Consider the following 440029-nt stretch of genomic DNA (forward strand, 5'->3'; position numbering starts at 1 on the left):
TGGCCGGGGGGTCTACTTGTATGACTCAGCCGGTCTGCAGTACCTGGACGGGTGCAGCGGGGCCATGACTGCAAACATCGGCCATGGCGTAGAAGAAGTTGCAGAGGCGATGAAGGCGCAGTCATGCCGGGTGGCCTTTACTTACCGAACCCAGTTCACGAATGTGCCCGCCGAGGCCTTGGCAAGGCGGCTCACCGATCTGGCACCGGGAGACCTTGACTGGGCATTCTTCGTCAACAGCGGATCAGAGGCGTCCGAGTTCGCCATCCGGACAGCAGTCAGCTACTGGCGCGAAAGGGGGCTCCCGGGCAAAGTCAAAGTTCTCGGCCGGAACATCAGCTATCACGGCATGACCATGGGAGCCCTGTCAATGTCGGGACATGCAGCACGCCGCCCCGACTACGGGCCGTTGTTGCATGCGTTCTCCTTCGCCCCGCCGGCCTACGCGTATCGCTTCGCGCAGCCGGGCGAGAACGAAGAAGCATACGCGCTGCGGGCTGCGCAAGCCTTCGAAGATGCCATTCGGAACGAGGACCCTGGCACGGTCGCAGCAGTGATCGTGGAACCGATCGTTGGAGCCGCCGGCGGGGTCCTGACGCCTCCGGCTAGCTACCTCTCCCGGTTGCGCGAAATCTGTGACCGGTTGAATGTGCTGCTGATCATTGATGAGGTCATCACGGGCGTCGGGCGGACGGGAGATTGGTTTGCGAGTTCCTACGAGAACGTCGTCCCGGACCTTCTTCTCATCGGTAAAGGATTAAGTGCCGGTTATTCCCCTGTTGCCGGCGTCCTGCTCCGAGGCCATGTTGTCGAGGCGCTCAGGGAAGGCAGCGGTGTCGCTCCGTTCGGGCACACCTTTTCGGGGAATCCCCTGGGGGCAGCCACCTGCCTGGCGGTCCTGGACTTCATGGAACGCCGGAACGTCCTTGCAAACGTCCGGCAGCGGGGGAAGCAGCTCAAAGAAGGACTGCTCTCCCTGGCAGCCAGGTACCACTGCATGGCCGATGTCCGTGGCCGGGGCCTGCTGTGGGGCTTCGAGTTCGTTACGGACCAGGAAAGCAAGCAGGCGCCCGATCCTGCGCTCGGAGCGGCCAACACCTTCGTGCAGGAATGCCTCGCCCAGGGGCTTATTGTCTATCCGGCAGGCATTGCTCCGCTGAACAACGCGGTGATCCTGTCCCCGCCCTTGGTGATCAGCAAAGAGGAGACCCGGGTACTGCTGGCGAAGCTGGAGGAAGCCCTTCGCGCCATGGAACACCATGTTGAGCGGTGGGCCGCTGTGGATGACAGCCGGAGCGGATCCCGAGTTGGAAGCGGAAGCTGTCTTTAATCCCTGTCATTCCACCATGTGCCGACGCTGGTCACCTTGCACATAGTGGCCGTAAAGGCTGTTCCCTCCACACACTTTTGAAACTCTGCCAGGGCCGAAGATGGTCGAAGCGATCCATCTGCAAATGCCTAAACCCTCAAGGAAGCCAAGTGCCTACACCCATTCTTGCCGCCGTACTGGAAAAGCCCGGAACACCTCTCCAGATCCGCGAGCTGCTGCTGGATGATCCGGAGGACCATGAGGTCCTCATCCGGACGGAGCGAGTTGGCCTTTGCCACAGCGATCTGCACTACCTGAAGGGGGCCCTGGATATCTCCCTGCCGGCGGTCCTCGGACATGAAGTCGTAGGCATTGTCGAGCGCGTCGGCTCCGGCGTCACAAGAATTAAGACTGGAGACCGCGTCGTAACAACCGTAACCCCGTCCTGTGGCGCTTGCCGCAACTGCATCAGCGGGCGCCCGACCCAGTGCGAACGGGTCGACTCGATGCGTGAGCGGCAGCGGCCCAGACTCATCTCACATGATGGATCAAGCGTCGAGTCGCTCGGCGGTATCGGCGCATTTGCGGAGGCCTTCCTGGTGAAAGAGGCATCCGTTGCAGTGGTCGGCTCTGACCTGCCTCCCCAGGTGGCATGTCTTCTCGGTTGCTGCATCAGTACAGGAGTCGGCGCGGTCATTCACGGCGCAAAAGTAGGGCCAGAGGATACTGTCGCCGTAATCGGCTGCGGCGGCGTCGGAATAGCCGCCATCCAGGGTGCAAGGCTGGCTGGGGCTCGACGGATCATTGCCATTGACGCCGTGCCCGCGAAGCTGGAGCTCGCCCGCAACTTCGGTGCCACGGACACAGTTCTCTCATCACCTGACCCGACAGAAACACTCATCCAGGTCCGGTCACTTCTTCCCCAGGGTGTTAGCCATGCAATCGAGGCGGTCGGCCGCAGTGAGACAGCGGAACTCGCCTTTTCGCTCCTGAGCCCGAACGGAACCGCCAGCATACTCGGTCTCATGCCCACCGGGTCCGAACTGCGTATCCCCGCAGATGCACTCATCTACGGCGACCGACACCTCCAAGGCGCGTACATGGGTGCGAACAGGTTCCTCAGCGATGTCGACATGTTCACCGACCACTACCTGAACAATCGGCTGGATCTCGATGGAATGGTTACCAAAGAGCTGCCCTTCGACCGCATCAACGAGGGATTCGAAGCGATGGCGGATGCGTCGACGATCCGCGTCGTGCTGAACATGACCAACAGGCAATCGTGATCCAGATAACTGCGTAGATCGTTGCGGCGTCGGCCTGGTTACCGGTGATCGCGATCTTGCTTTGCGCCACAGCCGGGCCGGAACGAACGTTAGGCCGCTGCACAGCCTTCCGAACATGAACAGCAAACATCGGGGGCCAGCCCCTGCCGTCACTGGTTATGGACGACAAAACCCACAAACGAAACCAGAGGAGCAACCCTTAAATGACTGAAGGACTAGCCCAACTGACTGATATTGCCCCCGACCTCGTCGAGCAACGCTCCTTTGTCAATGGCACATGGCTGCAGCTCGAGGAAAACGGCCGCTACCTTACCAACCCAAATACTGGCGAACCCCGGCAGCCGATGCGCAAGACCGCAAAGGATGATGTCGAGCGGGCACTCGCGGCAGCAGCGACCCTTCACAGGTCCGGGAAACTTGAAGACATCAAACTCCCGGACCGCCTTGAGCTCTTGACGAAGGTAGCCGCGTCCCTCGATGCGAAGAGCGAAGAAGTCGCCCTCCAGGACAGCATCAACACCGGGGTTCCTATCCGCACCACCCGCCTGATTGCCGGTGCACTGGGTGACAGAGTCCGCGGAACTATTGCTGAAGCGGAACGGCTTGGTGAATCGGAGACCCTTGACCATGCCAGGTCTGTGGTCATCCTGCGCAAGCCCCTCGGCCCAGCCCTCATCGTCGGCCCCTGGAATGCCCCAACGTTCACCGTGGTCGGCAAGGTGGCGGCAGCCATGGCGGCCGGTTGCCCCGTCATCCTCAAACCCTCCGAGAACGCCCCCAGCGGTTGCCAGCTCTTCGCTGAGGCGATCGTGTCTGCCATGACCGAACTGGGATACCCGGGCGCCGCGTTTCAGCTGATTCATGGGAATTCGGAGACAGGAGCACTGCTGACATCGGACCCCAGGATCGAGGCTCTTTCATTTACGGGTGGCGATTCCGCAGGCCGGACGGTTGCGCAGGCTGCCGCGTCCAACCTGGCGGTCATGCAGATGGAGCTCGGATCCAACAATCCCGTGATCATTCTGAATGACGCCGACGTCAGCTCGGCGGCGCGGTCCATTGTGCAGGGCATGACGCGTCTCAACGGCCAGTGGTGTGAGGCGCCAGGCAAAGTACTGGTTGACGAGTCGATTCACGACCGTTTCGTTGAAGCTATGAAGTTTGAACTCAGTAAGCTTCGGGTCGGAAACGCCTTGGATGAGTCGACGCAAGTGGGTCCCCTGGCATTCCAGCGGCAGCGTGATGGCTTGAAAGCCTCAGTGAATCGGCTCCTCGAGCTGGGGGGAAAGCTCGTCACTGGCGGCGAGCTGCCGGGTCTTGACGGCTGGTTCATGGCACCGGGGATGATCGTCGGATGTGCCGCCGAGGCCGCCACGGAAGAGCTTTTCGGGCCGCTGGTAACGGTACATCCGGTGCATTCGGTCGAGGAGGCACTTGCCCATGCGAACGGCCCCGCAACCGGCCTGGATGCCTACGTATTCGGTGCCAATGAAGCAAGGGCCATCGAAGTGGGATCCCGTATTCGTGCCGGTGAAGTCCGCATCAACGGCACATTCATGAGCGACCTCGCCGGCAGTTCACGCCAGAGCTTTTGGGGCACCAGCGGTATCGGTGGCCACGGTCCGCAGTATGGCGTCCGCTTCTTCACCGGCGACCGCGTGGTTGGCGTGGACAGGACGGATTCCCCGCTCTAGGCGCCATATCCGACCCCAACAAGCGTAGGCCAGGCCCCGTGGGGGCCTGCGACAAACAGTCCGGGAACGTGACGCGTGGCTAAGACGGGGGTCCGCGTCCTCTCGGGAAAGCAGCAGGCCAGAGCCTGGCAACATGAGACGAGAAAGTCCTTCAATGACAGATACTTCAACGACAGATACGGTGCGGTTTTCACCGCTGAGTTTCCTTGAGGACGCCACAGCGGCGATCCCGGCCTATGGAAGCGACCTGGTCGATTTCCGTAGGGAAATGCACGCCGATCCTGAAGTCGGCCTGTATCTGCCCCGCACCCAGGCCCGGGTCCTTGAGGCACTCAAGGGACTCGACCTCGAAATAAGCCTGGGAAAAGCAGCCTCGTCCGTGGTTGCGGTACTACGCGGCGGGGCCACCCAGGCCCCCGTCGGGAGCCGTCCCACTGTACTGCTCAGAGGTGACATGGATGCCCTTCCTGTGGCAGAAAAGACGGGAATACCCTTTGCCTCGACTAATGGAGCGATGCATGCCTGCGGTCATGACCTGCATACAGCGGGCCTGATTGGTGCCGCCCGGTTGCTTTCGTCCGTACGTGACAGCCTGACCGGTGACGTCATCTTCATGTTCCAACCGGGGGAGGAAGGACATGAGGGGGCCCGCATCATGCTGGAGGAAGGCGTTCTTAACGCAGCCGGCAGGCGACCGGATGCTGCCTACGCCTTGCATGTCGTTTCGGACATCCCGTCAGGCGTGTTCACGACCCGTGCCGGCTCCTACATGGCTGCCTTCGGAGATCTGTCCGTCAAGGTTATCGGGCGTGGCGGGCACGGTTCACGCCCCTTCCAAGCTCTGGATCCCATACAGGTAGCTGCTGAAATGCTTGGCGCGCTCCAAACGTACATCACCCGGCGATTCAACGTTTTTGATCCCGTGGTACTGTCCGTGGGCCAATTCCATGGCGGTTCCGCCTCTAATGTCATACCTGATTCGGCGGAATTCAGGGCCAGCGTCAGGTCTTTCAGCCCCGGTGTCGAAGCGCGGCTCGCACAGGAGTTGCCGGATCTCATCCGGCAACTGGCGACTGCTCATCAACTGACAGCCGAGGCAACGTTCACTCCGGTTATGCCGGCCACCGTCAATCACGAAAGTGACGCCGAACTCTGGGGCAGGACCGCACGGACGTTCTTCGGAGAGCACCGGTTCGTGCCCAGCCCGTCCCCCAGGACCGGCTCTGACGATTTCTCCCGTGTCCTCGTGGAGGTCCCAGGAGCGTACGGGCACCTCGGAGCTGGGTCTCCAGATATCGACCCCATGGAGTGGGCCCCCATGCACTCGCCCAGGGCAGTGTTTGACGACAGTGTCCTCGTCGACCAGACACAATTTATGGCGGGCGTGGCGCTTGGAAAGCTCCAGGAGTTGGAGGTCCTGGGGTAGCCCCGGGCGCAGCTCGGAGGGCTTCCGGAGCGGCCCACGCCTCACTTGAGGCAGCGGACCTAGCAGGACCGGTCTCGAAGCCCCGAATGGATGGCAGTTCAACCACTATCAGATTGGTACACCCAACGTGACGTCAGCGCCCCATCCGGGTCCTGTCACAATAGAGTCCTCTTCTTTCCTTCCTGACAAGGACACGAGTGGGTCCTGGAATGCAATCTGACACATGGGGGCGAAGACGTTCTCCCCTTTGGAGCGCACAGCCCACCCATGGACCACTTCCGCCTTACCCCTGGCACCCGTGGCGCAAGCTGCTAACTCATGCCTACCATCCTTCTTACCGTTGGCCCGGTCGTCCTGGCGGGGTCGATGCAGGCGTGCGAAAGAATGTGCCGAGGCCCAGGGCTGATGGAGTTCAGTACCATCTGAAGACCAGACACTGTTAGCAATAGGGGTGGGTCCGAGAACGTTGCCTCATATGACCAATGAACCCCTCCGTGACTGATCAGGACCCATCTCACTAGATCTGACCGTCTTGCCGGAGACCGCCGCCCAGGCGAGGGCAGCAGCTCGGCCGGGCTCGTGCAGGCGCTGCATCCGCGATGAAAGTCACGAGCACGTTTTGACTGCAATTCAGCCACCGCTCGCGCCTTCACGCATGCATGGTTAAGGACATAGACCCGGCGGCCCCGTGAGGAGCAGGTGGTGTGCCCCTGCGGCAGCCACTTCCAACGCCTGGCGTGCCTCGGACTGGCCGGCAACATCGGCCATGTCCGGACACGGCCCGGCCGCCGGGTGTCCATCGTCAACATCGTCGGCGTCGTCCGGTTCAAAGTCCAAGGCGAGCTCCTGCGGATCCGCCCCGAAGTCCAGGGCCAGGCGCGCCAGCGTGCGGTAGCCGCGGACACTGGCTCCAGGCACGAGCGATGCCTCGGCAAGGTTTGCCTGCGCCACCACGACGTCCGGATAGCCGGCTTGTACCGCGGCCATCACGGCAGGCAGGATTCCCCGCACCGGCCGCAGCCGTCCGTCGAGGCCGAGCTCGGCAATGAAGACTGTCCGTCCGGTGGCTTTGACATCGTTCGATGCCCTCAGCACGGCCATGGTGACCGCGAGGTCGAAACCCGAACCACGTTTAGGCAGCGACGCCGGGATGAGGTTGGCGGTGATCTTCCGGCGGCTGAGCGGAATGCCGGAGTTCTTCGCGGCAGAACGGATCCGTTCCTTGGCTTCGTTGAGGGCCGCGTCCGGGAGCCCGAGGATGACGAAAGCCGGCAGTGTTTGGCCAATGTCGGCCTCCACTTCGACCACGTACCCGTTCAGGCCTACCAGGGCGATGGAGTAAGTCCGCCCCAGGGCCATCACCCAACCCCCTTGAGGTGCTCCACCACAGGGTGGCCGCCGCCGTCGTCCACCACGGCGATAACGTCCACGCGGCGCAGGGGCATCCGCAATTCCCGGTCGCGGCACCAGGCGGCGCCGAGCCGGTGCAGGCGTGCCAGCTTCTCCGGCCCCACGGCTTCAAAGGGATGGCCAAAGTCCAGGGAGCGGCGTGTTTTGACTTCTGCGATGACCAGCGCGTCACCGTCAAGGGCCACGATGTCGATCTCGCCCTCGGTGCATCGCCAGTTGCGCTCCACCACCAGCATGCCCAGCGTTTCCAGATAACCGGTGGCGAGGTCTTCGCCGCGCCGGCCCAGCAGGTCCTTCGATTTCATGTCTACCTCCGGAACCAGCTTGGAGGCGAACCGCTGCAGGGTACAGAAAGGCCCTGCCGTATGTGGACAGGGCCTTTCTGTGGAGGAAGAGTCGGTGCGCTGCTAGTTGCCCAGGTCCACGTCCTTGGGCAGGGCCAGCTCCTCGTTGCGCGGCAGTTCTTCGACGTTGACATCCTTGAAGGTCAGGACCCTGACGCTCTTGACGAAGCGCGCTGAGCGGTAAACGTCCCAGACCCAGGCGTCCTGGAGGGTCAAGTCGAAGTAGACCTCGCCGTCGGCGCTGCGGGCCTGCAGGTCCACGTGGTTGGCGAGGTAGAAACGCCGCTCGGTCTCGACAACGTAGGTGAACAGGCCGACGACGTCGCGGTATTCACGGTAGAGCTGAAGCTCCATGTCGGTTTCATAGTTCTCAAGATCCTCGGCACTCATGCTTCCATCTTGCACCATGTCCGGGGGCACCGGCGCCGGAAGCAGGACTCAGGCTTCGTCCTGCGGGTCTTCGTCAGGAGATTCGGTGCCCTGCAACTCGCCGCCAAGCAGCCGCCAACTGACCCGGTGGTAGGGAGTCGGTCCGGCTGCGCGCAGGACATCACGGTGGGCTGCGGTGGCGTAACCCTTGTTGATGTCCCAGCCGTAATCCGGGTACTCGAGGTGCAATTCGCGCATCATCCGGTCACGCTCCACTTTGGCGATGACGCTCGCTGCGGCCACACTCAGGCACTGCATGTCCGCTTTGACCTTGGTGTGGACGGGCGCTTCACAGGCGGCTTCCACCACCGGCTGGTCGAACAAGGAAAGCTGCTCTGCCGGGGAAAGCCAGTTGTGGCTTCCATCCAGCAGCACCGCTTCCGGAATGACTCCGGCTCCCAGGATGGCCCCCCAGGCACGGGTTCCTGCCAGCCGCAGGGCTGCAATGATGCCGAGCGAATCGATCTCGGCGGCAGTCGCATGGCCAACCGCCGACGCAACGCTCCAGCGCCGCACCAACGGTTCCAGCCGCTCGCGCTCGGCCGGGCTGAGGAGCTTGCTGTCCCGCACGCCCGCCAGCGGTTTTTGGCGCTCCAGGTCCACGACAGCAATTCCCACGCTGACCGGCCCGGCAAGCGCACCGCGGCCCACCTCGTCAACACCGGCCAGGAGCCGCACGCCCTGGGCCTTGAACGTACGCTCGTGCCGCAAGGTGGGCGCCTTGGCCCCGCGCGCCGGCGTGGCTCCGACGCTTCTGCGCGGCGCTGCTGCGGGGACGGTCCGGGTGGCGGACGGCATGGTCAGCGGCCCGCCGGGACGTTGCGGAACACGTCCGGGTAGTTGTCCAGGGTCTTGATCCGGTTCAGCGGCCACGCGATGACCGCGGCCTTGCCCTCAAGGTCCTTGAGGTCGATGAAGCCGCCGTCGTTTTCCATGTGTGACCGGGAATCCGCCGAATGGTTACGGTTATCGCCCATCACCCACACTTTGCCCTCCGGAACGGTGACGTCAAAGTTACGGACCTGCGGGACTTCGGCGGGGTTGATGTAGGTCTCGTCCACGGCTGTTCCGTTGATGGTCAGTTTACCGCCGGCGTCGCAGCACACCACGTGGTCGCCGGGCAGCCCGATGACCCGCTTGACCAGGTGCTGGTCGGTGTTGTCGGGCAGCAACCCCACAAACGTCAGGCCGTCCTGAACCCAGGTGAACGGCCCCTGGGTTTTTGCTGCTGTTGGCGGCAGCCAGCCCTTGGTGTCGCGGAACACCACCACGTCCCCCCGGCTGAGCGCAAACGGCTCCGGGACGAGGAGATTGACGAAGATCCGGTCGTCCACATCAAGGGTGTTCACCATGGACTCGGACGGGATGAAGAACGCCCGGAAGAGGAAAGTCTTGATGAGGAAGGACAGCACAACGGCGATGACCACGACGGTGGCAATCTCCTTGAGCCACCCGAGCAAAGGGTTGCCCGTGGCCTTTCCGGCCGGTTTGGAGCGGGAGCCGCCCTTCCGGTGGGAGTTCGTGCCGGCCTCGGGACTGTCGCCCGGCTCTGCGGGGGTTGGAACGGCCTGGTTCCCTGCGGCGCCGTCATGGCGCGGTTCAGGATTCCGCGCTGGGTTCTCGGGCATTTACCGTCCGTTCTGTGTTGTCGGCCCCACCACTGGCGGCCGCTCTACTGGAGCAAATCTATCAAGGGGCCACAGGATCTGGACCGGCCGGCCGACGACGCGCTCCAGCGGGACCATGCCGCCTCCTGGAGCTCCCAGCAGGCTGCGCGAATCGGCGGATACCGACCGGTGGTCCCCCATCAGCCACAACCTGCCCTCGGGGACCACCGAGTTGAACTTCTGCGTGCTCGGGACCTCTCCGGGAAAGATGTACGGCTCATCCAGCGGTACCCCGTTCACGGTGACCTTGCCGCCCGCGTCGCAGCAGACCACCGTATCGCCTGGGAGGCCTATGACCCGCTTGACGTAGGTGGTGTCGCTCCCGGTGAGGCCCAGCCACTGGGCGAGGCCGCCCGCTGCGTCCATCAGCGGACCCCTGCCGCTGTTCAGGGGCGCGAACGTACCGCGTCCGTCAAAGACGACGATGTCCCCGCGCCTGATGGGGTCGGCCTGGAAATCGGTGCGCGAGACCAGGATCCGGTCACCGCCTTGGAGTAGCGGCTCCATGGACTCGGAGGGAATGTAGTAGACATCGATCCACAAGGAGCGCACCACGCCGCTGATGGTGACGGCAAGGACCAGGGCCAGGAACACAAAACGCCAGCCCATGGTGCGGGGCTGGCGTTTTGTCTGGTGCATGGTCCGTATCCTGGCGCTGGTGGATTGCTCCGGCGCTGGCCGGTCACGGCCGCGTCCCAGCCGAGTGGCAAGTCCGAAAGGAACTTACTTGCCGGTGGCGAAGTCGCGCTTTTCCTTGATCTTCGCAGCCTTACCGCGCAGTGCGCGCATGTAGTAAAGCTTGGCGCGACGGACGTCACCCTTGGTAACGACCTCGATCTTTTCGATGATCGGGGAGTGCACCGGGAAGGTACGCTCCACGCCGACACCGAAGGAAACCTTGCGGACCGTGAAGGTTTCGCGGACGCCATCGCCCTGGCGGCCCAGGACGAAGCCCTGGAACACCTGGACACGGGAGTTCTTGCCTTCGATGATGTTCACGTGGACCTTGAGGGTATCGCCCGCGCGGAACTCGGGAACATCGTTGCGCAGCGAAGCTGCATCGAGGGAATCGAGAATATGCATGGTTGCACTCCTGGTGAACGCCACAGGTCATTCACTTTGGGTCACGGCAGGCAGGTCCGGCCGCCGAAAAGCGGGCCGGATTGTTGCCGCCGAAGTAAAGGGGTCCGGCCGCTTCAATGGTTGATGAGGCCGGTTGTCCGGCTGTTGGCCGCGCTACCCCCTGTGGCAGGTGCGGACCCAGCAGACACAAAGACCAATTTTGCCACAGTGCAGGGGTTACGCCAACTTGGGTCCGGCGCGGAAGCTATTCCTGTACCCCCGGCCCGGCGTCCGGGCGGCGGGCCAACCTCCCGGCCACGATGTCATACCCCAGGTCGTGCAGTTCGGTACGGTCGGCACGCGGAAGATTGCCGGCGTCGAACGCCTCCAGGAGGTCCGGGCGGCGTTCGGCCGTCCTCCGGTATTGCTCGTGCCGGCGCCACTGCGCGATCTTGCCGTGGTTTCCGCTGAGCAGGACCGCGGGGACCTCGCGGTCCCGCCACACGGACGGCTTGGTGTAGACCGGATATTCCAGCAGGCCGTCGGAGTGGGACTCCTCAACCAAGGACTCAGGGTTGCCCACCACACCCGGCAGGAGCCTGCCGATGGCCTCGACCATGGCCAGGACAGCGACTTCCCCGCCGTTGAGCACGTAGTCGCCAAGGCTTACGGGGCGGACGGTGAAGTGCTCCTGCGCCCACTCGATGACGCGCTCGTCGATGCCTTCATAGCGGCCACAGGCGAAAGCAAGGTGCTCTTCCTCTGCCAGTTCATAAGCCAGAGCCTGCGTGAACCTCTCGCCGGCGGGAGATGGAACGATCAGGACAGGTTTGTGCTGCGGATCGGGACGGCCCTGGGCCACCGCTGAGAGGGCCTGCGCCCACGGTTCGGGCTTCATGACCATCCCCGCGCCTCCGCCGTACGGAGTGTCGTCCACGGAACGGTGCTTGTCGGTGGTGAAGCTGCGGAGGTCGTGGACATGCAGGTCCAGGATCCCGTCCTGGCGGGCCTTGCCGATCAGTGAGAGCTCCAGCGGGGCAAGGTATTCGGGAAAGATGCTGACGACGTCGATCCGCATCTATTCCCGGCCTTCGGGTTCCGGGGATGCGGCGTCGCCGGCGTTCAGTTCAAAGAGGCCGTCCGGCGGGGTGAGCAGGACGAAGCCCTCCTCAAGGTTGACCTCGGGCACAATCTGCTCCACGAAGGGGACCAGGATCTCTTCGCCCGCCGGGGTGGTCACGGTCAGCAGGTCCTGGACGGGCATGGTGGCCAGGGCTGTCACCTTTCCCACCACCTGTGAGCCGACCCGCGCCTGGAGGCCGACGAGTTCGTGCTCGTACCAGCCTTCGTCGTCATCTTCCTCGAGTTCTTCCGTCTCGATGAAGAGCTTGGCGCCGCGGAGGGTTTCGGCCTGGTTCCGGTCCTTCACTTCCGCGAAGCCCAGGAGCAGGATGTCCTTGTTCCAGCGCGCACTGTCCAGCGTCAAGGGCCCGGACGCGGCGGGTTCAACGACGAACTCCGTGCCGGGGACAAACCTGTCGTCGGGGGCATCGGTCAGCACCTGGACCGTGACTTCCCCGCGAATGCCGTGCGGCTTGCCGATCCGCGCCACCTGAAGCTGCATCTGTTCCTCTGTTCCGGGTTGTGGTTGGTGTGGGGTGAAAGCACCGTGTTGATCAAAGCAGTCCGGCCCCTCCACCAGGTGGTGGAGGGGCCGGAGCAGAACTAAGTGTTGCCGAGCGCTCAGCGGCGGCGGTCGGTATCGACGACGTCGACCCTGACCGGTTCGCCGCCGGCCAGTGCTGCCACCACGGTGCGCAGTGCGCGTGCGGTGCGGCCCTGGCGGCCAATCACCCGTCCGAGGTCATCCTGGTGAACCCGCACTTCGAGGGTGTCCCCGCGGCGGTTGTTCTTCGAACTGACCTTGACGTCGTCCGGGGAATCAACGATTCCACGGACCAGGTGCTCCAGCGCTTCTGCCAGCAATCTACTCAGCCTCGGTGGTCTCAGCTTCGGCGTCGGCCGGGGCCTCGGCAGCGTCAGACTTGGAGGCCTTCTTGGTGATGGCTTCCGGGATGATGACCGAGCCCTTCTCCGGAGCTACGAAAGCGTCCTTCGCGACCTTGGTCTTGAGGGTGCCTTCCTGGCCCGGGAGGCCCTTGAACTTCTGCCAGTCACCGGTGATCTTCAGGATGGCGGCAACCTGCTCGGACGGCTGGGCGCCGACGGACAGCCAGTACTGGGCACGCTCGGAGTTGACCTCGATGAACGAGGGCTCTTCGGTGGGGTGGTACTTGCCGATCTCCTCGATGGCGCGGCCGTCACGCTTGGTGCGTGAGTCCGCGACGACGATGCGGTAGTACGGGGCGCGCATCTTGCCGAAGCGCTTAAGGCGAATCTTTACGGCCACTTTTGTGGTCACTCCTGTTTCAGAAAAGGGGTGAACCCGGCGTTCTGCACCCGTGGGGCGGGCCGTACTTGCGGGTTCGAAGGACAGGATCCGGACGCGGAGAGAGGGGCCACGCAGATCGAGTACCTGTTTATTGTGCCAGATCAGCGAACTTATTTCGACTCGGCGTCGCCGCGCTTCGCGCCGGCGCCGGCCGCGGGATGGGCCCTGCGGCGCCGGTCAGGCGGACCAGACGTACAGCCCGGTCCGCTCGGCGTCGTCCAGCCCGGCCGCGAGCCTGGCGAGCTGCTCCACGTAGGTCCGGGCCTGGGCCGCGCCGAAGGGCATGTCGTCCTGCGCGGCCCACTGCTCGGCGACGTCCTCGAGGACGTTGCCCTCGCCCTCGGTCTCGTAGGACAGGAGGTCGGCCAGCGCACGGACCATGGCAGGCGGAACTGCCAGGAGGGAGTCACTGGCGACGTCCACCATGGTCAGCTCATAGTCGGCACCACCGGCGTGGACAGCAGTCCCGGCGAGGTCGCCGAGCTGTTCGATTTCGAAGTCGCTGACTCCCTCGATCCGCACGGCTTGACTGCCAGGACCGACGTTCGCCGCGCTCCCTGCATCAAGGAGGCCGGCGCGTTTGAGCGCGGCGTCATGGGTGGCAACAAAGATCTCGGTGAAGCCCATGGCTGTTTGCCCTTCTTCCGTTTGGCGGAACTGCGCGCCGGGCGCTGCCCGCGTCCCGGCCGTACTGAATCAGCCTAGTAGCTGGGGACCGGCAGGGGCACGCGCCGGGCCGGGCCGCACGGGACAGTTCTCGGCACTGGCCGGCCTCCGCCGGCAGCGCAGCTCAGCGGACGGCCACCCGCAGCCGGTTGCGCCACGGATCCTCGAACCGGAGTTCGGCGCCGGTGTGGTGCGCGGTCACTCCGGCGACCTTGAGGCGGTCAGCCAAGGCGCCGACGTCGTCCCCTGAAGGAACTTCGATGAGGACTTCGCCCAGCCCAAGGGTGTCCTTGCGGGGGCCGGCCCCGCGGCTGTTCCAGACGTTCATCGCCATGTGGTGGTGGTACCGCCCGGCGGAAACGAACAACGCCTGCCCGTGCCAGCCCGCCGTCTTTTCGAAACCGAGGGTGCCCACGTAGAAGTCGCGCGCCGTCTGGACGTCTCCCACCTGGAGGTGGACGTGCCCCACGCCTGCGGCCGTCACGCGCTGGCCCTCAAGCGATTCCTCGGTGAGGTGCTGCTCCAGGTAGCGCTGCGGGGGCAGGGCGAGGCTGTCCATCACCACGTCCGTCCCGTTCCAGGACCAGTTGCTGCGTGGCCGGTCCCAGTACAGTTCGATGCCGTTGCCTTCCGGATCGGTGAAGTAGAAGGCTTCGCTGACCAAGTGGTCGGCGCTGCCGGTGAAGGACATCGGCTCGTATTGGGCCGCAGTGGCGATGGTGGCGGCAAGGGAGGCCTGGTCTTCAAACAGCAGCGCGGTGTGGAAGAGTCCGGCCTCTCCCCTGCCGGGCAGGTTCAGCCCGGGGGCCGGGGCCAGGTGCACCAGGGGGCGGCCAAGGCGGCCGAGGTACAGTCCGCCGTCCTGCTCGGCCACCACCTCCAGGCCGAGTGCGCGCTGGTAGTAGTCGGTCATGACCTTCATGTCCCCCACTTTGAGCATCACCGTGCCCATGGCGAGGTCGGCAGGAAGCAGGTCCTGGCTGTTGGCTGATGCGGTCATTGGAGGCTCCTTGGATTGGCGGCCGTCCCGATGGCGGCCTGTCACTTCTTAAAATTACTTGAAGCTTCAATTTATTCCAAGTCCCGGGCGCCACGGTGGGTCAACGGATAATGCGGCCGCCCAGCACGACGTGTTCCAGCCTGCCGATGGTCTCCGGGACCGCCCGTGGATCCTCACGACAGACGATCACATCGGCGCGTGCGCCTTCTTCCAGGCCGTCCGCTCCGAGCCAGCGGCGGGCTGCCCAGCACGCTGCATCCAGTGCTGCAGTCATCGGCAGGCCCGCACCGTGCAGGGCGAGGATTTCGTCCGCGATGCGGCCGTGGCCGATGACGCTGCCGGCGTCTGTTCCGGCGAAGATGCGCACCCCCGCTGCGTGTGCCTCGGCCACGCGCTCCAGCCTCCGCTCCCAGAGGGACCGCATGTGGGCTGCGTACCGTGGAAACTTCGGCTCCGCTTGGGCGGCAATGTCCGGGAAGGTGGCGATGTTGATGAGGGTGGGCACGATCGGCACGCCCTGCCCGGCGAACCGGGGCAGGTGCCGTGGCAGCAGCCCGGTGGCGTGCTCGATGCAGTCGATGCCGGCGTCGAGCATCTGGTCCAGGGTGTCTTCGGCGAAGCAGTGGGCCGTCACCCGGGCACCTTCGTCGTGTGCAGCCTGGACCGCGTCGCGGACGACGGCGGCAGGAAAGGACGGCGCCAGGTCACCGGCGCCCCGGTCGATCCAGTCCCCCACCAGTTTGACCCAGCCGTCCCCGTCCCGGGCCTGCTTGCGCACGGCCTCAACGAGGTCCTCGGGTTCGACCTCGTGGGCGAAACCGCGCAGGTAGCGCCGGGTCCGGGCAATGTGCCGGCCGGCGCGGATCAACACCGGGAAGTCCGTGCCGCCCTGCATCCAGCGCGTATCGGCGGGCGAACCCGCATCACGGACCAGGAGGGTTCCGGCGTTGAGGTCCGCAAGCGCCTGTTCCTGCGCTACGGCGGCCTCCACCGGACCGGCCGGCCCCAGCCCGATATGGCAATGGGCGTCCACGAAGCCCGGCAGTACCCAGCCGTCGAATACCCGGTCGGGTGGCTGTGCGGGCGGGCGGAACGTGAGCTTGCCGCCCACGGACCAGAGTCCCTGCCGCAGGCTGTCCGGTGCAGCCAGGACGGGTCCGCGAAAGTGAATGATTCCTGCCATCCGGGCATCCTTTCGTTGCCCGGTCAGGCTAGCATCATCGATTGTTACAACGGGCTTCCGGAGGGCTGTGGTAGCTTCGTTGCTGACCACACGGGTGCCCCTGCAGGGGCTGAGATCGGGCTGCCGCAGCCTGCGACCGTTGAACCTGTCCGGGTAATGCCGGCGAAGGAAGTGAGTATTCCCTTGAGTACACAAAACACCCAGTTGAACCCTGCCCTGGTGCCGTCCGGTTCCGATGCGGCCAACGGTCCCGGCACCGGATCCAGTGGCGAATCCCAAGTGAAGGTGACGCAGTCGCTGAAGTCGCATTCACTGGCTTACATCGACGACGCCGGTTCCGGCATCCGGGTCCCGGTCACCGAGATCGCGCTGGAGCCATCACCCAACGGGCAGCCGAACGCACCTTTCCGGACCTACCGGACGGCCGGGTCGGGAAGCGACCCCGTTCGCGGCCTCGAGCCCTTCCGTGCCGAATGGATCGTGGCGCGCGGGGACACCGAGGCCTACACCGGCAGGGAACGCAACCTGCTCGACGACGGCCGCTCGGCCGTGCGCCGGGGCGCTGCCTCCGCGGAGTGGAAGGGCGCCCGGCCGGTGCCCCGCCGCGCCGTCGACGGCCATACGGTGACCCAGATGCACTACGCCCGGCAGGGCACCATCACGCAGGAAATGCGTTTCGTGGCGCTGCGGGAAAACTGCGACGTGGAACTGGTCAGGAGCGAGGTAGCCGCCGGTCGGGCCATCATCCCAAACAACATCAACCACCCTGAGTCCGAGCCCATGATCATCGGCAAGGCGTTCCTGGTGAAAATCAACGCCAACATCGGTAATTCTGCCGTGACGAGCTCCATCGCTGAAGAGGTGGACAAGCTGCAGTGGGCCACCCAATGGGGTGCCGACACGGTGATGGACCTGTCCACGGGGGACGACATCCACACCACCAGGGAATGGATCATCCGCAACTCCCCTGTCCCGATCGGAACGGTTCCGATCTACCAGGCACTGGAAAAGGTCAACGGCGAAGCCAACGCGCTGACCTGGGAAATCTTCCGGGACACCGTCATTGAGCAGTGCGAGCAAGGTGTGGACTACATGACCATCCACGCCGGTGTCCTGCTGCGGTACGTCCCGCTCACGGCCAACCGGGTGACGGGCATCGTCTCGCGCGGTGGTTCCATCATGGCCGGCTGGTGCCTGGCCCACCACCAGGAGAACTTCCTGTACACGCATTTTGACGAACTTTGCGAAATCTTCGCGAAGTACGACGTCGCGTTCTCCCTGGGGGACGGGTTGCGGCCCGGCTCCACGGCGGACGCCAACGACGCGGCCCAGTTCGCTGAACTGGATACGCTGGCCGAGCTGACGCAGCGCGCGTGGGAGTACGACGTCCAGGTGATGGTCGAAGGCCCCGGGCACGTGCCGTTCCACCTGGTCCGGGAGAACGTGGAGCGGCAGCAGGAGCTGTGCAAGGGTGCGCCGTTCTACACGCTCGGTCCGCTGGTGACCGATGTCGCGCCTGGCTACGACCACATCACCTCGGCAATCGGGGCCACGGAAATCGCACGGTACGGCACCGCCATGCTCTGCTACGTCACGCCCAAGGAACACCTGGGCCTGCCCAACAAAGACGACGTGAAGACCGGCGTCATCACGTACAAGATTGCGGCCCATGCAGCGGACCTGGCCAAGGGCCACCCGGGGGCGCGCGAGCGGGACGATGCTTTGTCCAAGGCACGGTTCGAATTCCGCTGGCGCGACCAGTTCGCGCTGTCGTTGGACCCGGAGACGGCGGAATCGTTCCACGATGAGACGTTGCCGGCCGAACCCGCCAAGACAGCGCACTTCTGCTCCATGTGCGGACCCAAGTTCTGCTCGATGCGGATCAGCCAGGACATCCGGAATGAATACGGCTCGGCTGAGGCGCAGGCGGCGCTCACTGAGGCGGCGTCGGGGATGCGGGCGAAGAGCCAGGAGTTCCTGGCCGCCGGCGGCAAGGTCTACCTTCCGGAGTTGCAGGTGCCCGCCGGCAGCTAGGAGGCCCGGGCCGGCTCGCTGCGGCTGACCTCGCCGATGAACTGCCTGATGGTCCGGTCGCCTTCCACCGAATCATGGGGCCGGTGCCCGCCCGCGGCAACGCGGTGCAGGGCACCGGTCTCCCGCAGGTAACCGGCAATCTCCTCGTACAGCGGCTCCCAGCCCCCGGTCAGGACCAGAGTGGGGACCCCGGGAACAATATGCAGGGGCGCTTCCCACGACGGGACTTGGAGCCGCAGCCGGCGCGCGGACCGTTTCTCCTCCGCGGTGGCAGGCTGCTGCAGGTCCGTGGCATAGACCCGCCGGACGAACTCCCGTTGGAAGTCCTCATCACTGAGCTGGTGGCGGACCTCGAGAAGCGGCTTCATCAGGCTGATGTGTGCCGCCGTGGCCGGCAGCTCCGCGGTCAGGGAGAGGCACGCCGGTTCCACCAGGGTCAGGGAGTAGACAAGGTCAGGGCGTTCGACGGCCGCCATCATGGCAGGAATGGCTCCCTGGGAGTGCGCCACCACGTGTCCGCCGGCGGCGCCGCGGCCATCATCGGCCAGGGACCGCAGCACGATGGCAGTGTCCTCGGCAAATGATGATTCCACCGGCTCCGCGACGGCGTCATAGCCCTGGCGGCGAAGGAACAGGGCGTCGAAGGACAGCGCCATGCCGTGCTGGCGGGGCCACGCGGCGGCGCCGAAAGCACCGGCGCCGTGCACGAAAACTACCCGCTGCTTGAACATGACCCAACCCTATTCCACGGCACCGACATCCGTGGGGAACTGCTACTTGCCCAGGAACTTGTCGAAGCCCTTGGGGAGGTTCAACTGCGACGGATCGAAGTCGCCGCCCTGCTGGCCGAACGCGGCACCGGTGGGCAGCGCCTTGCCCGCATTGGCGCGCCGGGCCTCGGCCTCCTTGCGTTCCTGCGCAGCCTTGGCCGGATTGCCGGACTTCGCCTTCTTCTTCGGCGCGTTCTTGGCGTTCTTGCGCGCACCCCCACCGGCACCGGGCATACCCGGCATCCCGGGCATTCCCGGCATGCCGCCCTGGGCCATCTTCTTCATCATCTTCTGGGCCTGCGCAAAGCGTTCCAGCAGGCCGTTGACCTCGGAAACGTGGACGCCGGAGCCGCGGGCGATGCGCGCCCGGCGGGAGCCGTTGATGATCTTCGGGGCGAGGCGCTCGTGCGGCGTCATGGACCGGACGATTGCCTCGACGCGGTCGATTTCGCGCTCGTCGAACTGCTCCAGCTGCTGCCGGATGTTCTGCGCGCCCGGCATCATCATGAGCATCTTCTTCATGGAGCCCATGTTGCGGATCTGCTGCATTTGGGCGAGGAAGTCCTCGAGGGTGAAGTCTTCCTGGTCGGCGAACTTCTTCGCCATCCGGGCTGCTTCGTCCTTGTCCCAGGACTTCTCGGCCTGCTCGATGAGGGTGAGGATGTCGCCCATGTCCAGGATGCGCGAGGCCATCCGGTCCGGGTGGAAGAGTTCGAAGTCGTCCAGGCCTTCGCCGGTGGAGGCGAACATGACCGGCTTCCCGGTCACCGAGGCGACCGACAGTGCGGCACCGCCGCGCGCATCGCCGTCGAGCTTGGACAACACGATGCCGGTGAAGTTGACGCCCTCATCGAAGGCGAGGGCCGTGTTGACCGCGTCCTGGCCGATCATGGAGTCGATCACGAAGAGGACTTCGTTCGGGACGATGGCGCGGCGGATCTGGCGGGCCTGCTCCATCATGTCCGCGTCGACGCCCAGGCGGCCGGCGGTGTCCACGATCACGACGTCGTGCAGGGTGCGCTTGGCTTCCTCGACGCCGGCACGGGCGACGGCGACCGGGTCACCGGCAGGGTGGTCCAGCTCGGTGGACGTGGCGCCGGGGTGCGGGGCGAAAACGGGCACGTTGGCGCGCTGGCCCACCACCTGGAGCTGGGTGACGGCGTTGGGGCGCTGGAGGTCGCAGGCCACCAGCATGGGGCTGTGGCCCTGGGCCTTCAGCCACTTGGACAGCTTGCCGGCCAGGGTGGTCTTGCCTGCACCCTGGAGGCCGGCCAGCATGATGATGGTGGGTCCGCTCTTGGCCAGCCGGATCCTGCGGGTTTCGCCGCCCAGGATCTCCACGAGTTCCTCGTTGACGATCTTGACGATCTGCTGGCTGGGATTCAGGGCAGCCGAGACCTCGGCGCCGAGCGCACGTTCGCGGACCTTCCCGGTGAACTCGCGGACCACCGGAACGGCGACGTCTGCGTCCAGCAGGGCACGGCGGATCTCGCGGACCGTGGCATCGACATCGGCCTCGGTGAGGCGGCCCTTGCCGCGGAGATTTTTGAAGGTTGCTGTCAACCGGTCAGAGAGTGAATTGAACACGCGCCGTGAACTTCTTTCAAGAGATGATCGGGACTCGACTACCTAGGGTATCAAGTCAGCCACGTCAGATGGCATGCTGGCAAAATGACGAGCCAAACATCTGTGCAGACCTTGCTCATCCTCGGCGCCTCCGGCGACCTCACCGGCCGGCTCCTCCTTCCCGGCCTTGCCCGGCTGGCGGCGGCGGGCCGGGCGGAAGGGCTCCGGCTGGTGGGTGCCGGATCGGATCCCTGGACCAAGGAACAGTGGCAGGACCGGGTCCGCTCGTCGTTCGCCGCCGCAGCCGGCGCGGCGGACGGCCCGGGGAAGGAAGCCCTCGAAGCTCTGCAGGAGGAAACGGCGTACCACCAGGTGGATGTCACGGCCAAGGGTGCCCTGGCGTCCCTGCTGGCAGGGCTCAAGGGCCCTGTGGCCGTCTACTTTGCACTTCCGCCACGCATCAGCCAGCAGGCCTGCGAGACACTCCAGCCGGAGGAGGTTCCCGAGGGCACCCGGCTGGTCATGGAGAAGCCGTTCGGTTCCAGCGAGGAGTCGGCGCGCTCCTTGAACCGTACGCTCGCCCGACTGGTTCCGGAGGACCACATCCACCGCGTGGACCACTTCCTGGGCAAGGCGACAGTGCTTAACATCCTGGGCCTGCGGTTTGCCAACAACTTCCTGGAGCCGGTGTGGAACCGGCAGCACGTGGAGAAAGTGGAGATCTTCTTCGATGAGGACCTTGCCCTTGAGGGCCGGGCCCGCTACTACGACGGTGCCGGCGCGCTCCGCGACATGATCCAGAGCCACTTGCTGGAGGTCATGGCCCTCATGGCCATCGAACCTCCAGCCACTATCGGCGAGCGCGACCTCCGCGACGCGGTATCCAGTGTGCTGCGGGCCAGCAGCGTCCGTACACCGTTCACCGGCACTACCCGCCGGGCGCGCTATACGGCGGGATCGATTGCAGGGAAGGCCGTCCCCGACTACTCAAAGGAGGCGGGGGTGGATCCCGGCCGAGGAACGGAGACGCTTGCGGAGATCCAGGTGGACATCGACAACTGGCGCTGGCGGGGAGTGCCGTTCATCCTGCGTTCCGGGAAGGCGCTGGGCGACAAGCGCAAGGAGGCGGTGGTCACCTTCCTTCCCGTGCCCCACCTGCCGCGGGGATTCACGGGGGTGGACTCCCCCAACCAGCTGCGGATCGGGTTTGGTCCGGACACGCTGGAGTTCGACGTCGACGTCAACGGCCCGGGGAACATTTTCAGCCTGGGCCGGGTCACCTTGGAGGCGGAGTTGAGTGCCTCAGACCTGCTGCCGTACGGGGAGGTGCTGGAGGGCGTACTGACCGGAGACCCGTTGCTGTCTGTCCGCGGCGATACCGCGGAGGACTGCTGGCGGATCGTGGAGCCGGTGCTCACGGCGTGGGCGAAGGGTGAGGTCCCGTTGGAGGAGTACGACGCCGGTTCGGCCGGCCCGGCATCGTGGCCCACCAACCGCGAAACGGGCGCGGGCGGCGGCGACTGATAAGGGAAGGGCACCAGCACAGCAAACAGCACAGCGGGCGGGAACCTTTCGGTTCCCGCCCGCTGTGCTGTTTCGTTCTGTTGTTCCTGGCCCCAGGGCCGGTGTGGCCTGCCTAGATGGCGGCTACTCCGCGTTCCCCGGTCCGGACGCGCACTGCTTCATGGACGTCGATGGTCCAGACCTTGCCGTCCCCGGCCCGGCCGGTGTTGGAGCTGGCGATGATCACGTCCAGGATGTCGTCTGACTGTTCGTCGGTGGCCAGGACTTCAACGCGGATCTTGGGAAGCAGGTCCACATTGTATTCGGCTCCTCGGTACACCTCGGTGTAGCCGCGCTGGCGTCCATATCCGCTGGCCGCGCTGACGGTGAGTCCTTGGACCCCGTAAGCTTCCAGTCCTTCCCGGATGGTTTCGAGCTTTTCCGGCCTGACGATTGCAGTGATCAGTTTCATGCCCCCACGCTTTCCTTGCCTGTTGCCGGCTGTGCCTGCTGTGCTCCGGCTGCGGATTCCCGGCTTTCCGCCTGGGTCTTGCCCGTCACCATGTCGTGCAGCGGCTGGAAGCTGCCACCGTGGCCGCCGACGCCGAACTCGTAGGCGGTCTCGGCGTGCAGGCTGAGGTCTGCGCCGGCGATTTCCTGGTGCTCGGAGATACGGAAGCCCATGGTCTTGTGGATGGGGTAGGCGATGATCAGGGTCATCACCGCGGTGAAGGCGATGGAGAGCAGCGCTGCCAGGACCTGTGCCACCAGCTGGGTGGCGCCGCCGCCGTAGAACAGGCCGGCAGCCCCCTGGTCCGGGGTGGCGAGGAAGCCGATGGCAACGGTGCCGATGACACCTGCGACGAGGTGGACGCCCACAACATCCAGGGAGTCGTCATAACCGAGCTTGAACTTCAGGCCGACCGCCAGGGCAGAGGCGATACCGGCGACGACGCCCAAGGCAATCGCGCCGAGCGGGGAGACGTTGGCGCAGGCCGGGGTGATGGCGACGAGGCCGGCCACCACGCCTGAAGCAGCGCCGAGCGAGGTGGGGTGTCCGTCCCGGATGCGTTCCACAGCGAGCCAGCCCAGCATCGCGGCGGCCGGGGCTGCCAGGGTGTTGATCCAGATCAGGCCGGCCTGTTCCACGGTGGCGGCGGCGCCGGCGTTGAAGCCGAACCAGCCGAACCACAGGATGGCTGCGCCGAGCATGACGAACGGGATGTTGTGCGGGCGGTGGTTCGGGTCCTTGCCGAAGCCCTTCCGGTTACCAATGATCAGCACCAGCACCAGGCCGGCAACACCGGCGTTGATGTGCACCACGGTGCCTCCGGCGAAGTCGATGACCGGAGCGAAGGTCTGGCCGAACCAGCCGTCCTTGGAGAACAGGCCGCCGCCCCACACCATGAAGGCCAGCGGCGCGTAGACCAGCGTGGCCCAGATCGGAGTGAAGATCACCCAGGCCGAGAACTTTGCGCGGTCCGCGACGGCGCCGGAGATCAGGGCGACGGTGATGATCGCGAACGTTGCGGCGTAGCCCACCTTCAGCAGGTCCGCCGGGTCCGTGAAGTTGTGCAGGCCGAAGTGGCTGAACGGGTTGGCGAAGATCTGGAAGAAGTTGTCCTCGTTGCTCGTGGACATGGAGGCGCCCCACAGCACCCACGTGATGCCGACCGTTCCGATGGCGACGAAGCTCATCATCATCATGTTCAGTGCCGACTTGGCGCGCGTCATGCCGCCATAAAAGAATGCCAGGCCCGGGGTCATGAACAGCACGAGTGCTGCCGCAACCAGGAGCCAAACGAGACCTGCGGTGAGTTCCATGGCCTACGTCCTCTCTTGCTTTCGGTGCGGACTTGTCCGCCTGCCAACGCCTTTTTGCGTCCTGTAATGAGTTTGTGGGTGGCGTGTTTCGGCCGCGGAGGATTTAGATTGCGGGCCTGTTACAACAACCTCTAGGAAGTAAATGGTGCATATCCGCCTTGTTACGGTTATGTTTCCGCACTCGCGCAGCCACCCGGCTCCCTTTCCAGCAAGGACTTCAGCACCATGACGGCACCACCCCCGGTAAACGGCGCCACCGCAAGGATTTGGGCCCGCATGAGGCCGCAACGGGAGAAGCTTCCGCGGGACATCAAGGTGATGCTGGCCGCAGCGTTCCTCATCGCCCTGGGATTCGGCCTTGTTGCCCCCGTATTGCCGCAATTCGCAACAACCTTTGGGGTAGGAAACACCGAGGCCGCCGTCATCGTGGCGATCTTCGCGTTCATGCGCCTTGCTTTCGCCCCTGCCGGGGGTGCGCTGATCGGCAAACGCGGCGAACGCCCCGTTTACGTCGCAGGCCTGTTGATCGTGGCGCTGTCCACTGCGGCGTGCGCGTTCGCCCAGGACTACTGGCAACTCCTGCTGTTCCGCGGCCTGGGCGGCGCCGGCTCGGTAATGTTCACCGTTGCCTCGATGGCCCTGGTGATCCGGTTGGCGCCCCCGGAAAGCAGGGGCCGGGTATCGGGCGCCTATGCGTCGGCGTTCCTGATCGGAAACGTCTGCGGCCCGATCGTGGGAGGACTGCTGGCGGGGTTGGGCCTGCGGGTCCCGTTCCTGGCGTACGCGGGGGCCCTGCTCGTGGCAGCCTTCGTGGTGCAGACCCAGTTGAGCCATCAGCGCCGTGGCACCGGCGAGGCCCGGGAACGCGCACCGGACATGCGTTTCGGCGATGCCCTGTCAACCGGAACCTACCGGTCGGCGCTCCTGTCCAGCTTCGCGAACGGTTGGGCAACCTTTGGCGTCCGGATGGCAACGGTGCCGCTGTTCGCCGCGTCCGCCTTTGGAGCGGGGCCGCAGGCGGCAGGCCTGGCGCTGGCCGTGTTCGCGGCCGGGAACGCGGCCGCCCTGGCCTTCTCGGGCCGGCTCGCTGATTCCCTGGGGCGCAAGCCCATGATGATTTCCGGGCTGCTGGTGGCCGGCCTGTCAACCGCGTCGATCGGTATCACCCACGATCTGCCCTGGTTCCTCGCGGCATCGACGCTGGCCGGCGTCGGATCCGGTCTTTTCGGTCCTGCGCAGCAGGCCGCCGTGGCGGACGTGATCGGCAACGGGCGTTCCGGCGGAAAGGTGCTGGCCGCCTACCAGATGACGTCCGACGTCGGGGCGATCGTGGGACCGGTCGTGGCGGGCCTGCTGGCGGACGGCTTGGGTTTCGGCTGGGCGTTCGCGGTCACCGGCGCCATGCTGCTGCTGGCGGCCGGCGGCTGGTTGCCCACCCGGGAAACCCTCCGGGTTAAACCCAACTGACTCGCATTTGTTGTCGTTGTGAGCCCTCAAAACGACAACAAATGCGAGCCAGTGGGCGGGCAGCTAGTTCAGCAGGGCGTCAACAAAGCTTTCGGTATCGAACGGGGCGAGGTCGTCGGCGCCTTCGCCCAGGCCCACGAGTTTGACGGGCACGCCGAGCGCCCGCTGGATGGCGACGACGATGCCGCCCTTGGCTGTTCCATCCAGTTTGGTCAGCACGATGCCGGTGATGTTGACCACCTCGGAGAAGACCCTGGCCTGGTTCAGGCCGTTCTGGCCGGTGGTGGCGTCCAGCACCAGCAGGACCTCGTCCACCTCGGCCAGCTTCTCCACCACGCGCTTGACCTTGCCCAGTTCGTCCATCAGGCCCACCTTGTTCTGCAGGCGCCCGGCGGTATCGATCATGACGACGTCGACTTCCTGCTCGATGCCTGCCTTCACCGCTTCGTAGGCGACCGACGCAGGATCGGCGCCGTCGATGTCGGACTTCACGGTGGGAACGCCCACCCGCTGGCCCCAGGTTGCCAACTGCTCGGCGGCGGCGGCCCGGAAGGTGTCCGCTGCGCCGAGCAGGACGTCCTTGTCCTCGGCCACCAGGACCCGCGCGAGCTTGCCTACGGTGGTGGTCTTTCCGACGCCGTTGACGCCCACCACCATCATGACGGCGGGCTTGTCCGCATGCCGCTCCACGTTCAGGCTGCGGTCCATGGTGGGGTCGACCAGTTTGATGAGTTCCTCGCGGAGCATGGCTTTGACGTGTTCGGGGGTCCTGGTGCCCAGGACCTTGACCCGCTCGCGGAGTGCATCCACCAGCTGCATGGTGGGTTCGGTGCCCAGGTCAGCGAGCAGGAGTGTTTCCTCCACCTCGTCCCAAACGCTCTCGTCGATCCGGTCGCTGGACAGCAGTGCCAGCAGGCCCTTACCCATGATGTTGTTGGAGCGGACCAGCCGTTCCCGCAGCCGGGTAAGGCGCCCTGCGACCGGCAGCGGTGTTTCGACCGGAATGGTTTCGAGTCCGGCGGCATCGTCCGGGACGGTGGTGGTGTCAACAACGTCGGTGCCGGCACCGCCGGGGGCCCCGCGTTCGATGGTTCCGGTGCTGTCATCCACTGCCGTGCCGCCCCCGGAGCGGACCGCGGGATCGTTCGCGTCCCGGGTGTCCGGGTAGCGGGTGATGTTCCTCCGCGTCTTGATCAGGACCGGGATCAGCGCGCCGATGACCACCACGGCAGCAAGGATGGACAGGACAATGGGAAGAATGTCATTCACTCCCCTAGCTTCTCATACAGGGTCCGCCCGGTCCGGGCCCCCGGCAGGGCGCCTGACCTGCTCCGATGCCGGAGGTGCGGCTGCTATACCTCGGCCCCGAGCCGCTGGCTGATGACGGTGGAGACGCCGTCGCCCCTCATGGTGACGCCGTAGAGCGCGTCCGCCACTTCCATGGTCCGCTTCTGGTGGGTGATGACGATCAGCTGGCTGGACTCCCGGAGCTCCTCGAAGATGGTGATCAGGCGCCCCAGGTTGGTGTCGTCCAGCGCCGCCTCCACCTCGTCCATGACGTAGAACGGGGACGGCCGGGCCTTGAAAATGGCCACCAACAGGGCCACCGCGGTGAGTGAGCGTTCGCCGCCGGAGAGCAGGGAGAGCCGCTTGATCTTCTTGCCGGCCGGACGGGCCTCCACGTCAATGCCGGTGGTCAGCATGTCGGCGGGGTCGGTGAGGACCAGGCGCCCCTCGCCGCCCGGGAACAGCCGCTCAAAGACCCTGACGAACTGGGCCTGGGTGTCCTCGAAGGCTTCCGCGAACACCCGTTGCACCCGGTCATCCACCTCTTTGATGATATCGAGCAGGTCCCGGCGGGACGCTTTGAGGTCTTCCAGCTGGGTGCTGAGGAACTGGTGCCGCTCCTCCAGCGCCGCGAATTCCTCCAGCGCCAGCGGGTTGACCTTGCCCAGGCTTGCGAGGTCCCGTTCGGCCTTCCGCAGCCGCTTCTCCTGTTCCTGCCGCACGTAGGGTTTGCCTTCGCGGATCTCCTCGCCACCGGCATCGACAGGAGCACGAAGGGCAGCCCATTTGTCGCCGGACTCTTCCGCCGGGACCGGCACGGGGACGTGCGGTCCGAACTCCGCGACCAAGGCCTCCGGCGTGATGCCCAGTTCGTCCACGGAACGGGTTTCCACCGCCTCGATCCTGGCCCGCTGCTGGGCCCGGGCAAGTTCGTCGCGGTGCACATTGTCTGTGAGGTCCGCCAGTTCGCGGGCCAGGGCGTCGTTGGATTCCCGGATGTCCCGGAGCCCGCGGTCCCGCAGCTCCCGGTTCTCCTCTGCGAGGTCGCGTTCGTGCCGGGCGAGCTCGACGGAGACATCCACATAGCCAAGGGCCATCTCCACGCCCGCGGAAACGGCTGCGGCCCGCCGGGCCTGGATGCGGCGGCGCCGTGCGCGTTCGGCCGCTTCCTCCCGTGCCCGGCGCTCCGTGGCGGCCGCGCGTTCCAGGGAGGCTGCCCGGTTGCCGGTGGCTGCCAGTTGCTCCTCGGCGCTGCGCAGGGACAACCGTGCTTCAACCTCGGCGGCGCGGGCGGCCGACGCGGCTCCCGCCAGCTCATCGCGGTGTTCGGTGGAGGGTTCCTGCTCGACGGGAGCTTCCTGGGCCGCCGCGAGCCGGGCGGTGATGGCTGCGAGCGCCTCTTCCTCGGCGGCCACGTTCTCTTCGGCGCGGGCCAGGGAGGCTGCCAGTCGGTCGCTTTCTCCGACGGCGCTGCGCAGGACCGAATTGAGGTGCCCCAGGCGTTCGGCAACGGCGGCGAGCCGGGCATCGGATTCATGCAGCCGGTCCAGGGCAGCGTCCGCGGCCTCCTGCGCCGCGGCGCGCCGGGCCTCGGCGGCGGCCAGGGCGAACCTGTTCCGCTCCAGGTCCGCCGTCACGGCCGACAGCTCACGCCCGGCGTCGTCCACGGCCGCCTGAACCTCCAGGAGGGATGGTGCTTTGGCCGATCCGCCAGTGGCCGAGACGGCGGTGAACACGTCGCCCTCCCGGGTGACGGCCGTCAGGCCGGGCTGCGAGGCCACGAGCGCCGCCGCCGCATCCATGCCGGGGACGACGACGGTTCCGGACAGCAGGTGCCGTACCAGGGAGACCTCCACCGCCGGGCCGTCCACCAGTCCGGCAGCCCACCGGGCCTCGCCGGGAAGCTCCAGGTCCGGGGCGTCCTGTGGCTGGTCCACGTCCGCGGACGCCAGGAGGAGGGCCGCGCGGCCGCCGTCGTCGTCTTTTAGGGCCTGCAGGACCGCGGCCGCCGTGCCGGCGTCGTGGACGAGGACAGCATCCGACGCCTGCCCCAGTGCAGCAGCGATCGCGGCCTCGAACCCGGCGTGCACGGTGAGTGCGGCGGCGAGGCTGCCCCGGATGCCCGGAAGACCGGACTCCAGCGCGTGCCGGGCGCCGTCCTTGCGGTCAAGGCCGAGTTTCAGGGCGTCCAGGCGCGCGACGAGGGCATCGCGTTTGCGAATTCCTTCGTTGACTGCGGTCTTGAGGCCGGCGATGTCGCCCAGCACCGCATCGAGCACGTCACTGGCGGCCTCGTACTCGGCGTCGAGGGACTCCTCTCCCTCCTCCACTCCCGCCACCTGGTTTTCCAGGGCCGTGAATTCGGATTGTGCCTTCGCGCGCCGTTCGGTGCCGGCGGCAAGGGATTCGCGGAGCCGGCCCAGCTCCGCCTGGGCCGACTCCACCCGGGACCGTGCCGCTGCGACCTGCCCGGCGAGGCGCGCCAGGCCTTCCCGGCGGTCAGCGGCCGCCCTCAACTGCGCGGTGAGCCGCTGGTCCTCGGCGCGCGCAGCCTGTTCGGCGTCGGCCTTCGCCGTGCTTGCGGCGTCCAGGACTCCGCGACGGCGCACGATGTCCGCTTCGAGTTCGGCCACCTCCTGCCGCACCCGCGCGGCTTGGCGTTCCAGTTGTTCCGGGTCCCGCCCGGACGGTGCCGGGGCGTCGTCGGAGCCCAGCAGGCGGCTCCGTTCGGTGGCCAGGGTACCCAAGGAACGGAGCCGTTCCCGGGCGGTGGAGAGCCGGTACCAGGTGTCGCGGGCAGCGTTGAGCCGGGGGGTGGCCTCCGCTGCAAGCTGTTCCAGCGCGGCCTGCTGCCTGCGGCCGGCTTCAAGTTCCTGTTCGACGGCGGTCCGCCGGGCCTTGAGCGCGGCTTCGTCGGCCACGTCCTGTTCCAGGGCCTGCTGGAGCTGGACAAGGTCATCGGCCAGGAGGCGTGCCCGGGCGTCCCGGACATCGAACTGGACACGCTGGGCGCGGCGGGCCACTTCCGCCTGCTTGCCCAGCGGCGTGAGCTGGCGCCGGATCTCCCCTGTGAGGTCCGTCAGCCGCTGGAGGTTGGCCTGCATCGCCTCCAGTTTGCGGACCGTCCGCTCCTTGCGCCGCCGGTGCTTGAGGATGCCGGCCGCCTCTTCGATAAATCCGCGCCGGTCCTCCGGGGTGGCGTGCAGGACCCGGTCCAGCTGCCCTTGGCCCACAATGACGTGCATTTCCCGGCCCAGCCCGGAATCGGACAACAATTCCTGGATGTCCAGCAACCGGCAACCGGCTCCGTTGATGGCGTACTCGGAACCTCCCGTCCGGAACAGGGTCCGCGAAATGGTCACTTCGCTGTATTCGATGGGCAGGGCGCCGTCGGTGTTGTCGATGGTCAGCGAGACGTGGGCGCGTCCCAGCGGCGGCCGGCCGGACGTCCCGGCGAAGATAACGTCCTCCATCTTGCCGCCGCGAAGCGTCTTGGCCCCTTGCTCGCCCATCACCCAGGCCAGGGCATCAACCACGTTGGACTTGCCGGAGCCGTTGGGACCCACGACGGCGGTGACGCCGGGTTCGAAGTCGAAGGTGGTGGCCGACGCAAAGGACTTGAACCCCCGGACGGTGAGGCTTTTGAGGTGCAAGGCTTTCCTGGTCTCCTGGCGGGGGTAGGGAACGATGCTGGAACCGGCTCCCTATAATCTACTGCGCAGGAGCGACATTTCCCGTCCAGCACTCCGCGGCCGGCGGCGGCGCCCCCGGCCAATATGCATGATCGGGCGCAGCAAAGGCATAGTTAAGCTCTTGGGCCTGCACTGATGTGGGTACAGTCACCGCGTGGCTGCAGGACAAAAACGAAGAGGGGCTTGAATTGGCAGGTAACGCAACCTTCCGGCACAGCAATACCGCGCTGCTTTCCGTAAGCAGCGTCGAGGCTCCGCGGATCGTCAGCTCCACGGATTTCGACCGCAAACTGGCCTCCACCCTGCAGAGGCTGAAGTTTCCGCCGCGGCTGCTCGAGCGCGTGGCCGGTATCACGCACCGCCGCTGGTGGGCCGCGGGGACCTCCTTCGATGATGCTGCCATCGAAGCCGGCGCCAAAGCTTTGGCCGAGGCGGGCATCGAAGCGTCGGAGGTGGGCCTGCTGATCAACACGTCAGTGACGCGGCGGAACCTGGAACCATCCGTTGCGGTGAAGATCCATCACGGACTCAGCCTGCCGTCGTCGGCCATGAACTTCGACCTCGCCAATGCCTGCCTGGGGTTCGTCAACGCCCTGACCCTGGCCGCCAACATGATCGATTCCGGCCAGATCCGGTACGCAGTGATCGTTAACGGCGAGGATGCCCAGCTGACCCAGGAAGCCACGCTTGCCCGGCTGCAGCGCCCCGAAACGACGCGTGACGATTTCAACCGGGAATTCGCCACCCTGACGCTCGGTTCCGGGGCGGCCGCCGCCGTCCTGGGTCCGGCGGACCAGCACCCGGGCGCCCACCGGATCGTGGGCGGCGTAATGCGGGCCGGCACCGAGCACCACGAACTCTGCGTGGGCGGCATCGACGGCATGGCCACCGACACCAAGGGCTTGCTCGACGGCGGCCTGCAACTGGTGGTCGATGCCTGGCATGAGGCCCAGCCGGAGTGGGACTGGGCGGAGATGGACCGCTACGTCACGCACCAGGTGAGCAACGCCTATACCCAGGCGATCATAAACGCGATCGACCTTGATCCGGACAAGGTACCCATCACCTTCCCGCACTGGGGCAACGTGGGCCCCGCGTCGTTGCCGATGACGCTGGCCGCCGAGACGCAGACCCTGGGAAGCGGTGACCGGGTCCTGTGCATGGGCGTCGGTTCGGGCCTGAACACCGCAATGCTGGAAATCGTCTGGTGACCGCGGCCTGGCCGGGCGTGGACGCCGAATGGTCGCGCCTGATCGACGTTCCGTCCACCGCGGCCGCGGACCCGGCAGGCACGGTACGCCGCTGGCATGTGCTCGATAACGGCCCGCAACTGGAGCGGCTGGGCCTGGCCCCGGCCGGAACCCTGCTGTGCGTGCACGGCAACCCCACCTGGTCCTACCTCTGGCGGAGTTTCCTGGCCGCCGGAACCGATCCGGTCCATCCCTGGCGCGTGGTGGCGGTGGACCAACTGGATATGGGCTTCTCCGAACGCACCGGTGTGTTCCGCCGCCTCGCCGACAGGATCAGGGACCTCGGCGACCTCACCGATGCGCTGGGCCTGCACGGTCCGGTGGTCACCGCCGGCCACGACTGGGGCGGCGTGATCAGCCTCGGATGGGCCCTGGCCCACCAGCACCAGCTCGCCGGCGTGGTCCTCACCAACACCGCCGTCCACCAACCCGGCAGTTCCCGGATCCCGGCCGCCCTGCGCCTGGCGCTTCACCCCGCCGTGCACAAGTGGGGAACCACGACGTCGGACGCTTTCCTGCGGGTGACGCACTCGCTCGCCAGCCCGCAGCTGCCCGCGGATATCCGCGATGCCTACATGGCCCCCTACCGCGGGGCTTCCCGCCGTGAGGGGGTGGGAAACTTCGTCGCCGATATCCCCGTGGACGCATCCCATCCCAGCCATCCGGAGCTGGCGCGTGTGGCCGAGGGCCTGCGCGGCCTGGACGTCCCCGTCCTGATGTTGTGGGGCCCGCGGGACCCGATCTTCTCCGACCGGTACCTCAAGGACCTCATCCAACGGATACCCGCAGCCAAGGTGCACCGCTACGAGGGCGCCGGACACCTGCTCGTGGAAGACCGGGACATCGCACCGGCCGTCTTCGACTGGCTCACCGCCAACATCGCCGGCAGCGGTGCCGGGACGGACGGAACCGGGGCGGCCGGCAGTGCCGGGACGCAGGGCACCGGACAGTGCCACCCCGTCCCCGCCGCGCAGGACACGTTCCGCCCCCTCTGGGCACTCCTCGGTGAACTGTCGGCCGGTCCTTCCGGTACCGGGACCGCCATTTCCGAGATGGCGCCCGACGGCAGCGCCGGCCGCTCGCTCACCTGGGCAGAACTGGAAAAAAACATTGCCGACGTATCGGCCGGGCTCGCCGGAATGGGCGTCGGCAGCGGAAGCCGCGTGAGCCTGATGGTCCCTCCCGGCGTGGACCTCACGGTGGCGCTCTATGCCTGCCTGCGCCTGGGAGCCGTGGTGGTGGTGGCCGACGCCGGCCTGGGCACCAGGGGGCTCAGCCGTGCCGTAAAGGGTGCCACCCCGGATGTCCTGGTCGGGATCGACAGGGCACTGGCGGCAGCCCGCGCCCTCGGCTGGGCTGCCAGGCTCGTCAGCGTGCACGACCTGCCCGCCGCGCGCCGCCGCATCCTTGGGGTGGAAACGTCCCTCACCGCCTTGGCACGGGCAGGTTCCCGCAGTGGTTACCGCACCGCCGACGGGCCGGACCCGGACCAGCCCGCAGCCGTCCTGTTCACGTCCGGTTCCACCGGACCCGCAAAAGGCGTCGTCTACACGCACCGGCAGCTGGCAGCGATGCGCGACACCGTGGCGGAAACCTTCGGGATCCATCCGGGTGACCGGCTGGTGGCGGGCTTCGCGCCGTTCGCCCTGCTGGGGCCGGCCCTGGGCGCCGTCTCGGTGACGCCCGCCATGGACGTCACGGCCCCCCGAACCTTGACGGCACGTGCCCTCGCCCGAGCGGCCGCGGCTGTTGACGCAACGGTGGTCTTCGCCTCCCCTGCGGCACTGCGCAACGTCCTGGCCACCCAAGACGGCCTCACCACCGGCGACGCCGCGGTGTTGTCCCGCGTCGAACTGCTGCTCTCCGCCGGCGCCCCGGTTCCGGAACCCCTGCTCGCCGGGGTGCAGCGGCTGCTGCCCCGGGCCTCGCTGCACACGCCGTACGGAATGACCGAAGCCCTTCCCGTCACCGACATCAGCCTCGAACAAATCTGCGCCGCCGGTACCGGGAACGTAGCGGGGGCCGGCAACGGGGTTTGCGTGGGCCTGCCCGTCCATGGCGCCCGGGTCGCCATCCTCCCGCTGGCCGCGGACGGCACCGTTCCCGGCGACGGCACCAGTCCCGGGGCCGAGCCCGTGACGGCGCCCTGTGTCACCGGGGAGATCCTGGTCAGCGCCCCGCATGTCAAGGAGTCCTACGACCGGCTCTGGCTCACCCAGCAGGCGAGCGCGGCCGCGGCCGGCTGGCACCGCACCGGGGACGTGGGGCACTTCGACGCCGAGGGCCGGCTGTGGGTGGAAGGGCGCCTGGCACACATCGTGACGGCTCCGGGGTCGGTGGTAACGCCGGTGGGCCCCGAACAGGCCATCGAATCCCTGGACAGTGTCCGAATGGCCGCCGTCGTGGGAGTGGGACCGGTGGGGACCCAGGCCGTCGTCGCGGTCGTGGAAACCGTGCCGGCCGTCCGCAAGGCCGGTCCCGCTGATCCCCACCTGGCCGCACGGGTGCGTGCGGCGGCGGCCGCAGCCGGCGTGTCCGTTGCAGCCGTCCTGGTGGTGCCCGCCCAGCCCACAGATATCCGCCACAACGCCAAAATCGACCGGACCCGCCTGTCCCTCTGGGCGGCGAAGGTGCTCGCCGGCGGCCGTCCGGGAACGCCATGAAGGTCCTGGTCACCGGCGCGAGCGGGCTCCTGGGCCGGGAGGTGGCCGCTTTGCTGGTACGCCGGGGCCACGCCGTGGCCACCTTCCAGCGGCGTCCCTCCAGGGTCGACGGCGCCGAGGACCGTTGCGGCTCCCTCACCGACGATGCAGCGGTCCGGGACGCGGTACGGGACATGGCCGCGGTGGTCCACCTTGCCGCCAAGGTTTCCTTCACCGGCCGTGCAGCGGACTTTGACGAGGTGAACGTCCAAGGAACCCGGCGCCTGCTTGACGCCGCCCGCGAAGCCGGGGTGCGGGACCTGGTGTACGTGTCATCCCCCTCCGTGGCCAACACGGGCGCCGCAATCGCCGGGCAGGGCGCCGAACCGGCGGACCCCGGGCACGCGCATGGGAACTACGCGCGCACCAAGGCCCGCGCCGAACTGCTGGCCCTCGCAGCGGACGCCCAGGACTTCCGCACCACCGCGGTGCGCCCGCACGTCGTATGGGGTCCGGGAGACACCCAGTTGGTGGAGCGTGTGCTGGAGCGGGCCGCGCGGGGCCGGCTGCCACTGCTCGATGCCGGCGCTGCCCTGATCGACACCACGTTCATTGACAATGCGGCGGCCGCCATCGTCGCGGCACTGGACCGCATGGGGCACGTCCACGGCAAGGCCCTGGTGGTCACTAACGGGGAACCCCGGCCTGTCGGGGAGCTGCTGGCAGGCATCTGCGCTGCAGGCGGAGTGCCGGCTCCGTCGTGGTCCGTGCCCGGCAGGCTTGCGCGGAGTGCCGGCTCGGTGGTGGAACGGGCCTGGCTCCGGTTTGGCCGCCAGGAGGAACCTCCCATGACGGCCTTCCTTGCCGAGCAGCTGTCCACGGCCCACTGGTTCGACCAGCGAGAAACCCGGAGGCTCCTGGACTGGACCCCGGAGGTATCGCTGGACGAGGGTCTGGCGCGGCTGGCCGGCTACTACCAGCCAGGTTCAACGGCCGGCCCGCGGCGCACCTGAGGGCCGCGGAGCCGCCTTGTCAGCGGACGACGGCGGGCGACCAGGCATGCTCGATGAACAGCCGGGGTGCCGCACCGGGTTCCAGGGACAGCGACCAGATATCGCTGTCCGGGCCCGCCCCTTCCCTGGGCATCCCGTACAGGATGGTGCCGTTGTCAAGCCACTCGATTTGGTCATCCAGGTCCCGTTGCTCACCCAGGACGGTGACGTTCCCGGTGGCCAGCTCGAGGACGGCGGGCTGCCGGGCTCCTGCCAGGGTTCCCGATGTGCTCTTCTTGAAGGCGATCCGTTGCCCGTCGGGAGAGACCGAAGGGCACTCGACGCCGGAGGCGGCGATGGTGAGCGTCCGGGCGGCGATATCCCCGTGGACCAGCCAGATATTGCCCTGCGACGAGGCGGTGGCATAGAACTCATTCGGCTTGCCAGGGCTGAAGGTCACGCCCCAAATATTCCTGTCGGTGGCCTTGATCCGTGCGCCATGGTCCATCAGGGCGTAGTCCTCGAGGTTGGTATGGCTGCTTCCGTCCGCCGGGCCAATCAGTGTTTGCGTTGAAAAACTCGACGACGCATAGGAATGGCCGGAGACGAAGACGGTGGTTGCCACCAGGGAACCATCCGCACTGACCCGTGTCCTGTTGGGGATCCCGCCGAGTTCCCACGTCCCCTGCTGCACCAGCGACCCGTCATAGGTTGAAGCCTCGAAGGAGGTGGGCATCCCGTTCCTGGTCTCCAGGCAGCTGACCAGGTTCCGGGCCGCGTAGACCCTGTCGCAGGCCTTGCCCAGGAGGGTCCGCCGGCCGTTTGGTTCAGACAGGGCCGCAGTGGCTGCCTCCCCGAACCCTTGGCCGGGGGCCGTGTTCCTGAACAGCACGAAGGGGCCGGACGGCAATGCACCGGCGGAGGCAACCTGCACGTCCGGGGCGGCCTGCCGGCTCGCGCTTGACTGCTGGTAGGCGGTGAACGCCTGGGCACCTGCGGCGCCAAGTGTGGCTATGACGACCGCAAGCAGTAAGAGCAGCCGCTTCCTCACGAGGCGGGCACCGCTGCGGTGCTGCCGCGGAACAGCAGCGCTGCTCCTGCGATGGCTGCCGCCAGCAACGCAGTCGCGATGGCAACGGCCATGCCCGGCCCGGCCGCGAACCAGAGGACGCCAAATCCGGATGCGGCCGCCATCCGGCTGATGGCCACCACCGTTTGCGCGGTGCCCAGGGCGGTGCCCAGCCTTTCGGGCGGTGCCAGCTGGCTGACAAGCGCCGCCAGGACACCGTCAGTTGCCGCGTAGAAGAGCCCCAGGAGCAGCAAACAACCGATGGTGGCGGGGATCCCTGCAGTTGGCAGCCCGGCCAGCAGGTAGCAGGCCAACAAGGCACCGTGGCCGGCCAGGAAGACCGGTACTCTCCCCCACCGGTCCGCGATCCTGCCGACTGGCACGGCGAACAGCAGGAAGGCGGCGTTGGTGCCCACGAACAGCAGCGGGAACCACTGGATGGCGAAGGACTCACGGTGCTGGAGGAGGAGGTAGATGAAGCCGTCGCCGATGGTGAGGACGCCCAACAAGCCGGCGGCGGCCATGGGGCGGGCCAGGCCCGGTTCCCGCAGGCGCGACCACCGCAACAGATTCCAGCTGACGACCGGCCTGGACCGGCCGGGGTGTTGCCGCCGCCGCTGGAGCCGGTCCGGCACCACCAGGAGAAGCACCGCGACGCCGATCACGGCGAAGGCGAGTGAGACGCCAAAGACGGTGCTGAAGCCATTGGGGATCAGCAACAGGACCAGGAACGCGATGAGCGGGCCGGCGGCCGCCCCGATGTTGTCCAGCATCCGGTGGATGCCGAAGGAGCGCGCCAGGTACTCCGGCTGGGCCTCCGCCGCGATCATGGCATCCCGCGGCGCCGTGCGGATTCCTTTGCCGATCCTGTCGCCGGTGACGATGCCGGCAAGGGCCCAGAAGCCCCCGGCCACGAGGAACCCCGCCCGCACCAGCATGGACAGCCCGTAGCCGGCAGCTGCCACGTACTTGGGACGGCCGGTGCGGTCGGACACCCAGCCCGCGCCGATCCGCACGATGGCGCTGGCGCCCTGGTTGATTCCGTCGATGACACCGAATGCGATGGTGGACAGCCCCAGGTAGCCCGTGACGTAGAGCGGGAGGATGGCGGCGACGGACTCGGACGATATGTCCGTCATCATGCTGACCACGCCCAACCAGATGATCACCGGCGACAACCGGAAAGCCGGGTGGACCGAGGCAGGACCGGCGCCGGCCTGGTCCTGTTGGCCGCCTTTGCGGTCCGAGATCGAGATGTACAAGGGCTGCCTGTCCTTCCCGGGGCGGGAAGCGGTGCGCGTGCAGCGGGCCCCACCCGAAGTTCGTGCAGACAGTCTTGCAGCCGGCCCGCAGCCGCGGGTACCGAAGAATCCGCAGACCTGTTGTGGAAACCTACCAGCGGCCGTTCCGCGGCCGGGGCTGGCAGACCGGGCACGTGTGGGACGAGCGGTTCATGAACTGCTCGCGCCGGATGATCGACTGGATTCCCGCTGCGGCACAGCGTTTGCAGGGCTCGCCCTGGCGTCCGTAAGCGTTGAGGGACCTGTCGAAGTAGCCGGAGGCTCCGTTGACGTTGACGTACAGGGAGTCGAAGCTGGTGCCCCCAGCCGCCAGGGCGTCCAGCATCACCTCCCGGGCGCTGTCGAGGACCCGCTGGGCCTCGGCGCGGCGGAGCGTGTCGGTGGCCCGCGCATAATGAAGTTTTGCGCGCCACAGGGCTTCGTCGGCATAGATGTTGCCGATCCCGGACACCAGCCCCTGATCCAGGAGTGCCCGTTTGAGCCCGGTCTTGCGTTTCCGGAGGCGTTGGTAGAAGAGGTCGAAGGAGAATGCGGGGTCCAGCGGGTCCCGGGCAATATGGGCTGCCTCCGCTGCGATCAACGGAAGCGGCGATTCGGCGAGACCGCCGGGGCCGCCGTCCTCCGTAGGCACCAGGGCAGTAACGAAAAGGCCGCCGAAGATCCGTTGGTCAACGAACCGAAGCTGGTCCGGCGTGCCCTCACGTGGACTGAGCCCCAACCGTACTTTGAGGTGTTTTTCGTCGGGAACGCCGGGGCCCTGCATCAACAGCTGGCCGCTCATCCCCAAGTGGGCCATCAGTGCCACCGCCGGTGCCTGGTGCTGTTCGGCGTGTCCCGGCCCGGCCATGCCGTTGTCCGTCAGCGGCAGCCACAGGAATTTGCCGCGTCGGACGACGTCGGACACTGTGGCGCCCTCAAGGTTGCCGATGAAGTCCCCGGCCCCAAGGGCGTGGCGGCGGATGGAGCGCGGGTCCAGGACGTCGACGGTTTGGATGGTCCTGCCGCGGACCCAGCGAACCAGGCCGCGGCGCACCACCTCAACCTCGGGCAGTTCCGGCACGGAGGCTACTTAGCAGCCGCGGAGCCGGCGGACGTACCAGCGGCATCGTGGGCTTCAGCCCCGGAAAGCACCCGCCAGGCGTCGGCCGCCGCTTCCTGCTCGGCTTCCTTTTTGGAGTGCCCGGTGCCCTTGCCGTAGGCGTTGCCGCCGATGTTCAGGACGGCAGTGAACGTGCGGGCGTGGTCCGGACCCGAGCCGTCCACGGCGTAGTGGATGCTTCCGAGCTGCCGGCTGGCGGCCAGTTCCTGGATGCTGGTTTTCCAGTCGGTTCCGGCGCCCAGGACGGCGGCATCCTTCAGCATCGGGCCGATCAGCCGCATAACCAGCTGGCGGGCGGTCTCGATATCGTTGGAGACGTAGGTGGCGCCGATCAGCGCCTCCATGGTGTCCGCGAGGATAGAGGCCTTGTTCTTCCCGTGGGTGAGCTTTTCGCCCTGCCCCAGGTAGATGTATTCGCCAATGCCCAGGCTGCGTCCAATGCCGGCCAGGGCACGGGTGCTGACGACGGCGGACCGGCGCTTGGCGAGCTCGCCTTCGGGCAGGTCCGGGTTGTCCCGGTACAGGGCATCGGTCACGGAGAAGCCCAGGATGGAGTCCCCCAGGAACTCGAGCCGCTCGTTGGTGGGTATGCCGCCATTCTCGTAGGCATACGAACGGTGGGTGAGCGCAAGACGAAGCGTCCCGGCGTCAATAGAGACACCGAGACGCTTCAGAAGCTCTTCAGTTGACGACATCAGTCAGCCTGTTGGGCCGATTAGACGTCAGCGACCTTGCGGCCCTTGTACTCAAGGAACAGCGCGGTGCCAGCAGAGTCGGTAACGACCTTTGCCTGGTGCGGCAGGCTGTAGGTGACCTGGCCGTTCTCAACGGTCTTCACCAGGTGGGGGGCGGTCGCCTTCCACTGCGAGCGGCGGGCGCGGGTATTCGAGCGAGACATTTTCCGCTTGGGAACAGCCACGGCTAACTCATTTCTCTCTAGACAAACACGTACAAATCAATTTTGCCGGTCAGGCTTAGCCATATCAGCTAGGGCAGCCCAGCGAGGATCCAGGACCTCGTGGTGGTGCCCCGGCTCGTCTTCCAGGCGAACTCCGCATTCGGAGCAAAGGCCCTGGCAGTCTTCCCGGCACACCGGCTGGAACGGCAGGTTGGTGACAACCGCGTCCCGCAACACCGGTTCAAGATCGATTACATCGTGCTCGACTCGACGTTGCTCTTCATCTTCTTCTCCGTCCGAAAGCTCAGCGCCTTCATAGAAGAAAAGTTCTTGCACATTGACCTCAAGGTCATACGCAAGGGGATCCAGGCATCGGCCGCATTCGCCGGTTACTTCGACGGCTGCGGTTCCTGATACCAGAATTCCTTCGTGTACGGCCTCAAGCCTCAGGTCGAGCTCGACATCCGAGCCTTCCTGAACACCAATGAGCGCCACACCAAGATCACCCGGTGCGGGTACATGTTCCTTCAGTGTCCGCATGCTTCCCGGGCTGCGCCCGAGGTCCTTGACGTCGAACGCCAGGGGCGAACCAGCATCTCTTTTAATGAGAACTCCTGTTGAACATATGACCGACGTACCATCTTAGCCTGAAGAGCCATGGTGACTCAAACCGGCATGCGGCGGCGCCGAAGTACCCATCCAGCCTACCGTCTTGGCTGCTGATCCGGGCCAGGCTCGCCGGTCACCAGGCGGCGGTGCACCGAGCGGGGCACGTAATCGGAGACACTCCCGCCCAGTGCCGCCACCTCCTTGATCAGGGTGGACGACAAGTGGACGTAGCTGGCTTCCGCCGGGAGGAACACCGTTTCCACCCCGCTCAGCTGCCGGTTCATCGTCGCCATGGGCAGCTCGTAGTCAAAATCCGACGACGAGCGCAGCCCTTTGACGATGGCGGACACCCCACGGTGGCGGCAGTATTCCGCCAGGAGTCCCGCGCCGACAGGCTCCACCACGATCCCCTTGAGCGAAGCCAACGTCTCGCGCGCCATGTCCAGCCGCTCTTCCAAGGTGAACATGTACTTCTTGGCGTAGTTGGTGGAGATGGCCACGATGACCTCATCAAAAAGGCCGGCAGCCCTGGCAATGACTTCGAGATGGCCGTTGTGGATGGGGTCGAAGGATCCGGGGCACACAGCGCGTCTCATGCTCCGAACCTACCCCATGGAAAGGCCGGGATACCATGACTGGATGCATCCTCCACGGGAACATTCCACGCCCCTGGCACCTGCTCCCTGGCAGCGGACCGCGCTCGGCGCCAACCTGCTGGCGCCCGACGGCGGACTGGGGGTCACCATCTTCGAAGAGATGACCACCCTTGCCGTCCGGACCGGTGCCATCAACCTGGGCCAGGGCTTCCCGGACGAGGACGGGCCGCTGGAGATCAGGGAGGCGGCGCGTGCGGCCATCGCCGCCGGAGCCAACCAGTACGCACCCGGCAAGGGCATCCCCGAACTCCGCGAGGCGGTGGCCGCGCACCAGGAACGCTTCTACGGGTTGACGCCCGATCCCGCCACGGAGGTCATCATCACCACCGGGGCCACCGAAGGCATCGCTGCCTCGCTGCTGGCGTTCGCCGGCCCCGGCGACGAAGTCCTGACGTTCGAGCCCTTCTATGACTCCTACGGTGCGGTCATCGGCCTCACCGGCGCCACCCATGTGACCGTGCCGCTGGCCGCGCCGGACTTCATGCCCGACCTCTCCGCCCTGGAATCGGCATTCAGCGACCGCACCCGGGTGGTCCTGCTGAACAACCCCCACAATCCCACCGGCGCCGTTTTTCCGGAAGCCGTGCTGCAGCGCGTCGTGGACCTTGCGGCCAAGCACGGAAGCATCATCGTCACCGACGAGGTGTACGAGCACCTGACGTTCGGCGTCCCCCATATCCCGGTGGCAACGCTGCCCGGAGCCGCCGGGATCACCATCACCATCTCCTCCGCGGGGAAGACGTTCTCACTGACGGGATGGAAGGTGGGCTGGCTCACCGGGCCGGAGGACCTGGTGGCCGCGGTGCGTACCGTGAAGCAATTCCTCACCTACAGTTCCGGGACCCCGTTCCAGGCGGCAATCGCCACGGGCCTGGGCCAGCCGGACGCTTTCTTCCACGGCATTGCGGCCACCCTGGAGAAAAAACGGGACATCCTCAGCGCGGGACTCAGGGACGCCGGGTTCGATGTCTTCACGCCCCGCGGCACCTACTTCGTCAACGTGGACACCGCACCGCTCGGCATCACCGATGCCCTGGACCTCGCCCGGCGCCTGCCGGCGTTGGTGGGAGTTGCCGCCATCCCGGTCCCCGTGTTCTGCCACCCCGAGGGTGCGGAACGGACAAGAAGCCTGCTGCGCTTCGCCTTCTGCAAGAAAACCGATGTCCTGGAGGAGGCCGCCTCGCGGCTGGCAACGCTCCGCGGCAGGCTCTGATGTCCGGCGGCGTCGCGGGAACTGCGAGCCGGTTCCTGCGGACCACCGGACAGCACGCCACCATCGAACCGGACACGTTCACGGACGGCGGCTATGTGCTCAGCATCGGCGGAGCGGAACAGTCCCATGTCAACCTCAGCCGGCCCGACGAGATTTTCTACGAATACCTGCGCAGGATCGGCCACCTGGTGGATCTCGCCGCACCGTCAGGGGAACCGGTGAAAGCCCTGCACCTGGGCGCCGGTGCGCTGACCCTTGCACGCTACATCCAGGCCACCCGGCCCGGCTCACCGCAGTACGCGGTGGAGCTGGAACGCGAACTGCTGGACTTTGTCCTGCGGCACCTGCCCCTGCCCGAAGGCACGGACCTGACCACGATGATCGGCGATGCCCGGGAGGCACTAGGCACGCTGGCCCCGGGACTGGCATTCGACGTCGTCATCCTGGACATCTTTTCCGGGCCGGAGGCGCCTGCCCACATCGCGTCCAGTGGTTTCTACCGGGAGGCGCGGGGACGGCTGAGCCCGGACGGGGTGCTGATCGTCAATGTGGGCGACGAGCCCGCCCTCACGCTGGTCAGGAGCCAGGTGGCGGCCATGCGCGAGGCCATGGCCGATGTTGCCGCGTTCGGGGAAGCCGGAATGTTCGAGGCACGGTACCCGGGAAACGTCATCCTGGCAGGAACGCAGGGCCCCTGGCCGGGGTCGTGGACAACAGAGCTGGCGGCCCGTGGCCCCCACCCTGCCCGGGTCCTGTCCGGCGTGGACCTGGACCCCTTCTCGGCCTAAGGCCAGGCCCTACCCCTCGGTCCCGTCCGGCAGGTCGTCGGCGGAGATGGCATCGGGCACCGACGGCTCGGCGAACCACAACCGGGTCTCGCCGTACTTCTTGTCCGCAAACCGTGCCATCCCATCGGGCCACTCGGGCTCCGGAGAACGCGAGGACCGCTCCACCACCACCACAGCCCCTGCCGCCAGGTGGCCGGCGAGCTTTTGGAGCACCGCGGCCAGCGCCGCTTCCTCCAGGGGATAGGGCGGGTCCAGGAACACGAGGTCCCAGGCAGCGTTGCCGGGCGCGCGGTCAAGGAAGGGCTCCACCCTGGCCCGGTGCACGCTGACGGTCTTGCGGCCAAGCACGCCGTCGATGAGGTCCGCATTGCGCTGGCACACCGCGCTGGCCTTGGCGTCGGACTCCACCAAATCCACGGACTGCGCTCCCCTGCTGGCACTTTCCACCCCCAGGGATCCGGAGCCCGCGTACAGGTCCAGAACCCTGGCTCCCGAGATCACGCCAAAAGCGTCGAGCCGGGAGAACAGCGCTTCCTTGACGCGGTCGGTGGTGGGCCGGGTCAAGGAACCCGGGACCGCGTTCAGCGGGGTACCGCCCGCGGCGCCGGAGATTATCCGTGTCATCGCGGCCGCCGCCGTCCGTCCGCGCCCTGGGGCCCTGCCGTGCTAACCGCGTTCAAGGAACGCCTCCTTCTCGGGGTTGAGGTACTTCTCGATGGCGTCGGCGAGTTCGGGGTGGCCCGCCAGCAACGGGTCCCCGCCGACGATGTGCTGGGCGTCTTCCCTTGCCCGGGCGATGACGTCTTCGTGTTCGAGGACGCGCAGGAGTTTAAGGGTGGAACGTCCGCCGGACTGGGAAGCGCCCAGGATATCGCCTTCGCGGCGCAGCTTGAGGTCTTCCTGCGAGAGGACGAACCCGTCCGTGGTGGCCACCACGGCTTCCAGCCGCCGCCGGCTGGGATGCCCCGGCTCCAGGGCGGTGACCAGCAGGCAGGTGCCGGGCAGTCCGCCACGGCCGACGCGCCCGCGGAGCTGGTGCAGCTGCGAGATCCCAAACCTGTCGGCGTCCAGGATGACCATCAGGGTGGCGTTGTGCACATCCACGCCCACTTCGATCACGGTGGTGGAGACGAGCAGCTTGATGCGGTTGGCGGTGAAGCCGGCCATCGTCTCCGTCTTCAGCTCCGGCTCCTGGCGTCCGTGCAGCGGGGCAAGCGGCACCCCTGCAAGGGACGGCTCGGCCAGCAAATGCTCCACGACAGCGGTGACGGACGCAAGCTCCCGCCCTTCCTCTCCCTCCGCCCCCGGAGGTGCGGCTTCGCCGGGGCTGAAGTCGCCGTCGTCGTCCGTCCCGATCTTGGGACAGACCACGTACACCTGGCGCCCGGCATCGATCTCCTCGCGGGCGCGCGCCCAGATCCGCGCCGCCCAGGCGGGATTCTCCGCGAGGCCCACGAGGTGGGTGGTGATCGGGGCCCGGCCTTTGGGCAGTTCGCTGAGGGTTGACGTCTCCAGGTCCCCGAAAACCGTCATGGCAACGGTCCGCGGGATGGGGGTGGCTGTCATGACCAGCAGGTGCGGGGGCTTGCGCGCCTTGGCCCGCAGGGCGTCGCGCTGCTCCACGCCGAAACGGTGCTGCTCGTCCACTACGATGAGTCCGAGGTCGTAGAAGGAGACGTTGTCACCCAGGAGCGCGTGGGTGCCGATGATGATTCCGGCCGTCCCGGAGGCGGCATCCAGCATGGCTTGCCTGCGCGCCGCGGTGGGCATGGAGCCGGTCAGCAGAGTGACCTGCACGGAAACGCCGCTTCCGCCGGCCAGACCGCCCAGCAGGCCGTCGCCGGACAGCGCGCCAAGGCTGCGCCGGATGGAGTCATAATGCTGGGCCGCGAGCACTTCGGTAGGGGCCAGGAGCGCGGCCTGCCCGCCGGCGTCGATGACCTGCAGCATGGCACGCAGCGCCACGACGGTCTTGCCCGAGCCGACCTCGCCCTGCAGCAGCCGGTTCATGGGGGTGTCGCGCGCCAGTTCCGCGGCGAGGGTTTGGCCGACGGCGGATTGGCCGGCTGTGAGCGTGAACGGCAGGTTGGCGTCGAAGGCGGCCAGGAGGCCGTCGCCCACCGGGCGGCGGGCCGTGGCTTCCTCGGCAGCGAGCTGGGCGCGGCGCCGCGCCAGCGCTGACTGCAGCACCAAGGCCTCGTGGTAGCGGAGGCGGTCCCGGGCCCTGCGCCAGTCGTCGGCGGACTCGGGTACGTGGATCAACCGGTAGGCGCGGGACACCGGCAGAAACCCTTCACGGGCGGAAACCTCGGTTGGCACCGGGTCCGGCAGGGCGTCGAGGTCGAGTGTCTCCAGGAGCGTGGCGATGGTCTTCTGGATCTTCCAGCTGGGAAGCTTGGCGGTTGCCGGGTACACCGGGATGGGCATGGCGGCGAGTTTCTCCGGGTCCTGGCCACTGTCGGTGAACGGATCTTCGTCCACCAGCTGGAAATCGGGGTTTGTCAGGCCCAGTTGTCCCTTGAAACTGGTGACCTTCCCGGAAAACAGGGCCCGCCGCCCCTGCAGGAGTTCTGTTTTGGCTTTGTACCCGTTAAAGAAGCTGATTTTGAGGGTTCCGGGCACCTTTCCGCGGAAGTCCCGGCCGCCCACCAGCCGGAGCCCCTGCTGACCGTCGTCGTCGGAGACGATGACGTCGGTGATGGTTCCCCGGCGGGCCTGCATGGTGCGCGTGCTGCTGGACAGCACCCGGGCGATCAGGGTGACGTCCTCGTCCAGCGGCAGCTCACTGATGGGGGTCAGCTCACCGCGGCTCATGTAACGGCGCGGGAAGTAATTCAGGAGTCCGTCCACGGTGGTGATCCCGAGGTGTTTCTCAATGACCGCTGCCGAGCGCTTGCCGATGCGCCGCTCCAGGGCCAGGTCGAGCTCAGCGTTCATGCCCGCCGGTGTTCACTGCGTCCATGTCCGGGTCCCGGGGCAGCGCAAGTTCGCTGACGCTGATCTGGGACGGCTCGCCCAGGGACCTGATGACGGCGACGGCCTGGTCCGGGTGCGGCACGTGCACATGCACCCGCCACCGGTACTTCCCGTCCGGGTCAACTCCGCCGCCCACCTGGCTCATGATGACGGATTCGCCGATTTCGTCCAGGCGCTGCCGGAGGGTGGCGGCGTCCAGCGGCGACAGGCTGATGGTGCACATGACTTCCACGCCGTCGGCGTCGGGCATGGCGGTGTGGATGTGGGGATCGGAGACGTCGTAGCCGTGCAGGCCGTCGAGGAGTTCGTTCTGCAGTTCCTCGCCCAGGACCGCCGAGCGCAGGCAGTCCAGGATGAGCAGCATTCCCACCCCGCCGGCATCGACGACGTGGGCGGACTGCAGGGCATCGAGCTGCTCTTCGGTGTGGATCACCGCTGCCAGGGCCCCCTCCACCGCGGCGTCCAGGGCAAGGCCCAGCGCGTGGTTGCTGTCGTCCCCGTCCTGGGCCGCGTCCACGGCGGCCGCGGCGCGGGCGGCTGCTTCCATGACGGAAAGCATGGTTCCGGGGACGGGATCGCTGAGGGCGGACCAGGCGCGGATCTGGGCGCGGTTCAGTGCGGCCGACAGGAGCGTGGACGTCACCCTGGTGTGGCCGGCCAGGGGCTCGGCCGCTGCGCACAGGAACACGGAGAAGAGGGTGCCGGAGTTTCCCCGGGCTTCCTCCATGGCCGCCTGCCCTGCCGTGGCGAGGACTTCACCGACGTCCACCGGGGCGGGCTGGTCGTCGGCGAGCACCAGCGAGCGGGCTGCGGCGCGAACGGTGAGGTAGAGGTTGGTACCGGTATCGCCGTCGGCCACCGGGAAGATGTTGATGGCGTTGAGCCGGTCGCTGTGGTTGCCCAGGGCCGTTTCCGCCTTGCCCAGCCACCTCTTCATCGCCAGCGCGTTGGCGGCAACCTTAGTGTGCAAAGTGATCCCATCCCCCGGTGTCCGCGGCCCGGCCCGCTATCAGGACGCCCGGGCCTTCGTCGGTTCCGAGTGCATGTACCGAGCCTATCGCAGTGAATCCGGGTGGCAGCTGAATACCGGCCGGGAAAGTGGCCAGCAGGCCGTGGTCCTCGCCGCCGGCCAGCACCCAGGGTGCCGGGTCCGCGTCCAGGAGGGTCGCGGCCGGGCGCAGCAGTTCGGCAAGGTGCGCCAGCCGGGCGGGATCGAGGTCAACGGCGACGTTGCTGGCGGCCGCCAGCCGGTGCCCGTCCCGCAGGAGTCCGTCCGAGATATCAAGCATGGCAGTCGCCCCCGCCGCCCGTGCAGCCGGTCCCGCCCCCAGGGGCGGCCGGGGCCGGCACTGCAGCTCGGGGTAGATCCGTTCGGCGGGGCCGAGGGTGTCCGCGGCGATGCCGGATTCCAGCAGGGCCAGGCCGGCAGCGGCGTGCCCGACGGTTCCCGCCAAGGCCAGGATGTCTCCCGGCCGGGCCCCGGAACGCAGGACAGCCCGGCCGCCGTCGAGCGATCCCAGGACGGCGACCGTCACGGAAATTTCGCGGCCTCGGCCCAGGTCCCCGCCGGCAACGGAACACCCGGTGGCTCCGAGGGCCTGGATTCCGGCTCTCAGGCCGTCCGCCAGGTCTTCCACCCAGCTGACCGGCGTGTCCACCGGCAGGGTGAGGCTGACCACCATCGAGGTGGCGGTGGCACCCATCGCGTTGATATCGCTGAGGTTCTGTGCGGCGGCTTTCCACCCGACGTCGAATCCTGTGGTGCGGTAGCCGTTGGGCCAGAGGAGGCGGAAATCCTGGTCCTGGACTTGGGTGTCGATGCTGACCACGGCCCTGCCGTCCGGGGCAGCGACGATGGCGGCATCGTCTCCAGGGCCCAGCAGCGTGCTTGCCGTGTGGGAGCCCGCCATCCGCAGGCGCGGGAAGATCCGGGCCAGCAGGTCTGATTCGGAAAGGCCCGCGACGGTGGGCTGGCGGTCAACGCGGTTTCGGAGGTCTTCAGGCACGCCACTACGCTACCGCGACCGGCCGACATCGTGTCCTGGCGGGGGCGCCGGCGGCGATAGGCTGGAACCATGCACCATCCCCAGCTGCCCCTGACCGCCCGCGCCACCAGGATGGCAGTTTTTGGGGCAGTCGTTGCCCTGTCCATGACTGCGTGCTCCCCCGCAGTCGACGTTACCGCCGCCAAGGACGCGGCAAACCCTGCCTGCGCGCCCATGATGGTGGCCCTGCCGGATGCGATCGGCGATTCCCGGCTGCGAAAGACCAACAGCCAGGCAACTGCCGCGTGGGGTGATCCGTCGCTGGTCATCCTCCGCTGCGGCGTCAACGTACCGGGTCCGACGACGGACCGCTGTGTGACCGTCAACGGCGTCGACTGGGTCATCAAGGAAGGCGACCCGGTGTGGACGCTGACCACTTACGGCCGGGAACCGGCCACCGAGATCCTCATGGACCCGGACAAGATCAGCTCCGCAACCGTCCTTGCGGACCTCGCGGGCGCCGCCGCGAAGGTCCCGTCGGTGCGGAACTGCGTGGGCCAGGAAGACCTGCTGAACCTCCCGCAGAGCAAGTAGGTTCTGCGGGCCCACCCACCGGGATGGGCCCGCAGTCCAGCCCGAGGCCTCAGCGGAGGCCGGTCTTCCGGTGCAGCGCCAGGTGGATGAGCTCATCGATCAGGTCTGCGTAGCCAAGTCCCGAGGCCGCCCACATTTGCGGGTACATGCTCTTGGGCGTGAACCCGGGCATGGTGTTGATCTCATTGATGATCAGCTCGCCGTCGGGGGTGTAGAAGAAGTCGACCCGGCTCAAGCCCTCAGCGCCCACGGCTTCGAAGGCCAGCGCAGCGAGCTCACGGACCCTCGAGATGGCTTCCGCCGGAATGTCCGCCGGGCAACTCAGCGCGGCGGCATCGTCCTCGACGTACTTGGCGTTGAAATCATAGAACTCGTGGGTGCCCCCGGCGACTGATATCTCCCCCGGCATGGAGGTCCGGGGAGCGTCCGTTCCCCTGCCTTCCAAGACCGCACACTCAATTTCGCGTCCCACGATTCCGGCCTCGATGACCAGTTTGAGGTCGTGCCGGCGTGCTTCCTCAATCGCGGCGTCGAGCTCGTCGAGGGAGTCCACTTTGGAAATGCCCATGGATGAGCCAGCGCGTGCGGGCTTGACGAAAACGGGGAAGCCCAGCCGGTCCACCTGTTTGCGGACGGATTCGGGGTCATTGCGCCATTGCCTGTCGGTGACCGCCAGGTAGGGGCCAACGCGGAGCCCGGCGGCTTCGAAGACCACTTTCATGTAGTGCTTGTCCATGCCGACGGCGGAAGCCAGGACACCGGCGCCGACGTAGCGGGTGTCCGACAATTCCAGGAGCCCCTGAATGGTGCCGTCTTCGCCGAAGGGTCCGTGCAGGAGCGGGAAGACGACGTCCACGGCACCCAGTTCCTGGGGTACTTCGTTGGGGGAAGCGACAATCAACTGGTGTTCGCCGCCGATCTCGGCCAGGGTCACGGTCTGGGCAGACGGCGAAACTTCCGGCAACGATGAGGCCGCCAGGGACCACTTCGCGGTATCGGCCGGTGCCAGGACCCATTGCCCGGTCTTGGCGATCCCGATCGGGATGACCTCGTACTTGTCCCTGTCGATGGCGCCGAGCACGCCGGCTGCCGTCACGCAACTTACGGCGTGCTCGCTGGAACGGCCGCCGAACAGCACGGCTACCCGCGGTTTCCTGCTGCTCGCCGTTTCCCCTGTGGTGGGTGTGTCTTGGGACATGGTCAGTGATCGCCTTCAGGTTTCAATTCCCGGGACAGCAGGACAGGCCCCAGTTGGTCAACGGACAGCTTGCCTGCCAGCACCGCGACGACGGCGGCGGTGATAGGCATTTCGACGCCGAGCTTACCGGCAAGTTCGTGCACGGCCTGGCCGGACTTGATGCCTTCGGCGGTCTGGGTCATTTTGCGGCCCACCTCCTCCAGGGTCAGCCCCTGGCCGAGGAGCCGGCCGGCGGTGTGGTTGCGGGACAACGCGGATGAGCAGGTCGCCACCAGATCCCCGAGCCCGGCAAGGCCGGCCATGGTCTTGGCTTCGCCGCCGAGGGCCAGCGCAAGGCGGGAGGTCTCCGCCAGGCCGCGGGTAATGACCGAGGCTTTGGTGTTGTCTCCCATTTCCTTGCCTTCGCAGATGCCCACGGCCAGCGCGATCACGTTCTTGACGATGCCGCCGATTTCGACCCCGACGACGTCCGACGTGGTGTAGGGACGGAAGTACGGTGCCGTGCAGGTCCGGGCGAGCCATCCGGCGGTCGCGGAATCCGTGCAGGCCACCACCGACGCCGTCGGCTCTTCGCGCGCGATTTCCATGGCCAGGTTGGGTCCGGAGACCACGGCGATGCGTTCGGGCGGCAGGCCCAGTTCCTGGCTGATGACCTCGCTCATGCGGGCATCCGTGCCAAGTTCGAGGCCCTTCATGAGGGATACGACGACGGCTCCGGGCTCGATCATGTCCTTCCACTCCCGCAGCTGCGGGCGGAGGGATTGGGCAGGGACGGCCACCACCACAAGATCGGCCCCGGCCAGCACCTCCCGGACGTCGGTGGAAGCGGTGATGCTGGCGGGCAGGACGATGTCCTTGAGGTAGTCGCTGTTGCGGTGGTCCCGGTTGATCTGGTCCACCACCTCGGCGCGCCTGCCCCACACCTTGATCCCGCGCGGGCTGCCGGCGGCCCCGGCTGCGTCTGCGAGGATCTTGGCGAAGGTGGTCCCCCACGAACCGGCGCCCAGGACAGCCACGGTCCGGGCCGATCCCGGCTTTCGGTCAACGGTCACTGTGCTTCCGTTTCCGGGCCGGGCTGTCCGCGGTCGATGAACCGTCCGTGCTTGGCTTGTTGCTGCTTGGCCGGATCCCAGCGTTCGGCCGGCGGCTGTTCGCCGCGGAGGCCCGCCAGCAGGCCGGTGATCGCGGCCATGATGACCTCGGTGGCTTCGGTCAGCGTCGCTTTGTCCAACGGGCGGCCGCTGAAGGCGCTGAGGTCCACCGGGTCCCCCACCACTACCCGGGAGAGCTTCCGCGGGAACACGTGGAACCGCTTGCCGTAGCGGGGGAACACCTCGTGGGCGCCCCAGTGGGCGATCGGGACGACGGGAATTCCGCCTTCAAGGGCGAGCCTGGCCGCACCCGTATGGCCTTTCATGGGCCAGAGTGCGGGGTCGCGGGTCAATGTGCCCTCCGGATAGATGATGATTGCTCCGCCCTCGGCCACGATCTCCTGGGCCACCTGCAGCGACCGGTTCGCGCCCGTCGTCGAACGCTCAACGGGGACCTGCTTGGTCGCGTTCAGGAGCCAGCCCAGGCCGGGGACTTTGAACAGGCCGGCCTTGGCCAGGAAGTGCGGGGCACGCCCTTGGTTGTAAAGCATGTGGCCCACAACCAGGGGATCGATCTCGGTGCAGTGGTTGGGCGCGGCAATGAAGCCGCCGGCAGGCAGTTTCTCGGTGCCTTCCCATTTCTTGGCCATCATGAGGTTCAGCAGCGGGCGGGCGATCCCGGCGATGAACACAAACGTGGCCCTGCTTTTGGCAGTTTCCTTCACGGTCCGCCGCTACTTCGTGGTGGCGATGTCGAAGTCGGCACCGAGGCCGGCGAGCTTTTCGGTGAAGCGCTCGTAGCCGCGGTTGATGATGTCGATGCCCGTGACCCGGGAAGTTCCGGTGGCGGCCAGGGCGGCGATGAGATGGCTGAACCCGCCGCGCAGGTCCGGCACGTCGATATCCGTTCCCTTGAGCTGGGTGGGACCGGAGATAACGGCCGAGTGCAGGAAGTTGCGCTGGCCGAACCGGCACGGGACGCTGCCGAGGCACTCCCGGTGGACCTGGATGCTGGCGCCCATGCGGATGAGGGCGTCGGTGAAGCCAAAGCGGTTCTCGTATACCGTTTCGTGGACGATTGATACGCCCTCGGCCTGGGTCAACGCGACCACCAGCGGCTGCTGCCAGTCCGTCATGAACCCGGGGTGCACGTCTGTTTCAAGGACCAGCGGGTTGAGCTTGCCGCCCTTGTGGTAGAACCGGATGCCGTCCTCGCCGATGTCCATCCCGCCGCCCACTTTGCGGTAGGTGTTCAGGAAGGTCATCATGTCGCGCTGGGATGCGCCTTCAACGAAGATGTCGCCGCGGGTAACCAGGGCGGCCGAGGCCCAGGATGCGGACTCGTTGCGGTCCGAGAGCGCGCGGTGGTTGTAGCCGCCCAGATCGCGGACGCCCTCAATGCGGATGGTCCGGTCCGTCTGGACGCTGATGATGGCGCCCATCTTCTGCAGCACGGCGATCAGGTCGATGACCTCGGGCTCGGTGGCGGCACCGGAGAGCTCCGTGATGCCTTCCGCGCGGGTGGCGCTGAGGAGGACCTGCTCGGTGGCTCCGACGGACGGGTACGGCAGCGAGATCTTGGCGCCGTGCAGTCCCTTGGGTGCCGAGATGTGGATCCCGCCGGGGCGCTTTTCCACGACGGCGCCAAACTGGCGCAGGACGTCCAGGTGGTAGTCGATGGGGCGGTCGCCGATCTTGCAGCCGCCGAGGTCGGGGATGAACGCTTCCCCAATGGCGTGGATCAGGGGGCCGCACAGCAGGATGGGGATCCGGGAATCGCCGGCGTGCGCATCGATGGCGGTGCTTGAGGCCGTCTTCGCCGACGTCGGATCGAGGGTAAGGTCTCCGCTGACCGGGTCCTTCTCCACGGTCACGCCATGCAGCTTCAGCAGGGACGTGACGACCTCGACGTCCTTGATCTCCGGCACGTTGCGCAACACCGAGGGTTCGTTGCCCAGCAGTGCTGCCACCATGGCCTTCGGTACAAGATTCTTTGCCCCGCGGACGCTGACGCGGCCTGTAAGCGGGACTCCGCCGCGGATTGTCAGAACACTACTCATATACCGGTTTCCTCACGATCACTAGCCCACAAATCCTTGCAAAGGCTCCAACCAAGCATAGGAGGTCGTGTTACCGAACCGAAATAAGCGGGCACCGGCGGCAGTCCGTGGCGGGGTATTTCCTGCCGCCGGGCCCGTTCCTGAGTGCTAGGACAGCCGGGCGGGAAGCGTCTTCGGCTTGAAGCTGGGCCGGGTGGCCTCGTAGGCCGTGATGTCGGCTTCATGCTGGAGGGTCAGCCCGATGTCGTCCAGGCCTTCCAGCAGCCGCCAACGGGTGTAGTCGTCGATCTCGAAAGGCGCCACGATGGGGCCGCACACGACGGTCTTTGACTCAAGGTCCACCGTGACTTCGGTTCCGGGCGCGTTTTCCAGCTCTTTCCAGATCAGTTCAATGTCATCCTGGGCCACCTGGGCGGCCAGCAGGCCCTGCTTGCCGGAATTGCCGCGGAAGATGTCGGCGAAGCGGGAAGACAGGACGGCCTTGAAACCGTAGTCCTTCAGCGCCCAGACGGCGTGTTCGCGGGAGGAACCGGTGCCAAAGTCCGGGCCTGCCACGAGCACCGAACCGGTAGTGTAGGGCTCCTGGTTCAGGATGAACGAGGGGTCTTTCCGCCAGGCGGAGAACAGGGCGTCCTCGAACCCGGTCCGGGTGATGCGCTTGAGGTACACCGCCGGGATGATCTGGTCGGTGTCGACGTTGCTCTGGCGCAGCGGGACGCCAACGCCGGTGTGCTTGGTGAACTTTTCCATGGTGCTGTCCTAGGCTGCGTGGCTTGCGGATGGGGTTTCGACAGGCTGAACCGCCGGCTCGGGAGCCGGGTCAAGGTCCGACGGCGAGCTGAGCGTGCCCCGGACGGCAGTGGCTGCTGCCACCACCGGGGAAACCAGATGGGTGCGGCCGCCCTTGCCCTGCCGGCCCTCGAAGTTGCGGTTGGAGGTTGAGGCGCAACGCTCCCCCACTTCCAGCTGGTCCGGGTTCATGCCCAGGCACATGGAGCAGCCGGCAAAGCGCCACTCGGCACCAAAGTCCTTGAAGACCTTGTCCAGCCCCTCGGCTTCCGCTTCGAGCCGGACGCGGGCGGAGCCCGGGACCACCAGCATCCGGATGTTGGGGTCCTTTTGCCGGCCGCGGATGATGTCGGCAGCGGCGCGCAGGTCCTCCATCCGGGAGTTGGTGCAGGAGCCCAGGAAGACGGTGTCCACGCGGATGTCCTTCATGGGCGTGCCGGCTTCGAGTCCCATGTACTGCAGGGCGCGCTCGGCAGCGGCCTTGGCGTTTTCGTCGCCGAAGTCCTCCGGTGACGGGACGGACCCGGACAGGGACACACCCTGGCCCGGGTTGGTGCCCCAGGTGACGAACGGCTCAAGCGTGTTGGCGTCCAGGTCCACCTGCACGTCGAAGGTGGCGTCGTCGTCGCTACGCAGCGTGTTCCAGTACTCGACGGCGGCGTCCCAGTCCGCGCCTTCAGGCGCGTGGGGGCGGCCCTTCATGTACTCGTAGGTGGTCTCGTCCGGGGCCACCATACCGGCCCGGGCGCCGGCCTCGATGGACATGTTGCAGATGGTCATCCGGGCTTCCATGGAGAGCGCGCGGATGGCGGAGCCGCGGTATTCCAGGACGTAGCCCTGGCCGCCGCCGGTGCCGATCTTGGCGATCACGGCGAGGATGATGTCCTTGGCAGTAACGCCCGGGCGCAACGTGCCCTCGACGTTGATGGCCATGGTCTTGAAGGGCTTAAGGGACAGGGTCTGGGTGGCCATGACGTGCTCCACCTCGGAGGTGCCGATACCCATGGCCAGCGCGCCGAAGGCGCCGTGGGTGGAGGTGTGCGAGTCGCCGCAGACCACCGTCATGCCGGGTTGGGTCAGGCCGAGCTGCGGGCCGACCACGTGGACGATGCCCTGTTCGGCGTCGCCGAGGCTGTGCAGGCGGACGCCGAACTCGGCGCAGTTGTTGCGCAGGGTCTGGATCTGGGTCCGGCTGGTGAGGTCGGCAATCGGCTTGTCGATGTCCAGCGTGGGGGTGTTGTGGTCCTCGGTGGCAATGGTCAGGTCCGGCCGGCGCAGCGGGCGGCCGGCGAGCCGCAGCCCTTCGAAGGCCTGCGGGGAGGTAACTTCGTGGACCAGGTGGAGATCAATAAAGAGGAGGTCGGGCTGGGCGTTGGCTCCTTCGCCGTCGCCTTTGCGCACCACGTGCGCGTCCCAGACTTTCTCGGCCAATGTCTTTGCCATGGCCATCTCCCTTCACTGCTGTTTGGCTGTTGAGTCCAACTGAATCAGGACGGCTCCGCACTGCGCCAGCCGAAAGATTTGCATCTCAGATATTGAGACGGCAATATCATTACATGGACAATTCTAGTGGAGTCGGCGTCATTGATAAAGCAGCCCAGGTGCTCGATGCACTCGAGGCCGGCCCCACCACGCTGGCACAGCTTGTGGCCGCCACCGGGCTGGCCCGGCCCACGGTTCACCGGCTCGCGCTGGCACTCGTCCACCACCGGCTGGTGAGCCGCGATATCCAGGGCCGGTTCGTCCTTGGCAGCCGGCTGGTGGAACTGGCCTCGGCCGCGGGCGAGGACCGCCTGATCGCCTCCGCCGGCCCCGTCCTCATGCAGCTGCGGGACGCCACGGGCGAAAGCGCCCAGATCTTCCGCCGGCAGGGCGACTGGCGCGTGTGCGTTGCCTCCGCCGAGCGCCCCATCGGCCTGCGCGACACCATCCCGGTGGGCACGCAGCTGTCCATGAAGGCCGGCTCCGCCGCCCAGGTGCTGCTCGCCTGGGAGGACCACGACCGGCTGCTCGAGGGCCTGCAGTCAGCTCGCTTCACGCCCACCGTCCTGGCAGGCGTACGACGACGCGGCTGGGGACAGAGCCTCGGCGAACGTGAGCCCGGTGTCGCCTCCGTCTCCGCGCCGGTGCGGGGACCGTCCGGCCGGGTGATCGCCGCCGTCTCAATTTCCGGCCCGATCGAGCGGCTGACCCGCCAGCCGGGGCGCCTGCACGCAGAGGTGGTCTGCAACGCCGGCCGCATCCTCACCGAAGCCCTGCGCAAGAACAACGACTAAGGGGATCCGCCGCGTTGTCCGCTCCTGCGGACGGCGCGGCCACTAGGCTGTGGCCATGGGCAGCTACGCAGTCTTCCTCCGTGGAATCAATGTTGGCGGAATCAACATCAAAATGGCGGACCTCCGGGACGCACTGAAAGCTTCGGGCTTCGCCGATGCCAGGACTCTGCTGGCCAGCGGGAACGTGGTGCTGACCAGCAGCCTGGATGCAACCGGCGTCAAACGCGAAGCCGAAGAATGCCTCCGGGCAGCGTTCGGTTATGAAGCCTGGGTGGTCGTCGTGGACGGCGGACGAGTGGCCGAACTGGTGGATGCCTGCCCTTATCCGGAGGATGACAAATCCACCCACACCTACATCACCTTCTCGTCGGATACCGCCGTCCTGGACGAACTGGAAGCGGCCGGCGCAGCCATAGAGGGCCAGGACCAGAAGCGCCTTGGACCTGAAGCGCTGGCGTGGCTGGCCCCGGTGGGGGGCACCCTGGACAGCCCCTTCAGCAAGGTCAGCTCGAAGTCCAGGTTCAAGGCCGCCACCACCACCCGCAACCTGCGCACCTTGATCAAGGTCCGGGACGCAGCGGCCGCACTGGAGGCGGACTCCTAGGCGGCTCCGCGGAAGACTCCCCGCACGGAGGACCACTCCCCGCCGGGCGGCGCGGGGTTCAGTCCATTGAGCGGGGATTGTTCGCCAGCCAATTCCGGGCAAATAAAAAATGGTCCCGGGCTGATGCCCGGGACCATTTCATGGTGACCCCAGCGGGATTCGAACCCGCGTTACCGCCGTGAGAGGGCGGCGTACTAGGCCGCTATACGATGGGGCCGCGTACTTTCCGGCAGCGTTTCCGCTGCTCGGCTCAGTGAGTATTTCACACACTTTGCCATGGTTTCAAATCGGCAAACCGAGTGGAAACCTTCTGTTTTGCCTGCCCGAATGGGCAGCAAACCAGAGCTGGGATACCAGGACTCGAACCTAGAATGACGGTACCAGAAACCGTAGTGTTGCCAATTACACCATATCCCAATGGCACTTTCGGGCCGGATTCCAGGGCGTTTTCCCTGCTCCGTGCGCCTCAGCACGAGAAATTACTTTACCCGAGACTTGGGGCTCGCACAAATCCGGCGCAGCCCGCGCCTCCGGGCTTCGCGAAAGCGAACCGTCCAAACCCTTGCCCGGCATCCAACGTTATAGTTACCCTCGAGTAAGTTACCGGTAAGTAACAAGCCCCCTGCCCTGTTTCCACGGGCACCCACGAGGTCAAGGGACCGCCCTGCCAACCACGGTTTCGCCACCGGACACCGCTGTCCGGCGGAAGTTAGGAAGTGTCAGCGTTGACAACCCGTACAGCAGCCATTGCAACCGCAACCCGCAAACCCCGGCCACAATTCATCGCCATCATGGCCCTCTCCCTCCTGCTCGTCCTCTTCCTCGCCTTCTATACCTACCTCACGGGCCAGATCGCCAACGGCTCTGCCCAGCTGATGGACGGGGCGGAACAAGCCGCAGCAGGCGCCGCCCAGCTCAAGGACGGCTCGGGCCGGCTGGCAGCGGGCGCAGGCGCAGCGAACAAGGGCGCAGCGCAAGTGCAGGACGGATCGCTCAAGGTCAAGGACGGCACCACCCAACTCAACAACGGAGCCCTCGCCCTGCAATCGGGTGCGGGCAAGATCTACTCAGGTGTCAGGGACCAGCTCGCCCCCGGCGTGGACAAGCTTCATGCCGGCACCACCAAGCTGCAAAATGACGTCCTGAACAAACTCGTCCCTGGCGTCTACCAGGTGGATGACGGAGCCCGGAAGCTCCAGGCCGGCGCCGTCGCGCTCTCCGCCGCGCTCACCCCCACCGCGGGCGGCAACGCCCCCAACAACCTTGCCGACGGCGCCGGACAGCTGGCGGCGGGTACGGGCCGGCTCGCGGCCGGCGCAGGTCAGCTCGACGCCGGCGCCACCAGCCTGAGCGCAGGGACAGCGGCGTTGAAGAACGGAACAGCGCAGCTGACGGGCTACCCCGGCGCGGGGAACGATCCAACCAAGGGAGACGGGCTGGCCGCGCTCAGCCAGGGGCTGGACCAGCTGGAAGCAGCGGCGAACGGGCCCCAGGGCCTGGTTCCCCTGGCCGTCATCAAGGACCAGATCGCCAAGTTGGCCGACGGCGGCCGGCGCGCCTACGCGGGAGCGGGGCAGCTCGATGCGGGAGCAGCAAAGCTGAACGACGGAGCCGGGCAGCTCAAGGCCGGAACCGGCAGTCTGACCGCGGGAGCCGCCCAGCTGGATGACGGGGCGGGCCGGCTGAAGGCGGGCTTCGCCACCCTGGCGGAGAAGCTCAACGCCACCGACCCCCAAAACCCCGGCGTGGTGCTGGGTACCTCGATGCTGGCGGATGGCACGGCGAAGATCCGGACCGGCATGGATGGCGTCCCCGGCGATCCGGACAGCCCCGGCCTGATATACGCCGCCAACAACCTCCAGGACGGCATCACCAAGCTCAGTGCCGGCGTCAACGGCGGCGGCGATCCTGCCAACCCGGGACTCCTGGCCGGGACCGAGGCGTTGTCGGAGGGCACCACCGCGCTGAGCCAAGGCACGGGACAATTGCAGTCGGGATCCGCCCAGCTGGCGGATGGAACCGGGAAACTCGCCGACGGCAACGGCAAGCTTGATGACGGTTCGGGCCAGTTGGCGGACGGTGCCGGCACGCTTGCCGAGGGCAATGCCAGGATCGCGGCCGGAACGCAGGAACTGCACACGAAGGTGGCCGCCGTGTCGCCGTCGTCCTGGCTGGACAGCCCCGTCACGGCATTGCTGCTGATCGCCCTGCTGGTGGGAGCCGCCGTTGGCGGATATCTCCTCCTTCGCCGCGCCGCCCGGATTAAGGCCGCCTGATGGACGACCGCCCGGACAGGACTTAGGCGAAGAGCGGGAGGAGATCCGCCAACGTGGTGACCGCGGTTCCACCAAAGTGGGCCGCGGTCTCGGCGTTCCGGTTGAGCCAGACGCCAACCAGTCCGGCCGCCGTCGAGCCTTCCGCGTCCAGCAGCCGGTTATCGCCCACGTACATCGTCTCGGCCGGGACGGTGCCCAAGAGCCGGACGCCTTCCAGGTAGATGGCGGGATCCGGCTTGGCCACGCCCAGGGTGTCAGTTCCGACGAGGTGCTTCACGCGTTCAAGGCCGGCGCCGTCCAGCTTGGCGCGCTGGTAATCGTGGACGTTGTTGCTGACGGCGCCGTACGGGATCCCGGCAGCGTCCAAGACGTCAAGAAGCGGCGAAACATCCGGGAACGGCTTCACATAGGACGGCTGCTTTTCCACGTACGCGGCCAGCCAGCGGTGCGATTCATCGCCGTCACCCAGTTCCACGCCAAAGTGGCCCAGTGCGGCGCGGCCCCGGAGGAGGCGCTGTTCGTTGAACGTCAGCTCGCCGGCCAGGTAGCGGTCGTAATAGTGCGTGGTCTCATGGGTGAAAATCCGGCCGAACCGCTCCCAGCCGGCCTGGTCCAGGCCGGGCAGGAGGTGTTCACTGACCTCGCGCAAGGCGGTGGTCATCGAGTACTCAAGGTCCACCAGGGTGTCGTCGATGTCGAACAGGACGCCCCTGACCACTCCCCAGGGCGTATGCCGGGCACCCGACCGGGCTTCGCTCGGTGCCGTCATCAGCCGCGGAAGGCGCGGAGCCTGCGCAGGGAGGACTCCTTGCCCAGGATGACCATCGATTCGAACAGGGGCGGGGAGATCCGCCGGCCGGAAACAGCCGTCCGTACGGGCCCGAAAGCGAGCCGCGGTTTGATGCCAAGGTCCTCCACCAGGGCCTGCTTCAGGGCTGCCTGGATGCCCTCCGCTGTCCAGTCTGCCACCGGTTCCAGCGCGGCAAGTGCCGCGTCCAGCACCTCGGAAAGGTTCTCGGGAAGGCCCTTGCGGGCGTCATCCGCGACGTCGACGGCGTCGTCCGCCTTGAACAGGAAAGCCAGCATGTCCGGCGCCTCGCCCAGCAGCGTAATGCGCTCCTGGATCAGCGGCGCGGCTTCGGTGAGGATTTCTTCCTCGCGGTCAGTGAGGATCTCCCCCACCAGGCCTGCGTCGCGCAGGTAGTGCGCCACCCGGTCGCGGAAGACCTTGGGCTCAAGCATCCGGACGTGCGTGCCGTTGATGGCCTCGGCCTTCTTCAGGTCGAAACGCGCGGGGTTGCCCAGGACGTCGTGGATGTCGAAGTGCTCAACGAGCTGCTCGACGGTAAAGATGTCTTCGTCGGCGCTCAGCGACCAGCCAAGCAGGGAAAGGTAGTTCAGCAGCCCTTCCGGGATGAAGCCCCGCTCGCGGTGCAGGAAGAGGCTGGACTCGGGGTCCCGCTTGGAGAGCTTCTTGTTGCCCTGGCCCATGACGTACGGCAGGTGGCCGAACTCCGGCATGTACTCGGCGACGCCGATGGCGTAGAGGGCCCGGTAGAGGGCGACCTGGCGCGGCGTGGAGCTGAGCAGGTCTTCGCCGCGGAGCACGTGCGTGATCCCCATCAGGGCGTCGTCCACGGGGTTGACCAAGGTGTACAACGGGGCACCGTTGGCACGCACCACGGCGAAGTCGGGCACCGATCCGGCCTTGAACGTAATTTCGCCGCGGACCAGGTCGGTGAACGTGATGTCCTCGTCCGGCATGCGCAGGCGCAGGACGGCCTGCCGGCCCTCGGCCCGGTACTGTGCCAGCTGTTCCTCGGTCAGGTGACGGTCGAAGCCGTCATAGCCCAGCTTTGGATCCCGGCCGGCGGCGCGGTGGCGTGCCTCGATCTCCTCAGGGGTGGAAAAGGACTCGTAAATGAATCCGGCGTCGTGCAGGCGCTTGATGACGTCCTGGTAGATGTCGCCGCGCTGGGACTGCCGGTACGGTTCGTGCGGGCCGCCAACCTCGACTCCCTCGTCCCAGTCGATGCCCAGCCACTTCAGTGCGTCCAGCAGCTGGTGGTAGCTTTCCTCGCTGTCCCGGGCCGCGTCCGTGTCCTCGATCCGGAACACCAGGGTGCCCTTGGTGTGGCGGGCGTAGGCCCAGTTGAAGAGCGCGGTCCGGATCAGTCCGACGTGCGGGGTCCCCGTGGGCGAGGGGCAAAACCGGACGCGAACGGGGGTCTCGGCGGTGACGGGCGGAATGGAGGCGGCAAGCGACGAAGAAGCGATAGTCATAGTGGCTTCAACTTTACCCGCCTGGCCGCCCTCCGGCCTTCCGCGCGGCAGCCGGGGTCAGCGGCGGACGATCGGGTTGGAGAGCCGGCCGATGCCTTCGATTTCCACCTCGAAGCGGTCGCCTTCCTTGACCAGTCCCACGCCGGCCGGTGTTCCGGTCATGATCACGTCGCCGGGCAGCAGGGTGAACGCGTGCGAGACGACGGACACGAGCTCCCGGACGCCGCGGATCATCTGGCTGGTGCTGCCGTCCTGGCGGATTTCCCCGTTGAGCCGGCCCTGGATCTGCAGGTCCTCGGTGTCCAGGTCCGTCTCGATCCACGGGCCCAGCGGAGCGGAGGTGTCGAAGCCCTTGGCGCGGGTCCACTGCAGGTCCGTCTTCTGGACATCGCGGGCAGTGAGGTCGTTGCCGCACGTGTAGCCAAAGATGACATCGTCAACGCGGTCTTCGGGGACGTCCTTGCAGATCCGGCCGATCACCACGCACAGTTCGGCTTCAAAGGAGACTTCTTCGGAAAACTCCGGCAGGACCACGGGGTCGTTCGGACCTACCACCGCGGTGTTGGGCTTCAGGAACAGCAGCGGCTGGGCGGGCACCTCGTTGCCCAGCTCATGTGCGTGCTCCACGAAGTTCCTGCCCACCCCGATGACCTTGCTCCGCGGGATGATGGGCGCCAGCAGCCGGACGTCCTCCAGCTTGTGGCGCACGGAAGTGCGCTCCACACCGTTGAAGAAAGGGTCGCCGTGGATGACAGTGATTTCCTCACTGCCGCTATCACCTTCCACAACGCCGTACAGGGGATCGGAATCGACAACAAACCTCGCAATACGCATGGCTCCTACCCTACCGTTTCGACGGCGCCGTCCTGCCTGCCGCCTTCCGGCCCGCGAAGGTAGGAAAGCTGTGCGGCCACGGACAATTCGGCGGCGCGCCGGACGGAAGGGTCGACGCCGGCATAGACGGCGTCCGCCACCTCAGGCACGGATGCGTTCCCGCCGAGGCCGCGGAGCGCGGAACGGATCTGGGCCAGCCGTTCCTCGCGGTGCCGGCGGTACTCCCGGACGATGTCCCCCAAGGACGGCAATACCGGGCCGTGGGCCGGCAGCACGGTCGCGTTCCCCAGGGCCTCCAACCGGTCCAGGGTGGCGAGGTAGTCTCCCAGCGTGCCGTCAGGGAAGTCCAGGACGGTGGTGCCCCGGCCCAGGACGGTGTCCCCGGTCAGCACCGAGCCGTGCTGCCCGTCGGCCGGCAGGTGGAAGCACACGGAATCCGAAGTGTGGCCGGGGGCAGCCAACACTGTGATATCCAGTCCCGCTGCCTGGATCAGTTCGCCGCCGGCCAGCGGCGCTCCGCCGCCATGGCAGTGGCCTGGGTCCGCTGCCCGTACCGGCGCTCCGGTGAGTTCGTGCAGGCGGGCCGAACCGGCAGTATGGTCCGCATGCCGGTGCGTGACCAGGATCAGTTCGACGACGCCGGCGCCCGACAGTGCCTCCAGGTGCGGTTCATCGTTGGGTCCCGGGTCAACCACCACGACGGCGGACCGGCCGGGGACGCGCAGGATGTAGGAGTTGGTGCCGTCCAGGCTCATGGGGCCCGGGTTGGGTGCCACGAGGAACTGGGTGAGGCCGGAGCTGCGCTGCAGGCCGGGGCCGGTAAGTGGGGTCACTGATCCATCCTTGCATCAAGCCCCGCACTCCCCCACCCCCTTGTCCCGGAGGGCAGCGGCGGAATAGATCGGCCGCCCGCGGGGGTTGGCAACCTGTGACAGCACAACGATCTCCACCAGGAAGCCGGACACCGCCCCATGAGCACACCTTCACTCGCCGACCTTCTCGCCCGCGCGGACGCGGACGGCCACGACCATTCGGCGACCGAAAAGGCCACCGGCCTCCTGCACATCCACAACCACGCGACCGGCAGCATCATCTGGTTTCCCACCTGGAGGAAGTTCCGCGAGACAACCGACTGGACGGACGCCGTCACCGGCATCACGGCGGAACTGTCCGCCGCCTCCGCGCCCGCTGACCAGGCCGGCGCCGCCCTGATCGCCGCGGACCTGGAAGCGCTGCTGGACCAGGCCTCCCGCTCCGCTGACGCCGCCGTCTTCGTCCAGGAAAACCTCATCCGCCACCTGACCCGGACCTGGGCTGTCGGCGACGCAGTGGCCCAGGCCGGCGGCAAGGACCTGTTCACCAGCGGCCCCACCCCCGCCGTCTTCGCCGGCTATCCCTACGACGTCTATGCCCAGGACGGCGGCGTCTTTGCCACCACGCTCTGGAACGACCTGATCGACGCCCGGCGCAACCGCGCCCTGGCGGAAGAAGCTGCCCGCAAGGCACTCAAGCCCGTGTCCCGCAAAGCGATGAAGAACGCTGCCCGGAAAGCCGCACGCCGCTGACCCGGCACCCCCTGCGGCAACGCAAAACGGCGCCTGCCGGACCCAAGTCCGGGAGGCGCCGTCGTCAGGGCAGAACCTAGGCCAGGCGTGTCAGCCAGCCGTGCGTGTCCGGTTCGGCGCCGGTCTGGATGCCCAGGAGCTTTTCGCGGATGGCCATGGTGGTTTCGCCGGCTTTGGCGTCCTCGGAACCAATGAACTCGGTGGCGTCCTTCAGCACCCCGATGGGGGTGATCACGGCAGCTGTGCCACATGCGAACACTTCGGCAATATCGCCCGAGGCCACGCCGTCGCGCCACTCGTCAAGGGTGATCTTCCGCTCCGCCACGTCACGGCCCATGTCCTTGGCCACCTGGATCACGGACATCCGGGTGACGCCTTCCAGGATGGTGCCGGTGAGGGCGGGCGTGACCAGGGAGCCGTCCTTCATGACGAAGAAGACGTTCATGCCGCCCAGCTCTTCCACGGCGTTGTCATTGGCCTGGTCGAGGAACAGGACCTGCTTGCAGCCGTTGGCCTCGGCCTCCTGCTGCGCGATGAGCGAGGCGGCGTAGTTCCCGCCGCACTTGGCGTCGCCGGTGCCGCCGCGGCCGGCGCGGGCGTACTGGCGCGAGATCCAGATGGAGACCGGCTTGAGTTCGCCGCCGAAGTAATTGCCGGCCGGAGAGGCGATCACCCGGAAGGACACCTCGCGGGCGGCGCGGACACCCAGGAACGCCTCGGTGGCGATCATGAAGGGGCGCAGGTAGAGGGCTTCGCCGTCGCCGGAAGGAACCCATTCCTTGTCGGCAGCCACCAGCTCGCGGATGGCGCCGAGGAAGTATTCGGCCGGCAGTTCGGGCAAGGCCAGCCGGCGGGCCGACTTGTTCAGCCGGGCCGCGTTCGCCTCGGGCCGGAACGTCCAGACGGAGCCGTCAGCGTGCCGGTACGCCTTGAGTCCCTCGAAGATTTCCTGGCCGTAGTGGAACACGGCGGCGGACGGGTCAAGGACGATCGGGCCGTAGGGCTCGATCCGGGCATCGTGCCAGCCGCCGTTGCCGTCCGCGTCAACGCTGTAGTCGACGATGGCGGTGTGGTCGGTGAAGTAGTTGCCGAATCCCGGGTTTGCCAGGATGGCTGCACGCTCTTCGGCGGACTTCGGGTTCTCCGAAAGCTGCCGGGTGAATTCGACGCCATGGGCGGTCTGAGTCATGGTTCCTCCACGATCGGCCGCCCCGGGGTTCAGCGCTGAACAGCGAGGCGGCATTTGGTGATTCGAGTCAAGCTTACGCCCGAAGCCGGAGCCCCCGGCGTGGGCTAGAGTCCGGCGGCGATGGCGTCGCCGACGGCGCTGGTGCTGCGGGCGGTTCCGTCGCGCTGTTCGACGTCGGCAACCACAGCGGCTTCGATCCGGCGTGCGGCTTCCGCGTACCCCAGGTGGTCCAGCAGGAGTGCCGCGGAGAGGATGGCCGCGGTGGGGTCGGCCTTGCCCTGGCCGGCGATGTCCGGCGCCGAACCGTGGACCGGCTCGAACATGGAAGGCGCCGTGCGGTCCATGTTGATGTTGCCGGACGCCGCCAGGCCGATGCCGCCGGTGACGGCGGCAGCGAGGTCGGTGATGATATCGCCGAACAGGTTGTCGGTGACGATGACGTCGAAGCGGGACGGGTCCGTGACCATGAAGATGGTGGCGGCATCAACGTGCAGGTAGTCGTGGGTGACGCCCGGGAATTCCTGGGCGACAGCCTCGACGGTGCGCTTCCAGAGATGCCCGGCGAAGACCAGGACGTTGTGCTTGTGGACCAGGGTGACGTGCTTGCGTTCGCGGAGGCTGGCGCGGCGGAAGGCGTCGCGGACCACGCGCTCCACACCGTGTGCGGTGTTCAGGGAGACTTCCGTGGCGACCTCGTGCGGGGTTCCGGCACGCAGCGTGCCGCCGTTTCCCACGTACGGCCCCTCGGTTCCCTCACGCACCACGATGAAGTCGATGGTCCCGGGGTTGGCCAGCGGGCTGCCGACCGTCCCGTAAAGCCGCGACGGCCGCAGGTTGACGAAGTGGTCCAGGCTGAAGCGGAGCTTGAGGAGCAGTTCGCGTTCGATGATTCCGGAGGGGATGCGGGTGTCGCCCGGGGCGGCGCCGACGGCACCGAAGAGGATCGCGTCGCGCGTCTTCAGGTCCGCCAGGACGTGGTCCGGCAGGGTTTCGCCGGTGGCGAGCCAGTGCTCGGCGCCGAGTTCGTAATGTGTCGGCTTGAGCTGCACGCCCTCCGCGGCCACGGCCTTCTCGAGGACTTTGAGGGCCTCGGCAATGACTTCGGGGCCGATGCCGTCGCCGGGAATAACTGCAAGATCGATGGAGGATGCGCTCATGTTTTCAGGGTAGCCAAGTCATCCATATGGTGGGCAAGCCGTCCCACATTTCGGACACGGCGTCTGCGGGCGGCGCGGCGGCCGGAGAAGGATCAGCCCCAGGGATGAGGCACTCGCCACCACGACAGCATAGAGTTCCGGGGTGGAATTACGGCACAAGGTTTATCACTGGATCCGGGTCAACACTTTCCGGGTTGACCTGGTCCTCATGCTGGCGGTCCTGCTGATGTGCGGTCCCGTTTACCTCATGGCGGACCGTCCCTGGCACTTCCTGCTGTCGTGCGCCCTGGTGGTGCCGCTGGCGTGGCGGCGCACCAGGCCCGTGCACGCGGCCGGCGCCACTGTACTGGCGTGCCTGGTCTTGTGGGCAACTGGGCTGGAGCCGCTGGCCGGGCTGCTGGCTGTTCCGCTGATTATCTATGCCGTTGCCGCTTACGGTCCTGCCCGGGCCAGCCGTACGGTCCTGGGACTGGGGCTGCTGGGCGGCGTGCTGCTGACCACCCGCAATCTCAGCAGCACGGCTGAGACAGGCGTGCTGGGCCTGACCATCAGCGCTGTCTACACGGTCCTGATCTGGATGCTGGTGCTGTTCAGCTGGACCCTCGGAGACCTGACACGCGTGCGCCGGCAGCAACTGCAGACCCTGGCGGACCGTGCCCGCCGGCTCGAAATCGAACAGCAGCAGGAACGCTCCCTGGCGGCAGCCGATGAACGGGCGCACATTGCCCGTGAGATGCATGACATTGTGGCGCATTCCCTGTCCGTGATCATCACGCAATCTGACGGTGCGCGGTACGCCGCGGCTGCCGACCCCGCCGTGGCCACGGAGACGCTGGCCACGGTTGCCGCCACGGCACGGACGTCACTGGCCGAAATGCGCCGCCTCCTGGGTGTGCTGCGGCACGGCGATGAGTCCACCACCCGCCCGTTGCCCGGACTTGCGGACCTCGATGAACTGTTCCTGGGGTTCCGTGCGGCAGGCCTTCCGCTGGACGTCGAACAGCTGGGGTCTCCGCGGCGCACCCTGCCTCCGGGCGCCGAACTCACGGCATACCGGGTCCTCCAGGAATCCCTGACGAACGTCCTCAAGCATGCAGGTCCGCAAGCCCGGGCCCGGGTCTTGGTGCGGTGGCAGCCGCGCGGGCTGCAGCTTGAGGTGCACGACGACGGCCGGGGCGCTTCTGCCCATCCGGCAGTCGGAGCCGGGGAAGGCGGCGGTAACGGGCTGCGGGGCATGCGGGAGCGGATCAGCCTTTACGATGGTTCGTTGGCGGCCGGCCCGGCCGCGGGCGGGGGCTTCCAGGTTTCGGCCTTCCTTCCCTACACCGAGGCTTGAGCATGACTTTGCCACTAGACCGCGACAGCACCGCTCCTATCCGCGTGGCGCTGGTCGATGACCAGCAACTGGTGCGCTCGGGATTCAGCATGCTGATCAACTCCCAGCCGGACCTTGACGTCGTGGTCGAGGCCGGGAACGGGCTCGAGGCACTCCAGGCCCTCGGAGCAGCAACCGCGGACGTCGTCCTGATGGACGTGCGCATGCCGGGAATGGACGGCATCGAGGCCACCCGCAGGCTCATCGAACGCGCCGCTTCCGCCCCGGCCGGGTCTGCCAGGGCTGAACTTCGCATCGTCGTGCTCACGACCTTCGACCTGGACGAGTACGCACTGGCGGCCATCGAAGCCGGAGCCAGCGGTTTCCTCCTGAAGGACGCACCACCGGAGGAACTGCTGGACGCCATCCGCACGGTGCACCGCGGGGACGCCGTCATCGCCCCCTCCACCACCCGCAGGCTCCTGGACCATGTAGCTCCGCTGCTGCGCGCACAGGGCAACGAACGGCCCGAGGACCAGGAGGCCGTCGAGCGGCTCACAGCCCGCGAGCGCGAAGTCTTCACCCTCATGGCCCAAGGTCGGTCCAACCCTGAGATCGGGGCAGACCTGTTTGTCTCCGAAGCAACCGTCAAAACGCACGTAGGGCACATCCTGGCCAAGCTTGGGGCACGCGACCGGGTCCAGGCAGTCGTGATCGCCTACGAGACCGGGGTGGTCACTCCCGGAGGCTGACGCCCGGCACGGTGGTTTCAGACCTGGGTATGAGTCCGGCCCCGGCAGGACCAGACCACCGGCCGATTCCCGGGCGCCGGGCCCGGCCATAGCGTGGAAACATGACAACTTCCGCGCATGCCCATACTGCTTTGAACAGGCAAAATATCCCATCCGCTCCCGCCGTGCAGGCCCTCTCCCTGGCCAAGACGTACGGCCGCGGCGCCACCCGCGTCAGCGCCCTGCGCGAGGTCAGCGTCACGTTCGATGCCGGCCGCTTCACCGCAATAATGGGTCCTTCCGGCTCCGGAAAGTCCACCCTGATGCACTGCCTCGCTGGACTCGACAGTGCCGACTCCGGCCAGATCCTGGTTGGCGGAACAGACATTACGGCCCTCAATGACAAACAGCTGACAGCGCTTCGCCGCGACCGGATCGGATTCGTGTTCCAGGCCTTCAACCTGGTGCCCACACTGACAGCCGAACAGAACATCACATTGCCGCTGGCGCTGGCGAACAAAGCCACGGACGCGGCCTGGTTCGACACGGTGGTGGCCACGCTCGGCCTCAAGGACAGGCTCCGGCACCGGCCGCATGAGCTCTCCGGCGGCCAGCAGCAGCGCGTCGCCGTAGCCCGGGCCCTGCTGACCCGTCCCGACGTGGTGTTCGGGGACGAACCCACCGGCAACCTTGATTCGACCGCCGGCGGCGAAGTCCTCGCACTGCTGCGCCGCAGCAGCCGGGAAATGGGCCAGACCATCATCATGGTCACCCACGATCCGGTGGCGGCCAGCTACGCCGACCGGGTGGTCCTGATGAACGACGGCGGCCTGGTGGGCGAGATCGACGAGCCCACCGCCGGGTCCGTCCTGGCCGCCCTCGGCAAGCTGGGAGGCTGAGCGTGCTGCGCGTTGCCTTCTCGCAATTCCAGTCCCACAGCCGCCGCTTCATAGCCGTCGGCCTGGCAGTCATGCTCTCCGTGGCGTTCCTGTCCACCACCCTGATGGTCGGGGCGAGTACCCGTGCTTCGCTGGGTGCCAGCCTCGGGGAGGCCTACAGCAAGGCCGGCCTCATCGCCACCCCGGACACGGGAACCTTCAACGATGCCGCGCTGGCAGCAGCCCGTGCGGTGCCCGGCGTGACCGAGGCTTATGGCCGGATGCAGGCGTACGCCGAGTTCACCGCAGGCGGCCAGGAGGTGTTGGCGCAAGCCCGGAACCTGGCGCCGATGGCCTTGGAAACCGCGACCGTGACCGACGGCGCCCTCCCGGAGAGGGCTGACGGCGTCGCCGTGGACGGGGCTACCGCCGCCCGCTACGGGCTGCGCGTCGGCGACTCCCTGACCCTCAAGGCCCCCGACGCCGCCACAACAGTGGCCATGACCGTCACCGGGATCCTGCGCGGCAGCAACGACCCCTTCGCCTCTGCCCTCCCGCAGATCCTCGCCGGGACACCGGCCGTCAGTGCCCTGGCCGCCGGCGCCCGGGACGCTCAAGGTGGTACCGGCGCCGCTGGCTACGGAAGCATCCAGCTGGCCCTGGCTTCGGGCTCCGACGCAGCCGCAACCAGCAAGAACGTGGCGGCGGCGCTCACCGGTGCCGGCGCCGGGGTGCAGGTGAAGACAGCAGACGAACAAGTCACCGCCCAGGTGGCGATGATGACCGGAGGCCAGGATGAACTGACGATCATCCTGCTGGCATTCGCCGGGGTCGCCCTGATTGTCTCCGGACTGGTGGTGACCAACACCTTCGCGGTGCTGGTGGCCCAACGCACCAGGGAACTGGCGCTGCTCAGGTGCCTGGGGGCGGGCCGGAACCAGGTGCGCAACTCGGTCCTGGCCGAAGCCCTGGTGGTGGGCCTGGTCTCCTCCGCCGCCGGTGTGCTCGCCGCCGTCGCCCTGATGGCTGCCCTCATCGGCTGGGCCGGGACGCAGCCGGACATGGCTTTTGCCACCATGGCCGTCCCGCCGTCGTCCGTCATTGCGGGGCTGGCGGCAGGCACACTCCTGACCCTGGGCGCCGCCCTGGTTCCCGCGAAAGCTGCCACGGCCGTGGCTCCGCTTGCTGCCCTGCGGCCGGTTGACGATGCCGGAATCGGGAACCGGCGGGGCCGCGTGCGGCTGGTGCTGGGCCTTGCCGCCCTTGCCCTCGGGGTTCCGTTGCTGGCCCTCGGCGCCGCGGGCGTGATGCTGGTGGTGGCCTTCGCCGGCGGCGTGCTCTCCTTCGTGGGCGTCCTGCTCTGCGCCACCCTGTTCGTGCCGCGGCTGGTGGGCCTGGCGGGACGGTTGGCCTCTCCTGCCGGCGTCCCCGGGAAGCTGGCCGCCCTCAATGCCGTCCGCAACCCGGCCCGGACCTCCGTCACTGCTGCCGCCCTCTTGATCGGCGTCACGCTGGTGTCCCTGATGATGACCGGGGCTGCCACTGCCCGGCAGGCCTTCGATGACGCCCTCGCCGGCACCTACCCCGTGGATATGGTGATCACCGGGGATGCCCTGACAGCCGCCGAGCGTGACGCAGTGGCACGGGTGGACGGCGTCGCAACCGCGGCTTTGCTGCCGGCAGCGGGCACCTTGGCCGGCGAAGGGATGGGCAGCCCCGTCTATGCCCTCGACGCGGCAGAGGCCGGCCGGCTGCTCCGCGACACCGCGCTCACCCTTGAGCCGGGCAGGATCTACCTTCCGGAAGGCTCCACGGCCGGACCTGTTGAGGTCACCGGGCCGGCCGGGCCGGCCTCCCTGGAAGCGGTGGTCTTGCGGACCCGCAACATCCCGGCACTGGTCTCCACCGACACCGCCCGCCAGTCGGGCCTGACGGGCGGTGGCGTTGCCCCAACCGACAGTGCGCGGACAGATGGCACCGGTCCCGCGGCCAGTGCCGTGTGGCTGCGCCTGGCCGACGCTCCCGGCGGCTACCTGTCCGCGGACCGGATCAAGGACATCCAGTCCGCTGTTGCTGCGGCAGCAGGCGTGTCCGCGGGTGCGGTCAGCGGCGCCGCCATCGAGCGGGTCACCTTCAATGAGGTCATCGACGTACTGCTCTTGGTGGTCACGGGCCTGTTGGGGGTGGCGGTGCTGATCGCGCTGATCGGCGTGGCCAATACACTGTCGCTGTCCGTCCTCGAACGGACCAGGGAAAACTCCCTGCTCCGGGCGCTGGGCCTTACCAAGGGCCAGCTGCGGGGCATGCTGGCCCTCGAGGCAGCCCTGGTGGCCGGCGTCGCCGCATTGATTGGTGCTGCCCTGGGCAGCATCTACGGCTGGCTGGGCGCGCGGTCGGCCCTCGGCAGCCTGGCCGAGGTCACCCCCTCCGTCCCCTGGCTGCAGTTGCTGGGCGTGCTGGGGGTGGCCGTCGTCGCCGGCCTGCTGGCGTCGGTCATTCCTGCCCGGCGCGCGGCACGGCTGTCACCCGTCGAGGGACTTGCCACCGCATAGCCGTGACGGCGGGCCAGTGCGCCTGCAATGGGAAAGGGCAGGTGGCGCGGAAGTCCGCGCCACCTGCCCTCATCCGCACCGGAACCTCAGGCTTCGGCCGGTTCCTCGAATTTGGGGAAGACGGGAACCGGGGCGGGCAGCGCCGTACCGGGAACGATCGGGGTCGCGATCGCGGTGAACTGGCGTGCGTCCCCCTCAGGCTGGCCCAGGGCGTCCAGGAGCTTCGCGGTGGCGCCGGGCATGACCGGCTGGGCGAGGATCGCCACTATCCGGAGCACCTCCAGCGTCACGTACAGCACCGTGTTCATGCGCCCGACGTCGGTCTTCCGGAGCACCCAGGGCGCCTGCTCGGCGAAGTAGGCGTTGGTGTCCCCCAGCACGGCCCAGATGGCCTCCAGGGCGCGGCTGAACTCCTGCTTGTCGAACGCGGCCCGAGCGGCGTCGAGCAGGCCGTTGGCCTGGGCCAGGATGGCAGTGTCGGCGGCTGTGAGCTCGCCGGGGGCGGGTACGGCGGCGCCGCAGTTCTTGGCCACCATGGACAGGGAGCGCTGGGCGAGGTTGCCGAAGTTGTTCGCCAGGTCCGAGTTCATCCGGCCCACGATGGCCTCATGGTTGTAGCTGCCGTCGGCCCCGAACGGGACTTCGCGCAGGAAGAAGAAGCGCACCTGGTCCAGGCCGTAGCGGGCCACGAAGTGGGCGGGAGCCACCACGTTGCCCAGTGACTTGGACATCTTGACCCCGTTGTTGTTCAGGAAGCCGTGGATCATGACGCGCTTGGGCAGTTCCAGCCCGGCGCTCATCAGGAACGCCGGCCAGTAGATCGCGTGGAAGCGTGAAATGTCCTTGCCGATGATGTGCACGTCGGCGGGCCAGTACTTCCGGAACTTTTCGGACTCGACATCCGGGTATCCCACGCCGGTGAGGTAGTTGGTCAGCGCATCCACCCACACGTACATGACGTGCTTGTCGTTGCCGGGGACGGGGACACCCCAGTCGAACGTGGTCCGGCTGATGGAGAGGTCCTCCAGGCCGCGCTTGACGAAGCTGATGACCTCGTTGAACCGGTACTGCGGGGCGCCAAATTCGGGGTGCGCCTCGTAGAGCGCCAGCAGTTTGTCCTGGTAGGCGGACAGCCGGAAGAAGTAGCTCTCCTCCGCCGTCCACGTCACCTCGGTGTCCGTCTCTTTCGAGTAGCGCACGCCGTCGTCCTTCACCACCGTGTCATCTTCGCCGTAGAAGGCCTCGTCCCGGACGGAGTACCAGCCTTCGTACTTGGAGAGGTAGATGTCGCCGTTGGCTTCCATCTTCTTCCAGATGGCCCGGGATGCGGCGTAGTGGTCCTCGTCCGTGGTCCGGATAAACCGGTCGTAGCTGACGCCCAAGGCAGCGTGTGCCGCCTTGTAGATCTCGGCGTTCCGGGTCACCAGTTCCTTGGGCGTAATGCCTTCCTTCTCCGCGGCCTGGGCGATCTTCATGCCGTGCTCGTCCGTGCCGGTCAGGAACATCACGTCGTAGCCGTCCAGCCGCTTGAAGCGCGCCATGGCGTCGGTGGCTATGTACTCGTAGGCGTGGCCGATGTGCGGCACGCCGTTGGGGTAGGTGATGGCCGTAGTGATGTAGAACGGCGTTTTCTCTGAAGCAGTCACGGTCGGACGTTACCTTCGGTGCGTGAGTGGGTGGGCTAGATCAGTTCTGTCAGGGTATCGCTGAGCCGGACCAGTTCGTGGTCGTGCGAAGCCACCAGGACGGCGATGCCGTCGGAGGTGGTGTCCTTCAGGATGCTGATGATGCGGTTGGCGGAGGCGCGGTCCAGGCTGGCGGTGGGTTCGTCCACCACCAGGACGCGGGTGCCCAGGATCAGGGCCCTGGCGATGGCCACGCGCTGCCGTTCGCCACCGGAGAGCTGGGCCGGGCGGTGGCGCATGCGGCGGCCAAGTCCCACCAGGTCCAGCAGGTCCTTGGCCATGTCGCGCCGCTGCTCCACTTCGCCGTCGGGCACGGCGGGCAGCAGCACGTTTTCGAGGGCACTCATGCCGTCGATCAGTGCACCGCCCTGGTCCACGTAGCCGATGAGCGCACGGCGGCGGTCGGCGATTTCGTCGTCGCCCATGCTTTCGAGCGAGTCGCCTTCCCAGAAGACGCGGCCCGACGTCGGCAGGGTCAGCCCCGCGCCAACGGTCAGGATGCTGGTCTTGCCCGAACCGCTTCGGCCGGCGACGCAGTGCATCTCCCCCGCGTGCAGGGTCAGGTCGAAGCCCTCCACCACGCTGACCGCCTCGGCGCCGCCCTTTCCGCCACCGTAACGGATGGTGATGTCGCGCATCTCCAGCGGGGTGGCGTGATCGGCAGACTTGACGATGGTGTTGGCCCGGGTCTGCAGGGGGACCTCAGTGGAGCCGCTCCGGCGGCTGCGCTGGACATTCGTCGGGTTTGTCATTGGACCACTTTCGTTGCAATCGGTATCCAGCAAAGTACGGCCACCAGCCCGGCCACGGCGGCCCAGATGGCCGCGTAGGGTGCCAGCAGCAGGCCGATGCCCAGGGCGCCCAGCACGCCCAGCGGCAAGGCCACGGTTCCCACCAGCGCGTTCTCGAACAAACGCACCTGGCGAAGCATGTCCGGGTTCCAGCCCATGGCCTGGAGGATGCCCAGGTATTGGCGCTTGGAGTTGAGCTCGAAGCGTCCGGTCACCAGGGTGAGCACCAGCCCCACGGCCACGCCGGCCACTGCCAGCAGGATGCTGGGCAGCGTCACGCTGGCCGCTGCAAGTCCGCTCAGGGCGCTGGCACCTGCGGCCCGCGGAATGTCGATCAGCAGGGCGATCAGGCCGCCGACGGCGGCGCCGAAGACACCTACCGCCACGGCCAGGGACAGGGTGTTGAACTTGTTGGTGCCCAGCTGCCGGTTGGCGAAGGTCAACGGCGAATCGACGGGGATGAGCCGCTCGTCATGCTGCGGTTCCTGGTCGATCACGTCGCGGTGGCGGAGTTGTTGCGCGGCGAACAGTGCCGCGCCGCAGTAGAGGACCACGACGGCGGCGCACACCAGGGCGGTCGGCAGGCTCCAGCTCAGGAGGCTCAGCAGGATCCCCGCGGCAGCGAGAAGGGCGGCGCCGACGCCGAACTCCTCGAGGACCCAGGTGCGGATCCGCCGTTGGGTCCAGCCCATGGCCCGCAGTGTTCCGGCCTCGCTCCGGCGTTTCCGGATGTAGCTGACGGTTGACGCGCCGGTCAGCAGGGCCGCGCCGCAGAGGGTAAGGAACAGCAGGGTGACGTTTGTTCCGGACAGGGATCCTGCCACGGCGTCGGCGGCGTTCTGCCGGACCCAGGACTGCTGGACCGTGCCCAGCGCGGATTCCTTGCCCGCCCCGTCCTTTGAGTAGCCGGGGACGGCGATGCTGGTGTCCTCGCGGGCCGAACCGGCCACGATGGTGGCGTCCAGGCCCATGTCCCGGATTTCGGCGGCAAGCTTCTCCACCTCGGGCTGGGCTTCCTTCCAGCTGCCCGGAGCCTTGGCCCGGACGCGGACGGCGTCGATGACCGCGGCGTTCTGCTTGTAGCCGCGGGCAGCCGCCAGGCCGTAGTAGTCGGTGATCGCACCGGCGGACTGGCTCGCCAGTCCGGTGGCGCTGAGGGAAGGCTTCAGTTCCGCGGCGGGGACATCCTTGCCTGCGGCGTCCTTGACCAAGGTGAACGGCGTGGGGTCGTAGCCGCCCAACGGAAGCTTGTTGACGTCACCCGAGGCGGCGGCAACGGCAGCGGGGTCGAACGTGCCGTAGACCATGGGCAGCGGCTGGGCCGGCTGCTGCTGGCCGGTGGACAGGTTCTCCCGGTACGAGCGCTCGTCTACCGGGTCGCGCTGGGTCTGGTCCACGGGGGCGCCGCTGGCGGCCTTGTCCGGCAGCCGGTTCACCGTTACCCAGTCACCGGGAACTGCTGTCTTGTCCACGGCACCGTTTGCGGCGGTGTCGCCGTCGGTGTACTTGGGGGCGCCGGCAAAGTTGGTGCTCCACTTGGCGGGGGTGTAGAGGCCCTGGTTGAAGTTGCCGTTGTTCCCCAGCAGGGACGAGTGGTCGGTGGAACCGGGCCAGGAGAGCACGAAGGGGTCCTTGGACACGAATGGCAGGTAATCCTTGCCCAGCGACTTGGACACCGTGCCGACGTCCTTGACCACCTTGCCGGCGTCGTCGATTTCCTCGATCTTCACGTTGTACTTCAGGTCCAGCGACGTGCCCGACCGGACGATCAGCGGCACGGCCTGTGAGCCGCCGCTGAGCTGGCCGGTGCGCTTGGCCTGCTGGTACTGGGTCATCAGGGGTGCCCAGTACTTGAGCTTGACGCCGAGGAAGTCGGGTCCTTCCTTGAGCTGGTCCATGCTGATGCCGTTGGTGAAGAGGCCTTCCAGGTACCGTCCCACGGCGCCGGCGTCACGGGCGTCGGCGGGGGGAGCCTTTTCCAGCGGGGCCAGGAAGTCGCCTGCGGAGCCCAGGAGGGCGCGCTCGGCCGCCGGGTCCACTGCCACGACGGATTCGGTGACCTCGGGGGCGAGCGGCAGCGCCACGGAGAGGTTGAAGAGGTTGTGCTCGGACCCGCCGGCAGGGTTGGGGAATTTTATCCCGGTCTCCCCAGCCGGTGCCGCGATGCGGATGCTGCTGCCGCCCTGGGCCTTCTCTTCGACGAGCCGCGCCTTGCCCAGGGTGCCTTCGGCGGTGGTCTTGAAGAGGGTCTGCTCGGAGTTTCCGTCGGAGCTCACGGCGCTGGCAGTCAGCCGGTACTTCTTTGCAGTGTCGCTGAGGACGGATTCGGCTGCCGGCCACTGGTTCGGGGCGGTGGCCCCTGCGGCCTGGTCGGCGGTGGCGGTGCCGGCGAGCCCGGCGTTGTAGCCGAGGTAGTCCATGGCGTCGAGCCGGGGCGTCTCAAGGTTCTGCGTTACCCGTGAGACCAGGCTGATGGGTGCGGCCACGGACGTGCCGGAGAGTTTCCGGATGGAGTCCAGCTGGTCGAACCCAATGCCGCCGGCGCCATTGGCGATCTCGGGCTGCAGGAGTGCTCCGGAGGGCGCCTTGGCCTGGACCAGGATGTCGTAGAGCCCCCTCGAATTTTCGTCGATTGTCCGGTTGAGCGCGGCCTGTGACTGGCTCTGGACGACGACCGACAAGCACATTGCTGCGATCAAGATGGCCGCGGTCAACAGCAGCACCCTGCTTCTGATGAACCTCTGGACGGCGTTCATGGAACTCCCTGAAACCTGGATTGCGTGCGCGCACTTCCAACCGCCGGGCAGACGTGGGCGATGGCGGACGGATGTGCAAAAGGTATTGGCCGGCCTGCCGGCTATGGTCCTGAACCAGGACCAAGCCATTTTAAGCAGACCGGCCAATCATACGTGGCTCCGCCCGGGCGTGCCTGCGCGGAGGAGCGGCTTCGGCGTTTCGGCCGGTGTGTCGCGTTAGTCTTCCAGGTCCACTTCCCGGACCATTTCAGCGCCGATGCCGGCCTTGATGGCGTCCAGCACCTGCTGGGGCACGGAGCTGTCGATGGTCAGCAGGGCCAGGACCTGGCCGCCTTCGTCGGAGCGGGCCACCTGCATGCCGGCGATGTTGATGTTGTTCATGCCGAGGATGTGGCCGATGGTGCCGATGACGCCGGGGCGGTCGGTGTAGGCCACCACCACCAGGTGCTCGCTGATGGGGATTTCGACTTCGAAGCCGTTGATGCCCACCAGCTTCTCCACCTGCTTGGGGCCGGTCAGGGTCCCGGCCACGGAGATCTGGCTGCCGTCGCTCAGGGCGCCGCGGAGCGTCAGGACGTTGCGGTAAGACTCGGTGTCGGGGGTGGTGATCAGGCGGACGTTGATGCCGCGCTGCTCGGCGATGACGGGTGCATTGACATAGGACACCTGTTCGGTCACGATGTCGGCGAAGATGCCCTTCAGCGCAGCCAGCTCCAGGACCTTGACGTCGAGGGAGGAGATTTCGCCGGCAACTTCGACGTCGAACTGGGTCAGGGAAGCGTGGGTCAGCGCAGTGAAGATGCGGCCCAGCTTCTCGATCAGCGGGATGCCCGGGCGGACGTCGGGGGCGATGACGCCGCCGGCCACGTTGACGGCGTCCGGCACCAGTTCGCCGGCCAGGGCCAGGCGGACGGACTTGGCCACGGAGACGCCGGCCTTTTCCTGGGCTTCATCGGTCGAGGCACCCAGGTGCGGGGTAACCACCACGTTGTCGAGCTTGAAGAACGGCAGGTCGGTGCTGGGTTCCTTGGCGAAGACGTCGACGCCGGCTCCGGCGATCTCGCCGTCCTGCAGGGCCGTGAAGAGGGCTTCCTCGTCCACGAGGCCACCGCGGGCGACGTTCACCACGTAGGCGGTGCTCTTCATCTTCTTGAAGGCGTCAGCGCCGAGCATGCCCACGGTCTCCGGCGTCTTGGGCATGTGGATGGTGATGAAGTCGGACTGGGCCAGGAGCTCATCCAGGGTGACCAGCTGCACGCCCAGCTGCGCCGCGCGGGCGGACGTGATGTAGGGGTCGTAGGCCAGGATCTTGGTGTCAAAGCCCTTGAGGCGGGCTGCCACGAGGGCGCCGATCCGGCCGAGTCCGATGATGCCGATCTTTTTCTCGAACAGCTCGATGCCGGTGTACTTGGAGCGCTTCCACTCGCCATCCTTGAGGGCGGCGCTGGCCTGCGGGATGTGGCGGGCCAGGCTGAGGATGTGGCCCACGGTCAGCTCGGCGGCAGAGACGATGTTGGACGTGGGGGCGTTGACCACCATGACGCCGGCCTGCGTGGCCGCCTTGATGTCCACGTTGTCCAGGCCCACGCCGGCACGGGCGATAACCTTCAGGTTCTTGGCGGCGGCGATGGCTTCGGCGTCCACCTGGGTGGCGGAGCGGACCAGAATGGCGTCTACGTCACTGATTGCCGAGAGCAGCTGGGAACGGTCTGCGCCGTCAGTCTGGCGGATTTCAAAGTCCGGGCCGAGGGCCTCGACGGTGGCGGGGGAAAGTTCTTCGGCGAGCAGTACTACGGGTTTTGACACGGCTGATCCTCTGCGTTGCAGTCCTGGGGATGGAAACAAGTCTAGGCCGACGGAAAGGCCGGGCTCACATTGTTAAGTGTGAACCCGGCCTCACCGCTGCGGTCTGCGTGGTTGGGCTGGCGGCCTTAGCGGGCTGCGGAGCCTTCCACGTAGTCCACGTCCTGCTGCTGCCAGGAGAACAGGGAACGCAGTTCGCGGCCCACGGCCTCGATGGGGTGCTGTTCAGCCTTGGCGCGCAGTTCCTTGAACTCGACGCCGCCGTTGTCCTGGTCTTCGATGAAGCGCTTGGCAAAGGCGCCGGACTGGATGTCGGCCAGGACGGCCTTCATGTTTTCCTTCACCTCGGGGGTGATGACGCGGGGGCCGGAGACGTAGTCGCCGTACTCGGCGGTGTCGGAGACGCTCCAGCGCTGCTTGGCGATGCCGCCCTCCCACATGAGGTCAACGATGAGCTTGAGCTCGTGCAGCACCTCGAAGTAGGCAATCTGCGGCTGGTAACCGGCTTCGGTGAGGGTTTCGAAACCGTACTGGATCAGCTGAGACACCCCGCCGCAGAGCACGGACTGCTCGCCGAAGAGGTCGGTTTCGGTTTCCTCGGTGAAGCTGGTCTTGATGACGCCGGCGCGGGTGCCGCCGATGGCCTTGGCGTAGGACTTTGCCAGCTCCCAGGCGGACCCGGAGGCGTCCTGCTCGACGGCGATGATGTCCGGGATGCCGCGGCCGGCTTCGAACTCGCGGCGGACGGTGTGGCCCGGCGCCTTCGGGGCGATCAGGATGACGTCAACGCCCTCGGGGGCCTGGATGTAACCGAAGCGGATGTTGAAGCCGTGGGCGAAGGCGAGGGCCTTGCCGGGGGTCAGCTTGTCCTTGATGGAGTCGTTGTAGATCGCGCGCTGGTGCTGGTCCGGCGCCAGGATCATGATGACGTCGGCCCATTCGGCGGCGTCGGCAACGTTCTTGACCGTGAAGCCGGCGTCCTCGGCCTTGGCGGTCGACTTGGAGCCTTCCTTCAAGGCGATAACGACCTCGACGCCGGAATCGCGCAGGTTCAGCGCGTGGGCGTGGCCCTGCGAGCCGTAGCCGACAATGGCAACCTTGCGGCCCTGGATGATGGAAAGGTCGGCGTCGTCGTCGTAGAACATTTCAGTCACTTGCGTAACTCCTCTTGAGTGGTTGTAGATAGTGGTCTTGCGGTGCTGCGGTTACGGGCGCCAATTCCCGCCGGGGCTGGTGCCTAGGCGGAACGGAGGGCCCGGTCACTCATGGAGCGGGATCCCCGTCCAACGGCCAGGGTGCCGGACTGCACGATTTCTCGGATGCCGAAGGGCTCCAGCACTGAAAGCAGGGCTGTGAGCTTTTCCGGATGGCCGGTGGCCTCAATGACGACCGAGTCGGTGGACACGTCCACCACTGAGGCGCGGAACAGGTCTGCGGCCTGGGTTACCTGCAGGCGTGTTGCGGCATCCGCCCGTACCTTGACCAGGATGTGGTCGCGCTGTACGGAAGTTTCTGGGGTCAGCTCAACGATCTTGATCACGTTGACCAGCTTGTTGAGCTGTTTGGTGACCTGCTCGATGAGGTCGCCGTCGGCGTCGACCACCACAGTCATGCGGGACACGCCCGGCACTTCGGTGGGGCCGACGGCCAAGGAGTTGATGTTGAAGGCGCGGCGGGCGAACAGGCTCGCCACGCGGGTCAGGACGCCGGGCTTGTCCTCGACCAGGACGGAAAGTGTGTGGCGGCTCATGCTCAGTCTTCCTCTTCCCATTCCGGGGTCATGTTTCGGGCAACCTGGATCTGGTCGTTGCTCACTCCGGAGGGCACCATCGGCCACACCATGGAGTTGGGGCTCACCACGAAGTCGATGACCACGGGGCGGTCATTGATTTCGAGTGCCTTCTGGATGGTGGCGTCGATGTCCTCTTCCCGCTCGCAGCGGAACGAGGCGCAGCCGTAGGCCTCGCCCAGCTTGACGAAGTCCGGGATGCGGACGGTGTCGTGGCCGGTGTTGAGGTCCGTGTTGGAGTAGCGGCCCTCGTAGAAGAGGGTCTGCCACTGCCGCACCATGCCCAGCGAGGAGTTGTTGATGACGGCAACCTTGATGGGAATGTTGTTGATGGCGCAGGTGGCCAGCTCCTGGTTGGTCATCTGGAAGCAGCCGTCGCCGTCGATGGCCCAGACCACCCGGTCAGGCTCGCCCACCTTGGCGCCCATGGCCGCGGGAACGGCGTAGCCCATGGTGCCGGCGCCGCCGGAGTTCAGCCAGGCGTGCGGGCGCTCGTACTTGATGAACTGGGCAGCCCACATCTGGTGCTGCCCAACACCCGCCACGTACACGCCTTCGGGGCCGGTCAGCTGGCCGATCCGCTCGATGACCTTCTGCGGGGCGATCAGGCCGTCGTCCGGTTCCGTCCAGCCCAGCGGGTAGGTTTCCTTGAGGTTGTTCAGGAAGGCCCACCAGGTGGTCAGGTCAGGCGTGCCGGAAGCCTCGAACTGGCTGCGGACGGCCTCTGTCAGTTCCGGAATGATCTCCTTGACCGAGCCCACTATGGGGACATCGGCGGTGCGGTTCTTGGAGATCTCGGCGGGGTCGATGTCGGCGTGGATGACCTTGGCATGCGGTGCGAAGGTGCGCAGCACGCCGGTCACGCGGTCATCGAAACGGGCGCCGAGGGTGATCAGGAGGTCCGACTGCTGAAGGGCCGTGACGGCGGAAACGCTGCCGTGCATGCCCGGCATGCCCACGTGCTGCGGGTGGGAATCCGGGAAGGCGCCTTTCGCCATCAGGGTGGTCACCACGGGTGCTCCCGTGGCCTCGGCGAGGGCGCGCAGTTCAGCGGAGGCGTGCGCCTTCACCACGCCGCCACCGACGTACAGGACCGGCTTGGAGGCGGCGGCGATGAGTTTCGCCGCCTCGCGCACCTGCTTGTTGTGGCCCCGGGTGACCGGCCGGTACCCGGGCAGGTCGATCCGCGGCGGCCACGAGAACGTCATCTGTCCCACCTGGGCATCCTTGGCAACGTCCACCAGGACGGGCCCGGGACGGCCGGTGGAGGCCAGGTGGAAGGCCTCGGCCATGACGTGGGGGATGTCGTTGGGGTCGGTCACCAGGAACGAGTGCTTGGTGATCGGCATGGTGATGCCCACGATGTCGGCTTCCTGGAACGCATCGGTGCCAATGACGCCGCTGGCGACCTGGCCGGTGATGGCCACCAGGGGCACGGAGTCCATGTGGGCATCCATGATGGCGGTAACGAGGTTGGTGGCGCCGGGACCCGAGGTGGCGATGCAGACGCCAACCCGCCCGGTAACCATGGCGTAGCCTTGCGCGGCGTGGCCGGCTCCCTGTTCGTGACGGACCAGCACGTGGTTCATGGTGGAGGCCATCAAGGGGTCGTAGGTGGGCAGGATCGCGCCACCAGGCAAACCGAAAATGTCGTCGACGCCGAGTTCTTCGAGCGAACGGACGATTGCTTGTGAGCCGGTCATCACCGTCGGGGGTACGACGTTGTTCGGCCCAAGGACAGGAGAGACGGCAGCAAGGTCGGCGACGACGGCGGCATGGTCAGCCGTCCGGTCGGCGCGTTCCGGAGCCTTGGCGGCTCCAGCGGACTTGGTGGCCATCAGCGAGGGGCTGATGGGCGATCCTTTGCTCATCGGACTCTTCCTTGTGGATCTTCTCTGGTGTTCGAATGTGACTGGAAAGGCGGGAAATAAAAAAACCCCTCAGCCTGGTGGCTCTGTGAGGGGTTCGCGCGTGACGGTTCGTTACCAGGGCTAATGTGCCACGCGCTTGGTAAGGACGACGACGATGCCGGTAACGAAAGTCATGCGTTCAGTTTTCCCTCTGGTGTGATGGGTGTCAACGAGCAACAACCCTATCTCACCATGTGGACAACACTGTCCACTCTTTGATCCTATCTCGGAAGGACCAGCCTAAAACCGGACGTCAGCCGGTGTAGGCACCCTGGCTGGCGCTGTGTACCAGCTTGGCGTACTTGGCAAGCACTCCCTTGGTGTAGCGGGCCGGAAGCGGCTGCCAGTCCACTTTGCGGGCCTCAAGGTCCGCGTCGTCCACCAGCAGGTCGAACGTGCGGGCGGCGATGTCCACCCTGATCCGGTCGCCGTCCTTGACGAAGGCGATCGGGCCGCCGTCGACCGCTTCCGGCGCAACGTGGCCGATGCACAAGCCGGTGGTTCCGCCGGAGAAGCGGCCGTCCGTCAGCAGGAGGACGTCCTTGCCCAGCCCGGCACCCTTGATGGCGCCGGTGATCGCCAGCATTTCCCGCATGCCGGGGCCGCCCTTGGGACCTTCATACCGGATGACCACGACGTCGCCGGCCTTGATCTCGCCGTTGTCGAGTGCGTCCAGCGCCCCCTTCTCGCGCTCGAAGACCCGGGCAGAGCCCTCGAAGACGTCGGCGTCGAAGCCGGCGCTCTTGACGACGGCGCCTTCCGGAGCCATTGAGCCGTGCAGGATGGTGATGCCGCCGGTTTTGTGGATCGGATTGTCCAGTGCGCGAAGAATCTTGCCGTCAACGTCCGGCGGGTTGATCGCGTCGAGGTTTTCGGCGACGGTCTTGCCCGTGACGGTGAGGCAGTCGCCGTGCAGCAGGCCGGCGTCGAGCAGGGCCTTCATGATGACGGGAACGCCGCCGATCCTGTCGACGTCGGTCATGACGTAGCGGCCGAAGGGCTTGAGGTCGCCCAGGTGCGGGATCCTGTCGCCGATGCGGTTGAAGTCGTCGAGGGTGAGCTCAACCTCGGCTTCCCGGGCGATGGCCAGCAGGTGCAGCACGGCGTTGGTGGAGCCGCCGAAGGCCATGGTGACGGCGATGGCATTCTCGAACGCTTTCTTGGTCATGATGTCCCGGGCGGTGATGCCCTTGCGCAGGAGATTGACCACCGCTTCGCCGGACTTGCGGGCGAATTCATCACGACGGCGGTCTGCCGAGGGCGGGGCGGCCGAGCCGGGGAGGGACATGCCCAGCGCCTCGCCGATGCAGGCCATGGTGTTGGCCGTGTACATACCGCCGCAGGCGCCTTCGCCGGGGCAGATGGCCTTTTCGATCCGGGTGAGGTCTTCCATGCTCATCTTGCCCGCGGCGCAGGCACCCACCGCTTCAAAGGCGTCGATGAGCGTGACTTCCTTTTCGGAGCCGTCCTCGAGCTTCACCCAGCCGGGCATGATGGACCCGGCGTAAAGGAAGACGCTGGCCAAATCCAGGCGGGCGGCCGCCATCAGCATGCCGGGCAGGGACTTGTCGCAGCCGGCCAGCAGGACCGAGCCGTCGATCCGCTCCGCCTGCATGACGGTCTCCACGGAGTCGGCGATGACTTCACGGGAGACCAGGGAGAAGTGCATTCCCTCGTGGCCCATGGAGATGCCGTCCGAAACCGAAATGGTGCCGAATTGCATGGGGAACCCGCCGCCTGCGTGGACGCCTTCCTTGGCGCCCTGCGCGAGGCGGTTCAGGGAGAGGTTGCAGGGAGTGATCTCGTTCCATGAGCTCGCCACGCCAATCTGGGGCTTGGCGAAGTCGTCATCGCCCATGCCGACAGCCCGGAACATGCCGCGCGCGGGCGCCGCATGGATCCCATCGGTGACGACGCGGCTGCGGGGCTTGATATCAGGCGTGTTTGCGGTTGCGGTCTGGGCGTCACTCATAGGGGAAAGTCTAGGGCGCGCACCGCGGCCGGACGACCGTAAGATCAGCTTCCCGTTGAAATAACGGGAAAAATTCGCCAAATAGTGGACTCACGTCTCACATAATGAGACGTCGATGGTGGTCGAGGCTCCGTCCGGCCACCCGCACGACCGGGGAGGACGCCAGCCTGCGGCCCGCGGCTTCTCTGGACAGCAGTGCCTGCCCGACGTAGCGTCGGGGACACGACACCCCCGCCGCCCGGATCGAGAGGCCTGCCATGGACATTCTTTTCTGGATCATTCTCATCGTTGTTCTCGCGGCAGTCGTTTGGTGGCTGCTGAAGCGCAACAGGTCAACCAGTACCCCTGGCGCCTCCGGCACCAGATCGGACGGCGCCCTGGAGGGAGGCAGCGCCGCTGCCTCGGCCGAGGCTGCCGCGACCACCGGGATACCCACGGCAGCGGGCTTCGGCCGCGCCGCCGAACCGGCAGCCCCGCCAACGGCTGAGGAACCGGCGGATTCATCGGCGATGCCACGGACGGCGACACCCGCGGCTGCCGAGGCCACCGACAACCCGGTCCAGGGCCCTTCCGGCGCCGATGACGGCATGGCTGCACCCGGCTCCGTCGGCGCCCGGGAAGATGAGCGCAGGCTGCAGGATGAAGCCGAGTGGGAAACCCAGTGGTCGGAGGCCGGGCCGTCCGGGCCACGTCCCGCCCCGTCCGCCACCAACGATGCAGCGGCAACGGCCGCAGCGTCACAGGCAGCCCCGCCCGCCGCAGGGGCCGAGGCCGACGCGGCGGACGACGGCGCCGGGCGGCAGGAATCCCGGGCGCACAGCTCCCCCGCACCTGCCCATCCTGTCCATCCTGTCCATCACGACGAATACACCGCACCCCACCCCCCGACGCTGCCCGGCGCCGAGACGGCCGCCGGGGAGGAGACGGCAGCATCGGAGGCGACGGAGCATGCGGAGGCCTCCGCCCCGACGGAGGAAGCATCAGGCCACCACGACGCCGCCCCGGGGCACAGCGAAGCGGCGGGAGAGCCAGCCGGGCACCTTGCGGCAAAGGAACCGTACGGGGCAGGCTCGGCATCGCCGGCCGCCGATGGAAGCGGTCCGGCGGACTACAGCGTCAGGGGAGACGCCGCTGCGATGGTCTACTACGAAGAAGGACATCCCGACCATGAGCACATCCGGGCGGATGTCTGGTTTGAGTCTGCCGCGCACGCCGAGGCTGCCGGTTTCCGCGCTCCGCGCCGCAAACGGCCCTAGCCGGAGGCGGGGCCGCCGTATGACGCTACGGCCCTACTGGATGGCCTGCCTGCTCTTCCTGCTGGCAGCGTGCACCGGCTCGCCCGGCCCAACACCTGGCACGGGCTCCGGCACCACGGCCGAGCCGCCCGTCTCCGTACCCGAGGTGCAGGAAAAGCTGGAACTGAAGCTGGCCGTCCCCTGGGCGGCCGTCTTCCTTCCGGACGGCACGGCAATCATCTCCGAGCGGGGAACGGCGTTGTTGAAGGCGGTCCGCGACGGACAGGCCACCACCGTGGGCAAGGTCCCGGGGGTGGTGCCCGCCGGTGAAGGGGGCCTGCTGGGCCTGGCGCTGTCACCGCATTTCGACGTTGACCGCTACCTCTATGCCTACATGACAGGGCAGGAGGACAACCGGGTGGTCCGGCTGACGCTGCAAAGGGACGCCGACGGCGCACTCTCCCCCGGTCCACCGCAGACCGTCTTTGCCGGCATACCGAAAGCAACGACGCACAACGGCGGGAGGATCCGGTTCGGCCCGGACGGCTTCCTCTATGTTGGCACCGGCGACGCCCAGCGCCGGGAACAGCCCCAAGATCCGGACGCCCTGGGCGGCAAGATCCTCCGGCTCGCCCCGGACGGCAGTCCGGCGCCCGGGAACCCGTTCGGCAATGCCGTGTACAGCCTGGGTCACCGGAACGTCCAGGGACTGGCCTGGGACGGCGAGGGCAGGCTGTGGGCCAGTGAATTCGGCCCCGACGTCAATGACGAGCTCAACCTGATCCTTCCGGGCGCCAACTACGGATGGCCCGAAGTGACGGGCGCACCCCACCGGCCGGAATTCCAGGATGCAAAGGTCGTGTGGCCCTCCACCAGCGAATCATCGCCCAGCGGCCTGGAAATAGACGGCGGCACCGCGTACCTGGGCGCGCTGCGCGGGGAGCGGCTGTGGGCCGTCCCCCTTCAAGGCACCGAGGCAGGTAATCCTGTGGCCTATTTCACAGGAATGTACGGGCGGATCAGGGACGTGATCCGGACCCCGAACGGCGGATTGTGGCTGATGACGAACAACGAAAACCCTGATTTCGTGCTGGTTTTGGGGCTGCGGCGGTGACGACACTTCCTCCGTGGGCGCCGATTTCACTTGCACCGGAAGTTCGTGTAGAGTTTCATGTCGTTGCGGAGATCAACGGGAAAGAAAAAGCCCGAAAGATTGAAGCAAACAAGATGCACCTCTAGCTCAATTGGCAGAGCAATTGACTCTTAATCAATGGGTTCCGGGTTCAAGTCCCGGGGGGTGCACCAAAGAAACCCCGTCTTTACTGGCCGAGAGGCCACGTAAAGGCGGGGTTTCGTTTTGCGCCTGTAATGGATGGTGTGCCGCACGGCGACCCAGAGGTTCACATCCAATGCCTCCGAATCTGCCTGGTGGCTTCCCGAAGGTAGTCGGTATGCTGCCTGGGCTGCAACCGGGTCAAGCCGGGACCCGGGGTTCCGCACATATGACCGGGGTACCCGTTTCCTCATTGAAAGTAGTCCCAGTTGAAAAAACAGCTCGCAGTCACCGCTGCCCTCGCCGGGATCACCCTGGCCGTCGCAGGATGCTCCGCGACCGCCACCCCCGGCATGACAGCTCCGCCCACCGCGTCCTCCCCGGCAGCCTCCTCCGCGGCATCCACCGGATGGGAACTGAAGCCACAGGGGGGCGGTGACCGAATCAAGGCCGCCGGGCTTCAGGTCCTCAACGCCGAAGGCGCTGCAGAGCATTTCCACGCGCACCTGGACGTCCTCGTGGACGGCAAGCCGGTCGCCGTTCCGGCGGACATCGGCTTCAGCTTCACCCCGGCCGGCCAGCCCAACGGGATCTCCGCGCTGCACAGCCATGACAAATCCGGGATTATCCACATCGAAGCACCAACCGCCGGCGCCACCTACACGCTCGGGCAGTTCCTCACCGAATGGGGTGTCCTGGACGGCACCGACCCAACGCCAGGAACGCCACACTCCGCCCAGGACGGCTGGAGTGTGGCCGTCAACGGAGTTCCGCACGACGGGAAGATCTCCGATGTGGTCCTAAAAGCCCACGACGAGGTCGTCCTGTTCCACGGCGCGGCGCCAGTTCCGGTCCCCGCCACGTTCACCTTTCCGGCAGGGCTGTAGCCCCCTCACCGGCGGCCGCCGACAAGACCCCCATGTGCTCCGCGCGCACCTAACAGTGTGGCCTCCGGACACAAAAAAGCGTGGCCCCGGCAGTCCTTGCCGGGGCCACGCTTGACGGCGTTATGAAAAGCCGGTTACTTGGCGGAGTCCACCAGCGCAGAGGCGTTGCTCGGCGTCGTGGCGAACTGGCTGGCGAGTTCACGGACCACAGCCTTGAGCTCCTGGCGCAGGACCTCGGGGTCGATCGAAGAGGAAGCCAACACCGAACGCTCCATCTCCACGGCCTGGGCTACCGCTTCCTTGCCGCGCTCAGTCAGCGAGACCACATGGCTCCTGCGGTCCGACGTGCTCCGCACCCGGGCGATATGGCCGTGGGACTCAAGCCGGCTGAGCGTCTTGCCCATGGTCTGGGCCTGGACGCGGACATACTGGGCGAGCTGGGCCTGGGTCATGGGGCCTTGCGCAGCCAGCACCTCTATGGCGATAACACCGGCGTGCGTGAGTCCGATGGCGCCAAGTTTTTCGTTCCAGGAGTGTTCAACGAGGCGCGCAGCAGTGGACAGGAGGCGCCCTGTGGGCCAGTGATCCATATCAGGCATAGCAGCCAGTATAACCAAGTGCCGATTAGCACTCGCCCCACCCGCTTACTAGGCTGTTGTGTCCCGCCCGCAACAAGGAGAAAAACAATGGCTGAAAGACTCGTTACCGGCGACAAAGCACCCGCATTTACCCTGCAGGACTCACGCGGGAAGGAGGTCAGCCTGGACCCGGCCTCCGGCCGCTCCACCATTGTCTACTTCTATCCGGCAGCGTCCACGCCCGGGTGTACCAAAGAAGCCTGCGACTTCCGCGACAGCCTTGCCTCCCTGCAGGCCTCCGGATACGACGTCCTGGGCATCTCGCCCGACCCCGTCGAAAAACTGGCAAAATTTGCGGCGAATGAAGCCCTGACGTTCCCCCTGCTCTCCGATGAGGACCACGCAGTGGCCGAGGCATACGGCGCCTGGGGCGAAAAGAAGAACTACGGCAAGACGTACCAAGGCCTGATCCGCTCCACCATCGTGGTGGATCCCGACGGCAAGGTTTCCCTCGCACAGTACAACGTCCGGGCGACCGGACATGTGGCCAAGTTGCGGCGGGACCTCAACCTGGACGCCTGACCACGGCGCACCTGCCGGACCACCCCGCCGGCGCGACGCTACAATGGACACTGGCATCCCGCCGTCGAACGCCCTGCGTTCCTGGGGGAAGCCTGCGCGCGAGTGGTGAAATTGGCAGACACGCAGGATTTAGGTTCCTGTGCCTTCGGGCGTGGGGGTTCAAGTCCCCCCTTGCGCACACCGCGGATCCCCCGGCTTTGGCCGGGGGATCCTTTGTTTTAAGCCGTCTCCCCCATGCCGGTTCGTGCCCCGAATAGAAAAACTCCACGGATCCACCCATCCACTTCCGCCCACCGGCCGAATAGCCATTGAGACACCAGCCAAGGGCAGGTGCTTACCCCCAAGTCAGACTGCACGCCACGGACACCGCTCCACGGGCAGCAGGCTCAACGATCCAAGGAGTACTGAAATGCAGACCTTCAAGCGCACCACTTTCACCGTCGCAGGCGTTGCAGCGGCCGCTCTGCTCAGCCTCACCGCGTGTGGCGGTTCGGGCAGCACCTCCGGGTCCTCGGCATCTTCGGCGCCGATGTCCTCCGCCCCCAGCTCCAGCATGGCCTCACCGTCATCCAGCGCCATGGCCAGCTCCTCGGCCGGCAGCATGGACCCGGCAGCAAACCTGGTCGGCCCCGGCTGCGCCGCTTACGCCCAGCAGGTTCCCACCGGCGCAGGCTCCGTAGCCGGCATGGCCCTGGATCCGGTGGCCGTCGCCGCCTCCAACAACCCCATCCTCACCACGCTGACCGCGTCGGTATCCGGCAAGCTCAACCCCAAGGTCAACCTGGTGGACACCCTCAACGGCGGCGAATTCACTGTCTTCGCACCGGTGGATGACGCCTTCAAGAAGATTGACGCCGCCACCATCGACACCCTGAAGACGGACGATGCCCTGCTGAGCAAGATCCTGACCTACCACGTTGTTCCCGGCCAGATCACCCCTGACAAGATCGCCGGCACCCACGCCACCGTCGAGGGCGGCTCCGTCACCGTCACCGGCAGCGGCAACAACCTCAAGGTGGACAACGCCAACGTCATCTGCGGCGGCGTCAAGACCAAGAACGCCACGGTCTACCTGATCGACTCGGTGCTGATGCCCAAGTAGCCCTCACAGGCAACAAGCGTTCTTCGACCAAGCCGGGTTCCACTGGTTATCCAGGGGCCCGGCATTGGCGTGTCCGGATCCGGGCAGTGCCCGGGTCGTGTCCATTAGACTGGATCCCGGCCCGCAACCGGCGGAGCCGGCAGGATCCAGAGGTGATAAACGAGTGCCCAGCAGTACATCGCGGCGGACTGCCCTCAAGGCCGGCGCCGTCCTCATGGCGCTGGGCGTGACATCATGCACAGGCACACCGGTTCCCTCTCCCACGCCCGGCCAGGACAACTCCACGCCCGCGGAACCGGCAGCCACCTTCAGCTTCGGAACCGCCGCCCAGCCACTGGGCCTTGACCCGGCATTGTCCAACGACGTCGAGTCCCAGCGCATCACGCGGCAAATCATGGAAGGCCTCGTGGGAGTTGACCAGACCACGGGAAAGCCCACGCCCCTGCTGGCCACCGAATGGAACGAATCCAACGAGGGCCGCACCTACACCTTCAAGCTTCGTACCGGCGTTACCTTCCAGGACGGGACCCCGTTTAATGCCGACGCCGTCTGCACCAACTTCAACCGCTGGTTCGCCTTCTCCGCCGAACTGCGGAAGCAGGCACCGGGCAGTTCCTTCAAGGGGGTCTTCAAGGCCCACTCGGACGAAGCCAGCCTCTCAATCTTCAAGAGTTGCACCGCCGTGGCCGCGGACACAGTGCAGATCGACCTCACGCAGCGCTTCACGGCGTTCCTGCAGGCATTGACATTGCCCGCCTTTGCGATGGCCTCCCCCGCCGCCCTCGCTGCCGGCAAAGCCGACGTGCTGGACCAAAACCGTGGCGGCCAGGCCTTGTCCGTTTTCGCCACCAACCCGGTCGGCACCGGCCCCTTCACACTCGCTGCCTGGGGCAGCGACAACGTGACCCTGTCCAGCAACAAGACCTACTGGGGCGACCGCGGGCAGATCGCCACCATCAACTTCCTCGCCTACAACTACCCGCAAACCCGCCTCCAGGCCCTCCTGGACGGCAAGATCGACGGCTACGACGCCGTGACCGTGGGGAACTTCGACCAGCTGGTCAAGCGAGGCAAGCAGATCGTCCAGCGCGACCCGTTCTCCGTGATGTACGTGGGCATGAACCAGGACATCCCGGTGCTGCAAAACCAAAAGATCCGGCAGGCGGTGGAGCTTGCGATCGACAAGGAAACGCTGATCCGGAAGTTCTTCATCGACAACACCGCCAAAGCGACGCAGTTCGTCCCGCCCAAGATCAGCGGATTCAACAACGATGCCCCGGCACTGGGCCATGACCCGGAAAAGGCCAAGAGCTACCTCAAGGACGCCGGCTACGCCGGCGAGGAACTCAAGTTCTACTACCCCCTGAACGTCACCCGGCCCTACCTCCCGACCCCCGAAAAGGTCTACGCCGAGCTCAGCCGCCAGCTCACCGCCGTCGGCTTCAACATCCGGCCCGTCCCGGTGGACTGGGCCGATGGCTATCTCCAGAAAGTCCAGTCCCCCGGCGACCATGCCCTGCACATCCTCGGCTGGAACGGCTCGTACTCGGATGCCGACAACTTTGTCGGCCCGCTGTTCGGCGAGAAGAACGGCGAATTCGGGTACCAGGATCCGCAGGTGTTCTCGAAAATCAACAGGGCCCGCGGCCTGCCGGACGGCAAGGAGCGCGATGACTTGTATCACACCATCAACACCCAGATTGCGGCGACGGTGCCGGCCGTTCCCATCGCCTTTCCCATCTCCGCCCTTGCCCTTTCGGACCGGGTCCTGAGCTACCCGGCGTCCCCGGTCTTAAATGAAGTTTTTACGAAGGTCCAACTAAAGCCTTGACGGGCCGGTCCAATTTCAGTATGTCGGCTGCCCGGGGATATTCTGTGACAGCCAGAGCCGCTGCAATCGGAGACTGATCGTGACTTTCATTTCCAAGACCCCACATGCCGACGTTGTCCTGATAGGCGGCGGCATCATGAGCGCGACGCTGGGGGCATTCCTCAAGCAGCTGGAGCCGGACTGGACCATCTCGCTGTTCGAACGGCTGGACCAGCCGGGGCTCGAGAGCTCAGATCCCTGGAACAACGCGGGGACGGGCCATGCGGCCCTCTGCGAACTGAACTACTCCCCCGCAGCCAAGGACGGCTCGGTAAGCCCCAACAAGGCGCTGCTCATCAATGAACAGTTCCAGCTTTCCCGCCAGTTCTGGTCCCACTTGGTGGACAACAACCTGATTGGCTCCCCCAAGGGTTTCATCAACACCGTCCCGCACATGAGCTTTGTGATTGGCGAGGACCACACCCGGTTCCTGAAGACGCGCTACGAGGCCCTGAAGCCGCACACCCTTTTCCGGTCCATGGAGTACTCCGAGGACCACGCACAGATTGCCAAGTGGGCGCCACTGATCGTCAAGGGCCGCGACCCCAAGCAGCGTGTCGCCGCTACCCGGGCAGCTGAAGGAACCGACGTCGACTTCGGCGCGCTGACCCGTGAGCTCACCGGCTACCTGGGGAACAACGGCGTCGAAATCAACTATGGCCATGACGTCACCGGCATCTCCCGGGCGTCCGACGGCGGCTGGGACCTGACGCTGAAGCACCCGCGTTCCGGAGAGCACGGCAAGATCCACGCCAAGTTCGTCTTCGTCGGCGCCGGCGGCGGCGCGCTGCACCTCCTCCAGGCCTCGGGCATCCCCGAAAGCAAGGGTTACGGCGGCTTCCCCGTCTCCGGGCAGTTCTTCCGCTGCACGGACGAGACCATCGCCGCCCAGCACAGCGCAAAGGTCTATGGCCAGGCCTCGGTTGGCGCCCCGCCCATGTCCGTACCGCACCTGGATACCCGCTACGTCAACGGCAAGCGCTCGCTCCTGTTCGGACCCTACGCCGGCTTCTCCACGAACTTCCTCAAGAACGGCTCCTACCTGGACCTGCCGCTGTCCATCCGCCCGGGCAACATCATCCCGATGCTCGCCGTGGCCAAGGACAACATGGACCTCACCGCGTACCTCATCAAGGAGGTTGCAAAGCGGCACGACCAGAAGGTCGAGGCCCTGCGCGAGTACTACCCCGAGGCAAAGGGCGGCGACTGGGAACTTATCACCGCCGGCCAGCGTGTGCAGATCATCAAGAAAGATCCGCAAAAGGGCGGCATCCTTCAGTTCGGAACCGAAGTGATCGCCGGCCGCGACGGCTCCATCGGCGCGCTCCTGGGCGCGTCGCCCGGGGCTTCGACCGCTGTCCCCATCATGATTGAACTGCTGCAGAAGACGTTCCCCCGGAATTTCAAGGGCTGGCAGTCCAAGCTCAAGGACATGATGCCCGGTTACGGGGTCAAGCTGGATGAAAATCCGGACCTGGCCGCGGAGCTGGAACGGGCCACGGCCAAGTCCCTCCAGCTGGAGAGCGTTTCCGCCAGCCATTGACCCTGCCGGGGCCAGCGGCTGGCACCCAGGGCATGTACCAGTCACTAAACCCCCAGGAGAGCATCCATGTTCCGGCTGGCGCACCTTTCCCTTGCCAACAGGGCCCTGATCGCGCTGATCACTGTCTTTGCTTCGGTCTTCGGCGTGATCACCATGTCCTCGTTGAAGCAGGAGCTCATCCCGTCCATTGAGTTCCCGCAGATCACCGTGCTCAGCTCCATGCCGGGCGCGTCGCCCGAGGTCGTGGACAAGCAGGTCAGCGGCCCGCTGGAGAAGGCACTGAACGGCGTGGAGGGGCTGGAATCCACCTCCTCCACGTCACGCACCGGCGTCTCGCAGATCACCTTGGTGTTCACCTATGGTTCCAATCTTGACCGGGCCCGGAACCAGATCGACCGGGCGATCTCCAACGCCAAACGGACACTTCCCAGCGATGTCCAGCCGCAGGCCATCGCCGGGAGCATCAGCGATTTCCCCATCGTGTTCCTCGCGGTGTCCTCGGACAAGTCCCTGAGTGACCTGAACGCTGACCTGCAGCGCCTGACCGTGCCCCGGCTGCAGAAGATCGACGGCGTCCGCAGCGCCGACGTGACCGGTGGCGCGTCCCAGCACATCGAGATCCTGCCACGCACCGATGCCCTCGCCGCCGCGGGCGTGGGCGTGACCGCGATAAAGGACGCCCTTTCCAACAACGGAGCCCTGGTCCCGGCCGGAACCCTCGAGGACCAGGGAAAGACCCTCTCCCTGCAGATCGGCAGCCCGGTGGATTCCCTTGACGCCATCAAGGCCCTTCCGCTGGCCGGGGCGAAGAACGCAGCGACCGTCGGCTCGGTGGCCGACGTCTCGCTCAAGGACGACGAACGCACTTCCATCACCCGCACCAATGGGGCCGAGACCCTGGCTGTTTCCGTCACCAAGAAACCCGAGGGTGACACGGTGGGGATTTCCCATGCGGTGCGGGACTCCCTGCAGGATCTCCAGGCGGAGCTGGGCTCGAACGCAAAGTTCACACCTGTCTTTGACCAGGCACCGTTCATCGAAAAGTCCATCAAGGACCTCACCACGGAAGGCCTGCTGGGGCTGGGATTCGCGGTCGCGGTCATCCTGCTGTTCCTGATGTCGGCGCGTTCCACGCTGGTCACCGCCGTCTCCATCCCGCTGTCGCTGCTCATCACGTTCATCGGTCTTTCGGGCACGGGCTATTCGCTGAACATCCTGACCCTCGGCGCACTCACCATCGCGATCGGACGCGTGGTGGACGACTCGATCGTGGTCATCGAGAACATCAAGAGGCACCTCAGCTACGGCGAAGAAAAGTCGACGGCGATCCTCACCGCCATCAGGGAGGTGGCCGGTGCCATCACAGCCTCCACGCTGACGACGGTGGCCGTGTTCCTGCCGATTGCCTTCGTCGGCGATCTGGCCGGCGAACTGTTCCGGCCGTTTGCCCTGACCGTCACCATGGCGCTGCTGGCGTCGCTGCTGGTGTCCCTGACCATCGTTCCGGTGCTCGCCTACTGGTTCCTCAAAAACCCCAAGGGCGCCCCGGACGGAGCACCGGCCGGTTCCGCCGAGGCCCGCCGGATTGCCGCGGAAGCCCGAGCCAAGGCGCACGACGCCGAGCAGCGCAGCCGCCTGCAGCGCGGCTACCTGCCCATCCTCCGGTCCACCCAGAAACACCCGGTCATCACCCTGGTGGCCGCCGTCCTGGTGCTCGTCGCCACGGGCGCCATGACGCCACTGCTGGCTACCAACCTGCTGGGGAACTCGGGACAGAACAGCCTGACCGTGCGCCAGGTGCTGCCTGCCGGAACCAGCCTCGCGGACACCAGCGCCGCCGCAATCCGGCTCGAGGAGGTCCTGCGCGGCATCGACGGCATCAAAGACGTCCAGGTAACGTCGGGCAATGCGCAGGCCGGGTTCGCCGCGCTGACCTCCACCGGGTCCTCGAACTCCACTTTCACCGTGGTCACTGACGAGAAGGCCAACCAGGAACGGCTCCAGGACACCGTCCGGACCGAGCTGGCCAAGGTGCCTGATTCCGGCAAGATCTCCGTTGGCACCCAGCAGGGCGGCTTCGGTACCTCGTCCACCGTGGACATCACGCTGAAGGCCGCCACCAGCGCCGACCTGCAGTCCGCCAGCGACACCGTGGTTGCCGCCATGTCCGGCGTTCCCGGCACCAGCGAGGTGGCCAGCAACCTGGCGGCCAGCAACCCCGTGGTGCAGGTGAAGGTGGACAGGGCAAAGGCGGTGGCCGCAGGACTGAACGAGCAACAGGTTGCCGGGGTCCTGGCTTCCACCATCAGCCCCATTCCCGCGGGGACGGTCCGCATCGACACCAATGATTTCCCGGTGCGGATCGGCCAGGGCACAAAATTCACCAGCATTGACGCCGTCCGCAACATCCCGCTGCCGGCTGGCGGCAAGCCGGTAACGCTGGGAAGCATTGCCTCCGTGGAGCAGGTGGACGTCCCCGTCTCCATCACCGCCAGCAACGGTGAGCGCACCGCCAAGGTGTCCATCACGCCGTCGGGCTCCAACCTGGGTGCCGTGAACACCGAGGTCCAAAAGCGCCTGGCGGACGTCCAGCTGCCTGCCGGCGTCACCGCGACGATCGGCGGGGCCACCACCCAGCAGGCGGACTCCTTCCGGCAGTTGGGCCTGGCCCTGCTGGCTGCCATTGCCATCGTGTATGTGATCATGGTGGCCACGTTCAAATCCCTCATCCAGCCGCTGATCCTGCTGGTATCGGTTCCCTTCGCGGCCACCGGTGCCGTGGCCCTGCTGCTGGTCACGGGAGTTCCGCTGGGCCTGCCGTCGCTGATCGGCATGCTCATGCTGGTGGGCATCGTGGTGACCAATGCCATTGTGCTGATCGACCTGATCAACCAGTATCGCCAGCCGCGTGACGGCCGGCCGGGCATGAACGTGGCGGATGCCATTACCAACGGTGCCCGGCAGCGCCTGCGCCCCATCCTGATGACGGCACTCGCCACAGTCTTTGCCCTGACTCCCATGGCCCTGGGCCTCACGGGCGGGGGCGGTTTCATCTCGCAGCCGCTTGCCGTTGTGGTCATCGGCGGCCTGGTGTCCTCCACTGCACTGACCCTCATCCTGGTCCCCGTGCTGTACCGGCTGGTGGAGGGTCGCCGCGAAAAGAAGGCGTTGCTGAAGGATCTTCAGGCCCGGCCTGAACGCGGCCCGGGGTCCGACGTCGATGCCGGGTTCAAGGACTGGACCACCGGGCAGATGCCCAAACTCAGCGGCCGCCGCGCCGCCCCCGGGGGCGCCGAGTAGCAACAGCGTCCCTTCCTGATGCCCGTACCGCCCAGCGGTGCGGGCATCAGCTTTTGAATGCCCGCCTGCGAACGCACGCGGGAATATTCTCCGCGTCGGGGCGTTACAGGAGGCGATAGATGCAAATGCATCTAAATTGGTTTACACTTAAACCAAGCCGGAAAGTCCAGCAACGGAAGGGCACATCATGCAGATCGGTGTTTTCAGCGTCAGCGACATCACCACGGACCCCACAACGGGCCGCACCCCCACCGAGCACGAACGCATCAAGGCCTCGGTGGCCATCGCCAAGAAGGTCGAGGAGATCGGCATGGATGTCTACGCCCTGGGCGAGCACCACAACCGGCCCTTCTTCTCCTCCTCACCCACCACAACGCTGGCCTACATCGCAGCGCAGACCAACCGCATCATCCTCTCGACGGCCACCACGCTGATCACCACGAACGATCCCGTAAAAATCGCCGAAGACTTCGCCATGCTCCAGCACCTGTCCGATGGACGCGTGGACCTCGTCCTGGGCCGGGGCAACACCGCTCCCGTCTATCCCTGGTTCGGCAAGAACATCCAGGACGGCGTGGAGCTGGCCATCGAGAACTACAGCCTCCTGCGTAAACTCTGGGACGAGGACACCGTGAACTGGTCCGGCAAGTTCCGTACCCCTTTGCAGAACTTCACGTCCACGCCCCGGCCGCTGGACGGTGTGGCGCCCTTCGTGTGGCACGGCTCCATCCGGACGCCGCAGATCGCAGAGGTGGCCGCCTACTTCGGTGACGGTTTCTTCGCCAACAACATCTTCTGGCCCAAGGAGCACTACCAGCAGCTGATCGGGCTCTACCGCGAGCGTTACGAGCACTACGGCCACGGCACGGCAGACCAGGCGATCGTTGGCCTGGGCGGCCAGTTCTTCATGCGGAAGAACTCCCAGGACGCCGTAAAGGAGTTCCGCCCATACTTCGACAACGCTCCGGTGTATGGCCACGGACCTTCGCTGGAGGACTTCACCTCGCAGACTCCGCTGACCGTGGGCAGCCCGCAGGAAGTCATCGAGAAGACCCTGACCTTCCGCGAGTACTTCGGCGACTACCAGCGCCAGCTGTTCCTGATCGACCACGCCGGCTTGCCGCTGAAGACCGTGCTGGAGCAGCTGGACCTGTTCGGCGAGGAAGTCCTGCCTACGCTGCGTAAGGAATATGCAGTACGCAAGCCCGCACAGGTTCCCGAGCCGCCCACCCACGCCGGGCGGGTCGCCGCGCTGCTGGCCGCCCAGGACGCCGAAAAAGCCACCTCGGAGGCATGATGGCCGGGCAAGGATCCGACTCGCCGGTCCGGCTGGCGGCCGAAACCTGGGAGTCACTGTTCCGGGCGCAGGTTGCGGTGATGCGCAAGCTCCAGTCCGGGCCGGCGTTCCGGAAACTGGCACTGAACGAATATGACGTGCTGTTCACGCTCTCCCGCTGTCCCTCCGGCTGGCTGCGGCTCAACGAGCTCAACGACAACGTCCTGTTGAGCCAGTCCAGCCTCAGCAGGCTGGTGGAGCGGCTCGAGAAGCGCGGCCTGGTGGCACGGATGCCGGCGCCCGAGGACGGCCGCGGAGTGCTGCTCAAGCTCACGGACGAAGGGCGGGAGCTGCAGAAGGAGATCGGCCGCGAACACGTCCGCGACATCTCGGCACTGGTGGCTCCCGCGCTGACGGCGGCAGAGCAAAAGGAACTCAGGCGGCTCACCGACAAGCTGCGGGCCTCCTTGGGTACCCTTCCCCGGTAATCCCGACGCCGGGCAGCCGGGTCCGGCGTCAGCCCAGCGCCACCAGCCGGGTCGGGTCTTCAACCGGCAGCTCGCCGTTGACCACGGCCGTGATGCGCAGCTGGGTCAGGGTCAGGCTGCCGCCCACGGTGGACAGGAACGCCGTGTCCGACGAGTCCCGGCCCGCGGTGATCCGGAGCATTGATTCCCGCGGGGCAAGCCCCGTGGGGTCGATGACATGCCAGGCACCCTCCACGTAGGCTTCCGCCACCGCATGGAAATCCATGGGGCTGAGGCCTGGGGCGTAGACCGCCGCAAGGCGGGCGGGGATGTCCTTGGAACGGAGCAGGGCGATGGCCAGGTGCGCAAAGTCCCGGCACACGCCGCGGCGGCTCAGCAGGGTCTCCACTGCCCCGTCCGTGCCCCGGGAGGAACCGCTGATGTAGCGCAGCTCGCCGTTGACCCACTTCCGGACCGCATGCAGCAGGGCGGCCCCATGGATCCCGCCGAATTCGGCGTAGGCGGTGGGCAGCAGCCGGTCGGATTCCGCGTAGCGGCTGGGGCGGACGTAACGGATCCGGTCGGCCAGCTCCGCTTCTTCGGGAACGGCGCGTCCGGACACCGTGGCGGCATATTCCACGGCAACCTCGGTGGGTTCGTCGAACTCCATGTAGTGGAACCGGCCGCCGTGGTGGTCGGACACCTCCGTGAGCGGCACGTCCGCACCGCCGGCCGTGACGGACAAGGATTCCGCAAAGGACGAATAGCCGCTGTTCCTCGCCGCGGCAATGGCCATGGCCACTTTGGTATGGGCGGTGGTCCTGAAGGCCAGGCGTGCGGAAACAGAGCGTTCCATGTCTCTCCGGGGGTGTTGGGGGTGGACGGCAAGTCGCGGTCCCCGGCACCGGGTGAGTGCGGGCAGCGGGACTAGTTTTTGACCTTCAGCGACATTAGCATCCGCTGTACGTTGGCGAAGTCGGAACTGTCATTGACATACTGGGCGGCCTGGGCGAGGGTGTCGAACGGCATCGCCGGGGCCACTTTCTCGTCCGGCGCGAAGGCCTTCAACGACACCACGTCGCCAAACGAGTAGTCGCCTTTCCCAGCCGGTCCGCGCACCACGTTGCGCAGCTCGCACGCCTGCCCGTCGCTTCCGCCCACCAGGTTGGTGATGCCGTAGGAGCCAAAGTAGCGGTAGCCCTGGAGCACCCGGTAGACCATCCGGGGCGGGATGGTTCCTTCCCCGCCCTGGACGGCGAGGTCGAAGGGCACGCTGCTGATCACCGTGTAGGGGTGCCTGGCGTTGTCCGGGCAAGCGCCGGAAGACGGCGGCAGTCCCGTCCGCAGTGCGGCGACATACGTCCCGTCGGGCTTCTTGACCTCGATTTTCAGGCCGCCGGGGAGCACGCCTTCTTCCGGCGCCACCGACTGGGCGATCCAGTCCTGCGGCAGGTCGAAGCTCACGGTCTTCGCCGGGTCCGAGAAGGTCTTCCAGGAGGACGCCGTGGCGGCGCCCTGGGGTTCGGAGGGGGTGGCGGACGAAGGAGCGGAGGCGCTGCCTGACGCGCCCGGCGATGCCGTTGCCGCCCCAGATCCGGTGGTTCCCGAGGCGTCCGGCTGCGCCGTCCAGCCCGGTCCACTGCCGGCCTGGGGTCCCGAGCAGCCCGCCAGCAGGAGCGCGGCTGCCAGCAGGGACATCCGGGAAAGAACGGTCAATGGTGCCTTGCCTGTCATGGCAGCCAGCCTAACCGTGCCGTGCCGCCTTCCGTGGCTGGCGCGGCAGGTGTTTCCGGGCCGCCGACCGGTTCCACCACCCGGGCACCCGGCCTGCGTGTCGCCGTCGGACGTTACCTGCCTTGGCCGGGGACTAGGCTGGAGGCTATGGCGGAAGAGCAGCACGGCACAGCCGAAGAGAATCCTGCGGAAATGTCCGCCCTCGACATCGCCGACTGGCGGCTGAGGACCTTTGCCCTCTACGACAACGTCCGCAAAATCTCTGCGGAGGACCCGGCCGAGGCGCACTCGTACTGGCGCCACCAACGCGACCTCATGTTTGCCACCCACCCTGCGTCCGCGCTCACGGCAGCGGACAAGGCACGCTTCTCCGGGCTGAAGACAGCGGACTACGATCCGATCTACCGGTTCCACGTTCCGCTGACCAAGGAAGGCGCCGGCCGGCAGATGAGCGTGGACACCGGAACCGACGGCGTGGTCAATTTCGTGCGCCTGGGCACGTTCGACCTGCCCGAGATGGGCCAGCTTGGGGTCTGGAAGATCCACGGCTACGGCGGCGGCATCTTCGTCCCGTTCCGGGATGCGACTGCCGGCCAGCCCGGTGGAACGTACGGGGCCGGCCGCTACCTGCTGGACACCATCAAGGGCGCGTTCCATGGTGTGCAGGGCACCGGCCCGGACGCCATGTTCGTTATCGACTTCAACTTCGCCTATAACCCCTCCTGCGCCTACAACGAGGCCTGGGCCTGCCCGCTGCCCGGGCCGTCCAACCGGCTGGCAGTGGAAATTCCCGTAGGAGAGCTGTACTGACCATGGTTTGCTCCCCCACGTACATGCGGCATGCCCTGTTCCCGCTGGACAGCCCGCGGTCCCCGGAACCCGGCGCCAACAGCGCCCCCGGTGGGACCGCGTGAGGGACGGTACATCCGCACCCGCCGTCCAGGAGACGCCAACCCGCCGTCTTCCCGCCACCAGGCACTACCGCGGAGTCCTGCGCTTCCCGGTCATCCGGCAACTGCTCCGCTTCACAGGGGTCGGCATCATCTGCACCGCCGCCTCACTTGGGCTGTACGCTCTGCTGCGTCCGTGGCTGGGCGCGCAGTTGGCCAATGCGGTGGCCCTGGTCCTCACGTCGCTGTTGAACACGGCCTTGAACCGGCGGCTGACGTTCAAGATTGCCGGTGGACAGCGGCGCACCCGCGACCACCTCAACGGCCTGGTGGTGATCGTCGTGGCACTGGTAATCACGGGCAGCAGCCTGGGCGTGCTGCACTGGTTCAACCCGGACGCCACCGTGGGGGACGAACTGGTGGCAACCACCCTGTCCGGCTTCCTGGCCACCGCCGTCCGGTTCAGCATGCTGCGGCACTGGATCTTCCGCCGCGCACGGCACCGCTGACCCGATGGCACGAATCCGCTAGCGTCCCTGGCCCGCGCCGAGGTTTTTGACACTGGCGACGGCGCCCCTGACGGCTGCGGCGGCCTGGTCCAGTTCCTGGGGGGTTACCGATGCGTCGAAACTGAAGCGGACGGCGGTCTGGGCAAGCTCTGCGGAGAGTCCCAGGGCAGTGAGGACCGGCGAGGGAGCATCGGAGCCGGTGGCGCAGGCCGAACCGCTGGAGCACACCACGCCGCGGCGTTCCAGCTCCAGGAGGACGGATTCGCCGCTGGTGCCCGGGAAGCAGAATGATGCCACCGACGGCAGCCGTTCGGCGGGATGGCCGGTGAGGACGGCGTCCGGCACGGCGTCCAGCACCGCTGCGATGAACCGGTCGCGCAGGGCAGCCACCCTCTCCCGTTGCTTTTGTTGTCCCGCTTGGGCCAGGGCGAGCGCTGTGGCCAGGCCCACCGCACCGGCCACGTTCTCCGTGCCTGAACGGCGTCCGCGCTCTTGGCCCCCGCCGTGGACCACCGGTTCGAGCCTGGTGCGGCTGCGGACGTAGAGCATCCCGCACCCTTTGGGAGCACCCAGCTTGTGCCCCGAGATGCTCATTGCGTCCACACCCAGGGCCTTGGTGTCCAGCGGCAGCCAGCCGGCTGCCTGGACGGCATCGGTGTGGAACGGGATGCCCTGGCTGCGGGCCAGTTCCGCCAAGGCCTTGATGGGCTGCACGGTACCGACCTCGTTGTTGGCGTACATGACGCTGACCAGGGCTGTTCGCAGTCCGAGCAGCGCGGCGAGGGCATCCGGGCTGACCCGGCCGGACGTGTCCACCGGCACCACGTCCACCGTAAACCCGTGGAACCGCTCAAGGTAACGGGCGGATTCTTCCACGGCGGGGTGCTCGACGGCGCTGATCACCACCCGGTCCAGTCGCGGGTTTGCGGCCTGCCGGGCGAGCGCGATTCCTTTGACTGCAAGGTTGTCCGCTTCCGTCCCGCCGGAGGTGAAGACCACTTCCCCCGGACGGCAGCCCAGGACGGCGGCCGCGGCGGACCGTGCCCCGGCCAGTGCCGCCGCCGCAGCCTCGCCGAGCGTGTGGTGGCTGGAGGGGTTCCCGAACCCGCCGGTGAGGTACGGCCACATGGCGTCCAGCACCTCGCGGCGGACGGGCGTGGTGGCGGCGGCATCAAGGAAGATCACGGGTCACCCGGCAGTCAGTTCGACGTCCAGGCCCAGGTCCAGGGCGGCCACGGTGTGCGTGAGGGCCCCCACCGAGATGACGTCCACGCCGGTGGCGGCGATCGCCGCGACAGTCTCGAGGTTGACGTTGCCGCTGGCCTCCACCAGGGCACGTCCGGCAACCAGGGCCACTCCGGCCTGCAGTTCCGGCACCGTGAAGTTGTCCAGCATGATGGTGTCCACCCCTGCCGCGAGGACGGGTTCGATCTGGTCCATCCGGTCGACTTCCACTTCGAAGTGGGTGGTGTGTCCCAGCTGTGCCTTGGCTGCCAGCAGGAGCCCGGTGAGTTTGGCAGGGTCTCCGCCCGTCATCACGGCCAGGTGGTTGTCCTTGGCCAGGACGGCGTCCGAGAGGCTGTACCGGTGGTTGGAGCCGCCGCCGCACCGGACGGCGAATCGTTCCAGGACGCGCAGGCCGGGGGTGGTCTTGCGGGTGTCGGTGATGCGGGCGCGGGTGCCTTCCGTGAGCCGGACGAACCCGGCGGTCTTGGTGGCGATCGCGGACATCCGCTGGACCAGGTTGAGCGCCACGCGTTCGGCCAGCAGCACCGAACGCGCTGATCCGCTGACCCGGGCCAGGTGGGTGCCGGCGTCGAACGCCTGGCCGTCCGCCAGGAGCAGTTCCACCCGGGTGGCAGGGTCTACGAGCTCCATGGCGTCCCGGAAGACGGTGGCGCCGCTGAGGATGCCGGGGACGCGGGCGTTGAGGATGGCGGTGGCGCGCGCTCCGGCGGGGATCAGGAGTTGGGAGGTGATGTCCCCGGAGGGTGCGTCCTCGGCGAAGGCCCGTTCCAGGATCTCCCGTACGGGGGCCGCCGGAAGGGTCAGGTCGAGGGGACGCACGGCAGGGGCGTGGTCGATTACGGCGGGTTCAGTCATGGAGCAGGCTCGCTTTCGGGCGCGGAGGGCAGGTGTTCTCAGGTTCGGCGGCTTCATCGCTGCGGTAGTGGGCGCCCAGCGATTCGGTGCGGTCCAGCGCGGCACCCACCAGCAGCCGTGCGGCCAGCAGAAGGTTCCGGTCCTCAGGCACCACGGGGTCAGCAGAGGCGGAGCCGGCATCAGGACGGACGACGGCGGCCCAGGACTCGAGCGTGGCGGCAGCCTCCCGCAACAGATGCCCGGAGCGCAGCACGCCGGCATGGGACGTCATGAGGCGGCGAAGAGCGCCCCGCGAAAAGGGTTCCCCCACCTCCCCAGCCCCGCCGAAGCCGGACGGCCTATTTCCGCCTGGCCCACCTGAGCGATCCGCCGTTGGCCCTTCCAAAGTGGCACCCATACCGGACCGAAGCTCGGCGCCTGGGGGTGCTCCGGAAGCGAGCGTCAAGGGGAGGCCGCCCGCGGCCGAGACAGCGAGCGGAGGAGCGCCGTCAGGCGCCACCCAAGCCCCGTCGTCGTGGTCACCGAAGAGGAAGTCTTCAACAGCGCGGCGGCCGAAGACGAGTCCCTCAAGGAGCGAGTTGGACGCCAGCCGGTTAGCACCTTGGACGCCCGTGCACGCAACCTCGCCGGCGGCGTAGAGGCCGGGGACACTGGTGCGGGCGTAGAGGTCGGTGGCCACCCCGCCCATCCAGTAGTGGGCAGCGGGGGCGACGGGGACCAGTTCGCGGGTCCAATCGATGCCGGCCTCAAGGGTTTTCCTGGTGAGGGTGGGGAACCGCCGGCGGAGGAAGCCCTCGCCCTTGGCCTGCTCGATGGCGCGGGCGTCAAGGTAGACGTGGCCGTTGGCGTCGCCGAGCTTGGCCAGGTGCAGGGCGATGCTGCGGGAAACGACGTCACGGGGCGCGAGCTCGGCGTCGGGATGGTAGGCCTGCATGAAGCGCCTGCCTCCGGCGTCCAGCAAGATGGCCCCTTCGCCGCGGACCGCCTCGGAGATCAGCAGCGGACCGTCCAGCCGGCCGGGGTGGGCGGTGGCGGAACTGACGAGGCAGGTGGGGTGGAACTGGAAGAATTCGAGATCTTTCACGGCTGCGCCGGCGCGGACGGCGAGCGCCAGCCCGTCCGCCGTGGCCACGGCCGGGTTGGTGGTTTGGGCGAACAGCTGGCCTGCTCCCCCGCTGGCCAGCAGCACGGCATCGGCCGCCAGGACGGCCGGCCGGCCCGCCTGGAGGTATTCGACTCCGCTGACGCTGCCGCTTGAGATGACCAGGGCGGTTGCCTGGGCTTGGGAAAGAATGCGGAGCGTGCCCCGGTCACGCCGGTCCCGGACCGCCTGGATGAGCGCAGCGGCCACCCGCGCACCCGTGGCGTCCCCGCCCGCATGCAGGATGCGCGGGGCACTGTGTGCGGCTTCGAGCCCAAGCGCCGGGCCGTCGTCGTGCGCGGCGTCAAAGCGGACACCGTACCGCTGGAGCCCGGCGATGTCCCCGCGCGCCTGGGTGCACATCAGCCGGACGGCGGCCTCGTTGCAGTGCCCTGCCCCGGCGCGGAGGGTGTCGGCGATATGCGCGGCAACGGTGTCCCCGGGCGACGGTTCGGCGAGCACCGCCGAGATACCGCCCTGGGCGTACCAGGTGTTGCTGTCTTCCAGGGCGCCTTTGGTCAGCAGCACCACGTCCGTACCGGCGTCGGCGGCGAGCAGCGCAGCGTAGAGGCCGGCGATGCCGCTTCCCACGACGGCGAGGCGACCCGCAGGCGTGCCGGGCTCGCGGGTCATTACGGCCTCGCAGCGAGCATGCGCTCGAGTGCCGTCCTGGCGTTGGCCTGCACATCCTCGTCCACGGTGATGCGGTTGACGATTCGGCCGGCGACCAGTTCCTCCAGGACCCAGGCTAGGTAGCCGGGGTGGATGCGGTACATGGTGGAGCAGGGGCAGATCACCGGGTCCAGGCAGAAGATGGTGTGCTGCGGGTATTCGGCGGCGAGACGGTTCACCATGTTGATTTCGGTGCCAATGGCGAACGTGGTGGGCTCGGTGGCGGCCGCGATGGCTTTCTTGATGAAGTCGGTGGAGCCGGCTGAATCGGCGGCGTCCACCACCTCCATGGGGCATTCGGGGTGCACGATGACCTGCACGCCCGGGAAGTCGGCCCGGGCCTTTTCGATCTGCGCCACGTTGAACCGCTTGTGCACGGAGCAGAAGCCGTGCCAGAGGATCACCCGGGAATCGAGCAGTGCCTGTTCGTCGTTGCCGCCGAGGTCCTTGCGCGGGTTCCACATGGGCATCTGGTCCAGGGGAACGCCGAGCGCCTTGGCGGTGTTGCGGCCCAGGTGCTGGTCGGGGAAGAACAGCACCCGCTGCCCGCGCTGGAACGCCCACTCCAGGACGGTCCTGGCGTTGGAGGAGGTGCAGACGATGCCGCCGTGTTCGCCGCAGAACGCTTTCAGGGCTGCGGAGGAATTCATATAGGTGACGGGGATGACCGGAACCCGGCCCTCGGCGTCGGGCTCGGTGCCGAAAATTTCTGCCAGCTGCTCCCAGCATTCCTCCACGGAGTCTTCGTCCGCCATGTCCGCCATGGAGCAGCCGGCCGCGAGGTTGGGCAGGATGACGGCCTGTTCCGGGGTGGACAGGATGTCCGCCGTCTCGGCCATGAAGTGGACCCCGCAGAAGATGATCGCTTCCGCCTCCGGCCGGGTCAGGGCTGCGTTGGCGAGCTGGAACGAGTCACCCACGAAATCGGCGTACTGGACCACCTCGTCGCGCTGGTAGAAGTGGCCCAGGATGACGGCACGCTCACCCAGGGTGGCTTTGGCCGCCCTGATCCGTTCACCCAGTTCGGCATCGCCGGCCAGCTTGTATTCCTCCGGCAGCTGGCCCTGGCGTGGCGTGGAAGCGGGAGCGGGGTCGGCGCTTGATGCGCCCGGGCCGTATGCCGGGATGCCTGCAAGCGCCTCGGCCAGGTCGTAGTCCCAGGGACCTTTCGCCAGTGCCGGGCTGCAAGTGCTGCGGTCCGCGGCGGCGCCCTTTTCGGCTTGTTCGCGCGTGATCAGCTGGATTGCCGTATTGACGCTGCTCATGGTGTGCTCCTGTTGTCTGGGTCAAGGCCTGGCCGGCCGGTGTAGCGGTAGAGGCGTGGCGGACGGTGCTTGCCGCCCTGGAGGTATTCCCCGGTTTCTTCGATTTCCGGGGTGGACTTGAGTTGGCGGCGGAAGTTGGCAGGATCCAGCTGGCGGTCCAGGACGGCTTCGTAGACTTCGCGGACCTGGGCCAGGGTGAAGTACTCCCCCAGCAGGTGGTAGGCAATGGAGCCGTAGGCGAGCTTGTTGCGCAGGCGCCAGAGGGCGTAGTCGACGATCGCGTTGTGGTCGAAGGCCAAGTCCCCCAGGCGGTCGGCCCGGAACCACCTGACGTTCTCGGACTCGTCCGCGAGCGCCGCTTCCGTGGGCTGGACCAGGGCCCAGTAGACGATCGAAACCACGCGCTGGGTGGGTGAGCGGTGCAGGCCGCCGAACGCATACAACTGCTCGAGGTAGCTGGGGCTCAGTCCCGTGGTTTCCCGGAGGTTCCTGGATGCGGCGTCCTGCAGCGACTCGTCGTGGCTCAGGGGCCCGCCCGGCAGCGCCCACAGGCCTTTGAAAGGTTCCCTGATCCGCCGGACCAGCGGCAGCCACAAGGTGGGACGGCCCGAGGTGGCGCTCGGGCGCAGGGCGAAGATCACCGTGGAAATGGCGAGCGACGGCGGCGCGGCCTGCCGCTCGGACACGTTGGCTGAGCTGTAGTACACCGTCACACCCCCTTCCACCACCCCGCCCTCGAGGCCCGAAATCCTAGTTATGGTCACTTTGACCAAAACTAATTTTACGGCCAGCCCGACGGAAAAGGAAATGTTTCCGCGCCGGCAGCCCAGGCGCCGCCGCGTCCCCGGGAAGCCGCAACCTGGTGCAGGGACGGGGCGCGCGTTTTTGGCCGGCTGCCGGAAGCGGTAAATTCAAGTGGTCCCAAAAGGACCTCCGGCCCACGGGACCGGACCCCGAACCAACCCCAAGAAGGTTTACCGCCCCATGACGATGAAGTCCGCCCCGACCACATCCACCACAGCGCCATCCAAGGCTCCGGCAGGCCACAGCATGAAGCCGCGCCAGCTCACCATGATGGGGCTGGGCAGCGCCATCGGTGCCGGATTGTTCCTGGGATCGGGCGCCGGCGTGCAGGCGGCCGGCCCGGCGGTCCTCATCTCCTACCTGGTGGCGGGGACCCTCATCATCCTGGTGATGTGGGCCCTGGGTGAGATGGCAGCCGCGAACCCGAACAGCGGAGCGTTCTCGGTCTACGCCGCACGCGCCCTGGGCCGCACCGCGGGAGCCACCATCGGGTGGCTTTGGTGGCTGCAGCTGGTGGTGGTGATCGCGGCCGAAGCCCTGGGCGCGGCCGGCCTGCTGTTCTCCGTCTGGCCCGTGGTGCCGGTCTGGGCGCTGGCACTGCTGTTCATGGTGGTCTTCACCGGAATCAACCTGGCCGGCGTCCGGAACTTCGGCGAGTTCGAGTTCTGGTTCGCCATCCTCAAGGTGGCCGTCATCGTCCTGTTCCTGGCGGTCGGCGCCACCTTGCTCCTGGGCCTGCTGCCAGGCGTCGAGTCCCCCGGCGCGTCAAACCTCACCACCAACTTTGCCCCGCAGGGACTGGGCGGGGTGGCGTCGGCCCTCTTCGTGGTGATCTTCGCGTTCGGAGGCACGGAAATCGTCTCCGTCGCCGCGGCCGAAACCGAGGATCCCCAGCGCAGCGTCGGCAAAGCCATCCGGACCGTGGTGTGGCGGATCCTGGTGTTCTACATCGGCTCGGTCTTCGTCATCGCCGCGGTCCTTCCGGCCACGTCCGCGGGCCTTGCCTCGCCTTTCGCCGGAGTGCTCGACGCCGCCCGGATCCCCGGCGCGTCCACCGCCATCACCCTGGTGGCCGTCGTCGCGCTCCTCTCGGCACTGAACGCGAACCTCTATGGCGCCTCTCGCATGGCGTACTCGCTGGCGCGGCGGGGCGAGGCGCCGCACCTCCTTGCCCGACTCAACGCCGCCGGCGTCCCCATGCTTGCCGTTACGGTCTCCGTGGCCTTCGGCTTCATCGCCACTGTGCTGGAGCTGCTGTTCCCGGAACGGGTCCTGCCCGCGCTGTTCCAGCTGGTGGGCTCTACCTGCCTGGTGGTGTGGGGCAGCGCGCTGGTGTCCCAGCTGATCCTGCGGCGCCGCGCCGACCGGGACGGGGCAGCGCTGCCGCTGCGGATGAAGGGATTCCCGGGCTTGACCATCCTGGGACTGGTCCTGCTGGGCCTGATCTTCGCCGTCGGCTTCAGCGCCGAGGCCAGCCGGGCCCAGCTCCTGGGCACCTTGGCCCTGATCACCGGCATCGCGCTGGCCTGCGCTGCAGCCGCCCGGCTCACCAGCCGGAACGGTGCTGCCAGCAGGTAGAGTGAAACTACCTTTCCAAGGAAGACGCACCGACGCGCCGGGTCCGCCTGGGCGCCGTACCTGATGAGGAACTGACAGCATGAGCGGCAGGCACACCGGACAGCAGCAGGCGCACACGGTCGAGGGCACCGACCCGCAACTCTTCGTGGCGGTGCACGAGCCGGCGGAGGACGCCGGGCTCCGGCCGGTGCTCCTGCTGCACGGGTTCTCCTCCTCGTCCAAACTCAACTGGGAGGACACAGGCTGGGTGGCCGCCCTGCTGGAGGCCGGGCGCCGGGTCGTCACCGTGGACCTTCCCGGCCATGGCCGCAGCGGCGCCCCGGAAGACCGGGACTCATACTCCCCCAGCAGGATCAGGGCGGACTTGCTTCAGGCAGCGTTCGACGCCGGTGCGCGGCCGCTGCACGACGGCGATCCTTCCAGCGGCCTGGACGTGGTGGGATATTCCCTGGGTTCCCGGCTCGCCTGGGAGTTCGCCGCAACCCAGCCGGAACTCGTCCACAGGCTGGTGCTGGGCGGACCCAACAATACCGACCCGCTGGCAGCCTTCGATCTGCGGGCCGCGCAGGACTACCTGGCGGACGGCACGCCGATCGCTGACGAATCGACGGCCCAGCTGCTGAAGATGGCGCTGCTGCTGCCGAGCAACAACATCTTCGCGTTGTTGTCGCTCGTGGAAGCCATCAAGGCGGAGCCCTACGACCCCGCCGAAGCGGTGCCCCACGTACCCATGCTCCTGGTTGCCGGGGACAAGGACGAACGGGCCGGCACGCTGCCCCACCTCGCCGAACTGGCGCGCGGAGCCGGGTCCATGGCCGAGCAGCTGCTCCTGCCGGGCCGGAACCACACCAACGCCATCACCAGCAGGGCCTTCAAGCAGGCCGCCATTTCCTTCCTGGGTGTGTAGCCACCGGCGGCACCCGGCCGCCCCACGGGCTTTCGTTCACACCGGGCCTGGCCCGCGGGGAGGGACAGATGCCGACGCGTTTTGAAGACCGCACGGAAGCGGGGGTGCGCCTGGCTGCCGCGCTTTCAGCGTTCCAGGAGCGGCCCGGTACCGTGGTCCTTGGCCTTGCCCGCGGCGGCATCCCGGTAGCGGCGGCCACAGCACGTGCCCTCCATCTTCCCTTGGGTGCTGTCCTGGTGCGGAAGCTGGGGATCCCCGGCTATGAAGAAACCGCCTACGGTGCCCTGGCCTGGACATCCGGAAGGATCGTCCGGCTGATCAACAAGCCCCTGCGGGAGCGGGTCCTCCAGCACGGCGTTCGCCGGGAGTGGCTGGATGGCGTGGAGGACCGCGAACGCAGCGAAATCCTGCGCCGGGCTGCCCTGTATCCGGGAACCGGCCTGGACCTGGCCGGCAAGGCCGTCCTGCTCGTGGATGACGGCCTGGCCACCGGCGCCACCATGCGGGCCGCCGTCGAGGCCGTGCGCGCCGGCGGTGCGGCAACCGTGGTGGCCGCAGCTCCGGTGGGTTCCGTTGACGCCGAGGCCTCGCTGGAGCGCGTGTGCGACGCCGTCATATGCCTGCACCTGCCGGGAAAGTTCCGGGCCGTGGGCAGCTTCTACCGGCACTTCGGGCAGCTGACCGACGACGACGCCATCACCGCGCTGCGGCAGGGACCGCCGCTGCCGCACGCCGCAGGCCCGGAGCAAAGTCCGGGCCTGCGGAGCTGAGGACCGGCGAGCCGGCCACGCAACAGTGTTAGTGGTGGCTGCTGACGCCCAGCGGCCGCCCCTTGGTTTCCTTGGCCAGCACCACGCCGAGGGCGGAGATGACGCACAGGACCATGATGTAGATGCCGATCGAACCGGCCCACTTGGTGGACTGCAGCAGGGACTCGGCGATGGTGGCGGCAAAGGCCCCGCCCAGGATGGCGCCAAAGGCGTATCCAATGGAGATGCCGGAGTACCGCACTTCGGCCGGGAACATCTCGGCGTACATGGCGGACATGGGGCCGTAGGAAAGGCCCAGGCCAACGGTCAGGACGAACAGGGCCACCCCGTACAGGACAATGTCCTTGGTGTCGATCAGCGCGAACATGGGGATCATCCAGGCGAACACGATGGCGTAGCCGATCAGGAACGTCTTGACGCGGCCGATCCGGTCGGACAACCAGCCGCCCACCAGCGTGAAGATCAGCCAACCGAAGGACGCCAGGGTGGTGGCGAGCAGGATCTGCGGGGTCGGCATCTTCAGGGTCTTGGTGGCGTAGGAGATGAAGAAGGCGATGAGCAGGTAGCCGGCTGCGTTGTTGCCGATGAAGATCATGGTCGAGTAGAGGACGGGCTTCTTGTGGTTGCGGACCAGTTCACCCAGGGGCGCCTTGCTTTCCTTCTTCCGCAGTGCCATTTCCTGGAAGACCGGGCTCTCGGCCACGGCGCGGCGGATCAGGTAGCCCACCACGATCAGCACGATGGACAGCAGGAACGGCACCCGCCAGCCCCAGGCTGCGAAGTCTTCCTTGGACATGCCGGTGTTCAGGAAGAACAAGAGGCCGGTGGCCAGGATCATGCCCACCGGGACACCGATCTGCGGGTAGGCGCCGAACAGGCCGCGGCGGTTCAATGGTGCGTGCTCAACGGCCATCAGCGCGGCCCCGCCCCATTCACCGCCTGCCGAGAAGCCCTGGATGATCCGCAGCACGATCAACAGGACTGGGGCCCAAGCCCCGATCTGCGCGTAGGTGGGGAGCACGCCGATCAGTGCGGTGGCCGCACCCATCATCACCAGGGTGAAGACCAGCATGGCCTTGCGTCCCAGGCGGTCGCCGAGGTGCCCGGCAATGACGGCGCCCAGGGGTCGGAACAGGAAGCTGATGCCGATGAGGGCGAAGGACAGGATCTGCGCCAAGCCCGGGTTGGACTCGTTCAGCGGTGCAAGGAACAGCGGCGACAGCAGCGTCGCGGTCAGCTGGGCAAAAATGAAGAAGTCGTACCACTCGATGGTGGTGCCTACGAGGGTGCCCGCGAGGACTTTGCGCTCTTCAGTCCGGCTGCTGGGGCCGGCGGGTGTGTCCACCTTGGAAGGTGTGGTCATTTAAACTCCATTGTTTTTATTGGGCAGCGGTGCCGCCCGGACGCCTCAGGATTACCGACAGAACGGTCAGTTAGTTAGCAGGGTACTACGAAAACGTGATGCGGGACACGGAAGGACCGGCCTGGGTGGGGCCCGCCACCAACTGCGTGTTCGATAATGGAACTCACTGTTCGTATAGAGGACAATACAGTCACGACGCGGCGAGGACAAGGGTCCTGTGCCCGCAGTTTCGGCAACCTAGGATGGACACATGACTCCTCCCGCCGCAGCGCAGGCCGGAGCGGCCCTGCCGCAGGCTTCCCCGTCCCAGACCCTGTCGCGCGGTATCCGTGCCCTCGAGATCCTGGCGGCCGCTCCGGGACCGTTGACCATCGCCGAGCTTGCGGACGCCATGGGTGTCCACCGCTCGGTCGCCTACCGGATCCTGCGTACCCTGGAGGACCATTCGCTCCTGGTGCGCGACGATGCGGGCCGGGTGCAGCCCGGCCCGGGCCTCGCGGTCCTGGCCCGCGGCGTCTCCCGCAACCTGCAGAGCGCCGCGCTTCCTGAGCTGACCCAGCTGGCAAACTCGCTGAACATGACGGCCTTCGTGGCCGTGTGGGACCACCATGACTGCATCGCCCTGGTCACGGTGGAACCGCGGCACTCCGGAGCCACTGTGGCCCAGCACCCGGGGACCCGGCATCCCATCAACGCCGGGGCACCCGGGATCGCCATCCAGTCCGCCCTGACGGAGGCCGAGTGGAACAGGCTGGGGACCGGGATTCCCTACCGTCCGGAGGCCACCGAGGCGCGCCGGAAGGGATACTCCGCCAGCCATGACGAGGTCATCGCCGGAGTTTCCTCCCTGGCGGCGCCTGTCCGGGTGCCCGGCGGCCGGCCGGCCGCCCTCGCCGTCGTCTACATCCGGTCGGCCCACGACCCCGAGGCCGTGGGTACCGCCATTGCCGAGAGCGCGGCCCGGATCGAGAGCCAGCTGGCCTGAGCCGGTGGACCGCCGGCCACGGGTTCGGCCGTCAGCGCCGCCGGCGGAGTGCGACGGCGGTCCCCGCACCAAGCAGCGCCAACGCTGCGGCCGCGCACACCGGGACCAGGAACGCCGCGCCGGCCCCATGGATCTGGGCCAGCTGCCCGCCAATGGCTGAGCCCACCGCCGTACCGGCGACAATGCCGCTGGCCAGGCCGGTCATCACGGTGCCCAGGCGGCCGGCGGGAGCCAAAGTGCCGCCGACGGCAAACACCGTGACCATGACCGGCCCGACCGGAAGCCCAAGGACCAGCAGGACTGCCGCCATCATGGGCAGGGACGATGGCAACAGCAGCAGGACGGCAAGCGCGGCCATGATGACTGCGCACACCACCCAGCGCAGGGCCAGGCCTGCCTTGCGCGGCCAGTAGGCAACCGAGAGCGCAGCGGCCGCAGAGCTTAGGCCCATGACCGCGTACAGCAATCCCGCGATCTCCGCACCCGCCAGGCCGGCGGAGAAAGCACTGAGGGCCGCTTGGGTGGACCCAAAGAACGTGCCCATGCAGACCATCGCCACCACGGGCAGTGCCACGGCCAAGGGCAGCTTTCGGGATGTCTCAGCGCCCGCGCCTTTCCTGCCCCGGGCGTGCCGGGTGACCGGCACGGCCCGATGGGTGGGGTGAACGGCAAACGCCGGGACAAGCGTGATGGTCAGGGCAGCGGCCAGGGCCAGCGGCAGCCAGGGCGCCACCAGGCTGGCAAGCGCCCCCACGAGCGCGGGCCCCAGGACAAAAGTCACTTCGTCAGCAGTACTTTCGTAGGAGAGCGCGGTGTCCAGGTCGCGTTGGCCGCGGACGTCGGCGCCGGCACCGGCCGCGGCACTTGTCAGTGACATCCACCGGACCCTGGCCAGCGGACCCACCTGCGGGCACGTTGCTCCGGCAGCAAAGGCCGCTGCCAGGACTCCCAGCGGGAATCCGCCGGTTTTTCCGGCGGCAAGGGCGGCCAGGACCAGCACCAGCACGGCCACTGTGTTGAGCACTGCCGATACCAGCAGCACGGGGCGTTGTCCACGCCTGTCGGCCAGTGCCCCAAGGAAGGGAGCGCCCAGTGCCGAGCCAATGCCTACTGCGCCGGCGGCCGTCCCTCCGACGGCAAAGGAGCCGCTGACGGAGGTCACCAAGGTCAGGGTGCCGACGGTCAGCATGGCCAGCGGCAGCCGCGCGAAAAGTCCCAGCGGAAGAAAAGTCTTGCCGGCAAGTTCGGGGAGGCGCGCGAAGCGGCCTGCTGCCGTTCCACCGGAATCCCGGTCAGAGTCGTCCCTGGCGGAAGGGCCCGTGCTTCGGGCCGGAGCGTCGCGGGTGGTTGAAGGGGTGGTATGAGGTGTCAATTCCGGGCTCGTTCAATCCATGCGCATCGTCCCTCCTCCCGATGCGCGCAACCCGGTAACGCGGTCCAGTATATCCGCCGGGGTCAGGAAAGTGCGTCCACGCTTTCAGATATCCGCAGCGTGGAGCCGTTCCGGCTCTTGAGCACCTGCAGTTGGGTGCCAATCCGCTGTTTCATCTCGGCCACATGGCTGACCAGCCCCACCACGCGGCCGCCGTCGCGGAGGCCTTCGAGGGCGTCCATGACTTGTTCAAGGGACTGTTCATCCAGGCTGCCGAAGCCTTCGTCAACGAACAGGGTCTCAATTTCAACGCCGCCTGACTCCTGCTGGACCACATCCGCCAGGCCCAGGGCCAGCGACAGCGACGCCATAAAGGATTCGCCGCCGGACAGTGTGGACGTGTCGCGGCGGAAGCCCGTCCACTGGTCCACCACTTCAAGGCCCAATCCCGATTTGGCACCGCGGGCCGCCTTGGCATCGGTGTGCTGCAACAGGTAGCGGCCATCGCTCATGGCCACCAGGCGCTCCGATGCGGCGAGGGCGACCTGTTCCAGCCGCGCGGCCAGGACGTAGCTGTTCAGGCTCATCCGGTAGGTGTTCTCCCCCCTGCCCGCGGCCGCTTCGGCCAGCCCGGCGAGCATCTGTGCCCGTTCGGCCGGTTCCCGGGACGAGGACGCCAGGTCCTCATATTCCGCCGCTATCGAGGTAAGGGCCGCCAGGCACCGGCGGGCCAGTCCTGCGGCGAGATCAGCCTCCCGGGCGTCATGGTGCGCGGCAGCAGTCTGGCTGCGGAGTACCTCGAGCCGTTCATCGTCGGGTAGGAAGCCGTCTCCTGCTTCGGCCATGGCCAGCACCAGGTCCTCCGACTCGAACAGCCCGGATACCCGGGCAGCTTCTTCCCCGGCCGTGCGGACCTCAGCTTCGAGTGCTGCCACTTCCGCAGCTCCCAGCAGTTGGCTGCGAACCTCGGCGGCAGAGGCGAAACCCGCCCCCGGCAGGGCAAGCTCGAGGTTCTCCTCCGCTTCGGCGGCCTGCGCCCTGGCGGTGTCCAGCCGTGATTGCGCTTCAACAGCCTTATCCAGGACCGCCACGGCGTCTTCGAGGACCCGCAGCCGCCGGTTCAAGGTGCGGTGGTTTCCGCGCAGGCCGGCAAGGGCCCCGTCCAGTGCGGCAGCCTGTTCGGCGAGGTCGGCGAGCAGGACAGCGGTGTGGGACAGCTCAGCCTCCGCGTCTGACAGCGCGGAGCGGGCCTGTTCGATACCTGCATCGAGTGCCTCCAGCCGTTGCCGCTGCTCCTGGAGCTCTTCCGCGGCCTGTTCGGCGGCCTCTGCCGCAGCCAACGCCTCCTCGGCCCCTGTGCGGGCCTCGGCCACGGGGATGGTCCCGCCTTGTCCGGCGAGGACGGCCACCGTTTGCTCGGCTTCGGCGCGTTCGGCGCTGACAGCGCTGTGGGCTGCCTCGGCCGCTTCATAGGCGGCATGGGCCTCTTCCTCGGCCTGGGCCAGCGACGGTCCTTCCGTGCCGGATCCCGCCGGCGCCGGATGTTCTCCGCTTCCACAGACCGGGCAGGGCTCACCGGCCACCAGTTTGGCGGCAAGCTCGGATGCGGCGTTGGCGAGCCGGACCTCCCGCAGGTCCAGCCACCGGCCTTTCGCCTCCAGCAGGCTTTCCCGTGAGTCGTCGTATCGGGCGTTCACGAGGTCCCGGCCCTTCATGGCCGTCCCGTACCGCCGGACGACGTCGAGAAGTTCCGTGGCAGCGGCCGCCTCCTTGCGGCGGAGCGCGGCGTCGGCGGCACGGGGCTCCAGCTGGCCCATGGTTCCGGCCAGCAGCTCCCGGTCCGCCAGCAACTGCGCAACCCGGCTTCCCCGCGTCTCCACGTCCAGCCTGAGTTCGTCCTGCCGGCCGGCCAGGCTGCGGTGGCGCCCATACAGCTCCTGCAGCCTCTGCTCATCCGGCAGCCGTGCTTCGACGACGGCCAGCAGCGACCGAAGCCGGGCCAGCTCCTGGGCGGCCCCCGGCACGATTTCCGCCGTATTGTGGCCTGCGGAGCCCTTGTGGGTTTGGACCGGCGGCACGGCGGCTTCATCCGCGCCCAAGTTGAGCTGGGCGAGTTCGGTACTGTCCGCGGCAGCCATCCTGAGGAGGGTCATGGCGGCCTCAGCGGCGCCCCCGGCGCTTTGCACTTTGCCGGCCGCCGCATCCACCGCGCGCAGCTGTCCCTGGAGGACTTCCGCCTCGCGGTGCCGGCCCAGCCGGGCAGCGAGTTCTTCCTGCCGTGCTGCCCCGTCCTTCACGGCCTGCTGCCGCACGGTGGCCGCTTGGAGTTTGCGGGCCCGCTCGTGCCGTGCGGTTTCCCGTTCCACGTCACTGCGGCGTTCCTGGCTGAGGGATGTCGCGCCCGCTGCGTGCTCCGTGAGCTCTGCCAGTCGCGCAGCAACAGCGGCCTGCAACCAGCCAAGCCTGCCGGCGGTATCCTCTGGCGCCGGTGCCTCGTCCTGCGGGAGCTGGAGCGGCGCGGCCTCGGCTTCGGCACGGGCCGCCAGCATACCCAGCTGGCCGACCAGGGCGGCAACGTCATCCCTGGCCGCGGCGGCCTGGCGGGACAGTTCCTGTTCCAGGGCTTCAAACCGCTGCGTCCCGAAGAGTTTCTGCAGCAGGTCAAGGCGGTCCGCAGCTTTGGACCTGAGGAACGCGGCGAATTCCCCCTGCGGCAGCATGATGACCCGGGTGAACTGTTCACGGTCCATGCCCAGCAAAGCCATGATCTCTGCTCCGGCCTCGTCATTGCGGGCAGATTTTTCCACCCAGGTTCCGCCGACGCGTTCACGGAGCAGGGTTTTGGCCTGCTGGGTGGTGAAACCGTTCCTGCCCCGTGCACTGGGCTTGTCCCATGCGGGCGAGCGGGTGACCTCGAAGCGGCGCCCCTGGGCGGAGAATTCGCAGGTTACGGCCGGCTCCTGGCCGGGCTCCGCATGGTCGCTGCGGAGCCGCTTGCCGTCCTGCCGGGCACCCGGAACGGATCCGTACAGGGCAAAACAGATGGCGTCGAGGACGCTGGTCTTGCCCGCACCGGTAGGCCCGTTCAGCAGGAACAGGCCGTGGGCGCTGAGCCGGTCGAAATCGACGTCTTCTGTTCCGGCGAACGGGCCGAAGCCTGAGATGCGCAGATGGTGGATCCTCACCGCGAGGCCTCCAGCAGGCGGACGTTCTCCAACGCGGCGGCGAGCGCCTCTTGTTCATCCTGGTCCGCGCTGCGCCCGCGCACGTGGTCCAGGAAGCCGCAGCACACGGCGAGGTCGTCCGGGGCATGGGCAAGCCTGCTGCTGTAGCTTGCCTGGTCCGGGTCGTTCCCGCCTTGCGGGTCGAAAGCCAGGACCAGGGTCTCAGGGAACCGCGCACGGAGCCGCTCCATCGCCCGCACGGGACGCTGGGCATCAGTGAGGGTGACCTGGCAGTAGGCGGTCTCGGCCCAGGCATGCCCGGGCTCATCAAGGAGCTCGGCCAGGGTGCCGCGCAGCACAGCGAGGGTTCGCGGGGCATCCCACTCGATCTCCTGCACCGAGGTGACTCCATCCGGCTCCAGGTCCACGAGCCAGGCACCTTTCCGCTGCGTGGACTCGGAAAAGGAATAGGCCAGCGGGGAGCCCGAATAGCGCACGCGCTCAGACAGCGCCTGGCGTCCGTGGAGATGGCCGAGTGCGGTGTAGCTGAATCCGTCGAACAGGTCCAGGGGAACGGCACCCACGCCGCCGATGCTGAGGTCCCGCTCGCTGTCCGAGCTGATGCCGCCGCTGGCGAAGGTGTGGGCCAGGACCACCGAATGGACGGTGGCGGCGGTTGTACGCCGTGCGATGTCGGCCCGGATAAGGGCGGTGGCCGCCCGGGTCACCTCGAAGTGGCTTGCCGTTTCCACGCCCAGCTGGTCGGCAACGAGCCGGGGTTCAAGCCAGGGAATGCCGTACAGGGCCAGGACGGCGTCCCGGCCCGCGGCGTCCTGCCCGAGCGGCAGCAGCAGTGGATGGTCAAGCTCAGCCACCTTGGTGCGCAGGTGGACTCCCCCGCGTTCCAGCAGCCGTGAGGCGAAACCCAGCCGAATTGCGGAGTCGTGGTTGCCACTGGTGATCACCACCTTGGCTCCGGCGGAGGTGAGCCTGACCAAGGCGTCATCGAGCAAGTGGACCACGTCCACCCCTGGCAGTGCCCGGTCGTAGACATCGCCGGCAATCAGGACGACGTCGATGCGCTCCCGTTCCACCGTTGCCACCATCTGGTCGATGAAGGCCCGCTGGGCGTCCAGCATGCCAACGCCGTGGAAGGACCGGCCCAGATGCCAGTCCGAGGTATGAAGTAACCGCATATAACTACGCTATCGGCAGCCACTGACAGTGGCGGAAACCGCCGCGGCCCGGACTGATCAGGATCGCTTGCCCTCGAAGAACTCCTGGGCCTCGCTGACGTTGCGTGCCTGCCCCTCCGGTGCGGCAGTGCGTGCCGCCGAAGGGTTCGGCTCCGCACCCGGAGCGTCGGCGTCATCGTCGATCCGGGACTGGACCGGCGAAGACCCGGCCCCGGCGTCCCCGCCACCTGCTTCCACACTCGCGTCGTCGTCGTGGTCGGCAGCGTCCGCCGCTGCGGCGCTGTGCGTGGCGTCAGCCGTGCCTGAAATCCGGAACACCAGGCCCGCGATGGCGGCGCCAGCCAGCGGGGCCACCAGGAATACCCACACCTGGCCCAGCGCCGCACCGGAGCTGAAAACGGCAGAGGCGAGGGCCCGGGCGGGGTTGAAAGGCAGGTTGCCGACGGACTGGCCCACCTGGAGCAGCGCCGCGAAGGACAGGCCGACGGCAACGGCGGCAACCGTCCGGCTGCTGCCCTCCACGCCGGCGTTATCGCGCAGGCCGCCGTTGTCCCGGCCGGCAGCCCCCAGGAAGATGGCCACGATGATTGCGGCTCCCAGCAATTCCAGCAGCACAACCGCGGCAAGGGGTGCCTGGATGATGGAATGGTCGCCGAAGCCGGCGGCCACCGTATCGAAGGCGGTCCGGCTGTCGGGAATGCCGGGCAGGGTACGCAGGATGCCGAACAAGGCAAGGGCACCCACCAGGGCGCCCACGAGCTGGGCGGCGGCGTACGCTGCGGCCGCCCCGGCCCGGATCCGGCCGGCCAGGAGATGGCCCAAGGTGATGGCCGGGTTGAAGTGGCCACCGGAGATATGCCCGAAAGCGAGCATGGCGGCCGTGATGGCGAGGCCGGCAGCCAGGGCCGCGGGTACCGGGCTGGACTGCGGAATGCTGAACAGCGGTACGCCCAGCCCGGCCACCGCCAGGAAGAGGCTGCCGAAAGCCTCGGCTGCCAGGCGGGGCAGCAGTGCCCGGCTGGCGGGATCCGTGCCGCCGGGCTGCAGTGCGTCGCGGGCTGGGACAGGGGTGCTCATGGCTGGACCTTTGCTCGTCGGGTGCTTTCTGGGGTTGCGGAGCCGCCCCGGCCGGCAGGGGCGGCGGGCAGCGCAGGCAACCCGAGCAGTATTCCAGCCCAGTCTGGGCGTTTGCTGGACACCTGCTGTCCGCACCCGCTTCCCGGTTCCCCACCGCCGGACGCGCCCCCAACCGTTCGGAGTGCGTCCGGACGGTAAATTTGTCTCCATGAGCATCGACCACGGCACGCCCACTCCCCAGTCCCGGATCCACGGCTCCCTCTTGGGCGGGGCCCTGGGCGACGCGCTGGGCTACGCCGTGGAGTTCGATTCCATCGACGAGATCCGCCGGCGGTTCGGCGCCCACGGCCTGACAGGCTTTGAAGACCTCTCCGGCCCCTGCCATTTCTCCGACGACACGCAATTGACCCTCTACACCGTGGACGGCCTGGTGGAGGCGCTGGAGTGGGCCAACTCCGGTGTGGGCGCGAACGTGAATGCGTGTGTCTGGCTGGCCTACCTGCGCTGGCTGGCCACCCAGGGCATAGACGCCGGGCCGTCCGCACCGGCTCCCCAGCCGCGCTGGATCGACAGCAACGACGTGCTGCGGCAGCAGCGCCACCCGGAGCAGGACTGCATCAGCGGCCTGGCCACCGGTGAGATGGGAACGTCGGTGCGGCCCGTTAATCCGGACTCGAAAGGTGCCGGCACGGTGATGCGCTCGGCGCCGTTCGGGTTGATCCCGCACATCTCGCCCGAGGCGGCCTATAAGTTGAGTTCCGATGCCGCGTCACTGACCCACGGCCACCCGGCAGCACGCCAAAGTTCCGGTGTCTTCAGCCTCCTGATCCACCGCCTGGTCGCCGGAGAGGAGCTCCGGGAAGCCGCCTCCGCCGTGACCGCGCACGCGGCCACCATCCCGCACGTGGCACCGGAGCTGCCCCACCGGCTTGAAGCGGCCCTGCGGCTCGCAGAGACGGCAGTTCTTCCGCCCGAGGAACTGATCCAGGCACTGGGCGAGGGCTGGTTCGCGGAGGAGGCTCTCGCCGTCGCACTCTACGCCGTCCTCGCCACGCTTCCGGCCGGGGGCGCCCCGGTGCTGCCGGAACAGCACTTCCGGGACGCCATGGCCGTGGCGGTGAACCACAGCGGCGGCAGCGACACCGCCGGCTCCCTGGCGGGCAACATCCTGGGCGCCTGGTACGGCGAGGACTGCCTGCCCGCCCCATGGCTCGGCGCCTTGGAAGGCCCGGAGGTGGTCCGTGGGATGGCGGATCAGCTGGTGCGGGTCACGACCGGCGAAGGCTGATGTTGCTGCAGGCCTCACAGACATCCTCGGGGATCACTCCGCGGCGCTGCAGGAAGCCGAAAATCGTGCAACCCAGGCAGAATCCGGCAAACGCTTCAAGCGATGCCGCCACTACCAGGATCCCCAGCAGCAACCACGCTGCCAGGCCCAGGCCGGACGCGAACAGCAGCAGGGCGGCCGTGGAGACGGCCGCGCCGATGCCCTGGGCAAAGCGCTTTGGCGGCCCGGGAACGAGCTTCACCTTTCCCAGCCGCGGGGTGATGACCTTCACGGAGAGGACGGCCAACGGTGAGATCCGCGGGCCGAAGAGCAGCCGCAGCCAGAACCCGACGGCGATGGCCAGCAGGCCCCACACGGAACCAGTCACTGCCGTGACCACCGAGAGCAGTACCACCAGGGCGGCCGTGGTGCGGGCCGCATACTCGTTGACCGGGTTGGGGAAAGCGAACAAGGAGCTCATCACGCAAGGCTAGGAGGGTAGCGCCCGGCGGCCAAGATTTGTTGCGCCCGATGAACCCGGGAGGATACCGCGAGGCCGCCTCAGGCGTTGAGGGCCGGCGCGAAGGCATCCGCTCCGGCGGGTTCGGTGCGGGCGTTCAAGCGGGCCCCGGGGACGGCTGCACTGCCCACCATCTGCAGGAACTCGCCCTCGGACAACACCTCGATGGCCTGCCCGCGGTCATGGAGCTCCAGGACACGCCGTGCCTTCCCGGTCAACCGTCCGGAGCGAAGGTCCGAGGCCACAAACCCATCCCCCACCACCAGGACGGTGGTGCGGCCGGTCACCCGGCTCTCGGTTCGGGCACCGTGGTGGGCCGAGCGGAGTTTGGCGTCCGGGCGGCCGATGGAAAGCTGCCCGGTGAATACGACGGTCTGGCCGTACAGCGGGTGGCCGGGCTCGGCGTCGGCGTTTGGTTCGGGATTGAGCCCTTCTTCGGGCCAACCGTACTGGAACCGCCGCACCAGCGCCGCGCCGTTGCCTGAGGCGCCGGACATGGCCGCCAGGCTGGGCTTCGACACTTCGCCGGTGGCGGGATCAAACGCCTGCTGGCGCGGCATGGCCAAACCCAGGGAAAGGTACAGTTCGGCGATGCTGTTGGCACCGTTGCGGGCTGCAATGTCGATCAGGATGCCGGCGCAGGCCCGGGCATCCTCCGCAGCATCGTGGTGGTTCACCAGCGGCACGCCCGCTTCCTCTGCGGCAAAGGGAAGCGAATTGGAGACCAGCGAATAGCAACGGCGCGACAACATGACCGTGCAGACGTAGTCGTAGGCCGGGCCCGGCAGCCCTGACACTTCCAGCGCAGAGCGGATGACGCCCAGGTCGAAGGCTGCGTTGTGCGCGGCCAGTACGTCCTCGCCGATGAACGCCCCGATTTCAGGGAACAGCTCCCCGAACCGCGGCTGCACCGCAACGTCGGCAGGGGTGATTCCGTGGATCCGGACATTGTGGTGGTCAAAGTGGTCGTAGCCGGCCGGCGGCCGCATCAGCCAGGAGGCCTCGTCGACAATCTTGCCGCCCCGTACCTTTGTCAGGCCCACCGAGCAGGGGGAGCCCCGGAAGCCGTTGGCTGTTTCGAAGTCGATCGCCGTAAAGTCCAAACCCACGGCCCCCACCTTACCGCCGACGGCGGCCCCGGGCCGGGAGGGACAGGCCCGGGAGGCGCAGGCCGGTCAAGTACGCTTGAGGGGTGAACTTTCCTGTGATGAACCACCTCGCTGTGTCCATGCTGGGCGGCGCGGGTCCGGTGCAGCCGCCAATGGCCTCCTTCCTGCCCGACTGGCTGAACCCCCAGGTCTTCCTGGCCGATCCGGCGCTCGCCCCGTGGGTGGTCCTGCTGGTATGCGGCATCGTCTTCGCCGAGACCGGCCTGCTGGTGGGGTTCTTCCTTCCCGGCGACTCCATGCTGTTCACTGCCGGCCTGCTGGTTGCCACGGGCACCATCAAGTTCAACATCTGGCTCCTGGCCCTGCTGATCGTGGTCTCCGCCATCATCGGCAACCAGGCGGGATACCTGATCGGTTCCAAAGCGGGCCCTCCCCTCTTCAACAAGCCCGACTCCAAACTCTTCAAGCGCGAGAACGTCGAGAGCGCGCACGCGTTCTTTGAAAAGCATGGCGGCAAGGCGCTTATCCTGGCCCGTTTCGTTCCCATCATCCGGACCTTTGTGCCCGTAATCGTCGGCGTGGCGCAGATGAGCAAGCGCAAATTCTTCATCTACAACGTCATCGGTGCGCTGCTCTGGGGTGGCGGCGTGACACTGCTCGGGTTCCTGCTGGGCGACACCGTTCCGTGGGTCCGGGACAACCTGGACATCATCTTCATCGCCATCGTGCTGGTCTCCGTCGTGCCCATCGGCATTGAACTCCTGCGCGGCATGTCAGCCAGGCGCCAGGCGCAGGCCTACGGCACCGACGCCGTCGACGAATTTATCGAGGAGCACGGACCCGAAGCGGAGCAGAAGACTCCGCGCAAGCTCCCCGGCGGCCGGCAGGAATAGTCCGGCCCCACATCCGGAAAAAGGTGCGCACCCCGGCGGGATGCGCACCTTTTCTGTTGTGCGGCGTGCCGCTACCTTCAGCCCGCTGCTTCCAGGGCTGCCACGATGGCGGGCAGCAGGGCACGGAAGGCCTTGCCGCGGTGGCTGATGGCGTTCTTCTCGTCGGCGGAGAGCTCGGCGCAGCTCCGGTTCTCGCCGGCCGGCTGCAGCACCGGATCGTAGCCGAAGCCGCCGTCACCCCGTGGTTCGCGCAGGAGGACGCCCTCCAGCTGGCCGTACTCCACCACCTCGCGGCCCGGCCCTGCGGTGCCGGCGGGCACTGCCAGGGCAGCCGCGCAGACGAACGCCGCGCCGCGATGCTCATCGGGAACGTCCGACAGCTGGTTCAACAGCAGTTCAAGATTGGCGGCGTCGTCACCGTGCCGTCCCGCCCAGCGGGCGGAGAAGATGCCCGGCGCCCCGCCCATGACATCCACGGCAAGCCCGGAGTCGTCGGCGATGGCCACCAGGCCGGTGGCCCCGGCCACCGCCCGGGCCTTCAGCAGCGAATTCTCGGCAAAGGTCACCCCGGTTTCGACGACGTCCGGCGCACCTGCCGCCGCAGCGTCCACCACCTGGGTGTCGACGTCGAGCCCGGACACCTGCCCGCGCAGCAGTTCACGGAGTTCGCGCAGTTTCCCGGCGTTGTGCGTGGCGAGCACGAGCTTGGGTGAGGGTGCACTCACAGGGCGTCCGCCAAGGTTTCGCGCTGGATGGCGGCCAGCTGCGTGGTGCCCAGCAGGGCCAGGTCCAGAAGCTGGTTCAGCTCCTCCCGGTCAAACGGGGCGCCTTCCGCTGTGCCTTGGACCTCGACGAATTTGCCGGAGCCGGTGACCACGACATTCATGTCTGTTTCGGCCCGGACGTCCTCCACGTACGGCAGGTCCAGCATGGGAACGCCGTCGATGATACCGACCGAGACGGCGGCAATGGTGTCGAGGAGTGGCTGGGCGTTCTTGGCGATGAGCTTGGTGTCGCGGGCGAACCGGATGGCGTCCGCCAGCGCCACATAGGCCCCGGTGATAGCGGCGGTGCGTGTGCCGCCGTCGGCCTGCAGCACGTCGCAGTCCAGCACGATGGTGTTTTCGCCCAGCGCCTTGGTGTCGATGATGGAGCGCAGCGAACGCCCGATCAGGCGCGAGATCTCGTGGGTGCGGCCGCCAATCTTGCCCTTGACCGATTCCCGGTCCGAGCGCGTATTGGTGGCACGGGGCAGCATGGCATACTCGGCGGTGACCCAGCCGCGGCCTTCGCCTTTAAGCCAGCGGGGAACGCCGGCAGTCAGGGAGGCCGTGCACAGCACCCGGGTGTTGCCGAACTCGATCAGTGCCGATCCCTCAGCCTGGTTGGACCATCCGCGGGTGATGCTGATGGGCCTGAGCTGGTCGGGGGCACGGCCGTCGGCGCGCACGATGGGCACTGTAGTTGCTTCAGATGTCATGCCTTTAGCTTATCGAGTGCGGCCCGCCGCTAGATCGCGTAGTGGACACCGGCCACTGCCACGGCCACGTCGCCGGGAAAAACCGGCCGGGCCTCGGCCATGACGGTGGTGGGCGATGTCCACACCGGAATGTGGGTCAGCAGGAGCCGGCGGGCCCCGGCCACGGCTGCGGTCTCCCCCGCCCGCTTTCCGGTCAGGTGCACGTCCTTGATGCCGTCGTCGCGGCCCTCTTCGAAGGCTGCCTCGCACAGGAACAGGTCCGCGTCCTTGGCGGCTTCCTCAAGCCCGGCGCAGGAGTCGGTGTCGCCGGAGTACGTGAGCGTCCGGGTGACGGGGACGCCGTCCTTGCCGGGTTCCACCACCTCCACCCGCAGGGCGTAGGCCTCCTCGATGGGGTGGTTGACGGCGAAGGGCGTGACGGTAAACGGCCCCACGGTCACGGGTTCACGTTCGGTCCAGTTGCTGAAATCGAATTCCTCGTGCATGCCGGGATCCGGGTCCAGGCCGTAGGCGGTGGCCATCCGGTTGGCCGTCGCGGCAGGGCCCCACACCGGGATGCGGCCGCGGCCCCAGCCGCCGGGCTTCCAGCGGATGGCGACGTGCAGGCCGCACAGGTCCATGCAGTGGTCCGGGTGCAGGTGGGTGAGGAAGATGGCGTCGATGTCCTCCAGGTCGGTGTACCGCTGGATGGCGCCCAGCGCACCGCTGCCGAGGTCCATCACCACCTTCCAGGTCCGCTCGCCGTCGGTGGCGGTCAGCAGGTAGCACGACGCCGGGGAGCCGGGCCCGGGGAAGGAGCCAGTGCACCCCACGATGGTCAGCTTCACGGGCGGGGTCCTCCGGCTCGGCCGGCGTCGGCGAGTCCGCCGCCCACGAAATTGGAGATCCGGGGGCGTCCGCGCGCGGCCTGGGCGGCGGCAATCATTTCCGGCGTGATGCGGGCTAGGCTGCCGGTGGGGTATTGCGCGGCGACGTGGTCCACGTGCCGGACGGAGAGGACCTCGGGGCCCAGGAACCTCCGGGCGAGCGCCTCGAACTGGCCGGCGTCGCCAGTGGCCACGAAGTGGTGCTCGGGCGGGGTGCCGGACGGGCGTTGCAGGTTGTGGGTGGCCAGCGCGCGGTAGACGTCTTTGGCTGTCTCCTCGGCGCTGGAAACCAAGGTGACGTCCGCGCCCATCACGTAGGAGATGACGCCGGTCAGCAGCGGGTAGTGCGTGCAGCCCAGGACCACCGTGTCCACCCCGGCGGCCTTGAGGGGCGCCAGGTATTCCTCTGCGACGGCCAAGAGCGCCGGCCCGGTGGTGATGCCGGCCTCGACATAGCTGACGAATTCGGGGCATGCCACGGACGTGATGTCCAGGTCCGGCGCGGCGGCGAAAGTGTCCTCGTACGCGCGCGAGCCCACCGTAGCGGAGGTGCCGATCACGCCGATTTTCCCGCTGCGGGTGGCGGCGACGGCGCGGCGCACGGCGGGCTGGATGACCTCGATGACGGGGATGCCGTATTTGGCGGTGTACCGCTCGCGGGCGTCCCGAAGGACCGCGGCCGACGCCGAGTTGCAGGCGATGGTGAGCAGCTTGACACCGGAGTCCACCAGTTCGTCCATCACGCCCAGGGCGTTGGCGCGCACCTCGGCGATGGGCAGCGGGCCGTACGGTCCGTGGGCGGTATCGCCGACGTAGAGGATCGATTCGTTGGGCAGCTGGTCAATGATGGAGCGGGCCACGGTGAGCCCGCCAACACCGGAGTCGAAGACGCCGATGGGCCGGGTTTCCGGTGCGGCGGCCGGGAGGTCGCCGTCGCCGGCAGGCTGCGCATCCAACGTCGGGTCCGTGCTCGAGGCTGTTGTCATGATTATTCGAGGATAGGTCTTCCCGGAAGGCTCAGCCATCATCTTGTGTCCAGCGACTCATGTCGAATGTGTCACAACCAACGGCCTCCCCCTGGCCGCCGCAGCTCACCGGCGGGTTTCCAGGGACTGCAGCATGGCCTGGACCACGGACTCTTGAAGCCACGTGGTGAAGTTGTAAACCAGGGCCAGGTAGCTTTCCACATCCTCGGCCTGGGACCAGTCCTGCATGCGGTGGACGTGTTCGGCGTCGGCCTCGTCGCGGATGTCCAGCCGCTCTGCCAGGACGAGCCGGACGTCATTGAGCGCCATGGACCAGTGCTTTGCCCCCTCCGGCGTCAGGACGATCTCATCCTTGTCCAGGTCCAGCGCCGCCGCACGGAGCGCCCCGATTTTTGTTTCCCGCAGCGAGCGCTCGGTGAGCTGGCGGAACTCCAGGGACGCGGCGTCGTCGTTCTTCGAGATGTTGGGAAGGAGCCGCTTGACCGCGCGGTCCGTAGGTTCGGCAACGTCCATGTCCAGGCCAATGAGGGCAGCCAGCGGGTCCTGTCCGTCGCGTTCCTCCGGCTGGAGCATGGAGATGACGTCATCGATCAGGCTGCGCAGCAGGTCCCGTTCGGCAGGTTCCAGGAACCCGGTGATGCCCTTGAGGCCGTATTTGAATGCCTTAGCCACGCTTCCCCTTACCCTGGCCCGGACCGCCGGACTTCCCGGTTTTGCCGCCGTGGCCGCCGCTGGCCTTTTCCACCGTGGCCCACAACCCGAACCCGTGCATCGCCACCGCGTGGCGTTCCACCTGTTCCTTGCTGCCTGCGGCCACGATCGAGCGGCCCTTCTTGTGGACCTCCATCATGAGCTTGTTGGCTTTGGTCTCGGAGTAGCCGAAGTAGCTTTGGAAGACGTAGCTTACGTAGCTCATGAGATTGACGGGATCGTTCCAGATCACCAGGTTCCAGGGGATGTCCGGAGCGGTGAGGGAGTCGGTGGACTCCGCTGTGCCGGTCCGGACGCCCTCCCGTGTATCGGGGCCGGGCGCAACGCTTATGGTCATCTGTCCATTCTATGGGTGGGCCCACACCGGCGAGGGCCCCACGGCGAAGCGAAGCGAGACGAGGGAGCCGGTGGGTGGGCCCACACCGGCGAGGGCCCCACGGCGAAGCGAAGCGAGACGAGGGAGCCGGCGGGTGGGCCCACACCGGCGAGGGCCCCACGGCGAAGCGAAGCGAGACGAGGGAGCCGGTGGGGACTAGAGTGACTTTCGTGAGCACCTCCGCCGGCTGGGACCATCCCCGCACGTCCTTTTACACCGACCATTACGAGCTGACCATGCTGCAGGCGTCCCTCCATTCGGGGGCGGCGCACCGCAAATCGGTGTTCGAGGCCTTCGCCCGGCGGCTGCCGGACGGCCGGCGCTACGGAATTGTGGCGGGTACCGGCCGCCTGCTGGAGGGCATCGCAAGCTTCCGGTTCGGCGAGGCTGAGCTGGACTTCCTGGAACGTACCAGGGTGGTCAACCGGGAAACCCTGGAGTACCTGGCCAACTACAGGTTCTCCGGGGACATCTGGGGCTACGCGGAGGGCGAAGCCTACTTCCCGAACTCCCCCATCCTGATCGTCGAGGCCTCCTTCGCCGAGGCGTGCATGCTCGAGACATACCTGCTCTCCGTCCTTAACCACGACAGCGCCATTGCCTCCGCAGCGTCCCGGATGGTCAGCGCGGCCGGCGGCCGGCCGTGCATCGAAATGGGTTCGCGCCGGACGCACGAGGAGGCTGCGGCGTCCGCCGCGCGGGCTGCCGTGATCGCCGGCTTTGACAGCACCTCCAACCTGGAAGCGGGCGCACGCTACGGCATCCGCACGGTGGGTACGGCCGCGCACTCGTTCACGCTGCTGCACGATAACGAGCGGGCGGCTTTCGAGGCCCAGATCGCGTCGCTGGGCGAAGGCACGTCCCTGTTGGTGGACACATACGACGTCGAGAAGGCAGTCCGCACGGCAGTGGACCTGGCAGGGCCACGGCTGGGCGCGGTCCGGCTGGACTCCGGCGACCTCGTCGCCCAGGCACAGTGGGTACGCCGGCTGCTCGACGACCTCGGTAACGAGCACACGAAGATCGTGGTCACGTCGGACCTTGATGAGTACGCCATCGCTGCGCTGCAGTCCGCGCCCGTTGATTCCTACGGCGTGGGGACCTCACTGGTCACCGGCTCCGGGGCTCCCACGGCCAGCATGGTCTACAAGCTGGTCAGCAGGACGGACGACGCCGGAAACTTCGTCTCCGTGGCCAAGGCGGCCAAGAACAAGGCCAGCGTGGGCGGCCGGAAGTATGCGTTGCGGAAACTGGACGAGCGCGGCACCGCCACGGCCGAGGTTGTGGGGGTGGGCCACCGGCCGGAGGATGACGGCAACGACCGGCCGCTGCTGCAGCAGTTCATGAAGAACGGCGAACTGCTACCGGGATGGACCGGGCACGAAGGCGTGGTCCGCGCACGGCAGCGGCACGCCGATTCCATGGCGGAGCTCCCCCCGGTGGTGAACCGCCTTCAGCGGGGCGAGCCCGCCATTCCCACGTTCTATGAAGACCACTGAGGAGGACTGATGTCCCGCGCACTGATCATCGTCGATGTCCAGAACGATTTCTGCGAGGGCGGCTCGCTCGCCGTGGACGGTGGTGCGGCCGTGGCCGGCGCCATCAGCGAGTACCTGGACGCCCACCACAACGAATTCGACTTCGTGGTGGCCACCCAGGACTGGCACATCGATCCGGGCAGCCATTTCTCCGACACGCCCGATTTTGTTGACAGCTGGCCCCGGCACTGCGTGGCCGGAACCCGTGGCGCCGAACTGCACCCGGACCTGGACACCGAGTACATCGACGCGTATTTCCGGAAGGGCCAGTTCGCGGCCGCGTATTCGGGGTTCGAGGGCCTGTTGGCTCCCGAGGACGCCGTTCCTACCGGGGAGCGCCAGGCCGGCGCAATGGCCGGGTCCCTGGACGCGTCGGGAGTGGACGAGGACGCGATCGGGCTCGATGACTGGCTGCAGAGCCATGACGTCGAAGACGTGGTGGTGGTGGGCATCGCCACCGACTACTGCGTGAAGGCCACCTCGCTGGACGCGGTCCAGGCGGGCTACGGCGTCACCGTGGTGCGGTCCCTGACGGCAGGGATTGCCGCCGACCTCGAAGACGCCGTAGCCGAAATGGAACTGGGCGGCGTGGATATCGCCTGAGGCCTATTTACGGCCGATGAACCAGTCCTGGAGCTTCCGGAGCCTGGACTGCAGCTGTTCCTCGTTGGCCTGTGCCACCGGGGGGCCGCCGCACACGGTGCGCAGCTTGGTATGGACCACGCCGTGCGGGGTGCCCGTCCGGGCGGCCCACGCCGCCACGTTCTTGGCCAGCTCGTTGCGCAGGTCCATCAGCATCCGGTGGTCAGGGACGGCGGGAACCTGGCTTTCGGCGGTTGGGGCCTTCCGGTTCTTCCGGTTCAGTTGTTCGTGCTGGCGCTGGCGCAGGAGCGTCCCCACCTGCTCTGCGTCCAGCAGGCCCGGAATTCCCAGGAAGTCCATTTCGTCGTCGGACCCTACCTCGCCGCCGGTGCCGAACTCGCCGCCGTCAAAGAGGACCCGGTCGAAGGAGGCCTGCGAGTCGAGTGCCTCGAACTTGCCCTTGGTGAGGCTGTCGGAGGCCTTTTCTTCCCGGTTGGCCTCTTCCATCAGCGAGTCTTCGGGGTTGAAGAGTCCGTCGCCGTCCTCTTTTTCCGGCCGGTCCAGCGCGTGGTCGCGTTCCATTTCCATGGAGTTGGCCAGCGCCATCAGCTGCGGCACGGACGGCAGGAAGACCGACGCCGTTTCGCCCCTCTTGCGGGCACGCACGAAACGTCCCACGGCCTGGGCGAAGAACAACGGTGTGGAGGTGGACGTTGCGTAGACGCCCACGGAGAGCCGGGGCACGTCCACGCCTTCGGACACCATGCGGACCGCAACCATCCAGCGCTTCTCGCCGGCGGAGAATTCCTCGATCTTGCTGGAGGCCTTGGCATCGTCCGACAGGATGACGGTGGGCGATTCACCGGTGATCTTCTTCAGCTGCCCGGCGTAGGCACGCGCATCTTCATGGTCCGTGGCGATGACCAGGCCGCCGGCGTCCGGTACGGTGCGCCGGACTTCGCTGAGCCGCTTGTCCGCGCCGGCCAGGACAGCGGGGATCCACTCCCCCGCCGGATTCAGTGCGGTTCGCCAGGCGTGGCTGGTGATGTCCTTGGTGACGGCTGCCTCCCCGAGCGAGGCGGCCATCTCTTCGCCCGCGCTGGTGCGCCAGCGCATCTGGCCGGAGTAGGCCATGAACATCACCGGCCGGACCACGTGGTCGCGCAGGGCGTTGCCATAACCGTAGGTGTAGTCCGCCTTGGAGCGGCGGATGCCTTCCCGGTCCTCCGCATACTCCACGAACGGGATGGGCGAGGTGTCCGAACGGAAGGGGGTTCCGGTCAGGGACAGCCGCCGCACCGCCGGATCGAAGGCCTCGCGGAGGCCATCGCCCCAGGACAGGGCTTCGCCGCCGTGGTGGATCTCGTCGAGGATCACCAGCGTCCGGGCGGCCTCGGTCTTGGCGCGGTGCAGCAAGGGCTTGCTGGCCACCTGCGCATACGTAACCGCAACACCGATGAATCCGCGGCCGTGCTGGCCGTCGGAGTTCTTGAAGTTGGGATCGATGGCGATGCCCACCTTGGCGGCGGCGTCAGCCCACTGCCGCTTCAGGTGGTCGGTGGGCGCCACGATGGTCACCCGGTTCACGGCACCGGAATCGATCAGCGTCGAGGCAATCCGGAGCGCGAAGGTGGTCTTACCGGCGCCGGGGGTTGCCACCGCAAGGAAGTCACGGGGACTTTTCGCCAGGTAGAGGTCGAGTGCTTCCTGCTGCCAGGCACGGAGTTTGGGCGCGGTTCCCCAGGCTGCACGTTCCGGATAAGCCGGAGGCAGGGTGGGGCCGCCAAAGAGCGTCTCCGTCACTACTTATTGTTGCCCGAGTCGCCCGGACCCTTCCCGCCGTCATTGCCCGGCCGGAGGCCCTCATAGACTTCCTTGCACTCGGGGCACACCGGGAATTTCTGCGGGTCCCGGCCCGGCGTCCAGACTTTGCCGCACAGCGCGATGACGGGCTCGCCCGTCAAAGCCGACTCCATGATCTTTTCCTTGCGCACATAGTGGGCAAAGCGCTCCCGGTCGCCCGGTTCCACCTCTTGGCGCAGTTCCTCGCGCTCGATGGTGGCCGTGGACGTTCCAGCCCCGGAAAGCTCGCGCATCGGGTCGTTTTCGAGAGGGTCCGTCATGCTAGTCATGGCATCCATCTTAGCCTTTCCGGTGGCCGGGCGTTCGACGGCGGCACGCCCGCGCCGGGGTGCGGCAGGGGCCGTCGTCGTCGCGTTCTGGGACGCACGCGTCGGCCGGTACATCGCCTACAAGCCTTGCCAGCCGGGCTTGTTCTCATAGGTGTGGCGATAGAAATCCGCGAGTTTCAGGGCGGATGCCGCGGCCTCGTCCAGCAGGACCGTGGCATGGGGGTGGAACTGCAGGATCGAGGCCGGGCAGATGGCCGCCACCGGGCCTTCCACGAAGTCGCGGACGGCTTTGGCCTTTTGCGCGCCGGTGGCGAGGAGGATCACATGCCGTGCTGCCATGATGGTGCCCAGGCCCTGGGTGAGTACGTGGTGCGGGACCTCGGCGAGGCTGTTGAAGAACCTGGCGTTGTCCCGGCGTGTCTGTTCGATCAGGCTTTTGATCCTGGTCCGTGAGGCAAAGGACGAGCCCGGTTCGTTGAAACCGATGTGGCCGTCGGTGCCCACGCCCAGCAGCTGCAGGTCCACACCACCGGCCGCGGCGATGGCTCGCTCATACGCGGCGCAGGCTGCCGGGATATCCTCGGCGGTTCCGTCCGGTCCGTGGACGTTTTCCGGCGCGATGTTCACCCGGTTGGTGAATTCCCGGCGGATCACCTCCCGGTAGGACTCAGCGTGCCCGGAGGGCAGGCCCACGTATTCGTCCAGCGCGAACCCGGAAGTCCTGCTGAAGTCCAGGCCCTGCTGGTGCCGGGCTGCGAGTTCGTCATAGACCGGCAGCGGTGAGGACCCGGTGGCAAGGCCAAGCACCGCATCGGGTTTGCGCCGGACCAGTTTCTCGATGGCGTCGGCCGCGAGCCTTCCGGCTTGCCTGCCGCTGCCGAGGATGACGATTTCCATGCTCTTCCCTCCGGGGTTGTCAGCGGTTGACGGAAACCTGTGCCAGGAGTTCCGGGCCCCTGGCGTCAAGCCATTTGCCGCCCAGGCGGACACCGGCCGCGAAAAGGACCAGGCCCAGGAGGAGGCCGACGGCCAGGTTGATCCACCCGAACAAGGCGCTGCCCGTCACGGCCTGTGCCACCAGCAGGGCTGCCTCGGGGAGTACCAGGACCAGCAGGACCAGCATCCCCACAAACTGCACGGCGAGGGTCTGGCCGACGTTCCCGGGCGGCTTCTTGAACGGGCTGTCGCCGGGCAGCGGAACCGTGACTGTGTACCGGGCAGACACCACCGAAGACAAGCCAAGGCCGCTGAACAGGATCCCCAAACTAAGCCCCAGCTGGCCGGGCAACGCAGCCCAGTCGCGGGTCAGCGCCGCAGCCCCCACCGCGAACACCAGGACCACCGGCAGGGCGAAGGCAAGGCACGCGAGGGACCGGCCCAGCCGGTCCGCCACGCCGCGGACCCCGGTGGCCACGTGCAGGGCGAACGCGGTGTTGTCGTAGGACACGTCGGCGGAGATGGACCAGGCAAGGATGAACGCCGAGACCGGGGCAAGGAAGGCCACGCCCCCGTAGTGGCCTGTCTGCGCACCCTGGAACAGCATGATCACGGGAAGCAGAGGGATCACCACGAGCGAACCGGAATACCGCGGGTCCCGGAGCCAGTAGGTCAGTGACCTCGCCATCACGGCGCCTGCCGGGGTGGGGGGAAGGACCCCGAGCAGCCCAAGGCGGCCGCCTTTCCGTTTGCCGGCACCGGTGTACGGCGGCGTGACGAGGGCCCTTTCCAGCAGCAGCTTCCAGCACCAGGCCAGGCCGGCCAGGACCGCCACCGACACCAGCAGTTTCACGGCAGCCGCAGCCGGCCGGCCGGCAGCGACGTCACCGCCGAGCGCCCATGGCGCGCCCAGCGGGGTCCAGGACAGGGTCCCGGCGACATCCGGCAGGAACCCCGTGGAGGCCGACACCCCGCGGCCGACGGCCGCCACGATGGGACCGAGCAGCACCAGGGGAACCATGAAGGCGATGGCGCTGATGTCCTTGAACCGCCGGGACGCGGCGAGGCCCGCCGTGGCGGTGGTGACAACCTTTGCCAGCACGACGCACGTCATGACTCCCAGGCACGCGCCCACGAGGGCCGCCAGCGCGGGCAGGACACCGCGGGACCAGGTGGCTACCGTGGCCAGGGCGACCAGGGTGGTGGCAAGGCCCGGAATACCGATGAGGCCACCAAGGGCAAGGCCTGCCAGCAGCTGCCTCATGGGAATGGCGAAGGTCGTGAAGCGTGCCGGATCCAAGGTCATGTCCGTGGCGGAGGCCACCACCGGGATGACGCCCCAGCCGAGCACGGCGGCAGAACCGCCCAGCACCACGGCCGTGTAGGCGGTTCCGGTGCCGGCGTTCCGCAGCAGGACCAGGGCGATGACGAGCATGGCCACCAGGCCCAGCGCATAGATCCCCGCGATGGCCATACCCACCAGCTGCCAGGGGCTGCGGCGCAGTCCGTTTCGCAGCAGCGTGAGCTTGAGCCTCAGAAGGTGCGCAACCATTCGAGCCCTTCCGTGTGGCTGTGGCCGCCCACGAGCTGCACGAACCGGTCCTCCAGGGAAGCACCGGCACGGACCTCGTCAACCGTCCCCGCGGCCAGGACCCGGCCGCGGGCCACGACGGCCACGTGGTCGCACATGCGCTGCACCAGGTCCATCACATGGCTGGACACGATGACGGTGCCCCCGGAAGCGACGTACCGGTCCAGGATGGAGCGGATGTTAGCGGCGGAGACCGGGTCCACTGCTTCGAATGGTTCGTCCAGGACCAGGAGCCGCGGGGCATGGATCATGGCGGAGGCAAGGGCGATCTTCTTGGTCATGCCGGCGGAATAGTCCACCACCAACGTCTCGGCGTCCTGGGCCAGGTCCATTGCCGCGAGGAGATCCGCCACCCGGGCCGCCACCACGGCCTTGTCCATGCCGCGCAGCAACCCGGCGTAGGTAATGAGTTGTTCGCCGGTGAGCCGGTCGAAGAGGCGGACACCGTCGGGCAGGATTCCCATCAAGCGCTTTGCCTCCAGCGGATGCTGCCAGACATCCACCCCATGGACCACGGCGGTGCCAAAGTCAGGGCGCAACAGCCCCGTGGCCATGGACAAGGTTGTGGTTTTGCCCGCACCGTTGGGACCCACGATGCCAAAGAATGAGCCGGCCGGAACCTCCAGGCTGATGCCGTCCACCGCGATCTTTCCGCCGAACCTCTTGGCCAGCCCGCGGATGGACAGGGCCGGGATGGGCCCGGAATTCGACGCCTGGTCAGGGAGCGGAGCAGTCATGGTGCCAGCCTAGCCCGCGGAAGCGCGCTGTGCGGGGTGGGAGACTATCGTCATGGACATTGCGCTGGGCCTGCTGGTAATCGTTGCTGTGGTGTGCGCCGCCAGCGCCATCGGCCGCAGATTCAATATCCCCGTGCCGCTGCTGCTGGTCCTGGCCGGCGTGGCGGGCTCGTTTCTGCCTTTCATTCCCCCCGTTGAGCTGAATCCCGAACTGGTGCTGGTGGGCCTGCTGCCTCCACTGCTGTATGCGGCGGCGTTCCGGACATCACTGTTCGACTTCACCTCGAACCGCCGGTCCATTGGCCTCCTGTCCGTGGGGTATGTCATCTTCGGCACCCTGGCCGTCGGGCTGGTGGTGTGGTTGCTGTTCCCGGAGATCCCGTTGGCCGCCGCCATTGCGCTGGGCGCGGTGGTGGCACCCCCGGACGCGGTGGCCGCCACCGCCATCGCCCGGAAGGTGGGCATGCCCCGGCGGATCGTCAACATCCTCGAAGGCGAATCGCTGCTCAACGACGCCACCGCGCTGGTCTGCCTCCGGGCCGCCGTCGCGGCCATCGCCGGCTCCGTCTCAGCCCTGGACGTGGCCGGAGGGTTCGTGCTGGCCGCCGGCGGCGGACTGGTGGTGGGCCTCGCCGCCGCGTACGTCCTCACCGAAATCCGGAAACGGATCAGCAACGTCGCCATCAACACCTCGGCGTCGCTGATGGCTCCGTTCGTTGCGTTCCTCCCCGCCGAAGCCATCCACGCATCAGGGGTGCTCGCCGTCGTCGTCACCGGCCTGGTCATGGGCACCAAAGCACCCTCGATGCCCAACGGTGCAGCCCGGCAAAGTGCCCGGAGCAACTGGGACACCGTGCAGTTCCTCCTGGAGAACGCGGTGTTCCTGCTGATCGGGCTGCAGGTCCGGACCATTATCGACAGCGTCCAGGACGACTCCCTGGGCGCCGGCCGCGTGTGGCTCGGCTGCGCCATGATCCTGCTGGCCGTCCTGGTGCTGCGCCCGGTCTGGGTCTTCCCCGCCACCTACCTGCCGCGCCTGATCCCCTCCGTACGGCGGGCAGACCCGGCACCGCCCTGGCAATTTCCGGCCATCGTGTCCTGGGCGGGCATGCGCGGTGTGGTCACGCTGGCCGCCGTCCTGACGCTGCCCGATGACCTGGAGCACCGCAACGTGCTGGTCCTGGCCGCCATGGTGGTAGTGGCCGGCACCCTGGTGCTGCAGGGATTCACGCTGCCTGCCTTGGTCCGGGCCCTGGGCCTGCCCGGACCGGACAGGCGGGAGGATGCCTTGAACCAGGCCTCACTGATGCAGCTGGCCACCGCCGCGGGAATGGAACGCCTGGACCAGCTGCGGCGCGAGAGCGATCCCCCGGAGGTCATGGACATGTTGCGGCGCCGGACGCAGGAGCGGGGCCTGGCCGCCTGGGAACGCCTGGGCCGGCCGGGGGCGGAGTCCACCACGCCCAGCCAGCGCTACGCCCAGCTGCGGATGGCCATGCTGGAAGCCGAACGGGACAAGGTCCTGGAACTGCGCCGCGGCGGGGACTTCGCCCACGAAGTCCTCAGCGAGGTCCTCGAACGGCTGGACATCGAAGAGTCCATGCTGGACGCGTCCCTCAACGAGCTCGATTCCGCCACTGACGCCGGCGGCGAGGGATTGGCCCAACCCGGGGGCGTTTGCGACCACCTGACGGCGGCCATGCTGTCCCCGGTTCCCGACAACCCTGCCTGTGCGGGGTGTGAACGGGAGGGGACCACACCGGTGCATCTGCGCATGTGCCTGGCATGCGGCCAGGTGGGCTGCTGCGACTCGTCCGCCGGACGGCACGCCAGCCGCCACTTCAAGGAAACCGGGCACCCCGTCATGCGGAGCATCGAACCCGGCGAACAGTGGCGCTGGTGCTATGTGGATGACCTGCTGGGCTGACCCCGTACCGGTGCGTTGCGCTTACCGGGCCCTGCGGATGCGGATAGGGCCCTTGGCTGACGCCGGATCCACGACGGCACCGCCTTGGGTGACCTCCACCTCTCCCGCTTCCACCAGCCGGCGCGCGGCCTGGCGCGCGGCCTCCATCAGTCCCCGCCAGTCGGCCCCGCCCACTGCGCGGGCGGCGTCGGACGGGCAGATGCTGGACGTCGCGGCGCGTGATGCCAGCAGCTCAAGGATGCCGGCTTCAAGCGCGCGGTCAGCGGATGACAGGCTGTGGTCCGGCTGCCGGGTGTCCATGGGCTCAGGCGGCCGTCAGAAGGAACGCCGCGGCACGGCGCGCTCGTACTGCGGCGGCCACGTAATGTCGTAGCCGAGTTCGAAGGCCGCGCGCAGCCACCAGTGCGGGTCCCGGAGGGCCGCCCGGGCGATAAAGACCCCGTCTGCCTGTCCGGTGGCAATGGCATGCTCGGCCTGGCCAGGGGTGGTCAGGAGTCCCACCGCCCCCGTGGCCACGTGCGCCTCCTGCCGGATGGCTGCGGAGAATCCTGTCTGGTAGCCCAGGCCCGGTTTGATCTGCTGGTGCGCGACCGCCCCGCCGCTGGAGACGTCCACCAGGTCCACGCCACGGGCCGCGGCCTCTCGGGCCAACCGGACCGAAGCGGCCAGGTCCACCCCGCCGGGCGCCCAGTCGGTGGCCGAGATCCGGAGCAGCAAGGGCATGGAATCCGGAATGACGGCACGGACGGAGTCGATCACCGCCAAGGTCAGCCGGTTCCGGCCGGCTTCGTCACCGCCCCACTCGTCGTCGCGTTTGTTGATCAGCGGGCTCTGGAACTGGTGCAGGAGGTAGCCGTGCGCGGCGTGGATCTCTACGGTGTCAAAGCCAGCGTCCACGGCGCGGACCGCCGCGGCGGCGAAGTCGGAAATGACACCGCGGATGTGCTCCACGGTCATGGCCGCAGGGGCGGCGTACCCTTCGAAGGCGGTTTCGGAGGGGCCCAAGGTCTGCCAGCCGCCATCCGAGGCCGGGACACTGCCCTGCTTGCCGGAGAACGGCCAATACGTGGACGCCTTCCGTCCGGCGTGGGCCAACTGGACGCCGATCTTGGCATCGGCGGCGCCGTTCCGGTGGACGAACGAGGTGATCCGCTGCCAGGCTCCGGCCTGCTCGTCGTTGTACAGCCCGGCATCGCGGGGGCTGATCCGGCCCTCGGCGTTCACGGCTGCCGCTTCGGTGAGGATCAGCGCCGCGCCGCCCGTCGCAAAAGCCCCCAGGTGCACCAGGTGCCAGTCGTTCGGAACCCCCGGGCCGTCGTCGGGATCGCAGCTGTACTGGCACATGGGCGATACCCAGCCCCGGTGCTGCAGCTCGAGCGACCTCAAGGCCAGGGGCTGGAACAGGGCAGGCACTAGAACAGCACTCGTGCGAGCGCCTGGCGCGCCTTGGCGACGCGCTCGTCTCCGGCGCCCACGACGTCGAACAGTTCCAGCAGCCGGACGCGGACTGTTTCCCGTTCCGGGCCGAAGTTCCTGCCGATGAACGCAACGAGGCGGTTCAGGGCATCGTCCACATGGCCGCCCGCCACGTCCAGGTCCGCCACCGCCAGCTGCGCATCAAGGTTATCCGGCTCGTTCGCCGCCCGGGCGCGGAGGGCCTCGCTGTCCTGGGCGGACAGCGGCTGCAGCCGGTCCATCAGTTCCACCTGTGCCAGCCCGGCTTTGGCCTCGTGGTCCGAGGGCATTTCCCGCAAGGCCTGGCGGTAAGCCTCCGCGGCGGCGGCGTAGTCGCCGGCTTCGATGGCATCGAAAGCTGCCTGGTGCAGCGGCGGAAGCGGCGCGGGTTCCTGCTCTCCCGCCGGACCGCCGTCGAGGCTTCCGGTCACACCGTTGGCGGCCGCCACCTTGAGGAGCTCGTCGAACAGGCTGCGCACCTGCTGTTCGTCAGCGGCGCCCTGGAAGAGCGGCACCGGCTGCCCCTTGAGGACGGCGACAGCGGTGGGGACGGCCTGCACCTGGAAGGCCTGGGCAAGCTGCGGGAAGGCTTCGATGTCCGCGGCGCCCAGGACCAGGCGGCCGCCGAAGGAGGCAACCACGCGTTCGAGGGTCTCCAGCATCCTGCCGGATTCCGGTGAGTAGGAAGCCCACAGGGCAAATACGACCGGAACCTGGGCGGAGAGTTCAACGAGTTGCTGGAAGTTCGCTTCGGTGACGTTGACCGTGAGCTCCGTTCCGCCTTCGGGCGCCTTCTGGCCAGGCGCCGGGCCCGAGCCGGCTGCCGGGCCGGACGGCGCCGCGGGAGCTGCGGGCCGCTTCAGCGAGGAAAGGTCGACGGCGCCGCGCAGTTTAAGCAGGCTGGCAGCGGCAGGAGGGACTGGACGGGAAGCTGGCGAACTCATGTTTCCCACTCTAGCCACTCCGGCCGCTGCCGGTGGTAATACGGTCGAGGGCCTACTTGAAGCTGGCGCCTACCAGGCCGCGGGTTGCGGCGACGAGCTTCATCGGGTCCGAGGATCCTGCCGGCGGCACGTAGACGGCCATGGATTCGGCGAAGCTCAAGACCATGCCGGTACTGGTTTCCTTGCCGCCGGCCAGGGCTGCCGCATCGTCGCCGATGCTGAGCTTGTCACCGGCAGCCTTGGGGGTGCCCTCGAAGCCGAAGTTGATGCGGCCCAGGACGAGGGCCCCGCCGTCGGAGGTACGGAACACCACCGTGCTTTCCGGCACCACCTTGTGGGTGAAGGAGAAGTTGCCGTTCTCGCCGGCCTTCACCACCTCTGCCTGGTAGGACAGGGTGTCGGCGATGTACGGCGAGGACTGGCCCTCGACCAGCTTGTCCTTGAACGGGGAGTCCGCCGACGTGAGCCTGTCCGCCAGGCCGGACATTGCTTCCTCACCGCTGTAGAGCAGTCCGGTCTTGTCCGACGCGGCCAGCGTCTCGGTCCCTCCGCGGCTGATGTTAGGGAACGTGGTGCCCGGCTGGAGGGGGGTGGTCTCCATCAGCTTGTAGTTCTCCCGCGGGGACTGCTGGACCAGCGTCAGGATTTGCGGCACGACGTTGCCGTCGCCCTGGGTCACGGCCAGCACTTGCCGCGGCCAGTCCCGGTCGCTGGTGATCACGGTGGTCAGCAGCTTGGTGGAGCGGACAGGCATGCGGGGCTCGTAGGAGCCCACCTGGGAACGGATCTTGTAGTTCTGGGTCCGGATCTCCAGCTCGGGTCCGGCCACGCGGTCGGCAAGCTTCGCCGCATCCTTGGCGGCGTCCCCTGCGTCGGTCGCGCTCGAGACCTGCTCCAGGATGCGCCGGAACTGGGCTTCGAGGAGGACCGGAGAGCCGGTGCCGTCCTTGGCCGCCGGTGACGACGCACTGCCCGACGGCTGCGGGCTGGGGCTTGCCGCCTGTGCGGCGGTGCCGGATCCCGCCAGGACCACCGCTGCCACACCTGCGGCGACCATGGTGGCCTTGGTGGTGGACTGCGCCTGCGAACGCGCGCGGGCCCGCCGGGCGTAGCCGCTGCCGCCGTCGCGGCCTTCGCCGTCCTTGGTCCGCGCGGACACCAAAGCCAGCACAATGCCGCCCACCATCAGCAATCCGCCGATGACCATCAGCGGAACGGCCCACGGGGTGGATGTGTCGTTCGGGAAGGTCATGGACACCGATGCCGGGGCCGCCTTGGTGCCGTCGGAGGCAAGCAGGAGGCTCCAGTCGCCGTCAGCCGGCGGAGTCCAGGTGTAGTCCAGTTGACCGCTGGCATTCTCGGTGGATGCCCAGAGGTCCGAGCCCGCCGGGTTGGGCGCAGTGGCGTCGCCGTCGGCATGCTCAACCTGCAGGGACTTTCCGTCCTCGGAGACCCCGTTGATGGTGTTGTGGGCGGTCTTGCCGACCCACGCGCTGACGTCGTCGGGCCGGCCCGTTGCCAGCATGAAGTTGCCGTCGCCCTGGACCGAGATCTTGACGGTTCCGCCGTGCAAGGTGCGCAGCTTCTGGTCAATGACAGTCAGCGGGGCCGCGGCGGCGTTGGCCGGCAGGGACGCGGTGAAAGTCTCGGATGGAGCCCAGATGGTTCTCTGGCCAATACCGGCCAAAAGTGTCAGGAGGCCGAGCAGCACAAGTGCGGCTGCAGTCTTTAAACGCAAGGGAAACACCTATCATCAGCGGGGGTTTACCTTCAATAGTAACCTTTTTGTTACCAGGGACCCCGAATCCTGGGTTCAAGCGGGCAGTCCGGAGGTGCTCCGGCGGTGCCGTCGGCTGGTGCTGACAAGCCTGCTGATAGTGTTTGCGATGATCATCACAGCGGCCCGCGAAGGCGGTGCCACACACGGAACAGGCCCCAAAAACCAGTGACTGACAAGACGGACCCGTCCTCCCCGGCAGCCGAAAATTCCGGGGATCCGGGCAGGGCTGTCCCGGCTCCGCATGCCATGGCAGCGGCCCGACGGCGGGGCGGCGCCGCAGCGGCCCTCGGCCAGGTGGTCCGCCGGCTCCGCCAGCCGCTGCCCGGTGCCCAGCCCCGGCTTCGGTTCGAGATGCCGCCGGAGTTCGGCGGCCAGGCTCCCGAGCGGGAGTACGACGACGAGGACGAGCCGCAGTTCGGGCATCCCGGGCCGCGGATGTCTCCCCAGCATCCGCTGTACATGGGATTCATGGGAACAGTCGGTGTGGGCCTGGCCCTGCTGGTGTATTGGATCGGATCCCACACCACGCAGCTGCTGCTCTGGATTGTTGCCGCGCTGTTCATCGCCCTGGGCCTGGAACCGGTGGTGGGTTGGCTTGAGAACCGGAAGATTCCCCGGCCCGCCGGAATCCTCGTTTCGGTGGCCGTGCTGATGGGCGCCGTCGTCGGGTTTTTCGCCACCCTGATCCCCACGATCGTTGAGCAGGTCTCCGAAATCGTGCGCCAAGCACCTGACTGGGTGCGCAGCTTCATGGATTCGGATTTCTTCCGCAGCGTCGATGACCAGTTCGGGGTCAGGGACCGCATCACCGAGGAACTGAACAAATTCGTGAACGATCCGGCAGCCATGGGTGGCATCTTCGGCGGCGTCGTCGGATTTGGTTCGACCCTTGCCAACAGCCTTTTCGGCACCCTCATCGTGCTGGTGCTGAGCCTGTATTTCCTGGCGGCGCTGCCGGCCATGAAAAAGTGGGGCTACCGCCTGGCACCGCGATCCCGCCGGAAGCGGGTGGCCGCCCTGTCGGAGGAAATCACCCGTTCGGTGGGCAACTACGTCATCGGCCAGGCCTGCGTCGCCTTGCTCAACGCCACGTTCGCCTTCATCGTGATGTCGATTGTCGGTGTACCGTTCGCCTTGCTGCTGGCGTTTGTGGTGGTGCTGCTCGCCTTCATTCCACTGGTGGGCGGCATGATCGCGGGCATCGTGGTCACCCTGGTGTCACTCACGCAGGGCTGGCAGACAGCCGCGGTCTATGCGATCTGCTACTTCGCCTACCTGCAGTTCGAGGCCTACTTCATCTCGCCGCGCATCATGCAGAAGGCAGTGGCGGTCCCGGGGGCGGTGGCGGTGATCTCGGTCATCGCCGGCGGCAGCCTGCTGGGAGTCCTGGGCGCCCTGATTGCGATTCCCACGGCGGCCGCCGTGCTGCTCCTGCTCCGCGAAATCTATATCGCGCGCCAAGACCAGCACTAGCGGACCCCGACGCAATCCGGGGGGCGGAACCGCCTGGACGCAGCCTCAGGACGCGGCGGTCGCCGTCGGGCCATCCCATTCCTGCGGAAGCGGCGTTGCTGATCCCTCGGGACTGACCCGGGCGACGATGTCGTTCAAGACACGTGCGGCGTACTTCTCGCCCACCCACAGGTGCTTGGCGCCGGCAACGCCCACGACGTCCGCCTGGGGCACCAGGCTGAAGCGCCCGGCGGCCTCCGCCGGCTGGAGGAAGTCATCGTGCTCCGGCACCAGGACGGTGAGGGGCTTGCCGGATTCGGCCCATTGCTGCAGGTGCTTGTCCGTGGCCCGGTGCAGCGGAGGCGAGAGCAGGACCGCACCTTCAATCTGGCTGGCCACCGGCTCAACGGCGCCGTACATCAGCGCCAGTTCCGTTCCAAAGGACCAGCCCACCAGCCACCGGTTGGGCAGCCCGCGGTCGACGGCGAAACGTACGGCCGCCTCGACGTCGTACCGTTCCCCGATGCCTTCCTCGAATCCGCCGCTGCTGGTGCCGCGGGGTGAGGCCGTGCCGCGGGTGTTGAACCGAAGGACGGCGATGCCGGCCAGTGCCGGGAGGCGGTAGGAGGCCTTGCGGTAGACGTGGGAATCCATGAATCCGCCGTGCGTGGGCAGCGGGTGCAGGGTAATCAACGTGGCGATGACCGGGCCGCTCTCGGGCAGTGCCAGTTCGCCCACCAGGGTGTGGCCGTCCGCGGTCTGCAGCTCGATGTTCTCCCGCCGGGCGGGCAGGACCGTGGAAGCACGGATGGGTGCGGGACCCTGGGCTTGGGTGAAGTGGAACGACGCCGGATCAAAAGTCATGGTTTCCAGCTTAGCGACCAACGGGTGGCCGAAGCCCGGACGGCCGGGTGCGCAGGCGGCGCCGCCCGCGCGGTCAGCGGTACCGGTAGCTGCGGGACATCCAGCAGTTGGTGTGCCAGTGCCGCCGTTCGGCAAGGCCGGCCGCCGCCCCGAAGAGGTGGTCGTCCTTCCAGACCACAAGGTGCGCAACGCCGGGTAGGACGGCCGTGGAGCACTCCGGGCAAATGTAGGTTTTCTCCGCGTTTTTGGCGGTCATGGTGCGGACCATCCATTCGCCGTCCGGGGCGCTCTCCCGGCGTGCGATGCCGGCCCGGGCCCGTTCCAGGTCAAGTTCCGGGACCTCCTGGCCCTTGCGCCCGGCTCCCCTGGCCGAAGCGCCCTTACCGGATACAGGACGGCGGGGACGGTTCGAACGCGGCATGCATCCATTCTGCCCCAGCCGCCCGCCGGCCCGCGCCTCCACGCACTCCCGGCCGTCCGTCGTCGGCATGGCCCGTGCAGTTCCACGCGGTAGTCTGTACGGCGTGCGACTCGTCATAGCCCATTGCTCCGTTGATTACGTTGGCCGGCTCAAAGCCCACCTTCCCCTGGCCACCAGGCTCCTGCTGGTCAAGGCCGACGGCTCGGTGCTGGTGCATTCGGACGGCGGCTCCTACAAGCCGCTGAACTGGATGAGCCCGCCGGCCACGCTGCGGGTTTCCTCCCCCGATGAGGTGGACCTGGAACTTGGCGTGGTGGAGCAATGGACCGTGCAGTCGGCAAAGACGGACGACCGGCTCATCATCAATATCCACGAGAAGATCACAGAGTCCTCCCACGACCTCGGGGTTGATCCGGGACTGATCAAGGACGGCGTCGAAGCAGACCTGCAGCGGCTCCTGGCCGAGCAGATAGAGACGCTCGGCGAGGGATATTCCCTGATCCGGCGCGAGTACTTCACCGCGATCGGACCGGTGGACATCCTGGCCCGGGACGCGGATGGCGCCACCGTGGCCGTGGAACTGAAGCGGCGCGGCGACATCGACGGTGTGGAGCAGCTGACGAGGTACCTGGAGCTGCTCAACCGCGATCCCCTGCTGGCCCCGGTCCGCGGCATCTTTGCGGCCCAGCAGATCAAGCCACAGGCGAAGGTGCTCGCCAATGACCGCGGCATCGCCTGCGTGACGCTGGACTATGACGCCATGCGCGGGGTGGACGACAGCGAATCCCGGCTTTTCTGACCCGACGGCCCGTTGCTTTGGGCACCTAATACTCGGCCTGAAATCCCGGAGCATCATTGTCACCTGGTTTTTACCTAAATTTTATGCATTTTCGTGGTCGGGCCGTTGACCTGCGGGAACGGGCATGAAATTCTGGTCTCAGTCTTTGTGTAGGTGTTTTTCATGCTCGCAAGACATGTTGCGAGCGCGAAGCTCCTGCAGCGCCGGACCTTTTGTGGCAAGGCAATCCAGGATTCTTCTCGCGGAGTGACCAAGGTCGGCACGAGGTGTGCCGTTCTTAAAAAGTTCCACAATGAGGAGAAATAAATGGCACAGGGAACTGTGAAGTGGTTCAACGCTGAAAAGGGCTTCGGCTTCATCACCCCGGATGACTCCGACGGCGATGTCTTCGTTCACTACTCTGAGATCCAGACCGGCGGCTTCAAGACCCTCGACGAGAACCAGCGCGTTCAGTTCGAGATCGGCCAGGGCGCCAAGGGTCCCCAGGCTACCGGCGTAACGCTCGTCTAGTCACCCGGCGCGGCCGCATGGCGGCCGTCCAGCAACGCAGATGATCCCCGGCAGGAATGCCGGGGATCATCTGCATTTGCGCACGTGGGGAGCGTCGAGGTGCCCGGCGGCCGCCCGCCGTATTCGCGCTCAGGTGACCAGTTTGCGGACCAGGCGTGCACCCTGCGCCAGCGAGAGGCCGGGAAGGTAGGCCCGGGTCAGCGCCCTGCCAATGGCCGGCAGGTGAAGGGGGTCCTGGTAATACAAGTAGAGCGCGCGGTACTCCGGCTTGAACCGGGACTTGAACGCTGCCAGCGACCGGAACCCGTAGACCGGCTCCAGCGCGTGACCCACCAGGTCCAGGATGCGCACCAGGTTCTGTGCCCCCTCATCGGTGGCGCCGGCGTCTGCTTCGGCGTCCTCCCCCGCATCGGCCTGCCCTCCGTGCTCCTCCGGCCGGCTGGCCAGTGGCGAGCCGGACAGGGAAATGGCGTCCACCGAATCCTTCAGCTCCAGGACCGCGGATGCAATCAGGAACTCCATCACGCCCGGGAAGCCCTCGCTGCCGCGGCGCATGACATCAAGCGTCCTGCTGACCAGCCGGCCGTCGTCGTACACGGGAAGCCAACTGGTAACGCCGTGGACGGTACCATTGCCGTCCACCGCCAGGCAGCACAGGACCTCCTCGTCGTCGAGCTCGTCCACTCCCCCCAGCGTGAAGCCCATTTCCGGCACGGATTTCCCGGCCGCCCACTCCTCCGACACCTCATTGAGCCGCGAACGCAGTGCGGCAGGCAGTGAATGGTAGGAGCCCCACACGGCGTGGACGCCGAGCTTCGAGGCCCGGTTGAGCGCGGTCCGAACGTTCTGCCACTCCTTGCCCTTGAACTCGAGCTCATTGAGCCGCAGCCGCGTTTCCTGCGCCACTGCCACCCGCGAGAAGCCCCGCTCCCGCAGCGCCGGCCACAGGGTGTCGTCACATGAATAGAGCGCAGGGATCAGCGCCTGGGTGCGGCAGTAATCCAGGAACCCTTCGGTCACCCTTTGCTCGGCCCTGCGGTCGCCGATGGCTCCGCCCAGGGTCAATGCCACGGTCCCGTGCTGCTGGAAGGCCATGGCGCCGGCGCCGTCCGGACTGAACCAATACGTGTTGGGCTCCCACAGGGCCATCCAGGACAGGGGTCCGCCGCCCTGGTGAAGCAGCTCGCGGGCACGGTCCCGGTCCTGCCGGCCAAAGCCGAGGCCGTGGTGCCGCCCAATGAGGACCCACCACACAGCCACCAGGGCGACAATCCAGAACACCGGTCCGGAGTAAGCGAAGAGCAGCGTCTCGGCGCTGTCGCGCTCCGCGAAAACGCGGCGGAAATGCTGCGGAATGGGAACCGGCACGTACTGCCGCGCCAATTCGGCGAAGAGTCCCAGCAAACCCCCGTCACGGGCAAGGCCACCCGAGAGGAACCACGCCACGGTGTAGGAGCTTGCCAGGGCGAGCCACGTGCCGCAGACCACCGCAGCGAGCGTCCGCCGGGCGCCGGGCCGCGTCTGCACGCGGAACTGGCGGCGGTTAAGCCACAGGATGATTGCGAGCAGCAGCGGCACGATGACGAGGGGAAGCACGTGGGCAAAAGCCGATGACAGGGGCGTCGAGTGGGTGCCCTGAAGGCGTGACGGAACCAGGGCGAAAAGGGCCAGGTAGACAGCTGCCAAGGCCGTCACGGCCAGCTGGATGGCAAGGGCAATGTTGAGGGCCAGCCGGCGGCCGCGGCGCATGCCGTCCGCGCAGATCAGCAGCAGGATGACCGGCACAACCGCCAGCGCCAGGCCGAACGGCCCGGCAAACCCGGCCCTGCCGGTTTCCAGGCAGGAGGCATCCACCGTTGCCCCGCAGTTGAACACCAACTGGCTGAGCGTGGGCATCGGGCTGAGGACGACGTCGCGCAGCAATGCCAGCGGGCCGGTGGGAGCCCGTGTGATCCCGGTCAGGATCGGCCCCACGGCAAAGACCGCGACGGTCAGGGCCAGGAGGTTCCTGGTTTCGCGGCCGGTGGAACGGTGCCGGTGGAGCCGCCCCTGGTCGCCCTGGATCCACCAGCCCGCCAGGAGGCCAAGGAGGGCCCCGATGAGGCCGATCACCGTCTCCGCGTGGCCAACGTAGAGCACCAGCAGGATCGACACGGACAACACAGCGGTCCGGAGCCGGCGCTGCCACAGCAGAGTGATCCGGGCACTGGCCGCCAGCCCGGCGGTCAGGATCGGGGCGTAGGGGCCGATCAGGATATCGTCCGCCATCTGGTCCAGCCAGCCGTCACCAACATATACGGCCACCTGGGTGACCAGGAGGAAGACGGTCACTGCCGCGAACTGGCCGCCGAAATAGAGGCCGACGGCGGCGCGGCGTCCCAGCTTGCGTTCGGCCAGGCCCAGCAGCAGGATCATCATCAACGACGCCGTAAGGTAAGCCAGCGGGTTGGTGGCAAAGAACATGCTGGTGAAGAGGGACCACCATTGCCCGCCACGAAGGCCGGGACCGCTGACCGAGGCAAGTGCCAGGAGTTGTTCCGGCGGGCCGTCCAGGAAGCTTCCCGTCACGGCCGCTGCCGCCAGGAACACAGCCACGACGCCCAAGGTGAACGGCATGGATTTGAGGGTTTCAAGGGTTTGGTGCATTGCCGGACGGCCCACGGTGGCCCACATCAACGCCACCGTGCGGTCCGGTTTCGTGGTGCTTACCACTTCAGCCCCCATTGGCTGCCGAGGAATGCCAAGGCGTCACCGAAGCGCTTTGAGGACGTGTCCCAGGAATGTCCGGTGTGTTCCACCTCGTAGGCCTGCACGGTAAAGCCGGCGTCCTTGGCCGCCGCCGCGAGCGTGTGGAGGTTCCCCACGAACTCCGGGTCGTTCTGGCCTGCGGTCAGGTACATGCCGCTGGTCTCAAACCGTTGGTGTTTCATGATCTCCAGTGGAGTCTGCTTGATGAATTCGTCCGGGTTCCCCGGAAAGGCTGCGTCAATGGTCTTTTGCCGCTCCTTGGCGATGGCGGGCTCGGCTTCGCTGGAAAATCCGAGCGCGTCCGCGTAGACATCCGGGTGCCTGGTTCCCATTTGGATGGCACAGGTGCCGCCGAAAGAGAATCCACCCACGGCCCAGTGGCTGTGGTTGGTGTCAACGGCAAGGGTGGAACTGATCCATCGCGGCACGTCCTGGGAGAGGTAGGTGTCCGCTTTCGCGATCTTGCTGTCCATGCACATGGTGTTGGCGGACTGTGATCCGTTGGGATCGGGGATGACCACCACCGGGGCCACTCCCCCGTGCGCCGCGGCAAACGAATCCATGTGGCCACGGATGGCGCCGCCCGTCAGCCAGTCCGCGGGGCCGCCGGGCTGGCCCGCCACCAGGACAAGCACCGGCAGGGCGGGACGGTTGGCAGCGAAGTAGGCCGGCGGAAGGTAGAGATAGGCATCGCGGTTGCTCATCCCGGACAGCGTTCCCGGGATGGCTGCCTTACGCAGGACACCGCCGGCAGGCAGGTCGCCGGCGGGCTTCCAGCCCTGGAGGGACACGCCATCGGATTCACCGGGGTGGCGCATGAGCTCCTGTTCCAGCGCGGGTATCCGGGCCAAAGCGGTTCCCAGCAAGTCGCTGACAGTCCGGTTCAGTCCGAAGTAGGCATTGATTTGGAGGGTAGAGAGGGCCACCACCAGGAGCGCCGCGAGGAATCCGCTCCCGTAATGGGTCCAAGAGGTCCGCGGCAGCCTCATGATTCCAAGGATGACGGCCGAAACACCCGGCACGAACCACAGCAGAACGGGCTCCGGGATGTCCTCCGGAAAGACGGTAAGGACGTTGATCATGATCCAGTGGACGGTTGCCACCAGGACGAAGGCTGAGGCGATGGCAACAAAAACACGGATTGCCCAGGCGCGTATCCGTAGGTCCGCTGTTTCCCAGGCGCGCGAAGGTGGTACCAGGAGGTAGGCCGCCCCGCCTAATCCCAATACCAGGACAGTCCCAAACAGGGGCCCGTCCGTAAGCCGAATGTCTGAAAGCCAGTCCACGTGGCTAGCGCCAGGTCCCTACGCCGATGACGGGGCCCGCTTCGAGCCATGAGGAAAGGCCCGTGTATGCGTCGAACTTCATGGCCAGGTGCAGGTCCTGTCCCTCGTAGCGGAGTTCGACGATAACCACATCCGGTTGGACCTTGACGGCCTCGGCCTCGGTCGGCTTTCGCCTGCCCAGGAGCTCCAGCGAACTGCGCTTGAAAGTGTACTTCGGGCGGACGCTCAGTGAGATCAACCGGAACCACTCAAGGTCATTGTCCTGATAACGACAAACCCCCATTTGCCAGCTGTTACCAGCAACGCAAATGGAGGCGTCCACCGTGCCGAGGGCGCGCCGCAAATTGAAACGGCGCACCCCCGAAAGGCACAGTGCAAAAATCAGCAATCCGAACACGATTGCCAGTGCGATGAACGAAATACCCGGTGCGTCCATCAAGGTCGTGCTAGCGGATCCCAGCGGTAGCCGAGCCGCCCAGCTGGGCGTTGTCAGCAACGATCACCACGCGGTTGTTGTCCACGGAGAAGAACCCGCCGTCAACATCTACCGCGATCCGGTCCCCTGACACTGGCTGGATGGCCAGTTCACCTTCGGCCAGGATCGCCAGCAGGGGCGAGTGGCCGGGCAGGATTCCGATTTCACCATCACTGGTGCGGGCCTTGACCATCTTGGCCGCTCCGGACCACACAAAGTGGTCCGCTGCGACAATCTCAACCTCAAGCTCAGCCATATTACTTGGTCTGTTCCTGGATCTTGGCCCACTGGCGCTCAACGTCATCGAGGCCACCGACGTTGAAGAACGCCTGCTCCGCGATGTGGTCGAGTTCGCCGTCGCAGATCGCCGAGAAGCCTTCAACGGTGTCCTTGATGGAAACCGTGGAGCCCTCAACACCGGTGAACTGCTTGGCGGTGTAGGTGTTCTGCGAGAGGAACTGCTGGATGCGGCGCGCACGCGACACCACGATCTTGTCTTCTTCGGAGAGCTCATCGACACCGAGGATGGCGATGATGTCCTGGAGTTCCTTGTTCTTCTGCAGGATCTGCTTCACGCGGACAGCCGTGTTGTAATGGTCCTTGCCGATGTACTGGGGATCCAGGATTCGGGACGTGGACGTCAGCGGATCAACGGCCGGGTACAGGCCACGGGATGCGATTTCACGGGAAAGTTCCGTGGTCGCATCCAGGTGCGCGAAGGTCGTCGCCGGAGCCGGGTCGGTGTAGTCATCAGCGGGAACGTAGATGGCCTGCATCGAGGTGATGGAGTGGCCCTTGGTGGAGGTGATGCGCTCCTGCAGGAGGCCCATCTCGTCGGCAAGGTTGGGCTGGTAGCCCACGGCGGAGGGCATGCGGCCCAGCAGGGTCGACACCTCGGAACCGGCCTGGGTGAACCGGAAGATGTTGTCGATGAACAGCAGCACGTCCTGGTTCTGGACATCGCGAAAGTACTCCGCCATGGTCAGGGCGGACAGGGCTACGCGCAGGCGCGTTCCCGGCGGCTCATCCATCTGGCCGAACACAAGGGCGGTGTCCTTGAGGACGCCTGCCTCTTCCATTTCCACCCAGAGGTCGTTGCCCTCACGGGTACGCTCGCCAACACCGGCGAACACGGAAGTACCACCGAAGTTGCGGGCAACACGGGTGATCATTTCCTGGATCAGGACGGTCTTGCCCACGCCGGCGCCGCCGAAGAGGCCGATCTTTCCACCCTTGATGTACGGGGTGAGGAGGTCGATGACCTTGATGCCGGTCTCCAGCATCTCGGTGGAGCCTTCGAGCGAAGCAAAGCTCGGGGCCTTGCGGTGGATCGGCCAGCGTTCGCTGATGTCCAGTTCCGACTCGGCAACGTCCAGGGGCTGGCCCAGCACGTTGAAGATGTGGCCCTTGACTCCGTCGCCGACAGGCACGGAGATCGGGGCACCGCTGTCCACCACGGAGGTGCCGCGGACCAGGCCGTCGGTTGCCTGCAGGGAGATGGCGCGCACGAGGTTGTCGCCCAGGTGCTGGGAGGTCTCGAACGTGATGGTCTTGGTCTCACCGTTGAGAGTGATCTCGGTGGTGAGGGCGTTGTAGATCGACGGGATTGCGTCAGCCGGGAATTCGACGTCGACAACCGGGCCGATTACGCGCGCAATACGGCCGGTTGCACCGGACGTTGCGGCTACGTGTTCGGTAGCAGTGGCAGTCATCTCTCTCACTTCATTCAGTAGATGGCGTGGGGTTAAGTTTATCTGTGGTGGTGCTGGTTACGCGGAACCGGGGAGGTGCAGGCTAGGACGCGAGGGCGTCCGCGCCGGCAACAATCTCGGAGAGTTCCTGCGTAATCTCGGCCTGGCGGGCCGTGTTGCGCAGGCGCGTGTACTTCTTGATCAGGTCCGTTGCGTTGTCGCCTGCGGACTTCATCGCCCGCTGGCGGGCGGCGAGCTCGGAAGCTGCTGCCTGCAACATGGCTGCGAAGATACGGGATTCGATGTAGCGCGGCAGCAGGGCGTCAAGGACACGCTCCGCTTCCGGTTCGAACTCGTACAGCGGCAGGAGATCCGATTCGGATTCAGCCTGCTCTTCCACTACTTCAAGCGGGAGCAGGCGGATGACCGTCGGCTCCTGGGTGACCATGGACTTGAAGCGGGTGTAGACAACGTGGATCTCGTCCACGCCGCCGTCTTCGAAGTCGGTCGCGAATTCTGCCAGCAACGCTGCGCCGACTTCACGGGCAGTAGCGAACTCGGGTGCGTCGGTTCCTCCGGTCCAGACCCGCGCGTACTCGCGGTTCCGGAAATCGAAGTAGGCCTGGGCCTTGCGGCCCACTACATAGGTCTTGACTTCCTTGCCTTCGGCGCGGAGCAGCTCGTTGAGACCTTCCGCCTGCTTGAGGACGCTGGCCGAGTATGAACCTGCCAGGCCGCGGTCCGAGGTGATTACCAGGACTGCGGCGCGGCGGATCTGCTCCGGCTCAGTGATCAGCGGGTGGTCGATTTCGCTTTGGCTGGCGACAGCAGAAACGGCGCGCGTGATCGCGTTCGCGTAAGGCAGTGAAGCTGCTACGCGCGCACGGGCCTTCCCGATGCGCGAGGTAGCGATCAGTTCCATCGCCTTGAAGATCTTGCGCATCGACGTGGTCGAGCTGATCTTCTGGCGGTAGACCCGGATCTGGGCTCCCATACTTATCCTTTCCTAACATTCCGTCGCCGGGTGTGCCGGGCCTTTGCGGCCCGGCACACCCGGCGGTGCGGAACTAGCGCTTCTGCTTGACGATCTTTTCCTGGTCGACTTCGCCCTCGGAGATAGCGTCGTGCTCCTCGTGGCCGGCGCCTACCAGGTGGTTGTCACCCTCGCCGAAGAAGCCCTTCTTGAAGTCCACGATCGAGGACTTCAGAGCTGCAACGGTGTCATCGTCCAGGACGTTGGTCTGTGCCAGCGTGGTCAGGATCGAGGACTTGTGGCGGAGGTGCTCAAGGAACTCAGCCTCGAACCGGCTGATGTCCTCGACCGGAACGTCGTCCAGGTAGCCGTTGGTGCCGGCCCAGATGGAAACAACCTGGTCCTCGACCGGGAACGGTGAGTACTGGCCCTGCTTCAGCAGTTCCATCAGGCGGGCGCCACGGGTGAGCTGCTGGCGTGACGCAGCATCCAGGTCGGATGCGAACATGGCGAACGCCTGCATGTCGCGGTACTGGGCCAGGTCCAGCTTCAAAGTACCGGAGACCTTCTTCATGGACTTCACCTGGGCGGCACCGCCAACGCGGGACACCGAGACGCCAACGTCCACAGCGGGCCGCTGGTTGGCGTTGAAGAGGTCCGACTGGAGGAAGATCTGGCCGTCGGTGATGGAGATGACGTTGGTCGGGATGTAGGCGGAGACGTCGTTCGCCTTGGTCTCGATCAGCGGCAGGCCCGTCATGGAGCCGGCACCGAGCTCGTCGGAGAGCTTGGCACAACGCTCCAGCAGACGGGAGTGCAGGTAGAAGACGTCACCCGGGTAGGCTTCGCGTCCCGGCGGGCGGCGGAGCAACAGGGACACTGCACGGTAGGCCTCAGCCTGCTTGGACAGGTCATCGAACACGATGAGGACGTGCTTGCCGCCGTACATCCAGTGCTGGCCGATGGCCGAACCAGCGTACGGTGCCAGGTACTTGAAGCCTGCGGGGTCGGACGCGGGAGAAGCCACGATGGTGGTGTACTCCAGCGCGCCGTTGTCCTCAAGGGTCTGGCGGATGGCGGCAATCGTGGACGCCTTCTGGCCGATGGCAACGTAGATGCAGCGGACCTGCTTGGTGACATCGCCGGAAGCCCAGTTGGCCTTCTGGTTGATGATGGTGTCGATCGCGATCGCGGACTTGCCGGTCTGGCGGTCGCCAATGATCAGCTGGCGCTGGCCGCGGCCGATCGGGATCATCGCGTCGATGGCCTTCAGGCCGGTCTGCATCGGTTCGTGGACCGACTTACGCTGGGTTACGCCGGGAGCCTGGAGCTCCAGCGCGCGGGTGGTCTCGGCCTTGATCTCGCCGAGGTCGTCGATGGGCACGCCCAGCGGGTCGACAACGCGGCCGAGGAAGGCGTCGCCAACGGGAACGGACAGAACCTGTCCGGTCCGGTGGACTTCCTGGCCTTCTTCGATGCCGGTGAAGTCACCGAGGATGATGACGCCGATCTCGCGGACGTCAAGGTTCTGGGCCAGGCCCAGGGTGCCGTCCTCGAAGCGCAGCAGCTCGTTCGCCATGACCGAGGGAAGGCCCTCAACACGGGCGATGCCGTCACTTGCGGTGGTTACGCGGCCGACCTCTACGCGCTCTGCGTTCCCGGGTTCGTAGGACGCCGCGAACTCGTTCAGCGCATTACGGACGTCGTCGGCGTTGATGGTCAATTCGGCCATCTGCAGTCCCTGCTCTCCTGTTTGTGATCACCGCAAACGGTGACCGGGGTTTCTATCAGTTTGGTTGTGCTTGTCCGGCTAGCCGGCCAGCTGGCGTTGCAGTTCTCCCAGCCGGGTAAGGACCGAGGCATCGAGTACCTCGTCGCCCACCTGGACGCGGATTCCGCCAATGAGCGACGGGTCAACAATGACGTTGACCTTCAATTCCCGCCCGTACAGTGCGTTCATGCCCGCCTGGAGCCGTGCCAGCTGCGTCTCCGACAACGGCCGGGTCACGCTGACTGTTGCAATCCAGCGCTGCTGCCGCTTGGCCGCCAGTTCGGCAAACCGTTCCACCAGCCGGGTGGGCTTGATGCCGCGGGGCTGGGTGACGGCCTGGGTGATGAGCACCCGGGCTTCTTCGCTGGCGCCGGGCGCCAGCCGCTCCGCGAGGGTAGCTTTGGCTGCCGCGCTGGCCTGCGGTTCGGACAGAGCACGTTGTACCTCGTGGCTGGAGGCAACAGCCTGGTTGAAGGAAAACAGGTCGTTTTCCAGCTCTTCCAGGCCAGTGATTCCGGAGGCAGAAACGGCCGACTTGTTTTCAGCAACGGAAATGACCACCGTTGCGGCAAGAGTCTCGAGTGCATCGCCGATGTCGCGCGCCGATGCCCAGCGTGAGCTGGCCAGTCCGCCCGCGATTTCAGCCGCATCAGCGGAGACTTTTCCGCCAACCAGCTGCCTGACCAGCGCCGATTTCTCGTCGCCGCTGCGGGAGGGGTCAGTCAGGGCACGGCGCAAACCAGCCGAGCTGTCCACCATTCCCAGAATTCCGAAGAGTTCCTTTGCCAGCTGCAGCGACGCGGTCGGAAGCTTCGCTTCCAAGGCGGCCAGGGCTGTTGCCAGCGATTCGCTCGATACGCCTGCCATTATTTAGCTGCACCTGCGTTCTGGGACTCCAGATCTGCCAGGAAACGGTCCACGACCCGTGCTGCACGGGCGTCGTCATCGAGGGACTCGCCCACGATGCGGCCTGCCAGGGTGGTGGCCAGGGTGCCGACCTCGGCACGCAGGGACACAACGGCCGCCTGGCGCTCTGATTCGATCTGTGCGTGGGCCTGCGCAGTGATGCGGGCAGACTCTGCTGCCGCCTTCTCCTTGAGATCCGCGAGGATCTGGGCACCTTCGGCGCGGGCTTCCTCACGGATGCGGTTTGCTTCGGTGCGGGCGTCGGTCAGCTGCTGCTTGTACTCTTCGAGTGCAGCAGACGCCTCAGCCTGGGCCTTTTCAGCCTTGGCGATGCCGCCTTCAATGGCCTCGGCACGCTCGGCGAAGGTCTTCTCGAACATCGGGACAACGTACTTGACCACGATGAAAAAGAGGATGGCGAAGCCAACGAAGACAACCAGCATTTCCCAGCCATTGGGAACAAGGGGGTTGACGTCGCCCTCAGCGGCGGCTGAGATGTTCAGCTGATGCATATTTCACCCGTCCTTTATCTACTCGGTTCTGAATGTTCGCTGAAGTTCTCTGGGTTTACTTGAGAACGAAAGCGAAGACCAGGCCCAGGATGGCGAGTGCTTCGGTCAGCGCCAGGCCAAGGAATGCGATGGGCTGCAGGACGCGCTGGGCTTCCGGCTGGCGCGCAACGCCGTTGATGTAGGCAGCGAACACGAGACCCACACCGATACCACCGCCGATAGCCGAGAGGCCATAGCCGATGAGGTTGAGGGAGCCGTTGATGGAGCCTTCCATTTTTTTTCCTTTCAAGATGCCACTTGTGTGGCAGGTTGTTTGGGTTGCTTCATCCCCGCGAGGGGAATTCTGTGTGTGCCGTGAGGGACATGGCGCCCCGCCGGCGTGCCTAGTGGCTGTCGGCGTGCAGTGCGCCTTCGATGTAGATCGCGGTCAGCAGCGTGAAGACGTAGGCCTGCAGGACCATGATCAGGGCTTCAAGCATGTACATGGCGATCGCACCGGCCAGGACCAAGACCGACGTGCCCTTGAGCAGGAAGTTCTCCTGCATGATCAGGTACTCGATGCCGGAGCCTGCGATCATCACGATGAGGTGGCCGGCGAGCATGGTCGCGAACAGACGAAGGCTGTGCGTGACGGGCCGGACAACGAAGTTGGAGATGATCTCGATCGGGATGACGATCGGGAGGATGTACCACGGAACGCCGGAAGGTACGGTGGCCAGCTTGAAGTAGCGCAGGCCGTTCTTCTTGATGCCGATGGCGATCCAGGTCACGTAGACCAGGCCGGCCAGCACATACGCTCCACCCACGTGCGAGAACGTGGGGAGCTGGAACACCGGAATGGCGCCGTAGATGTTGTTGACCAGGATGAAGAAGAACAGGCTGAACAGCAGCGGGACGTACTTGATGAAGTCCCTGCCGCCGATGATGTCCTTGGCGATTCCGTTGCGGACGAAGCCGTAGGCGGCCTCGCCGGCGAACTGGAGCTTGCCGGGTACCAGCTGCTGCTTGCGTGCGGCGAGCACGAAGAAGACGGCGATAAAGACGACAGAGAGGAGGACCAGCAGCATCTGCTTGGAGAATCCTTCTGCGGCACCCCACGGCAGGATTGCCGGCAAATGCATTTCGTTAATTCCAGGAGGAGTGAACTCTCCTGAATCTTGGGCCGGGAGCGCAAGCGCGATCAACGCGTTTCCTCTCTGCAGTGTCCATCATTGGGCGTTGGGCGGGGTCCGGCAGCCTGACAGCCTGCTGTTCCCCCTGTGAAATTATTTGGCATTAGTGTTGCCGTCCTGGGACGGCCCGCTGGCAGCATGGCGATCACCAGCGTTTGTGCGAGAACTGGTAAGGCCATGCATATGGGAAAGGTAAAAACCTCCGACGGCTCCAAGCAGAGCGCCTGCGAGCACGATCCAGCGCGTTCCCCACACGTAATCCAGTCCCCACCCTATCAAACTCCAGACGATGATTCCGCCAATGATGTAGCTGAATACCGCCATTCCAGCGTTGTAGCCGCCGTCGTTCGACGCGTCGGAAACACCGGGTGCGGAGCCGTTGGATCGGCGCTTGGCTTTCGCTGCAACGTCGGATTTCTTCGGGTTACGCATTGGTGGGTCCCTTCTCTTCCGGATCGTTGTAGATCTGGAGGCGGGCTTTGCTGAAGCCATGGATCTCCGCAGCCTGCCAGAGGACGACGGCGACCACGGCACCTATGACGAACCAGCGTCCGTGCAGCCACGCCGGAGCCCCGACAACGAACAGGACGACCGCGAAGCCAACCACCTTGATGAAGTAGGTGGCTACGAACACCCCAATCGCGCCGGACGGATTCCGGCGTCCCACGAAGTGGCCAACCAGCAGGCTGATTCCGAAGAACAGCATCACCAGCAGGCCCCCGAGGAAACTGGAAACTGCCCCGCTTGCTCCATTGAGGAGCGCGGCAGGGATGGCGCACAGCGCCAGTCCGGCCGTGGCGGCAATCAAACTGCGCTTGAGCAGGTTCAGCCAGAGCGAGCGTGTGGGACCCGAAGAGCCAACGTGTCCATGGCCGGACACAGGTCCGGACTCGGCGTTGGAGGTCATTCGATCCCAATCGTCGGCACCTCGTGGCTCAGCGCCAGGAGGTAAAGGGTGGAGGAGCAGCTTGGGCTGCCCCTAAATTCTACACGAGATAGAACATGGCTAGGTCACCGGCAGCCGTGTGACTTTGGACCTGCGGCGGCGGCGTCCAATCAGGTCCGGGCTGGCCAGGTACACGACGAGGACCAGGACGGTGCCGGCCACGCACAGGGCCACCACCGGCAACGACGCGGTGGCGGCGACGAAGCCGAGGATGATCACGGCGACCGTGCAGGCTGTAACGGCGGCAGCCGACTGCAGGTGCGAGAAGCCCACATCCGTGAGCCGCTGGTAGACGTGCTCACGGTGCGATGCGTACCAGCGCTCCCCCGCCTTGATCCGCCGAAGCAGTGTGTAGCCGGTGTCCGCGGCATACACCAGGATGGGTGAGAGGACGTATTCCACGTAGACACCGCCAAGGAAGCCGGCGACGGCGAGGGCGGCTACGGATGCGCCGAGCAGGTAACTGCCGACGTCGCCCAGGAAGACCGAACCCCGGCCCAGGTTCCACGGCAGGAACCCGAGGAAGGACATCGCGAGCACGGCTCCGCCAGCCGTGAGCCAGGGTTGTTCGGCCAGCGTTCCGGCCAGCGCGTAGGCCCCGCCGGCAGTGACCCCGTACAGGCCGGAAATACCATTGACGCCGTCCATGAAGTTGGCAATGTTGACATACGCCGCGATCGCCAGCGCCGCGAGGGGCAGCCACCAGAACGACTGGCCGGTCAGCACGATCAGGACCACGGATCCGGCGGCCCCGATGCCGAGCTGGGCAGCTGCACGGCCGCGGATGGACAGGCCGCGCAGGTCCTCGACCCAGCCGACAACGGCGCAGGCCACAATGATCGCCAGGACGACGGCGGACACGGACCGGTCAACGGTGACCACGCCGAGGAGGACGGCTGCCGCGTAGCCGATGACGGTGGCAAGGGCGGCGGCGACCCCCATGCCGCGGATGGTTGCCTTGGCGTGCGACGAGCGGGCAGAGGGAACGTCCACCACCCCCATCCGGACCAACCAGGGCTTCACTGCGAACGGGAGGAGGAGGCTCGCCAGCAGCGTTGCCAGTGCCACCAGCAGCAGCGGCATCATGAGGCAACCCTGATGGCGCCCGTGTCATCGGCCTCATCGTCGGGAATGTCGCTGATGCTGACGCCCTGTTCCGCTTCACAACGGGCCAGCCAGACGTTGAGGTCGAGCTTGTCCGGATCCTGCTCGGTGGCCCGGGTGTGTGAAATCTTGGGGTGCAGCGGGCGTTTGTCCAGTTCCCCGGCGCCCACCAGTTCCTCGTGCAGCTTCTCCCCCGGCCGCAGTCCGGTGTAGATAATCTCCACGTCCTTGCCGGACATGGCGATCATGCGTTGCGCCACGTCGAGGATCCGGACCGGTTCGCCCATGTCAAGGATGAGGACGTCGCCGCCGGCACCGATCGCACCGGCCTGGATCACCAGCTGGCAGGCTTCGGGAATGGTCATGAAGAAGCGCGTGACATCGGGGTCGGTGACCGTGACCGGACCGCCGACGCGGATCTGTTCGGTGAAGAGCGGCAGCATGGAGCCGCGACTGCCCATGACGTTGCCGAAGCGGACGGAGACGAACTTCTTTTGCGTCTGCCCTGCCATCCACGCGGTCAGCTTTTCGGCAACCCGCTTGGAGTGGCCGAGGGCGGTGGTGGGGTTGGCGGCCTTGTCGGTGGAAATGTTGACGAAGTTCGAAACGCCTGCCCGGCGGGCGGCGCGCAGCACGTTCAACGTGCCGCACACGTTCGTCTTCCAGGCCTCCACAGGGTACTGCTGGAGCAGTGGAGCGTGCTTGAGAGCTGCCGCGTGGAACACCACTTCGGGCTGCCGGTCAGCGAAGATCTCCTGGAGGGCTTCGCCGTCGCGGATGTTGGCCAGGACGGTGTCGCGGCCGGCCAGCAGGCCGCGGCCGGTGATGGAAATCTGGGTCTGCTGCAGCCCGGTTTCGTCGTGGTCCAGCATGATCAGTTCCGCGGGGTCGAACTGCACGATCTGGCGGCAGAGTTCCGAACCGATGGATCCGCCGGCGCCGGTTACCAGCACCCGCTTGCCCTTGATGTAGCCGGCAATCTCGTCGACCTTGATGTCCACGGGCCGCCGGCCGATCAGGTCTTCGACCGCCACGTCGCGGAAATCGGAGAACCCCGCGGGCGCTCCGCTGCCAAGCATGTCCCTCAGCGGCGGCAGGACCAGGACGCGGACGTTGAGCCCGGCCACGGCGTCGGAGATGCGGCGCACCAGTCCCGCTTCGACGTTGGCGAAGGCCACCACCAGGACGGTTGCCCGCGTGCGCCGGATGATGGCGGGGAGGTCGTCCCCGCGGCCCTGGACCTGGACACCGGAAAGGCGCAGGTGCTTCTTGGCGGGATCGTCATCCACCAGGCCTACCGGGAAGTAGGGCGAGTCCGGGTCCTGCAGCATCCGGGTTACCAGGGAGTTGCCGAGGAACCCCGCGCCGTAGACCAGCGTGTTTTGGGCCCCGTCCCCGGGCCTGGTCTTGCTTTCGGCGTAGAGGCGCTTGGCATAGCGGGCGGCGCCCATGAACAGGCAAGCGAAAGGGAAAGCGATGAGGCCGACGCTGCGGCCGATGTTGATGGCCTCATAGAGGACCAGCAGGCTGGCGGTGATGGAGGCGGCCACGATGACCGTGACGAACACCAGTGCCCGGGCTTCCTGGAAGCTGCCGAATGGATAGCGGCCCCGGTACAAGGCGAGGGAGTATCCTGCCAGCATCTGGACGACGACGGCGATGGCAGCGATGGCGAAGGCACCGGCGAACTGCTCCACCCGGATACCCATCTCATAGCGCAGCAGCAGCGCCAGGACGATGGCCACGACCCACGACATGGAGTCGAGGAACATCTGGATCCAGATCCAGATGGCGGGTTTCTCGTCCCGTACGGCGGCGGATGCGCGCGTTTCAGATTTTGTACTCAACAGAAGATGCAACCGACTTCCACTACCACGGCGGCCAGCGCCTTTTTCACAATGCCCCGCCGCAAAAACCGTCGGACGGCGTCGGGACCTAGAACGATACTAATCTCTTCGGCTTCCACTTCCCGGACGCGCGGGCAGTGGAGGCATGGGTTTCCATCCGGTGTCCGAGAGGATCGTGCGTGATTCGCGCCATCCGCGCCACAGTGCGCCGGAGCCCTTGAGGGTGCGTTCCACCAGGACCAGGCGGGCTATTTCCTTGAGGAAAGTCAGCGCCGTCCCGGCAGCGAAACCGGCCCTGTTGTACTTGCCGTACGCCTTCAGGTAGTGCGCCACGTGTCCCCGGTTGCGCATCACGTAGCGCCGGCTGAGGTCGGAGGAATCGTTAAGGTGGCGCAGTCCCAGGTCCACCTGCCGCTGGGCACGGACCTTCTTGATGACGAAGGCGTTGACGTACACCACCGGCGTCCGCTGTGCCGCGAGCCAGCCGTAGATGAGGTCGTCCCAGGTGATGAAGAACCGCGGGTCCGGCAGGCCAATCTCACGGGCCACGGAGGCCTTGACCAGCATGCCCTCAAAATTCCCCACGTTGGTGCGGAACACGTCCGAATGCTTGAACACGTCCCGGGACACCGGCAGGAAAACGCCCAGCGATTCCACGAAATGGTGCTGCCAGAAGAAGGGATTGCCGTTGGCGTCGTACCGGCGGCCGATCATGCATGAATACTCCGGCGTGAATTTCTCCAGGGCGTCCACGGCGCCGGGAAGGACCTCGACGTCGTCGTCCATCAGCCACAGCCACTCGGCACCCGACTCGAGCGCGAGTTGGACGCCGTGGGAAAATCCGCCGGCGCCGCCCACGTTCCGGTCCAGCTTCTCGTACCGGATGGGCGGACCACCGGCAGACATCGCCTGCGCCACGACGTCGGCGGTGTGGTCGGTGCTCGCGTTATCCACCACCAGGACCTGTGCGGGAGCGCTGCCTGGACCGGTGAAGGAGCGGAGCAGGTTGCGCAGGAACTCGGCACGGTTGAACGTGACGACGACGGCGTACAGGTTGTCCACGGCGGCCTAGCTCCTGGCGGACATCAGTTCCGCGGGCGAGCCGAAGCCCTTGCCGCGGAAGCCGGTGGAGTAGGCGCCGAACCAGTGTGCGAGGCCCTTGAAGTCACCGGTCTTCAGGAAGTAGTACGGGAAACCGACGATGTCGGCGCTGAACCAGCGCAGGTTGCGGTATTTCCGGGTCAGGTAGCCGCGGTTGCGGAAGTAGCAGTAACGCTTGAAGTCGCCCTCCGGGATGACGGGGGTGATGAAGCCGCCGAACACCGGCTTCATCTCGGTCCACGTGGCGGGGTGCTGCACGGCGACGGTGGCCAAGGTGCCGTATTTCAGGCCTGCCTTCTTCACCCGGGACAGGAAGTCCACCTCATCCCCACGGATGAAGAACTTTACGTCGGGTATGCCGATCTTGTAGAAGACCTCGGTCCGGATCAGCGCGCCGTTGAAAAAGTGCACCATGTCCGGGAGGTAGCCCATGGGAGCGAGCCGGGACCTGTCGTTGGTCAGCAGGCCATTGATGCGGAAATTGAAGGAGAGCCGGTTGGGGTCTGCGGTCGCGGCAACCAGCGGGCTGATGATGTCCAGCTGGTGCTCGTCGGCGGTGCGGAGCAGTTCGGCAAGGCAGCTCGCGTCCTCCGGGTGGCCGTCGTCGTCCATCATCCAGATCCATTCCGCGCCGCTGGCCATGGCGGCAAGGATGGCGAAGGCGAACCCGCCGGCGCCGCCGAGGTTGGCTTCGGAGCGCAGGTAGTTGATGTTGTCAGCGCCCATGGCGTTGACGATGTCGGTGGCCGGGACGGTACCGGAGTCCACCAGGGCGATGGAATGGATGGGAGCGGTTTGGGCGGCCAGGCCTTGCAGGAGCAGGGCCAGCTCCTCGTGGCGGTCGAAGGTGACGGCGGCTACGGCGACTTTGGGCTGCATGTCAGTCTTCCGGAGCGGCGTCGGGGTTGCCCGCAACACTGGCGTCCGGTGCACCGGCGTTGTCGGCGTGCGGTTCTTCCTCTGCCATCGGGATTTCGCCGAGCCCCAGGACACCGGGGACGTGCTCGCGCAACCGGTCGAGGCTGACCGCCCCGTTGCGGACCACGCGGAGGACGGGGCCGGTGGCATCCACGATGGTTGACGGGACGCCGGCGTCACCTTCAAGTGGACGCGGGCCGCCTTCCAGGTACACCTCGACGGAGTCGGCCAGCTGTTCGCGCGCCGCTGCCGCCGTTTGCGCCGGTGCCTGGCCGGTGCGGTTGGCAGAGGAGACGGCGAGCGGGCCCGTCAGGGTCAGCAGCTCCAGGGCTACCTCGTCAGCAGGCATGCGCAGCGCCACGGTTCCCTTGGTCTCGCCGAGGTCCCAGTCGAGCGAGGGCTGGGCGTGCAGGATCAGGGTGAGGCCGCCGGGCCAAAAGGCTTCGGCGAGCTTGCGCGCGTCAGCTGACACGTCCGTGGCCAGGCCGTCCAGTGCGTTGATACGCGGAATCAGGACCGGCGGCGGCATGGTCCTGCTACGGCCCTTTGATACCAGCAGCATGGTGACAGCATGCGGCGAGAATGCGTCCGCGCCGATCCCGTAGACGGTGTCCGTGGGCAGAACCACGCACTTCTTTTCGCTGATGGCACGCTGGGCGTGTTCCAGGCCCTGTGCCCGCTCGTCGTCGATGGTGCAGTTGTAGGTTGTGGTCACTGGCCCATTCTTTCATTCCGTGTGGCCTGGTCCGCGAGCACGGCGCTGGTGGCGCGCTCCTTGCCGTTGAGGTCCAGGTGCGTACTGATGCTTGTCCAGGCGCCGGTCCGGTCGAGCATGGCGGCAATCCAGCCTGCCTGGACTTCAGCGTGTTCCATGACGAAGTAGCCCCCGGGACGCAGGAGCCGGGCAGCCGAGGCCGCTGCCGCCGTCGGGAGTTCCATGCCGTCCGCTCCCCCGCCGTACAACGCCTCGGGCGGGTCATGCATGGCCACTTCGGGTTCATTGGGGGTGGCGGCGGCCGGGATGTACGGCGGGTTGGAGATCACGACGTCGACTGTTCCGTTGAGTTCCGGCAGCGCGTTGCGCAGGTCCCCCAGGACGAGGTTGACGCCGAGGGGCGCCAGGTTCTTCGCCGCCCAGGCGTGCGCAAACGGGCTGAACTCTACCGCGTGCACGTCGGCACCGGGCACCTCGTGCGCGACGGAGCCGGCGATGGCGCCCGAGCCGGTGCCCAGGTCCACGATCCGGGGCGCCTGCATGCCCTTGACGTGGTCGATGGCCAGCTGGACCACGGATTCGGTTTCCGGCCGGGGAATGAACACGCCGGGACCGACCGCCAGCTCAAGGTAGCGGAAGTGCGCCACCCCGGTGATGTGCTGCAACGGAATGCGGCGGACGCGTTCAGCCACCAGCTCGGCATAGCCCGCGGGCGCAGCCGTATCGCCGAGCATCAGGGCGCGGAGGCGTCCCAGCCCGACATTAAGGAGGTGGTCCGCCAGCAACTCCGCGTCGGCCCGGGGGCTGGGGACACCGGCCTCGGCCAGGCGTTCCGCGGCCTCGCGTACGGCTGCGGCCAGGGACTGGGCAGGGGCCGTCTCGGTGGGCTCACTCATGGTTGGCTTCCGGTCAGTCGCCGATGGCGTCCAGCCGCGCCTGCTCGTCCATCTCGATGGCGGACTGGATGACCGGTTCGAGGTCGCCGTTCATCACCTGGTCCAGGTTGTACGCCTTGTAGCCGGTGCGGTGGTCCGCGATCCGGTTTTCCGGGTAGTTGTAGGTGCGGATGCGCTCGGAGCGGTCCATGGTGCGGATCTGCGACTTGCGCTGGGCCGAGTTCTCGGCGTCGATCTGCTCCTGCTGGTGCGCCAGGATGCGCGCCCGGAGCACGCGCATGCCGGCTTCGCGGTTCTGCAGCTGGGACTTCTCGTTCTGCATGGCCACCACGATGCCGGTGGGAAGGTGCGTAATGCGGACGGCCGAGTCCGTGGTGTTGACGGACTGGCCGCCGGGACCGGAGGAACGGTAGACGTCGATCTTGAGGTCGTTCTGGTTGATCTCGAGCTCTTCGGGCTCATCGACCTCAGGCAGGACCAGGACGCCGGCAGCGGAGGTGTGGATGCGGCCCTGGGATTCGGTCACGGGCACGCGTTGGACGCGGTGCACGCCGCCTTCGAATTTGAGCCGGGCGTAGACGCCTTCGGCGGGGTCGTTGGAGTTCCCCTTGACCGCTACCTGGACGTCCTTGTAGCCGCCAAGGTCGGATTCCGTGGCGGAGATGATTTCGGTCTTCCAGCCGCGGGATTCGGCGTACCGGGTGTACATGCGCAGCAGGTCGCCGGCGAACAGGGCGGCCTCATCGCCGCCTTCGCCGCCCTTGACTTCAAGGATCACGTTGCGGGCGTCGTCGGGGTCGCGCGGAATCAGGAGGCGCCGCAGCTTGGCGGCAGCGGTCTCGAGCGAGGCTTCCAGTTCCGGCACCTCGGCAGCGAATTCGGGGTCCTCGGCAGCCATTTCCTTGGCAGCGGCGAGATCGTCCCTGAGCCCCTCCCACCGGTGGTAGGCCTCCACGATGCCATTAAGCTGAGCCGACCGCCGCCCCAGCTTCCGGGCAAGCCGCTGGTCAGCGTAAACAGCAGGATCCCCCAGCTGCGCCTGGATAGCGTCATGCTCATCAAGCAGGCCCTGTACGGACTCAAACATATTTCAAAACCTTTCGTTCTGTGCCCATCTTAAATCAGGCACAGGAAGCGGCGCGCCATGGTGAGCGAGCCCGCAACTGCCGCGCGGATGTTCCGCCCCGGGAGTGGCATCGGGCCTGTCGGAGCGTTGCAGTTGACGTACGCAGTACGTCAACTGCAACGCGAAGGGGCGGGGGCGGAACATCCGCGCGGCACCCACCGCACGAACGCACCAGCGCCCGCCCCTTAACTCAGCTACTTGTCGTTATCCGACTTCGCACCAAGCGTCGTCTTCTGGACCTGCATGAGGAACTCAACGTTGCTCTGGGTTTCCCGGATCTTGTTGGTGAGCAGTTCAAGGCTCTGCTGGGTTTCGAGTCCGGAGAGGACGCGGCGCAGCTTCCACATGATCTTGACTTCTTCGGGCGAGAGCAGGTTCTCCTCGCGCCGCGTGCCGGAGGCGTTCACGTCAACGGCGGGGAAGATGCGCTTGTCTGCCAACTGGCGGGACAGGCGCAGTTCCATGTTGCCGGTGCCCTTGAACTCTTCGAAGATGACCTCGTCCATCTTGGAGCCGGTCTCGACGAGCGCGGTGGCCAGGATGGTGAGCGAGCCGCCGTTTTCGATGTTGCGGGCGGCACCGAAGAAGCGCTTGGGCGGGTAGAGGGCGGCAGAGTCGACGCCACCGGACAGGATGCGGCCGGAGGCCGGTGCTGCCAGGTTGTAGGCGCGGCCCAGGCGGGTCATGGAGTCCAGGAGGACCACCACGTCCATGCCCATTTCCACGAGGCGCTTGGCGCGTTCGATGGAGAGTTCGGCCACGGTCGTGTGGTCGTCGGCGGGACGGTCGAAGGTGGAGGCGATGACCTCGCCCTTGACGGTGCGCTGCATGTCCGTCACTTCTTCAGGACGTTCGTCAACGAGCACCATCATGAGGTGGACCTCAGGGTTGTTGGTGGTGATGGCGTTGGCGATGGACTGCAGGATGAGCGTCTTTCCGGCCTTGGGCGGGGAGACGATCAGGCCGCGCTGGCCCTTGCCGATCGGGGCCACGAGGTCGATGACGCGGGGACCGATCTTCTTGGGGTCGGTCTCGAGGCGCAGGCGCTCGGACGGGTAGAGCGGCACCAGCTTGGCGAACTCGACGCGGTCCTTGAGTTCTTCGGCGGTCTTGCCGTTGACGGAGGTGACACGGACCAGGGCGTTGAACTTCTGGCGGTTGGACTGCTGGTTGCGGTCTTCGCCTTCGCGGGGGGCTCGGATTGCGCCGACGACGGCGTCACCCTTGCGCAGGTTGTACTTCTTGACCTGGGCGAGTGAGACGTAGACGTCGTTGGGGCCGGGCAGGTAGCCGGACGTGCGGATGAACGCGTAGTTCTCCAGGACGTCCAGGATGCCGGCGACCGGAAGCAGGACGTCGTCCTCGGTGACCTCGACGTCGTCGACGTCGGGTCCCTGGTTGCGCCCGCGGCGGCGGTCGTTGCGGTCGCGGAAGCGGTCGTTGCGCGAGTTGTCGCGGTCCTGGCCGCCGGAGCGGTCATTGCGGTCATTCCGGTCCCGGCGGTTCCGGCGGTTCCGGCGGCTGCCGCCGTCGGTGTCGTCGTTGTCGCGGTTGTTGTCGCGGTTGCCGTCACGCTGGCCGGCGTCGCGGCTGCCTGCGTTGTCCCGGCCGCCGTCGGAATCCCGGGCGGTGGTGTCGCGGCCGCCGCGGGTGCGGCCGCCGTCACGGCGCTCGGTGCGCTGGCCGGCGTCGCCGGACTCGGCTGCGGGGGTTTCGGTGCGCTGCTCGCCTGCCCGCTGTTCTGTGGCCGGCTGCTCTGCCGGGGTTTCCACCGGAGCCTCCTGGACGGAGGCTGCAGCGGCCTCGCTGCGGCGGCGGTTGCGGGTGCGGGGCTGGCGGCGCTCCGAGGCAACTTCCGTGCCCTCGGTGGCTTCTGCGGACACCGCAGACGGCGCTTCGGCGGCCGGTGCAGCAGCGGTTTCGACGACGGGAGCCGCGGCTGCCGGGGCAACCACACCGTCACTGACCGCGCGGCGGCTGCGGCCGCGGCCACGGGCGCGGCTGCCTTCTGCGGCGGGGGCCTCGGCGGCGGGGGCTTCCGTAGCCGCCGGGGCGGCTGCTGCGGCCGGGGCCTCGACGCTCTCCGGTGCCTTGACGGTTGCCTTGGCAGGAGCCTTGGCGGTGAGGGTTCCGGCACGGTGGGCGGAAATGGCCGAGACCAGGTCCCCCTTGCGCATGCGGGAGCCGCCGGAGATGCCGAGCTGGCTGGCCAGGGCCTGCAGCTGGGCGAGCTTGAGGCCTGCAAGGCCGCTGCTCTTGGCGGGTGCAGCCGATGATTCGGCAGCAGAAGATGTGTGGTCCACAGCTGGTGACAGCTCAGTGGTTTCGGTCACGAAGGATCCTTCCCCCTCGACGGCGTCCAGACGAGGAGCTGGACGCGATGATTTGATCTGGGCCGCAGTTCAGATCTGCAGCCGGGATTTTTCGGCCTTGCCGGTTGGATTTCGGCCAGCAGGGCCGGATACTGATTCACCTTGCGCTGCACTCTTGGAGCAACGCCGGGCTGACGGTTCAGGGGCAGTTGGATGCTGCACTTTCCTGCGACAGACCAAGCAGGCGGCACCGGAATACATTCACAGTCGGTAGATCAAAACAGCAACTGAATGCACGAGCAGATCAGATAGGCGGAATTACCGCCGGTGCATGTCCACCTTAGCACCTTCAACGTCCACTGCGAGCTTCAGTACGCGCCAGCCAATATCCGGCGTGTTGTTTGCGGTGAAGGACTCGATGAAGGCCAGGGCATCCCCTGCCTGGGCCCCGCCGTTTGCCAGCACCAGGACGGTGGGACCGGCGCCGGAGACAACCGCGGCGTAGCCGGCTTTGCGCAGGGCGCCGATCAGCGCCGCACTGGGCCGCATGGCCTCTGCGCGGTAGCTCTGGTGCAGGTAGTCTTCGGTGCCCGGCAACAGGAATTCGGGTTTTTGGGTGAGCGCGTGGATCAGCAGTGCTGCACGGCCGGAATTCATCGCGGCGGCGTGGTGTCCCACGGACGCCGGGAGCAGGGCCCGCGCGGCCTCCGTGGAGAGTTCGAAGTCCGGTACGGCGACGATGGGAATGACGTCCCCGGCCACGGTGGCACTGGTGCTGCTGTACTGCTCACTGTCCTGCCATGACAGCGCCAGTCCGCCGAATATGGCGGGTGCGACGTTGTCCGGATGGCCTTCCAGTTCGCTGGTGAGCTGGAGGATCCAGTCCTTTCCGCGCCGGCTGCCGGCAGGCACCATGGCGTTGGCGGCAGAGACGGCGGCCACCACGGCAGAGGCGGAGGACCCGAGCCCGCGCCCGTGCGGGTTGACGTTCTCGGCGGTTACCTTCAGGCCGCCGTGGCGGTAACCCAGCCGCTCGAACGCCGCATCCATGGCGCGGATGACCAGGTGGCTGGCATCGCGGGGCAGCGTGTCGGCGCCCTCGCCGCGGAGCTCGAACAGGAGTTCGTCGGTGTCCAGGCTTTCCACGGTGAGGGTGTCGTGCAGGGCCAGGGCAAGCCCCAGGCTGTCGTACCCGGGGCCCAGGTTGGCCGACGTCGCGGGGACGCGGACGGTGACCCTCTGGCCGGGCTCAATGAGGTGCAGCCCGACGGCGGCCTGCGAGGTGGCGTCCAAGGCTACTTTTCTTCCAGTCCCAGCTCAGCGGCTACGGTGACGACGTCGTTGGGCACCTTGACCGGCTGCACGTCGCTGCCGTCCTCGGTGCGGAGGGCCCACTGCGGGTCCTTGAGGCCGTGCCCGGTGACGGTGATGACGATGGTCTTCCCGCCGGGGACTTCGCCTGCGGCGTGCTTCTTGAGCAGGCCCGCCACGCCGGCTGCGGAGCCGGGTTCGACGAAGACGCCTTCCTTGGCGGACAGCCAGCGGTGGGCGTGCAGGATTTCCTCGTCCGTCACGGCGTCGATGAGGCCGCCGGACTCGTCGCGTGCGCCGACGGCACCGTCCCAGGATGCGGGGTTGCCGATGCGGATGGCAGTGGCGATGGTGTCCGGCTCGGTGATCGGGTGTCCGGCGACGAAGGGTGCGGCTCCGGCGGCCTGGAAGCCCCACATGGCAGGCGTCTTGGTGGAGACGGCGGGCAGCGTCCCGGCGGTCTCCGACTCAAACGGTGCGGAGTACTCCTTGTAGCCCTTCCAGTAGGCGGTGATGTTGCCGGCGTTGCCCACTGGCAGGACGTGGATGTCCGGGGCGTCGCCCAGGGCGTCCACCACTTCGAAGGCGCCGGTCTTCTGGCCCTGGATGCGGGCAGGGTTGACGGAGTTGACCAGGAAGACAGGGTAGGACTCCCCCAGCTTGCGGGCGATGTCCAGGCAGTTGTCGAAGTTGCCGTCAACCTGCAGCAAGGTGGCGCCGTGCGCGATGGCCTGGCTGAGCTTGCCCATGGAGATCTTGCCTTCGGGCACCAGGACGGCGCACTTCAGCCCGGCGGCGGTGGCGTAGGCGGCAGCGGAAGCCGAAGTGTTGCCGGTGGAGGCGCACACCACGGCCTTGGCGCCGGAAGCCACTGCGGCCGTCATGGCCATGGTCATGCCGCGGTCCTTGAAGGATCCGGTGGGGTTCATCCCCTCCACCTTCAGGTAGACCTGGGAGCCGGTGAGTTCGGAGAGCTTCTGCGCGTGCACCAGCGGGGTGCCGCCCTCGCCCAGGGTGATGACCCTGGTGGACTCCGTCACGGGCAGACGGTCAGCGTATTCGCGGATGACGCCGCGCCATTGGTGAGCCACTTAGACTCCTTCTACCCGCAGAACGGATGTAACTGAATTGATGACGTCCAGGCCCTTCACGGCCTCGACGGTGGCTGCGAGGGCAGCCTCTGACGCGCGGTGGGTGACGATCCGCAGCTCGGCCGACTCCACGTTGGATTCGGCGTCGCGGTGGATGGTTTGCCGCATGATTTCGATGGATACGCCGTGCTCGGCAAAGAGCTGGGCGATCCGGGCCAGCACGCCTGGCTGGTCCGCGACGTCCAGCCCGATGTAGTAGCTGGTGGTCGCGGCCTCGATGGGCAGCGCCGGGACATGGCCGGTGGTGGTCTCGGTGCGCTGCGGTCCGCCCAGGACCAGTCGCCGTGCAGCGGAAACGAGGTCTCCCATCACGGCGGACGCGGTGGGGGTACCGCCGGCGCCCTGGCCGTAGAACATCAGCTCGCCGGCGTTTTCGGCCTCGATGAAGACGGCGTTGAAGGCGCCGCGGACGGCCGCCAGCGGATGTTCGCGCGGCAGCAGGGTGGGGTGGACGCGGACGGACACGCCTTCCTTGCCGTCCGCACCGGTCAGTTTCTCCGCGATGGCCAGCAGCTTGATCACGAAGCCGGCGTCTTTGGCCGCGGCGATATCCGAAGCTGTGACGGCGGAAATGCCTTCACAGTGGACGTTCTCCAGGGCAAACCGGGTGTGGAACGACAGGGACGCCAGGATGGCGGCCTTCGCCGCGGCGTCGTGCCCTTCGACGTCGGCGGTGGGGTCCGCTTCGGCGTAGCCGAGGCGCTGGGCTTCGGCGAGGGCGTCCGCGAACTGGGCGCCGGTGCTGTCCATCTGGTCGAGGATGAAGTTGGTGGTGCCGTTGACGATACCCAGCACCCGGGTGATCCGGTCGCCGGAGAGGCTGTCGCGGATGGGTCGGAGGATCGGGATGGCTCCGGCGACGGCGGCTTCGTAGGAGAGCTGGACGCCGGCTTTGTCTGCCTCTTCGTAGAGCGTGGGGCCATCCTGCGCCAGGAGTGCCTTGTTGCCGGTCACCACGCAGGCACCGTTCTGCAGCGCGGAGAGGATCAGCGTACGCGCCGGTTCGATGCCGCCCATCAGTTCAATCACCAGGTCCGCGTCCTTGACCAGGGTCCCGGCGTCGGTGGTGAAGAGTTCCTGGGGCAGTTCGACGTCGCGGTGGCCGTTGACGTTGCGCACGGCGATCCCGCTGAGCTGGAGTCGTGCCCCGGCACGGGCGGCAAGGGCATCGGCGTCCTCAAGCAGGATCCGCGCAACCTGGGCCCCAACGTTGCCACAGCCCAGCAGGGCCACTTTCAGGGTTCGCATTTCCGTCATTCAGGCTCCCATGTCGCGGTTCAAAAGATCTTCTTCGGTTTCCCCGCGGACAATCAGCCGGGCAGATCCGTCGCGCACCGCGACAACGCCCGGCCGGGCCAGATAGTTGTAGTTGCTCGAGAGGGCCCAGCAGTAGGCGCCGGTCCCCGGTACGGCAAGCAGATCACCGGCTGCCACGTCCCCGGGCAGATATACATCTCTAACAACTATGTCGCCGCTCTCGCAATGTTTGCCCACCACGCGGGACAACTGCGGGGCCGCGCCGGAGGTGCGGGAGGCCAGGACAGCCGAATAATCCGCGTCGTACAGCACCGGGCGGGCGTTATCGCTCATGCCGCCGTCCACCGAAACATACCGGCGCGGATACGTAACGTTGTTGCCGGCGTCACCGCCGGCCCCGGAGGGAGCGTCCACGCGAACGGTCTTGAGCGTACCCACCTCGTACAGGGTGAAGGTGGTGCTGCCCACGATGGCGCGCCCGGGTTCGATCGAGATCCGCGGCGCGTCGATGCCCAGCTCGGCGCAGGTTGAACGCACGACGGCGGCCATCGCCGTCGCGATCTCCGCTGCGGGGCGGGGGGTGTCCACCGGCGTGTAGGCGATCCCGTAACCGCCCCCGAGGTCGAGTTCCGGCATGGTGATGGAGTATGTCCCCTGCATGGCCGCCAGGAAGCGCAGCAGTTTTTCGGCAGCCAGCGCGAAGCCATCGGGTTCGAAGATCTGCGACCCGATGTGGCAGTGCAGGCCCAGCAACTCGATGCCGGGGTGGGCTGACGCCGCGGCAACTGCTTCTTCGGCTGCGGAGACGCCTGCTTCCGCGGTGGTGTCCGCTGCCATCGAGAGGCCGAACTTCTGGTCCTCGTGCGCGGTGGCGATGAACTCGTGCGTGTGGGCGTGCACGCCGGGCGTCAGCCGAAGCATGACCTTGGCCTGTTCGCCGCGGGCCTGCGCGATGGCCCCGACGCGGACCAGCTCGTCCAGGCTGTCCACCACGATGCGGCCGAGCTTCATGTCCAGCGCGCGGTGGATCTCGGCATCGGATTTATTGTTGCCGTGCAGTGCCACCCGTTCGCCGGGAATTCCGGCGCGTGCTGCGACCGCCAGTTCTCCGCCCGATGCGGTATCCAGGCGCAGCCCTTCCTCCTCGACCCACTTCACCACTGCGGTGCACAGGAAGGACTTCCCTGCGTAGTAGACGTCCACGCCGCCGCAAATATCGGCAAAGGCGGCGTCGAAAGAGTCCTTGAAGGCCCGGGCGCGGGAACGGAAATCGGCCTCGTCCATGACGAACAGCGGCGTCCCGAACTGCTCCTTCAGGGCGTGGACGTCCACTCCGCCCACGGTGAGGGCGCCGGCGCCGTTCCGGACCACGCTGCCGGCCCACATGGGCTGGTGGAGCGCGTTCAGGTCGGCCGGGACCTGCAGCCAATCTGGGGCCAGCGGGGATGCGGTGCTTGAGGATACCGTCACGGTGCTCACATCCGTTCCGGCGCCGAAACGCCCAGCAGGTCAAGTCCGTTGGCAAGCACCTGGCTGGTGGCGTCGTTGAGCCACAGCCGCGTGCGGTTGAGGTCGGTGACCGGTTCGTCACCCATGGGCGCAATCCGGCACGCGTCATACCACCGGTGGTAGGCCCCGGCAATGGCTTCGAGGTGCCGTGCCACGCGGTGCGGTTCACGCAGTTCCGCGGCCTTGGCCACGATGGACGGGTAGCTGCCCAGGTAGGAGAGCAGTTCGTTTTCCGTGGCGTGGTCCAGCAGCGAGGCCTCGAAGCTGTCGCGGCCGTCCACTTGGCGTTCCACGCCGGCGGCCACCGCATTGCGCGCGGCGCCGCGGGAACGGGCGTGGGCGTACTGGACGTAGAACACCGGGTTCTCGTTGCTGTGCTTCTTGAGCAGCTCGGGGTCCAGGGTCAGCGGGGAATCGGCCGGGAACCGGGCCAGCGAGTAGCGGACCGCGTCCTTGCCCAGCCACTCGATCAGGTCCTTGAGCTCGATGATGTTGCCCGCGCGCTTGGACAGCTTGGCTCCGTTGACGGAGACCAGCTGGCCGATCAGGACCTCGATGTTCACCTCGGGGTCATCACCGGCAGCGGCGGCGATCGCCTTCAGCCGGTTGATGTACCCGTGGTGGTCGGCGCCGAGCAGGTAGATCTTCTCGGTGAAGCCGCGGTCCTTCTTGGACAGGTAGTAGGCGGCGTCGGCGGCGAAGTAGGTGGGCTCGCCGTTGGCGCGGACCATCACCCGGTCCTTGTCGTCGCCAAAGTCCGTGGTCCGCAGCCAGACCGCACCGCCGTCGTCGAACACATGTCCCTGTTCGCGCAGGCGTGCCACGGCACTCTCGATCGCGCCGGCGTCGTGCAGCTCCTGCTCGGAGAAGAAGACGTCGAACTCGACGCCGAAGTCCGCCAGCGTGGCTTTGATGTCCTTCATCTGGGCTTCGTAGGCCGCAGCACGGATGACGGGCAGCGCGGCTACCTCGGTGAGCTCGCGGATGTCCGGGTGCGCGGTGAGGACCTCGTGGCCGAGATCAGCGATGTACTGCCCGGGGTAGCCACCGTCGGGCACCGGGAGGCCATGCAGCCGGTTGTAGACGGAGTGCGCAAAGGTGTTCATCTGCGACCCGGCATCGTTGATGTAGTACTCGGCCGTGACATCGGCCCCGGAAGCCCGCAGCACGCGCGCGATGGCATCCCCGAGCGCTGCCCAGCGCGTGTGGCCGATGTGCAGCGGCCCGGTGGGATTCGCGGAGACGAACTCCATGTTGACGGTGTGCCCGGCGAGCGCGGTGTTGGTGCCGTAGCTCCGGCCTGCTTCGACAATGGCCTTGGCCAGGGCACCGGCTGCCGCGGCGTCAACGGTGATGTTCAGGAAGCCCGGGCCGGCGATGTCCACCGCGGAAACACCATTGATGGACTTCAGCCGGGTACTGAGGATGGCAGCGAATTCACGCGGGTTGGTCCCCGCCGGCTTGGCGAGCTGGAGGGCGATGTTGGTGGCCCAGTCGCCGTGGTCCCTGTTCTTGGGTCGCTCCACGCGCACCTCAGCAGGAATTGCTGATTCCGCAAGGGCGATTTCGCCGGCGGCGACGGCGTCCTTGAGGCAGGCGGATATGGCGAGGGAAAGTTCTTCGGGAGTCACCCCCCTAGCCTACCGGGGGCCAGTGACAGCAAAGAATTTAACGCCGGCCGGAGCCCCCGGGTGAACCTTTCGGGCAGATCCGGCGTTGTCCAGAGCGTAGCCACTGCCGCACGGCATGACCTCCGAGTGAAACGAGAGCCTTCATGAGACCCTCCACCCGCACAAGCCCGTCCGTACCCGCAAGCCCGCCGGCAGCGGGCGGCGCCCTCCGCCGGACCCTCTACGCCGGAATCGCCGGCTTGTCACTGGCCGGAACCGTGGCGGGCTGCGCACCCTCGGCGGCCGAAGCCCCGCCGGCCACCAACGGCGCCGCCGGAAACAGCTCCGCCGCGGCATCGGGCGGCTCCACCGCATTGGCCGGCAGCGGTGGCAGCTACAAGGACGGCACCTACAGCGCGGACGGCAACTACGTTTCCCCCAACGGCACGGAAACGGTCGGCGTGCAGTTGACCCTGGCCGCGGGAAAAGTCACCGACGTGCAGATCACCCAGCACCCGTCCAACCCGAATACCCGCAAGTTCCAGGGCGAGTTCGCCGGCGGCATCGCGGCGCAGGTGGTGGGCAAGAACCTCGACGAACTCAATGTGTCCAAGGTCGCCGGCTCGTCCCTGACCAGCGGAGGCTTCAACCAGGCCGTGGGCAAGATCAAGTCGGAGGCGCAGTAGGCGGTGTCCGGAACGGACTGGGAGGGCTTTGCGTTCCAGGGGATCGGCACCGACTGGGAGATCTCCACTCCCCTGCCCTTGACGGCGGCGCTGCGGGAGAGCCTCCTGGACCGCATTGAAGGGTTCGACGCCGCGTGGTCCAGGTTCAGGGCCGACTCGCTGGTGGCGGCGATGGCACGCGCACCGGGGCGCTATCGGTTTCCCGACGAGGCCGCAGCGCTCGGCCCGCTGTATTCCACACTGTACGGTTTGACCGGTGGCGCCATGACGCCGCTGATCGGCGGCAGCCTGGAACGGCTGGGTTACGATCCCGCCTACTCGCTCCGGCCGGCAGGTCCGCCACTCCCCGCGCCCGCCTGGGAGTCGGTCCTCAGCTGGTCCGGGACCAGCCTGACGGCCAGCGAGCCGGTGGTGCTGGACATCGGCGCCGCCGGCAAGGGTTTGTTGGTGGACCTGCTGGCCGCCGAACTGGAAGGCGCCGGCGCCGGATCCTTCATCATTGATGCCAGCGGCGACCTGCTGGTCCGCGGCCCGGACCCCGTCAGTGTTGCCCTCGAACACCCCTACAACCCGGCCCAGGCCATCGGCGTCGTGGAGCTGGCCGGGCGGGCCCTGTGTGCTTCCGCGGCCAACCGGCGTGCCTGGGGCGACGGACTGCACCACGTGCTCGACGGAACAACCGGACAGCCGGTCCGGACCGCCGTCGCCACCTGGGCACTGGCGGACACCGCGGTGCTGGCCGATGCTCTGGCGACGGCGCTTTTCTTCGTTCCGGGCGGCACGCTTGAGGATGAGTTCGAGTTTTCCTGGCTGACCGTTTTTTCCGACGGCAGCGCAGCCTATTCAGCCGCCTTCGAAGGGACACTGTTCGCATGAAGCCCGTGGAAACACCGCAAGCAGGCCCGCTTCCCTCCCTGGCCGGCCGGGTGGGTTCTGCCGTGGGCAAGCTCACCATGTACCGGCTGATCCTGCTGGTCCTGGCCGCCCTTGCGGCCTACAGCCTGCTGCTCGACGTGCTGGGCTGGTTGACGTTCGGCATTCCGGAGATGCTGGCGCACCTGGCCCTGTGCCTGGGACTGACCTACGCCACCAACCGTGGACTGGCAGCGGTCTTCCGGGTGAACCCCCATTCGGAGTCTTCGCTGATCACGGGGCTCCTCTTGTACTTCCTGTTCTGGCCGTCCCTGCAACCGATGGATCTCGCAGGGGTGGCGCTGGCGTGCGTGCTGGCGTCGGCGTCGAAATATGCCTTGGCATGGCGGGGGCGGCACATCTTCAATCCCGCCGCGGCAGGTGCTTTCGTCACCGGGCTCACCGGGATGAACATCGCCACCTGGTGGGCCGCCACCCCCGCCATGCTGTGGCTGGTGGTTCCCGGCGTGCTGCTGGTCCTGTACCGGACCCGCAAGGTGCTGATGGCATCGGTGTTCACCGTGGTGGCCACCGCCATCATCACGGGTGAACTGATCCGTGCGGGCATGACCGCCGGCATGGCCGTTTACCAGGCCCTGGCCCAGCGGCCGGTGCTGTTCTTCGTGGGATTCATGCTCACCGAACCCTTGACCCTGCCTCCGCGGCGTTGGCAGCAACTGTCCCTGGCCGCCGTGGTGGGGATCCTGTTTGCCGTCCCCTACAACCTGGGAACTTTTGCGAATTCGCCGGAAGCGGCCCTCCTGGCCGGCAACCTCCTGGCCTTCCTGGCGGGCCAGCGCGGCGCGGTGAAGCTGCGGCTCGCCGGCACCCGGCCGCTCACTCCCAGCACTACGGAGTTCTCATTTGTTCCGTCCCGGCCGGTCCGGTTCGTGCCCGGGCAATACATGGAACTGGATCTTCCGCACGGGAAGCGTGACGGCAAGGGGCGGCGCCGGGTGTTCAGCCTGACGGGTTCTCCGCGCGACCGGTTAGTCCGGTTCGGGGTGCGGACCGCCGGGCCGCTGTCCGGGGCCAAGAAGGCGTTGTTGGACCTGCGCCCGGGCGATGAAGTCACGGCTACGTCCGTGGGTGGCGATTTCGTCCTTCCCCGCGACCCCCACAGGCCCGTGCTCCTGGTCGCGGCGGGCATCGGTATCACCCCGTTCGTATCGCATCTGTCCGCCGGAGGACTGCGGGACCGGGATGCCGTGCTCCTGCTGCTGGCCCGGAGCGCGGACGAGGTGGCGTATGCGGACGAACTCCGCAACTCGGGCGTCAGGGTCCTGGTGCGGGTGGCCGATGGTTCCGGGCCGCCGTCGGGACTGGCTCCGGCGTTCCCCGGGCCTGAAGGTGCCGCTTCGGAGGGTGCCGGCGCCCACACACCGGGCCACAGGCTGGACGCAGGGATGCTGACCGCGCTGGTCCCGGATATCGCGGGCCGGGAGGTCTATGTGTCCGGGTCCCCGGCGAGCGTTGCCGCGCTGCGCCGCGAAGCCCGCCGGGCGGGGGCGCGCCGCGTCCACACCGACTCCTTTTCGGGCTACTGAACAGGCACCGCGGCCGGCCCCAAGCGTGCTGCCAAGGACGGTTTTCCCTTGCGGGCCACCTTCCTGCTAAGCTCTAGGACGTCCCGCCGGCAACGGCAGGAAATCCGGATTGCCCTCGTAGCTCAGGGGATAGAGCGTCTGCCTCCGGAGCAGAAGGTCGTAGGTTCGAATCCTATCGAGGGCACCACAGGAAAACCCCGCCGCTTCACTGAAGCGGCGGGGTTTTTGGTTTTCGCGTCATTAGAAACTCAATGCGGCCTCATCCGGTGTGGCCAGCGTCAGCACGGCTTCCTCGACCGTTTCGTGGTCCTCCAGTTCGCGCTCAATCCGGCGCAGGGCCACCGCCACTTCGTGCTCAGGGTGGTCGCCCTGCAAGTCCACGGCGGCAACAAGGTACAGCTTCCGGGGCCCGACGAACTCGAGGTGCAGGTACGTGAGCCTGGCGATGTCCTGGTGCTCCAGCATCCGCCGTGCCATGGACCGTTCGATGTCCGGGGTGACGCCTTGGCCCACGAGGAAGCGCCGGTTGCGGTCGATCAGCAGGACGGCGACGACGGCGAGCAGCACCCCCACGACGATCGAACCGATGGCATCGGGCAGCGGCGAGCCGGTGACTTGGTGCAGGAACACGCCGACGAAGGCCACGACGAGTCCGATCAGCGCGGCCGCATCCTCCGCGAACACGGCCCGCAGGGTGGGGTCGGAGCTGATGAGGACCTGCTCCAGGGTGTGCCGTTCCAGCTCGTGGGCCGCCTTGCGGGTTTCCCGGAAGGCCTGGATGAACGAAATCCCCTCAAATACAAAGGCGACGGCCAGGACCACGTACGCCACCATGAAGTCTGCGGCAGGCTCGGGCTGAATAATCTCCTGGATGCCGTGCATGATGGAAACCACCGCGCCGGCGGTGAAAAGCCCAAACGCTGCGAACATCGACCACACGTAGGCTTCCCGCCCGTAGCCCATGGGATGGCCCTTGTCGCGGGGCCGGGCGGACCGCCGCTCCGCGAAGAACAGGAATACCTGGTTTCCGGTGTCCGCCCAGGAATGCGCTGCCTCCGCAGCCATCGAGGCCGATCCGGAGAGGACGGCCGCCACCGATTTGGCCGCCGCCACGAGGATATTGGCCGCGAACGCGATGATGACCGTCAGCAGCGTTGAACTGGACTTGGATCGCTCTTCGGTTTGCGCCATGGGCCTACCGTACCCAACCGCAGGGCTTCCGGGCGCCGGCACGGCCCATCAAGTCCGGGTACCGTGCCTACGGCCGATTGTCAGTGCCCGCTCGTAGTCTGAAAAGACCTAACTGAGGGGGTACGCCATGCATGTTCCGTTCTGTTCCATCGTTCCGCCCTACCTGTTGCGGCGGCTGGCCCGGGAGGCCGCACCGCAATACTCCGCCGCGGCGAGCGCCGCCAGGAAAGCCCTGGGACACGTCGAATCGTTCCAGGCAGCCCGCGCCCAGGGAGTGGCCACCCCAACGGCCGGGTTGCGCCAGGCACCGCCGGAACCGGTGGCGCGCAGCATTTACGACGCCGGAGGTACCGAAACACTGCCTGGCACCTTGGTCCGCGCGGAAGGTACCGCTCCGTCCGGCGACGCCGCAGCGGACGAGGCCTATGACGGGCTGGGACATACGCACCGCTTGTATGCCGAGGCCTTTGGACGGGACTCAGTGGACGGCCGCGGAATGAAGCTCGATGCCACGGTGCATTTTGGCAAGCTCTACGACAACGCTTTTTGGAACGGCAGCCAGATGGTCTTTGGTGACGGGGACGGCGAGGTATTCGAACGCTTCACCAAATCCGTCAGTGTCATCGGGCACGAACTTGCCCACGGGGTCACCCAGTACTCTGCCGGGCTCGCCTACCGGAACCAGGCGGGCGCCTTGAACGAATCGCTGTCCGACGTCTTCGGCGCGCTCGTTGAGCAGTTCGTCAGGAAACAGTCGGCCGCCGAGGCAAGCTGGCTGATCGGCGAAGGCCTCTTTACGCCCCAGGTGCAGGGGGCGGCGCTCCGCTCCATGAAAGCGCCCGGAACAGCGTACGACGACGACGTGCTCGGCAAGGATCCGCAGCCGGACTCGATGGATTCCTACGTCCGGACCAGCGCGGACAACGGTGGTGTCCACATCAACTCCGGCATCCCCAACCGCGCCTTTTACCTGGTGGCCAGCGCACTCGGAGGCAACGCTTGGGAGGCGCCGGGCCGGATCTGGTACGAGACACTGACCAACGGCGCGCTGCCGGCTGCGGCCACGTTCACCGTCTTTGCCCGTGCCACGGTGCGCGGGGCCGTGGACCTGTTCGGCGCCGGAACCAAGGAACATGACGCCGTCCGCGGCGCGTGGGAAACTGTGAGGGTCAAGGTTTAGCCACTGTTCCGGCGCGCCGTCCTCCGGCCGCCGGAACGTCCGAAAGCCCGGGGGCCTGCAATGAAGATCAAGGTGGAGCGCAGCGGCGGGCTCGCGGCTGCCACCAGGGTGTGGACCGTCGATGCCCGGACGGACAGCGACCTCAGCCAATGGCAGCCCATTCTTGAGGCTTGCCCGTGGGATACCGTTCCCAGCACCAGGCGGGCGGCGGCCGCCGCCATCGAGTCGCCGCAGCCGGACCGCTTCATCTACGCCATCACTGCCGGCCGGCGCAGGGCGGCCCTTCCGGAACAGGCCCTCACCGGTCCCTGGCGGGTCCTGGTGGACACAGCACGGGCCACGGCGGAGGAGTCCGATGGCGGCGCACGTGCCGCGGACAGTCCGGAAGAGCCCGCCTGACCGCCGGGCTGCGGGCCGGCCCCGGCCGATCGCTCCGCCACGCAGCAGTAGACTGTCTGCAGCCATGACTTTTCATATTTCCTATCCCGCCGAGCTGCCGGTTTCCGAGCGCCGCGAGGACCTGATGGCAGCGATCGCCGCCAACCAGGTGACCATTATCGCCGGCGAGACCGGCTCCGGAAAAACCACCCAGATCCCCAAGATGTGCCTGGAACTGGGGTTGGGCGAGAAGGGCCTGATCGGGCACACGCAGCCCCGCCGGCTGGCCGCGCGCACCGTGGCCGAGCGCATCGCAGAGGAACTGGGCGTGGAGATCGGCCAGGAGGTCGGCTTCCAGGTGCGGTTCACCGGCGAAGTCAGCAAGGACACCAAGGTCAAGCTGATGACCGACGGCATCCTCCTCGCCGAGATCCAGCGGGACAGGCTGCTGCGCAAGTACAGCACCATCATCATTGATGAGGCCCACGAGCGAAGCCTGAACATCGACTTCATCCTGGGCTACCTCAAGCGGGTCCTCCCGCAGCGGCCGGACCTGAAGGTCATCATCACCTCGGCCACCATCGATCCTGAACGGTTTGCCAACCACTTCGGCAGTGCGGAGGCACCGGCTCCCATCATCGAAGTCTCCGGCCGCACGTACCCCGTGGAAGTCCGATACCGTCCGCTGTCGCAGCCGAAATCCGATGAGGACGACGCCTCGGACGACGAACTTGAGGAAGACCGCGATCCCCTGGATGCTGTCTGCGACGCCGTCGACGAACTCGCGGCGGAGGCTCCCGGGGACATCCTGGTGTTCTTTTCCGGGGAGCGTGAAATCCGTGACGCGGCGGAGGCGCTGCAGCCACGCATCCAGGCCAACCGCAGGCTGGCCAACACCGAGATCCTCCCCCTGTTTGCCCGCCTGAGCCTGCAGGAGCAGCACAAAGTGTTCCACCCGGGCAGCAAGCGCCGGATCATCCTGGCCACCAACGTGGCCGAAACATCGCTGACGGTTCCAGGCATCAAGTACGTGGTGGATACGGGTACTGCCCGTATCTCCCGCTATTCGCACCGCACCAAGGTCCAGCGCCTCCCCATCGAGCGTGTCTCGCAAGCGTCAGCGAACCAACGCTCCGGCCGGTGCGGACGCGTGTCCGACGGCATCGCCATCCGCCTCTACTCCGAGGAAGACTTCGAGTCCCGGCCGAAGTTCACGGATCCGGAGATCCTGCGGACCAACCTCGCCGCCGTGATCCTGCAAATGACGGCCATGGGCGTGGCCAAGAGCCCCAAGGACGTTGAGGACTTCCCGTTCGTCGAGCCCCCGGAGACGCGGGCCATCAACGACGGCGTCACCCTCCTGCGCGAACTCGGCGCACTGGCCCCGGCCAGGCCGCAGCACGCATCCGGCACCCCGGAGGCCGGCACCAAGGGCGGGGCCAGGGGCAGCGGCCTCACCGCCGTCGGGCAAAAACTCGCCCAGCTGCCGGTGGACCCCCGCCTTGGCCGGATGATCGTGGAAGCCGGGAAACGCGGCTGTGTCCGCGAAGTCATGGTCCTGGCCGCCGCCCTCACCATCCAGGACCCGCGGGAGCGGCCCACGGACAAACAGCAGCTGGCAGCGGAAAAGCACAACCGCTTCCGCGATGAGAATTCCGACTTCACCGGCTTCCTGAACCTCTGGAACTACCTGCAGGAGAAGCAGCAGGAGCTGTCCTCGTCGGCGTTCCGCCGCCTGTGCCGCGCCGAGTTCATCAACTACCTTCGGGTCCGTGAATGGCAGGACCTCTTTGCCCAGCTGCGCCAGCTCGCCCGGCCGCTGGGCATCACCCTGGACAACAAGCGCCTCACGGATCCGGTGGGCAACCATGACGGCATCCACATCAGCCTGCTCTCCGGGCTCCTGAGCCACATCGGAATCCTGGACGAACGCAAACGCGAGTTCGCCGGCGCCCGCGGCAGCCGGTTCGCCATTTTCCCGGGCTCAGCGCTGTTCAAGAAGTCCCCCACGTTCGTGATGGCGGCGGAGCTGGTGGAGACCAGCCGGCTGTGGGCCAGGGTGGCAGCGAAGTTCGATCCGGTCTGGGCAGAGCAGGTGGCGCCGGACCTGGTGAAGCGCAGCTACAGCGAACCGCATTGGTCCACCAAGCAGGGCGCCGTCATGGCGTACGAAAAGGTCACCCTTTACGGCGTGCCCATCATCGCCCAGCGGCGGATCAACTACGGCCGCGTTGACCCGGTGGTGGCCAGGGAGCTGTTCATCCGGCACGCACTGGTGGAGGGCGACTGGCGCACCCACCACAAGTTCTTCCACCGCAACCGGGCGCTGCTGCATGAGGTCGAGGAACTCGAGGCGCGCATGCGGCGCCGGGACCTGATGGTGGACGATGAGACGCTGTTCGATTTCTATGACGCCCGGATCGGCGCCGACGTGGTGTCCGAGCGCCATTTCGACAAATGGTGGAAGGACGCCCGGCGCGATAACCCGGACCTCTTGGACTACGACAAGTCGCTGCTGCTCAGCGACGATGCCGAGGACCTGGACGAGTCCGCCTATCCGAAGACCTGGCTGCACAAGGGCTTCGAACTCCCGTTGACGTACGAGTTCCATCCGGTGGCCCCGGGCGGATTGCCCGACCCATCCGACGGTGTCACGGCCGAGGTGCCCGTCCTGTTCTTGAACCAGCTCGACGATGCTCCCTTCCGCTGGCTCATCCCGGGCCAGCGGGTGGAGCTGGTGACTGCCCTGATCAAGTCGCTGCCCAAGCAGGTCCGGAAGAATTTTGTTCCGGCCCCTGACGTTGCCCGCCAGGCGGTGGCGCTCCTCGAAGCGGACTTCGACCCCGCCACGGATGAGCTGGAGCCGTCGCTGGAGCTGGCACTGCGGCGCCTCCGCGGCGCGGTCATCCCGCCCGGCTCCTGGAACTGGGATTCCGTGCCAACGCACCTGCGCGTCAGCTTCAAGGTGGTGGACAGCAAGGGCAAGGTCCTCGGCGAGGGCAAGGACCTTGCCGCCTTGCAGGAGCAGCTGGCACCGGCAACGCGGCGTGCCATTGCCGAATCGCTCGGCGCCACTCCCGCGACCACAGCGCCAGGCGGTACAGGCCCTGCGCAGCGCCGGGGCGGCAAGGCGTCCGACGACGGCCCGGCGGCCCGGCAGCAGGCCCCAGGAGTGCCGGGGCAGCACGCCGCGGCCGGGTTCGTGGAGCAGGACGGCTTGACGGAGTGGAGCTTCGGCGCGATCGAGCGCCAAGTCAGCAGCATGGTCAAAGGCCACACCGTCACCGGCTATCCGGCGCTCGTGGACCAGGGCCAGTCTGTTTCCCTCCGCGTCTTCCAAACCCCGGAGGAACAGCTCGAGGCGATGCGCGGCGGCGTCATCAGGCTGCTGGCCCTGCGCGTTCCAGCCCCGGACCGCTACGTCCTGGAGCACCTGAGCAACACGGAGAAGCTCACCTTCAGCCAGAACCCGCACGGTTCGGTCTCGGCCCTGATCGCTGACTGCGCGCTGGCGGCCATCGACAAGCTCACGCCGGTGGACCTGCCATGGGACCGCACGGCCTTCGATTCACTGTATGAGGTGGTCCGCGCCGAACTGATCGATACCGTGTTTACCGTGACCGCGGTGGTCGAACGCATCCTGGCGAGCACCCGCCGAATTGAAAAACAGCTCAAAGGCACTACCAGCCTGGCCTTGATCAGCGCGTTGAACGACGTCAGGAGCCAGCTGGAACAGCTGGTCTACCCGGGTTTTGTAGCACGCACGGGTTACGCCCAGCTGAGCCAGCTGCCGCGGTACCTGGCCGCAATCGAAAAGCGGCTGGAGCGGCTGCCGGGGAACGTCCAGCGCGACGCCGTCAATATGGCCGTGATCCAGCGGCTCGAAGACGACTACGACGACGCCGTCTCGGCGCTGCTGCCCGGCCGCCGCGCCGGCCGGGAGTTAACCCAGGTGCGCTGGATGCTCGAGGAGCTTCGGGTGAGCCTGTTCGCCGTCGAGCTGGGAACCGCGTATTCGGTGTCCGAGAAACGCATCCGCGCGGTGCTCAACAAGGCGCTCGCACCGGCCTGACGACGCCCGTCCAGAGAAGAGGAACTCAATGAAGATCACGCTTGCCCAGGGTCCTGCCGGGACAGAGCTCGCCGGCTTGGGCCACGCCCAGCCGGCGCATGTCATGGACAACCATGAACTGGAAGGCATGATGGACACGAGCGACGAGTGGATCCGGCAGCGTACGGGCATCGTGACCCGACACATTGTGGCCGAGGGAGAAACGGTGGTGGACCTCGCGGTTCCCGCTGCGCGCATGGCCCTCGCTGATTCCGGGGTCGACGCTTCCGACATCGACCTGGTGGTGGTCGCCACCACCACGGCGGCGGAGCGGTCCCCCAACACCGCGGGCCGCATCGCGGAGGCACTGGGCCTCGGCAGGGACGGCCGCGGCCCGGGAATCATGGACATCAACACCGCGTGCTCCGGCTTCGAATACGCCCTCGGCGTGGCTGACCAGGCCATCCGTACCGGAAGCGCCACGCACGCAATCGTGGTCGGGGCGGAAACCCTTTCCGCGGTCACGGACTGGACGGACCGCGCGACGGCGGTGCTCACCGCCGACGGTGCAGGCGCCGCCGTCGTCCGTCCGTCCGCCACACCGCGGGTTGGGCCGGTGGTCTGGGGTTCGGAGGCGGGCATGGCGGACGCCGTCCGGATCTCCCCGCCGGCGGGCAGGTTCTCGCAGAACGGCAGGGAGGTCCTCCGGTGGGCGTTGACCAGGGCCCCGGAGCGCGCCCGCGAAGTGGTGGCCCGCGCCGGCCTGGCCATGGACGACATCCAGGTCCTGGCAGCACACCAGGCCAACCTGCGCATCATCGAGCCGCTCGCTGAAGCCCTCGGCCTGACGGACCGGATCGTCATCACCGACGTCACCGAGTCCGGGAACACCTCCGCGGCCAGTGTGCCCCTCGGGTTGAGCAAATGGTGGCATGCCGGGCGGATCCCGGAGGATGTCCCCGCACTGCTGTTCGGGTTCGGCGGCGGCTTCACCTACGCGGGGATGGTGGCGATGACTCCCCGCAGGAGCTGAACCTACCCTTCGGGTACGAACTCCCCGTAGCCGGCCGCGCGGAGGCCTTCACGGAGTTTTTCCGCGTTGGCGTCCAGGACAGCGGGGTCCGGGTTCTGGTCTGCCGAACCGAAGTCAAAGTCGGCCATGCTCCGGGAGGGCCATACGTGGACGTGCAGGTGGTTGACCTCGTACCCGGCCACGATCAAGCCGGCCCGCCGGGCGTTGAAAATGTCCACTTGCACGGCCCCGATGCGCCGGGCAATCTCCATGACACGGGCCAGGGTCTCCGGCGATGCGTCGGTCCAGCGGTCCACTTCCTCGGTGGGGACCACCAGCGTGTGGCCATCGGCGAGCGGTCCGGTCGTGAGGAATGCGGACACGTCGTCTTCACGCCAAACGAACCTTCCGGGGATCTCACCATTCAGGATCCGGGTGAAAAGGGTGCTCATGCGTCTGCCTCCTCGGCGGCTGGCTGCAACGTGCCGGTATCCAGCACGAACCGGTATTTTACGTCTCCCGCAACCATTTGGTCGTAGGCGTCATTGAGTTCTCCGGCGGCCACCAGCTCGATGTCGGCCACCACGCCGTGCTCGGCGCAGAAGTCCAGCATCTCCTGGGTTTCGGCGATGCCGCCGATCAGCGATCCGGCGTAGGCTATCCGGCGCCGGATCAGTGAGCCCGGATTGACCGGGGGCATGGCCTCGGACGGCAGGCCCAGTTGGAACAGCGCCCCGTCGACCCGCAGGGTCCGGAAGTACGGGTTCAGGTCGTGCGGGGCGGCAACGGTATCGATAATGAGGTCGATGCTCCGGTCGGCACCAGCCATGGCCGCGTCGTCCCGGGACAGGACAACCCGGTCCGCACCCAGTTCCAGGGCGGCAGCAGTTTTCGCCTCGGACGTGGTGAATACCACCACGGTGGCACCCATGGCTTTGGCGAGCTTGACGGCCATGTGGCCCAGTCCGCCGAGGCCCACCACGCCCACGACGTCGCCTTCCTCCACACCGAAATGCCGCAGCGGGGAGAACGTGGTGACGCCTGCGCAGAGCAGTGGCGCGACGGCGGCCGGGTCCAGGGAAGCGGGGACATGAAGGACGTACCGCTTGTCCACCACGATGGAGGAGGAGTATCCGCCCTGGGTGATGGCGTCGCCGTTCCTCCGGTCCTTGGCGCCGTAGGTTCCGGTCATCCCGTTTTCGCAGTACTGTTCCAGGCCGTCCAAGCAGCTCCCGCATTCGCGGCAGGAGTCCACCATGCAGCCCACGCCCACGCGATCGCCGATGGCGAAGTCGGTGACGCCGGCACCAGTCCGGCTGACCGTTCCCACGATCTCGTGCCCGGGAACCAGTGGATAGGCCTGCGTGCCCCACTCTCCGCGGGTGGCGTGCACATCCGAATGGCAGAGCCCGCAGAATTCAATGGCGATCTCGACGTCGTCCGGTTTGGGAATGCGCCGGGCCACGGTCAGGGGCACGAGCCCGCTGTCCCCGGAGGTTGCGCCGTAGGCGCCGGCCAGCCGTCCGCCGTCCTCCGCCGGCCGCGGGTCGGCGGCGGCCGCAATAGGTTGGGCGAGGGGTGGCGGCACGGGGCGTCCAGGTGTCATGGTCCGACGCTACCCTTGCCGTCGGCGAAGTTTCCAGCCGGGGCGCCGGTGCCTCCCGGTTCCGGACCGGTCGCCACCGGCAGGCCGGGGCGGTTGGACCATTCCGAGAACGACCCCGGATAGAGCGCAGCCGTGAAGCCGGCCAGTTCCAGCGCGGCCACCTGGTGGGCCGCTGTGACGCCGGACCCGCAGTAGACGGCGATGGGCAGGTCACCGCCGGCCCCGAGGGACTCGAACCTCCGGCGCAGCTCTGCCGGTGGCAGGAAGTACCCGGAATCGTCCACGTTGTCCGCCGTGGGCGCGCTGACCGCTCCCGGAATGTGCCCGGCCCGCGGATCAACGGGTTCCACCTCGCCCCGGTACCTCTCCCCCGCCCGCGCATCGAGCAACAACCCGTGGCCGGACCAGGTGGCGGCAGCGCCGGCGTCGAGCACCGGCATCCCGCCGCCGCCCAGGTCTACGTCGCCGCGGACGGTCTGGACGGGGCCGGATTCAAGGGGCAGGCCGGCCTTTCGCCAGGCGGCCAGGCCGCCGTCGAGCAGGTATGCCTCGGCAAACCCTGCGTTGCGCAGCATCCACCAGAGCCTGGCGGCCGCCATGTTGGCGCTGTCATCGTAGGCGACCACGACGTCGCCGTTCCGGATCCCCCACCGCCGCGCCGCCTCCTGGAACTGCCCGGCGCCAGGCAGCGGGTGCCTCCCGCGGTCCGGGATGGCCGGGTCCGCAAGTTCGGTGGCCAGGTCAACGAAGACAGCTCCCGGCAGGTGCTCCCGCAGGTAATGCTCGTGCCCGCGGGGGTCGCCGAGCACCCAGCGGACATCCAGCAGGACTGTTCGGTGGCCGGCGGCCCGCCGCGACTCAAGGCGGGAGACATCCATCAGCGGGTTCATGTGCACTCCTTCTGCGGATCCGGGCCGCGGCTCAGGCTTGGTGTGTGGATCTTGCCAACGGATCCCACTCTAAGCGCGCCGCGGCCGCCCGCGCGGGTAGGCTGGTCCGGTGAAGATCGAGGGCAGCGCAGACGGGGACGGCAGCCGCCGCAGCGGGGCAGACCGGGAATGGGCAGACAACGCCATCCGGACCATCAGGGCGGAAAACAACCGGTCGGCAGACACCCATCTCTACGCGGTGCCGCTGCCGGAGCAGTGGGGCATCCAGCTCTACCTCAAGGACGAATCCACCCACCGTTCCGGCAGCCTCAAGCACCGGCTGGCGCGGTCCCTTTTCCTGTTCGGGCTGGTGAACGGCTGGATCCGCGAGGACACCACCATCGTGGAAGCCTCCAGCGGCAGCACCGCAGTATCCGAGGCCTACTTCGCCCGGTTGCTGGGGCTGCCCTTCATCGCGGTGATGGCCCGTACCACCAGCCAGGAAAAAATCGCGTTGATCGAACAGTTCGGCGGCACGTGCCTCCTGGTGGAGAACGCCTCGGATGTTTACGCCGTGGCCGAAGACGTGGCGGCCACCTGCAACGGACACTACATGGACCAGTTCACCTATGCGGAGCGGGCCACCGACTGGCGCGGCAACAACAACATTGCCGAGTCGATCTTTGGCCAGCTCAGCCTGGAACAGCATCCGGTGCCGGACTGGATCGTGGTGGGCGCGGGGACCGGCGGGACCAGTGCCACGATCGGCCGCTACCTGCGCTACCACAGCCATCCCACCCGGCTCCTGGTGGTGGACCCTGAAAACTCGGCCTTCTACCCCGGCTGGCTGGCGGACACGGCTGAACAGCCCACCGGCCTGCCGTCACGCATCGAAGGCATCGGCCGGGCGCGGATGGAGCCAAGCTTCATCCCCACCGTCATCGACCGGATGGTCCAGGTGCCGGACGCGGCGTCCGTCGGCGCCATGCGTCACCTGGACTCCTACGCCGGCCTGCACGCCGGACCCTCCACCGGCACCAACCTTTGGGGTGTCTGGCAAACGGTGGCACGGATGCTGTCCGATGGCCGGCGAGGCAGCATTGTGTCATTGATGTGCGACGGCGGCGAGCGCTATGCGGGCAACTACTACAACCCGGAGTGGCTGGCGTCGCAGGGGCTGGATCCGGCGCCCTACGAGGCCGTGATCTCGCGCTTCCTCGACACCGGCGAGTGGACGGCGGACTAGACCTCCACGGACTCGCGGGCAGCCAGGTGCCTGTACTCGGTGCCATACTTCGCACCGATCCGCTGCACATGGCCCTCAATGATGCCCAGTCCGATCTCATTGAGCAGGCCGTCGTGGATCTGGAACGCCTGCGGTGCCCGCACTCCGATGACGAAGTCCACCACCTCGGCGGACTTGCTCCACGGTGCGTGCAGCGGCACCAGCAGGGTTTTCACGCTGAGGCCGTCAGGGATGATGAATGAATCTCCCGGGTGGTAGACATTGCGGTCCACCAGGTAGCCAATGTTCGCCACCATCGGGATCTGGGGGTGGATCAGTGCGTGCTGTCCGCCGAAGCTGCGGATCTCGAAGCCTGCAACCTGGAACGAGGACCCGGGGTCAACCGTGTGGATCCTCCCGGCGGCGCCGGCAGCTTCCCCACGCAGCTGTGCGGCCACGGACCCGGGCGCGTACAGCACCAGGTCCTGGTTGCTGGTGAGGGCCTCCACCACGGCCTTGGTATCCAGGTGGTCCTGGTGCTCATGGGTCACCAGGACGGCGTCGGCCCCGGCAAGGGCCTCGGCTGATTCTGAGAAGGTGCCCGGATCCAGGACCAGGACTCCGGATTCCTTCTCGAGCCGGACACAGGCGTGGGTGTATTTGGTCAGCTTCATGGCGCCAGCCTAGGGCGCGTCCCGGAACCGTGTCCACGAGGCGCCGGCTGGTAATCTTGGTGTTTGCCCCCCACGGAAGCGAGTTTGTCCATGCCGATCGGCGTCAAGGCTGATTCCGCCGCCCCATCCCCGGCAGGAGGCGGCAAGGAACAGCGCGTTACCAAGCAGCGCAAGGCCGTCAGTGCGGCCTTGGACGACCTTGATGACTTCGTCAGCACGCAGGAGCTCTACCGGATCCTGCACAACCAGGGCGTGTCCGTGTCCCTCGCAACGGCCTACCGGATCCTCCAGTCCCTAGCGGATGAGGGCTTGGTGGATGTGCTGCGCAATGGCGACGGCGAGGCCGTGTACCGGCGCTGCAACGTGAGCGTGCACCACCATCACCTGCTGTGCAGGAACTGCGGCAAGGCCGTGGAGGTGGAGGCACCCGCCGTCGAAACCTGGGCGGCGCGGACAGCGGCCGAACATGGTTTCACCGAGGTGGACCACACGGTGGAGATCTTCGGGCTGTGCCCGGACTGCACTGCCCTTAAGGCTGCCGGGCAGCTGTAAGAACCCTGCCGTTGATTCCGCGGGCCGCCCGCACTGAACCGATGACGCGGCACACCACGTAGATCAGGAATGACAATGTGGTGACATAAGGGCTGATCGGGATCCGGCCGCCCAGGGCCAGCAGGATTCCGCCCACAGTAGCCGTGACGGCGAAAAGAACACTCAGGATAACCACCCATACCGGCGATGAGGTGACCCGCAGGGCAGCAGCCGCGGGAGTGATCAGCAGCGCGAGCACCAGGAGGGCCCCCACCACCTGGATGGACAGTGCCACACTGACGCCCAGCAGGATCATGAAAACAATAGCCAGGCTGCGCACGGGAACTCCGCGCGCCTCCGCAAGTTCCGGATCGATACTGGCAAAGTTCAGCGGCCGCCAGATGGCCAGCAGTGCGAGCATCACCACGAGGGCCGCCCCGGCCAGTGCCTGGAGCTGGACGGTGTCCACCGAGACGATCTGCCCGGTAAGCAGCCCGAACTTGTTCGCTGCGCGGCCTTGGTAGAGGGACAGGAACAGGATTCCCAGGCCCAGCCCGAACGGCATGATCACGCCGATGATCGAGTTCTTGTCCCTGGCCCGGACGCCCATCAGGCCCAGCAACAGTGCCGCCGCCACGGATCCGATCAGCGAGCCGAAGACCACGTCCGCGCCGATAAGCAGGGCAAAGGCCGCACCCGCGAAGGAGAGCTCGGAAATGCCGTGGACCGCGAAGGCAAGGTCGCGCTTCATGACGAAGGTCCCCACCAGTCCTCCGAGGAGTCCAAGGACGGCGCCGGCCCAGATCGAATTCTGGACCAGGACGAGCAGCTCGCCGTAGTTGTCGAAGTTAAAGATGGCCCCCAGGATGCTGTTGGCGTCCATCACGCCACCTCCCCGGCCAGGGCGTCCGCCCCGGCATGATGATGGTGCGTGGTGGCATCCGGCAGGCCGACGACGACGATCCTGCCGTTGGCGTGAATCACCTCAACATGGCTGCCGTACAGGTCCGAGAGCACTTCCGTGGTCATGACCTCTTCCGGCGTTCCCACCCGGAAACGTCCGCCGGCCAGGTACAGCACCCGGTCCACGTAATCGATAATCGGGTTGATCTCATGGGTGACGAAGACGACCGCGCTGTTCTTCTCGTGGCTTTGCTTGTTGATCAGCGCACTGACCGCCTGCTGATGGTGCAGGTCCAAGGACAGGAGCGGCTCGTCGCAGAGCAAAACCTGGGGATCAGTGGCCAGCGCCTGGGCCACCCGGAGGCGCTGCTGCTCGCCACCGGAGAGCTGGCCCACCGGCACCTTGGCGTAGTCGGCGGCCCCTACCAGTTCCAGGAGCTGGTCCACCCGCCGGTTTGTTTTCGCCGCGGACAACCGGACGCCCCAGCGGTGGCCGTCCACCCCCAGGCCCACCAGATCGCGGGCGCGCATGGGCGTGTCCACCGGGAACGATTTCTGCTGCGGGATGTAGCCGATCAGGCTGCTGCCGCGTTCCACGGGACGGCCACCCAGTGTGGCTTGCCCCGTGTGCAGCTTTTGCAGGCCCAGGAGGACTTTCAGGAAGCTGGTCTTGCCGCTGCCGTTCGGGCCCAGCACGGCGAAGAACTCGCCCGGCCGGATGTCCAGGTCAAGGTCGGACCAGAGCGTCCGCTGGCCGAACGCAAGCCCGGCGCCCTTGAGGCTGACAACGGAATTCACCGGTTGGCCTCCACGACATTGCTGATGTTGTTCACGTTGTCCGTCATCCACTGCAGATAGGTCTTGCCATCGGGCAGGGTCTCGTTGAAATCCACCACCGGAACGCCGGCAGCCTCCGCCGCCTTCTTCAGCGCCTCGGTCTGCGGCCCTTCGGTCTGGGCGTTGTAAGCCAGCAGCCGCACGCTCTTTGACGCCACCAGGTCAGTGGCTTCCTTCAGGACGGCAGGCGGAACATCGCTTCCCTCTTCAATCGCAGCAGTGTATTGCTCCGGCGTGGCGTTCTCCAAGCCCGCGTCCTCCAGCAGGTACAGCGGAACGGGCTCCGTGACGGCCACCTTGCCTCCTGCCGCGGAAGCCTTCACGCCGTCCAGCCGGCTGTGCAGGGCCGACAACGCGGATTTGAACGAGGCTGCGTTGGAAGTGAAGGTGGCGGCGGATTCCGGGTCCAGCGTGCCGAGCTTGCCGGCCATGCTGTCGGCCATCCGCTCCATGGCCGCCAGGCTGTACCAGACGTGTTCGTTGAAGTCGCCGTGATCATGCGTGTCGGCGGCGGCACTTGCGGACGCCGTGGCCTGGGCCGTGGCGTCCTCCGGGTGGGCGAGGCCCGAAACGTCGACGGCGGTGAGGACGGCCGCGCTGTCCAGCTTGCTCCCCTCCACCAGGGTGTGGAGGAAGTCGTCGTAGCCGCCGCCGTTTTCGATGACCAACTGAGCCTTTGAAACGGCGAGCCGGTCCTGCGCGGTTGCCTCATAGGAGTGCGGATCCTGGGCCGTGTTGTTGATGATGGCGGTGACCTTCACCTTGTCGCCACCGATCGCCCTGGCGATGTCCCCGTAGACGTTCGTCGACGCTACGACATTGACGGCCGCCCCGGGGTCGGGCGCCTGTGCGGACTGCGGGCTGCATGCAATCAGCAGGAGGCCAAGCCCTGCGAGGGCGGCAACGAAGGAGCTGGCAGCGGCATTACGGCGCACGGGAGATACCTCAGTTCACAGGAGGGGACGTCAACAGTGCCAGCCTATACCTAAATGCGAATGATTCCTATTTAGCCTTCTGGTTGCCGTTGGGCTGGCCCAGCCGGCGTATCCCGGTGGCCTGCGTGGCGTCCCTGATTTCACCGACAAGCTGTTCGATCACGTCTTCGAGGAACAACACCCCGCGCGTCCTGCCATCCGGGCCGATCACCCGGGCAAGGTGGGAGCCCGTGCGCTGCATGACGGACATGGCCTTTTCAATCTCGTCATCCAAGGCAAGGTTGGCCAGCGACCGAACACGGCCCTCGGCGATCGGCAACTCATAACCGGACTCCGGGATGGACAACACATCCTTGACGTGGAGGTAGCCGTACAGCATGTCCTCGTCATCCAGCATGGGGAACCGGGAGAACCCCGTCCTGCTGACCGCCTTCTCGAACTCCACGGGGGTGGTGGCTGCACCAAGCATGACCAGGTTCTCCAGCGGCACCATGATGTCCTTGGCGGTGTGCTCGGAAAACTCGAGGGCGCCGTTGATAAGACCGGCGTCGTCGTCCACCAGGCCGTGGCGGGTCGACTCCTGGACGATCGACTGGACTTCCTCGAGCGTGAACGAGGAAGTTACCTCGTCCTTGGGCTCGATCCTCAGGAGTTTGAGGATGTGGTTGGCCGACCAGTTGAGGACTGAAATCACCGGGTGGACCAGCCGGGCAACGAAGAGCAGCGGCGGCGCCAACAGCAGCGCGGCTTTGTCCGCCACGGAGACGGAAATGTTCTTCGGCACCATCTCGCCGAAGGTGACATGGAGGAACGTCACCAGCAGCAGGGCCACCGCGAAGGCGGCCACGCCCGCGGCCTCGGCCGGCAGGCCAACCGTCTCGAGCGGAACAGCCAGCAGGTGGTGGATGGCGGGTTCGGCCACCAGCAGGATCAGCAGGGAGCAGACAGTGATGCCCAGCTGCGCGCACGCCAGCATCAACGAGACGTTCTCCATGGCCCGCAGGGTGGTCTGGGCCCGCTTGGACCCGGCGTCGGCCAATGGTTCGATCTGGCTGCGGCGCGCCGACATGATGGCGAACTCCGCCGCAACGAAGAAGGCGTTGCCGAGCAGGAGCACCCCCAGCCACAGGATTCCGGCCCAGTCGCTCATGGGTTGCTCCCGTCACTGGAGTCCGGCGTTCCGGTCTCCTTGTCGGGCCGGAAGCAGATGCGGTCGATCCTGCGGCCGTCCATCCTGGTCACGCTGAGTGTTCCGCCGCCAACCGGAACTGCGTCCCCCACGGCAGCGATCCTGCCCAGCTTGCTCATCACGTATCCACCCACGGTCTCGTACGCAGCCTCATCGGGCACGCTGAGACCCGGAATCTGTTCGGACAGCTCGTCCGGACGCAGGAGGCCCGGGAAGTACCAGTCGCCGGAGGCGCTTTGCAGCAGCCCGGGCCGGACCTTGTCATGCTCGTCCGCCACTTCGCCGACAATCTCCTCCACGAGGTCCTCCAGCGTGGCGATGCCGGCGGTCCCGCCATATTCGTCCAGCACCACTGCCAGCTGGAGGTTTCCCTCCCGCAACTCGGCCAGCAGGGCATCGAGGTGGATGGTCTCGGGCACCCGCAGGACCTCGGTCATGATGGCGCCCGCTTCGAGGTTCCGCCGGCGTTCCCACGGGACGGCGACGGCCTTCTTGACGTGTACAAGTCCGCGGATGTCATCGGCCGAATCCCCGATCACGGGGAACCGGGAGTACCCGGTCCGGCGCGCGGCATCCACGACGTCGGATACCGGCTGGTCGGCATCGATCGTCTCCACCCGGATGCGGGGCGTCATCACATCCGCGGCCGTCCGGGTGGAAAAGTCCAGGGTGCGCGCAATGAAGTTGGCCGTTCCGGCGTCGAGGGTTCCCATCGCCGCGGAACGGCGGACCAGCGAGGCCAGCTCCGCGGGGGTGCGGGCGCCGGAAATTTCCTCTTTTGCTTCCAGGCCGAACACGTTCAGGACCCGGTTGGAAAATCCGTTGAGGACCAGGATGGCGGGCTTGAAGATGGTGGTGAAGACCAGCTGCGGGCCGGCCAGGGCACGGCCGACCGGGAATGCCAGGGCGATCGCCATGTTCTTGGGCACCAGCTCCCCCAGGAGCATGGAGAGCAGGGTGGCCACCACCATGGCCAGCACGAGCGAGGCCGATTCCACCACCACGGGGGGCAGTCCGACGGCGGCCAGCGGGCCTTTGAGGATATGGCCCACGGAGGGTTCCATGACGTAACCGGTCAGGAGGGTGGTCAAGGTAATGCCCAGCTGGCAGCTCGAGAGCTGGGTGGACAGCGACTTCAGGCAGGTGAGCAGCGGTACCGCGCCGGCATCGCCGTCGTCAATGGCGCGTTGGACCGTGGGCTGGTCCAACGCGATGAGGGAAAATTCGACGGCCACGAAGAAGCCCGTGCCGGCGATCAGCAGCAAACCTGCTGCGAGGAGGAGCCACTCCATTCAGCACCCCGCCCGGTGCGCGGGAAAAGCAGTCAAACCTGGAGCGGGGAAGATGTGTCGTCCCGGCGGAGGATGATCGGCCGAGACCGACGCCTGGTCCGTGCGGGTTGCGGCAAGCTGGGCCGTCTTCTGGTGATGGGCGCGTTGTCGGGGTTTGCCGGCTCTGGGGGCGGACTGCGCGGCGCTTCTCTTCGAGCTCCGCTGACAGCGCCCAGGCCGGCACCTAGATTTACTGTCCATAAGAATTTCAGTCTACAGGAGCGGCCCCGCGCAACGACGCGGCAGCAGGCGGTCGCCGGACCCTCAAGCACGGCCGCAAGCATGCCTTTCCCGGCGTTCCGGCAGGCCCTGCCGCGCCACCCGGGGAGCCCTCAATGAGGCCACCGATCGTCACTTCATGATTTGGGTCACCCTTATTGGCAGTTAACACACGATGCTCACTAGACTTGCAAAGGTCTGGGTTCAGAGGACGCAGAGACTGGTTCGATCGCAGTGCTGAGGCACCGGGGGGCCGGAGAGAAATCAAACTCATGGAAGAGGCGTATTTCAAGTGCCAGAGCAGCCAAGCCACCGTCTACCAGAGGAATTTGGCGGAAACGAGTGGCTCGTTGACGAACTGTACGAGCAGTACCAGCAGGACAAGAACGCTGTGGATGCCAAGTGGTGGCCGCTGTTTGAATCCTTCGACTCGGGCAACGGTTCTTCTTCCAATGGAAATTCCGCACACGCAGCCCACCCCGCCACCCGGGAACTCCCGGTCGTGAAGGCGGCTCCCGCCGCGCCGGCACCGTCGCCGGCAGCAGCCCCCACCGCTTCCCCTGCAGCACCCGCGGCCGCCGCACCCGCCGCCCCGGCCCCTGCCCCGGTCAAGAAGGCCCCTGCCACCGAAGCCCGCGACGGCGGCACGAAGACCGGCGCAGGCACCGGCGCCCAGCCCATCCCGGCCCAGTTGCCCAAGAACGTCAAGGCCCCCACGGCTCCCGAAGAGGACGTCGTTTCAATCCTGCGCGGCCCCGCCAAGGCCATCGCCACCAACATGGTGACCAGCCTTGAGGTGCCCACCGCAACCAGTGTGCGCGCCATCCCCGCCAAGCTGCTGATTGACAACCGCGTGGTCATCAACTCCAACCTTGCCCGCGCCCGTGGCGGCAAGGTTTCCTTCACGCACCTGATCGGCTACGCCGTCATCCGCGCCCTCTCCCAGTTCCCGTCCATGAACGTGTACTACGACGAAGTGGACGGCAAGCCCGTCGCCGTCCAGCCCGCGCACGTCAACTTCGGCATCGCCATCGACATGCCCAAGCCGGACGGCAGCCGCCTGCTGATGGTCCCGAACATCAAGAAGGCCGAAACCCTCAACTTCGCCGAGTTCTGGCACACCTACGAGGACCTCATCAAGCGCGCCCGCAACGGCAAGCTGACCGCTGAGGACCACCAGGGCACCACGGTATCCCTGACCAACCCGGGCGGCATTGGCACCGTTCACTCGGTGCCCCGCCTTTCCAAGGGCCAGGCAGCCATCATCGGCGTCGGTGCCCTCGACTACCCGGCCGAGTTCCAGGGCGCCAGCGAAAAGATCATCGCGCAGAACGCCATCAGCAAGGTCCTCACCCTGACCTCCACCTACGATCACCGCGTGATCCAGGGCGCAGGCAGCGGCGAGTTCCTCAAGCTGGTCCACCAGCTCCTGCTCGGGGCCCAGAACTTCTACGACGAGATCTTCGAAGCGCTGCGCATCCCGTACGAGCCCGTCCGCTGGAGCCCCGACCTCCAGGTGGACCCCGCCGACGAGATCAACAAGGTGGCCCGGATCCAGCAGCTGATCCACTCGTACCGCGTCCGCGGCCACCTGATGGCGGACACGGATCCGCTCGAATACGTCCAGCGCAAGCACCCCGACCTCGACGTCCTCACCTACGGCCTGACCCTGTGGGACCTGGACCGCGAGTGGCCCACCGGCGGCTTCGGCGGCAAGCCGATGCTGAAGTTCCGCGACATCCTGGGCGTCCTTCGCGATGCCTACTGCCGCACCACCGGCATCGAGTACATGCACATCCAGGAGCCGGCCGAGCGCAAATGGTTCCAGGACCAGCTGGAACACCCCTACTCCAAGCCCAGCCGCGAAGAACAGATCCGGATCGTTTCCAAGCTGAACGCCGCGGAGGCCTTCGAAACGTTCCTGCAGACCAAGTTCGTAGGCCAGAAGCGATTCTCGCTCGAGGGCGGCGAATCGCTGATCCCGCTGCTGGACGCCATCATGTCCGATGCTGCCGACGACGGCCTGGACGAAGTTGCCATCGGCATGGCCCACCGCGGCCGCCTCAACGTGCTGACGAACATCGCCGGCAAGACCTACGCCCAGGTGTTCCGCGAGTTCGAAGGCACCCAGGATCCGCGCTCCGTCCAGGGGTCGGGCGACGTCAAGTACCACCTCGGCACCGAGGGCACCTTCACGTCGGATAACGGCAAGGAGACCAAGGTCTACCTGGCCGCCAACCCCTCGCACCTTGAAGCCGTCGATTCCGTCCTCGAGGGCATTGTCCGCGCCAAGCAGGACCGCCTGGACCAGGGCGAATCCTTCCCTGTGCTGCCCATCATGGTGCACGGCGACGCCGCCTTCGCCGGCCAGGGTGTCGTGGCCGAGACGCTCAACCTCTCCCAGCTGCGCGGCTACCGCACCGGTGGCACCATCCACGTGGTGGTCAACAACCAGGTGGGCTTCACCACCGCCCCGTCGTCCTCGCGGTCGTCCACGTACTCCACCGACGTCGCCAAGATGATCCAGGCGCCCGTCTTCCACGTGAACGGCGACGACCCCGAGGCAGTGGTCCGCATCGGCCAACTCGCCTACGAGTTCCGGCAGCGCTTCCACAAGGACGTCGTCATCGACATGGTGTGCTACCGCCGCCGCGGCCACAACGAGGGCGATGACCCCTCGATGACCCAGCCCCTGATGTACAACCTGATCGAAGCCAAGCGCTCCGTCCGCAAGCTGTACACCGAATCGCTGATCGGCCGCGGTGACATCACCGAGGAAGAAGCCGAGCAGTTGCTCCGCGACTACCAGGAACGGCTGGAGCGGGTCTTCGCGGAGACCCACGCCGCGCAGACCTCGCCGATCCCGATCGTGACCGCCGACTCCGCCGCCGTGTCCGATATCGAGCGCCCCATGGCCCAGCAGTCCGATTCCAACGTCAGTGCACCGGTCGCCACGGCCATCAGCGCCGAGACCCTGGCCCGGATCGGCAAGGCCCACGTCGAGGTTCCCGAGGGCTTCACCGTCCACGCCAAGCTCAAGCAGCTGCTGGAGAAGCGTGAGCAGATGTCCCGCGAAGGCGGCATCGACTGGGGCTTCGGCGAGATCGCAGCGTTCGGCTCGCTCATCATGGAAGGCGTACCCGTCCGCCTCGCCGGCCAGGACTCGCGCCGCGGCACGTTCGTCCAGCGCCACGCCGTCTTCCACGACCGCGCCAACGGCAAGGAATGGCTGCCCCTGGGCAACCTCTCCGATGACCAGGCCAAGCTGTGGATCTACGATTCGCTGCTGTCCGAATACGCTGCCATGGGCTTCGAATACGGCTACTCCGTGGAGCGGCCGGACGCGCTGGTCCTTTGGGAGGCCCAGTTCGGTGACTTCGTCAACGGTGCGCAGACCATCATCGACGAATTCATCTCCTCCGCCGAGCAGAAGTGGGGCCAGCGTTCCTCGTTGGTCCTGATGCTCCCGCACGGCTACGAAGGCCAGGGCCCGGACCACTCTTCGGCCAGGATTGAGCGGTTCCTGCAGCTGTGCGCCGAGGACAACATGGTCGTGGCCAACCCCACCACGGCGGCCTCGCACTTCCACCTGCTGCGCCGCCAGGCGTACAGCCGTCCGCGCAAGCCGCTGATCATCTTCACGCCCAAGCAGCTGCTGCGCCTGAAAGCTGCCGCTTCGTCCGTGGAGGACTTCACCACCGGTGCCTTCCGCCCGGTCATCGGCGAGCATGAGCAGCTGCCGGCCACCGCCGTCGAACGCGTCATCCTGGTCTCCGGCCGCCTGTACTACGATCTCCTGTCCACCCGCCAGAAGACCGGAGACAAGACCACCGCGATTGTGCGCGTCGAGCAGCTCTACCCGCTGCCGCACGCGGAGATCGCCGCTGAGCTTGCCAAGTACCCGAACGCCGAGGTCGTGTGGGCGCAGGACGAACCCGCCAACCAGGGTCCGTGGCCGTTTATCGGCCTGAACCTGCCGGAGGCACTGGACCGCCGCGTCCGCCTGGTGTCCCGGCCGGCGTCCGCCTCAACGGCTGCAGGTTCCATGAAGCGGCACGCCGCTGAACAGGACCTGCTGCTGAAGCAGGCATTTGCAAAGAAGTAAACCGTAAGGCTGCCCGGCCGGACGTCGAAATACCAGACTCCGGCCGGGCAGTTCTGTTTAATGGTTGGACAGCGCCGCCCCGTACCTCCGCAGCCGCGGCGGCGACGGAGGCTGCGGCCGGTTCGGAAGTGAAGAGGAACGCGTGGAAGACAGGAAGCTGCGGATCGCAGCTGTAGGAGACGAACTGCTGGCCGGACTGGGCGATCCCCGGGCGCTGGGCTGGCTCGGCCGCGTCCTGGCCCGCACTCCCCAGGACGGCATGCTGCTGGAAAGCTATGCCCTCCCCTGTCCGCAGGAAGGTACCGAAGGGCTTGCAGCCCGGTGGCTGGACGAAGCCGGCAGGCGCTTCAGCGACCAGGCCGAGAACAGGCTGGTCATCGGCCTGTCCGGGCGCGACATCGAATTCGGCCTTTCCACCGCGCGGAGCAGGCTGAACCTTGCCAACATCCTGGACTCGGCGTCGCAGAACCGCATAGAGGTGTTCGTCGTTGGACCACCGCCCACGCTCGATCCGACCCAAAACCGGAGGCTGGATGAGCTGAACACCGCCTTCGCCGACGTCACCACCCGGCGTAAGCATCTGTACGTCGATACCTTCTCGCCCCTGCTGAACCATGAACAGTGGCGCCAGGACCTGGCTGCGAACGGGGGGACGCCGGGCCAGGCAGGCTATGGCCTCATGGCCTGGCTGGTGCTCCACCGCGGCTGGTTCCAATGGCTTGGCGTGGACGCGCCACAGTTAGCCCTGACAGGACGCCTTGACCGGCGCAAGCCGGCGCGGCTAGGTTGAAGCCCAACGCGATATATCGCCTCTGGAGGGGACCATGGCTGACGGAAACTGGACTGTGCAAGGCCCGCAAACCATTGAAATCGGGGACGCCATCGCCCTGAAGCTGGGCATGGTGCGCGGCAAGTTCACCGTGGCGGCCCATGCCGGGCCGGATGTCCGGGTTGAGATCTCGGCAGTCCACGGCGACCCCGTGGCGGTATCAGCAAGCGGCGGCAGGGTGGAAGTCCGGCATCAACTGAATGGTCCGCAGGGATGGTTCAAGAATTTGATGGAGTCCGTCAACCACACCAGCGACAACTCGGCCGTGATCAGCATTTCCGTTCCACCCGGCGTCGAGGTGGAGGCCGGCACCGTCAGTGGCGAAGGACTGGTCTCCGGCGTCGCCGCCCACGTCCGCCTCAACACCGTGTCAGGCTCCGTCGTCGCCGACGGCACCTCCGGTGAGCTGCAGGTCAACACCGTGAGCGGCACGGCCGCCGTCAGGAACCACCGTGGCGTCCTCACGGTCAAGACCGTCTCCGGGGCAGTCACCGCGGACGGGCACTTCACCAACGTACGCACGAACACCGTCAGCGGCCACCTCGCTTTCGAACTGCTTGGCTTTACCCATGATTTCGGCTCCAACTCCGTCTCCGGGGACCTGACCATTCAACTTCCGCACGATGTCGGCGTCGATATCGTGGCCAAGTCGGCCGGCGGGGCGGTGGTCCTTGACGGCCAGCAGTGCTTCCTGGCCAACGGAAGAGTGGAAACGATTGCCGGCCCGGATGAACAGCTCATGCTGGTCAGGACCAACTCGGTGTCCGGCCGGACGTCCATTGTCCACGCCCCGAAACCCGGCAGCGGGGAAGCGCACGGCTGATGCCTGCCGTCTTCGCACACGGTGCGTTGCGCTTGTACCTGCTTTCATTGCTCGAAGGCGGTCCCAAGCACGGGTACGAGCTCATCAAGGCCCTCAAGGACCGCTTTGGCGGCGCCTACTCCCCCAGCGCGGGAACGATCTATCCACGGCTGGGCAAGCTTCAAGCGGACGGCCTGGTGGCCACTGAGCCGTCCGGACGACGCACGACGTACCGCATCACGGCAGAAGGCCTTTCCGAGCTGAACCACCGCCAGGTGGACCTGGCAGCAGTGGAACGCGGGATCACCGCCTCCGTACAGCAGCTCGCCATAGACCGGATGCTGCAACAATTTCGGGATGGCATCCGCGCCGACCTGCAACGCCAGGGCCCGCCCGCGCCCCTCAACGCGGTGGCACTGGATCATGTCCGGCTTGTCCTGGAAGATGCCCGCGCCGCAATCGGCGCTGCGCTCCACGGGTAGGCGCAGGCAACCAGCGGCACCGCCGCAGGTCACCGGCCCGCTCCGGTTCGCGGGCCGCCACATCATGTGGGAGACTGGAGGGCAGCTCTTTTGAGTACCAACAGTAAGGAGGCCAGCTATGAGCAAGCGTGCACGCAAGCGTCGTGACCGTAAGCGTGGCGGCGCGAACCACGGGAAGCGCCCCAACACCTAGGCAAATGCCAGGGACTACGGTTCAAGCAAAGGACCCCGAAGCCATTCGGCTTTCGGGGTCCTTTGCTGTCTGCGGCCATTGTCCGCCGGCGTGGGGCGTTCCTACGCCTCCACCGGCCGGATGGCGTGGATACGGTCCAGGATGGCGTTCTTCAGGTTGTCCGGAGCGGACTCTGTGCAGGAGCGCTTGACCATGTTGCGGATCACGCACTCAAGGTCATACTGCTGCGCGCACTCGGGGCAGTCGTCAAGGTGGTTCTTGATTTCGGTAAGGTCCTCGCGGGTCAACGCCCCATCAAGGTACTCGTAGATGCGTTGCATCCGGGTGTCGTCGCAATCGCCCAATCCCTGGCAGTCGCTCATTTCCTGTTCTCCTGTGGTTTGCTTCCTGCCGCTTCCGATGCATCTGCGGCCGTTTTGAATCCGCGCTCGGCGGCGTATTCCGCGAGCATGTCCCGCAACATTCTCCGGCCGCGGTGGAGCCGGGACATCACGGTGCCGATGGGCGTGTTCATGATGTCTGAGATTTCCTTGTAGGCGTAGCCCTCGACGTCGGCGAAGTACACTGCCAGCCGGAATTCCTCCGGAATGTCCTGGAGCGCCCGCTTGACGTCTGAATCCGGGAGGTGGTCCAACGCCTCGGCCTCGGCCGACCGAAGTCCGCTTGAAGTATGGGACTCCGCGCGGGCAAGCTGCCAATCCTCGATCGTGTCCGAATTGGACTGAAGCGGCTCGCGCTGCCTCTTGCGGTAGAGGTTGATGTAGGTGTTGGTCAGGATCCGGTACAGCCACGCTTTGAGGTTCGTGCCCGGCTTGTATTGGTGGAACGCCGAAAATGCCTTGGTGTAGGCCTCCTGGACCAGGTCCTCGGCATCTGAGGGGTTCCGTGCCATGCGCATCGCCGCCGAGTACAGCTGGTCGACGTACTGCATGGCGTCCCGCTCGAAGCGCAGACGGCGGTCCTCAACGGTCTCCGCCGCAACGTCCAGGGCGGCGTCCTCGGTGTCCGGCCCTGCGGCCGGACCAACCTCCCCCGCCGGTGCGGCAGAAGCCGGCGGGGCCGGTGCCGAGCCGTTCGCTGCGCCAGGTGAAGCCTCATACATGGCCGCGACGGCCGGATCCAGGGTGCTCATTGCCTTCAAGTCTACTGTCAGGCGCCCTGCCCGGGGCGTGCCGTACTCCAAGGGATCGGCAGCCAGTGCTTCCACTGCCACCGGACCCGCGGGCCTCGTTCCGTCCAACACCTTCCCCAAGGGCCAACTCCGCTCTGTATCGGGTGAATGATCATCGGGCCGCATGTCGGTGACCCGTCAGCCATAACCCCTTCCCGCAGGCAAATATTCCCCAAAAGTGCAAGACTAGGACCGACTCCGCCGCGTTCCGCGGTTCGTCCATCCAGGAGGAAATCCATGTCCTTTGTCCGCACGCTCGCACGGCCCATGCTCGCCTCCAGTTTTGTCATTGCCGGACTGGATAAGCTCAAGAACTCCGACGACACTGCGCAGCAACTCTCACCCCTGCTCCGCAAGGCCGCGGCCTCGCTTCCGTTCCAGGCCAGCGAGAAGACCCTCGCGCGTGTTATCGGCGGTACCCAGGTGGGCGCCGGCGTCCTGTTCGGCCTTGGAAAGTTCTCCAGGCTCTCCGCGTCGCTGCTGACGGTGGTTTCCCTGCTCAACACGTTCGTTGAGTGGCGCAGCGCGGACATCAGCAGCAAGGAAGGGCGCGAGACCCGCCGGAACCAGCTGCTCAAGAACCTGTCCCTCAGCGGCGGTGCGCTGCTCGCCTCGGTGGACACCGCAGGAAAGCCGGGACTGGCCTGGCGCGCCGAGCACCTTGCCGCAGGTGCCCGGCGGAACGCCTCGCACCTGGCCGCCGACGCTCGCAAGACCACGAACAAGAAGCTGCACAAGGCGGACAAGGCTGTCCGCCGCGCCGTCGACCACGCCACGGGAGCCTAAGCACGAATGACCGCAGCAACTGCCGCCCGGGACGCTTCCGGAACACCTGTCCAGCACTGGGACGCCCCTTTCGCTTCCCGGCCCGTCAACGCCACCGTTACGGTGCCTGGCTCGAAGTCCCTGACCAACAGGTACCTCGTTCTGGCGGCATTGGCGGATGGGCCGTCCCGGTTGCGGGCGCCCCTGCATTCCAGGGATTCCGTGCTGATGATCGATGCGCTGCGGCAGCTTGGCGCCACGATCACGGAGGTCCCGGGCGACGGAACCTTTGGTCCCGACCTCGAAGTGGTTCCGTTGCCTGCGTCCGCGCCCGTGACGGAGGCCCGGATCGACTGCGGGCTGGCCGGTACGGTGATGCGGTTCGTTCCGCCGCTCGCTGCGCTCCGCAACGGGGTAAGCGTGTTCGACGGCGACCCGCACGCACGCAAGCGCCCCATGGGGACCATCATCGAGGCCCTCAAGGCCCTGGGTGTGGCTGTCTCAGCCGAAGACGGCAACGCCCCGTCGTCCCTCCCGTTCGCCGTGGCGGGCAAGGGCTCCGTCCGCGGCGGCCACCTGGTGATTGATGCCAGCGCTTCGTCCCAGTTTGTCTCCGCGCTCCTGCTCGTGGGGGCACGGTTCGACGACGGCCTGCATCTTGAGCACGTGGGCAAACCGGTACCAAGCTTGGACCACATCAACATGACGGTCTCGGTCCTTCGCGGCGCAGGCGTGTCCGTGGACGATTCCGTGCCCAACCACTGGGTGGTGGCGCCCGGACCGATCCGTGCCTTCGACCAGCGGATCGAACAGGACCTTTCCAACGCGGGCCCGTTCCTGGCGGCGGCCCTCGCCTCTCGGGGAACGGTCCGGATCCCCAACTGGCCGGCGGAGACCCGGCAGGTGGGCGACCTGTGGCGCAACATCCTCACCAGCATGGGTGCCACGGTCACGTTGGACAGCGGCGTCCTGACCGTCACCGGCGGTCCGGAAATCAAGGGTGGGGACTTCGCGGACACCAGCGAACTCGCCCCCACCGTCGCCGCGCTGTGCGCCTTGGCCTCGGAGCCATCCCGGCTCACCGGGATCGCGCACCTGCGAGGACACGAAACCGACAGGCTGGCTGCCCTGGTGGCAGAGATCAACCGGCTCGGCGGAGACGCCGAGGAAACTCCGGACGGACTGCTCATCCGCCCCGCCCGGCTGCACGCCGGCGTCGTGCACAGCTACGCGGACCACCGGATGGCCACGGCCGGGGCGATCCTGGGACTGGCGGTACCGGGCGTCCAGGTGGAGGATATTGCCACCACAGCCAAGACCATGCCCGACTTCCCACAGCTGTGGGCAGGCATGCTGGCCCAGGAGGGCACGTCCGCTGCCGGACCGGAAGGGCGCGGCAGTGGCGCGGAGCACTGATTCCTGGGACGAATCGGACGTCAGGATCCGCCCGAGCAAGAAAGGCTCCAGGCCACGCACCAAAGACCGCCCCAGCCACGATGACGCCGTAACCGGCCGGATCATCACGGTGGACCGTGGGCGGTACACCGCGGTGGTGGGTGAGGACTCGGACAATGAGCGGGTGGTCATCGCTGCGCGGGCCCGCGAGCTTCGCCGCAATCCCGTGGTGGCCGGCGACTTCGTCTCCCTGGTGGGGGATGTCTCCGGAGCCCCGGACACGCTGGCCCGGCTGGTGAGAATTCAGGACCGCCGCACCCTGCTTCGCCGCAGTGCCGACGATACCGACCCCGTGGAGCGCGCCGTGGTGGCCAACGCGGACCAGCTGGTCATCGTCGTGGCGGCCGCCAACCCCGAGCCCCGCACAGGCTTCATTGACCGCGCCCTGGTGGCGGCCTACGACGCCGGGATCGCGCCGATCCTGCTGGTGACCAAGGCCGACGTCAAGGATCCCGCCGAGCTCCTCTCCAATTACACGCACCTGGACTTCCCCGTCATCATCAGCAAGACCGCCGACGCACAGGCCTCCGGGATCGACGCGCGGTCCGACGACGGCCTCTCCGCCCGGCTGGACAGCGCTGCGGTGGCCGCCCTCCGCGCACACCTCGACGGCACCGTCACCGTGATGCTGGGGCATTCCGGGGTGGGCAAATCCACTATGGTGAACGCACTCACGGGCGCCGAGCGCGCCACCGGCGGCGTCAACGCCGTCACCGGGCGCGGCCGGCACACGTCGTCGTCGGCGCTGGCACTTCGGCTCGCGGACGCGCCGCCCGGCAGCTGGATCATCGACACCCCGGGGATCCGGTCCTTTGGCCTGGCGCACGTGGACCCGGACAGGATCCTGCGCTCGTTCCCGGATCTCTCCCCGGGCATCGAAAACTGCGAGCGGGGCTGCAAGCACACGGCAACGGCGGTCAACTGCGGGCTGGACGAGTGGGTGGACGGCGGACACGCCGGCCCTACCGGCGCCGCCCGCCTGGCGTCCCTGCGGCGGCTGCTCGGCGCCGATCCAAGGATGGAAGCACAGGAAACGAAGGAGCTTGGCAGCGTCAACTGACGCGTTCTCCCGGCAGAAACGCCCGCAGACGGTAGTTTGGAACCATGATCCAACCCGCTTCGAGTTACAACGATGACCTGCGCCTGGCCCACGTCCTGGCCGACTCCGTGGACGACCAGACGATGAGCCGGTTCAAGGCCCTGGACCTCCACGTCGAGACCAAGCCGGACCTGACGCCGGTCACCGACGCCGACAAGGCGGCCGAGGAGGCCATCCGAGGCCAACTCTCCCGCTCCCGGCCCCGCGATGCCGTTCTGGGTGAGGAATTCGGCAGCACCGGCCACGGCTCGCGGCGCTGGATCATCGATCCCATCGACGGGACCAAGAACTTCGTCCGCGGCGTCCCGGTCTGGGCCACGCTGATCGCCCTGGTGGACGAGGGCGAGCCGGTGGTGGGCGTCGTCAGCGCTCCGGCACTGGGCAAGCGCTGGTGGGCTGCCAAAGGCATGGGCGCGTACATGGGCAGGTCCCTGGCCGCCGCCACCCGGCTTCGGGTTTCCAACGTCTCAAACCTGGCCGACGCCTCCCTCTCCTATTCCAGCCTGGGCGGCTGGAAGGAACGCGGAAACCTTGACGACTTCCTCGGCCTGACGGAAGACGTGTGGCGGACCCGGGCGTACGGAGACTTCTGGTCCTACTGCATGGTGGCGGAAGGCTCGGTGGATATCGCCTGCGAACCCGAACTGAACCTGTACGACATGGCTGCCCTGGTACCGATCGTGGTGGAGGCCGGCGGCCGCTTCACGTCCCTCGAAGGCGAGGATGGCCCGTTCGGCGGCAATGCCCTGGCCACGAACTCGATCCTGCATTCAGAGGTGCTGCACCGGCTGAACCCGGACCTCGACGACCTGCTCCAGCAGTCGCCCTAGCGGCACAATAATCGAACAATACGACGCCGGACGCCTCCTTGAGGGGGCGTCCGCGGCCGTTTCTTCGGCAGGGCGTAACAAAAGCCTTAACAATTGCCGCGGCTTTAGTCCTGCCCATTCCATGTTCTACGCTTTTATCCAGGTCACGAGTGCCAGCGCAAAACCCCGGTTTGCTGGCCGGCAACCCTCCATTCGCGGTGGGGTGCCCCGGGTGACGACCAGGCCGGTCCGGAGCGGATACGGCAAGCGCGGATTCCACTGTGCCGGAGTCCTGTATCCAAGTGAGGTCTCTGTGACAACTGCCACCGTCTCCCCCCTTTCCGCCACCGCCAACGCCGCCGCGCCGGATCCGCGACAGGCCGTCGCCGGCCGGCCCCTCGCCGCGGTCACCGGCGCCGAGATCCAGGCGCCGCTGATCTCCGGCGGCCACGTCCGCTACGCAAACCTCGACTACGGCGCCTCCGCACCGGCGCTGTCAGTGGTGTCCGCGTACCTGAACGAGATCCTCCCGTACTACGCGAGTGTCCACCGGGGCGCCGGCTACGCATCCCAGATCAGCACCTCAGTGTACGAAAACGCACGCAACATTGTCCGCGACTTCGTGGGAGGGCGCCCCGGCGATTCGGTCATCTTCACCCGCAATACCACCGACTCCCTGAACCTGCTGGCCGGCTGCCTGCCGCTGGCGGACGGCCGCCCCGCCGGAGATGTCCTTTACCTGGACATCGAACACCACGCCAACCTCCTGCCCTGGCAGGGCGTCCCGCACCGCAGCATTGTCGCCGCGGACACCATCAGCGGCACTTTGGAGGCAGTCCGCACCGAACTTGAGCAGGGCGGGGTCTGCCTGCTGGCCGTCACCGGCGCTTCCAACGTCACCGGCGAGATCCTCCCCATCCGGGCCTTGGCCGCGCTGGCGCACCAGTACGGCGCACGGATCGTGGTGGACGCCGCCCAGCTTGCGCCGCATCGCCGGGTGGACATCAGCACGGACGACGTCGACTACCTTGCGTTCTCCGGGCACAAGCTCTACGCGCCGTTCGGCGCAGGCGTCCTGGTGGGGCGTGCTGACTGGCTGGACGCCGGTGTCCCGCACCTGGCCGGGGGCGGTGCCGTCAAGGAAGCAAGGCTCGACGGCGTCAGCTGGGCCACCGGCCCGGCCCGCCATGAGGGGGGATCGCCCAACGTCCTGGGAGCCGCCACGCTGGCCCGCGCCACCCAGGTGATCGCGGAACTGGACCAGGAACGCTGGCACGCCCACGAGTCCGCCATCCGCTCCTTCCTGGTGGAGGGCCTCCAGGGCATCGACGGCGTCACCGTCCACCAGATCTTCAAGGACACCAATCCGGAAACGGACACCATCGGCGTGGTCAATTTCTCGGTTGCAGGCTACGACGCCGGGCTGGTGGCCGCCTACCTCTCGGCGGAGCACGGCGTGGGCCTGCGGGACGGACGCTTCTGCGCCCACCCGCTGCTGAAACGCCTGGGCCTGCCCAACGGATCACTCCGGGCGAGCTTCGGCGTCGGATCCCGGCTGGAGGATGCCGAACGCCTTCTTGCCGGCATCCGCGCACTGCGCAGCAACGGACTGGGCTGGGACTACGTGGTTGACGCAGGCCGTTGGGTGCCCGCCAACGACTCCCGCACCTACCCGCACTGGGCACCCAACACCCCGGGCACGGCCGGCGCGGCCCCCTGTATCGACGACTAGGGCTCCTCCCGCTCCTGCTCCCCCACCACATGTCCAAAGGGGGTGCGGTAAATTCGAGGGGCATCAACAGTCGGAATTGAAGGAGTCCACGCGTGGTTCGGGGTGGCCCCAAGCTTGATCACGGGCGCCGGCGGGAACTTGGCGGCAGTTTCCGCGACGGCGGACGGCACTACCAGCGCGTCAGGCCGGGCTACCCCGCGGAGTCAGCCCGGTGGCTGGTCCCGGCGCAGGCCCGTGACGCACTCGATGTCGGGGCCGGTACCGGGAAGTTTACGGCCCTGCTGCTGGAGCTTGGCCTGGAGGTAACCGCCGTCGACCCTTCCACGGACATGCTCGCCCAACTCTCGGCACACTGCCCTGCTGCCACGGCCATGGCGGGGACCGCGGAGGCGACGGGGCTGGCCGAAGCCTCCTTCGACGTCGTCACCGTGGCGCAGGCCTGGCACTGGTGCGACGCGCTGCCTGCAAGCACCGAACTTGCCCGCGTCCTGCGCCCGCACGGAACGCTCGGACTCATCTGGAACCAACTGGATACCTCGGTGCCGTGGGTGCACAGGCTCTCCAGGATCATGCACGCCGGCGATGTGTACCGCCCGGGCCACAAGCCGGTGGTGGGGCCCGAATTCACCGGGCTCGAAGGGCATGTCACACACTGGCAGGACAAGGTGACCACCACGGACCTGATGGAACTCACCAAGTCCCGGAGCTATTACCTGCGCGCCGGCGAGTCAACCAGGGCCAAGGTCCTGGCGAACCTGGACTGGTACCTCCACGACCATCTGGCCTACCCGCCCGACCAGGAACTCGATCTTCCCTACCTCACCTTGGCGTGGCGCGCCGTGAAAGCGTAACGGGATGGGTTTGCCCGACGCCGCAGGCCCCGCGGACCCGGCCACGGCAGGGAACCCGGTAGGCTTGAGCCTGTGAAGACCAGCGCGCCATCCTCCTCCATCGAGGACTACGTCAAGGTCATCTATTCATTCACTGAATGGCAGGACAAGCCCATCACGTCCTCCCAACTGGCGCAGCGGCTCGGGGTTGCGAACTCGTCAGTATCGGAGATGGTCCGCAAGCTCAAGGACCAGGGCCTGGTGGACCACAAACCGTACAGCGCCGTGACCCTGACCGAGGCGGGACTGCGGCTCGCGCTGGCCATGGTGCGGCGCCACCGGCTGATCGAAACCTATCTCGTGGAGCGCCTGGGCTACAGCTGGGATGAAGTGCACGATGAAGCCGAACAGCTGGAGCATGCGGTGTCGGACACCTTCATCGAGCGCGTTGCCGCCAAGCTCGGGGACCCCAGCCGGGATCCGCACGGCGATCCCATTCCCACGGCGGACGGCCAGGTGCTGATGCCGCGCGCCCACCTCCTCGCCGAACTGGACGAAGGCCACGCCGGCAGGATCACCCGGATCAGCGACGACAACCCTGAGTTGCTCCGTTACCTTGCCTCGCAGGACATCGAGCTTGACGCCCGCGTGGAAGTGCTGGGGCGGCGGCCGTTTGGCGGCGCGCTGGTGGTGCGGATCGGCGGTGCCCGGGAATACGACCTCGCCGATGAGATCGCCACGGCGTTGTGGGTTTCCAGCGACGCCCCGCATCCCGGCTGCAGCCTTGATCTGTCCTGACCAGCGGATTGCCGGGACAGCCCGCTGAGGGGCTCCGGGGCAGCGTCCCGATTTGGCGGGCTCCCGTATGGTGGATGGTGATGATCAGCAGACGTGACGCCGCAATAGCCCTGGACGTACCCCTCGAAATGGCGCAGCGCCATGGCCTGCCGAAATGGATGCCAGAAGCTGAGCTCCGCGGCATCCTGGACAATCCTCCCCCGTGGCTGGTGCAGTCACGGGCCAACCGGACAGGCAAGCGGCCCGTGTGGGTCCATCTCGAGTGCGCCGTGTGCGGGTATGAGGAAGCGGCCCGCCCAAAGAAGTGGTGGCCGGACTTCACCTACGTGGTGTGCGGGCGCCACGCACCGGAAGAGATCCCACCGGTACAGCCCGGTTGCGTCCGTGGCGAGTACGACGGCGTCGGGACGCGTTTCACAGGCATCGCGGACGTAGAAGCGCCGGCAGCGGGGGCATAGCGCTTCCGGACGCACCGCCCCCGGAGCCTACGGCGTCCCGTTGCCCGTCATTTCCTCCGGAACGGCGGTGAGGTGCACTTCGGTGCCGTCCCGCAGGACCTTGAGGTCAAGCGGCTCGCCGATGGCATCGGAAAACAGGAGCCGCTGCAGGCTTTCGGCGTTGCTGACGGGACGGCCTCCCGCCGTCAGCAGGATGTCCCCGGCCGCCAGCCCTGCCTTGTCCGCCGGAGAACCGGGCAGCACCTCCACGACGCGCAGCCCTTCGCGGAGCCCGCTGCGGATCACAGCGCTGGGGTTGAGCTGGATCGGTGTGCTGACAAGGCCAAGGTAGGCACGGCGTACCCTGCCGTCCGACAGCAGCGCGGCGATGATCCTGCGGGTGGTGGCGTTGATCGGTATGGCGAGCCCCAGGCCGGCGCCCGCCACTGCCGTGTTGATGCCGACGATCCTGGAGTGCGTGTCTGCCAGCGCTCCACCGGAGTTACCGGGGTTCAGTGCGGCGTCCGTCTGGATAACGTCCTCGATCACCCTCCGGTTACCCCCGGCCCAGACCGGAATGGCCCGGCCCAAACCACTGACCACGCCCGCGGTGACTGATCCCGCGAGTCCCAGTGGGTTTCCGACGGCCACCACAAGCTGGCCCACGCGCAGACTTTCAGCCGCGCCGAATTCAGCCGGTGGCACCTTGGGCCGCGAACCGTGGACCACTGCGAGATCAGACAGGGGGTCGGCTCCCACCAGTTCCAGTTCCATCCTGCTGCCGTCGCCGAAGACCGCAAATCCGTGCCGGGTGCCTGCCACGACGTGTGAGTTGGTGAGGAGGTATCCGTCCTCGGTGAAGAGCGCTGCCGAGCCGGCGCCCACCCTGACCCTGCTGTTCCTCCGGTTAGCGGTCATCTCGATTGCCGCCACGTGCGGCGTAACCGTCGCCGCCACCCGCATGACCGTCTGCGAGTACGAGTCCAGGATGTCGTCGTCATCCGGCGGCACGATTTTCCGCGCCTGCTCCATGGGGTACCTCCAGCCCTCGTGCCGGTTCACCCGGTGCGGTCCCCGGTCCGTTGCCGGCCGTGGCAGGTTTCCATCGGGATCCTTACGCTAGTCAACGACGCAGTGGCAGATTCCAGTCCCGGTGCTGCTACGCCGTCGGTGAACAGCACCGCGGCGTCCGGCATTCCCCTTCCCACCGGTGCGCTGGTGCTGCCCAGGCTTTAGGATCGGTAGCATGACTGGTTCCCCGGCGGGCTCTCCCACGGAAATTTTGGACGCTGATGCGTGCTGGCAGTACCTGAGGTCTTCCTACATCGGCCGGCTGGCGGTCATCAACGGCGAGATTCCGGAAATCTTTCCGGTGAATTACTCTGTCTCCGGTGACACGCTGTTCTTCCGGACGGCGCCGGGAACCAAGCTTCGTGCCTTGCTGCGCGGGGCGGTGGCAGCGCTGGAGGTTGATGGACTCAATCCATACGCCACGGAGGTGTGGAGCGTGGTTGCAAAGGGCAGGCCGGAACCGTTCGACGAAACGCGCATGAGCCTGCCGGCCATCGACGCCGACCGTGAACCATGGGAGGCCGGGATCAAGGACCACCTGATCGCCATCTCCCCCACCGAACTCACCGGCCGCCGGTTCGCGGTCACGCCGCCCACCCGGTGGTGGCCGCCTGTGGACTTCGCCGCCGATTGGCTCTAGCCGCAGCACATGCGTCCGCCCAAGGCCGGGCCTTTGTGCCCTTTCCGGGGGCGGTGGACTTCCCTACGCTGTGCCCTATGACAGAGAACCCAAACGTACCTGCAGCTGAAATCCTCGATGCGGAAGAGTGCTGGTCGCTTCTCGCGCAGACCGGGGTGGGACGCCTGGCCGTGATGGCGGATGGCCATCCGGACGTCTTTCCGGTCAATTACAAGGTTGACGGCCAGACCTTGGTCTTCCGCACGGGCGGGGGCACCAAACAGCAGGCCATTGAGGCGGACGCTGTGGTCGCTTTGGAGGCAGATGCAGTCAGTTCCCAGTTCGGCCTGGCATGGAGCGTCGTGGTCAAGGGCAAAGCCGCAGAGACGACCCCCACAGGCCCTGACTTGGACAATATCCGGCGGGCGCTCTTCCCTTGGCAGGGCGTGGGCAAGGAATATTTCATCCGCATCACGCCGGAATCCATCACGGGCCGGCGTTTCACCATGACCGCACCGCTGCTGTGGCAGACGCCGTTGGACGACGCGACCCGCGCGGGCTTCGAGTAGTCGCCACCGAACCGGACGCATCATGCGTGCATGGTGGGTGGGCGCCCCTGGCCCCATATCCACGCATCCCCTGGTCCAGGGGCACAGGGCCACGCCGAAGCCGCGGCCGCATGAGCTCCTGGTGCAGGTCAGTGTCTGCGGCGTGTGCCGCACGGACCTCCATCTCGCTGAAGGAGACCTGGCACCACGCCATCCGCACGTGGTCCCCGGGCACGAGGCGGTCGGTGTCGTCATCGAAACGGGCGCGGACTGCACACGGTTCCACGCCGGCGACAGGGTAGGCATCGCCTGGCTCGGCAGCGTGTGCGACCGGTGCGATTACTGCCGGCGCGGCGACGAAAACCTGTGCTCATCGCCAGTGTTCACCGGGTGGGACAAGGACGGAGGCTTTGCCGAACGGCTGACAATCGCTGAAGACTTCGCCTACCCGGTCCCGGCGGCCTTTTCCGACGAGCAGGCCGCACCGTTGCTGTGCTCCGGGATCATCGGGTACCGCGCCCTGAAACGCGCCGCATTGCCGGTTGGCGGCCGCCTTGGCATCTATGGCTTTGGCAGTTCCGCCCACATCACCGCTCAGCTGGCCATCAGGCAGGGCGCCTCCGTGTTCGTCATGACCCGGTCGGAGGAGGCCCGGTCACTCGCACTGGAGCTGGGGGCGGAGTACGCCGGCGACGCCTACGGGCGGCCGCCCGTCCCCCTGGATTCGGCCATCCTCTTTGCCCCGGTGGGCGGCCTTGTCCCGGTGGCGCTGGCGGCCCTCGACCGCGGCGGGACCCTTGCCGTCGCGGGCATCCACCTGAGCGATATTCCGTCCCTGAATTATGGCAGGGAGCTTTTCTACGAGCGCCAGCTGCGTAGCGTCACCGCCAATACCCGGGCGGACGGCCGTGAATTCCTGGCCCTGGCGGCGAGGCTGTCGCTGACCTTGAAAACAACCGCATACCCCTTCGACTTTGCCGATGAGGCGCTGGAAGACCTGGCAGCCGACAGGATCACCGGGTCCGCCGTCCTGCGCGTCCGCCCGGAGCAGCCTGGTTAAGCCCAGCCCTATTCCGGCCCCTTCCGGCGGTCGAGTTACCCGAACAGCACGGCGGCTTCCCTGTAGCGGGCCTCGGGAACCCTCTTGAGTTCGCCCAGGGCCTCATCCAGGCCCACATTCACGATGTCCGTGCCCCGGAGCGAAACCATCGTGCCCCACCGTCCGGCGGCGGCTGATTCAACGGCAGCCAGGCCAAGCCGGGTGGCAAGGACACGGTCAAAGGCGGTGGGCTCGCCGCCGCGCTGGATATGGCCCAGCACGGTGGCCCTGGTTTCGATGCCGGTCCGTTCCTGCAGTTGTTCCTCAAGCAGCAGCCCGATCCCGCCGAGGCGCGGCCGGCCGAAGGTGTCCAGGCCGCGCGGCGCGTAAGGTGCCTGCCGCCCCTCCGGCGCGAAAGCTTCAGCCACCACCACCAGCGGAGCCCTGCCACGGTCCCGCGCCGACATCACCCAGGCCGAGATCTGCTCGATCGGGACGGGATGTTCCGGGATCAGGATGGCGTGCGCACCGGACGCCATGCCTGAGTGCAGCGCTATCCAGCCGGCGTTCCTGCCCATGACCTCGGCAATCATGCACCGGTGGTGTGATTCCCCCGTGGTCCGCAACCGGTCAATTGCCTCGGTGGCAGTCTGGACTGCGGTGTCGAAACCAAAAGTGTAATCCGTCGCGCCCAAGTCGTTATCGATGGTTTTTGGGACACCCAGGACGTTGAGCCCCTGTCCGCACAGCTCCCGGGCCGCCGCCAGGGTGCCTTCTCCCCCGATGGCAATCAGGCCGTCCAGCCCGCTGCGCTGGAAGCCGGCACGTACTGCGTCGATGCCGCCCGCGGCCAGCGGATTGGTCCGCGACGTCCCCAGGATAGTCCCGCCAAGGCGCGCGATCCCGCGGACATCCGTCCTGGGCAGGGGAACGACGTCATCCTCCAGGACGCCCCGCCATCCATCGCGGAATCCTACGAATTCGTACCTATGGACGACGTCGCCGCCCAGCACCGCTCCACGGATGACCGCATTCACGCCGGGGCAGTCGCCGCCGCTGGTAAGGATCCCCAGCCGCCTCACGATGCCGCCACCCCGGCGGTGCGGGCGGGTAGCGGGAACTGCCGGGTTTGGCCTGGCGGCAGGACCACATCGGTGCCATTAACGTGCACGGTGATGGGGCCGGCGTCACCGGGGGCCGACGCGATGCTCATCTGCCCGTCCTTGAGGTGGACCCGCAGCCGGTGTCCCCGGTAGAGGACCTCGAAGGCCACGGCACGCAGCCGTGTTGGCAGGTTGGGGGCGAACAGGATGCTGTCCCCGCTGAAGCGCAGGCCGGCAAAGCTGCGCTGCACCACGTCGATGGTTCCTCCCATGGCCCCCAAATGGATACCCGCCCGGGTGGTGCCGTGCTGGGTGTCGTCAAGGTCGGCGTCGAGCGATTCCCGGAAACTGTCCCAGGCACGGTCGGCATCCACCCCGGCCAGGACGGAGGCGTGGGCCACCCGGCTCAGCGTGGAGCCATGGGCCGTCCTGGACAGGTAGTACTCGATGGTCCGGTTCAGCTGCTCCCTCGTGAAACCGTAGCCCAGCCGCTCGAGGATACCCAGCAGGCCTTCGTGTCCCAGTAGATACGGGAGCATCAGAACGTCCGCCTGCTTAGCCAGCTTGTATCCGTTGGTTCCGTCCCCCTCCGCTTCCAGGATCAGGTCCAGCCGCTCAATGTCGCCATAGGCGTCGCGGTAGTGCTCCCAGTCCAGTTCCTTGAGCTGCTCGTACCCCTCGAACTGGCTGATGACGCCGTCGCTGTGGAACGGGACATACATGGCAGCGCCCGTGGCTTCCCAGCATGCGGCCTCCTCGTCGTCAACGCCGAGTGATTCCATCAGCCCGGCACGCTCGCTTCCGTGCAGGTAGCGAAGGATTTCCGCCGCCTGCAGGCACACCCACGCCGCCATGACGTTGGTGTACGCGTTGTCATCCAGGCCGGGGTCGGCCCGGCCCGGATATCCTGTGTGGTATTCATCCGGGCCCACAACACCGCGCAGGTGATATCTGCCATCGCGCCGGTCGAGGGAGGCCAGGGACTGGAAGAACCGGGCCACTTCGATCACCAGCTCCGCACCTTTTTGCAGGAGCCAGATCTTGTCACCGGTGGCCTGGAAGTACTGCCAGGCGTTGAAGGCCACCGCGAGGCCCGAATGCACCTGAAGATGGGAGTAGTCCCTGACCCACCGTCCGGAACGCTCGTTGTACAACCACTTCGGCGTTTCCTCAGTCCCGTCGCTGCCGCTCTGCCACGGGAACTTCGCCCCTGCCAGGCCGGCCGCGGCGGCGGCGTGCCTGGCAGCGGGAAGCCGCCGCCACCGGTACTCGATAACGGAGCGGGCCACCGCAGGGGTCCTGGACGTGAGCACCGGGAGAACGAACAATTCGTCCCAGAAAACATGCCCGCGGTAGCCCTCGCCGTGCAGTCCACGCGCGGTGACGCCAGCGTCCAGCTCGGCCGTGTGGCGCGTCAGGGTCTGCAACAGGTGGAAGATGTGCAGGTTGAGGACCAGGCGTACCTGGACCGGGGCGTCGATCTCCACAAGGAACGGGCGGAGTTCCCTCCGCCATGCCTCCTCGTGGGATGCCAAGAGCCGGGGAAAGGAATCGCCCGCGCGTTCCAGCACTGCGCGGGCGCCGGTTTCCGGAGAGGAAATAGCCCGGTCACGGGACGTCACCACGGCCACTGTCTTGGTCAGCCTGACAGGAGTGCCCGGTGTGAGGGAAAGCCGGAACGTCCTGTAATGGAAGGCGCCTTCTCCGCCCTCCCCCACCGGATCCGCCGCCACGGATACGCGTGTACGGTATGCCGCAGCGATACGGATGAGGCTTTGGGTGGTTTCGACTTCGACGACGGATGGAGCGTCCGGCGACAGTTTGACGGCGGTGCGGCGCGACGGCGTCAGGTCGGCCAGGTGCATGTCCGAGCCTTGGGCACGCTCCGGCAGGTTCGCGTTGCGGACGCCGGCGTTGATGCCGCTGCGCACTTCCACGGCGCCGCTCCACCCCAAGGCGGTGATGGTGGTTTCGAGCGCCAGGAGGTGGGGTTCGGCCATGGAGACAAAGCGGACCTGGACCACCTCCATGCGACGGCGGTCTGCGCCTTCGAGCAGCAGGCGCCGTTCCAGCACGGCCCGTCGGAGGTCCAGGACCCGGCGCTCACGCACCACGGCCAGGCCGCCGTCCGACCACCACTGCAGCCCGGCGATCCGGAGGTCCAGCGGGAGGCAGTCCGGCGCATTGACCATGTGCTCCTCGACCAGCGTCTCGTCGGCGGCTTTCACGGTGACCCTGTTGTACACGCCGGCAAGGTACATGCCCGCGTAGCTGAAGGGGCCTCCTTCAGGGGCCGCCCCCCGGACGCCCATGTAGCCGTTGCCCAACGTGGTCAGGGCTTCACGGTGGCCTTCGTGGGCGGCGTCGATGCCTTCATACACGAGATGCCAGGCGTTGCCGATGACCAGTCCCAGGTCCAGCTCACCCACGTCGTTCAGGACAGTACTTGCGCCGGCGGCCTCCAACTGGCGGCGGCTTCCGCTGCGGTCGATTCCGACCACCAGGCCGAACCCGCCCCGGCGCCCAGCTTCCACTCCCGCCGCCGAGTCCTCTATGACCACGGCGTGAGCCGGTGCGACGCCCAGCCGGCCGGCGGCGGCGAGGAAGACGTCCGGTGCCGGTTTCCCCCGCAAACCCAGCCCTGCCGCCGTCGTGCCGTCCATGACCACCGTGAACAGGTGCTTGATGCCGGCGGCTTCCAGGACCAGTCCGGCGTTCCGGCTGGCGGTGACCACGGCGGTGGGGACCGCAGCGCCGGCAAGCCGCTGCAGCAGTTGCAGGGTTCCCGGGTAGCTTTGCACGCCATCCCGGCGCAGCCGCTGGTGGAACAGTTGGTTCTTCCAGGCGCCCAGGCCAAACCCGGTCCAGGCTCCCGGTTCGTCAGTCTCGGCTCCCCTGCCGACCTCTACCCCCCTCGCGGCGAGGAACCGGACCACGCCGTCCTCGCGCGGCAGGCCGTCGATGAAGGAGAGGTAGTCGGCCTTGGTCAGTGGAGCACGGTTGGCGCCGGCGGGCATCCGCGGGTCCTGGAAGATCCGATCGAAGGCATCTTTCCATGCAGCCTGGTGGACCAGCGCCGTGTTGGTTACCACCCCGTCCAGGTCGAAGATGACGGCGTCGAATGGGGGCTTGGCGGCAGCGGCGGTTGGCGACCCGATCATAGGTCAGTGGTACCAGCACGCACGGGATTCCGGACAGGGCCGTTGGGCCCGCCCCCGTTTTCCGCCGCTTATACGGGTTCGTGCCGGGTGCCGTGCCCCACGTGGTTCCACCAGGTCAGCGGCGACGTGATGGTGAAGCGCCTGCCGGTTACCGAGGTGGGGACAATCCGGACAAAATGGTCCTTCTCTCCGGCCTGCCAAGGAAACAGGGTAAGGCCTGCTCCGGCGAGGAGTTCATCGGACGCCTCCAGGATGACGGCTTTTCCCTTGACCAGCACGCTCCAGGCTTTGGCGTCGTCGTGCCCGTCGGCTTCAAGCGCGACCGCGAGTGGCCCACCGGCGGCGCGAAGCTTGGTTCCCTCGCCCGTGCGGAAGACCAGCGAGTGCTGGTCAACTTTGTAGTTGACGGGGAAGACCTCCGGGTAACCGTTGACGAACACGGCAAGGTGGCCCACCGAGACGCCGCGGAGCAGGTCCCAGCAGCTGCCTGCGTCCAGGAGTTCAGTGGGCGTCTGCGGCGGGTCGTTGTGCATAAAGTCGACGGTAGCGGCGTGCCGGAGCAGGCCGCTAGAGCATTTAGGCCCGGGCGCTGCCGCGGCGGCGGGGCAGCGGGTGGGAAGCCCCTGGAAGCCAGTGGGCGCCGGCGCTGGCATGCCGCGGTGCTAGAGTACCCCCGGGGGGGTTGCAACAGCGGCCCAGACGCAGGGCTCGCTTGATTCACGACCTCACCGACTCCGCCGTCGCAAGGCGGCCGGTATTCGTCCGGCCTTTTTCGCGTACAGGCAACTGCACGCGAACATCGAGAAGCCGCCGGCGCCGTTCCGTCTCCGGATGTCGCCTGAACAGGCCGAGTACTGTGTGCGCAGCCTGAAGGCCCTCCATGCATGCCGGCAGCGGGCGCGGCAGGCGCGCTGCGCTTAAACGAAGATCGACAAGGAGTACCTGTGACCGGACACGTTGTCCTGCGAACCCGTGCGGAAATGCGGCGGACAGAGGCCGTCAACGCAACCCGCAAGGATATCCAGGCACTTCGCGCACTGGCGGTGGGGCTTGTGGTCCTGAACCATTTGTGGCCGGCACGGCTCCCCGGCGGGTACGTCGGCGTCGATGTGTTCTTCGTGATCTCAGGCTATTTGATCTCCAAGCACCTGCTCGGCGAACTGGAGCGGTCAAACCGTATCAATCTCGGACAGTTCTATTCACGGCGCATCAGGCGGTTGCTTCCTGCCGCAACCCTCGTTGCTTCGGTTTCCCTGCTGGCTGCATGGGCACTGCTGCCATTTTCGCGCTGGCTTGCCATTGCGCAGGAAACCATTGCGTCAGTCCTCTACGTCGAAAACTGGGTTTTGGCGGCGAAGTCGGTTGACTACTCGGCCCACAACGAAGCCGCTTCGACGGTGCAGCATTATTGGTCCCTCTCGGTGGAGGAACAGTTCTACCTGGTCTGGCCCCTGCTGTTCCTGGGGCTGTCCCTGGTCGCGATCCGGTTCCGCCTCCGCAGGCGGGCGTTACTGGCACTGGGTGTCGTTCTGGTCAGCGCCCTTGCATTGGCATTCTGCATTTGGTTCACCTATACCAACCGGAGCCCGGCCTATTTTGTCACGCCCGCACGTGCCTGGGAGTTCGGCGCAGGCGCACTGATAGCCCTCGGAGGCCCCCACGTAATGGCAGCCGTGCGACTGCGGCTGCCCGACTACCACCTGGCGCTCTCCGGCACGGCCCAATACCTCGGATACGGGTTGATCGCGTATTCGGCCTTGGCATACAACGAGCAAACCTTCTTCCCAGGCTTCGCCGCGGTGGTCCCAGTTGCCGGCACGGTCCTTGTGATCGCGTCCGGGCCCAACAGCCCGTTCTGGTCCCCTAATCAACTCCTTGCCGCAAGGCCCATCCAGTTTCTGGGTGATGTGTCTTACTCCCTCTACCTGTGGCACTGGCCGCTGATCGTCCTGGCTCCCGGGCTCTTGGGCCACTCGCTGGGGACACGTGACAAGGCGGTCATCCTGGTGGCGGCCGTTGCGCTGGCCTATCTTTCCAAGAAGCTCATTGAAGATCCGGGCCGCACGAGGCTCCTCCGGGGAGCCAAACCCGTCCGCGTCTTTGCGGCAATGGCAGTCACTGCAGCAGTGGTCGCCGCACTCTGCGGTGGGCTCCTGCTGAACTTTGGAAAAGCCCAGGCTGCTGAAGCGGCGAAGCTGGAAAGCCTCATTGGCGAACCTTGCCACGGGGCGCGCAGCCTTGACCCGCGAAACAATTGCAGCGACCCCTTCGGCGCAGCCAAGGTCGCCAACATTGGTCCTAACGAAGCGCCGGGGTTTGACGCACCCGAATGCCACCCTGCGCCAGATCCTATCGTTTTCGAAGACCTAAAGATCCTAAGGGACTGCGATTTCACCGGGGGGGCCCAACCCGAAGCCACCGTGTGGCTGGTCGGCGACTCGCATGCGGAACAGTGGAAGAGCGCTTTGTACGAACTTGCCAGGCTTCACAAGTGGAAGTTGAGGGAATCCCTCGTGGGAGGTTGTCCTTACATTGACGTAAAGCGCGTCGCCTTCATGGGGGCTGACGCCACGGACCCGCACTCCCAGCAACGATGCTTGCAATGGAGTAGACAGGTCACGGAACGAATAGTCAAAGAAAGACCGGACATGGTCTTCGCTTCATCTTTCGGTGCAGCCGAGACAGTTGATGACGGCACCGGCCGCTCCCAATTGGACCAATACAATGACGCTGTAACCAAGCGCTTTCTCGACTGGACTCGTGCAGGTTCCAGAGTCTATGTCCTTCGGGACATCCCGCTCACGCTGCACCACAGCAGCCCAGACTGCGTCGCGCTCAACCACCAACACCCGACGGAGTGCGCCAATGCGCGAGCCGAGGCTTTGGTACCGGACCCGGTCGCGAATGCGGCCCGCGGCATGGCTGTGCCCTCCGTTAAGGTCCTCGACTTGTCAGACCAGTTCTGCGACGATCAAAACTGCTACGCAGTGATTGGCGGCCTCCAAGTTTACGCTGACAACGATCATGCCGCGCGCAGCTACGTCCACTCACTGGTTCCTGTCCTGGCTCAGCGGTTTAACGAGGCCGTGCAATAGGGAGATCTGCTCGGAGCTGTCGCGGCGGGGCAAACGAAAACGCCCCGGTCCTGGGACCGGGGCGTTACGCCAAAGGCCGGGACATCTGTTGGGATGTCCCGGCCTTTGCCGTGGGTGGAGATGGGGGGAATTGAACCCCCGTCCGATGTCGTGTTGTCAGGGCTTCTCCGGGCGCAGTTTGCGTCGGATTTTCTCGGCCCCAGCCATGCTGCAAACAGCTGGCTGATCCGGGCCCAGTCACCTAAGAGTCCCGTTTACTCCGGTGACGGGAGCAAACAGCAGTGGCTATCTAAATGACGCCAGGATCCGGGGCGATAGCAACCCCGGGCTGACGGACTGTCTTACTGCTTAGGCAGCAAGAGCGAAGTCAGTGCGCTTAGATTCGGCACTTATTGGTTTGCAGACAGCGTTTACGAGATAATTCTGCATCCTCGGCCCGCTTCACCTGTCGCGACTAACATCGTCGAAACCGATCATCCCCGTATTTTGTTACCAAACCGGCTGGCAAGCCTGCCGGACTACCAATACTAACGCATGCCCTACGGAAATAATTCCTAGCGGCGCCGGTTGCGTTCGCGCATCTCGCGCTGGGCTTCGCGGTTGTCCTGCTGCTCTCGCAGCGTCTGCCGCTTGTCGAACTCGCGCTTACCGCGGGCAACCGCGATTTCCACCTTGGCACGGCCGTCCACGAAGTACAGCTGGAGCGGCACGATGGTGTAGCCGGCTTCCTGCACCTTGCGGGAGATCTTGATGAGCTCCTCGCGGTGCAGCAGCAGCTTGCGCCGGCGGCGGGCAGCGTGGTTGGTCCAGCTGCCCTGGTTGTACTCCGGGATGTGGATGGCTTCCATCCACAATTCGTCGTTATAGAACGTGCAGAATCCATCCACCATGGAGGCGTGGCCCTCCCGGAGGGACTTAACTTCGGTGCCCATCAGGGCGATGCCTGCCTCGTAGGTGTCCAGCACGTGATAGTCATGCCGGGCCTTGCGATTGGTGGCCACCACCTTACGGCCACTTTCTTTAGGCACGGGGAAACTCCTCAGGTTCAGGTTGGCTGCTCCGTGCCCGCGGCGCGGAGCCATACCAGTCTACGGCAGGGGCAGGACGCCCCTAGAGCAGTCCCATGGGGTCAACCGCGACGCCGTTGAGCCAGGTTTCAAAGTGGGCGTGGCAGCCTGTTGAGTTACCGGTGCTGCCGGAGTAGGCAATGAGCTGGCCTTGCGAGACCCTTTGTCCATTCGAAACCACGATGCTGGAGTTGTGGTAGTAAATGGTTGTCAGCGTGTTGCCCTGCACCACGCCGTGGTCGATCTTGACGCGCCAGCCGCCGCCGTCGGCGGAGTTCCAGCCTGAGCTGAAGACTTCACCGGCTGCCGCAGCGTACACGGGAGTGCCGCAGGCCGCGCCGAAGTCGATACCGGTATGCATGTATCCGCCGGTGCCGTAGAAGTCGATGGTGCCCGGCGGGGTGGTGCGGTAGCCGAAGCCGGAGGTGATGGGGATGCTGCCGTCGAAGGGATGGCGGAGGCCAAAGGCCGACGGCGACCCTGCTGCGGGCGGAACATACGGCTGGACAGGCGGGGCCGGGCGGTTCGCTGCCGCCGCTGCGGCGGCAGCCGCGGCTGCAGCCGCCGCAGCCTGCCTGCGCTGTTCGGCTTCCCATGCCTCGCGGGCCTTCCGGTCGCGTTCAGCGATTTCGTTGGCCACCTGGTTCTGGTTGGCCTGGACACCCGCGAGCTGGGCCTGGATGCCGGGTTTGGCCGCCTGGAGCTCCGCATCGAGGCGGGTGGTATCGGCGATCAGCTGGTCAACCTGGGCTTTCTTGGCCGCGGCTTCGTCCCGGGCGGCCTTCTCGCGTTCCAGTGCAGCATCGGCTTTGGCCTTCAGGTCCTTGATCTCCGCTTCCACGGCCTGCAGCCGCGCTTCGGAGTTGACGTTGGTGGCGTTCTGCTGGTTGAGCTTGTCCATCGCCGCGTTCTGGCTGCGCATGGCCTGGTCGGCGAGGTCCATGGTGTCGGTCAGGCTGCCGCCGCCGCTGGACCCGAAGAAGAGCGAGAGGTTGGAGGGGACGCCGCCTGATTTGTAGGCCTGGGTGGCGATCTGGCCGATCAGTTTCTTGGTGTCGGCGATCTTCTGCTTGTCCGTTTCGAGCTGTTGGGTGATTTTGGCCTTGTTCTGCTGGGCCATGTCGACGCGCGCCGCCAGGGCCTCGGATTCTTTCACTGCACTGGCCACACGGCCTTGCGCGTCGAGGAGGGCCTGCTGCGCACCGGGGAGCTGGCCCTGGTAGATCACCAGGTCACCGGCGGCCTTGGCGATCCTGGAATCGACGAACTCGAGGGAGGCCTGGACACGGGCAGCTTCGGCCTCGAGCGCGGCCTTGCGGTCCTCGAGGTCGTCGGCGAAGGCCACGGGAGTTGCCACGGCCATCCCGGCCGAAAGTATGACGGCCAGGACACCGCTGACGATCCCCATGCGGCGGGCAGCGGCCCGTCCCCGGCGGAACCCGCGGCGCGGAGAGGTTTGATCGGCTACGTTCATGAGCATTCCTTGGTCGGTTTGCATAGCCTAAACGCGCAAGTATCTGCGAAGGGTCAAGAGAGACGAAATTCCTGCCAAGGATCCACCAAGAATCAGTAGCGCCGGCGCGAGGATCAGTGTCTGGCCGGAGGAAATGAAAGCGGTGTCCGGATACTGGCGGGACATGTAGTCACCCAGGAAGAACTGCGCCACGGCCCACAGGGTGCCGGAGGCCAGCGCAGCACCGATGACTGCGGCGATGACCCCTTCAAGGATGAAGGGCAACTGGATCACAGTCTTGGACGCGCCCACAAGCCGCATGATCCCGGTTTCCCGGCGCCTGCTAAAGGCGGAAAGCCGGATTGTCGTGGCGATCAGCAGGATCGCGCACACGATCATCACGCCGGCGATGCCCACTGCGACCAGGGAGGCGCCGTTCATCACCGAGAAGAGGCGTTCGAGGAGCTGCCGCTGGTCGATCACGGTCTCCACGCCCGGCTGCGATGAGAATGTCTCGCTGATGATCTGGTATTTCTCAGGGTCCTTCATGTTGATCCGGAATGATGCCGGCAGCTGGTCCGGGGTAACGGAATCGACGATGGGCGAGTTGGAGAACTGGTCCTTGAAGTGCTTGTACGCCTCATCGCGGGACTCGAACTGGAAGTCGTTGATGTACTGCGCCACCGCAGGTGATTCCAGGAGCGCGTTGAGGCCCTGCTGCTGCTCAGGGGTGACCGGCCCGGACGCGCACCCGGGCGCGGTCGAACCGTCGCTGCACAGGAAGATGGCCACTTGGACCTTGTCGTACCAGTACCCCTTCATCTGGTTGATCTGCATCTGGAGCATCCCGGCGGCGCCCACGAAGGTAAGGGACACGAATGTCACCAGGATGACCGAAACCACCATGGAAAGATTGCGACGCAGGCCGCTGCCGATCTCGGAAAGGATGAATGCAAGCCTCATTGCCGCGCCTCCCCTTCGGCACCGTTGCCCGGCAGGCCGTCGTCGGCCGCTTCCCTGCCGCTGGCGTCCTTGAGTCGCCTGGACTGGCCGACGACGGGGATCATGGAGGTGTACAGGGCCTTGGCTTCGTCGCGGATCACCACGCCGTTCTTGAGCTCGACCACCCGCTTGCGCATCTCGTTGACGATGTCGTCGTCGTGGGTGGCCATCACTACCGTTGTTCCGTTTTGGTTGATCTTGTCCAAAACACCCATGATGCCCATGGACGTTGTAGGGTCCAGGTTTCCGGTGGGTTCGTCGGCCAGGAGGATCCCGGGCCGGTTGACCACGGCCCGGGCGATGGCCACTCGCTGCTGCTCGCCGCCGGACAGTTCGTGCGGCATGCGGTGTTCCTTGCCTTCGAGGCCAACGGTCTTGAGGACCTCGGGGACAGTATCGCGGATGACGCTCCGGCTCTTACCGATGACCTGCATGGCGAATGCCACGTTGGCGAAGACGTTCTTTTGGGGCAGGAGGCGGAAGTCCTGGAAGACGACGCCGATGCCACGGCGGAGGCGCGGTACGCGCCAGCTCGAAATCCTGGCAACGTTTTGGCCGGCGACGTAGACGGCGCCTGAAGTTGCCCGGTCCTCCTTCAGCACCAGCCGGAGGAAGGTGGACTTTCCGGAGCCCGAGGCCCCCACCAGGAAGGCGAATTCGCCGCGATCAATCTCAAGGTTGACGGAGTCCAGCGCAGGCCGGGCTTTTTGGTCGTAGACCTTGGTGACATTTTCGAATCGGATCATGGCCCTAAGTACCCTGCAGGGCATGGCTGATTGTTCTGATGCAGCCCAGTCCTGCAGCCGGTGCACGGGTTTTCGTTTGGGGGAAGTAGGGCCCCGGCCCCTCGACTATACGCAGGATGCCTGGCGCTTGGGCCGGCTTTCGGGGGCGTGTCGCCGGATCCGATCGCGCCCGAGGGGCGCCCGGCTACTTTTCGGCGTTGCGGTTGTCAGTGCGCCAGCGGATGCCGGCGTCGATGAAGTCGTCAATCTCGCCGTCGAACACTGCCGACGTGTTGCCCACCTCGTGTTCAGTGCGCAGGTCCTTCACCATCTGGTAGGGGTTGAGGACATAGGAACGCATCTGGTCGCCCCAAGAGGCTTTGACATCCCCCGCCAGGGCCTTCTTCTCCGCGTCTTCCTGTTCCTTCTTGAGCAGGAGGAGGCGGGATTGCAGAACACGCATGGCGGCGGCCCGGTTTTGGAGCTGTGACTTCTCGTTCTGCATCGAGACGACGGTGCCGGTGGGAATGTGGGTGAGGCGCACGGCGGAGTCGGTGGTGTTCACCGACTGGCCGCCGGGCCCGGACGAGCGGAATACGTCAACCCTGATTTCGTTGTCCGGGATGTCGATGGAATCGGTCTGTTCGATCAGTGGGATGACTTCCACGGCCGCGAACGACGTCTGGCGCCGGCCCTGGTTGTCGAACGGGCTGATCCGGACCAGGCGGTGGGTTCCGGCTTCAACGCTGAGGGTGCCGTAGGCGTAGGGTGCCTTGACCTCGAAGGTGGCAGATTTCAGGCCGGCTTCTTCCGCGTACGAGGTGTCCATGACCGTCGTGGGATAGCCGTGCCGCTCGGCCCAGCGGAGGTACATGCGCATCAGCATTTCGGCGAAATCTGCTGCATCCACTCCGCCCGCGCCTGCACGAATGGAAACCACGGCTTCGCGCTCGTCGTACTCGCCGGACAACAGGGTGACCACTTCCAGGTCCTTGAGGGCCTTCTTGATGGATTCGAGTTCGGCCGCGGCCTCCCCCATCGAGGCGGCGTCGTCCTCGTCCTGGCCCAGTTCCACCAGGACTTCGAGATCGTCGATCCGCGAGGCCAGGTTGGTGAGGCGTTCCAGCTCCGACTGTCGGTGGGAGAGACGGGACGTGATCTTCTGCGCCGCTGCGGGGTCGTCCCACAGGTCCGGCTCCCCTGCCCGCTCGCTGAGTTCGGCGATGTCTTCACGGAGTGCATCCACGTCGGAGACGCGTTCGATGGACTCGTAGGTGGCGCGGAGGGCGCGGATTTCAGCGGAAAAATCAATATTGGCCATGGTGGTTTAACCCTACGCCATTGGGGCATACGGCCCGGCGCGGGCCCGTCACCGGGGATTGGACCGCCGGGTGGGACATCAACGGGTCAGCCGGGAACGCGCCGTCGAGGTTGCCTCGATGCGGATTCCGTCGGGAATCAGGAAGTTCACCACCGGCGGGTGCACTTCAGCGGTGAGGACTACGACGGCGGTAGAACCGTCGGGCGATCCCGTTCCGCCGGCGACGGCGAGGCCGGAGAACCGTTGCGAGGCTGGGCTCCTCTCGACGAAGTCGGCTGCCACATTGCGCACGCGGGAAGGGCTGAGGACAGCCGACGGGGTTCCGCCCTGTGATGAGACGTCTCCCAGGGTGTAGCTGTCGGCGGCGGCCAGCGATGCTCCGTCAGCCAGGGAGAGGAGCCGCTTGTGCTCGACGTAGACACTGGAGATTCCGATGACGACCGTTGCCACCAGCAAGGCCAGGGCCACGTAGCCGACGATCATCACCATCAGTTGGCCTTCCTCGGCATTTTGCGCACGGGGTGTCACCGGTACCGCCCCACCAACTGGGTGGCGGAGGCCTGGACGTCCGCGGCCGACAGTCCTTCCGCAAAAGGCAGGAACGGCAGCGGCACGCTGAGGCTGACGGTCACAGTGACGGCACTTCCCGCAGCGGTGCAGTCCGCTGGTTCGCAGCTTGTCGTCATGTTTGCCCGCCCTGGTTCATGCCCGAAATCGGAAACAGCGAGGGATACCGCCTGCTCTGCGGCCGTTTGCGCGGTGACGGGGTCGGACTGGGCAACGTACACCTTTGCTGCTTGGTCAGCGGCGCCCACTACGGCGAAGGAGCCTCCCTGGATCTGAGACACGGTGATGACGAAATACACCAGCGGGACCATCAGCAGGAGTGCCAGGAAGGTGAACTCGACGACTGCACTCCCCCGTTCGTGCTCGCTTGAGTGCCGCTGCAAGTGCTCTTGGTCAGGCCGCGGCTGTTTCACCGCCAGGCCCGAGGCGTTTGCATTTCCCGGACGTTGTCCGGCGTACGGTGCCGGTTCCCGGCAGAGTGCTTCCGTGAGCCTTGTCCTGATGCGGGACCAGATGGCGGTGCCGGGCGGCTTGTCAGGCGCTAACGGATCACGGCTGGATGGCTGCATGCCCTTTCACCTCCAACATCTCCCGGGGACCGATCAGGCCTATGACCGGCAATGGTGACCGGACGGTAACTTCAAGGGTTCGCATCCCTTGAAGATCTACTTCCCGGGTGCTGACTTGCTCGGCAAATCCGGGATTCAGGGCAGTACCGATGAGGCTGCGGGTCCGTTCCTCGGCGTCGGCGGAGTTGCGGTCTGCCAAGGTCCCGTAGCGGGCGCCCGACGCGGCAGCATCGATGAGCGTGTTCCGAACGTGCAGGACCAAGGTCAGCTGGATAATCGCGAGGAAGAACATCGTGAGCAGCCCACCTACCAGCACAAAATCCACGACGGCCGAACCCCGCTCCCCCTCAGGGCGCAACCCCGGACGCGCCTCGGGCCCTGGAGCGGAGCGTGCCACGGATCAGTTCCCTACTTTGTCCATGGCCTGATTGAACATGGCTTCCAGTGCAGGGCCGGCGAGCGCCAGCAGAGCCGCCACCAAGACGGCGGACATTAAAGTGATCATGACCCAACCCGGCACGTCCCCACGTTCGGGGTTGTCTCCGGGACACCCTGTGGATCGGTGCCCGTTCGCCGGGCGGTGTAGTTCGCACTGCACCAGGGCAGCCACGCCGATAAACAGCGTCACGAGACGGTTCCCCATAGTTTTCATGTTGCGTCCTTTCCTGATGAATACGGTGTCCTTGCATGAACTGCTTCCCGACAGGTAGCCGGCCACAGCTTCAGAAGCCCAAATTGATCGCTGCTATGCCGGGGAATACAGCGAATACCACCGTCAGCGGGAGTATCCCGAAGACCAGCGGGACCATCATGGCGATTTCTTTCTTGCCGGCGGCTTCCATGAGGTCCCGCTTGGCCGAATCACGAACATCCTGGGCTTGGGCCCTGAGCACTTCGGCAAGGGGGGTTCCCCTGTCCACCGCAACAATGATGCCGTCAACGAACCTGACCAAGGGCGCAAGGTCAGTGCGGGCGGAGAATTCCTCCAGGGCAGTGGTGAGGGGCTTGCCGGCGCGTGTCTCCGCGAGGATCTTGGCGAACTCTTTCGACAGTTCCCCGTGGGCGCTCCTGCAGATCCGGTCCAGTGCACCCGTCGCGCTCTCCCCAGCGCTGACAGCCAAGGCCATCAGCTCTGCCAGGCTGGGGAATTCGGCCGTCATGCGCGCCTCCCGGCGTCGCACCTGGGCGCCCAGCCAGTAGTCCCGCAAAACAAAACCTGCCGCCGCGCTGCCAATGATTGCTGCCACCGAAAAGATCGGGCTGAACCTTCCAGCGGCGGCCCCCATGAGTACGACCGTTAGGGCGATGGCAAAACCGGCCGCTGCCCAAAGCAGCTGTTCCGCACGGAAGTCAATGGGTGACTTGCCGATCCCCGCCTGGGCCAGCCGCCGCTCCGTTGCTCCCGGTGATGGGTTTAGCCGGGCCAACGCGGAAAGCCAGTCGCGGAAGACGGGACGGAGAATCCGCTCCAGCGGGCCGAATGGTGTCAGGTTCGGATCGCCCGCGTTCAGGAGCCGCGACTCCAGGTTCTGCGACTTAAGCTGGGGCTCGATCCGCTCAGAGAGCGTCATGGCACGCATCGGCGGAGACCCAAATATCACCAGCCACAAGCCGAGGCCAAGGCCGATTCCGCAGACAACGGCGGCGGCCGGGACGGCCATCATCGGAGCACCCTTTCATCCTGGGGCAGCGCGCCGATCTTCAACATGACGGTGTAGCAAATGAGCGAAACCACCAGGCCCCCAAGCAGGACTGCAGCACCTAGGGGTGTGTTGTACGCCTGGATTGCTTCCGGTCTGGTTGCCAGCAGCACCATCACGATCCACGGTGCGGCAACAGCAAGCCGGGCCGCGTTGATCGTCCAGGATTGCCGCGCTTCCAGCTCACTGCGCGTGCGGGCGCTTTCACGGAGGAACTCTCCCAGGGTGCCGAGCAGCCGCCCCAGATCGGAGCCGCCCACTTCACGGGTGAGACGCAATGCTTCCACGATGCGGTCTGCGACGGGGTCGGCAAGCCGGTGTTTCAGTTTGTTCAGCGAGCCGTCGAATTGGCCACCAGCCCGGTAATCCGCCCCGAACTCGCGGAACAGGGGCCGGAGTTCCTCGGGCCCTTTCTCGCCGAGTTGGATAAGGGCTTCAGGCAGCGGGAGCCCAGCACGGATTGCCGAGCGAAGGTGGTCAACGACGTCGGGCCAGAGCTGGCGGAGCAGCGCCGTCCTTTTTCGTGCCCGCCAGCGGAGCAGCGTGATTGGCAGCCACGCTCCGAAAAGGCCAAAGCAGCCGGCGATCGGCCATGAACGGCTGAGCGCGAAGAAGACAAGGGCAACGAACAGTCCGAGGCCCAGGCAGGTCCCCACCAGTCCCCGGGCTGACACTTTCTCGATGCCGGCGGCAACGAGCAGGTCGCTGAGGCGTCCGGGCTTCCGCTCCCGGCGTCCGGTATCGGGGGTCTCCCAGCACGACCACCAGATGAGGAAAAAGCCCACCCCAGCCACGGCCCCCAACATCGCGGAATTCATCGTGCGTCCAAAAGGGCGGCGACGTCGTATCCCGCCCGGGAGAATTTTTCGGCGGCAGGCATGGCGTGTGCCCTTGGCTGCAGGACGCCGTTCTCCAGGGCAAATACAAGGGAGGACTCTATAATGCCGTTCTCGACGCGTCGCCCCAGCGAGAGGATCTGCGTGACCTGCCGCCGCCCGTCTGCCTGCCTGCTGCAATGCACGACGAGATCGATGCAGGATGCGACTGTGGGTAATACGAAGGCGCTGGAGATGTTTTCCCCGGCCAGCAACGGCAGCGTGCAAATCTTGGTGACTGCGTCGTGGGCAGAGTTCGCGTGGACAGTACACATCCCGGGAAGCCCACTGTTTAGTGCAATCAGCATGTCCAGGCTTTCGGCTTCCCGGACCTCCCCCACCACCAGCCGGTCGGGCCTCATCCGCAGCGCTTCCTTGACCAGGCGCCGGAGCGGGATCTCGCCCTCGCCTTCCAGGTTGGGCTGCCGGCACTGGAGGCCCACGACATCGCGCAGAGGGAACTGGAGTTCGAAGATTTCTTCAACCGTGATCACGCGTTCCCGGCTTCCGATACTTGCCGCCAAGCAGTTCAGCATGGTGGTCTTTCCAGCCTGTGTTGCGCCGGAGACCAGGATGTTCAAGCCACTGGATACTGCCGCCCCAAGGAACCGCGCAGATTGGTGCGTCAGCGTTCCGAGCTCAACAAGGTGCTCGAGTCGGCTCGCCTTCACCACGAATTTTCGAATGTTGACAGCCCAGTGGCGGCGGGTGACGTCCGGGATGACCACGTGAAGCCTGGACCCGTCAGGCAGGGCGGCGTCGACGAAAGGCGAGGACATGTCCAGCCGCCTGCCGGAGCTTTTCAGCATGCGCTCCACTAGGTCACGCACCTGCTGCTCCGTAAGACTCAGCGAGGTCAGTTCGGATTCGCCATTGCGCGCAACAAATATCTCGTTTGGGGCGTTGAGCCAAATCTCTTCGATCGAAGGATCGTCGAGCAGTGGCTGGAGTACACCTAACCCTGCAACCGCATCGAACAGGAATCTGCGCGCTGCATCCAGCGGCCCGATGGGCGGAAGCGGGCCCATTAGTGCCCGCTCGTCGTAATCGGTGACCGCAGCCTCCACCAGGCGCCGGACCTCACCCGCTTGCCGGAGCGGATCCAATCCGCGGCGGCGGATAAGTTCGCGGACCTCGTCCTCGACTATTCCCAGCGCGTCCATATGTTCCCCCATACAAATGCCGCCTCCGTCGGAGGCACTGCGACTGGATTACAGCCTAGGGAGGCTACACCACGCTGCCAAGTCATATGCGCGGATCTGTGGACAACGGGGGTCCTCAAGAATCGGCTTGGAAGACCGCAGTGTTGGCCAAAGAAGAAGGCAGGATTCACATAAGCAACACTGGAATCACTGGTTCCGTCAGTAACACCAGTGCTATGGTGAGCGCGTTATTTATCGAAATAGCACTATCAGGTGACTTCCTGGGGAAGCATCTGAGCAGTATCCAAAGAGGCGCTTGGGGAAGCGCCACATTGTCTCCGGAGCAAATATGAAGCGGAACCTGTCTCAGTCCCGTCGCCCAGTCCTCAAGTCCTTCGGACTGATGGTCCTGGTCTGCTCCCTTATGGGAAGCCCGGGTATAAGCGGCGTTGCGTTCGCCGCCAATTCCAGCCCGTCGCCCTCGCCTTCCCCATCGGTAAGCACGGAGTCGATGCAGCCTTCTTCGACGTCCGCGTCTCCAACTTCGTCGGTAACGACCCCATTGGCCTCGATTCCCGCGACACCTACGCCATCGCCATCGACGTCGCAAACAATGGCTGAAGCCATTGGCAAGGGCGCCGAAATGGGTCAACGGTCAGCCCGAGTCACAGCGTCCTCAAGCACGACGGCGGTGAAACAGCTAAGTGCGGAATCGCTGGGCTCTGAAGGCACATGGATGCCAACTTTTGGCGTAAAAGGACTTGACGTCAGCGGCTACCAAACCAATGTGGATTGGCAACAGCAGTGGAACATGGGCTCCAGGTTCGCGTATGTAAAAGCGTCCGAGGGCAACTACTTCACCAACGACCTTTTCAGCTCTCAGTACCAAGGTGCACGGAGCGTCGGCATGATCCGCGGCGCCTACCACTTCGCAATCCCCAACTGGTCTTCCGGAGCAGACCAAGCGCGCTACTTCGTGCAAAATGGCGGCGGCTGGTCGCCCGATGGATACACTATGCCGCCGGTGCTTGATTTCGAATTCAATCCCTACGAAGGCAGGACCATCAACGGTTTCTACTTCGGCAACACTTGCTACAACATGTCAGCAGGGCAGCTGGCTTCTTGGGTGCAGGACTTCGGCAACACCGTGAGGGCATTGACGGGCAGACTGCCTGTCATTTACACGAATACGAGCTGGTGGAACCAATGTCTTGGCAACCCATCTGGGTTTGGAGACTATCCACTCTGGGTCGCCGCTTACCCCTCATCAGCGACCGACTACCCCGGAGCATTGCCATCAGCGAGCTGGAGTGCTTACAGCATCTGGCAGTTCAGCAGCACCGGGCCATTCGCGGGCGACTCCAACGTCTGGAATGGCGATTACCCGTCGTTGCAGCGTTTCGCAGGGGCTGCACTCCCGACAGGCAGTTTTGACGATCTGTCTGTTACGGGAAGTGGCACACAGTTTGCTCTGCGAGCTCGGGGGTGGTCCGTTGACCTCGCTAATGCGGCTGTCTCCAACCAGACTCACGTGTATGTAACCGGACCGGATGGGTCCACAACGGGGTACCCATGGGTAGCGAATACTTCCAGACCTGACGTCGACCAGGCTCTGGGTTACGGTCCTTCACACGGGTTTGATGGTTCCATACCGATCTCGCGATCAGGAACGTACTCCGCGTGCGCCTACTCGATCGGTACCTACGGAAACACGCCCCTTGGCTGTAAGAGTGTGACAGCTACGGGAATTGGCGTGCCGACGGGCAGTTTCGACAGTCTCACTCAGATCCGAGCGGTGGACAAGGTGACCCTTCAGCTCAAGGGCTGGGCGGTGGACCAAGCCAACCCCGGAAATTCCACCTACGCTGACACCTACGTGACGGCTCCCGACGGAACGACCACCGGATACCGAATGACCGCAAATACGCCACGACCAGACGTGGACGCGGCAACGGGCCTAGGATCCAATCATGGTTTCGACTATCAAATACCCGTGTCCACTCCCGGCGCGTATAAGGCGTGTACCTATGCAATAGGTACAAATGCAAACATTCCGTTGGGCTGTCAAACGCTGAATGTCGGGGCGAATCCTTCGCCTATTGGCAGCTATGACGCGCTATCCCTCACGCTGGCTCCAAATTCGGCGACGTTGCAGGTTAGGGGCTGGACACTGGACCCAACACAGCCAGGAACGAGCAATCCCGTTAGCGTTTACATCGCGTCGAAAGACGGTGTGGCCATCACGAACCCAACGCCAACAAGCCTTACTGCTAACCTGCAGCGGCCGGACGTGAATTCGGCTCTAGGGACCATAGGTGACCATGGGTTCCAGGCGACGCTTCCAATTTCCTCGACGGGTAATTACTCGGTTTGCACACGCGCGACTGGAGTAGCGCCAGTCTCGAACGGGCCCACCCTTCTTGGGTGCAAGAGCATTTCGGTTACCACGACTCCAGCTACAACGGGCTTCCTCGATAGCGCAGCAGTACAGATCTCTAGCGGCCAAGCTGCCGTTGTAACCCAAGGCTGGACCTTGGACCCGGCGCTGCCGGCGATCTCTATTCCCGTTCACGTCTACATTACTTTCCCGGACGGCAGCACGAAGGGCTATCCGTTCACCGCGAACCTGAAGCGCGCGGACGTTAACAGTGCTCTCCAGACAACCGGTGACCACGGATATTCAACCTCCGTGCCGATTAGCACTCGAGGCCAGTACCGGGTCTGCTCCTACGGTGTAGCAGTTTCTATTTTCAGCGCCTACAACGCACAGTTGGGCTGCCGTACGCTAACGTACTGACAGCAAAAGGATGAGGGGGTTGAAGCCGTGGCTTCAACCCCCTCATCGCTTATAACTGTTGCCTACCGCTCCGCCAGCAGCTCGAGCAAGTAAGAGCCGTAACCGCTCTTGACGAGGGGCTCCGCCCGTTCGCGAAGTTCGTCGTCGGTCAGGAAGCCCAACCTCCACGAGATCTCCTCTGGAGCCCCGATCTTCAGGCCTTGACGATTTTCGACAGTTCGAATGAAGTTCGAGGCATCATTGAGGTCGTTGAAAGTTCCCGTGTCGAGCCATGCTGTTCCCCGCGGAAGAATTTCGACCTGCAGCTTTCCTGCGTCCAAGTACACGCGGTTTACGTCGGTAATTTCCAATTCACCACGTGGAGACGGCTTCAGGTTTTTGGCTATGTCGATCACGTCGTTGTCGTAGAAATAGAGTCCCGGAACTGCGTAGTGGCTCCTCGGAGCGGCAGGCTTCTCCTCGAGCGACAACGCCTTGCCCTGCTCGTCGAACTCAACCACACCGTAGGCAGACGGATCTTTGACCCAATATCCGAATACGGCACCGCCGTCGATGGACTTGAATCGGCGTAGTTGTGTCCCCATCCCCTGTCCGTAGAAGATGTTGTCTCCCAAGACCAGAGCGACGCTGTCATCCCCGATGTGGTCGGCTCCGAGTATGAACGCTTGGGCCAGGCCGTCCGGTGAAGGCTGTTGCTTATACGTGATGGAGACGCCGAATCGGGAGCCGTCTCCCAAGAGGCGTTCGAACTGTTCAGCATCATGTGGAGTGGTGATAATGAGAATGTCCCGGATCCCCGCAAGTATCAGGGTCGACAGCGGGTAGTAGATCATCGGCTTGTCGTAGACGGGGACCAACTGCTTGCTGACACCCAGCGTGATGGGATGAAGCCTTGAGCCGGTACCGCCGGCAAGTATTATTCCGCGCATGCCCCCATCTTTCCCTTCGCTAAGTGCAGCGGCAAATCCGGTACCCTAGGGAATTATGCAGCGACTTCTAGTGACCGGCGGAGCCGGCTTCATCGGCTCGAATTTTGTCCACTATGTATTGGAAAACACGGATGACCACGTCACAGTTTTGGACAAGCTGACCTACGCTGGAAACCGGGAGTCGCTTCACGGTCTCCCCGAAGACCGTTTCACCTTCGTTGAGGGCGACATTGCGGACGCCGGTGCTGTTGACGGCCTCGTTGAAGGCACTGACGTAGTAGTCCACTATGCAGCTGAGTCGCACAACGACAACTCGCTGCACGATCCCCGCCCCTTCCTGGACACCAACATCATCGGCACGTACACCCTCATTGAGGCCGCCCGGAAGCATAATAAGCGCTTCCATCACATTTCCACGGACGAGGTCTACGGCGACCTTGAGCTGGATGACCCGGAACGTTTTACCGAGCAGACGCCGTACAACCCGTCGAGTCCCTACTCTTCCACGAAAGCTGGCTCGGACCTGCTGGTGCGGGCGTGGGTGCGGTCATTCGGCCTGCAGGCGACCATCAGCAACTGTTCAAACAACTACGGCCCCTACCAGCACGTCGAGAAGTTCATCCCGCGCCAGATCACGAACATCATCGATGGCATCCGTCCCAAGCTCTACGGCAAGGGCGAGAACGTCCGCGACTGGATCCACGCCAACGACCACTCTTCCGCCGTCCTTGCGATCATTGCCAAGGGCAGGATCGGAGAGACCTACCTCATCGGTGCTGACGGGGAGAAGAACAACAAAGACGTTGTCGAACTTATCCTCAAGCACATGGGTGAGTCGCCGGATGCGTATGACCACGTGGTGGACCGCCCGGGCCATGACCTGCGCTACGCCATCGATTCCACCAAGCTGCGCGACGAACTGGGCTGGTCGCCACAGTTCTCGAACTTCGACGCCGGCATCGAGGACACGATTGCGTGGTACCGGGCCAACGAGGCCTGGTGGCGTCCCCAGAAGGCCCAGACCGAGGCGAAATACAAGGAACAGGGCCAGTAAACGATGACCATCGAGTTCTCCAAGAAGCTTGCCGCCCACCACACCCCGATTCCCGGCGTCGTCGTCTATGACCTGCCTGTCCACGGAGACAACAGGGGATGGTTCAAGGAAAACTGGCAGCGTGAGAAGATGCTCGCCCTCGGCCTGCCCGACTTCCGGCCGGTGCAGAACAATATCTCGTTCAACGAAAAGGCCGGCACCACGCGCGGCATCCATGCAGAGCCCTGGGACAAGTTCATCTCCGTTGCCACCGGCCGCATCTTCGGTGCCTGGGTCGATCTTCGCGAAGGCCCCTCCTTTGGCAGCGTGTTCACGGCCGAACTCGACCCCAGCCAGGCCATCTTTATTCCCCGCGGCGTCGGGAACGCCTTCCAGACCCTGGAAGACAACACGGCGTACACCTACCTCGTGAATGACCATTGGTCGGCAGACGCCCAAGGACATTACACCTTCCTAAACCTGGCGGATGAGTCCGCAGCCGTTCAATGGCCCATCCCGCTGGAGCAGGCAGAACTCTCCGACAAGGACAAGTCGCATCCACGGCTGGCAGATGTCGTGCCAATGCCGCCAAAGAAGGTTTTGGTCGTTGGAGCTAATGGGCAACTGGGCAAGGCGCTGCGTGCCCAGTACGACGGCGACTCGACGATTGAGTTCGCAGGCCGCGGAGAGTTTGAACTCGCCAATGCGGACTCCTTCACCAGCCGAAATTGGAAGAAGTACTCGACCATCATCAACGCAGCGGCATACACCGCTGTGGATGCGGCTGAATCCGAGGAGGGGCGGGCCGCAGCCTGGGCCACCAACGTGACGGCCGTCGCAAACCTTGCGCGCACCGCCGTCGCGCATAACCTCACGCTGGTACACGTTTCATCTGACTACGTCTTCGACGGGACCCGGGCCAGTCACGATGAGGACGAACCCTTCACTCCCCTCGGAGTCTACGGACAAACCAAGGCTGCCGGTGATGCCGTGGTTAGCGTGGTTCCGCGCCACTACATCGTGCGAACCAGTTGGGTCATCGGAGAAGGGAACAACTTTGTTCGCGTCATGGCAGGCCTTGCCGGAAGGGGTATCAAACCGGCGGTAGTTAATGACCAAACCGGCCGTCTGACCTTCACCCAAGACATTGCGGCGTTCATCAGCCACCTGCTGACCACAGGGGCCGCATACGGTACCTACAACTTCACGAATGGTGGTCAAGTGAAGAGCTGGGCTGACATAGCATCCGACGTTTACGAACAGTCCGGCGCGTCCAAGTCTGATGTCACGGGAGTGACCACTGCCGACTACTTCAAGGACAAGGTTGCAGCTCCGCGGCCACTTAACAGTGCCTTGAACTTGGCCAAGGCACTGTCCACGGGTTTTGATGTAGCCGACGCCGATGAGCGGCTGACCACCTACCTCAAGGCGGAAAACGATAAAGCATGACTCCTGCAGAGCAAGCCCACCGCACCCTGGTGATCATGCCGGCTTGGAATGAGTCGGAGGCAGTAGGAAACACCGTCCGGGAGGTCTTCGAGTTCGGCCCCGACTGCAGCGTCCTCGTAGTGGACGATGGCTCACGTGACAATACCGCCCAAGTTGCCCGCGATGCCGGCGCATTGGTGGTGCAGCTCCCTTTCAACATGGGAGTGGGCGGTGCGATGAGGACCGGCTTCAAGTATGCCAAAATGCACGGCTATACACGGGTCATTCAGGTCGACTCCGACGGGCAGCACGATCCTCGTGATATTAAGGCTGTTCTGGATGGTCTGCAGGACGCCGACATTGTGATTGGCGCCCGCTTCGCGGATAAAGGAACTTACACGGTTCGCGGGCCACGCAAGTGGGCCATGAACGTTCTGGCGTGGACAATTTCCCGGATTGCAGGCACCCCGCTCACCGATGTCACTTCGGGTTTCCGCGCAGCTAACGCCAAGGCCATCCGGCAGTATGTGGACCACTACCCCGCCGAGTATCTGGGCGACACCATAGACTCCTTGGTTGTGGCCATTCGGTCGGGATGCACGGTGCGCCAGGTGGGAGTCTCTATGCGCGAACGGCAGGGCGGTACCCCGAGCCATGACCCGGTCAAGGCCGCCATCTACTTGGGCCGGTCAGCATTTGCCCTCCTCTTCGCATTGACGCGCAAGAAAAACGACCCGTCATCCAACTAGGAGATTTCATGGCCACCCTCGTTGGCTTCATTTTTGTGCTGGTCATTCTGCTCATCATCTTTGAGATGCTGCGGCGCCGTCACCTGCGGGAAAAGTACGCGGTTATCTGGATCATCATCGGTGTTGGCGTTTTGGTATTGGTGGCCTTCCCGCAGCTTCTTTTCTGGTCAAGCAACGTACTCGGAGTAAAGGTACCTTCGAACCTTCTGTTTGCCTTGGCGCTTGTGCTGCTTGTGTTGGTCTGCCTCCACCTGTCGTTCGAACAGTCACAAGCGGAGGACGAGATCCGAGTCCTGGCAGAAGAGGTAGGTATTCTCAGGCTCAAAGTCCTTGAGTTGGAGGAAAGCCGAAATCCCGGTGGACACGCCGCCGGCGACCGGCCACGGCCGGAGGTTCTTCCGCCGGATTCAATCTCTTAAAGATCACAGGTGGCTGTCCCGCGTTTGGGGGCAGCCACCTGAGTGTTCGAAGCCTTGCGCTATGAAACTACATGCTTCAGCAGCCTGGGCAACGAGTCCATCTTCCCGATCATTAATGACCGGGCCACCAAGCTGGCGGCATTCAAACGCGAAGTTGTGTGGAAAGCAGCAGCCCTTGCCGTTCCGTTCCAGCCCATTTCACGAAAACGCGTCGCCTGCCCCTCGAAGAAGGCGCGCTCTTCATCGAAGCGGCGCCCGTCGAGTGCTTTGACTGACGAATCCGACGCAGAGTGGCGGCGATAAAGGAACGACAGCGTCGGATCGACCACCATGGAGCCACCCTCTGCAGCTATGTCCAGCAGCAGCGCAAGGTCCTGCACAACATGCAGCCCCTCCGTGAACCCGATACGACGAATTACGTCCGTCCGCCAAGCCAGAGACGGGAAGTAGGCCCAGTCTGCCCGGACCAAACTTGTGGCCATCTTTTCGCCCTGAAGCAGAACTGTAGATTTCGTCGATGGTGCGTATACCTTCTTTACGATGTCAACCAGAGGTGAGCAGGCACGGCCCTGCTCATCAATAACCTGAACTCCCGGCTGGACAACGCTGGCTTCGGGGTACGTTTCAAATGCCCTTGAGACCACATCGAGGTAGTTTGGCAGCATGATGTCGTCCGCGCCCATGACAACGACGATGGGTGCTTTTGCCAGTTCAAGCGCCTTGCGGTAGTTGCCGTTGGCGCCGAGGTTTTCTTCGTTCTTCTGATAGGTGACCCGCGGGTCCGACATAGATTCAAACCAGCGCTGGGGTTCCGGGCTAGGGTACCCGTCGTCGACCACGATGAGACGCCAATCTTCGTACTGCTGGCTCATGACGCTCTGGGCCGCAAGTTTCATCAGGTCGACGTCGCCGTAATAGGGAAGCAATACATCAATGGCCATGTGCCAGGAAGGTCCTTTTCTTGAAGATATACAGTGTTGGATCTGTCTGCCCGGAAATGAGCACCCCGACAATGCTACCGTGTCACCCTGTCCGGCGATCCTCAATCTGCCCGTGCGAAGACCTCTCCATGGGCTCGGACAAGATGGAGGGCTCTCCCCGCCAACGATAGACTGAAGCCTGCTGTCTGACGGTTCCCTGACGCATAGGAACGGTCTATTCGGGTTAGCGAGAAGGAACAAAACGACGTGACGCACCAGAGTGACCCGCGTGTGGTGGCTGTTATTTCAGCCTTCCACCCTCCCCAAGATCTTCCGGAGAGGGTCAAGAATCTCAATAAGCAAGTCATCCATACGGTCGTGGTCGACGACGGTTCGGATATCCAACGGACCGACGGTGTGCTAAAGAACCTGGAAGACCTGGGGTGCACAGTTGTACGAATGCCGGAAAACGTCGGGATTGCAGCAGCACTCAACGCGGGTATTGACCAAGCCCTTAGGGTATGGTCCCCGGATTTCTTAGTGACTCTTGACCAGGACTCCGCCCTGGACGACGGCTACATCGCAACCGCCTTGGATACCTACACGGAGGCCCAGGCCCGCGGGGTGGAGGTCGGACTTATCAGCGCCCAGTCGCACAACGGACTGGATGTTCCGCTCCTTTCGAGACGGGCCCGCTTTCCGGAAGCGTTCGATCCTTTGCAGTCCGGTGCCGTCATACCCGTTTCCACCTTTAAAAAGGTCGGAATGCTCGACGAGAGGCTTTTCATCGACTGCGTCGATTCTGAATTTAATCTCCGTGTGAGGTCCCACGGCCTGGCCACTTTGATCGGGAAGGGATGCAACATGACTCACGCGCTGGGCCAAGCTCAGCCAATGATGCTTTTCGGATGGCATGTCACAGTCTTGGGAATAAAGCGCCATGTACATTCACACGCCCCTTTCCGGGTGTACTACATGACCCGAAACAGCATCTACCTCTGGCGGCAGTATGGCGCACGGTTCCCGGTCTGGCTGGTTCGCCGGCTTCGCTTTCAAATTGAAAGTGACGTCTTCAGGATGCTCTACGGGGCAAACCGTAGGGGGCAGTATCGCGCGTTTGTCCGCGGTTGCCTGGACGGGTGGCTCGGAAGGCTGGGAAAGATAGATCCATCATTCCAGCTGAGGATCAGAGCATGAGCGCATCTGAGAATGCCCGGGTTTCCGTGTGCATGGCAACGTACAACGGCCAGGAGTACGTTGCGGAACAGATTCAGTCCATACTTGCGCAACTGTCACCCGACGACGAGCTCATCATCGTTGACGATGCGTCGAAAGATTCCACGCTCGACGTCGTCCGTCACCTTGGGGACCCACGCATCGTTCTCCTGCCAAGCGCGGAAAACCAGGGCTACGTTGCCAGCTTCCAGAAGGCAGTGGCCGCAAGCACGGGCGAATACATTATGTTGTCGGACCAGGACGATGTGTGGCTGCCCGGACGCGTGGATACTCTGGTCAGCGCCTTGCAGACCAAGGACTTCGCGGCCAGCAACTTCACCGTTTTCGGCAGCCCCGCCAACAAGTATCACCAAGTTCAGCTCAAAGAATCCGACAGCCGGCGGTGGGTGGCCAACCTGATCACCACCTGGATAGGAATCCGCCCCTATTACGGGTGCACCATGGCTTTCAGGTCCGCAGCCAAGAAACTCATCCTCCCCTTTCCGGAGTTTCTAAGCGAAACCCACGACCAGTGGATTGCCATCGTGGCCAACCTCAACCGAAACATGATCCATGTAGCAGCTCCTACGGTGGCGCGGCGCCTTCATGACGACAACACGACTCCGAAGTCCCGCCGACCTGTTGCGGTCATTCTCCGGGCGAGAATCATGCTCCTGCGCGCCTTCTTCGTGGCCTTGAGCAGAAAGCCAGGAACCAGATGACATCGCATGCGCTCCCCGTCCCGCACCAATCCGGCAGGGGCAATTTCGCGGGAACCTTCGGCGCGGTGGCTCTCGCCGCATACCAGCCCGATGAGTCCATGTTCGCCCGCCAGCTACTGTCCATCCAGTCGCAAACCCACTCGAATTTTGTCTGTCTCATCTCCGTGGATGGAGACCATCAGCGCGTGGCGGCCATGGTGCAGCGGGCGTGCGGCGATGACGGCCGTTTCCATGTTCTTGGATACGACGACCGGCTCGGGTTCCATCACAACTTCGAACGGGCCCTCAAAGCGGTCCCCGAATCAGCCCGATGGATTGCCCTCAGCGACCAAGACGACTACTGGTATCCCGAGAAATTGGCAACGCTCCTCCCCGAGCTTGACGGCGCCGCCCTCGTTACCGGGCAGGCACGGGTGGTGCCGCCCCACATTTCCGAAATCGGCCAGGACCGGTCGAGCGGAGGCCTCACCGACAGGAGAAACGTCGGAGCTGCCGACCTCATCGCCAATAACCAAGTCACAGGGTCACTATGTATTTTCCGGCGCGAGGTACTTGACCTGGCTCTGCCGTTTCCGTCGCTCGCCGCGCCTTCCCAGTACCACGATCACTGGATCGGGCTTTGCGCTCTCGCCTGCGGGAGCATCAACATCCGAGACGTCGTGCTGCAGGACTACATCCAGCACGGCGGAAACGTAGTAGGCGAATCGCGACAGAGCTTGCCCACATCGATCCGCAACACTTTTCGATTTGTAAAGCGTTACGAAGGGCGCATCTCACCACGAAGTGTTTGCAGCATCATCTACAAGACCGGACTTGGGTGGCGGACACTCATGGCGAGAACGTTGTTGGAACGGCTAGATTTGGCACAGTACTCAACGAGCCCGGATCTGCGGGACAGCCTACTAATCTACGCCTCTCCCAGGACCTGGGCGCTCGTCGGACTTGTTATCAGGGGTATGCGCGGTGGAAACGTTTCACCCATGCGGGCCCTTGAGATCTTGCTCGGCACAGTTGTACGCCGGATAGCAGCCTAGTCCCGGCTCACCTGATCGCGCCTTTCCGATGACAACGTGTTCAGCAAATCTCCCGGATAAAGCACAGCGGGCAAGCGGAACATTCCTTCACTCAAGCCCCTGAACGTACCGGACAGCCAAAGTCTCTTGTTCTTCGCCACCCGGAACTGTTGGAGCGCCAGCACAGCCAATTCCCCAAAACGAAAGATGGGCCTCTGCGTCAGGGACCAAGGGCGCGGATTGAGCCTCGTAAGCCACAACTGGTTTCGAAGGTAGAAATAGAGTCGCCACCCCATGTCTTTGACGCCCGCGTTGTTAGGATGTTTCATTCGGGCGCTAACAACGTGGATGCCGAAGGAAGACCGCGCCAACCGCTTCGTGTACTCGACGTCGTCAAACCAGATGAAGAAGTCCGCGTACGGAAGGGGCATAGCTGCTGACAGCTCCAAATCGACCAGGACCCCGACGAAGGTAGTGTGCGATAGCGCAATCCCACCCAATTTCTGGGCAGCGAGTTGAGCGGATGCGTCTGTCGAAATTGTCGGAAGGTTTCCCACGACGACTGCACCTTCGGTGTCCTCGACCAGGGGCGCCGCAAAGCTTGGCCGTGGTTCGCTCTCCATTACCTGGACCAAAGGAGCCAGGGCATCCTCCCGCGGCTCAGCGTCGTCGTCCATCAGCCATGCAAGGTTGTGCCCATGCTGTAGGGCCAACTCGATGCCCCATGCAAAGCCCCCGGCGCCGCCAAGGTTCGAGCCGGTCTCGAAAAGAGTAACTCCAGGATGATTTGCGCGCACGTATTCCGCGCTTCCATCGGTCGATCCATTTTCGATCACGATGATCTCATCCACTGGGCGGGTCTGCTGCTCCAGAGCCGACAGGCACTTCTTCAGATAGTCCAGTCTGTTGAAGGACACAACTACGGCTGCTACGGACATGAACCATCCTGACTTTGTGGTGCGACTTACCAATACAGCTTAGTCGAATGGCGTGGGCTTGCCGGCCGACGGACCTTGCGAGGCCTTAAGATGGAGGCTTTGGTGTGCTTTCCTGGCACCCAGGTACGAAAGGTTGGATTCCGCTTCGTGAAAGCAATCCTGGCCGCATTGTTCAGACTGGGAACCTTTGCGCTCACAGTGGGTGCCGGTACGGTCGTAGGGCTGCTGGCAATACCCGTCATCACCCGCGTCGTCGGTGCCGATGCTTGGGCCGTGCAGGTTCTTGTACAGACAGTTGCAACGCTTTTCGGTGTAGCAGTTGCATTCGGCTGGGGAACTGTAGGCCCAGGTCTGGTCGCTGCCGCCGCCAAGGAGGATCGGCCTCAGCTTTTCCTTGATTCCCTGATTACCCGCTCCTATCTCCTGCTCGTCACCGCGCCAGTCATGATGGTTCTCATGGCTCTACTCAGGCCCAAGGAAGCACTGTTTGTCTCGATCGCCTCGGCCGCATACCTCATGCCTTTCGTGGGGGCGGCTTGGTACTTCGTTGGCGAAGGGCGGGCAATGCGGTTGTTTCTTTTCGATGCGCTGCCGCAATTGCTCGGCACGGTAATCGGGGTCGGCATTTTGGTCCTCACCCGGGACTTCACCCTATTGGTTGTCACTCAGCTCATTTTTAATGTTGCTGCGGTTGCAGTCAGTTCGACCGTCATACTGCGCTCTGGCGACGGTCTGAATGCAAATTTTTCGCCCCGGAACTCCCTGCGTCAGATGGCGCATCAACGCCATGGAGTTATTACGGCGGCGACTGGAAGCTTCTATGTCAACTTACCCATGTTGGCAGTGAATGCGATCATTCCTGGCCAACTCGCAAGCTACGCAATCGCTGACCGGCTTTTTCGGTTTGCCGTCACGGGTTTCTCCCCCGTTCTACAGTTCGTCCAGGGTTGGATACCCGCCGGGGGTGCCAACGCAACGAACCATCGAATAAATCGGGCATCGCAACTAACCCCGTTATTGGGACTCACTGGCGGTTCGGTCCTTGCTGCAGCCGGTCCCTGGGCCGCCCAAGTCCTTGTTCCAGGGACAAACAATTTCACCTTCAACATTAGCATTCCCGTCGGGGTCAGTTTTGCCGCCGTTGCTGTCTCTCAAGTAATTGGCCTTGCATGTCTCGTGCCTATAGGAAAGGCTCGGGAACTCGCGACATCAACATTGGTGGGAGCAGTCATTGGAACACCCGTGATTCTCGTGGGAGCAATGGTATTGGGGGTCTCCGGAGTGGTTTGGGGAATGGCACTATCAGAATTTGTCGTCGCGGCGTTCCAATGGCGAGTTCTACGGCGTCACCTCAAGTCGCAGCCTTAGTGGCATCGCCTACTCCAAGAAATAAACCTTCAAGCTTCAAACCCAATATCCAAATTTTGAGGTTGCGGACTGGGAGCTACCGCGAACCGCGAAGGCAACTGCTTCGATCCCGGCGTCGGCCAGGACAGCGGCAAGAGCGCGGGAGCGGTAGCAGGAGACGTTGGCGGTCAGCACGCGCTGAATCTTGACGCCCTGGGCGGCGGACGCGGCGATGGCGTTGCGCATGAACGCCGACGCGTTCTCTTTGGTTTCGCCCGGAAGGATTTCGCAGTACAAGTACCGGGAATGGTCATCCACTGCGCGTGGTGCAGGAAGGTGTGGCCACGGACCTCGCCGGGGTGATTGGGCCGGCCTCTAGCGAGGCTCCTGGCACGGAGTTCGCTTCGCCCTGCACCCTGTCGTGGATGGGGTGGCCGCCACCGTTAGGGATGCGGCCGAGCTTCTTGATGTCCACGTGGATTATCATTACCCTTGGCCAGGTATATTCGTACCGGCGGGCGACTTCCCTGCCACGGCCGCGGATCCCGGTTGCCGGGTCCGTGAACCGCAGCGGCTGGCAAAGTTAGCGGACCAGGATGCGGTGAACCGTGGAGACGTTCAGATGCAGGTGGTACGCGATCCGTATCGGACCCCAGCGCCTGTTCACCCGCAGCCCCAGCACGCGTTGCTCGGTGCGCACCCTGGTTCGGTGCGGGCACGTCAACGGCCGGCTCCTGCTGTCCTCCAGCCCGGCCTCGCCCAACTCTTGATAACGGCGGGACCACCGTGCCGCCGTAGGCACAGAGACATTGAAGCGCTCGGCAGCCCGGCGCAACCGCCAGCCATCAACCACAATGCAGCGAGCCAGCTGCAGACGCCCCGAATGAGCCAAAAACGCGTTACGGTGGGCCCGAGAACCTCCTGCTTTGTGTTCGCTCTCAACAAGCAACACACAACACGCGGAGGTCCTCTTATTGCGTCAAATCCGTCCCCGTGTCACCAACCTGCCGGGACAGTACACCTAGTTCACTGCCCCAGGAGTTCTTTGCACCCGATATGCACCTTATCCGCAAACCATCCCCGGGGCGCGATCTGAATCCCGCTTGTCTCGAAGGTCGGATTGGCGCTACAAGCCTGCTTCCCTGCATTGACCTCTTCACTCCATACAGGCCCGTTGGTCCGGGAAACCACCGTTGGAAAGAAGAAGACGAGCTGTAACGCAAGGAAAGATCCGATGAGGAGTGAGGCTTTCGCCCGCGAATTCGTTAGAAGTACGGCGCTGGCAAGTGGAAAGAGTGCCAAAAGGAACATGGAAGGGGCTGTGCTGTAACGGGAGATGAAGAAACCGTTCCAATCGGCTGCATTAAAGGCAGCGTAGTCGAAGAAGGGCTGTGGGTTCACCACCTGTGTTGCCGCCCACGTGCCTATCGATGCGACGAACATGGTGCCAGCCAAGAATCGATGCGCCGAGCTGCCTTTCCACATGATATACGCAAGTAGCATGATAAACGGAAATGCGGCAAAGACTATCGGCAGCGGCCCGAAAGCATGAATGCGACTTGTGACAGTAGCGGAATCTCCGAAAAACAATGCACTACTGCTATTTAGGAACCAACCTTCGAAGACAGAAAAGGCATTTACAGGGTATCCAGAGGACGGTGATCGCGGATTCGTCAAAGTAACGAAAATCTGGCAGGCAAGCCCAACAACCAGACCCACGGCCGCGTACCACTTGGATTTATCCCGCCACCGGTAGAGGAACAAGGGCACAAACATCAGTGCCAGTATCTCGGTAAGTGCTACAACCAGCGAGGCAACAAGAAGAAATATCCCCTCTTTGCGGCTCTTCGCAGGCTTTAAGAGTAACCATGGCGCAAGCCACAATAGGAACCAGTGGACATTTGCAAAGTTGGCCAACGTTTCCACAGGCCCAGGTGCCACAAGGACAGGAATCGAGGCAAGACAAACTCGAACGGCTCTACTCTCGAAAAAGGGCTTGGACAAGCGATAAACGAGGAGACCCACGAGCGAGACCACGATGCAGCTGAGGAAGTTCATGGCCAACGCGTATAGGTTGATTGGAACAACGCTCACGACCAAGTTGGCAGCGAGACGCGGAATTAGGTGTAGGTAGCCCTCATACGGTGCTAGTATTCCGCGCCATCCGCTGCCGCTAATAGCATCATTGAGGAACACGCCGCCGTCTTCCGCCCAGATACTTCTTTGTGCTTCCCACGGCATCCTGAAAAAGGCAACCAACGCACCGATCAAAATGATGGCAACATTGATTACCCAACGAATGACGCCTCGACTGCTATCGCCTACAAGCGTCCAGGGTCTCATAGCGGCGCTCTCCCAACGCAGGCCGGTTTGTATCAACTTCACTGCCCCTAATCGTAGGTTTGTACTTTTTCCGAGCAATGATTCATCGAGCAAAACCGATATAGCCTCGGTCGGGCAGGATCAGCGACGCGCATTCGGCAGCAGCCCGGCCGGCAAATTTAAGAACATACGCGGCCGTGTTACAGATCGGCCACGGGAGCAGGGCCCAGCGCGGAGGGTAAATGCGTATCAGGCAGACTTCCTGCCCAACAAGGCGGCGATTTGCATTGCTGGGATTCGACGTTAGCGCTAGTGATGTGGGCTCTCATCGAATCCTGTTCCACCAGACTATATGTCTTTTGGATCGACGCTACTGGGACCCGCAAAGGTCCAGCTTATAAAGCTTGGCCTCTCCCTGCGAATCTTCGAGCGTGGCCATACCGGCCGTTATCAGTGCGTCCAATCCTTTGTAGCCATTGTCACGCCCGTGGACCTCCCGGTGCCCAAAGTCGAGAATGTAGTCAATCTTCAGGCTTTCGACTGCGGGGCAGACCGCGGGGTCGTCCTTAGCCGGGGTAGGGCCGTTGAGCAGGGGGGCGGCGCCTTCGGGAACGGCACTAAGGATATGCAGTTGAACCAGCTTCCGATCAGCGAAAGCATAGGCCAACGAGCTTCCATTCCACGGGTTTCCGACCATCACGGCATCCTTCGGTACCTCACCGGGCAACCGCTTGATGAGAGTCATTTCGTCGGTGGATATCAGCGGTGCGTTGTCACTCAAACTGTAAGAGGCTGCCATAGATGCCTGGGCCTGGCTGACATTTCCGCGCTGTGTGGCCGCTATAAGAGCCACAACAGCGACCAGCCCAGCCGCAACGAGTACCATCGAAGGCTTCAACGGAAGGAACCTTCCCGCGGGGCTCACCGAACGCGCAGAGCCGCTCTTATGTTGGGGGGCGTTTACTCGTCCAAGAATAAGTGACAGCTGGTCCCATATTCCCACGGCGCCCCTGCAGGCCAGTGGGATTGTCACGAGCGGAAGGAGGGCAGCAAGCCGTGGCGGATCGTTGTACCAAATACCCGTCACGAACAGTCGGAAGTTCTCTTGTGGAAACGAACTCACCACAACGAAGAGAAGGGCTGCCACGGCGTATGAACCCAGCAGCCACAACCGTTGGCCAGAACGAAGCGTCAGGTAAAGACCGAGGATCGTCAACAGCATTACGCCCCAAGCAACAGGACGTCCAATCGCTGAACTGGAAATTACCTCGCCGATTGCTTGGCCCGTCGACTCAACTGGCGGCCAAAAAGCGGCCTCGGCCGGAGGACGTACGACGCCCCAGAGAACACGGACCAGGACAACCGCACCAACCAGAGCAAGAACCAACGCTCCCGCAACAGCTGTCCGGCGCATGCCAGTGGTGGATCTAATCAATAGTACGGATTTACGAGAAAAGACGTAGATAGCTGGTGGAATCATCAGTGCGAGCCAGGCCATGGCCGCGCTTGGGTGGGCCAAGGCCATACCTGGAAGCACAGCAAGCAGCAGCAGCACGCCCAAAAGCTTTGAACGGCCTGGCACGGCGGAAAGACCCAATGCATCCAGTCCGAGGCCAAAAACCACGGGAAGGAGGGCAAGAGCAAGAAAATTCGGGTAGAGAACTCCGAAGTCCAGCAAGGAGATCGGAAAGGCTCCAAACGCCGCGGCCAATACTCCAGCCGCGAGACTGACGGCAGGCTTTCGTCCCCAAACCGACTGCGTTAGATAAATGCAGCCAACAGGCCAAACAATTGAGGCGACCACGATGTTGATGACGTTGGCAGAAGTAGTTATTTCCGCTCCTCCCATGCTGACGAGCAAGGAAACCAAGTCGTGCCAGGCAGCTGGGTACGAGCCAGCCCCCGTCATAGAGTTCAGAGTAAGCGACGAACCGGAGCCCGTATCGAGGATATAGCGCACTGCGTTGAGGTGAAAGACATTATCAAACGTCTGGGAAAACGCTTCCGGAGAACCGACGGCGTCCACAATCCGCCGTCCTACCAGGACGGCAGCAACGGCTGCTGCCGTAAGCGAAGCGAGCATCCAATAGCGCGGGTCGTCGTCAAATTTACGACTAACGGCACTGGCCCTTCTTTTTGACACGAGCGAAGCAAAAAGAGCCACGGACGCAATAACAAAAGTTAACCCAAGCACAGGCAGAATTGACCAAGACAATCCGAGAAAAGGTGCGGCAATCGCCGCAACTCCGACTATCGAGGTACTGACCGCCGGAGCAACCGCAAGGGCATGCATTGTGCGCAAGCCGGCAGCAAGTCCAACTGCCATGCCAGGAATAACCAGCAGCGTAACCGCAAGGACAAATTGTGGTGCCGCATCAAACCAAGACAAAAAGTCCTCCGAACAAGTACTGGCCCGCGGAGATGTAATTCAAGCCGCGACTACCTTCTGAAAAACGCCAGGGTCAGCCCGAGGATAAGCACGCCCCGGAAAGTAAGTTAGGTCAACTGCGCAACAGGCCAACGGCTTCCTGAATCGGCCCGTCGTAAATAAGTTCCCCATGCCTCAGGAGAACCCCCCGTTTGCAGATGCGTGCCACAAGATCCAAGTCGTGACTTACCACTACCAGAGTCTTACCATCCATCGCAAGTTCCTGAATTTTGTCAATGCATTTTCGTTGGAAGGGCTCGTCGCCTACGGCGAGGATCTCGTCAATGAGGAACACTTCAGGGTCTGTGTGGACAGCAACGGAGAAGGCGAGCCGCAAATACATTCCGGAGGAGTAGAACTTGACCTCAGTATCGATAAACTGGCCGATTTCCGAGAACTCTACGATGTCGTCGAATTTGTCCTTGATCTGCTGCTCGGTCATTCCTAGGATTGCGCCGTTCAGGAATACGTTGTCCCGCCCAGACAAATCTGGGTGGAAGCCAGCACCAACTTCAATAAGCCCGGCGACTCTTCCGCGCGTCTTCACGGTTCCAGTGTCGGGAAGCATAACCCCGGAAATGTGCTTAAGCAGAGTTGATTTGCCTGAACCATTAAGGCCCAGGAGTGCCACGGTTTCCCCTGCCTCGATGTCAAGGGATACGTTCTTCAACGCGTGGAACTTCTCGGAAAGATCGCCTTTTCGCCCCTTGGCTAGCCACACCACTGCCTCTTTCAGTGATCTGGTGTGGCGCAACACGAATTGCTTGCTGATGTTCGAAACTTCGATAGCCGTGGACACTTAGAGCTCCTGTGCGAAACGGCCCTCGAGGCGCCGAAAGGTGTACTGACCCAAAACAACAATGGCCACCGCAACCACGAGCCCGACAGGCAGCCACAGACTAAAGAGGTTCGGTGGCATGGCTGCCGAACCGTCCGTCGTCGGAAACCAGAACGCGTAGTGGAATAACTCCACACCTATGGTGATCGGGTTCGCCTGATAGATAGCAAATGCTGTGCTTCCAAGCTTCTGCTCAACCATTGACCATGAATACATGACCGGTGAAGCCCAAGTGGCAACCATCAAGAGCATGTCCACCAGGTTTTCCGAGTCACGGAAGTACACGTTGGCTGAACCGAAAAGCAGCCCCAAACCGGTCGCGAGCAGCCCCACGATGACAAAGCCAGCCACCGCAGCCAACAGTTGTATCAGGTTCGGGTGCCATCCCGCGAAGACACAACCGACGATGAGAACCACGAGTTGGGGGAAGAAGTGCACCGCAGACACCCAAACGGAGGCCACGGGGAACAATTCGCGCGGAAGGTAGATCTTCTTGATCAGGTTCCCGTTCATCACGATGGAGCGTGCCGCGTTGCCTAATGCCTCGGAAAAGAAATTGATCAGTACAATTCCGGAAAACAGATAGACGGCATAGTTTGCCAGTCCATCCGGATTCCTGGCACTTCGTTCCAATCCAAGGAAGATTCCCAACGCAACATAAAAAACGATGAACTGGACGCCCGGTTTGACATAAGACCAGAGAAGCCCAAGAACAGAACCTCGGTACCGGACCTTCAGTTCTTTCCGCACCAGCAGTTTCAGCAGGAAGCCTGACTGTTTGATGTCCCGCAGTCCCCCGCCCAATCCTGGCGTGGTCAGATCACTGGTCGAAATTACGCTCACTTGATCTCATTCTGCGTATGCTGCTCGAACGTCTTCCTCCAGGACTCGATCGACGTCAGATCGTTCACGGCTGCTTTGTACTTCTTGCTAAGCGCGGGCCAATCCTTCAGCAGCGCCGCGTGCAGGCGTCCGCTATCGGCCAGCATCTTCCTCAAGCGTTTGGGATCCCGGCGATACCAGGACGCCCCGGTTCCCTCGGCATTGGAGACGACTGCGCTGTCATACTGCGCCATGCGCCACCATCGGTTGTCCTGGTGGGCAACCGTAGCCTGGGGCCGTTCAGCGCTAGTTCCCTGAATGGGCTTGACCAGCTGCCGAACGACCGTCTTGGCCGCCCATGGCAGCAGGGTGATTCTCGAGGGCTGGGAAGGCCCGTGACCCCGCCTCGGCGGTTTATCCATTTTCGGGGCGGGGAAATCCTCAGGATTGGGACGAAAGACGGCATCTGAATGCGCGGACATCATCTCACGGATTTGTGGCAGCTTGGTCGACAACAGGTCAGGCAGGGCTTCCGGCCCCTTCAACACATCTTCCAAGGCCCATTGCCTGCCCTGGGCCGTGGCGTATTGCATGGAAACCATATGCTTGACGTCGCCGTACTGGGAAGCCTTGACCACGTCCCCGCCGTATTCGTACGGACTGTGCAACAGTGCCGTAACCACCCGGTTCCGCGAGTGGAAGTAAGCCTGCCAACCGACCAGGTCATCCTTGTCGATCCAGGAGACGTGCCAAACGGCAGAACCGGGAAGGGAGACCGTGGGGTAGCCATGTTCCTTTGCCCGCAGACCGTATTCAGCGTCGTCCCACTTGATAAACAGCGGGAGCGAAAGCCCAATGTCGCGGATGACTTTGGTGGGGATCAGGCACATCCACCAGCCGTTGTAGTCGACGTCACAGCGCCGATGCAGCCAAGACGTCTGCCGCAAGTTGGACGACAGGAAGTCGTGCCCGAGGATCATATCGTCGCTGGGAAGGGCCGGCTGGAAGCGGTAGGGATTAACCACTTCGCCGAACGTGTGCAGGACGGTCCGGTTGTACAGGTCGAACATGTGTCCGCCGACCAGGGTTGGCGTTTTGCATCGGTCGGCAAAGGTGAGGAGGCGGATGATGCTTTCAGGTTCGACGACGATGTCGTCGTCCATGAGCAGCACGTAGTCACTGCCGTTTTCGACGGCCTCGAACATCCCGCGCGCGAATCCGCCGGACCCGCCCAGATTGGACTGGTTGATGATGCGGAGTTTGCCGCCCAAGGACTCCTTTACCTCTTCGAAGCCCTGAGCGTCCAAAAGTTTCTGTGTGCCTTGGTCCACGATGAGGATCTCCTGCACGTGGGCAAGGGCCTCGGCGCTGTCGGCCAGGAGACGGAGGTTGTTAAGGCAGAAGTCCGTCTTGTTGAGTGTGGTGATCTGGAGCGTTACCGACCCCGGAGTCCTCTCGACAACGGGCCCCTGCCACTCGGCGTCGAGCATGATGAGTGGCTCGGTTCCCGCCAAGAGGTCGAACCAGTACCATCCGCCGTCGCCGAAGGGAGCCAGTGAAAGTTCAAAATGGCTTTCAGAGATACCCTCGACACGCCGGGTGTCCACCCTCTGTAGTGAGCCGCGTGCATTGGATTTGTAGACAATGACGGAACCGGTGCCTTGGGTCCGGACCTGCAGGCGGACTTTATCCACTGTTGTCCACCGCCGCCAGTAGCTGGCAGGAAATGCATTGAAGTAGGTGCCGAATGAAACTCGTTCCCCCGACCGGACTGATGTGGAGTGTCGCGAGAGGAAGTCCTCTACGTGCGCCTCTTTGGTCGGGCTGCTGATGGTCCTAGGCTTGGCGTCTTTCCTGTCTCCGTCGCCAATCGTTGGGAGCTGGATGCCAGTGGCGGTGCCCATGTCCATGTAGAGGGGCGCTGTATCCATCTGGCTGGCGTTTGGCAGGATAACGCGCTGCAAGGTCTGCCACCCCAGCTGGTTTTCGACTCCTGCACCCTTAACTTCAGCCTTTGCCTTACTATCGGTGGCGGCGCTCATGCGTCCACGCCTCCACTTTCCAGCTTCACGCCGCTTTCGAAGTGCGGACGGATTTTGTTGTCAAACATACTCAGCGCGGATCCGATGGCCATGTGCATGTCCAAGTACTTGTAAGTGCCCAGCCGGCCGCCAAACAAGACGTCCGTTTCGGCAGCTGCAAGGTCTCGGTACTTGAGCAGGCGCTCCCTGTCGGCAGAGGTGTTGACCGGGTAGTACGGTTCGTCGCCTTTTTCGGCGAACCGCGAAAACTCCCGCATGATGACCGTTTTTTCGGTCTGGTAGTCGCGTTCGGGGTGGAAATGGCGAGGTTCGATGACGCGGGTGTAGGAGACGTCGTCGTCGTTGTAGTTGACAACGGACGTGCCCTGGAAATCGCCGACATCGAGGACTTCCTCTTCGAAGTCGATGGTGCGCCACGAGAGGTCGCCCTCGGCGTAGTCGAAGTAGCGGTCCACCGGGCCGGTGTAGACCACGGGGATCTTGCCGACGACCTTGTCCTTGCTGTATTCGTGCGATTCGTCGAAGAAGTCGGTGTTCAGGCGCACTTCGATGTTCGGGTGCTCGGCCATCTTTTCGATCCACGCGGTGTAACCGTTGGTGGGCAGGCCCTCGTACTTGTCGTTGAAGTACCGGTTGTCGTAGTTGTAGCGCACAGGAAGCCGGGAGATGATGCCGGCGGGCAGATCCTTGGGATCCGTCTGCCATTGCTTCCCGGTGTAGTGCTTGATGAAGGCCTCGTACAGGGGACGGCCAATTAGTTGGATGCCCTTGTCGTTGAGGTTCTGGGGGTCCGTGCCTGCCAGTTCCCCGGCCTGTTCCTGGATGAGGTCCCGCGCCTGGCCCGGCGTCAGGTTGGCCCGGAAGAACTGGTTGATGGTGGCCAGGTTGATGGGCAGGGAGTACACCTCCCCTTTGTGGACGCCGTACACCTTGTGCACGTAGTTAGTGAAGGTGGTGAACCTGTTGACGTATTCCCACACGCGTTCGTTCGAGGTATGGAAAAGGTGGGCGCCGTACCGGTGTATTTCAATCCCGGTCTGCTCTTCCTTTTCGCTGTAGGCATTGCCCCCGATGTGGTGGCGACGGTCGAGGACGACCACCTTCAAGCCGAGCTCAGTGGCGGCCTGTTCTGCGATTGTCAGGCCAAAAAAGCCGGACCCTACGATGACGAGGTCAGCGGTCACAAAATCTCCTGGTTCGAATGCGGGCAGCGCAATGTTGCGCATTGTCTGCTGCTCTAGCCTACCCGAGGGACCGCAACGTCCGTCGAATCCGCACAGCCCCTGTGATCCGTCGCACATCCGACCTCAAGCGGGCCGCAGAGACCCATCCCGTTCGACATACGCATCCCGCGTACCGGGACAAACCCATTGGCTACCTTCGTTTATCAATGGTTGGCCAGCCTTGCCCACCCAGCCGATGCGCCGGGCGGGAACACCCGCCACGAGCGCGAAGTCCGGCACGTCCTTTGTGACCACAGCGCCTGCCGCCACCATCGCCCACGCGCCGATGGTTACGGGCGCTATGCAGACTGCACGGGCACCAACAGCAGCTCCCTCCAGAATCGTCACACCCACTTTTTCCCAGTCCTCCTCTGTCTTGAGGGTCCCTTCCGGAGTAACAGCGCGGGGGAAAACATCATTGGTCAGGACCACTGCAGGACCAATAAAGACCCCTGGCCCAAGAACCGCCGGTTCGTACACCAGGGCGTAATTCTGCACCTTGCAGTTATCCCCCAAGACCACGCCGGGGCCGATGTAGGCGCCACGGCCCACGACACAGTTCTCCCCCAGGCGCGCCGCCTCCCGGACCTGGGCGAGATGCCACACTTTGGTGCCCGCCCCGATACTTGCGCCTGCATCAACGTCAGCACTGTCCGCGATGGTGCCCAAAGGAGTCTCCTTTGCTGCTCATGGCCCGCTTTTCGAGGGACCGGGTGTAGCGATCCTAGCCGAGCTCCCTCCGGGCAGGCAGGACCCCTTTGCAGGGTTTTCCACATAGAGCCGGAAACGGCTGCCCATGCTTTCCCTTCGTGGATAGCGTGACGCAATACGCACGAAGGATTGGCACCCATGACCCTGCATTGCACCTTGGTTGGTGGTCCAGGCTCTCCACGTCTACGGCCCCCTCTCGAACTGTCCATCGAGGCCCCGCCCGGCACTTCGGGAGCCGACATCAACCACCAGTTGTCGACGAGATTCGGCACCGGGCCGGTCACTGTGGACGGACAGGATCTCCGTTCGTTGGTGGCCGGCATTCCGCCACTGGTGAGCGCGGCAATTCTTGTCGACGGCGGCGCCTCGCCGTCTGGTCAACGGCCGCGTCGTCCCCGGGCCGCTGATACCGTGACTCCGCTGGTACTCGCCATTCACAGCGGCGCTGCGGCGGGAACAGTCATACCGATCCGGCGAGGCAGCTACACCATAGGTCGGAGCGGCACGCGAGTTGTTATCCCGGATCCGGAGTTGTCGCGCGAGCACGCCCGCCTTGTCGTCACGGACACGGATATCATCCTGATCGATCTGGACAGTGCAAATGGCACCTACGTCGATGGTGAGAGGATCCGGGACACTGTCATCTCCACGAATTCCGGTATCAGGTGCGGGCAGTCCACCATGTCGCTGGTGTTTTCTGACCTGTCGGAGAGGGTCCTGGCCGATGCCGGAAAATCCGTGGCCGAACCCATCGTGGTCTCCGGCGGGGCTGAGGCCGGCAACCGCGCACTGCTGCTGCTGGCCGCAGTTCTCCCGCTGGCGATTGGCGTGGGGCTTGCGGTGGTTACCGGGATGTGGATGTTCCTTGCCTTCTCGGCGGCGTCCGCGTTTTCTGTTCTCGTGCCCGTCATCAGCGGCCGGCGGCAGAGGCAGGAATTGGCGGCTGCTGTTCAAGCGGCGGTGCGGGAAGACAGGGAACGCCGGCGCCGGTGCGCCCCGTCCCTTGCCCTCGTTGCCCTGGCAGCGCACCGGAGCAGCCAGACGCCGGTGCCCCATTTGGCGTCCGACGGCGTGTGGCTGAGGTTGGGCGAAATGGAGCAGTCCGCCAATGTCCGAATTGAGCCGGCACGCGCCGTCCAGTCCATCCACCCGGTTGGGCGGGTCCCCATCGTCCTTGACCCGCGCCGGCCGCTCACCATTATTGCGGGCTCTTCGGCGGGCATAGACGGCGCCATCAGGTCCCTCGTCATGCAACTTGCGGGCTACCCCTTGGCTGACACGACGGGGGTGGTCGTCCACGGCCGGCCGAAGAATCTGCCGTTGGCCGCCCGGTATCTTCCCAGGGCTATCCTCACCGGAACAACTGATGCCGCCCTCCGGGTCATCGAAGGAGGTGGCCCATCAGGTTCAGAGCGAAGTGTCCTGTTGATCCGCAGTACGGACCCGGCGGACGAGGGCGACGTCACAGTCCGTGAAGCCGCTGTGGAACGGGGTTGGCAGGTTCTTCATTTTCTTCCGGAGCACACCGAATCCCCTTTAGCTGACGTGTTTTTGTCCGAGGGCAGGTCGGTCATGCTCCATGACCACGACAAGCCGGTCTTTGTCCCGGACCTTCTACCTGAGGCAGTGTTCACCACGCTCTGCCGACGCCTGGCGAAGGCGCCCAAACGGGAGGACGGGCACGTGCGCTCCGTTCCGGCCACCGTCGCCCTCAGCGAGATCCTGCCCATGACGGCGGCCGAGACCGCGCGACGCTGGGAAGCCGCAGCGGAAAGCCCGGGGCTCGCGGTGCCACTGGGCCTGGGTGCGGCCGGCCCGAGGACCCTGGACCTGCAGGCAGACGGTCCCCATGTGCTCGTAGCAGGCACCACGGGCTCAGGAAAATCGGAATTGCTCCGGACCCTTACCCTGGCGCTCGCCCTGAGCTACCCGCCTGAGCGCGTCAACTTCTTCTTCGTCGATTTCAAAGGTGGCTCCGGCTTGGGTCCACTCCACGGCTTGGTCCACTGTGTCGGACTTCAAACCGACCTGACCGGCGCCGAAATGGAACGCACCCTGATATCGCTGCGGGCAGAAGTCAGGCTCCGTGAGGAGCACCTCTCGGCAGCCGCCGTACCGGACCTCGCAGCGTACAGGTCCTCGCACGCGGCCAAGGATTTCAACCTCCCCCACCTTGTTGTCATCATCGACGAGTTCAGGATGCTTGTTGACGATGCTCCGGAAGTGCTGCGTGAGCTGCTGCGGATCGCTTCCATAGGGCGGTCGCTGGGTATCCATCTTGTGATGGCCACGCAACGGCCACAGGGTGCATTGACGGCCGACATCCGGGCGAACGTCACCTCCAGCATTGCCCTCCGCGTGCAGTCGGACATGGAGTCAGTGGACATCATCAATTCGAAGGCCGCGGCGGCCATCGGAGTGGATACTCCGGGCCGTGCGTTCCTCGCCCGCGGTGCGGAACCTGCTGAAGCCTTCCAGGCCGCGTCCCTGCCACCCATTTCCGAGGATCAGCTGCACGGTCCGGTCGTCATCCAGCCGACAACCACGTACCTGGCTCCCCGGGAAGCGGCGGCCCCGTCCCCGCCGTCCCCTGCGCCAACCACTGCCACGGCGGCGGCTCCCCTGGTGGCACTCGTGGAATCCCTGTGCACGGCGTATGGCAAACAGGTCCCCCGGAGACCGGTGGCTCCTCCCTTGCCGGCAGACCTGGAAGAACCGGGGCAGGATTTTTCATCCGACGGATACCAGGCAGCACGGTCGATGCCCGCTGGACCTGGCGACGACGAAGGCTGTGTGCGCCTGGGACTGATGGATCTGCCCCAGAAGCAGAAGGTGGTGACTCTGGCCTGGAGCCCCGCCACCGATGGGCATGCCGCCTTCCTTGGCAGTTCCACCTCCGGCGCGCCGGAAGCCCTTGGACTGACGGCCGGAAGATTGATGGCCAGCCCGTCCGAAGCCCACTTCTATTTCCTGGACAGTACTGGAAGCTTTTTGCCCTTTGCGCACGCCGGCCGGACCGGGGCCCACGCCGGTATCCACGAGTTGCGCCGGGGAGTCCGGATCCTGGAACGTCTTACCCGCGAACTAGGGAGGCGACTTAGCCGGCCGGCCGTCGGGGAGGTACCCCTGGTTCTCATTGTGTCTGGCTGGGGCTCCTGGGTTTCAGCGTTCCGGTCCGGCCCATTGGCCTGGGCCGAAGACCTGGTCCAGGACCTCGCCCGCGACGGGAGCAAGGCTGGAATAACTCTGTTGCTTTCCGGTGAACGCGAACTGGTCGCAGCGAGGTTCTACGCATCCATCCCCAACCGCTTCTATTTTCCGTCCGGCTCCACCGAAGAGAGCCGTGCCGCATGGCCCCGGATGCCCTCCGTTCCCCCAGTGGCGGGAAGGGCTGTCGCATTTGGGCCTGCAGCCGCCGGCGGCCCGACGGTCTGCCAGTTTTACCGAGAATCCCTCGCTGGCCACGGGCATCCATCTCCCTGCAGGGACGGCCTGCCTGCGGCATCGCCGCCGTTCAGGGTCGAACCCCTCCCGGCTATGATCACCGCCGGCGAGGTCACGGCACGTGCCGGGCGCAGCACAGCGTTCCGGACTGGTGCCGAGAACGGGCAAACTGGCACTGCAGACGCCTCTGCAGGAACCGGGCAAGCCCGGGCCGTCCTGCTGGGCGTGGCAGGCGACGAGCTCGATGCGATCGCCGTCCGGATTCCAGCCGGCGCCGTGATGGCAGTCCTCGGCGTTCCCGAAAGTGGCAAGAGCAACGTGCTGCACGCTATAAAAACGCTAAATTCCAGCAAGGGAGTCTTGTCAAGCCCCGTGCCGCACATGAAAGCCGGAAACCTTTGGCGGGGCGTGCTGGAGCAGGCCACTGCCGGAGAGATTTCGCCCGACACGCTGCTGCTCGTCGACGATGTAGACCTTCTGGACCCCGCGGCAGTGAAGGACCTGGGCCACCTGTGCGGTTTGGGCTATTCGATGGTGGTCACCGCAAGATACAGCCCGTTGCTGCCACAACGCGTTCCTTTGATCATGAACGCCCGGGCGGCCGGCCTCGGTCTTCTGATGTGCCCGCGGACGATGGCCGAGGGTGACCTGTTCGGGGTCCGGTTTGAGGTGGAGGCGAATCCGCCGCCCGGCCGTGGCATCCTGATTTCTGAGGGACGGTCGTGTGCCCTGCAGGTGGGATGGGCAGGGGCCGCACCCTGATCTGCCGGGTGTTCTCTGCCGTTGCCCCAGATCCGGGAGTTCGTTACCCAGTCCGGACGTTTACAGGGAACGAACCAGCGGCGCCTGGTGCAGGGGCGTCAGAGAGCAGGGGGCGGACTGCCCGTTCGGGACGCGTGGCCGATCACCCTGTTGGAGAACAGCAGAACTATGGCGGCCGCCGCTGGTACCACCATTGCCGCACCCGCAAGGACCAGTCCGCTGGTCAAGGTTGGGACACCAATCGTCAGGACGAACAGTTGGGCCACCAGCGCCGCTGCCCGGGTCCACCGGTACCCGCGATAGAGGAAGACGGATACCGCAAAGAGCCAGGCCGAAAAGGCCAGCAGGAGGCCCAGAGTGAAGACAGCTCCCCAGAAAGAGAGCACGGGGCTGCCGGTGAACAGCTCGTACCCGTACCAGCCTGCAGCAACCAGCAGGGCAAGGGCTTCGGCACCGGCAATCAACGCCACCACGGTGGCAGCAACGGGTGCGGGAGTGGAACGCTGGTCGGCCGGGCGGCCGGGTCCGTTGCCGGGCTCGTCCGGAATCGCTGGGACACCTGCTGGGTTTACCGGGGGTCTTGACACACTGGCACCCTACCGGACATAGTCGGACACTGGTGAGGGCAGGAGCCGCCACTGTGATGCATCGCTCAGGTTTCCACTGATATCAGGCGTTATTACCCCTTGTTTACACAGCGTTAACATGACAGGCTTGATGCAGATGACCAAGGGGGCCCAGAGGGCCCCTTTCCTTTGTAGCCACTAGTGAATAATTTCACAAAGGGCACTTCCCAGAAATGGAGCAACTGATCAGCATGGATTGGCGTAACCGCGCAGCGTGCCTCGACAAGGACCCGGAACTGTTCTTCCCCGTCGGAAACACAGGCCCGGCCCTCCTGCAGATCGAGGAAGCCAAGAGCGTCTGCCGCCGGTGCCCCGTAGTGGACACGTGCCTCCAGTGGGCTCTGGAATCCGGCCAGGATGCCGGTGTCTGGGGCGGCATGAGCGAAGATGAGCGCCGCGCCCTGAAGCGGCGTGCCGCCCGCGCCCGCCGGGCGTCCTAGAAGGCGGGCAGCCGGCACCGTTAAAACGGACCTTACAACCAGAGGCCCCGGATCGATCCCAAGGATCGGTCCGGGGCCTCTGTAGTTTGGTTTTACCCACCACCGGGCGCCATATCGGCGCGTACGGTCCGTGGCCTACTTCCCGTGCAGGCTGAGCCTGATCTTGACCTCGGTTCCGCCGCCCTCCCGGCGTTCCCACGTGATGGTGCCGCCCAGTTCACTGGTGACCAAGGTCCGCACGATCTGCAATCCAAGCCCCTCGACATGCGGGGTCTCCGGGAGCCCCACGCCGTCGTCTGCGATGGTTACCGTCAGTTCCTCGCCATCCTCCCCCTCGGACCTGTCGGCCAGGAGCCACACTGTCCCGGCCCTCCCCTCAAGACCGTGCTCCACGGCATTGGTCACCAGTTCGTTGATCACCAGGGCAAGCGGTGTGGCCAGGTCGCTGGGCAGCTCACCGAACGTGCCGGAGCGTTCGGTCCGTACCTGCTGTGACGGGGACGCAACCTCGGCGGACAGCCTGAACTGGCGGCCAATCAGCTCGTCAAAATCAACGCTCTGGGTCAAGCCCTGCGACAGGGTCTCATGCACAAGGGCGATGGTGGCCACACGGCGCATCGCTTGTTCCAGTCCCTGTTTGGCCTCATCACTCACCATCCGCCTGGATTGCATCCGCAGCAGCGCAGCCACCGTCTGGAGATTGTTCTTGACCCTGTGGTGGATCTCTCGGATGGTGGCATCTTTGGTCACCAACTCCATTTCCCGCCGCCGCAGCTCCGAGACGTCCCGGCAGAGCACCAACGCACCGAAGCGCTGCTGTTCATCGCGCAGGGGGATGGCACGCAGGGACAGGCTGACACCGCGGGATTCGATCTCGCTGCGCCACGGCATCCGCCCGGTAACCACCAGCGGCAGGGTCTCGTCAACCATTCGCCGGTCCTTGAGGAGGCCGGCCGTGACCTCGGCAAGGGAACGCCCTTCAAGGGATTCACCGTCGCCAAGGCGGCGGAACGCGGAGACACCGTTCGGGCTGGCGTACTGCACCACGCCATCGGCATCAAGCCGGATCAGGCCGTCCCCCACGCGGGGTGCACCCCGGCGCGACCCGGTAGGCGAGGCAAAGTCCGGCCATAATCCCAGAGTGCCCATTCGCAACAGGTCATACGCGCACTGCCGGTAGGTCAGCTCCAGCCGCGACGGCATCCGCGAACTGGACAGGTCCATATGCGTGGTGACCACCGCAAGCGTCCGCCCGTTCCGGACCATCGGGACCGCCTCCACCCGAAGCGCCATCTCACTGTTCCAGTTGGTCTCGCTGGACCGCTCAATGGAGCGGCTGTTCCAGGCTTTGTCCACCAGCGGCTGCAGGTCGGAGCGGATCCCTTCCCCCACGAAGTCGCTGTGGAACGCGGTATGCGTGGTGGAAGGGCGCACGTGGGCCAGAGCGACATAGCCAAGCTCCGGGTGGGGGAACCACAGTGCCAGGTCGGCGAACGCCAGGTCCGCGACCATCTGCCAGTCCCCCACCAGGAGGTGCAGCCATTCGGCATCGCCCGGCCCGAAATCAGCGTGTTCCCTGATGGGGTCCGTAAAGATTGCCACTGCACCTCCAGTTGCGACGCCGCAAGGCTAGCGTCGGACGATTGACCTCAAGAGCCTCAATGCTACCGACAGTGAGGCCATGTCGTCGGCCTCCAGGGCGTTCACTTCGTCGAACATGCTCTTTGCCCTGCCCAGCTGTTCGGCATTCTGCGCCTCCCAGTCCTTGAGCCGCGCCTCCGGTGCGTCGGCCGTGGACGTTGCGTCCAGCACCGCCGTCGTCATATCCGACACGGTCGAGTACAGATCGTCGCGCAAGGCGGCCCGCGCCAGCGCCTGCCACCTGTCCTGGCGGGGCAGGCTGCTGATCCGTTCCAGCAAGGAATCCGCGTGGAACCGGTTGAACACGGTGTAATACGTGGCCGCAATGTCCTCTACCGGGTCCTTGCGGGATCGGGCGATCTTGGCGATATCCAGCAGCACGAAGCTCTCGAACAGCTCGGCCCAACGCAACGCCAGGCTCTCCGGGAGTTCCCATTCGCGACCCTTCGCCAGCCATTCGGCCACCCGTTCGCGGTCATCCCCGCGCAGGTAGTCCAGCAGGCGGGCCCGCATCGGATCCATGAGCGGCTTGAACTCCGCCACTACCTCTGCGATCGGACGGGATACGCTTTCCTGGCCCAGCAGCCACCGGACCGCACGGTCCAGGAGCCGGCGGATGTCCAGGTGAACGGTGCTCCAGTGCTCCGTCGGGAACGAAGCCGGCAGGCTGTTCAACTCGGCCACCATCGCATCCAGTTCGTACACCTCCCGCAATGCCACGAACGCCTTGGCGACGGCCACTTCGCTGGCCGACGTTTCTTCCATGACCCGGAAGGCGAAGGTGATCCCGCCAAGGTTGATCATGTCGTTGGCCACCACGGTGGCGATGATTTCGCGTCGCAGCGGATGCGTGTCCAGCTCCGCATCGAAGCGTTCGCGCAGCTGGTGCGGGAAATAGGAGCGCAGCGTCTCCCGGAACCAGGGATCGTCGGCAAGGTCGCTGTCCCGAAGCGCCGAGGCCAGCTCGATCTTTGCATAGGCGGCCAGCACCGACAGTTCAGGGGAAGTCAGGCCCTGCCCCTGCTGCAGCCGGTCACGCAGGGTTTCGGTCGTCGGCAATGCTTCCAGGTCGCGTTTCAGGTCCGCACTCTTCTCCAGCCAGTCCATGAGCCGCTCGTAGCTCGGGCTCCACTCGGCCACCCGACTGCGGTCGTTAAGGAGCAGGATGTTCTGGTCGATGTTGTCTTCCAGGACCAGCCGGCCCACCTCGTCGGTCATGGAGGCCAGGAAGTCCGCGCGTTCGGCCGCCGGCAGCTTGCCCGCGGCGACCATGCGGTCAACAAAGATCTTGATGTTGACTTCGTGGTCGGAGCAGTCCACGCCGGCAGAGTTGTCGATAGCATCAGTGTTGAGGATGACCCCCTGCAACGCCGCCTCGATGCGGCCGCGCTGGGTCATGCCGAGGTTTCCGCCTTCGCCCACCACTTTCACGCGCAGATCCCGGCCGTTGACGCGGATGGCGTCGTTGGCCTTGTCCCCCACCGTTGCGTTGGATTCTGAACTGGCCTTGACGTAGGTGCCGATACCGCCGTTGTACAGCAGGTCGGCCGGGGCCAGCAGGATGGCCCTCAGCAGCTCCGGCGGGCTGAGTTCGGTGGTTTCGGCCGACAGCCCAAGCGCAGCGCGCACTTGCGCGGATACGGGAATGGACTTGGCCTGCCGGGCGAAGACGCCGCCGCCTTCACTGATCAGCGACTTGTCGTAGTCGTCCCAGGAGGACCTGGGCAGCTCGAACAGCCTCTGCCGCTCAGCGAACGAGGATGCCTCGTCCGGCGCGGGATCGAGGAAGATGTGCCGGTGGTCGAATGCCGCAAGCAACCTGATGTGGCGGGACAGCAGCATCCCGTTTCCGAACACGTCACCGGACATGTCCCCCACACCCACCACCGTGAACGGCTCGGTCTGGGTGTCCAGGTCGAGCTCACTGAAGTGCCGCTTGACCGACTCCCAGGCGCCCCGGGCCGTGATCCCCATGGCCTTGTGGTCGTAGCCTACGGAGCCGCCGGAAGCGAACGCGTCCCCCAGCCAGAATCCGTATTCTGCCGACAGCCCGTTGGCGATGTCCGAGAAAGTAGCCGTTCCCTTGTCCGCCGCCACGACAAGGTAGGAGTCGTCGTCGTCATGCCTGACAACGTTCGACGGCGGCACAAGCCGCTCGCCGCTACCTTCAGTGAGCAGGTTGTCAGTGAGGTCCAACAGGCCACGGATGAAGGTCTTGTAGCTTTCGACGCCTTCGGCCATCCAGGCCGCGCGGTCGGCGGCCGGATCCGGAAGCTGCTTGGCGAAGAAGCCGCCCTTGGCTCCGGTGGGAACGATGACGGCGTTCTTGACCGTCTGCGCTTTCACCAGGCCCAGGACTTCGGTTCGGAAATCCTCCCGCCGGTCAGACCAGCGAAGGCCGCCGCGGGCGACCTTGCCGAACCGCAGGTGCACGCCCTCCACCCGGGGCGAATAGACCCAGATTTCGAACATCGGCCGCGGGAACGGCAGCCCCTCGATCTGCGCCGGGTCCAGCTTGAAGCTCAGATGCGGCTTGTCCTGGAAGAAGTTGGTGCGCAGGGTGGCCTCAATGAGGTTGCCGAATGTGCGCAGCACGCGGTCTGCGTCCAGTGTGGCAACCTTCTCAATGGCAGCTGCCAGGTCCTGGCGTACGGACGCCTGGGCGGCGGCGCGGCCGTCGTCGTCCATGGCCGGGTCAAAGCGGGCAGCGAAAAGCGCGATCAGGGCCTTGGTCACGTCGGCGTTGGCCAGGAGCGTGTCCGCCATGAACCCGAAGGAACTGCTGCTGCCCATCTGGCGCATGTAGCGTGCGTAAGCCCGCAGCACCGTGATCTGCCGCCAGTGCAGGCCCTCCCGCAGCACCAGGCGGTCGAAGCTGTCAGACTCCGCCGCTCCTGTGATGGCGGCGCCAAAGGATTCGGCCAGGAGTTCCCCCGTGCTGACCGGATCCACGCCGGCAGGGTATTTCAACCCAAGGTCGTAAAGGAAGAAGTCCCTGTGGTCGGCGGTTTCGATCTCGAACGGGCGTTCGTCCAGGACTTCCAGACCCAAGTTGTGGAAGTAGGGAAGGATCTGGCTCAGGCTCTTGGGCTCCAGCATGTAGAGCTTGACCCGGGCGTCCTCTTCCAAGGTCGCGCCTGCCCCCTCGGGCAGGTAGACGTGGACGCCGGGACGGTCCTGCCGCGCGTCCGCACTCCGTTCGGCGGCGGCTCCGTACTTCTCGAAGCGCGCAATATCCTCAAGCGCGTCCTCTACCTCGTAGTCCACCCGGTAGCTGGCGGGAAACGCCTCGGCCCAGATGGCGGCGAGCTCCTTGGCCTCGGCCGGGTCCCGCCCTTCGCGCAGGACCTCGGTGATGCCCTCACTCCAGGACCTCGCGGCCCGTACCAGTCGCGTTTCCAGCTCCTCGCTGTTGACGTGGCTGACATCGGCGTTCTTGGGCAAGCGGATGCGGAAGAACAGGCGGGCAAGGGCCGACTCCGTCATGCGTGCTTCGTAGTCGATCGAGACCGCCTGGAACGTTTCCCGCAGTTCCTGCTCAATGCGCAGCCTGACATTGGTGGTGTACCGGTCACGGGGCAGGTAGACGACGGCGGACATGAAGCGGCCGTAGATGTCGGGCCTGAGGAACAACCGGGTGCGGCGACGTTCCTGAAGCTTCTGGATACCCAAAGCCGTTGCGGCCAGGTCGGGAATTTCGATCTGGAACAGCTCATCGCGCGGATAAGTCTCAAGGATCCCCAGCAAATCCTTGCCGGAGTGGGAGTCCGGCGGGAAGCCCGCGGTTTGCAGCACAGCGTCGACCTTTTCGCGGACGATCGGAATGTCCCGGACGGACCCGGCGTAGGCGCTGGTGGCGAAAAGTCCGATGAAGCGGCGCTCGCCGTTGACGTTGCCTGCGGCATCGAAACTTTTGATTCCGATGTAGTCGAGGTAAGCCGAGCGGTGCACGGTCGAGCGGGAATTGGCTTTGGTGATGACCAGGGCGCGTTTTTCCCGTGCCTTCTTCCGGCCGGTGTCGGTGAGGTGCTGGATGTGGGGGGAATCGGCGGCTGCCCGCAACAGTCCGAGCCCGCTGTCTTCGCGCAGTTCGAGGACATCTTCCCCGTCAACGTTCAAGAGGTCGTACTCGCGGTAGCCGAGGAACGTGAAGTTTCCGTCGTCCAGCCAGCGGAGCAGGTCCTTGGCCTGGCGCAACTCGGCGATCTGTGCGGGATGGGCCACCTGGTCCAGGCTCCTGGCGATCTCCAGCGCCTTTTGGCGCATCTTCGGCCAGTCTTCGACAGCGGCCCGGACGTCCTTGAGGACCCGGGTAAGTCCGGCAAGCAGGGACGACTTCGCGTCGTCGGAAATACGCTGGATTTCGACGGCGATCCACGACTCCATGTGCGAGGCGTTTTCACCTTGGGCGATGAGGTGGGACAGGTTCGGCATGGCGGCCGTGTCCCCACTGGAAATGCCCAGGTGGGCGGGGACCCTGTTGACCTTTACCAGCTCGCCGGTTTCCCGATTCCTGGTGGCGACAAACAGCGGGTGGACAACCAGTTTGATGGCTGCGTGCTGCCGGACCAGTTCCGCGTTCACGGAATCGACAAGGAAGGGCATGTCGTCAGTGACGACGAAGATGACGGTGCTGTCCTCCTCGTCGGCAATTGAGATCTTTGCCTGTCCGGGCTGCCGGACCGACGCCGCCTTGTGATGCTCCCGTGCCCGGGACTCGAGTACCTCGCGAGGGTAGCTCCGGGCATCCTCCTCGGCCAAGTGCTGGTAGTAGTCCCCCATGAAACCTTCAAGGCCTTCAATGGAGAGGGGCTGATCCTCCACACCGGATCCAGACGACATCGACAACGCCTCCACTAGAGAAATTCGCCGCACCTTTGCAGCTCTTATGGCGAGCCTAGTCCTTTGCCTTGCGCCGTGGTGTGGAAGAAAACACAGAGGATTTCGCTTTTCGCTGGACGGGTGCACAAACCAATTCCCTGATCGCGCTTCGCAGGTTCGACTCCGGCGCAGCTTCGTGCAACAAGGATCCAGCCAGGAGCGCCGCGTCCGCCGCAGCGGGGTCGTACGGCAGAAACGCGGTGAGCCCGGAAGCCGGGCCGTATCGTTCCCAGGCATCCCTCAGCTGGCGCTCGGGACTTCTGCCAACGGAGGAGGCCCGCACCTTGTTCATGACGACGATGGGTGCGGCCTGTGGGACCGCTGTTTCCAGTTCGGCGAGCGCCCGCACCAGCCTGGGTACGCCCACCGGGTCCGCCGCCCCGACCGCGTAGACCGTGTCAGCCACCTCAAGGGGGCAAAGCGTCGCCGCATTCCGCCGCGGCGCCATCGTGTCGAAGCTGAGCTCTTCATCAGCCTCAAGGCAGAAGCCGGTATCGACCACCACAACATCCGCCATGTGCCTGGCCCGCTCAAGGACCAGGGCCAGCGCTGCAGCCCTGAGTTCGGTCCACCGGTCCGCGCGGGTTATCCCCGTCAGGACCTTGAACGTCCCTAACGCCGTGGCAACGGTTGAGGCCACTTTCCGAAGCGCATCAGCGTCCAGTGTCCCCTGGTCGGCGAGCCTGCACGCCTGGGCCAGGCCGGCCGACTCATCCAGCAATCCCAGGACCGCCGCTACGCTTGCGCCGTAGGTGTCGGCGTCGACAAGGAGGACCTCCCGGCCGTCAGCTGCCATCTCTCCCGCGATGTTGGCAGCCACCATGGTCCTTCCGGGCGACCCCGCCGGACCCCACACAGCGATGATCTTTCCGGTCCCGGCACTCTCCGGCCCAGGCTTGGGTTCGACCGGAGCAGCGGCGAGCGCGGCTCCGGTGTCAGCTTCCGCGCTCAGCGCCGCGGGACGATCCAAACCGGTCAGGCGGGCAACCGCGTCTGCAATCCTGTCCGAAAGCTCCTCGGAATGAACCCCTGTCAGCGCCGAGGCCACCCCGATCTTGCGGAGCCTGTCCGCCTCATCGGCGTTGTCCGTCAGGGCAATGATTGCCACCCCCACGGCGCCAAGGCGGTCAACCAGGGACGCAGTCAGCCCTTCCGAACCTTCGGCCACGACGGCAGCCCTGGCCAGGCCACTCTGGCAGGCTGCCAGCAATTCCGGAAGTTCAGCGCATCGCCGAACCACCGTGACGGGGCCGTGCAGCCGTTCCAGGCCACCCACCACATCCTCCCGGCTTTGGCCCACAGTGACCACCGGTATGCTCATCGGGCGCCGCCGGGGTTCCAGACGACCGAGATCTTTGCTTCATTGGCCTGGGCGCCCAGCAACGCCGGCATCTGCTTGTCCTCCACCAAGACCATCAAAACCGTCGTCTTCGACGCTCCAAGGGCCGTGGACCCCGTTGCCACCTCCGTGATCTCCGCGCCGGGCAGGAGGAGCTTCGGCTCACTGAAGCCGTTCTTGGCATCCGGCTGCGCCACCCAAACATCCACGCGGGCGCCGGCAACGGCTTGTGCCGGCAACGTCTGATCAATGGTGAGAGCTACAGGCTTCCGGTCCAGCCGGTCCACTTCGCCGAGGCTTGACCGCGGAACGAGCTGGTCTTTCCCAATGCGCTGCATGGCAACCACGTCCTGCGGCAACCCGTCCGCCACGGTGATGTAATGCTGCTCGGTATCTCCCAGCCTGACCTTGGCGCGCACCACGTTCTCGGGAGTGAGGCGTTCGCCCACCGCAATGCCGTCCCTGGCGGCGTAGACCTCGGTTGTCCGGTCTGCGCTGCCTACGAGAAAGACGACACCCGCTATGGATACCAGGACCAGGAGTACGCCAACCAACAGCCGGGGGTCTCTCCACGAGGGACGCTTGAGCCGTGCAGCACCGACGCTTGAATCAGGAACCATACCGTCCTCCCCCTTGGCATCCCGGACCCTCCCCACGGGGGCCGGACTCCTCATTGTTACCGGAAGGCCGATGGAACAAAAGTCATTTGGCTAAAACCTGCCAATATGTGGATAACGGGCACAAACTGCGCCACTTGATGGCAAAATGAGTCCATGCCAAGGTTTCTCACGCTCGCAGACGTCGCTGAGCAGCTTCAGATCAATTCTCCAGCCGCGTATGCCTTGGTGCGCAGCGGCGAGCTGAAGGCCATCCAGGTGGGTGGCAGGGGCCAGTGGCGGGTGGAAGAAAAGATGCTGGAGCAGTACATCCAGGAACGCTATGCCGAGGCCAGCCGCATGATCCAGGAGTCCCGCGCCAAGTCGATGTGACCGGTTAGCGCAAGTTCCAGGCCGTAAAAAACAGCAGGACCGACTGCGCCGCCGCTACAGTCCGCCCATCTTGCGTGACCTGATCATGGCAAGCCCGGCAAAGGGTATGGCAGAGACCTGGCTTACGCCCTGGCTCCTGCGGACCTCGCCGGGCGTGACCACGGCCAGGTCGATGTAGTCACTGCCCACGCGGTCGATCACTCCTGCCAGGCGGACGGAACCTGCAGCACCGCCAACGGTCACCGCCAGCTCCGCCCTGTCGCGTGCAAGGCCACGCAAGGAATGCGCGAGCCCAATCGATCGGCGAACCGCGGAATTTTCTGCTCGCGCGTGCCGCCCCAGTCCGACATAACGCGCCACGGCCGCGTAGGGAACAAGCACTTGGCTCTGCTCATCGTCCAGGACCAGCGCATCGGCCCCGGCATGTGTGAGCTCACCGTGTACGGATTCCCCGCAGAGAAGGTGGACGCCAATCCGGTAGCCCACCGATGCCCGCAGCCTGTCCTCAACCGGCAGGCTTACCAACTCGGCGCGGGCCCGCTCATTGATTTCGGCGTCCAACGACAACCGGTCAATTTCTGCAAGTTGGCTTTCGATGTCATTGAAGAGTGCATCCCAGCGCATTCCGCCAGCCTAAGTTGCCCTTCCGCCCCGGTCAACGCAGCCAGGATTTTCTCTCCAACGTCTGGACAAAAGATCTTACATCGGTCCAAACTGAATCAAACAATATCAAATGACATCAAAAGGAACGATGATGGATTGCAGGGAAGAAACACGGTGGTCGGACATCGTGTCGGCACTTGCCTTGCTCGTGCTCGGCGTCGCACTTTGGTTTCTGGGCTCCGGACTTGTCGCCCAATGGCAGGCTTCCGCCGCGCGCAATCAGGAACCATCCGTGGAAGTCCTGTTGGCGACCGCCGCATCAGCGGCCGGTGCCGGCATTTTGCTGTGGTGGACGTTTGCGATCGTATGCGCCGGTTCAGGAGTCCTACTCGAGCGCCTCGGCCGGCGTCGGTCCGCGGCAGCCGTGCGCCGGTTCTCTCCTGCATTCATGCAACGGGCCCTGGTTGCAGCCCTTTCGATCCAGCTCCTCGCGGTTGCGGCCGCGCAAGCCGCCGCAACCGATCCGGGGCCCGCATGGGGCCCCACACCCAGCCACTCGTCGTCGGCCCCCTTCAGCCCACCACCCACGAGCAGCATTCCAGACACGGGAGGAGGAACCGTGAAGGAACAGTCCGCAGTGGAACCGCCAGGGAGCATCCCCGCAACGGAAGGACAACCCGGGCCCCCACCGCCCGCCGCCATGCCGGCACCCGGATGGCGTCCCGCTCCTCAGGTAGTGGAACCCGGCCTGCTCGCCGCGCCAGGGAGCAGGGCAGCAAGTGGAGCTGCTCCCGGGACCGGGGCTGCAACCGTGACCGTACTGTCCGGGGACACACTGTGGGCCATCGTAGCCAACCAGCTTGGCCCCGGTGCCTCGGATGTGGACATAGCCCTCGAATGGCCGCGCTGGTACTCGGTGAACCGCGGGCAAATCGGCGGGAACCCGGATGTCCTGCTGCCGGGCCAGATCCTCCGGGCGCCGCAGCCGTCGTAACTGCCTTTTTGCTACCTGGCAGTGGAACCAGCCAACTAAATGAAGGGGAATCCAATGATTGCTGTGACACCAATTCGCGCCAAGCAGGACTTGACGGCGCTTCCCGGGAACAATGCCGGTGGGCCCGGGATTGCCGCCAGCGGGACCTCGTCCGCAGGGCGTTTCCGGGGAGCACTTCCGGCACCGCTGCGACCAGTCGACGAGGCCGCGGAAGTGCGGGCCATCACCCGCGGGACCATCCAGGCCTCCATGGAGGTCCTGGCCGGAATCCGGCCCGTCCACCAGCTTGCACGCCGGCTGGATCCACGGTGCCTGTCGGCCCTTCAACACCGGGCAGCATTGATCAGACGTGAACTGACCCGGACTGGCAATCCGGCACTGGCCCGGCTTCACCGGAATTCAGTGGTCCGCTCGGTACGCGTCTGTGAGGTGTCCGATGGAATCTACGAGGCCAGCGCCGTCGTTGTGGATGACGTGCGCGCCCGCGCCGTTGCTGTGCGCATCGAACGGAGCAAACAGGTGTGGCGGGTGGTCGAACTTGTCATCGGGTGAGAGAGCGCCCGGAGACGCCGACAGGGCAGGGAACAAGAGGTTCCCTGCCCTGTCGGCGGATGCCAGCGCCCTTGGTAACCCCTGCGGGCTAACGCTTCTTTTTCTTTGCGGGGCGCTTTGCTGCGTCCTGGGCGGCTGCCTTGGCCGGGTTGCCGGAACGTCCGCCTGAGCGGGTTTCCACGCGGGTCTCGGTTCCGCCGCCTTCGCTGGGTGCCGTGTACTGGAGCTGGGCAGGCTTCTCGGGTGCTTCGAGACCGGCCGCCCGCAGTTGCGGATCCACGTGCTCGGTGTGGCCGCCGGAAGCATCCTGGACCACGACGTCCTGGGCGGGAGTGACTTCCACCTCGAGGTTGAAGAGGAAGCCGACGCTTTCCTCCCGGATGGCTTCCATCATGGCCTGGAACATGGCGAAGCCTTCACGCTGGTATTCCACGAGTGGATCGCGCTGGGCCATGGCCCGCAGGCCGATGCCCTCCTTGAGGTAGTCCATCTCGTAGAGGTGTTCCTGCCACTTGCGTCCTATGACCGACAGGACCACACGGCGCTCAAGTTCGCGCATGCTCTCGGAGCCAATCGCTTCCTCCCGCGCCTGGTAGACCAGGCGGGCGTCAGAGAGGATCTCCTCCTTCAGCAGCTCCACGGTAACCCGTGCCTTGCCGCCGGCTTCTTCGATGATGTCTTCCGCCGTGACACTGACGGGGTAGAGCGTCTTGAGGTTGGTCCACAGCTGGTGGAAGTCCCAGTCGTCACCGTTGCCCTCCGCCGTGGCGGCATCAATCAGGGCCACAATGGTGTCCTCGACGAAGAACTGCACCTTCTCGTGCAGGTCATCGCCCTCAAGGATGCGGCGGCGGTCGCTGTAAATGGCTTCGCGCTGGCGGTTCAGGACGTCGTCGTACTTGAGGACGTTCTTGCGCTGTTCGGCGTTGCGGCCTTCCACCTGGCCCTGGGCCGAGGCGATGGCCCGCGACACCAGCTTGGATTCCAGCGCAACGTCGTCCGGAACCGAGCTGTTCATCAGTCGTTCGGCGGCCCCAGAGTTGAAAAGCCGCATGAGGTCGTCCGTCAGGGAAAGGTAGAAACGGGATTCTCCGGGGTCACCCTGGCGGCCGGACCGGCCGCGAAGCTGGTTGTCGATGCGCCGGGACTCGTGGCGTTCGGTGCCCAGGACGTACAGGCCTCCCAGATCCAGCACTTCCTCGTGTTCGTCCTTTACGGACTGCTTGGCTGCCTCAAGGGCTGCCGGCCACGCGGCTTCGTACTCTTCGGAGTTCTCCTCCGGGTCCAGGCCGCGCTTGGCGAGCTCGGCCACTGCGGTGAATTCGGCATTGCCGCCCAGCATGATGTCAGTACCGCGGCCGGCCATGTTGGTGGCCACCGTGACGGCGCCCTTGCGGCCGGCCTGGGCAACGATGGCCGCTTCACGGGCGTGGTTCTTGGCGTTCAGGACCTCGTGGCGGATCCCTTCCTTGGCGAGCAGCTTGGAGAGGTACTCGCTCTTCTCCACGCTGGTGGTGCCCACCAGGACGGGCTGGCCTTTTTCGTGCCGCTCGGCGATGTCCTTCACGACGGCGTCGAACTTGACGACCTCATTCTTGAACACAAGGTCAGGCTGGTCGATCCGCTGCATGTCCCGGTTGGTGGGAATCGCCACGACACCGAGCTTGTAGGTGCTCATGAACTCGGCAGCTTCCGTTTCGGCGGTGCCGGTCATGCCGGACAGCTTGCCGTACATGCGGAAGTAGTTCTGGAGCGTGACGGTAGCCAGGGTCTGGTTTTCCGCCTTGATCTCGACGCCTTCCTTGGCCTCGATTGCCTGGTGCATGCCTTCGTTGTAGCGCCGCCCGGCCAGGATGCGTCCGGTGTGCTCGTCGACGATCAGCACCTCGCCGTCCAGGATGACGTAGTCCTTGTCCCGCTTGAAGAGTTCCTTGGCCTTGATGGCATTGTTCAGGAACCCGATCAGCGGGGTGTTCGCGGACTCGTACAGATTTGAGATGCCGAGGTAGTCCTCGACTTTTTCGATGCCGCTCTCCAGGACGCCCACCGTACGCTTCTTCTCGTCCACTTCGTAGTCCTTCTCGGGCTGCAGCCGGAGCACTACCTTGGCGAATTCGCTGTACCAGCGGTTGGTGTCACCCTGCGCCGGGCCGGAGATGATCAGCGGCGTACGGGCTTCGTCGATAAGGATGGAGTCCACTTCGTCGACGATGGCGAAGTGGTGGCCGCGCTGGACCAGTTCGCTCCTGTCCCACGCCATGTTGTCGCGCAGGTAGTCGAAGCCGAATTCATTGTTGGTGCCGTAGGTGATGTCCGCGGCGTACTGCTGGCGGCGTACGGCCGGATCCTGGTTGGCCAGGATGACGCCGCTGGTCAGGCCCAGGAAGCGGTACACACGGCCCATGAGTTCGGACTGGTATTCGGCGAGGTAGTCGTTCACGGTAACCACGTGGACACCCTTGCCGGAAAGCGCGTTCAGGTAAGCGGGAGCGGTCGCCACCAGGGTCTTGCCTTCACCGGTCTTCATTTCCGCGATGTTGCCCAGGTGCAGGGCGGCGCCGCCCATGAGCTGGACGTCGAAGTGTCGCATTCCGAGTGTCCGCGAGGAGGCCTCGCGGACGGCGGCGAAGGCTTCGGGAAGAAGGTCGTCGAGTTTCTCGCCATCCTGGTGCCGCTCGCGGAGGCGGTCGGTCTCCTCCCGCAGTTCCGCGTCGGTGAACGTCTTGAACGAGTCTTCGAGGGCATTGATGGAGTCGGCATAGTTCCGCAACTGCCGGAGTGTCTTTTTGTCACCCGTGCGGAGGATTTTTTCGATAAGTGATGCCACGTGAAGATGCTCCCAGTCTCATGCCGCCGAATTCTGGCGTGTTCAGTCTACGGGAGAGACACCCGGCCGTTACTCCCTTTTCCCTGAGAGCGGATAGTCCTGCAGCCGCCCAAGCTCCTGTGTCAGGCATGCGGCGAGATCTCCCGCCGGGCCGGCTTCCACGTCCGGCAGGCCAAGCCATTGGCCCATGAGCTTCAGCTCTGCAGCCAGTTCGGCGGCGGTGTCCCCGGGGGCGTCCGGCTCGGCAAAAGCGGACCTCACCAGCAGCCTGCCCCCGGCGCGGTCCGCTTTCACGTCCACCCGGGCCACAATTCTGTCCCCCAGCAGGAAAGGCAGCACGTAGTACCCGAAACGCCGTTTGGGCTCCGGGGTGTAGATCTCAATCCGGTAGTGGAAGCCGAACAGTTCCAACAGGCGCCGCCGCTCGAAGACCAGGGAGTCGAACGGGCTCAGCAGGGCCCGGCCGTTGGCGCGCCTTGGCATGGCGGCTTCCACGTGCCGGAAGACTTCGCGGTTCCAGCCGTTCACGTTGACGCGTTCCAGCCTGCCTTCCGACACCAGGTTCTCGACGGCCAGCGCGGTCGCCTTCACAGGTGTCCGGAAGTAGTCGGCGAAGCAACGGACGCTTCCGATCCCGTGCGCCATGGCCGCCGCCTCTGTCAGCCGCTGGAGCGCGGCGGCCGGATCGGACGCCGTGGCTTCGTTCGAAGAAAATGGCAGGACCTTGGCCGTCAGGGTGTACTTGCGCTCGAACTGCCCGGTCCTGGCGGCAGCTGACACTGCCCCTTCTTCGAAAAGGTGTTCCAGGACCCGTTTCACAGCGTTCCAGTTCCACCCCCAGTTCTCGGTCTGCCGTTCCTCGACGTGGCCGATCCTGGCTGTAAGTTCCGAGGCCGTCATGGGCCGGGACGTGGCGAGGACGGAAAGGATCCTGCCGGCCAGGTCGCTGCGGAGCTCCGGGTCCATGCGTGAGGCACCCACCCATGACCGCTTCTGCCATTGCAGGAGGTCACCGTAGTGCTCGGGCCGGATATAACTGGCCTCGTGCGCCCAGTACTCCACCATGCGGCGTGGCCGCTGCGCGGACATGCGGTGCAGGATTTCGCGGTCGTAATTGCCAAGGCGCGAAAAGAAGGGCAAGTAGTGACTGCGGACCAAGACGTTGACGGAATCGATTTGGACGAGCTGGAGACGGGCAAAGGTACGGCCCACCGCCCGTGCTGTCACGGGGCCGGCGGGCCGTCCTTTGTGGAGTCCCTGTGCTGCCAATGCGATGCGCCGTGCCTGGTCAAGGCTCAGCGATGCTGACATTCAGTCCTCTCACGTGGTGGTGTATTCCACCTTACGCGTTGGCGGGTGCGTCGTCGGAGCGGTACGCGAGGATCTTTTCCTCCACGACGGTGTCGCCGGGCTCGCACTCGTGGTCCAGGGTGATGACCCCGTAGGTCCATCCACGACGGCGGTACACGACGGAGGGCGTGTTGGTGGCTTTGTCCACGAAGAGGTAGAAGTCGTGTCCCACCAGTTCCATGTTGTCCACGGCGTCATCGAGGGAGAGCGACGCCGCGGGGAAGACCTTGCGCCGGATCAGCACCGGTGAGCTTCCCGCCGGGATGTCGTTGTCAACATCATAGGGAGACTTGTTGTCGGCGGCCTGTACGATTTCATCCCGGTGGTTTGCCTCAAGGTACAGCGGCTCGTGCGCGCTGGCGGGTTCAAGCGATGCGGTGGCCTCGCGAACGGCCTTGGGGGTGTGGCGCCCGTGGTGGACCTTCTTGCGGTCCTTGGCCCGGCGGAGCCGCTCAAGAAGTTTGTTGTAGGCGAGGTCAAAGGCAGCAAATTTGTCTGCGGCGCTCGCTTCGGCACGGATCACGGGTCCGCGGCCCAGCACTGTCACCTCTACGGTCAGCTGGTCGCCGGTTTGCCGGGCATTGGTCTCCTTGGAGACTTTCGCGTCGACACGCTGGACCTTGTCACCCAGCGATTCGATTTTTGCGATCTTTTCCCCGGCATATTCGCGGAACCGGTCTGAAACGGTCAGATTTCGTCCGCTGATCATAAACTCCATGGTGCCCTCCAAATGACTTCGGTGACACGACGGCGGCACTTCCCTGGGCCCAGCTGTCTGACAGTCGAGCCCCTCTCCGAGCCGCCATCGAAAGGTACATTCTGTTCTTGGTACCCACCTTCGACGTTAGTTCATAGGCACCTGTTATTCATCCTTTCCCGGTTTATTTTTTTCTAAGTCATGGTCGCTTCGGCGGTTCCATGCGGGCGCCGGGCGCGGGGTCCGCAGCATCCGGCGGGCGTGTCGCGGCAAGCACGACGGCGCCCCTCACCTTGGCCCCTGCCTGGTGCAAGGCACGGGCTGCTTCCCCGATCGTGGCACCCGTCGTCAGGACGTCGTCGACGATGATGCACGGCCTCCCCGCAACCGCTGGACGGGACCGGACGCCGACCCGCATGGACCCCCTGACCCGCTGGGAGCGGGCGCCCCTGCCCAGCCCCTTCTGGCCGCCGGACAGTCCTGTCCACCTGAGCGCTTGGGCCCCCGACGGCCGGACCTTTCGCAGGGCATCGACGACGGCAACGCCCGGCAGGTGCCCGGCCGCCTTCTTGAGGAGCAGGTGGACCGGGCTGAAGCCCCGGTTGACGTAGGCCGCCGTGCTGGTGGGGACGGGCACCAGCACGAACCCGTCAGCGTCCGCTGTTGCCGCCCGGACGGCCCCGGCCAAAGCCCGGGCCAGGCTTGCACCAAGCTGGTGCTGGCCGTGCCGTTTGAACGAGAGCAGGCCCTGCGCCACCTCGTCCCGGTAAACAGCGGCCGCCACGACGGGGAGCAGGATGGTCCCGGATACATCCATCAGCGCGGGGGCGCCGCCCTCAGCCCGGAACGGCTCCCTGGCCAGGTGCCGGATACGGCTGGTGCAGGCTGGGCAGAGGGCACTGTCCTCCGCACCGCAGCACACACAGTCCACCGGGACGGCCAAGGCCAGGAGTTCACCTCCGGCCCCCGCCACCCAGTCGACAAGCCGCAAAAGGGCACTCGCTTGATTCGCGCGGTGCTTGGCAGCCCACCGCGGCGGCGGATGAAGGTCCGGGTCACGCGCAGGTTCCCTGTCAGGGGACCTCGATGTTCCGGCGGGTCGTCTGGTGCCGTTCACCTTTCCACCATCACCGGTCGGTTCCGCATGGGGAAGGACCGGGCCCACCTATGTGGATACCAGGTGGGCCAGGTCCGCCCGCCCTCAGCCGGGGAACGAGGGATCCACCGGGCCCTTGATTTGCGGTGACCAGCCGTTGCCCAGGCGCTGGAAAATCCCTTCGCCGGACTGCACGTAAATGTCATCGGCACCGTTGCCTGCGCTGATGGACACCACCCCTGGCCAAGGGGCAAGCTGCTGCGGCTGGCCCGAGGTCAGGGACAGCAGCTCCGGCGTAACGTTGGAGCCAGCCGCCGCTTTCATCACGGCGACCGAGGTGCTGTTGACCCAGACCCCCTGGTCGGGATCGGTGGCGGTGACCAGCGTGATGGGCGCCGTCAGTTCGCGCGGGGTGCCGTCGCCGCCGCGGATCACGCCCGTCACCTGCACTTTGGATTTTCCGTTCTGTTCGGAGATCACCAGGGCACGGACACCGTCACGCGAGATCCGGAATTCCTTCACCGTACGGCCGGCAAGCCACGACGGCGCCAACGTCACGGAGGGGACGGGTGCACCTTCAGCCACTCCACCGGGACGGAACGCCACCACCTCGGTTGCCCCGGTGGCGCCGGGGCCCGCCGTCCACACCCAGTCATTGAGGCTGAAGGACGGACGGCTGAGGGTGCTCCGTGTGGTCAGGGCGCGGGCGGGCTGGCCCGGGCTGATGCTGTACAGCGTGGTGCGTCCTTCGTTCAGGAACGCGGCAGCCTGGGACACGGGTGATTCCGCGGGGAACCGCGGGTTGAGTGCCGAGACGGACTGCATATCGGGCAACGGGGAAACCCGGTTGTTTTCGTACCGCACCACTTCGCCGCCGCTGATGGCAATCTGGCGGGACGGAACCGTCTTATCCAGCACCGGGGGAAGAACCGAACCGTTGTCCTCCACACGCACCAGGTCCTGGTTGGCACGAAGCTCCACGTTGACCACATCAGGCTGGGTCCGGAACGTCAACGTCAACTGCATTTGCATGCGGAGCCGGTCTTCGGCTGATGTTTCCGTGAGCTCTTTTGCCGTCAAATCAACCTGGGCTGCTCCGGACACCACCGGCACCGATTCACGGGCCAGTTTGATCCCGGAAGGAAAGGCGCTGACGACGGCGCCGCGAAGGTAGGGAGCGGGCCCGGCCAGCAGGGCACTGGTCATGGCTTTGACCGTCTTGTTCTTCAGGAACCACCGCACGTCCGGGACGGCATAGGTGAACGTCGGGTCGTAGAAGTAGATCGGGTAGGCGCCGTAGATCACCTTGAAGGTTTCCTCGGCGATGGCGGTCCCATCCGGTATCGCGGAAATCCGCCACTCGCCGTCAACCTGTGTCACGGTGACGGGAATCCGTTCCACCGTTCCCGGCGGTGACTGGGTGGCAATACCGTCGGCGTCCACGGTGTAGGCGACATCGAGCTCGTAGTTGTAGACGTTTTCCGTGCCGGTCGGTACCACCCGCGCTTCCCGGTAAACCAGCGCCCGCTTGTCGGGTTTCCAGGACACCGCCGATGCCTGGGTGAGGTACTGCCGGGCCACTGCGTAGTCGTCCTCGTAGCCGCTGCCCGCCCGGTAGAAGTAGTCGATGATCGTCTCCGGTGTGGCACCCGGTTGCGGCGCTGCAGGAAGGAACACCGGGGCACTGACATTGCCGGCGCTGCTTTCGCTGCTTTTTCCCACCGGCCCGGACGTCGGGATCCGGGCACACCCGGACAGGAGGACGATCAGCAGAACCAGCAAAGCCGCAGCGTACTGTGCGTGCCGTCCGTACCGGGTCATGGTGTCTCCTCGGGGCCCCGGGACGGAGCGGGCTTGGCCGCATCTGTCTGCAGCACCAGCATGTTCTTGTTGTCCTGTTCTGCGGGGATGTTCCCTGGCGCGCCCGGGATGGTGACGTCCCTGGGTTCGAGCTGCACGGGTGACTCGGTGATCGCGCCATCCTGGCGCAACGGCAGGGTCAGGCGGAAGTTCGCCCCGCTGCCTTTCCGGCCCCAGGCCTGCAGCCAGCCGTGGTGCAGCTTGGTGTCCTCCATGGCGATGGACAGGCCCAGTCCGCTGCCTCCCGTCGTCCGGGCGCGGGCGGGGTCCGCCCGCCAGAACCTGTCGAAGACGCGGGCAGCTTCAGCCGGGTCCATCCCGATACCGTGGTCCCGCACGGAAACGCCAACAGCCGTCTCGTTGGCCGCGACCGTCACCGTCACCGGTTTTCCTTCGCCATGCTCCACGGCGTTCAGGATCAGGTTCCGCAGGATCCTGTCGATCCGGCGGGCATCCATTTCCACCACCATCGAGCCTTCCGGGGCCGCGAAGACGATGTCCGAGCCGTACTCGGCAGCCACGGGGGCCGCACCTTCGATGACGTGCGAAATCACATGGAGCAGGTCCTCGGGTTCAGCGTCCAGCACCGCGACGCCTGCATCGAAGCGGCTGATCTCAAGCAGGTCCGAGAGAAGGGACTGGAAACGCTCCACCTGGTTGTAGAGCAGCTCGGCCGAGCGCTTGTTGATGGGATCGAAGTCGTCGCGCGCGTCGTACAGGACTTCGGCCGCCATGCGCACGGTGGTCAGGGGCGTCCGCAGTTCGTGCGAGACGTCCGAAACAAAGCGCTGCTGCATCTGTGAAAGGGTGGCTAGCTGGGTGATTTGTTCCTGCAGGCTGGCGGCCATGTGGTTGAAGGAGGCGCCCAGGCGGGCCACCTCGTCCTCGCCCCGGACCACCATGCGTTCCTGCAGTTGCCCGGCGGCCAGCTTTTCCGACACCATCGCGGCGTGGCTGACCGGGCTGACCACGTTGCGGGTGACGTACCAGGCGACCGCGCCGATCAGGAGCACCAGGACGGCGCCGCCTGCCCACAGGACGCTTTGGATCTCATTGAGCGTCTGCTGTGCCGTGTTCAGGTCGTAAATAAGGTAGAGCTCATAGACGGTGCCGTTAAAGGTCACTTTGTTTCCGACGGCGATTCCCGGCCGGTCTTCGGTGCCCACCGGGATAACGGTGGACGCCCAAAACTGTTCCTTGCCCGATTCCTGTACAGCCTTGCGCAGGTCCGGCGGGATGACGCTGACAGTGAGCTGGTCAGAGGCGCGGGACTCCACCCAGCGGTTGCGGGGTTTGGTCTGGTTGGGCATCGCTTCAAAGACGTAGCGCCGCTGGATGACCGATCCCCTGCCCTCGACCGCGCTGAGCGTGTCCGAAACCAAGGTGATGACGCTGGACTGGTCGGTGACCTGGGCGCCGTCGAACGTGTCCTGAACCTGCTTGACGTTGTAGCGGGTCTCCGACTCCGCCTGGGTCAACCGCTCCTGGAAGAGGTTGTTGGCAATCTGGTTGGACAGGTAGGCGCCAACCACCGCAAAGGAGGTCATGGCCAGCATCAGTGTGGTCAGGACCGTCCGGAACTGCAAGGAGCGGCGCCAACGTTTTTGCAGGGCCCTGCCGAGGTAACGCAGGCCGGGAAGGAACCGCACCACACCCGTCCGCACCAACCGGACGACGCGCAAGGCGACGATCAGGGCGCGCCGCTGCCAGATCCTTGCGCGGAACACCATGTGCGGCATGCCCGGGGGTGTGGATTCGGCAAGCCCCGGCCCGCGCTCTTCGTCGCTGCCGTTCAGCGGGGCGCCGGCTTCCGGCGCCTCCCCGGAAGCCGCGAGGCTCCGGTCAGGTCCCCCGTCCTGCGCGGCGGGGTCAGACCCCTGCTTTGTAGCCGACACCACGCACCGTCAATACAACTTCCGGGGCTTCCGGGTCCTGCTCGATCTTGGACCGCAGCCGCTGGACATGGACGTTGACCAGGCGGGTATCGGCGGCGTGCCGGTAGCCCCAAACCTGCTCCAGGAGGAGTTCCCGGGTGAAGACCTGCCACGGCTTGCGGGCCAGTGCCACGAGGAGGTCGAATTCCAGCGGCGTCAGGGAGATCCGGTCGCTGCCCCTGCTGACAGTGTGGCCCGCGACGTCGATGGTGATGTCCGCGATCCGGAGCGTCTCGGGCGCCTTTTGGTCTCCGGGGCGGAGCCGGGCGCGCACGCGTGCCACCAGTTCGGCCGGTTTGAAGGGTTTGGGCACATAGTCGTCAGCACCGGATTCGAGCCCTCGGACGACGTCGGAGGTATCAGACTTGGCGGTCAGCATGACGATGGGCACATCCGATTCGGCACGGACCTGGCGGCAGACTTCGATACCGTCCATGCCGGGAAGCATGAGGTCGAGCAGGACCAGATCCGGCCGCGAAGACCGGAAGACGTCCAGCGCCTGGGCGCCGTCGGCGCAAAAGACGGGTTCGAAGCCGTCATTACGGAGGACAATTCCAATCATCTCGGCCAGCGCTTCGTCATCATCTACAACCAGAATGCGTGCCTTCATAGTTATATATTCCCTTATCGGGATGGCTTTGTCCTGTTCAGCGCCTTCCGGCATGGCGGGACACTAGGCGGTCCGACGCCGGAACTATAGTCTTGGGGTCAAGCCCTGCGCTGCCGGCGGGCACCTTTGGAGAGGGCAGCGCGCGGTATCAGGCGCAGTGGTATTGGGGGAGGAAATCAGTGTCACCACAGGAGTCGGAACCCGGCGAGCCCCGGCAGGGGCGGCCGGGCAACGGAGCAGACGACGGCGGATCGGGCGCCGGGAGCGCCAGCAGCCCCGTACCGCCGGGGTGGCAGCAGCCGTGGGAACCACCTGCAGGCGCGCAACCGCCAGCAGGGCAACAGCCGCCCGGCTGGGAGCAACAGCCGTCATGGCACCAGCCGCCCCAGTGGCAGCAACCCCAGTGGCAACAGCCGGGACCGCCGAACCCCAGCAGCCCTTACCCGGGCCAACCACCGTACGCCGGCCAACCGTACGGGCCCCCCGGATACGGCGGCCAGCCGAATAACGGGTCCCCCTACCCCGGCATGCCCTACGGCACCCCGCCCTACGGTCAGCCGCGCTACGTCGCTCCCCCCAAACCCGGCATCATTCCCTTGCGGCCGCTGATGTTCGGCGAGATCCTGGATGGTTCTTTCCAAGCGATGCGCCGCAACGCAAAGGCCATGGTGGGCGCGGGCCTGCTGACCCAGGCCCTGGCCGCCGTCATCACCGCGGTAGTCACGGCCGTGAGTGCATCCTCGGCTGTATCGCTCGAAGGGTGGGCGCGCACTGCCACCCGGGGCGATATGGCGTCCATGGCCATCGGACTGATGGCAGGCGCCGCCGCGGTGACTGTCCTGTCCGTGTTCCTCTCCGCCGTCCTCCAGGGCGCCATGGTGGTGCCCGTGGCCCGGTCGGTCCTCAACCGCCCCACCGGCTTCCGGCGGATGATGTCCCTGGCGCGGCCCCGGATCGGCGCCCTCGTCGGATTGGCTGCGCTGCTGGTCGCGGCGGGAATTGCGGCCATGGGGCTGCTCGCCGTCATCCTGGCGCTCTTCTTCACCAACGTCCGGGGCGCCGCGTCCCTCTTCGCTTTCCCCCTGGTCCTGGGCGTCGTTGCCCTCTTCGCCTGGGTGGGCATCAAGCTCATGGTGGCGCCGGCCGCCGTCGTTATCGAAGAACTTGGTGCCTTCGCCGGGCTTCGGCGGTCGTGGGAGCTTACCCGGGCCAACTGGTGGCGGATTCTGGGCATCACCTTGGTGGTATCCATCCTGGTGGGTGTGATCAGCCAGGTGGTCCTGATCCCGGTGAGCTTCCTGCCCGTGGTCCTGGCCGGCGTCGTCTCGCCGCACGGCGGCAGCGGACAGGACGCCACCCTGGCAGTGGTCCTGGGCATCGTCACCGCCCTGGTCGGCGCCTTGGTCGGCGGGGTGGGGTTCGCCTTCCAGACCTCCGTCATGGCCCTGCTCTACATGGACTTGCGGATGCGCAAAGACGGCCTTGACATCACCTTGCTGCGCCAGGCGGAGACCGGGGCGGATCCGGACGGCATCCCGGGCCGGGGCCCCCGCCCGGGCACCAACACTCCGTACCCAGGGCAGGGTGCGGCGCCGGGAGCCTGGCCTTATGGCCACTGAGCCTCCGGTGCTTCCGGGCGCCGAAGAGGCACGGCGCTGGGCGGCCGAGGAACTGGCCAAACCGGAGTACCGGGAGGCCGCCCCATCCTGGCTTGACACCCTGTGGCGGAACTTCCTGGATTGGCTGCAATCCCTGGACGGCTCCCGGGGGGATGCGCCATCGGTCCCCGGCGTTGCCATCGCCCTTGTCATTGCCGGGATCATCGCGGCCGCCATCATCCTGGCGCGGCCCCGCCTCAATGCCCGAACCCGGCAGCCCAAGGACGTTTTTGAGCTCGGCAACTCCCTGGCGGCCGCGGACTACCGCGCCCGCGCGGAAGCCGCCGCCGCGGCAGAGAACTGGGGGGACGCCGTCGTCGACCGCTTCCGCGCCATGGTCCGCACCGCCGAACACCGGACGATACTGGACCCCCAGCCCGGCAGGACCGCAGACGAAGTGGCACAAGCGTTGTCCGTCCAGTTCGCTGCCGAAGCCGGGCCCTTGCGGTGGGCGGCGGAAACCTTTGATGGAATCCGCTACGGAAACAGGCCTGCGGGCAACGGGCAATACCGTGAAATGGTGGGACTCGATACCAGGCTGGAGGCCATGAAGCCCGCATCCGCCGGCTCCGCAGGCACGGTGCCGGTGCCATGACCGGGCTTCCACCAGCGAACACCGGCTACAGCAACACACCAAGCTCCGGGGCGGCCGCCGGGCAGGCGCCGCGAGGCCGCGGGCCGTTCGGGTGGATCCGCAACCATCGTGGCCTGGCGGCCTCGGTTGTGCTTGCCGTTGCGGCGCTGGCACTCGTCATCGGAACGCAATTGGCCCCCAAGGGCGACACCGTTCCCCTGTCCGTCCACAATGCCGGACCCAACGGCGCCAGGGCGCTTGCGCAAATCCTCGGCCGCCACGGCGTGGACGTCCACACCCCGAACCGCTTCGATGCAGCGCTGGCCGACCTCCGGTCCAGCTCCTCACCCACGCTGCTGCTCTACGACCGGAACGGCATCCTTGGCAAACCCCAGCTTGCGGCCCTGGCAGCTGCGGCGGACCGCGTGGTGGTCATCTCCCCCAGGCTGGACACCCTCACCGCCCTCGACGTCGGCATCCACCAGGCCGGCGTCGTGCCTGACGCCGTCCCGGTCCTGGACCCGAGGTGCAGCCAGGCGGACGCCAACGCCGCAGGCCAGGTCACGGGCCAGGGAGGATTCGTGTACGACGGCGGCACCACCTGTTACCGGGCGGCAGGAACCGCCGGGATGCTCGCCACCAGCGGCGACCGGCGCACGGCAGTGCTGGGAAGCACGGCCGTCCTGGGGAACGACAAGCTCGACGACCTGGGCAACGCAGCCCTGGCAGTCAGGCTGCTCGGAGCATCGCCTGACCTTGTCTGGTACCTGCCCTCGCTGGAAGACGTGACGGTGACCGGCCACGGGAAGACCCTCGATGACCTGGCACCGGGTTGGGCACGCTTCCTGGGGCCTTGGCTGCTCCTGGTGGCGGTGGCGGCAATCGTGTGGCGGGGCCGGCGGGACGGGCCCTTGGTCTTCGAGCCCCTGCCCGTGGTGGTCAAGGCGGTTGAAACCGCGGAAGGACGCGCCAGGCTGTACCAGGACTCACGTGCCCTGGACCAGGCCCGGGACAACCTGCGGGCCGGCATGCTGGCGCGCATTTCCGGGAAGGTCCGGCTTGGCCCCGGCGCGGGGGCCGAGGACATCATTGCCGCAGCGGCCCGGCTCCTGGGCAGGGATCCGGCTGCCGTGCGCGTGCTGGTGAATGAACGACCGGCAACCGAAGCCCGCCTGGTGGCCTGGTCACAGGCCATGGACAAACTCGAGAAAGAGGTCATGACCCAATGAGCGAACACAGCAGCGGCCCGCAGGTCCTTAATTCGGTGGGCGGCGGCAATACAGCAGACGACGACGCTGCGAGGCAGTCGCTCCTTGCCGTCCGCCGCGAAGTGGCAAAAGCGGTGGTGGGCCAGGACGCAACGGTTACGGGCCTCCTGATCGCCCTGCTTGCGCAGGGGCATGTGCTGCTGGAGGGCGTCCCGGGCGTGGCCAAGACCCTGCTGGTCAGGGCGCTGTCCTCGGCCTTGAGCCTGGACACCAAGCGGGTGCAGTTCACCCCGGACCTGATGCCGGGCGACGTCACCGGCTCGCTGGTCTACGACGCCCATACCTCCGAATTCAGCTTCCGGGAGGGACCGGTGTTCACCAACCTCCTGCTCGCAGACGAGATCAACAGGACCCCGCCGAAGACGCAGGCCTCACTCCTGGAGGCAATGGAGGAGCGGCAGGTATCCGTGGACGGCCGGGCCCGGAGGCTGCCTTCACCGTTCCTGGTGGCCGCCACGCAGAATCCGGTGGAGTACGAGGGGACCTACCCGCTTCCCGAGGCACAGCTGGACCGGTTCCTGCTCAAGCTCAGCATGCCGCTGCCGCAGCGCCAGGACGAAATCGAGGTCATCCGGCGCCATGCCGCCGGGTTTGATCCCCGCGACCTTGCTGCCGCGGGAGTGCAGGCAGTAGCCGGTGCGGCGGATCTGGAACGGGCGCGTGAGGCAGTAACAAGGGTGGCCGTCGAACCGGAAATCATCGGCTACATCGTGGACCTGGTTCGGGCCACACGGAGCGCCCCCTCATTCCAGCTCGGGGTCTCCCCGCGCGGTGCCACCGCCCTCCTCAACACCTCACGGTCCTGGGCCTGGCTCTCCGGCCGCCCCTTCGTCACCCCTGACGACGTCAAGGCGCTGGCGCTGCCCTGCCTGCGCCACCGCGTGGCCCTGCAACCTGAGGCGCAGATGGACGGCGTACGGGTGGACGATGTCCTGGGCAGCATCTTGGCGTCCGTTCCCGTTCCCCGCTGATGGCCATCTCGGGTCGCTTCGTTGCACTGGTGCTGCTTGGCGTTGTCCCGGTGCTGCTCCTCCCCGGCTGGCTGACCGTCCTGGCCACCGTGTCAGTGCTGACGGCCCTGGCGTGTGCGGAACTGGTGTTCGCCGGGTCGCTGCGGCAGATCAGGGTGGTGCGCCCGGCGCCGGAAAATGTGACGCTGAACGGCCAAACGGACGCGGTGTTCACGGTCCGCAACGACGGCAACCGGGCGCTGCGGGGCACGGCCAGGGACGGTTGGCAACCTTCGGCCGGCGCCCGGAACCCGGTGCAGGACATCGACGTGCCTGCGGGCGAAAGCCGCCGCTACACCGTACGGCTTCAACCGGTCCGGCGTGGGGACCTCACAACGCAGCATGTGACCATCCGTTCCTTCGGCCCGCTTCGCCTCGCCGCCCGCCAGCGCACCATCGGGTGCCCGGGCTCGGTGCGGGTCCTGCCGCCCTTCCATTCCCGGCGGCACTTGCCCTCGAAGTTGAGGAAGCTGCGCGAACTCGACGGCAAGGCTGCCGTGCAGATCCGTGGTGCCGGCACAGAATTTGACTCCCTGCGCGATTACGTCAGGGGCGATGACGTGCGCTCGATCGACTGGCGCGCCACCGCCCGCCGTTCCGCGGTGGTGGTCCGCACCTGGCGCCCGGAGCGGGACCGGCGCGTGGTGATGGTCCTTGATACTTCCCGGACCTCCGCCGCAAGGATCGGCGACGAAACCCGCCTGGACACTGGGATGGAGGCGGCGCTCCTGTTGGGCGTATTGGCGGAGCGCGGCGGCGACCGGGTGGACTTCGTTGCGTTTGACCGGCGGACCAGGGCCCGTGCCGCGTCCGCCGGGCAGGGAAACATCCTGGGGAGGCTGGTGCAGGCCATGGCCCCGCTGGAGGCGGAGCTGATCGAGATGGACTGGCCGGCGGTCCCGGCGCAGGTCAGGGCCCTCTCCGCGCATCGTTCCCTGGTGGTCCTGCTGACGTCGCTGGACGGTGGTGCACCGGAAGAAGGCCTGCTCCCGGCCGCCGAACGCTTGGCCAGCCAGCACGTCGTGGTGGTGGCCGCCGTCCGCGACCCGCAACTGGGCACGATGCTCCGCGATCGCAGCGATGCCACCGGAGTGTTCCGGGCGGCAGCCGCGGAACGCGCCCTTCTGCAGCGGGCCGCCCTGACCGCGGAGTTGCGGCGCTATGGTGTGGAAGTGGTGGACGCCGAACCCCATGAGTTGCCGCCCCGGCTCGCGGACATGTACATCCGGCTCAAGGCTGCGGGTAGATTGTAAAACCGGCGGCAGCTGTCCGTCACCGGCAACAGGAGGTCACCATGAGCGTCCCGATCTACCAGCAGGCCTTGGGCGCAGAGTTTTCCCGCCTCCAGCCCGAATTGCAGGAGTACTTCTCACTCGCCCCTGGATCAGGGCAGTACGGCGTGGGTGAAGGAACGTTCGATGTCGTGGGCTGCCGCCAGCGGTGGCTGCGCCCATTACTGCGGCTCACCGGCGGCGAAGAAGCATTTTTCCCGGAGTACGGCGAAAACGTCCCGTTCCGGATCGAGAACCATGCGCATCAGGATCCGTTTGGCCGATCCAGCCTGACCGCACGCCGGGAAATCCGTTTCCCCGGGCGCACCCGGCTTTTCCAGGACACCACCAGCGCCACCACGCGCGGCGGCGGCACGCAGCTGGTGGACTACGTCGGCCGGTACCGGCGCCTCGTCACGGACCTGAACCTGGGCGTCACCCCGGAAGGAAGGCTGCGCGGCGTATCCGAAGTTTCGCGGCTTTTCCTCGGACCGCTCCGGTTGCCCCTCCCTCGGGCACTGGATGCGAAAGCCTACGCGGAACAGTGGTGGGACCCCTCCGAAGGCCCGCACGGGCGGCACCGTATCCAGGTGAAAGTGATCCAGCCCCAGGTTGGCCTGGTCCTGGTGTACGCGGGGGCCTTCGACTACCGGCTCCGCCCCTACTCCGGCGGCAGCTCCGCCCAGAGCTACCTCCCCCGTTACGCCCAGCCGGACCGCTGGGAGAACAGGGTTTGAGTCTTATCCCAGCACCCGCTGGTTGAGCCCGTCCGCCACCTGGGTCAGCCTGCCGAGGACCGCCGTGGCCTGTGCAGGAGTGAGTCCCGCCAGTCCTGCGGAGGGCGTCACCCGCACCGCGCTGAGCAGTTGGGCGGGCAGGCCCAGCTGCCGCCAAGGACGCCATAGCGATTCCACGCCCTCGGCCACCTGCGGGAGTGTCCCCCCGGAGACTTCCAATGCACCGGCCCAGAAATGCTTGCCTGCCTCGACTGCCCCGGCGAGCTGTTCCCATTGCCGATTGGTCAGGGCCTTCAACGGCAACGCAACGCCGTCGGCCCCCGCGGACAGGGCCAGCTCGATCGGCGCTTCGATGTCCGGGAGGGACACGACCACCTCGGCGGCTCCGGCTGCGCGGAGGGCGTCCAGGACCAGGCGCCAGGCCTCCCGCGCTTCGGAGACGGCGATCGCCCGCAGGGTCCGATACCCGCTGGCCGTGGGTATGGTGCCTGCCAGCACTGCTGTGATGGCCGGCTCGTCCACCTGGACCACCAGGCGGGTCCCTGGTACTGCTGCGGCGACCCGGTCAAGGTAGCCGCCCACCCCAGCGGCCAGGGAGGCTGCGAGGTCCCGGCGGGCGCCGTGGTCCAGCAAGGCGCGTTCACCGTTGTGCAGGTACAGGCCGGCAGCGAGGGTGAGCGGCCCCACCAGCTGGACCTTCAGTTCCCGGGCTGAAACGTCCTCGGCGCCGGCGACGTCCGCGAGGACATTCAGGTCGGTGGACAGGGCCGAAGCTGCCCGCCGCATGTCCTTGCCGGGGCGGTCAACAAGCCGCCACCCGTGGGGCTGGACATCAACGGCCAGTTCCTCAAGGAACGATGCGGTGCGGCCCAAGGCATCGGATCCAACGCCACGTTCCGGCAGTTCGGCGAGGAAAGGTAAATGCGGGCTGCCAAGTTCACCGCGGATGATCCGGGCGGCTTCGAGCGGATCCTCACCGGGCCACGGGCCCAGGCCAGTGGCCGTCACTTCCTGCGCAGCAATAACGGCCGGCTGCTGGCCGGGTCCGGGTTGGTGCTGTTCCCGGCTCACGCCAGTGCTGAGCTGTGGGGGTTGGCTTCGGCGGACGCCTGATGGTCCTCGGCGATGGCCTCATGGTGGCGGATAACCTCGCCGATGATGAAGTTCAGGAACTTTTCCGCGAACGCGGGATCGAGGTGGGCGTCCTCGGCGAGTCGCCGCAGCCGTGCGATCTGGGCAGCTTCGCGCCCGGGGTCGCCGGCGGGCAACCGGTGTGCGGCCTTCAGGAAGCCCACCTTTTGCGTGGCCTTGAAACGCTCGGCGAGCAGGTACACCAGTGTGGCGTCGATATTGTCGATGCTGGAACGGATGGACAGCAGTTCAGCCATCACCGAATTATCCACGTGGCCTGCCAGTGAACTGGCGGATGGATCAAAATCGTCTGGGCCCGGGTTGTGCTGCGTCATGGTTCCAGTCTATGGGAGCCGATGAAATCGACGCGGGTATGAAGCGCCGGTGCCGGCTGACGGCCGGCACCGGCGCCACTGGCTCCTGCCTGCGGGAGCCACAGCCAGGCTCAGATGCCCAGGAGTGCCCGGTGTTCCTCCCGGCGTTTAGCCTGTTCGGCCGGGTCCGGCACTGGCAGCGAGGCGATCAGGCGGCGTGTGTAGTCATGGCGCGGGTTGCCCATGACCTGGCTGCCGATCCCCTGCTCCACCAGCTTGCCCTTGTACAGCACGCCCACCCAGGAGGACAGGATGTCAACAACGGCAAGGTCATGGCTGATGAACAGGCAGCCGAAGCCAAACTCCTCCTGGATGTCCTTGAACAGTTCCAGGACCTTCGCCTGGACCGAAACGTCCAGGGCCGACGTCGGCTCATCCGCAATCAGCAGCCGCGGATTCAGGCTAAGTGCCCGCGCCAGCGATGCCCGCTGCCGCTGGCCGCCGGAGAGCTCGTGCGGGTACCTTCCCGCATACGACGCCGGTAGCTGCACCGATTCCAACAGCTCGCCGACGCGCTTGCGCGCCTGGGCCTCGCTTGGCCGGGTATGGATCAGCATGGGCTCCGCGATGCAATCACCGATGGTGAGTTGCGGGTTGAACGAGGCGGCCGGATCCTGGAAGACGAAGCCGATGTCCTTGCGGAGTGGTTTGAACGTGCGTTCGCGCAAGTTCAGCATTTCGTAGCCCAGGACCTTCAGGCTGCCTCCGGTGGTCCGGTTCAGCCCGGCGATGGCCCGTCCGATGGTCGTCTTGCCGGATCCAGATTCCCCCACAAGGCCGAACACCTCGCCCCTGGACAAGGTGAAGCTGACGCCGTCCACTGCCTTGAAGGCGGGTGTCCCCAGTCGTCCCGGGTATTCGATCACCAGGTTGTCCGCGGACACCAGCACTTCCCCGTCCTGGTGCGGACGTTCGGTGAGGCCGGCCGACGCCGAGTTGCGGCCCAGGTGCGGCACGGCAGCGAGGAGCTTGCGGGTGTAGTCCTGGCGGGGTTCAGCGAACAACGTCTTCGAGGTGGCCTCCTCGACGATGTCGCCCCGGTACATCACCACTACCCGGTCGGCGAGGTCGGCCACCACTCCCATGTTGTGGGTGATCAGGACGATCGAGGTGCCGTACTTGTCCCTCAGGTCCCGGAGGAGTTCGAGGATCTCCGCCTGTACCGTGACATCCAGGGCCGTGGTGGGTTCGTCGGCGACAATGAGGCCGGGATTCAGGGCCAGGGCTGCCGCGATCACCACACGCTGTTTCTGGCCGCCGGAAAATTGGTGCGGGTAGTAGTTGACGCGGTGCTCGGGGTCCGGGATTCCTACTTTGCGCAGGGCTTCGATGGCCCGTTCCTTGGCTTCCTTCGCTGATACGCGACCGCTGCCGTCTGCCCCGGCATGGGCCCGGATCCCTTCGGCGATCTGCCATCCCACCGTGAATACCGGGTTGAGGGCGGTGGAGGGCTCCTGGAACACCATGGCCACGTCGCGTCCACGGATCTGGCGGAGCCGGCCGGGGCTCAGGCTGATGACATTGGTGCCGTTGATCAGCACGGCGCCGGAACTCATCGCTGTTTCAGGCAGCAGCCCCAGGATGGTTTTGGCGGTGACAGTCTTGCCGGAGCCGGATTCGCCCACGATGGCCAGCACTTCTCCGGCCCTGACTTCAAGGTTGACGTCCTTGACGGCATGGACGTCGCCGCCGTCGGTGGCGAAGGTGACCTGCAAGTGGTCGATCTCCAGCACCGTTTTACGGTCCTGTTCCGTGTGGTCCGAAACGGACCCAAGGTTTTCGCTCACGGGTTGCTCAATTCTGTTTCGGTGCCGGGTCCAGCTGATGCGGCAGGTGCTTTGCGGCTGATCCGCTTCCGCCCGCGCAGGCGCGGATCGTTGAGGTCGTTGATGCTTTCGCCCACGAGCGTCAGCCCCAGCACGGTCCAGACGATGGCCAGGCCGGGGAACAGCCCCGTCCACCAAATGCCGGACGTGGTGTCGGCGAGTGCCTTGTTCAGGTCGAAGCCCCATTCCGCGGCTGAGCTCGGTTCGATGCCAAAGCCCAGGAAGCCCAACCCTGCGAGGGTCAGGATTGATTCGGAGGCGTTGAGGGTGAAGATCAGCGGCAGGGTGCGGGTGGCGTTGCGGTAGATGTGCCGGGTCATGATCCGGATGTTCGAGGCGCCCACCACCTTGGCCGATTCGACGAAAGGCTCTGCCTTGAGCCTGATCGTTTCGGCCCGGATCACCCTGAAGTACTGCGGGATGAACACGACCGTGATGGAGATGGCGGCAGCCAGGATTCCGCCCAGCAGGCTGGACTGGCCCCCGCTGATGACAATGGCCATGACGATCGCGACCAGCAGGGACGGAAAGGCGTAGATGGCATCGGCGACGACCACCAGGATGCGGTCCAGCCAGCCGCCGATGTAGCCGCTCACCAGGCCGAGGATGACGCCGGCGAAGATGGAGAGGATGACGGCGACGATGATGACCAGCAGGGCGGTCTGGGTGCCCCAGATCACCCGTGACAGGACGTCATAACCGCCCACGGTGGTGCCAAGGAGGTGCTTGCCGCCGGGGGCCTGCTGGGTGGGGAAGTTGCCGTCGGCATCCGAGAGCTGCGCGAAGCCGTAGGGCGCCAGCAGCGGAGCTGCCAAGGCTGTGAGCAGGAAGATGCCTGTGAGGACGAGCCCCACGACCAGCATGAAGCGTTGCAGCCCGACGCTCTTGTTGAAGTGGGAAACAACCGGCAGCCGCCGGAAGAAGGATGCCCGCGGGTTGGCCACGGGTTCCAGGGTGGTCTCGGCAGTCATGTCAGTACCTCACGCGTGGGTCGATCAGCGCGGCGATGATGTCCACGATGAAGTTGGTGACGGCGACGATGACGGCCAGCAGCACCACGATGCCCTGGACGGCGACGAAGTCGCGCGCCGTGAGGTAGTTGGCCAGCTGGAATCCGAGGCCTTTCCACTCAAAGGTTGTTTCGGTGAGCACGGCCCCGCCGAGCAGCACTGCGATCTGCAGGCCCATGACCGTGATGATGGGGATCAGCGCCGGCTTGTAGGCGTGTTTGGTGACCAGCCGGTATTCGCTGACGCCACGTGAGCGGCCCGCCTCAATGTAGTCCTTGCCGAGCGTGCCGATGACATTGGTCCGCACCAGGCGCAGGAAGACCCCGGCCGTCAGGAGGCCAAGGGCCAGAGCCGGAAGGACGGCGTGGGACATCACGTCGCTGAGGGCAGCCATGTTTCCGCTGCGCAGGGCATCCAGCCAGTAGATGCCGGTGGGGGCTTCCAGGGCTGTGAGGGACAGTTCGGTCCTCGTCCCGGCGCGGCCGGCGACCGGCAGCCAGCCCAGCCACACGGAGAACACCAACTTGAGCAGCATGCCGGCGAAGAACACCGGGGTTGCGTAGAACAGGATGGCCAGGATCCGGAGCACGGCGTCCGGCAGGTGATCACGACGGTGCGCGGCGATCATCCCGAGCGGTATGCCCACCACCAGCGCGACGATGATGGCGTTGATGGCGAGCTCCAGGGTGGCGGAGCCATAAGTGGTCAGCATCTCGGTGACCTTGCGGTTGTCCGAGAGGGTGGTGCCGAAGTTGCCCGTGACCAGCTGCCCCAGGTATTCGAAGTACTGCAGAAGCAGTGGCCGGTCGTAGCCGGCGGTGTGGATGCGTTCTTGCAGCTGTTCCGGCGGGAGCCGGCCGCCCATGGCGGCGGTAATGGGGTCGCCGGTGATCCGCATGAGGAAGAACACCAACGTAACGAGGATGAGGATGGTAGGGAAGATCAGCAGGAAGCGGACCAGGATGTACTGGGCGAGCCCTCCCCCTGCCGCTTTTTTCTTGGTCGGAAGGAGCGCGTCCGCATCACTTGGCGGCGCGTCAATCAAAGATGTCATCGGTACCTGGATTCGTGGTGACCGGGAGCCAGCATTCCCCTCGTTGCTGACTGATGACCGGCAAAAGGCGGGACACCATTGCGGCGTCCCGCCTCCGGCCCGTCAGAGCCCGATGGGGGTTGACTGCTTACTTGGACAGCACGCCAAGGCGTGTCTTGAACGAGGGGTCGAGGGTCTTCTCGACACCCTTGACGTCAGCTCCCGCCACCAGGAGCTGCGAGCCCTGCAGGAGCGGCAGGGTGGAGAGGTCCTTCGCCACTGCCGTCTGGGCATCGCCGATCAGCTTCTGGCGTTCGGTCTTGTCCGGAGTGACCAGCTGCTTCTGGATCAGGTCCGTGACAGTCGGGTTCTCGTAGTGGTTCTTGAGGAAGTTGCCCGGGATGAAGAAGGGCGTGAGGTAGTTGTCCGCATCCGAGTAGTCCGGGAACCAGCCGAGCTGGTAAACGGGGTACGCGTCAGAGGTGCGTGCCTTGGAGTACGTCACCCATTCGGTGGACTGCAGGTCCACGGTGAAGAGGCCGGACTTCTCCAACTGTTCCTTGACCATGGCGTATTCATCGCCCGAAGACTTGCCGTAGTGGTCCGGGTTGTACTGCAGCTTCACGGTCACCGGACCGGTGATCCCTGCGTCGCTGAGGACCTTCTTGGCTTTGTCCAGGCTCGGCTTGCCGCTGCCGTCCCCGTACAGGTCCTTCATGGGCTGGATTGCGCCGGGCAGCCCATCCGCCACCACGGAGTAGGCGGGAACGTAGGTTCCCTTGTACACCTGGTCCGAGATGGCTTGGCGGTCAACAATGTCCGCCATGGCCTGGCGCACGGCCAGTGCCTTGGCAGGGTTGGCTTCAGGCGTCTTGGCGCCGAACGGCATGGTGTCGAAGTTGAAGACGATGTAGCGCAGCTCGCCACCCGGGCCCTTGTAGACCTTGACCTTGGAGTCCTTGCCGAGGTCGGCGGCGTCCGTGGCGGTGAGGCTTCGGCCGGCAACGTCGATGTTGCCGCCCTGGACGTCCAGCTTCAGGTTGTTGGAGTCGGCGTAGTACTTGATCACGGCGCTGTCGTTGGCCGGCTTGCCGAGCAGTCCGTTGTAGTCGGGGTTGCTCTTGAGGCTGACGAGTTCGTTCTTCTTGTAGGAATCGATGGTGTACTGGCCGGCGAACGGCTTGGCCGCCACGATGTCTTCGTCGCTCATCACCTTATCGGCGGGGAAAACTTCCTCATCCACGATCGGACCGGTGTTGGTGCCAAGGACGCTCGGGAAGACTTGGTCGTTGGCGGCGTTCAGGGTGAACACAACGGTGGTGTCGTCCTTGACGTCGACGGACTTGAGGTTGGACAGCAGTGACGCCGGGCCGTTGGGATCATTGATCTTGAGGACGCGGTCGTAGGAGAACTTCACGTCCGAGGCCGTCAGCGCGTGGCCGTTGGCGAACTTCAGGTTGGGCTTGAGCTTCACGGTGAACTCGGTGGGTGACGTGAAGGACGCGGACTCCGCGATGTCCGGGCTGACCTCGGCCGAACCGGGCTTCGAGTTCATCAGGAAGGGGTAGACCTGGTTCATCACCAGGAATGAGCCTGCGTCGTAGGAACCGGCGGGATCGAGGGTTACGACCTTGTCCGTGGTTCCAAAGGTAATGGCACCGCCGCCGGCACTGCCGGTGGACGTTCCCCCGCCGCCAGAGGGCCCCGTGCATGCTGTCAGGGCCAGGGCGGAGATGCCTGCCAGCGCGATGGCGCGGTGCAGGGCCGTTGTGCTCTTGATCATCTGTGAACTTCTTTCCGATGAGTACGCGCACGCCCGCGGTCACAGGTTGATAGCCCCAGACGCCGGCGTGCAGTGCTGATCCCTTGATTCAATCAGAGAGTCAGCCCTCGAGACGGCCATTTCTGTGAGTTGAAACACAATATTTTCTCAATAGTTACCCGGCAGTGCGATGCGGAATCGTGCAGGCGGCGGGCCCTGGGCACAGCAAAGGACCGCCACGGTGGAACCGCGGCGGTCCAGGGAACGGCAGGGTTACAGCGCGGCCCGCTGGAGGGACCGTGCGGCGTCGATGGTGGCCTGGCCCAGCACGCGGCTGCCCTGGTACAGCACCACGGTTTGGCCCGGGGCCACACCGCGCAACGGAGCCTCCAGCCGGACCATCAGCTGGCTGCCGGCAGCGCCGTCCCGGGCCGGCTCCATCCAGGCTGTGGCGGGTACGGGATCCCCGTGCGCACGGACCTGGGCGTGGCAGTTGAATTCCGCCCCCGAGTCCACCTCGGAAATGGGAAGGCCCGCCCAGGAGACCTTGATGCCGCGGATCTCGTCGATGGCCAGCAGGGCTTCGGGACCCACGACCACTTTGTTCTCCTTGGGCCGGATTTCCAGGACGAAGCGGGGCTTGCCGTCGGCGGCGGGGGTACCCAGTTTGAGTCCGCGCCGCTGGCCCACCGTGAAGGCGTTGGCTCCCGGGTGCTCCCCCACCTTGGCGCCGGACTCGTCCACGATGTCGCCTGTGGTCATCTCGATTTTCTCGGCGAGCCAGCCGGCGGTGTCGCCGTCCGGAATGAAGCAGATGTCGTGGCTGTCCGGCTTGTTGGCGACGGAGAGGCCCCGCCGTTCCGCTTCGGCACGGACCTCGGCTTTGGACGGGGTGTCGGCCAGGGGGAACATCGAGTGCTTGAGCTGTTCGTGGGTCAGGACCCCGAGGACGTAGCTCTGGTCCTTCGCCCAGTCGGCTGCGCGGTGGAGTTCCCGGTTGCCGTCGGCGTCCTCGATCACTTTGGCGTAGTGGCCGGTGCATACGGCGTCGAAGCCCAGGGCAATGGCTTTCTCCAGCAGGGCGGCGAACTTGATCCGTTCGTTGCACCGCATGCACGGGTTGGGGGTGCGGCCGGCGGCGTATTCGTCGATAAAGTCCTGGACGACGTCTTCCTTGAAGCGCTCGGAGAAATCCCAGACGTAGTAGGGAATGCCGAGGACGTCGCAGGCACGCCAAGCGTCCCGGGAGTCTTCGATGGTGCAACAGCCCCGGCTGCCGGTGCGGAGGGTTCCGGGCATGCGGGACAGGGCAAGGTGGACGCCGACGACGTCGTGCCCGGCCTCGACCGCGCGGGCGGCGGCAACGGCGGAATCAACTCCGCCGCTCATGGCTGCTAGTACTCGCATGCTGGCTTTCTGTTGGGGGACGCTTGCTCACCGGGGCCCGGGCGGCAAGGCCGGGCGGGCGAAACGATCTTCGCCTATCCATTCTACGGACCCGCGCAAATCGCCCCTGGCCGCCGGGACCTGACCCGGCAAACCCGCCAAGGGCACCAGCGCCCTGCGGAATCAGCTGCCGTGCAGTGCCTGCCGTGCCACGGTACCTGCGGTTTGGATGGTGGACTCGTGGCCGGCCATTCCGGCCTGGCGTGCACGTGCATAAGCCTCGGGCAGTGCCGCAAGCAGGGCATCGACGTCGGCCTCGGTGGAGGTGTGTCCCAGGCTGAACCGCTGGGCTCCCCGCGCGGTGTCCTCGTCCAGGCCCATGGCCAGCAGCACGTGGGAGGGCCGCGGGACGCCCGCGGTGCAGGCAGAGCCGGTGGACGATTCGATGCCCGCCAGGTCCAGGAGGAACAGCAGCGAATCCCCTTCGCAGCCAGGGAAAGTGAAATGCGCGTTGCCGGGCAGCCGGCCGTCACCGGGCGCACCACGGAGTACGGCTTCGGGAACCCGTTCGCGGATGCCGTCCACAAGGCGGTCACGCAGGGCAGCGATCCGCGCCCCCTCGGCGGGCAACGCAGCTGCAACGGATTCCGCAGCGGCGGCGAAGGCCGCGATGGACGCAGTGTCCAGCGTCCCGGAGCGGACGTCGCGTTCCTGGCCGCCGCCGTGCTGCACCGGCGTCAATGTGACCGAGCGGCCCAGCAGGAGCGCACCCACTCCGACAGGGCCGCCGATCTTGTGGCCGGAAACTGACATTGCGTCGAGGCCGGATTCCTTGAAATCCACGGACAGGGAACCGAATGCCTGGACGGCGTCGGAGTGGACGGGCACGCCGGCCGCGTGGGCCAGCTCCACGATGCGGCGGACGGGCTGGATGGTGCCTACTTCGTTGTTGGCCCACATCACGGTCACCAGGGCAACACTGCCGGGGTCGCGTGCCAGCTCCGCCTCCAAGGTAACCAGATCCACCACACCCTCGCGGTCCACGGGCAGCCAGGTAACAGCCGCGCCCTCGTGGCGCTCAAGCCATTCGACGGTGTCCAGCACCGCGTGATGCTCGACGGCGGAGCAGAGGATGCGGCGCCGCCTGGGGTCTTCTGCCACGCGGGACCAGTACAAGCCCTTCACCGCGAGGTTGTCCGATTCGGTGCCGCCGGAGGTGAAGATCACTTCTGACGGGTGTGCCCCGACGGCCGCGGCAATGGTCTCGCGCGCGTCTTCCACGGCGCGGCGGGCCCGGCGGCCGGAACCGTGCAGCGATGACGGGTTTCCGGTACGTGCCAGCTCACGCGTCAGTGCGGTGAGGGCCGCACCGTTGAGCGGCGTGGTGGCGGCGTGGTCGAGGTAGGCGGGCACTGTCCAATTCTAGCGCTCGCGGCCGCGGCAGCCCCGGGCACCAACCTCGGACGCCCCGATGGCGGCAGCCGTCAGCTCACCGGCCAGGTCATAGTCTCGGTCCGCCCCCGCTTCGGCTCAGGCCGACGGCGGCACCAGGGGCAGGTAGCGCGCCACATCCTTGCGGGCGGCGGCGAGTGACCCCGGATCCGGGCAGGAAACGGAGATGTAGGCCGACGAGCCAGCAGTGCCGAAGACCCTGGCAAGAACCGCGGTCGGCTTTCCGCCGTGCGCGGCAGGTTCCAGCACGAGGACCTCGACGCTCTTGCCGGGCTCTTCGACGCTGCCGCCCCACTGCAACGTTTCCGTCGTCAAATACGAGGGCTGGATGGTGGCGTCCAGGTACTGGAACAGGGCCACGGTGGACTCCCGGTCGTCCCCACGGACCAGCGGGCCCTGCCCCGTGCTGACCCGGGCCGCGACCACGCAACCGTCAGCCTTGGCGTATTGGCTTGCACCGGATACGTCCTTCGTGACCGGCTTCCACCCCGGTGCACGCTGCAGCTCGTCAGAGATGCCCACCGGAACGCCCGGGGCCAGGGTGCCCCCGGCCGCAAAGGGCAGGTCCCGGGCTGCCACTGCCGCGGCGTCGTGGCCGGGGGTGATCGTTGGGGTGGACAGGGCCGGCGTGCTTGGCGGCGTTTCCGGGGCAGCAGGGTCGCGGACACCCACGCTGCAGCCGGCCAGCAGCGCTGCCCCGAGCGCTGCCATTGCCAGCGGCACCCCCAGACGCCATCCCAGGCCCGCCGGCACGGCCGTCGTCGGAAAACCCATTTCCACCCCGCATCCCCTGCAGCCGGTGTTCGGCTGTGCATCCACGAGTCTAAACTCCGGCCGCGGGGAACCCCGGCACCCCGGGCGCTCGTTGACAACGCAGGCCGACCATCCGGGCTGGCTAGACTGGGCGGGCACTTCGCTTTCCCCGTGGCGCTTGAAGAACAGGACGATTGCTTGACCGAGAGCAGCAGCTCCCACTACCAGGTCCTCCGTGTGGCCGTCACAGCCACTGAAAAAGAGATCAAAGTGGCGTACCGGCGCGCAGCCAGGTCTGCCCACCCGGACCACGGGGGTGATGCCGCAACGTTCCGCCGGGTCACCGCTGCGTACGAGACGCTGATCGATCCGCAGCGCCGCAAGGCCTACGACCGGTCCTACGGGGCGGGCGCCGCGCCGGCCGACGCCGGCGCCCACTTCGATGCCCCCGCGGCAGGCAGCCGGGCGTCCGCCACAGTCCGCAGACCGGGCGGCGGGCGGAACACGGCCGGGGACCCTCCGGTTTACGTTCCGCCTTACGAAGGGAGCGGCGAGATCCCGCTGATTCCGTTGGAGCAGGCCGGCCAGCAGGTCCACGGGATGCCCCGGAAGAGGGGAATCTTCGGCGCCGAGGCCCGGATCCAGCGTGAAATGCGCACGGTGCAGCTCCTCTCCCGCCAGGTGCTGACGGCCATCCCCGCGGCCCGGCTCATCAACGGCCTGCAGTCGCCGGCGGACAACAGCCACATCGACCACGCCGTCCTGTCCGGCTACCGCCTCGCCTTGGTCAACTCGATGCTCCTGCCCAAGGGCGCCTATGCCTGGGACGGCCGCACCCTCAATCACGGGGGGCGTGCCGTGGCGCCCCCGCAGCTTGCCCGGGTGGTGTGGTCGATGCAGGACATCTTTCCGGAACTGAACGTCACGGGGTGGACCGTGGTGTTCAGCCCGGATGGCAACCTCCATGAGCCGGTGATCGACCATCACCGCCGCCCGGCAGGGCCCATGGAAACGGTCCAAATCGTCAACGCGGCCGGCCTGGTGCGCGGCCTGAAGGAGTTCCTTGCCGCAGGACCGGCACCCAACACCGTGAACGTGCCGGTCCTGGCCCGGCTGCTGCGCGGCATGCACTGACGGCGGTTGGCTAGGATGGGGACGTGTTCCGCATCCTCTTCCATGCCCCAGAAATTCCCGGCAATACCGGCAATGCCATCCGCCTTGCCGCCATCACCGGCGCCGAACTGCACCTCGTGGAACCCCTGGGCTTCGACTTCTCCGATGCCAAACTGCGCCGTGCAGGCCTGGACTACCACGACCTCGCGGTGGTGACCGTCCACCGGAGCATCGAAGACGCCTGGGAACAGCTCAAGCCGGAGCGGGTTTACGCCTTCACCTCGGACGGTACAACCAGTTACACCGACATCCCGTACCAGCCCGGGGACGTCCTGATGTTCGGCAGCGAATCCGTGGGCCTGCCTGCCGAGCTGAAGACCGACCCCCACGTGACCGCAACAGTGCGCCTCCCCATGCTCCCGGCGCTCCGCTCCCTCAACCTCGCCAACGCCGCCTCCATTGCCGTCTACGAAGCGTGGCGCCAGCAGGGCTTCGCCGGGGCCAAGCTCTAGCACCCCGCCCGGCGGGGACAACCGGGACCGAACTCTTTTTTCGTCGATCCCATCCGGCTGCCGCACGGCTCCGAATGCCTTTTGAAACACATTCAAGCGGAGCAAGGAGCGGCAGGTGACATTACTCGAGGCGCATTCCAGGCGCGAACACCGCAACAGCCGCGGCACTGCCCGGGAATCTCCCGCCGGAGACTTATGCTTGGAAGTGATGGAAACTCCCAACGCGCCGAATCCCGAAGGCTCCGCCGCGGTGACCGATCCCCCAGCCGACATCAGCCAGCGGCTGTCGACCCTGCTTGCCGCTGTCGCCCGCGGGGACCAGGCCGCGTTTGCCGAGTTCTACCAACTCACGTCCCGCCGGGTTTTTGGCATGGCACGCCGGGTCCTGATCGACCCCGAACTCAGCGAGGACACAACGCAGGAAGTCTTCCTGCAGGTCTGGCAGAACGCGGCCAAGTTCGATCCGCAGGCCGGGAGCCCGCTGTCGTGGCTCATGACCATCTCCCACCGGCGGGCGGTGGACAAGGTCCGGTCCTCGCAATCCTCCACGGACCGTGAAGCGAAATACGGCGCCAGCACCCAGGACATCGACCACGACAGCGTCTCCGACGAAGTCGGAAGCCGGCTCGAGGCCGAGGCGGTGGTCCGCTGCCTGGAGACGCTGACCGAAACACAACAGGAATCCGTGCGCCTGGCCTACTACGGCGGCCTGACCTATCGGGAAGTCGCCGAACGGCTGAATGCCGCTGTTCCCACCATCAAGTCCCGCATCCGCGATGGACTGATCCGATTGAAGACCTGTCTGGGGGTGAGTTGAATTGAACGACATGGACAACAGCCGCAACGACCGTTCGCGCGCCTTTGGCGACACCGTCGCCATGGACCTTGCCGCAGGCCGTGCCATCGACCTCGCCGAACTCTACGCCCTTGACGCGGTCACGGAGCACGAACGCGACGCGATTGACCACTACATGTCCACCGCACCGGAAACGGAGCGCCTCGTCTTCCTGGAGCGTGTCCGCCAGTCCCGGGAGACGCTGGCCCGCACCTTCCGCGCGGAGGAGGAGCCGCCGTCGGACCTGTTCGAACGGATTGTGGCCCAGCTTCCCGCGGGCAGCGGCCGTACCAGTGCTGACGCCGCGCCCCCGGCCGTAGGCGCGGTGAAACCGCCAGAACCAACCGACGAACTCGCCGAGGCCCGCAAGCGCAGGGCGGAGCGCCGTCCGTCCGGCACCAGGCGCTGGCTGGTGGGCGTGGCAGCCGCGGCAGCGATTGCGCTGGGCGGCGTGGGAGTGGGCGCCTACCTGGCCGACCAGAATGATCCCGTCAACCAGGTCGTGCGTGCCGGGGACCTGCGCGAGGCGTCCGTCAACGTTCAAGGCGGCGGCAAGGCGACGGTGCTGATCTCCGCGTCAGAGGATGCCGCCGTGGTGAAAATGAGCGGCGTGCCCGCTCCACCGGCGGGCAAGGTCTACCAGATGTGGCTCATTCCCAAGGACGGCTCCGCCCCGGTGTCGCAGGGCCTGATGGACGAACAGGCACTCTCCAAACCTGCCGTGGTCCAAGGCATCCATTCGGCTGCTTCGCTGGGCATCACCGTTGAACCGTCCGGCGGTTCGAAAGCGCCCACGCTGCCGACGGTTGCGGCGGCACCGCTCGGCGCCTGACCCGGCACCGGCGACCAACGCCAAAAGCCCCCCGTTCCCATAATCGGAACGGGGGGCTTCTTGCGTCCTAGAAGCCGGCGATGGTGTCCGGCCCGTTGACCGCCACCACGTGGAAGGCCTCGGCACTGCGCCCGCGCGGCATTCCTGCCCGCGCGGCGTTGGTGCGCATGCCCTGGCGCACGGTGGCTTCCATGGCCTCCACGTCGGGGTGCTGGCTGACGTGGACATGGATGGCGGCGAGTTTCGCGTCAACCTGGTCGGTGACATCGACGAAGTGGTTTTCCCGTTCACCCGGTCCCGCATAAAGCCAGAGCCACGGCAGCTTGTAGGCTTCCAGCCCGGCCTTCGCCAGCTCGGGATAGGCGAAGGGGTTCTCCAGTGCCGGGTACACGGCCCGGGTCACCGCCTCCCCCACTGCCAGGTGGTCCGGGTGGCTCTTCTGGATCCGCTGCCAGTTCCGTTCAGGGTGCATGGCGAGCACGACGTCGGGGCGGACTTCGCGGATCAGCCGCACAACGCCTTTCATCACCTCGTGGGAGGCCTCAAGGTAGCCGTCACGCTGATGGAGGTAGTGGATGTCAGTGACGCCCACCAGCTCCGCTGCCCGGCGCTGCTCGGCGTCCCGCATGGCGATGATGTCCGCGCGGTGGGCAGGATCGAAGCCGCCGGCATCGCCGTCGGTCATGATGCAGTAGCTCACCTCCACCCCCGCAGCCGTCCACGCGGCGATGGTGCCCGCTGCGCCGAAGTCGATGTCGTCGGGGTGGGCCGCAAAACAGAGCACCCGCCCAACCCGGTGCAATTCCGGGTTGAACGGGCTCCCTGCCTGCTCGCTGGAAGCAGTCAACGGATCAGCCTTTGCGCTTCTTGATCTCGGCTGCGGCCTGGGGCAGGACATCGAAGACGTCTCCGATGATGCCGAAGTCGGCGATCTCGAAGACCGGCGATTCGGCATCCTTGTTCACGGCGACGATGACCTTGGACGTCTGCATGCCGGCTTTCTGCTGGATGGCACCGGAGATGCCTGCCGAGATGTACAGCTGCGGGGAAACGGTCTTGCCGGTCTGCCCCACCTGTGCGTCGTGGCTGATCCATCCGGCGTCGGTGGCTGCGCGGGAAGCTCCTACGGCGGCACCGAGGGCATCGGCCAGCTCCTCGACGGGACCGAAGTCGCCGTCCATGCCGCGGCCGCCGGCAACGACGATCCGGGCGTCGGTGAGGTCAGGGCGGCCGCTGGCCACCTTCTGCTCGCGGGCAGTGATGCGGGCAGCGTTGGCGACGGCGGGCACCTCCACGGTCGCCGTTTCGGGCGTCGTGGGTGCGGGTGCGGGTTCCGGAACCACGTTGTTGGCCTTGAGCGTGAGCACGGAAACGGCCGTCGTGGCCTTGCAGGAGGTGTTGTACGAGCCGGCCAGGACCGACTTGTGCGCGGTACCGTCCGGGTCCACGGCGACGACGTCGGTGATGACGCCGGCGTTGAGCCGGATGCCCAGCCGCCCCGCGATCTCTTTGCCTTCCGGAGAGTTGTCCAGCAGCACGATCCCGGCTCCGGCTGCCTCTGCCGCCGCGGCCAGGTAGGCTGCCTTGGGCGCTACGAGGAAGTCACCCAGGTCCTCGGCCGACGGGTGCAGGACGGTGCCCACACCGTATTCCGCGAAGGTGGCGGCGACGTCGTCGGAAAGGTCTCCGTTGACCGCGACGGTGCTCTCCCCCAGGGAACGAGCCAGGGTCAGCAGCTCCAGGCTGCTCTTCTTGAGCGAAGCTCCGGGGTTGTCGATGAATACCAGTACTTTTGCCATGTCGTTGTCCCCTTAGAGCAGCTTCTGGGCGGCCAGGAAGTCAACCAGCTTGATGCCGGCGTCGCCCTCGTCGGTGATGATGGTGCCGGCAGTCCTCGGCGGCCGCTGTTCGGCGCTGGTGACGGTGGTCCACGACCCTGCAAAGCCAACCTGGGCAGGGTCCACGCCGATGTCTGCGAGGGAGAGCGTGGTGATGCTCTTGCGCTTGGCCGCGATGATGCCCTTGAAGTTGGGGTACCGGGGTTCGTTGATCTGGTCCGTGACGGACACGACCGCGGGCAGTGCTGCTTCCACGGTCTCCGATGACGTGTCGGCGTCGCGCCGGGCAGTGAGCCGGCCGCCGTCGACCTCCAGCGAGGATGCGAAGGTCACCTGCGGCAGCCCGAGCCGCTCCGCCAGCTGGGCCGGGACCAGCGAGGTCTCACCATCGGTGGACGCCATCCCGGTCAGGACCAGGTCCACGCCGCCCAGGTGCCGGACCGCCGCCGCGAGCGCCAGCGAGGTGGCAGCCGCGTCCGAGCCGGCGAGCGCGTCGTCCGTGAGGTGGACGCCTTCGGTGGCGCCCATCTGCAGCGATTTCTTTACGGCGTTGACGGCCCCGGCAGGGCCCATGCTCAGGGCAATGACCTGGTTGCCGGCCTTGCTTCCGCCTCGGGCCTCGGCAAGCTGCAGGGCAGCTTCCAGGGCGTATTCGTCGAGCTCGGACAGGATGCTCTCGTCGCGGTCCGCGGTGTTGCCCTCGCCACCCAGGTGTCGGTCGAACTGGGCGTCCGGTACATGTTTGACCAGGACTACGATCTTCAATGTCTCTTCCACTGTGTTTACAGCAGCCTTCCATGCTTGTGGACAGCCAGCCGGGTGGGTCATGGCCGCGGAATGCCCGGCAGGCGGGTAGCTCCTAGCTAACCATATCGGCGCGTCCGGGCGCCCTCTTCCGTTAACGCCTGTGTCAGGTTTTCCGTTGCGCCGGACATGCCGACGGCGGCGCCCCCTGGGTGGGGACGCCGCCGTCGTGATGGCTTGGGCGTGTCAGCTGGCTGCCGCGCCGAGCGTGACGTCGAAGGTCTGCTCCTTGCCGCCGCGCTGGACCGTGATCTTGACCGTGGAACCTGCCGGCTGCTCGCGGACCGCCGCGGTCAGCTGGTTCGGTTCACCGATGCTGAGGTCGTTGAACTTGGTGATGACGTCGCCGACCTTGATCCCGGCCTTCCCTGCCGGCGAACTGGCGTCAACCGTGGCTACGTCGGCGCCTACCGAGAATTCCGAGGACGCACCGGAGGTACTCTTCGCCTTGACGCTGACACCGAGCTGGCCATGGGAGGCCTTGCCGTTGTCGATGATCTCCTGCGCCACGCGCTTGGCGTTGTTGATCGGGATGCTGAACCCGACGCCGATGTTGCCGCTCTGGGACGTCGAGGTGCCGGAGCCTGCGGACGCGATGGCCACATTCACGCCGATGATCTCACCCTTGCTGTTGACGAGGGCGCCGCCGGAGTTGCCGGGATTGATCGCTGCATCGGTCTGGATGACGTTGATGGCGATGGATCCCTGGCTCGAGCTTTGCTGGCTTTGTCCGCCGCCCGGAGGCGCAAACTGGAAGCCCTGGTCACCGCCCTGGCTGTTGTCACCGCCCTGCGGGGCTGCCGACGATGCCACGCTGATGGTCCGGTTCAGCGTGGACACGATGCCATCCGTCACCGTCCCGGTCAGCCCAAGCGGTGAACCGATGGCGATGGCGGTGTCACCCACGTTGAGTTTGGAGGAATCCCCCAGGGTTGCAGGAGTGAGGCTTGAGGTGTCGTCCACCTTGATCACCGCGAGGTCGGACAAGGGGTCCGTGCCTACGAGCTTCGCGGGAAGGACCTTGCCGTCGCTGGTGCGGATTTCAAGGGTGGCGTTGGCCGTCTGGCCGTCCAGCGTGACCACGTGGGTGTTGGTGAGAATGTGTCCCTGGTCGTCAAGGACGATGCCCGACCCGGTGCCACCGGAGCTGCCGCTGGTGGCACTGATGGTAACCACACTGGGGGAAGCCTTCACGGCGGCGGCTGTAATGGCGTTGACGTCATCCTTGTTATTCACGATGACCGTTCCCGGCTGGTTGCTGCCACCCACCGCCGAGGTGCCGGAGCCGGCGTTTCCAAACAGTTCACCTGCGCCCACCGTTGCCACGCCGCCGCCCACAAGCCCAGCGGCGAGGATGCTGGCGATGAGGGTGCCGATGCCGAAGGTCGCCTTCCGGCGCGGAGCATCTTTGGGATTGGGCGCCAGGCCGACACTTCCGTGCTGCATACCGGGCCCCGCGCCCTGGCCTGGCTGGCCGTTCTGCTGCTGGCCGTAGTATCCGGACTGGCCGTAGAAAGGCTGGCGCTGCGGGTAAACGGGGCGGGGAGCGCCGGGGAGCTCCTGGGTGTGGTCCTGGCGTGCTGCCTGCGGCTGGTCCAGCCGTTCCGTGGGGTTGTGCTGCTGGTCAGCGGCACCGTACTGTCCCTGCTCGTGGCCGGCATTGCCCCCGCCCCCGGACTGAGTGTCCGCCGGGCCGGCTCCGGGCTGCTGCGGGTCCTGCTGCTGCCAGGGGTTCCGGCTGCCCGCGCTGCCCTCCGGGACCGGTCCTGGCGTGTGATTCTCAGTCATGGGACTTCCTTTCATCCTTGTCTGCCATTAACTATGACCCGTCCCGCTGGAACAAGCTCGGATGTTTGCTGAAAGCTTCCTGAACGTCGTGGCGTTCCCATAGAACCCCGCAATGTGTTTCGCTGGCGGCATATTCGGCCGCATGGACTGGCTGTGGGGTGCACCATAGAATCAAGATGAATTGCCACAGCGACCTGCGGCTTCACACCAAGCGTGGGGGCGCTGCTGGATTCGACGACTGATTCGTCCCGAGTCGGTGTCAGGCGTGCTGAAGGGTTGCACATGCGGTCAAAGTTCAAACGTTTCCTCGCCGTGATCGGCCTTGCCGGGCTGCTCACGATTCCCGCCGGCGCGGCCTGGGCCGAAGACCCGGTGACCATTCCCTCCGGAACGAACATTGTTGATAATGCCAACGTCCTGGGCAGCCGGAAGGGCGAAGTCCAGGACGCCATCCAGAAGCTCCTGAAAGACCACAAGTACAACCTGTACGTGGTCACGGTGAAAACCTTCACCAACCCGACCGATCCGGCCCAGTGGACGCAGAAAGTAGCTGAGCTGAGGACCATGGGCAGGGCTGACGCCGTCCTGGCAATTGCTGTTGATGACGGCAAGTTCAACTTCGTCACGAATTCGAGCAGCCCCATCCGGTCCAAGCAGGCCAACATCAGCCAAAACGCAGTCACCGCCAACCTGGCCGGGGGCAAGAAGGACTATGCGCAGGCTGCCATCGACACCGCCTCAGCAATCGGCGACGCCGCCAATGGCGGCAGCGGCAGTGTGTCCTCCGGTGACGGTGCGGGCGCCGCGGTTCTGGTTGGAGCCGGCGTCGTCGTGGCAGGCGGCGGCGCCTACCTGTACTACCGGAACCGCCGGAAGAAGGCCGCAGCCCAGGCCTCCACGGGCAGCTACGGCCCCCAAGGTGCCGAGCTGGACCCATTGGCTTCGCTGAGCGTGGACGAACTCCGCCGCAAGAGTGGCTCCCTCCTGATCGAAGCTGATGACGCCATCAAGTCCAGCGAACAGGAACTCGGCTTCGCCCAGGCGCAGTACGGCGACTCCGCCGTGGGGAACTTCACCAAAGCGCTGGGGGAAGCCAAAGCCCACATGGGCGAGTCCTTCAAATTGCAGCAGCAGCTTGATGACCACATCCCGGACACCGAAGAACAGCAACGCACCTGGCTGGGCGAGATTATCCGCCGGTCCGAGGCCGCCCTGGCCTCCCTGCAGGAGCAGAAAGCGGACTTCGACTCACTGCGTGAACTGGAAAAGAACGCGCCCCAGGCCCTCGCGGCCGTCAATGCCGGAGCCCGGGAAGCGGACGCCAAGATTTCCACGGCCGAGCAGTCGCTTGCCGAAATGCGGTCCAAGTACGCGGACAGCGCGCTGACACAGGTTTCTGACAACATCGTCCAGGCCAAGGAGCGGCTGGCCTTCGTGCAGAACGCCTCGGCAACCGCGCAGCAGAAACTGGACGGGGGCGAGCAAAGCCTCGCTGCCGTGGCAGTCCGCGCAGCCGAGGAAAGCCTGCACCAAACCAATGTCCTGCTGGACGCCATCTCCAAGCTGTCCGCGAGCCTCGATGAAGCCCGGAACAGCGTCGAAACGGCGGTGGTGGACACGGCGCAGGACCTGGCGCAGGCAAAGGCCATGATCCAGTCCGGAACCCACGCCGAACTGGCGGGCCCCGTGGCTGCGGTGGAAGCGGCCCTTGCCCAGGTAAAGAGCGAAATCCAGGGTGGGAAGATCGATCCTGTCGCCACCCTGCAACGGGTCGAAAGCGCGCACCAGACCCTGGACCAGGCCTTGACCGGCATCCGGGACCAGCAGGAGCAGGCGCGGCGCGCCCAGGCATCCCTGCAGCAAACCATCATGTCCGCGCAAGCCCAAATCAGCGCAACCTCCGACTACATCACAGCGCGGCGCGGCGGCGTTGGCACCGAGGCGCGGACCCGACTGGCCGAATCCCAGCGCAACCTCGACTACGCCCTCTCCATCGCACGGACAGATCCGGTCACGGCCCTGACCTATGCACAGCAGGCCCACGCCCTGGCGGCGCAGGCAGCACAACTGGCCCAGGCAGACGTTGACCACTTTGACGGCTACGCCAACCAGGGCTTCGGCCGTGGCGGCATGTTCGGCGGCGGCGGTGGCGGCGGCCTGGGCGGTGCCATCCTCGGTGGCATCCTGATCAACTCCATCCTGAACGGCGGCCACGGCGGCTGGGGCGGCGGTGGCGGCTGGGGCGGGGACTCCGGCGGAGGTGGCGGCTGGGGCGGAGACTCCGGCGGCTTCGGCGGCGGAGACTTCGGCGGCGGCGACTCCGGCAGCTTCTAGACCCTCCGCCGGCCCAGACCGGAGCAATCCGGCCGGCGGACAACAGCAGTACACCACTGTGCACCGGTTCCAGTGGGTCAACACAGAGCAGGACGAAAGGCAAACACCATGGTTAAGCAGTCCATTTTCGGCCGGATCGCACAGCTGGCAAAGGCGAATATCAACTCTTTGCTGGACAACGCCGAAGATCCGCAGAAGATGCTGGACCAGATGGTCCGCGACTACACGAACAACATCGCAGAGGCCGAATCCGCCGTGGCCCAGACCATCGGCAACCTCCGGATGCTCGAGGACGACTACAACGAGGACATCAAGAACGCCCAGGACTGGGGCAACAAAGCCCTCGCCGCCTCCCGCAAGGCTGACGAATTCCGCGCCGCCGGCGATGTGGCCGACGCCGAGAAATTCGACAACCTGGCCAAGGTTGCCCTGCAGCGCCAGATGGCGGCCGAGAGTGAAGCCAAGGGCGCTGAGCCGAGCATCGCCTCCCAGCGCGAAATCGTGGACAAGCTCAAGGTGGGCTTGGACCAGATGAAGAACAAGCTCAACCAGTTGACCAGCAAGCGCAACGAACTCGTCGCCAGGTCCAAGACCGCCGCTGCCCAGTCGCAGGTGCACGACGCCATTAAGAGCATCGACATCATGGACCCCACCAGCGAAGTCGGCCGCTTCGAAGAGAAGATCCGCCGCGAGGAGGCCAAGGTCCGCGGACAGGAGGAACTTGCCGCGTCCAGCCTCGATGCACAGTTCAACCAGCTGGAAGACCTGGGAGAGCAGACGGAGATCGAAGCCAGGCTGGCAGCGCTGAAGGCCGGGGGCAAGCCTGCCCTCGGCGCAGGGAGCCAGGCGTCAACGTCCGGATCCACGGTGGACGAAGCCGACTTCGACAAGCTCTGACCTGCGGGATATCCGCTGCATGGAACAAGACAATGGCCGGGACCGGTGTCCCGGCCATTGTCTTGCCTCCAGTGTGTAGCGTGGTGGTATGGCATCCACTGAACAAACGTCCCTGGTATGGCTGCGCGACGACCTGCGCCTGGACGACAACCCGGCGCTGGACGCCGCGGCACGCCTGGGCGGTCCCATGACGGTGGTCTATATCCTCGACGAGGAGTCCGAAGGAATACGCCCGCTGGGTGGTGCTGCCCGCTGGTGGCTGCACCATTCCCTGGTGGCCCTGGCAGCGGACCTGGAAGGCAAAGGTTCCCGGCTGGTACTGCGCCGCGGTGCCGCGGCGGGCATCATCCAGGACCTGGCTGCCCGGACCAAGGCGACGCATCTTTTGTGGAACCGGCGGTACGGCCAGCCCGAGCGGACCATTGATGCCGGGCTCAAGGACTGGGCCGGAAGCAACGGCATCGAAGCCGCCAGCTTCCAGGCCAACCTCCTCTTCGAGCCTTGGACCATTACCACGGGCGCGGGCGGCCCGTACAAGGTCTACTCCCCCTTTTGGCGGGCCTGCCTGGCCGCGGCGGACATCCGCGACCCCCTGGAGGCACCTGGGACCTTGCCGGGGCCTGCTCCGTCCGGCCGCGGACTGCCCGCCTCAGACACGCTCAGCAGCTGGGCCCTCCTGCCCACTTCCCCCGACTGGAGCGGCGGCCTGGCCGAGGCCTGGGAGCCGGGCGAAAAGGGCGCAGCACACCGCCTGGAGGAGTTCCTGGACGGCCCCATCGAGGAGTACGGCACGGGCAGGAACCTTCCCGGCACCGATGGCACCAGCAGGCTGTCACCATACCTGCGGTTCGGCGAGATCAGCCCGTTCCGCGTGTGGCGCGAGATCCGCCGCCGCCACCCCCGCAAAATCCCTGCCGACGTCGGAACATTCCGCTCGGAACTGGGCTGGCGCGAGTTCAACTGGCATCTGCTGTACCACAATCCGGACCTGGCCACCCAAAACTTCCGGCCGGCGTTCGACAAGTTTCAGTGGGGGTCGCCAGGCAAACGGGAACTTGCGGCGTGGAAGCACGGAAACACGGGCTATCCCCTGGTGGACGCCGGCATGCGGCAGCTCTGGCAGACGGGCTGGATGCACAACCGCGTCCGGATGGCGGCCGCATCCTTCCTGGTCAAGAACCTCCTGACAGATTGGCGGATCGGCGAGGAATGGTTCTGGGACACCCTGGTGGACGCGGACGCCGCGAACAACCCGGCCAACTGGCAGTGGGTGGCGGGTTCCGGCGCCGATGCCTCACCGTACTACCGGATCTTTAATCCCGTCACGCAGAGCAAGAAATTCGACGCCAACGGAAGGTACCTGCGCGAGTTCATCCCCGAACTTTCGGAGCTGGACGGCAAAGCCATCCATGAACCCTGGAAGTCAGGGGTCCAAGGCTACCCGGAACCGCTCGTGGACTTGCCGGAATCACGGGAGCGGGCGCTGAACACTTACCAGCAGCTCAAGGACTCTGAGGCTAGCGGCTGACCTTGCCCATAAGGGACGCGATGGGGCGCAGGAAGATCGGACGCGCCAGGAACCAGGCGGCCGCCATGACCGCGACCGAGGCAAGGAAGACCCAGAAGCCGAACCAGCCGTCGTCGTCGCTGACACCGTACATGTGGTTCAGGTTCCGCAGCGCGCCGGTGGTGAGCACCAGGAAGACGTGGACCACGATGAAGGCGACGAAGTAGATCATCACAGGGAAGTGGACGGCACGCGCCCATTCAATCGGGTAGGCCTTGTTGAGCCTGGCTGCCTTCTTTGGCCACGCGGAGGACATCCGCAGGCCGGTGATGAATGCCAGCGGCGCCGCAATGAAAACAGTGACGAAGTAGGCCAGGAGCTGCAGCGCGTTGTAGTTGATCCAGCCATCCTCCGTGGGCCAGTCCAGCGACGCGTATTGCAGCGCGGCAGAGAGGGCATTGGGAACGACATCCCAGCTCGTGGGGACAATGCGCATCCACTGGCCGGTGGCAAACAGCAGGACAGCGAAGACCAGCCCGTTCAGGATCCACAAGGCATCAAGGGTCAGGTGGAACCAGAGCTCCAGGCTGATCTTGGTGGGCGCATTCCTGGTACGGATCAAGCCCTTGTTGTTGCGGGTCCAATGCCCGCTGGGACGGGTGGTGGTCCGCACCTGCCATCCGGTGCGGATGATCAGGAGCAAGAAGAAACCGTTCAGGAAATGCTGCCAGGCGAGCCACGCCGGGAACCCAACAGGGGCGGAGGCCGGCAGTTCAGATTGGCCCGGGTAATCGGCCACGAACGATGCAACGGCCGGCAGTCCCATCAGCAGCCTGGCGGCCAGCACTGCCAGGACCAGTGCCACGAGGACGGCGGGAACCGCCCAATAGAGCCGGGACCGCTTACCCGTCGCGGCGCCGGGCTTCTTCGTGGGTGTGGCCATCGAACAACATACCTCTCAAGAATGGCGTATGGCTGCCCACGGATCGTGGGGTCCTCGAAAGAGAATACTAGGAACTATGCGCATCCAGGCAAAAAGAAGGCCCCGCCGGCGTAACTGCCGGCGGGGCCTTCATAAGTTGCGGGGACAGGATTTGAACCTGTGACCTCTGGGTTATGAGCCCAGCGAGCTACCGAACTGCTCCACCCCGCGTCGCTTGATCAACACTACCCTACTTTTGCGGCGATCCCGACCACCCTGAGCACCACCGGGGCACGCCTCCCGAAAGGCTCTGCGCTGTCGCGCGGGCAAAGCAAAAGGCCCGAACATTGTTCCCAATGTTCGGGCCTTCTTCCAGTTGCGGGGACAGGATTTGAACCTGTGACCTCTGGGTTATGAGCCCAGCGAGCTACCGAACTGCTCCACCCCGCGTCGCAAGAACTACTTTACCGGGAGGTGAACCGGAGGCCAAATCGGCGGGGCGTGACGTCCGTTACGCCGGCCCGGCACCCGCGCCCGTTAAGGCTGGGATGCCGGGCCGCCGTCGTCGGACTAGCGGCTCGCTGACGGGGACGGCGTCGCCGAAGGTGAACCGGAGGCGGCCGGTGCCGGCGTCGCTTCCGGAGCCGTGACCGGAATCTTGGCTTCGGCCTCCATGGCCTTCTGCAGTGCGGCCGCGACCTTCTTCTGGGCCTCGCCGTAGGCGGCGAAGTCGCCCGCCGCAAGGGCTGTCTGGCCGGCCTGGATGGCCGAGTTGGCGTCATCCAAAGCCGCCTTCAGCTGGGCCTTGGCGTCGGCTGCCGCAGGCGTCGAAGGCGCTGCCGGCCCGGCGGGCGTTTGCCCGTTATTGGCCGAGTCTCCGGCTGCTGCCCCCGAATCGCCTCCGAAGAGCTGCTTCAGGGCTGCGTCCAGGGTGGGCGCGAAGCCCACCTTGTCACCGAATGCCACCAGCACCCGCTGCAGGGTCGGGTAGGAGGTCTCGCCCGTCGACTTGAGGTAGACGGGCTGGACATAGAGGATGCCGCCGCCCACGGGCAGGGTGAGCAGGTTGCCGTTCAGCACATCCGATGCGCCCTGCCGCAACAGGTTAAGGGCCTGCGACACGGTGGGGTCCGAGTTGAACTTATTCTGCGCCTGCCCGGGGCCGGGGACCTGGGTCTCCGGCGGAATCTGCAGCAGCCGCAGCTTGCCGTAGCCGTCAGCCTTCACCCCCGCCTGGTTGCCGGCGTCCGAGTCGGCGGCCAGGAAGCCATACAGGACGTTCCGTGCGTTTCCGTTGACAATTTGCGGAATGAACGACGACGTCAGCTGGAACGCCGGCTTCTGCTGGTCAGGCATCTGCAAGGACATGTAGAACGGCGGCTGCTTGACGTCCGTGTCCACAGTCGGATCAGCCGGAGTGCTCCACACATCGTTGTTCTTGTAGAAGCTGATGGGATCCGTCACGTGGTACTGCCCCAGGAGCTCCCGCTGGACCTTGAAGAGATCCTCCGGGTAGCGCACGTGGCTCATGAGCGCACCGGACATCTCGGAGTACGGCTTCAGCGAGGACGGGAAGACCTTCTGCCAGGCCTTCAGGACGGGGTCGGTATCGTCCCAGGCGTACAGGGTGACCGAGCCGTCGTAGGCGTCCACCGTGGCCTTGACCGAGTTCCGGATGTAGTTCACCGTGCTGTTGGGCAGCGCCACGGCGCGGCCGGAACTGGTCTGGGAATCAGCCGTCGCATCGGAGAGCTGCTTCTGCTGCGAGTAGGGGTAGTACTGGCTGGTGGTGTAGGCATCCACGATCCACTTGACCCGGCCGTCCACCAGGGCCGGGTAGGATCCACCGTCCACCGTTAGGTACGGGGCCACCTTCTGGACGCGTTCGCGGGGGTTCCGGTCGTACAGGATTTGCGATTCGGAGTTCACCCCGTCCGAGAGCAGCAGGTCCGAGGACTGGAATTTGATGGCGTACAGGATCTTGTTGAAGAAAGAGCCGACGTTCGGGCCGCCGTTGCCCTTGAAGGTGTACTGGGTTTCGCCTTCGCCTTCCTTGCCGGACGGGCGGTCCTGTTCGCGCGGGGTGGCGCCGTCCGGAGCTCCCACGATCGAGTATTCCGGCGAGGACTCGCCGAAGTAGATCCGCGGCTCGTAGGTGGAATCACTGCCGAGGACGCCGGTGGAAGGGATGCCGGACTGCAGGAACTCAGGTTTGCCGTCCACCGTGAACTTGTTGCCCTTGGCGGCCACGACGCCATAGCCGTGCGTGTACACCACGTGCTGGTTGAGCCAGCCCTGCTGGTTGGTCTGCACGTTGGTGGGGTTCAGCTCGCGCACCGCGATCACGGTGTCCTGGATCTTGCCGTCCACCTCGTAGCGGTCCACGTTCAGGGCCTTGGGGAACTGGTAGTACGGGCGGTACTGTTCCAGCTGCGCGAAGGCGTCCGAGATCAGGTTGGGGTCCAGGAGCCGGATATTGGCCGTGGTCTGCGCATCAGGTGCCAGCGCACCGGTGCTGGCCGTGTTCGTGGCGTCGTAGCGGGTTTCCTGGATGCCGTCCAGGCCGTACGCCCTGCGGGTGTTGTCGATATTGCGCTGGATGTACTGGCTTTCCAGCGTCTGTTCGGACGGACGCACCTGGAACTGCTGGATCACCCACGGGTAGACGCCGCCGGCCAGGATGGACGTAATAATCAGCATTGCCGTGCCGATCACCGGCAGTCGCCAGCGGCCGATGACGGCAGCGACGATGAACAGGACTGCCACCAGGGCGGCCGCGACGGCGAGGATGGCCTTGGTGGGGATGACGGCGTTGACATCGGTGTACAGGGCGCCGGCCCAGCGGCCGCCGTTGTTCTGCACGGACGAGAAGCGGTCCAGCCAGAAGTTGACTCCCAGGAGCACCAGGAAGGCCGCACCCGTGACCGCTATATGGATTTGTGCTGCGCGGCTGGTGAAGACGCCCCGCTCCATGAGCCGGATGCTGCCGTACAGGTAGTGGGTGAGGATCCCCGCGATGCCGGCAATGACCACCACGCTGATGAGGAACCCGGTCACGAACCCCAGGAAGGGCAGGGTCATCAGGTAGAAGCTGATGTCCATGTTGAACTGCGGGTCGTTTTGCCCGAAGCCCACCTGGTTGAAGAAGAGCAGCACCTTCTGCCACTGGCTCGCCGCGGCGCTGCCCGCAAACAGGCCGAACAGGATGGGAAGCCCCACCATGACAATCCGGCGGACCGGCTCAAGCTGGGCCTGGTACCTGTTGAGGTTGTCCCGCACCTCCGAATCCGGCGCGTACACCGGCCGGGCGTTATAGGCGATCCGGATCGCGAAGAACACAGCCGCGAACATGAGGGCGAAGCCGGCCACGAACGTGGCAATCTTGGCCAGGTTCTCCGTGATGAAGACCTCGATGAAGCCCAGCTGCCGGTACCAGAGGACGTCGGTCCAAACGTTGGCGAAGAAAATGAAGCCCACGACCACCAGGGCGACAACGATCAGGGTGGGCGTTAAGGCGCCGCGACGTGAAGGGGGTCTGCCTGTGGGCATGGTGCTGGCGGGACGGGACAAACTGGGTACCTCATAGCTGGTCGTCAGAATATTCGAAGCGTGCGAGCGACGCACCCTACCGGCCAAAAACGGCTGGTTTGGTCCGTCATCTGTGCCACGAGTGGCGGTGGAGCTTAGTTCCTGTCGGTTCTAGATGCGCCCAGTCTAGTTGTTTGCGCAGGTCGGCAGGCCGGACGTGTCCTGTCCGCTGCCTGCGGCTTCCACCGCGTGCCGGGCCTGGGACAGGTTTTCCACCCGGACCACCTGGAGTCCGTCCGGAACATGGCCGGCCACCTCGTCGCAGTTTCCGGCCGGCGCCAGGAAGAGCGTGGCGCCGGATGCGCGGGCACCGCGCATCTTCTGTGCGATCCCGCCGATAGGGCCCACCGTGCCGTCCGGGGCGATGGTGCCCGTGCCCGCGATGTGCTTGCCGCCCGTGAGGTCACCCGGCGTCACGGTATCGATAATGCCCAGCGAAAACATGAGTCCTGCGCTCGGTCCGCCCACCTTGTCCAGGGAAATCTGGACTTGGAAGGGGAAATTGAACAGGTACTTGAGCATGACGCCAAGAATGTAGCGGCCTTGGCCGTTGTCCTTGGGCGTGATGTCCAAGGTAACGGGCTGGCCTCCGCGCTCCACCGTTACCGTAGCCGGTGCACCCTTGCCTGCCGCCAGCTCATCCTGGATGACGGACAGGGACGTGATGTCCTTGCCGTTGATGGTCTTCAGGACGTCGCCTTGCTGGATCTTCCCGGCGGAAGCGGAATCCTTTGACAGGTCCGCGGCCTGGAGCTGCTGGCTGAAAGGAATCTTGAGTTCATTCAGAGCCGACGCGACGGCGTTTTCCTGCGACGTGGTCATGGCCACGGCGCTTTGCTCCTGGGCCTCTTCCTTGGTGGTACCCGTGGGGTAGATCAATTCTTCCGGGTACACGGCTTTGGAACTGTCCAGCCACGCGGAGAAAGCGCTGAGGATGCTGACGGAGCCGGTGGGACCGCCGTCAACGTACACCGTGGTCAGGTCGAGGCTTCCGGCCGCGGGATACGTTTCATGGCCGCTGACACTGATGACCGGATGCCCTTGGCTCTCCCCCAGCGTGTTGTAGGTGGGCCCGGGGGACTCGATGACATACGGCACCGGCAGGGTCCCAACAGCGATGCCAAGCCCCAGCGCCGCCAGCCCGGCAACCATCATGGTGGACAGGCGCCTGCCCGGCCGCCCGCCGTCGTCCGCAACCATGCCCCCTGCTGAGCCGCTGCCGTCCTCGCCGTCAAGGGGGCCGTTGCCCCCCGTTGGTTCCGGACCGGAGAAGGGGCGAAGCTCGGGAACGTGGTCCTCGGAGGAATGGCCGCCACGGGTTGTAGTCACCCCACCAACAGTACGCGGTGAAGATGTCCCGGGGCGCTTTGCCTAGAGCGAACGACGGCGGCGGGCGGCAGACAGCCACGCCCCACCGGGGTACCGTGAAGACTGATCAACAGTCACACCATCGATCGGCGGGACCATGACCTCCAACCCACTCAATCCGTCCAACGGCGACGACAATCCCAAGGATCCGTTGACCGAGATGCTGCAGAACCTGATGGGCGGCAAGGGGATGGAAAACTTCGACCCCGCCGAGCTCGCCAAGGCTGCCGGCCTGCCTGACGACCCCAACCTGCTGGCCCAGATGTTCTCCCAGGTGCAGGCGATGATGAGTGCGCCGTCCGAAGGACCCGTCAACTGGACTCTGGCGCACGACAACGCCCGGCGCGTCGCCGCCGGCAGTTCAGATCCCTCCGTCACCGCGCAGCAGTCCCGGGACGTCGACGAAGCACTCCGCCTGGCCGAACTGTGGTTGGACCCGGTAACGGACCTGCCCGCCACCGGGCTGATCGGCAAAGCCTGGTCCCGTGCCGAGTGGGTGGAAGCAACCCTTGGCACCTGGAAGCGGCTGACCGAACCGGTGGCCAACAGCATCGCCAACGCCCTGTCCTCGGCCATGACGGAGCAGATGCCCGAGGAGATGAAGTCCATGATGGGCGGCGCCTCCTCGATGCTGCAGAACATGGGCGGGGCCATCTTCGGCATGCAGCTGGGCCAGGCCATCGGGGCCCTGTCCAAGGATGTTGTCAGCTCCACCGATATTGGCGTCCCGCTCGCCGACCTTGAAATGGCGCTCCTGCCTGCCAACGTCGCGGCATTCGGCGAAGGCCTGTCGCTGCCCGAGAACGACATCCGGCTGTTCCTTGCCGTGCGGGAGGCCGCACACGCGCGCCTGTTCGTGCAGGTGCCGTGGTTGCGTGGCCACCTGCTGGGCGCCATCGAGGCCTACGCCCGTGGCATCCATATCGACACCTCCCGCATCGAGGAGCTCGCCCGGGACATCGACCCGAGCAACCCGGAAGGCATCCAGGAGGCCCTCTCCCAGGGCGTGTTCATGCCGCAGCGGACCCCCGCCCAGGAGCAGGCACTGGAGAAGCTCGAGACAGCGTTGGCCCTGGTGGAGGGCTGGGTGGACGAACTCACCGCTGCCGCCACCGAGAACCTGCTGCCCTCCGCCGGCGCTCTCCGGGAAACGGTGCGGCGCCGCAGGGCCACCGGCGGTCCGGCCGAACACGCATTTGCCTCCCTGGTGGGGCTGGAGCTGCGGCCCCGGCGCCTGCGCGACGCCGCGACGCTGTGGGCAACGCTGAAAGATGAGCGCGGCATTGAAGGCCGAGACGCCATTTGGCACCACCCCGACCTGCTGCCCACCGCGGAAGACCTCGATGACCCGAAGGGTTTCAGCTCCCGCCGGAAGCTCGCCGAAGCGAGCGACAGCGAGGTCGACGACGCCCTGCAGAAGTTGCTCAGCGGCGGTTTTGACGAGGCGCCCGGTGCTGACGGTGACACCGCCGCCGGCACGGACACAAATGACGGCGGCCAGCACACGGACGACGGCGGTTCGGACCAGCCGAAGAGCTGAGATTGGTTGGCGCGGCCGGGGGTTTCCCGGCCGCGCCGGTCCGTTAAGCCGGGGTGATGGGCCTGCGCGCGGTTGGCGCCGGACGTTGAGCGGTGGGTGGTCCTAGTCGGCGTCGCCCGGCCAGGGGTTCCCGGCAGTGTTGGGCACACGGTCCGGGGCGGCAGCGTCTTTGTCCAGGCCCCGTGCGGTGGCGTATGAGACACCTTCGAGGAACGCCTTCGCGCGCCCGGTGTGGGGATAGGCCTCGAGCAACCGCCAGAACGCCGCGTTGTGCGAGGCCACCAGCAGGTGCGCCAATTCGTGCAGCAGGACGTAGTCGATCACCCATTGGGGCATCGGGCGCAGTTTGTCCGACAAGCGGATGGTCCCGTCGGCGGGGGTCGCGGAACCCCACCGCGAGTTTTGGTTTCCGACCCAGCGTACCGATGTGGGCGTTGCCCGGCCGCCAAGGTATGTTTCAGACAACTGGGCGGCATGGGCGGCCAAGGCTTCGTCGGTGGCGGGACGCCGCCGGCCGGAAGCGGCGCGCCGCTCCCCCTGCTTGTGCAGCTTTGCCAGCATCCGGTGGACCCACTCACGTTCCTGGGCCGCGGTGAACCGGGCCGGAATGGCGACCACGGCGGTACCGTCTTCCCAGAATGCCGCGACGGTCCGGGTGCGGCGCGCCGACCGCCGCACCTCCACGGGGGATCCACCGGTGGTGGTCAGGACGGCGGCGGGCTGCCCGTGGCTGCCTGGCGGGCTGCCGCGCCTCACAGCACGCTGCTTTCGGCAAGGACCTTCAGGACATCCTCCCCATAGCGTTCAAGCTTGGATGGACCGATGCCGGCAAGCCCGGCAAGTTCTTCGAGGGACGCAGGCCGCGCCTCAGCTATCGCAGTGAGGGTGGCGTCGGTGAAGACGACGAACGCGGGAACGTCAGCGGACTGGGCGACGTCGCGCCGCCAGTTCCGGAGGGCGTCAAAGGTCTGTTCCTCGTAGCTGGGCGGACACGCGTTGCAGCGTCCCACCTTGCGCTCCGCCCCGGTGGACAGCATGCTGCCACAAACCCGGCAGACTGCCGGAGCGGCCGCCTTGCGGCGCGGAACCGGTCCCTTGCCGCGGGCGCTGGAGCTGGCAACGGAGTCGGGCCGCAGCCCGTCGAGGAAACGGGACGGCTTGCGGTTGGCCCGGCCGCCGGGAGTCCGCGCCGTGCTCCACGACAGCGAGAGGTGTTCACGGGCGCGGGTGATCCCGACGTAGAGCAACCGGCGCTCCTCATCGACCGATTCAGGCGAATCTGCGAAGGAAATGGGCATCAGGCCTTCGCTGAGCCCCACCAGGAACACGGCATCCCATTCCAATCCCTTGGCTGCGTGCAGGGAGGCGAGCGTCACGCCTTGCACGGTGGGGGCATGCTGGGCGAGGGACCGCTCCTGGAGTTCGTTGACGAAGTCGCCGAGCCCGAATTCCGGACCGCGGTTCTGCGCCAGTTCATCGGCCAGTGCCACCAGCGCCGCCAATGACTCCCACCGCTCGCGGAGGGCGCCACCACTGTGCGGGGCGGAATCCGTGTAGCCGAGGGAGGAAACAATGTCCCGGACCACTTGGCCCAGTGGTTCCGGGGAATCCGCTTCGCTGACGGCCCTGGTGGCGGCGCGAAGCTGGAGAATGGCGTCCCGCACCTCCTTGCGCGCGAAGAAGCGTTCGCCGCCCCGCAGCTGGTAGCCGATTCCCGCAGCCGCCAGCGCCTGTTCGTAGGCCTCGGACTGGCCGTTGGTGCGGAAAAGGACCGCGACCTCGCTCGCCGGTGTCCCGGCGTCGAGCAGTGCCTTGATCTTCAGCGCCACGGTGGCGGCTTCGGCTTCGTCGTCCGTGCATTCGGTGAACTGGGGCACGGGGCCGGCGGGACGCTGGGCCACGAGTTGCAGGGGCGTGGCCCAGGCGGCGTCTGCGGCAGGGCCGCCGCTGCGCCGGCCCGCCAGCAGGTCGTTGGCCAGCTTCACAACCTGGGGTGTGGAACGGTAGTCCCGGATGAGCTTGACCACGTTGGCCTGCGGGTAGCGGGTCTTGAAGTCCAGCAGGTGACGGGGGGATGCTCCGGTAAAGGAGTAGATGGTCTGGCTGGCGTCGCCCACCACGCAGAGTTCGTCGCGGCCGCCAAGCCAGAGTTCGAGGAGCCGCTGCTGCAGCGGGGAAACGTCCTGGTATTCGTCCACCACGAAGTGCCGGTACTGCTCCCGGACCGTGGCCGCCACCTTCTCGTCCTCCTGCAGGATGCCCACCGTAATCAGCAGCACATCTTCGAAGTCGATCACGTTGCGGTCCGTCTTGACGTCCTCGTAGGACTGGAAAACGCGGGCCACCGCCGTGAGGTCGAATCCCCCGGGTGCACCGCGTCCCTGCGCGTTCTCCAGGTAATTGGCAGGCGTCAGCATGGACACCTTGGCCCATTCAATCTCCGAGGCGAGGTCGCGGATGGACGCGCGGTCGGTGCTCAGCCTCAGCCGCCGGGCGGCCTCGGCGAGGATCTGGGCCTTGTGATCCAGCAGGTTCGGCAGGGTGCCGCCCACCGCTTGCGGCCAAAAAAACTGCAGTTGGCGCAGCGCGGCGGCGTGGAAGGTCCTTGCCTGGACATTGCCCGCTCCCAGGTCCCGCAGGCGGCTGCGCATCTCGGCCGCGGCCCGGGCGGTGAAGGTCACCGCCAGCAGTCGCTGGGGCGTGTAGACCCCCGAATGGACGCCGTAGGCGATGCGGTGCGTGATGGCGCGGGTCTTGCCCGTACCCGCTCCCGCCAGGACGCACAGCGGACCGTTGAGGGTGCTGGCCACTTCACGCTGTTCGGCGTCCAGCCCCCCGAGGATCCGGTCCTCCAGGGAGGCTGCTCCGTCAAAATTCTCTGTAGTCACTTCTGCTGCTTTGTTTCTCGACTACCGCGTGCTGGAGTCTGGTGGATGGAATTACTTAGGCTCCGGTCAGGTCCCGGATCCGGCCGCCGTACCAGTGCTCAATCAGTGAGCGGGCAATCGAGAGCCTGCTGGAAATGGTGATTTCGCCACTGAGCACGGCTTCCTGGAGTTCCTCGCGGCTGAACCAGCGGGCCCTGGTGACCTCGACGCCGTCGGGCGTTGCCTGGGTGTCTTCGGTAACGGCGGTAAATCCAAGCATAAGGGAGGCAGGGAACGGCCACGACTGGGAGCCCAGATACTGGCAGGCCGAAACCCGGACCCCGACTTCCTCCTGGATCTCGCGGACGACGGCCTGCTCCAGCGATTCGCCCGGCTCAACAAAGCCGGCAAGGGTGGAGTAATTAATGGCATCCACGGGACCCCCGCCACCGAGCAGCAGCCGCCCGTCCGCGCCGACGACAGTGACGATGATCGCAGGATCGGTCCGGGGATAGTGTTCCGAGTTGTCCGCCGGGCAACGGCGGACCCAGCCGCCTGCTTCCACGACTGTAGGCGTGCCGCAGCGCGGGCAGTGTGTGTGGCCGGCGTGCCAGTTGGCGATGGCGCTGGACTCCACGAACAACGCCGTGGAGGTGGCGGTCAGGCCTGCCGCAACGTCCCTGAACCCCGCCCAGGCCGCATCCGCGGGGATGCCGGCCGTACCGGGTTCGGGCGGTTCAGGCAGGACAAACAGCAACAGCTCCGTGCCCTCCGGGAGGTCCGAACCGGGCAGTGCGGAGCCAAGGTACACCACGAGGTGCGGGGTTGCCCCGGCCCTTTCAAGCTCCGCCAAAAGTTCCCTGGCGGGGGCGAGCACCATGGTGCTTTCCTGCACCAGGCCCTGCCGGCCCGACAGGACGACGGCCAGCGCATCCGGACCGGCCAGCAGGTCATCGATCATGCCGGGCCTGATGCGGGCAGCAGATCCCCGGTCCACCAGGGCCGGCCGCACCGGGAGCAGGGTGTCCGCCAGCTGGTTCGCGGGCAACCCTGCCGGCGCAGCCTGGTGAACGGGCAGGACAGACTCCGTATGGCTCATGAGTCCACCGTACTGACTGCCCCGGACATTTCACATTTCATGGTGCGGTTTGCCGGTAGGTAACGCCCCCTGAATTCAAGCAATCTCAAGACTCGCCGCCGGCAGACCTCAGTCTGGGACAGCTGGCAATCTACCGTGGAACGGTGAGAAGAAAACCGATTGAGCTGGCGGCCATTGCAACCGCGGCAGTCCCCGGACTGACGCCGACGGCCGTTAGTTCTGCACCGGATGATCCCGCGGACTTCGACTCGGCCCTGCTCCTGGATTCAGAAGGCAAGCGCTGGCGGGTCAGGTCGCCGCGGCACGCGGAGGCCAGCGCCCGGCTGGAAACGGAGTTCCTGGTGCTGCGGGCCTTCGCTCCGGCCGTGCGGGCCGAACTGCCCTTCCTCATGCCCACGGTAGCCGGCAGCGTACGGCTGGGAACCTTAAGCACCTTCGTGTACTCGCACCTGTCGGGCACCACGCGCAGCGTTGAGGAATTGACGTCCGGTCCGGGCAGCGTCGCCCGCGAAATCGGTACCGCCCTGGCTGCCATCCACGACCTGCCCCGGTCTTTGGTGAGCAACGCCGATCTCCCCAGCTACACCCCCAACGAGTTCCGCCAACGGAGGCTGAACGAGCTGGACCAAGCAGCAACCACGGGTAAGATTCCGGCCGCGCTCCTGCGCCGCTGGGAACACGCAATGGAGGACGTGTCCCTGTGGCGGTTCAACCCCTGCGTGGTCCACGGCGACCTGCACGAAGACAACCTGCTTATCGAGTCAGGGCGGGTCACGGCGGTCACCGGCTGGACAGACCTGAGGATCGGTGACCCCGCGGACGACTTCGCCTGGCTGGTGGCTTCGAATGAGCAGGACTTCGTTGATGCAGTTCTGAAGTCCTACACCTCCGGTCGCCGCGACGCCCCGGACCAGCACCTCCTTCGCCGGGCTGCATTGTCAGCGGAGTTTGCGCTGGCACAATATCTGGTCAAGGGGCTTGCAGCTGGTGATGAGGCCATGGTCATCGAGGCAGAAGGCATGTTGGAGAGCCTGGCCGGCGACATCGCCGAGTTTGGTGGGCAGCCAATAAGCGTCGAACCCCTTCCGGACCCCGCAAGCCGGGACAATGCGGAAGCGGCTGCACCGGCGTCCTCGGAGAGTACCGCGTCGACCGCCGTGCCCACCCCGGCACATTCCGGGTCCTCCCCCGCCGTCACGGTTGTTCCGGTCCCGGCAGAACCGGCAAAACCGGCAGCGCCCGCACAGCCCGCCGTGCATGTGACTCCCATCCCGGTGGAGGAGGCACCCGACGCCGAGGACGGGGCGTCGACGACCCAAGGACCTGATGACACCTCCACCGCCGCCATCTCGGTCATAAACGTCAAACAGGGCTGAGCAGCACCGGGACGCACGCCGGCTGCGCGCAAAGTAAACCCGCGCCTCACGTCCGGGCGAGGGCGCGCGACACTATTCCTTCCAGCTCGGCGGCCGACCCGAGGTCGTGCGGCCGCACCACGGCGTTGTCCGCCACATAGAAGAACGCAGCCCGCACGTCTTCCAGCGGTACGCCTTTCAGGCGTGCCCAGGCAAGCCGGTACACGGCAAGCTGGATCGAACGGGTCTTCAGCTGCCCGGCTGACGGGCGGCGGCCGGTCTTCCAGTCCACCAGGTCCCAGCGGCCGTCGGCGTCCTGGAAGACGGCGTCGACCCGTCCCCGGACAACTACGTCACCCACCCTTGTTTCGACCGGCACCTCAACGAAGGCCGGGGACCTGTCGGCCCATGGGGATGCCTTGAACGTGGCCACCATGTCGTCAAGGTCGTACGCAGCATCGATGTGATCGTCCGACCCCGGCGCCTCGCCGAGGTCAAGCATCCCCGCGGTTCCGAAGTACTCCTCCACCCAGGCATGGAAGGCCGTGCCCTTTCGCGCCGACATGCCCGGTTCGCGGGGAACCGGCCTGCGCAGCCGCCCTACCACTGCTTCAGGGTCCTCCCCGAGGTCCACGAGGGTGGAGGCGGAGATGTGGGTAGGCAGGTGAACCTCCTGGCCGCCTGACCTTCTGGCCCTGCGTTCCAGCAACAGCGCAGCTTCCCTCGCCCAGCCGGCGGCCGCTCCCGTGAGCAGCGGCCCCCCGCCGTTCCGGGGCACGCCCGCTCCGCTGGATTTCCCGGACTCCTCCGGCAGCGCCACGCCGGCCTCCAGCAGGCCCAACACCCGCCCGGCCGCAGCTTCCATGGCTGCCCTGCGGCCACGTGACATGCGGAGCCGCGCACCGGTCCGCGCGTCCGTCGGACCCTCCAGCGGGTCATAGGGCCACACCGCTTCTTCTGTCTCCAGCGTCAGCGGGCTTTCTTCCGGAAGGGCGGCCTCTTCCAAGGACAACCGATGGATCACGGCGGCAGCCTGAAGTTCGTTGCCGGCCGGCTGGGTCAGTGGTGCAAGCTCCGCCAGGAAGGGGGACATCTCGGCCCGGCCGGCGCGAGAACCCACCCAGGCGGCGCTCGATACCCACAGCACATGCTTGGCCCTTGTGTAGGCAACGTAGGCAAGCCGTCGTTCTTCTTCTTCCCCGTGAGCCTGCACCGCCGCCTTGAAATCTTTCTCAGCATCCAGCCACCCCTTTTGGTCCGGTTGTTCCACGTCCCACTGGGGAAGGTCGGCCCGGTCTCCGCGCAAAGGCCAAGGAAGGGCTGCCGACCCGCTGCTCCAGCGGGAATCCCTGTCGCTCGGGAAGGCTCCCGCGTTCAGCCCGGGCACGAAGACAACGTCCCATTCCAGGCCCTTGGACGCATGGACGGTCAACAGCTGGACTGCTTCCCGGTTCACGTCGCTGGCAGGTGCTTCCAGGCCGTTCTCCTCAGCGGAGGCAGCCTCCAGCCATGACAGGAAGGCGAGGATATCCACCCGTTGGGAGGTTCGGAGGAATCCCGCCGCGGCGTCCTGGAAGGCGTCGAGGTTACGCCGCGCCTGATGGATGCTGATCCAGGGCCGTGCCGCCACCTCGATATCCAGGAGCATGGCCCGTTCCACTTCACCCAGGAGGGTGGTGAGGTCATCGCCAAGGTAACCGCGCAATTGGCGCAGTTCCGCCGACAACCGGGCAAGACGCGTGCGGGCCGGCGCACCAAGGGTCCGTCCGTTCGACGACGTCCATCCGTCGCGCGGCAGGAAGTCCAGGGCTTCCACGAGGCTGGCGCCGTCCGTGAGGTCACTTTCCAGGACCGGCCCGTCACCGGCATCGCCTTCGTTGCCGGTGACGGTGTCGGTGTCGGTGTCCTCGAGGTTGAGCCCGGCGGAGGCTTTGCCCCGGTTTCGCGCCAGTTGGCTGGACCAGTCCCGCAGCGCCATCAGGTCCGCGGGACCTATGCGCCACCGTGCACCGGCCAGGAGCCGCATGAGGGCATCGGAACGGCCCGGGTCCGCAAGGACTCGCAGGGTGGCGACGAGGTCTACGATCTCGGGGGTGTCCAAGAGCCCGCCAAGGCCCACGATTTCGTAGGCGATGCCACGGGCCTCGAATTGCCGGCGGATGGTTTCCATCTGGGCGCGCCTGCGGCACAGCACGGCCAAGGCGGGGGCAACGGCGGTTCCGTCCGCCTTGGCTTCGAAGTCTGTGACCTTGTACCTCAGGACGTCCTCGGCCAGCGCGGCGGCCTCCTCGACGTCGCTGGCGAAGCGTCCCAGCACCACTGCTCCATCGACAGCGTGGGGGCTGGGTTGCAGCGGGGGCACTTCGGCCACGGCCGCCGTCGCTCCTGCCGGCCCGCGCCTGGCGGCCGACAGGCCAAGGGACTGGGACATGACGTTTGCGGCAGCGAGGATGGAGCGGCCGTTCCGCCAGGCTGTGGTCAAGTAGGAGGTTGGGGCGGGCGCCCAGCCCGACCCCGTGCCGGTTTCAGCGGTCCGGACGGGAAATTCACGGACGAAGTGGAACAACTGCCCGGCGGAAGCGCCGCGGAACCCGTAAATCGACTGGTTGGGGTCGCCGACTGCCGTGACCGCATGGCCGCCGCCGAAAAGGCGGGAAAAAAGTACCAGTTGCGCGTACGACGTGTCCTGGAACTCGTCGAGCAGGACAACCTTGTACCGCTGCCGCTCCATCGCGGCCGCCAGGGGAACCTCCTGCGCCACTTTCGCGGCGAGAGCCACGAGGTCCCCGAAATCGAGGGCGCCGCGGGCACGTTTCGCCGCAGCGTAGCGGCCCACCATATCAGCGACGCTCGCCCTGGTCCGCAGCATTCCGGCAAGCTCCGCCGCTGCCTGCGGCGGGTTCTTCTTCTTGTCTGCCAGATACGGCAGGGACTCGAATTCCGAGAGGCGCGCCATCAACCAGGCTTCGACGTCCTCGGGTTCCTGGAGGTGTTCGGCGCACTCCCCCGCCAGTTGGATCACGGCCTTCACCAGGGTGGACTTCGCCGCCCGGAAGTGGGCGTATTCGCCGTCGTAGGCCTCAACCACCTCACTTGCCAACTGCCATGCCTGCGCGCCGCCAAGCAATACCACATCGCGTTCCACACCCAGCCGGAGGCCGTAGTCCGAGACGATGCCGCTGGCGAAGGAATGGTACGTGGACACCTTGGGTTCCAGTGCGTCGCTGCTGAGCAGGCCCTCCGGAAACATCCCGCCGCCGGCGTCCTTTGCGGCAAGCCGCTGCAGGGCCAGCAGCTTCGACCGGATCCGGCCGGCGAGCTCGCCGGCAGCCTTCCGGGTGAACGTCACCCCCAGGACTTCCTCGGGCGTCACCCAGCCGTTGGCCACCAGCCATACCACCCTGTCCGCCATGGTGGCGGTCTTTCCCGAACCCGCCCCCGCGATCACCAGCCGGGGCGACAGGGGGGAAGAGATGATGGCCGACTGCTCCGGCGTCGGGATGTTCTTTTCGCCGAGCAGCACGGACAGCTCTTCGGGACTGAAACGGGATGTGGCGGCCTCCCCTGCAGTCAGGACCTCCATCGGGTGGCTCATTCGGTGACCTGCCTTCCACGGGCACACAGCGGACATACTTCGGGAAGCCGGCAGCCATGGCCGCCGTGGCTGCCCTTGGCCGGATCGTGCCGTGCGACGAATTCGCTGCCACCCATCACGGCGGCCGCATCCTTGACCATGTCCAACGCCCAGTTTTCCTGCGGGTCCAGAGGCTCCTGCTGCTGGATGGACGGGTTCTTGGCCCCGGTGCCGAGCTGCGCCAGGATGGCACCGCCGGACAAGCCGTTCCCCTGCGGGCCGGCCTCGAAACCGCCGGCGACCACCGCTGCCTGGTATGCACCAAGCTGTGGATGGCTGGAGAGCTCACCCTTGCCGGGCTGCCTCTTGCCGGTCTTGAGGTCCACCACCACCAGGCGGCCCTCGCCGTCGACCTCCAGCCGGTCAACCTGCCCGCGGAGCACTGCATCGCGCGGCGCCGCTGCGTCCACCACCACGTCCCCTAGGGCAACATCGAAGTCCTTTTCCACGCCCAGCAGGCTGCGGCCTTCAGCCCTCATGGCCACCACATACTGCGCCAACTTCCGCACCATGGACTCGGCGCGCTGAAAATCCAGCCGCCCTTCCCAGTTATCCTTCATCCCCAGCGCCGGCCAACGGCGCACCAGCTCCGCAACGTACTCGGAGCCGGACGCTTCCGGCATGTCCTGGGCGATCGCGTGCACAAGGGTGCCAAGGCTGCGGGCAAAGTCGGTGGCCGCCTCGCCGCCCGCCGCCTGGACGAACCAGTCCAGGGGCGACTTCTGCACGGTCTCCACCTTGGACGGGGACACGAACACGGTGGACCCCGGCGGCACCACGGCCTCGGAGGAGCTCAGCGGAGCCAGCCCCCACCAGGTGTCCGGGTGGGCACCGGCGACCGCAGGTTCGGCGGCGGCCAGGCGTGCCAGCACTTTGGCCGCCTCCTCCCTGTGCGCGGGATCCGCAGCATCGGATTGGGCATATTGCCGGAGTTCGGCGACCAGGGCACGCGGGGTCATGGGCCGCTCGACCTGGGTGAAAACGCGCCCCTCCTGCCCCGGTTCCAGTGGTGCGACGAAGTCCAGGAAGGATGACGGTTGGTCGTCTTCCGATGAGACGGCGGTGCACACCAGGAGTTCGCGTGCCCGCGATACCGCCGTGGAGAAACTGCGCAGTTCGTCATAGCGGATATCCCTCAACCGGCTCAACGGATCCCGTTGGAGCGCATACTCCGGTCCGTGTTCCACGGCGTCGGAGTACAGGGTGCTGCCGAGCAGTTCGCCGCGGAGCCTGGTATTGGGCCACACACCCTCCTGCAGCCCCGCAATGATGACGACCGGCCATTCGCGGCCCGCGGCGCTGGCCGGCGTCATCAGGTTAACGGCGTCATCCAGCTGGGCGCGGGCAGCGAGGGTGTCCATGGGAAGCTCCTGGTTCAGCAGGTATTCCAGGAACTGCTCAGGGCCCGCGCCGGGCATCTGGTCCACATACCGCTCAGCGGTGTGGAAGAGGGCCATCATCGCGTCGAGGTCGCGGTCCGCCCGGGCCCCGTGCGGACCGCCCGACAAGGCAGTTGACGTCCAAGCGGGGGCGAGGCCGGTGGAGTTCCACAGAGCCCACAACACTGATTCGGCATTGGCGCCGGGCAGGGCGGCTGCCGCGCGGCCGGCCTGGATCATCCTCGCGGTTCGCCGCGCTGCCCGGCCTTCAAGGCCCAAGGCGCCGAGCGCCCCGGGCTCGAGCAGTGCCTCGACCAGGAGGACATCGCTGGCTCGCCCGCCGCCACCGAGGAGTTCCTCCCGGCGGAGCGATTGCCGGAGCCGGCGGAGCTCGATGGATGTGGCCCCTCCGATCCGCGACGTCAGGAGGGCCACGGCGGCTTCCGGCGTCAGGAGGTCCGGATCCAAGGCAATGGCGAAGGCATCCAGGAGCGGCCGGACCGCTACCTCGTCCCGGACCGCGGATTCAGCCACGGGGACCCGGACCGGGATGCCCTGCCCGGACAGGTACCGCTGCAGCTCGCTGACCTGGCCGCCGTTGCGGACAATCACCGCCATGTCGCCAAGTCCGCGGTTGTGGTTGATGTGCTGGTCAAGGATTCTCTGGGCAACATAGCGCAGTTCATGGACTGGTGTGGGGACCAGGTGGGCCTCGACACGGCCGGCCGGGACGTTGTCCTCGTCGTGCGCCGGGCCATCGTTCCGGGCCGTCCGGCCGATTGGCTCCAGCCGCCGCGCCAACTGGCCGCCGGCACGTTGCGAGATGCGGCCGGCAACACTGAGCCACGACTCGGCGACGGCGGGGGCCAGGCCGTGCGCGTAACGGAGCGGACGTTCCAGGACGGGATCCTGGGCGGCCAGGAGCCGCGGCAGTTCAGCAACGAGGTCCGGCCTGGCGCCACGGAATCCCTGGACTACGGTGTCCGGAGACGACGTCACGTAGCAGTCGCTGCCGGCCCCGATATCGGCCAACAGTTCAAAGATTGCGGGGTTGGCCTCCTGGATATCGTCCACCAGGACCACCTGCAAGCGGTCACGCTCGGCCGCGAGGAAATCGGGGGCGTCCTGGAAGATCTGGCGGGCGGCTGTGATGATACCGGCAGGATCGAACGCTTCCGGCATCCGCAGGTCCAGGACGTCCCGGTACTCCGCGTAGAGCGCTGCAGCCGCTTTCCAGTCCGGACGTCCACACTGGTCCGCCAACCGGGAGAGGTCCTCGGCCGTGCGGCCGGATTCAATGACGCGGTCAAAGAGTTGCCGCACCTCCTGGCGGAAACCGCGGGTTTCCAGTGCACGGTCGAGATCGGCCGGCCACGGCAGCTCAAGGCCGGGGATCCTGTGTCCTTCCAGGAGCTCCTTGATAATCAGGTCCTGCTCCGGACCGGACAGGAGCCGGGGTGGCCTCGAGAGCTGGATGACGCCCTCGGCCTTGGCCCGCCGGATGAGGTCGAATGCATAGGACGCCCAGGTCCTGGCGGGAGTGGTGCTGAGGCTACGGTCCAGGCGGGCAGTGAAGCGGTCCCGCAGGAAGTCTGCGGCAAGGCGGGTGGGCGCCAGTATCAGCATGCGCTCCGGATCCACCCCGTCGCGGAAGACGCGCTGGACGGCTGCCTCCACCAGGACGGTGGTCTTTCCCGTGCCCGGTGCACCGGGTACCAGGACCGGCCCTGAACCCTGCGCAACATCCACCGCTGCCTGCTGGTCCGGCGTGAGCTGGATTGCTTCCGCATGCGCCCGGCGGGGCGGGAGCAGCCGAAGAGCAGGGGTACCGGAAAATGCACCCTCGTGGGCCTCCTGCCTTTCCTGCCGCGGGGCCAAGGGGCCGTTCAAGGGGATAGTTACTGTCACAAACTCATTCCATCATCAGCCACCGACAATCTCCGGAGCCTGCGCTCCAACTCCCCGGCGGCGGCATCGATCCGCTCAAAATCCTCGTCGGTGGGGGCCCAACGTGCCGCAGCCAAATCCACGCGCCACCGTCCTTCCCCTGTCCGGAGGTACGCCGCATGGTCTCCCTTCAGCGGGGTTCCCTCCTCGAGGTAGCGGTACAAAGCCTCGGCTTCGTGGCCTTCGGGGGCATGCCCGCTCGCTTTCAGGACGCGCCACCAGGGCACACCGCTTCCGAAGTGGCTCATCACCGAGCCCACCTGCCGGGGCCCACCGGACCCCAGGAGCTCGGCGACATCCCCGTACGACACTGCGGATCCCGGCGAAACCAGCCTGACAACGGCAAGGACCGCCTGGACATACTCTTTCCGCATTGATCCAATGTAGCGGCAGTGGCGTTCCACTAAATTGTCGGCGGGTCCCCTTAGCGTTGAACCATGAGCTCCTGGCATACCCTCCCCCGCGCAGCATTTGACCTTGAAACCACCGGCCGTAATTCGCGTGCGGCCAGGATCGTCACGGCGTCGATCACCGTGGTGGACCATGAAGGCGGGGTCATCAAGGAGCACGAGTGGCTGGCGGACCCGGGTGTGGAGATTCCCACGGAGGCCAGTGATGTCCACGGCATCACCACCGAGCAGGCGAGGCGGGACGGCCGGCCGGCCCATGAGGTGACGCGGGAGGTCGCCGCCGTCCTGCAGGAACTCTTTGACTCGGAAATCCCGGTCATCGCGTTCAATGCCAGCTACGACTTTACGGTCCTCGCTGCGGAGTCGGCGCGGTACGGGGTGCCGCAACTCCACCGCTTCCCCATCCTGGACCCGTACATCATGAACAAGCAAGTGGACCGGTACCGCAAGGGCAAGCGGACGCTCACTGCCCTCTGCGAGGAATACGGCGTGAACCTGGACAATGCTCACACCTCCGCCGCCGACGCTCTCGCCACCCTGCGCGTGCTCGATGCGATGGCCGGGAAGTTCCCCAAACTTCAGATGCCGGCGGGCAACCTGCACCAGCTCCAGATCGAATGGGCTACGGCCCAGGCCGCGGACTTCCAGAACTACCTCCGCAAGACCAAGCCTGCGGCCGTGATCGAGGGAGACTGGCCTGTCCTGCCGCCACAGGATGCCACTGCCGGAGGCTTCTAGGCCGCTCCTGCCGCCTGCCGGATTGGGAGGCATGTCACAGTCACGTTGCTTAATGAAAGTTCCCCCTCAGGTCGGCTGATCCTTCGTTCGCGCGGCCGCCAGGGGCTCTGATCACTCCATGAATCCTTCCACGGCTGATCATTATTCGGCCAACAAGTCATGGAGCAGCACTTTCTTCATCTCACTCCCCATAATCACGCTGGTGAGACAATAAAGTTTTGCGGTCACCGCCTGCCCAGCCCGGCTGGACCAGCGCCGGGAGCAGGTACCAGGCGCCACAGCGCAGCCCTGCGGCCCGGTCGACTTAGGACTCAATGAAAGTGACAACCTGATGAAAATCAAAGCGATGAAGTGGCTCACAACCGCTCCTGTTGCCCTCGCCCTTGCGGTTTCGCTCGCGGCGTGCGGTGGCTCCTCCCAGCCGAGCGGCACCCCCACCGACGCCCTGAAGGGCAGCGACCAGCAGACGCTGGACAAGTACACCACCGCGGACGTCACGCCGATCGACAAGATCGACAAGACCAAGCTCGGCCTCATCACCGAGGGCACCCTGCGCGTCGGCACCCTCTCCGATGCCCCGCCGAACATCTTCATTGACCCTTCCGGCAAGTTCACCGGCTACGACAACGAACTCCTGCGCGCCATCGGTGACAAGCTGGGCCTGAAGGTGGAGTTCGCCTCCACCGATTTCTCGGCCCTGTTGTCCCAGGTGGCCAACAAGCAGTTCGACGTCGGATCCTCCTCGATTTCCACCACGGACAAGCGCCGTGAGACGGTCGGTTTCACCAACGGCTACGACTTCGGCTACATGGCTGTCGTGACCAAGAACGACTCCACGGTCAAGGGCTTCGCCGACCTCAAGGACGGCGTGCGCATCGGCGTGGTCCAGGGCACTGTGCAGGACGACTACGTCACGAACACCCTGGGTCTCGAGCCGGTCCGGTTCCCGGACTACAACACTGTCTACGCCAATGTGAAGTCCGGCCAGGTCGACGCCTGGGTGGCACCCTCGCAGCAGGCCACCGGGCAGGTCAAGGATGGCGACAACACCAAGATTGCCGAGAAGGTGGTCAACACCCAGAACTTCACCGCGTACGCAGTGAACAAGGACAACAAGCCACTGATTGACGCCCTCAACGCGGGACTCGACGCCGTTATCGCTGACGGCACGTGGACCAAGCTCACGGCCCAGTGGTACACGGACCGTCCCACGGCCGCCGAGCAGACCCCGCAAGGCTGGAAGCCGGGCAGCAAAGCCGTCCAGGTTCCCGCGAAGTAACCCGGGCGTTCCATGGATATCCTCAAACTACTCTCCGATACCTTCCTTGACTGGAATGCCATCGGCGCCGTCCTGCCCAAAATGTTCGCCGTCGGGCTTCCGAATACGCTCGTTTTGGCCGTCTCCTCCGGCGTCATCGGAACAGTGCTTGGCATGCTGCTTGCCCTGATGGGGATCTCCCGGAACGCCGGGGCCCGCTGGGTCGCGCGTATCTACACGGACGTGCTCCGCGGGCTGCCGCCCATCCTCACCATCCTGGTGATCGGGCTGGGCTTCGGGCCGATCGTCCGGCAGTGGACCGGGTCCACCAGCCCCTACCCGATGGCAATCGCCGCACTGTCCCTGATGTCGGCCGCCTACATCGGCGAGATCTTCCGCTCCGGCATCCAGAGCGTGGACAAGGGACAACTCGAAGCCACCCGTGCCCTGGGGTTCGGCTACGGCCCGGCCATGCGCCTGGTGGTCGTGCCCCAGGGTGTACGGCGGGTGCTTCCGGCCCTGGTCAACCAGTTCATCGCGCTGATCAAGGAGTCCTCCCTGGTCTTCATGCTCGGGCTGCTGGCCAGCGAACGGGAGATCTTCCAGATCGGCAAGGACGCGGCGTCCACAAGCGGCAACCTGTCGCCCTACGTCGCTGCGGCCGTCTTTTACCTGGTGCTCACCGTTCCGTTGACGCACTTCGTGAACTGGATCGACAGGCGCCTCCGCACCGGACGGCCGGAAAAGAAAGAACCGGACGAAGCTGCAGCGGTCGTCGGGAAGGGAGCCCAGGCATGAGCGAGTTCACGTCCGGAACACTGAGCGCAAAGAATATCCACCTGTCCTTCGGCAGCAACCACGTGCTGCGGGGCATTGACCTGCACGTTCCGCAGGGCACGACGGCTTCCGTCATTGGCCCTTCGGGGTCGGGCAAGTCCACCCTGTTGCGGGTCATGAACCGGCTGATTGAACCGGACCAGGGGGACATCCTGCTGGACGGCCGTTCGGTCCTGAAGGACAACCCGGATGAACTCCGGCGCCGGATCGGGATGGTGTTCCAGCAGTTCAACCTGTTCCCGCACAAGACGGTGGTGGAGAACGTCTCGCTTGCCCTGCGGAAGCTGCGCAAGCTCTCCAAGGAGGAAGCGCGCGCCGAGGCCCTGGAGCAGTTGGACCTTGTCGGGTTGAAGCACAAGGCTGATTCCCGGCCCGCCAACCTGTCCGGCGGGCAGCAGCAGCGTGTCGCCATTGCCCGCGCGCTGGCCATGAAGCCGGAGGTGATGTTCTTTGACGAGGCGACCTCCGCGCTGGACCCTGAGCTGGTCAAGGGCGTGCTGGCCCTGATGGCGGACCTCGCCAAGGGCGGCATGACCATGGTGGTTGTCACCCACGAGATGGGTTTCTCCCGCAACGTGTCCGACGCGGTGACGTTCATGGACGCCGGCGTGGTGGTGGAGTCCGGCCCTCCTGAGCAGGTCTTCACCGAGCCACGGACGGACCGGCTGAAGGGGTTCCTCGCCGACGTCCTGTAGGCAGCCCGGCAGGCACGGACCAAAAATCCCCGCCTCCCGGACTTTTCCCCCTTGTACGCAGGGGGGGGGAAAAGTCCGGGAGGCGGGGATTGTCCGTTTAACGGCCGACGGCGGTCCTAGGCCTGGGCGGCTGCGGCCGCCTTGGCTGCGGCCGGGAGTGCGTCGTAGATCCGGTTCATGGCGTCGTCGTCGTGCGCGGCCGAGAGGAACCATGCCTCGAAGACCGAGGGCGGCAGGTAGACCCCGGATTCCAGCATGGAGTGGAAGAACGGGGCGTAGCGGAACGTTTCCTGCGCCTGGGCGTCGGCATAGTTATGGACACCATGGGCGGAGGTTCCGAAGGCCACCGAGAAGAGGTTCCCGGCGAACTGGATGGAGTGGTCCACCCCGGCCGCATCCAGGGCGGTGGAAACCGCGGACGACAGTTCCAGCGAGCGGACGTCGATGAAGGAGTAGACATCCCGCGTGGCGTGGGTCAGGGTAGCGACACCGGCGGCCATCGCCACCGGGTTTCCGGACAGCGTACCGGCCTGGTACACGGGGCCGGTGGGCGCGAGGTAGTCCATGACATCGGCACGGCCGCCCAGGGCCGCCGTCGGCATTCCGCCGCCGATGACCTTGCCGAAGGTGAGCAGGTCCGGGGTCCAGGGCTGTTCGGCGTCGGGGGCGCCGCCGGTGAGGCCCCAGTAGCCGGAGTAGCCGGTGCGGAAGCCGGTCAGGACTTCATCGACAATGAGGAGCGCGCCGTGCTCCCGGGTGATCCGGGAAAGGCCCAGGTTGAAGCCCTCGGCGGGTGTGACAACGCCCATGTTGGCCGGCGCGGCCTCGGTGATGACAGCCGCGATGTTCTGTCCGTGCGCGGCGAAGGCTTCCTCGACGGCCTGGAGGTCGTTATAGGGCAGCACCAGGGTTTCGGCAGCGGTGGCTTCCGTGACGCCGGCGGACCCGGGCAGGGCGAGGGTCGCCACGCCGGAGCCGGCGGCGGCCAGCAGTCCGTCAAGGTGGCCGTGGTAGCAGCCGGCGAACTTGATGATCAGGTTGCGGCCGGTGAAGCCGCGGGCCAGCCGGACCGCCGTCATGGTGGCCTCGGTGCCGGTGGACACCATCCGCAGGCGTTCGACGGCGGGCACGCGTTCCTGGACGATGGCCGCCAGGTTTGCCTCATCAGGCGTGGACGCACCGAAGGAAAGGCCACGGTCGACGGCGGCGTGGACGGCATCCAGCACGGCCGGGTGGGCGTGGCCCAGCAGGGCCGGTCCCCACGAGCAGACGAGGTCCACGTATTCCTTGCCGTCGGCGTCGGTCAGGTAGGGCCCCTTGGCTGAGACCATGAACCGAGGCGTGCCGCCGACGGAGCCGAAGGCGCGGACCGGCGAGTTGACGCCGCCCGGCATCAACTGGCGGGCGCGGTCGAAGAGTGCCTCGTTGCGAGGATTGCTGGAAGTCATGGTTCCTATTCTCTCAGTTAGCCGTAAGCACGGTTAGCCGGCGAGCAGCTCGGCCACCCGGGGCGCCACCGCCGTACCCATCAATTCGATCGAGCGCATCATGGCCGCATGCGGCAAAGGCCCGTTGCTGTATTTCAGGTCGAAGCGGTCCACGCCCAGGTTGCGTTTGAGCCGCACGATCTTTTGGGCCACCGTCTCCGGCGAGCCGACGTAGAGGGCGCCCTCAGCCGAGCAGAGGGCATCGAACTCGCCGCGGCCGGCCGGCCCCCAGCCGCGCTCGGCACCGAGCTTGTTGCGCAGCTTCAACCAGTGCGGGAACAGCTCTTCGCGGGCCTGCTCATCGGTGTCGGCCACATGGCCGGGCGAGTGCGTGGCCATCTGCTGCATCGGGTGGCCGTACTTCGCCATGGCCTCGCGGTAGAGGTCGGCGAGGGGCCGGAAACCGCCCGGCTGGCCGCCGATGATGGCGAAGATGATGGGGTAGCCGTACTGGGCGCACCGGAGGACGGATTCGGGGGTACCGCCCACGCCGATCCAGGTGGGCAGGAGGTGGTGTTCCAGCGGCGGGTAGACGCTCAGGCCGGCGAGGGCCGGGCGGGTGCGGCCTTCCCAGTGCACAGGTTTCTGTTCGCGGACCTTGTCGAACAGCTCGAGTTTCTCTTCGAACAGGACCTCATAGTCGGCCAGGTCCAGCCCGAACAGCGGGAAGGATTCGATGAAGGATCCGCGCCCCAGCATGACTTCCGCCCGGCCGTTGGAGATTGCGTCCACGGTGGAGAAGCGCTGGAACACCCTGATGGGATCGTCCGAGCTCAGGACGGTCACGGCAGAGCCCAGGCGGATGCGGGTGGTCCGTGCCGCAGCGGCGGCGAGGAAGACTTCAGGTGCGGACACGGCGTAGTCCTTGCGGTGGTGCTCCCCCACACCGAAAGCGTGGAGTCCGACGGCGTCCGCCAGTTCAGCCTGTTCCAGCAGTTGGCGCAGGACCTTGGCATGCGGTTGCGGGCTGCCGTCGGGGGACTCACCCACGTCGCCGAAGGTGTTCAGGCCCAGGAGGATGCGGTCGTCCCCCACCGGCGCGGTGGGTCCCGCCGCCTGGGCGGCCGTCACCGGGATTCCTTGAGCCAGCCGGCCAGTTCGGCGGCCCAGTACGTGAGGACCATGTGGGCGCCGGCCCGGCGGATGCCGAGGACGGACTCGGTGATGGCGGCGCGGCGGTCGATCCAGCCGTTGGCGGCTGCGGCCTCGATCATCGCGTACTCGCCGGAGATCTGGTAGGCGGACACGGGCACGGGGCTCATCGCGGCGACGTCGGCCACGATGTCGAGGTAGCTCATGGCCGGTTTGACCATGATGATGTCCGCGCCTTCAGCCAGGTCCAACTCCACTTCGCGGAGGGCTTCGGTGCGGTTGCCTGCATCCATCTGGTAGGTCCGCCGGTCTCCCTTGAGCTGGGAGTCCACGGCTTCCCGGAATGGTCCGTAGAACGCCGACGCGTACTTGGCGGAGTAGGCGATCACCGACGTGTTGAGGTGGCCGGCGTCGTCAAGGGCTGAGCGGATGGCGGCGATCTGGCCGTCCATCATGCCGGAGGGGCCCAGCATGTGGGCGCCGGCCTCAGCTTGCGCCACGGCCATCCGGGCGTAGATTTCCACGGTGCGGTCGTTGTCTACGTACCCGTCGGCGTCGAGCACCCCGCAGTGTCCGTGGTCGGTGAATTCGTCCAGGCAGACGTCGCTCATGATCACCAGGTCGTCGCCCACTTCCGCGCGGACGTCCCGGATGGCCTTGTTCAGCACACCGTCCGGATCCAGGGACGCCGAGCCTTCGGCGTCGCGGGTTTCCGGGATGCCGAAGAGCATGATGCCGCCCAGGCCGAGTTCCACCGCTTCCGCCGCGGCCCGTTTGAGCGTGTCGGTGGTGTGCTGGACCACGCCCGGCATGGACGTGATGGGGTTGGGTTCGGTGAGGCCTTCCCGGATGAAGGCCGGGAGGATGAGTTCGGCGGGCGCGAGCCGGGTTTCGGCGGTCAACCGGCGCATGGCGGGGGTGGTGCGCAGGCGGCGGGGGCGTTGGTTGGGGAAAGTCATGGGTCCTGTCCTTCGCGTGGTTCATCAGGCTTTTGGGGAGCGGGGAGGCGGGCGGGCCGGTCAGGGCGGGTTGAGGGCCTTCGCGACGGCGGCAACCAGCCCGTCAGGGGTGGGCTCGTCCGCCACCGCAGCCACGTCCAGGCCGAGCGCCACGGCCTGCTCCGCCGTCGACCGGCCGATGACGACCAGCCGGCAGCCCGGGCGGCCCGCGAGGGCTGAGAGGCGTCGCACAGCGCTGGGCGAGGCGGCTATCGCCGCATCGATGCGCCCCGCGGCGATCTCCGCCGCGGCGCCTTCCGGGGTGAGGAGGGAGTACGACGGCGGCTGGTGGCGTGCGCCGCCGTCGTCCGCTTGGACGGCGAGCCGGCGCTCTGCTGCCGCCGGGTAGTCCACGGTGCGGTAGGCAGTGACCGTCGTGACATCGCCCCCTGCCGCCCGCAGGCCATCGGCCAGTGTGGCAGCGGCGATGTCGGCCTGCGGCAACAGGATCCTGCCGCCTCCCGGCCAGACGCCCAGCAGGCCCGCTGCCGACTGCTCTCCGGCCGGAACAAGGGAAACGGTGAGGCCACCGGATTCCAGGAGCCTGCGCGTCGCCGGACCGATGGCCGCGATGCGCGTGCCTTCAGGGACCAGTCCGGCCAGGCCGAAGCCCCGGTCTGCGGCTTTTTCCAGCAGGACGTGCACGGTGGTCGCGCTGCTGAGCACCAGCCAGTCAAAGGCGCCGGCGGCCAGGGCATCGCAGGCGACGTCCACCGCGTGCTGGTCCGGTGCCCGTTCGAAGTCGATCAGCGGCAGCAGAACCGTCTCGGCGCCTGCCCTTTCAAGGGCGTCCACCAGGGCGGCGGCGCGTTCCGGGCTCCGGGTGACCAGCACCCTGGCACCGGCCAGGGGTCCGCCGCCGGACGGTTCACCGCTGCGCGGCGTGTCCGGTCCGGGGCTCGGCGAAGGCTGCGTCATCGCCAGGTCAGGACGCCTGCAGGTCTGCGATGTCGGCGGCTCCGGCGGCGAGGAGGACCTCAGCCAGCTCAATGCCCAGCAACGTGGCGCCGACTTCCGTCAGCCCGTCCGTGGCCCGTTTGTCCCGTACGGTGGCGGTGCCGTCCACGGCGCACACAACTGCTTCGAGGTGGAGCATGCTGCCTTTTCGGTAGGCGTACGCACCGACCGGTGCGGCGCAGCCCGCTTCGAGCCGGGCCAGCAGGGCCCGTTCGGCGGTAACCGCCAGGCGGGTGTCCGGGTCATCCAAGGCTGCAAGCGCCTGGGCCAGCACCTCGCGGGATCCTTCGGTGGCACCCGGTTTCGGCGGGGCATCGGCCGTGCGGCACTCGATGGCCAGTGAGCCCTGCCCGGCGGCGGGGAGCATCACGTCCGTTTCGAGGTATTCGCTGACGCTGTCCAGCCTGCCGATGCGTTCCAGTCCGGCGGCGGCGAGGACCACCGCGTCGAGGTCACAGGATTTTCCGGGCACCACCTGGTCAGTGGAGTTGCCGGGCAGTCCGGGCACGCGGCCCAGCCGGGTGTCCACATTGCCGCGGATATCGATGATCTCCAGGTCGGGCCGGGCAGCACGCAACTGCGCTGCCCGCCGCGGCGAACCGGTGCCCACCTTGGCTTCCGCCGGCAGGTCGGCCAGCTTGAGTCCGTCGCGGGCGCACAGGACGTCCCGCACATCCACCCGCCGGGGCGTCGCGGCCAGGCTCAGCCCCACGGCTGGTCCGGTGGGCAGGTCCTTGAGCGAGTGGACGGCGACGTCGCACTCATCGCGCAGCAGGGCATCACGCAATGCTGCGACGAAGACTCCGGTGCCGCCCATTTGCGACAACGATCCGGTGAGGACGTCGCCGTCGGTCCTGATGTGCACCAGTTCCACCGGGAAACCCCCGACGGCGGCCAGCTGGTCCGCGGTCTGCCGGGTCTGGGTCAGCGCGAGCTTGCTGGCGCGGGTTCCGATCCGGACAGTCACTGCTGTGCCGTTTCCCCGGCCGTCCCCGCGGGATAGGGGTCGTGCCCGGTTCCCACTGTGGTGTCAGCGCCGGAGATGGTGGGCTTTTCGCCACGGAAGTTGGCGCAGCAGCCGGGCCGGCACACGTCGTACCAGGGCCCGAGATCCGTGACGGCCGGGCGGTCGCTGATGTTGTTCGCCACGGTCCGCTCGCAGATGAGGTCCACGAGGCCGTCGACGAACGCGCGGTGCGTGCCGGGAGTGGGGACGCGGGTGGCGGCCAGTCCGAGGTTGGCGCAGGTTTCCATGGCTTCGGTGTCCAGGTCCCAAACGACTTCCATGTGGTCGCTGACGAAGCCCAGCGGCACGATGACGATTCCCTTGACCCCTTGGCCTGCCAGTTCCTCGATGGCGTCATTGATGTCCGGTTCCAGCCACGGAACATGCGGGGCGCCGGAACGGGACTGGTACACCAGGGACCACGGAGCGGCCAGGCCGGACTCCGCCTTGACCCGGTCCATGACCGCGGCGGCGTTGGCCAGGTGCTGGGCCACGTACGCCGAGCCTTCCTCGAACTCGCGCGGCTCGCCCTCGGAACGGCCGGCAGCCTCGGCGTCGCGGGTGGGGATGGAGTGGGTGGCGAACAGGACGTGGACGGGAGCCTCCGGGGTGCCTGCGGCCGCCAGTTTGGCCAGGACGTCCGCCAGGCCTGCGGAGGTGCCCTCGACGAACGGCTCCACGAAACCGGGGTGGTCGAAGTACTGGCGGACCTTGTCCACTTCCAGCCTGCCGTCCAGGCCGGTTTCGGTCAGGGCCATGCCGATGTCCTCGCGGTACTGGCGGCAGCTGGAGTAGCAGGAGTAGGCACTCGTGGTGAGCATCAGCACGCGGCGGTGGCCGGCGTCGTACGCTTCCTGGAGTGTCTGCGGGATGTAGGGCGCCCAGTTGCGGTTGCCCCACAGGACGGGAAGGTCGATCCCCCGGGACGCCAGCTCGGCCTCCAGGGCTGCCTTGAGCTCGCGGTTTTGCTGGTTGATGGGGCTGATGCCGCCGTTGGCCCGGTAATGGTGGGAGACCTCTTCAAGCCGTTCGTCCGGAATTCCGCGGCCGCGGGTGACGTTGCGCAGGAACGGAATGACATCGTCCTGGCCTTCCGGTCCGCCGAACGAGGCGAGCAGGACGGCGTCGTAATTCTTTGGCGCCATGCGTCCGGCTTCCGTAACGGGGTTGACCGCTGCCTGCGGATCCAGCGGGCTCATGCGAGGACCTCGGCAACCTCATCGGCGGTGATCCGGCGGCCGGTGTAGAAGGGCACTTCTTCACGGACGTGGTTGCGTGCCTCGGTGGCGCGCAGGTGGCGCATCAGGTCCACCAGGTCCACGAGTTCGGGCGCTTCCAGTCCAAGGATCCATTCCCAGTCCCCCAGCGCGAACGAGGAAACGGTGTTGGAGATTACCTGGGGGAACTCCCGGCCCAGGAGTCCGTGCTCCCGGAGCATCGCGCCGCGCTCCTCCTCCGGCAGGATGTACCACTCGTAGGAGCGGACGAACGGGTAGACACAGAGCCATTCAGCCGGCGCGACGCCGCGCGAGTAGGCGGGCGTGTGGTTCTTGGCGAATTCGGCCTCGCGGTGGACACCCATGGCGGACCAGACAATCTCGGTCCCGGCAAACAGGGTGCTGCGGCGGATGTCGCGGATGGCCTGCTGCAGCGCCTCGGGCTTGGGCCCGTGGAGCCACACCATCACGTCGGCGTCGGCACGCATGGCGGAGACGTCGTAGCTGCCCCGGTGCGTCACGCCCGCCTCGGCGAGCCGCTCCAGCAGGGCTTCGAAGTCGGCGGCAGCATCTGCGCTGCGGACCACCGACGCCGACCGCTTGAAGACCGTCCAGAGGGTGAAGAACTGCTCGGCTGATTCTTCGGTTTTAGTGACAGATTCGGCAGAAGTGTGGCTCATGGTTACCAGTTTGCCCCTTCACCGCCACCAAGTGGAAACCGAACAGTTCTACAACTCGTAGAAGTGATTAATGTCACATTATCCCGCCCCGCGGGTCAGGCTGTACGGCGTTTACAACCGGCGCATGCGCAGGAACACGAGGCCGGCGGCGGTCCCCACGCCGACGAGCCCGACTCCCAGCCACACCATGGCATCGGGGACACCCGGCAGGGCCTCGATGGACGAAACCGGGCGGCCCGGACTTGCCGGGACTCCGGCCGCCTGCGCGGTGCGGGCTGCCGGGGACGGCTGGGCGCCCGGCTGCAGGGCAGTGCTGGACGGCGAGCCAGTTGACGGAGCCCCGCCGGTTTCCAGACCGGCAGCAACCGGCGCCGTACTCTCCTGGCCTGCTGCAGCGTCACCGGCGGCCGTGCCGGGCGTTGCTGCTGCGACGCTGGATCCCGTGCCCGGATCGACAGCTCCGGGCGCGGGAGGGACCGCCGCCTGGGCAGCCGCCGGCGCTGATGGGGACGCCGCCGGCGCGGAGCCGGACGCCGCGCCGGCACCCGTGGACGCGGCAGGTGGCGGGACGGTGGCGGGGGCGGTCCTGGCGGACGACGGCGAAGAGGATGGCGAAGGAGTCGACGACGGCGCAGGGGTGGTCGGCATGGGGGTCCGCGCGGCCGGGGACAAAGGAGTCCCGGAGGTGGTCGGGAGCGGAAGATCGGGAAGCAGCGCGGACAGCGGGCCTCCCGCCGAAACGGCGGCGGACGCTGTTGTGCCGGCACTCAGCGACGCTTCCGCCGTGGGATCCTGCGGCGGGACTGCGTCCTCGGCCAAGGACGCCTGGACGCCGGTGGAAAGAACCAGTACCGCTCCGACGGCCGCTGCTGCGGTGCCTCGCCGGAGTCCCCCATGGATACCGGTCCGGGACATTGGAAGCTCGGACCTGTGTTGAACCATAGTCATCGACCCTAACCAGAACGCCGGCCCGATTGAAAACCGGGAACTGCCCGGCCGCAGGTTCTGAACGGGGGCGTCAAGGCGCCCCGACCCGCTGACCAGCAGTGATGGTCAGGCGCCGGTCATCCGGCCAGTTTGTTCCCGGGTATCGGCAACAACGGCAGCCAGGCCGTTCCCGGCCATCCAGCCGCCGACGACGGCCAGGCCGCCGGCAGCCGTGCACGCCTCCCGGATGGCTGCCGCCCGCGCCCGGTGTCCCACCGCGGCGAAGGGGAGGGACCCGCGCCACCGCACCACGTCCCAGTCCCGGATGTCGCCGGCCGCGACGGGAACGCCCAGCAGTGCTGATGCGTCGCGAAGCGACGCCGCGAAGAGCTCCTCATCGGAGTCCGGGCCGCCCGGCTGGGCGGAGGCGCCGTCCACCCGGCCGTAAGACAGCCGCAGCACGTGGCGGCCGGGGCCTGCAGCGGCGGCGAGCCAGTCCCATTTGCCGGTGGCATGGGTGAGTGCCTTCGCCTCGACGCCTGGGGTTTGCGGGGCCACCAGAATCCCGGTTCCGCGTGGCCGCCGGTCCAGGTCCGGCTGGTCCAGCACCAGGGTGACAAGTTTGACGTCAGGCCCCGAGGCCGGCTGCTTCCCTGCGATCGCAGGGACCGCAGCTTCCAGGAGCCCGACGGCGGCCGGACCGTCGACTGCCATGACCAGCAGGTCGCCGGTGAACGGCGCGCCGGCGGCGTCCACCCGCCACCCTGTAATGGTGCGGCTGACGGCCGTCGCCGCCGTGCCCGCCAGCAGGGTCACCCCCCGCGACCGCAGATCGGCCACCAGGGCATCCACCAGCGTGTGCATGCCACCGTCAAGACCGGCGACGGCGGACCCGGCCTTGGCGGGACGGCCCGGATCGGTGGCTCCCTCACCGATTGCGGGCCGACGCTGCGCAGACACCGCGGCAGCGAGGGAACCGTGATTCCGCAGCCCGGTTCGAAGGCCCGGCGCCACCATGTCGACGTCGAGCAGGCCGGGATCCGCGGAGTGGACACCGCCCACGACGGGGGAAACCAGCCGGTCCAGCACCCGCGCGCCCATCCGTGCCCGGACGAGGGCGGCAACGCTGGTTACGCCGGTACCGGCACCCACCGAGGCAGGCAGGAGCCGGTCCAGCGAGGCACGCAGCGAGCCCATGATGCCCAGGGTCCGCCGGACCTCCGGGTCCCAGGGGTTGGCCGGAATGCCCAGCACGCCGGTCTTGGGCAGTTCGCGGGGCCCGTCGGGAAGCTGGACCCAGGCACCGCCCGGGCGTGGGGAAACGATCCTTCCGCCCAGTCCCAGTTCGGTGGCAAGGCGTGCTACGGCGTCGGACCTTGTGGCGAAGGATTCCGCACCGCTGTCCAGCGTGAGGCCGGCCACGGTGTGGCTGCCAACGCAGCCCCCCCAAGCGTCACCGGCCTCGAGCACGGTGACGTCAAGGCCGGCAGTGGCGAGTTCCCGGGCGGACAGGAGCCCGGAAATCCCGCCGCCCACCACCAGCGCCGTGCCGGGCTTCGCCGGAGAACTGCCCACGGGTTACGCCGGCGGGATGGAGTGGATGAGCTCCACCACCCGGGTCAGGACGGCCGGATCCGTTTCGGGCGGCACGCCGTGCCCCAGGTTCAGGACATGGCCGGGGGCGGCGGAACCGGCCGCGATGACCTCCCGGACGTGGGCTTCGAGGATGTTCCAAGGAGCTGGGAGCAGCGCGGGGTCGATGTTGCCCTGCAGCGGCACCGTCCCGCCCAGCCGGCGGTTCGCCTCATCAAGGGGGAGCCGGTAGTCCACCCCCACCACGTCCACGCCAACGTCACGCATGGCCACCAGGAGTTCGGAGGTTCCGGTGCCGAAGTGGATGAGCGGAGCACCGAGGTGGCGGACGTGGTCAAGGGCCCGGGCCGAGGCCGGTGCAACATAGCGGGTGTAGTCGGCCAGGCCCAGCGAGCCGGCCCATGAGTCGAAGAGCTGGGCCGCCGAGGCACCCGCCTCCAGCTGCGCCTGGAGGAACATGCCGGAGGCGTCTGCGGCCCAATTTGCCAGGGCGTGCCAGGTTTCAGGGTCGGCGTGCATCATGGTGCGCGGGCCCAGGTGGTCGCGCGACGGCTTTCCTTCGACCATGTACGCGGCCAGCGTGAAGGGGGCGCCGGCGAAACCGATGAGCGGCGTCTTGCCCAGTTCAGCCACCGTCAGGCGGACGGCCTCGCGGATGGGCTCAAGCGCTTCCCAGGTCAGCTGCGGGAGGGCGGCGACGTCGGCGGCCGTGCGCACGGGCTTGTCCAGGACGGGCCCCACCCCCGGCACGATGTCGACGCCGACGCCGGCCAGCTTCAGCGGAATCACGATGTCGGAGAAGAAGATGCCGGCGTCGACGTCGTGGCGTCGTACGGGCTGCAGCGTGATCTCCGAGGCCAGTTCGGGCCGGAGGCAGGAGTCCAGCATGGCGATGCCCTCGCGGACCTTGAGGTACTCCGGCAACGACCGGCCCGCCTGCCGCATGAACCAGACGGGACGGCGGGAGGGTTTGCCTCCGCGGTAGGCCGTGATCAGCGGTGAGTCCGCTGTGCGGCCGTCCATCAGTGGATGGTCTGCGGCGAGGGCGCCGGCAGCGGAGACGGCAGGGCTAGGAGTCATGCTTTTGATTGTGCCCAAAAAGAGCCGCAAAAGATAACGACAACCTGTCGCCGTGCGGCCCTCGCGACGGGAAGGTGTCCGGGATCACCGCAGGGTGTGGCGACTATCCTTTCCGGCGGTTGTTCTACCGGGCAACGAAAAAGCTATGATTGGTCTGCTGTGGTTCTTTTCTCATTGGTGGCTACACACGCCGACATCGATCTTGAAACCGTCGCTCAGCTGAGCAACGGTTCCTCAGGGATTGCCGCGTCCACCCTCATCGAATCCCCCGCCGTGGCCGGCGCCGTGGTCCTGGCCACCTGCAACCGCTTCGAAATCTACGGTGAAGCCCCCAACGCTGCCGACGTCGAGGCTGCCCGCGCCGCCCTGGTCGCCCGCATCAGCGAGGCCAGCGGCTTGGCTGAACCCTTGGTCTCGCGTTCGTTCAATACCCGTACCGGGCCCGAGGTGACCCAGCACCTGTTCGCCGTGAGCGCCGGGCTTGACTCCGCCGTCGTCGGTGAACGCGAAATTGCCGGGCAGGTACGGCGCGCACTGATTACCGCACAGCACGACGGCACCGCCAGCGCCGGACTGGTCCGGCTCTTCCAGGCCGCGTCCAAGACCGCCAAGGACGTCGGCGCCCAGACTGCCCTGGGGTCCCGCGGCCTCTCCATTGTCTCGGTGGCGCTGGATCTTGCCACCGACCTTTCCGAAAGCCCCGACTGGTCTGCAAAGAAGGTAGTGCTTTTCGGAACCGGCGCCTACGCAGGCGCCACCATGGCCCTCCTCCGCGAACGCGGCTGCACGGACATCAGTGTCTACTCGTCTTCAGGGCGGGCCGAAGGATTCGTGGCAACACGCGGCGGCACGGCGCTGGACGCCGAGTCCCTGCGACCGGCGGTTGCTGCGGCTGACGTCATGATTGGCTGCAGCGGTTCGGACACCCGGGTGGAAGCCGATGAACTGGGCGAGGTCCGTGCGGATTCCACGCAGCCGTTGATCGCCATCGACCTTGCCCTCACCCACGATTTCGACCCCGCCGTCGGCGAACTGGACGGCGTCGAGCTGCTCACGCTGGAATCGGTGCGCCTCGCTGCCCCACAGGAGCAGGCCGAATCGCTGACGCACGCAAGCGGCATCGTCAACGGCGCCGCCAGGGCGTTCGAACAGGAACGCGAAGCCCGCTCGGTGGACTCCGCCATCGTTGCCCTGCGCCGCCACACCATGAACGTGCTGGACGCGGAGATGGAAAAGGTCCGGGCCCGCCACGGCTGCACCGCCGCCGCGGAAGAAGTCGAATTCGCGCTCCGACGGATGGTCAAGCAGCTGCTGCACGTTCCCACCGTCCGCGCCCGCGAACTTGCCGCCAACGGGCAGCAGGATGACTACGTGGCCGCTTTGGAAGCCCTGTACGGCATCACCGTCGAGCAGCCCGGAGCCGCTCCGGCCGCAACCGCGGAGGCCGAATGCCCGGTGGACCACACAGGCCGCGAAACCGCCTGACATCCCGGCAGCAAGGCCCGCTCACTTCCTGCCCCTCTCACGCCAACGCCCGCTCACTTCCTACCCCCCGTTGAGCCAACGCCCGCTCACTTCCTTCAAGAAAGTGAGCGGGCGTTGATTTGGAAGCTGTCGAAAGTGAGCGGGCGTTGGGGAAATTGGTGTCGAAGGTGAGCGGGCGTTTCCGTCAGTAGACGGGCTTGTCAGGCTCCACCTCGCGCACCCAGGCCAGGATCCCGCCGTCGAGGTGGCTGACCCGCTGGTAGCCTGCCTGGCGGGCCGCCGCGAGGACGTTCGCCGAGCGCGTCCCGGCCTTGCAATGGAACACGATGTCCCGGTCCTGCGGGAGTTCGCCCCACGCCTCGCCCGCCAGGATCCGTCCCTGCGGGATGAGCTTGGCTCCGTCGATCCGGACGATGTCGTACTCGCCGGCCTCCCGGACGTCCACCAGTTCGAAGTCCTTGAGCCCGGCTTTCCGCGATGCCAGCATGGTGGCCAGCTGGGTGGCGGTGATGGTGTGTTCCGTGTCCGTGGTGGACGCCGGGGCAATCCCGCAAAACGCCTCATAGTCCGTGAGTTCAGTGATGGGCTCCGCCGCCGGGTCCTTGGCGACCCGGATCTCCCGCCAGCTGCCGCCCAGGGCATCGAACAGCGCCACGCGGCCCAGCAGGGAGCGCCCGACGCCGGTAATCAGCTTCACCGCCTCGGTGACCATCAGCGAGCCCACGGCGGCGCACAACATACCGAAGACGCCGCCCTCGCCGCAGGAAGGCACGGAACCGGCGGGAGGGGCCTCGGGGTAGAGGTCCCGGTACGTGGGGCCGTGCTTCTCCCAGAAGACACTCACCTGTCCGTCGAAGCGGAAGATGGAGCCCCACACATAAGGCTTGCCCAGGATCGCGGCGGCATCGTTCACCAGATACCTGGTGGCGAAGTTGTCAGCGCCGTCCAGGATCAGGTCGTACTCTGCGAACAGTTCAAGCGCATTGCCCGAATCCAGGCGCACGTTGTGGAGCCGGACATCCACCAGCGGGTTCAGGGCGGCGATGGCATCGCGGGCCGACTCGATCTTGGGCCGTCCCACATCCTGCACGCCATGGATGACCTGGCGCTGCAGGTTGCTCAGGTCCACCACGTCGTCGTCGATGATGCCCAGCGTCCCCACCCCAGCCGCGGCGAGGTACAGCAGTGCTGGTGAACCGAGGCCGCCGGCTCCGATGACCAGCACTTTGGCGTTCTTGAGCCGCCGCTGCCCCAGCGCGCCGATCTCGGGAATGATCAGGTGCCGGGAGTAGCGTTCCACCTCGGCAGACGTCAGGGCAGCCGCCGGTTCCACCAGCGGATCCAGCGAATGGGTTGAAACATTTGCGGTGAACGTCGAAGCCATACTTCAATGTATGCCCCGGGATACCGCCGGGTCATATTACCCCGCAGTAAAGTGAATGTAACTGCAATGGAAAGAAGGACAACTGTGGTCCCTGAAGCACGGGCTGACCGCCCGCCCGCGGCCGAACCGCAAACTCCCTCCCGCCCCGCAGGCCAACGGTCCGCCCGGCTGCCCCGGGACGAACGCCGCGCGCAGTTGCTTGCCGCCGCCCAGGAAGTTTTCGTTGCGAACGGCTACCACGGGGCCGCGATGGACGAAATTGCAGAGACTGCCCACGTGAGCAAGCCTGTCCTGTACCAGCACTTCCCGTCCAAGCGTGAGCTGTACCTGGCCCTGCTGGAAAGCCACCTGACGTCACTGACCGAGCTGATGCTGGGGGCGTTGAACTCCACCACGGACAACGACGAGCGCGTTCAGGCCGTCATGCGCGCCTACTTCCACTTCATCGCCAACGACGACCAGGCACACCGCCTGGTGTTCGAATCGGACCTGATCAACGATCCCGATGTCAGCTCCAGGCTGGAGACCTTTAATCGGACCTTCGCAGACGCCATCGCCCGGGTCATTGCCGAGGACACCAAGCTCCCCCACCTGGAGGCGGAGCTCCTGGGCCGCGGCCTTGCCGGGATGGCGCAGGTCAGCGCCCGGTATTGGCTGGAAACGGACGGCAACCTGGACCTCAACGTGGCCAGCGACCTCATCTACCGTTTAGCTTGGCGCGGAATCTCTCGCTTCCCCAAAGAGTCCTAGACTACAAATAAGACATCATCGACGAACCAGGCTGGGAGGCCCCCTTGGAAATTAAGATCGGCGTTCAAAACGTTGGCCGCGAAATCGTGCTCGAATCAGACCAGGATGCTGAGACGGTGGCCAAGACTGTTGGTGAAGCCATCAATGACGGCACCCAGTTGCGCCTGAAGGATGACAAGGGACGCCTGATCATTGTGCCCGGCAACGCACTTGCCTATGTGGAAATTGGTGCTGAAGAGGTCCGCCGCGTAGGTTTCGGCCAGTTCTAGGCTGACCGCACGTTCCAAGGAGATCCATGCTGTCGCTGACCATCGTGGTGCTTGCCACGCTCGCCGCCGGGTTTATCGTCTGGGCCAATGACAAACGCCATTCCCGATACGGCGCGGGCGTGCCCGTCGGGATCGCCGTGGGCGTCGCGGCGATGGCGTGGATCATCCTCATGACGGCAGGTTTCGGCTACCTTCCGGGTTTGACGTGGCTCCCCTGGGTCCTGCCCATTGTCCTCGGCACCGCCGCGGCCATTGCCGCCGTCGCCTACCTGGGCCGCACCCGGACACGCCATGACACGGAACGGCTGAACGCGGTCCTGCGGGGCTGAACCGGACCCTGAGTAAAGCTGTGGCCACCACCCGGACGGGTGGTGGCCACAGGCTTTTTATGGGCTAGAGGAACTCGGCCCGGCCCTCCATCGCCGATGAGGCCAGGGCGTGTTCCCGGCGCGGGATGCGTCCGGCTGCCCTCGCCAACCTTCCGGAAACCACGGCGTGCTTGAACGCTTCCCCCATCAGCGCCGGGTTCTGCGCCCGCGTCACGGCTGTGGCCAGCAGGACGGCGTCGCAGCCCAGTTCCATGGCCAGGGCGGCGTCGGAGGCCGTACCGATGCCCGCGTCCAGGACCACGGGAACCGAGGCCCGGGAGACGATGAGTTCGATGTTGTGCGGGTTCAGGATGCCCAGGCCGGTGCCGATCGGTGCGCCGAGCGGCATCACGGCGGTGGCACCAAGATTTTCCAGCCGCAGCGCCAGCACGGGATCGTCGTTGGTGTAGGCAAAGACCTTGAAGCCGCGGTTGACCAGCTGCTCGGTGGCGTCAACGAGTTCCACGGCGTCCGGCAGCAGGGTCTGCTCGTCGGCGATGACTTCCAGCTTCACCCAGTCGGTTTCGAGGGCCTCCCGGGCCAGTTCCGCGGTGAGGACAGCGTCCCGGGCCGTGAAGCAGCCAGCGGTGTTGGGCAGGACTTTGATCCCGTGGTCCACCAGCAACTGGAACAGAGAGCCGGTTTCCGCGGTTGAGTAGCGCCGCATGGCCACCGTGGTCAGTGCCGTCCCGGAGGCCAGGAGCGCAGCGCCCAGGCCGTCCAGGCTGGGCGCACCGCCGGTACCCATGATGAGCCGGGATCCGAGGGCGACGCCGTCGATCACCAGGGTGTCATCTGCGGCTTGGCTTGCGGTGTTGATGGTGCCGGTTTCGGTCATGGGGTCAGCCTCCTTGTACTGCAGTGACGAGTTCGATGTCGTCGCCGTCGGCGAGCGCGGTACCGAACCATTGGCTGCGCGGCACCACCTGGGCGTTGTGGGCGACGGCGACGCCCAGTTTCCTGCCGTCCGTCGCCTGGCCGTTGGGGGCCAGCGGCCGCCCGGTGACCTGGCTGACGAGCGTGGTGATGGAGGCGCCGTCGGCCACCGTGTGCGGGTTTCCGTTGAGGGTGATGTTCACGCTGTCTCCTTCAGATGGGGGCTGGGGACGGCCACGGCCGACCCGGAAAAACGGTCCGGGGTGAACGGTGCCCAGCGGGGATCGGCGGCTCCGTCCAGGAGTGCCGTGCAGATCGCGGCGGCGGCGGGCGTGAGCAGCACCCCGTGCCGGAAGAAACCGGTCGCGATGATCAGCCCCGGCACGTGCCCGTCCGCTGGGCCCCCGGATCCCAAGGACGCCGCAACCCGGCCCAGCAAGGGTGCATTGTCGGGGGTTCCGGGGCGCGCCCGGGCGGTGCATTCCAGGAGTTCAAGTTCGGCGACGGCGGGAACCAGCGCCTGGGCGTCCCGGAGAAGCTGGTAGACGCTCCCGGCGCTCACGGCGTCGGAGAGGGCGTCCTCCCGTTGGGACGCGCCGATGACTGCCGTGCCATCCTCCCGGGGCACGATGTACACCGGGATCCCGTGGACCAGCCCACGCACCGTGGCTGTCACCAACGGGCGGAGGTGCTGCGGCACGGAAAGCCGGAGGATGTCCCCGTGCACCGGCCGCAGCGGCAGGTCAAGGCCGTGGGGCAAGCCGTCAAGGGACGCCGCGTGCAGGCCGTTGGCCACGACAGTTTCCCCCGCCAGGACTGTGCTGCCGCTCCCAAGGCGGACGCCGGCCACCGTCCCGTCCTTCCACAGCAGTCCGGCCGCCCGCTCCGGGACGGCAAAACCTTCCGTTGCACCGGCAACCGCCACCGTCGGGGTTTCCCGTACCGTTGCGGCGAGCGCCAGGCGCACGGACGCTATCAGCCTCCTCGGGTCCACCTGGTGGTCGGCCGGGGTGTCCAGCGCACAGGAGATCCCCGGGCTCAGCAGGGGTTCGCGGCTGCGGGCTTCACGCACGGTCAACGGTGCCACCTCCAGGCCGCTGGCCTGCTGCACTGCGCGCAGGTCCATCAGCGCCCGCCGGTCGGCAGCGTCGACACCGACAGCGAGGGTGGGTGTCATCAGGTAGCCGGTCCCGGCTCCGGCTGCTGCGGCGACGCCGGCAGCGAAGCCTGGCCAGCGGGATGATGCGTCGAGCATGAGTTCCAGGAGGTCCTCTTCCTGGTAGTGCAGCTCGCTGACGGGGGCCAGCATGCCGGCAGCGGCCCAGCTGGCGCCGGCGCCGGGCGCGTCATCGATGAGGGCAACGGACCTGCCGGAGCGCTGGATCTCCCAGGCGATTCCGTGTCCCACCACTCCGGCGCCGATGACGGCGACGTCGGCCCGGATGGCGTCATCGCCAAGTCCGGGCAGGCAGTTCCTGGTGCTGGTCATGGTGTGGTTCCTTCCCTACGCCGGTATTAGCCGGATCAGGTCAAGCGGTCGGCTCCGACGCCCTCTCAGCCCGGCGCTTTGTGACAGCTGCCGCGGGCTCCCGCAGTACCAGCCCAGTTTAGAGGAACTAGGCTGGCAGGCATGAATATGTCCCCCTCCTCCTTTCCTGCCCTTGGGGCGGCCCGACTGTACCTCTGCACGGATGCGCGCCGGGACCGCGGCGACTTTGCCCGGTTCGTGGATGCCGCGTTCGCCGGGGGCGTGGACATCATCCAGTTGCGCGACAAGAGCATCGAGGCAGCCGAAGAACTGGACCTGCTGGCGGTCTTGAAGGAGGCCGCGGTTCGCCACGGGCGGCTTTGGGCCGTTAACGACCGGGCCGACATCGCGGTGCTGTCCGGCGCACCGGTGTTCCACATCGGCCAAAAAGACCTCCCGTTGGCTGCGGCCCGGACGCTGGTCAACGGCAATGCGGCCATCGGGCTGTCCAGCCACAGCCCGGAGCAGGTGGATGCCGCCCTCTCCGCCGCTGCCGGGCCTTCCCACCTGGACTACTTCTGCGTGGGGCCCGTCTGGGCCACGCCCACCAAACCCGGCCGGACCGCCGTCGGGCTGGACCTGGTGAAGTACGCCGCCAAGGCTGCCGCGGAAGTACCCAACCCGGTGCCGTGGTTTGCCATCGGGGGCATCGACCACGGGAACGTGCACCAGGTGGCGGAGGCAGGAGCACGGAGGATCGTGGTGGTGCGTGCCATCACGGAGGCGTCGGATCCCGCGGCCGCTGCGGCCTCCCTGCTCGACGCGCTGGACGCTGCCGGCCCCGGGCCTGCGTAAACCCAGGACTTGGAGTTACGCTGACTTTTGTGTCACATCATCGGTTGGCTCCCAATGTCCGCGACCACCGGAACGCCTTGGAAGAGGCACTGGGCGCGTTGCGGACCGAACTCGAACTGCCGGGGCCTTACCCGGCCGCGGCAGTGGACGACGCCCGCGCCGCCGTGGCGGCCCTGAAACTGCCGTCCTATGACCTGACCGCCGTCGCATTCGTGACCATCGACCCCGCCTCGTCCACGGATCTGGACCAAGCCGTGTTCATCGAGCCGGACGGGGGCGGCTACCGGGTGCTGTACGCGATCGCCGATGTTCCTGCATTTGTTGCGCCGGGTGGTCCGCTGGATGCTGAAACCAGGCGCCGCGGGCAGACGTTCTACGCTCCCGACGGCCGGATCCCGCTGCACCCGGAGGTCATCAGCGAAGGGGCCGGGAGCCTGCTGCCGGGCCAGGAGTGTCCGGCTTTCGTCTGGGAATTCACGCTCGACGCCGACGCAGCAGTGACGTCCGTGGGCGTCAGGCGGGCGCGGATCCGCAGCCGCGACAAGCTCAGCTACAAAGGTGCACAAGCAGCCCTCGACGCCGGCACCGCTCCCCCCGTGCTGCAACTGCTCCGGGAAGTGGGGCTGAAACGGGTGGCGCTGGAGCGGGAGCGCGGGGGCGCCAGCCTCAACATGCCGGAGCAGGAGATCGTTCAGCTGCCCGACGGCGGCTACCGGATCGACGCCGCCCCGCAGCTTCCCGTGGAGGACTGGAACGCGCAGATTTCGCTGATGACGGGGATGGCGGCCGCCCAGCTCATGCTGGAAGGCAAGGTGGGCATCCTGCGCACCATGCCGGCCCCGGATGAGCGGTCGCTGAGGCATTTCCGGCTGCAGACCGAAGTGCTGGGCAGGCCGTGGGACGGCGAAGTCAGCTACGGCGAGTACCTGCGGTCGCTTGACCCCACCGATCCCCGCCAGCTGGCCATCATGCATTCGGCCGGGATGCTGTTCCGGGGCGCGTCCTATACGGCGTTTGACGGGACGGTCCCGGACGACGGCATCCAGTCCGCCATCGGCGCCGCCTACGCCCACACCACCGCCCCGCTGCGCCGGCTGGTGGACCGCTTCGTGCTGGTGATCTGCGAAGCCCTCAGCAACGGCGGTGATGTTCCGGGCTGGGCACGGGAGGCGCTGCCGCTGCTGCCGGGAATCATGGCCGGTTCCGACCAGCTGGCGTCGCGGATGGAGCGGATGGCGCTGGACACGGTGGAGGCGGCATTGCTGCTGAACCACATCGGCCAGGAATTCGACGCGATCGTGATTTCCGGGTCCAAGCCCCAGAACGGAAACGGCAACGGATCCGCCAAGAACGGCAATGGAAACGGCAATGGAAACGGCAACGGAGCCACCAGGAACGGCAACGGGAACGGCAGTTCCGGGATCATCCAGATCGCCGAACCGGCGGTGACGGCCCGCTGCGCCGGCGAGCTGACGTCCGGTACCAAGGTGCGCGTCCGGCTGCTGTCCTCCGACATCACCACCCGGCAGATCCACTTCGAACTGGTTCCATAAGGGGCCTATGGACGCGGCAGGAAGGGGCAACACGGGGATTTCGCCCCTGTACGGCTAGACTGGGAAGGTAGAACTGGATGCCCGGTCGTTGATTTCCTTGATTTGAAACCAACAAGCCCGCCCCTACGCGATCTTGAGATTTGCCCGTTGGTCACCAGTGCCAGCATTAGATAGCCCGCGATCGGCTTCCACTGGATTAGCTTGCGCGCCCGAGCGTGCTCCGGAACGGCCAGGACTGGCCGGCCCGTTGAGCAGGCAGCGCCATTGCCCAAATGAATAAGGAAACTCCCCGTGAGTGAATTGCATACCCACCAGCTCCTGACCGATGCGTCCGGCACCGAGACCATCGAGCCGGAAGAGACCATCATCTCGGACGAGACCCCGCACGAGATCGCGGAGAAGTCCTTTGCCGACTACAACGTCCGCGCGGATATTGTCGAGTCCCTCGCCGACGCCGGGATCACGCACCCCTTCCCCATCCAGGCCATGACCCTGCCGGTGGCCTTGGCGGGCCACGACATCATCGGCCAGGCCAAGACCGGTACCGGCAAGACCCTGGGCTTCGGCATCCCGGCGCTGCAGCGGGTCATCGGACAGGACGACCCCGGCTACGCCAAATTGGCCGTCCCGGGCGCCCCGCAGGCCCTGGTCATCGTCCCCACCCGCGAGTTGGCAGTGCAGGTGGCCAACGACCTCCAAACGGCCTCCCGCAAGCGCAACGCCAGGATCACCACCATTTACGGTGGCCGCGCCTACGAGCCCCAGGTTGAAGCACTCCAGCAGGGCGTCGAAGTAGTAGTGGGTACCCCGGGGCGCCTGATCGACCTGTACAAGCAGAAGCACCTGAGCCTGAAGAACGTCAAGCTCGTGGTCCTCGACGAAGCCGACGAAATGCTGGACCTGGGCTTCCTGCCGGACGTTGAGACCCTGATCGCCGGAACCCCGGCTGTCCGCCAGACGCTCCTATTCTCGGCAACCATGCCCGGCCCCGTCATCGCGATGGCGCGCCGCTACATGACCCAGCCCACCCACATCAGGGCAGCCGATCCGGATGATGAAGGCCTCACCAAGCGCGACATCCGCCAGCTCATCTACCGTGCGCACAGCATGGACAAGACCGAGGTGGTGGCACGCATCCTGCAGGCCCGGGGCCGTGGCCGGACCATCATCTTCACCAAGACCAAGCGCACCGCCGCCAAGGTGGCCGAGGAACTGGTGGACCGCGGTTTCGCCGCCGCAGCCATCCACGGCGACCTGGGCCAGGGCGCACGCGAACAGGCGCTCCGCGCGTTCCGGAACAACAAAGTGGATGTGCTGGTGGCAACGGACGTCGCCGCCCGCGGCATCGACGTGGACGATGTCACCCACGTGATCAACTACCAGTGCGTCGAGGACGAAAAAATCTACCTGCACCGGGTGGGCCGCACCGGCCGCGCCGGCAACAAGGGCACTGCAGTCACATTCGTCGACTGGGATGACATGCCGCGCTGGGCGCTGATCAACAAGGCCTTGGGCCTGAGCGTCCCCGAGCCCGTGGAAACCTACTCCTCCTCACCGCACCTCTACAGTGACCTCGACATCCCCGAGGGCACCAAGGGACGTCTCCCGCGCGACAAGCGGACCTTGGCCGGCGTTGACGCCGAGGTGCTTGAGGACTTGGGCGAAACCGGCAAGAAGAACAGCCGCGGCGGCCGGGACGCCTCCCGTTCCCGCGAGCGCGACGGCCGGGGACGCGGAAAGGACGACGGCGGAAAGGCCGGCGGCCGGGACTCCGCCCGCTCCGGTGAGCGCCGTCGTCGTACCTCCGACTCCGCCCCTGCCGCCGACGCAGCCGCCCCCGCGGCCGACGGTGACCAGCCCTCGCGCACCCGCCGTCCCCGGACCCGCACCCGCCGCCGCAACGGCGAAGTGGTTGCCGCCGCGGACAAGGGCGGACAGCCCGGCAGCTCCGAGGGCTAACTGCGTCGATGACAGACACGGTTTGGGCGCCGGACGGCGGCAGCCTGGTGGTTCACGCGGACAACGCGGAGTACCTCCCAACACTGCCGGACGGCGCCTTCACGCTGATCTATGTGGATCCGCCCTTCAACACGGGCAGGCCGCAGCAGCGGCAGGAAACCCGGATGGTAGCCAACGCTGAAGGCAGCGGGGACCGGGTGGGTTTCAAGGGCCGTTCCTACGACACCATCAAGGGCGCACTTCACCGCTACGACGACGCGTTCAGCGACTATTGGTCCTTCCTGGAACCGCGGCTGGTGGAGGCGTGGCGCCTGCTGGCTGATGACGGCACCCTTTACCTGCACCTGGACTACCGCGAAGTGCATTACGCCAAGGTGATGCTGGACGCCATTTTCGGCCGGGCATGCTTCCTCAACGAGATCATCTGGGCGTACGACTACGGCGCCCGGGCCAGGAACCGGTGGCCCACCAAGCACGACAACATCCTGGTGTACGTGAAGAACCCGGCCAAATACCACTTCGACAACGCCGAGGTGGATCGTGAACCCTACATGGCCCCCGGGCTGGTGACGCCGGCCAAGCGCGAACTGGGCAAGCTGCCTACGGACGTCTGGTGGCACACCATCGTCTCCCCCACCGGCAAGGAAAAGACCGGGTACCCCACCCAGAAGCCGGAAGGGCTGGTCCGCCGGATTGTGGCCGCCTCGTCCCGCCCCGGCGACTGGTGCCTGGACTTTTTCGCAGGCTCCGGCACCCTGGGCGCCGTGGCGGCCAAGCTTGGCCGGAAGTTCGTGTGCGTGGACCAGAACCAGCCCGCGATCGACATCATGGCCAAAAGGCTCGGTGCGCACGCCACCCTGGCCGTGTACCAGCCCACCTGACGCGCCCCCTTGATCAGGGGCGGATGACCGCGGCTCCGGTACCCAGTTCTTCGATCCGCGCCAGCATTACGGGGGCAGTGACGTTCTCGCCGAGCAAATTCGGCTTGCCCGTACCGTGGTAGTCGGAGGAGCCGGTGACCAGCAAGCCATGCTTGGCGGCGAGCTTGCGCAAAAACGCCCGCCCCTCTTCCGGATTGTCCCGGTGGTCGATCTCCAGTCCCGCCAGTCCGGCGTCGATCATCTCTTGGTAGGTCCGCTCCCCCACGATCCGGCCCCGGGCCGACGCTACCGGGTGGGCAAACACCGGCACGCCTCCCGCGGCACGGACAAGTTCGACGGCGGTGGCCGGGTCCGGTGCATAGTGCGGGATGAAGTAGCGGGACCGGGAGGTGAGGATCGAAGCGAACGCCTCGGAACGGTCTTCCACCACCCCCGCTGCCACCAGGGCATCAGCGATGTGCGGCCGGCCCAGGGTGGCGCCCGGAGCCACGTGGTGGATCACGTCGTCCCATGTCAGGGGGTAGTCCTCGGCCAGGATGGTGACCATCCGTTCGGCCCGCGTCAGGCGCGAGTCCTTGGCTTTGGTGATCTCCTCCAGCAGGCCTGGATGGGTGGGGTCGTGCAGGTAGCTCAGGAGGTGGACGCTGATGCCTTCCGCGGTCCGGCAGGAGACTTCCATGCCGGGAACCAGGGCCACGCCGTGCGTGACGGCGGCCGCGGCCGCCTCGGCCCAACCCGCGGTGGAATCATGGTCGGTCAAGGCCACCACGTCCAGGCCCGCACGCGCGGCAGAGGCCATGACGTCGGCGGGGGGCTCTGTCCCATCGGAGACGTTGGAGTGGGCATGCAGGTCAATCCTCACTTGTCCAGACTAGTGGACCCCGCCCCTCCGGCACCGGAGCCTGTTCGCATAGCCGCGACGCTGGTGAGACGATGGTGCCGTGAACGATGCCGATAACACCCAGAACTCTGCTTCCCAGCCGCTGGAGGAGCGCGTCAACAACCGCTCTCAGCGGCCCAGTTCCAACGCTTTCAAGGCCTTCATGGCCAGCAACTGGGCGCCGTCCAGCCAGGAACTCCCCCAGCGCGACGCCGTCGCCGGCTACGCCGCAACCCGGCGCAAGGCAATCTCCGCCCTGTTCAAGGGCGAACGGCTGGTCATCCCCGCCGGACCGCCCAAGGTCCGCTCCAACGACTGCGACTACCGCTTCCGGCCGCACTCCGGCTTCGCCCACCTGACGGGCCTCGGCCTGGACCACGAGCCGGACGCTGTCCTGATCCTGGACCCGGTGGAGGATGGAACCGGCGACGACGGCGGCAACCACCGCGCCACGTTGTACTTCCGGCCGTTGGCGGGCAGGGACACCGAACAGTTCTACGCCGATTCCCGCTCCGGCGAGTTCTGGATCGGGGCGCGCCCCACCCTCGAAGAGTTCCAGGCCCGCCTGGGGCTGCCCACCGCCCACATCGACCAGCTCGAAACGGCCATCACCAAGGATGTCGGCGCTCCCGAGATCGGCGGCATCTCCATCCGCCTGGTCCGCAAAGTGGACGAAAACATCGACGCCCTGGTGGATACGGCCCGGTACAACACGGCGAAGGACCCGGAGAACCTGGACCTTGAGGTCCTGGACGCCCTGGACGAGAAGCTCAGCGAAGCACTCTCCGAGCTGCGCCTGCTCAAGGACGAGTGGGAGATCGAGCAGATGAAGATCGCCGTGTCCGCAACGGTTGAGGGATTCGAGGAGGTCGTCAAGGCCCTCCCCCGTGCGCTGACGCATGCCCGCGGCGAACGGGTAGTGGAGGGGGCGTTCTTTGCCCGCGCCCGCGAGGTGGGCAACGAACTGGGCTACGACACCATCGCGGCCTCCGGCAACAACGCCACCGTGCTGCACTGGACCCGCAACACCGGCCGGGTCCACGCAGGCGACCTCCTGCTCCTGGACGCCGGTGTCGAGGCCGACTCGCTCTACACGGCGGACATCACCCGTACCATTCCGGCTGACGGCACTTTCACCGCTGTCCAGCGCAAGGTCTACGAGGCAGTGCTCGACGCCGCGGACGCAGGCTTCGCCGCAGCGCAGCCTGGGACGAAATTCCGCGACATCCACACCGCGGCAACCACGGTCCTGGCCGAGCGCCTCGCCGAGTGGGGCCTGCTGCCGGTCAGCGTCGAGGAGGCGGTCAGCCCCGAGGGCCAGCAGCACCGCCGCTGGATGCCGCACGGAACGAGCCACCACCTCGGCCTGGATGTGCACGACTGCGCCCAGGCCAAGCGGGAACTTTACCTGGACGGCATCCTCACCGAAGGCATGGTCTTCACGATTGAACCTGGCCTTTACTTCAAGGCGGAAGACCTGGCGATCCCCGGGGAATACCGCGGCATCGGTGTCAGGATCGAGGACGATATCCTCATGACCGCCGACGGCCCCGTCAACCTCAGCGCCGCCCTGCCCCGCACGGTTGAAGACGTCGAGACCTGGATGGCCGGCATTTACCGGACCGAAGAAGCCTGACACGGGCACACACGGGAAAAGCGTGGCCACCGGACTGGGTCCGGTGGCCACGCTCTTTTCGTTTCGCCGTCATCCTGCGCGCGCCGTCAGGAAGGCAGGGGTGTCTTCGGAGCCGGCAGCCCTATTGTCCGCTGCCGCCCCGGTGCGTGTCCTCGTCCTGGCCGTACTGCCCTGCGTTGTGCTCCGGGTTGTGGCCCGCTGCGGATTGGGTGGCCGGATCGTTGGTGTGTTCCGGGGCGGCCGCACCGTGCTGCGCGGCGTCAGCCGTGGGGCCCTGCGGAAGCCGGACTCCGTACTGGGGCCGGCCGTCCGGCAGGTCGGGGTACCGCACGGTGCGGACCGGCTGTGCCGGCGGCTGCCCATCGTCATACTGTTGTCCGGCCTGTTGCTGGCTTCCGGCGCCCGGGTAGCCGTGGCCTTCCTGCGGCGGAGCTGCAGTGGGCCGCTGGCCGTAGGGGTCGTTCCACCCGGCGGGCCTGGCCGGTCCTTGGCCAGGCTGCTGTTCCTGCCCCGGCTGCTGCTGGTTCGGCTGGTTGTAATAGTCATGCTGCGTGTACGGGCCGTGCCCGGACGCCGCATCGGAGCGGGACATCGGCAGCTGCTGCAGCAGGCGCCGGGCCTCATGGGCTGCCTCGGGAGCCACGATGACGTCATAGTTCGTGGCCACTACCTGGCTGGTGGAGGTGAAGTCCCGCTTGCCGCGCTGCATGGCGTAGGTGACGATGCCGAAGAGCATGAAGAAGGCCGCACCCATCAGCACCGACGTCATGATCGAGAAGTAGCCGGGCGAGGGCGCAAAGAAGGACAACATGACGCCTACGAAGAGGCCGAACCACATGCCGCTCAGTGCTCCGGAAAGGGCCACCCGGGGGTAGCTCAGGCGTCCCGTCACCCGCTCCACCATCTTCAGTTCGTTGCCCACGATGGAAACCATCTGGACCGGGAACTGCTGGTCCGCGAGGTAGTCAACCGCCTTCTGGGCGTCGAGGTAGGAGTTGTAGGACCCGACGGTGTCACCGGTGGGTACGGCCCGGGCGTCATCCGGTCCGGTGGGGCCGCCGGTCTTGGGAGCACCAAAAATGTTGGACATACACCCATTCTTGCCCATCAAGATGGGTGCTGCCTGTAAATTCAGCTAAAAGAGAGCAGACTCGGTAGCCTGTAGTGGTGAGCACAACACCTACCCGTGTCTTCGTGGCACGCCTCCTGGGCCTGGATGTCTTCGACCCCTTGGGTGACCGCCTGGGCCGGCTGCGCGATGTTGTTGTGCTGTCCAGGGGGACCCAGGGTGCGCCGCATGTGGTGGGTATCGTGGTGGAAGTGCCGGGGAAGAAGCGCGTCTTCGTGCCCATGACGCGGATCACCTCGATCGATCAGACGCAGATTATCTGCACCGGCCTGGTCAACCTGCGCCGGTTCGAACAGCGTGGAGCCGAAACCCTGGTGGTGGCGGAGATGTTCGACCGGCGGGTCACCCTCCGCGACGGCAGCGGCGACGCCACCATCGAGGACATCGCGATCGACCAGCACCGGTCCCGGGACTGGTTCGTCAGCAAGCTCTTTGTCCGGCGCGGCCACTCGCTGTCCCCTTTGAGCCGTTTGCGCCGCAACGAAACCCTGATCATTGACTGGGCGGACGCCCAGCAGGGAGCACGCACCGAGCCGCAGGCAGCCACGCAGTTCGTGGCCAACCACGAAGACCTCAAGCCCGCAGACTTTGCCGAGGCACTGCAGGAGATGAGCGACAAGCGCCGTTTCGAAGTTGCCAGCGAACTGCAGGACGAGCGGCTGGCCGACGTCCTCCAGGAGCTTCCCGAGGACGATCAGGTGGAAATCCTCTCCGCGCTGGATGTCCAGCGCGCCGCCGACGTCCTTGAGGAAATGGACCCCGACGACGCCGCCGACCTCCTGGGCGAACTCCCCTCCGCCCAGGCCGAGGAACTCCTCCAGCTGATGGAGCCCGAAGGCGCCGAGGACGTCCGCCGCCTGCTCGAATACGACGAGGACACGGCCGGCGGCCTGATGACGCCCGTGCCGGTGATCCTGCCGCCGGAAGCCACGGTGGCCGAAGCCCTGGCCCATGTGCGGCGGGAGGAGCTCTCCCCTGCGCTGGCGTCGTCGATCTTCATCGCCCGGCCGCCGCTCGAGACCCCCACCGGCCGCTTCCTGGGCGTGGTGCACATCCAGCAGCTGCTCCGTTTCCCGCCGTTCGAGGCACTGGGCAACCTGGTGGACAAGAACCTCGAGCCTTTGTCCGACCAGGCCCACATCAGTGAGGTGGCCCGGACCCTGGCCACCTACAACCTCAACTCCCTCCCGGTGGTCAACGACGCCGGCCGGCTTGTGGGGGCGGTGACTGTTGATGACGTATTGGATCACTTGTTGCCGGACGACTGGCGCGCCCACGATGGCGAAGCCCCGATAAGAAAGCTCGGTGGCCGCATTGGCTGATAACAGCGCCCCGAAGAACCCCAACCAGCGGAGCCTGGCCAACGCGGAAGCAAAAGGCAGCCTCGACACACCCCTAAGCGCCCGTCAGCGGATCCTGCCCAAGTTCAAGCCGGATCCGGACGCATTCGGGCACGCCACCGAGGGTTTTGCCCGGTTTATGGGCACGCCGCAGTTCCTGGTGTACATGACGGTGTTCTGCATCTTCTGGTTGGGCTGGAACACCTGGGCGCCCGTCGAGTGGCAGTTCGACTCGAGGGACCTCGGCTTCACCCTGCTGACCCTGATGCTGTCGCTGCAGGCTTCCTACGCGGCACCCCTGCTGCTGCTCGCGCAGAACCGCCAGGACGACCGCGACCGCGTCTCGCTGCAGCAGGACCGGCAGCGCGCCGAACGCAACCTGTCCGACACCGAGTACCTCACCCGGGAGTTGGCCTCCCTGCGGATCGCGCTGCGTGAAGTAGCCACCCGTGACTACGTCAGGGCGGAGTTGCGCTCACTCCTGGAGGACATGTTGGAAGCCCAGGAGGAACTCCGGACCCACGACGACTCCGGCCCCGGTTCCCATGAGTCACCGCGGGACAAGGTCAAGGACAAACTGCGTGAGCAGAGGGACCGGCAGCGTGGCCCGCGGACCCAGCAGATCCCCCGGGTCAAGCCCGGCCATTCCACCAACGAACGCTAGTCCGGATCATCCGGCTGCACTTCGCCGCACCAGCACGAAAGCCGAGGCCCCTCACGTGAGCGCCCCCATGGATCCGGCACCATCCAGCAAATCCCCGCTGCTCCAGGCCGTCACCCACGCCCTGGCAACCGTTATTGACCCTGAGCTCCGCCGCCCGATCACCGAACTGGGGATGGTGGACTCCGTCCAGGTGTCCGACGACGGCCGGGTCACCGTCGCAGTCCTGCTCACCATTGCGGGTTGCCCGCTGCGGGACACGATCACAGCCGATGCCCGCAAGGCCCTGTCCGCGGTCCCCGGCGTCACCGCCGTCGACGTCGACCTGAAGGTCATGGACCAGGCCCAGCGGGATGCGCTCAAGGAGAAGCTGCGCGGCCCCGGCGGCGCACGCACCATCCCGTTCAACCAGCCCGAGTCGCTGACCAAGGTCTATGCGGTGGCCAGCGGCAAGGGCGGGGTGGGGAAATCCTCGGTGACCGTAAACCTTGCCACTGCCTTGGCTGCCCGGGGCCTGCGCGTGGGCATCGTGGACGCGGACGTCTACGGTTTCTCCGTCCCCGCCTTGATGGGCATCACCCAGGCTCCCACCCAGGTGGATGACATGATCCTTCCCCCGGTTGCCTACGGTGTGAAGGTCATCTCCATCGGGATGTTCGTCACCGGGAACCAGCCTGTCGCCTGGCGGGGACCCATGCTGCACCGGGCCCTGGAACAATTCCTCACGGACGTCTACTTCGGCGACCTGGACGCACTGTTCCTGGACCTTCCCCCGGGGACCGGGGACATCGCCATTTCGGTGGCGCAGTTGCTGCCCAAGGCCGAGATCCTGGTGGTCACCACGCCCCAGGCTGCGGCAGCGGACGTGGCCGAACGCGCGGGTGCGATCGCAGCCCAGACCGGCCAGAAGATCGCCGGTGTCATTGAGAACATGTCGTACCTGGACATGCCCGGCGGCGGCAGGATGGAACTCTTCGGAAGCGGCGGCGGGACAGTCCTTACCGGGCGGCTCAGCACCACGCTCGGCGTTCCGGTGCCCCTGCTGGGCCAGATTCCGCTGGATATCCAACTTCGCGAGGGCGGTGACGCCGGGGTTCCGATCGTGCTTGGCAGGCCCGATTCCGCGGCAGGCGTGGAGTTGGCAGGTATTGCGGCGCAGCTTGCCGCCACACCGCGGGGCCTTGCCGGGATGAAGCTGGGCCTCCAGCCCCGCTGACCAGTGCCCTAGGTGGCTTCGGTATCGAAGGGAGCGGTTTCGCCCGGGGCAAGCCGCTCCACAACCCGCTCAGGGCGGGAAGGTGCGGCGTCGGCCACTGCAGCCGCGCCGGAAACCGCCGCCACCGCGGCCGGGGCTCCCGCACTGACGGGTTTGGTGTCGTCGTCGAACAGTGCTTCCTTGATGATGCGGCGGGGGTCGTACTGGCGGGGATCGTACTTCTTCCAATCGACATCGTCGATGTCGATGCCTACTTCTTCCTTGATTTGCTCACGGGCACCGGAGGCCATCCGGCGGACTTCCTTGACCAGGTTTGCCAGCTTCTGGGTATATTCGGGCAACCGTTGGGGGCCGATCACGAGAACGCCGATGATCAGCAGAATTATGAATTCCGGGCCGTTGATACCAAACACTTTAGGAAGATTACCCTCTCCGGGCTGCCAGTGACGATTCCCGCCCGGCTGACGTGGAAACAGGCCGCGTCACGGGGTGAACAGGGCTGCGATCTTGCTGATGCCGCGCTCCAGCCGTGACTCCAGCGGCTCCCCGGACTTTCCTGCGGACGGTTCTGGAACGGAGGCCGCAACACCCTCGGTGGCGGCATCAGCGACGTTCTTGAGGATCGGAAGGGCGTCGTCGGCCCGCGCCGCAGGAAGGTCCGAGCGGTAGGTGATGGTGAGGCCGGCGGTCCGGTAGGTCGCGGACGCCGGGGTCAAGGACCACGCCTGCGACGTCCCGGCACCCGGTTTGGACAGGTGCTGTTCGGTGACCGTGGCGTGGTGGGCACCGTCGGTAAGGCGCAGCTCCACCGCCGGTTGTCCTTCCACCAGCACCGCCCGTGCGGCTTCGAGGTGGAATCCCATGGCCTGCAGTTCCGGGCAGGCCCAGCCTTCAGAACGCAGCGAGGCCAGTTGGGCGGGATCCAGCGGGCGCCCATCCGTTGGGCTCTGCGAGGAAACGTGGGAAAACGCCGCCTCCGTTCCTGACGGTTCCCCCGCTACCGGATCCCCCGCTGCGGTGAACGCCCCCACGGCGAGCACGCCGGCCGCGGCCATGGTCCCTCCCGCGGTGAACGCCAGGGCCCGGGCGGCCATCCGGCTTCCGGTGGGGCCCGCGGGTGCTTCAGGCTGCGCCGCAAGTTCGTGGGTGCGCGCCAGAAGCCGTGCCGTCAGGTCCTCGCTGGCGGGCGGGACCGGCGCTTGGCGGAGGCGCTCAAGGTACTGCCGTTCCCGGCGGACAGTGGCGGCACACTCCTGGCACGCCTCGAGGTGGCTGCCGGAGCGCTGGTGCTTGCCGCCGAAAGGAAACTGGGACCTCATGCGCCGATCAGAGGATGCCCGCTATGCGCGGCATGGAGAGCTTGCGGCGTCCCTGGTGCGGGCGCGGGTCACGGTGTGCCAGCTTTTCCCGCAGCATGGTCCTGCCGCGGTGGATACGGGAACGGACGGTGCCGAGTTTGACGCCGAGCGCCTCGGCCACTTCGTCATAGGACAGGCCTTCGAGGTCGCAGAGGACGACGGCGGCACGGAAGTCCGGCGGGAGTTCCTCCAGCGCTGCCTGGACATCGAGGTCCAGGTTGTTCAGCTCGAAGCTCTGCTCGGGGCCCGGTTCGCGGCCGGGCAGCCGGGACTCGGCGTCCTCCGCCAGGGCGTCGAACCGGATGCGCGTCTTCCGGCGCGCCTGGTCGAGGAACAGGTTGGTGGTGATGCGGTGCAGCCAGCCGTCCAGGGTGCCCGGCTTGAAGTTTTCCAGTGAACGGAAGACGCGGACGAACACCTCCTGGGTGAGGTCCTCGGCGTCGAACTTGTTCCCGGTCAGGCGGTAGGCCAGCCGGTAGACCTTCGCGGAGTGATTGGTGACCACTTCTTCCCAGGTGGGACGGACCCACTCATCATCGGGATTGTTGACTGCAGGGACAGGTGCCACAACTGAAGATGACATCGTCCACTCCCCTCGTGGAATGCTAACGCCCGGATACTGTTGACATCTCTGATTCGGCGCCGGTCACCTTTTGGATGAGCGGATTCCAATCATGTCAAACTTGGCTGGGAATTTCCTGACCGCAGGGTAACTTCAGCCTTCGGCGCAACAGCCTCTTCCCGGGCCGGCGGGGCCGGACACAGTAGGCTAAAGGGGACATTCCCCCTTCACGCCCAGAAAGCGATAATTCATGAGCGCCGACAAGTCCAGCAGCTGGTCCTATGCAGAAGATCTGCCCGCTGAGGATGAGGTCATGCTTCGGGCCCGGGAACGTTCCTTTGAATTGGGCGTGAGTGCCATCAGCCCCGGTGTCGGCGCGGTCCTGACGGTCCTTGCTGCCGCGTCGAAGGCGCAGACCGCCGTCGAGATCGGCACCGGCGCCGGTGTCTCCGGCGTCTGCCTGCTGCGGGGCCTTGGCCCGCACGCTGTCCTGACCACCATTGACGTGGACGTCGAACACCTGCGCGCGGCCCGCGAGGCGTTCACCGAGTCCGGCAGTCCGGCAAACCGCACGCGCACCATTTCCGGCCGGGCCGGCGATGTCCTGCCGCGCCTCACTGACGGCGCGTATGACCTGGTCTTCATCGACGCCGACAAGCCCGGCCTGCCCGGCTACGTCGAGCAGGCCATCCGGCTCCTCAAGAGGTCGGGCCTGTTGATTATCAATGACGCCCTGGACAAGGACAAGGTGGCCAACCCGGCCGGCCGCGAGGCCACTACGGTAGTGCTGCGCCAGGTGGGAAGGGCCATCCGCGACGACGACCGGCTTGCGTCGGCGATGCTCCCCACCGGCGACGGCCTGCTGGTCGCCGTCAAGAAGTAGGCCGGAAACAGGACAGGGTCCGCGGCACGAGGCCACGGACCCTGTCCGGCACGACTATTCGGTAACGCCCACCAGGCATTCCTTGAGGTTGGCTGCTTCGGCAGCGTTCAGCTCGACCACGAGGCGCCCGCCGCCTTCGAGCGGGACGCGCATGATCAGGCTGCGGCCCTCCTTGGTGACTTCCATTGGGCCGTCGCCGGTACGTGGTTTCATAGCCGCCATGAGGAATTCCCCTCCATTTTGTTCCAGGACTGATCAGCCCGGGCGGGCTGGGTCCGCATGTCGATCAAGCGGCTGTGGCGGGGTGGTGCTCCCCCGCCGAGGCTGCGCGTTTTCTGGATGCTTGTGTCCTTGCTTACTTACTATTATCGCGGATTTACCCGCACGTAGCTAATCGATGGACATTTCCGTGCGCCGGGCATTCCCGGCCTGACCTGCACGGAAGCCCCTCCCGCTAGGGCGGATAATCGCCGCCGCCAGGCAGCTGGGCCCAGGCCCACAGCCACACGATCCACACGATCTGCAAAAGCACGAACATGGCCACCACGGTTCCGCGGTAAGCCCGGGACCGGGAGAGGAAGGCAGCGCCCAGGGCCAGCGGAAACAGGGGCAGCAGCATCCTGAACGTGCTGGTCTGCGGGTGGAGGAACATCAGCAGGTAGCCCATGTAGCAGGCACACCACAGCCGGAGTTCGGCACCGAGCCGTACTACCGGGGGAAGGAACAGCATCACGCCGAACAGTGCCACAAAGACCAACGGCGCCAGCAGGCCAAGGACGGGGCCGAAAAGTTCGACGCCGGTATCGAACCAGGGCTTGAACGGCACCAGGTCCTGCCCCCGCCACACAGTTTCGGTCTTGGTGTAGGCCTGTGGGTCACCCGTGGCGGCCCACGCGGCAGCAGGCCAGACCAGTGCGGACACACCTGCGACGGCGGTGAGTCCAGTCAGCGCCGCGAGGTCCCGCACCGAGTGGGATTCTTCTTCCGTTCCCGGCGCGGCGCCGCCCCGGAGACGGTCCACGGCGCGCCAGACCAGCAGCAGGCCCACCATGGCCGCGAAGGGCACGCCCACGGGCCGCGACAGGCACAGCACGAACACCACCGGCATGGCCCGCAGGTATTGGCGGCGCAGCACCAGCAGGAGGGCCCACGCAAGCAGCAGGAGGGACAATGGTTCGGCGTACGGCACCTGCAGCACGGCCGAAACGGGAAAGGTCGAGAAGAACGCGACGCCCCACATCGCCTGGCCATGGTCCGCCCTCTGCCGGAACAGGACGTAGGCCAGCAACGCGGCGCCCCAGCCGGCCAGCATGGCGATCACGGTCAGCGATGCGGCGGAATTCATGCCGGTGAGGCGGCTGAGACCGCCGGCCAGCGCGGGAAAAAGCGGGTAGAAGGCCCACGTGTTTTCCTCCACGTTTCCGGCGGCGTCCGTGGGGAGCACGGAAGGGTAGCCATCGGCGATAACCGTGGCGTACCAGCGGGCATCCCAGATGTTGATGAAATTCCAGTAGTCCGGCTTCGGCGGGAACCAGGGGTTGACGCCCTGGTGGAGCGCGGCGGCCATGAAGATGCACGCCGAGACCAGGCGGGCGGCGGCATACAGGACAGTGGTTTGGATCCACCACGGCCAGCCGCGGACGGCGGAAGCAGCCCGGAGTGCGGCAGTGTGGGCAGATGCCAGGGGGCTGCGGCGGTCCACCGTGCTCACGGGCCGCCCGTCCCCGGCACGGCGGTCCCGCGGGCGGCCTCGTCCGCGTCCGCGGAGGTGCCCGGGTCAGCCGGTGCCGGGTCCGCGGGGGCGGCCGGGCCGGCGTCGGAATCCGGTTCCTGTACGTCGCCTTCCATCGCAGCCAGCCGGCTGCGGAGCTCCGCCACTTCCCGGTCCCTGGCGGCGAGTTGGTCCCGCAGGTCCTCCAGGACCTGGTCCACCTGGTCCATCCGGTAGCCGCGCAGCCCGAGCGAGAACCGTAGTTGGTCCACGTCCTCAGGTCCGGCGTGTGCCGGCAGCAAAACCGGTGGGAGGTTTGCGGGCGGGTCCTCGAGGCCGGCACCCAGCAGTGCAGGCAGCCCGGCACCGCCGGTACCGCGGGAGGGCCGGCCCAGGCCGGCCCACAGGACCGCCGCCACCAGGACCACGGCGAGGAACACCAGAAAGAAACTCACTGTCCCATCGTGCCAGATCCATCCCGCCGGTCCGCGGCCCACGGCACGGAACCGGGCCAGGCCGTGGCCGTGGCCCCTGTACTACTCCGGCCGCTGCTCACCATTCAGGGACGGGGTCACGGCAACGTGAAGCACACGGTCCACCGCTTCGGCGGGATCGTCAACGAGCTGGATCAGGTCCAGGTCCTTCTCCGAGACCATTCCCTCGGCCACCAGGGTGCCCCGGATCCATTCGATCATCGGCCCCCAGAATTCGACGCCAAGGAGCACGATCGGGAACGACGTCACCTTCCGTGTCTGGACCAGGACCATGGCCTCGAACAGCTCATCCAGGGTGCCCAGGCCGCCCGGCAGCACGATAAAGCCCTGCGCGTACTTGACGAACATGGTCTTGCGGGCGAAGAAATAGCGGAAGTTGATACCCAGGTCCACCCACTGGTTCAGGCCCTGCTCGAAGGGCAGCTCAATGCCCAGGCCCACGGATACGCCGTTGCCTTCCACCGTCCCCCGGTTGGCCGCCTCCATGGATCCGGGGCCGCCGCCGGTGATAACCGCCACCCCGGCCTCGGCGAGCTTGCGCCCCACCTCGACGCCCATTTCGTAGTACTTGCTGCCGGGCTTGGTGCGGGCGGAACCAAAAACGCTGACGGCCTTTCCAATGTCCGCCAGCGCACCGAATCCTTCGACGAATTCGCTCTGGATCCGCAGGACCCGCCAGGGGTCGGTGTGGACGAACTGGCCGGGGCCTTTGGTATCGAGCAGATGCTGGTCGGACATTTCCACGGCGGCCTGCTTGCGGCGCAGTTCAAGGGGCCCTTTGCGGCGTGGCTGGGTTGTCTTGGCCGGATCAGCGTTGGTACTCATTCCCCTAGGCTAACCTCCGACTCCAGGTATCTCTTGAATCACGATCGGCATGAACTTGGGGTGATTGGCGTCATAACCCACCGTTGTTCGCTAGATTCTTTCCTATGACTACTCATGTGCCCGGCGATGCCCTCGTCTCCCTGAACGCCGTTAATAAGCATTACGGCCAGCTGCACGTTCTGAAGGACATCAACCTGCAGGTCCGCAAAGGCGAGGTTGTTGTGGTCATCGGACCTTCGGGCTCCGGTAAGTCCACCCTCTGCCGCGCCATCAACCGCCTGGAAACCATTGAGGGTGGAACCATCACCATCGACGGGAAAGTCCTGCCCGAGGAAGGCAAGGAACTGGCCCAGCTCCGCGCCGATGTTGGCATGGTCTTCCAGTCTTTCAACCTTTTCGCACACAAGACCATCCTTGAAAACGTGACGCTCGGGCCCATCAAGGTCAAAGGCGTTTCCAAGACGGCCGCGGAGAAAGATGCCATGGCACTCTTGGAACGGGTAGGCGTAGGGCACCAGGCGCCCAAGCTTCCCGCCCAGCTTTCCGGCGGACAACAGCAGCGCGTCGCCATCGCGCGCGCCTTGGCAATGAAGCCGAAGGTCATGTTGTTCGATGAACCCACGTCCGCGCTCGACCCCGAAATGATCAACGAGGTCCTGGACGTCATGGTCCAGCTGGCCAAGGAAGGCATGACCATGATCGTGGTCACCCACGAGATGGGCTTCGCCCGAAAGGCTGCAGACCGCGTGGTCTTCATGGCAGACGGCCAGATCGTGGAGGACGCCACCCCGGAGGAATTCTTCAACAACCCGAAGAGCGACCGTGCCAAGGACTTCCTCTCGAAGCTCCTCACGCACTGATCCCCAAGCAACCACACTCAGTTCGCATCCAGGCCGAGAACCCAACGGCCATCAATGAAAGGAATGTCATGAAGGCATTTATGTCCCGACGAAAGTCCTTCGTCGTGGCGGCTACAGCCGCCCTCGCCCTGTCCCTTAGCGCTTGCGGTGGCGGAGACTCCGGAGGCTCAAGCAACCCGAGCCCCGTCGAGAAGCCGTCGTTCGCAGCCGGTACCACCATGGAGAAGCTGTCCTCCGCCGGCACCATCAAGATCGGCACCAAGTTCGATCAGCCGCTGTTCGGCCAGGTCGGCCTGGATGGCAAGCCCGTCGGTTTCGACGTTGAAATCGGCAAACTGATCGCCGCCAAGCTGGGCATCGCCGCTGACAAGATCGAATGGTCCGAAACTGTCTCCGCAAACCGCGAGCCCTTCATCGAACAGGGCAAGGTGGACATCGTCATCGCGACTTACACCATCAGCGACAAGCGCAAGCAGGTCGTTGATTTCGCCGGCCCGTACTACGAAGCAGGCCAGGCCTTGATGGTGAACAAGGACAACGACTCCATCAAGAAGCCCGAGGACGTCAAGGGCAAGAAGGTCTGCTCCGTAACCGGCTCCACCCCCGCTGCGACCATCGTGGACAAGTACGGCGCCGAACTGGTGCCTGCCGCTACCTACTCCGCCTGCCTGGAGCCGCTGCGCAACAAGCAGGTTGAAGCCGTTACCACTGACAACGTGATCCTCGCCGGGTTCGTTGACAAGGAGCCGGACGCTTTCAAGCTTGCATCAGAAGAAACCTTTACCAAGGAGCCTTACGGCATCGGCCTGAAGAAGGGCGACACTGAGTTCCGTAACTGGATCAACGACCAGCTTGAGTCCTTCGAGAAGGACGGTTCTTACAAGAAGGCCTGGGAAGCCACCGCAGGTTCAGTCATCAAGACTGCACCGAGCCTGCCGGCCATCAACCGCTACTGAGCAGCGTTCCATAGGTGCCGGGGCCGCCAAGCAGCCCCGGCACCACCGCCTTCACTCCGTCCACGCATACAGCCGAAGGATCTTATGGACGTCATCATTGAAAACCTGCCCCTGTATTGGGAGGGTTTTCTCCGCACTCTTTTCCTTTCCGTCGTATCGGGTATCTTCGCGCTGCTCCTCGGAACGTTGCTGGCCGCAGCGCGCGTATCCCCGGTGGCGGCGCTGCGCGGTTTCAGCACCGTCTACGTGGAAGTACTCCGCAACACACCGCTGACCATCGCGTTCTTCTTCGCGGCGGTCGTGCTCCCCCGCCTCGGGGTCAAGTTTGAGCAGTTCGAGGTCGCCGCAATTATCGCCCTCAGCACGTACACGGCCGCGTTCATCGCCGAAGCTGTCCGGTCGGGCGTCAACAGCGTGCCCGTGGGCCAGGCCGAAGCAGCCCGCAGCATTGGCATGAAGTTCAGCCAAGTACTCTCGCTCATCATTCTTCCGCAAGCACTGCGGACGGTGATCCCGCCGCTGATCAACATCCTGATCGCGCTGGTGAAGAACTCATCCGTTGCCGGCGCCTTCTTTGTCCTGGAGCTGTTCGGCTATGGCCGGCAACTGGCCAACGCCAACGGTGACGCGGTCATCACAGTCCTGTTGGGCACAGCTTTCTTCTATCTGCTCCTCACCGTTCCGCTGGGAATCCTCGCCAACACGGTGGAACGAAAGGTGGCGATTGCCCGATGAGCTCCGTTCTGTATGACGTCCCCGGCCCCAAAGCACGCCGGGTTTCACTCATTGCTTCAATCATCGGCGGTCTCCTGATCCTTGGCCTGCTGGCCTGGGTGGTCATGACCTTGGCCCAGCAAGGCATCTTCGAGGGCCGCCGCTGGCAGATTTTCACCCGCGCCGATGTTTGGCGGCTTCTCGGCAACGGCCTTGGTTCGACCCTGTCCGCAGCCGCCCTGGCAGCAGTCATCGCATTTCCGCTTGGCCTGCTGCTATGCCTCCTGCGGATTTCAGACGCGGCGGTCATCCGGATACCCATGCGCATCATCCTCGAATTCCTTCGCGGTATGCCCGTTGTCCTGATGATGCTCTTTATCCTCCTCGGATTCGGTACGTCCGCATTCATCGCTGTCGTTGCCGGCCTGGTCCTCTACAACGCAGCGGTGTTCGCTGAAATCATCCGTGCCGGTATCCAGTCCCTCCCCAAAGGACAGCGCGAAGCCGGCCTGGCCATTGGCCTGACGAGCTTCAAATCCCGGATGCTGATCGAACTGCCGCAGGCGATCCGGCGCATGATGCCGTCCCTTGTAGCGCAGATGGTGGTCCTCCTGAAGGACACCTCGCTGGGTTACATCGTGGCCTACGGCGAGCTGCTGCGGGCGGTGCAGGTCATGGCGGACTTCCTGGGAACGCAGTACCTGTTCCCGATCTTCTTTGTGGCGGCAGCGATCTACATTGCCATCAACATCTCCGTGTCCAGGATTGCGGTGTGGATCGAACGCCGCGGCTCCCGGAAGGCAGCTGGCGGCGTGGCAACTGCAAACACGACGGCGGACCTTCAGGTCGGACACGCCGGACCCGTTTAGCACACCCTGAACAAAGAGCAGGTCCGCAACTACCGGGAGTTGCGGACCTGCTCTTTTTTAATACGAACAGTATTATCCGGCGAGCCAATCCTGCAGCGCCCGGAGGCAGGCGCGGATTGCGTCGGCGGATACGTGTTCGTTGTCCTTGTGCGCCAGCAGCGGGTCGCCCGGGCCGAAGTTCACCGCCGGGATACCCAGCTCACTGAAACGGGCGACGTCGGTCCAGCCGTACTTGGGCTTGGGCTCGGCTCCCACGGCGGCAACGAAAGAGGCGGCAGCAGGGTGCTGCAGGCCGGGGCGGGCGCCGGCGGCGGCATCGGTGCGGACCACGTCGAAGCCGGCAAGCAGCTCACGGACGTGGGCTTCCGCCTGGTCCGGGGTCTTGTCCGGGGCGAACCGGTAGTTGATCTCCACCACGCAGCGGTCGGGGATGACGTTGCCGGCCGTACCGCCGTTGATCTTCACCGCGTTAAGGCTTTCGCGGTAATCCAGGCCGTCAACGGTGACGGTACGTGGTTCATAGGCGGCCAGGCGCGCCAGGATGGGGGCCGCGGCGTGGATGGCGTTGCTGCCCATCCAGGCGCGTGCGGAATGGGCGGCTTCACCGGAAGTGCTGGCCTCGAACCGGCTGGTTCCGTTGCAGCCGCCTTCCACCGTGCCGTCCGTGGGTTCCAGCAGGATGGCGAAGTCCCCCTGCAGGAGGTGGCCGTGGTTGCGGACCAAACGTCCCAGTCCGCTCTTGACCGCCTCCACTTCCTCGTGGTCATAGAAGACGAAGGTGACGTCGCGTCCGGGCTGGGCGCCGCCGTCGAACATTCCTGCTGCCAGCGCCAGCTGGACCGCCACGCCGCCTTTCATGTCCGTGGCTCCGCGGCCGTAGAGGATGCCTTCGCCAGGAACGCCGGAGTCCCAGCTGGACGGGACCGTCCCCCTGGAACCTTCCGTCAAGGGCAGCGGGACCGTGTCCAGGTGTCCGGCGAGGATGACGCGTTCGCTGCGGCCCAGTTCCGTGCGGGCAACGATGGCGTCCCCGTCCCGGACCACGGTCAGCTGGGGAATCCCCCGCAAAGCGGCTTCCACGGCGTCCGCGAGCTGCTTCTCATTGCCCGACACGCTGTTGATGTCCATCACCGCGGCAGTCAGCAACGCCACGTCCTGGCGCAGGTCAAGGATGGACAGGGACGAGTCAGGGGCGGTTTCAGCAGTCACGAAGCCAGTCTAGTTCGAACGGGCTGCCCGCCCCTCGATAGACTGGAGCACATGACTGAGACCGCTTCCTCTGCCGTGCCCGAAACCCTCACCCCTGACACCGATGACCGTTCCGCCCACGGCTTTGGCGTCGCCACCATCGCCACCGGCGATGCAAGCGTCCTGGACGTCTGGTTCCCGGCACCGGCGCTTGGTGTCGCCGCCGAGAACCTCCGCTCGGTGGAGCACGCCGACGAAACCCTGACCCGCATTGCCGAGAACGGCGCTGACGAGGACCGCGGTACCGAGCAGAAGGTCGTGTTCGTCCAGATCAACCTCGATGAAGCCCCCGCGGACACCGCCGACGCCTACCTGCGCCTGCACCTCCTCTCGCACCGTCTGGTCAAGCCCAACACCATCAACCTCGACGGCATCTTCGGCAAGCTCCCCAACGTCGTGTGGACCAACTTCGGGCCCGCCGCCGTCGAAGGCTTCGAACTGACCCGCGCCAGGCTCCGCCGGCGCGGCGCCGTCACCGTCTACGGCATCGACAAGTTCCCGAGGATGGTGGACTACGTGGTGCCCACCGGCGTGCGGATTGCCGACGCCGACAGGGTCCGCCTTGGCGCGCACCTGGCCGCCGGCACCACCGTCATGCACGAGGGCTTCGTCAATTTCAACGCCGGAACCCTGGGGACCTCCATGGTGGAAGGCCGCATTTCGGCCGGCGTCGTGACCGGTGACGGCAGCGATGTCGGCGGCGGCGCATCCATCATGGGTACCTTGTCCGGAGGCGGCAAGGAAAAGATCACTATCGGTGAGCGTGTGCTGCTCGGTGCCAACTCCGGCGTGGGTATCAGCATCGGCGATGACTCCGTTGTCGAAGCCGGCCTCTACGTCACGGCCGGCACCCGGGTGCGCATCCCCGGTCCCAAGGACGAGGTCGGCGAAGACACCACCAAGATCGTCAAGGCTGCTGAACTCTCGGGCGTGCCCAACCTGCTGTTCCGCCGCAACTCCACCACCGGCGCCGTCGAGGCGCTCCCCCGCGCCGGCCAGACCGTCGAGTTGAACGACGCCCTGCACGCCAACTGATCCGCCGGTGGGACGAAGACGCGGCCTGCGCCGCCTGGCGGTCCTCCTGCTGGCCCTCGCGCTGGCAGCGGGCGGCATTTATACCGCTGTGTACTTCGTGCAGCGTTCCGAAACCCTCGTTTCGGAACGCTGTACTGCCTCTGCGGGCAACCGCAGCGGGGAGCTGGCACCGGACCAGGCGGCCAACGCCGCCCTCATCACCGCCGTGGCGGTGCGGCGTGGATTGCCGGCCCGCGCTGCCACCATCGCACTCGCCACCGCCATGCAGGAGTCGAAGCTGCGCAACATCGGGCACGGGGACCAAGCCGGTCCGGATTCGCGGGGGCTCTTCCAGCAGCGGCCCTCCCAGGGTTGGGGCAGCGAAGCGCAGATCATGGACCCGTACTACGCCGTCAACGCTTTCTACGACGCTTTGGTGAAGATTCCAGGGTACGAGGCGCTCGACATCACCGATGCCGCTCAGCGGGTTCAGCGCTCGGCCCATCCCGGCGCTTACGCCCAGCACGAGGACATGGGCCGGGCGTTTGCCTCCGGCCTGACCGGCCAGACACCGGAGGGGGTCAAGTGCACGCTGCGCTCGGCCACCGCCACAGGGGATGCGGCCGCGGTGGCGGGCGAACTGGAGCAGGCCTACGGTGGCGTGGATTCCCAGGCAGACGGCGCCACCCTGGTGGTGGAAGCCGACGGGGAGATGGCGTGGTCCATTGCCCAGTGGGCAGTGGCCAACGCCAAGGACCTGGCGGTGACCCGCGTTGATGTTGCCGGGCGGACGTGGCAGCGTTCAGGCGGCGACTGGCAGGATTCCACCACGGCAGCCGGGCAGGTGCGCATCACGCTGCGGCAGGGCGACGGCGGCAGTTGAGCCTGCGGGGTCAGACCAGGATTTCCAGCACCGGCTGGACGTAGCTGCGGAACAGCTCCGGCTGGCCCATCAGTTCCTGGCTCATGATGATCTTGTCCGGTTCCAGGTACCACGCCCGCTGCTCGTCCAGCGGCAGTTCGATGATGGTCAGCCGGAAGTCCCGCGAATCGCGCCCGATTTCCATCAGCCTGTCATCCACCATCTCCGCAAGCAGTTGGTCGGTGCCGCTGGCGACCCGTTCCCCCTCCAGTTCGGCATACTCGCTCCTGCGTTCCCTGGCCCAGGTGAGGGCTGAGCCGAAGTGCGCCTGCAGGACACGCTGCAGGGCCGGGGAGTTGCCGAACGCCTCAAAATCCGGTGGAGAGAGTTCGGGCACCGTCTGCGGGTGCGCCTTGAGCAGTTGGTCCCACCAGGCCTCCCATTCGGTCTTCAGTGCGCTGAGTCCACCAACCTCCGCGGTCAGGTGGGTGTGGTCGGCGGACCTGATCTTGGGAGCCGCGTGGGACAGCACGGGACGGCCCACGCCGTTGAGGGCCGCCGCATCCCGGACGTAGAGCGCAATTATCATCGGTCCGGACGTGTCCGTGGTGATTTGCCATCCTGAACCGCTTGCGTGGTGCATTCAAAGTCCTTCCCTGGCCGCCTTCCGCCGGACATCATGAGGCTGTCCGGCGTACCGGCTTTCAGTCTATTCCCGCAGGCCATCCGCGGTAGTGCCGGACATGCTCCGGGTACCGGTCATCGGGCAAGGCTGTCCAGGTGCCGGTCAAGGACATCGCGGCACATTTGCGCAGTCATCCAACCCGGCTGCAGCAACGCGTGCATGCACAGGCCGTCCAGGGTGGCCAACAACCGCTCCGCCTCCAGTACCAGGTTGTCCTGCGGTTCGTCCGGCAGCAGCGCGGCAACCACCGTCCCGACGACGGCGGCGACCTCCCGGTGGCTGCGGTCCGCCACGCCTGCAAGGAACGGCCTGATCCGCGCTGCGTTCTTGTAGGCCAGCCAGGCGCAGGCCTCCACCGCGCTCTCCTGGTCCAGCGGCAGCAATCCGCCCAGCAGGGTTAAAACGGCCTCGCGGTGCTCCGGGCTGCCCGGGACGGCCCCGTCCACAGCGGGCAGCAGTTGCTGGAGCCGTCCGACGATGCGGTCCACCACCGCGCCGAACGAGAAAGTGAGGAGTTCTTCACTTCCCGCAAAGTAGTGCCGGACGGAGCCCACCGCCAGGCCGGCCTCGTCAGCCACTTCACGCAGCGAGGCGCGCTCCAGCCCGTCAACGGCGATTATCCGGAGAACCGCCTGGACCACGTCCTGCCGCCTGGCATCTGCATCAACAATTTTGGGCACCCTCCTTATTAGCACACTTGTGCTTCTTTCCGGGTGTCACATCGCGCCCGCCATCCGGAAAGCAGGGGCGGCCGGCACCTGCCGTGGGATAGCGTTGGGGCATGAGAATCTTGGTTACAGGTGGGACCGGCTACATCGGTTCCCACACTGTTCTTTCCCTGCAGGAAGCCGGCCACGAGGTCGTTGTCATCGACAACCTGGTCAACTCGAGCGAAGAGTCGCTGCGGCGGGTTGCCGAGCTCAGCGGCAAGGCCGCCGAGTTCCACCACGTCGACCTGGTGGACGAAGCTGCCGTCGAAAAGGTGTTTGCGGGCGCCGCCATCGACGCCGTGATCCACTTCGCCGGCCTCAAGGCCGTCGGTGAGTCGGTCCGGGAGCCGCTGAACTACTACTACAACAACCTGGTGGGCACGCTGAACCTGATCCGCGTCATGGACCGGCACGACGTCCGCTCCATCGTGTTCAGCTCCTCCGCCACCGTCTACGGAGAGCACAACCCCATTCCGTACGTGGAAAAGATGGAGATCGGTGCCAACAACCCCTACGGGCGCACCAAGGAGCAGATCGAGGACATCCTCTCGGACCTTGGCGCAGCGGACACCCGGTGGCACATAGCACTCCTGCGCTACTTCAACCCGGTGGGCGCGCACCCGTCCGGCAGGATCGGCGAAGACCCTCAGGGCATTCCCAACAACCTGGTTCCGTTCATAGCCCAAGTGGCCGTGGGCCGGCGCGAAAAACTCATGGTGTTCGGTGGCGACTACGACACCCCGGATGGAACCTGCCTGCGGGACTACATCCACGTTGTCGACCTGGCCGAAGGACACGTGGCTGCGCTGAACCACATTGCCGCCCGCACCGGAGTCTTCCGCTGGAACCTGGGCTCCGGCAAGGGGTCCTCCGTCCTGGAGGTCCTGCGGTCCTTCGAAAAGGCCGTCGGCAAGCCCATCCCCTACGAGATCACCGGCCGCCGCGCAGGAGACCTGCCGGCGTTCTGGGCCGACGCCACGTCCGCGCTGGCGGATCTGAGCTGGTCCACCACCAAGACGGTGGACCAGATGTGCGAGGACCACTGGCGGTGGCAGAAGAACAACCCCCAGGGCTACGCCTCGTAGTCCCCTTGAATGTGGCACAACGCGAAGCGGCCGCCCACCTTGGAAAGGTGGGCGGCCGCCGTCGTTATGGCCGGTTTCAGCGTGCCGGGTAGTCCCGCTCCGGCTCGCCGATGTACAGCTGGCGCGGGCGGCCGATCTTGGTGTTGGGGTCGCTGATCATTTCACGCCACTGCGCGATCCAGCCGGGCAGGCGGCCGATCGCGAACAGGACCGTGAACATCTTCTCGGGGAAGCCCATGGCCTTGTAGATCAGGCCGGTGTAGAAGTCCACGTTCGGGTAGAGCTTGCGCTGGATGAAGTAGTCGTCGTTGAGAGCCTTCTCCTCCAGGCGGAGTGCGATCTCCAGCAGCTCGTCGTTGCCGCCGAGCTTGGTGAGGATCTCGTGGGCCGTGGCCTTGACGATCTTGGCGCGCGGATCGTAGTTCTTGTAGACCCGGTGCCCGAAGCCCATCAGGCGGACGCCGTCTTCCTTGTTCTTGACCTTCTCCATGTAGTCCTCGGGCTTGAGGCCCTCGGCCTGGATCTGGCGGAGCATCTTCAGGACGGCCTCGTTGGCGCCACCGTGGGCGGGGCCGAAGAGGGCGTTGATGCCTGCCGAAACCGAGGCGAAAAGGTTTGCGTTGGATGAGCCCACCAGGCGCACCGTGGAGGTGGAGCAGTTCTGCTCGTGGTCCGCGTGCAGGATCAGGAGCAGGTCCAGCGCCTTGACGATGACCGGGTCCAGCTCGTACTGCTCTGCCGGCAGGCCGAAGCTGAGGCGCAGGAAGTTCTCCACAAGGTTCATGGAGTTGTCCGGGTACAGCATCGGCTGGCCGATGGACTTCTTGTGCGCGTAAGCGGCGATGACCGGCAGCTTGGCCATCAGGCGGATGGTGGAAACCTCCACCTGCTCGGCGTTGAACGGGTCCAGCGAGTCCTGGTAGAACGTGGACAGCGCGGATACTGCGGAAGAAAGCACCGGCATGGGGTGCGCGTCACGCGGGAAGCCGCCGAAGAAGCCCTTGAGCTCCTCGTGCAGCAGGGTGTGGCGCCGGATCTTCTGGTCGAACTCATCCAGCTCGGTGGGCGTCGGCAGGTTGCCGTAGATCAGCAGGTAGGACACCTCAAGGAAGCTGGAGTGCTGCGCCAGCTGCTCGATGGGGTATCCGCGGTAGCGCAGGATGCCCGCATCGCCATCGATGTAGGTGATTGCCGAGGTGGTTGCTGCGGTGTTCATGAAGCCGGGGTCAAACGTCACGGCGCCGGTCTGCTTCAGCAGCTTGGAGACGTCGTAACCCTCGTTCCCTTCAACAACCTGGATGCGCGGGAGCTTCAGCTCGCCACCTGCATGGAGCAGGGTCGCAGCATTGTTGGTCTCAGTCATGGAGTCCCCTTCATGAGGCGTCTGGGCCTCTGTCGAAAGCTTAATCCAACATCAGGTGAGCCGCGCACTGATCCTGAGAAGACAGGTTCCAACACCCGGGCTGCCTTCTTGTAGAAAGCCACCATTGATAGTCACTTAAAAACTACCGCTCCTTGGCGGGTGTCACTAATCCGCAGCCCGCCGAGACAGCCTAAAATGCCCCGGATGTGGGACGAGTCACACGAATATTACGTGCTCCTAGGAACCTGCCCCTGACAGCCTGGCCACCGCTGCGTCTATGCGTTCGTCCGTGCCGGTCAGGGCAACCCGGACAAAACCATTGCCGGCATCACCGTAGAAGACGCCGGGTCCCACCACGATGCCCCGGTCCGCGAGGCGGTCCACCGTGTCCCAGGTGTCCTCCCCGGCAGTGGACCAAAGGTACAGTCCGGCGTCGGATTCCTTGATCTCGAGGCCGAACGCCTGCAGCGCGGGCACCAGCCGCTCACGCCGGCCCCGGTAGAGGTCCTTCTGCGCCTCAACGTGCACGTCGTCGCCCAGCGCCACCCGCATGGCCTCCTGGACCGGGTACGGAACGATCATGCCCGCATGCTTGCGGCTGTTGACCAGGTTGGGCATCAGGTCCGGGTCACCGGCCACGAAGGCCGCCCGGTAGCCGGCCAAGTTGGACTGCTTGCTCAGCGAGTAGACCGCCAGCAGGCCCTGGTGCGAGCCGCCCGCCACGCGTGGATCAAGGATGCTGGGAACGCGACGGCCGCCGCGCTGGACGTCCCAGTCCCCCCAGCCGAGCTCCGCGTAGCATTCGTCCGAGGCCACCACGGCACCCAGTTCCCGGGCCTGGACCACCAGCGCCCTCAGCGACTCGGCATCCCGCACGCTGCCGGTGGGGTTGCCGGGCGAATTGACCCAGATCAGGCGTACCCGGGCGCGCGTGGCGTCGTCGAGTTCGTCCAGGTTATCCGTCGCCACCGAGGTGACGCCGGCAAGGGTTGCGCCGATATCGTAGGTGGGGTACGCCACCTTGGGACGGACGACGACGTCGCCCGGCTTGAGGCCCAGCAGCAGCGGAAGCCAGGCAACGAGTTCTTTCGAACCCACGGTGGGCATGATGTTGCGAGGATCCAGGCCGGACACTCCGCGCCGGCGTTCGAACCAGCCGGCAATGGCGTCCCGGAGCGCCGGCGTGCCGTGCACGGTGGGATAGCCGGGGGCATCGGCGGCAGCCTTCAAGGCGTCCTGAACCAATGCCGGGGTGGGATCCACCGGCGTGCCGATCGACAGGTTGACAGCCCCGCCGGGGTGCCTGGACGCCTTGGCCAGATAAGGTGCCATAGCCTCCCAGGGGTAGTCGGGCAGGGCCAGGCCAAACGAATTCACTGCTGCTGTCACGGCGCTCGTCCGGGTCAGTGGTCTTGGTTCTGCGGCGGCAGGGCGGCGATCATCGGGTGGTCCTTGCCCGTGTTGCCGATCTTGGCCGCGCCGCCCGGAGACCCGAGGTCATCGAAGAACTCGACGTTCGCCTTGTAATAGTCGGCCCACTCATCCGGAGTGTCATCCTCGTAGTAGATGGCTTCCACCGGGCAGACCGGTTCGCAGGCGCCACAGTCGACGCACTCGTCCGGATGGATGTACAGCGAACGCTCGCCCTCATAGATGCAGTCCACGGGGCATTCTTCGATGCATGCCTTGTCCTTAACATCCACACACGGCTGCGCGATTACGTACGTCACGTCCCTGGCCTCTCCACGTTGGGTTCCGGCGACCCGCCGGTTCTTGCATCCGGCAGCACGGCCGGACTCTTGACATCTGAGCCTATTATCTCCCAGCACGTTCCCGCGAACCTAGCCGGCACCCTAGTATGAACTGGTGAGTCTGCCTGCTGCCGCGCCCGCCCGGTTCCTGACCGCTGCGGCCCCGGGTACCCGCGTCGTGGTCCGTTACCGCATCGACGGCGGCCTGACCGACGCCCTGGGCCACTTACTGGCATGCGACGCCGGTTCCTGCACCATCCGCACCCGCCGGGCCGACGTCGTTATCCCCCTGGAACGCGTGGTGGCGGCCAAGGAGGTTCCGCCCGCTCCCCGGCGGCGCCCCGCACGGTGACGGCCGCCCCCGCGCCACCCCTCGCACCACAGGCTCGGGGTCGCTGCGCAGCACGGACATTAAAGCGGAACGGATGTTAAAGCAGAATGCCACCGGTGCAGTACCGGTGGCATTCTTGGTGTTCAGGCGCTGTTATGCCTTGGCGCGGGCGCGGTTGGCCTTGGCACGCTCGTTGGTGTCCAGGATGACCTTGCGGATGCGGATGGCCTCCGGGGTCACCTCGACGCACTCGTCCTCGCGAGCGAATTCAAGCGACTCTTCGAGGGTCAGGTCGCGCGGCGGCGTCAGGTTCTCAAAGGTGTCGGAGGAAGCGGCACGCATGTTGGTGAGCTTCTTTTCCTTGGTGATGTTGACGTCCATGTCATCGGCGCGGGAGTTCTCGCCAACGATCATGCCCTCGTACACCTCGGAGGTGGGCTTGACGAAGAAGGAGCCGCGTTCCTGCAGGTTGATCATGGCGAACGGGGTCACAACACCGGCACGGTCGGCAACCATCGAACCGTTGGTACGGTACTCGATGGGACCGGCCCAAGGCTCGTAGCCCTCGGAGATGGAAGCGGCGATGCCTGCACCGCGGGTGTCGGTCAGGAACCGGGTACGGAAACCGATCAGGCCACGGGCCGGGACGATGAACTCCATGCGGCACCAGCCGGTGCCGTGGTTGGCCATGTTGGTCATCCGGCCCTTGCGGGCGGCCATGAGCTGCGTCACGGCACCCAGGTATTCCTCGGGAACGTCGATGGTCATGTGCTCCATCGGCTCGTGGATCTTGCCGTCCACCAGCTTGGTCACAACCTGCGGCTTGCCGACGGTCAGCTCGAAGCCTTCGCGGCGCATCTGCTCCACCAGGATGGCCAGCGCCAGCTCGCCACGGCCCTGGACTTCCCAGGCGTCGGGACGCTCGGTGGGGAGCACCTTGATGGAGACGTTACCGATCAGTTCCTTATCCAGGCGGTCCTTGACCTGGCGGGCAGTGACCTTGGCACCCTTGACCTTGCCGGCCAGCGGCGAGGTGTTGATACCGATCGTCATGGAGATCGCGGGATCATCCACCGTGATCAGCGGCAGCGGCTGCGGGTTCTCGGCGTCCGTCAGGGTCTCACCAATGGTGATCTCCTCGATACCGGCGACGGCGACAATTTCGCCGGGGCCGGCGGATTCGGCCGGCACGCGCTCCAGCGCCTTGGTGGCCAGCAGTTCGGTGATTTTGACGTTCTTGAGCTCCCCGTTGGCGCGCGCCCAGGCAACGGTCTGGCCCTTGCGCAGGGTGCCGTTGTAGATGCGCAGCAGTGCGAGGCGGCCCAGGAACGGGGAGGCGTCGAGGTTGGTGACGTGCGCCTGCAGCACACCCTCCGGGTTGTAGGTGGGGGCCGGGATGTGCTCGATGATGGTCTTGAAGAGCGGCTCCAGGTCCTCGTTCTCCGGAGCGGTGCCGTCGGCGGGTTGCTCGAGGGAGGCGCGGCCAACCTTGGCTGCGGCGTAGACGACCGGCACTTCGAGGATCTTGTCCAGGTCCAGGTCCGGCACTTCGTCCGCGAGGTCGGAGGCGAGGCCCAGGAGCAGGTCCATGGACTCGTGGACGACCTCTTCGATGCGCGCGTCAGGGCGGTCGGTCTTGTTGACCAGCAGGATGACCGGCAGGTGCGCGGCGAGTGCCTTGCGGAGCACGAAGCGGGTCTGCGGCAGCGGACCTTCCGAAGCGTCCACGAGCAGCACGACGCCGTCGACCATGGACAGGCCGCGCTCCACCTCGCCACCGAAGTCGGCGTGGCCCGGGGTGTCGATGACATTGATGGTGATGGTCTCGCCGTTGGAGGACGGACCGTTGTAAGCCACCGTGGTGTTCTTGGCCAGGATGGTGATGCCCTTTTCACGCTCCAGGTCACCGGAGTCCATCACACGGTCTTCGAGGTGGTTGTGCTCGGCAAAGGAGTTGGTCTGCTTGAGCATGGCGTCGACCAGGGTGGTCTTGCCGTGGTCAACGTGGGCCACAATCGCGACATTGCGGAGGTCACTGCGGGATGCAGTGGCCACCGCGGTGTTGGTGGTGGTTTCAGACATGCGTAATTGCTCGATTCAGTGGAGTCAGCTGTTGTATCGCGACATTTCCAACTGGAACGCACGACGGACAAGGCCCTTGGCACAGGGCGCCTGCATCTATTCTAGCCGGTGAGCCATTTGTTGGCCTAAAATCCGGCGGGACCACGTGCCCGCAGGGTGCATCCTGGCAGGGCCGGCCCGGCAAAGTGTGACGAAATTCACTGGCACTTCCGGGAGCGTGGCATGATTGCTGTGACGCAGAGCCCACCTTCAGAGCAAGTCGGAGACCACGATGCCCCGTGCGACGGCCACCACGCCCAGCGGCGCCGCCCGCGCCGCCACCATGGTGGCGTCCGGCCTCCTGGCGGCCTCTGCGGTTCTGGGGCTCGCCGGGTGCGGGGCGCCTGCCGGTGACGGGGTCAGCTCCCTCTCGCGGGCCGCAGCCTCCGGTGGACAGGCCCCCGCCGCCGCCATGAAGACGAACGTTGCAGCCACGTCCCGGCTGCTCAATGCCGGGAACGGACGGCTTGAGGCGGTGCTACCGGACATCAGCAGGACTGTCCTGCTGATCGGGTATTCCCAGTCTGAACCCCTGGACGGCTGGCCGCGCCTGGGCCTCGCCGCTGCCGGGTACGACGTGTATTTTTGCGGCCGGGGCGGCACGGGTTACGTCGCGGCAAACGGTGCCACCGGCAACTACGTTGACGCCCTGGAGCGCGGGGACTGGTTGCTCCCTTCAGGCACCCCGGCGCTGATCGTCATCGAAGGTGGCGGCAATGACGCGGCCAGCGGCGCGAGCAACACCCAGATTGTCCGCAACGCCGAGCGGCTGATCGCCGATCTCAAAACCCGCTACCCGGGCACTCGGATGGCAATGATCGGCACCTTGGCACGCGGCGCGGACAACGGCGGCGGTCGCCGCAGCGAAGTGGACGCCCTGGTGGGGTCCGTGGCCGCCGCCCACGGCCTGCCTTTTGTTTCAGCCGGGGACTGGCTGACCCGCTACGGACTCGCCAAGGACCTGGCTGATTCCGTCCATATGAACGCCGCCGGCCGCGTGGCCCTGGGCGGGATCCTTGAGCGACGGCTCAGGGAGTTGAAACTGGATCGGACGTCGGCCGCCGGCCAGGGTTCGCTGGCGGCAGTCCCCGGCGGCACCAGCGGGCTGCAGGACTGAGGCTTAAACAGGTGAAGCCGGGACCCACCGTCCCGGCTCCACTTGTTTGGGCTGCGCCCTACGCCACCTCAGGCGGCAGCATCAGCTTCGCACCGGGAATGGCGTTGAGCAGCGCCTTGGTGTAGTCCTGCTGGGGCGACTCGAAGACATCGTCCGTCGAACCGGTTTCCACCAGCCGGCCCTTTTCCATCACGCACACGTGGTCGGCGATCTGCCGCACCACGGCGAGGTCGTGGGTGATGAACAGGTAGGTCAGCCCAAGGTTGGCCTGGAGGTCGGCGAGCAGGTTCAGGACCTGCGCCTGCACCAGGACGTCGAGGGCGGACACGGCCTCATCACAGATGATCACTTCGGGATCCAGCGCCAGGGCGCGGGCGATGGCAACACGTTGCCGCTGCCCGCCGGAGAGCTCGTTCGGGTACCGCTGCATGGCGGACTGGGGCAGCGCCACCTGGTCCAGCAGGGTCCGGACTTTCTTTTCCCGGCTTGCCTGGTCCCCGATCTTATGGACCCGCAACGGTTCTTCGATCGTGCGGTAGATGTTGTACATCGGATCGAGCGAGCCGTACGGGTCCTGGAAGATCGGCTGGACCCGCCTGCGGAACTTGAACAGTTCGGCCGGTTTCAGCGCCGAGGTGTCGACGCCGTCGAACAGGATCCGGCCCTCCGTCGGCTTCTCAAGCTGGAGCACCATCTTGGCCACCGTGGACTTGCCGGACCCCGACTCCCCCACGATCGCCGTCGTGGTTCCGCGCCGCACATCGAAGCTCACGCCGTCGACGGCCGCGAAATCCGCCGCCTTGCCCAGCCCCTGGCGGAGCTTGTACACCTTCCGCAGGTCCTGGATCTGCAGGAAGGTATCGGACTTCGCCGTTTCGGCAGCAGGCGCCAGCAGGTCGGTCGTCTCCACGCCCTGTTCCTTCGCCACCTGGATACGGCGGCTGGCGAGGGACGGGGCCGACTCCACGAGCCGCTTGGTGTACGGGTGCTGCGGGTTGCGGAGCAGTTCCAGCGACGGTCCGGCTTCAACGACGCGGCCCTGGTACATCACGACGACCTTGTCCGCGCGCTCGGCTGCCAGGCCGAGGTCGTGGGTGATCAACAGGACGGAGGTGCCCAGTTCGTTGGTCATGGTTTCCAGGTGGTCCAGGATCTGCCGCTGGACCGTCACGTCAAGGGCCGACGTCGGCTCATCGGCAATCAGCAGCCGCGGCTGGCAGGACAGGCCGATGGCGATCAGGGCTCGCTGGCGCATGCCGCCGGAGAACTCGTGCGGGTACTGGTTGGCCCGGCGCTTGGCGTCCGGCAGCCCTGCCTGGGAAAGCACCTTGGCGATGTCGTCCGGCCCGCTGGGCCGTCCGTTCGCGCGCAGTGTTTCCCGGACCTGGTAACCGATCTTCCAGACCGGGTTCAGGTTGGACATGGGGTCCTGCGGGACCATGCCAATGGTGTTGCCGCGCAGTTCGATCATGCGCTGCTCGCTGGCGTGGGCAATGTCCTCGCCGTCGAGCAGGATCTGGCCGCCGGATACCTTGCCGTTGTTGGGCAGGAGGCCAATGGCCGCCAACGCGGTGGTGGACTTGCCGGAGCCGGACTCCCCCACGATGGCCACGGTTTCGCCGGGCATGATGGTCAGGTGTGCGTCCCGTACGGCCTTGACTTCGCCGCCACCGGTCTTGAAGGTGATGGCGAGGTCGCGGATTTCGAGCAGCGGCCTGATCCCGGTGGTGCCGGCCTCGTCAATGCGGACGTCTGGAGTTGTCATCTCGTTATCTCTCATCGCTGACGGCTCTTCGGGTCGAGGGCGTCGCGCACGGCGTCACCCAGCATGATGAAGCTCAGCACCGTGATGGACAGCGCCGCGGCCGGGTACAGCATGATTTCCGGCCGGGTCCTGATCGATGCCTGCGCACCGGCAATGTCGTTGCCCCAGGACATGATGCTCTGCGGCAGGCCGATGCCCAGGAAGGACAGGGTGGCTTCCGCCACGATGAACACGCCCAGTTCAAGCGTTGCAAGGACGATGATCGGTGCAAGGGCGTTCGGCAGGACGTGGCGGATCAGTGCCCCGAACTTGGAAACACCCAACGCCCGTGCCGCCGTAACGAAGTCCGCGTTGCGTACCTCAATCACCGCGCCGCGGGTAATACGGGCCATCTGCGGCCACGCGAGCAGCGATATGACGAACACTACGGTCCACACGCTCTTGTTCTCGCGGAACAAGGGAAGCTGCGTGATGACCAGCGCACCCAGGACCAGCGGCAGGGCGAAGAAGATGTCGCCCAGGCGTGCCAGCACGGCGTCGATCCAGCCACCGTAGTAGCCGGCGAGGGCGCCGAGGGTCACGCCGATGACCAGGACGCAGAGCACCGAGAGCAGGCCCACGGAAAGCGAGGCTTGCGTGCCGTGGATGACCCTGGAGTAGACGTCGCAGCCCTGGAACGTGAAGCCGAACGGGTGCCCCGCGGTGGGGCCGCCTTCGGAGTTGCCAAGTTCGCAGCCGTCGTTGGGGGGCGTGGAGGTGAACAGGCCGGGGAACAGCGCAATCACGACCAAGGCAAGGATCAACAATGCCGAGATGATGAACAGCGGACGACGGCGGAGCTTGCGCCAGGCGTCTGCCCACAGGCTGAGCGGGGCCTGGTCAGTCTTGACGGCATCCGTTGCCTGCAGCGGGGTCTCGTCGATGGGGGCCACAAAGTGGTCATTTTTACTGGTCATAGCGGATCCTCGGGTCAAGCCAGGCGTACAGGAGATCGACAAGCAGGTTGGCCACCACGAACACCAGCACCAGCACGCTGACGATGGAGACGATGGTGGGGCCTTCGCTACGGAGGACTGCCTGGTAGAGCTTGTTGCCTACGCCGGGAACGTTGAAGATGCCCTCGGTCACGATGGCACCGCCCATCAGGCCGCCAAGGTTGGCGCCGAGGTATGTCACCACCGGAATGAGCGAGTTGCGCAGGATGTGCGCCAGGACCACCCGGGGGCGCGAGAGCCCCTTGGCGGTGGCGGTCCGCACGTAGTCGGCGTTCATGTTTTCGCTCACGGACGCACGCGTCAGCCGGAGGACGTAGGCAAAGGAGACGAGCCCCAGGACCACGGCCGGCAGCAGCAGGGTGACCCAGTCGGCGTTGGCGCCCACAGTGGGTTTCGCCCAGCCGAGCTGCACGCCAAAGACGAGCTGGAAGACGAAGCCCAGCACAAACGTGGGAACGGCGATAACCACCAGCGAAGCTACCAGGACCGTGGAGTCGAACCAGCCGCCGCGGCGCAGGCCCGCGAATACGCCGAAAGCGACGCCAAAGATTGCCTGGATTGCCAACGCCTCGACGGCCAGCATGGCCGTCACGGGGAAGACCCGGGCAAGGCTGGCCGCGATGGGCTGGCCGGTGAAGTCGTTGCCCAGGTTGAAGGTGAAGAGGTTCTTGAGGAACAAGCCGTACTGGACCCAGAAGGGCTGGTCCAGGTTGTACTGGCTGCGCAGGGTGTCAATGACTGCCTGCGGGGGCTGGCGGTCGCCGAAGAGTGCGGCGATGGGGTCGCCGGGCAGGGCGAAGACCATGTAGTACACCAGGAGGGTCGTGCCGAGGAACACAGGGATCACCTGCAGGAGTCGGCGCAGGATAAACCGGATCACAGGATCACCTGCCTTCCGGTAGGGGGGAAAACGCGTTCATGAATGCCTTCCTGCCGCTTGCAAGCCAATGGGGGCCCGGACGTAACCGGAACCCCCATCAGCCTTCGGCAAGTTAGATCTGGGCCTACTTGGCGGTAATGCCGTAGTAGAGGATTTCACCGTTCCAGCCGGTCTCGGCCTTCACAATGTTGTTGCTCCACACGATCGGGCGTGCCTGGTCCCAGAGCGGCAGGCCGGGCAGGTCCTGGAACAGGACCTCCTGGGCCTGGTTGAACTTGGCGTTGGCCTCGTCCGTGCTCTTGGCTGCCAGGCCTTCCTTCAGCAGCTTGTCGAACTCCGGGTTGGAGTACTTCTCGTAGTTGGAGGAAGCGCCCGTGGCCCATACCGGTCCCAGGAAGTTGTAGAGCGACGGGTAGTCACCCTGCCAGCCTGCGCGGGTCAGGCCCGGCAGCTGCTGGGACTTGCGCAGGTTGAGGACCTCGGCGAACTTCGCGAACGGCTGGATTTCAGCCTGGATGCCGAGGTTGTTCTTGAAGCCGTTGGCAACAGCGTCGATCCATTCCTTATTGCCACCGTCGGTGTTGGAGGCAATCTGGAGCGGCTTGGAAGCGTCGTACGGCTGGATCTTGTCGGCCTGGGCCCACAGGTCCTTGGCCTTGGCGGGATCGAACTTCAGGACTTCGCTGCCCTTGAGGCCTTCCTTGAAGCCATCGATGACCGGCGGAGCGAAGGCCTTGGCCGGGGTGCGGGTGCCGTTGAAGACAACCTTGGCGATTTCCTCGCGGTTGATGGCGTAGGACAGAGCCTGGCGGCGGAGCTTGCCGGCTTCACCCTGGAAGTTCGGGTTGTAACCCGGGATGTTCAGGGTGGAGTCGGTGGCAACAGCCTTGGTGGCGTTGCGGTCCGGGAAGTCGTTGACGTAGGTCTTCAGCGCGTTGGACGGCAGGACGTCAGTGATGTCCAGGTTGTCCGACTGCAGGTCCGTGTATGCGGGGCCCGGATCGGTGTAGAACTTGAAGGTCACGCCGCCGTTCTTGGCTTCGCGGGTGCCCTTGTAGTCGGCGTTCTTCACCAGGGTGATGGACTGGTCGTGGACCCAGGAACCCTGCTTTTCGAACTTGTAGGGACCGTTGCCTACCGGGTTTTCACCGAAGGTCTTGGGGTCAGCCAGAGCGGCGGAAGGAAGCGGGTAGAAGGCGGAGTAGCCAAGGCGCAGGGACCAGTCAGCCTCAGGCTGGGCGAGCTTGACCGTGATGGTGGAATCATCGGTTGCCTGCAGTCCGGACATCGTGTCGGCCTTGGGAGCCGGGGTGGTGGTGGTCTTGCCGTCGGCACCCTTCACCGAGTTCACGGCCGAGACGTCTTCGTAGCCGGCGATGGACTCGAAGAAGAAGCCGTTGTTCTGCAGGTTCTTGGAGTTCGCGGCGAAGTTCCAGGAGTCAACGAAGGTCTTGGCCGTGATGGCTTCCCCGTTGGTGAACTTCGCGCCCTGCTTGACCTTGATGGTCCAGTTCTGCGCGTCGGACGACTCGATGGAATCGGCCAGTGCGTTTACGGCCTTGCCGTTGGCGTCGTAGCTGCGAAGGCCTTCGAAAAGCAGGTTTACGACGCGGCCGCCGTAGACCTCATTGGTGTTCGCCGGCAGCAACGGGTTTTGTGGCTCATTGCTGTACGCGGTGATGACCTTGTTCGGATCGCCGGCAGCAGTGCTGGACCCGCCAGTGCTGCCGCCGCCGCCGCACCCGGTCAGGGCAAGCGCGGCGATTGCCACGATGCCCAGTGCTTTGGAAGTGCGCGTAAAACGCATTCCGCCTCCTATGAGTTGTGGGAGAGAGATATTGGGGAAATCTTGTGCTTCCCCGCAGGCTGGACACAGCTGAGTGCTGTGACGAAACCTACATATACGGGTTAGCCTAACCGCACGAAGTCCGGATACTGGTACTCCGTTGCCAAACCGTGACCGGAGCAGTCAAATACCCCGCGAGTGGTGGGCAGTTACGCACGTCACATGCTACTCGTCGGTACGCCAGACGGCGAATCGGGGCCGTGATCGTTCACGTTTAGGCGCCTCCGTTCGCAGCGAAGGGCGCTCCCGGCCTACGCCAGCCGCCAGTCCCAGACGTTCCACCAGACACCCACGGGACCGGGGCTGGTTTTCACGCCGGCCACCCGGGAGTTGAACGCAGTGGTGCCCAGGGTCTGGTAGAGCGGCAGGCCGTAGGCGTCCTCCCAGACGTGCCTGTCGATGTCGGCAAGGAGTTCGTCCTGTTTGCCAAGGTCGGTGGTGACGGCCAGTTGCGCCATCACCTTGTCCGCATCGGCGTCGGAATAGCCCGTGAAGTTGCTGCCGCCTCCGGTGCGGAAGATCTGCGGTACCCGGCTGACTCCCGCTTCCGTGCCGATCCATCCGGACAACGCCGCGTCATAGCCGCCGCGGCTGAGCGATGCTGCCCAGTCGGCGCTTGCCTGGCCGCCGTCTTCCACCCGGAAGCCCGCCCGTTCGGCCGAACCCCGGATCAGTGCGAAGGCCTTGGCGCGGTTGGCGTTGTCCCGGTTGTAGAGGATGCGCACGGTGGGCGTGGCGCCCCTCAGGAGGCCCTTGGCGGCGTCGATGTCCACCTCGGCGTAATCCGAGGAGCCGTTTTTCTTTACGGTGTCCGCGTATTTGGGCTGATCGGGCAGGAAGACCTGTGAATCCAGCGGTTTGTTGTCCACTGCCTGGCCGCCCAGCACGGCATCCACGATGTCCTGCCGGGGAACAGTTTTGAGGAAGGCCTCGCGGACGTCCTTGTCCTTGAAGGGGCCGGCGAAGTTCAGGTCGAGATGGTCGTAACCGGCCTGCTTGTAGCGTTGCACAGTGATGCCCTGCCCGGACAGGCCCGTGAGCAGCGCATCGGTGGCAGCGGATGGCTGTGGCGAGATGATGTCCGCCTGCCCGTTGCGCAGGGCGTCGACGGCGGCAGGCACGGCACCGGTGAATCGAACGTTGATCTCGTCAAGCCAGGGTTCCTGGCCCCACGTGTAGTCCCGGTTCCGAACCAGTTTCATGGAAACCTCCGGGACGATGTCCCGGACGATGTAGGGGCCGTTGGAAAGGTACAACGCCGGATCATCCGGGATTTTCTTCGTGTCGAAACCGGTGTTCCAGAAGTCGCTGACCTTCTTGAGGGCCGCGATGGTTACAGGCTTCTCAGGATTGCCGCGCGGCGTGTCCTTCAGGAGGTCGACCAGGTCTCCTTCGTCGGTTAGCCCGCTCTTGGCCGCGACCACATGGGCCGGGAGCCCGACGTCGAATGCCACTTCCCAGTCGGCGTACGGTGCGGCGTACTCGAGGGTGATGGATCTGCCGTCCGAGCCGAGTTCCGGAAAGACCGTCCCTGCCAGGCCGGTGGCGTTGGAGGCTGTTGCGAAGTATTTGGTGCCTTTCCCGGTGCCGGGGTCGACGTCGTCGAAGTAGCCGGATCCGGCAGCCCAGCTCAGGAGCAGGTCGGCGGCGCCTACCGGAGCACCGTCGGACCACTTGACTCCCTCGTTGACCGTGTATTTCACCTTGAGGGGCTGGTCCGACACCTTTTCGTAGTGCCCGAACTTGTCGTTGCGGACCACCTTGGAGCTGTCATCGAGGAAGAAGAAGCCGGAGTGCGTAATGGCGCCGATCTTCGTGTTGATGTCGGTGTTGCCGTTTGCGCTGTACGGGTTGAAGGAGGAGAAGGCGTTTACTTCCGCGACGGTCACGCTGCCGCCGCGCTTGGCCTCCCCCACCACCACCGAAGGGGCACCCCCGCCGGAGCAACCGGACAGAATCAGGGCGGCCGCCACCGCAGCAGTGAGCAGTCGCATCAGCTGCCTGGCCGGCATGCCGCCTCCTTTGTGTTTTTCCCTCTCCGGAGGGCAACGGGCCGCCACGAATACGCCCGGTGAAATCAGGATACGCGGTGCCCCTGCCCAGTTATCGAATCCTGTCCCCCTCTCCCGTAAACGGGGGCTTCCGGACCAGCCGGTCACGGCCGGGGTTATCCAGCAGGGCGTGGGCACGGGCCCGGTGGTTGTCCTTGACCGCCGGATCCATCCGGTCCCACAAGGACACGACCATCCGCGAGCGCGGATTCCGTTCGAAGACCGGACGGTGGTCATCGATGAACGACCAGTACAACCCGTCCCAGTCAGCCATCCACTCCCCCGCCGGCAGGTCCGACATCTTCCGCAGGTAGTTGCTGCCCGAGACGTAGGGTTTGGTGGTGATGTCGGCCCCCGCGGCGAACTGGCTCATGGCGTAGACGTTGGGCACCATCACCCAGTCGTAGGCGTCGATGAACATCTCCATGAACCACGCATAGACATCGTCAGGGTGGATCCGCAGCAGGGACATGGCGTTGCCCAGCACCATCAGCCGTTCGATGTGGTGGGCATAACCGGTGGCCAGCACGCGCGATATGACCAGGTCCACGGGTGCCAGCCCTGTCCTGGCATCCCACCAGCCCGCACCGGGCCGGTTCCGGTGGTTGAGCAGGTTGGCTGTTCGCATCCGGCGGCCCCGCACCCGGTAGGTGGCCCGCATGTATTCGCGCCAGCCGATCACCTGCCGCACGAAACCTTCAAGCGAGGCCAGTGATGTGGCGTCGCCGGCGCCGTCCAAGGCAGCGTCCAGGACTTCGCGCGGATCCAGCAGGCCGATGTTCAGGACCGGAGTAAGGAGGCCGTGGTTGATGAACGGATGCTCGGCTGAGATCGCGTCTTCGTAGGGTCCGAAGCCGCCCAGGCGCTCTGAAACAAATTCCTGCAGATGTTCGCGGGCCTCCCGGGTCGTGGTAGGCCAGGCGAACAGGCGCGGGTCGCCCGGGGCATCCGGGAATTCGTGCGCCACCCATTCAATCGCAAGGCCAACCTCGCGGGATGCCTCGTCGCTGTGCCGGCTTCGGGCCGCCAGGGAGGGCTCAGCCAGCGCATCAAGGTCGAACGCGCCTTGCTGCTGGAGAGCGGGGTGGTCCCTGAAGCGGCTGACGGTGGGTGGAACATGCCCCCGGGGAAGCTTCTTGCGGTTCTCCGCGTCGAAGGACCATTTTCCGCCGGCCGGTTCGCCGTTATTGACCAGGATGTCCAGCCGCCGGCGTTGCCAGATATAGAAGTCCTGCATCCGTGGCCGGTTATGGGAGAACCAGTCGTCGATCTGCGTGCGGGCCGTCAGGAAGTTCGGCGTCTCGAGCACGTCTTCGCTGCGCAGCCGGTACCCGCCGTCGGCCAGTCCCGCAGCCAAGTCCTGCTCAAGCCAGTCATCGACGACGTCGAACCAGGTGACGGACAGCGGACGCCGTTGCCTGACCAGCTCGGCAAGCTGGACGCGTGACGTCCGGGTCCGGTCGCTGGCGAGGACCACCACGTCGTAGCCGAGCCCGCGAAGCCGGCGGGCGAACCTGGCCATGGATGCGCGGTGCAGCACCAGTTTGTGGGAGTGGAAGGCGTACTGGCGGAAGTAGAGGTCATGCTCGATGAGCACGAAGACGGTGTCCGTGCCCGTCTCCTCCCAGTGCTTCTCGAAGAGTTGATGGGGCAGGACAAGGCGCAGGCGTGGTCCATCAGTCATAGGGAAACCCTATGGTGCCTCGGTTTCGGCCAGGGCCGCGGGCGGTAGGGTGGACGGACGTCAGGCAATGGCATTGGGGGAAGAATGCTTGAAAACACCGCACGGCCGTCACAGCCGCCACCACCTGCAGCCCATCGCCGCGTCCGGCAGGCGGACCTGCCGGCAGAACAGTTGTCCGCCCTGGAACCGGTGCCGAAAGGACGGCTGGCCGGTTGCGTCCTGGCATTGCTCCTCGGCGGCTGGATGCTCGCAGTCCCGGTTGTCCTCATTGACCGGCTCAAGGATTCTCCAGGAACGACGGCGGGGGTGCTGTCCGTCGTCGTCGTTGCCTGCGCTGTTGTCACCGCCGGCCTCGGGGGGTTCCGTTTCTTCAACCCGAGGGATGAGCGCAAGCCACTGCGGTTGTCCCTTTCTGCTGCCCTGACGGCAAGTATCGCTGCCGGCGCCGCGTCTGCCCTGGTGCCCGAGTACGGCGTGCTTCTGGTGATTCCGGCAGTGTTCGCCGGAATACCTGCCCTGGGCCTGCTTGTGAGGGACGCCAGGGCAGGCTGACCGCCGGGGCCTGCACCCGTTCTGGTCCCGGCCGGCCTCAGCTACGGGTGGTTTGCTGGAGGCAACCGGGCGACACCACCCTGACCGTACCCGCCGGATTGTTGACGAGGGCTGCCGCGGGGCGGACAGGCCGCCGCTGCAGGTCGCCACCGCAGTTGGGACATGACCTGTTGGGGAAGCGCTCGACGCAGTCCGGGCACCACGTGCATTCAAAGGTGCAGATGTAGGCGGGATCGGACGGCGCAATGTCGCGGTCGCAACATTCGCAATTGGGACGGATCTCAAGCATCCGACAACTCTAGCCAATGGGACCCGCACAAACGCCCGGTACACCTTGAGGCTGGACTCCCGGACGGCCACTGCCTGTGAACGTTCGACAGGGTGGATAGGCTGGGTGCATGGCGACCGTTATTCTCGTGCGGCATGGCCGCACCACTGCCAATGCCACGGGGCTGCTGGCCGGCCGGGCGGCCGGCGTCGGCCTGGACCAGCTCGGACGGGACCAGGCGGCACTGACCGCGGACCGGCTCGCGCCGGTGCCGTTGGTCGGCGTGGTGTCCAGTCCGCTTGAGCGGTGCCTGCAGACCGCCCGGTTCATCCTGGACCGCCAGGCCGGTGCGCCGCATGCGCCGACCGATCCGGATCTCACCGAGTGCGATTACGGCCAATGGCAGGGCCGCCTGCTCAGCGAACTCGCAACCGACGCGCTGTGGCCGGTCGTGCAGTCGCAACCGTCCGCCGTCGTCTTTCCGGGCGGCGAAGCCATGGCCACGATGCAGGCCCGGTCGGTGGCAGCTGTCCGACGCCACGACGCAGCCTTCGAAGCCGAGTACGGGCCGGGGGCCGTCTGGGCAGCGGTGAGCCACGGCGACATCATCAAGTCAATCCTCGCTGACGCGCTCGGCATGCACCTTGATCTGTTCCAGCGGATTAACGTCGGTCCCGCGTCCGTATCGATCGTGCGCTACGGTGCCAACCGGCCGAGCGTCTACGCCACCAACACCGATGCCGGCGACCTGTCGTGGTTGTCGAAGGGCATGGACGCCGTCGACGCTCCGGTAGGCGGCGGCGCGGGGCACAAGGCGCCGTGAACCCCATGTGCCTAGAATACTGACATGCCTACACGTGTTCACGAGTTTGACTGGCCTGACCGGGTGGTTGTTGGCACCATTGGCCTGCCGGGGGCGCGTACGTTCTACCTTCAGGTACGGGCAGGGGCGCAGCTGGTGAGTATCGCCATGGAGAAGCAGCAGTCCGCCCTGCTTGCGGAGAAGATCGACGAAATCCTCGACCAGCTCATCACCGTCGAGGGCAATCCCTTCAGCATTCCCACTGGCACGCCCCTTGAACTTGTCGACAACGACCAGCTTGAGGCCGTCCAGGAACAGTTCCGCACCGGGGCCATGAGCTTGGGGTGGGACCCCAGCACGGCCCAGGTGGTGATTGAGGCGCATCCCATTACCGATGCCGATGACGACGACGAATCGTTTGACGAGGACTCCGACGAGTCGGAAATGTTGGTGGTGCGGATGCCTGTCGGCACCGCCCGTGCCTTCGCCAAGCGGACCCGTGAGATCGTGGGCGCCGGACGTCCAGCGTGCCCGATCTGCGGCTACCCCATAGACGCCGACGGGCACACCTGCACCCTTCCCGAGGCCTGATGCCGGCGCCGGACCTGCTGGCCGCCGAGCTGACTCTCACCGGCCGCATCACGACGGCATCAAACGCTACGTTCCTGGGCAGCATCGGCGACGTGACCGTCGTTTACAAGCCGGTTGCAGGCGAGCGGCCGTTGTGGGATTTTCCCGCGGGATCCCTGGCCCGCAGGGAGGTGGCCGCGTACCGGGTCTCGCAGGTCCTGGGCTGGGACATCGTGCCCCGCACCTGGCTGCGCGATGGTCCGATGGGCGAAGGGATGGTCCAGCTCTGGCAGGAGCGGGACCCCGCCCAGAGCCCCGTGGACCTGGTCGCTACGGAGCAGGTGCCGGAGACGGGCTGGAAACAAATCCTCGAGGGACAGGACGAGCGTGGACGGATGGTCGCGCTGGTTCACGAAGACTCGCCGGCCCTCAGGCGCATGGCAGTGTTCGACATCATCGTCAATAACGCCGACCGCAAGGGCGACCACATCCTTGCCATGCCGCGCGGACACCGGCACGGCGTGGACCATGGGCTCACCTTTCACAGCGACCACAAGCTCCGCACGGTGCTGTGGGGATGGCTGGGAGAGGCCCTGACCGCCGAGGAGCGCGCCGGCGTCGACCGTGTCAGCGCGGGACTTGACGGCGAACTGGGCCGGGACCTGGCGGACCTGATCAGCGCCGAAGAAATCGCATCGCTCGCCGCCCGCTGCGCCCGGTTGCGCCAGACGGGGCGGTTTCCGGCTCCGAGCGGCGAAATGTCGGCGGTACCTTGGCCGCTGTTCTGAGGAACTTCCCCCGGATGCTTCGCAGCCATCGGGCATGAGGGTGGCCGCATGATGCCCGCCAACCGGAGACCAAAGAACGAAGGCCGCCAAGAACCATCGTTCTTAGCGGCCATCGCACCGGCGCCCCTGGACTAGACGTTGAAGCGGAACTCCACCACGTCGCCGTCGGCCATGACGTATTCCTTGCCCTCGATCCGGACCTTGCCGCGGGACTTTGCCTCGGCCATGGATCCTGCTTCGACGAGGTCGTTGAAGGACACCACCTCGGCCTTGATGAACCCGCGCTGGAAATCGGAGTGGATGACACCGGCGGCCTGAGGTGCTGTATCGCCCTGCCGGATGGTCCAGGCGCGGGTTTCTTTCGGCCCGGCGGTGAGGTACGTCTGGAGCCCCAGGGTGTGGAAGCCAACACGGGCGAGCTGGTCGAGGCCGGATTCGTCCTGGCCGTTCATCTCGAGCATCTCGCGGGCTTCTTCCTCGTCCAGTTCGACAAGGTCGGACTCAAGCTTGGCGTCGAGGAAGATGCAGTCGGCCGGGGCCACCAGGGCGCGCAGCTCGGCCTGCTTCTCGGGGCTTCCGAGGATTCCCTCGTCGGAGTTGAAGACGTAGATGAACGGCTTTGCGGTCAGCAGGCCGAGTTCCTTCAGGTGCTCCATCTCCAGCTTGTCGCTCTTGATCGAGGAGAAAATCGTGTCGCCACGTTCCAGCACCGCCTGGGCGGCCTTCACGGCGGCCAGTTCGGCGGCTTCGCGCTTCTTGATCTTGACTTCTTTTTCGATCCGCGGGACGGCCTTTTCAATCGTCTGCAGGTCAGCGAGGATCAGCTCGGTGTTGATCGTCTCCATGTCGGACCGGGGGTCCACCTTGCCGTCGACGTGGATGACGTCGGGATCGTCGAACACGCGGACCACCTGGGCGATCGCCTCGGCCTCGCGGATATTGGCCAGGAACTGGTTTCCCAGCCCTTCGCCCTCCGAGGCGCCCTTGACGATCCCGGCGATGTCGACGAAGGACACGGCGGCGGGAAGCACGCGCTGGGAGCCGAAGATGGCAGCCAGCTTTTCCAGCCGCGGGTCCGGCAGGTTGACGACGCCGACGTTGGGCTCGATCGTGGCGAACGGGTAGTTCGCCGCGAGCACCTGGTTGCGGGTCAGTGCGTTGAAAAGGGTTGATTTGCCGACGTTGGGCAGTCCGACGATGCCAATAGTTAGAGCCACGAGCATTGATTCTACCCGCCGGGGCCCTGCCGCCAGTACCCGGGGATGTCACTGGCCGTGATTGTCAGAGGCCCGTGCAACAGTGAAGCCATGGATGCTTTTGCCTTGATTTTGGCCCTTCTGATGTTGCTGCTGGGTGCACTGGCCGGTGCGGCGGCCATGTACGTCCTGCTGCGCAGGAACTCCCGCGGACTGGAGGCGGACTTTGACGCTGTCTCGTCCCGGCTTTCGGAGGTGACGGCCCAGTTGGCAGCGGCCGACGCCGAGCGGCGGCTTTTGGCTGCCCAGAACCGTGAGCTCGGTGAGGCGCGGACGCAGGACGGCAGCGTGCTGCGTGCCCTGGCCCCGGTGGCCGAAAAACTGTCCGCGGTCCAGCATCAGGTGGCGCTCCTGGAACGGGACCGGGTGGAACAGTACGGCCAGCTGGCACAGCAGTTGCAGGAAGCCCGGCTGTCCGACGAGCAGCTGATCCGCTCCACGCACGCGCTGGAATCGGCTTTACGGTCAAACAGTGCCAGGGGCCAATGGGGCGAGGTACAGCTTCGGCGGGTCGTGGAGGCCGCGGGGATGCTCCGCCACGTGGACTTCGTGGAGCAGGCCCACAGTGCGGGCCACGATTCTTCCGTCCGCCCCGACCTGGTGGTGCAGCTGCCCGGCGGGAAACAACTTGTGGTGGACGCCAAGGTGCCGTTGTCGTCCTACTTGGAGGCGCAGGATCTCGGTGTGGCGGATCCCCGCACGGTCCAGCCCTCCGGGGCGCGGTCCGCGAATGATGCCCGCAGCCAGGCACTGCTGGCAGCGCACGCCAAAGCGTTGAGGGCGCACGTGGACGCTTTGGGCACCAAGAAGTACTGGGACATTCCGGGAAATTCGCCGGAACTGGTGGTCTGCTTTATTCCCGCGGAATCGATTCTTGCGGCGGCGCTGACGGCAGATGCCGGACTCCTGGACTATGCATTGTCACGCAACGTGGTCCTCGCCTCGCCAAGCACGCTGCTTGCGGTATTGAAGTCCGTGGCGTTCACCTGGCGCCAGGATGTCCTGACGGACAGCGCACGCGAACTGTTCGAGCTCGCGCGGCAGCTGTACGACCGGATGGGGACGCTGGGTGAGAACGTCGGGAAGCTCGGCTCGTCCCTGAAGTCGTCGGTGGATCGCTACAACGCCATGGTGGGGACCCTGGAAGCGCGGATCCTGCCCACGGCCCGGAAACTCAACACCCTGGAAGATTCAGGCCTCGTCACGCCGGCCTTGGTGGAAGCAACCCCGCGCGCGCTGGTGGCGCCTGAACTCCAGGGCGACGACGAAGCGGCCTGAGAACCTTGGGGGTGCTGGAAGGGCCTGGCAGTTGTTTGAAACTGCCCGGCCCTTCCTTCACACTGTTGATTGCCGCCGTCGGCCTGCTGTGCTGGGTCCCCGGCGGCGGGGGTGGTCAGCTGCGGGTCCGGCGGCCGCCCAGGGCGCGGCTGACATCGCCGGCTTCCTTGAGGGTTGCACGGAGTTCCTTGGGCAGCGAGAACAGCAGATCCTCCTCGGCGGTGACCACTTCTTCCACCGCGCCGTAGCCATAGTCGGCCAGCAGCCGCAGGACGTCCTGCACCAGGACCTCCGGAACTGAGGCCCCGGACGTGACGCCCACGGTGGCAACGCCTTCGAACCAGGCTTCGTCAACCTCGTTCGCGAAGTCCACCCGGTACGAGGCCTTGGCGCCGTATTCCAGCGCCACCTCGACCAGCCGGACGGAGTTGGACGAGTTGGCGGAACCCACCACGATCACCAGGTCTGCCTTGGGCGCGATCTTCTTGATGGCCACCTGCCGGTTTGTGGTGGCATAGCAGATGTCATCGCTGGGCGGGTCCTGCAGGGTGGGGAACCGGTCCTTGAGCAACCGGACGGTTTCCATGGTCTCGTCGACGCTGAGGGTGGTCTGGGACAGCCAGATGACCTTCTCCGGATCGCGGACGGTCACCTTGTCCACTTCGTGGGGCCCATTGATGATCTGGATGTGGTCCGGCGCTTCACCGGAGGTGCCTTCCACTTCCTCATGGCCGTCATGGCCGATCAGGAGGATGTCGAAGTCGTCCTTGGCGAAGCGGACGGCTTCCTTGTGCACCTTGGTGACCAGGGGGCAGGTGGCATCGATGGTGCGCAGTCCTCGGCTCTCCGCCGATTCGACGACGGCCGGGGAAACGCCGTGGGCCGAGAAGATCACCAGCGCGCCCTCTGGCACTTCGTCAGTTTCGTCCACGAAGATGGCGCCTTTTTCCTCGAGCGAGCTGACAACGTGGACATTGTGGACGATCTGCTTGCGGACATACACGGGCGGACCGTAGTGCTCCAGGGCCTTCTCGACGGCGATCACTGCCCGGTCAACACCGGCGCAATAGCCACGCGGAGCGGCCAGCAGCACCTTCTTGGTTCCGTTCACGGGGGCCGCGGCCGCCACTTCCTGGGGAGAGCGGCGCCGGCGCGGAACGGTTGGCATCGAAAGGGGTACAGCCGAGGTGGTCATCCCTCCATGCTACCGGCTGGCCTGCACCCGTTTCCGGGAGGCGAACAACGTCACAATTCCCACTGCCACCAGGACCCCGCCAGTCACCGCGGTGGCACCGATCCACGCCTGGAAGTCAGCCGCTGCCACGCCCACGAATTCGTCGCGGAACATGTTTGCCACCGAACTGCCCGTGTCTGCGGTCGCGGCGCGGGCCGATCCCAGCTGCAGTCCGAGCGACCAGAGACCGGCGAGGGCCAGGCCGCCAAGGCCCGCACCGAACAGGACTGTCCAGCGGCGGCGGGCTGCGACGAGTGCCAACAGGAACGCAATGCCGGCACCGATGGCGGCGATGTAGCCCATGGGCGCGTAGGTGGACAGCCGCTCCGCCCACTCGCGCTGTGCGGGTTGGCCGACGTTGATGAGGGCCTGGTCCGGCGGGTTGAGGGGAAGCCGCGTGGTGCGGGAGATTTCCTCCGAACCGAGGGCAACCAGCGGGGCTACGTCAAGGGTCAGCGACGACGCCGGAACGTTGCCGGCCTCCCCCGCCGGGCCTGCGAAGTTCAGGCGGTGGCTCCTGCGAAGGGTCTCCTCCCACGCTGCGGGGTAGCCGGGAAGCTGGGTCAGGGACTCCGCGGCCTTCTCCAGGACCGAATCGACCAGCCCGGACAGGGCGCTGGGAACCGAACCCGTATCGACCGTTCCCACGGCCGCGGCAGCGAGTTTCTTCTGGAAGTCCGCGTTCTTGCCCAGCGGCGCCGCAAGCCGGACGAATCCGTCTTCCTGGATGATGTTCCGGTCCACCCACATGGCGGGGACGGCGACGGATGCCAGGAGGATGCCCAGCACGGTGGCGAGGGCGGAAATGAAAGTGCGCACGGCAGGTCCTTCGGGGTTGGGGGCCTCACTCCATCCTAGGCAGGCCGCCTGGCCGTCCTGTCAGCCCCGGGTGCTAGACCTTATGGATAAGGTTGATTGACCGCCCACAACAGTTGAAGGACCCCATGCCCGCAGCACCAGCCCCGCACCGGCGTCCGCATGTCTGACCAGGCATCCCTTCCGGGTGCCGCACCCACCACTTTGCCGGCCACCGCAGCGGAAACCAGCCCGGACAATCCGTGGCCCCTCCAGCTGTTGTCGCAGAAGCTGAAGGCGCACATCGACCGCACTCCGTCGGCATGGGTGGAAGGCCAGGTCATCGAACTGAACCGCCGCGGCACCAACGCGTACATCACCCTTCGCGACGTTGATGCGGAAGTATCGCTGCCCGCGTCCGTCTGGACGAAAGTGCTGGAGCGGCAGAACCTTCCGCTCGAGCGGGGCTCACGGGTGGTTGCGCTGCTGAAACCCGAGTTCTGGATGAAGACCGGCCGGTTGAACATGCTGGTGCGGGACATCCGTCCCGTCGGCCTGGGCGACCTTCTGGCCAGGATCGAACGGCTGCGCCAGGCGCTGGCCGCGGAGGGCCTGTTCGCCGATTCGAGGAAGAAGCCCCTGCCGTTGCTGCCGCACCGCATCGGCCTGATCACCGGCCGCGACTCGGACGCGAAGAAGGACATCCTGCGCAACGCGGCATTACGGTGGCCGGCCGTGGAGTTCGAGATCCGTGAAGTAGCGGTGCAGGGCAACACCGCGGTGTCCCAGGTGGTCCGGGCACTCCGTGAACTGGATGGGTTGCCGGAAGTTGACGTCATTGTCATTGCCCGGGGCGGTGGCGCCCTGGAGGACCTCCTGCCGTTCAACAGCGAGGACCTGGTCCGGGCAGTGGCTGCCGCGGCCACCCCCGTGGTCAGTGCCATCGGGCATGAGGCGGACCGTCCGTTGTTGGACTACGTTGCCGATCTTCGGGCCTCCACACCTACGGATGCTGCCAAGCGGATCGTTCCGGAAGTCTCCGAAGAACTGGCAGGCGTCCGCCAGGCGCGGGAACAGCTGCGGCGCTGCATGGAACGGCTGGTGGACCGCGAGTCGGACCGCCTGGCCTCGCTCCACTCGCGGCCCGTGATGGCAGCACCCGAGGGTATGGTTTCCGTCCGCGCCGAGGAAATAGAGCGGCTGCTGCGGCGCTCCTCGGCGGCCGTGAATTCCACGGTGGTGCGGGCGGCCGACCAGCTGGAGCACCTGAAGGCCCAGGTACGCGCGCTGTCACCGCAGAAGACGCTCGACCGGGGGTACGCCGTCGTCGAACTGGCAGGTGACCAGAGCGCCCGGATTGCGGCGTCCGGCCACGCCGTCGTCCGCCGCCCTGCTGAGGCGCCGGCAGGGTCCGCTTTGTCGATCCGGGTGGCCGAGGGCCGATTTGGCGCCACGTCCACCGGGGTGCTGCAACCAGGCAAACCAGACCACCAGCAAGGATTGGAAGAGAAGGCATGACCGAACAAAAACGGGAGTCGGACGTCGCGGGGCTGAGCTACGAAGAAGCCCGGGAGCAGCTCATCGCGGTGGTGGGCAGGCTGGAAGCAGGCGGGGCAAGCCTGGAAGAATCCTTGGCATTGTGGGAGCGCGGGGAGGCGCTGGCCGCACGTTGCGAGGACTGGCTGGAGGGCGCACGGAAGAGGTTGGCAGCCGCACGCGACCAGCCGCTCTAAGCCGCCGCAGCCGCCGGTCAGGACCGGGCCACGAGCTCCCGTTCGATATCCACGTCGAACTCTGCTTTGGGCCACTCCAGGCGAAGATCGGACAGTGCCGACATCACCAACTGCTGCACGGCGATCCGGGCGTACCACTTCTTGTTGGCCGGAACCACGTACCAGGGGGCCGCAGCCGTGCTGGTTGCGTCAAAAGCAGCCTGGTACGCCGCCATGTAGTCGTCCCAGAAGGCCCGTTCCTTCAAGTCACCGCTGCTGTATTTCCAGTGCTTGGCGGGATTGTCCAAGCGGGCCAACAGCCGGGACTTCTGCTCATCCTTGCTGATGTTGAGCATCACTTTGACGATCCTGGTGCCGGCGTCTGCCTGGCGTCCCTCGAATTCGTTGATGGCCCGGTAGCGACGGGTGATCTCTTCCGGCGTGGCCCAATTGTGGACCCGGTGGATGAGGACGTCCTCGTAATGGGAGCGGTCGAAAATCCCCACCATCCCGGCCGCCGGCACCTCCTTCTCGATGCGCCAAAGGAAATCGTAGGACTTCTCCTGCTCGGAGGGGGCCTTGAATGCCTTGAACTGGACGCCTTGGGGGTCCATGGTGGCCATGACGTGGTTGACGATGCCGCCCTTGCCAGCGGTATCCATCGCCTGCAGGACCAGCAGGATCCGCTTCCTCCCGCCGAACCGTGACTCCGCGAACAGCTTCTCCTGCATCTCCGTGAGCTTCCCGTCCAGGTCAGCCAGCAGCGCTTCGCCGTCAGCTTTGTTGCCGCTGTAGCCCGGAGTGGCGTCGGGGTCCACCGCGGCCAGGGAAAATCCCTTGCCAACGCGCAGGGTGTCAGAGGGGTGCTGGTCGAAACCGACAATGCTGGCCACGGGGGTCCTTCCCTGGGAGGGTCATGGACGCGGCGCGCCCGTGACCACAGGCTAGTTCCCCTGGTACCGGCTTAGGAAGTCCCCCATCCGGCCGATGGCTTCCTCGATGTCCTTCACGTTCGGCAGCGTGACCATGCGGAAGTGGTCCGGCCGCACCCAGTTGAATGCCCGGCCATGGGACACCAGGATCTTCTGTTCCCTCAGGAGGTCGAGGACAAACTTCTCGTCATCCCTGATGTGGTAGACCTCCGGGTCAAGGCGCGGAAAAAGGTACAGGGCGCCCCGTGCCTGCTGCGTGCTGACACCTGGAATCGCGTTCAGCATGTCGTAGGCCTTGTTGCGCTGTTCCAGCAGGCGGCCGCCCGGAAGGATGAGGTCGTTGATGCTCTGGTAGCCGCCGAGTGCCGTCTGGATGGCGTGCTGGGCCGGGACGTTGGCGCAGAGGCGCATGTTGGCCAGCAGGTTGATGCCCTCCAGGTAGTCGGCGGCTTCCTTCTTGGGCCCGGAGATCGCCATCCACCCGGCCCGGTAGCCGCACACCCGGTACGCCTTGGACAGGCCGCTGAACGTCAGGCACAGGACGTCGTCGCCGGTGAGCTTGGCGAGATTCACATGGACGGCGTCTTCGTACAGGATCTTCTCGTAGATCTCATCGGCAAAGACCACCAGCCCGTGCTTCTCGGCGAGCTCCACGATGCGCTTGAGCGTGGCATCGGGGTAGACGGCGCCGGTGGGGTTGTTGGGGTTGATGACCACGATTCCCTTGGTGCGGGGCGTGATCTTCGCTTCCATGTCCTCAAGGTCCGGCTGCCAGCCGGACTCCTCATCGCACAGGTAGTGGACCGGTTTGCCACCGGCGAGCGCCACGGAGGCGGTCCATAGCGGGTAGTCCGGCGTGGGAATGAGGACCTCGTCGCCGGAATCGAGCAACGCCATCAGGGACATGGTGATGAGCTCGCTGACGCCATTACCCAGGTAGATGTCGTCTACGTGGATGTTCTGGATCCCTCGGGTCTGGTAGTACTGCGAGACGGCGGTGCGTGCGGAAAAGATGCCGCGGGAGTCACTGTAGCCCTGGGCGTGGGGCAGGTGGCGGATCATGTCCACGAGGATGGCGTCGGGCGCCTCGAATCCGAACGGCGCGGGGTTGCCGATGTTCAGCTTGAGGATTCTGTGGCCTTCCGCTTCCATCTGCTGGGCGGCCTGCAGGATCGGTCCACGGATGTCATAGAGGACGTTGTTGAGCTTCGTGGACTGCCTGAATTCTGCCATCCCTCAAATATGCCACAGGAAGGATGCATCACCGTTGAGACCTCCGCCACACGCGCGACGGCGGCTGCCGGACCTTTGGAAGTCCGGCAGCCGCCGTCGTGATCACCTGCTGCTCCGCCCCTGTGGGCGGGGAAGGCGGGCTGTTACTTGACGATGCCCTTGTCTTTGAGCCAGGCGGCTGCGGCCGTCTTGGCGTCCTGCTTCTGGCTGCCGCTGACAGCCCGGTTGAGGTTGATGAGGTCATCGGTGGTGAGGATGCTGGATACGGAGTTCAGGGCCTGCTTGGCCTTGTCCGTCATCTTCGCCTTGTTGTACAGCGGCAGGACCTGCTGGGCGATGAAGTTGTTCTTCGGGTCCTCCAGCACCACCAGGTCGTTGTCGGCGATCGACGGCGTGGTGGTGTAGATATCCGCCACCTGCACCTGGTCCTCAAGGAGCGCCTTGAGCGTCACCGGGCCGCCGCCGTCGCTGAAGGGCTCCAGCTTCTTGGGCACGCAGTTGTAGTTCTTCTTCAGGCCCGGCAGGCCGTACGCGCGCTCACCGAACGTGGCCGGAGCGCCCACCACGATGTCGCTGCAGACCTTGGCGAGGTCTTCGATGGACTTCAGCTGGTACTTCTCCGCGGTTGCCTTGGTGACAACCATGGCGTCCTTGTCCTCGGCCTTGGAGGCGTCGAGCACGGCCAGGCCGTCCGGGAGCTTGCCCGGCAGTGCCTTGGCAATGTCGCCGGCGGAAACCTCGGTGGCTTCCTTGTTGACGTAGAGCAGCAGGTTGCCGCTGTAGTCCGGCACCACGTCCACGGAACCATCCTGGACGGCCTTGAAGTAGACCTCGCGGGAGCCGATGTTCGGCTTGGTGGTGGCGGTGATTCCGTTGGCGTTCAGGGCGCCGGCATACAGTTCGGCGATGATTTGGCTCTCCGGGAAATCAGCGGAACCAACCACCAGGGACGTTGCCCCGCCGGAGGCACCGCCGCTGGATGCCGGCGCGTTGCTCAGCGGATTGGACGAACCACCGCAGGCGGACAACGCCACTGCCAGGCCAAGCCCGGCGGCCAGGCCGCCGAAGGCCCGCCTGCCGAGGCGTGGGGGACGGCTATCTTTCATGACTTACCTCCTTGTACAACAGTCTCCGCAACCACGGGGTCTGTGAGATCAACCGCAGCCTCCTGGCTGCGGTGGGACTGCTTCGAGGTGCCTGTTGCCAGGAACAGCCTCTGGAATAGGGACAGGACCAGGTCCACGGCGATGGCCAGGACAGCGATAAGCAGGGACCCGCCCAGCATCTGGGGAAAGTCGCTCAGGACCAGGCCGTCGAAGAGATAGCGGCCCAGGCCACCCAGGTTGATGTAGGCAACCACGGAAACCGTGGCGATCACCTGCAGCACGCCGGTCCGGAAGCCGCCGAACATGACCGTGAGGGCATTGGGCAACTCGGCCCGGAACAGGACCTGCAATTCCGTCATGCCCATGGCCCTTGCGGCGTCCACCACGTTGCGGTCCACGCTGGAGATACCGGCGTACGTCCCGGCCAGGAGCGGTGGGACGGTAAGGATCACCAAGGCCCAGATCGGGGGCATCAGCCCGATACCGGCCAGCAGCACGAACAGGATCAGCAGGCCCAGGGTGGGCAGGGCCCGCAGCGCACCGGCCAGGGCAACCACAGCCACCCTCCCCCTCCCGGTATGGCCAACGAACAATCCAACCGGGACCGCTATGGCGGTGGCGATCAGCATGACCAGCCCGGTGTACTGCAGGTGCTCGACCACGCGGGTGGGGATGCCCATGCTTCCGGACCAGTGCATCGGATCGGCGAGCCACGCAACGGTGTCCGAGATGACGTTGCTCATGCTCCCCCTCCCGTCCCGCTTGCGGCGAGGGGCCCCGTGGCGGCGGAGGCCCCCGTGCGGCCGGCGCCGTCCCCGCCTCCGCGCCGTTTACCCGTCCGTTCCCAGGGCGTGAGGATACGTTCCAGCAGGACGAGGAGGGCGTCCATGACCAGCGCCAGGACCAGGATGGCGATGATCCCCACTACCACCTCGGTGACGAAGTCCCGCTGGAGACCGTCAGTGAAGAGCATGCCCAGGTTGCCAACCCCCAGCAGGGCGGCAACGCTGACCAGGGAGATGTTGCTGACCGACACTACGCGCAACCCGGCGAACATCACCGGAAGGGAGAGCGGCAGGTCGACCTTCAGGAAGCGTGCGAGCGGTTTAAACCCCATGGCTTGGGCGGCCTGGCTGACTTCGGCATCCACGGAGTCGAACGCGTCGAGCGCCGCGCGGACCAGGAGCGCCACAGCGTAGATGGTGAGCGCCACCACCACATTGACGGGGTCCAGAATGCGGGTGCCCAGGACGGTGGGGAGGATGATGAACAGTGCCAGCGAGGGAATGGTGTACAGCAGGGACGACGCCGTCAGCACCACGGAGCGCAGCGCACCGCTCTGCCGGGCCAGCTGGGCGAGCGGGATGGAAATCACCAGGCCCAGGACCATGGGAACGAGCGCCAGGACCAGGTGCTGGCCGCCGCGTTCGAAGACCATGCCGCTGTTGGCCAGGAACCACTCCATCAGAGTGCCGCCTGCCGCAGCTGCCGCGCTTCCTCGATCAGTGCCAGGACCTCGCCGCCGCGGACTACCCCCAGCACCCGGCCGTCGGGATCCACGGCAACACCAAGGCCCGACGGCGATGACAGGGCCGCGTCCAGGGCCCGCCGCAGGCTCTCGCCGGGGCGGAACAGCGACCCGCCGGGAACAAGTTCAGTTTCGGTGCCGGGCGCCGACCAGCCCAAGGGCCGCTTGTCAGCATCGACCACCAACTGCCAGCCACCGGCCGCACCGTGGTCCGACACGTTTCCTTGGGCGCCCCGGATAATCGTAGGTACGGGGTGCAGGACCACGCCGTCGGACGGGGTGAACCCAAGGTGGCGGAAGCCGCGGTCACGCCCCACGAAGGAGGCGACGAAATTGTTGGCGGGCGCCCGCAGGATCTCCTCCGGCGTGGCGTATTGGGCCAGTTTGCCGCCGGTGGCGAAGACGGCCACCCTGTCCCCGAGGATGGTGGCCTCGTCAATATCGTGGGTGACAAAGACGATGGTTTTGGCAAGGTCTTTTTGCAGGCGCAGCAGTTCCTGCTGGAGTTCGTCACGGACCACGGGGTCCACTGCACTGAACGGCTCGTCCATGAGCAGCACCGGCGGGTCTGCTGCCAGGGCGCGGGCCACGCCGACGCGCTGCTGCTGGCCGCCGGAGAGCTGGGAGGGGTAGCGCTTGCCGAGGGACGACGCCAGGCCCACAACGTCCAGGAGTTCCGAGGCGCGTTTGCGGGCGTCAGCCTTTGAGACACCGTTCAGCCGGGGCACGGTGGCGATGTTGTCCAGAACCGACCGGTGCGGCAGCAGCCCCGCCGACTGCATGACGTAGCCCATGGAGCGGCGCAGTTCCGCGGCCGGGACGGAGGTGACGTCCTTGCCGTCCACCGTGATGGTTCCCGACGTTGGTTCCACCATGCGGTTGATCATCCGGAGCGACGTCGTTTTGCCGCAACCGGAAGGACCGACAAAGACGGTAATGGTGCCCTTGGCGATGGACATGGACAACCCGTCCACGGCTGGCTGGCCGCCGGGGTACTGCTTGGTGACGCTCTGGAACTCGATCATCGCCTGGTCCATGGTGCGGACTTACCTGTTCTCTCGGACGGGCTGATCCCAGCACCGCGACTTTGCCATCAGCACGCTGATAGTTACGGTAACCCAATCAGGGGCCGGGTTCACCAGATCTGGCCCCAAACCCCACAAAGGAATCCCTACTGTGACCATTCGGTGCCGCGGCGGGGGCGGATGGGTATCCGGGCGGGAAAGAGCATGTCCGGCCGGCCGGGGCCCGCCTAAAGTGGAGGCGTGACCAATTTGGAAGTTTCACCCCAGCAGGAAATCTGTCCCCCGGCCCCGGCGGAAGGGAGATCCGGACCCTGCCTGCAGTTATGGCCGGAGCGCGAGGTGCCGCTGGGCGGGGTGCGCGCCATGAACGTCAAACGCACATTGCCGCAGCGCGGGTTGCCGACGATCGGGGCATGGTGCTTCCTGGACAGTTTTGGTCCGGACCGGACAGCGATGTCGGTCCTTCCCCATCCCCACATCGGGCTGCAGACCGTGACGTGGCCCTTGGCAGGACATATCCGGCACCGGGACAGCGTGGGCAGTGACGTGGTTGTTCGGCCTGGAGAGCTGAACATCATGACTGCCGGGCACGGGGTGTCGCACTCCGAGTTCGCAGTGCTTCCTGCCGACGGCGGCGGGTTGCCGCTGCAGCGGGGCCTGCAGCTTTGGGTTGCGCTTCCCGATGCCCACCGGCACCGGGCGCCTGCCTTCGAACAACACCGGGAGTTGCCGGTGGCGGATGGCCGCGGGTTCTCAGCCACGGTCATGGTGGGTGAGTTTGGCGGCGTGGTGTCTCCCGCCACGATGTACTCGCCGATTGTGGGCGCAGACGTTGCCTGTGAGGGGGACGCGGTTCTGCCGCTGAACCCGGACTTTGAGCACGGTGTCCTGGTGCTCGACGGCGGCCTGGCGGTGGACGGGCAGGATCTGCATGCGGGGCCGCTGGGCTACCTGGGCGCCGGGCGGAGCGAACTGAAGGTCCAGGCACGCCCGGGCACCCGATTCCTGCTGATCGGCGGTGAGCCTTTCGGCGAGGAACTGTTGATGTGGTGGAACTTCGTGGGCCGCACGCACGAGGAAGTGGAACAGGCCCGCGGGGACTGGGAGGCCCAGGCAACACTTCCGGACGCCATGGCCGCCGGCGCCCGCTACGGCCTGGTGCACGGACACGGGCCGGATGCCGGGGCCGAAGCCGGCCGCATCCCGGCCCCGCCCCTTCCGGGGGTCCGGCTGACGCCCCGGAAACGCACCGTGGACTAGGCGGGCCGGGCCACCAGCTCCAGCACACCGAAGACAGGTTCCTGGTCCAGGACCCTGACGTCCGTGACTCCGGCGTCGGCCAAATTCCGGCGGAAGAACTCCTGCAGGGGCACTACGTTCATGCCCAGGCCGCCGCCAAGGATCACCGGACCGTGGAGTCCCAACTGTGTCAGCACCTGGCCGGCCAGCGCGGCAAGGTCCTTGCCGGCCTGTTCCAGCAGGGCTGCGCTGTCCCCGTGTCCTTCTGCTGCTGCCTCCACGACGTGCCTGGCCTGCTGCGCCCAGAACCGCCTCCCGGTTTCGGGTGAGTGGAACAGCGCTATGAGCTTGTTCGGGTGGTCCAGTCCGCAGCTCTTGAGCAGGGCGGAAGTGAGTTGATCGATCGGCAGTCCTTGGTTCATCCGGCGCAGGCTGTGCCGCACCGCTTCCCTGCCCAGCCAATAACCGCTGCCTTCGTCCCCGAGAAGGTAGCCCCAACCGCCTGCCCTGGCCTCGCCGCCGTCGGCATTGCGTCCCCAGGCGGCCGAGCCGGTGCCCGCAATGACCGCCACTCCTGTTCCGGCCCGCCCGGCGGCGAGCAGGAGGCGCGAGTCGTGCACAACGGTGACGGTGGCCCCCGGGACGAGGGGCTGGATCAGGCCGGCAAGGGCGGCGGCGTCCTGGTCGGTGTCGATGCCACCGGATCCGGCGTACACCCGTGCCACGGGGCCGGCTCCGATCCGGGCGAAGAGGTCCGCCAGGTTGCGGGCTGCCTCATCCCGGGTGACGTTCTGGACGTTGGAGCTTCCGGCGGACTCGTCGGCGACGGGGATGCCGTCCTCGAAGCGGACGCCATGCGTCTTGGTGCCGCCGATGTCCAGCCCGATCGTGATGCCGTGCAGGGGATTGGCGGGATTGTCAGCGGGCCCGGCGTGGGTGGTGGGGGTTTTCTGGGTGTTCGTCACGTCACAAGGGTACTTGCCCGGGTGGCCAGGCCGGCCACCAGGCCCGGGCCTTCGGCCACCACCAGTTCGCGGAACAAGCGTGCCGGCGCAGGCTCGGCGCCGGGTTTCCTGCGCCGCCAGCTGACGCCGACCTCCCGGAAGGCCAGCCGGGAATCCAGCGGTACTTCCACCCAACCGAGGTCTCCGGTTTTGGGGCGGCCGGTCCAGCCCGGTGCCCCTGCGGCGGGTGGCAGGATGCCGACGCCGAGCCCGGCTGAGACGAGCCCGCGGACTGTGTGGGAGTCCTGGCTTTCGAAGGCGATGCGCGGCCGGAACCCGGCGTCCCGGAACAGGGCGTCCGTCAGGGAGCGCAGACCATAGCCTGGGCCGAGCGCTACGAATGGCTCGGTCCTGATGTCGGCCAGCCGGGCCGTCCGCTGCCGCGCCAGCGGGTGGGCATGGTGGACCACCAGCCGGAGCGGCTCACGGTACAGCGCCGCCGAATCGAGAGTGCGTCCGGGGGCGGCAACCGGAGCCGTGAGGGCAAGGTCGGCTTCCCCTGCTGCCAGTTCCTCAATGCAGGAGTCCCTTGCGCCTTGGCTCAGCCGGAACCCGGTCCCGGGATGCCGGGCGCGGAAGGTGCTGATCAGCAGGGGCAGCGTGGCCTCGCCGAAGGTGTGCTGGAAGGACACGGAAACCGTCCCGCGGACCACCTCGGACTCATTGCGCACCAGATCCAATCCGGCCTGGAACTCCGCGAGCGCCTGCTCGATGTAGGGCAGGAGCGTGCGCGCGGCAGGGGTGAGGCGGACGCCGCGTCCGTCCCTCACCAGGAGCTCGGTGCCGACGGCGGCACTTGCCCGGGCCAGCGCCCGGCTCACCGTTGACTGGGGTACGCCCAGAAGCTCGGCGGTTTCCGTGACGTGCTCGGTCCGGCCGAGTTCAGCCAGGACCGGAAGAAGCGGCAGGAGCTGCGCCAGTTGCTTGCGGTCCGGTTCCACTTCCGCTTCCTTCCTTGCCCGCCGGGGAACGCCTGTCTTCCGAGCGGCCAGCGGGGCGGCGCATCTGGTCGGCAAATTCGGTTTTGCTATGAGTTTGACATAAAACATGCATTGGATGCATCAGTTGGGGCGGGACTACGCTGGCGGGATGCCAAAGACTCAGCGCGGCGGCGTTGCCGCTCCCCCACGCTGGACCGGCCACGCCAAGGGATCCAAGGCCTACGGGCGCATCCTCGCCGGACTGTCCTGCGCGGGTGTGGCGACGTTCGCGCAGCTCTACTCCACGCAGGCCGTCCTCCCGCTGCTGGCATCCGACCTGCAGGTCACCGCCGCCGAAGCCGCGCTCACCATCTCGCTGGCCACCGTTGGCCTGGCAGCCACCGTCATTCCCTGGTCTTTCCTGGCGGACAGGATCGGCCGGGTCAAAGCCATGATGTGGGGCATTTCCACGGCCACCGTCCTGGGACTGCTGGTGCCGTTGTCATCCGGGTTCGCGATGCTTCTGGCCCTGCGACTGCTGGAAGGAATGGCCTTGGGCGGCATCCCCGCGATTGCCATCGCCTATCTCAACGAGGAGGTCAGCAAAGTCCACGCGGCGCTCGCGGCAGGAAGCTATGTAGCCGGGACCACCTTGGGCGGCTTGTCCGGCCGGCTGGTGGCGGGCCCGGTCGGCGAGCTCTGGGGATGGCGGGCCGCGGCCCTGGCCGTTTCCCTGCTCGCGACAGCCGCCGCCGTCGCGTTCTTGGTCCTCGTTCCCAGGGCGCAGGGCTTCGTGCCCGCGAAGGTGGCCGGACTCCGCGGAGCCCTGCGGATGCTCGGCGGCCATCTGCGCAATGTCCGCTTGCTGGCCATCTATGCGCAGGCCTTCCTGATGATGGGTGGTTTCGTGGCCGTCTACAACTATCTCGGTTTCCGGTTGTCGGGCGCCCCCTTTGGACTCCCGGCCACCGTTATCAGCCTGATCTTCCTGGCGTACCTGTCCGGGACGTTCTCCTCCCGCTGGGCAGCCACCATGACCACCCGGTTCGGGCGTCGCAACGTCCTCCTGGCAGGGCTTGCCCTTGCCATGGCCGGACTCGCCCTGACCCTGGCCTCGAACCTGGTGCTCATCCTGGCCGGCCTGGTGGTGTTCACCGGGGGCTTCTTTGCGGCCCACAGCATCGGTTCCGGCTGGACGGGCGCCATAGCCAGCACCGGCCGGGCCCAGGCGGCGTCGCTGTACAACCTGGCGTACTACCTTGGCTCCAGCCTGCTCGGCTGGGCCGGCGGCCTGGTTTTCCAGGCCTGGGGCTGGAACGCCCTGGCGGGAGCCGTGATCGTCCTGGCGTGCCTGACGGCCGCAACTGTCGCCGTCGTCCATCCTGGAACGGACCCCGCCGCCGCCTGACGGCCTTGGACGGACTCGAATTAACGGGCTTCAAGGCACCGCCGGGCAGCCTGAATGTTCGGCGGGGCGTGCTCCTGTACCGCGGATGACGGCGTTTCTGCGGTCTAGGATGAACAGAGGACCCGTTGGAAGGAAACGCTGTGAGCACGAATGCCAGGAACATCAGGCCCGGGGCGCACCTGGAACCCCTGGATGCTATTGACGAACGGCTCCTGGCAGCCTTGGTGGCCGATGCCCGGATCTCCAACAAGCAACTCGCCGAGATGGTGGGAATAGCCCCGTCGACCGCCCTGATGCGCACCCGCGCTTTGTCTGAGCGGGGCATTGTGCAGGGCTACGAGGCAAAGTTGAGCCTGTCGGCGATCGGCAGGTCTGTGCAGGCACTGGTGGCCGTGCGGCTCCGCGCCCACGACCGCGACCAGATCGACCGCTTCACGGCACGGGTACCGCACCTGCCGGCTGTCCTCTCCACCTTCCATACGTCCGGGTCGGTGGACTACCTGCTGCACATCGCCGTCGGCAGCACCGAAGACCTTCGGGACTGGGTGCTGGACAACCTGGCTACCGACCCCGTCGTGGGCCATACCGAAACCACCCTGGTCTTCGAACACATCCAGGGCAACCACGGCCCGCTCCCGGAGTAGCGGGGCGCCTGGCTGTGACCGGGGTTGCCCGGTAATGCCGTCAGGCGGCGCTGCGCCTGGCGGACTGAACGAGCGTCGCGGCGGAGAGGACCAGCGCCGCCGCGCCGCACACCAGGACGAAGCCCTGGACCGCCGCGCCCATCCCCACCGCAGCGCTGGCCCACCCCAGGCCAAGGACCGGAACCGCGCTTCCCAGATACGTAATGACATAGACGGTGCTGATGATCTGCGCGTACCGGGCGGGCTCCACCCTGGCCGCGACATCGTTGAAGACGGTCCGGAACGCCAGTCCCTGCCCCACGCCGGCGGCGACCGCAGCTGCCACCAGCAGCGCCGGGTTGTGCCAGGCACCGGCGGCTCCCAGCATCACCACCGAAACGCCAAGGACAGCAAGGCCCGCCGGCACCGTGAACCGGCCTCGAACTGTGACCAGCTGGCTCAGGGCCGAAGCCCCCAGCGGCAGGCCTGCCAGGATGCCGATCAACGGCCGGGAATCCGTGGCCAGGACCTGGGCGAAATAGCCGGGAGCCAGCGAAAGGCTGAAGCCAAAGACGGCAAAGCTGAGGAAGCCGACGCCGGATGCCAGCCAGAAGGCTCCGCGCGCCTGGCGTGACACGGAAGGGCGCCGGGGCGCCAGGGCGTGGAGCGGCCGGGTCGGTGCCGGGGCCACGATGGCAGGGCGCGCACGGATCAGGTACAGCGGAACCAGGAGCCCGGCGAGCAGCAGGGAGTGGACGACGTAAGGGGCCGTGGTGGCGCCGGGAAGCAGCGACAGCAGGCCGCCGATGACCGGGCCTGCGGCGACGCCTCCTGAGGAGGCCAGGAGCGTAAAGCGCGATGCCCACTCCGGCCGGGATGGAAGCAGCTCCCGCAGGGCGGCGGCACTGGCTCCGGTGGCAAGTGCCACGGCGGTTCCCTGCAGTGCCCGGCCGGCACAGAGGGCAGCGAGCGACTGCGCTTCCGCAAAGATCCAGCCGCCGGCCAGACCCGTCAGCACGGCAACCAGGAGGGCTGCCCGCCGTCCGATGTGGTCCGACCAGTGGCCGGCCACCAGCAGGGTTCCCACCAGCGCCAGGACGTAGCTGGCAAACGCTGCCGTGACGTCCAGGCTCGAGAGCCCAAGGCTGGACTGCAGGAGGGGATACAGCGGTGTGGCCAGGTTGGCGCCTACGAGGAGCATGAAAATGACCGCACCCGAAATAACCAGCCGGGCCGTGGTGGAGGCATTCCACCCGGCGTGGGTGGCCGCTGCCGGGCGCATGCGCAGCTCACTGAAGACCGTCATCGTGCCGCCTTAGGGATCGCCGCAGCGGACAGTCCTTGTGGGACGCCGGCGCGGATACAACTGTGATGCTTCAAGGGTGCGGCAGGGTTGCGCGATCCAACAGTTATTGGATGGATAATTGAGCACAATCATCAAATATCGGATTCCAATGTGGTGGAGAGTGACGATCGTGAACAAGTTGGACCCCACTGACCTGAAGATCCTCCTGGCCCTGATCAAGGATCCGCGGATACAGATCGGGGAACTCAGCGAGTCCCTGGGCATTGCCCGGAACACCGCGCAGTCCCGGGTGCGCCGAATGCTCCGCGCAGGTGTCCTGCGTCCGGGCGGCCGCGAGGTTGACCTGGATGCGGTGGGCTATGACGTCGTGGCCTTCGTGACCATCGAGGTCTCCCACCGGGAACTGGACGGGGTGGTGGCGGCGCTGCGGCTTATCCCGCAGGTCCTGGAGGTCCACGAAATCTCCGGCCGCGGGGATGTCTGGTGCCGGGTGGTGGCCACGGACACGCACAATCTCCAGGCATCGCTGCGCCAGGTCCTGAGGATCAAAGGGGTCATCCGGACTGAGACGGTGCTGGCCCTGCACACCCATATCCCCTACCGGACAGAGCCCCTCATCAGCGGCCTCAGCAATGCCGCGTCCGCGGCCGCTAGGATTTCCTGAATGACCATCATCGATAACGCCGTCTACGTCAACGGTGTCCGCCACGCGGAGCCCGAAAGCCTGGAGCAGACCTTCGAAACCCTTGCCCGGCATGGTGGCATGGCGTGGATCGGGCTTTACCGGCCCACGGCGGACGAAATGGCGGCGGTGGCGGCGGAATTCGGGCTGCACGGCCTGGCGGTGGAGGATGCGGTCTCAGCCCACCAGCGGCCCAAGCTGGAGCGGTACGACGACAATCTCTTTACCGTCCTGCGCCCGGCCCGGTATGTGGACTCAGACGAAACGGTGGAATTCGGCGAGCTCCACGTCTTCACGGGCAAGAACTTTGTGGTCACGGTACGCCACGCCGAAACGGCCGGCGTAGCCAGGGTGCGGCAGCGCCTGGAGGCCCGGCCCGACCTCCTCCAGCATGGGCCCGAAGCCGTCCTGTACGCCCTTTTGGACCGGGTGGTGGACGACTACGCCCCGGTGGTGGCCGGGCTCGAGAACGACATCGACGAAATCGAGGACCAACTCTTCAGCGGCGATTCTTCGGTGTCCCGGCGGATTTACGAATTGGCCCGGGAAGTCATCCAGTTCCAGCGCGCCATCCATCCCCTCCCGGAAATGATGGACCAGCTGAAGCGTGGTTTCGAAAAATACGGGGTGGAGACCGATTTGCGGCACAACCTGCGGGACGTTGAGGACCACGTGGAACGGGTGATCTCCCGCGCAGACTCCTTCCGCGACATTTTGCAGAACGCGCTGACCCTGGATGGGACACTGACGGCAAACCGGCAGAACGAGGTCAGCGCCGAGCAGAACGAGCAGGTCAAGAAGATCTCGTCCTGGGCGGCCATCCTGTTCGCACCGTCGTTCGTTGCCGGCATCTACGGCATGAACTTCGACAACATGCCTGAGTTGCACTGGCCCTGGGGCTATCCCATGGCGCTGGGCCTGATGGTGGCCGCAGCGGCACTCATGTACGGAATCTTCAAGAAGAAGGGCTGGATTTAAACCAAACGCCCAAGGCGCCACCCCATTGTGGAGGGTGGTTCCTTGGGCGTTTGGCGCGTTGCGTCAGGATCAGGTCAGGCGTTGGTCCTGCGCTTGAGCCAACCCCAAACACCTGTTGCGACGAACAGGACCAGGCCGATGATGGCGAGCCAGAGCAGGCCCTTCACGACAAAGCCGACGATGGACAGAATGAGCCAAATGACAAGAAGTCCGATGATTATTCCCATGGGGCCACTCTAGGCCCGCCATGCAGTAACGGCCCGGGCATTCGACTGCGTTTCGCCCATAAACATTGCGCTGGGGGCAGGGTTCTGGTGGAGCTAAGGAGATTCGAACTCCTGACCTCTTCGATGCGAACGAAGCGCTCTACCAACTGAGCTATAGCCCCGGAATTGACCGCGGCCTGCGTGGTACTCCAGGCCGGTGCGGAACCGGTGTCCCTAGGCTACAAATAATCCGTGTCCAACACCAAATTGACGCGCCCAGTGCGGCACAGCGGATGGGAATGCTTGCCGGCCGCCTATGCCCGACGGCGCTGGAGGACGTCGTCGAGGTTGCTCAAGGCACTCTGTGCCTTGGTCAATTGAGGTGAACCCGCAGGCTGGGACGCGGCTTCCGGGGCGTCGGCACCGGCGGCCCCCTGCTTCAGCGACGGTTTGCCAACCGCTTTCGGAGCCTCCGGCAGTTCAAGCGGCAGCGGCTCGGGGCGCTCAGCCTTGGCTGCCTCAACGTAGGTTGGCCTCGGAACGTCAACAGGCTCCCACGGACTGCCCACGGGAGCGACTGCCGACGCGGCGGCCGCACTGGTGTCACCGGCGGCAACGGCGACGGCGAGGGCCGCCTCACGCAGTTCCATTGCCGTGAGCGGTTTGGCCTTGGCCTCACCCGCTTCGGCGTCAAACAACGGGCTTTCCGGCCGGGCCGGAGCTGTATCGGTTTCGGGCACGGTGACGGGGTCCGGCTCCTGGCGCCGGGAAGGCGCACTCATGGCGGAGCGGAAGGCCGCGTTGACCTTCGCTTTGCGGTCCCGGAGGGCCAGCCAGCGGAGCAGGGCCACCGCGCCGAAAGCCAGCGCAAAGGCGGTGAGGGGAAGCGCGGGCGATCCCACACCGAAGGGAAGGAGCACACCTGAGATGAACGCGGTCACCAAGCACAGCAGACCCGCCAAGGCCACTGCCGTCCGGCCGTACCGGATGCGGAACCGGGCCGGGGGCGGGGTGCTGGCAGCGCCGGCAGCGGCTGCGGCGCTCTTGTTGGGTTCCATGGCTTTCTCCTGCTGGGCGACGACGTTCAACACTTTGCCGGCGGGCTGGTCCGGCCTTTCATCGGCGGGGACGTCTGCCAGGAAGTCGCCGGCGGCCTGGACCTGGCGCCTTCGGTTCCGGAGGACGTACGGGGCGACCCAAAGGATCCAGAGCGCGACGGCAACCACGAGGATCACTGAGCTGCTTAGGGGGAAGTCCACACTCAAAACCGTATGAGCATCATGCCTGCTCAGGCCGCATTAGCCCCGGTGTGTCGTACCCCTGTCCACAAACCGATGGATTTATGACGGGCGGGACGCCAGCCACGGCGCCAGCAGGCCCGCCGGGACTTCTTCGGAGGTCAAGGCAAACGAACGGTGATCCGCCCACCGGCCATTAATGTGCAGGAAACGGGGCCGGTATCCCTCATCCCGAAATCCCAGCTTCTCCACCACCCTCAGGCTGGGCGCGTTCTCGGGCCGGATGTTGATTTCCATCCGGTGCAGGCCAAGGGTCCGGAAGCAGTGGTCTGTCACCAGGGCCACGGATGTGGGCGCGATCCCCCGGCCGGCCCGGGCTTGATCCACCCAGTACCCCAGCGTGGCCATCATGGCCGAACCCCACACAATCGAGGACACCGTCAGCTGGCCCACGATGGCCGGATTCCGAAGTCCCGGCGTCCGCTCGGTGATGACGAATGGAAGCGCCGTGGCCTGGGCCGCCTGCGCGTTCAATGAGCGCACCATATGACGGTAGTCGGGCAGCCCGCCTCCCGGTTCGGGGTTGGAGGCCTCCCAGGGCGCCAGCCACTCGCTGTTCCTGGACCGCACCTCGGTCCATTCCCTTTTGTCGCGGTAGCGGATGGGTCGCAGGACCAGGTCACCGCATTCGAGGGTGACCGGCCAGATGGGACCGGTACGCACGGCGTCAGCTGGAAAGGCCGGCGGTGAAACCGGGCAGCCATTCCCGCAGGCCGGGGCCCAGGTCATCGCTGTCGACGGCCAGCTGGACGCAGGCCTTCAGGTAGCTGAGTTTGTCCCCGGTGTCATAGCGGCGGCCGCGGAACACCACACCGAAGACCCCATAGCCCTCCCCGTCTCCGGACGCGAGTTCCTGCAGGGCATCGGTCAGCTGGATCTCGCCGCCGCGGCCGGGTGCGGTGTGCTCGAGGACATCAAATACCGCGGGGTGCAGGACGTAGCGGCCGATCAGTGCCAGGTTGGACGGTGCTTCCTCGGGTGAGGGCTTCTCCACGAGCCGGTTGACGCGGACATAGCCTTCGCCGTCCAGTTCCTGGACGTCGGCGCAGCCGTAGGCACTGATCTGTGCCGGCTCCACCTCGATGAGGGCGACGACGGACCCGCCGGTCTTCGCCTGCACGTCGATCATTGTGCTCAGCAGTTCGTCACGGGCATCGATGAGGTCATCACCCAGCAGGACAGCGAAGGCTTCGTCGCCGACGTGTTGTTTGGCGCGGAGCACGGCGTGGCCCAGGCCGTGCGGGTCGCCTTGCCGGACGTAGTGGATGTCGCCCAACTGGCTGGCTGCCTGGATGGAGGCGAGCTTCTCCGTGTCGCCCTTGTCGGCAAGCGTCGATTCGAGCGAGGGCACGCGGTCGAAGTGGTCCTCCAGTGCACGCTTGTTTCGGCCCGTAATCATCAGGATGTCGTTCAGGCCCACATGGACGGCTTCCTCCACCACGTACTGGATGGCAGGTTTGTCCACGACGGGGAGCATTTCCTTCGGCATTGCCTTGGTGGCCGGCAAGAACCTGGTGCCCAGGCCCGCTGCTGGGATGACGGCTTTGCGGACTCTGGGGTTACTGGTAGTCACCGGACTAATCTAACGTCAGCGTCAAGCATTTCAGTAACCACCGGCACAGCGGGCCGTCATCCGCCCGTGACGCCGCGGAACGCCGGTACCAAGGAAGGACACCATGCAGGAGCAGACGAATCCCGCGAAGGACGATATCCGGGCGGCCCACCGGCGCCGGCGCGCCGCGCTGACGGAGGCGGAGCTGGACGCCGCCGGTTCGGCATTGGCTCGCCACGGGGAAGCCTGGGCAGCATCCGTCACCGCGGGGCGCCCAGGCACCGTATGCGTCTACCTGGGTGTCGGCAAGGAACCGCCCACCATGCCGCTGGTCAAGGCGCTGCACGGCAGCGGCCACGAGGTCCTGCTTCCGGTATGCGAGCCGAGCCGGGAGCTGAGCTGGGTGTTCTGGACCCCGGACACCAGCTTCGAACGCAGCCGGTACGCGCCCATCCTGGAACCCGCCGGGAGACGGCACGGGCCCGACGCGGCCGGAAGCGCAGCGGCGCTCATCATTCCCGCCACTGCCGTGGACCTGTCAGGCAACAGGATCGGCCAGGGGGGCGGCTACTACGACACCTTCCTGGGGCATCTCGCCACTGCCGGGAAGGAAATACCGCTGGCCGCTGTTATCTACGACGATGAATTGCTTCCCGCGGGGCGGATTCCTGCCGAGGAATTCGACCGCCCGGTCCCGGGTGTCCTGATGCCTTCCGGGTACCGGGGCCTGGCGGGTGGCGGCTGAGCCCGGTCCCTTCCGGGCGCAGTGATAGAATTAGCACTCAGGCCCTGCGACTGCTAACGGATTACCGGGTGGCAGCACGGGACCTCTCGTTTGCCCAAGAGGAGGAGCACCAGTGCCAACATATGCTTACGCCTGCAAGGATTGCGGCCACGCCTTCGATATCGTCCAGTCGTTCGCGGACAGCAGCCTGACATCCTGCCCCGAATGCGAGGGCACGTTGCGCAAGAAGTTCAACAGCGTGGGTGTGGTCTTCAAGGGCTCAGGTTTCTACCGTACCGACTCCCGCGATTCCAAGGGCAGCTCGGTCTCCCCCGCCCCGGCAGCGGCGCCGGCGGCGCAAGCGGCATCGCCAGCCCAGGCTGCAGCGGCCAGCTAGCCCCAAGCACTGATGACGACGACGGCCGGCACCTTCGGGCGCCGGCCGCCTTTGTCCACATAGCCGCAGCCACCACTGTCCTGCCGCTTCGGCTGCCCATAGCGTGGGCGCATGCCTGCATATCCACGCCGCGGCCGCGACAGCCTCCGGATTCCCACGACGTCCCGCACCTCCGGCCGTCCCGCCAAGGCCAACCACCCTATCCCGGCGCGGGTTGCGTCATGGCTGGGCCGCAACCGCCGCCTGGCCGCCGCCCTGGTCCTGTGTGCAGCGGCGGCCATCACTGTCAATCAACTGACGCCGGCTCCGCTCTCGACCGTGACAGCACTTGCTGCTGCGCGGGATCTTCCGGCAGGTACCGCTGTGACGGCGGCAGATTTGGCCAGCGTTCATGTGCCGCCCGGGATGGTGGCGGAGGGCTTCCTCCAAGACACTGCCGCAGCCGCCGGCAAGCAGCTCGCCGGTCCGTTACGAAAGGGCCAGCTCGTTACCGACGCCCAACTCCTGGGACCGGGCCTTCTCGTTGGGACGCCTCCGGGCTCGGCCGCGGTTCCGCTCCGCATGGCGGACCCGTCCTCCATTCAGCTGGTGGCCCCGGGCCAGTTGGTCAATGTGGTGCTCACATCTGCCAACGGGTTTGACCAGCAAGGCCCCTCCGAGGTGCTGGCGTCTGCGGTTCCCGTGCTGTGGACTTCGAACAAGGGCGGCCAGGGTGGCCAGTGGCTGGGTACAACGGAGACCGACGGGTTGATAGTGGTGGCAGCAAACGCGGAACAGTCCTCCCGGCTGGCTGGAGCGTCAACGCAGGGCCGGCTCTTCTTCGTCCTGGTTGGTCCGCCGTGACACCACGGATACGATCCCTCAACAACTTCCGGGTTGCCCGGGCCCAAAGGCTTGGCTGCTCGTCAGCCCCGCTGCTGGTCAGCCCCAGTGCGGCGGTTTCTGTTCCTTCAGCCACGCGTCGTGGTCATCCTCCCGGTCGCCCCAGCTGCGGGCGTCGTCCTCCGCAGCCTTGCTGGGCAGCACAGCGTCGGTACCTGCGGTGGCCCGCCCTGGCGCTGGAGTGGAGTGAGGCGCACCTGCCGGATTTCCGCCGTCAGGTACCGCTTCCGTCTTCTCGTTCTCGCTCATATCTTCTCCGGCCCGATCTTCCGCGGGCCCATTGTTGTCGGAAATATCGCTGCCGGAACCATTGTCGTCGGAAACACTGACGTCGGAAACACTGTCGTCGGAGACACTGTCTTCCGCGACCATGCCGTTGGCCTCTTTGGTGTCCAGGCCACCGGCCCGCCGGCCCTGGCTGGGGCGGATGCCCGCGGCGGGGTCTCCGGAGTCACTCCGGTTCCCGCCATTGGCGTTCAGCGGCAGATAGGCAACACCGGCGGCCGGTGCTGCATCGATACCATTGAGCGCCTGGTCCACGTCGTCGTCAAGGAATCCAGCCGAGTGCCCGGTCCTGCCCGGCAGCACCAGGTTTTCCAGGCCGAGGTACCCGGCAATGCGGTCGGCACAGGACGACGGGTCGGTAAATACCTCGATGGTCCACAACGGCATATAACGCCATCCCAGGCGCTCCAGCAGCTCCGGGCGGAGCCTGCTGCGTTCCCGGACGCTCATGGTGCGGTACTGCCCGGTGCCGTCAGACTCGATCGCCACTGGTCGTGGCAGGTCGGCATCATCCTTGCCCATGGTATTCAGCGGGTCAGCCGCGGCCACAACGTCGATGGCGCCGTCGTACTGGTGCCAAACCCGGGCGCCGCGGGCGCGCAACCGGTCACCCAAGTCGGCGACCAGCGGGTCCGCACCGAGTGCCTGTTCGCTGGCGGCAGCCCGGGAGGCGGGAGTTCCGAGGTCGGTATTACCCGAAATTTCGCGGTTCAACAGCGTGTACAGGTCCACCGCCCCGTGCGTGAGCCTGGTGTGGTCCAGATCCTCGGGCCGGAAGCAGGTGAGCACATGCATGGACCGGCGCGCCCGCGTCATGGCCAGGGCGAACTTCTCCCTGCCACCTTCCGCGGACAATGGTCCGAAGTTGTGCAGCGCCCGGCCGTGCGGGGTGCGGCCAAAACCTGGGGAGAAAATAACATGGTCGCGAACCAGCCCCTGGGCCCTCTCCAGGTCCACCACCCTGAAGGACTCAGGACCGGCACCGAAGAAACCGGCCATTCCGGGCTGGTTGGCCAGCTGGAGGCGGATGGACTCGCCAATCCTGGCGGCATGCCGCAGGCTGGCGGTGACCACGGCGAGCGAAGTGCGCGGACGCAGGCGAGCGTGCTCGAACACGAGCTCGACCACCCGGTTGACCTCGGCCACCACCGACTCCACACCCTCGTGGTCTGCGCTCGGCAAGCCGGTTCCGTCAGGCAGGTACTCCACCAGCAGCGACCGGTCCAAGCCCGTCGCCGACTGGCCCTCGGGCAGCCGGCGCAACCCGCCGTCGTAAAAGTTCTTGCTCAGCTGCAGGACGAGGTCCTCGTCCACGGCCCGGTACACCACGTTCAGCCGCCAAACCGGAAGCACCGCAGAGAGAGCCGTGAAGGCACTCTCCACCCTGTGGTGGGCGGACTCACCGGCGGCGAGGCGTTCCACGCCCACGGTAAAGGTCCGGGGCGACGCGATGCGCGGGTCGCCGAACGCAATCACCTGGCGTGCACGGGCGATCGACGGCAGGACGGCCTGCAGGGACGTGGCCTCGGCATCCAGGATCACGACGGCGTCGAAGTGTTGCTCTGCCGGGAGCAGGCCGGTCATCAGGTACGGGCTGACAGACCACACCGGCACCAGCGTGCCGATCAGGTCAGGAGCCTGGGCGGTCAAGGACGGGAGCGATACCCGGCCGTCCTTGAGCAGGCTCCGCAGCAGGCCCGCCTGGCGCGGCTGCTCGGCGATCGCCCCGCGCCAGCGTTCCGCCAAGTCCCAGCGAAGGCGTGCGGCGCCGCTGGCGATGTGCGCGTTGTCCGCCAACCGATACTCGGCCTCGAGCCGGCGCAACGCGTCGCCGTCGGACATGGCCAAGTAGTCATCGCCGCTGATCATGGCCTCAAGGGCCGACTGCCACCACGCCAATTCCAGCTCGGCTGCAACGGACCGTTCCGGGACTTCCCGCTCCGCGAGGTCGGCAAGGAGTTCGCCCAAACCGTGCTCACGCATGTTTTCGATCAGTAGTGTGCGTTCGGGCAAGGTCTTGAGGGTATCGGTGTCCGCCACGAGGCGTTCCAGCCGCTCCATAAGCTGGCCGTAGGGCGCAGTGGCGAGCGACCCGCCGGCATCCGTGTGCCGGAGCGCCTGGCCCAGCTGTTCCAGCTCCGCGTCCAGCGACCGGTACATGGCGTTCATTTCGGCAAGGCCGGACGGAACCGCCGGATGGCGTTGGGTGGTGGCATACCCGGCCCAGAGGGCGCGCTGCTCCTGGACCAGGACCAAGGATGTGTGCAGGTCGGCGATGTGCACGCCCGGGCGGACGTATTCCTTGGCCACCCGCCGAAGCCTGGAACGCTGCATGGACGTCATTTCGATGCCGCGCTCACGGCGCCACGCTGACGGTGCCGTGGCGGAAATCAGGTCCGTCACGGGCCTGTCAAAGATGTCCGGCGTGAATTTGTCCAGGCTGCCGCGGACGGCAACCAGCAGCTCGAGCTGCTCGCCCCATTCCGCAAAGGACTCCCCCAGCCGGATTTCAGCGTGCTCGGCGACGGCGTCCATGCGGTCGCGCAGCACCGGGAGGCTCTTGGCCACGGAGCGGACCAGATCCTGCGCTTCCTCGGTTTCCTTCCGGGTCAGCAACCGCGCGCCGTGCCAGGGGCTGGTGGTGGCGGCCTTGCTGAAGCTGCCCAGTTCGGCAGCACGGCGAAGCCTTCCGGCCAGCTCCTCGCGGTCGCGGATGCTGTCCAGGACACTGCGCTTCAACCGGACGGTGGTGGCCGGCGCCGGATGGATCGAGGTGAGCTCCGCGAGCGACTGCATGGCCTGGTAGGGCGAGCAGCCCCACCGGTCCCGGACGTTGTGCAGCGACGCCACGTGGTCCATGAGCGCGTGCCGGTGCTCAGTCAGGGTGGTGTGCAGGTTGCCCAACTGCGGTTCCAAGGACTTTTCGTTGCGGACAATCGCCCGCACCAGCTGGCCCTTCAGCTGCTGCGCCGTGACGTTCCCGGAAAGCTGGAACAGGATGGATTCCAGTCCCAGGGATTCGAGCTGGCCGGAGACTTCATTCAGGCTGGCCCGGCGGTCACCAACAACCAGCACCGTCTTCCCGGCGTCCACCAGGGCACCGATGGTGTTGATCGCGGTCTGCGTCTGGCCGGTACCCGGCGGGGCGCTGACGACGAGGGAGTCCCCGGCTCGGGCCGCATCAATCACATACTGCTGGTCCGTGTCCGCGTCCAGCAGCAACAGCTCGTCCTTGGGATGCCTGTTGTCCAGGTGCGGGAAACGCGAGGGGTCCGGGTCTTCGACATCCACAACTTCGCCCCCGGCGGCGGTCGCCAGCGCGGACACAATGGGGTGGGAGTCGTTGATCCACGGGTCGTCCAGGTTCCCGGAGAGATCGGCGAAGGTCGAAACGAGCAGGTTGTGCTGGGTTTCTGCGCCATGGATGGGCCGGATCAGCGTGGCCAACCGGTCAAGGACGGGCTGCGGGTCGAACCGTGCGGTGCTGTAGGCGAGGCGGGTCACGGCGTTGACGTCGAAGACGATCCCGTGGATGTTCTTCAGGTGGCGCACCAGGGCGGGGTTGATGTGCGCCTGCTCGGTGAGCTGCAGCTCGAAGTCGTCCTCCCCCGGACGGACGGTGAGGGATATGGCGGTCAGCATGACGGGGGCGGACACGCGCTGGGGTTTGCCTCCGACGGCGGACGTCCACACCACAGTGCCGGCGGACAGGTACCCGGCGTCGATGCCGCGGTCGTTGGAGAGCTCAAAGATCTTTGACCGGATGTTGCGCGATGCCCTGGCTGCCACGACGTACTGCTGGCGGTCCCGGATCAGCGTGGACAGGCGTGTGCGGCGCCCTGCCATGAGCTGGGCGAGCCCCGAGGGATGCGCCGAGGTGAGGTCGATGGAGCCTTCGGGGGTCTTGGTGAAGCGCAGCATCGTGTCCGCGCCAGTGACGGGTTTAAGCCCGGACAGCCATTTGCGAAGCTCTTCCGAGCCTTCCGGGTGGCCTTGACCAACTGACACTTCTGCCTTCTTTTCTGCGTTTGCACGTGACGCCCTGGACCATACCGGCATAGATTCGAGAGTAGCCGCTCCGGTGCCGGACTTTGGCGACCGCAACACTGGAGCACAGGAAATTGCTGGGATTCTCCCGGGAAAAACAATGGCCGGCCTCCGCTGGCGGAGGCCGGCCACTCAGGGGACTATTCCCATTCGATGGTTCCCGGCGGCTTGCTGGTGACGTCCAGCACCACCCGGTTGACGCCGTCCACCTCGTTGGTGATCCGGTTGGAGATCCGTGCCAAAAGATCGTAGGGCAGGCGCGACCAGTCGGCGGTCATGGCGTCCTCGGAGGACACGGGACGGAGCACGATCGGGTGGCCGTAAGTGCGGCCGTCCCCCATGACGCCGACGCTGCGGACGTCGGCGAGAAGCACAACGGGCATTTGCCAGACTTCGTCGTCCAGGCCGGCGGCAGTCAGTTCGGCACGAGCGATGGCATCCGCCTTGCGGAGCAGGTCCAGCCGTTCTTTGGTGATGTCGCCGACGATCCGGATGCCCAGGCCGGGGCCGGGGAAGGGCTGGCGGCCGACGATTTCCTGCGGCAGGCCGAGCTGTGCGCCCACGGCACGGACCTCGTCCTTGAACAGGGCGCGCAGGGGTTCGACGAGCTCGAACTGCAGGTCCTCGGGGAGGCCGCCCACATTGTGGTGGCTCTTGATGTTGGCAGCACCTTCGCCGCCGCCGGATTCGACGACGTCCGGGTACAGGGTGCCCTGGACCAGGAATTTGATCTTCTCGCCGTGGGCAGCAGCATCGGCGATGATGGCCAGTTCCGCTTCCTCGAAAGCACGGATGAATTCACGGCCGATGATTTTGCGCTTGGTTTCCGGATCGCTGACGCCTGCCAGTGCCGAAAGGAAGCGCTCCTGCTCGTTGGCGACGTAGAGCTTGACGCCGGTGGCGGCGACAAAGTCGCGCTCCACCTGCTCTGCCTCGCCTTCACGCAGCAGGCCGTGGTCAACGAAGACACAGGTGAGCTGGTCGCCCACTGCGCGCTGCACCAAGGCGGCGGCCACGGCAGAATCGACACCGCCGGAGAGTCCGCAAATGACCCGGGCGTCTCCCACCTGCTGGCGGATGCGCTCCACCTGCTCCTCGAGGATGTTGCCGGTAGTCCAGTTGGGTTCCAGCTTGGCTCCCTTGAAGAGGAAGTTCTCCAGGACCTGCTGGCCGTAGGCGGAGTGCTTGACCTCCGGGTGCCACTGCACGCCGTACAGGCACTTCTCCTCATTGGCGAAGGCCGCGACTTCAGCGCCGGCGGTGGTGGCCAGGACATCGAAGCCTTCGGGCGCCTCGTGGACGGAGTCGCCGTGGCTCATCCACGTCTTCTGGTGCTGGGGCATGCCTTCCAGCACGGAGCGCCCGTCACCCAGGATGGTGGTTTCGGTGGATCCGTACTCCCGCAGCCCGGTCTTGTCCACCTTGCCGCCCAAGGCGTTGGCCATGGCCTGGAAGCCGTAGCAGATGCCGAAGACGGGGACGCCGGCTTCGAAGAGGTCGGCACCGACGCTCGGGGCGCCGTCGGCATAAACGCTGGAGGGGCCGCCGGAGAGGATGATGGCGGCGGGATTCTTGGCCAGTAGCTGCTCGGTGGTGTAGGTATGCGGAACCACTTCCGAATACACATTCGCTTCCCGGACGCGGCGGGCAATGAGCTGCGCGTACTGGGCACCGTAATCAACAACCAGCACCGGCTTCTGGGAAGTCTGGGATGCAGTGGGAGTAGTCACCGTAATAGCCTACTTTGCGCCGTCGCACCGACGCACCTTGAGAGACCTACCTGTGACGGAGCAGACGTCAGTGAAGGCGGAAACGCTCAGTAGCGCTGGGGTGCCTGCGGGTTGGCGGCGAGCTCGGCCTCAACCTCGGCGTGGAACTTCTTTTCGACGATGAAGGACAGGAACGGCACCACGCCGCCGAGGGCCAGCAGGACCAGCTTCAGGAACGGCCAGCGCATGAGGGACCAGAGCCGGAAGTTGGAGATCAGGTACACCACGTACATCCAGCCGTGGACGATCAGGACCGTGACGGAGACGTTCACACCGTTCAGCACCGCCGGCGGTTCGGCGTCGGCGAAGCCAAAACCGAAAGGCTGGCCGGTGAGTGCGCTGGTGCCACCGGCAAACAGGTACTGCCCGAAGCCGTACCGGGCCACCAGTTCCGCGCACAGCAGGAGCAGCATGGTGCCGGTCAGGTAGGCCATGACCTTGTAGAACTTCAGGGCCGACCGGATCTGCGCTTCGGTGCCGCCGAAGCGGCGCTTCTTGCCGGATCCTTTGGCGCCGGAGGCTTGGGACGAGGGGGTGGCCGGTTTCGGATCAATCATGGCTGTACCTTCTGCTGGTGCTGATCAGGTTGCTGCTGTTCGTTCTGGTGCTGTTCCGGTTCATCCGACTCCTCGGCTTCGTCGAGGGCCTCTTCAAGGTCCCGGTGGTAGTCGTCCTTGACCAGCCGCCACCAGATGAAGAGGGCGAAGCCGGCAAAAACCACCCATTCGATGGAGTAGAAGAGGTTCAGCCAGTTGATCTGCTGCGACGGTGGCTGGGGGCCGATGTTCAGCGGAAGCAGGCTGCCAGGCACGGACGCGGCGCTGACATCTTTGCCGCCCGCCACCTCCGCGGTGGCCGAGACGAATCCCGGGTAGCTGCTGACTCCCCAGTAGTTGATGAGTTCGGCAACAGACACGGCCGAGGCCTCCCCCGTTTTGGGGGCCTTCCCGGGAACCGGCGCTTCAGAAGGAATCAAGCGCCCCGTCAGTTGCACCAGGCCCGACGGAGGGGCTGGCGCGTCGGAAGGGTCCGCCACCCAGCCCCGCGCCACCGGAATCCAGGTTTGTGGGGAGGCAGCCGCACCTTTAAGGGTGGGGGCGCCGTTAACGGCGAAAGCGGAAACTACCCAATAGCCGGTCTTTCCATCGTGCAGCCTGCCGGGGACCAGCACCTGCTTGTCGGGACTGTAGGTTCCCTCCGCGGTGACCATCTGGTCTGAGACGCTGCCGTGGAAGAATTCGCCGGGCTGGAGGGTGCTGGTGAGCGGCTGGACCTGTTCGGTGGCGGGGTTGACCGGCGCTTCGGGCTGGGTGGACCGGCCGAACTGCCACTGGCTGAGCAGCACGAAGACCCCGGAAAGCGCGATCGCGAAGATGAAGCCTGCGATCCATCGGGGTTTGAGGGCTGTTTTCCACACGTCTTAACCGTACTTCGTACTTCTGTAGAACAACTAAACGCCTGTGCGTTCGGATGCGGCGCAGGGACCCGGCTGCTTAGTGGTCGAAGAACACCAGGCTGGAATTGATGAGCTCGGCGATGACTTCTGCATCGTAGGCCCGCCGCAGGGATTCCCGGAAGGATTCCTTGGACAGCGACCGGGCCAACGTGGCCAGCACTTCCAGGTGGTCCGAGAACGAACTGGCGGGCGTGGCGATCAGCAGGATGACGGTGGCCGGGCCGTCCGTGGCGCCGAAGTCCAGGGCATGGCCGTACTTGGTGATGCCGACGGCGATCGACGTCCGGGAGACGAACTCGCTGCGGGCGTGCGGGAGACCGACCCCGCCGGGGAGGCCGGTCGCCAGCTGGTGCTCGCGCGCGTTGACGTTCTTGAGGAATCCGTCAAGGTCGGAAATTCGCCCGGCGGCATGGAGCCGTTCCGCCAGCTGGTTGGTGGCGTCGGTTTTGTCCGTCGCTTCCAGTTCCAGAATCACCATCTCGGGGGTGGTGAGTTCGGCGTCATACGGGTCAAGTGGTTCCGCCAAGGCGTATCCCTTCAGTCAGCAGTGCGGGGCGAGCGGCCCCTCAGCGCAAGGGCACGATGTCTTCCACGCCCAGGCGGGCAGCGTCCGCGGATTCGTCGTCCGGCTGTTGCTGGCTGAGGCGCTCGGCCTCCACCCTGGCAATGTAGTGGCGGACTTCGTTTTCGCGCTGCGCGTCACTCCAGCCAAGAACGTCACCCATCAGTTTAGCGACAACGGGGGCAGCAGACACGCCCCGGTCCCACGCCTCGATCGAAATCCGCGTACGGCGGGTCAGGACGTCCTGCACGTGGCGGGCCCCCTCATGGGTGGCGGCGTAGACGGCTTCGGCCTGCAGGTAGTCATCGGCCCCGGGGATGGGTTCGGCCAGCTCCTTATCCTGCGCGATGATGGCCAGGACCTCGGGCGTCATTGATCCGTACCTGTTGAGGAGGTGTTCAATGCGGGCCACGTGCACGCCGGATTCCTCGGCGGTGCGGTTCCTCCGGTTCCAGGCGGCCCGGAAGCCGCTGGCACCGAGAAGCGGGATGGTTTCGGTGCAGCTCGGCGGAACCCGTTCGTCCATGGTGCGGGTGGCTTCGTCGACGGCGTCCTTGGCCATGACCCGGTACGTGGTCCACTTTCCGCCGGCCACCACCACCAGGCCCGGGACGGGGTGCGCCACCACGTGTTCGCGGGAGAGCTTGGCCGTGGAGTCGTTTTCACCGGCGAGCAGCGGCCGCAGTCCGGCATAGACCCCTTCAACGTCCTCCCTGGTCAATGGCCGCTTCAGCACCTTGTTGACGTGCTCGAGGATGTAGTCGATGTCCTTGCTGGACGCGGCCGGGTGGGCTTTGTCCAGGTGCCAGTCAGTATCGGTCGTGCCGATGATCCAGTGCCGCCCCCAGGGGATGACGAACAGGACGGACTTCTCCGTGCGAAGGATCAGCCCCACCGTTGACTGGAACCGGTCCCGCGGAACCACCAGGTGGATGCCCTTGGAGGCGCGGACCTTGAGCTGGCCCCGGTCGGTGACCATGGCCTGGGTTTCGTCGGTCCAGACGCCTGTGGCGTTGATGACCTGCCTCGCGCGGACCTTGAACTCCGTGCCGTCCTCGCGGTTGGAAACTTTGGCTCCCACCACCCGCTCCCCTTCGCGCAGGAAGTCCACCACGGCCATCTGGTTGACGGCGTGGGCTCCGTAGTAGGCGGCGGTACGGATGAGGTTGGCCACGTACTTCGCGTCGTCCACCTGGCCGTCGTAGTAGCGGATCGAGCCCACGAAGGCGTCGTCCTTCAGGCTGGGGGCGGCACGGAGGGTTCCACGCCTGCTCAGGTGTTTGTGGAACGGCACGCCGCGGCTGTGCCCGCTGGAGATCGACATGACGTCGTACAGCGCAATGCCGGCGCCGACGTAGGGCCGTTCAATGAACGGCTTGGTCAGCGGATAGAGGAATGGCACCGGCCGGGCCAGGTGCGGGGCGATTTCCGAAAGCAGCAGTCCGCGTTCCTGGAGGGCCTCCTTGACCAGGGCGAAGTCAAGCATTTCCAGGTAGCGCAGGCCGCCGTGGATGAGTTTCGAGGACCGCGACGACGTTCCGGCGGCCCAGTCGCTTGCCTCGACGATGCCAACGCTCAGCCCGCGGGTAACGGCGTCCAGTGCGGCTCCCGCACCGACGATGCCGCCGCCCACGATCAGGATGTCCAGTTCCTGGCCAGGTTCCGCGGTGGCGCGCAACCGCCCTATGGATGCTTCCCTGGCTTCCGGGCCGAGAACTCCGCCGTTTGCAGGAACACTCTTCATTGAACGCCTCCAGTGCCGCTAGTGCCGGTAGTAAACCCACACTACTTGCTGGAAGCGCGCTTTGGGCAGGGCGGCGGTGACTGCCGCCCCGCCCAATCGGGTCAGTTCCCCGCGTAGGGCGAGACCACGACGTCGACCCGCTGGAATTCCTTCAGGTCCGAATAGCCGGTGGTCGCCATGGAGCGGCGCAGCGCGCCGATGAGGTTGGACGTGCCGTTGGTGTGGTGGCCGGGTCCGAACAGGACTTCCTCCAGGGGTCCCACGGTGCCCACGTTGGCGCGGTCCCCGCGCGGGAGCTCCGTGTGGTGGGCTTCCTGGCCCCAGTGCCAGCCTTTGCCCGGCGCCTCCTCTGCCCTGGCCAGGGCGCTGCCCAGCATGACGGCGTCGGCGCCCATGGCAATGGCTTTGACGATGTCACCCGAGGTGCCCATGCCGCCGTCGGCAATCACGTGGACGTAGCGGCCGCCGGACTCGTCCATGTAGTCACGGCGGGCGGCCGCGACGTCGGAAATGGCTGAAGCCATGGGCGAGTGGATGCCCAGGGCGCGACGCGTGGTGGTGGTTGCGCCGCCGCCGAAGCCCACCAGCACACCTGCCGCGCCGGTACGCATCAGGTGCAGTGCCGGGGTGTAGCCCGCCGCCCCGCCCACGATGACGGGGACGTCGAGTTCGTAGATGAACTGCTTCAGGTTCAGCGGTTCGTGGTTCTTGGAGACATGCTCGGCGGACACCGTGGTTCCGCGGATGACGAAGATATCGACGCCGGCGGCGACGACGGTCTTGTAGTGCTCCTGGGTGCGCTGCGGGGTGAGCGATCCGGCCACGGTGACGCCGGCCTCGCGGATCTCGGCCAGACGGGAGGTGATGAGTTCCGGCTGGATGGGTGCACGGTACAGCTCCTGCATCCGGCCTGTCACGGCGGGGCTGTTGACCTCGTCCTGAAGGGCCGCAATCTCGTCCAGCACGGACTGCGGATCCTCGTACCGGGTCCACAGGCCTTCCAGGTCAAGGACGCCCAGGCCGCCAAGCTTGCCGAGGGCGATGGCGGTCTGCGGGGACATGGCCGAGTCCATCGGGGCGGCGATCACAGGCATGCTGAACTGGTAGGCGTCGATCTGCCAGGAGACGGAGACGTCCTTGGGGTCGCGGGTGCGACGGTTGGGGACGATTGCAATGTCATCCAGGGAGTAGGCACGACGCCCACGCTTGCCACGGCCGATCTCGATCTCATAAGTCACTGCTCTAGGTTATCCCAGCAGCTCCGCTGGCCGGGTCCGGACTGCATGCAAGGGTGCAGCCCTGCCCATGGAAGAACTGCCTGGCTACCGCGTAGCCTTGGGCAGGGGGATTCGGTGAACGCTCCCCGCGCCCACCTTCCGAGGAGAACCAACCATGGCCACCTGGTCTATCCGTCGCTGGCAGCCGATGATGAAGCAGACCTCGCCGTCCCTGCCAGCTGGCTCAACGACACCCCTCCCGCAGGCTGACCAGCACGCACACGCCGGTACAGGTGCGGCCGGCGTGGAAATCGCCGCCGGTGACGAAACGCAGCCTGCGACCGCGGCCCCGGGCCTGGCGGACCGGCTGCGCCATGGACTGGGCTTGCTTCCGGCATGACACATCACAATCCCTTCCCCGCAGATGCGCCCGTCCACTCCCTCGAGCATTGGCTGGCTCCGGAACTGGCTCGGATCAGCCCGCCAAACGCTCCGTCCCGGCTGCGTCAACTGGCTGACGCCCAAGGTACCGGAGCCGCCGGCTGGAGCAGCGCAATCGCCGGCGGTCCCGTCCTGGCCCTCGCGGGCATGTTTTTTGCCGTCACGTCGGGGAACCCTGCCGCAGCGCTCGTACTGGTCCCTCTGGGGGTTGGCCTGATGCTTTCGGGCCTCTTTGGATGGAAGCGTGCCCGGGCCACCCTGCCCACCCCCGACAGGGTCCTGATCAGCCGTGGCCCGGGATCCGCCCGTGGTGGCGTCGCCATGATGTCCGTACTGGCAGTCGCGCTGGGCGCCATCATGGTCCTCTACCTGCCCTCGGCCACGGCGAAGGGCAATGGTGCGGCAATAACACTCGTGGGAGCCTTCGTACTCATCCTGCTTCTCCTGGTCGCATGCATCGTGGTCCCGTCAACGGTCATGGGCCGCGCCCGGCAGTCGTTCCGGGAAAGGGTGCAATCCAACCCAGAGCTTCGGCGGGCAGTTGAAGAAGATTTGGCCCTCTGGCGCGATCCTCATGGCAATGCCGCCTACGGACCGCTCTGATAACCGGTCAGCGGCAGGATTGTGATGGGCAAACGCTGGATCTTCGACGGGCATATTGCAGGTATTGGCACGGCATCCGGGCTCCGCGCCGTGGTGGGCATCTGGCAAGACTCCCCCTTCGGTTCGTTTGCCGACGTCATGGTGCAGCAACCCTCGGGGCACCGGCTGCTGTTGGCACCCCGGCCGGATGTGGCAGAGTTCATCGCGGCCACCTACACGTTCGATGAGGTGCGTTTGGTTGACGTCTCCGCCGTGTTGGGTGAACGGGCGCTAAGGGTCGACGCCGGCCCCTTGGCAATCCGGGCCGTGACCGGGGCGAGGACCTTCCTGGGTACGGCTTTGCGGGCCGTACCGCGGCGCCTTGCGGTGCACCCGCGCTGGCTTTCCGCCGTCAGTCCGCTTGCCGCGTTGGCGGCCCCGGGAGCCCGCACCTACGGCACGGCGGGCAGCGGCAGGGCGGAGTATTACGGGGTGAGCGACCTGCACCACGTCACCTCCGCCGTCGTCCGCTGGGAAGGCGCCGACGCCGGGACCCTGGCTCCCATCCGGCCCGCCGTGACGTTCGGGTTCAGCAGCGTCCCGCCCCGGCCGAGCGTGGCACGGGTCCGCACCACCGTGGTGCAGTCCTAGGTTCCGGTCGGTTCCTCGACGGTCAACTGGGATTCGAACATCCTGAAGTACCTGCCGCGGAGGGCCACCAGTTCTTTGTGCGTGCCCTGCTCGACGATCCTGCCGTCTTCCAGCATGTAGACGACGTCGGCCTTTTCGATGGTGGCCAGCCGGTGGCTGATGGCAATGATGGTGCTGTCGCGGTCGGCGAAAAGGCGGGTGAATATCCTGTGCTCGGCGAGGGCGTCGATGGCGGACGTCGGTTCGTCCATCACCATGAACGAGGCGTCCCGGTAGAAGTTCCTGGCCATGGCCAGGCGCTGCCATTGGCCGCCGGAGAGGCCGCTTCCTTTACGGCCCCGCGGATCCTCCATCCAGTTGCTGACGTGGTTGTCCAGGCCGTTGGGCAGTTTGTTGATGAACTCCAAAGCTTCGGCGTCTGCTGCCGCCCGCCGGATGCGGCCGTCATCGCGCCGGCTGTCGACGTCGCCGAAATAGATGTTCTCCGCGGCCGTGGCGAACTCGTACTTCAGGAACTCCTGGCTAAGGACCGCCAGGTGCCGGTGCCAGGAGGTGACGTCGACGGCGGCGAGGTCCACGCCGTCGAGCAGCACCTGTCCGGAGTCCGGGCGGTAGAGGCCGGCGAGGATGCGGATCAGCGTCGACTTTCCGGCACCGTTCTCCCCCACGATGGCGATGTGCTGGCCGCGCCTGATGGTGAGGCTGATTCCCCGAATCACCTCGATATCGCTGCCCGTGTAGGTGAAGCGGATGTCCTTCAGTGCCACTTCCTGTGGAGCCTCCAACAGGGGCGGTGCATGTTCGGCGTGAACGGGCATCCCCATGAAGGTCTCGTAGTCCGTCAGGTTGGCCAGGTCTTCGTCAATGGAACTTAGTGAGGACACCAGGTTGTTGGCGGTGGACAAGGCGCGGCTGACGATCTGCTGGACGTACAGGAATTGGCCTACGGGCTGGGCCCGGGCGATGACTTGGCCCACCACCCAGATCAGCGAGACCACCTCGGCGCCGTACTGCAGGGCGTCCGCAGCCAGCTGCCTGGGGATGTAGCGCCGCTGGTAATCAAGACGGCGCCGTTCGTCCGCGTCGCGGAGGCGGGAGCGGAGGTCCATGAGGAAGCGGACGATCCCGTAGAGCCGCATCTCTGCGATGTGCTGCGGGCGGAGCAGGTTGGTTTCGATCATTCGGCGCTGGCGGCGTGAGTCCACCTGGGTGTTCCAGTGCGCAATCTGCTCCCGGGAGAGCTTGAACTGCAGATACACGCTGGGAATGATGGCCACCAGCACGATGACGGCGATCCACCAGCTCACCAGCAGCAGGGCACCGATGGCCAGGATGACCGAGACCAGCTGAGTGAAAATGGCGGCGATCCGGTCCAGGACGCGGGCGTACGAGTCGGAGAACCGCTTGGCGCGGTCGTAGAGGTCCACCGTCTCCTTGTCGTCGTAGCGCCAGAATTCCAGCGCAAGGAATCGTTCGTACATTTGGTCGCCCACGATGGCGCCAACCTTGAAGCTCATCAACTGCTGGATGTAGCGGTCGACGCTGCTGAAGGCGCCCCAAAAGAGGCCCAGCGCCGCGGTGACCACGACGTAGACGATCGCAAGGCGTCCGGCTCCGGCGTCGCCCGCATATGCAGCAGCAAGCGCCGTGGTGGTCCGTGACGCAAAGTAGGTGGTGACCAGGGGAAGGACGGCCGAAATCAGCGAGCCGAGCACCTTCATGATCACCGCGCCCGGGGACGCCCGGAAACTGACCCTGAGGACCTGGGCTACGGCGCGCGCGTACGGCCTGATGGCAAGCCGTTTTTGCGGATCGCGTTTTGGGGTGAGTTCCGCCGGATGGCGCGGTTGGGACATGGAATCAGCCTAGTGCTGGCACCGGTTGAAACGGTCAACACCGGACGATCTGCTGAACGACGTCAGACACGACCTAGACCGACAGCACGAACGGTTTTGCGAAGTATCCGGCCCGGACGGGGTCCTCTTCCGGGAGGTCGTTGAGGTCTATGAGGTTGGCGTCGTCCGGTTCCCATGGCGGGAGGTCTTCAATGCCTGCCTGTTCGCCGTGGAATTGGATGGGTATTGCATTTGTTCTGGCCGGCGGGGTTCCTGGTGGCCAGTGGGTTGGTTGGGGGTCGTGTTGTTCGGGTTTGTAGTGGCGGCCGGTGGGTGAGGTCCAGCCGGGTGGTTTGTTTTTGGTGGCTGGGTCGGGGGTCCAGGTGCTGTGGTGTTTGAGGCGGTGGTGTCGGGGGCAGAGTTGGGCCA

At 66.1% G+C, this 440029-nt stretch carries 387 protein-coding genes, 8 tRNA genes, 1 other RNA gene, 2 pseudogenes and 3 riboswitches (1 of these 401 running past the window's edge); of the genes and pseudogenes, 146 read left to right on the top strand and 252 right to left on the bottom strand.

Going from position 1 to position 440029, the window contains the following annotated elements; all coding sequences use genetic code 11:
- The 4 genes from DFO47_RS04315 to DFO47_RS04330 all read left to right on the top strand — a co-directional run.
- Window positions 1-1330: the 3' portion of an aminotransferase class III-fold pyridoxal phosphate-dependent enzyme gene (locus tag DFO47_RS04315; RefSeq protein WP_133831058.1), read on the top strand. Its footprint begins 11 nt before the window's first position; 1330 of the gene's 1341 nt are visible here — the last part of the coding sequence; its start codon lies beyond the left edge, outside the window; it ends in the stop codon at window positions 1328-1330.
- 149 nt (window positions 1331-1479) lie between these two features.
- A complete protein-coding gene (locus tag DFO47_RS04320) occupies window positions 1480-2595 on the top strand; it encodes a Zn-dependent alcohol dehydrogenase (RefSeq protein WP_166651676.1) in 1116 nt (371 codons plus the stop codon).
- A gap of 203 nt (window positions 2596-2798) precedes the next feature.
- Window positions 2799-4289 (top strand): aldehyde dehydrogenase family protein, encoded by a 1491-nt coding sequence (locus DFO47_RS04325; protein ID WP_133830839.1) that lies wholly within the window; start codon window positions 2799-2801, stop codon window positions 4287-4289.
- Between the two features lie 154 nt (window positions 4290-4443).
- Window positions 4444-5715 (top strand): M20 family metallopeptidase, encoded by a 1272-nt coding sequence (locus tag DFO47_RS04330; protein WP_133830840.1) that lies wholly within the window; start codon window positions 4444-4446, stop codon window positions 5713-5715.
- A 675-nt stretch (window positions 5716-6390) separates the two neighbouring features.
- On the opposite strand, the pseudogene DFO47_RS04335 reads toward DFO47_RS04330, so the two are convergent.
- The 14 genes and pseudogenes from DFO47_RS04335 to DFO47_RS04400 form a co-directional block, all read right to left on the bottom strand.
- Window positions 6391-7074 (bottom strand): annotated as a pseudogene (locus DFO47_RS04335) (magnesium chelatase domain-containing protein); the annotation flags it as partial.
- Complete coding sequence (locus DFO47_RS04340) at window positions 7074-7430, bottom strand: YraN family protein (protein ID WP_018759991.1); 357 nt, start codon at window positions 7428-7430, stop codon at window positions 7074-7076. The gene DFO47_RS04340 and the pseudogene DFO47_RS04335, both read right to left, overlap by 1 nt.
- Window positions 7431-7532: 102 nt before the next feature.
- A complete protein-coding gene (locus tag DFO47_RS04345) occupies window positions 7533-7859 on the bottom strand; it encodes a DUF2469 domain-containing protein (protein WP_018759992.1) in 327 nt (108 codons plus the stop codon).
- A gap of 48 nt (window positions 7860-7907) precedes the next feature.
- Window positions 7908-8696 (bottom strand): ribonuclease HII, encoded by a 789-nt coding sequence (locus DFO47_RS04350; protein WP_243835350.1) that lies wholly within the window; start codon window positions 8694-8696, stop codon window positions 7908-7910.
- Window positions 8697-8698: 2 nt separating this feature from the next.
- Window positions 8699-9526 (bottom strand): signal peptidase I, encoded by an 828-nt coding sequence (lepB, locus tag DFO47_RS04355; RefSeq protein WP_133830841.1) that lies wholly within the window; start codon window positions 9524-9526, stop codon window positions 8699-8701.
- Complete coding sequence (gene lepB / locus DFO47_RS04360; RefSeq protein ID WP_109044994.1) at window positions 9527-10204, bottom strand: signal peptidase I; 678 nt, start codon at window positions 10202-10204, stop codon at window positions 9527-9529.
- An 84-nt stretch (window positions 10205-10288) separates the two neighbouring features.
- Window positions 10289-10648, bottom strand: a complete 360-nt coding sequence (gene rplS / locus DFO47_RS04365; RefSeq protein ID WP_018759996.1) for a 50S ribosomal protein L19 — start codon at window positions 10646-10648, stop codon at window positions 10289-10291.
- A gap of 244 nt (window positions 10649-10892) precedes the next feature.
- Complete coding sequence (gene trmD, locus DFO47_RS04370) at window positions 10893-11705, bottom strand: tRNA (guanosine(37)-N1)-methyltransferase TrmD (RefSeq protein ID WP_133830842.1); 813 nt, start codon at window positions 11703-11705, stop codon at window positions 10893-10895.
- The gene (gene rimM, locus DFO47_RS04375; RefSeq protein WP_133830843.1) at window positions 11706-12251 is read right to left on the bottom strand and encodes a ribosome maturation factor RimM; all 546 of its coding nucleotides are present in this window, start codon (window positions 12249-12251) and stop codon (window positions 11706-11708) included.
- 119 nt (window positions 12252-12370) lie between these two features.
- Entirely contained in the window at window positions 12371-12613 is a 243-nt protein-coding gene (locus DFO47_RS04380; protein WP_018759999.1) for an RNA-binding protein, read from the bottom strand.
- A 1-nt stretch (window position 12614) separates the two neighbouring features.
- Window positions 12615-13037 (bottom strand): 30S ribosomal protein S16, encoded by a 423-nt coding sequence (gene rpsP / locus DFO47_RS04385; RefSeq protein WP_018760000.1) that lies wholly within the window; start codon window positions 13035-13037, stop codon window positions 12615-12617.
- A 219-nt stretch (window positions 13038-13256) separates the two neighbouring features.
- Window positions 13257-13706, bottom strand: a complete 450-nt coding sequence (locus DFO47_RS04390; protein ID WP_133830844.1) for a hypothetical protein — start codon at window positions 13704-13706, stop codon at window positions 13257-13259.
- 163 nt (window positions 13707-13869) lie between these two features.
- Window positions 13870-14745 carry a VOC family protein gene (locus tag DFO47_RS04395; RefSeq protein WP_133830845.1) on the bottom strand — a complete coding sequence of 292 codons (876 nt, stop codon included), beginning with the start codon at window positions 14743-14745 and terminating at the stop codon, window positions 13870-13872.
- A gap of 100 nt (window positions 14746-14845) precedes the next feature.
- Window positions 14846-15928: an amidohydrolase family protein gene (locus DFO47_RS04400; protein WP_133830846.1), complete on the bottom strand. Its 1083-nt coding sequence runs from the start codon at window positions 15926-15928 to the stop codon at window positions 14846-14848.
- Between the two features lie 80 nt (window positions 15929-16008).
- A riboswitch (TPP riboswitch) is annotated at window positions 16009-16116 on the top strand.
- Here DFO47_RS04400 and thiC point away from each other — a divergent pair.
- Window positions 16112-17962 (top strand): phosphomethylpyrimidine synthase ThiC, encoded by a 1851-nt coding sequence (thiC, locus tag DFO47_RS04405; protein ID WP_279586693.1) that lies wholly within the window; start codon window positions 16112-16114, stop codon window positions 17960-17962. Its footprint overlaps the riboswitch before it by 5 nt.
- On the opposite strand, the gene DFO47_RS04410 is transcribed toward thiC, so the two are convergent.
- Together DFO47_RS04410 and ffh are read right to left on the bottom strand one after the other, a co-directional pair.
- Complete coding sequence (locus DFO47_RS04410) at window positions 17959-18693, bottom strand: alpha/beta hydrolase (RefSeq protein ID WP_018760005.1); 735 nt, start codon at window positions 18691-18693, stop codon at window positions 17959-17961. The genes thiC and DFO47_RS04410 overlap by 4 nt on opposite strands.
- Before the next feature lie 42 nt (window positions 18694-18735).
- Window positions 18736-20319, bottom strand: a complete 1584-nt coding sequence (gene ffh / locus DFO47_RS04415; RefSeq protein ID WP_018760006.1) for a signal recognition particle protein — start codon at window positions 20317-20319, stop codon at window positions 18736-18738.
- An 84-nt stretch (window positions 20320-20403) separates the two neighbouring features.
- Here ffh and DFO47_RS04420 point away from each other — a divergent pair, with 84 nt between their 5' ends.
- Window positions 20404-21822, top strand: a complete 1419-nt coding sequence (locus DFO47_RS04420) for a glucose-6-phosphate dehydrogenase (protein WP_133830847.1) — start codon at window positions 20404-20406, stop codon at window positions 21820-21822.
- Between the two features lie 112 nt (window positions 21823-21934).
- Here DFO47_RS04420 and DFO47_RS04425 read toward each other — a convergent pair whose 3' ends face one another.
- Together DFO47_RS04425 and DFO47_RS04430 are read right to left on the bottom strand one after the other, a co-directional pair.
- Complete coding sequence (locus tag DFO47_RS04425; protein ID WP_018760008.1) at window positions 21935-22273, bottom strand: P-II family nitrogen regulator; 339 nt, start codon at window positions 22271-22273, stop codon at window positions 21935-21937.
- Window positions 22270-23625 (bottom strand): ammonium transporter, encoded by a 1356-nt coding sequence (locus DFO47_RS04430; RefSeq protein WP_018760009.1) that lies wholly within the window; start codon window positions 23623-23625, stop codon window positions 22270-22272. Before DFO47_RS04430 ends, DFO47_RS04425 begins: the two co-directional genes overlap by 4 nt.
- Window positions 23626-23901: 276 nt before the next feature.
- On the opposite strand from DFO47_RS04430, the gene DFO47_RS04435 reads away from it, so the two are divergent.
- The gene (locus DFO47_RS04435; RefSeq protein ID WP_133830848.1) at window positions 23902-25092 is read left to right on the top strand and encodes an MFS transporter; all 1191 of its coding nucleotides are present in this window, start codon (window positions 23902-23904) and stop codon (window positions 25090-25092) included.
- 63 nt (window positions 25093-25155) lie between these two features.
- On the opposite strand, the gene ftsY is transcribed toward DFO47_RS04435, so the two are convergent.
- Both ftsY and smc read right to left on the bottom strand, forming a co-directional pair.
- The gene (gene ftsY / locus DFO47_RS04440) at window positions 25156-26361 is read right to left on the bottom strand and encodes a signal recognition particle-docking protein FtsY (protein WP_133830849.1); all 1206 of its coding nucleotides are present in this window, start codon (window positions 26359-26361) and stop codon (window positions 25156-25158) included.
- A gap of 83 nt (window positions 26362-26444) precedes the next feature.
- Window positions 26445-30032, bottom strand: coding sequence for a chromosome segregation protein SMC (gene smc / locus DFO47_RS04445; protein WP_133830850.1), 3588 nt, complete (start codon window positions 30030-30032; stop codon window positions 26445-26447).
- A 227-nt stretch (window positions 30033-30259) separates the two neighbouring features.
- Here smc and DFO47_RS04450 point away from each other — a divergent pair, with 227 nt between their 5' ends.
- From DFO47_RS04450 to DFO47_RS04460, 3 genes are read left to right on the top strand one after another with little or no spacing between them, the layout of a single operon-like run.
- Complete coding sequence (locus DFO47_RS04450; RefSeq protein ID WP_026264216.1) at window positions 30260-31282, top strand: 3-oxoacyl-ACP synthase III; 1023 nt, start codon at window positions 30260-30262, stop codon at window positions 31280-31282.
- Window positions 31276-33984 (top strand): alpha/beta fold hydrolase, encoded by a 2709-nt coding sequence (locus tag DFO47_RS04455; protein WP_133831062.1) that lies wholly within the window; start codon window positions 31276-31278, stop codon window positions 33982-33984. Before DFO47_RS04450 ends, DFO47_RS04455 begins: the two co-directional genes overlap by 7 nt.
- Window positions 33981-34976, top strand: coding sequence for an NAD-dependent epimerase/dehydratase family protein (locus DFO47_RS04460; RefSeq protein ID WP_133830851.1), 996 nt, complete (start codon window positions 33981-33983; stop codon window positions 34974-34976). Before DFO47_RS04455 ends, DFO47_RS04460 begins: the two co-directional genes overlap by 4 nt.
- A gap of 19 nt (window positions 34977-34995) precedes the next feature.
- On the opposite strand, the gene DFO47_RS04465 is transcribed toward DFO47_RS04460, so the two are convergent.
- The 7 genes from DFO47_RS04465 to coaD form a co-directional block, all read right to left on the bottom strand.
- Window positions 34996-36006, bottom strand: coding sequence for a hypothetical protein (locus DFO47_RS04465; RefSeq protein ID WP_133830852.1), 1011 nt, complete (start codon window positions 36004-36006; stop codon window positions 34996-34998).
- Window positions 36003-37286 (bottom strand): MFS transporter, encoded by a 1284-nt coding sequence (locus tag DFO47_RS04470; protein ID WP_208294370.1) that lies wholly within the window; start codon window positions 37284-37286, stop codon window positions 36003-36005. Before DFO47_RS04470 ends, DFO47_RS04465 begins: the two co-directional genes overlap by 4 nt.
- Before the next feature lie 130 nt (window positions 37287-37416).
- Window positions 37417-38385 carry a bifunctional DNA-formamidopyrimidine glycosylase/DNA-(apurinic or apyrimidinic site) lyase gene (gene mutM, locus DFO47_RS04475; protein ID WP_133830853.1) on the bottom strand — a complete coding sequence of 323 codons (969 nt, stop codon included), beginning with the start codon at window positions 38383-38385 and terminating at the stop codon, window positions 37417-37419.
- 5 nt (window positions 38386-38390) lie between these two features.
- On the bottom strand, window positions 38391-39119 hold the full coding sequence (gene rnc, locus DFO47_RS04480) for a ribonuclease III (RefSeq protein ID WP_133830854.1): 729 nt from the start codon (window positions 39117-39119) through the stop codon (window positions 38391-38393).
- Between the two features lie 20 nt (window positions 39120-39139).
- Window positions 39140-39343 carry a 50S ribosomal protein L32 gene (gene rpmF, locus DFO47_RS04485; protein ID WP_009356569.1) on the bottom strand — a complete coding sequence of 68 codons (204 nt, stop codon included), beginning with the start codon at window positions 39341-39343 and terminating at the stop codon, window positions 39140-39142.
- Window positions 39344-39379: 36 nt separating this feature from the next.
- On the bottom strand, window positions 39380-39904 hold the full coding sequence (locus DFO47_RS04490) for a YceD family protein (protein WP_081624091.1): 525 nt from the start codon (window positions 39902-39904) through the stop codon (window positions 39380-39382).
- A 122-nt stretch (window positions 39905-40026) separates the two neighbouring features.
- Complete coding sequence (gene coaD, locus DFO47_RS04495; protein WP_026264218.1) at window positions 40027-40527, bottom strand: pantetheine-phosphate adenylyltransferase; 501 nt, start codon at window positions 40525-40527, stop codon at window positions 40027-40029.
- Window positions 40528-40570: 43 nt separating this feature from the next.
- Between coaD and DFO47_RS04500 the strand changes: the two genes are divergently transcribed.
- A complete protein-coding gene (locus DFO47_RS04500) occupies window positions 40571-41800 on the top strand; it encodes an aminotransferase class I/II-fold pyridoxal phosphate-dependent enzyme (protein WP_208294371.1) in 1230 nt (409 codons plus the stop codon).
- Entirely contained in the window at window positions 41800-42588 is a 789-nt protein-coding gene (locus DFO47_RS04505) for a fused MFS/spermidine synthase (protein ID WP_208294372.1), read from the top strand. Before DFO47_RS04500 ends, DFO47_RS04505 begins: the two co-directional genes overlap by 1 nt.
- Window positions 42589-42597: 9 nt before the next feature.
- Here the strand turns inward: DFO47_RS04505 and rsmD are convergent, their stop codons facing one another.
- From rsmD to thiL, 4 genes are read right to left on the bottom strand one after another with little or no spacing between them, the layout of a single operon-like run.
- A complete protein-coding gene (gene rsmD / locus DFO47_RS04510) occupies window positions 42598-43212 on the bottom strand; it encodes a 16S rRNA (guanine(966)-N(2))-methyltransferase RsmD (protein ID WP_018760025.1) in 615 nt (204 codons plus the stop codon).
- A 42-nt stretch (window positions 43213-43254) separates the two neighbouring features.
- The gene (locus DFO47_RS04515; protein WP_133830856.1) at window positions 43255-45525 is read right to left on the bottom strand and encodes an ATP-dependent DNA helicase RecG; all 2271 of its coding nucleotides are present in this window, start codon (window positions 45523-45525) and stop codon (window positions 43255-43257) included.
- Entirely contained in the window at window positions 45515-46501 is a 987-nt protein-coding gene (locus DFO47_RS04520) for a DAK2 domain-containing protein (RefSeq protein ID WP_018760027.1), read from the bottom strand. Before DFO47_RS04520 ends, DFO47_RS04515 begins: the two co-directional genes overlap by 11 nt.
- A gap of 22 nt (window positions 46502-46523) precedes the next feature.
- Complete coding sequence (gene thiL, locus DFO47_RS04525; protein WP_133830857.1) at window positions 46524-47570, bottom strand: thiamine-phosphate kinase; 1047 nt, start codon at window positions 47568-47570, stop codon at window positions 46524-46526.
- Between the two features lie 69 nt (window positions 47571-47639).
- Here thiL and DFO47_RS04530 point away from each other — a divergent pair, with 69 nt between their 5' ends.
- Window positions 47640-48143 carry a DUF3515 domain-containing protein gene (locus DFO47_RS04530; RefSeq protein WP_133830858.1) on the top strand — a complete coding sequence of 168 codons (504 nt, stop codon included), beginning with the start codon at window positions 47640-47642 and terminating at the stop codon, window positions 48141-48143.
- Window positions 48144-48192: 49 nt separating this feature from the next.
- Here DFO47_RS04530 and DFO47_RS04535 read toward each other — a convergent pair whose 3' ends face one another.
- The 6 genes from DFO47_RS04535 to leuC form a co-directional block, all read right to left on the bottom strand.
- Window positions 48193-49341 (bottom strand): D-alanine--D-alanine ligase family protein, encoded by a 1149-nt coding sequence (locus tag DFO47_RS04535; protein ID WP_133830859.1) that lies wholly within the window; start codon window positions 49339-49341, stop codon window positions 48193-48195.
- Window positions 49342-49343: 2 nt separating this feature from the next.
- Window positions 49344-50393 carry an NAD(P)H-dependent glycerol-3-phosphate dehydrogenase gene (locus DFO47_RS04540; RefSeq protein ID WP_018760031.1) on the bottom strand — a complete coding sequence of 350 codons (1050 nt, stop codon included), beginning with the start codon at window positions 50391-50393 and terminating at the stop codon, window positions 49344-49346.
- On the bottom strand, window positions 50390-51157 hold the full coding sequence (locus tag DFO47_RS04545) for a lysophospholipid acyltransferase family protein (RefSeq protein WP_026264221.1): 768 nt from the start codon (window positions 51155-51157) through the stop codon (window positions 50390-50392). Before DFO47_RS04545 ends, DFO47_RS04540 begins: the two co-directional genes overlap by 4 nt.
- Window positions 51158-51166: 9 nt before the next feature.
- On the bottom strand, window positions 51167-52492 hold the full coding sequence (gene murA, locus DFO47_RS04550; RefSeq protein ID WP_026264222.1) for a UDP-N-acetylglucosamine 1-carboxyvinyltransferase: 1326 nt from the start codon (window positions 52490-52492) through the stop codon (window positions 51167-51169).
- Window positions 52493-52639: 147 nt separating this feature from the next.
- Window positions 52640-53242, bottom strand: coding sequence for a 3-isopropylmalate dehydratase small subunit (gene leuD, locus DFO47_RS04555; protein ID WP_018760034.1), 603 nt, complete (start codon window positions 53240-53242; stop codon window positions 52640-52642).
- Between the two features lie 9 nt (window positions 53243-53251).
- Entirely contained in the window at window positions 53252-54724 is a 1473-nt protein-coding gene (gene leuC / locus DFO47_RS04560; protein ID WP_133830860.1) for a 3-isopropylmalate dehydratase large subunit, read from the bottom strand.
- 113 nt (window positions 54725-54837) lie between these two features.
- Between leuC and DFO47_RS04565 the strand changes: the two genes are divergently transcribed.
- Together DFO47_RS04565 and DFO47_RS04570 are read left to right on the top strand one after the other, a co-directional pair.
- Entirely contained in the window at window positions 54838-55557 is a 720-nt protein-coding gene (locus DFO47_RS04565; protein WP_009356552.1) for an IclR family transcriptional regulator, read from the top strand.
- A 55-nt stretch (window positions 55558-55612) separates the two neighbouring features.
- Window positions 55613-56161 (top strand): DUF1697 domain-containing protein, encoded by a 549-nt coding sequence (locus DFO47_RS04570; protein ID WP_109045014.1) that lies wholly within the window; start codon window positions 55613-55615, stop codon window positions 56159-56161.
- A gap of 141 nt (window positions 56162-56302) precedes the next feature.
- Here the strand turns inward: DFO47_RS04570 and DFO47_RS04575 are convergent.
- A tRNA-Glu gene (locus DFO47_RS04575) sits at window positions 56303-56378 on the bottom strand.
- 128 nt (window positions 56379-56506) lie between these two features.
- Window positions 56507-56578: transfer RNA gene (locus tag DFO47_RS04580), tRNA-Gln, on the bottom strand.
- Window positions 56579-56877: 299 nt separating this feature from the next.
- On the opposite strand from DFO47_RS04580, the gene DFO47_RS04585 reads away from it, so the two are divergent.
- Window positions 56878-58437, top strand: coding sequence for a hypothetical protein (locus DFO47_RS04585; protein WP_243835351.1), 1560 nt, complete (start codon window positions 56878-56880; stop codon window positions 58435-58437).
- A 22-nt stretch (window positions 58438-58459) separates the two neighbouring features.
- Here the strand turns inward: DFO47_RS04585 and DFO47_RS04590 are convergent, their stop codons facing one another.
- From DFO47_RS04590 to DFO47_RS04605, 4 genes are read right to left on the bottom strand one after another with little or no spacing between them, the layout of a single operon-like run.
- Window positions 58460-59206, bottom strand: coding sequence for an HAD family hydrolase (locus DFO47_RS04590; protein WP_018760038.1), 747 nt, complete (start codon window positions 59204-59206; stop codon window positions 58460-58462).
- Window positions 59206-60720 (bottom strand): glutamate--tRNA ligase, encoded by a 1515-nt coding sequence (gene gltX / locus DFO47_RS04595; RefSeq protein ID WP_133830862.1) that lies wholly within the window; start codon window positions 60718-60720, stop codon window positions 59206-59208. The genes DFO47_RS04590 and gltX overlap by 1 nt, the downstream gene beginning before the upstream one ends.
- 57 nt (window positions 60721-60777) lie before the next feature.
- Window positions 60778-61554 (bottom strand): fumarylacetoacetate hydrolase family protein, encoded by a 777-nt coding sequence (locus tag DFO47_RS04600; protein ID WP_018760040.1) that lies wholly within the window; start codon window positions 61552-61554, stop codon window positions 60778-60780.
- A gap of 5 nt (window positions 61555-61559) precedes the next feature.
- Window positions 61560-62387, bottom strand: a complete 828-nt coding sequence (locus DFO47_RS04605; protein WP_133830863.1) for an MBL fold metallo-hydrolase — start codon at window positions 62385-62387, stop codon at window positions 61560-61562.
- Between the two features lie 138 nt (window positions 62388-62525).
- Between DFO47_RS04605 and DFO47_RS04610 the strand changes: the two genes are divergently transcribed.
- Window positions 62526-63119, top strand: coding sequence for a hypothetical protein (locus tag DFO47_RS04610; RefSeq protein WP_133830864.1), 594 nt, complete (start codon window positions 62526-62528; stop codon window positions 63117-63119).
- 76 nt (window positions 63120-63195) lie between these two features.
- On the opposite strand, the gene DFO47_RS04615 is transcribed toward DFO47_RS04610, so the two are convergent.
- Window positions 63196-64308: a branched-chain amino acid aminotransferase gene (locus tag DFO47_RS04615; RefSeq protein ID WP_133830865.1), complete on the bottom strand. Its 1113-nt coding sequence runs from the start codon at window positions 64306-64308 to the stop codon at window positions 63196-63198.
- Window positions 64309-64412: 104 nt separating this feature from the next.
- Window positions 64413-65465, bottom strand: coding sequence for a 3-isopropylmalate dehydrogenase (locus DFO47_RS04620; protein ID WP_018760045.1), 1053 nt, complete (start codon window positions 65463-65465; stop codon window positions 64413-64415).
- A gap of 142 nt (window positions 65466-65607) precedes the next feature.
- On the opposite strand from DFO47_RS04620, the gene DFO47_RS04625 reads away from it, so the two are divergent.
- From DFO47_RS04625 to DFO47_RS04640, 4 genes are all read left to right on the top strand, one after another.
- Entirely contained in the window at window positions 65608-66801 is a 1194-nt protein-coding gene (locus DFO47_RS04625) for a histidine kinase (protein WP_109045019.1), read from the top strand.
- 2 nt (window positions 66802-66803) lie between these two features.
- Window positions 66804-67532, top strand: a complete 729-nt coding sequence (locus tag DFO47_RS04630; RefSeq protein WP_208294373.1) for a response regulator transcription factor — start codon at window positions 66804-66806, stop codon at window positions 67530-67532.
- A gap of 101 nt (window positions 67533-67633) precedes the next feature.
- On the top strand, window positions 67634-68410 hold the full coding sequence (locus tag DFO47_RS04635) for an ABC transporter ATP-binding protein (protein ID WP_133830866.1): 777 nt from the start codon (window positions 67634-67636) through the stop codon (window positions 68408-68410).
- Between the two features lie 2 nt (window positions 68411-68412).
- Entirely contained in the window at window positions 68413-70941 is a 2529-nt protein-coding gene (locus tag DFO47_RS04640; protein ID WP_133830867.1) for an ABC transporter permease, read from the top strand.
- Window positions 70942-71027: 86 nt separating this feature from the next.
- On the opposite strand, the gene metG is transcribed toward DFO47_RS04640, so the two are convergent.
- From metG to ilvD, 8 genes are all read right to left on the bottom strand, one after another.
- Window positions 71028-72587, bottom strand: coding sequence for a methionine--tRNA ligase (metG, locus tag DFO47_RS04645; RefSeq protein WP_133830868.1), 1560 nt, complete (start codon window positions 72585-72587; stop codon window positions 71028-71030).
- A 35-nt stretch (window positions 72588-72622) separates the two neighbouring features.
- Window positions 72623-73378, bottom strand: coding sequence for an ATP-binding cassette domain-containing protein (locus DFO47_RS04650; protein WP_018760051.1), 756 nt, complete (start codon window positions 73376-73378; stop codon window positions 72623-72625).
- The gene (locus tag DFO47_RS04655; protein WP_133830869.1) at window positions 73375-76173 is read right to left on the bottom strand and encodes an FtsX-like permease family protein; all 2799 of its coding nucleotides are present in this window, start codon (window positions 76171-76173) and stop codon (window positions 73375-73377) included. The genes DFO47_RS04650 and DFO47_RS04655 overlap by 4 nt, the downstream gene beginning before the upstream one ends.
- A 216-nt stretch (window positions 76174-76389) precedes the next feature.
- Window positions 76390-77979, bottom strand: coding sequence for a phosphoglycerate dehydrogenase (serA, locus tag DFO47_RS04660; protein ID WP_109045023.1), 1590 nt, complete (start codon window positions 77977-77979; stop codon window positions 76390-76392).
- 125 nt (window positions 77980-78104) lie between these two features.
- Window positions 78105-79130: a ketol-acid reductoisomerase gene (gene ilvC, locus DFO47_RS04665; RefSeq protein ID WP_133830870.1), complete on the bottom strand. Its 1026-nt coding sequence runs from the start codon at window positions 79128-79130 to the stop codon at window positions 78105-78107.
- Between the two features lie 83 nt (window positions 79131-79213).
- Complete coding sequence (gene ilvN, locus DFO47_RS04670; protein ID WP_018760055.1) at window positions 79214-79726, bottom strand: acetolactate synthase small subunit; 513 nt, start codon at window positions 79724-79726, stop codon at window positions 79214-79216.
- Window positions 79727-79728: 2 nt separating this feature from the next.
- Window positions 79729-81636: an acetolactate synthase large subunit gene (locus DFO47_RS04675; protein ID WP_018760056.1), complete on the bottom strand. Its 1908-nt coding sequence runs from the start codon at window positions 81634-81636 to the stop codon at window positions 79729-79731.
- A gap of 292 nt (window positions 81637-81928) precedes the next feature.
- Window positions 81929-83647 (bottom strand): dihydroxy-acid dehydratase, encoded by a 1719-nt coding sequence (gene ilvD / locus DFO47_RS04680; protein ID WP_133830871.1) that lies wholly within the window; start codon window positions 83645-83647, stop codon window positions 81929-81931.
- Between the two features lie 257 nt (window positions 83648-83904).
- Here ilvD and DFO47_RS04685 point away from each other — a divergent pair, with 257 nt between their 5' ends.
- The 4 genes from DFO47_RS04685 (at window position 83905) to DFO47_RS04700 (ending at window position 87042) form a co-directional block, all read left to right on the top strand.
- A complete protein-coding gene (locus DFO47_RS04685) occupies window positions 83905-84903 on the top strand; it encodes a hypothetical protein (RefSeq protein WP_133830872.1) in 999 nt (332 codons plus the stop codon).
- 19 nt (window positions 84904-84922) lie between these two features.
- Window positions 84923-85996, top strand: coding sequence for a PQQ-dependent sugar dehydrogenase (locus DFO47_RS04690; RefSeq protein ID WP_243835352.1), 1074 nt, complete (start codon window positions 84923-84925; stop codon window positions 85994-85996).
- Window positions 85997-86111: 115 nt separating this feature from the next.
- Window positions 86112-86187: transfer RNA gene (locus DFO47_RS04695), tRNA-Lys, on the top strand.
- A gap of 237 nt (window positions 86188-86424) precedes the next feature.
- Window positions 86425-87042 (top strand): hypothetical protein, encoded by a 618-nt coding sequence (locus DFO47_RS04700; RefSeq protein WP_133830873.1) that lies wholly within the window; start codon window positions 86425-86427, stop codon window positions 87040-87042.
- Window positions 87043-87176: 134 nt separating this feature from the next.
- Here DFO47_RS04700 and DFO47_RS04705 read toward each other — a convergent pair whose 3' ends face one another.
- Window positions 87177-87632 (bottom strand): MarR family transcriptional regulator, encoded by a 456-nt coding sequence (locus DFO47_RS04705; RefSeq protein ID WP_018760060.1) that lies wholly within the window; start codon window positions 87630-87632, stop codon window positions 87177-87179.
- A gap of 96 nt (window positions 87633-87728) precedes the next feature.
- On the opposite strand from DFO47_RS04705, the gene bcp reads away from it, so the two are divergent.
- From bcp to DFO47_RS04745, 8 genes are all read left to right on the top strand, one after another.
- On the top strand, window positions 87729-88202 hold the full coding sequence (bcp, locus tag DFO47_RS04710) for a thioredoxin-dependent thiol peroxidase (RefSeq protein WP_133830874.1): 474 nt from the start codon (window positions 87729-87731) through the stop codon (window positions 88200-88202).
- Between the two features lie 96 nt (window positions 88203-88298).
- A tRNA-Leu gene (locus tag DFO47_RS04715) sits at window positions 88299-88380 on the top strand.
- Between the two features lie 231 nt (window positions 88381-88611).
- On the top strand, window positions 88612-89304 hold the full coding sequence (locus DFO47_RS04720; protein WP_109045029.1) for a fasciclin domain-containing protein: 693 nt from the start codon (window positions 88612-88614) through the stop codon (window positions 89302-89304).
- Window positions 89305-89467: 163 nt separating this feature from the next.
- Window positions 89468-91135, top strand: coding sequence for an ABC transporter substrate-binding protein (locus DFO47_RS04725; protein ID WP_240617732.1), 1668 nt, complete (start codon window positions 89468-89470; stop codon window positions 91133-91135).
- A gap of 79 nt (window positions 91136-91214) precedes the next feature.
- A complete protein-coding gene (locus DFO47_RS04730) occupies window positions 91215-92717 on the top strand; it encodes a malate:quinone oxidoreductase (RefSeq protein ID WP_018760064.1) in 1503 nt (500 codons plus the stop codon).
- A 66-nt stretch (window positions 92718-92783) separates the two neighbouring features.
- Window positions 92784-96017 (top strand): efflux RND transporter permease subunit, encoded by a 3234-nt coding sequence (locus tag DFO47_RS04735; RefSeq protein ID WP_133830875.1) that lies wholly within the window; start codon window positions 92784-92786, stop codon window positions 96015-96017.
- 187 nt (window positions 96018-96204) lie between these two features.
- Window positions 96205-97314, top strand: a complete 1110-nt coding sequence (locus tag DFO47_RS04740) for an LLM class flavin-dependent oxidoreductase (RefSeq protein ID WP_133830876.1) — start codon at window positions 96205-96207, stop codon at window positions 97312-97314.
- Window positions 97314-97781 (top strand): MarR family transcriptional regulator, encoded by a 468-nt coding sequence (locus DFO47_RS04745; protein WP_018760067.1) that lies wholly within the window; start codon window positions 97314-97316, stop codon window positions 97779-97781. The genes DFO47_RS04740 and DFO47_RS04745 overlap by 1 nt, the downstream gene beginning before the upstream one ends.
- Before the next feature lie 28 nt (window positions 97782-97809).
- Here the strand turns inward: DFO47_RS04745 and DFO47_RS04750 are convergent, their stop codons facing one another.
- Window positions 97810-98616 (bottom strand): transglutaminase family protein, encoded by an 807-nt coding sequence (locus DFO47_RS04750; protein ID WP_133830877.1) that lies wholly within the window; start codon window positions 98614-98616, stop codon window positions 97810-97812.
- A gap of 71 nt (window positions 98617-98687) precedes the next feature.
- Window positions 98688-99494 (bottom strand): hypothetical protein, encoded by an 807-nt coding sequence (locus DFO47_RS04755; protein ID WP_243835353.1) that lies wholly within the window; start codon window positions 99492-99494, stop codon window positions 98688-98690.
- Window positions 99495-99641: 147 nt separating this feature from the next.
- On the opposite strand from DFO47_RS04755, the gene DFO47_RS04760 reads away from it, so the two are divergent.
- Window positions 99642-100304 carry a DUF1684 domain-containing protein gene (locus DFO47_RS04760; protein ID WP_109045035.1) on the top strand — a complete coding sequence of 221 codons (663 nt, stop codon included), beginning with the start codon at window positions 99642-99644 and terminating at the stop codon, window positions 100302-100304.
- 100 nt (window positions 100305-100404) lie between these two features.
- On the top strand, window positions 100405-100893 hold the full coding sequence (locus tag DFO47_RS04765; RefSeq protein ID WP_018760071.1) for a GtrA family protein: 489 nt from the start codon (window positions 100405-100407) through the stop codon (window positions 100891-100893).
- Between the two features lie 18 nt (window positions 100894-100911).
- Here the strand turns inward: DFO47_RS04765 and DFO47_RS04770 are convergent, their stop codons facing one another.
- From DFO47_RS04770 to DFO47_RS04790, 5 genes are read right to left on the bottom strand one after another with little or no spacing between them, the layout of a single operon-like run.
- Window positions 100912-102078 carry a cysteine desulfurase family protein gene (locus DFO47_RS04770; protein WP_133830878.1) on the bottom strand — a complete coding sequence of 389 codons (1167 nt, stop codon included), beginning with the start codon at window positions 102076-102078 and terminating at the stop codon, window positions 100912-100914.
- 3 nt (window positions 102079-102081) lie between these two features.
- On the bottom strand, window positions 102082-102996 hold the full coding sequence (nadC, locus tag DFO47_RS04775; protein ID WP_133830879.1) for a carboxylating nicotinate-nucleotide diphosphorylase: 915 nt from the start codon (window positions 102994-102996) through the stop codon (window positions 102082-102084).
- Complete coding sequence (gene nadB, locus DFO47_RS04780; protein WP_133830880.1) at window positions 102989-104770, bottom strand: L-aspartate oxidase; 1782 nt, start codon at window positions 104768-104770, stop codon at window positions 102989-102991. The genes nadC and nadB overlap by 8 nt, the downstream gene beginning before the upstream one ends.
- Window positions 104770-106074, bottom strand: coding sequence for a quinolinate synthase NadA (gene nadA / locus DFO47_RS04785; RefSeq protein WP_018760075.1), 1305 nt, complete (start codon window positions 106072-106074; stop codon window positions 104770-104772). Before nadA ends, nadB begins: the two co-directional genes overlap by 1 nt.
- Window positions 106071-106781 carry an NUDIX domain-containing protein gene (locus DFO47_RS04790; RefSeq protein ID WP_026264229.1) on the bottom strand — a complete coding sequence of 237 codons (711 nt, stop codon included), beginning with the start codon at window positions 106779-106781 and terminating at the stop codon, window positions 106071-106073. Before DFO47_RS04790 ends, nadA begins: the two co-directional genes overlap by 4 nt.
- Window positions 106782-107058: 277 nt before the next feature.
- Here DFO47_RS04790 and DFO47_RS04795 point away from each other — a divergent pair, with 277 nt between their 5' ends.
- The 3 genes from DFO47_RS04795 to DFO47_RS04805 all read left to right on the top strand — a co-directional run bounded on the left by DFO47_RS04795 (window position 107059) and on the right by DFO47_RS04805 (window position 110133).
- A complete protein-coding gene (locus tag DFO47_RS04795) occupies window positions 107059-108456 on the top strand; it encodes an amino acid permease (RefSeq protein WP_133830881.1) in 1398 nt (465 codons plus the stop codon).
- A gap of 79 nt (window positions 108457-108535) precedes the next feature.
- On the top strand, window positions 108536-109363 hold the full coding sequence (locus DFO47_RS04800) for an alpha/beta fold hydrolase (protein ID WP_018760079.1): 828 nt from the start codon (window positions 108536-108538) through the stop codon (window positions 109361-109363).
- A 68-nt stretch (window positions 109364-109431) separates the two neighbouring features.
- A complete protein-coding gene (locus tag DFO47_RS04805) occupies window positions 109432-110133 on the top strand; it encodes a phosphoribosyltransferase family protein (protein ID WP_133830882.1) in 702 nt (233 codons plus the stop codon).
- A 28-nt stretch (window positions 110134-110161) separates the two neighbouring features.
- Here the strand turns inward: DFO47_RS04805 and DFO47_RS04810 are convergent, their stop codons facing one another.
- Window positions 110162-111496: an MFS transporter gene (locus tag DFO47_RS04810; protein WP_018760081.1), complete on the bottom strand. Its 1335-nt coding sequence runs from the start codon at window positions 111494-111496 to the stop codon at window positions 110162-110164.
- A 250-nt stretch (window positions 111497-111746) separates the two neighbouring features.
- Between DFO47_RS04810 and DFO47_RS04815 the strand changes: the two genes are divergently transcribed.
- Complete coding sequence (locus tag DFO47_RS04815) at window positions 111747-112481, top strand: IclR family transcriptional regulator (protein ID WP_133830883.1); 735 nt, start codon at window positions 111747-111749, stop codon at window positions 112479-112481.
- Between the two features lie 31 nt (window positions 112482-112512).
- Here DFO47_RS04815 and DFO47_RS04820 read toward each other — a convergent pair whose 3' ends face one another.
- The 4 genes from DFO47_RS04820 to DFO47_RS04835 all read right to left on the bottom strand — a co-directional run bounded on the left by DFO47_RS04820 (window position 112513) and on the right by DFO47_RS04835 (window position 119290).
- Window positions 112513-113853 (bottom strand): MFS transporter, encoded by a 1341-nt coding sequence (locus DFO47_RS04820; RefSeq protein ID WP_133830884.1) that lies wholly within the window; start codon window positions 113851-113853, stop codon window positions 112513-112515.
- Between the two features lie 83 nt (window positions 113854-113936).
- Window positions 113937-117038, bottom strand: a complete 3102-nt coding sequence (locus tag DFO47_RS04825) for an SMC family ATPase (protein WP_133830885.1) — start codon at window positions 117036-117038, stop codon at window positions 113937-113939.
- Window positions 117035-118213, bottom strand: a complete 1179-nt coding sequence (locus DFO47_RS04830) for an exonuclease SbcCD subunit D (protein WP_133830886.1) — start codon at window positions 118211-118213, stop codon at window positions 117035-117037. Before DFO47_RS04830 ends, DFO47_RS04825 begins: the two co-directional genes overlap by 4 nt.
- A gap of 57 nt (window positions 118214-118270) precedes the next feature.
- Window positions 118271-119290, bottom strand: a complete 1020-nt coding sequence (locus DFO47_RS04835; RefSeq protein ID WP_133830887.1) for an aquaporin — start codon at window positions 119288-119290, stop codon at window positions 118271-118273.
- 208 nt (window positions 119291-119498) lie between these two features.
- Between DFO47_RS04835 and DFO47_RS04840 the strand changes: the two genes are divergently transcribed.
- The gene (locus tag DFO47_RS04840; RefSeq protein ID WP_133830888.1) at window positions 119499-120578 is read left to right on the top strand and encodes an ADP-ribosylglycohydrolase family protein; all 1080 of its coding nucleotides are present in this window, start codon (window positions 119499-119501) and stop codon (window positions 120576-120578) included.
- On the opposite strand, the gene DFO47_RS04845 is transcribed toward DFO47_RS04840, so the two are convergent.
- Both DFO47_RS04845 and DFO47_RS04850 read right to left on the bottom strand, forming a co-directional pair.
- On the bottom strand, window positions 120559-121038 hold the full coding sequence (locus DFO47_RS04845; RefSeq protein WP_026264232.1) for a DUF4395 domain-containing protein: 480 nt from the start codon (window positions 121036-121038) through the stop codon (window positions 120559-120561). The two genes, DFO47_RS04840 and DFO47_RS04845, sit on opposite strands and share 20 nt — an antisense overlap.
- 80 nt (window positions 121039-121118) lie before the next feature.
- Window positions 121119-122186, bottom strand: a complete 1068-nt coding sequence (locus DFO47_RS04850) for an exonuclease domain-containing protein (protein ID WP_133830889.1) — start codon at window positions 122184-122186, stop codon at window positions 121119-121121.
- A 98-nt stretch (window positions 122187-122284) separates the two neighbouring features.
- Here DFO47_RS04850 and DFO47_RS04855 point away from each other — a divergent pair, with 98 nt between their 5' ends.
- Complete coding sequence (locus tag DFO47_RS04855) at window positions 122285-123079, top strand: VTT domain-containing protein (RefSeq protein ID WP_133831067.1); 795 nt, start codon at window positions 122285-122287, stop codon at window positions 123077-123079.
- A 77-nt stretch (window positions 123080-123156) separates the two neighbouring features.
- Here DFO47_RS04855 and rdgB read toward each other — a convergent pair whose 3' ends face one another.
- From rdgB to clpS, 6 genes are all read right to left on the bottom strand, one after another.
- Window positions 123157-123804 carry an RdgB/HAM1 family non-canonical purine NTP pyrophosphatase gene (gene rdgB / locus DFO47_RS04860; RefSeq protein WP_133830890.1) on the bottom strand — a complete coding sequence of 216 codons (648 nt, stop codon included), beginning with the start codon at window positions 123802-123804 and terminating at the stop codon, window positions 123157-123159.
- The gene (gene rph, locus DFO47_RS04865; RefSeq protein WP_133830891.1) at window positions 123801-124559 is read right to left on the bottom strand and encodes a ribonuclease PH; all 759 of its coding nucleotides are present in this window, start codon (window positions 124557-124559) and stop codon (window positions 123801-123803) included. The genes rdgB and rph overlap by 4 nt, the downstream gene beginning before the upstream one ends.
- A gap of 29 nt (window positions 124560-124588) precedes the next feature.
- On the bottom strand, window positions 124589-125386 hold the full coding sequence (locus DFO47_RS04870) for an MBL fold metallo-hydrolase (RefSeq protein ID WP_018760093.1): 798 nt from the start codon (window positions 125384-125386) through the stop codon (window positions 124589-124591).
- Entirely contained in the window at window positions 125383-126450 is a 1068-nt protein-coding gene (gene murI / locus DFO47_RS04875; RefSeq protein ID WP_043423663.1) for a glutamate racemase, read from the bottom strand. The genes DFO47_RS04870 and murI overlap by 4 nt, the downstream gene beginning before the upstream one ends.
- A gap of 66 nt (window positions 126451-126516) precedes the next feature.
- Entirely contained in the window at window positions 126517-127083 is a 567-nt protein-coding gene (locus DFO47_RS04880; RefSeq protein ID WP_018760095.1) for a DUF2017 domain-containing protein, read from the bottom strand.
- Window positions 127076-127459 carry an ATP-dependent Clp protease adapter ClpS gene (clpS, locus tag DFO47_RS04885; RefSeq protein ID WP_018760096.1) on the bottom strand — a complete coding sequence of 128 codons (384 nt, stop codon included), beginning with the start codon at window positions 127457-127459 and terminating at the stop codon, window positions 127076-127078. The genes DFO47_RS04880 and clpS overlap by 8 nt, the downstream gene beginning before the upstream one ends.
- 209 nt (window positions 127460-127668) lie before the next feature.
- On the opposite strand from clpS, the gene DFO47_RS04890 reads away from it, so the two are divergent.
- Both DFO47_RS04890 and DFO47_RS04895 read left to right on the top strand, forming a co-directional pair.
- Window positions 127669-128997 carry a nicotinate phosphoribosyltransferase gene (locus tag DFO47_RS04890; protein WP_026264234.1) on the top strand — a complete coding sequence of 443 codons (1329 nt, stop codon included), beginning with the start codon at window positions 127669-127671 and terminating at the stop codon, window positions 128995-128997.
- A 9-nt stretch (window positions 128998-129006) separates the two neighbouring features.
- Window positions 129007-129639: an isochorismatase family protein gene (locus DFO47_RS04895; protein WP_133830892.1), complete on the top strand. Its 633-nt coding sequence runs from the start codon at window positions 129007-129009 to the stop codon at window positions 129637-129639.
- Window positions 129640-129642: 3 nt separating this feature from the next.
- On the opposite strand, the gene DFO47_RS04900 is transcribed toward DFO47_RS04895, so the two are convergent.
- From DFO47_RS04900 to DFO47_RS04920, 5 genes are all read right to left on the bottom strand, one after another.
- Entirely contained in the window at window positions 129643-131421 is a 1779-nt protein-coding gene (locus DFO47_RS04900; RefSeq protein WP_133830893.1) for a DEAD/DEAH box helicase, read from the bottom strand.
- Complete coding sequence (locus tag DFO47_RS04905) at window positions 131421-131759, bottom strand: DUF3039 domain-containing protein (protein ID WP_018760100.1); 339 nt, start codon at window positions 131757-131759, stop codon at window positions 131421-131423. The genes DFO47_RS04900 and DFO47_RS04905 overlap by 1 nt, the downstream gene beginning before the upstream one ends.
- Window positions 131760-131867: 108 nt before the next feature.
- Entirely contained in the window at window positions 131868-132647 is a 780-nt protein-coding gene (nagB, locus tag DFO47_RS04910) for a glucosamine-6-phosphate deaminase (RefSeq protein ID WP_133830894.1), read from the bottom strand.
- A gap of 19 nt (window positions 132648-132666) precedes the next feature.
- A complete protein-coding gene (locus DFO47_RS04915) occupies window positions 132667-134238 on the bottom strand; it encodes a transporter (protein ID WP_133830895.1) in 1572 nt (523 codons plus the stop codon).
- A complete protein-coding gene (locus DFO47_RS04920) occupies window positions 134220-135014 on the bottom strand; it encodes an ABC transporter ATP-binding protein (protein ID WP_133830896.1) in 795 nt (264 codons plus the stop codon). Before DFO47_RS04920 ends, DFO47_RS04915 begins: the two co-directional genes overlap by 19 nt.
- Before the next feature lie 52 nt (window positions 135015-135066).
- Between DFO47_RS04920 and DFO47_RS04925 the strand changes: the two genes are divergently transcribed.
- The gene (locus DFO47_RS04925; protein WP_133830897.1) at window positions 135067-136941 is read left to right on the top strand and encodes a Na+/H+ antiporter; all 1875 of its coding nucleotides are present in this window, start codon (window positions 135067-135069) and stop codon (window positions 136939-136941) included.
- Window positions 136942-136962: 21 nt separating this feature from the next.
- Here DFO47_RS04925 and DFO47_RS04930 read toward each other — a convergent pair whose 3' ends face one another.
- Genes DFO47_RS04930 through DFO47_RS04945 form a run of 4 tightly spaced genes read right to left on the bottom strand, consistent with a single transcriptional unit; the run spans window position 136963 to window position 141078 of the window.
- Entirely contained in the window at window positions 136963-137241 is a 279-nt protein-coding gene (locus DFO47_RS04930; protein WP_133830898.1) for a DUF3253 domain-containing protein, read from the bottom strand.
- Window positions 137242-137256: 15 nt separating this feature from the next.
- On the bottom strand, window positions 137257-138354 hold the full coding sequence (locus DFO47_RS04935; RefSeq protein ID WP_018760106.1) for an NADH:flavin oxidoreductase/NADH oxidase: 1098 nt from the start codon (window positions 138352-138354) through the stop codon (window positions 137257-137259).
- Window positions 138354-139340, bottom strand: a complete 987-nt coding sequence (locus DFO47_RS04940) for a tetratricopeptide repeat protein (protein WP_133830899.1) — start codon at window positions 139338-139340, stop codon at window positions 138354-138356. Before DFO47_RS04940 ends, DFO47_RS04935 begins: the two co-directional genes overlap by 1 nt.
- A 52-nt stretch (window positions 139341-139392) precedes the next feature.
- Window positions 139393-141078, bottom strand: coding sequence for a hypothetical protein (locus DFO47_RS04945; RefSeq protein WP_026264237.1), 1686 nt, complete (start codon window positions 141076-141078; stop codon window positions 139393-139395).
- A gap of 288 nt (window positions 141079-141366) precedes the next feature.
- On the opposite strand from DFO47_RS04945, the gene DFO47_RS04950 reads away from it, so the two are divergent.
- Window positions 141367-142593 (top strand): AI-2E family transporter, encoded by a 1227-nt coding sequence (locus DFO47_RS04950; protein WP_231369829.1) that lies wholly within the window; start codon window positions 141367-141369, stop codon window positions 142591-142593.
- A 45-nt stretch (window positions 142594-142638) separates the two neighbouring features.
- On the opposite strand, the gene DFO47_RS04955 is transcribed toward DFO47_RS04950, so the two are convergent.
- Window positions 142639-143436: an alpha/beta hydrolase gene (locus tag DFO47_RS04955; protein ID WP_109045051.1), complete on the bottom strand. Its 798-nt coding sequence runs from the start codon at window positions 143434-143436 to the stop codon at window positions 142639-142641.
- A 73-nt stretch (window positions 143437-143509) separates the two neighbouring features.
- Complete coding sequence (locus DFO47_RS04960; RefSeq protein WP_018760111.1) at window positions 143510-143857, bottom strand: hypothetical protein; 348 nt, start codon at window positions 143855-143857, stop codon at window positions 143510-143512.
- A gap of 103 nt (window positions 143858-143960) precedes the next feature.
- Between DFO47_RS04960 and nucS the strand changes: the two genes are divergently transcribed.
- Window positions 143961-144656: an endonuclease NucS gene (gene nucS, locus DFO47_RS04965; RefSeq protein WP_026264238.1), complete on the top strand. Its 696-nt coding sequence runs from the start codon at window positions 143961-143963 to the stop codon at window positions 144654-144656.
- Between the two features lie 306 nt (window positions 144657-144962).
- Window positions 144963-145166, top strand: a complete 204-nt coding sequence (locus tag DFO47_RS04970) for a cold-shock protein (protein ID WP_011692441.1) — start codon at window positions 144963-144965, stop codon at window positions 145164-145166.
- 129 nt (window positions 145167-145295) lie between these two features.
- On the opposite strand, the gene DFO47_RS04975 is transcribed toward DFO47_RS04970, so the two are convergent.
- The 26 genes from DFO47_RS04975 to argS form a co-directional block, all read right to left on the bottom strand.
- Window positions 145296-147839 carry a phosphatidylglycerol lysyltransferase domain-containing protein gene (locus DFO47_RS04975; protein ID WP_243835366.1) on the bottom strand — a complete coding sequence of 848 codons (2544 nt, stop codon included), beginning with the start codon at window positions 147837-147839 and terminating at the stop codon, window positions 145296-145298.
- A 32-nt stretch (window positions 147840-147871) separates the two neighbouring features.
- Window positions 147872-149200, bottom strand: coding sequence for an alpha/beta hydrolase-fold protein (locus DFO47_RS04980; protein WP_133830901.1), 1329 nt, complete (start codon window positions 149198-149200; stop codon window positions 147872-147874).
- 4 nt (window positions 149201-149204) lie between these two features.
- Window positions 149205-149636 (bottom strand): DUF2550 domain-containing protein, encoded by a 432-nt coding sequence (locus tag DFO47_RS04985; RefSeq protein WP_109045054.1) that lies wholly within the window; start codon window positions 149634-149636, stop codon window positions 149205-149207.
- A gap of 10 nt (window positions 149637-149646) precedes the next feature.
- Window positions 149647-149931 (bottom strand): F0F1 ATP synthase subunit epsilon, encoded by a 285-nt coding sequence (locus DFO47_RS04990; protein ID WP_018760117.1) that lies wholly within the window; start codon window positions 149929-149931, stop codon window positions 149647-149649.
- Between the two features lies 1 nt (window position 149932).
- Window positions 149933-151387 carry a F0F1 ATP synthase subunit beta gene (atpD, locus tag DFO47_RS04995; RefSeq protein WP_018760118.1) on the bottom strand — a complete coding sequence of 485 codons (1455 nt, stop codon included), beginning with the start codon at window positions 151385-151387 and terminating at the stop codon, window positions 149933-149935.
- Between the two features lie 82 nt (window positions 151388-151469).
- Window positions 151470-152360 (bottom strand): F0F1 ATP synthase subunit gamma, encoded by an 891-nt coding sequence (locus tag DFO47_RS05000; RefSeq protein ID WP_109045055.1) that lies wholly within the window; start codon window positions 152358-152360, stop codon window positions 151470-151472.
- Window positions 152361-152433: 73 nt separating this feature from the next.
- The gene (gene atpA / locus DFO47_RS05005) at window positions 152434-154071 is read right to left on the bottom strand and encodes a F0F1 ATP synthase subunit alpha (protein ID WP_018760120.1); all 1638 of its coding nucleotides are present in this window, start codon (window positions 154069-154071) and stop codon (window positions 152434-152436) included.
- A 78-nt stretch (window positions 154072-154149) separates the two neighbouring features.
- Window positions 154150-154977: a F0F1 ATP synthase subunit delta gene (locus tag DFO47_RS05010; protein ID WP_018760121.1), complete on the bottom strand. Its 828-nt coding sequence runs from the start codon at window positions 154975-154977 to the stop codon at window positions 154150-154152.
- A complete protein-coding gene (locus DFO47_RS05015) occupies window positions 154977-155528 on the bottom strand; it encodes a F0F1 ATP synthase subunit B (protein ID WP_018760122.1) in 552 nt (183 codons plus the stop codon). The genes DFO47_RS05010 and DFO47_RS05015 overlap by 1 nt, the downstream gene beginning before the upstream one ends.
- Before the next feature lie 55 nt (window positions 155529-155583).
- Window positions 155584-155802 carry an ATP synthase F0 subunit C gene (atpE, locus tag DFO47_RS05020; RefSeq protein ID WP_003804776.1) on the bottom strand — a complete coding sequence of 73 codons (219 nt, stop codon included), beginning with the start codon at window positions 155800-155802 and terminating at the stop codon, window positions 155584-155586.
- 109 nt (window positions 155803-155911) lie between these two features.
- On the bottom strand, window positions 155912-156712 hold the full coding sequence (atpB, locus tag DFO47_RS05025; RefSeq protein ID WP_026264239.1) for a F0F1 ATP synthase subunit A: 801 nt from the start codon (window positions 156710-156712) through the stop codon (window positions 155912-155914).
- 81 nt (window positions 156713-156793) lie between these two features.
- Window positions 156794-157132, bottom strand: a complete 339-nt coding sequence (locus DFO47_RS05030) for a hypothetical protein (protein ID WP_081624092.1) — start codon at window positions 157130-157132, stop codon at window positions 156794-156796.
- Window positions 157125-157607, bottom strand: a complete 483-nt coding sequence (locus DFO47_RS05035; protein ID WP_018760124.1) for a hypothetical protein — start codon at window positions 157605-157607, stop codon at window positions 157125-157127. Before DFO47_RS05035 ends, DFO47_RS05030 begins: the two co-directional genes overlap by 8 nt.
- Window positions 157608-157706: 99 nt before the next feature.
- Complete coding sequence (locus DFO47_RS05040) at window positions 157707-158732, bottom strand: glycosyltransferase family 4 protein (RefSeq protein ID WP_133830902.1); 1026 nt, start codon at window positions 158730-158732, stop codon at window positions 157707-157709.
- Window positions 158729-160522: a nucleoside-diphosphate sugar epimerase/dehydratase gene (locus tag DFO47_RS05045; RefSeq protein WP_109045132.1), complete on the bottom strand. Its 1794-nt coding sequence runs from the start codon at window positions 160520-160522 to the stop codon at window positions 158729-158731. Before DFO47_RS05045 ends, DFO47_RS05040 begins: the two co-directional genes overlap by 4 nt.
- Before the next feature lie 174 nt (window positions 160523-160696).
- Window positions 160697-161659 carry a glycosyltransferase gene (locus tag DFO47_RS05050; protein ID WP_133830903.1) on the bottom strand — a complete coding sequence of 321 codons (963 nt, stop codon included), beginning with the start codon at window positions 161657-161659 and terminating at the stop codon, window positions 160697-160699.
- A 6-nt stretch (window positions 161660-161665) separates the two neighbouring features.
- Window positions 161666-162577: a glycosyltransferase gene (locus DFO47_RS05055; protein WP_133830904.1), complete on the bottom strand. Its 912-nt coding sequence runs from the start codon at window positions 162575-162577 to the stop codon at window positions 161666-161668.
- 1 nt (window position 162578) lies between these two features.
- On the bottom strand, window positions 162579-163331 hold the full coding sequence (locus DFO47_RS05060) for an L-threonylcarbamoyladenylate synthase (protein ID WP_018760129.1): 753 nt from the start codon (window positions 163329-163331) through the stop codon (window positions 162579-162581).
- The gene (gene prmC, locus DFO47_RS05065; RefSeq protein ID WP_133830905.1) at window positions 163328-164227 is read right to left on the bottom strand and encodes a peptide chain release factor N(5)-glutamine methyltransferase; all 900 of its coding nucleotides are present in this window, start codon (window positions 164225-164227) and stop codon (window positions 163328-163330) included. The genes DFO47_RS05060 and prmC overlap by 4 nt, the downstream gene beginning before the upstream one ends.
- A 13-nt stretch (window positions 164228-164240) precedes the next feature.
- Entirely contained in the window at window positions 164241-165314 is a 1074-nt protein-coding gene (prfA, locus tag DFO47_RS05070) for a peptide chain release factor 1 (protein ID WP_018760131.1), read from the bottom strand.
- 233 nt (window positions 165315-165547) lie between these two features.
- Entirely contained in the window at window positions 165548-167686 is a 2139-nt protein-coding gene (gene rho, locus DFO47_RS05075) for a transcription termination factor Rho (RefSeq protein ID WP_133830906.1), read from the bottom strand.
- A 297-nt stretch (window positions 167687-167983) separates the two neighbouring features.
- Window positions 167984-168958: a homoserine kinase gene (thrB, locus tag DFO47_RS05080; protein WP_133830907.1), complete on the bottom strand. Its 975-nt coding sequence runs from the start codon at window positions 168956-168958 to the stop codon at window positions 167984-167986.
- Window positions 168959-168960: 2 nt separating this feature from the next.
- The gene (gene thrC, locus DFO47_RS05085; RefSeq protein WP_018760134.1) at window positions 168961-170067 is read right to left on the bottom strand and encodes a threonine synthase; all 1107 of its coding nucleotides are present in this window, start codon (window positions 170065-170067) and stop codon (window positions 168961-168963) included.
- Window positions 170068-171384, bottom strand: coding sequence for a homoserine dehydrogenase (locus DFO47_RS05090; protein WP_018760135.1), 1317 nt, complete (start codon window positions 171382-171384; stop codon window positions 170068-170070).
- Window positions 171385-172854, bottom strand: coding sequence for a diaminopimelate decarboxylase (gene lysA / locus DFO47_RS05095; RefSeq protein WP_133830908.1), 1470 nt, complete (start codon window positions 172852-172854; stop codon window positions 171385-171387).
- 5 nt (window positions 172855-172859) lie between these two features.
- Complete coding sequence (gene argS, locus DFO47_RS05100) at window positions 172860-174524, bottom strand: arginine--tRNA ligase (RefSeq protein WP_018760137.1); 1665 nt, start codon at window positions 174522-174524, stop codon at window positions 172860-172862.
- A 143-nt stretch (window positions 174525-174667) separates the two neighbouring features.
- Here argS and DFO47_RS05105 point away from each other — a divergent pair, with 143 nt between their 5' ends.
- The 4 genes from DFO47_RS05105 to DFO47_RS05120 all read left to right on the top strand — a co-directional run bounded on the left by DFO47_RS05105 (window position 174668) and on the right by DFO47_RS05120 (window position 177835).
- Complete coding sequence (locus DFO47_RS05105) at window positions 174668-175189, top strand: hypothetical protein (protein ID WP_231369808.1); 522 nt, start codon at window positions 174668-174670, stop codon at window positions 175187-175189.
- A gap of 3 nt (window positions 175190-175192) precedes the next feature.
- Entirely contained in the window at window positions 175193-176065 is an 873-nt protein-coding gene (locus DFO47_RS05110) for an FAD:protein FMN transferase (RefSeq protein ID WP_133830909.1), read from the top strand.
- Window positions 176062-177648 carry an FAD-dependent oxidoreductase gene (locus DFO47_RS05115; protein ID WP_133830910.1) on the top strand — a complete coding sequence of 529 codons (1587 nt, stop codon included), beginning with the start codon at window positions 176062-176064 and terminating at the stop codon, window positions 177646-177648. The genes DFO47_RS05110 and DFO47_RS05115 overlap by 4 nt, the downstream gene beginning before the upstream one ends.
- A gap of 111 nt (window positions 177649-177759) precedes the next feature.
- Window positions 177760-177835: transfer RNA gene (locus DFO47_RS05120), tRNA-Arg, on the top strand.
- 53 nt (window positions 177836-177888) lie between these two features.
- On the opposite strand, the gene DFO47_RS05125 is transcribed toward DFO47_RS05120, so the two are convergent.
- Complete coding sequence (locus DFO47_RS05125) at window positions 177889-178839, bottom strand: cation transporter (protein ID WP_109045069.1); 951 nt, start codon at window positions 178837-178839, stop codon at window positions 177889-177891.
- A gap of 127 nt (window positions 178840-178966) precedes the next feature.
- Here DFO47_RS05125 and DFO47_RS05130 point away from each other — a divergent pair, with 127 nt between their 5' ends.
- The 4 genes from DFO47_RS05130 to DFO47_RS05145 all read left to right on the top strand — a co-directional run bounded on the left by DFO47_RS05130 (window position 178967) and on the right by DFO47_RS05145 (window position 185481).
- Window positions 178967-180019, top strand: coding sequence for a M4 family metallopeptidase (locus DFO47_RS05130; RefSeq protein WP_133830911.1), 1053 nt, complete (start codon window positions 178967-178969; stop codon window positions 180017-180019).
- 60 nt (window positions 180020-180079) lie between these two features.
- Window positions 180080-180418: a protealysin inhibitor emfourin gene (locus DFO47_RS05135; protein WP_133830912.1), complete on the top strand. Its 339-nt coding sequence runs from the start codon at window positions 180080-180082 to the stop codon at window positions 180416-180418.
- 64 nt (window positions 180419-180482) lie between these two features.
- A complete protein-coding gene (hrpA, locus tag DFO47_RS05140) occupies window positions 180483-184469 on the top strand; it encodes an ATP-dependent RNA helicase HrpA (RefSeq protein ID WP_133830913.1) in 3987 nt (1328 codons plus the stop codon).
- Between the two features lie 28 nt (window positions 184470-184497).
- Window positions 184498-185481, top strand: a complete 984-nt coding sequence (locus DFO47_RS05145; protein ID WP_133830914.1) for a beta-ketoacyl-ACP synthase III — start codon at window positions 184498-184500, stop codon at window positions 185479-185481.
- Window positions 185482-185483: 2 nt separating this feature from the next.
- On the opposite strand, the gene DFO47_RS05150 is transcribed toward DFO47_RS05145, so the two are convergent.
- The 3 genes from DFO47_RS05150 to DFO47_RS05160 are packed head-to-tail and all read right to left on the bottom strand — an operon-like array spanning window position 185484 to window position 187956.
- Window positions 185484-185912 carry an HIT family protein gene (locus DFO47_RS05150; protein ID WP_133830915.1) on the bottom strand — a complete coding sequence of 143 codons (429 nt, stop codon included), beginning with the start codon at window positions 185910-185912 and terminating at the stop codon, window positions 185484-185486.
- Window positions 185909-187066, bottom strand: a complete 1158-nt coding sequence (locus DFO47_RS05155; protein ID WP_133830916.1) for an NAD(P)-dependent alcohol dehydrogenase — start codon at window positions 187064-187066, stop codon at window positions 185909-185911. The genes DFO47_RS05150 and DFO47_RS05155 overlap by 4 nt, the downstream gene beginning before the upstream one ends.
- Complete coding sequence (locus tag DFO47_RS05160; protein WP_018760148.1) at window positions 187063-187956, bottom strand: sulfurtransferase; 894 nt, start codon at window positions 187954-187956, stop codon at window positions 187063-187065. The genes DFO47_RS05155 and DFO47_RS05160 overlap by 4 nt, the downstream gene beginning before the upstream one ends.
- Window positions 187957-188065: 109 nt before the next feature.
- Here DFO47_RS05160 and DFO47_RS05165 point away from each other — a divergent pair, with 109 nt between their 5' ends.
- Window positions 188066-189181 carry a PLP-dependent cysteine synthase family protein gene (locus tag DFO47_RS05165; RefSeq protein WP_133830917.1) on the top strand — a complete coding sequence of 372 codons (1116 nt, stop codon included), beginning with the start codon at window positions 188066-188068 and terminating at the stop codon, window positions 189179-189181.
- On the opposite strand, the gene DFO47_RS05170 is transcribed toward DFO47_RS05165, so the two are convergent.
- Window positions 189178-189834, bottom strand: a complete 657-nt coding sequence (locus DFO47_RS05170; RefSeq protein WP_133830918.1) for an MBL fold metallo-hydrolase — start codon at window positions 189832-189834, stop codon at window positions 189178-189180. The two genes, DFO47_RS05165 and DFO47_RS05170, sit on opposite strands and share 4 nt — an antisense overlap.
- Window positions 189835-189924: 90 nt before the next feature.
- Here DFO47_RS05170 and DFO47_RS05175 point away from each other — a divergent pair, with 90 nt between their 5' ends.
- Window positions 189925-190386 carry a Fur family transcriptional regulator gene (locus tag DFO47_RS05175; RefSeq protein WP_133831068.1) on the top strand — a complete coding sequence of 154 codons (462 nt, stop codon included), beginning with the start codon at window positions 189925-189927 and terminating at the stop codon, window positions 190384-190386.
- Here DFO47_RS05175 and DFO47_RS05180 read toward each other — a convergent pair.
- The 5 genes from DFO47_RS05180 to DFO47_RS05200 all read right to left on the bottom strand — a co-directional run bounded on the left by DFO47_RS05180 (window position 190364) and on the right by DFO47_RS05200 (window position 195521).
- Window positions 190364-191248 (bottom strand): metal ABC transporter permease, encoded by an 885-nt coding sequence (locus DFO47_RS05180; protein ID WP_133830919.1) that lies wholly within the window; start codon window positions 191246-191248, stop codon window positions 190364-190366. The genes DFO47_RS05175 and DFO47_RS05180 overlap by 23 nt on opposite strands.
- A complete protein-coding gene (locus DFO47_RS05185; protein ID WP_133830920.1) occupies window positions 191248-192066 on the bottom strand; it encodes a metal ABC transporter ATP-binding protein in 819 nt (272 codons plus the stop codon). Before DFO47_RS05185 ends, DFO47_RS05180 begins: the two co-directional genes overlap by 1 nt.
- Window positions 192063-193040, bottom strand: coding sequence for a zinc ABC transporter substrate-binding protein (locus tag DFO47_RS05190; protein ID WP_133830921.1), 978 nt, complete (start codon window positions 193038-193040; stop codon window positions 192063-192065). The genes DFO47_RS05185 and DFO47_RS05190 overlap by 4 nt, the downstream gene beginning before the upstream one ends.
- Before the next feature lie 67 nt (window positions 193041-193107).
- On the bottom strand, window positions 193108-194190 hold the full coding sequence (locus DFO47_RS05195) for a hemolysin family protein (protein ID WP_133830922.1): 1083 nt from the start codon (window positions 194188-194190) through the stop codon (window positions 193108-193110).
- Complete coding sequence (locus DFO47_RS05200) at window positions 194187-195521, bottom strand: hemolysin family protein (RefSeq protein ID WP_133830923.1); 1335 nt, start codon at window positions 195519-195521, stop codon at window positions 194187-194189. Before DFO47_RS05200 ends, DFO47_RS05195 begins: the two co-directional genes overlap by 4 nt.
- Window positions 195522-196071: 550 nt before the next feature.
- Between DFO47_RS05200 and DFO47_RS05205 the strand changes: the two genes are divergently transcribed.
- The 4 genes from DFO47_RS05205 (at window position 196072) to DFO47_RS05220 (ending at window position 201997) form a co-directional block, all read left to right on the top strand.
- Window positions 196072-199884, top strand: coding sequence for a multifunctional oxoglutarate decarboxylase/oxoglutarate dehydrogenase thiamine pyrophosphate-binding subunit/dihydrolipoyllysine-residue succinyltransferase subunit (locus DFO47_RS05205; RefSeq protein ID WP_133830924.1), 3813 nt, complete (start codon window positions 196072-196074; stop codon window positions 199882-199884).
- Between the two features lie 142 nt (window positions 199885-200026).
- Window positions 200027-200674, top strand: coding sequence for a GDSL-type esterase/lipase family protein (locus tag DFO47_RS05210; protein WP_133830925.1), 648 nt, complete (start codon window positions 200027-200029; stop codon window positions 200672-200674).
- Between the two features lie 34 nt (window positions 200675-200708).
- Window positions 200709-201536, top strand: coding sequence for a hypothetical protein (locus DFO47_RS05215; RefSeq protein ID WP_133830926.1), 828 nt, complete (start codon window positions 200709-200711; stop codon window positions 201534-201536).
- Window positions 201536-201997, top strand: a complete 462-nt coding sequence (locus DFO47_RS05220) for a PadR family transcriptional regulator (RefSeq protein WP_133830927.1) — start codon at window positions 201536-201538, stop codon at window positions 201995-201997. The genes DFO47_RS05215 and DFO47_RS05220 overlap by 1 nt, the downstream gene beginning before the upstream one ends.
- 294 nt (window positions 201998-202291) lie before the next feature.
- On the opposite strand, the gene rsrA is transcribed toward DFO47_RS05220, so the two are convergent.
- The gene (gene rsrA / locus DFO47_RS05225; protein WP_018760161.1) at window positions 202292-202552 is read right to left on the bottom strand and encodes a mycothiol system anti-sigma-R factor; all 261 of its coding nucleotides are present in this window, start codon (window positions 202550-202552) and stop codon (window positions 202292-202294) included.
- Entirely contained in the window at window positions 202549-203322 is a 774-nt protein-coding gene (locus tag DFO47_RS05230) for a sigma-70 family RNA polymerase sigma factor (protein WP_231369809.1), read from the bottom strand. The genes rsrA and DFO47_RS05230 overlap by 4 nt, the downstream gene beginning before the upstream one ends.
- A 276-nt stretch (window positions 203323-203598) precedes the next feature.
- Between DFO47_RS05230 and DFO47_RS05235 the strand changes: the two genes are divergently transcribed.
- The 8 genes from DFO47_RS05235 to DFO47_RS05270 all read left to right on the top strand — a co-directional run bounded on the left by DFO47_RS05235 (window position 203599) and on the right by DFO47_RS05270 (window position 211307).
- Complete coding sequence (locus DFO47_RS05235) at window positions 203599-204147, top strand: DoxX family protein (protein ID WP_018760163.1); 549 nt, start codon at window positions 203599-203601, stop codon at window positions 204145-204147.
- Between the two features lie 6 nt (window positions 204148-204153).
- Complete coding sequence (aroA, locus tag DFO47_RS05240) at window positions 204154-205542, top strand: 3-phosphoshikimate 1-carboxyvinyltransferase (protein WP_133830928.1); 1389 nt, start codon at window positions 204154-204156, stop codon at window positions 205540-205542.
- Window positions 205526-206641 (top strand): ribosome small subunit-dependent GTPase A, encoded by a 1116-nt coding sequence (gene rsgA / locus DFO47_RS05245; RefSeq protein WP_109045086.1) that lies wholly within the window; start codon window positions 205526-205528, stop codon window positions 206639-206641. Before aroA ends, rsgA begins: the two co-directional genes overlap by 17 nt.
- A 44-nt stretch (window positions 206642-206685) precedes the next feature.
- Window positions 206686-207510 carry a histidinol-phosphatase gene (gene hisN, locus DFO47_RS05250; RefSeq protein WP_018760166.1) on the top strand — a complete coding sequence of 275 codons (825 nt, stop codon included), beginning with the start codon at window positions 206686-206688 and terminating at the stop codon, window positions 207508-207510.
- Between the two features lie 141 nt (window positions 207511-207651).
- Window positions 207652-207765: riboswitch (SAM riboswitch) on the top strand.
- 37 nt (window positions 207766-207802) lie between these two features.
- Complete coding sequence (locus DFO47_RS05255; protein WP_133830929.1) at window positions 207803-209221, top strand: aminotransferase class V-fold PLP-dependent enzyme; 1419 nt, start codon at window positions 207803-207805, stop codon at window positions 209219-209221.
- Between the two features lie 92 nt (window positions 209222-209313).
- Window positions 209314-210072, top strand: coding sequence for a class I SAM-dependent methyltransferase (locus DFO47_RS05260; RefSeq protein WP_133830930.1), 759 nt, complete (start codon window positions 209314-209316; stop codon window positions 210070-210072).
- Between the two features lie 72 nt (window positions 210073-210144).
- Window positions 210145-210849 (top strand): metal-dependent transcriptional regulator, encoded by a 705-nt coding sequence (locus DFO47_RS05265; protein WP_018760169.1) that lies wholly within the window; start codon window positions 210145-210147, stop codon window positions 210847-210849.
- Between the two features lie 80 nt (window positions 210850-210929).
- Window positions 210930-211307, top strand: coding sequence for a hypothetical protein (locus DFO47_RS05270; RefSeq protein WP_133830931.1), 378 nt, complete (start codon window positions 210930-210932; stop codon window positions 211305-211307).
- Between the two features lie 27 nt (window positions 211308-211334).
- Here DFO47_RS05270 and DFO47_RS05275 read toward each other — a convergent pair whose 3' ends face one another.
- Entirely contained in the window at window positions 211335-212318 is a 984-nt protein-coding gene (locus tag DFO47_RS05275; RefSeq protein ID WP_133830932.1) for a trypsin-like peptidase domain-containing protein, read from the bottom strand.
- A 214-nt stretch (window positions 212319-212532) separates the two neighbouring features.
- On the opposite strand from DFO47_RS05275, the gene DFO47_RS05280 reads away from it, so the two are divergent.
- From DFO47_RS05280 to DFO47_RS05290, 3 genes are all read left to right on the top strand, one after another.
- The gene (locus DFO47_RS05280) at window positions 212533-212997 is read left to right on the top strand and encodes a pyridoxamine 5'-phosphate oxidase family protein (RefSeq protein WP_133830933.1); all 465 of its coding nucleotides are present in this window, start codon (window positions 212533-212535) and stop codon (window positions 212995-212997) included.
- Between the two features lie 77 nt (window positions 212998-213074).
- Window positions 213075-213545, top strand: coding sequence for a pyridoxamine 5'-phosphate oxidase family protein (locus DFO47_RS05285; RefSeq protein WP_109045092.1), 471 nt, complete (start codon window positions 213075-213077; stop codon window positions 213543-213545).
- 22 nt (window positions 213546-213567) lie between these two features.
- Window positions 213568-214584: a zinc-dependent alcohol dehydrogenase family protein gene (locus DFO47_RS05290; protein ID WP_133830934.1), complete on the top strand. Its 1017-nt coding sequence runs from the start codon at window positions 213568-213570 to the stop codon at window positions 214582-214584.
- 35 nt (window positions 214585-214619) lie between these two features.
- Here the strand turns inward: DFO47_RS05290 and DFO47_RS05295 are convergent, their stop codons facing one another.
- The 3 genes from DFO47_RS05295 to DFO47_RS05305 all read right to left on the bottom strand — a co-directional run bounded on the left by DFO47_RS05295 (window position 214620) and on the right by DFO47_RS05305 (window position 219360).
- Window positions 214620-215645: an ATP-dependent 6-phosphofructokinase gene (locus tag DFO47_RS05295; RefSeq protein ID WP_133830935.1), complete on the bottom strand. Its 1026-nt coding sequence runs from the start codon at window positions 215643-215645 to the stop codon at window positions 214620-214622.
- The gene (locus tag DFO47_RS05300) at window positions 215642-218827 is read right to left on the bottom strand and encodes an HAD-IA family hydrolase (protein ID WP_133830936.1); all 3186 of its coding nucleotides are present in this window, start codon (window positions 218825-218827) and stop codon (window positions 215642-215644) included. The genes DFO47_RS05295 and DFO47_RS05300 overlap by 4 nt, the downstream gene beginning before the upstream one ends.
- 68 nt (window positions 218828-218895) lie before the next feature.
- Window positions 218896-219360 carry a pyridoxamine 5'-phosphate oxidase family protein gene (locus tag DFO47_RS05305; RefSeq protein ID WP_133830937.1) on the bottom strand — a complete coding sequence of 155 codons (465 nt, stop codon included), beginning with the start codon at window positions 219358-219360 and terminating at the stop codon, window positions 218896-218898.
- Between the two features lie 411 nt (window positions 219361-219771).
- Here DFO47_RS05305 and DFO47_RS05310 point away from each other — a divergent pair, with 411 nt between their 5' ends.
- Complete coding sequence (locus DFO47_RS05310; RefSeq protein WP_133830938.1) at window positions 219772-221922, top strand: acyltransferase family protein; 2151 nt, start codon at window positions 219772-219774, stop codon at window positions 221920-221922.
- 112 nt (window positions 221923-222034) lie between these two features.
- Here the strand turns inward: DFO47_RS05310 and ssrA are convergent.
- The 13 genes from ssrA to DFO47_RS05375 all read right to left on the bottom strand — a co-directional run bounded on the left by ssrA (window position 222035) and on the right by DFO47_RS05375 (window position 232364).
- Window positions 222035-222403: a transfer-messenger RNA gene (gene ssrA, locus DFO47_RS05315) on the bottom strand.
- Between the two features lie 73 nt (window positions 222404-222476).
- The gene (smpB, locus tag DFO47_RS05320; protein WP_133830939.1) at window positions 222477-222950 is read right to left on the bottom strand and encodes an SsrA-binding protein SmpB; all 474 of its coding nucleotides are present in this window, start codon (window positions 222948-222950) and stop codon (window positions 222477-222479) included.
- An 82-nt stretch (window positions 222951-223032) separates the two neighbouring features.
- Entirely contained in the window at window positions 223033-224463 is a 1431-nt protein-coding gene (locus DFO47_RS05325) for a M23 family metallopeptidase (RefSeq protein WP_133830940.1), read from the bottom strand.
- A 27-nt stretch (window positions 224464-224490) separates the two neighbouring features.
- Window positions 224491-225405, bottom strand: a complete 915-nt coding sequence (gene ftsX / locus DFO47_RS05330) for a permease-like cell division protein FtsX (protein WP_018760181.1) — start codon at window positions 225403-225405, stop codon at window positions 224491-224493.
- Window positions 225402-226190 (bottom strand): cell division ATP-binding protein FtsE, encoded by a 789-nt coding sequence (ftsE, locus tag DFO47_RS05335; protein ID WP_133830941.1) that lies wholly within the window; start codon window positions 226188-226190, stop codon window positions 225402-225404. The genes ftsX and ftsE overlap by 4 nt, the downstream gene beginning before the upstream one ends.
- A 184-nt stretch (window positions 226191-226374) precedes the next feature.
- A complete protein-coding gene (gene prfB / locus DFO47_RS05340) occupies window positions 226375-227490 on the bottom strand; it encodes a peptide chain release factor 2 (RefSeq protein ID WP_018760183.1) in 1116 nt (371 codons plus the stop codon).
- 78 nt (window positions 227491-227568) lie between these two features.
- Window positions 227569-228018 carry a pilus assembly protein TadG-related protein gene (locus DFO47_RS05345; protein WP_243835354.1) on the bottom strand — a complete coding sequence of 150 codons (450 nt, stop codon included), beginning with the start codon at window positions 228016-228018 and terminating at the stop codon, window positions 227569-227571.
- Window positions 228015-228440 carry a hypothetical protein gene (locus DFO47_RS05350; RefSeq protein ID WP_243835355.1) on the bottom strand — a complete coding sequence of 142 codons (426 nt, stop codon included), beginning with the start codon at window positions 228438-228440 and terminating at the stop codon, window positions 228015-228017. The genes DFO47_RS05345 and DFO47_RS05350 overlap by 4 nt, the downstream gene beginning before the upstream one ends.
- Before the next feature lie 166 nt (window positions 228441-228606).
- Window positions 228607-229023 (bottom strand): TadE family protein, encoded by a 417-nt coding sequence (locus DFO47_RS05355; protein ID WP_133830943.1) that lies wholly within the window; start codon window positions 229021-229023, stop codon window positions 228607-228609.
- 3 nt (window positions 229024-229026) lie between these two features.
- Window positions 229027-229278, bottom strand: coding sequence for a hypothetical protein (locus tag DFO47_RS05360; RefSeq protein WP_133830944.1), 252 nt, complete (start codon window positions 229276-229278; stop codon window positions 229027-229029).
- 70 nt (window positions 229279-229348) lie between these two features.
- Window positions 229349-230290: a type II secretion system F family protein gene (locus DFO47_RS05365; RefSeq protein ID WP_133830945.1), complete on the bottom strand. Its 942-nt coding sequence runs from the start codon at window positions 230288-230290 to the stop codon at window positions 229349-229351.
- Window positions 230287-231144, bottom strand: coding sequence for a type II secretion system F family protein (locus tag DFO47_RS05370; RefSeq protein WP_133830946.1), 858 nt, complete (start codon window positions 231142-231144; stop codon window positions 230287-230289). Before DFO47_RS05370 ends, DFO47_RS05365 begins: the two co-directional genes overlap by 4 nt.
- Window positions 231141-232364 (bottom strand): ATPase, T2SS/T4P/T4SS family, encoded by a 1224-nt coding sequence (locus tag DFO47_RS05375; RefSeq protein ID WP_133831070.1) that lies wholly within the window; start codon window positions 232362-232364, stop codon window positions 231141-231143. The genes DFO47_RS05370 and DFO47_RS05375 overlap by 4 nt, the downstream gene beginning before the upstream one ends.
- Window positions 232365-233079: 715 nt before the next feature.
- Here DFO47_RS05375 and DFO47_RS05380 point away from each other — a divergent pair.
- A complete protein-coding gene (locus DFO47_RS05380; protein ID WP_133830947.1) occupies window positions 233080-235140 on the top strand; it encodes a lysozyme in 2061 nt (686 codons plus the stop codon).
- Window positions 235141-235202: 62 nt separating this feature from the next.
- On the opposite strand, the gene rfbA is transcribed toward DFO47_RS05380, so the two are convergent.
- Window positions 235203-236069: a glucose-1-phosphate thymidylyltransferase RfbA gene (rfbA, locus tag DFO47_RS05385; protein ID WP_133830948.1), complete on the bottom strand. Its 867-nt coding sequence runs from the start codon at window positions 236067-236069 to the stop codon at window positions 235203-235205.
- Between the two features lie 55 nt (window positions 236070-236124).
- Here rfbA and rfbB point away from each other — a divergent pair, with 55 nt between their 5' ends.
- The 4 genes from rfbB to DFO47_RS05405 are packed head-to-tail and all read left to right on the top strand — an operon-like array spanning window position 236125 to window position 239698.
- Window positions 236125-237123 (top strand): dTDP-glucose 4,6-dehydratase, encoded by a 999-nt coding sequence (gene rfbB, locus DFO47_RS05390; protein ID WP_133830949.1) that lies wholly within the window; start codon window positions 236125-236127, stop codon window positions 237121-237123.
- A gap of 3 nt (window positions 237124-237126) precedes the next feature.
- A complete protein-coding gene (locus DFO47_RS05395) occupies window positions 237127-238551 on the top strand; it encodes a bifunctional dTDP-4-dehydrorhamnose 3,5-epimerase family protein/NAD(P)-dependent oxidoreductase (RefSeq protein WP_133830950.1) in 1425 nt (474 codons plus the stop codon).
- Window positions 238548-239279 (top strand): glycosyltransferase family 2 protein, encoded by a 732-nt coding sequence (locus DFO47_RS05400; RefSeq protein WP_133830951.1) that lies wholly within the window; start codon window positions 238548-238550, stop codon window positions 239277-239279. The genes DFO47_RS05395 and DFO47_RS05400 overlap by 4 nt, the downstream gene beginning before the upstream one ends.
- Window positions 239280-239287: 8 nt before the next feature.
- Window positions 239288-239698, top strand: a complete 411-nt coding sequence (locus DFO47_RS05405; RefSeq protein ID WP_133830952.1) for a DUF2304 domain-containing protein — start codon at window positions 239288-239290, stop codon at window positions 239696-239698.
- A 59-nt stretch (window positions 239699-239757) separates the two neighbouring features.
- Here DFO47_RS05405 and DFO47_RS05410 read toward each other — a convergent pair whose 3' ends face one another.
- Entirely contained in the window at window positions 239758-240639 is an 882-nt protein-coding gene (locus DFO47_RS05410) for a glycosyltransferase (protein WP_133830953.1), read from the bottom strand.
- A gap of 246 nt (window positions 240640-240885) precedes the next feature.
- Between DFO47_RS05410 and DFO47_RS05415 the strand changes: the two genes are divergently transcribed.
- The 3 genes from DFO47_RS05415 to DFO47_RS05425 are packed head-to-tail and all read left to right on the top strand — an operon-like array spanning window position 240886 to window position 243589.
- Window positions 240886-241815 (top strand): glycosyltransferase, encoded by a 930-nt coding sequence (locus DFO47_RS05415; RefSeq protein ID WP_133830954.1) that lies wholly within the window; start codon window positions 240886-240888, stop codon window positions 241813-241815.
- Entirely contained in the window at window positions 241812-242555 is a 744-nt protein-coding gene (locus DFO47_RS05420; protein WP_133830955.1) for a glycosyltransferase, read from the top strand. The genes DFO47_RS05415 and DFO47_RS05420 overlap by 4 nt, the downstream gene beginning before the upstream one ends.
- Window positions 242552-243589 carry a glycosyltransferase gene (locus DFO47_RS05425; RefSeq protein WP_133830956.1) on the top strand — a complete coding sequence of 346 codons (1038 nt, stop codon included), beginning with the start codon at window positions 242552-242554 and terminating at the stop codon, window positions 243587-243589. Before DFO47_RS05420 ends, DFO47_RS05425 begins: the two co-directional genes overlap by 4 nt.
- On the opposite strand, the gene DFO47_RS05430 is transcribed toward DFO47_RS05425, so the two are convergent.
- Entirely contained in the window at window positions 243586-244506 is a 921-nt protein-coding gene (locus DFO47_RS05430) for a glycosyltransferase family 2 protein (RefSeq protein ID WP_133830957.1), read from the bottom strand. The two genes, DFO47_RS05425 and DFO47_RS05430, sit on opposite strands and share 4 nt — an antisense overlap.
- 90 nt (window positions 244507-244596) lie before the next feature.
- On the opposite strand from DFO47_RS05430, the gene DFO47_RS05435 reads away from it, so the two are divergent.
- Window positions 244597-245874 carry a polysaccharide biosynthesis C-terminal domain-containing protein gene (locus DFO47_RS05435; protein ID WP_133830958.1) on the top strand — a complete coding sequence of 426 codons (1278 nt, stop codon included), beginning with the start codon at window positions 244597-244599 and terminating at the stop codon, window positions 245872-245874.
- A gap of 36 nt (window positions 245875-245910) precedes the next feature.
- On the opposite strand, the gene DFO47_RS05440 is transcribed toward DFO47_RS05435, so the two are convergent.
- From DFO47_RS05440 to DFO47_RS05480, 8 genes are all read right to left on the bottom strand, one after another.
- A complete protein-coding gene (locus tag DFO47_RS05440) occupies window positions 245911-246171 on the bottom strand; it encodes a DDE-type integrase/transposase/recombinase (protein WP_133830959.1) in 261 nt (86 codons plus the stop codon).
- Window positions 246172-246879: 708 nt separating this feature from the next.
- On the bottom strand, window positions 246880-248238 hold the full coding sequence (locus DFO47_RS05450) for a hypothetical protein (protein WP_133830961.1): 1359 nt from the start codon (window positions 248236-248238) through the stop codon (window positions 246880-246882).
- 307 nt (window positions 248239-248545) lie between these two features.
- A complete protein-coding gene (locus DFO47_RS05455; protein WP_133830962.1) occupies window positions 248546-250564 on the bottom strand; it encodes a DUF6541 family protein in 2019 nt (672 codons plus the stop codon).
- 112 nt (window positions 250565-250676) lie between these two features.
- Entirely contained in the window at window positions 250677-251402 is a 726-nt protein-coding gene (locus DFO47_RS05460; RefSeq protein ID WP_133830963.1) for an ABC transporter ATP-binding protein, read from the bottom strand.
- On the bottom strand, window positions 251403-252275 hold the full coding sequence (locus DFO47_RS05465; RefSeq protein ID WP_208294376.1) for an ABC transporter permease: 873 nt from the start codon (window positions 252273-252275) through the stop codon (window positions 251403-251405).
- A 5-nt stretch (window positions 252276-252280) separates the two neighbouring features.
- Entirely contained in the window at window positions 252281-254305 is a 2025-nt protein-coding gene (locus tag DFO47_RS05470; RefSeq protein ID WP_133830965.1) for a glycosyltransferase, read from the bottom strand.
- A complete protein-coding gene (glf, locus tag DFO47_RS05475) occupies window positions 254302-255489 on the bottom strand; it encodes a UDP-galactopyranose mutase (protein WP_133830966.1) in 1188 nt (395 codons plus the stop codon). The genes DFO47_RS05470 and glf overlap by 4 nt, the downstream gene beginning before the upstream one ends.
- Window positions 255490-255612: 123 nt before the next feature.
- Window positions 255613-256197, bottom strand: coding sequence for an acyltransferase (locus tag DFO47_RS05480; protein WP_133830967.1), 585 nt, complete (start codon window positions 256195-256197; stop codon window positions 255613-255615).
- Window positions 256198-256377: 180 nt separating this feature from the next.
- Between DFO47_RS05480 and DFO47_RS05485 the strand changes: the two genes are divergently transcribed.
- Window positions 256378-260445 carry an FtsK/SpoIIIE domain-containing protein gene (locus DFO47_RS05485; protein WP_243835358.1) on the top strand — a complete coding sequence of 1356 codons (4068 nt, stop codon included), beginning with the start codon at window positions 256378-256380 and terminating at the stop codon, window positions 260443-260445.
- A 98-nt stretch (window positions 260446-260543) separates the two neighbouring features.
- Here the strand turns inward: DFO47_RS05485 and DFO47_RS05490 are convergent, their stop codons facing one another.
- The gene (locus tag DFO47_RS05490) at window positions 260544-261032 is read right to left on the bottom strand and encodes a hypothetical protein (protein ID WP_109045121.1); all 489 of its coding nucleotides are present in this window, start codon (window positions 261030-261032) and stop codon (window positions 260544-260546) included.
- Between the two features lie 230 nt (window positions 261033-261262).
- Between DFO47_RS05490 and DFO47_RS05495 the strand changes: the two genes are divergently transcribed.
- A complete protein-coding gene (locus DFO47_RS05495; protein ID WP_003804966.1) occupies window positions 261263-261511 on the top strand; it encodes a WhiB family transcriptional regulator in 249 nt (82 codons plus the stop codon).
- A gap of 135 nt (window positions 261512-261646) precedes the next feature.
- Here the strand turns inward: DFO47_RS05495 and DFO47_RS05500 are convergent, their stop codons facing one another.
- Genes DFO47_RS05500 through DFO47_RS05515 form a run of 4 tightly spaced genes read right to left on the bottom strand, consistent with a single transcriptional unit; the run spans window position 261647 to window position 269992 of the window.
- Window positions 261647-263113 (bottom strand): PAS domain-containing sensor histidine kinase, encoded by a 1467-nt coding sequence (locus tag DFO47_RS05500; protein ID WP_018760216.1) that lies wholly within the window; start codon window positions 263111-263113, stop codon window positions 261647-261649.
- 27 nt (window positions 263114-263140) lie between these two features.
- Window positions 263141-267994 (bottom strand): NAD-glutamate dehydrogenase, encoded by a 4854-nt coding sequence (locus DFO47_RS05505; protein ID WP_133830968.1) that lies wholly within the window; start codon window positions 267992-267994, stop codon window positions 263141-263143.
- 55 nt (window positions 267995-268049) lie between these two features.
- On the bottom strand, window positions 268050-269354 hold the full coding sequence (locus DFO47_RS05510; protein WP_133830969.1) for a P-loop NTPase: 1305 nt from the start codon (window positions 269352-269354) through the stop codon (window positions 268050-268052).
- Complete coding sequence (locus DFO47_RS05515; protein WP_133830970.1) at window positions 269351-269992, bottom strand: hypothetical protein; 642 nt, start codon at window positions 269990-269992, stop codon at window positions 269351-269353. The genes DFO47_RS05510 and DFO47_RS05515 overlap by 4 nt, the downstream gene beginning before the upstream one ends.
- Before the next feature lie 153 nt (window positions 269993-270145).
- Here DFO47_RS05515 and DFO47_RS05520 point away from each other — a divergent pair, with 153 nt between their 5' ends.
- On the top strand, window positions 270146-270361 hold the full coding sequence (locus tag DFO47_RS05520; protein ID WP_018760220.1) for a helix-turn-helix domain-containing protein: 216 nt from the start codon (window positions 270146-270148) through the stop codon (window positions 270359-270361).
- Window positions 270362-270415: 54 nt separating this feature from the next.
- Here the strand turns inward: DFO47_RS05520 and DFO47_RS05525 are convergent, their stop codons facing one another.
- Window positions 270416-270985, bottom strand: coding sequence for a hypothetical protein (locus tag DFO47_RS05525; RefSeq protein ID WP_133830971.1), 570 nt, complete (start codon window positions 270983-270985; stop codon window positions 270416-270418).
- Window positions 270986-271775: 790 nt separating this feature from the next.
- Here DFO47_RS05525 and DFO47_RS05530 point away from each other — a divergent pair.
- Complete coding sequence (locus DFO47_RS05530; protein ID WP_109863787.1) at window positions 271776-271958, top strand: hypothetical protein; 183 nt, start codon at window positions 271776-271778, stop codon at window positions 271956-271958.
- A 54-nt stretch (window positions 271959-272012) separates the two neighbouring features.
- Complete coding sequence (locus DFO47_RS05535) at window positions 272013-272510, top strand: Rv3235 family protein (protein ID WP_133830972.1); 498 nt, start codon at window positions 272013-272015, stop codon at window positions 272508-272510.
- A gap of 88 nt (window positions 272511-272598) precedes the next feature.
- Here the strand turns inward: DFO47_RS05535 and secA are convergent, their stop codons facing one another.
- From secA to mtrA, 7 genes are all read right to left on the bottom strand, one after another.
- Window positions 272599-275337: a preprotein translocase subunit SecA gene (gene secA / locus DFO47_RS05540; RefSeq protein WP_018760224.1), complete on the bottom strand. Its 2739-nt coding sequence runs from the start codon at window positions 275335-275337 to the stop codon at window positions 272599-272601.
- A gap of 69 nt (window positions 275338-275406) precedes the next feature.
- On the bottom strand, window positions 275407-276648 hold the full coding sequence (locus DFO47_RS05545; RefSeq protein WP_133830973.1) for a crosslink repair DNA glycosylase YcaQ family protein: 1242 nt from the start codon (window positions 276646-276648) through the stop codon (window positions 275407-275409).
- A gap of 31 nt (window positions 276649-276679) precedes the next feature.
- A complete protein-coding gene (raiA, locus tag DFO47_RS05550; RefSeq protein WP_133830974.1) occupies window positions 276680-277405 on the bottom strand; it encodes a ribosome-associated translation inhibitor RaiA in 726 nt (241 codons plus the stop codon).
- Between the two features lie 178 nt (window positions 277406-277583).
- Window positions 277584-278375 (bottom strand): phosphoribosyltransferase family protein, encoded by a 792-nt coding sequence (locus tag DFO47_RS05555; protein WP_133830975.1) that lies wholly within the window; start codon window positions 278373-278375, stop codon window positions 277584-277586.
- A 210-nt stretch (window positions 278376-278585) separates the two neighbouring features.
- On the bottom strand, window positions 278586-280301 hold the full coding sequence (locus tag DFO47_RS05560) for an LpqB family beta-propeller domain-containing protein (protein ID WP_133830976.1): 1716 nt from the start codon (window positions 280299-280301) through the stop codon (window positions 278586-278588).
- Window positions 280298-282070, bottom strand: a complete 1773-nt coding sequence (gene mtrB / locus DFO47_RS05565; RefSeq protein WP_196803307.1) for an MtrAB system histidine kinase MtrB — start codon at window positions 282068-282070, stop codon at window positions 280298-280300. Before mtrB ends, DFO47_RS05560 begins: the two co-directional genes overlap by 4 nt.
- Before the next feature lie 139 nt (window positions 282071-282209).
- Entirely contained in the window at window positions 282210-282884 is a 675-nt protein-coding gene (gene mtrA / locus DFO47_RS05570) for an MtrAB system response regulator MtrA (protein WP_018760230.1), read from the bottom strand.
- 527 nt (window positions 282885-283411) lie between these two features.
- Here mtrA and DFO47_RS05575 point away from each other — a divergent pair.
- The 6 genes from DFO47_RS05575 to DFO47_RS05600 are packed head-to-tail and all read left to right on the top strand — an operon-like array spanning window position 283412 to window position 289402.
- Window positions 283412-284503 carry a hypothetical protein gene (locus DFO47_RS05575; RefSeq protein ID WP_018760231.1) on the top strand — a complete coding sequence of 364 codons (1092 nt, stop codon included), beginning with the start codon at window positions 283412-283414 and terminating at the stop codon, window positions 284501-284503.
- The gene (locus tag DFO47_RS05580) at window positions 284493-285137 is read left to right on the top strand and encodes a DUF4129 domain-containing protein (RefSeq protein ID WP_133830978.1); all 645 of its coding nucleotides are present in this window, start codon (window positions 284493-284495) and stop codon (window positions 285135-285137) included. The genes DFO47_RS05575 and DFO47_RS05580 overlap by 11 nt, the downstream gene beginning before the upstream one ends.
- Window positions 285134-286345, top strand: a complete 1212-nt coding sequence (locus tag DFO47_RS05585; protein ID WP_133830979.1) for a DUF4350 domain-containing protein — start codon at window positions 285134-285136, stop codon at window positions 286343-286345. Before DFO47_RS05580 ends, DFO47_RS05585 begins: the two co-directional genes overlap by 4 nt.
- A complete protein-coding gene (locus DFO47_RS05590; RefSeq protein ID WP_109863777.1) occupies window positions 286342-287355 on the top strand; it encodes a MoxR family ATPase in 1014 nt (337 codons plus the stop codon). The genes DFO47_RS05585 and DFO47_RS05590 overlap by 4 nt, the downstream gene beginning before the upstream one ends.
- Complete coding sequence (locus DFO47_RS05595) at window positions 287355-288647, top strand: DUF58 domain-containing protein (protein ID WP_133830980.1); 1293 nt, start codon at window positions 287355-287357, stop codon at window positions 288645-288647. The genes DFO47_RS05590 and DFO47_RS05595 overlap by 1 nt, the downstream gene beginning before the upstream one ends.
- Before the next feature lie 41 nt (window positions 288648-288688).
- The gene (locus DFO47_RS05600; RefSeq protein WP_133830981.1) at window positions 288689-289402 is read left to right on the top strand and encodes a DUF4166 domain-containing protein; all 714 of its coding nucleotides are present in this window, start codon (window positions 288689-288691) and stop codon (window positions 289400-289402) included.
- A 3-nt stretch (window positions 289403-289405) separates the two neighbouring features.
- Here DFO47_RS05600 and DFO47_RS05605 read toward each other — a convergent pair whose 3' ends face one another.
- From DFO47_RS05605 to DFO47_RS05645, 9 genes are all read right to left on the bottom strand, one after another.
- Window positions 289406-290410 carry a hypothetical protein gene (locus DFO47_RS05605; RefSeq protein WP_243835360.1) on the bottom strand — a complete coding sequence of 335 codons (1005 nt, stop codon included), beginning with the start codon at window positions 290408-290410 and terminating at the stop codon, window positions 289406-289408.
- A gap of 59 nt (window positions 290411-290469) precedes the next feature.
- On the bottom strand, window positions 290470-290868 hold the full coding sequence (locus tag DFO47_RS05610) for a chorismate mutase (RefSeq protein ID WP_018760238.1): 399 nt from the start codon (window positions 290866-290868) through the stop codon (window positions 290470-290472).
- A gap of 110 nt (window positions 290869-290978) precedes the next feature.
- On the bottom strand, window positions 290979-292694 hold the full coding sequence (locus DFO47_RS05615; RefSeq protein WP_018760239.1) for an ABC transporter ATP-binding protein: 1716 nt from the start codon (window positions 292692-292694) through the stop codon (window positions 290979-290981).
- On the bottom strand, window positions 292691-293704 hold the full coding sequence (locus DFO47_RS05620) for an ABC transporter permease (protein ID WP_018760240.1): 1014 nt from the start codon (window positions 293702-293704) through the stop codon (window positions 292691-292693). Before DFO47_RS05620 ends, DFO47_RS05615 begins: the two co-directional genes overlap by 4 nt.
- 1 nt (window position 293705) lies before the next feature.
- Complete coding sequence (locus DFO47_RS05625; protein WP_026264261.1) at window positions 293706-294797, bottom strand: ABC transporter permease; 1092 nt, start codon at window positions 294795-294797, stop codon at window positions 293706-293708.
- A 127-nt stretch (window positions 294798-294924) separates the two neighbouring features.
- Entirely contained in the window at window positions 294925-296559 is a 1635-nt protein-coding gene (locus DFO47_RS05630; RefSeq protein ID WP_018760242.1) for an ABC transporter substrate-binding protein, read from the bottom strand.
- A 252-nt stretch (window positions 296560-296811) separates the two neighbouring features.
- Entirely contained in the window at window positions 296812-297945 is a 1134-nt protein-coding gene (gene mnmA / locus DFO47_RS05635) for a tRNA 2-thiouridine(34) synthase MnmA (RefSeq protein ID WP_133830982.1), read from the bottom strand.
- Window positions 297946-298107: 162 nt separating this feature from the next.
- Window positions 298108-299337 carry a cysteine desulfurase family protein gene (locus DFO47_RS05640; protein ID WP_133830983.1) on the bottom strand — a complete coding sequence of 410 codons (1230 nt, stop codon included), beginning with the start codon at window positions 299335-299337 and terminating at the stop codon, window positions 298108-298110.
- Between the two features lie 117 nt (window positions 299338-299454).
- Complete coding sequence (locus tag DFO47_RS05645) at window positions 299455-300150, bottom strand: hypothetical protein (RefSeq protein WP_133830984.1); 696 nt, start codon at window positions 300148-300150, stop codon at window positions 299455-299457.
- A 177-nt stretch (window positions 300151-300327) separates the two neighbouring features.
- On the opposite strand from DFO47_RS05645, the gene DFO47_RS05650 reads away from it, so the two are divergent.
- The 4 genes from DFO47_RS05650 (at window position 300328) to DFO47_RS05665 (ending at window position 303421) form a co-directional block, all read left to right on the top strand.
- Window positions 300328-301263: a J domain-containing protein gene (locus tag DFO47_RS05650; protein ID WP_133830985.1), complete on the top strand. Its 936-nt coding sequence runs from the start codon at window positions 300328-300330 to the stop codon at window positions 301261-301263.
- 23 nt (window positions 301264-301286) lie between these two features.
- Window positions 301287-301754, top strand: a complete 468-nt coding sequence (locus DFO47_RS05655) for a tRNA (cytidine(34)-2'-O)-methyltransferase (RefSeq protein ID WP_133830986.1) — start codon at window positions 301287-301289, stop codon at window positions 301752-301754.
- 208 nt (window positions 301755-301962) lie between these two features.
- Window positions 301963-302571, top strand: a complete 609-nt coding sequence (locus tag DFO47_RS05660; protein WP_109863770.1) for a sigma-70 family RNA polymerase sigma factor — start codon at window positions 301963-301965, stop codon at window positions 302569-302571.
- A gap of 10 nt (window positions 302572-302581) precedes the next feature.
- Window positions 302582-303421, top strand: coding sequence for an anti-sigma factor (locus tag DFO47_RS05665; protein ID WP_018760249.1), 840 nt, complete (start codon window positions 302582-302584; stop codon window positions 303419-303421).
- Between the two features lie 67 nt (window positions 303422-303488).
- Here DFO47_RS05665 and DFO47_RS05670 read toward each other — a convergent pair whose 3' ends face one another.
- The 4 genes from DFO47_RS05670 to DFO47_RS05685 form a co-directional block, all read right to left on the bottom strand.
- Window positions 303489-304268 carry a PIG-L deacetylase family protein gene (locus DFO47_RS05670; RefSeq protein ID WP_133830987.1) on the bottom strand — a complete coding sequence of 260 codons (780 nt, stop codon included), beginning with the start codon at window positions 304266-304268 and terminating at the stop codon, window positions 303489-303491.
- Between the two features lie 4 nt (window positions 304269-304272).
- Window positions 304273-305220, bottom strand: a complete 948-nt coding sequence (locus DFO47_RS05675; protein WP_133830988.1) for an electron transfer flavoprotein subunit alpha/FixB family protein — start codon at window positions 305218-305220, stop codon at window positions 304273-304275.
- 12 nt (window positions 305221-305232) lie between these two features.
- Entirely contained in the window at window positions 305233-306024 is a 792-nt protein-coding gene (locus tag DFO47_RS05680; protein WP_018760252.1) for an electron transfer flavoprotein subunit beta/FixA family protein, read from the bottom strand.
- Between the two features lie 225 nt (window positions 306025-306249).
- The gene (locus tag DFO47_RS05685) at window positions 306250-307851 is read right to left on the bottom strand and encodes a trypsin-like peptidase domain-containing protein (protein ID WP_133830989.1); all 1602 of its coding nucleotides are present in this window, start codon (window positions 307849-307851) and stop codon (window positions 306250-306252) included.
- Between the two features lie 282 nt (window positions 307852-308133).
- On the opposite strand from DFO47_RS05685, the gene DFO47_RS05690 reads away from it, so the two are divergent.
- From DFO47_RS05690 to DFO47_RS05700, 3 genes are all read left to right on the top strand, one after another.
- Window positions 308134-310185: a TPM domain-containing protein gene (locus DFO47_RS05690; protein WP_133830990.1), complete on the top strand. Its 2052-nt coding sequence runs from the start codon at window positions 308134-308136 to the stop codon at window positions 310183-310185.
- A 108-nt stretch (window positions 310186-310293) separates the two neighbouring features.
- The gene (locus DFO47_RS05695; RefSeq protein ID WP_018760255.1) at window positions 310294-311082 is read left to right on the top strand and encodes a PspA/IM30 family protein; all 789 of its coding nucleotides are present in this window, start codon (window positions 310294-310296) and stop codon (window positions 311080-311082) included.
- Between the two features lie 88 nt (window positions 311083-311170).
- Complete coding sequence (locus DFO47_RS05700; protein WP_133830991.1) at window positions 311171-312610, top strand: deoxyribodipyrimidine photo-lyase; 1440 nt, start codon at window positions 311171-311173, stop codon at window positions 312608-312610.
- Here DFO47_RS05700 and DFO47_RS05705 read toward each other — a convergent pair.
- From DFO47_RS05705 to DFO47_RS05725, 5 genes are all read right to left on the bottom strand, one after another.
- Window positions 312600-313532, bottom strand: a complete 933-nt coding sequence (locus DFO47_RS05705; protein WP_018760257.1) for a cytochrome b/b6 domain-containing protein — start codon at window positions 313530-313532, stop codon at window positions 312600-312602. The two genes, DFO47_RS05700 and DFO47_RS05705, sit on opposite strands and share 11 nt — an antisense overlap.
- Before the next feature lie 136 nt (window positions 313533-313668).
- A tRNA-Met gene (locus DFO47_RS05710) sits at window positions 313669-313742 on the bottom strand.
- A gap of 145 nt (window positions 313743-313887) precedes the next feature.
- A tRNA-Met gene (locus DFO47_RS05715) sits at window positions 313888-313961 on the bottom strand.
- Window positions 313962-314081: 120 nt separating this feature from the next.
- Entirely contained in the window at window positions 314082-317060 is a 2979-nt protein-coding gene (locus DFO47_RS05720) for a UPF0182 family protein (protein ID WP_196803300.1), read from the bottom strand.
- A 165-nt stretch (window positions 317061-317225) separates the two neighbouring features.
- Window positions 317226-318299 (bottom strand): S16 family serine protease, encoded by a 1074-nt coding sequence (locus DFO47_RS05725; RefSeq protein ID WP_018760259.1) that lies wholly within the window; start codon window positions 318297-318299, stop codon window positions 317226-317228.
- Between the two features lie 265 nt (window positions 318300-318564).
- Here DFO47_RS05725 and DFO47_RS05730 point away from each other — a divergent pair, with 265 nt between their 5' ends.
- Window positions 318565-320007 carry a zinc-dependent metalloprotease gene (locus tag DFO47_RS05730; RefSeq protein WP_133830992.1) on the top strand — a complete coding sequence of 481 codons (1443 nt, stop codon included), beginning with the start codon at window positions 318565-318567 and terminating at the stop codon, window positions 320005-320007.
- Between the two features lie 102 nt (window positions 320008-320109).
- Here DFO47_RS05730 and DFO47_RS05735 read toward each other — a convergent pair whose 3' ends face one another.
- The 3 genes from DFO47_RS05735 to nudC are packed head-to-tail and all read right to left on the bottom strand — an operon-like array spanning window position 320110 to window position 323973.
- A complete protein-coding gene (locus DFO47_RS05735; protein ID WP_133830993.1) occupies window positions 320110-320763 on the bottom strand; it encodes a M48 family metallopeptidase in 654 nt (217 codons plus the stop codon).
- The gene (locus DFO47_RS05740) at window positions 320760-322895 is read right to left on the bottom strand and encodes an ATP-dependent DNA helicase UvrD2 (RefSeq protein ID WP_018760262.1); all 2136 of its coding nucleotides are present in this window, start codon (window positions 322893-322895) and stop codon (window positions 320760-320762) included. The genes DFO47_RS05735 and DFO47_RS05740 overlap by 4 nt, the downstream gene beginning before the upstream one ends.
- 55 nt (window positions 322896-322950) lie before the next feature.
- On the bottom strand, window positions 322951-323973 hold the full coding sequence (gene nudC, locus DFO47_RS05745) for an NAD(+) diphosphatase (protein WP_133830994.1): 1023 nt from the start codon (window positions 323971-323973) through the stop codon (window positions 322951-322953).
- Between the two features lie 143 nt (window positions 323974-324116).
- Between nudC and DFO47_RS05750 the strand changes: the two genes are divergently transcribed.
- Window positions 324117-325349, top strand: coding sequence for a macrolide 2'-phosphotransferase (locus DFO47_RS05750; RefSeq protein WP_133830995.1), 1233 nt, complete (start codon window positions 324117-324119; stop codon window positions 325347-325349).
- Between the two features lie 46 nt (window positions 325350-325395).
- Here DFO47_RS05750 and DFO47_RS05755 read toward each other — a convergent pair whose 3' ends face one another.
- The 3 genes from DFO47_RS05755 to DFO47_RS05765 are packed head-to-tail and all read right to left on the bottom strand — an operon-like array spanning window position 325396 to window position 332662.
- Complete coding sequence (locus tag DFO47_RS05755; RefSeq protein WP_243835361.1) at window positions 325396-328923, bottom strand: UvrD-helicase domain-containing protein; 3528 nt, start codon at window positions 328921-328923, stop codon at window positions 325396-325398.
- A complete protein-coding gene (locus tag DFO47_RS05760; RefSeq protein ID WP_133831076.1) occupies window positions 328920-332219 on the bottom strand; it encodes an ATP-dependent DNA helicase in 3300 nt (1099 codons plus the stop codon). The genes DFO47_RS05755 and DFO47_RS05760 overlap by 4 nt, the downstream gene beginning before the upstream one ends.
- A 26-nt stretch (window positions 332220-332245) precedes the next feature.
- Window positions 332246-332662 (bottom strand): MGMT family protein, encoded by a 417-nt coding sequence (locus tag DFO47_RS05765; RefSeq protein WP_109863756.1) that lies wholly within the window; start codon window positions 332660-332662, stop codon window positions 332246-332248.
- A gap of 63 nt (window positions 332663-332725) precedes the next feature.
- Between DFO47_RS05765 and DFO47_RS05770 the strand changes: the two genes are divergently transcribed.
- Window positions 332726-333436 carry a 3'-5' exonuclease gene (locus DFO47_RS05770; RefSeq protein WP_133830996.1) on the top strand — a complete coding sequence of 237 codons (711 nt, stop codon included), beginning with the start codon at window positions 332726-332728 and terminating at the stop codon, window positions 333434-333436.
- Window positions 333437-333577: 141 nt separating this feature from the next.
- Here DFO47_RS05770 and DFO47_RS21090 read toward each other — a convergent pair whose 3' ends face one another.
- On the bottom strand, window positions 333578-333796 hold the full coding sequence (locus DFO47_RS21090; RefSeq protein WP_166651668.1) for a hypothetical protein: 219 nt from the start codon (window positions 333794-333796) through the stop codon (window positions 333578-333580).
- Here DFO47_RS21090 and DFO47_RS05775 point away from each other — a divergent pair.
- The 3 genes from DFO47_RS05775 to DFO47_RS05785 are packed head-to-tail and all read left to right on the top strand — an operon-like array spanning window position 333768 to window position 336226.
- On the top strand, window positions 333768-334715 hold the full coding sequence (locus DFO47_RS05775; protein WP_018760269.1) for an ABC transporter substrate-binding protein: 948 nt from the start codon (window positions 333768-333770) through the stop codon (window positions 334713-334715). The two genes, DFO47_RS21090 and DFO47_RS05775, sit on opposite strands and share 29 nt — an antisense overlap.
- A 12-nt stretch (window positions 334716-334727) precedes the next feature.
- Window positions 334728-335492, top strand: coding sequence for an amino acid ABC transporter permease (locus DFO47_RS05780; protein ID WP_018760270.1), 765 nt, complete (start codon window positions 334728-334730; stop codon window positions 335490-335492).
- A complete protein-coding gene (locus DFO47_RS05785; protein ID WP_018760271.1) occupies window positions 335489-336226 on the top strand; it encodes an amino acid ABC transporter ATP-binding protein in 738 nt (245 codons plus the stop codon). Before DFO47_RS05780 ends, DFO47_RS05785 begins: the two co-directional genes overlap by 4 nt.
- A 116-nt stretch (window positions 336227-336342) precedes the next feature.
- Here the strand turns inward: DFO47_RS05785 and hemL are convergent, their stop codons facing one another.
- The 10 genes from hemL to hemE form a co-directional block, all read right to left on the bottom strand.
- Window positions 336343-337674 carry a glutamate-1-semialdehyde 2,1-aminomutase gene (gene hemL / locus DFO47_RS05790; protein ID WP_109863752.1) on the bottom strand — a complete coding sequence of 444 codons (1332 nt, stop codon included), beginning with the start codon at window positions 337672-337674 and terminating at the stop codon, window positions 336343-336345.
- 33 nt (window positions 337675-337707) lie between these two features.
- The gene (locus tag DFO47_RS05795) at window positions 337708-338784 is read right to left on the bottom strand and encodes an LLM class flavin-dependent oxidoreductase (protein WP_133830997.1); all 1077 of its coding nucleotides are present in this window, start codon (window positions 338782-338784) and stop codon (window positions 337708-337710) included.
- A complete protein-coding gene (gene hemB / locus DFO47_RS05800; RefSeq protein ID WP_133830998.1) occupies window positions 338781-339764 on the bottom strand; it encodes a porphobilinogen synthase in 984 nt (327 codons plus the stop codon). The genes DFO47_RS05795 and hemB overlap by 4 nt, the downstream gene beginning before the upstream one ends.
- Window positions 339765-339824: 60 nt before the next feature.
- Window positions 339825-340721: a uroporphyrinogen-III synthase gene (locus DFO47_RS05805; protein WP_133830999.1), complete on the bottom strand. Its 897-nt coding sequence runs from the start codon at window positions 340719-340721 to the stop codon at window positions 339825-339827.
- A 7-nt stretch (window positions 340722-340728) separates the two neighbouring features.
- Complete coding sequence (gene hemC / locus DFO47_RS05810) at window positions 340729-341727, bottom strand: hydroxymethylbilane synthase (protein ID WP_109863750.1); 999 nt, start codon at window positions 341725-341727, stop codon at window positions 340729-340731.
- Window positions 341724-342965, bottom strand: coding sequence for a ferrochelatase (locus DFO47_RS05815; protein WP_109863749.1), 1242 nt, complete (start codon window positions 342963-342965; stop codon window positions 341724-341726). The genes hemC and DFO47_RS05815 overlap by 4 nt, the downstream gene beginning before the upstream one ends.
- Complete coding sequence (gene hemQ, locus DFO47_RS05820; protein WP_018760278.1) at window positions 342962-343663, bottom strand: hydrogen peroxide-dependent heme synthase; 702 nt, start codon at window positions 343661-343663, stop codon at window positions 342962-342964. The genes DFO47_RS05815 and hemQ overlap by 4 nt, the downstream gene beginning before the upstream one ends.
- A 111-nt stretch (window positions 343664-343774) precedes the next feature.
- A complete protein-coding gene (locus DFO47_RS05825; RefSeq protein ID WP_133831000.1) occupies window positions 343775-344578 on the bottom strand; it encodes a hypothetical protein in 804 nt (267 codons plus the stop codon).
- A 138-nt stretch (window positions 344579-344716) separates the two neighbouring features.
- Window positions 344717-346165 (bottom strand): protoporphyrinogen oxidase, encoded by a 1449-nt coding sequence (hemG, locus tag DFO47_RS05830; RefSeq protein ID WP_133831001.1) that lies wholly within the window; start codon window positions 346163-346165, stop codon window positions 344717-344719.
- A 3-nt stretch (window positions 346166-346168) separates the two neighbouring features.
- Window positions 346169-347263 (bottom strand): uroporphyrinogen decarboxylase, encoded by a 1095-nt coding sequence (gene hemE, locus DFO47_RS05835; RefSeq protein WP_133831002.1) that lies wholly within the window; start codon window positions 347261-347263, stop codon window positions 346169-346171.
- 159 nt (window positions 347264-347422) lie between these two features.
- On the opposite strand from hemE, the gene DFO47_RS05840 reads away from it, so the two are divergent.
- Window positions 347423-348748, top strand: a complete 1326-nt coding sequence (locus DFO47_RS05840; protein WP_133831003.1) for a glutamyl-tRNA reductase — start codon at window positions 347423-347425, stop codon at window positions 348746-348748.
- 184 nt (window positions 348749-348932) lie between these two features.
- Here DFO47_RS05840 and moeB read toward each other — a convergent pair whose 3' ends face one another.
- Window positions 348933-350132: a molybdopterin-synthase adenylyltransferase MoeB gene (gene moeB, locus DFO47_RS05845; RefSeq protein WP_018760282.1), complete on the bottom strand. Its 1200-nt coding sequence runs from the start codon at window positions 350130-350132 to the stop codon at window positions 348933-348935.
- A gap of 84 nt (window positions 350133-350216) precedes the next feature.
- Here moeB and DFO47_RS05850 point away from each other — a divergent pair, with 84 nt between their 5' ends.
- Genes DFO47_RS05850 through DFO47_RS05860 form a run of 3 tightly spaced genes read left to right on the top strand, consistent with a single transcriptional unit; the run spans window position 350217 to window position 351480 of the window.
- On the top strand, window positions 350217-350882 hold the full coding sequence (locus DFO47_RS05850; RefSeq protein WP_018760283.1) for a TetR/AcrR family transcriptional regulator: 666 nt from the start codon (window positions 350217-350219) through the stop codon (window positions 350880-350882).
- Window positions 350883-350926: 44 nt separating this feature from the next.
- Complete coding sequence (locus tag DFO47_RS05855) at window positions 350927-351151, top strand: DUF3107 domain-containing protein (protein WP_018760284.1); 225 nt, start codon at window positions 350927-350929, stop codon at window positions 351149-351151.
- Window positions 351152-351177: 26 nt separating this feature from the next.
- A complete protein-coding gene (locus DFO47_RS05860; protein ID WP_133831004.1) occupies window positions 351178-351480 on the top strand; it encodes a hypothetical protein in 303 nt (100 codons plus the stop codon).
- A 64-nt stretch (window positions 351481-351544) separates the two neighbouring features.
- Here DFO47_RS05860 and DFO47_RS05865 read toward each other — a convergent pair whose 3' ends face one another.
- The 3 genes from DFO47_RS05865 to thiO form a co-directional block, all read right to left on the bottom strand.
- Window positions 351545-352357, bottom strand: a complete 813-nt coding sequence (locus DFO47_RS05865) for a thiazole synthase (RefSeq protein WP_018760286.1) — start codon at window positions 352355-352357, stop codon at window positions 351545-351547.
- A 4-nt stretch (window positions 352358-352361) separates the two neighbouring features.
- A complete protein-coding gene (thiS, locus tag DFO47_RS05870; RefSeq protein ID WP_018760287.1) occupies window positions 352362-352598 on the bottom strand; it encodes a sulfur carrier protein ThiS in 237 nt (78 codons plus the stop codon).
- Window positions 352595-353884, bottom strand: coding sequence for a glycine oxidase ThiO (thiO, locus tag DFO47_RS05875; protein ID WP_133831005.1), 1290 nt, complete (start codon window positions 353882-353884; stop codon window positions 352595-352597). The genes thiS and thiO overlap by 4 nt, the downstream gene beginning before the upstream one ends.
- A riboswitch (TPP riboswitch) is annotated at window positions 353879-353998 on the bottom strand. (Overlaps the previous gene by 6 nt.)
- Window positions 353999-354031: 33 nt before the next feature.
- Between thiO and thiE the strand changes: the two genes are divergently transcribed.
- From thiE to DFO47_RS05895, 4 genes are all read left to right on the top strand, one after another.
- On the top strand, window positions 354032-354718 hold the full coding sequence (thiE, locus tag DFO47_RS05880; protein ID WP_109863742.1) for a thiamine phosphate synthase: 687 nt from the start codon (window positions 354032-354034) through the stop codon (window positions 354716-354718).
- 29 nt (window positions 354719-354747) lie between these two features.
- The gene (locus tag DFO47_RS05885) at window positions 354748-356271 is read left to right on the top strand and encodes an RNB domain-containing ribonuclease (protein WP_133831006.1); all 1524 of its coding nucleotides are present in this window, start codon (window positions 354748-354750) and stop codon (window positions 356269-356271) included.
- Window positions 356272-356562: 291 nt separating this feature from the next.
- Entirely contained in the window at window positions 356563-358230 is a 1668-nt protein-coding gene (locus tag DFO47_RS05890; protein ID WP_018760291.1) for a DEAD/DEAH box helicase, read from the top strand.
- Between the two features lie 8 nt (window positions 358231-358238).
- On the top strand, window positions 358239-359111 hold the full coding sequence (locus tag DFO47_RS05895) for a site-specific DNA-methyltransferase (RefSeq protein ID WP_133831007.1): 873 nt from the start codon (window positions 358239-358241) through the stop codon (window positions 359109-359111).
- A 13-nt stretch (window positions 359112-359124) separates the two neighbouring features.
- Here the strand turns inward: DFO47_RS05895 and DFO47_RS05900 are convergent, their stop codons facing one another.
- On the bottom strand, window positions 359125-359973 hold the full coding sequence (locus DFO47_RS05900; protein WP_133831008.1) for a PHP domain-containing protein: 849 nt from the start codon (window positions 359971-359973) through the stop codon (window positions 359125-359127).
- A 79-nt stretch (window positions 359974-360052) separates the two neighbouring features.
- Between DFO47_RS05900 and DFO47_RS05905 the strand changes: the two genes are divergently transcribed.
- A complete protein-coding gene (locus DFO47_RS05905; RefSeq protein WP_133831009.1) occupies window positions 360053-361627 on the top strand; it encodes an aminopeptidase P family protein in 1575 nt (524 codons plus the stop codon).
- Window positions 361628-361748: 121 nt separating this feature from the next.
- Here DFO47_RS05905 and DFO47_RS05910 read toward each other — a convergent pair whose 3' ends face one another.
- Entirely contained in the window at window positions 361749-362717 is a 969-nt protein-coding gene (locus DFO47_RS05910) for a general stress protein (RefSeq protein WP_133831010.1), read from the bottom strand.
- A 77-nt stretch (window positions 362718-362794) separates the two neighbouring features.
- Between DFO47_RS05910 and DFO47_RS05915 the strand changes: the two genes are divergently transcribed.
- The 3 genes from DFO47_RS05915 (at window position 362795) to DFO47_RS05925 (ending at window position 365973) form a co-directional block, all read left to right on the top strand.
- The gene (locus DFO47_RS05915; RefSeq protein WP_026264267.1) at window positions 362795-364078 is read left to right on the top strand and encodes a CBS domain-containing protein; all 1284 of its coding nucleotides are present in this window, start codon (window positions 362795-362797) and stop codon (window positions 364076-364078) included.
- 34 nt (window positions 364079-364112) lie between these two features.
- A complete protein-coding gene (locus tag DFO47_RS05920; RefSeq protein WP_231369833.1) occupies window positions 364113-364760 on the top strand; it encodes a DUF1003 domain-containing protein in 648 nt (215 codons plus the stop codon).
- Between the two features lie 67 nt (window positions 364761-364827).
- Entirely contained in the window at window positions 364828-365973 is a 1146-nt protein-coding gene (locus DFO47_RS05925) for an Mrp/NBP35 family ATP-binding protein (RefSeq protein WP_133831077.1), read from the top strand.
- An 8-nt stretch (window positions 365974-365981) separates the two neighbouring features.
- Here DFO47_RS05925 and DFO47_RS05930 read toward each other — a convergent pair whose 3' ends face one another.
- The 3 genes from DFO47_RS05930 to sigE form a co-directional block, all read right to left on the bottom strand.
- Window positions 365982-366386 (bottom strand): twin-arginine translocation protein subunit TatB, encoded by a 405-nt coding sequence (locus DFO47_RS05930; RefSeq protein WP_018760299.1) that lies wholly within the window; start codon window positions 366384-366386, stop codon window positions 365982-365984.
- Between the two features lie 69 nt (window positions 366387-366455).
- Entirely contained in the window at window positions 366456-367292 is an 837-nt protein-coding gene (locus DFO47_RS05935; RefSeq protein WP_133831011.1) for an anti-sigma factor, read from the bottom strand.
- 7 nt (window positions 367293-367299) lie between these two features.
- The gene (gene sigE, locus DFO47_RS05940; protein ID WP_109863734.1) at window positions 367300-367914 is read right to left on the bottom strand and encodes an RNA polymerase sigma factor SigE; all 615 of its coding nucleotides are present in this window, start codon (window positions 367912-367914) and stop codon (window positions 367300-367302) included.
- Window positions 367915-368143: 229 nt separating this feature from the next.
- On the opposite strand from sigE, the gene DFO47_RS05945 reads away from it, so the two are divergent.
- Complete coding sequence (locus tag DFO47_RS05945) at window positions 368144-368776, top strand: O-methyltransferase (RefSeq protein WP_018760302.1); 633 nt, start codon at window positions 368144-368146, stop codon at window positions 368774-368776.
- A gap of 54 nt (window positions 368777-368830) precedes the next feature.
- Here the strand turns inward: DFO47_RS05945 and DFO47_RS05950 are convergent, their stop codons facing one another.
- The 4 genes from DFO47_RS05950 to DFO47_RS05965 all read right to left on the bottom strand — a co-directional run bounded on the left by DFO47_RS05950 (window position 368831) and on the right by DFO47_RS05965 (window position 371806).
- A complete protein-coding gene (locus DFO47_RS05950) occupies window positions 368831-368998 on the bottom strand; it encodes a DUF3117 domain-containing protein (protein ID WP_009357720.1) in 168 nt (55 codons plus the stop codon).
- A gap of 232 nt (window positions 368999-369230) precedes the next feature.
- Window positions 369231-370487 (bottom strand): hypothetical protein, encoded by a 1257-nt coding sequence (locus tag DFO47_RS05955; protein ID WP_133831012.1) that lies wholly within the window; start codon window positions 370485-370487, stop codon window positions 369231-369233.
- The gene (locus DFO47_RS05960) at window positions 370484-370942 is read right to left on the bottom strand and encodes a DivIVA domain-containing protein (RefSeq protein ID WP_133831013.1); all 459 of its coding nucleotides are present in this window, start codon (window positions 370940-370942) and stop codon (window positions 370484-370486) included. Before DFO47_RS05960 ends, DFO47_RS05955 begins: the two co-directional genes overlap by 4 nt.
- Window positions 370943-371023: 81 nt before the next feature.
- Window positions 371024-371806: a TIGR00730 family Rossman fold protein gene (locus DFO47_RS05965; RefSeq protein WP_133831014.1), complete on the bottom strand. Its 783-nt coding sequence runs from the start codon at window positions 371804-371806 to the stop codon at window positions 371024-371026.
- 104 nt (window positions 371807-371910) lie between these two features.
- On the opposite strand from DFO47_RS05965, the gene DFO47_RS05970 reads away from it, so the two are divergent.
- The 4 genes from DFO47_RS05970 to DFO47_RS05985 all read left to right on the top strand — a co-directional run bounded on the left by DFO47_RS05970 (window position 371911) and on the right by DFO47_RS05985 (window position 375205).
- Window positions 371911-372666, top strand: a complete 756-nt coding sequence (locus DFO47_RS05970) for an amino acid ABC transporter ATP-binding protein (RefSeq protein WP_026264268.1) — start codon at window positions 371911-371913, stop codon at window positions 372664-372666.
- A gap of 68 nt (window positions 372667-372734) precedes the next feature.
- Entirely contained in the window at window positions 372735-373622 is an 888-nt protein-coding gene (locus DFO47_RS05975; RefSeq protein ID WP_018760308.1) for a glutamate ABC transporter substrate-binding protein, read from the top strand.
- Window positions 373623-373706: 84 nt separating this feature from the next.
- On the top strand, window positions 373707-374357 hold the full coding sequence (locus tag DFO47_RS05980; RefSeq protein ID WP_133831015.1) for an amino acid ABC transporter permease: 651 nt from the start codon (window positions 373707-373709) through the stop codon (window positions 374355-374357).
- Complete coding sequence (locus DFO47_RS05985; protein ID WP_018760310.1) at window positions 374354-375205, top strand: ABC transporter permease subunit; 852 nt, start codon at window positions 374354-374356, stop codon at window positions 375203-375205. Before DFO47_RS05980 ends, DFO47_RS05985 begins: the two co-directional genes overlap by 4 nt.
- A gap of 72 nt (window positions 375206-375277) precedes the next feature.
- Here the strand turns inward: DFO47_RS05985 and dapE are convergent, their stop codons facing one another.
- Window positions 375278-376414, bottom strand: coding sequence for a succinyl-diaminopimelate desuccinylase (gene dapE, locus DFO47_RS05990; protein ID WP_109863733.1), 1137 nt, complete (start codon window positions 376412-376414; stop codon window positions 375278-375280).
- 51 nt (window positions 376415-376465) lie between these two features.
- Here dapE and dapD point away from each other — a divergent pair, with 51 nt between their 5' ends.
- Together dapD and DFO47_RS06000 are read left to right on the top strand one after the other, a co-directional pair.
- A complete protein-coding gene (gene dapD, locus DFO47_RS05995; RefSeq protein WP_109863732.1) occupies window positions 376466-377488 on the top strand; it encodes a 2,3,4,5-tetrahydropyridine-2,6-dicarboxylate N-succinyltransferase in 1023 nt (340 codons plus the stop codon).
- Window positions 377489-377495: 7 nt separating this feature from the next.
- Window positions 377496-378350: a hypothetical protein gene (locus DFO47_RS06000; protein ID WP_133831016.1), complete on the top strand. Its 855-nt coding sequence runs from the start codon at window positions 377496-377498 to the stop codon at window positions 378348-378350.
- A gap of 10 nt (window positions 378351-378360) precedes the next feature.
- Here the strand turns inward: DFO47_RS06000 and DFO47_RS06005 are convergent, their stop codons facing one another.
- Window positions 378361-378972 carry a hypothetical protein gene (locus DFO47_RS06005; protein WP_133831017.1) on the bottom strand — a complete coding sequence of 204 codons (612 nt, stop codon included), beginning with the start codon at window positions 378970-378972 and terminating at the stop codon, window positions 378361-378363.
- 116 nt (window positions 378973-379088) lie between these two features.
- Window positions 379089-379694, bottom strand: a complete 606-nt coding sequence (locus DFO47_RS06010) for a TetR family transcriptional regulator C-terminal domain-containing protein (protein ID WP_133831018.1) — start codon at window positions 379692-379694, stop codon at window positions 379089-379091.
- 101 nt (window positions 379695-379795) lie between these two features.
- On the opposite strand from DFO47_RS06010, the gene galE reads away from it, so the two are divergent.
- Window positions 379796-380809 (top strand): UDP-glucose 4-epimerase GalE, encoded by a 1014-nt coding sequence (gene galE / locus DFO47_RS06015; RefSeq protein ID WP_109863728.1) that lies wholly within the window; start codon window positions 379796-379798, stop codon window positions 380807-380809.
- Window positions 380810-380885: 76 nt separating this feature from the next.
- On the opposite strand, the gene DFO47_RS06020 is transcribed toward galE, so the two are convergent.
- From DFO47_RS06020 to fdxA, 3 genes are all read right to left on the bottom strand, one after another.
- Complete coding sequence (locus DFO47_RS06020; protein ID WP_018760317.1) at window positions 380886-382172, bottom strand: citrate synthase; 1287 nt, start codon at window positions 382170-382172, stop codon at window positions 380886-380888.
- 237 nt (window positions 382173-382409) lie between these two features.
- Window positions 382410-383561 (bottom strand): succinyldiaminopimelate transaminase, encoded by a 1152-nt coding sequence (dapC, locus tag DFO47_RS06025; protein ID WP_133831019.1) that lies wholly within the window; start codon window positions 383559-383561, stop codon window positions 382410-382412.
- A gap of 14 nt (window positions 383562-383575) precedes the next feature.
- On the bottom strand, window positions 383576-383902 hold the full coding sequence (gene fdxA, locus DFO47_RS06030; RefSeq protein WP_009356972.1) for a ferredoxin: 327 nt from the start codon (window positions 383900-383902) through the stop codon (window positions 383576-383578).
- A 136-nt stretch (window positions 383903-384038) separates the two neighbouring features.
- Here fdxA and DFO47_RS06035 point away from each other — a divergent pair, with 136 nt between their 5' ends.
- Window positions 384039-384275, top strand: a complete 237-nt coding sequence (locus DFO47_RS06035; RefSeq protein WP_133831020.1) for a hypothetical protein — start codon at window positions 384039-384041, stop codon at window positions 384273-384275.
- A gap of 132 nt (window positions 384276-384407) precedes the next feature.
- On the opposite strand, the gene typA is transcribed toward DFO47_RS06035, so the two are convergent.
- Window positions 384408-386336 (bottom strand): translational GTPase TypA, encoded by a 1929-nt coding sequence (gene typA / locus DFO47_RS06040; RefSeq protein WP_109863725.1) that lies wholly within the window; start codon window positions 386334-386336, stop codon window positions 384408-384410.
- A gap of 271 nt (window positions 386337-386607) precedes the next feature.
- Between typA and DFO47_RS06045 the strand changes: the two genes are divergently transcribed.
- Window positions 386608-387492 (top strand): SGNH/GDSL hydrolase family protein, encoded by an 885-nt coding sequence (locus DFO47_RS06045; protein ID WP_133831021.1) that lies wholly within the window; start codon window positions 386608-386610, stop codon window positions 387490-387492.
- Window positions 387493-387550: 58 nt separating this feature from the next.
- On the opposite strand, the gene DFO47_RS06050 is transcribed toward DFO47_RS06045, so the two are convergent.
- The 6 genes from DFO47_RS06050 to DFO47_RS06075 all read right to left on the bottom strand — a co-directional run bounded on the left by DFO47_RS06050 (window position 387551) and on the right by DFO47_RS06075 (window position 396713).
- Window positions 387551-389257 carry an ABC transporter ATP-binding protein gene (locus DFO47_RS06050; protein ID WP_109863723.1) on the bottom strand — a complete coding sequence of 569 codons (1707 nt, stop codon included), beginning with the start codon at window positions 389255-389257 and terminating at the stop codon, window positions 387551-387553.
- 11 nt (window positions 389258-389268) lie between these two features.
- A complete protein-coding gene (locus DFO47_RS06055; protein ID WP_109863722.1) occupies window positions 389269-390213 on the bottom strand; it encodes an ABC transporter permease in 945 nt (314 codons plus the stop codon).
- On the bottom strand, window positions 390203-391132 hold the full coding sequence (locus DFO47_RS06060; RefSeq protein WP_109863721.1) for an ABC transporter permease: 930 nt from the start codon (window positions 391130-391132) through the stop codon (window positions 390203-390205). Before DFO47_RS06060 ends, DFO47_RS06055 begins: the two co-directional genes overlap by 11 nt.
- 124 nt (window positions 391133-391256) lie before the next feature.
- Window positions 391257-392939 (bottom strand): ABC transporter substrate-binding protein, encoded by a 1683-nt coding sequence (locus DFO47_RS06065; protein ID WP_109863720.1) that lies wholly within the window; start codon window positions 392937-392939, stop codon window positions 391257-391259.
- A 290-nt stretch (window positions 392940-393229) separates the two neighbouring features.
- Complete coding sequence (locus tag DFO47_RS06070) at window positions 393230-394990, bottom strand: ABC transporter family substrate-binding protein (RefSeq protein WP_133831022.1); 1761 nt, start codon at window positions 394988-394990, stop codon at window positions 393230-393232.
- 91 nt (window positions 394991-395081) lie between these two features.
- Window positions 395082-396713 (bottom strand): cryptochrome/photolyase family protein, encoded by a 1632-nt coding sequence (locus tag DFO47_RS06075; protein ID WP_133831023.1) that lies wholly within the window; start codon window positions 396711-396713, stop codon window positions 395082-395084.
- 84 nt (window positions 396714-396797) lie between these two features.
- Between DFO47_RS06075 and DFO47_RS06080 the strand changes: the two genes are divergently transcribed.
- A complete protein-coding gene (locus DFO47_RS06080; RefSeq protein WP_133831024.1) occupies window positions 396798-397265 on the top strand; it encodes a hypothetical protein in 468 nt (155 codons plus the stop codon).
- 37 nt (window positions 397266-397302) lie between these two features.
- Here DFO47_RS06080 and DFO47_RS06085 read toward each other — a convergent pair whose 3' ends face one another.
- Window positions 397303-397554 (bottom strand): DUF1272 domain-containing protein, encoded by a 252-nt coding sequence (locus tag DFO47_RS06085; RefSeq protein ID WP_109863716.1) that lies wholly within the window; start codon window positions 397552-397554, stop codon window positions 397303-397305.
- A gap of 109 nt (window positions 397555-397663) precedes the next feature.
- On the opposite strand from DFO47_RS06085, the gene DFO47_RS06090 reads away from it, so the two are divergent.
- Genes DFO47_RS06090 through DFO47_RS06100 form a run of 3 tightly spaced genes read left to right on the top strand, consistent with a single transcriptional unit; the run spans window position 397664 to window position 399693 of the window.
- Window positions 397664-398356, top strand: coding sequence for a histidine phosphatase family protein (locus tag DFO47_RS06090; protein WP_109863715.1), 693 nt, complete (start codon window positions 397664-397666; stop codon window positions 398354-398356).
- Window positions 398357-398380: 24 nt separating this feature from the next.
- Window positions 398381-398926, top strand: a complete 546-nt coding sequence (locus DFO47_RS06095; protein WP_109863714.1) for a DUF3090 domain-containing protein — start codon at window positions 398381-398383, stop codon at window positions 398924-398926.
- A complete protein-coding gene (locus tag DFO47_RS06100; protein ID WP_133831025.1) occupies window positions 398926-399693 on the top strand; it encodes an SCO1664 family protein in 768 nt (255 codons plus the stop codon). Before DFO47_RS06095 ends, DFO47_RS06100 begins: the two co-directional genes overlap by 1 nt.
- Window positions 399694-399824: 131 nt before the next feature.
- On the opposite strand, the gene ychF is transcribed toward DFO47_RS06100, so the two are convergent.
- Entirely contained in the window at window positions 399825-400910 is a 1086-nt protein-coding gene (gene ychF / locus DFO47_RS06105) for a redox-regulated ATPase YchF (RefSeq protein ID WP_109863791.1), read from the bottom strand.
- Between the two features lie 90 nt (window positions 400911-401000).
- On the opposite strand from ychF, the gene DFO47_RS06110 reads away from it, so the two are divergent.
- Entirely contained in the window at window positions 401001-402227 is a 1227-nt protein-coding gene (locus tag DFO47_RS06110; protein ID WP_109863712.1) for a DNA recombination protein RmuC, read from the top strand.
- A 115-nt stretch (window positions 402228-402342) separates the two neighbouring features.
- On the opposite strand, the gene DFO47_RS06115 is transcribed toward DFO47_RS06110, so the two are convergent.
- Window positions 402343-403422, bottom strand: a complete 1080-nt coding sequence (locus DFO47_RS06115) for a 4-hydroxy-3-methylbut-2-enyl diphosphate reductase (protein WP_109863711.1) — start codon at window positions 403420-403422, stop codon at window positions 402343-402345.
- Between the two features lie 9 nt (window positions 403423-403431).
- Window positions 403432-404280 (bottom strand): hypothetical protein, encoded by an 849-nt coding sequence (locus tag DFO47_RS06120; protein ID WP_109863710.1) that lies wholly within the window; start codon window positions 404278-404280, stop codon window positions 403432-403434.
- A 159-nt stretch (window positions 404281-404439) separates the two neighbouring features.
- Here DFO47_RS06120 and xseA point away from each other — a divergent pair, with 159 nt between their 5' ends.
- Complete coding sequence (gene xseA / locus DFO47_RS06125; protein WP_109863709.1) at window positions 404440-405774, top strand: exodeoxyribonuclease VII large subunit; 1335 nt, start codon at window positions 404440-404442, stop codon at window positions 405772-405774.
- Complete coding sequence (locus DFO47_RS06130) at window positions 405771-405989, top strand: exodeoxyribonuclease VII small subunit (RefSeq protein WP_133831026.1); 219 nt, start codon at window positions 405771-405773, stop codon at window positions 405987-405989. The genes xseA and DFO47_RS06130 overlap by 4 nt, the downstream gene beginning before the upstream one ends.
- 17 nt (window positions 405990-406006) lie before the next feature.
- Here the strand turns inward: DFO47_RS06130 and DFO47_RS06135 are convergent, their stop codons facing one another.
- From DFO47_RS06135 to DFO47_RS06160, 6 genes are all read right to left on the bottom strand, one after another.
- On the bottom strand, window positions 406007-406861 hold the full coding sequence (locus tag DFO47_RS06135; RefSeq protein ID WP_109863707.1) for a polyphosphate kinase 2 family protein: 855 nt from the start codon (window positions 406859-406861) through the stop codon (window positions 406007-406009).
- 51 nt (window positions 406862-406912) lie between these two features.
- Entirely contained in the window at window positions 406913-408133 is a 1221-nt protein-coding gene (locus DFO47_RS06140) for a pyridoxal phosphate-dependent aminotransferase (protein WP_133831027.1), read from the bottom strand.
- Between the two features lie 143 nt (window positions 408134-408276).
- On the bottom strand, window positions 408277-409239 hold the full coding sequence (locus tag DFO47_RS06145) for an ABC transporter substrate-binding protein (RefSeq protein ID WP_109863705.1): 963 nt from the start codon (window positions 409237-409239) through the stop codon (window positions 408277-408279).
- Window positions 409236-409982 (bottom strand): ABC transporter permease, encoded by a 747-nt coding sequence (locus tag DFO47_RS06150; RefSeq protein ID WP_018760342.1) that lies wholly within the window; start codon window positions 409980-409982, stop codon window positions 409236-409238. The genes DFO47_RS06145 and DFO47_RS06150 overlap by 4 nt, the downstream gene beginning before the upstream one ends.
- The gene (locus tag DFO47_RS06155) at window positions 409979-410704 is read right to left on the bottom strand and encodes an ABC transporter permease (RefSeq protein WP_133831028.1); all 726 of its coding nucleotides are present in this window, start codon (window positions 410702-410704) and stop codon (window positions 409979-409981) included. The genes DFO47_RS06150 and DFO47_RS06155 overlap by 4 nt, the downstream gene beginning before the upstream one ends.
- The gene (locus tag DFO47_RS06160) at window positions 410704-411804 is read right to left on the bottom strand and encodes an ATP-binding cassette domain-containing protein (RefSeq protein WP_018760344.1); all 1101 of its coding nucleotides are present in this window, start codon (window positions 411802-411804) and stop codon (window positions 410704-410706) included. The genes DFO47_RS06155 and DFO47_RS06160 overlap by 1 nt, the downstream gene beginning before the upstream one ends.
- Window positions 411805-412032: 228 nt before the next feature.
- On the opposite strand from DFO47_RS06160, the gene DFO47_RS06165 reads away from it, so the two are divergent.
- Entirely contained in the window at window positions 412033-413052 is a 1020-nt protein-coding gene (locus tag DFO47_RS06165; RefSeq protein WP_133831029.1) for a pirin family protein, read from the top strand.
- Here the strand turns inward: DFO47_RS06165 and DFO47_RS06170 are convergent.
- Together DFO47_RS06170 and DFO47_RS06175 are read right to left on the bottom strand one after the other, a co-directional pair.
- Complete coding sequence (locus tag DFO47_RS06170; RefSeq protein WP_133831030.1) at window positions 413049-413996, bottom strand: BadF/BadG/BcrA/BcrD ATPase family protein; 948 nt, start codon at window positions 413994-413996, stop codon at window positions 413049-413051. The two genes, DFO47_RS06165 and DFO47_RS06170, sit on opposite strands and share 4 nt — an antisense overlap.
- Complete coding sequence (locus tag DFO47_RS06175; protein ID WP_109863701.1) at window positions 413993-414976, bottom strand: LysR family transcriptional regulator; 984 nt, start codon at window positions 414974-414976, stop codon at window positions 413993-413995. The genes DFO47_RS06170 and DFO47_RS06175 overlap by 4 nt, the downstream gene beginning before the upstream one ends.
- A gap of 148 nt (window positions 414977-415124) precedes the next feature.
- Between DFO47_RS06175 and DFO47_RS06180 the strand changes: the two genes are divergently transcribed.
- Both DFO47_RS06180 and DFO47_RS06185 read left to right on the top strand, forming a co-directional pair.
- Complete coding sequence (locus DFO47_RS06180; RefSeq protein WP_133831031.1) at window positions 415125-416363, top strand: MFS transporter; 1239 nt, start codon at window positions 415125-415127, stop codon at window positions 416361-416363.
- A gap of 140 nt (window positions 416364-416503) precedes the next feature.
- On the top strand, window positions 416504-417007 hold the full coding sequence (locus tag DFO47_RS06185) for an Lrp/AsnC family transcriptional regulator (RefSeq protein ID WP_018760349.1): 504 nt from the start codon (window positions 416504-416506) through the stop codon (window positions 417005-417007).
- Window positions 417008-417047: 40 nt separating this feature from the next.
- Here the strand turns inward: DFO47_RS06185 and DFO47_RS06190 are convergent, their stop codons facing one another.
- The gene (locus DFO47_RS06190; protein WP_133831032.1) at window positions 417048-418292 is read right to left on the bottom strand and encodes an MFS transporter; all 1245 of its coding nucleotides are present in this window, start codon (window positions 418290-418292) and stop codon (window positions 417048-417050) included.
- Between the two features lie 169 nt (window positions 418293-418461).
- Between DFO47_RS06190 and DFO47_RS06195 the strand changes: the two genes are divergently transcribed.
- Window positions 418462-418956 carry an Lrp/AsnC family transcriptional regulator gene (locus DFO47_RS06195; protein ID WP_196803301.1) on the top strand — a complete coding sequence of 165 codons (495 nt, stop codon included), beginning with the start codon at window positions 418462-418464 and terminating at the stop codon, window positions 418954-418956.
- The gene (corA, locus tag DFO47_RS06200; RefSeq protein ID WP_018760352.1) at window positions 418957-419952 is read left to right on the top strand and encodes a magnesium/cobalt transporter CorA; all 996 of its coding nucleotides are present in this window, start codon (window positions 418957-418959) and stop codon (window positions 419950-419952) included. It begins immediately after the preceding gene.
- Between the two features lie 74 nt (window positions 419953-420026).
- Here corA and DFO47_RS21095 read toward each other — a convergent pair whose 3' ends face one another.
- The 5 genes from DFO47_RS21095 to galU form a co-directional block, all read right to left on the bottom strand.
- Window positions 420027-420179: a hypothetical protein gene (locus tag DFO47_RS21095; protein ID WP_018760353.1), complete on the bottom strand. Its 153-nt coding sequence runs from the start codon at window positions 420177-420179 to the stop codon at window positions 420027-420029.
- An 85-nt stretch (window positions 420180-420264) separates the two neighbouring features.
- Window positions 420265-420340, bottom strand: a tRNA-Ala gene (locus DFO47_RS06205).
- Window positions 420341-420472: 132 nt separating this feature from the next.
- Complete coding sequence (locus DFO47_RS06210; protein WP_133831078.1) at window positions 420473-421393, bottom strand: hypothetical protein; 921 nt, start codon at window positions 421391-421393, stop codon at window positions 420473-420475.
- A 105-nt stretch (window positions 421394-421498) separates the two neighbouring features.
- Entirely contained in the window at window positions 421499-422119 is a 621-nt protein-coding gene (locus tag DFO47_RS06215) for a GNAT family protein (protein ID WP_018760355.1), read from the bottom strand.
- Between the two features lie 4 nt (window positions 422120-422123).
- Window positions 422124-423029, bottom strand: coding sequence for a UTP--glucose-1-phosphate uridylyltransferase GalU (gene galU, locus DFO47_RS06220; RefSeq protein WP_026264278.1), 906 nt, complete (start codon window positions 423027-423029; stop codon window positions 422124-422126).
- A gap of 103 nt (window positions 423030-423132) precedes the next feature.
- On the opposite strand from galU, the gene DFO47_RS06225 reads away from it, so the two are divergent.
- From DFO47_RS06225 to DFO47_RS06235, 3 genes are all read left to right on the top strand, one after another.
- Window positions 423133-423753 carry a 5-formyltetrahydrofolate cyclo-ligase gene (locus DFO47_RS06225; RefSeq protein ID WP_133831033.1) on the top strand — a complete coding sequence of 207 codons (621 nt, stop codon included), beginning with the start codon at window positions 423133-423135 and terminating at the stop codon, window positions 423751-423753.
- 112 nt (window positions 423754-423865) lie between these two features.
- Window positions 423866-424129, top strand: coding sequence for an FmdB family zinc ribbon protein (locus DFO47_RS06230; RefSeq protein WP_133831034.1), 264 nt, complete (start codon window positions 423866-423868; stop codon window positions 424127-424129).
- A 111-nt stretch (window positions 424130-424240) separates the two neighbouring features.
- Entirely contained in the window at window positions 424241-424972 is a 732-nt protein-coding gene (locus DFO47_RS06235) for an RcpC/CpaB family pilus assembly protein (RefSeq protein ID WP_208294374.1), read from the top strand.
- Window positions 424973-425050: 78 nt separating this feature from the next.
- On the opposite strand, the gene DFO47_RS06240 is transcribed toward DFO47_RS06235, so the two are convergent.
- The 7 genes from DFO47_RS06240 to DFO47_RS06270 form a co-directional block, all read right to left on the bottom strand.
- The gene (locus DFO47_RS06240) at window positions 425051-429355 is read right to left on the bottom strand and encodes an AAA family ATPase (protein ID WP_133831035.1); all 4305 of its coding nucleotides are present in this window, start codon (window positions 429353-429355) and stop codon (window positions 425051-425053) included.
- A gap of 128 nt (window positions 429356-429483) precedes the next feature.
- Window positions 429484-431073: a glutamine-hydrolyzing GMP synthase gene (guaA, locus tag DFO47_RS06245; protein ID WP_026264280.1), complete on the bottom strand. Its 1590-nt coding sequence runs from the start codon at window positions 431071-431073 to the stop codon at window positions 429484-429486.
- A gap of 86 nt (window positions 431074-431159) precedes the next feature.
- On the bottom strand, window positions 431160-431669 hold the full coding sequence (locus DFO47_RS06250) for a DUF3817 domain-containing protein (RefSeq protein WP_109863695.1): 510 nt from the start codon (window positions 431667-431669) through the stop codon (window positions 431160-431162).
- Window positions 431666-432529, bottom strand: a complete 864-nt coding sequence (locus DFO47_RS06255; protein ID WP_109863694.1) for an SURF1 family protein — start codon at window positions 432527-432529, stop codon at window positions 431666-431668. The genes DFO47_RS06250 and DFO47_RS06255 overlap by 4 nt, the downstream gene beginning before the upstream one ends.
- Before the next feature lie 76 nt (window positions 432530-432605).
- Window positions 432606-433094, bottom strand: a complete 489-nt coding sequence (locus DFO47_RS06260) for a PTS sugar transporter subunit IIA (protein ID WP_018760364.1) — start codon at window positions 433092-433094, stop codon at window positions 432606-432608.
- Between the two features lie 40 nt (window positions 433095-433134).
- Complete coding sequence (locus DFO47_RS06265) at window positions 433135-434874, bottom strand: glycerol-3-phosphate dehydrogenase/oxidase (protein WP_109863693.1); 1740 nt, start codon at window positions 434872-434874, stop codon at window positions 433135-433137.
- Window positions 434875-434975: 101 nt separating this feature from the next.
- On the bottom strand, window positions 434976-436112 hold the full coding sequence (locus DFO47_RS06270; protein WP_018760366.1) for a GuaB3 family IMP dehydrogenase-related protein: 1137 nt from the start codon (window positions 436110-436112) through the stop codon (window positions 434976-434978).
- Between the two features lie 154 nt (window positions 436113-436266).
- Here DFO47_RS06270 and DFO47_RS06275 point away from each other — a divergent pair, with 154 nt between their 5' ends.
- From DFO47_RS06275 to DFO47_RS06285, 3 genes are read left to right on the top strand one after another with little or no spacing between them, the layout of a single operon-like run.
- Window positions 436267-436491 carry a hypothetical protein gene (locus DFO47_RS06275; RefSeq protein WP_133831036.1) on the top strand — a complete coding sequence of 75 codons (225 nt, stop codon included), beginning with the start codon at window positions 436267-436269 and terminating at the stop codon, window positions 436489-436491.
- Window positions 436488-437135, top strand: a complete 648-nt coding sequence (locus DFO47_RS06280) for a hypothetical protein (protein ID WP_133831037.1) — start codon at window positions 436488-436490, stop codon at window positions 437133-437135. The genes DFO47_RS06275 and DFO47_RS06280 overlap by 4 nt, the downstream gene beginning before the upstream one ends.
- A gap of 24 nt (window positions 437136-437159) precedes the next feature.
- Window positions 437160-437765 carry a hypothetical protein gene (locus DFO47_RS06285; protein ID WP_133831038.1) on the top strand — a complete coding sequence of 202 codons (606 nt, stop codon included), beginning with the start codon at window positions 437160-437162 and terminating at the stop codon, window positions 437763-437765.
- Here DFO47_RS06285 and DFO47_RS06290 read toward each other — a convergent pair.
- The gene (locus DFO47_RS06290) at window positions 437762-439621 is read right to left on the bottom strand and encodes an ABC transporter ATP-binding protein (protein ID WP_133831039.1); all 1860 of its coding nucleotides are present in this window, start codon (window positions 439619-439621) and stop codon (window positions 437762-437764) included. The two genes, DFO47_RS06285 and DFO47_RS06290, sit on opposite strands and share 4 nt — an antisense overlap.
- A 73-nt stretch (window positions 439622-439694) precedes the next feature.
- Window positions 439695-440029, bottom strand: a pseudogene (locus DFO47_RS21205) (HNH endonuclease); the annotation flags it as partial.

Origin of the sequence: Arthrobacter sp. AG258 (assembly GCF_004364695.1) — a bacterium.
Lineage (GTDB): Bacteria > Actinomycetota > Actinomycetes > Actinomycetales > Micrococcaceae > Arthrobacter.

Coding starts and splice junctions, on each gene's coding strand:
- DFO47_RS04325 (WP_133830839.1), top strand. CDS start 2,799: ATGACTGAAGGACTAGCCCAACTGACTGATATTGCCCCCGACCTCGTC.
- DFO47_RS04330 (WP_133830840.1), top strand. CDS start 4,444: ATGACAGATACTTCAACGACAGATACGGTGCGGTTTTCACCGCTGAGT.
- DFO47_RS04340 (WP_018759991.1), bottom strand. CDS start 7,430: ATGAAATCGAAGGACCTGCTGGGCCGGCGCGGCGAAGACCTCGCCACC.
- DFO47_RS04345 (WP_018759992.1), bottom strand. CDS start 7,859: ATGAGTGCCGAGGATCTTGAGAACTATGAAACCGACATGGAGCTTCAG.
- DFO47_RS04350 (WP_243835350.1), bottom strand. CDS start 8,696: ATGCCGTCCGCCACCCGGACCGTCCCCGCAGCAGCGCCGCGCAGAAGC.
- lepB (WP_133830841.1), bottom strand. CDS start 9,526: ATGCCCGAGAACCCAGCGCGGAATCCTGAACCGCGCCATGACGGCGCC.
- lepB (WP_109044994.1), bottom strand. CDS start 10,204: ATGCACCAGACAAAACGCCAGCCCCGCACCATGGGCTGGCGTTTTGTG.
- rplS (WP_018759996.1), bottom strand. CDS start 10,648: ATGCATATTCTCGATTCCCTCGATGCAGCTTCGCTGCGCAACGATGTT.
- trmD (WP_133830842.1), bottom strand. CDS start 11,705: ATGCGGATCGACGTCGTCAGCATCTTTCCCGAATACCTTGCCCCGCTG.
- rimM (WP_133830843.1), bottom strand. CDS start 12,251: ATGCAGCTTCAGGTGGCGCGGATCGGCAAGCCGCACGGCATTCGCGGG.
- DFO47_RS04390 (WP_133830844.1), bottom strand. CDS start 13,706: ATGGGCTTCACCGAGATCTTTGTTGCCACCCATGACGCCGCGCTCAAA.
- DFO47_RS04395 (WP_133830845.1), bottom strand. CDS start 14,745: ATGACCGCATCAGCCAACAGCCAGGACCTGCTTCCTGCCGACCTCGCC.
- DFO47_RS04400 (WP_133830846.1), bottom strand. CDS start 15,928: ATGGCAGGAATCATTCACTTTCGCGGACCCGTCCTGGCTGCACCGGAC.
- DFO47_RS04410 (WP_018760005.1), bottom strand. CDS start 18,693: ATGTTCAAGCAGCGGGTAGTTTTCGTGCACGGCGCCGGTGCTTTCGGC.
- DFO47_RS04420 (WP_133830847.1), top strand. CDS start 20,404: ATGACGAGCCAAACATCTGTGCAGACCTTGCTCATCCTCGGCGCCTCC.
- DFO47_RS04425 (WP_018760008.1), bottom strand. CDS start 22,273: ATGAAACTGATCACTGCAATCGTCAGGCCGGAAAAGCTCGAAACCATC.
- DFO47_RS04430 (WP_018760009.1), bottom strand. CDS start 23,625: ATGGAACTCACCGCAGGTCTCGTTTGGCTCCTGGTTGCGGCAGCACTC.
- DFO47_RS04435 (WP_133830848.1), top strand. CDS start 23,902: ATGAGGCCGCAACGGGAGAAGCTTCCGCGGGACATCAAGGTGATGCTG.
- DFO47_RS04460 (WP_133830851.1), top strand. CDS start 33,981: ATGAAGGTCCTGGTCACCGGCGCGAGCGGGCTCCTGGGCCGGGAGGTG.
- rnc (WP_133830854.1), bottom strand. CDS start 39,119: ATGTCGTCAACTGAAGAGCTTCTGAAGCGTCTCGGTGTCTCTATTGAC.
- coaD (WP_026264218.1), bottom strand. CDS start 40,527: ATGAGACGCGCTGTGTGCCCCGGATCCTTCGACCCCATCCACAACGGC.
- DFO47_RS04500 (WP_208294371.1), top strand. CDS start 40,571: ATGCATCCTCCACGGGAACATTCCACGCCCCTGGCACCTGCTCCCTGG.
- DFO47_RS04505 (WP_208294372.1), top strand. CDS start 41,800: ATGTCCGGCGGCGTCGCGGGAACTGCGAGCCGGTTCCTGCGGACCACC.
- rsmD (WP_018760025.1), bottom strand. CDS start 43,212: ATGACACGGATAATCTCCGGCGCCGCGGGCGGTACCCCGCTGAACGCG.
- DFO47_RS04515 (WP_133830856.1), bottom strand. CDS start 45,525: ATGAACGCTGAGCTCGACCTGGCCCTGGAGCGGCGCATCGGCAAGCGC.
- DFO47_RS04520 (WP_018760027.1), bottom strand. CDS start 46,501: ATGAAGAGGTGGCTGGGCAAGGCGGAAACGGCCCTGGGCAACCACAGC.
- DFO47_RS04530 (WP_133830858.1), top strand. CDS start 47,640: ATGCACCATCCCCAGCTGCCCCTGACCGCCCGCGCCACCAGGATGGCA.
- DFO47_RS04535 (WP_133830859.1), bottom strand. CDS start 49,341: ATGTCCCAAGACACACCCACCACAGGGGAAACGGCGAGCAGCAGGAAA.
- murA (WP_026264222.1), bottom strand. CDS start 52,492: ATGAGTAGTGTTCTGACAATCCGCGGCGGAGTCCCGCTTACAGGCCGC.
- leuD (WP_018760034.1), bottom strand. CDS start 53,242: ATGGAAAAGTTCACCAAGCACACCGGCGTTGGCGTCCCGCTGCGCCAG.
- leuC (WP_133830860.1), bottom strand. CDS start 54,724: ATGGCAAAGACATTGGCCGAGAAAGTCTGGGACGCGCACGTGGTGCGC.
- DFO47_RS04565 (WP_009356552.1), top strand. CDS start 54,838: ATGGACAATTCTAGTGGAGTCGGCGTCATTGATAAAGCAGCCCAGGTG.
- DFO47_RS04570 (WP_109045014.1), top strand. CDS start 55,613: ATGGGCAGCTACGCAGTCTTCCTCCGTGGAATCAATGTTGGCGGAATC.
- DFO47_RS04590 (WP_018760038.1), bottom strand. CDS start 59,206: ATGACGGCACCGAGCGAAGCCCGGTCGGGTGCCCGGCATACGCCCTGG.
- gltX (WP_133830862.1), bottom strand. CDS start 60,720: ATGACTATCGCTTCTTCGTCGCTTGCCGCCTCCATTCCGCCCGTCACC.
- DFO47_RS04600 (WP_018760040.1), bottom strand. CDS start 61,554: ATGCGTATTGCGAGGTTTGTTGTCGATTCCGATCCCCTGTACGGCGTT.
- DFO47_RS04610 (WP_133830864.1), top strand. CDS start 62,526: ATGAGCACACCTTCACTCGCCGACCTTCTCGCCCGCGCGGACGCGGAC.
- DFO47_RS04615 (WP_133830865.1), bottom strand. CDS start 64,308: ATGACTCAGACCGCCCATGGCGTCGAATTCACCCGGCAGCTTTCGGAG.
- DFO47_RS04620 (WP_018760045.1), bottom strand. CDS start 65,465: ATGAGCGCATCCTCCATCGATCTTGCAGTTATTCCCGGCGACGGCATC.
- DFO47_RS04630 (WP_208294373.1), top strand. CDS start 66,804: ATGACTTTGCCACTAGACCGCGACAGCACCGCTCCTATCCGCGTGGCG.
- DFO47_RS04635 (WP_133830866.1), top strand. CDS start 67,634: ATGACAACTTCCGCGCATGCCCATACTGCTTTGAACAGGCAAAATATC.
- DFO47_RS04650 (WP_018760051.1), bottom strand. CDS start 73,378: ATGACAAACCCGACGAATGTCCAGCGCAGCCGCCGGAGCGGCTCCACT.
- DFO47_RS04655 (WP_133830869.1), bottom strand. CDS start 76,173: ATGAACGCCGTCCAGAGGTTCATCAGAAGCAGGGTGCTGCTGTTGACC.
- ilvN (WP_018760055.1), bottom strand. CDS start 79,726: ATGAGCCGCCACACACTTTCCGTCCTGGTCGAGGACAAGCCCGGCGTC.
- DFO47_RS04675 (WP_018760056.1), bottom strand. CDS start 81,636: ATGAGCAAAGGATCGCCCATCAGCCCCTCGCTGATGGCCACCAAGTCC.
- ilvD (WP_133830871.1), bottom strand. CDS start 83,647: ATGAGTGACGCCCAGACCGCAACCGCAAACACGCCTGATATCAAGCCC.
- DFO47_RS04685 (WP_133830872.1), top strand. CDS start 83,905: ATGGACATTCTTTTCTGGATCATTCTCATCGTTGTTCTCGCGGCAGTC.
- DFO47_RS04690 (WP_243835352.1), top strand. CDS start 84,923: ATGACGCTACGGCCCTACTGGATGGCCTGCCTGCTCTTCCTGCTGGCA.
- DFO47_RS04705 (WP_018760060.1), bottom strand. CDS start 87,632: ATGGATCACTGGCCCACAGGGCGCCTCCTGTCCACTGCTGCGCGCCTC.
- bcp (WP_133830874.1), top strand. CDS start 87,729: ATGGCTGAAAGACTCGTTACCGGCGACAAAGCACCCGCATTTACCCTG.
- DFO47_RS04720 (WP_109045029.1), top strand. CDS start 88,612: ATGCAGACCTTCAAGCGCACCACTTTCACCGTCGCAGGCGTTGCAGCG.
- DFO47_RS04735 (WP_133830875.1), top strand. CDS start 92,784: ATGTTCCGGCTGGCGCACCTTTCCCTTGCCAACAGGGCCCTGATCGCG.
- DFO47_RS04740 (WP_133830876.1), top strand. CDS start 96,205: ATGCAGATCGGTGTTTTCAGCGTCAGCGACATCACCACGGACCCCACA.
- DFO47_RS04745 (WP_018760067.1), top strand. CDS start 97,314: ATGGCCGGGCAAGGATCCGACTCGCCGGTCCGGCTGGCGGCCGAAACC.
- DFO47_RS04750 (WP_133830877.1), bottom strand. CDS start 98,616: ATGGAACGCTCTGTTTCCGCACGCCTGGCCTTCAGGACCACCGCCCAT.
- DFO47_RS04755 (WP_243835353.1), bottom strand. CDS start 99,494: ATGACAGGCAAGGCACCATTGACCGTTCTTTCCCGGATGTCCCTGCTG.
- DFO47_RS04760 (WP_109045035.1), top strand. CDS start 99,642: ATGGCGGAAGAGCAGCACGGCACAGCCGAAGAGAATCCTGCGGAAATG.
- nadC (WP_133830879.1), bottom strand. CDS start 102,996: ATGACTGAACCCGCCGTAATCGACCACGCCCCTGCCGTGCGTCCCCTC.
- nadB (WP_133830880.1), bottom strand. CDS start 104,770: ATGACCCGCGAGCCCGGCACGCCTGCGGGTCGCCTCGCCGTCGTGGGA.
- nadA (WP_018760075.1), bottom strand. CDS start 106,074: ATGAGCAGCGTCAATACGGCAATCCAGCTGATCACGCGCGAACAAGCC.
- DFO47_RS04795 (WP_133830881.1), top strand. CDS start 107,059: ATGACGATGAAGTCCGCCCCGACCACATCCACCACAGCGCCATCCAAG.
- DFO47_RS04800 (WP_018760079.1), top strand. CDS start 108,536: ATGAGCGGCAGGCACACCGGACAGCAGCAGGCGCACACGGTCGAGGGC.
- DFO47_RS04805 (WP_133830882.1), top strand. CDS start 109,432: ATGCCGACGCGTTTTGAAGACCGCACGGAAGCGGGGGTGCGCCTGGCT.
- DFO47_RS04810 (WP_018760081.1), bottom strand. CDS start 111,496: ATGACCACACCTTCCAAGGTGGACACACCCGCCGGCCCCAGCAGCCGG.
- DFO47_RS04815 (WP_133830883.1), top strand. CDS start 111,747: ATGACTCCTCCCGCCGCAGCGCAGGCCGGAGCGGCCCTGCCGCAGGCT.
- DFO47_RS04830 (WP_133830886.1), bottom strand. CDS start 118,213: ATGCGGTTACTTCATACCTCGGACTGGCATCTGGGCCGGTCCTTCCAC.
- DFO47_RS04835 (WP_133830887.1), bottom strand. CDS start 119,290: ATGAGCACCCCTGTCCCAGCCCGCGACGCACTGCAGCCCGGCGGCACG.
- DFO47_RS04840 (WP_133830888.1), top strand. CDS start 119,499: ATGAGCATCGACCACGGCACGCCCACTCCCCAGTCCCGGATCCACGGC.
- DFO47_RS04845 (WP_026264232.1), bottom strand. CDS start 121,038: ATGAGCTCCTTGTTCGCTTTCCCCAACCCGGTCAACGAGTATGCGGCC.
- DFO47_RS04855 (WP_133831067.1), top strand. CDS start 122,285: ATGAACCACCTCGCTGTGTCCATGCTGGGCGGCGCGGGTCCGGTGCAG.
- rph (WP_133830891.1), bottom strand. CDS start 124,559: ATGACATCTGAAGCAACTACAGTGCCCATCGTGCGCGCCGACGGCCGT.
- murI (WP_043423663.1), bottom strand. CDS start 126,450: ATGGCTGAGCCTTCCGGGAAGACCTATCCTCGAATAATCATGACAACA.
- clpS (WP_018760096.1), bottom strand. CDS start 127,459: ATGACCATAAGCGTTGCGCCCGGCCCCGATACACGGGAGGGCGTCCGG.
- DFO47_RS04895 (WP_133830892.1), top strand. CDS start 129,007: ATGTCCCGCGCACTGATCATCGTCGATGTCCAGAACGATTTCTGCGAG.
- DFO47_RS04905 (WP_018760100.1), bottom strand. CDS start 131,759: ATGGATGCCATGACTAGCATGACGGACCCTCTCGAAAACGACCCGATG.
- nagB (WP_133830894.1), bottom strand. CDS start 132,647: ATGGAAATCGTCATCCTCGGCAGCGGCAGGCAAGCCGGAAGGCTCGCG.
- DFO47_RS04915 (WP_133830895.1), bottom strand. CDS start 134,238: ATGGTTGCGCACCTTCTGAGGCTCAAGCTCACGCTGCTGCGAAACGGA.
- DFO47_RS04920 (WP_133830896.1), bottom strand. CDS start 135,014: ATGACTGCTCCGCTCCCTGACCAGGCGTCGAATTCCGGGCCCATCCCG.
- DFO47_RS04925 (WP_133830897.1), top strand. CDS start 135,067: ATGGACATTGCGCTGGGCCTGCTGGTAATCGTTGCTGTGGTGTGCGCC.
- DFO47_RS04930 (WP_133830898.1), bottom strand. CDS start 137,241: ATGGACACCCGGCAGCCGGACCACAGCCTGTCATCCGCTGACCGCGCG.
- DFO47_RS04940 (WP_133830899.1), bottom strand. CDS start 139,340: ATGAGTTCGCCAGCTTCCCGTCCAGTCCCTCCTGCCGCTGCCAGCCTG.
- DFO47_RS04950 (WP_231369829.1), top strand. CDS start 141,367: ATGGCAGCGGCCCGACGGCGGGGCGGCGCCGCAGCGGCCCTCGGCCAG.
- DFO47_RS04955 (WP_109045051.1), bottom strand. CDS start 143,436: ATGACTTTTGATCCGGCGTCGTTCCACTTCACCCAAGCCCAGGGTCCC.
- DFO47_RS04960 (WP_018760111.1), bottom strand. CDS start 143,857: ATGCCGCGTTCGAACCGTCCCCGCCGTCCTGTATCCGGTAAGGGCGCT.
- DFO47_RS04970 (WP_011692441.1), top strand. CDS start 144,963: ATGGCACAGGGAACTGTGAAGTGGTTCAACGCTGAAAAGGGCTTCGGC.
- DFO47_RS04975 (WP_243835366.1), bottom strand. CDS start 147,839: ATGTGGGCCACCGTGGGCCGTCCGGCAATGCACCAAACCCTTGAAACC.
- DFO47_RS04985 (WP_109045054.1), bottom strand. CDS start 149,636: ATGGACGCACCGGGTATTTCGTTCATCGCACTGGCAATCGTGTTCGGA.
- DFO47_RS04990 (WP_018760117.1), bottom strand. CDS start 149,931: ATGGCTGAGCTTGAGGTTGAGATTGTCGCAGCGGACCACTTTGTGTGG.
- atpD (WP_018760118.1), bottom strand. CDS start 151,387: ATGACTGCCACTGCTACCGAACACGTAGCCGCAACGTCCGGTGCAACC.
- DFO47_RS05000 (WP_109045055.1), bottom strand. CDS start 152,360: ATGGGAGCCCAGATCCGGGTCTACCGCCAGAAGATCAGCTCGACCACG.
- atpA (WP_018760120.1), bottom strand. CDS start 154,071: ATGGCCGAATTGACCATCAACGCCGACGACGTCCGTAATGCGCTGAAC.
- DFO47_RS05010 (WP_018760121.1), bottom strand. CDS start 154,977: ATGGCAGGCGTATCGAGCGAATCGCTGGCAACAGCCCTGGCCGCCTTG.
- DFO47_RS05015 (WP_018760122.1), bottom strand. CDS start 155,528: ATGCATCAGCTGAACATCTCAGCCGCCGCTGAGGGCGACGTCAACCCC.
- atpE (WP_003804776.1), bottom strand. CDS start 155,802: ATGGAAGGCTCCATCAACGGCTCCCTCAACCTCATCGGCTATGGCCTC.
- DFO47_RS05030 (WP_081624092.1), bottom strand. CDS start 157,132: ATGCGTAACCCGAAGAAATCCGACGTTGCAGCGAAAGCCAAGCGCCGA.
- DFO47_RS05035 (WP_018760124.1), bottom strand. CDS start 157,607: ATGACCTCCAACGCCGAGTCCGGACCTGTGTCCGGCCATGGACACGTT.
- DFO47_RS05040 (WP_133830902.1), bottom strand. CDS start 158,732: ATGATGCCGCTGCTGCTGGTGGCACTGGCAACGCTGCTGGCGAGCCTC.
- DFO47_RS05045 (WP_109045132.1), bottom strand. CDS start 160,522: ATGTTCCTCGACTCCATGTCGTGGGTCGTGGCCATCGTCCTGGCGCTG.
- DFO47_RS05055 (WP_133830904.1), bottom strand. CDS start 162,577: ATGCAGCCCAAAGTCGCCGTAGCCGCCGTCACCTTCGACCGCCACGAG.
- prmC (WP_133830905.1), bottom strand. CDS start 164,227: ATGAGTGAGCCCACCGAGACGGCCCCTGCCCAGTCCCTGGCCGCAGCC.
- prfA (WP_018760131.1), bottom strand. CDS start 165,314: ATGTTTGAGTCCGTACAGGGCCTGCTTGATGAGCATGACGCTATCCAG.
- DFO47_RS05090 (WP_018760135.1), bottom strand. CDS start 171,384: ATGACGGAAATGCGAACCCTGAAAGTGGCCCTGCTGGGCTGTGGCAAC.
- DFO47_RS05105 (WP_231369808.1), top strand. CDS start 174,668: ATGAGACCCTCCACCCGCACAAGCCCGTCCGTACCCGCAAGCCCGCCG.
- DFO47_RS05115 (WP_133830910.1), top strand. CDS start 176,062: ATGAAGCCCGTGGAAACACCGCAAGCAGGCCCGCTTCCCTCCCTGGCC.
- DFO47_RS05125 (WP_109045069.1), bottom strand. CDS start 178,839: ATGGCGCAAACCGAAGAGCGATCCAAGTCCAGTTCAACGCTGCTGACG.
- DFO47_RS05130 (WP_133830911.1), top strand. CDS start 178,967: ATGCATGTTCCGTTCTGTTCCATCGTTCCGCCCTACCTGTTGCGGCGG.
- DFO47_RS05135 (WP_133830912.1), top strand. CDS start 180,080: ATGAAGATCAAGGTGGAGCGCAGCGGCGGGCTCGCGGCTGCCACCAGG.
- hrpA (WP_133830913.1), top strand. CDS start 180,483: ATGACTTTTCATATTTCCTATCCCGCCGAGCTGCCGGTTTCCGAGCGC.
- DFO47_RS05145 (WP_133830914.1), top strand. CDS start 184,498: ATGAAGATCACGCTTGCCCAGGGTCCTGCCGGGACAGAGCTCGCCGGC.
- DFO47_RS05150 (WP_133830915.1), bottom strand. CDS start 185,912: ATGAGCACCCTTTTCACCCGGATCCTGAATGGTGAGATCCCCGGAAGG.
- DFO47_RS05155 (WP_133830916.1), bottom strand. CDS start 187,066: ATGACACCTGGACGCCCCGTGCCGCCACCCCTCGCCCAACCTATTGCG.
- DFO47_RS05160 (WP_018760148.1), bottom strand. CDS start 187,956: ATGAACCCGCTGATGGATGTCTCCCGCCTTGAGTCGCGGCGGGCCGCC.
- DFO47_RS05170 (WP_133830918.1), bottom strand. CDS start 189,834: ATGAAGCTGACCAAATACACCCACGCCTGTGTCCGGCTCGAGAAGGAA.
- DFO47_RS05175 (WP_133831068.1), top strand. CDS start 189,925: ATGCCGATCGGCGTCAAGGCTGATTCCGCCGCCCCATCCCCGGCAGGA.
- DFO47_RS05180 (WP_133830919.1), bottom strand. CDS start 191,248: ATGGACGCCAACAGCATCCTGGGGGCCATCTTTAACTTCGACAACTAC.
- DFO47_RS05195 (WP_133830922.1), bottom strand. CDS start 194,190: ATGAGCGACTGGGCCGGAATCCTGTGGCTGGGGGTGCTCCTGCTCGGC.
- DFO47_RS05200 (WP_133830923.1), bottom strand. CDS start 195,521: ATGGAGTGGCTCCTCCTCGCAGCAGGTTTGCTGCTGATCGCCGGCACG.
- DFO47_RS05215 (WP_133830926.1), top strand. CDS start 200,709: ATGGCTGACGGAAACTGGACTGTGCAAGGCCCGCAAACCATTGAAATC.
- DFO47_RS05220 (WP_133830927.1), top strand. CDS start 201,536: ATGCCTGCCGTCTTCGCACACGGTGCGTTGCGCTTGTACCTGCTTTCA.
- rsrA (WP_018760161.1), bottom strand. CDS start 202,552: ATGAGCGACTGCCAGGGATTGGGCGATTGCGACGACACCCGGATGCAA.
- DFO47_RS05230 (WP_231369809.1), bottom strand. CDS start 203,322: ATGAGCACCCTGGATCCGGCCGTCGCGGCCATGTATGAGGCTTCACCT.
- DFO47_RS05235 (WP_018760163.1), top strand. CDS start 203,599: ATGTCCTTTGTCCGCACGCTCGCACGGCCCATGCTCGCCTCCAGTTTT.
- aroA (WP_133830928.1), top strand. CDS start 204,154: ATGACCGCAGCAACTGCCGCCCGGGACGCTTCCGGAACACCTGTCCAG.
- hisN (WP_018760166.1), top strand. CDS start 206,686: ATGATCCAACCCGCTTCGAGTTACAACGATGACCTGCGCCTGGCCCAC.
- DFO47_RS05270 (WP_133830931.1), top strand. CDS start 210,930: ATGATCAGCAGACGTGACGCCGCAATAGCCCTGGACGTACCCCTCGAA.
- DFO47_RS05275 (WP_133830932.1), bottom strand. CDS start 212,318: ATGGAGCAGGCGCGGAAAATCGTGCCGCCGGATGACGACGACATCCTG.
- DFO47_RS05280 (WP_133830933.1), top strand. CDS start 212,533: ATGACTGGTTCCCCGGCGGGCTCTCCCACGGAAATTTTGGACGCTGAT.
- DFO47_RS05285 (WP_109045092.1), top strand. CDS start 213,075: ATGACAGAGAACCCAAACGTACCTGCAGCTGAAATCCTCGATGCGGAA.
- DFO47_RS05290 (WP_133830934.1), top strand. CDS start 213,568: ATGCGTGCATGGTGGGTGGGCGCCCCTGGCCCCATATCCACGCATCCC.
- DFO47_RS05300 (WP_133830936.1), bottom strand. CDS start 218,827: ATGATCGGGTCGCCAACCGCCGCTGCCGCCAAGCCCCCATTCGACGCC.
- DFO47_RS05305 (WP_133830937.1), bottom strand. CDS start 219,360: ATGCACAACGACCCGCCGCAGACGCCCACTGAACTCCTGGACGCAGGC.
- DFO47_RS05325 (WP_133830940.1), bottom strand. CDS start 224,463: ATGAACGTAGCCGATCAAACCTCTCCGCGCCGCGGGTTCCGCCGGGGA.
- ftsX (WP_018760181.1), bottom strand. CDS start 225,405: ATGAGGCTTGCATTCATCCTTTCCGAGATCGGCAGCGGCCTGCGTCGC.
- ftsE (WP_133830941.1), bottom strand. CDS start 226,190: ATGATCCGATTCGAAAATGTCACCAAGGTCTACGACCAAAAAGCCCGG.
- prfB (WP_018760183.1), bottom strand. CDS start 227,490: ATGGCCAATATTGATTTTTCCGCTGAAATCCGCGCCCTCCGCGCCACC.
- DFO47_RS05360 (WP_133830944.1), bottom strand. CDS start 229,278: ATGAAAACTATGGGGAACCGTCTCGTGACGCTGTTTATCGGCGTGGCT.
- DFO47_RS05365 (WP_133830945.1), bottom strand. CDS start 230,290: ATGATGGCCGTCCCGGCCGCCGCCGTTGTCTGCGGAATCGGCCTTGGC.
- DFO47_RS05370 (WP_133830946.1), bottom strand. CDS start 231,144: ATGAATTCCGCGATGTTGGGGGCCGTGGCTGGGGTGGGCTTTTTCCTC.
- DFO47_RS05375 (WP_133831070.1), bottom strand. CDS start 232,364: ATGGACGCGCTGGGAATAGTCGAGGACGAGGTCCGCGAACTTATCCGC.
- DFO47_RS05380 (WP_133830947.1), top strand. CDS start 233,080: ATGCCAACTTTTGGCGTAAAAGGACTTGACGTCAGCGGCTACCAAACC.
- rfbA (WP_133830948.1), bottom strand. CDS start 236,069: ATGCGCGGAATAATACTTGCCGGCGGTACCGGCTCAAGGCTTCATCCC.
- rfbB (WP_133830949.1), top strand. CDS start 236,125: ATGCAGCGACTTCTAGTGACCGGCGGAGCCGGCTTCATCGGCTCGAAT.
- DFO47_RS05395 (WP_133830950.1), top strand. CDS start 237,127: ATGACCATCGAGTTCTCCAAGAAGCTTGCCGCCCACCACACCCCGATT.
- DFO47_RS05400 (WP_133830951.1), top strand. CDS start 238,548: ATGACTCCTGCAGAGCAAGCCCACCGCACCCTGGTGATCATGCCGGCT.
- DFO47_RS05405 (WP_133830952.1), top strand. CDS start 239,288: ATGGCCACCCTCGTTGGCTTCATTTTTGTGCTGGTCATTCTGCTCATC.
- DFO47_RS05410 (WP_133830953.1), bottom strand. CDS start 240,639: ATGGCCATTGATGTATTGCTTCCCTATTACGGCGACGTCGACCTGATG.
- DFO47_RS05420 (WP_133830955.1), top strand. CDS start 241,812: ATGAGCGCATCTGAGAATGCCCGGGTTTCCGTGTGCATGGCAACGTAC.
- DFO47_RS05425 (WP_133830956.1), top strand. CDS start 242,552: ATGACATCGCATGCGCTCCCCGTCCCGCACCAATCCGGCAGGGGCAAT.
- DFO47_RS05430 (WP_133830957.1), bottom strand. CDS start 244,506: ATGTCCGTAGCAGCCGTAGTTGTGTCCTTCAACAGACTGGACTATCTG.
- DFO47_RS05435 (WP_133830958.1), top strand. CDS start 244,597: ATGGAGGCTTTGGTGTGCTTTCCTGGCACCCAGGTACGAAAGGTTGGA.
- DFO47_RS05470 (WP_133830965.1), bottom strand. CDS start 254,305: ATGAGCGCCGCCACCGATAGTAAGGCAAAGGCTGAAGTTAAGGGTGCA.
- DFO47_RS05485 (WP_243835358.1), top strand. CDS start 256,378: ATGACCCTGCATTGCACCTTGGTTGGTGGTCCAGGCTCTCCACGTCTA.
- DFO47_RS05495 (WP_003804966.1), top strand. CDS start 261,263: ATGGATTGGCGTAACCGCGCAGCGTGCCTCGACAAGGACCCGGAACTG.
- DFO47_RS05505 (WP_133830968.1), bottom strand. CDS start 267,994: ATGTCGTCTGGATCCGGTGTGGAGGATCAGCCCCTCTCCATTGAAGGC.
- DFO47_RS05510 (WP_133830969.1), bottom strand. CDS start 269,354: ATGAGCATACCGGTGGTCACTGTGGGCCAAAGCCGGGAGGATGTGGTG.
- DFO47_RS05515 (WP_133830970.1), bottom strand. CDS start 269,992: ATGGTTCCTGATTCAAGCGTCGGTGCTGCACGGCTCAAGCGTCCCTCG.
- DFO47_RS05520 (WP_018760220.1), top strand. CDS start 270,146: ATGCCAAGGTTTCTCACGCTCGCAGACGTCGCTGAGCAGCTTCAGATC.
- DFO47_RS05525 (WP_133830971.1), bottom strand. CDS start 270,985: ATGCGCTGGGATGCACTCTTCAATGACATCGAAAGCCAACTTGCAGAA.
- DFO47_RS05535 (WP_133830972.1), top strand. CDS start 272,013: ATGATTGCTGTGACACCAATTCGCGCCAAGCAGGACTTGACGGCGCTT.
- DFO47_RS05545 (WP_133830973.1), bottom strand. CDS start 276,648: ATGTCAGCATCGCTGAGCCTTGACCAGGCACGGCGCATCGCATTGGCA.
- raiA (WP_133830974.1), bottom strand. CDS start 277,405: ATGGAGTTTATGATCAGCGGACGAAATCTGACCGTTTCAGACCGGTTC.
- DFO47_RS05560 (WP_133830976.1), bottom strand. CDS start 280,301: ATGACCCGGTACGGACGGCACGCACAGTACGCTGCGGCTTTGCTGGTT.
- mtrB (WP_196803307.1), bottom strand. CDS start 282,070: ATGGTGTTCCGCGCAAGGATCTGGCAGCGGCGCGCCCTGATCGTCGCC.
- mtrA (WP_018760230.1), bottom strand. CDS start 282,884: ATGAAGGCACGCATTCTGGTTGTAGATGATGACGAAGCGCTGGCCGAG.
- DFO47_RS05575 (WP_018760231.1), top strand. CDS start 283,412: ATGCCCTACGGCACCCCGCCCTACGGTCAGCCGCGCTACGTCGCTCCC.
- DFO47_RS05580 (WP_133830978.1), top strand. CDS start 284,493: ATGGCCACTGAGCCTCCGGTGCTTCCGGGCGCCGAAGAGGCACGGCGC.
- DFO47_RS05585 (WP_133830979.1), top strand. CDS start 285,134: ATGACCGGGCTTCCACCAGCGAACACCGGCTACAGCAACACACCAAGC.
- DFO47_RS05590 (WP_109863777.1), top strand. CDS start 286,342: ATGAGCGAACACAGCAGCGGCCCGCAGGTCCTTAATTCGGTGGGCGGC.
- DFO47_RS05595 (WP_133830980.1), top strand. CDS start 287,355: ATGGCCATCTCGGGTCGCTTCGTTGCACTGGTGCTGCTTGGCGTTGTC.
- DFO47_RS05600 (WP_133830981.1), top strand. CDS start 288,689: ATGAGCGTCCCGATCTACCAGCAGGCCTTGGGCGCAGAGTTTTCCCGC.
- DFO47_RS05610 (WP_018760238.1), bottom strand. CDS start 290,868: ATGACGCAGCACAACCCGGGCCCAGACGATTTTGATCCATCCGCCAGT.
- DFO47_RS05620 (WP_018760240.1), bottom strand. CDS start 293,704: ATGACTGCCGAGACCACCCTGGAACCCGTGGCCAACCCGCGGGCATCC.
- DFO47_RS05625 (WP_026264261.1), bottom strand. CDS start 294,797: ATGACATCTTTGATTGACGCGCCGCCAAGTGATGCGGACGCGCTCCTT.
- DFO47_RS05630 (WP_018760242.1), bottom strand. CDS start 296,559: ATGATCAAGAGCACAACGGCCCTGCACCGCGCCATCGCGCTGGCAGGC.
- mnmA (WP_133830982.1), bottom strand. CDS start 297,945: ATGCGAGTACTAGCAGCCATGAGCGGCGGAGTTGATTCCGCCGTTGCC.
- DFO47_RS05645 (WP_133830984.1), bottom strand. CDS start 300,150: ATGGGTTTTCCGACGACGGCCGTGCCGGCGGGCCTGGGATGGCGTCTG.
- DFO47_RS05660 (WP_109863770.1), top strand. CDS start 301,963: ATGGAAACTCCCAACGCGCCGAATCCCGAAGGCTCCGCCGCGGTGACC.
- DFO47_RS05665 (WP_018760249.1), top strand. CDS start 302,582: ATGGACAACAGCCGCAACGACCGTTCGCGCGCCTTTGGCGACACCGTC.
- DFO47_RS05675 (WP_133830988.1), bottom strand. CDS start 305,220: ATGGCAAAAGTACTGGTATTCATCGACAACCCCGGAGCTTCGCTCAAG.
- DFO47_RS05685 (WP_133830989.1), bottom strand. CDS start 307,851: ATGACTGAGAATCACACGCCAGGACCGGTCCCGGAGGGCAGCGCGGGC.
- DFO47_RS05690 (WP_133830990.1), top strand. CDS start 308,134: ATGCGGTCAAAGTTCAAACGTTTCCTCGCCGTGATCGGCCTTGCCGGG.
- DFO47_RS05695 (WP_018760255.1), top strand. CDS start 310,294: ATGGTTAAGCAGTCCATTTTCGGCCGGATCGCACAGCTGGCAAAGGCG.
- DFO47_RS05700 (WP_133830991.1), top strand. CDS start 311,171: ATGGCATCCACTGAACAAACGTCCCTGGTATGGCTGCGCGACGACCTG.
- DFO47_RS05705 (WP_018760257.1), bottom strand. CDS start 313,532: ATGGCCACACCCACGAAGAAGCCCGGCGCCGCGACGGGTAAGCGGTCC.
- DFO47_RS05720 (WP_196803300.1), bottom strand. CDS start 317,060: ATGCCCACAGGCAGACCCCCTTCACGTCGCGGCGCCTTAACGCCCACC.
- DFO47_RS05725 (WP_018760259.1), bottom strand. CDS start 318,299: ATGGTTGCGGACGACGGCGGGCGGCCGGGCAGGCGCCTGTCCACCATG.
- DFO47_RS05730 (WP_133830992.1), top strand. CDS start 318,565: ATGACCTCCAACCCACTCAATCCGTCCAACGGCGACGACAATCCCAAG.
- nudC (WP_133830994.1), bottom strand. CDS start 323,973: ATGAGCCATACGGAGTCTGTCCTGCCCGTTCACCAGGCTGCGCCGGCA.
- DFO47_RS05755 (WP_243835361.1), bottom strand. CDS start 328,923: ATGAGCCACCCGATGGAGGTCCTGACTGCAGGGGAGGCCGCCACATCC.
- DFO47_RS05765 (WP_109863756.1), bottom strand. CDS start 332,662: ATGCGGAAAGAGTATGTCCAGGCGGTCCTTGCCGTTGTCAGGCTGGTT.
- DFO47_RS05770 (WP_133830996.1), top strand. CDS start 332,726: ATGAGCTCCTGGCATACCCTCCCCCGCGCAGCATTTGACCTTGAAACC.
- DFO47_RS05775 (WP_018760269.1), top strand. CDS start 333,768: ATGAAAATCAAAGCGATGAAGTGGCTCACAACCGCTCCTGTTGCCCTC.
- DFO47_RS05780 (WP_018760270.1), top strand. CDS start 334,728: ATGGATATCCTCAAACTACTCTCCGATACCTTCCTTGACTGGAATGCC.
- DFO47_RS05785 (WP_018760271.1), top strand. CDS start 335,489: ATGAGCGAGTTCACGTCCGGAACACTGAGCGCAAAGAATATCCACCTG.
- hemL (WP_109863752.1), bottom strand. CDS start 337,674: ATGACTTCCAGCAATCCTCGCAACGAGGCACTCTTCGACCGCGCCCGC.
- hemB (WP_133830998.1), bottom strand. CDS start 339,764: ATGACTTTCCCCAACCAACGCCCCCGCCGCCTGCGCACCACCCCCGCC.
- DFO47_RS05805 (WP_133830999.1), bottom strand. CDS start 340,721: ATGACGCAGCCTTCGCCGAGCCCCGGACCGGACACGCCGCGCAGCGGT.
- DFO47_RS05815 (WP_109863749.1), bottom strand. CDS start 342,965: ATGAGCCCGCTGGATCCGCAGGCAGCGGTCAACCCCGTTACGGAAGCC.
- hemQ (WP_018760278.1), bottom strand. CDS start 343,663: ATGAGCCACACTTCTGCCGAATCTGTCACTAAAACCGAAGAATCAGCC.
- DFO47_RS05825 (WP_133831000.1), bottom strand. CDS start 344,578: ATGTCCCGGACCGGTATCCATGGGGGACTCCGGCGAGGCACCGCAGCA.
- hemE (WP_133831002.1), bottom strand. CDS start 347,263: ATGACTCCTAGCCCTGCCGTCTCCGCTGCCGGCGCCCTCGCCGCAGAC.
- moeB (WP_018760282.1), bottom strand. CDS start 350,132: ATGGCTTCGACGTTCACCGCAAATGTTTCAACCCATTCGCTGGATCCG.
- DFO47_RS05860 (WP_133831004.1), top strand. CDS start 351,178: ATGCTGTCGCTGACCATCGTGGTGCTTGCCACGCTCGCCGCCGGGTTT.
- DFO47_RS05865 (WP_018760286.1), bottom strand. CDS start 352,357: ATGACCGAAACCGGCACCATCAACACCGCAAGCCAAGCCGCAGATGAC.
- thiO (WP_133831005.1), bottom strand. CDS start 353,884: ATGACCAGCACCAGGAACTGCCTGCCCGGACTTGGCGATGACGCCATC.
- thiE (WP_109863742.1), top strand. CDS start 354,032: ATGTCCCCCTCCTCCTTTCCTGCCCTTGGGGCGGCCCGACTGTACCTC.
- DFO47_RS05895 (WP_133831007.1), top strand. CDS start 358,239: ATGACAGACACGGTTTGGGCGCCGGACGGCGGCAGCCTGGTGGTTCAC.
- DFO47_RS05910 (WP_133831010.1), bottom strand. CDS start 362,717: ATGTCCAACATTTTTGGTGCTCCCAAGACCGGCGGCCCCACCGGACCG.
- DFO47_RS05925 (WP_133831077.1), top strand. CDS start 364,828: ATGGATCCGGCACCATCCAGCAAATCCCCGCTGCTCCAGGCCGTCACC.
- DFO47_RS05935 (WP_133831011.1), bottom strand. CDS start 367,292: ATGAGGTCCCAGTTTCCTTTCGGCGGCAAGCACCAGCGCTCCGGCAGC.
- sigE (WP_109863734.1), bottom strand. CDS start 367,914: ATGTCATCTTCAGTTGTGGCACCTGTCCCTGCAGTCAACAATCCCGAT.
- DFO47_RS05945 (WP_018760302.1), top strand. CDS start 368,144: ATGAGCGCCGACAAGTCCAGCAGCTGGTCCTATGCAGAAGATCTGCCC.
- DFO47_RS05950 (WP_009357720.1), bottom strand. CDS start 368,998: ATGGCGGCTATGAAACCACGTACCGGCGACGGCCCAATGGAAGTCACC.
- DFO47_RS05965 (WP_133831014.1), bottom strand. CDS start 371,806: ATGAGTACCAACGCTGATCCGGCCAAGACAACCCAGCCACGCCGCAAA.
- DFO47_RS05970 (WP_026264268.1), top strand. CDS start 371,911: ATGACTACTCATGTGCCCGGCGATGCCCTCGTCTCCCTGAACGCCGTT.
- DFO47_RS05975 (WP_018760308.1), top strand. CDS start 372,735: ATGAAGGCATTTATGTCCCGACGAAAGTCCTTCGTCGTGGCGGCTACA.
- DFO47_RS05980 (WP_133831015.1), top strand. CDS start 373,707: ATGGACGTCATCATTGAAAACCTGCCCCTGTATTGGGAGGGTTTTCTC.
- DFO47_RS05985 (WP_018760310.1), top strand. CDS start 374,354: ATGAGCTCCGTTCTGTATGACGTCCCCGGCCCCAAAGCACGCCGGGTT.
- dapD (WP_109863732.1), top strand. CDS start 376,466: ATGACTGAGACCGCTTCCTCTGCCGTGCCCGAAACCCTCACCCCTGAC.
- DFO47_RS06005 (WP_133831017.1), bottom strand. CDS start 378,972: ATGCACCACGCAAGCGGTTCAGGATGGCAAATCACCACGGACACGTCC.
- galE (WP_109863728.1), top strand. CDS start 379,796: ATGAGAATCTTGGTTACAGGTGGGACCGGCTACATCGGTTCCCACACT.
- DFO47_RS06020 (WP_018760317.1), bottom strand. CDS start 382,172: ATGACTGAGACCAACAATGCTGCGACCCTGCTCCATGCAGGTGGCGAG.
- typA (WP_109863725.1), bottom strand. CDS start 386,336: ATGTCTGAAACCACCACCAACACCGCGGTGGCCACTGCATCCCGCAGT.
- DFO47_RS06045 (WP_133831021.1), top strand. CDS start 386,608: ATGCCCCGTGCGACGGCCACCACGCCCAGCGGCGCCGCCCGCGCCGCC.
- DFO47_RS06050 (WP_109863723.1), bottom strand. CDS start 389,257: ATGACAACTCCAGACGTCCGCATTGACGAGGCCGGCACCACCGGGATC.
- DFO47_RS06055 (WP_109863722.1), bottom strand. CDS start 390,213: ATGACCAGTAAAAATGACCACTTTGTGGCCCCCATCGACGAGACCCCG.
- DFO47_RS06065 (WP_109863720.1), bottom strand. CDS start 392,939: ATGCGTTTTACGCGCACTTCCAAAGCACTGGGCATCGTGGCAATCGCC.
- DFO47_RS06070 (WP_133831022.1), bottom strand. CDS start 394,990: ATGCCGGCCAGGCAGCTGATGCGACTGCTCACTGCTGCGGTGGCGGCC.
- DFO47_RS06075 (WP_133831023.1), bottom strand. CDS start 396,713: ATGACTGATGGACCACGCCTGCGCCTTGTCCTGCCCCATCAACTCTTC.
- DFO47_RS06080 (WP_133831024.1), top strand. CDS start 396,798: ATGCTTGAAAACACCGCACGGCCGTCACAGCCGCCACCACCTGCAGCC.
- DFO47_RS06085 (WP_109863716.1), bottom strand. CDS start 397,554: ATGCTTGAGATCCGTCCCAATTGCGAATGTTGCGACCGCGACATTGCG.
- DFO47_RS06090 (WP_109863715.1), top strand. CDS start 397,664: ATGGCGACCGTTATTCTCGTGCGGCATGGCCGCACCACTGCCAATGCC.
- DFO47_RS06095 (WP_109863714.1), top strand. CDS start 398,381: ATGCCTACACGTGTTCACGAGTTTGACTGGCCTGACCGGGTGGTTGTT.
- DFO47_RS06100 (WP_133831025.1), top strand. CDS start 398,926: ATGCCGGCGCCGGACCTGCTGGCCGCCGAGCTGACTCTCACCGGCCGC.
- DFO47_RS06110 (WP_109863712.1), top strand. CDS start 401,001: ATGGATGCTTTTGCCTTGATTTTGGCCCTTCTGATGTTGCTGCTGGGT.
- DFO47_RS06115 (WP_109863711.1), bottom strand. CDS start 403,422: ATGACCACCTCGGCTGTACCCCTTTCGATGCCAACCGTTCCGCGCCGG.
- xseA (WP_109863709.1), top strand. CDS start 404,440: ATGTCTGACCAGGCATCCCTTCCGGGTGCCGCACCCACCACTTTGCCG.
- DFO47_RS06130 (WP_133831026.1), top strand. CDS start 405,771: ATGACCGAACAAAAACGGGAGTCGGACGTCGCGGGGCTGAGCTACGAA.
- DFO47_RS06140 (WP_133831027.1), bottom strand. CDS start 408,133: ATGGCAGAATTCAGGCAGTCCACGAAGCTCAACAACGTCCTCTATGAC.
- DFO47_RS06145 (WP_109863705.1), bottom strand. CDS start 409,239: ATGAAAGATAGCCGTCCCCCACGCCTCGGCAGGCGGGCCTTCGGCGGC.
- DFO47_RS06150 (WP_018760342.1), bottom strand. CDS start 409,982: ATGAGCAACGTCATCTCGGACACCGTTGCGTGGCTCGCCGATCCGATG.
- DFO47_RS06155 (WP_133831028.1), bottom strand. CDS start 410,704: ATGGAGTGGTTCCTGGCCAACAGCGGCATGGTCTTCGAACGCGGCGGC.
- DFO47_RS06160 (WP_018760344.1), bottom strand. CDS start 411,804: ATGGACCAGGCGATGATCGAGTTCCAGAGCGTCACCAAGCAGTACCCC.
- DFO47_RS06180 (WP_133831031.1), top strand. CDS start 415,125: ATGCCAAAGACTCAGCGCGGCGGCGTTGCCGCTCCCCCACGCTGGACC.
- DFO47_RS06190 (WP_133831032.1), bottom strand. CDS start 418,292: ATGACGGTCTTCAGTGAGCTGCGCATGCGCCCGGCAGCGGCCACCCAC.
- corA (WP_018760352.1), top strand. CDS start 418,957: ATGACCATCATCGATAACGCCGTCTACGTCAACGGTGTCCGCCACGCG.
- DFO47_RS21095 (WP_018760353.1), bottom strand. CDS start 420,179: ATGGGAATAATCATCGGACTTCTTGTCATTTGGCTCATTCTGTCCATC.
- DFO47_RS06225 (WP_133831033.1), top strand. CDS start 423,133: ATGCAGGAGCAGACGAATCCCGCGAAGGACGATATCCGGGCGGCCCAC.
- DFO47_RS06235 (WP_208294374.1), top strand. CDS start 424,241: ATGCCTGCATATCCACGCCGCGGCCGCGACAGCCTCCGGATTCCCACG.
- DFO47_RS06240 (WP_133831035.1), bottom strand. CDS start 429,355: ATGCCGGTATGGTCCAGGGCGTCACGTGCAAACGCAGAAAAGAAGGCA.
- DFO47_RS06250 (WP_109863695.1), bottom strand. CDS start 431,669: ATGATTGATCCGAAACCGGCCACCCCCTCGTCCCAAGCCTCCGGCGCC.
- DFO47_RS06265 (WP_109863693.1), bottom strand. CDS start 434,874: ATGAAGAGTGTTCCTGCAAACGGCGGAGTTCTCGGCCCGGAAGCCAGG.
- DFO47_RS06275 (WP_133831036.1), top strand. CDS start 436,267: ATGGCCACCTGGTCTATCCGTCGCTGGCAGCCGATGATGAAGCAGACC.
- DFO47_RS06280 (WP_133831037.1), top strand. CDS start 436,488: ATGACACATCACAATCCCTTCCCCGCAGATGCGCCCGTCCACTCCCTC.
- DFO47_RS06285 (WP_133831038.1), top strand. CDS start 437,160: ATGGGCAAACGCTGGATCTTCGACGGGCATATTGCAGGTATTGGCACG.
- DFO47_RS06290 (WP_133831039.1), bottom strand. CDS start 439,621: ATGTCCCAACCGCGCCATCCGGCGGAACTCACCCCAAAACGCGATCCG.